Origin of the sequence: Pseudomonas sp. Z3-6 (assembly GCF_051131985.1) — a bacterium.
GTDB lineage: Bacteria > Pseudomonadota > Gammaproteobacteria > Pseudomonadales > Pseudomonadaceae > Aquipseudomonas > Aquipseudomonas zanjanensis.
Genome location: NZ_CP071644.1, coordinates 2,517,651 through 2,975,892 on the forward strand (window position 1 = coordinate 2,517,651; position 458,242 = coordinate 2,975,892).

409 protein-coding genes, 1 tRNA gene and 22 pseudogenes (2 of these 432 only partly in view) are annotated in these 458,242 nt (G+C 58.6%); 233 read left to right on the top strand and 199 right to left on the bottom strand.

Annotation, left to right across the window (positions count from 1 at the left end):
• The 3 genes from J3P88_RS11580 to J3P88_RS11590 all read left to right on the top strand — a co-directional run.
• A protein-coding gene (locus tag J3P88_RS11580; protein WP_434575309.1) for a pyridoxal phosphate-dependent aminotransferase crosses the window boundary here: on the top strand, positions 1–622 show its 3' portion. The gene continues 563 nt to the left of window position 1, outside the view; the window shows 622 of its 1,185 coding nt (coding positions 564–1,185); its start codon lies beyond the left edge, outside the window; the stop codon is at positions 620–622.
• 208 nt (positions 623–830) lie between these two features.
• Positions 831–1,532: a response regulator transcription factor gene (locus tag J3P88_RS11585; RefSeq protein ID WP_122566285.1), complete on the top strand. Its 702-nt coding sequence runs from the start codon at positions 831–833 to the stop codon at positions 1,530–1,532.
• 4 nt (positions 1,533–1,536) lie between these two features.
• Positions 1,537–2,838 carry an ATP-binding protein gene (locus J3P88_RS11590; protein WP_434575310.1) on the top strand — a complete coding sequence of 434 codons (1,302 nt, stop codon included), beginning with the start codon at positions 1,537–1,539 and terminating at the stop codon, positions 2,836–2,838.
• Between the two features lie 87 nt (positions 2,839–2,925).
• Here J3P88_RS11590 and J3P88_RS11595 read toward each other — a convergent pair whose 3' ends face one another.
• Entirely contained in the window at positions 2,926–3,567 is a 642-nt protein-coding gene (locus tag J3P88_RS11595) for a DUF1345 domain-containing protein (protein WP_434575312.1), read from the bottom strand.
• A gap of 755 nt (positions 3,568–4,322) precedes the next feature.
• Here J3P88_RS11595 and J3P88_RS11600 point away from each other — a divergent pair.
• A complete protein-coding gene (locus tag J3P88_RS11600) occupies positions 4,323–6,401 on the top strand; it encodes a putative bifunctional diguanylate cyclase/phosphodiesterase (protein WP_434575313.1) in 2,079 nt (692 codons plus the stop codon).
• Positions 6,402–6,408: 7 nt separating this feature from the next.
• On the opposite strand, the gene J3P88_RS11605 is transcribed toward J3P88_RS11600, so the two are convergent.
• Positions 6,409–7,509, bottom strand: coding sequence for a DNA alkylation repair protein (locus J3P88_RS11605; protein ID WP_434575315.1), 1,101 nt, complete (start codon positions 7,507–7,509; stop codon positions 6,409–6,411).
• Between the two features lie 282 nt (positions 7,510–7,791).
• Here J3P88_RS11605 and J3P88_RS11610 point away from each other — a divergent pair, with 282 nt between their 5' ends.
• Complete coding sequence (locus J3P88_RS11610) at positions 7,792–8,100, top strand: RcnB family protein (protein ID WP_434575316.1); 309 nt, start codon at positions 7,792–7,794, stop codon at positions 8,098–8,100.
• Here J3P88_RS11610 and J3P88_RS11615 read toward each other — a convergent pair.
• Both J3P88_RS11615 and J3P88_RS11620 read right to left on the bottom strand, forming a co-directional pair.
• The gene (locus J3P88_RS11615) at positions 8,097–8,420 is read right to left on the bottom strand and encodes a protealysin inhibitor emfourin (protein WP_053122893.1); all 324 of its coding nucleotides are present in this window, start codon (positions 8,418–8,420) and stop codon (positions 8,097–8,099) included. The two genes, J3P88_RS11610 and J3P88_RS11615, sit on opposite strands and share 4 nt — an antisense overlap.
• On the bottom strand, positions 8,420–9,481 hold the full coding sequence (locus J3P88_RS11620; protein ID WP_411387197.1) for a M4 family metallopeptidase: 1,062 nt from the start codon (positions 9,479–9,481) through the stop codon (positions 8,420–8,422). The genes J3P88_RS11615 and J3P88_RS11620 overlap by 1 nt, the downstream gene beginning before the upstream one ends.
• Before the next feature lie 144 nt (positions 9,482–9,625).
• On the opposite strand from J3P88_RS11620, the gene J3P88_RS11625 reads away from it, so the two are divergent.
• Positions 9,626–9,967: an FKBP-type peptidyl-prolyl cis-trans isomerase gene (locus J3P88_RS11625; RefSeq protein WP_092254046.1), complete on the top strand. Its 342-nt coding sequence runs from the start codon at positions 9,626–9,628 to the stop codon at positions 9,965–9,967.
• A gap of 15 nt (positions 9,968–9,982) precedes the next feature.
• On the opposite strand, the gene J3P88_RS11630 is transcribed toward J3P88_RS11625, so the two are convergent.
• A complete protein-coding gene (locus J3P88_RS11630; RefSeq protein WP_434575319.1) occupies positions 9,983–11,104 on the bottom strand; it encodes a cytochrome P450 in 1,122 nt (373 codons plus the stop codon).
• 82 nt (positions 11,105–11,186) lie between these two features.
• On the opposite strand from J3P88_RS11630, the gene J3P88_RS11635 reads away from it, so the two are divergent.
• The gene (locus tag J3P88_RS11635; RefSeq protein ID WP_434575321.1) at positions 11,187–11,948 is read left to right on the top strand and encodes an ArsR/SmtB family transcription factor; all 762 of its coding nucleotides are present in this window, start codon (positions 11,187–11,189) and stop codon (positions 11,946–11,948) included.
• Positions 11,949–12,429: 481 nt separating this feature from the next.
• Here the strand turns inward: J3P88_RS11635 and J3P88_RS11640 are convergent, their stop codons facing one another.
• Positions 12,430–13,224 carry an AraC family transcriptional regulator gene (locus tag J3P88_RS11640; protein ID WP_186706150.1) on the bottom strand — a complete coding sequence of 265 codons (795 nt, stop codon included), beginning with the start codon at positions 13,222–13,224 and terminating at the stop codon, positions 12,430–12,432.
• A 113-nt stretch (positions 13,225–13,337) separates the two neighbouring features.
• On the opposite strand from J3P88_RS11640, the gene J3P88_RS11645 reads away from it, so the two are divergent.
• Positions 13,338–14,267 carry a DMT family transporter gene (locus J3P88_RS11645; RefSeq protein WP_434575323.1) on the top strand — a complete coding sequence of 310 codons (930 nt, stop codon included), beginning with the start codon at positions 13,338–13,340 and terminating at the stop codon, positions 14,265–14,267.
• A gap of 198 nt (positions 14,268–14,465) precedes the next feature.
• Here J3P88_RS11645 and J3P88_RS11650 read toward each other — a convergent pair whose 3' ends face one another.
• The 5 genes from J3P88_RS11650 to J3P88_RS11670 all read right to left on the bottom strand — a co-directional run bounded on the left by J3P88_RS11650 (position 14,466) and on the right by J3P88_RS11670 (position 20,736).
• Positions 14,466–15,485 carry a branched-chain amino acid aminotransferase gene (locus J3P88_RS11650; RefSeq protein WP_186706271.1) on the bottom strand — a complete coding sequence of 340 codons (1,020 nt, stop codon included), beginning with the start codon at positions 15,483–15,485 and terminating at the stop codon, positions 14,466–14,468.
• Between the two features lie 300 nt (positions 15,486–15,785).
• Positions 15,786–17,168, bottom strand: a complete 1,383-nt coding sequence (lpdA, locus tag J3P88_RS11655; RefSeq protein WP_434575325.1) for a dihydrolipoyl dehydrogenase — start codon at positions 17,166–17,168, stop codon at positions 15,786–15,788.
• A 3-nt stretch (positions 17,169–17,171) separates the two neighbouring features.
• On the bottom strand, positions 17,172–18,440 hold the full coding sequence (locus tag J3P88_RS11660) for a dihydrolipoamide acetyltransferase family protein (protein ID WP_434575327.1): 1,269 nt from the start codon (positions 18,438–18,440) through the stop codon (positions 17,172–17,174).
• Positions 18,441–19,499 (bottom strand): alpha-ketoacid dehydrogenase subunit beta, encoded by a 1,059-nt coding sequence (locus J3P88_RS11665; RefSeq protein ID WP_434575328.1) that lies wholly within the window; start codon positions 19,497–19,499, stop codon positions 18,441–18,443.
• A 1-nt stretch (position 19,500) separates the two neighbouring features.
• Entirely contained in the window at positions 19,501–20,736 is a 1,236-nt protein-coding gene (locus J3P88_RS11670; RefSeq protein WP_030141238.1) for a 3-methyl-2-oxobutanoate dehydrogenase (2-methylpropanoyl-transferring) subunit alpha, read from the bottom strand.
• Between the two features lie 194 nt (positions 20,737–20,930).
• Here J3P88_RS11670 and bkdR point away from each other — a divergent pair, with 194 nt between their 5' ends.
• A complete protein-coding gene (gene bkdR, locus J3P88_RS11675; protein WP_003202929.1) occupies positions 20,931–21,419 on the top strand; it encodes a Bkd operon transcriptional regulator BkdR in 489 nt (162 codons plus the stop codon).
• A 407-nt stretch (positions 21,420–21,826) separates the two neighbouring features.
• Here the strand turns inward: bkdR and J3P88_RS11680 are convergent, their stop codons facing one another.
• Entirely contained in the window at positions 21,827–22,690 is an 864-nt protein-coding gene (locus J3P88_RS11680; protein WP_434575330.1) for an MBL fold metallo-hydrolase, read from the bottom strand.
• A 226-nt stretch (positions 22,691–22,916) separates the two neighbouring features.
• Here J3P88_RS11680 and J3P88_RS11685 point away from each other — a divergent pair, with 226 nt between their 5' ends.
• Positions 22,917–23,717, top strand: coding sequence for a sulfite exporter TauE/SafE family protein (locus J3P88_RS11685; RefSeq protein WP_434575332.1), 801 nt, complete (start codon positions 22,917–22,919; stop codon positions 23,715–23,717).
• Between the two features lie 176 nt (positions 23,718–23,893).
• On the opposite strand, the gene J3P88_RS11690 is transcribed toward J3P88_RS11685, so the two are convergent.
• From J3P88_RS11690 to J3P88_RS11720, 7 genes are all read right to left on the bottom strand, one after another.
• Entirely contained in the window at positions 23,894–24,763 is an 870-nt protein-coding gene (locus J3P88_RS11690) for an aldose 1-epimerase (RefSeq protein ID WP_434575334.1), read from the bottom strand.
• Between the two features lie 198 nt (positions 24,764–24,961).
• On the bottom strand, positions 24,962–26,242 hold the full coding sequence (locus J3P88_RS11695) for a TRAP transporter large permease (RefSeq protein WP_434575336.1): 1,281 nt from the start codon (positions 26,240–26,242) through the stop codon (positions 24,962–24,964).
• Positions 26,242–26,769: a TRAP transporter small permease gene (locus J3P88_RS11700; protein WP_186706158.1), complete on the bottom strand. Its 528-nt coding sequence runs from the start codon at positions 26,767–26,769 to the stop codon at positions 26,242–26,244. The genes J3P88_RS11695 and J3P88_RS11700 overlap by 1 nt, the downstream gene beginning before the upstream one ends.
• Before the next feature lie 76 nt (positions 26,770–26,845).
• Positions 26,846–27,814 (bottom strand): TRAP transporter substrate-binding protein, encoded by a 969-nt coding sequence (locus J3P88_RS11705; protein ID WP_186706159.1) that lies wholly within the window; start codon positions 27,812–27,814, stop codon positions 26,846–26,848.
• Between the two features lie 56 nt (positions 27,815–27,870).
• Positions 27,871–28,776 (bottom strand): SMP-30/gluconolactonase/LRE family protein, encoded by a 906-nt coding sequence (locus J3P88_RS11710; RefSeq protein ID WP_434575339.1) that lies wholly within the window; start codon positions 28,774–28,776, stop codon positions 27,871–27,873.
• A gap of 43 nt (positions 28,777–28,819) precedes the next feature.
• Complete coding sequence (locus J3P88_RS11715; RefSeq protein WP_431081362.1) at positions 28,820–29,641, bottom strand: NAD-dependent epimerase/dehydratase family protein; 822 nt, start codon at positions 29,639–29,641, stop codon at positions 28,820–28,822.
• A gap of 170 nt (positions 29,642–29,811) precedes the next feature.
• On the bottom strand, positions 29,812–30,999 hold the full coding sequence (locus J3P88_RS11720; RefSeq protein ID WP_411387493.1) for an OprD family porin: 1,188 nt from the start codon (positions 30,997–30,999) through the stop codon (positions 29,812–29,814).
• Between the two features lie 907 nt (positions 31,000–31,906).
• On the opposite strand from J3P88_RS11720, the gene J3P88_RS11725 reads away from it, so the two are divergent.
• Together J3P88_RS11725 and J3P88_RS11730 are read left to right on the top strand one after the other, a co-directional pair.
• On the top strand, positions 31,907–32,257 hold the full coding sequence (locus J3P88_RS11725; RefSeq protein ID WP_434575341.1) for a DUF6124 family protein: 351 nt from the start codon (positions 31,907–31,909) through the stop codon (positions 32,255–32,257).
• A 230-nt stretch (positions 32,258–32,487) separates the two neighbouring features.
• On the top strand, positions 32,488–33,108 hold the full coding sequence (locus J3P88_RS11730) for a TetR/AcrR family transcriptional regulator (RefSeq protein ID WP_186706163.1): 621 nt from the start codon (positions 32,488–32,490) through the stop codon (positions 33,106–33,108).
• A 143-nt stretch (positions 33,109–33,251) separates the two neighbouring features.
• On the opposite strand, the gene preA is transcribed toward J3P88_RS11730, so the two are convergent.
• The 3 genes from preA to hydA all read right to left on the bottom strand — a co-directional run bounded on the left by preA (position 33,252) and on the right by hydA (position 37,517).
• Positions 33,252–34,526, bottom strand: a complete 1,275-nt coding sequence (preA, locus tag J3P88_RS11735; protein ID WP_434575343.1) for an NAD-dependent dihydropyrimidine dehydrogenase subunit PreA — start codon at positions 34,524–34,526, stop codon at positions 33,252–33,254.
• Complete coding sequence (locus tag J3P88_RS11740) at positions 34,527–35,894, bottom strand: NAD(P)-dependent oxidoreductase (RefSeq protein ID WP_434575345.1); 1,368 nt, start codon at positions 35,892–35,894, stop codon at positions 34,527–34,529.
• 183 nt (positions 35,895–36,077) lie between these two features.
• Positions 36,078–37,517 carry a dihydropyrimidinase gene (hydA, locus tag J3P88_RS11745; protein ID WP_434575346.1) on the bottom strand — a complete coding sequence of 480 codons (1,440 nt, stop codon included), beginning with the start codon at positions 37,515–37,517 and terminating at the stop codon, positions 36,078–36,080.
• A 607-nt stretch (positions 37,518–38,124) separates the two neighbouring features.
• Between hydA and J3P88_RS11750 the strand changes: the two genes are divergently transcribed.
• From J3P88_RS11750 to J3P88_RS11765, 4 genes are all read left to right on the top strand, one after another.
• Positions 38,125–39,609 carry an NCS1 family nucleobase:cation symporter-1 gene (locus J3P88_RS11750; RefSeq protein ID WP_186706167.1) on the top strand — a complete coding sequence of 495 codons (1,485 nt, stop codon included), beginning with the start codon at positions 38,125–38,127 and terminating at the stop codon, positions 39,607–39,609.
• Between the two features lie 150 nt (positions 39,610–39,759).
• The gene (locus J3P88_RS11755; protein WP_434575348.1) at positions 39,760–41,043 is read left to right on the top strand and encodes a Zn-dependent hydrolase; all 1,284 of its coding nucleotides are present in this window, start codon (positions 39,760–39,762) and stop codon (positions 41,041–41,043) included.
• An 85-nt stretch (positions 41,044–41,128) separates the two neighbouring features.
• Positions 41,129–42,613 (top strand): helix-turn-helix transcriptional regulator, encoded by a 1,485-nt coding sequence (locus J3P88_RS11760; protein WP_434575349.1) that lies wholly within the window; start codon positions 41,129–41,131, stop codon positions 42,611–42,613.
• A 241-nt stretch (positions 42,614–42,854) separates the two neighbouring features.
• A complete protein-coding gene (locus J3P88_RS11765) occupies positions 42,855–43,100 on the top strand; it encodes a DUF1652 domain-containing protein (protein WP_434575351.1) in 246 nt (81 codons plus the stop codon).
• 180 nt (positions 43,101–43,280) lie between these two features.
• Here the strand turns inward: J3P88_RS11765 and J3P88_RS11770 are convergent, their stop codons facing one another.
• A complete protein-coding gene (locus J3P88_RS11770) occupies positions 43,281–44,666 on the bottom strand; it encodes a sensor histidine kinase (protein WP_434575353.1) in 1,386 nt (461 codons plus the stop codon).
• Entirely contained in the window at positions 44,644–45,327 is a 684-nt protein-coding gene (locus J3P88_RS11775; RefSeq protein ID WP_053122824.1) for a response regulator transcription factor, read from the bottom strand. Before J3P88_RS11775 ends, J3P88_RS11770 begins: the two co-directional genes overlap by 23 nt.
• A gap of 276 nt (positions 45,328–45,603) precedes the next feature.
• Here J3P88_RS11775 and hcnA point away from each other — a divergent pair, with 276 nt between their 5' ends.
• Genes hcnA through hcnC form a run of 3 tightly spaced genes read left to right on the top strand, consistent with a single transcriptional unit; the run spans position 45,604 to position 48,588 of the window.
• The gene (gene hcnA / locus J3P88_RS11780; protein WP_434575355.1) at positions 45,604–45,930 is read left to right on the top strand and encodes a cyanide-forming glycine dehydrogenase subunit HcnA; all 327 of its coding nucleotides are present in this window, start codon (positions 45,604–45,606) and stop codon (positions 45,928–45,930) included.
• Positions 45,927–47,336 (top strand): cyanide-forming glycine dehydrogenase subunit HcnB, encoded by a 1,410-nt coding sequence (hcnB, locus tag J3P88_RS11785; RefSeq protein ID WP_434575357.1) that lies wholly within the window; start codon positions 45,927–45,929, stop codon positions 47,334–47,336. The genes hcnA and hcnB overlap by 4 nt, the downstream gene beginning before the upstream one ends.
• Positions 47,329–48,588, top strand: a complete 1,260-nt coding sequence (gene hcnC / locus J3P88_RS11790) for a cyanide-forming glycine dehydrogenase subunit HcnC (RefSeq protein ID WP_434575358.1) — start codon at positions 47,329–47,331, stop codon at positions 48,586–48,588. Before hcnB ends, hcnC begins: the two co-directional genes overlap by 8 nt.
• A 229-nt stretch (positions 48,589–48,817) precedes the next feature.
• On the opposite strand, the gene J3P88_RS11795 is transcribed toward hcnC, so the two are convergent.
• Both J3P88_RS11795 and J3P88_RS11800 read right to left on the bottom strand, forming a co-directional pair.
• Complete coding sequence (locus J3P88_RS11795) at positions 48,818–49,879, bottom strand: 3-deoxy-7-phosphoheptulonate synthase (RefSeq protein ID WP_434575359.1); 1,062 nt, start codon at positions 49,877–49,879, stop codon at positions 48,818–48,820.
• Between the two features lie 47 nt (positions 49,880–49,926).
• Positions 49,927–50,079, bottom strand: a complete 153-nt coding sequence (locus J3P88_RS11800; protein ID WP_003200270.1) for a hypothetical protein — start codon at positions 50,077–50,079, stop codon at positions 49,927–49,929.
• Between the two features lie 416 nt (positions 50,080–50,495).
• Here J3P88_RS11800 and J3P88_RS11805 point away from each other — a divergent pair, with 416 nt between their 5' ends.
• The 7 genes from J3P88_RS11805 (at position 50,496) to J3P88_RS11835 (ending at position 57,103) form a co-directional block, all read left to right on the top strand.
• On the top strand, positions 50,496–51,254 hold the full coding sequence (locus J3P88_RS11805; protein WP_434575361.1) for a carbon-nitrogen hydrolase family protein: 759 nt from the start codon (positions 50,496–50,498) through the stop codon (positions 51,252–51,254).
• A 10-nt stretch (positions 51,255–51,264) separates the two neighbouring features.
• On the top strand, positions 51,265–51,699 hold the full coding sequence (locus J3P88_RS11810; protein ID WP_186706175.1) for a GNAT family N-acetyltransferase: 435 nt from the start codon (positions 51,265–51,267) through the stop codon (positions 51,697–51,699).
• A gap of 127 nt (positions 51,700–51,826) precedes the next feature.
• A complete protein-coding gene (gene gacA, locus J3P88_RS11815; protein ID WP_003200277.1) occupies positions 51,827–52,468 on the top strand; it encodes a response regulator transcription factor GacA in 642 nt (213 codons plus the stop codon).
• Positions 52,469–52,470: 2 nt separating this feature from the next.
• Positions 52,471–54,294 (top strand): excinuclease ABC subunit UvrC, encoded by a 1,824-nt coding sequence (gene uvrC, locus J3P88_RS11820; RefSeq protein ID WP_192263183.1) that lies wholly within the window; start codon positions 52,471–52,473, stop codon positions 54,292–54,294.
• A 32-nt stretch (positions 54,295–54,326) separates the two neighbouring features.
• A complete protein-coding gene (gene pgsA / locus J3P88_RS11825) occupies positions 54,327–54,887 on the top strand; it encodes a CDP-diacylglycerol--glycerol-3-phosphate 3-phosphatidyltransferase (protein WP_018608070.1) in 561 nt (186 codons plus the stop codon).
• A 63-nt stretch (positions 54,888–54,950) separates the two neighbouring features.
• Positions 54,951–55,026, top strand: a tRNA-Gly gene (locus J3P88_RS11830).
• Positions 55,027–55,261: 235 nt separating this feature from the next.
• Entirely contained in the window at positions 55,262–57,103 is a 1,842-nt protein-coding gene (locus J3P88_RS11835) for a tyrosine-type recombinase/integrase (RefSeq protein ID WP_434575364.1), read from the top strand.
• A 731-nt stretch (positions 57,104–57,834) separates the two neighbouring features.
• Here J3P88_RS11835 and J3P88_RS11840 read toward each other — a convergent pair.
• From J3P88_RS11840 to mobH, 7 genes and pseudogenes are all read right to left on the bottom strand, one after another.
• On the bottom strand, positions 57,835–59,157 hold the full coding sequence (locus J3P88_RS11840; protein ID WP_434575366.1) for a hypothetical protein: 1,323 nt from the start codon (positions 59,155–59,157) through the stop codon (positions 57,835–57,837).
• A gap of 455 nt (positions 59,158–59,612) precedes the next feature.
• Positions 59,613–60,533 (bottom strand): hypothetical protein, encoded by a 921-nt coding sequence (locus tag J3P88_RS11845; RefSeq protein ID WP_434575367.1) that lies wholly within the window; start codon positions 60,531–60,533, stop codon positions 59,613–59,615.
• Positions 60,534–60,728: 195 nt separating this feature from the next.
• Positions 60,729–61,730, bottom strand: a complete 1,002-nt coding sequence (locus J3P88_RS11850; RefSeq protein ID WP_434575368.1) for a hypothetical protein — start codon at positions 61,728–61,730, stop codon at positions 60,729–60,731.
• Positions 61,731–61,872: 142 nt separating this feature from the next.
• Positions 61,873–62,069, bottom strand: a pseudogene (locus J3P88_RS11855) (hypothetical protein); the annotation flags it as partial.
• A 217-nt stretch (positions 62,070–62,286) separates the two neighbouring features.
• Positions 62,287–63,467, bottom strand: a protein-coding gene (locus tag J3P88_RS11860; RefSeq protein WP_434575369.1) for an IS3 family transposase whose coding sequence is annotated in 2 segments (ribosomal slippage) — positions 62,287–63,200 and positions 63,200–63,467 — 1,182 coding nt in all. Because the reading frame shifts where the segments join, the coding sequence is not laid out codon by codon here.
• A gap of 646 nt (positions 63,468–64,113) precedes the next feature.
• A complete protein-coding gene (locus tag J3P88_RS11865; protein WP_434575372.1) occupies positions 64,114–65,805 on the bottom strand; it encodes a hypothetical protein in 1,692 nt (563 codons plus the stop codon).
• Positions 65,806–66,190: 385 nt separating this feature from the next.
• Positions 66,191–67,915, bottom strand: coding sequence for a MobH family relaxase (gene mobH / locus J3P88_RS11870; RefSeq protein ID WP_434576416.1), 1,725 nt, complete (start codon positions 67,913–67,915; stop codon positions 66,191–66,193).
• Positions 67,916–68,146: 231 nt separating this feature from the next.
• Between mobH and J3P88_RS11875 the strand changes: the two genes are divergently transcribed.
• Positions 68,147–68,341, top strand: a complete 195-nt coding sequence (locus J3P88_RS11875) for a DUF7740 domain-containing protein (protein ID WP_027912535.1) — start codon at positions 68,147–68,149, stop codon at positions 68,339–68,341.
• 154 nt (positions 68,342–68,495) lie between these two features.
• Here the strand turns inward: J3P88_RS11875 and J3P88_RS11880 are convergent, their stop codons facing one another.
• Both J3P88_RS11880 and J3P88_RS11885 read right to left on the bottom strand, forming a co-directional pair.
• The gene (locus J3P88_RS11880) at positions 68,496–69,437 is read right to left on the bottom strand and encodes an ArdC family protein (RefSeq protein ID WP_434575374.1); all 942 of its coding nucleotides are present in this window, start codon (positions 69,435–69,437) and stop codon (positions 68,496–68,498) included.
• Positions 69,438–69,570: 133 nt separating this feature from the next.
• Complete coding sequence (locus J3P88_RS11885; RefSeq protein ID WP_434575376.1) at positions 69,571–69,900, bottom strand: hypothetical protein; 330 nt, start codon at positions 69,898–69,900, stop codon at positions 69,571–69,573.
• Positions 69,901–70,352: 452 nt separating this feature from the next.
• Between J3P88_RS11885 and J3P88_RS11890 the strand changes: the two genes are divergently transcribed.
• Entirely contained in the window at positions 70,353–70,718 is a 366-nt protein-coding gene (locus tag J3P88_RS11890; protein ID WP_434575378.1) for a DUF3742 family protein, read from the top strand.
• Positions 70,719–70,727: 9 nt separating this feature from the next.
• Here the strand turns inward: J3P88_RS11890 and J3P88_RS11895 are convergent, their stop codons facing one another.
• The 5 genes from J3P88_RS11895 to J3P88_RS11915 form a co-directional block, all read right to left on the bottom strand.
• Positions 70,728–72,284 (bottom strand): conjugal transfer protein TraG N-terminal domain-containing protein, encoded by a 1,557-nt coding sequence (locus tag J3P88_RS11895; protein WP_434575380.1) that lies wholly within the window; start codon positions 72,282–72,284, stop codon positions 70,728–70,730.
• Between the two features lie 10 nt (positions 72,285–72,294).
• The gene (locus tag J3P88_RS11900) at positions 72,295–72,603 is read right to left on the bottom strand and encodes a hypothetical protein (protein ID WP_434575382.1); all 309 of its coding nucleotides are present in this window, start codon (positions 72,601–72,603) and stop codon (positions 72,295–72,297) included.
• A 3-nt stretch (positions 72,604–72,606) separates the two neighbouring features.
• Positions 72,607–73,989 (bottom strand): integrating conjugative element protein, encoded by a 1,383-nt coding sequence (locus tag J3P88_RS11905; protein WP_434575383.1) that lies wholly within the window; start codon positions 73,987–73,989, stop codon positions 72,607–72,609.
• On the bottom strand, positions 73,986–74,942 hold the full coding sequence (locus tag J3P88_RS11910; RefSeq protein WP_434575385.1) for a TIGR03756 family integrating conjugative element protein: 957 nt from the start codon (positions 74,940–74,942) through the stop codon (positions 73,986–73,988). The genes J3P88_RS11905 and J3P88_RS11910 overlap by 4 nt, the downstream gene beginning before the upstream one ends.
• 105 nt (positions 74,943–75,047) lie before the next feature.
• A complete protein-coding gene (locus tag J3P88_RS11915; protein WP_258632375.1) occupies positions 75,048–75,302 on the bottom strand; it encodes a helix-turn-helix domain-containing protein in 255 nt (84 codons plus the stop codon).
• Between the two features lie 168 nt (positions 75,303–75,470).
• Between J3P88_RS11915 and J3P88_RS11920 the strand changes: the two genes are divergently transcribed.
• Positions 75,471–75,758, top strand: a complete 288-nt coding sequence (locus J3P88_RS11920) for a LasR-specific antiactivator QslA (protein ID WP_434562851.1) — start codon at positions 75,471–75,473, stop codon at positions 75,756–75,758.
• 116 nt (positions 75,759–75,874) lie between these two features.
• Here the strand turns inward: J3P88_RS11920 and J3P88_RS11925 are convergent, their stop codons facing one another.
• The 11 genes from J3P88_RS11925 to J3P88_RS11975 all read right to left on the bottom strand — a co-directional run bounded on the left by J3P88_RS11925 (position 75,875) and on the right by J3P88_RS11975 (position 84,771).
• Positions 75,875–76,186: an HU family DNA-binding protein gene (locus tag J3P88_RS11925; protein WP_434576419.1), complete on the bottom strand. Its 312-nt coding sequence runs from the start codon at positions 76,184–76,186 to the stop codon at positions 75,875–75,877.
• Between the two features lie 80 nt (positions 76,187–76,266).
• Positions 76,267–79,023 carry a conjugative transfer ATPase gene (locus J3P88_RS11930; RefSeq protein ID WP_434575387.1) on the bottom strand — a complete coding sequence of 919 codons (2,757 nt, stop codon included), beginning with the start codon at positions 79,021–79,023 and terminating at the stop codon, positions 76,267–76,269.
• Positions 79,023–79,439 (bottom strand): TIGR03751 family conjugal transfer lipoprotein, encoded by a 417-nt coding sequence (locus J3P88_RS11935; protein ID WP_434575388.1) that lies wholly within the window; start codon positions 79,437–79,439, stop codon positions 79,023–79,025. Before J3P88_RS11935 ends, J3P88_RS11930 begins: the two co-directional genes overlap by 1 nt.
• Complete coding sequence (locus J3P88_RS11940; protein WP_434575390.1) at positions 79,402–80,919, bottom strand: TIGR03752 family integrating conjugative element protein; 1,518 nt, start codon at positions 80,917–80,919, stop codon at positions 79,402–79,404. The genes J3P88_RS11935 and J3P88_RS11940 overlap by 38 nt, the downstream gene beginning before the upstream one ends.
• Positions 80,909–81,721 carry a TIGR03749 family integrating conjugative element protein gene (locus J3P88_RS11945; RefSeq protein ID WP_434575392.1) on the bottom strand — a complete coding sequence of 271 codons (813 nt, stop codon included), beginning with the start codon at positions 81,719–81,721 and terminating at the stop codon, positions 80,909–80,911. Before J3P88_RS11945 ends, J3P88_RS11940 begins: the two co-directional genes overlap by 11 nt.
• Positions 81,718–82,359: a PFL_4703 family integrating conjugative element protein gene (locus J3P88_RS11950; RefSeq protein ID WP_434575394.1), complete on the bottom strand. Its 642-nt coding sequence runs from the start codon at positions 82,357–82,359 to the stop codon at positions 81,718–81,720. The genes J3P88_RS11945 and J3P88_RS11950 overlap by 4 nt, the downstream gene beginning before the upstream one ends.
• Positions 82,356–82,769, bottom strand: coding sequence for a TIGR03750 family conjugal transfer protein (locus J3P88_RS11955; RefSeq protein WP_434575396.1), 414 nt, complete (start codon positions 82,767–82,769; stop codon positions 82,356–82,358). The genes J3P88_RS11950 and J3P88_RS11955 overlap by 4 nt, the downstream gene beginning before the upstream one ends.
• Before the next feature lie 7 nt (positions 82,770–82,776).
• The gene (locus J3P88_RS11960; RefSeq protein WP_434575397.1) at positions 82,777–83,148 is read right to left on the bottom strand and encodes a TIGR03745 family integrating conjugative element membrane protein; all 372 of its coding nucleotides are present in this window, start codon (positions 83,146–83,148) and stop codon (positions 82,777–82,779) included.
• Between the two features lie 17 nt (positions 83,149–83,165).
• A complete protein-coding gene (locus J3P88_RS11965; protein WP_434575399.1) occupies positions 83,166–83,405 on the bottom strand; it encodes a TIGR03758 family integrating conjugative element protein in 240 nt (79 codons plus the stop codon).
• Positions 83,402–83,737 (bottom strand): RAQPRD family integrative conjugative element protein, encoded by a 336-nt coding sequence (locus J3P88_RS11970; RefSeq protein ID WP_434575401.1) that lies wholly within the window; start codon positions 83,735–83,737, stop codon positions 83,402–83,404. The genes J3P88_RS11965 and J3P88_RS11970 overlap by 4 nt, the downstream gene beginning before the upstream one ends.
• A gap of 266 nt (positions 83,738–84,003) precedes the next feature.
• Complete coding sequence (locus tag J3P88_RS11975) at positions 84,004–84,771, bottom strand: response regulator transcription factor (RefSeq protein WP_434575402.1); 768 nt, start codon at positions 84,769–84,771, stop codon at positions 84,004–84,006.
• A 194-nt stretch (positions 84,772–84,965) separates the two neighbouring features.
• Here J3P88_RS11975 and J3P88_RS11980 point away from each other — a divergent pair, with 194 nt between their 5' ends.
• Positions 84,966–86,330: an APC family permease gene (locus J3P88_RS11980; protein WP_434575404.1), complete on the top strand. Its 1,365-nt coding sequence runs from the start codon at positions 84,966–84,968 to the stop codon at positions 86,328–86,330.
• 12 nt (positions 86,331–86,342) lie between these two features.
• Positions 86,343–87,440, top strand: a complete 1,098-nt coding sequence (locus tag J3P88_RS11985; RefSeq protein WP_053184517.1) for a P1 family peptidase — start codon at positions 86,343–86,345, stop codon at positions 87,438–87,440.
• Between the two features lie 651 nt (positions 87,441–88,091).
• On the opposite strand, the gene J3P88_RS11990 is transcribed toward J3P88_RS11985, so the two are convergent.
• From J3P88_RS11990 to J3P88_RS12045, 12 genes are all read right to left on the bottom strand, one after another.
• Positions 88,092–88,823: a TIGR03747 family integrating conjugative element membrane protein gene (locus tag J3P88_RS11990; protein WP_434575407.1), complete on the bottom strand. Its 732-nt coding sequence runs from the start codon at positions 88,821–88,823 to the stop codon at positions 88,092–88,094.
• Positions 88,824–88,913: 90 nt separating this feature from the next.
• Positions 88,914–91,019 (bottom strand): type IV conjugative transfer system coupling protein TraD, encoded by a 2,106-nt coding sequence (gene traD, locus J3P88_RS11995; RefSeq protein WP_434575408.1) that lies wholly within the window; start codon positions 91,017–91,019, stop codon positions 88,914–88,916.
• Between the two features lie 9 nt (positions 91,020–91,028).
• Positions 91,029–91,544 carry an integrating conjugative element protein gene (locus J3P88_RS12000; protein ID WP_434575410.1) on the bottom strand — a complete coding sequence of 172 codons (516 nt, stop codon included), beginning with the start codon at positions 91,542–91,544 and terminating at the stop codon, positions 91,029–91,031.
• Positions 91,541–92,089 carry a lytic transglycosylase gene (locus tag J3P88_RS12005; protein WP_434575412.1) on the bottom strand — a complete coding sequence of 183 codons (549 nt, stop codon included), beginning with the start codon at positions 92,087–92,089 and terminating at the stop codon, positions 91,541–91,543. The genes J3P88_RS12000 and J3P88_RS12005 overlap by 4 nt, the downstream gene beginning before the upstream one ends.
• Positions 92,071–92,790, bottom strand: a complete 720-nt coding sequence (locus tag J3P88_RS12010) for a TIGR03759 family integrating conjugative element protein (protein ID WP_434575414.1) — start codon at positions 92,788–92,790, stop codon at positions 92,071–92,073. The genes J3P88_RS12005 and J3P88_RS12010 overlap by 19 nt, the downstream gene beginning before the upstream one ends.
• Before the next feature lie 9 nt (positions 92,791–92,799).
• Positions 92,800–93,471 (bottom strand): chemotaxis protein, encoded by a 672-nt coding sequence (locus J3P88_RS12015; protein WP_434575416.1) that lies wholly within the window; start codon positions 93,469–93,471, stop codon positions 92,800–92,802.
• Entirely contained in the window at positions 93,468–94,010 is a 543-nt protein-coding gene (locus J3P88_RS12020; RefSeq protein WP_434575418.1) for a PilL N-terminal domain-containing protein, read from the bottom strand. Before J3P88_RS12020 ends, J3P88_RS12015 begins: the two co-directional genes overlap by 4 nt.
• A 105-nt stretch (positions 94,011–94,115) precedes the next feature.
• Positions 94,116–94,862: an ABC transporter substrate-binding protein gene (locus J3P88_RS12025; protein WP_434575419.1), complete on the bottom strand. Its 747-nt coding sequence runs from the start codon at positions 94,860–94,862 to the stop codon at positions 94,116–94,118.
• 51 nt (positions 94,863–94,913) lie between these two features.
• Positions 94,914–95,408, bottom strand: a complete 495-nt coding sequence (gene radC, locus J3P88_RS12030; RefSeq protein ID WP_434575421.1) for a RadC family protein — start codon at positions 95,406–95,408, stop codon at positions 94,914–94,916.
• Between the two features lie 97 nt (positions 95,409–95,505).
• The gene (locus J3P88_RS12035; RefSeq protein WP_434575423.1) at positions 95,506–95,763 is read right to left on the bottom strand and encodes a hypothetical protein; all 258 of its coding nucleotides are present in this window, start codon (positions 95,761–95,763) and stop codon (positions 95,506–95,508) included.
• 72 nt (positions 95,764–95,835) lie between these two features.
• Positions 95,836–96,417 (bottom strand): STY4534 family ICE replication protein, encoded by a 582-nt coding sequence (locus J3P88_RS12040; RefSeq protein ID WP_434575425.1) that lies wholly within the window; start codon positions 96,415–96,417, stop codon positions 95,836–95,838.
• Positions 96,418–97,286: 869 nt separating this feature from the next.
• On the bottom strand, positions 97,287–97,628 hold the full coding sequence (locus tag J3P88_RS12045; protein WP_434575426.1) for a helix-turn-helix domain-containing protein: 342 nt from the start codon (positions 97,626–97,628) through the stop codon (positions 97,287–97,289).
• A 208-nt stretch (positions 97,629–97,836) separates the two neighbouring features.
• Here J3P88_RS12045 and J3P88_RS12050 point away from each other — a divergent pair, with 208 nt between their 5' ends.
• Positions 97,837–98,094 (top strand): hypothetical protein, encoded by a 258-nt coding sequence (locus J3P88_RS12050; RefSeq protein ID WP_434575427.1) that lies wholly within the window; start codon positions 97,837–97,839, stop codon positions 98,092–98,094.
• 37 nt (positions 98,095–98,131) lie between these two features.
• Here the strand turns inward: J3P88_RS12050 and J3P88_RS12055 are convergent, their stop codons facing one another.
• The 10 genes from J3P88_RS12055 to J3P88_RS12100 all read right to left on the bottom strand — a co-directional run bounded on the left by J3P88_RS12055 (position 98,132) and on the right by J3P88_RS12100 (position 107,733).
• Positions 98,132–100,099, bottom strand: a complete 1,968-nt coding sequence (locus tag J3P88_RS12055) for a DNA topoisomerase III (RefSeq protein WP_434575428.1) — start codon at positions 100,097–100,099, stop codon at positions 98,132–98,134.
• Between the two features lie 224 nt (positions 100,100–100,323).
• Complete coding sequence (locus J3P88_RS12060; RefSeq protein ID WP_434575429.1) at positions 100,324–100,779, bottom strand: single-stranded DNA-binding protein; 456 nt, start codon at positions 100,777–100,779, stop codon at positions 100,324–100,326.
• Complete coding sequence (locus tag J3P88_RS12065; RefSeq protein WP_434575431.1) at positions 100,776–101,294, bottom strand: DUF3158 family protein; 519 nt, start codon at positions 101,292–101,294, stop codon at positions 100,776–100,778. The genes J3P88_RS12060 and J3P88_RS12065 overlap by 4 nt, the downstream gene beginning before the upstream one ends.
• Positions 101,291–102,046 carry a PFL_4669 family integrating conjugative element protein gene (locus J3P88_RS12070; protein ID WP_434575433.1) on the bottom strand — a complete coding sequence of 252 codons (756 nt, stop codon included), beginning with the start codon at positions 102,044–102,046 and terminating at the stop codon, positions 101,291–101,293. Before J3P88_RS12070 ends, J3P88_RS12065 begins: the two co-directional genes overlap by 4 nt.
• Positions 102,047–102,190: 144 nt before the next feature.
• A complete protein-coding gene (locus J3P88_RS12075; protein WP_434575434.1) occupies positions 102,191–103,378 on the bottom strand; it encodes an STY4528 family pathogenicity island replication protein in 1,188 nt (395 codons plus the stop codon).
• Positions 103,375–103,923, bottom strand: a complete 549-nt coding sequence (locus tag J3P88_RS12080) for a DUF2857 domain-containing protein (RefSeq protein ID WP_434575435.1) — start codon at positions 103,921–103,923, stop codon at positions 103,375–103,377. The genes J3P88_RS12075 and J3P88_RS12080 overlap by 4 nt, the downstream gene beginning before the upstream one ends.
• On the bottom strand, positions 103,920–105,500 hold the full coding sequence (locus J3P88_RS12085) for a ParB family protein (RefSeq protein ID WP_434575437.1): 1,581 nt from the start codon (positions 105,498–105,500) through the stop codon (positions 103,920–103,922). The genes J3P88_RS12080 and J3P88_RS12085 overlap by 4 nt, the downstream gene beginning before the upstream one ends.
• A gap of 321 nt (positions 105,501–105,821) precedes the next feature.
• Positions 105,822–106,646 carry a ParA family protein gene (locus tag J3P88_RS12090; RefSeq protein WP_434575439.1) on the bottom strand — a complete coding sequence of 275 codons (825 nt, stop codon included), beginning with the start codon at positions 106,644–106,646 and terminating at the stop codon, positions 105,822–105,824.
• A gap of 4 nt (positions 106,647–106,650) precedes the next feature.
• Positions 106,651–106,881 carry an AlpA family phage regulatory protein gene (locus J3P88_RS12095; RefSeq protein ID WP_434575441.1) on the bottom strand — a complete coding sequence of 77 codons (231 nt, stop codon included), beginning with the start codon at positions 106,879–106,881 and terminating at the stop codon, positions 106,651–106,653.
• Positions 106,882–106,995: 114 nt separating this feature from the next.
• On the bottom strand, positions 106,996–107,733 hold the full coding sequence (locus J3P88_RS12100) for a hypothetical protein (protein ID WP_434575443.1): 738 nt from the start codon (positions 107,731–107,733) through the stop codon (positions 106,996–106,998).
• A 613-nt stretch (positions 107,734–108,346) separates the two neighbouring features.
• Between J3P88_RS12100 and J3P88_RS12105 the strand changes: the two genes are divergently transcribed.
• The 9 genes from J3P88_RS12105 (at position 108,347) to J3P88_RS12145 (ending at position 116,113) form a co-directional block, all read left to right on the top strand.
• Positions 108,347–109,276 (top strand): LysR substrate-binding domain-containing protein, encoded by a 930-nt coding sequence (locus tag J3P88_RS12105; protein ID WP_434575445.1) that lies wholly within the window; start codon positions 108,347–108,349, stop codon positions 109,274–109,276.
• A 116-nt stretch (positions 109,277–109,392) separates the two neighbouring features.
• Positions 109,393–109,887: a hydroxyquinol 1,2-dioxygenase gene (locus J3P88_RS12110; RefSeq protein WP_434575447.1), complete on the top strand. Its 495-nt coding sequence runs from the start codon at positions 109,393–109,395 to the stop codon at positions 109,885–109,887.
• A gap of 53 nt (positions 109,888–109,940) precedes the next feature.
• A complete protein-coding gene (locus tag J3P88_RS12115; protein ID WP_434575449.1) occupies positions 109,941–110,960 on the top strand; it encodes a hydroxyquinol 1,2-dioxygenase in 1,020 nt (339 codons plus the stop codon).
• Between the two features lie 93 nt (positions 110,961–111,053).
• Positions 111,054–112,517: an aldehyde dehydrogenase family protein gene (locus tag J3P88_RS12120; protein ID WP_434575451.1), complete on the top strand. Its 1,464-nt coding sequence runs from the start codon at positions 111,054–111,056 to the stop codon at positions 112,515–112,517.
• 8 nt (positions 112,518–112,525) lie between these two features.
• On the top strand, positions 112,526–113,593 hold the full coding sequence (locus tag J3P88_RS12125; RefSeq protein WP_434575452.1) for a maleylacetate reductase: 1,068 nt from the start codon (positions 112,526–112,528) through the stop codon (positions 113,591–113,593).
• A gap of 75 nt (positions 113,594–113,668) precedes the next feature.
• Positions 113,669–114,541, top strand: a complete 873-nt coding sequence (locus J3P88_RS12130; protein ID WP_434575454.1) for a dioxygenase — start codon at positions 113,669–113,671, stop codon at positions 114,539–114,541.
• Between the two features lie 3 nt (positions 114,542–114,544).
• Positions 114,545–114,856, top strand: coding sequence for a YciI family protein (locus tag J3P88_RS12135; RefSeq protein ID WP_434575456.1), 312 nt, complete (start codon positions 114,545–114,547; stop codon positions 114,854–114,856).
• A gap of 1 nt (position 114,857) precedes the next feature.
• A complete protein-coding gene (locus J3P88_RS12140; protein ID WP_434575457.1) occupies positions 114,858–115,205 on the top strand; it encodes a Rieske (2Fe-2S) protein in 348 nt (115 codons plus the stop codon).
• 131 nt (positions 115,206–115,336) lie between these two features.
• Positions 115,337–116,113, top strand: coding sequence for a helix-turn-helix domain-containing protein (locus J3P88_RS12145; RefSeq protein ID WP_434575458.1), 777 nt, complete (start codon positions 115,337–115,339; stop codon positions 116,111–116,113).
• Positions 116,114–116,182: 69 nt separating this feature from the next.
• On the opposite strand, the gene J3P88_RS12150 is transcribed toward J3P88_RS12145, so the two are convergent.
• The 3 genes from J3P88_RS12150 to J3P88_RS12160 all read right to left on the bottom strand — a co-directional run bounded on the left by J3P88_RS12150 (position 116,183) and on the right by J3P88_RS12160 (position 119,177).
• Positions 116,183–117,502: an MFS transporter gene (locus tag J3P88_RS12150; RefSeq protein ID WP_434575460.1), complete on the bottom strand. Its 1,320-nt coding sequence runs from the start codon at positions 117,500–117,502 to the stop codon at positions 116,183–116,185.
• 147 nt (positions 117,503–117,649) lie between these two features.
• Positions 117,650–118,285: an NADPH-dependent F420 reductase gene (locus tag J3P88_RS12155; protein WP_434575462.1), complete on the bottom strand. Its 636-nt coding sequence runs from the start codon at positions 118,283–118,285 to the stop codon at positions 117,650–117,652.
• A 40-nt stretch (positions 118,286–118,325) separates the two neighbouring features.
• Positions 118,326–119,177 carry a fumarylacetoacetate hydrolase family protein gene (locus tag J3P88_RS12160; RefSeq protein ID WP_434575464.1) on the bottom strand — a complete coding sequence of 284 codons (852 nt, stop codon included), beginning with the start codon at positions 119,175–119,177 and terminating at the stop codon, positions 118,326–118,328.
• Positions 119,178–119,513: 336 nt separating this feature from the next.
• On the opposite strand from J3P88_RS12160, the gene J3P88_RS12165 reads away from it, so the two are divergent.
• On the top strand, positions 119,514–119,807 hold the full coding sequence (locus tag J3P88_RS12165; RefSeq protein WP_434575466.1) for a hypothetical protein: 294 nt from the start codon (positions 119,514–119,516) through the stop codon (positions 119,805–119,807).
• Entirely contained in the window at positions 119,804–120,301 is a 498-nt protein-coding gene (locus J3P88_RS12170; protein WP_434575467.1) for a flavin reductase, read from the top strand. The genes J3P88_RS12165 and J3P88_RS12170 overlap by 4 nt, the downstream gene beginning before the upstream one ends.
• 102 nt (positions 120,302–120,403) lie before the next feature.
• Here J3P88_RS12170 and J3P88_RS12175 read toward each other — a convergent pair whose 3' ends face one another.
• The 3 genes from J3P88_RS12175 to J3P88_RS12185 all read right to left on the bottom strand — a co-directional run bounded on the left by J3P88_RS12175 (position 120,404) and on the right by J3P88_RS12185 (position 122,752).
• Positions 120,404–120,934, bottom strand: a complete 531-nt coding sequence (locus J3P88_RS12175) for a carboxymuconolactone decarboxylase family protein (RefSeq protein WP_434575469.1) — start codon at positions 120,932–120,934, stop codon at positions 120,404–120,406.
• Between the two features lie 13 nt (positions 120,935–120,947).
• A complete protein-coding gene (locus tag J3P88_RS12180) occupies positions 120,948–121,691 on the bottom strand; it encodes an IclR family transcriptional regulator (protein ID WP_434575471.1) in 744 nt (247 codons plus the stop codon).
• A 128-nt stretch (positions 121,692–121,819) separates the two neighbouring features.
• Entirely contained in the window at positions 121,820–122,752 is a 933-nt protein-coding gene (locus J3P88_RS12185) for a fumarylacetoacetate hydrolase family protein (protein WP_434575472.1), read from the bottom strand.
• 311 nt (positions 122,753–123,063) lie between these two features.
• On the opposite strand from J3P88_RS12185, the gene J3P88_RS12190 reads away from it, so the two are divergent.
• The 3 genes from J3P88_RS12190 (at position 123,064) to J3P88_RS12200 (ending at position 126,764) form a co-directional block, all read left to right on the top strand.
• Positions 123,064–124,452 carry an MmgE/PrpD family protein gene (locus J3P88_RS12190; protein WP_434575474.1) on the top strand — a complete coding sequence of 463 codons (1,389 nt, stop codon included), beginning with the start codon at positions 123,064–123,066 and terminating at the stop codon, positions 124,450–124,452.
• Between the two features lie 85 nt (positions 124,453–124,537).
• Positions 124,538–126,025 (top strand): bifunctional 3-(3-hydroxy-phenyl)propionate/3-hydroxycinnamic acid hydroxylase, encoded by a 1,488-nt coding sequence (locus J3P88_RS12195; RefSeq protein WP_434575476.1) that lies wholly within the window; start codon positions 124,538–124,540, stop codon positions 126,023–126,025.
• Positions 126,015–126,764, top strand: a complete 750-nt coding sequence (locus J3P88_RS12200) for a maleate cis-trans isomerase family protein (protein ID WP_434575478.1) — start codon at positions 126,015–126,017, stop codon at positions 126,762–126,764. The genes J3P88_RS12195 and J3P88_RS12200 overlap by 11 nt, the downstream gene beginning before the upstream one ends.
• Before the next feature lie 100 nt (positions 126,765–126,864).
• Here J3P88_RS12200 and J3P88_RS12205 read toward each other — a convergent pair whose 3' ends face one another.
• Positions 126,865–128,406 (bottom strand): carbohydrate porin, encoded by a 1,542-nt coding sequence (locus tag J3P88_RS12205; RefSeq protein ID WP_434575480.1) that lies wholly within the window; start codon positions 128,404–128,406, stop codon positions 126,865–126,867.
• A 392-nt stretch (positions 128,407–128,798) separates the two neighbouring features.
• Between J3P88_RS12205 and J3P88_RS12210 the strand changes: the two genes are divergently transcribed.
• On the top strand, positions 128,799–129,230 hold the full coding sequence (locus J3P88_RS12210) for an SRPBCC family protein (RefSeq protein WP_434575482.1): 432 nt from the start codon (positions 128,799–128,801) through the stop codon (positions 129,228–129,230).
• A gap of 120 nt (positions 129,231–129,350) precedes the next feature.
• Here the strand turns inward: J3P88_RS12210 and J3P88_RS12215 are convergent, their stop codons facing one another.
• The gene (locus J3P88_RS12215; RefSeq protein WP_014338883.1) at positions 129,351–130,136 is read right to left on the bottom strand and encodes a helix-turn-helix domain-containing protein; all 786 of its coding nucleotides are present in this window, start codon (positions 130,134–130,136) and stop codon (positions 129,351–129,353) included.
• Positions 130,137–130,425: 289 nt separating this feature from the next.
• Between J3P88_RS12215 and J3P88_RS12220 the strand changes: the two genes are divergently transcribed.
• The 11 genes from J3P88_RS12220 (at position 130,426) to mdtD (ending at position 140,982) form a co-directional block, all read left to right on the top strand.
• Complete coding sequence (locus J3P88_RS12220; protein ID WP_434575485.1) at positions 130,426–131,688, top strand: acyl-CoA dehydrogenase family protein; 1,263 nt, start codon at positions 130,426–130,428, stop codon at positions 131,686–131,688.
• Complete coding sequence (locus J3P88_RS12225; RefSeq protein WP_434575487.1) at positions 131,685–132,938, top strand: acyl-CoA dehydrogenase family protein; 1,254 nt, start codon at positions 131,685–131,687, stop codon at positions 132,936–132,938. Before J3P88_RS12220 ends, J3P88_RS12225 begins: the two co-directional genes overlap by 4 nt.
• 11 nt (positions 132,939–132,949) lie before the next feature.
• Entirely contained in the window at positions 132,950–133,699 is a 750-nt protein-coding gene (locus J3P88_RS12230) for a carboxymuconolactone decarboxylase family protein (protein ID WP_434575489.1), read from the top strand.
• A gap of 89 nt (positions 133,700–133,788) precedes the next feature.
• Positions 133,789–134,436 carry a dienelactone hydrolase family protein gene (locus J3P88_RS12235; protein ID WP_434575491.1) on the top strand — a complete coding sequence of 216 codons (648 nt, stop codon included), beginning with the start codon at positions 133,789–133,791 and terminating at the stop codon, positions 134,434–134,436.
• On the top strand, positions 134,420–135,250 hold the full coding sequence (locus J3P88_RS12240) for an SDR family NAD(P)-dependent oxidoreductase (protein WP_434575493.1): 831 nt from the start codon (positions 134,420–134,422) through the stop codon (positions 135,248–135,250). The genes J3P88_RS12235 and J3P88_RS12240 overlap by 17 nt, the downstream gene beginning before the upstream one ends.
• Positions 135,251–135,252: 2 nt before the next feature.
• Complete coding sequence (locus J3P88_RS12245) at positions 135,253–135,810, top strand: carboxymuconolactone decarboxylase family protein (protein ID WP_434575494.1); 558 nt, start codon at positions 135,253–135,255, stop codon at positions 135,808–135,810.
• Between the two features lie 34 nt (positions 135,811–135,844).
• The gene (locus tag J3P88_RS12250) at positions 135,845–136,393 is read left to right on the top strand and encodes a VOC family protein (protein WP_014338890.1); all 549 of its coding nucleotides are present in this window, start codon (positions 135,845–135,847) and stop codon (positions 136,391–136,393) included.
• A 116-nt stretch (positions 136,394–136,509) separates the two neighbouring features.
• Positions 136,510–137,664 (top strand): thiolase domain-containing protein, encoded by a 1,155-nt coding sequence (locus tag J3P88_RS12255; RefSeq protein WP_434575496.1) that lies wholly within the window; start codon positions 136,510–136,512, stop codon positions 137,662–137,664.
• The gene (locus J3P88_RS12260; protein WP_434575498.1) at positions 137,661–138,080 is read left to right on the top strand and encodes a Zn-ribbon domain-containing OB-fold protein; all 420 of its coding nucleotides are present in this window, start codon (positions 137,661–137,663) and stop codon (positions 138,078–138,080) included. Before J3P88_RS12255 ends, J3P88_RS12260 begins: the two co-directional genes overlap by 4 nt.
• 6 nt (positions 138,081–138,086) lie before the next feature.
• Positions 138,087–139,490 (top strand): 3-oxoacid CoA-transferase, encoded by a 1,404-nt coding sequence (locus J3P88_RS12265; RefSeq protein WP_434575500.1) that lies wholly within the window; start codon positions 138,087–138,089, stop codon positions 139,488–139,490.
• A 109-nt stretch (positions 139,491–139,599) separates the two neighbouring features.
• Positions 139,600–140,982, top strand: a complete 1,383-nt coding sequence (mdtD, locus tag J3P88_RS12270) for a multidrug transporter subunit MdtD (protein ID WP_434575502.1) — start codon at positions 139,600–139,602, stop codon at positions 140,980–140,982.
• Between the two features lie 288 nt (positions 140,983–141,270).
• On the opposite strand, the gene bamA is transcribed toward mdtD, so the two are convergent.
• The gene (gene bamA / locus J3P88_RS12275; protein WP_434575504.1) at positions 141,271–143,637 is read right to left on the bottom strand and encodes an outer membrane protein assembly factor BamA; all 2,367 of its coding nucleotides are present in this window, start codon (positions 143,635–143,637) and stop codon (positions 141,271–141,273) included.
• A 224-nt stretch (positions 143,638–143,861) separates the two neighbouring features.
• Between bamA and J3P88_RS12280 the strand changes: the two genes are divergently transcribed.
• From J3P88_RS12280 to J3P88_RS12290, 3 genes are all read left to right on the top strand, one after another.
• The gene (locus tag J3P88_RS12280; protein WP_434575506.1) at positions 143,862–144,545 is read left to right on the top strand and encodes a response regulator; all 684 of its coding nucleotides are present in this window, start codon (positions 143,862–143,864) and stop codon (positions 144,543–144,545) included.
• Positions 144,542–145,804 carry a HAMP domain-containing sensor histidine kinase gene (locus J3P88_RS12285; RefSeq protein WP_186641610.1) on the top strand — a complete coding sequence of 421 codons (1,263 nt, stop codon included), beginning with the start codon at positions 144,542–144,544 and terminating at the stop codon, positions 145,802–145,804. The genes J3P88_RS12280 and J3P88_RS12285 overlap by 4 nt, the downstream gene beginning before the upstream one ends.
• Positions 145,805–145,911: 107 nt before the next feature.
• Positions 145,912–146,361 carry a hypothetical protein gene (locus tag J3P88_RS12290; RefSeq protein ID WP_434575508.1) on the top strand — a complete coding sequence of 150 codons (450 nt, stop codon included), beginning with the start codon at positions 145,912–145,914 and terminating at the stop codon, positions 146,359–146,361.
• Positions 146,362–146,456: 95 nt separating this feature from the next.
• Here J3P88_RS12290 and J3P88_RS12295 read toward each other — a convergent pair whose 3' ends face one another.
• On the bottom strand, positions 146,457–147,140 hold the full coding sequence (locus J3P88_RS12295) for a response regulator (RefSeq protein ID WP_434575510.1): 684 nt from the start codon (positions 147,138–147,140) through the stop codon (positions 146,457–146,459).
• A 2-nt stretch (positions 147,141–147,142) separates the two neighbouring features.
• The gene (gene baeS / locus J3P88_RS12300; RefSeq protein WP_434575513.1) at positions 147,143–148,561 is read right to left on the bottom strand and encodes a sensor histidine kinase efflux regulator BaeS; all 1,419 of its coding nucleotides are present in this window, start codon (positions 148,559–148,561) and stop codon (positions 147,143–147,145) included.
• Between the two features lie 112 nt (positions 148,562–148,673).
• On the opposite strand from baeS, the gene J3P88_RS12305 reads away from it, so the two are divergent.
• The 3 genes from J3P88_RS12305 to J3P88_RS12315 are packed head-to-tail and all read left to right on the top strand — an operon-like array spanning position 148,674 to position 154,410.
• Complete coding sequence (locus J3P88_RS12305) at positions 148,674–149,867, top strand: efflux RND transporter periplasmic adaptor subunit (RefSeq protein ID WP_434575515.1); 1,194 nt, start codon at positions 148,674–148,676, stop codon at positions 149,865–149,867.
• A 2-nt stretch (positions 149,868–149,869) separates the two neighbouring features.
• Positions 149,870–153,016, top strand: coding sequence for an efflux RND transporter permease subunit (locus tag J3P88_RS12310; RefSeq protein ID WP_434575517.1), 3,147 nt, complete (start codon positions 149,870–149,872; stop codon positions 153,014–153,016).
• A complete protein-coding gene (locus J3P88_RS12315) occupies positions 153,013–154,410 on the top strand; it encodes an efflux transporter outer membrane subunit (protein WP_434575519.1) in 1,398 nt (465 codons plus the stop codon). The genes J3P88_RS12310 and J3P88_RS12315 overlap by 4 nt, the downstream gene beginning before the upstream one ends.
• Positions 154,411–154,545: 135 nt before the next feature.
• On the opposite strand, the gene J3P88_RS12320 is transcribed toward J3P88_RS12315, so the two are convergent.
• From J3P88_RS12320 to J3P88_RS12380, 13 genes are all read right to left on the bottom strand, one after another.
• Positions 154,546–155,544: a helix-turn-helix domain-containing protein gene (locus J3P88_RS12320; RefSeq protein ID WP_434575521.1), complete on the bottom strand. Its 999-nt coding sequence runs from the start codon at positions 155,542–155,544 to the stop codon at positions 154,546–154,548.
• A gap of 88 nt (positions 155,545–155,632) precedes the next feature.
• On the bottom strand, positions 155,633–157,111 hold the full coding sequence (locus J3P88_RS12325; protein WP_434575523.1) for an aldehyde dehydrogenase family protein: 1,479 nt from the start codon (positions 157,109–157,111) through the stop codon (positions 155,633–155,635).
• A gap of 74 nt (positions 157,112–157,185) precedes the next feature.
• Complete coding sequence (locus J3P88_RS12330) at positions 157,186–158,034, bottom strand: VOC family protein (protein WP_434575525.1); 849 nt, start codon at positions 158,032–158,034, stop codon at positions 157,186–157,188.
• A gap of 22 nt (positions 158,035–158,056) precedes the next feature.
• Positions 158,057–159,703: a bifunctional 3-(3-hydroxy-phenyl)propionate/3-hydroxycinnamic acid hydroxylase gene (locus tag J3P88_RS12335; protein WP_434575527.1), complete on the bottom strand. Its 1,647-nt coding sequence runs from the start codon at positions 159,701–159,703 to the stop codon at positions 158,057–158,059.
• A 21-nt stretch (positions 159,704–159,724) separates the two neighbouring features.
• Positions 159,725–160,546 carry an IclR family transcriptional regulator gene (locus J3P88_RS12340; RefSeq protein WP_434575529.1) on the bottom strand — a complete coding sequence of 274 codons (822 nt, stop codon included), beginning with the start codon at positions 160,544–160,546 and terminating at the stop codon, positions 159,725–159,727.
• Positions 160,547–160,548: 2 nt separating this feature from the next.
• A complete protein-coding gene (locus J3P88_RS12345; protein WP_434575531.1) occupies positions 160,549–161,400 on the bottom strand; it encodes a fumarylacetoacetate hydrolase family protein in 852 nt (283 codons plus the stop codon).
• 260 nt (positions 161,401–161,660) lie between these two features.
• Complete coding sequence (locus J3P88_RS12350) at positions 161,661–163,106, bottom strand: carotenoid oxygenase family protein (RefSeq protein ID WP_434575533.1); 1,446 nt, start codon at positions 163,104–163,106, stop codon at positions 161,661–161,663.
• Between the two features lie 48 nt (positions 163,107–163,154).
• Positions 163,155–164,336, bottom strand: a complete 1,182-nt coding sequence (locus tag J3P88_RS12355) for an MFS transporter (RefSeq protein ID WP_434575535.1) — start codon at positions 164,334–164,336, stop codon at positions 163,155–163,157.
• Between the two features lie 55 nt (positions 164,337–164,391).
• The gene (locus tag J3P88_RS12360; protein ID WP_434575537.1) at positions 164,392–165,384 is read right to left on the bottom strand and encodes a SphA family protein; all 993 of its coding nucleotides are present in this window, start codon (positions 165,382–165,384) and stop codon (positions 164,392–164,394) included.
• A 177-nt stretch (positions 165,385–165,561) separates the two neighbouring features.
• On the bottom strand, positions 165,562–166,500 hold the full coding sequence (locus J3P88_RS12365) for a serine/threonine dehydratase family protein (protein WP_434575539.1): 939 nt from the start codon (positions 166,498–166,500) through the stop codon (positions 165,562–165,564).
• A gap of 100 nt (positions 166,501–166,600) precedes the next feature.
• A complete protein-coding gene (locus tag J3P88_RS12370) occupies positions 166,601–167,146 on the bottom strand; it encodes a helix-turn-helix domain-containing protein (RefSeq protein WP_434575541.1) in 546 nt (181 codons plus the stop codon).
• Positions 167,147–167,285: 139 nt separating this feature from the next.
• Entirely contained in the window at positions 167,286–169,016 is a 1,731-nt protein-coding gene (locus tag J3P88_RS12375; protein ID WP_434575543.1) for an ATP-dependent nuclease, read from the bottom strand.
• On the bottom strand, positions 168,970–169,299 hold the full coding sequence (locus tag J3P88_RS12380) for an AAA family ATPase (protein WP_434575545.1): 330 nt from the start codon (positions 169,297–169,299) through the stop codon (positions 168,970–168,972). Before J3P88_RS12380 ends, J3P88_RS12375 begins: the two co-directional genes overlap by 47 nt.
• A gap of 1,824 nt (positions 169,300–171,123) precedes the next feature.
• On the opposite strand from J3P88_RS12380, the gene J3P88_RS12385 reads away from it, so the two are divergent.
• Positions 171,124–172,782: a bifunctional 3-(3-hydroxy-phenyl)propionate/3-hydroxycinnamic acid hydroxylase gene (locus tag J3P88_RS12385; protein WP_434575547.1), complete on the top strand. Its 1,659-nt coding sequence runs from the start codon at positions 171,124–171,126 to the stop codon at positions 172,780–172,782.
• Between the two features lie 2 nt (positions 172,783–172,784).
• Positions 172,785–173,438, top strand: coding sequence for a TetR/AcrR family transcriptional regulator (locus J3P88_RS12390; protein WP_434575549.1), 654 nt, complete (start codon positions 172,785–172,787; stop codon positions 173,436–173,438).
• A gap of 16 nt (positions 173,439–173,454) precedes the next feature.
• Here J3P88_RS12390 and J3P88_RS12395 read toward each other — a convergent pair whose 3' ends face one another.
• Positions 173,455–174,690, bottom strand: coding sequence for an NADH:flavin oxidoreductase/NADH oxidase family protein (locus J3P88_RS12395; RefSeq protein WP_434575551.1), 1,236 nt, complete (start codon positions 174,688–174,690; stop codon positions 173,455–173,457).
• Positions 174,691–174,946: 256 nt separating this feature from the next.
• Here J3P88_RS12395 and J3P88_RS12400 point away from each other — a divergent pair, with 256 nt between their 5' ends.
• The 5 genes from J3P88_RS12400 to J3P88_RS12420 all read left to right on the top strand — a co-directional run bounded on the left by J3P88_RS12400 (position 174,947) and on the right by J3P88_RS12420 (position 181,178).
• On the top strand, positions 174,947–175,561 hold the full coding sequence (locus J3P88_RS12400; protein ID WP_434575553.1) for a TetR/AcrR family transcriptional regulator: 615 nt from the start codon (positions 174,947–174,949) through the stop codon (positions 175,559–175,561).
• Between the two features lie 84 nt (positions 175,562–175,645).
• Entirely contained in the window at positions 175,646–176,737 is a 1,092-nt protein-coding gene (locus tag J3P88_RS12405) for a VOC family protein (protein ID WP_434575555.1), read from the top strand.
• 94 nt (positions 176,738–176,831) lie between these two features.
• Positions 176,832–177,788 carry a fumarylacetoacetate hydrolase family protein gene (locus J3P88_RS12410; protein ID WP_434575557.1) on the top strand — a complete coding sequence of 319 codons (957 nt, stop codon included), beginning with the start codon at positions 176,832–176,834 and terminating at the stop codon, positions 177,786–177,788.
• Entirely contained in the window at positions 177,788–179,692 is a 1,905-nt protein-coding gene (locus J3P88_RS12415; protein WP_434575559.1) for an acyl-CoA synthetase, read from the top strand. Before J3P88_RS12410 ends, J3P88_RS12415 begins: the two co-directional genes overlap by 1 nt.
• Before the next feature lie 178 nt (positions 179,693–179,870).
• Positions 179,871–181,178, top strand: a complete 1,308-nt coding sequence (locus J3P88_RS12420) for an outer membrane protein transport protein (protein ID WP_434575561.1) — start codon at positions 179,871–179,873, stop codon at positions 181,176–181,178.
• Between the two features lie 174 nt (positions 181,179–181,352).
• Here J3P88_RS12420 and J3P88_RS12425 read toward each other — a convergent pair.
• A pseudogene (locus tag J3P88_RS12425) lies at positions 181,353–181,610 on the bottom strand (nitroreductase family protein); the annotation flags it as partial.
• 1,022 nt (positions 181,611–182,632) lie between these two features.
• A complete protein-coding gene (locus tag J3P88_RS12430) occupies positions 182,633–183,601 on the bottom strand; it encodes a helix-turn-helix domain-containing protein (RefSeq protein ID WP_434575563.1) in 969 nt (322 codons plus the stop codon).
• Between the two features lie 870 nt (positions 183,602–184,471).
• Between J3P88_RS12430 and J3P88_RS12435 the strand changes: the two genes are divergently transcribed.
• The 8 genes and pseudogenes from J3P88_RS12435 (at position 184,472) to J3P88_RS12470 (ending at position 192,994) form a co-directional block, all read left to right on the top strand.
• Positions 184,472–186,826, top strand: coding sequence for a N,N-dimethylformamidase beta subunit family domain-containing protein (locus tag J3P88_RS12435; RefSeq protein WP_434575565.1), 2,355 nt, complete (start codon positions 184,472–184,474; stop codon positions 186,824–186,826).
• Positions 186,827–187,220: 394 nt separating this feature from the next.
• On the top strand, positions 187,221–188,561 hold the full coding sequence (locus J3P88_RS12440; protein WP_434575567.1) for an APC family permease: 1,341 nt from the start codon (positions 187,221–187,223) through the stop codon (positions 188,559–188,561).
• 164 nt (positions 188,562–188,725) lie between these two features.
• On the top strand, positions 188,726–190,150 hold the full coding sequence (locus tag J3P88_RS12445) for a gamma-aminobutyraldehyde dehydrogenase (RefSeq protein ID WP_434575569.1): 1,425 nt from the start codon (positions 188,726–188,728) through the stop codon (positions 190,148–190,150).
• A 149-nt stretch (positions 190,151–190,299) separates the two neighbouring features.
• A pseudogene (locus tag J3P88_RS12450) lies at positions 190,300–190,493 on the top strand (hypothetical protein); the annotation flags it as partial.
• A 26-nt stretch (positions 190,494–190,519) separates the two neighbouring features.
• Positions 190,520–190,789 (top strand): annotated as a pseudogene (locus J3P88_RS12455) (Arm DNA-binding domain-containing protein); the annotation flags it as partial.
• Positions 190,790–191,119: 330 nt separating this feature from the next.
• The gene (locus J3P88_RS12460; protein ID WP_434575571.1) at positions 191,120–191,791 is read left to right on the top strand and encodes a hypothetical protein; all 672 of its coding nucleotides are present in this window, start codon (positions 191,120–191,122) and stop codon (positions 191,789–191,791) included.
• Positions 191,784–192,491, top strand: coding sequence for an RES family NAD+ phosphorylase (locus J3P88_RS12465; RefSeq protein WP_434575573.1), 708 nt, complete (start codon positions 191,784–191,786; stop codon positions 192,489–192,491). Before J3P88_RS12460 ends, J3P88_RS12465 begins: the two co-directional genes overlap by 8 nt.
• Before the next feature lie 254 nt (positions 192,492–192,745).
• Positions 192,746–192,994, top strand: coding sequence for a hypothetical protein (locus J3P88_RS12470; RefSeq protein ID WP_053121558.1), 249 nt, complete (start codon positions 192,746–192,748; stop codon positions 192,992–192,994).
• A gap of 132 nt (positions 192,995–193,126) precedes the next feature.
• On the opposite strand, the gene J3P88_RS12475 is transcribed toward J3P88_RS12470, so the two are convergent.
• The 4 genes from J3P88_RS12475 to J3P88_RS12490 all read right to left on the bottom strand — a co-directional run bounded on the left by J3P88_RS12475 (position 193,127) and on the right by J3P88_RS12490 (position 197,236).
• Positions 193,127–193,339, bottom strand: coding sequence for a hypothetical protein (locus J3P88_RS12475; RefSeq protein WP_043042088.1), 213 nt, complete (start codon positions 193,337–193,339; stop codon positions 193,127–193,129).
• A 521-nt stretch (positions 193,340–193,860) separates the two neighbouring features.
• Positions 193,861–194,763, bottom strand: a complete 903-nt coding sequence (locus J3P88_RS12480) for a plasmid partitioning protein RepB C-terminal domain-containing protein (protein ID WP_434575574.1) — start codon at positions 194,761–194,763, stop codon at positions 193,861–193,863.
• Positions 194,763–195,674 carry a ParB/RepB/Spo0J family partition protein gene (locus J3P88_RS12485; RefSeq protein WP_434575575.1) on the bottom strand — a complete coding sequence of 304 codons (912 nt, stop codon included), beginning with the start codon at positions 195,672–195,674 and terminating at the stop codon, positions 194,763–194,765. The genes J3P88_RS12480 and J3P88_RS12485 overlap by 1 nt, the downstream gene beginning before the upstream one ends.
• Entirely contained in the window at positions 195,671–197,236 is a 1,566-nt protein-coding gene (locus J3P88_RS12490; protein ID WP_434575577.1) for a recombinase family protein, read from the bottom strand. The genes J3P88_RS12485 and J3P88_RS12490 overlap by 4 nt, the downstream gene beginning before the upstream one ends.
• Positions 197,237–197,348: 112 nt before the next feature.
• Between J3P88_RS12490 and J3P88_RS12495 the strand changes: the two genes are divergently transcribed.
• Positions 197,349–197,705, top strand: coding sequence for a hypothetical protein (locus J3P88_RS12495; protein ID WP_434575579.1), 357 nt, complete (start codon positions 197,349–197,351; stop codon positions 197,703–197,705).
• A 41-nt stretch (positions 197,706–197,746) separates the two neighbouring features.
• Here J3P88_RS12495 and J3P88_RS12500 read toward each other — a convergent pair.
• The 3 genes and pseudogenes from J3P88_RS12500 to J3P88_RS12510 form a co-directional block, all read right to left on the bottom strand.
• Positions 197,747–198,015, bottom strand: a pseudogene (locus J3P88_RS12500) (serine hydrolase); the annotation flags it as partial.
• A gap of 201 nt (positions 198,016–198,216) precedes the next feature.
• Positions 198,217–199,494: an O-acetylhomoserine aminocarboxypropyltransferase/cysteine synthase family protein gene (locus J3P88_RS12505; RefSeq protein ID WP_434575581.1), complete on the bottom strand. Its 1,278-nt coding sequence runs from the start codon at positions 199,492–199,494 to the stop codon at positions 198,217–198,219.
• Between the two features lie 312 nt (positions 199,495–199,806).
• Positions 199,807–200,697 carry an MBL fold metallo-hydrolase gene (locus J3P88_RS12510; protein WP_434575583.1) on the bottom strand — a complete coding sequence of 297 codons (891 nt, stop codon included), beginning with the start codon at positions 200,695–200,697 and terminating at the stop codon, positions 199,807–199,809.
• Between the two features lie 237 nt (positions 200,698–200,934).
• Between J3P88_RS12510 and J3P88_RS12515 the strand changes: the two genes are divergently transcribed.
• The gene (locus tag J3P88_RS12515; protein WP_434575585.1) at positions 200,935–201,945 is read left to right on the top strand and encodes a GlxA family transcriptional regulator; all 1,011 of its coding nucleotides are present in this window, start codon (positions 200,935–200,937) and stop codon (positions 201,943–201,945) included.
• Between the two features lie 246 nt (positions 201,946–202,191).
• Here the strand turns inward: J3P88_RS12515 and J3P88_RS12520 are convergent, their stop codons facing one another.
• Both J3P88_RS12520 and J3P88_RS12525 read right to left on the bottom strand, forming a co-directional pair.
• Positions 202,192–203,958, bottom strand: a complete 1,767-nt coding sequence (locus J3P88_RS12520; protein ID WP_434575587.1) for an NACHT domain-containing protein — start codon at positions 203,956–203,958, stop codon at positions 202,192–202,194.
• 141 nt (positions 203,959–204,099) lie between these two features.
• On the bottom strand, positions 204,100–204,339 hold the full coding sequence (locus tag J3P88_RS12525) for a helix-turn-helix transcriptional regulator (protein WP_434575589.1): 240 nt from the start codon (positions 204,337–204,339) through the stop codon (positions 204,100–204,102).
• Between the two features lie 255 nt (positions 204,340–204,594).
• Here J3P88_RS12525 and J3P88_RS12530 point away from each other — a divergent pair, with 255 nt between their 5' ends.
• Positions 204,595–204,774 (top strand): hypothetical protein, encoded by a 180-nt coding sequence (locus J3P88_RS12530; RefSeq protein WP_434575591.1) that lies wholly within the window; start codon positions 204,595–204,597, stop codon positions 204,772–204,774.
• A 228-nt stretch (positions 204,775–205,002) separates the two neighbouring features.
• On the opposite strand, the gene J3P88_RS12535 is transcribed toward J3P88_RS12530, so the two are convergent.
• The 4 genes and pseudogenes from J3P88_RS12535 to J3P88_RS12550 all read right to left on the bottom strand — a co-directional run bounded on the left by J3P88_RS12535 (position 205,003) and on the right by J3P88_RS12550 (position 210,265).
• Positions 205,003–206,004 (bottom strand): hypothetical protein, encoded by a 1,002-nt coding sequence (locus J3P88_RS12535; RefSeq protein ID WP_434575593.1) that lies wholly within the window; start codon positions 206,002–206,004, stop codon positions 205,003–205,005.
• 350 nt (positions 206,005–206,354) lie between these two features.
• A pseudogene (locus J3P88_RS12540) lies at positions 206,355–206,520 on the bottom strand (hypothetical protein); the annotation flags it as partial.
• A gap of 533 nt (positions 206,521–207,053) precedes the next feature.
• Positions 207,054–207,872: a hypothetical protein gene (locus J3P88_RS12545; protein ID WP_434575595.1), complete on the bottom strand. Its 819-nt coding sequence runs from the start codon at positions 207,870–207,872 to the stop codon at positions 207,054–207,056.
• 926 nt (positions 207,873–208,798) lie between these two features.
• Positions 208,799–210,265 (bottom strand): phospholipase effector Tle1 domain-containing protein, encoded by a 1,467-nt coding sequence (locus J3P88_RS12550; RefSeq protein ID WP_434575597.1) that lies wholly within the window; start codon positions 210,263–210,265, stop codon positions 208,799–208,801.
• Positions 210,266–210,779: 514 nt separating this feature from the next.
• On the opposite strand from J3P88_RS12550, the gene J3P88_RS12555 reads away from it, so the two are divergent.
• Together J3P88_RS12555 and J3P88_RS12560 are read left to right on the top strand one after the other, a co-directional pair.
• Positions 210,780–212,096, top strand: coding sequence for a hypothetical protein (locus J3P88_RS12555; protein WP_434575599.1), 1,317 nt, complete (start codon positions 210,780–210,782; stop codon positions 212,094–212,096).
• Entirely contained in the window at positions 211,984–212,403 is a 420-nt protein-coding gene (locus J3P88_RS12560; RefSeq protein WP_434575601.1) for a DUF421 domain-containing protein, read from the top strand. The genes J3P88_RS12555 and J3P88_RS12560 overlap by 113 nt, the downstream gene beginning before the upstream one ends.
• Before the next feature lie 388 nt (positions 212,404–212,791).
• On the opposite strand, the gene J3P88_RS12565 is transcribed toward J3P88_RS12560, so the two are convergent.
• The 3 genes and pseudogenes from J3P88_RS12565 to J3P88_RS12575 form a co-directional block, all read right to left on the bottom strand.
• Entirely contained in the window at positions 212,792–213,037 is a 246-nt protein-coding gene (locus tag J3P88_RS12565; protein WP_434575603.1) for a hypothetical protein, read from the bottom strand.
• A gap of 511 nt (positions 213,038–213,548) precedes the next feature.
• Positions 213,549–214,210 (bottom strand): annotated as a pseudogene (locus J3P88_RS12570) (transmembrane anchor protein).
• A gap of 12 nt (positions 214,211–214,222) precedes the next feature.
• On the bottom strand, positions 214,223–214,960 hold the full coding sequence (locus tag J3P88_RS12575; protein WP_434575605.1) for a HupE/UreJ family protein: 738 nt from the start codon (positions 214,958–214,960) through the stop codon (positions 214,223–214,225).
• Between the two features lie 514 nt (positions 214,961–215,474).
• On the opposite strand from J3P88_RS12575, the gene J3P88_RS12580 reads away from it, so the two are divergent.
• Genes J3P88_RS12580 through J3P88_RS12590 form a run of 3 tightly spaced genes read left to right on the top strand, consistent with a single transcriptional unit; the run spans position 215,475 to position 217,664 of the window.
• Complete coding sequence (locus J3P88_RS12580; RefSeq protein ID WP_014338967.1) at positions 215,475–215,771, top strand: metal-sensing transcriptional repressor; 297 nt, start codon at positions 215,475–215,477, stop codon at positions 215,769–215,771.
• A gap of 7 nt (positions 215,772–215,778) precedes the next feature.
• Positions 215,779–216,915, top strand: a complete 1,137-nt coding sequence (locus J3P88_RS12585) for a nickel/cobalt efflux protein RcnA (RefSeq protein WP_434575607.1) — start codon at positions 215,779–215,781, stop codon at positions 216,913–216,915.
• A gap of 5 nt (positions 216,916–216,920) precedes the next feature.
• Positions 216,921–217,664 carry a TraX family protein gene (locus J3P88_RS12590; protein WP_434575609.1) on the top strand — a complete coding sequence of 248 codons (744 nt, stop codon included), beginning with the start codon at positions 216,921–216,923 and terminating at the stop codon, positions 217,662–217,664.
• Between the two features lie 90 nt (positions 217,665–217,754).
• Here the strand turns inward: J3P88_RS12590 and J3P88_RS12595 are convergent, their stop codons facing one another.
• Positions 217,755–218,033, bottom strand: coding sequence for a hypothetical protein (locus J3P88_RS12595; protein ID WP_434575610.1), 279 nt, complete (start codon positions 218,031–218,033; stop codon positions 217,755–217,757).
• 161 nt (positions 218,034–218,194) lie between these two features.
• Positions 218,195–219,501: pseudogene (locus tag J3P88_RS12600) on the bottom strand (MFS transporter).
• A 118-nt stretch (positions 219,502–219,619) separates the two neighbouring features.
• Here J3P88_RS12600 and J3P88_RS12605 point away from each other — a divergent pair.
• From J3P88_RS12605 to J3P88_RS12625, 5 genes are all read left to right on the top strand, one after another.
• Positions 219,620–221,062 carry an ATPase domain-containing protein gene (locus J3P88_RS12605; RefSeq protein WP_434576420.1) on the top strand — a complete coding sequence of 481 codons (1,443 nt, stop codon included), beginning with the start codon at positions 219,620–219,622 and terminating at the stop codon, positions 221,060–221,062.
• Between the two features lie 21 nt (positions 221,063–221,083).
• Positions 221,084–221,446: a response regulator gene (locus J3P88_RS12610; protein ID WP_434575611.1), complete on the top strand. Its 363-nt coding sequence runs from the start codon at positions 221,084–221,086 to the stop codon at positions 221,444–221,446.
• 377 nt (positions 221,447–221,823) lie between these two features.
• Positions 221,824–222,021 (top strand): hypothetical protein, encoded by a 198-nt coding sequence (locus J3P88_RS12615; RefSeq protein ID WP_434575613.1) that lies wholly within the window; start codon positions 221,824–221,826, stop codon positions 222,019–222,021.
• Positions 222,022–222,102: 81 nt separating this feature from the next.
• Positions 222,103–222,495, top strand: a complete 393-nt coding sequence (locus J3P88_RS12620) for a hypothetical protein (protein ID WP_434575615.1) — start codon at positions 222,103–222,105, stop codon at positions 222,493–222,495.
• Positions 222,488–223,204, top strand: coding sequence for an RES family NAD+ phosphorylase (locus J3P88_RS12625; protein ID WP_434575617.1), 717 nt, complete (start codon positions 222,488–222,490; stop codon positions 223,202–223,204). The genes J3P88_RS12620 and J3P88_RS12625 overlap by 8 nt, the downstream gene beginning before the upstream one ends.
• A gap of 294 nt (positions 223,205–223,498) precedes the next feature.
• Here the strand turns inward: J3P88_RS12625 and J3P88_RS12630 are convergent, their stop codons facing one another.
• The gene (locus J3P88_RS12630) at positions 223,499–223,732 is read right to left on the bottom strand and encodes a hypothetical protein (protein ID WP_434575618.1); all 234 of its coding nucleotides are present in this window, start codon (positions 223,730–223,732) and stop codon (positions 223,499–223,501) included.
• Between the two features lie 110 nt (positions 223,733–223,842).
• Here J3P88_RS12630 and J3P88_RS12635 point away from each other — a divergent pair, with 110 nt between their 5' ends.
• Positions 223,843–224,127, top strand: a complete 285-nt coding sequence (locus J3P88_RS12635; protein ID WP_434575620.1) for a hypothetical protein — start codon at positions 223,843–223,845, stop codon at positions 224,125–224,127.
• A gap of 134 nt (positions 224,128–224,261) precedes the next feature.
• Here the strand turns inward: J3P88_RS12635 and J3P88_RS12640 are convergent, their stop codons facing one another.
• Both J3P88_RS12640 and J3P88_RS12645 read right to left on the bottom strand, forming a co-directional pair.
• Entirely contained in the window at positions 224,262–224,501 is a 240-nt protein-coding gene (locus J3P88_RS12640; protein WP_434576423.1) for a WYL domain-containing protein, read from the bottom strand.
• Positions 224,502–224,590: 89 nt separating this feature from the next.
• Positions 224,591–225,790, bottom strand: a pseudogene (locus tag J3P88_RS12645) (MFS transporter).
• 144 nt (positions 225,791–225,934) lie between these two features.
• On the opposite strand from J3P88_RS12645, the pseudogene J3P88_RS12650 reads away from it, so the two are divergent.
• From J3P88_RS12650 to J3P88_RS12660, 3 genes and pseudogenes are all read left to right on the top strand, one after another.
• Positions 225,935–226,871, top strand: a pseudogene (locus tag J3P88_RS12650) (LysR substrate-binding domain-containing protein).
• Between the two features lie 507 nt (positions 226,872–227,378).
• Positions 227,379–229,085 (top strand): diguanylate cyclase, encoded by a 1,707-nt coding sequence (locus tag J3P88_RS12655; protein WP_434575621.1) that lies wholly within the window; start codon positions 227,379–227,381, stop codon positions 229,083–229,085.
• Between the two features lie 912 nt (positions 229,086–229,997).
• Positions 229,998–231,320: an APC family permease gene (locus tag J3P88_RS12660; protein WP_434575623.1), complete on the top strand. Its 1,323-nt coding sequence runs from the start codon at positions 229,998–230,000 to the stop codon at positions 231,318–231,320.
• 445 nt (positions 231,321–231,765) lie between these two features.
• On the opposite strand, the gene J3P88_RS12665 is transcribed toward J3P88_RS12660, so the two are convergent.
• Together J3P88_RS12665 and J3P88_RS12670 are read right to left on the bottom strand one after the other, a co-directional pair.
• On the bottom strand, positions 231,766–232,035 hold the full coding sequence (locus J3P88_RS12665; RefSeq protein ID WP_434575625.1) for a DUF6555 family protein: 270 nt from the start codon (positions 232,033–232,035) through the stop codon (positions 231,766–231,768).
• A gap of 381 nt (positions 232,036–232,416) precedes the next feature.
• A complete protein-coding gene (locus tag J3P88_RS12670) occupies positions 232,417–233,100 on the bottom strand; it encodes an SOS response-associated peptidase family protein (protein WP_434575627.1) in 684 nt (227 codons plus the stop codon).
• 294 nt (positions 233,101–233,394) lie between these two features.
• Here J3P88_RS12670 and J3P88_RS12675 point away from each other — a divergent pair, with 294 nt between their 5' ends.
• The 6 genes and pseudogenes from J3P88_RS12675 (at position 233,395) to J3P88_RS12700 (ending at position 237,394) form a co-directional block, all read left to right on the top strand.
• On the top strand, positions 233,395–234,570 hold the full coding sequence (locus J3P88_RS12675; protein WP_434575628.1) for a hypothetical protein: 1,176 nt from the start codon (positions 233,395–233,397) through the stop codon (positions 234,568–234,570).
• Positions 234,567–235,292, top strand: a complete 726-nt coding sequence (locus J3P88_RS12680; protein ID WP_434575630.1) for a ferritin-like domain-containing protein — start codon at positions 234,567–234,569, stop codon at positions 235,290–235,292. The genes J3P88_RS12675 and J3P88_RS12680 overlap by 4 nt, the downstream gene beginning before the upstream one ends.
• A gap of 70 nt (positions 235,293–235,362) precedes the next feature.
• A complete protein-coding gene (locus J3P88_RS12685; protein ID WP_434575632.1) occupies positions 235,363–235,692 on the top strand; it encodes a hypothetical protein in 330 nt (109 codons plus the stop codon).
• 572 nt (positions 235,693–236,264) lie between these two features.
• A pseudogene (locus tag J3P88_RS12690) lies at positions 236,265–236,531 on the top strand (Arm DNA-binding domain-containing protein); the annotation flags it as partial.
• 35 nt (positions 236,532–236,566) lie between these two features.
• Positions 236,567–236,842 (top strand): RES domain-containing protein, encoded by a 276-nt coding sequence (locus tag J3P88_RS12695; RefSeq protein ID WP_434575633.1) that lies wholly within the window; start codon positions 236,567–236,569, stop codon positions 236,840–236,842.
• Positions 236,843–237,148: 306 nt separating this feature from the next.
• Positions 237,149–237,394: a hypothetical protein gene (locus tag J3P88_RS12700; RefSeq protein ID WP_434575635.1), complete on the top strand. Its 246-nt coding sequence runs from the start codon at positions 237,149–237,151 to the stop codon at positions 237,392–237,394.
• Positions 237,395–237,541: 147 nt separating this feature from the next.
• Here J3P88_RS12700 and J3P88_RS12705 read toward each other — a convergent pair whose 3' ends face one another.
• The gene (locus tag J3P88_RS12705) at positions 237,542–238,267 is read right to left on the bottom strand and encodes a TetR/AcrR family transcriptional regulator (protein ID WP_434575636.1); all 726 of its coding nucleotides are present in this window, start codon (positions 238,265–238,267) and stop codon (positions 237,542–237,544) included.
• Between the two features lie 439 nt (positions 238,268–238,706).
• Between J3P88_RS12705 and J3P88_RS12710 the strand changes: the two genes are divergently transcribed.
• Positions 238,707–239,891, top strand: coding sequence for an alpha/beta hydrolase (locus J3P88_RS12710; protein WP_434576425.1), 1,185 nt, complete (start codon positions 238,707–238,709; stop codon positions 239,889–239,891).
• A complete protein-coding gene (locus J3P88_RS12715; RefSeq protein ID WP_434575638.1) occupies positions 239,888–240,805 on the top strand; it encodes an NADP-dependent oxidoreductase in 918 nt (305 codons plus the stop codon). Before J3P88_RS12710 ends, J3P88_RS12715 begins: the two co-directional genes overlap by 4 nt.
• Before the next feature lie 96 nt (positions 240,806–240,901).
• Here the strand turns inward: J3P88_RS12715 and J3P88_RS12720 are convergent, their stop codons facing one another.
• From J3P88_RS12720 to J3P88_RS12750, 7 genes are read right to left on the bottom strand one after another with little or no spacing between them, the layout of a single operon-like run.
• The gene (locus tag J3P88_RS12720; protein ID WP_434575639.1) at positions 240,902–241,339 is read right to left on the bottom strand and encodes a hypothetical protein; all 438 of its coding nucleotides are present in this window, start codon (positions 241,337–241,339) and stop codon (positions 240,902–240,904) included.
• Positions 241,340–241,349: 10 nt separating this feature from the next.
• A complete protein-coding gene (locus J3P88_RS12725) occupies positions 241,350–242,183 on the bottom strand; it encodes an enoyl-CoA hydratase/isomerase family protein (protein ID WP_434575641.1) in 834 nt (277 codons plus the stop codon).
• Between the two features lie 36 nt (positions 242,184–242,219).
• The gene (locus J3P88_RS12730; RefSeq protein ID WP_434575643.1) at positions 242,220–242,954 is read right to left on the bottom strand and encodes a nitroreductase family protein; all 735 of its coding nucleotides are present in this window, start codon (positions 242,952–242,954) and stop codon (positions 242,220–242,222) included.
• Between the two features lie 4 nt (positions 242,955–242,958).
• On the bottom strand, positions 242,959–243,873 hold the full coding sequence (locus J3P88_RS12735) for an alpha/beta hydrolase family protein (RefSeq protein ID WP_434575644.1): 915 nt from the start codon (positions 243,871–243,873) through the stop codon (positions 242,959–242,961).
• Positions 243,870–245,561 carry an AMP-binding protein gene (locus J3P88_RS12740; RefSeq protein ID WP_434575645.1) on the bottom strand — a complete coding sequence of 564 codons (1,692 nt, stop codon included), beginning with the start codon at positions 245,559–245,561 and terminating at the stop codon, positions 243,870–243,872. The genes J3P88_RS12735 and J3P88_RS12740 overlap by 4 nt, the downstream gene beginning before the upstream one ends.
• A 12-nt stretch (positions 245,562–245,573) precedes the next feature.
• Positions 245,574–247,349: an acyl-CoA dehydrogenase gene (locus J3P88_RS12745; protein WP_434575647.1), complete on the bottom strand. Its 1,776-nt coding sequence runs from the start codon at positions 247,347–247,349 to the stop codon at positions 245,574–245,576.
• A 21-nt stretch (positions 247,350–247,370) separates the two neighbouring features.
• Positions 247,371–248,168, bottom strand: a complete 798-nt coding sequence (locus J3P88_RS12750; protein ID WP_434575648.1) for a crotonase/enoyl-CoA hydratase family protein — start codon at positions 248,166–248,168, stop codon at positions 247,371–247,373.
• Positions 248,169–248,340: 172 nt separating this feature from the next.
• On the opposite strand from J3P88_RS12750, the gene J3P88_RS12755 reads away from it, so the two are divergent.
• Complete coding sequence (locus tag J3P88_RS12755) at positions 248,341–248,916, top strand: TetR/AcrR family transcriptional regulator (protein WP_095962565.1); 576 nt, start codon at positions 248,341–248,343, stop codon at positions 248,914–248,916.
• Here the strand turns inward: J3P88_RS12755 and J3P88_RS12760 are convergent.
• On the bottom strand, positions 248,913–249,524 hold the full coding sequence (locus tag J3P88_RS12760; protein WP_235868341.1) for a TetR/AcrR family transcriptional regulator: 612 nt from the start codon (positions 249,522–249,524) through the stop codon (positions 248,913–248,915). The genes J3P88_RS12755 and J3P88_RS12760 overlap by 4 nt on opposite strands.
• A 104-nt stretch (positions 249,525–249,628) precedes the next feature.
• Between J3P88_RS12760 and J3P88_RS12765 the strand changes: the two genes are divergently transcribed.
• Positions 249,629–250,024: a cupin domain-containing protein gene (locus J3P88_RS12765; RefSeq protein WP_030141422.1), complete on the top strand. Its 396-nt coding sequence runs from the start codon at positions 249,629–249,631 to the stop codon at positions 250,022–250,024.
• A gap of 106 nt (positions 250,025–250,130) precedes the next feature.
• On the opposite strand, the gene J3P88_RS12770 is transcribed toward J3P88_RS12765, so the two are convergent.
• The 5 genes and pseudogenes from J3P88_RS12770 to J3P88_RS12790 all read right to left on the bottom strand — a co-directional run bounded on the left by J3P88_RS12770 (position 250,131) and on the right by J3P88_RS12790 (position 255,033).
• Positions 250,131–250,994, bottom strand: a complete 864-nt coding sequence (locus J3P88_RS12770) for a methyl-accepting chemotaxis protein (RefSeq protein WP_434576428.1) — start codon at positions 250,992–250,994, stop codon at positions 250,131–250,133.
• A gap of 45 nt (positions 250,995–251,039) precedes the next feature.
• Positions 251,040–251,855: pseudogene (locus J3P88_RS12775) on the bottom strand (MCP four helix bundle domain-containing protein); the annotation flags it as partial.
• A 56-nt stretch (positions 251,856–251,911) separates the two neighbouring features.
• Positions 251,912–253,246: a CitMHS family transporter gene (locus J3P88_RS12780; protein ID WP_030141424.1), complete on the bottom strand. Its 1,335-nt coding sequence runs from the start codon at positions 253,244–253,246 to the stop codon at positions 251,912–251,914.
• Between the two features lie 118 nt (positions 253,247–253,364).
• Positions 253,365–254,108, bottom strand: coding sequence for an acetoacetyl-CoA reductase (phbB, locus tag J3P88_RS12785; RefSeq protein WP_030141425.1), 744 nt, complete (start codon positions 254,106–254,108; stop codon positions 253,365–253,367).
• 247 nt (positions 254,109–254,355) lie between these two features.
• Positions 254,356–255,033, bottom strand: coding sequence for an aspartate/glutamate racemase family protein (locus J3P88_RS12790; protein ID WP_154906229.1), 678 nt, complete (start codon positions 255,031–255,033; stop codon positions 254,356–254,358).
• A gap of 221 nt (positions 255,034–255,254) precedes the next feature.
• On the opposite strand from J3P88_RS12790, the gene J3P88_RS12795 reads away from it, so the two are divergent.
• The 4 genes from J3P88_RS12795 to J3P88_RS12810 all read left to right on the top strand — a co-directional run bounded on the left by J3P88_RS12795 (position 255,255) and on the right by J3P88_RS12810 (position 260,187).
• Positions 255,255–256,193 (top strand): GntR family transcriptional regulator, encoded by a 939-nt coding sequence (locus J3P88_RS12795; protein WP_033864596.1) that lies wholly within the window; start codon positions 255,255–255,257, stop codon positions 256,191–256,193.
• Between the two features lie 308 nt (positions 256,194–256,501).
• The gene (locus tag J3P88_RS12800) at positions 256,502–257,680 is read left to right on the top strand and encodes an isocitrate/isopropylmalate dehydrogenase family protein (RefSeq protein ID WP_235868342.1); all 1,179 of its coding nucleotides are present in this window, start codon (positions 256,502–256,504) and stop codon (positions 257,678–257,680) included.
• A 110-nt stretch (positions 257,681–257,790) separates the two neighbouring features.
• Complete coding sequence (gene otnK / locus J3P88_RS12805) at positions 257,791–259,059, top strand: 3-oxo-tetronate kinase (protein ID WP_434575653.1); 1,269 nt, start codon at positions 257,791–257,793, stop codon at positions 259,057–259,059.
• 78 nt (positions 259,060–259,137) lie between these two features.
• Positions 259,138–260,187, top strand: coding sequence for an AbrB family transcriptional regulator (locus J3P88_RS12810; protein ID WP_434575655.1), 1,050 nt, complete (start codon positions 259,138–259,140; stop codon positions 260,185–260,187).
• Between the two features lie 165 nt (positions 260,188–260,352).
• Here J3P88_RS12810 and J3P88_RS12815 read toward each other — a convergent pair whose 3' ends face one another.
• Both J3P88_RS12815 and J3P88_RS12820 read right to left on the bottom strand, forming a co-directional pair.
• Positions 260,353–260,991 (bottom strand): aldolase, encoded by a 639-nt coding sequence (locus J3P88_RS12815; RefSeq protein WP_154906225.1) that lies wholly within the window; start codon positions 260,989–260,991, stop codon positions 260,353–260,355.
• Complete coding sequence (locus J3P88_RS12820) at positions 260,988–261,932, bottom strand: GntR family transcriptional regulator (protein ID WP_434575656.1); 945 nt, start codon at positions 261,930–261,932, stop codon at positions 260,988–260,990. The genes J3P88_RS12815 and J3P88_RS12820 overlap by 4 nt, the downstream gene beginning before the upstream one ends.
• 384 nt (positions 261,933–262,316) lie before the next feature.
• On the opposite strand from J3P88_RS12820, the gene J3P88_RS12825 reads away from it, so the two are divergent.
• The 8 genes from J3P88_RS12825 (at position 262,317) to J3P88_RS12860 (ending at position 272,483) form a co-directional block, all read left to right on the top strand.
• Positions 262,317–263,288, top strand: a complete 972-nt coding sequence (locus tag J3P88_RS12825; protein WP_030141433.1) for a Bug family tripartite tricarboxylate transporter substrate binding protein — start codon at positions 262,317–262,319, stop codon at positions 263,286–263,288.
• On the top strand, positions 263,289–263,783 hold the full coding sequence (locus J3P88_RS12830) for a tripartite tricarboxylate transporter TctB family protein (RefSeq protein ID WP_030141434.1): 495 nt from the start codon (positions 263,289–263,291) through the stop codon (positions 263,781–263,783).
• A 22-nt stretch (positions 263,784–263,805) separates the two neighbouring features.
• Positions 263,806–265,314, top strand: a complete 1,509-nt coding sequence (locus tag J3P88_RS12835) for a tripartite tricarboxylate transporter permease (protein WP_434575657.1) — start codon at positions 263,806–263,808, stop codon at positions 265,312–265,314.
• 28 nt (positions 265,315–265,342) lie between these two features.
• Positions 265,343–266,257: a LysR substrate-binding domain-containing protein gene (locus J3P88_RS12840; RefSeq protein ID WP_434576430.1), complete on the top strand. Its 915-nt coding sequence runs from the start codon at positions 265,343–265,345 to the stop codon at positions 266,255–266,257.
• A 141-nt stretch (positions 266,258–266,398) separates the two neighbouring features.
• Complete coding sequence (acnA, locus tag J3P88_RS12845; RefSeq protein ID WP_434575659.1) at positions 266,399–269,077, top strand: aconitate hydratase AcnA; 2,679 nt, start codon at positions 266,399–266,401, stop codon at positions 269,075–269,077.
• Positions 269,078–269,227: 150 nt separating this feature from the next.
• Complete coding sequence (locus J3P88_RS12850; RefSeq protein WP_434575661.1) at positions 269,228–270,280, top strand: lactonase family protein; 1,053 nt, start codon at positions 269,228–269,230, stop codon at positions 270,278–270,280.
• A gap of 66 nt (positions 270,281–270,346) precedes the next feature.
• Positions 270,347–271,669: an MFS transporter gene (locus tag J3P88_RS12855; RefSeq protein ID WP_434575663.1), complete on the top strand. Its 1,323-nt coding sequence runs from the start codon at positions 270,347–270,349 to the stop codon at positions 271,667–271,669.
• A gap of 82 nt (positions 271,670–271,751) precedes the next feature.
• On the top strand, positions 271,752–272,483 hold the full coding sequence (locus tag J3P88_RS12860) for a transporter substrate-binding domain-containing protein (RefSeq protein ID WP_434575665.1): 732 nt from the start codon (positions 271,752–271,754) through the stop codon (positions 272,481–272,483).
• 360 nt (positions 272,484–272,843) lie between these two features.
• On the opposite strand, the gene J3P88_RS12865 is transcribed toward J3P88_RS12860, so the two are convergent.
• On the bottom strand, positions 272,844–273,047 hold the full coding sequence (locus J3P88_RS12865) for a DUF7660 family protein (RefSeq protein ID WP_434575667.1): 204 nt from the start codon (positions 273,045–273,047) through the stop codon (positions 272,844–272,846).
• A 256-nt stretch (positions 273,048–273,303) separates the two neighbouring features.
• Between J3P88_RS12865 and J3P88_RS12870 the strand changes: the two are divergent.
• Together J3P88_RS12870 and J3P88_RS12875 are read left to right on the top strand one after the other, a co-directional pair.
• Positions 273,304–273,629 (top strand): annotated as a pseudogene (locus J3P88_RS12870) (transposase); the annotation flags it as partial.
• A 112-nt stretch (positions 273,630–273,741) separates the two neighbouring features.
• Positions 273,742–273,963 (top strand): annotated as a pseudogene (locus J3P88_RS12875) (hypothetical protein); the annotation flags it as partial.
• A 70-nt stretch (positions 273,964–274,033) separates the two neighbouring features.
• Here J3P88_RS12875 and J3P88_RS12880 read toward each other — a convergent pair.
• Positions 274,034–274,527 (bottom strand): annotated as a pseudogene (locus tag J3P88_RS12880) (hypothetical protein).
• A 257-nt stretch (positions 274,528–274,784) separates the two neighbouring features.
• On the opposite strand from J3P88_RS12880, the pseudogene J3P88_RS12885 reads away from it, so the two are divergent.
• Both J3P88_RS12885 and J3P88_RS12890 read left to right on the top strand, forming a co-directional pair.
• Positions 274,785–274,904: pseudogene (locus J3P88_RS12885) on the top strand (transposase); the annotation flags it as partial.
• Between the two features lie 127 nt (positions 274,905–275,031).
• Positions 275,032–275,334: a transposase gene (locus J3P88_RS12890; RefSeq protein WP_434575669.1), complete on the top strand. Its 303-nt coding sequence runs from the start codon at positions 275,032–275,034 to the stop codon at positions 275,332–275,334.
• Positions 275,335–275,374: 40 nt separating this feature from the next.
• Here the strand turns inward: J3P88_RS12890 and J3P88_RS12895 are convergent, their stop codons facing one another.
• Both J3P88_RS12895 and J3P88_RS12900 read right to left on the bottom strand, forming a co-directional pair.
• Positions 275,375–275,992: a LysE family translocator gene (locus tag J3P88_RS12895; protein WP_186706180.1), complete on the bottom strand. Its 618-nt coding sequence runs from the start codon at positions 275,990–275,992 to the stop codon at positions 275,375–275,377.
• A 39-nt stretch (positions 275,993–276,031) separates the two neighbouring features.
• A complete protein-coding gene (locus tag J3P88_RS12900) occupies positions 276,032–276,850 on the bottom strand; it encodes an autoinducer binding domain-containing protein (protein WP_434575671.1) in 819 nt (272 codons plus the stop codon).
• A gap of 159 nt (positions 276,851–277,009) precedes the next feature.
• Between J3P88_RS12900 and trpC the strand changes: the two genes are divergently transcribed.
• The 15 genes and pseudogenes from trpC (at position 277,010) to J3P88_RS12975 (ending at position 291,306) form a co-directional block, all read left to right on the top strand.
• Positions 277,010–277,798, top strand: coding sequence for an indole-3-glycerol phosphate synthase TrpC (gene trpC, locus J3P88_RS12905; protein ID WP_434575673.1), 789 nt, complete (start codon positions 277,010–277,012; stop codon positions 277,796–277,798).
• Positions 277,795–278,850: a Gfo/Idh/MocA family oxidoreductase gene (locus J3P88_RS12910; RefSeq protein WP_434575675.1), complete on the top strand. Its 1,056-nt coding sequence runs from the start codon at positions 277,795–277,797 to the stop codon at positions 278,848–278,850. Before trpC ends, J3P88_RS12910 begins: the two co-directional genes overlap by 4 nt.
• A complete protein-coding gene (locus tag J3P88_RS12915) occupies positions 278,847–279,980 on the top strand; it encodes a DegT/DnrJ/EryC1/StrS family aminotransferase (protein WP_434575677.1) in 1,134 nt (377 codons plus the stop codon). The genes J3P88_RS12910 and J3P88_RS12915 overlap by 4 nt, the downstream gene beginning before the upstream one ends.
• A complete protein-coding gene (locus tag J3P88_RS12920; RefSeq protein WP_186706185.1) occupies positions 279,977–281,092 on the top strand; it encodes a DegT/DnrJ/EryC1/StrS family aminotransferase in 1,116 nt (371 codons plus the stop codon). The genes J3P88_RS12915 and J3P88_RS12920 overlap by 4 nt, the downstream gene beginning before the upstream one ends.
• On the top strand, positions 281,076–281,945 hold the full coding sequence (locus J3P88_RS12925) for a sugar phosphate isomerase/epimerase family protein (RefSeq protein WP_186706186.1): 870 nt from the start codon (positions 281,076–281,078) through the stop codon (positions 281,943–281,945). The genes J3P88_RS12920 and J3P88_RS12925 overlap by 17 nt, the downstream gene beginning before the upstream one ends.
• Positions 281,929–283,203: a M20/M25/M40 family metallo-hydrolase gene (locus J3P88_RS12930; protein ID WP_434575678.1), complete on the top strand. Its 1,275-nt coding sequence runs from the start codon at positions 281,929–281,931 to the stop codon at positions 283,201–283,203. Before J3P88_RS12925 ends, J3P88_RS12930 begins: the two co-directional genes overlap by 17 nt.
• A gap of 6 nt (positions 283,204–283,209) precedes the next feature.
• The gene (locus tag J3P88_RS12935; RefSeq protein WP_434575680.1) at positions 283,210–284,295 is read left to right on the top strand and encodes an Ldh family oxidoreductase; all 1,086 of its coding nucleotides are present in this window, start codon (positions 283,210–283,212) and stop codon (positions 284,293–284,295) included.
• Positions 284,292–285,209, top strand: a complete 918-nt coding sequence (locus tag J3P88_RS12940) for a Gfo/Idh/MocA family protein (RefSeq protein WP_186706189.1) — start codon at positions 284,292–284,294, stop codon at positions 285,207–285,209. The genes J3P88_RS12935 and J3P88_RS12940 overlap by 4 nt, the downstream gene beginning before the upstream one ends.
• Positions 285,199–285,615 (top strand): DUF6917 domain-containing protein, encoded by a 417-nt coding sequence (locus J3P88_RS12945; RefSeq protein WP_434575682.1) that lies wholly within the window; start codon positions 285,199–285,201, stop codon positions 285,613–285,615. The genes J3P88_RS12940 and J3P88_RS12945 overlap by 11 nt, the downstream gene beginning before the upstream one ends.
• Before the next feature lie 68 nt (positions 285,616–285,683).
• Positions 285,684–286,136 (top strand): annotated as a pseudogene (locus tag J3P88_RS12950) (phenylalanine--tRNA ligase beta subunit-related protein); the annotation flags it as partial.
• A 132-nt stretch (positions 286,137–286,268) separates the two neighbouring features.
• Positions 286,269–287,480, top strand: coding sequence for a tryptophan synthase subunit beta (gene trpB, locus J3P88_RS12955; RefSeq protein WP_434576432.1), 1,212 nt, complete (start codon positions 286,269–286,271; stop codon positions 287,478–287,480).
• Positions 287,477–288,265 (top strand): tryptophan synthase subunit alpha, encoded by a 789-nt coding sequence (trpA, locus tag J3P88_RS12960; protein WP_434575683.1) that lies wholly within the window; start codon positions 287,477–287,479, stop codon positions 288,263–288,265. The genes trpB and trpA overlap by 4 nt, the downstream gene beginning before the upstream one ends.
• The gene (locus tag J3P88_RS12965) at positions 288,262–288,888 is read left to right on the top strand and encodes a phosphoribosylanthranilate isomerase (RefSeq protein ID WP_186706193.1); all 627 of its coding nucleotides are present in this window, start codon (positions 288,262–288,264) and stop codon (positions 288,886–288,888) included. The genes trpA and J3P88_RS12965 overlap by 4 nt, the downstream gene beginning before the upstream one ends.
• Positions 288,889–288,952: 64 nt before the next feature.
• The gene (gene trpD / locus J3P88_RS12970) at positions 288,953–289,984 is read left to right on the top strand and encodes an anthranilate phosphoribosyltransferase (RefSeq protein WP_186706194.1); all 1,032 of its coding nucleotides are present in this window, start codon (positions 288,953–288,955) and stop codon (positions 289,982–289,984) included.
• A 29-nt stretch (positions 289,985–290,013) separates the two neighbouring features.
• A complete protein-coding gene (locus J3P88_RS12975) occupies positions 290,014–291,306 on the top strand; it encodes a nucleotide sugar dehydrogenase (RefSeq protein ID WP_434575686.1) in 1,293 nt (430 codons plus the stop codon).
• On the opposite strand, the gene J3P88_RS12980 is transcribed toward J3P88_RS12975, so the two are convergent.
• From J3P88_RS12980 to J3P88_RS12990, 3 genes are all read right to left on the bottom strand, one after another.
• Positions 291,288–292,088 carry a helix-turn-helix transcriptional regulator gene (locus J3P88_RS12980; protein ID WP_186706196.1) on the bottom strand — a complete coding sequence of 267 codons (801 nt, stop codon included), beginning with the start codon at positions 292,086–292,088 and terminating at the stop codon, positions 291,288–291,290. The two genes, J3P88_RS12975 and J3P88_RS12980, sit on opposite strands and share 19 nt — an antisense overlap.
• Before the next feature lie 79 nt (positions 292,089–292,167).
• The gene (locus tag J3P88_RS12985) at positions 292,168–292,752 is read right to left on the bottom strand and encodes an anthranilate synthase component II (protein ID WP_186706197.1); all 585 of its coding nucleotides are present in this window, start codon (positions 292,750–292,752) and stop codon (positions 292,168–292,170) included.
• Positions 292,749–294,218, bottom strand: a complete 1,470-nt coding sequence (locus J3P88_RS12990; RefSeq protein WP_186706198.1) for a chorismate-binding protein — start codon at positions 294,216–294,218, stop codon at positions 292,749–292,751. The genes J3P88_RS12985 and J3P88_RS12990 overlap by 4 nt, the downstream gene beginning before the upstream one ends.
• A 658-nt stretch (positions 294,219–294,876) precedes the next feature.
• On the opposite strand from J3P88_RS12990, the gene J3P88_RS12995 reads away from it, so the two are divergent.
• From J3P88_RS12995 to J3P88_RS13025, 7 genes are read left to right on the top strand one after another with little or no spacing between them, the layout of a single operon-like run.
• Complete coding sequence (locus tag J3P88_RS12995) at positions 294,877–296,229, top strand: phenylacetate--CoA ligase family protein (protein ID WP_434575689.1); 1,353 nt, start codon at positions 294,877–294,879, stop codon at positions 296,227–296,229.
• Between the two features lie 8 nt (positions 296,230–296,237).
• Positions 296,238–296,783, top strand: a complete 546-nt coding sequence (locus J3P88_RS13000) for an acetyltransferase (RefSeq protein ID WP_186706200.1) — start codon at positions 296,238–296,240, stop codon at positions 296,781–296,783.
• A gap of 1 nt (position 296,784) precedes the next feature.
• A complete protein-coding gene (locus tag J3P88_RS13005) occupies positions 296,785–297,468 on the top strand; it encodes an iron-containing redox enzyme family protein (RefSeq protein WP_186706201.1) in 684 nt (227 codons plus the stop codon).
• Positions 297,469–297,471: 3 nt separating this feature from the next.
• A complete protein-coding gene (locus tag J3P88_RS13010; RefSeq protein ID WP_135845913.1) occupies positions 297,472–298,083 on the top strand; it encodes a flavodoxin family protein in 612 nt (203 codons plus the stop codon).
• Positions 298,084–298,088: 5 nt separating this feature from the next.
• A complete protein-coding gene (locus J3P88_RS13015) occupies positions 298,089–298,997 on the top strand; it encodes a DMT family transporter (RefSeq protein ID WP_186729382.1) in 909 nt (302 codons plus the stop codon).
• Positions 298,984–299,892 carry an alpha/beta fold hydrolase gene (locus J3P88_RS13020; protein WP_434575692.1) on the top strand — a complete coding sequence of 303 codons (909 nt, stop codon included), beginning with the start codon at positions 298,984–298,986 and terminating at the stop codon, positions 299,890–299,892. Before J3P88_RS13015 ends, J3P88_RS13020 begins: the two co-directional genes overlap by 14 nt.
• Positions 299,880–300,488 (top strand): acyl-homoserine-lactone synthase, encoded by a 609-nt coding sequence (locus tag J3P88_RS13025; protein ID WP_186706204.1) that lies wholly within the window; start codon positions 299,880–299,882, stop codon positions 300,486–300,488. Before J3P88_RS13020 ends, J3P88_RS13025 begins: the two co-directional genes overlap by 13 nt.
• Positions 300,489–300,535: 47 nt before the next feature.
• Here the strand turns inward: J3P88_RS13025 and J3P88_RS13030 are convergent, their stop codons facing one another.
• Positions 300,536–300,898 carry an IclR family transcriptional regulator domain-containing protein gene (locus J3P88_RS13030; protein ID WP_347709614.1) on the bottom strand — a complete coding sequence of 121 codons (363 nt, stop codon included), beginning with the start codon at positions 300,896–300,898 and terminating at the stop codon, positions 300,536–300,538.
• A complete protein-coding gene (locus J3P88_RS13035) occupies positions 300,813–301,211 on the bottom strand; it encodes a hypothetical protein (RefSeq protein WP_434575694.1) in 399 nt (132 codons plus the stop codon). The genes J3P88_RS13030 and J3P88_RS13035 overlap by 86 nt, the downstream gene beginning before the upstream one ends.
• A 414-nt stretch (positions 301,212–301,625) precedes the next feature.
• Here J3P88_RS13035 and J3P88_RS13040 point away from each other — a divergent pair.
• Both J3P88_RS13040 and J3P88_RS13045 read left to right on the top strand, forming a co-directional pair.
• Positions 301,626–301,823, top strand: a pseudogene (locus J3P88_RS13040) (amidase family protein); the annotation flags it as partial.
• A 356-nt stretch (positions 301,824–302,179) separates the two neighbouring features.
• A complete protein-coding gene (locus J3P88_RS13045) occupies positions 302,180–303,361 on the top strand; it encodes a hypothetical protein (RefSeq protein WP_434575696.1) in 1,182 nt (393 codons plus the stop codon).
• Positions 303,362–303,477: 116 nt separating this feature from the next.
• Here J3P88_RS13045 and J3P88_RS13050 read toward each other — a convergent pair whose 3' ends face one another.
• Positions 303,478–304,635 carry an alpha/beta hydrolase family protein gene (locus tag J3P88_RS13050; RefSeq protein WP_434575697.1) on the bottom strand — a complete coding sequence of 386 codons (1,158 nt, stop codon included), beginning with the start codon at positions 304,633–304,635 and terminating at the stop codon, positions 303,478–303,480.
• 223 nt (positions 304,636–304,858) lie between these two features.
• Complete coding sequence (locus J3P88_RS13055) at positions 304,859–305,770, bottom strand: LysR family transcriptional regulator (protein WP_186706207.1); 912 nt, start codon at positions 305,768–305,770, stop codon at positions 304,859–304,861.
• Positions 305,771–306,096: 326 nt separating this feature from the next.
• Here J3P88_RS13055 and J3P88_RS13060 point away from each other — a divergent pair, with 326 nt between their 5' ends.
• The 21 genes from J3P88_RS13060 (at position 306,097) to J3P88_RS13160 (ending at position 330,272) form a co-directional block, all read left to right on the top strand.
• Positions 306,097–307,035, top strand: a complete 939-nt coding sequence (locus tag J3P88_RS13060) for a VOC family protein (RefSeq protein ID WP_434575699.1) — start codon at positions 306,097–306,099, stop codon at positions 307,033–307,035.
• A 15-nt stretch (positions 307,036–307,050) separates the two neighbouring features.
• Positions 307,051–307,413, top strand: a complete 363-nt coding sequence (locus tag J3P88_RS13065; protein WP_186729379.1) for a Rieske (2Fe-2S) protein — start codon at positions 307,051–307,053, stop codon at positions 307,411–307,413.
• Positions 307,414–307,591: 178 nt separating this feature from the next.
• Positions 307,592–308,716: an FAD-dependent oxidoreductase gene (locus J3P88_RS13070; RefSeq protein ID WP_434575701.1), complete on the top strand. Its 1,125-nt coding sequence runs from the start codon at positions 307,592–307,594 to the stop codon at positions 308,714–308,716.
• Positions 308,717–308,844: 128 nt separating this feature from the next.
• A complete protein-coding gene (locus J3P88_RS13075; protein WP_434575702.1) occupies positions 308,845–310,524 on the top strand; it encodes a DUF1302 domain-containing protein in 1,680 nt (559 codons plus the stop codon).
• Between the two features lie 12 nt (positions 310,525–310,536).
• Positions 310,537–311,901: a DUF1329 domain-containing protein gene (locus J3P88_RS13080; RefSeq protein WP_434575704.1), complete on the top strand. Its 1,365-nt coding sequence runs from the start codon at positions 310,537–310,539 to the stop codon at positions 311,899–311,901.
• A gap of 71 nt (positions 311,902–311,972) precedes the next feature.
• The gene (locus J3P88_RS13085) at positions 311,973–313,076 is read left to right on the top strand and encodes a WD40/YVTN/BNR-like repeat-containing protein (RefSeq protein WP_434575706.1); all 1,104 of its coding nucleotides are present in this window, start codon (positions 311,973–311,975) and stop codon (positions 313,074–313,076) included.
• A 4-nt stretch (positions 313,077–313,080) separates the two neighbouring features.
• A complete protein-coding gene (locus J3P88_RS13090) occupies positions 313,081–315,612 on the top strand; it encodes an efflux RND transporter permease subunit (RefSeq protein WP_434575708.1) in 2,532 nt (843 codons plus the stop codon).
• Between the two features lie 125 nt (positions 315,613–315,737).
• Positions 315,738–316,940: an MFS transporter gene (locus tag J3P88_RS13095; protein ID WP_434575710.1), complete on the top strand. Its 1,203-nt coding sequence runs from the start codon at positions 315,738–315,740 to the stop codon at positions 316,938–316,940.
• Between the two features lie 48 nt (positions 316,941–316,988).
• Entirely contained in the window at positions 316,989–318,062 is a 1,074-nt protein-coding gene (locus J3P88_RS13100) for a Rieske 2Fe-2S domain-containing protein (RefSeq protein ID WP_434575712.1), read from the top strand.
• Positions 318,059–319,102, top strand: coding sequence for a Rieske 2Fe-2S domain-containing protein (locus J3P88_RS13105; protein WP_434575713.1), 1,044 nt, complete (start codon positions 318,059–318,061; stop codon positions 319,100–319,102). The genes J3P88_RS13100 and J3P88_RS13105 overlap by 4 nt, the downstream gene beginning before the upstream one ends.
• Complete coding sequence (locus tag J3P88_RS13110) at positions 319,102–320,055, top strand: PDR/VanB family oxidoreductase (protein ID WP_434575714.1); 954 nt, start codon at positions 319,102–319,104, stop codon at positions 320,053–320,055. The genes J3P88_RS13105 and J3P88_RS13110 overlap by 1 nt, the downstream gene beginning before the upstream one ends.
• Before the next feature lie 63 nt (positions 320,056–320,118).
• Positions 320,119–320,691, top strand: a complete 573-nt coding sequence (locus tag J3P88_RS13115; RefSeq protein ID WP_434575716.1) for a cupin domain-containing protein — start codon at positions 320,119–320,121, stop codon at positions 320,689–320,691.
• Positions 320,688–321,680 (top strand): fumarylacetoacetate hydrolase family protein, encoded by a 993-nt coding sequence (locus tag J3P88_RS13120; protein ID WP_434575718.1) that lies wholly within the window; start codon positions 320,688–320,690, stop codon positions 321,678–321,680. Before J3P88_RS13115 ends, J3P88_RS13120 begins: the two co-directional genes overlap by 4 nt.
• Complete coding sequence (locus J3P88_RS13125) at positions 321,671–322,678, top strand: NAD-dependent epimerase/dehydratase family protein (RefSeq protein ID WP_434575720.1); 1,008 nt, start codon at positions 321,671–321,673, stop codon at positions 322,676–322,678. The genes J3P88_RS13120 and J3P88_RS13125 overlap by 10 nt, the downstream gene beginning before the upstream one ends.
• Positions 322,665–323,450 (top strand): cyclase family protein, encoded by a 786-nt coding sequence (locus J3P88_RS13130; RefSeq protein ID WP_434575722.1) that lies wholly within the window; start codon positions 322,665–322,667, stop codon positions 323,448–323,450. Before J3P88_RS13125 ends, J3P88_RS13130 begins: the two co-directional genes overlap by 14 nt.
• The gene (locus J3P88_RS13135; RefSeq protein WP_434575724.1) at positions 323,447–324,178 is read left to right on the top strand and encodes a FadR/GntR family transcriptional regulator; all 732 of its coding nucleotides are present in this window, start codon (positions 323,447–323,449) and stop codon (positions 324,176–324,178) included. Before J3P88_RS13130 ends, J3P88_RS13135 begins: the two co-directional genes overlap by 4 nt.
• Entirely contained in the window at positions 324,175–325,125 is a 951-nt protein-coding gene (locus J3P88_RS13140; RefSeq protein ID WP_434575726.1) for a LysR family transcriptional regulator, read from the top strand. Before J3P88_RS13135 ends, J3P88_RS13140 begins: the two co-directional genes overlap by 4 nt.
• 99 nt (positions 325,126–325,224) lie before the next feature.
• Positions 325,225–326,235 carry an ornithine cyclodeaminase family protein gene (locus J3P88_RS13145; RefSeq protein ID WP_434575728.1) on the top strand — a complete coding sequence of 337 codons (1,011 nt, stop codon included), beginning with the start codon at positions 325,225–325,227 and terminating at the stop codon, positions 326,233–326,235.
• A 28-nt stretch (positions 326,236–326,263) separates the two neighbouring features.
• The gene (locus J3P88_RS13150; RefSeq protein WP_434575730.1) at positions 326,264–327,280 is read left to right on the top strand and encodes a dihydrodipicolinate synthase family protein; all 1,017 of its coding nucleotides are present in this window, start codon (positions 326,264–326,266) and stop codon (positions 327,278–327,280) included.
• A 16-nt stretch (positions 327,281–327,296) separates the two neighbouring features.
• On the top strand, positions 327,297–328,766 hold the full coding sequence (locus J3P88_RS13155; protein ID WP_434575732.1) for an NAD-dependent succinate-semialdehyde dehydrogenase: 1,470 nt from the start codon (positions 327,297–327,299) through the stop codon (positions 328,764–328,766).
• Positions 328,767–329,138: 372 nt separating this feature from the next.
• On the top strand, positions 329,139–330,272 hold the full coding sequence (locus tag J3P88_RS13160) for an FAD-dependent oxidoreductase (RefSeq protein WP_434575734.1): 1,134 nt from the start codon (positions 329,139–329,141) through the stop codon (positions 330,270–330,272).
• Positions 330,273–330,313: 41 nt separating this feature from the next.
• Here the strand turns inward: J3P88_RS13160 and J3P88_RS13165 are convergent, their stop codons facing one another.
• Complete coding sequence (locus J3P88_RS13165; RefSeq protein WP_434575735.1) at positions 330,314–331,048, bottom strand: EthD domain-containing protein; 735 nt, start codon at positions 331,046–331,048, stop codon at positions 330,314–330,316.
• Between the two features lie 280 nt (positions 331,049–331,328).
• Between J3P88_RS13165 and J3P88_RS13170 the strand changes: the two genes are divergently transcribed.
• On the top strand, positions 331,329–332,099 hold the full coding sequence (locus J3P88_RS13170) for an EAL domain-containing protein (protein ID WP_434575736.1): 771 nt from the start codon (positions 331,329–331,331) through the stop codon (positions 332,097–332,099).
• Here the strand turns inward: J3P88_RS13170 and J3P88_RS13175 are convergent.
• A complete protein-coding gene (locus tag J3P88_RS13175) occupies positions 332,072–333,040 on the bottom strand; it encodes an AraC family transcriptional regulator (protein WP_434575738.1) in 969 nt (322 codons plus the stop codon). The two genes, J3P88_RS13170 and J3P88_RS13175, sit on opposite strands and share 28 nt — an antisense overlap.
• A 102-nt stretch (positions 333,041–333,142) precedes the next feature.
• Between J3P88_RS13175 and J3P88_RS13180 the strand changes: the two genes are divergently transcribed.
• Entirely contained in the window at positions 333,143–334,393 is a 1,251-nt protein-coding gene (locus J3P88_RS13180; RefSeq protein ID WP_434575740.1) for an MFS transporter, read from the top strand.
• Between the two features lie 594 nt (positions 334,394–334,987).
• Positions 334,988–336,259 carry an OmpP1/FadL family transporter gene (locus J3P88_RS13185; protein WP_434576435.1) on the top strand — a complete coding sequence of 424 codons (1,272 nt, stop codon included), beginning with the start codon at positions 334,988–334,990 and terminating at the stop codon, positions 336,257–336,259.
• Positions 336,260–336,328: 69 nt separating this feature from the next.
• Here J3P88_RS13185 and J3P88_RS13190 read toward each other — a convergent pair whose 3' ends face one another.
• Complete coding sequence (locus J3P88_RS13190; protein ID WP_434575742.1) at positions 336,329–337,402, bottom strand: AraC family transcriptional regulator; 1,074 nt, start codon at positions 337,400–337,402, stop codon at positions 336,329–336,331.
• A gap of 93 nt (positions 337,403–337,495) precedes the next feature.
• On the opposite strand from J3P88_RS13190, the gene J3P88_RS13195 reads away from it, so the two are divergent.
• The 5 genes and pseudogenes from J3P88_RS13195 to J3P88_RS13215 form a co-directional block, all read left to right on the top strand.
• Positions 337,496–338,395 (top strand): fatty acid desaturase family protein, encoded by a 900-nt coding sequence (locus tag J3P88_RS13195; RefSeq protein WP_434575744.1) that lies wholly within the window; start codon positions 337,496–337,498, stop codon positions 338,393–338,395.
• A 279-nt stretch (positions 338,396–338,674) separates the two neighbouring features.
• Entirely contained in the window at positions 338,675–339,772 is a 1,098-nt protein-coding gene (locus J3P88_RS13200) for an ABC transporter substrate-binding protein (protein WP_434575745.1), read from the top strand.
• Positions 339,773–341,169: 1,397 nt separating this feature from the next.
• Positions 341,170–342,063 (top strand): annotated as a pseudogene (locus J3P88_RS13205) (sensor histidine kinase); the annotation flags it as partial.
• A gap of 309 nt (positions 342,064–342,372) precedes the next feature.
• Positions 342,373–342,660, top strand: a pseudogene (locus tag J3P88_RS13210) (response regulator transcription factor); the annotation flags it as partial.
• Positions 342,661–343,227: 567 nt separating this feature from the next.
• A pseudogene (locus J3P88_RS13215) lies at positions 343,228–343,572 on the top strand (ATP-binding protein); the annotation flags it as partial.
• 5 nt (positions 343,573–343,577) lie between these two features.
• Here J3P88_RS13215 and J3P88_RS13220 read toward each other — a convergent pair.
• From J3P88_RS13220 to J3P88_RS13230, 3 genes are all read right to left on the bottom strand, one after another.
• Positions 343,578–344,645 carry a hypothetical protein gene (locus J3P88_RS13220; RefSeq protein WP_434575747.1) on the bottom strand — a complete coding sequence of 356 codons (1,068 nt, stop codon included), beginning with the start codon at positions 344,643–344,645 and terminating at the stop codon, positions 343,578–343,580.
• Positions 344,635–345,654, bottom strand: coding sequence for an HlyD family secretion protein (locus J3P88_RS13225; protein WP_231987749.1), 1,020 nt, complete (start codon positions 345,652–345,654; stop codon positions 344,635–344,637). Before J3P88_RS13225 ends, J3P88_RS13220 begins: the two co-directional genes overlap by 11 nt.
• 184 nt (positions 345,655–345,838) lie before the next feature.
• On the bottom strand, positions 345,839–346,363 hold the full coding sequence (locus tag J3P88_RS13230) for a transporter suffix domain-containing protein (RefSeq protein ID WP_186706237.1): 525 nt from the start codon (positions 346,361–346,363) through the stop codon (positions 345,839–345,841).
• Positions 346,364–346,664: 301 nt separating this feature from the next.
• Between J3P88_RS13230 and J3P88_RS13235 the strand changes: the two genes are divergently transcribed.
• Together J3P88_RS13235 and J3P88_RS13240 are read left to right on the top strand one after the other, a co-directional pair.
• Positions 346,665–347,036, top strand: coding sequence for a carboxymuconolactone decarboxylase family protein (locus tag J3P88_RS13235; RefSeq protein ID WP_434576438.1), 372 nt, complete (start codon positions 346,665–346,667; stop codon positions 347,034–347,036).
• 45 nt (positions 347,037–347,081) lie between these two features.
• On the top strand, positions 347,082–347,471 hold the full coding sequence (locus tag J3P88_RS13240; RefSeq protein ID WP_186729354.1) for a MerR family transcriptional regulator: 390 nt from the start codon (positions 347,082–347,084) through the stop codon (positions 347,469–347,471).
• 12 nt (positions 347,472–347,483) lie between these two features.
• Here the strand turns inward: J3P88_RS13240 and J3P88_RS13245 are convergent, their stop codons facing one another.
• Positions 347,484–348,377, bottom strand: coding sequence for a LysR family transcriptional regulator (locus J3P88_RS13245; protein ID WP_434575750.1), 894 nt, complete (start codon positions 348,375–348,377; stop codon positions 347,484–347,486).
• A gap of 95 nt (positions 348,378–348,472) precedes the next feature.
• On the opposite strand from J3P88_RS13245, the gene J3P88_RS13250 reads away from it, so the two are divergent.
• The 4 genes from J3P88_RS13250 to arsJ all read left to right on the top strand — a co-directional run bounded on the left by J3P88_RS13250 (position 348,473) and on the right by arsJ (position 352,959).
• Positions 348,473–349,639 (top strand): MFS transporter, encoded by a 1,167-nt coding sequence (locus J3P88_RS13250; protein WP_434575752.1) that lies wholly within the window; start codon positions 348,473–348,475, stop codon positions 349,637–349,639.
• 85 nt (positions 349,640–349,724) lie between these two features.
• Complete coding sequence (locus tag J3P88_RS13255) at positions 349,725–350,354, top strand: LysE family translocator (protein WP_434575754.1); 630 nt, start codon at positions 349,725–349,727, stop codon at positions 350,352–350,354.
• 370 nt (positions 350,355–350,724) lie between these two features.
• Positions 350,725–351,729 (top strand): ArsJ-associated glyceraldehyde-3-phosphate dehydrogenase, encoded by a 1,005-nt coding sequence (locus tag J3P88_RS13260; protein ID WP_434575756.1) that lies wholly within the window; start codon positions 350,725–350,727, stop codon positions 351,727–351,729.
• Positions 351,730–351,738: 9 nt separating this feature from the next.
• The gene (arsJ, locus tag J3P88_RS13265; RefSeq protein WP_434575758.1) at positions 351,739–352,959 is read left to right on the top strand and encodes an organoarsenical effux MFS transporter ArsJ; all 1,221 of its coding nucleotides are present in this window, start codon (positions 351,739–351,741) and stop codon (positions 352,957–352,959) included.
• A gap of 20 nt (positions 352,960–352,979) precedes the next feature.
• On the opposite strand, the gene glcF is transcribed toward arsJ, so the two are convergent.
• The 3 genes from glcF to glcD are packed head-to-tail and all read right to left on the bottom strand — an operon-like array spanning position 352,980 to position 356,764.
• Complete coding sequence (gene glcF, locus J3P88_RS13270; protein ID WP_434575760.1) at positions 352,980–354,197, bottom strand: glycolate oxidase subunit GlcF; 1,218 nt, start codon at positions 354,195–354,197, stop codon at positions 352,980–352,982.
• Positions 354,198–354,200: 3 nt separating this feature from the next.
• The gene (gene glcE, locus J3P88_RS13275) at positions 354,201–355,265 is read right to left on the bottom strand and encodes a glycolate oxidase subunit GlcE (RefSeq protein WP_434575761.1); all 1,065 of its coding nucleotides are present in this window, start codon (positions 355,263–355,265) and stop codon (positions 354,201–354,203) included.
• Positions 355,265–356,764, bottom strand: coding sequence for a glycolate oxidase subunit GlcD (glcD, locus tag J3P88_RS13280; RefSeq protein WP_434575763.1), 1,500 nt, complete (start codon positions 356,762–356,764; stop codon positions 355,265–355,267). The genes glcE and glcD overlap by 1 nt, the downstream gene beginning before the upstream one ends.
• Before the next feature lie 232 nt (positions 356,765–356,996).
• Between glcD and glcC the strand changes: the two genes are divergently transcribed.
• The gene (glcC, locus tag J3P88_RS13285) at positions 356,997–357,764 is read left to right on the top strand and encodes a transcriptional regulator GlcC (protein ID WP_434575765.1); all 768 of its coding nucleotides are present in this window, start codon (positions 356,997–356,999) and stop codon (positions 357,762–357,764) included.
• 21 nt (positions 357,765–357,785) lie between these two features.
• Here glcC and J3P88_RS13290 read toward each other — a convergent pair whose 3' ends face one another.
• The 3 genes from J3P88_RS13290 to J3P88_RS13300 form a co-directional block, all read right to left on the bottom strand.
• Positions 357,786–358,196, bottom strand: coding sequence for an ACT domain-containing protein (locus J3P88_RS13290; protein WP_434575767.1), 411 nt, complete (start codon positions 358,194–358,196; stop codon positions 357,786–357,788).
• Between the two features lie 149 nt (positions 358,197–358,345).
• Positions 358,346–359,602, bottom strand: a complete 1,257-nt coding sequence (locus tag J3P88_RS13295) for an MFS transporter (RefSeq protein WP_434575768.1) — start codon at positions 359,600–359,602, stop codon at positions 358,346–358,348.
• Between the two features lie 174 nt (positions 359,603–359,776).
• Positions 359,777–360,169: an ester cyclase gene (locus tag J3P88_RS13300; protein WP_434575770.1), complete on the bottom strand. Its 393-nt coding sequence runs from the start codon at positions 360,167–360,169 to the stop codon at positions 359,777–359,779.
• A 366-nt stretch (positions 360,170–360,535) separates the two neighbouring features.
• Here J3P88_RS13300 and J3P88_RS13305 point away from each other — a divergent pair, with 366 nt between their 5' ends.
• The 4 genes from J3P88_RS13305 to J3P88_RS13320 all read left to right on the top strand — a co-directional run bounded on the left by J3P88_RS13305 (position 360,536) and on the right by J3P88_RS13320 (position 364,699).
• Complete coding sequence (locus J3P88_RS13305) at positions 360,536–361,555, top strand: substrate-binding domain-containing protein (RefSeq protein WP_250961513.1); 1,020 nt, start codon at positions 360,536–360,538, stop codon at positions 361,553–361,555.
• A gap of 128 nt (positions 361,556–361,683) precedes the next feature.
• Positions 361,684–362,109 carry a YciI family protein gene (locus J3P88_RS13310; protein WP_434575772.1) on the top strand — a complete coding sequence of 142 codons (426 nt, stop codon included), beginning with the start codon at positions 361,684–361,686 and terminating at the stop codon, positions 362,107–362,109.
• A 23-nt stretch (positions 362,110–362,132) separates the two neighbouring features.
• Positions 362,133–362,540: a VOC family protein gene (locus J3P88_RS13315; protein ID WP_434575773.1), complete on the top strand. Its 408-nt coding sequence runs from the start codon at positions 362,133–362,135 to the stop codon at positions 362,538–362,540.
• A gap of 419 nt (positions 362,541–362,959) precedes the next feature.
• Positions 362,960–364,699 carry an OPT family oligopeptide transporter gene (locus tag J3P88_RS13320; RefSeq protein ID WP_434575775.1) on the top strand — a complete coding sequence of 580 codons (1,740 nt, stop codon included), beginning with the start codon at positions 362,960–362,962 and terminating at the stop codon, positions 364,697–364,699.
• A 1,107-nt stretch (positions 364,700–365,806) separates the two neighbouring features.
• On the opposite strand, the gene J3P88_RS13325 is transcribed toward J3P88_RS13320, so the two are convergent.
• Entirely contained in the window at positions 365,807–366,709 is a 903-nt protein-coding gene (locus J3P88_RS13325) for a LysR substrate-binding domain-containing protein (RefSeq protein ID WP_434575777.1), read from the bottom strand.
• A 157-nt stretch (positions 366,710–366,866) separates the two neighbouring features.
• Here J3P88_RS13325 and ydiJ point away from each other — a divergent pair, with 157 nt between their 5' ends.
• From ydiJ to leuD, 3 genes are all read left to right on the top strand, one after another.
• The gene (ydiJ, locus tag J3P88_RS13330) at positions 366,867–369,929 is read left to right on the top strand and encodes a D-2-hydroxyglutarate dehydrogenase YdiJ (RefSeq protein WP_434575778.1); all 3,063 of its coding nucleotides are present in this window, start codon (positions 366,867–366,869) and stop codon (positions 369,927–369,929) included.
• 297 nt (positions 369,930–370,226) lie between these two features.
• Entirely contained in the window at positions 370,227–371,648 is a 1,422-nt protein-coding gene (gene leuC / locus J3P88_RS13335) for a 3-isopropylmalate dehydratase large subunit (protein ID WP_434575780.1), read from the top strand.
• A 3-nt stretch (positions 371,649–371,651) separates the two neighbouring features.
• Positions 371,652–372,260, top strand: a complete 609-nt coding sequence (gene leuD / locus J3P88_RS13340; protein WP_434575782.1) for a 3-isopropylmalate dehydratase small subunit — start codon at positions 371,652–371,654, stop codon at positions 372,258–372,260.
• Positions 372,261–372,298: 38 nt separating this feature from the next.
• Here leuD and J3P88_RS13345 read toward each other — a convergent pair whose 3' ends face one another.
• Positions 372,299–373,225 carry a LysR substrate-binding domain-containing protein gene (locus J3P88_RS13345; RefSeq protein WP_434576440.1) on the bottom strand — a complete coding sequence of 309 codons (927 nt, stop codon included), beginning with the start codon at positions 373,223–373,225 and terminating at the stop codon, positions 372,299–372,301.
• Positions 373,226–373,516: 291 nt separating this feature from the next.
• Between J3P88_RS13345 and J3P88_RS13350 the strand changes: the two genes are divergently transcribed.
• From J3P88_RS13350 to J3P88_RS13360, 3 genes are all read left to right on the top strand, one after another.
• Complete coding sequence (locus tag J3P88_RS13350) at positions 373,517–374,932, top strand: acyclic terpene utilization AtuA family protein (RefSeq protein ID WP_434575784.1); 1,416 nt, start codon at positions 373,517–373,519, stop codon at positions 374,930–374,932.
• On the top strand, positions 374,929–375,237 hold the full coding sequence (locus tag J3P88_RS13355) for a DUF4387 domain-containing protein (protein WP_186706262.1): 309 nt from the start codon (positions 374,929–374,931) through the stop codon (positions 375,235–375,237). The genes J3P88_RS13350 and J3P88_RS13355 overlap by 4 nt, the downstream gene beginning before the upstream one ends.
• Positions 375,238–375,315: 78 nt before the next feature.
• A complete protein-coding gene (locus tag J3P88_RS13360) occupies positions 375,316–376,689 on the top strand; it encodes an MmgE/PrpD family protein (protein WP_186706263.1) in 1,374 nt (457 codons plus the stop codon).
• A 50-nt stretch (positions 376,690–376,739) separates the two neighbouring features.
• On the opposite strand, the gene J3P88_RS13365 is transcribed toward J3P88_RS13360, so the two are convergent.
• Positions 376,740–377,945 carry a citrate/2-methylcitrate synthase gene (locus J3P88_RS13365; RefSeq protein WP_434575786.1) on the bottom strand — a complete coding sequence of 402 codons (1,206 nt, stop codon included), beginning with the start codon at positions 377,943–377,945 and terminating at the stop codon, positions 376,740–376,742.
• A 260-nt stretch (positions 377,946–378,205) separates the two neighbouring features.
• Between J3P88_RS13365 and J3P88_RS13370 the strand changes: the two genes are divergently transcribed.
• The 7 genes from J3P88_RS13370 (at position 378,206) to J3P88_RS13400 (ending at position 385,968) form a co-directional block, all read left to right on the top strand.
• A complete protein-coding gene (locus J3P88_RS13370; protein WP_207965799.1) occupies positions 378,206–379,495 on the top strand; it encodes a CitMHS family transporter in 1,290 nt (429 codons plus the stop codon).
• An 84-nt stretch (positions 379,496–379,579) separates the two neighbouring features.
• A complete protein-coding gene (locus J3P88_RS13375) occupies positions 379,580–380,974 on the top strand; it encodes an OprD family outer membrane porin (protein WP_434575788.1) in 1,395 nt (464 codons plus the stop codon).
• Between the two features lie 28 nt (positions 380,975–381,002).
• The gene (locus J3P88_RS13380) at positions 381,003–382,031 is read left to right on the top strand and encodes a phosphoglycerate dehydrogenase (protein WP_434575790.1); all 1,029 of its coding nucleotides are present in this window, start codon (positions 381,003–381,005) and stop codon (positions 382,029–382,031) included.
• Complete coding sequence (locus J3P88_RS13385) at positions 382,028–383,395, top strand: acyclic terpene utilization AtuA family protein (protein WP_434575792.1); 1,368 nt, start codon at positions 382,028–382,030, stop codon at positions 383,393–383,395. The genes J3P88_RS13380 and J3P88_RS13385 overlap by 4 nt, the downstream gene beginning before the upstream one ends.
• A 1-nt stretch (position 383,396) precedes the next feature.
• Entirely contained in the window at positions 383,397–383,723 is a 327-nt protein-coding gene (locus tag J3P88_RS13390) for a DUF4387 family protein (RefSeq protein ID WP_434575793.1), read from the top strand.
• Entirely contained in the window at positions 383,720–384,703 is a 984-nt protein-coding gene (locus J3P88_RS13395; protein WP_434575795.1) for an alpha/beta hydrolase fold domain-containing protein, read from the top strand. The genes J3P88_RS13390 and J3P88_RS13395 overlap by 4 nt, the downstream gene beginning before the upstream one ends.
• Complete coding sequence (locus tag J3P88_RS13400) at positions 384,700–385,968, top strand: lipase family protein (protein ID WP_434575796.1); 1,269 nt, start codon at positions 384,700–384,702, stop codon at positions 385,966–385,968. The genes J3P88_RS13395 and J3P88_RS13400 overlap by 4 nt, the downstream gene beginning before the upstream one ends.
• A gap of 549 nt (positions 385,969–386,517) precedes the next feature.
• On the opposite strand, the gene J3P88_RS13405 is transcribed toward J3P88_RS13400, so the two are convergent.
• Complete coding sequence (locus J3P88_RS13405) at positions 386,518–387,006, bottom strand: hypothetical protein (RefSeq protein ID WP_434575797.1); 489 nt, start codon at positions 387,004–387,006, stop codon at positions 386,518–386,520.
• A gap of 400 nt (positions 387,007–387,406) precedes the next feature.
• Between J3P88_RS13405 and J3P88_RS13410 the strand changes: the two genes are divergently transcribed.
• Positions 387,407–388,612 carry a DSD1 family PLP-dependent enzyme gene (locus J3P88_RS13410; RefSeq protein ID WP_434576444.1) on the top strand — a complete coding sequence of 402 codons (1,206 nt, stop codon included), beginning with the start codon at positions 387,407–387,409 and terminating at the stop codon, positions 388,610–388,612.
• A gap of 28 nt (positions 388,613–388,640) precedes the next feature.
• Here the strand turns inward: J3P88_RS13410 and J3P88_RS13415 are convergent, their stop codons facing one another.
• From J3P88_RS13415 to J3P88_RS13430, 4 genes are all read right to left on the bottom strand, one after another.
• Complete coding sequence (locus J3P88_RS13415; RefSeq protein WP_434575799.1) at positions 388,641–389,858, bottom strand: multidrug effflux MFS transporter; 1,218 nt, start codon at positions 389,856–389,858, stop codon at positions 388,641–388,643.
• A 398-nt stretch (positions 389,859–390,256) separates the two neighbouring features.
• Positions 390,257–391,183 (bottom strand): sugar ABC transporter substrate-binding protein, encoded by a 927-nt coding sequence (locus tag J3P88_RS13420; RefSeq protein WP_434575801.1) that lies wholly within the window; start codon positions 391,181–391,183, stop codon positions 390,257–390,259.
• Between the two features lie 81 nt (positions 391,184–391,264).
• Complete coding sequence (locus J3P88_RS13425) at positions 391,265–392,056, bottom strand: TIM barrel protein (protein ID WP_186704759.1); 792 nt, start codon at positions 392,054–392,056, stop codon at positions 391,265–391,267.
• The gene (locus J3P88_RS13430) at positions 392,053–393,075 is read right to left on the bottom strand and encodes a Gfo/Idh/MocA family oxidoreductase (protein ID WP_186704760.1); all 1,023 of its coding nucleotides are present in this window, start codon (positions 393,073–393,075) and stop codon (positions 392,053–392,055) included. Before J3P88_RS13430 ends, J3P88_RS13425 begins: the two co-directional genes overlap by 4 nt.
• Positions 393,076–393,259: 184 nt before the next feature.
• Here J3P88_RS13430 and J3P88_RS13435 point away from each other — a divergent pair, with 184 nt between their 5' ends.
• Both J3P88_RS13435 and J3P88_RS13440 read left to right on the top strand, forming a co-directional pair.
• Positions 393,260–395,260, top strand: coding sequence for a sigma-54 interaction domain-containing protein (locus J3P88_RS13435; RefSeq protein ID WP_434575803.1), 2,001 nt, complete (start codon positions 393,260–393,262; stop codon positions 395,258–395,260).
• 97 nt (positions 395,261–395,357) lie between these two features.
• Positions 395,358–396,410, top strand: a complete 1,053-nt coding sequence (locus J3P88_RS13440; protein ID WP_434575804.1) for a M28 family peptidase — start codon at positions 395,358–395,360, stop codon at positions 396,408–396,410.
• Here the strand turns inward: J3P88_RS13440 and J3P88_RS13445 are convergent.
• The 3 genes from J3P88_RS13445 to J3P88_RS13455 all read right to left on the bottom strand — a co-directional run bounded on the left by J3P88_RS13445 (position 396,379) and on the right by J3P88_RS13455 (position 398,843).
• Positions 396,379–396,648, bottom strand: a complete 270-nt coding sequence (locus tag J3P88_RS13445) for a hypothetical protein (RefSeq protein ID WP_434575805.1) — start codon at positions 396,646–396,648, stop codon at positions 396,379–396,381. The genes J3P88_RS13440 and J3P88_RS13445 overlap by 32 nt on opposite strands.
• A 305-nt stretch (positions 396,649–396,953) precedes the next feature.
• A complete protein-coding gene (locus tag J3P88_RS13450; protein ID WP_434575806.1) occupies positions 396,954–397,835 on the bottom strand; it encodes an AraC family transcriptional regulator in 882 nt (293 codons plus the stop codon).
• Positions 397,836–397,898: 63 nt separating this feature from the next.
• A complete protein-coding gene (locus J3P88_RS13455) occupies positions 397,899–398,843 on the bottom strand; it encodes a DMT family transporter (protein ID WP_434575808.1) in 945 nt (314 codons plus the stop codon).
• Between the two features lie 74 nt (positions 398,844–398,917).
• Here J3P88_RS13455 and J3P88_RS13460 point away from each other — a divergent pair, with 74 nt between their 5' ends.
• Positions 398,918–399,772: a LysR family transcriptional regulator gene (locus J3P88_RS13460; RefSeq protein ID WP_434575810.1), complete on the top strand. Its 855-nt coding sequence runs from the start codon at positions 398,918–398,920 to the stop codon at positions 399,770–399,772.
• A gap of 147 nt (positions 399,773–399,919) precedes the next feature.
• Here J3P88_RS13460 and J3P88_RS13465 read toward each other — a convergent pair whose 3' ends face one another.
• The gene (locus J3P88_RS13465; RefSeq protein WP_434575812.1) at positions 399,920–401,626 is read right to left on the bottom strand and encodes an amidase; all 1,707 of its coding nucleotides are present in this window, start codon (positions 401,624–401,626) and stop codon (positions 399,920–399,922) included.
• Between the two features lie 386 nt (positions 401,627–402,012).
• On the opposite strand from J3P88_RS13465, the gene J3P88_RS13470 reads away from it, so the two are divergent.
• The 4 genes from J3P88_RS13470 to J3P88_RS13485 all read left to right on the top strand — a co-directional run bounded on the left by J3P88_RS13470 (position 402,013) and on the right by J3P88_RS13485 (position 406,254).
• Entirely contained in the window at positions 402,013–402,687 is a 675-nt protein-coding gene (locus J3P88_RS13470) for a phosphoribosyltransferase (protein WP_434575813.1), read from the top strand.
• A 150-nt stretch (positions 402,688–402,837) separates the two neighbouring features.
• Positions 402,838–405,021, top strand: coding sequence for a PAS domain-containing sensor histidine kinase (locus tag J3P88_RS13475; RefSeq protein ID WP_434575815.1), 2,184 nt, complete (start codon positions 402,838–402,840; stop codon positions 405,019–405,021).
• A complete protein-coding gene (locus J3P88_RS13480; RefSeq protein ID WP_434575817.1) occupies positions 405,018–405,419 on the top strand; it encodes a response regulator in 402 nt (133 codons plus the stop codon). The genes J3P88_RS13475 and J3P88_RS13480 overlap by 4 nt, the downstream gene beginning before the upstream one ends.
• 391 nt (positions 405,420–405,810) lie before the next feature.
• Entirely contained in the window at positions 405,811–406,254 is a 444-nt protein-coding gene (locus J3P88_RS13485) for an HIT family protein (RefSeq protein WP_250961399.1), read from the top strand.
• Positions 406,255–406,320: 66 nt separating this feature from the next.
• Here the strand turns inward: J3P88_RS13485 and J3P88_RS13490 are convergent, their stop codons facing one another.
• The gene (locus J3P88_RS13490; protein WP_434575819.1) at positions 406,321–406,815 is read right to left on the bottom strand and encodes a MarR family winged helix-turn-helix transcriptional regulator; all 495 of its coding nucleotides are present in this window, start codon (positions 406,813–406,815) and stop codon (positions 406,321–406,323) included.
• A gap of 50 nt (positions 406,816–406,865) precedes the next feature.
• On the opposite strand from J3P88_RS13490, the gene J3P88_RS13495 reads away from it, so the two are divergent.
• From J3P88_RS13495 to J3P88_RS13515, 5 genes are all read left to right on the top strand, one after another.
• Positions 406,866–408,377, top strand: coding sequence for an FAD-dependent oxidoreductase (locus J3P88_RS13495; protein ID WP_434575821.1), 1,512 nt, complete (start codon positions 406,866–406,868; stop codon positions 408,375–408,377).
• Between the two features lie 326 nt (positions 408,378–408,703).
• Entirely contained in the window at positions 408,704–409,222 is a 519-nt protein-coding gene (locus tag J3P88_RS13500; protein ID WP_434575823.1) for a hypothetical protein, read from the top strand.
• Positions 409,223–409,670: 448 nt separating this feature from the next.
• Complete coding sequence (locus J3P88_RS13505) at positions 409,671–410,012, top strand: DUF6124 family protein (RefSeq protein WP_434575825.1); 342 nt, start codon at positions 409,671–409,673, stop codon at positions 410,010–410,012.
• 156 nt (positions 410,013–410,168) lie between these two features.
• Positions 410,169–410,483, top strand: a complete 315-nt coding sequence (locus J3P88_RS13510; RefSeq protein WP_434575827.1) for a hypothetical protein — start codon at positions 410,169–410,171, stop codon at positions 410,481–410,483.
• 231 nt (positions 410,484–410,714) lie between these two features.
• Positions 410,715–411,185 carry a hypothetical protein gene (locus tag J3P88_RS13515; protein ID WP_434575829.1) on the top strand — a complete coding sequence of 157 codons (471 nt, stop codon included), beginning with the start codon at positions 410,715–410,717 and terminating at the stop codon, positions 411,183–411,185.
• A 108-nt stretch (positions 411,186–411,293) separates the two neighbouring features.
• On the opposite strand, the gene J3P88_RS13520 is transcribed toward J3P88_RS13515, so the two are convergent.
• Entirely contained in the window at positions 411,294–412,190 is an 897-nt protein-coding gene (locus J3P88_RS13520) for a LysR family transcriptional regulator (protein ID WP_434575831.1), read from the bottom strand.
• Positions 412,191–412,330: 140 nt separating this feature from the next.
• Here J3P88_RS13520 and J3P88_RS13525 point away from each other — a divergent pair, with 140 nt between their 5' ends.
• Entirely contained in the window at positions 412,331–413,320 is a 990-nt protein-coding gene (locus J3P88_RS13525) for a zinc-dependent alcohol dehydrogenase family protein (RefSeq protein ID WP_434575832.1), read from the top strand.
• 143 nt (positions 413,321–413,463) lie between these two features.
• Here J3P88_RS13525 and J3P88_RS13530 read toward each other — a convergent pair whose 3' ends face one another.
• Positions 413,464–415,323, bottom strand: coding sequence for an ABC transporter ATP-binding protein (locus J3P88_RS13530; protein WP_434575834.1), 1,860 nt, complete (start codon positions 415,321–415,323; stop codon positions 413,464–413,466).
• 169 nt (positions 415,324–415,492) lie between these two features.
• Here J3P88_RS13530 and J3P88_RS13535 point away from each other — a divergent pair, with 169 nt between their 5' ends.
• The 3 genes from J3P88_RS13535 to J3P88_RS13545 all read left to right on the top strand — a co-directional run bounded on the left by J3P88_RS13535 (position 415,493) and on the right by J3P88_RS13545 (position 417,201).
• Complete coding sequence (locus J3P88_RS13535; RefSeq protein WP_122565734.1) at positions 415,493–415,795, top strand: ArsR/SmtB family transcription factor; 303 nt, start codon at positions 415,493–415,495, stop codon at positions 415,793–415,795.
• Between the two features lie 63 nt (positions 415,796–415,858).
• The gene (locus J3P88_RS13540; RefSeq protein WP_186704783.1) at positions 415,859–416,833 is read left to right on the top strand and encodes a zinc-dependent alcohol dehydrogenase family protein; all 975 of its coding nucleotides are present in this window, start codon (positions 415,859–415,861) and stop codon (positions 416,831–416,833) included.
• A gap of 41 nt (positions 416,834–416,874) precedes the next feature.
• Positions 416,875–417,201, top strand: coding sequence for an antibiotic biosynthesis monooxygenase family protein (locus tag J3P88_RS13545; RefSeq protein ID WP_411387298.1), 327 nt, complete (start codon positions 416,875–416,877; stop codon positions 417,199–417,201).
• A gap of 6 nt (positions 417,202–417,207) precedes the next feature.
• Here the strand turns inward: J3P88_RS13545 and J3P88_RS13550 are convergent, their stop codons facing one another.
• Both J3P88_RS13550 and J3P88_RS13555 read right to left on the bottom strand, forming a co-directional pair.
• The gene (locus tag J3P88_RS13550) at positions 417,208–418,167 is read right to left on the bottom strand and encodes a hypothetical protein (protein ID WP_434575837.1); all 960 of its coding nucleotides are present in this window, start codon (positions 418,165–418,167) and stop codon (positions 417,208–417,210) included.
• A 125-nt stretch (positions 418,168–418,292) separates the two neighbouring features.
• Positions 418,293–419,084: a helix-turn-helix transcriptional regulator gene (locus J3P88_RS13555; RefSeq protein WP_186728678.1), complete on the bottom strand. Its 792-nt coding sequence runs from the start codon at positions 419,082–419,084 to the stop codon at positions 418,293–418,295.
• 137 nt (positions 419,085–419,221) lie between these two features.
• Between J3P88_RS13555 and J3P88_RS13560 the strand changes: the two genes are divergently transcribed.
• Both J3P88_RS13560 and tssI read left to right on the top strand, forming a co-directional pair.
• Positions 419,222–420,325 carry a polyamine ABC transporter substrate-binding protein gene (locus J3P88_RS13560; protein ID WP_434575839.1) on the top strand — a complete coding sequence of 368 codons (1,104 nt, stop codon included), beginning with the start codon at positions 419,222–419,224 and terminating at the stop codon, positions 420,323–420,325.
• An 88-nt stretch (positions 420,326–420,413) separates the two neighbouring features.
• The gene (gene tssI, locus J3P88_RS13565) at positions 420,414–421,724 is read left to right on the top strand and encodes a type VI secretion system tip protein TssI/VgrG (RefSeq protein WP_434575841.1); all 1,311 of its coding nucleotides are present in this window, start codon (positions 420,414–420,416) and stop codon (positions 421,722–421,724) included.
• A gap of 93 nt (positions 421,725–421,817) precedes the next feature.
• Here tssI and J3P88_RS13570 read toward each other — a convergent pair whose 3' ends face one another.
• Positions 421,818–422,615, bottom strand: a complete 798-nt coding sequence (locus J3P88_RS13570) for an alpha/beta fold hydrolase (protein ID WP_434575843.1) — start codon at positions 422,613–422,615, stop codon at positions 421,818–421,820.
• 225 nt (positions 422,616–422,840) lie between these two features.
• On the opposite strand from J3P88_RS13570, the gene J3P88_RS13575 reads away from it, so the two are divergent.
• The 7 genes and pseudogenes from J3P88_RS13575 to J3P88_RS13605 all read left to right on the top strand — a co-directional run bounded on the left by J3P88_RS13575 (position 422,841) and on the right by J3P88_RS13605 (position 430,667).
• The gene (locus J3P88_RS13575) at positions 422,841–423,875 is read left to right on the top strand and encodes an aldo/keto reductase (RefSeq protein ID WP_434575845.1); all 1,035 of its coding nucleotides are present in this window, start codon (positions 422,841–422,843) and stop codon (positions 423,873–423,875) included.
• A 35-nt stretch (positions 423,876–423,910) separates the two neighbouring features.
• Positions 423,911–424,240 (top strand): annotated as a pseudogene (locus J3P88_RS13580) (2,4-dienoyl-CoA reductase); the annotation flags it as partial.
• Between the two features lie 77 nt (positions 424,241–424,317).
• A complete protein-coding gene (locus J3P88_RS13585; protein WP_186728729.1) occupies positions 424,318–424,833 on the top strand; it encodes a sigma-70 family RNA polymerase sigma factor in 516 nt (171 codons plus the stop codon).
• The gene (locus J3P88_RS13590) at positions 424,820–425,800 is read left to right on the top strand and encodes a FecR domain-containing protein (RefSeq protein ID WP_434575847.1); all 981 of its coding nucleotides are present in this window, start codon (positions 424,820–424,822) and stop codon (positions 425,798–425,800) included. The genes J3P88_RS13585 and J3P88_RS13590 overlap by 14 nt, the downstream gene beginning before the upstream one ends.
• Positions 425,801–425,918: 118 nt before the next feature.
• On the top strand, positions 425,919–428,309 hold the full coding sequence (locus tag J3P88_RS13595; protein WP_434575849.1) for a TonB-dependent siderophore receptor: 2,391 nt from the start codon (positions 425,919–425,921) through the stop codon (positions 428,307–428,309).
• 523 nt (positions 428,310–428,832) lie between these two features.
• The gene (locus J3P88_RS13600; RefSeq protein ID WP_434575851.1) at positions 428,833–430,074 is read left to right on the top strand and encodes a DUF1835 domain-containing protein; all 1,242 of its coding nucleotides are present in this window, start codon (positions 428,833–428,835) and stop codon (positions 430,072–430,074) included.
• A gap of 56 nt (positions 430,075–430,130) precedes the next feature.
• A complete protein-coding gene (locus tag J3P88_RS13605) occupies positions 430,131–430,667 on the top strand; it encodes a dihydrofolate reductase family protein (protein ID WP_186728672.1) in 537 nt (178 codons plus the stop codon).
• A 9-nt stretch (positions 430,668–430,676) separates the two neighbouring features.
• Here J3P88_RS13605 and J3P88_RS13610 read toward each other — a convergent pair whose 3' ends face one another.
• From J3P88_RS13610 to J3P88_RS13620, 3 genes are all read right to left on the bottom strand, one after another.
• Positions 430,677–432,443 (bottom strand): S8/S53 family peptidase, encoded by a 1,767-nt coding sequence (locus J3P88_RS13610; protein ID WP_434575853.1) that lies wholly within the window; start codon positions 432,441–432,443, stop codon positions 430,677–430,679.
• Between the two features lie 98 nt (positions 432,444–432,541).
• Positions 432,542–433,108, bottom strand: a complete 567-nt coding sequence (locus J3P88_RS13615) for a DUF6630 family protein (RefSeq protein ID WP_434576446.1) — start codon at positions 433,106–433,108, stop codon at positions 432,542–432,544.
• 43 nt (positions 433,109–433,151) lie between these two features.
• Positions 433,152–433,445, bottom strand: a complete 294-nt coding sequence (locus J3P88_RS13620; RefSeq protein WP_434575854.1) for a hypothetical protein — start codon at positions 433,443–433,445, stop codon at positions 433,152–433,154.
• Between the two features lie 231 nt (positions 433,446–433,676).
• On the opposite strand from J3P88_RS13620, the gene J3P88_RS13625 reads away from it, so the two are divergent.
• Positions 433,677–434,324 carry a DUF998 domain-containing protein gene (locus tag J3P88_RS13625; protein WP_434575856.1) on the top strand — a complete coding sequence of 216 codons (648 nt, stop codon included), beginning with the start codon at positions 433,677–433,679 and terminating at the stop codon, positions 434,322–434,324.
• Positions 434,325–434,342: 18 nt separating this feature from the next.
• On the opposite strand, the gene J3P88_RS13630 is transcribed toward J3P88_RS13625, so the two are convergent.
• Positions 434,343–435,158, bottom strand: coding sequence for a hypothetical protein (locus J3P88_RS13630; RefSeq protein ID WP_434575858.1), 816 nt, complete (start codon positions 435,156–435,158; stop codon positions 434,343–434,345).
• Between the two features lie 76 nt (positions 435,159–435,234).
• Complete coding sequence (locus J3P88_RS13635; RefSeq protein WP_434575860.1) at positions 435,235–435,396, bottom strand: DUF2986 domain-containing protein; 162 nt, start codon at positions 435,394–435,396, stop codon at positions 435,235–435,237.
• A 180-nt stretch (positions 435,397–435,576) separates the two neighbouring features.
• On the opposite strand from J3P88_RS13635, the gene J3P88_RS13640 reads away from it, so the two are divergent.
• On the top strand, positions 435,577–436,308 hold the full coding sequence (locus tag J3P88_RS13640) for a hypothetical protein (protein WP_434575862.1): 732 nt from the start codon (positions 435,577–435,579) through the stop codon (positions 436,306–436,308).
• A gap of 8 nt (positions 436,309–436,316) precedes the next feature.
• Here the strand turns inward: J3P88_RS13640 and J3P88_RS13645 are convergent, their stop codons facing one another.
• A complete protein-coding gene (locus tag J3P88_RS13645; RefSeq protein ID WP_434575864.1) occupies positions 436,317–437,345 on the bottom strand; it encodes an alpha/beta hydrolase in 1,029 nt (342 codons plus the stop codon).
• 25 nt (positions 437,346–437,370) lie between these two features.
• Positions 437,371–437,817, bottom strand: a complete 447-nt coding sequence (locus tag J3P88_RS13650) for a cyclophilin-like fold protein (protein WP_434576449.1) — start codon at positions 437,815–437,817, stop codon at positions 437,371–437,373.
• A gap of 125 nt (positions 437,818–437,942) precedes the next feature.
• Here J3P88_RS13650 and J3P88_RS13655 point away from each other — a divergent pair, with 125 nt between their 5' ends.
• A complete protein-coding gene (locus J3P88_RS13655; protein ID WP_434575866.1) occupies positions 437,943–438,836 on the top strand; it encodes a LysR family transcriptional regulator in 894 nt (297 codons plus the stop codon).
• Between the two features lie 122 nt (positions 438,837–438,958).
• Here the strand turns inward: J3P88_RS13655 and J3P88_RS13660 are convergent, their stop codons facing one another.
• The 6 genes from J3P88_RS13660 to J3P88_RS13685 form a co-directional block, all read right to left on the bottom strand.
• A complete protein-coding gene (locus J3P88_RS13660; protein WP_434575868.1) occupies positions 438,959–439,489 on the bottom strand; it encodes a hypothetical protein in 531 nt (176 codons plus the stop codon).
• Positions 439,490–439,999: 510 nt separating this feature from the next.
• Complete coding sequence (locus J3P88_RS13665) at positions 440,000–440,191, bottom strand: hypothetical protein (RefSeq protein ID WP_434575870.1); 192 nt, start codon at positions 440,189–440,191, stop codon at positions 440,000–440,002.
• Positions 440,192–440,638: 447 nt separating this feature from the next.
• Entirely contained in the window at positions 440,639–441,067 is a 429-nt protein-coding gene (locus J3P88_RS13670) for a hypothetical protein (RefSeq protein ID WP_434575872.1), read from the bottom strand.
• Between the two features lie 529 nt (positions 441,068–441,596).
• The gene (locus tag J3P88_RS13675) at positions 441,597–442,034 is read right to left on the bottom strand and encodes a hypothetical protein (protein WP_434575874.1); all 438 of its coding nucleotides are present in this window, start codon (positions 442,032–442,034) and stop codon (positions 441,597–441,599) included.
• Positions 442,034–444,853, bottom strand: coding sequence for an RHS repeat-associated core domain-containing protein (locus J3P88_RS13680; RefSeq protein ID WP_434575875.1), 2,820 nt, complete (start codon positions 444,851–444,853; stop codon positions 442,034–442,036). The genes J3P88_RS13675 and J3P88_RS13680 overlap by 1 nt, the downstream gene beginning before the upstream one ends.
• Positions 444,854–444,870: 17 nt before the next feature.
• Positions 444,871–446,355 (bottom strand): RHS repeat domain-containing protein, encoded by a 1,485-nt coding sequence (locus tag J3P88_RS13685; protein ID WP_434575876.1) that lies wholly within the window; start codon positions 446,353–446,355, stop codon positions 444,871–444,873.
• Positions 446,356–446,806: 451 nt separating this feature from the next.
• Here J3P88_RS13685 and J3P88_RS13690 point away from each other — a divergent pair, with 451 nt between their 5' ends.
• The 4 genes from J3P88_RS13690 to J3P88_RS13705 are packed head-to-tail and all read left to right on the top strand — an operon-like array spanning position 446,807 to position 451,933.
• A complete protein-coding gene (locus J3P88_RS13690; RefSeq protein WP_186704805.1) occupies positions 446,807–447,289 on the top strand; it encodes a formate dehydrogenase subunit gamma in 483 nt (160 codons plus the stop codon).
• Positions 447,283–448,842 (top strand): formate dehydrogenase beta subunit, encoded by a 1,560-nt coding sequence (locus J3P88_RS13695; protein ID WP_434575878.1) that lies wholly within the window; start codon positions 447,283–447,285, stop codon positions 448,840–448,842. Before J3P88_RS13690 ends, J3P88_RS13695 begins: the two co-directional genes overlap by 7 nt.
• A complete protein-coding gene (fdhF, locus tag J3P88_RS13700) occupies positions 448,839–451,715 on the top strand; it encodes a formate dehydrogenase subunit alpha (RefSeq protein ID WP_186704807.1) in 2,877 nt (958 codons plus the stop codon). The genes J3P88_RS13695 and fdhF overlap by 4 nt, the downstream gene beginning before the upstream one ends.
• Positions 451,712–451,933, top strand: a complete 222-nt coding sequence (locus J3P88_RS13705; RefSeq protein ID WP_186704808.1) for a formate dehydrogenase subunit delta — start codon at positions 451,712–451,714, stop codon at positions 451,931–451,933. The genes fdhF and J3P88_RS13705 overlap by 4 nt, the downstream gene beginning before the upstream one ends.
• A gap of 98 nt (positions 451,934–452,031) precedes the next feature.
• Here the strand turns inward: J3P88_RS13705 and J3P88_RS13710 are convergent, their stop codons facing one another.
• The 5 genes from J3P88_RS13710 to J3P88_RS13730 form a co-directional block, all read right to left on the bottom strand.
• Entirely contained in the window at positions 452,032–452,352 is a 321-nt protein-coding gene (locus J3P88_RS13710) for an isochorismate lyase (protein ID WP_434575880.1), read from the bottom strand.
• 62 nt (positions 452,353–452,414) lie between these two features.
• Positions 452,415–452,933, bottom strand: a complete 519-nt coding sequence (locus J3P88_RS13715; protein ID WP_434575882.1) for a cysteine hydrolase family protein — start codon at positions 452,931–452,933, stop codon at positions 452,415–452,417.
• A 772-nt stretch (positions 452,934–453,705) separates the two neighbouring features.
• Positions 453,706–454,419: a FadR/GntR family transcriptional regulator gene (locus J3P88_RS13720; protein ID WP_186728727.1), complete on the bottom strand. Its 714-nt coding sequence runs from the start codon at positions 454,417–454,419 to the stop codon at positions 453,706–453,708.
• A 163-nt stretch (positions 454,420–454,582) separates the two neighbouring features.
• Positions 454,583–456,109: a UxaA family hydrolase gene (locus J3P88_RS13725; RefSeq protein WP_434575883.1), complete on the bottom strand. Its 1,527-nt coding sequence runs from the start codon at positions 456,107–456,109 to the stop codon at positions 454,583–454,585.
• Positions 456,110–456,126: 17 nt separating this feature from the next.
• Positions 456,127–457,137 carry a zinc-binding alcohol dehydrogenase family protein gene (locus J3P88_RS13730; RefSeq protein ID WP_434575885.1) on the bottom strand — a complete coding sequence of 337 codons (1,011 nt, stop codon included), beginning with the start codon at positions 457,135–457,137 and terminating at the stop codon, positions 456,127–456,129.
• A 299-nt stretch (positions 457,138–457,436) separates the two neighbouring features.
• Here J3P88_RS13730 and treA point away from each other — a divergent pair, with 299 nt between their 5' ends.
• Positions 457,437–458,242: the beginning of an alpha,alpha-trehalase TreA gene (gene treA, locus J3P88_RS13735; protein WP_186704813.1), read on the top strand. 823 nt of this gene lie beyond the right edge of the window; 806 of the gene's 1,629 nt are visible here — the first part of the coding sequence; it begins with the start codon at positions 457,437–457,439; the stop codon falls past the right edge of the window.

Here is a 458,242-nt window from a genome sequence, read left to right on the forward strand (position 1 = left end):
AGCATTGGCGCGGTTGTGCATTGAACATGACCTGTGGCTGATCAGTGACGAGGTCTACAGCGACCTGCTCTACGACGGCGAACACATCAGTCCAGCCAGCCTGCCGGGCATGGCCGAGCGCACCGCGACGATCAACAGCCTGTCCAAATCCCACGCCATGACCGGTTGGCGGATCGGCTGGGTCGTTGGCCCCGAAGCTCTCACTGACCATCTGGCGAACCTGTCGTTGTGCATGCTGTTCGGCCTGCCGGACTTCGTGCAGCGCGCAGCCCAGGTTGCCCTCGAGCAAGAATTGCCGGAAGTCGCGCAGATGCATGACGAATATCGCCAGCGCCGCGACCTGGTGTGCGCCATGCTCGGCGATTGCCCGGGGCTCAAGCCGGTGCGGCCCGATGGCGGCATGTTCGTGATGGTCGACGTCCGCCAGACGGGCCTCGATGCTCAGGCTTTTGCCGAGCGCCTGTTGGACGATCACGGCGTCTCGGTACTGGCTGGCGAGGCGTTTGGGCCCAGTGCGGCGGGGCATATCCGCATCGGGCTGGTGGTCGATCAACTGAAACTGGCGGATGCATGCCTGCGGATTGCCTCGTGTGCGGCGGATCTGCTGCGGGCCCAGCGGTAAAGTTTTGTAGAGGCTGTGTGAAATTGTGTAAGGGTTTTGCTCGTGGATGAGCGGGGGCGTATATCCTTGGCAGCTTGATTCCTTGGTGACTGTAGTGACGCCTTCGCGAGCAAGCCCGCTCCCACAGTGGTCACGCGAACCCTGTGGGAGCGGGCTTGCTCGCGAAGGCGATCTATTGGGCGCCACAGTACTTTTTCTGGAAACACCCATGCCCAACATCCTCCTGGTCGAAGACGACACCGCACTCTCCGAACTGATCGCCAGTTACCTGGAACGCAACGGCTATCAGGTCAGCGTGCTCAGCCGTGGCGATCATGTGCGTGAACGGGCGCGGGTCGATCCGCCGGACCTGGTGATCCTCGACCTGATGCTGCCGGGGCTGGACGGCTTGCAGGTCTGCCGCCTGCTGCGGGCCGACTCGGCGACTTTGCCGATCCTGATGCTCACCGCCCGGGACGACAGCCACGACCAGGTCCTGGGCCTGGAAATGGGCGCCGACGACTACGTCACCAAGCCTTGCGAGCCCCGGGTGTTGCTGGCGCGGGTGCGCACCTTGTTGCGCCGCAGCAGCCTCACCGAGCCGCAGACGGCCAACGACCGCATCCTCATGGGCAACCTGTGCATCGACCTCTCCGAGCGCACCGTGACCTGGCGCGGGCAGCCGGTGGAGTTGTCCAGTGGTGAATACAACCTGCTGGTGGTGCTGGCCCGGCATTCCGGCGAAGTGCTGAGCCGTGACCAGATCCTGCAACGCCTGCGGGGCATCGAATTCAACGGCACCGACCGTTCGGTGGACGTGGCGATTTCCAAGCTGCGGCGCAAGTTCGATGACAACGCCGACGAAGCCCGCAAGATCAAGACCGTGTGGGGCAAGGGTTATCTGTTCAGTCGTTCCGAGTGGGAATGCTGAGCCGATGTGGAAGCTGCTGATTCGTCTGTACCTGGTCACCATCGTCTCCTACAGCGCGGCGATCTACCTGATGCCGGAGCTGGTGATCCGCCTGTTCCAGGAGCGTTTCCTGACCTACAACCTCGATTATTCCCGGGGCCTGCAAACCCTGATGATCAAGCAGTTCCGCGCCGTGCCCAGCGAGCAGTGGCCGGCGCTGGCGGCGCAGATGGACAAGGAGTTCGAGCCGCTGCGCATCGAACTGGCCGCGGTCGATGACGAGGGCTTCAGCGCCGATGAGCAGGCGCGTCTCAAGCGCGGCGAGAACGTGGTACGCCTCGGCGACTGGGCCTGGCGAACCCTGGCGGCGGCACCGCTGGACGAGCGCACGGCGGTGAAGATGGTCGTGCCGCCGGACCCGGCCGATGTCAGTTGGTTGTACTGGAGCATCAACGTGTTGATCGGCGCGACGATGCTGGCCTGCCTGTTGCTCTGGCTGCGGCCGCACTGGCGTGACCTGGAGCGCCTCAGGCGCACCGCCGAACGTTTTGGTAAAGGTCATTTGGATGAGCGTACGCACATCGCTTCCAGCTCGAACATTGGCAGCCTGGCCCATGTGTTCGACACGATGGCGGGGGACATCGAGAATCTGCTCAACCAACAGAGGGACTTGCTCAACGCCGTGTCCCACGAATTGCGCACGCCCCTGACGCGGCTCGATTTCGGCCTGGCCCTGGCGCTGTCCGATGACCTGCCGGCGCCCAGCCGCGAGCGCCTGCAAGGGTTGGTGGCGCACATTCGCGAACTCGATGAGTTGGTGCTGGAACTGCTCTCCTACAGCCGTTTGCAAAACCCCCAGCGCCTGCCCGAACGGGTCGACGTGGCGCTGGACGAATTCATCGACAGCATCCTGGGCAGCGTCGACGAGGACCTGGCGGCGCCGGATGTGGTCATCGACGTGCTGTTGCACGGGGCGTTGGAGCGTTTCGTGCTGGACCCGCGCCTGACCGCCCGAGCGTTGCAGAACCTGCTGCGCAATGCCATGCGGTATTGCGAAAAGCGCATCCAGGTCGGTGTGCTGGTCGGTGACCAAGGCTGTGAGATCTGGGTCGACGACGACGGCATCGGCATTCCCGACAGCGAGCGCGAGCGCGTGTTCGAACCGTTCTATCGCCTGGACCGCAGCCGCGACCGCGCCACGGGCGGTTTTGGCCTCGGCCTGGCCATCAGCCGCCGGGCCCTGGAAGCCCAGGGCGGGACGTTGACTGTCGAGGCTTCGCCACTGGGCGGGGCGCGCTTCAAGTTGTGGTTGCCGACACCGTCCTGAGCTTCCCCGCGCTGTCTATTGCCCGACGCTGACCCTGTGGCGAGGGAGCTTGCTCCCGCTGGGCCGCCAAGCGGCCCCAAATGCGCCTCACCCAAACAACCCCGCCGCAATATTGATCGAAAATCCCAGGATCGCCGTGTTGAACACAAACCCGATCAACGATTGCGCCAACACGATCTTGCGCAATTGCCGCGTGGCAACTCCCACATCCGAGGTCTGCACTGCCACGCCGATGGTGAAAGAGAAGTAGAGGAAGTCCCAATAGTTGGGCGTGGTCAGCCCTTCGGCAAACCGCAGCGCCGGCTCCTTGCCGTCCCAGGTGTAATACAACCGCGCGTAGTGAACGCTGAAAATCACCCCGATCAGCAACCATGAACCGGTCACGGTCATCGCCGTGAAGCCGTAATGCAACAGCTTGCCGGCGGCTTGCAGGTCGCGGCTGCCTGCCAGCTCGAAGGTGATGGTCGCCAGGCTGGCCAATGCCGCGACGCAGACCATCAGCAGCACCAGCCCGGCATTTTCATCTTCGATTTCGGCGATGCGTTTCACATCGGGCGCCTTGGCCCGCACGGTCAGCCAGAACATCAGCACCAGGTAGGTCCAGACCCCGGCATTCCAGCCGATCAGGACCTTGCTGATGATCGAGTCCACGGGAACCAGGATTCCCACCGCCAGGCCAAGGACCGTGGCGCTGGAAAGACGCGGGTGGGTGCGGGCGAGGAGGGGCATGGAGGCTCACTGTCCGGAAAAGAACCTAGTATGAGCCATCAGGCAAAGGGCCGGCGGTCTATCGCGCTCGACTCGATCAATTGCACACCCGCTTTCTGCATCCGCCGGATCGCCGCCGCCAACGAGCCATCCTGATCGATGCTCGCTCCCACGATGGATTTGCGGTGGACGCATGACGGATAGCTAGCCGGTTAACCTGTGGGAGCGAGCTTGCTCGCGAAGAGGCCAGCACATCCAACATCCCTGCAAGCTGGCCCACCGCCATCGCGAGCAGGCTCGCTCCCACAATGGATTTGCGGTGGACGCATGGCCGATGGCTAGCCGGTTAACCCTGTGGGAGCGAGCCTGCTCGCGAAGAGGCCAGCACATCCAACATCCCTGCAAGCTGGCCCACCGCCATCGCGAGCAGGCTCGCTCCCACAATGGATTTGCGGTGGACGCATGGCCGATGGCTAGCCGGTTAACCCTGTGGGAGCGGGCTTGCTCGCGAAGAGGCCGGCACATCCCACATCTATGCAAGCTGATCCACCGCCTTCGCGAGCAAGCCCGCTCCCGCAGGCCATCTGCGGTGAGCAGATCGCGATGGCTCCCCAAAAAAATATTCACCCTGCTGCCGGTAGTGTCTTTCGTCGAAAATATTCCAGGTTTGATGGCTTTTTGACATTTGGTTCGTGCGTCCCAGCCACGATTCAGTACAATCGCCGGCCCCCACCGGGCATGGAAGCCGTCCGGTTCTCCTGTTACGAGAAAAAACCATGCTCATCGGCAGTTATTCCCCCGCCCTTGTTTCGATTTCCTTGTTTGTTGCCGTGCTGGCTTCCTACACCGCGCTGGATTTGGCCGGGCGGATCGCGACCGCCAAGGGGCGCGCCGCGCATTTGTGGATGACCGGGGGCGCGCTGGCGATGGGAGTGGGCATCTGGTCCATGCATTTCATCGGCATGCTGGCGTTCACCTTGCCGATCGAGCTTGGCTACGACCTACCGATCACCGCGTTGTCGCTGCTGACCGCGATTCTTTCCAGCGGGTTTGCCTTGTGGCTGGTCAGCCAGCCGCGATTGCCGGCGTGGCAGTTGGCTTTCGGTGCGCTGATCATGGGCGCCGGAATCAGCGCCATGCATTACACCGGCATGGCCGCGCTGCGGATGCAGCCGGGCATCGATTACGACCCGACGCTGTTCACCGCTTCGTTGGTGATTGCCGTCGGCGCGTCTGCCGCGGCGCTGTGTATTGCCTTTCGCCTGCGCCAGAACACCCCCCACGTGCGTCTGGCCCGGGCGGGCGCCGCGGTGATCATGGGCATCGCCATCGTTGGCATGCACTACACCGGCATGGCAGGGGCGCGCTTCAGCGAGGGCAGCTTTTGCGGCTCGCTGGATGGCTTGAGCGGCAAGGGCCTGGACAATCTGGTATTGATCACCACCCTGGCGGTGTTGGCCATTGCCCTGCTGACCTCGATTCTCGATGCGCGCCTGGAAGCCCGCACCGCCGAGCTGGCCCAGTCCCTGACCCAGGCCAACCGGGAACTGACCCAGTTGGCCCTGCACGACCCCCTCACCGGACTGCCCAACCGTGTGCTGCTGGCCGATCGGATCGACCAGGCCATGCATCGGGTGCAAGAGCAGGGCGGTTGCTTCGCCTTGATGTTCATCGACCTCGACGGTTTCAAGCCAGTCAACGACGCCTTTGGTCACCACATGGGCGATCTGTTGCTGCGGGACGTGGCCCTGCGCCTGCGCGAAGACCTGCGCAGCCAGGACACCCTGGCGCGGATCGGCGGTGACGAGTTCGTGCTATTGGTGCAACTGGCCGAGCCCGACGATGCCCTGCGCCTGGCAGCCCGTCAGGTCGGCTTGATCGGGCGCACGTTCCGGGTGGCTGACCATGACTTGCAGATCTCCGCCAGCGTCGGCATCGCCGTTTACCCTGGCAACGGCCTGAGCGCCGAAGAGCTGTTGATGAACGCCGACGCGGCGATGTATCACGCCAAGGGCGCCGGCAAGAACGGCTACAGCTTTTTCGACGCCTCGATGAACAGCAACGCCCGCAAGCAATTGCAGTTGCTGCAAGATCTGCGCACGGCTGTCGAACAGCGGCAGTTCAGCCTGCATTACCAGCCCAAGTTTGATGCGGCCAATGGCCGTCCGGTCGGGGCCGAGGCCTTGTTGCGCTGGACCCACCCGACCCAGGGCCTGTTGATGCCCGACACGTTCATCGACCTGGCGGAAAAGACCGGCTTGATCATCCCCATCGGCGAATGGGTCTTGAACGAGGCCTGTCGGCAGATGCGCGAATGGTACGTGCTCGGTTATACCGACTGGCGCATCGCGGTGAACCTCTCGGCCTTGCAGTTCTGCCACACCGGTTTGGTCCAGAGCGTGGCCAAGGCGTTGGAAACGCATAAGCTGGCGGCCAACAGCCTGACCCTGGAAATCACCGAAACCACCGCCATGAGCGATGCGGACGCAAGCATGACGGTGCTGCAACAGCTGTCGGACATGGGCGTGGATCTGTCCATCGACGACTTTGGCACCGGCTATTCGAGCCTGATGTACCTCAAGCGCCTGCCGGCCAACGAGCTGAAGATCGACCGCGGCTTCGTGCGTGACCTGGAGCACGACAGCGATGACGCGGCCATCGTCTCGGCCATCGTCGCCCTCGGCCAGGCGCTGGGCCTGCGGATCGTCGCCGAAGGCGTGGAGACCGATGTGCAGCAAGACTTCCTGACCCAGCTGGGCTGCGATTCGCTGCAAGGTTACCTGTTGGGCCATCCGCTGCCGGCCGAGCGTTTCCTGCAGGAGATTCGCCAGGCCAAACGCCTGGCGGTGGTCTGAGACGCCCTCAGGGAACGATATCGAACGCCGTGCTACCCAGTCGCTCGCCGTTGACCAGCAGGTGCACGGCATGCCGGCCCGCGTAGTGTTTGCGGGTGGTCAACTCGCGAATGTATTGGGAACGGCTGAGGTTGACGCGACCCTGGGCGGGCAGGTCGAAGGTCTTGAGCTTGAAGACCTTCGCCGAGGTGCCGCCCGAGGCCTTCACGTAGTCGATGGCGTAGTCGATCACCAGGCGCTGGCTCTGTTCGAGGGTTGATTGCACGGTGAAGGACAGCGTGACCTGCTCCCCCAGGCGAATCACCGCTGGCGTCACCTGCAAATCCAACACCTGGACCTGCGCCTTGCCGCCGGCGCCGATCACCCCCAGTGCCCTGGGGTTGCCTTGCTTGATCAAGCTACGCAGCGCATGCCGGGCGATCCACGCCGTGTGACGGTCGTGCAGTGGCCAGCCTTCGATCTGGTCCAGCACCCAGTCGGGATGCTGCTTGGTGACATCGTTGAGGTGGTTGGCCACGGATTTGCGCACATAAAGGCTGTTGTCGGCCTTGAGCGTGTCGAGGATCGCGGCGGCGAGGTCGGGGTTGGCCTGGATCGGCTCCAAGTGGAACGACCACGGCAAGCGTGGCCGGCTGCCTTCGCTGGCGAGGCGGCGCACGTGCTCGTTGGCGTCCAGCGCCCAGTCGTGCATGACTTTGAGGGTGCGTTCCAGGTCGTCCCGCAGGAAGTGGCGCACGGCGAACTCCGACGAGCCGAACCGGGTGAAATACTTGAGCGCGTCCAACGACACGTCGAAGTGCTGCCGGCCGTAGGACGCCACATAGTGCGGCAGGAACATGCTGACGAACATGCTGTTCAGGCGCGGGGCCAGGGCGCGCAGCACCTCCAGCGACGCCTCGTAATCGAGGGGCAGCACCGTGTGCAGGCACTCACTGACCCGGGCCATGCGCTGCATCACCGACAAATCGGCCAGCCCATCGTTGGCCATGTGCAAGAACGCCTTGGCGTCGAAGGCAGGGTACACCCCGCGCATTTCGCCGGCGATGTGCTCCAGGCGGGCGTTGTTGAAGATTTCCTTGAGGGCAGGGGAAGAGGTGGTGGTGCTCATGGTGGGTCCGTCCGGCGGGTGTTGTCGTTCAGGCTTGCCACTATGCCATGCACAACCGTGGCGAGGGAGCTTGCTCCCGCTCGACTGCGCAGCAGTCGCAAACCCGGTGAATGCGGTATCACTGGATGAACGCGTTGCCTGGATTGGGGTCGCTGCGCAACCCAGCGGGAGCAAGCTCCCTCGCCACAGGGGAAGGGGGCTTTCAGAAGCAACAGTAAACGGAATGATTCGCCGCCCGCGCAGTCCCAGATTCTAGTCTTTTGAATAATTTGGAGTTTTTCTATGCGCCAACCCACCCTGATCGCCAGCCTGTTCCTGATCGCCGGCCTCACCGCCTTTGGGCCTGTTGCGCAAGCGGTCGAGAAAACCGGTGACGCCCTGGAGCATTCGCCGAGCAATGGCCGCAGGCTGGTGGAGAACGACCGGGTACCGGCGGACTACCAGCGTGCGGACAGGGCCGTGAAAAACTGGAAGCAGAAGGAACTCGAGCAGCCGACAAACGACCAGCAATGGGTGCAGATCGACGACAAGTACTTGCTGATCGAAACCGTGTCCGGCGCCATCGTCAAGATCGTTCCGGCCACCCGTTAAAGCACTTCGCCTTTGTCCCACAAATGCACCAACTCGCCAGGTGCCCGGTCCTCGGGCACCTGCAGCACCATCTCGTCGTCCTGATCGTTGGCGCGATAACGCACCTCGATCTGGAAAAACCGCTGGTCCCCGCGCCCGGGCGTGGAGGAGGTCAGCGGCAGGCAGCCCTCCAGGACCGAGCAGATGCGGGTGCGCTGGTCGAGGTCGCACTGGGCGAACTCGATTTCCCGTGGCCGGGTCAACGCATGGATGGCGGCCACGCCGCCCTGGCGCGACAGCCGTACCACGGCCTTGTCGTCGAGGTCTGGAAGGGTTTTCATCAGCTCTCCTGTGTCAGGTCGACGCCGACCTGGGCCCAGCCGTTCTGCACCGCTTGCACTTCCCGCGTGCCGAAGCGCTGGCGGGCGTGCTCGACAGTCAGGCGGGCGAAGGCGCTGAAGGACGCGTCATTGGCCAGTCTTCGGTCGCACAAGGTTTCATACCAGATCCGGCCGGCCTTTTCCCAGGCAAATCCGCCCAGCGTGGTCGCCGCCAGATAAAAGGCCCGGTTGGGAATGCCCGAGTTGATGTGCACGCCACCGTTGTCTTCACGGGTAATCACGAACTCGCGCATGTGCGCCGGTTGTGGGTCCTTGCCCAGCAACGGGTCGTCGTAGGCGGTGCCGGGGTTGGACATGCTGCGCAGGCCGTCGCCGTTGATCTTGTCGGTGAGCAGGTCGGCACCGATCAGCCAGTCGGCCTGGTCGGCGGTCTGTTCGAGCACGAACTGCTTGACCAGCACACCGAACACGTCGGAGATGGACTCGTTCAGCGCACCGGACTGGTTGGCGTAGATCAACCCGGCTTCGCTTTCGGTGACGCCATGGGCCAGTTCGTGGGCCACCACGTCGAGGGAGCGGGTGAAGCGCTGGAAGATTTCGCCATCGCCGTCGCCGAACACCATTTGCGCGCCGTTCCAGAAGGCGTTTTCATAGCCCTGGCCATAATGCACGCTGCCCACCAGGGCGAAGCCTTTGTTGTCGATGGAGTCGCGCCCCAGGACCTTCCAGAAAAAATCATAGGTGGCGCCGAGGGCATCGTAGGCCTCGTCCACGGCCGGGTCGCCACTGGCCGGCTGGCCTTCCAGGCGTACCGGCTGGCCGGGCAGTTCCATGCGGTTCTGCGCGTCGTGCACGCTGCGTTGTGGGTGTCCGGCCTTGCCGGGCTTGGGCAGCGCGGCCGCGACGGGCGGGTGGCTGGGCGGTCCAGGGTTGTGCCGCAGGTTGCGCACGTGGGTCAAGGTGCCGAGGGCGCTGGAGCGTTGCTGCTCGGAGCCATGGGCAATGATGCGATTGAGGATGTACGGCGGAATGAAACCGTGGAGCGGGCGAGAGTCGATCATCAGAAAATCCTTATCTGAAATGCAGGGTCGATACCCATGTGAACCGAAGAGGCCGTTGCGGTTCCGTGGCCATGGCAGACAACGTTTGCCATGGGCCCTGATTTCTGCGAAAACCCCGCGCCAGGATCACACGAGGGATACGCCATGAATGAAGAACTGCAAATCATCGACCTGCAACAGGGCGACGGCAAAAGCGTAGTCAAAGGTGCGCTGATCACCACCCAATACCGCGGCACCCTTGAAGACGGCACCGAATTCGATTCGTCCTACAGTCGCGGTAAGCCCTTCCAATGCGTGATCGGCACCGGCCGCGTCATCAAGGGCTGGGACCTGGGCCTGATGGGCATGCAGGTCGGTGGCAAGCGCAAGCTGCTGGTGCCGGCGCACCTGGCCTACGGTGAGCGGTCCATGGGCGCCCATATCAAGCCCAACGCCAACCTCATTTTCGAAATCGAGTTGCTGGAAGTCCTGACCCGGGACGATTGAGGGGCGTGGAGCGGGTCAGGATCGCTCGCTGAACACTGGGATGCGTCCGTTGACCGAGGGACGGTAGCGCCAAGTCAACTGCTCCAATCCGGGTTCGCTTTCCAGAAGTACCGCCAGGGTGGCGTGGGCGATGCCCATGGCCAGGGTTTGGCCCGGACATTCATGACGCCCGCTGCCGAAGCTGAAACTGCGGCGGTTCGGCCGGTCGAGCAACAGCGTGTCCGGTCGTGGGTTGAGCTGCGGGTCGCGGTTGGCCGAGGCCAGCAGCACCAGGATCGTTTCGCCGGGGTTCAAGGCGCTGCCGAGGATTTCGCAAGGGGCGGCGACGAAGCGGCGGGTGTTCTGCACGGGCGGGTCGAAACGCTGGATTTCGGCCAGCAACGGGCCGACTTGTGCCGGATCGTCCCGCAGTGCCTGGCGCAACGCCGGGTCGCCGATCAGCGCCAGCAGCGTGTTGCCGATCAGGCCAGCCGTGGCTTCGTAGGTTTGCGAGAGCAGGCCGATCAGGTTGGCGATCTTGCTGTCCGGCGCCGTGCCTTCGAAGCCTTGATCAATGTGCGTCAACAAAGGGTTGTCCTGCGCCTCGATCCGTTCCTCGAACAACCTGGCCAGTTGCTCGCTGGCCCGGTGCGCCGCGTCCAGTTGCGGCGCCTGGCTCAGGGGCGACAGGCAGGCGACGAAGCTCCCTGTCAATTCGCTGATCAGGTGACTGTCCGTCGGGTTGAAACCCAGCAACGCCGCGACCACGCTGACCGGCCCGATGAACTGGGCCTGATGCAGGCCTTCGGCGCCGTCCCGGAACAAGCGAGCCCTGACCCGTGCTTCGACCTGTCGGGGGGCGATGTCCTGCAACCCCGGCGCAATCGCCGCCCTCGGGCACCGCTGGCGTTCGCCTTCGTTCATGCGCATCAGGTGGCCGAACACGCGGCCGGCCGGCCCCCCGGCGATGGCCTTGGGCACGGGCTCGTGGGCCGGGCGCACGTGGCAATCGGGATGATGCAAGACTGCACACACTGCCTCGGCGCTGCTGGCGATCCACAGGTTCAGCCCGGGGTCGAAGGCCAGACCGCCGGCGGCGCGCAGGGTGGCGTAGAAAGGGTAAGGGTCGGGATGCGTCGCGGCGGTGATCGGGTCCATGAAGCGCTGCCTTGTTCGTGAGGAAGAAAGTGTTGCTACTATCTCCAGTCGATGCATGGCTTGATTCGTCAGGGAGCGAAATATGAACGCAGAACAACATGATCTGGGCGTGTCCCACGTGGCCGCGGCCATCGCCGAGCCGGCCCGCACCCGAATGCTCTGTGCGCTGATGGACGGCCATGCCCGCACCAGTACCGAGTTGGCGAGCATCGCCGAGGTCAGCGCTTCAACCGCCAGCGCCCATCTGGCGAAACTCAAGCAGATGGCCCTGGTGCGCCTGCATGTCCAGGGGCGGCATCGTTATTACAGTTTGGCGGACCCGCGCGTGGCCCAGGCACTGGAGGCGCTGATGGTGATCGGCCAGAGCGCCGCGCCGACCTTCACGCCGCGCACGCCGGATCGCCTGCAATTTGCCCGCACCTGCTACGACCACATGGCCGGCACATTGGCGGTGCGCCTGCACGATCGCATGCTCGAGATGGGGTGGTTGGTGGAGGTGGAGGTGGAGGGCGAGGGTTATCGACTGAGTGAATCCGGCGAGGCGCTGTTCGACGGATTGGGTATCGATGTCCAGCGCCTGGCCACGCAACGCCGCCGATTCGTCTGCCCCTGCCTGGACTGGAGCATGCGCCGCCCGCACCTGGGGGGAGCCTTGGGCGCGGCGTTGCTGCAAGTGGCGATCAAGCGCAAATGGGTGATCCAGGATTTGGACAGCCGGGCGCTGGGAGTGACGGCCAGTGGTCGCAGGGAGATGGTGTTGCGGTTTGGGATCAATGCCGAAATCGACGTCAAACCCACTGGCGTTTTCGCGAGCAAGCCCGCTCCCACAATGGATCTGCGCTGACCACAAGGCCCATGACCACCCCCAAATCCCCTGTGGGAGCGAGCCTGCTCGCGAAGGGGCCTTCACATCCACCCTCCATGCAAGCTGATCCACCGCTTTCGCGAGCAGGCTCGCTCCCACAGTGGACCTGCGTTGAACACAAGACCCCTGACCACCCAAGATCCCTGTGGGAGCGGGCTTGCTCGCGAAGGTGCCTTCACATCCAACCTCCATGCAAGCTGATCCACCGCTTTCGCGAGCAGGCTCGCTCCCACAATCGATCTGCGCTGAACACAAGACCCATGACCACCCCAAATCCCCTGTGGGAGCGAGCTTGCTCGCGAAGGGGCCTTCACATCCAACCTCCATGCAAGCTGATCCACCGCTATCGCGAGCAAGCTCGCTCCCACAGTGGGCCTGCGCTGAACACAAGGCCCATGTCCACCCCAAATCCCCTGTGGGAGCGAGCCTGCTCGCGATAGCCATTCCAGCACCACCCTCATCACCCAGCCATGTGCCTGCGCCGATATTCATCCGGCGTGGTGCCCATCATTTTGCGGAACATGCTGATGAATGCCGAGGCGCTGCTGTAGCCCAGGTCCAGGCCGATGGTTTCCACGCTCTGGCCGCGTTCCAGCAGGGCCAGGGCCTCGATGACTTTCAGGCGCTGGCGCCATTCCACCAAGGACATGCCCAGGTCCCGTTGGGCCCGGCGCATCAGTGTGCGCTCGGTGGTGTTGGCGGCGCGGGCCAGTTGCGGCAAGGAACGCGGGTCGCTGGGGTTCGCCTCCAGGGCCCGCAATACGGGCCCCAGCAGTGGGTCATCGGAGAAAGGCAAGTAACTGCCGACATGGGGCGCTTGCGTCAGTTTGTCCACCAGCACCTGCAACAAGCGCTGCTGCTCGGGCGTCTGCGGTTGGCTCGGTGGGTCGCTGCGCAGCTCTTCCAGCAACGCGCGGATCAGTGGGCTCAAGGTCAGCGCGCAGGGTACCGCCGGCAGCGCAGCGCACAGTTCAGCCGCCAGGTACAGCGAACAATGGCAGGCCTCATGCCGATTGAAGCCCACGTGTTCCATGTCCGGCGGCAGCCAGATGCCGTACTGCGGTGGCGCCAGGTAATGGTGCTGGGCGATCTCGATTTCCATCACCCCACTGTAGGAATAGACGAACTCACCCCAGGCATGCCGGTGCCGCGGGTAAGTGGCGTGGGCCGGCATGCAGGCGCTGCGGAAGAAAATCGGCGAGGGCAGGGCCGCGTCGAACGGAGGAATCTTCAGGTGTTGGGCTGGAGGCTGCATATCGACCGCAATGGCGGATTACCGGGATGGCTTGTCGGGTAATCACTATATCCAGCAAAGGTGTCAGGCAGACAATCCTTTCATCTGTTATTTCTGCCCAAAGGACCTTTCCCATGACCACCCGCCGTGCCTTGGATGGCCAGGTCTGCGCCCTGATGACTGGCCTCTGTGCCATCTGGGGTTTCCAGCAAGTCGCGATCAAGGCCGGTGCCGTCGACATGGCGCCGATGCTGCAGCTGGGCGTGCGCTCGGCCATCGCCGCGGTACTGGTCTGGCTGTTGGTGCTGGCCCGCGGTGAGCGTCTGTCCCTGGCCGATGGCAGTTGGCGCCCCGGCCTGCTGGTGGGGTTGTTGTTTGCCTTGGAGTTCGTATTGGTGGGCGAAGGCCTGCGCCATACGACGGCTTCGCACATGGTGATTTTCCTCTACACCGCACCGATGTTCGCCGCCCTCGGCTTGCACTGGAAACTGCCGAGCGAGCGTCTCAAACCGGCGCAATGGTTGGGCATCGCCGTTGCATTCGGCGGGGTCGTGGTGGCCTTCAGTGGCGGCTCGGGTGCAGCGAACGGTAGCTCATTGCTTGGCGATGGCATGGGCTTGCTGGCGGGTGCGCTGTGGGGCGCAACCACGGTGACGGTTCGTTGTTCGCGGTTGACCGACGTACCGGCCAGCCAGACGCTGCTTTATCAATTGGTGGGCGCCGGGGTGCTGTTGATCGGAATGTCGGCGGTGCTGGGACAAACGACGATCAATCCCACGCCGCAACTCATCGCCAGTATGGCGTTCCAGGTGTTGCTGGTGTCCTTCGCCAGTTTCCTGGTCTGGTTCTCCCTGCTACGCCGTTACCTGGCTTCGCAACTGGGGGTGCTGTCGTTCATGACGCCGCTGTACGGCGTCGGATTTGGCGTCTGGTTGCTGGATGAGCCGCTGGAACCGAACTTTATCGTTGGCGCGGTGATGGTGCTCGGCGGGATCTTGCTGGTCAGTGGTTACGGATGGTTTCGCCAGCGTTGGGGGCGGTGGCCGGTTTTACGGCGGGAGTAACTGAGCGAAGTGAAGTGTAAAAAAAGCCCACCCCTGCAAGAACAGGCGTGGGCTTTTTGTTACTGACCTCACCACTCAGTCAGGTGTAGCCACTGTGGCGAGGGAGCTTGCTCCCGCTCGGTTGCGCAGCGACCGCAAGATCTTGGGTCTGCTGCGCAGCCCAGCGGGAGCAAGCTCCCTCGCCACAAAAGCGTTGGCTCAAACCTTGACGATCCAACCCGCCGGCGCTTCCACGTCGCCGGTCTGCACGCCGGTCAGCTCTTTGTAGAGCTTCTGGGTGATCGGGCCGACTTCGGTTTCGCTGTGGAACACGTGCAGCTTGTCCTTGTAGCTGATGCCGCCAATCGGCGTGATCACCGCAGCGGTACCGCAGGCGCCGGCTTCCTTGAAGTCCGCCAGTTTGTCGATGAACACGTCGCCTTCGATCACTTCCAGGCCCAGGCGCGATTTGGCCAGTTCGATCAGTGACAGGCGGGTGATGCCCGGCAGGACCGAAGGGGAATTGGGGGTGATGAATTTGTTGTCGTGGGTGATGCCGAAGAAGTTGGCCGAGCCGACTTCCTCGATTTTCGAGTGGGTCAGCGGATCCAGGTAGATGCAGTCGGCGAAACTGGCCTTCTTGGCCTGGGAGCCGGGCATCAGGCTAGCGGCGTAGTTGCCACCGACCTTGGCCGCACCGGTGCCTTGCGGGGCGGCACGGTCGAAGCTGGAGATCAGGAAGTTGTGCGGGGTCAGGCCGCCCTTGAAGTAGGCGCCGACCGGGATGCAGAAGATCGAGAAGATGAACTCGGGCGCGGTGCGCACGCCGATGTTGTCACCCACGCCGATCACGAACGGGCGCAGGTACAGCGCGCCGCCGGTGCCATACGGCGGGATGAAGCGCTCGTTGGCGCGGACCACTTGCTTGCAGGCTTCGACGAACTGCTCGGTGTCGACGTGCGGCATCAGCAGGCGGGCGCAGCTGCGTTGCATGCGGGCGGCGTTCTGGTCCGGGCGGAACAGGTTGATCGAACCGTCCTTGCAACGATAGGCCTTCAGGCCTTCGAAGCACTGCTGACCGTAGTGCAGGGCAGTGGAGCCCTCGCTGATGTGCAGCACGTTGTCTTCGGTCAGGGTGCCTGTGTCCCAGGCGCCATCGCGCCAGTGCGACAGGTAGCGCTTGTCGGTCTTGATGTAGTCAAAGCCCAGTTTGTCCCAATTGATGCTCTCGTTACCCATGACACCCTCTATTTCCTGACAACCGTCGAAACGGTTCAAGGCTTCTGACGTTTTGAATGGGGACAACAATACTTCATTCCGGGGGTGTTTCGCAGCCTGCGCGATAAGGAGCAGGAGATATTTGCTGACGACTCCCCGTGGCGAGGGAGCTTGCTCCCGCTCGGCTGCGAAGCAGTCGTAACCCGGTGAACGCGGTGTGACTGGATAATCCCGTCGCTTGGATTAGGGCCGCTTCGCAGCCCAGCGGGAGCAAGCTCCCTCGCCACAGGTGAAACTCATGCCTACAGATGCGCTACACGTCTACAGATGCAACGCATGCCCCAACGCCCGCAACGCCGCTTCCTGCACGGCCTCGCCCAGGGTTGGATGGGCATGGATGGTGCCGGCGATGTCCTCCAGGCGCGCACCCATTTCCAAGGATTGGCCGAATGCGGTGGACAGCTCCGACACGCCCACGCCAACCGCTTGCCAGCCGACGATCAAGTGATTGTCCCGGCGCGCCACGACGCGGACGAAACCGCTCTTCGATTCCAGGGTCATGGCCCGGCCGTTGGCGGCGAACGGGAAGCTCGACACGATGCAATCCAGACCGGCAGCCTTGGCCTCGTCCGGCGTCTTGCCCGCCACGACCAGTTCCGGGTCGGTAAAGCACACCGCCGCGATGGCCGTCGGGTTGAATTCCCGGTGCTGGCCGGCGATCAGCTCGGCGACCATCTCGCCCTGGGCCATGGCCCGGTGGGCGAGCATCGGTTCGCCGCTCAAGTCGCCGATGGCCCAGACATTGCGCATGCTGGTCTGGCAACGGCTGTCGATCTTCACCGCCGCACCGTTCATCGCCAGGTTCAGCGCTTCGAGGTTCCAGCCCTGGGTGTTGGGTTTGCGTCCAACCGCCACCAGCACCCGGTCGGTGTCCAGGTTCAACGTGTCGCCATTGGGATCACGCACTTGCAAGGTGCTGGCCTGGGCGTCGAACCCTTCGACGCTGTGCTTGAGGTACAGCTTCACGCCCAATTGCTTGAGCGCCTCGTGCACCGGTTGCGTCAGCTCGCCGTCGTAGGCCGGCAGGATCCGTTCCTGGGCCTCGACCACGCTGACCTCGGCGCCGAGCTTGCGATAAGCAATGCCCAGCTCCAGGCCGATGTAGCCACCGCCGACCACCACCAGGTGCTTGGGCACCGAGGTGGGGGCGAGGGCTTCGGTGGAGGAAATGATCGGCCCGCCCACGGGCAGCATCGGCAGGTTGACGCTTTTCGAGCCGGTGGCCAGCAGCAGATGTTCGCACTGGATGCGGGTATCACCGACCTCGACAGTCTTGCCATCGATGACCTTGGCCCAGCCGTGAATGACCTGGACCTTGTGCTTCTTCAGCAACGCGGCGACGCCGGTGGTCAGGCGATCGACGATACCGTCCTTCCATTCCACGCTCTTGCCGATGTCCAGCGATGGCGCCGAAACCGTGATGCCCAAGGCTGAGCCCTGGCTGTGATGCCGGGTCTGGTGGAACTGCTCGGCCACATGGATCAACGCCTTGGACGGGATGCAGCCGATATTCAGGCAGGTACCGCCCAGCGCCTGGCCTTCCACCAGGATCGTTTCAATGCCCAGTTGGCCGGCGCGGATTGCCGCTACGTAACCGCCCGGGCCGCCGCCGCCGATCAGCAGCTTGGTGTTCAGAGTTTGCATGGCTTACTCCACAAATAAAGTGGCAGGTTGTTCGAGCAAGCCACGCAGGGCCTGGATGAATTGCGCCGCGTCCATGCCGTCGACCACCCGGTGATCGAAGGAACTGGAGAGGTTCATCATCTTGCGAATCACGATCTGGCCCTTGATCACCATGGGCCGCTCGACGATCTTGTTCACGCCGACAATCGCCACTTCCGGCAGGTTCAGCACCGGCGTGCTGACGATGCCGCCCAACGCGCCAAGGCTGGTCAGGGTGATGGTCGAGCCGGACAGTTCATCGCGACTGGCCTTGCCCGTGCGGGCCGCCGTGGCCAAGCGGGAAATTTCCGCCGCGCTGTCCCACAGGCTGCGAGCCTCGGCGTGACGCACCACCGGCACCATCAGGCCGATGTCGCTCTGGGTGGCAACACCGACATGCACCGCACCGGAGCGATGGATGACCTGGGCCTCGTCGTCGTAGCGCGCGTTCATTTGCGGGAAGTCCCGCAGGGCCACGACCAGGGCGCGGACCAGGAACGGCAGTAAGGTCAGCTTGCCGCGACTGACCCCGTGTTTTTCATTCAGGTGAACCCGCAGCTCTTCCAATGCGGTGACGTCGATTTCCTCGACGTAGCTGAAGTGCGCGGCGCGCTGGGTCGCTTCCTGCATGCGCTGGGCGATCTTGCGGCGCATGCCGATCACCGGGATCTGCTGCTCGTCATGGCGCTCGGCATAACCCGAGCCGCCCTTGGCCTGGGTCGACGAACCCTGGGCCAGATAGGCTTCCAAGTCTTCATGCAGAATTCGCCCGGCAGGGCCGCTGCCCTGGACCAGGCGCAACTGGATGCCCAGGTCCAGCGCGTGTTTGCGCACGGCCGGCGAGGCCAATGGACGCTCTTCCGGGTCGCGGGCCACAGGCGCTTGCGGGGCGCAACGTGGCGCGGCGGCTTTTTCCACCACCGGTTCAGGCGTGGCCACTGGCGCTGGCTTTGGCGCCTGTACAGCCGCCGCTGCTGGAACCGGTTGCGCCGATTCTTTCAAGTTACCCGCACCTTCGACTTCAATGCGGATCAGTTCGCTGCCCACCGCCATCACTTCACCGGGCTCGCCACCCAGGGCGATGACCCGGCCATGCACCGGCGAAGGGATGTCGACCATCGCCTTGTCGGTCATGACATCGGCCAGCACCTGGTCTTCGACCACCATGTCGCCGACCTTGACGTGCCACACCGACAGTTCAACTTCCGCGATGCCTTCGCCGATGTCCGGCATCTTGATAACGTGCGTGCCCATTCAGACCTCCATGACCCGTTTCAACGCCGCGCCCACACGGGACGGCCCTGGGAAATACGCCCACTCCTGCGCGTGCGGGTAGGGGGTGTCCCAACCGGTGACACGTTCGATGGGCGCTTCCAGATGATGGAAGCAATGTTCTTGCACCAGTGACACCAGTTCGGCGCCGAAACCGCAGGTGCGAGTGGCTTCGTGGACCACCACGCAACGGCCGGTCTTCTTCACGGATTTGACGATGGTGTCCAGGTCCAGCGGCCACAGGCTGCGCAGGTCGATGACTTCGGCGTCGATGCCGGTCTCCTCGGCGGCGACCTGGGAAACGTAGACCGTGGTGCCGTAGGTGAGGATGGTCACGTCCTTCCCCGGACGGGTGATGGCGGCGACGTCCAGCGGCACGGTGTAGTAGCCGTCGGGTACTTGCGCCTGCGGGTGTTTGGACCACGGGGTTACCGGACGGTCATGGTGACCGTCGAACGGGCCGTTATACAGGCGCTTGGGTTCGAGGAAAATCACCGGGTCATCGTTTTCGATGGAGGCAATCAGCAGGCCCTTGGCGTCGTAGGGGTTGGACGGCATCACGGTACGCAGGCCGCAGACCTGGGTGAACATCGCCTCGATGCTCTGGCTGTGGGTCTGGCCGCCATAGATCCCACCGCCGCAAGGCATGCGCAGGGTCATCGGCGCGGTGAACTCGCCGGCCGAGCGATAGCGCAGGCGCGCCGCTTCGGAAATGATCTGGTCCGATGCCGGGTAGACGTAGTCGGCGAACTGGATCTCGGCCACCGGCCGCAACCCGTAGGCGCCCATGCCCACCGCCACGCCGACGATGCCGCTTTCGGAAATCGGTGCGTCGAACACCCGCGAGGTGCCGTACTTGTTCTGCAGGCCTTCGGTGCAGCGGAACACGCCGCCGAAGTAACCGACGTCCTGGCCGAACACCACGACGTTGTCGTCGCGCTCGAGCATCACGTCCATGGCCGAGCGCAGGGCCTGGATCATGGTCATGGTGGTAGTGGTCATGGCGGTGTCCAACGCAATATTGTTGTTGTGATCGTTCATGTCAGATCCCCAACTGCTGACGCTGGCGCTTCAAGTGCTCCGGCATCTCTTTGTAGACGTCTTCGAACATGGTCGCGGCGCTTGGAATCTGCCCGCCGGCGAGAGTGCCGTACTGCTCGGCTTCCTTCTGCGCGGCGATCACCTCGGCTTCGAGTTCGGCGGTGACGGCGGCATGTTCCTCTTCGGACCACTGGCCGATCTTCACCATGTGCTGCTTGAGGCGGGCAATCGGATCGCCCAGCGGGAAGTGACTCCAGTCGTCGGCGGGGCGGTACTTCGAAGGATCGTCCGAGGTGGAGTGCGGGCCGGCGCGGTAGGTGACCCATTCGATCAGCGCCGGGCCGAGGTTGCGGCGGGCGCGTTCGGCGGCCCAGCGCGAGGCGGCGTAGACCGCCATGAAATCGTTGCCATCTACACGCAGGGAGGCGATGCCGCAACCGACGCCGCGTCCGGCAAAGGTCGTGGCTTCACCGCCGGCAATCGCCTGGAAAGTGGAAATCGCCCACTGGTTGTTGACCACGTTGAGGATCACCGGGGCGCGGTAGACGTGGGCGAAGGTGAGGGCGGTGTGGAAGTCCGATTCGGCGGTGGCGCCGTCGCCGATCCAGGCCGAGGCGATCTTGGTGTCGCCCTTGATCGCCGAGGCCATGCCCCAGCCCACGCCCTGGATGAACTGGGTGGCGAGGTTGCCGGAAATGGTGAAGAAACCGGCGTCCTTGACTGAGTACATGATCGGCAACTGCCGGCCCTTGAGCGGATCGCGCTCGTTGGACAGCAGTTGGCAGATCAGGTCCACCAGCGGCACTTCGCGGGCCATCAGGATGCTTTGCTGGCGGTAGGTGGGGAAGCACATGTCGTCGATGTTCAACGCCAGGGCCTGGGCGCTGCCGATGGCTTCTTCGCCAAGGCTCTGCATGTAGAACGACATCTTTTTCTGGCGCTGGGCGACTACCATGCGGTTGTCGTAGATGCGCGTCTTGAGCATGGCGCGCATGCCCTTGCGCAGGATCTCGACGGGGATATCCGCGGCCCAATCGCCCAGGGCATTGCCCTGGTCATCGAGCACGCGGATCAGGCTGCGGGCCAGGTCGGCGGTGTCGGCGGGTTCGACGTCGATGGGTGGTTTGCGCACCGTGCCGGCATCGGACAGATGCAGGTAGGAAAAGTCGGTCTTGCAGCCGGGACGGCCCGAGGGTTCGGGAACGTGCAGGCGTAGCGGTTCATACGCTGGGTTCATGGCTTTCTACGCTCGATCTTGTGAATTTCTTGTAGTGGGCGCGCTAGCTGACGAATTTCCCTGGGTAGGTGGGAAATTGTCCTACAACAATCATAGGCTCGACGAAGAAGAATATTTTTCTCTGTTCGCTTGCTGTTCAGATCATTTGCAGATAAAAAATCTGCACAATGATAAAAAACAGGACTATTTGTCTCATGCGTAAATTGGATCGCACCGACATCGGCATTCTGAACAGCCTTCAGGAAAACGCCCGCATCACCAACGCCGATCTCGCCCGTTCGGTCAACCTGTCACCTACGCCGTGCTTCAACCGCGTCCGGGCCATGGAAGAGCTGGGGGTGATTCGCGAGCAGGTCACGCTGCTGGATGCCGACTTGTTGGGGTTGCACGTCAACGTGTTCATCCATGTGAGCCTGGAGAAGCAGGTGGAAGAGGCGCTGCAGCACTTCGAGGAAGCGATTTCCGACCGGCCGGAGGTGATGGAGTGTTACCTGATGGCCGGCGACCCGGATTACCTGATCCGCGTGCTGGTGCCGACGATCCAGTCGTTGGAGCGGTTCATGATGGACTTTTTGACCAAGGTCCCGGGCGTGGCGAACATTCGCTCCAGCTTTGCCCTCAAGCAGGTGCGCTACAAGACCGCGCTACCGTTGCCGGCCAATGGGTTGACCTTGGGTACCTGAACATCAAAGGATCGCAGCCTTCGGCAGCTCCTACAGTTGTGGTTTTCTGACGGCTCATTGTTGCCTGACCCACGGCCATCGCGAGCAAGCTCGCTCCCACATTGGATTTGTGGTGTTGCCGGGTACTGCGACCGCCGCCAATTCTTGTGGGAGCAAGGCTTGCCCGCGATGACGGCGGCACATTCAATATCGCTGCAAGCTGACCCACCGCCATCGCGAGCAAGCTCAGCTCCCACGGGGATTGTGGTGTTGCCGGGTACTCAGACCGCCGCCAATCCCCTGTGTGCGAGCTTGCTCGCGATGGGGCCACCACATCCAACATCACCCAAAGCAGACCCACCGCCGTGGCGAGGGAGCTTGCTCCCGCTGGGTCGGTCCGACGCCTCGGGCGCAGCAGCCCCAAGCTTCTAGAGCTGGTTGATCGGAATCTTCAGATAAGTCACGCCATTGCCCTCGGCCGGTGGCAGGTGTCCGGCGCGCACATTCACCTGGATCGCTGGCAGCAGCAGGGTTGGCATGCCCAGGGTCTTGTCGCGCTGGGTACGCATGGCCACGAACGCGGCTTCATCGATCCCATCGCGGACATGAATATTGTGCTGGCGCTGTTCACCCACGGTACTCACGCACTGGGGCTCGCGCTCCTCCGGTGGATAGTCATGACACACATACAGCCGCACGCCCGCAGGGAAGGCCAGCAGCTTGCGGATCGAGGCGTAAAGCTGACGGGCGTTGCCACCGGGAAAGTCGCAACGGGCGGTGCCCACGTCGGGCATGAACAGCGTGTCGCCCACCAATATCACGTCGCCATCGATCAGGTAGGCCATGTCCGCCGGGGTGTGGCCGGGCACGTGCAGCGCGGTGGCCTTGAGGTTGCCGATCAGGAAGGATTCGTCGGCCGCGAACAGGTGGTCGAATTGCGAACCGTCGACGGCGAATTGCGGCTCCAGGTTGAACAGGGCCTTGAACACGTTCTGCACCTGGCCGATGGACTCGCCAATGGCAATCTTGCCGCCCAGTTCCCGACGCAGATAAGGCGCGGCGGACAGGTGATCGGCGTGGGCGTGGGTTTCCAGCAGCCATTGCACCGTCAACCGATGTTCACGCACAAACGCGATTACCCGATTGGCCTGCACGGTGCCGCTACGGCCTGAAGCCGGGTCGTAGTCGAGCACCGGATCGACCACCGCGCAGTGCCCGCCGTCGTGTTCGTACACGACGTAAGTAAAGGTCTTGGAGGCGGGGTCGAGAAAACTTTGGATCTGCGCGGGCATGACAGCGAACCTATGCGGGAAGAACTCATGAGGGGGCTGCTACGCCCGAGGCGTCGGACCGGCCCAGCGGGAGCAAGCTCCCTCGCCACCTCTCTATCTTGGATAAATGGCATTTGTTGCAAACCTTGAGGTTTACAACTTATGGTCCGCAGCTTAGTGAGGGCCAAGGCGTCCTGCAAATGCGATCGCACCTGCCAACAGGTGTGCGCGGCTTGAGAGAACCTGAATGTTACAGGCAAGTTTTTTTGGTGTGGTCATGGGCCTGGTCCTTGGCCTGACGGGCGCGGGCGGCGGCATCCTGGCGGTGCCAGCATTGGTGTTGGGACTGGGCTGGAGCATGACCCAGGCCGCGCCGGTGGCGTTGTTCGCGGTGGGCAGCGCCGCGGCGGTGGGGGCCATCGATGGGCTGCGTCATGGGCTGGTGCGCTATCGGGCGGCATTGCTGATTGCGCTGCTGGGTGCGGTGTTTTCGCCGCTGGGCATCTACCTTGCCCACCAGCTTTCGGAAAAAATCCTGATGATCCTGTTCAGCCTGTTGATGGTGCTGGTGGCGGCGCGCATGTTGCGCCGGGAAACGCCGCAAGCGGGGCCCAGCGATCACGGTGCCGCCAGTTGGGGCCAGAAGAATTGCATGCTCGACCGCCAGACCGGGCGCCTGGCCTGGACCGCCCGCTGCACAGCTACGCTGTCGGCATTGGGGGCAGTGACAGGCATGGTCTCGGGGCTACTGGGCGTGGGCGGCGGCTTCCTGATCGTGCCGGCGTTCAAGCAACTGACTGACGTGCAGATGCGCGGGATCGTCGCGACGTCCTTGATGGTCATCAGCCTGATTTCGCTGATTGGCGTGGTGGGCGCGTTTCATGCCGGCGTGAGCATCGACCGGGTCGGTGCGGTGTTCATTGCGGCGAGTATTGCTGGGATGGTGCTCGGGCGGCGATTGTCGACCCAGGTCCCGGCCCGGGCGTTGCAGGTGGGGTTTGCCGGGGTGTGCCTGACGGTGGCGGTGTTCATGTTGGTGCGGGCTTAGCGACGACGAATCAGGATTGCACATTGCCTTTGTGGCGAGGGAGCTTGCTCCCGCTGGACTGCGAAGCAGGCCCATACGGTCTTGACCCACGGCGTCTGCTTTGCAGCCGAGCGGGAGCAAGCTCCCTCGCCACAGGGGGCGATGTGATCCGCCTAACCACAGGGATCGCGTGATGTTTACAACGTTCGGCACTGCATCGAAAACCCCAACGCCACCGATTGCCCTTGCTCAAGCAAACGCAACCCCGGCCGTCCTGGCAGGTGGTGGGCATTGACCGGATGACTGACCGGTTCGATGCAGAAGAAATCCAAACCGACTGGACAGTACAGCAGGAAAAATTCGCTGCCGCTGGCACGGCATTCCAGTTCATAACCCAGGTCCGGTTGTTGGATCAGGCACTGCCCATCCCAGCCACCGAAGCCGTTGTCGACAAGGGTGTCCGGCAGTAACCGGGATTGCTGGAAATCCCACTCCGAGGGAACGCCCCTCAATTCCGTTGGCAGTTTCGAGGCGTCGCACATCCACACTTCGCTGGCACCGGTTTGCAGGCGGGTACCGCTTGTGCGCGGGAAATACGGATGCAAACCCAGCCCGTGCCAGGCGGCCTGTTCGGCCATGTGTGTTACGTGCAGAGCGATTTGCAATTGGCCGCCGCTGAGGCGGATCCGCAGGCTGGCGCAATAGGCAAATGGGGTTTGGCTGTCGAGTTGCAACAAGGCTTCCTGGGCACTGTGCTCTGTCACTTGCCACGGTTGCCGCCAGGCACTGCCATGGATCGGAAACGGATCGTTGGGGCTGTTGGCTTCCAGGGCGAGCCAGCCGCCAGGGCAATCGAAACCGCCTTGGGCGATCCGGTTCGACCACGGGATCAACGGGAAGCAGCCGAGTTTGCCTGGCAGGCCGTTTTCCAGTGCGTGCGGCGCGGGCGGGCGTAGCAGGGGAGCGCCGGTGCTGCGCAATGTCCATTCAACGAGGCTGGCGCCCAGGTGCGGGGCCAGGGTCAGGCGGGTCAGTTCGTCTTCGAGGTAGAGAAGGGGCTGCGTCATGGTGGTCGCGTCTATTGGGAAGGGCAGATATAGGACGGGCAGATAGCTTTTTTGGGAAGGGCAGATAGCTTTTGTGGCGAGGGAGCTTGCTCCCGTTCGGCTGCGGAGCAGACGCCCGAGTTCAAACCGGGTGGGCCTGCTGCGCAGTCCAGCGGGAGCAAGCTCCCTCGCCACAAGGGGGCTTGCTCGCCTACAGGGTTACAACACCAAATGCGGCAACCACAGCGAAATGGCAGGCACGTAGGTCACCAGCAGCAGCACCAGGAACAGCATGGCGTAGAACGGCAGCAGGGCCTTGACCGTGCTTTCGATGCTGACCTTGCCGATGGCGGAACCGACGAACAACACCGCGCCCACCGGTGGCGTGATCAGGCCGATGCCCAGGTTCACCAACATGATCATGCCGAACTGCACCGGGTCCACGCCGATGCCGACGATCACTGGCATCAGGATCGGCGTCAGGATCAGGATCAGCGGCGCCATGTCCATCACGGTGCCCAACAGCAGCAACATCACGTTGATGCACATCAGGATCACGTAGCGGTTGTCCGACAGGGTCAGGAACGCGGTGGTGATCTTCGCCGGGATTTCCATCAGCGTCATGATGTAGCCGAAGCTGGCCGCGAAGCCGATCAGGATCATCACGATGGAGATGGTGCGTACCGTACGGTGCATCAGTTTCGGCAACTCGCTCCACTTGTAGTCGCGATAGACGCACATGGTGACGAAGAACGCCCACACCACGGCAATGGCGGCCGATTCGGTGGCGGTGAACACACCCGAGAGAATGCCGCCAAGGATGATGAACAAGGTCATCATGCCCCACATGGCTTCCTTGCAGATCTTCAGCGCTTCTTTGAGCGGAATCACTTCGCCCTTGGGGTAATTGCGCTTTTTCGCGAAAACCAGGCACAGCGCCATCAGGCAGAGGTTCATCATGATGCCGGGAACGATGCCGGCCATGAACAGCGAACCGATGGAGACGGTGCCGCCGGCGGCAAGGGAGTACAGCACCGCGTTGTGGCTGGGCGGTGTCAGCAGCGCTTGTACCGAACCACTGACGGTGACGGCGGTGGCGTATTCACGCGGATAGCCCCGGCGTGTCATTTCCGGGATCAGCACCGAGCCGACCGAGGCCGTATCGGCCACCGAGGAACCGGAGATCGCGCCAAAGAAACTCGAGGCCACGAGGTTGACCAAGGACAGGCCACCGCGCACGAAACCTACCAGCACGCTGGCGAAGGCCACCAAGCGGCGGGACATGCCGCCCTCGGCCATGATCGCACCGGCCAGCACGAAGAACGGAATGGCCAGCAGCGAGAATTTGTTCACCCCGCCCGTTATCTGAATCATCATGGCCTGGAACGGAATATCGATCCACCACGCCCCGATCAGGGCGGCAGCGCCCAGCGCGTAGGCGACCGGCATGCCGATCAGGATCAACAGCAAAAAACTGCCCAGCAGAATCAGAGCGTCCATTAAGCGGCACCTTCGTTTTCTTCAACCAGGTCGAACTGCACGACCCGACGCTGGCTTTGATCACCCAGCAAGAGTTTTTCCAGGACAAAAATCAGGGTCAGGAAACCACCGACCGGGATCGGCATGTACGTGATGCCGACGCGCAGGGTAGGGATGGCGCTCATGAATTGATTCCAGGTGGTCATGCACAGCTTGGTGCCCCAGATGGTCATGAAAATGCAGACGGCTGCCATCAGCAGTTGGGAGAAAATCGACGCTGCGTTTTTCAAGTGAGGTGGCAGGCGGCTGGTGACCATGTCCACGGCCATGTGCGAGCCGGAGCGGTAACTGGCGGCGGCACCGATGAAGGTGAACACGATCATCAGCAAAATGGCGGTGGGTTCCGGCCAGCTCGAGCCTGAGCCCAGCACGTAGCGGGCGAATACCCCCCATGGAATCATCAGGGCAACTGCCAGGACGGAGAGGCCGGCGACCCAGATGCAAGTCATGTAAATCTTGTCGTTGATACGCAGCAGCAAATTCTTCATCGGGTTCCACCGTAACTGGGCGCGCCTCTTAACCGCAGGCGCGCCCAGCCGTTTCATGAGTACAGATTAAGAGGCCTTACTGGACAGCTTCGATGCGCTTGATCAGGTCGGCGTACGGCGCACCGTATTTGGCCCGGATTGGCGCAGTGGCGTCATAGAAGGGTTTCTTGTCGACGGTGATGAACTCGACGCCGGCGGCCTTGAGTTTTTCTTCACTGGCGGCGGACTTCTTGTCCCACAGCACGCGCTCTTCAGCCTGGGCAGCCTTGGCGGCTTTCTTCACCATGTCCTGCTGCTCTGGGGTGAGCTTGTTCCAGGTGATTTTCGACATCACGATTGGCTCAGGCAGGATCAGGTGGCCGGTCAGGCTGTAGAACTTGGCGTTCTGGTAGTGGTTGTGCTCGAGCATGGTCGGCGGGTTGTTTTCCGCGCCGTCGATCACGCCGGTCTGCAAGGCGCTGAAGATCTCGCCGGTGTCCATCGCGATGCCGTTGGCGCCCATGGCGTTGAAGGTCTCGATGAACATCGGGTTGCCTTGGACGCGAATCTTCATGCCCTTGAGGTCTTCGATCTTGCGCACCGGCTTCTTGGTGTAGAGGTTGCGCGTGCCGCCATCCATCCACGCCAGGGCTACCAGGCCGAACTCGGAGTTGGTGATGCGGTCGAGGATCGCATCGCCGACTTCACCGTCGATCACGGCGCGCATGTGCGCCTGGTCGCGGAAGATGAACGGCATGTTGAAGACGTTCACGTCCGGCACCACAGGGCCGACGATGCCCAGGCTGACGCGGGACATCTGGATCGCGCCGGCTTGCATCTGCTCGATGACTTCTTTTTCAGAGCCCAGTACGCCACCCGGGAAGTACTTGAACTTCAGTTCGCCTTTGCTCTCGGCTTCCAGGGTCTTACCCATGGACTCCTCAGCGACCACGGTTGGGTAGCCCTTGGGGTGGATGTCGGCGATCTTGATGTCCAGAGCGTGTGCCGCCTGGGCCAGGAAGGCCAGGGGCAAGGCCGCGATCAGAAGTGTGCGTTTGAAATTCATGGTCAATCTCCAGTGTTGTTGTTTTTATGTCTATCGATGTGAAGCGGCAAAGCAGATCAGTTTGCGGAGTGTTTCCGTCCTCCGAACGCAGGTTCAGCCAGGCCCTTGACGCCGGGGTTCAGTGCGAACACGCCACCGGCCAGGGATTGCGGGTCGTTGTCGTCGCCCGGGCGGATCGAGGTGACAAAAAGGGTGTCCAGCTGGCTGCCGCCAAAGGCGCACATGGTCGGTTTTTTCACTGGCACTTCCAGCGAACGGTCGAGACGTCCGTCCGGGGTGAAGCGGTGAATCAACCCAGCGTCGTTGGCGCAGATCCAGTAGCAACCGTCGGCGTCGACCGCCGCGCCATCCGGGCGACCGGCCAACGGCAGCATGTCGACGAACAGCCGGCGGTTGGACGGGGTGCCGCTGTCGATGTCGTAGTCGAAGGCCCAGATCTGTTGGATCAGCGGGTGAGAATCGGAGAGGTACATCGTCCGGCCGTCCGGGCTGAAACCCAGCCCGTTGGGCACGATGAACCCACTCAGTTGCGCCTCCACCGGGCTGCGTTGCCCGGCGTCATAACGGTACATCCGGCCTTCGTCGGCGTTGGCGCCCATGTTCAGCACCATGCTGCCGGCCCAGAAACGGCCCTGGCGGTCGCAACGGCCATCGTTGAGGCGCATGTCGGTGCGGCTGTGTTCGACGCTTGCACAGAGTTCGCTGTCCAGGCTGCCGTCGTCATGGGGGTGCAGGCGAAAGAAACCGCTTTCCATGCCCGCGATCCAGCCGCCGTCCTGGTGGCGGGCGATGCAGGCGAGCATTTCGGGCGCTTCCCAGCCTTGGACTTTTCCGCTGCTGGCGTTCCAGCGTTGCAGGCCACCGTTGGGGATGTTCACCCAGTACAGCGAGTTTTCCTCGGGGACCCACACCGGGCTTTCCCCGACAGCATTGCGTGCATCGACAATCAATTCGGCTTGCATGGTGATTCCTTGGTTCGTTCGTATCCCATGAACAACAGACGAATCAGTCGTCGAACGGGCCGGCTGCGACAAAGGCGCCACCCTGGTAGATCCTGGCCGGATCATCGGCGGCCGGCATCGGCTGCGCTTCGACCTTGTCGCGGAAAATTTCGGACGTGTCCTTGGGCTGGTAGCCCAGGTGCGCGGCGTGGCTGTTGTCCCACCAGACATCGCGGTTGGCGGAGACGCCGTAGACCACGGTGTGGCCGACCTTCGGCGTGTAGAGCGAGCATTCGAGCAATTGGGTGAGGTCGTCGAAGCTCAGCCAGGTGCTCATCATCCGGCGGTTCTGCGGCTCGGGGAACGACGAGCCGATGCGGATGCTCACGGTTTCGATGCCGTAGCGATCGAAATAGAAACTGGCCATGTCTTCGCCGTAGGACTTGGACAGGCCGTAGTAGCCATCCGGACGGCGAAGGCAATGGGCGTCGAGGGCCTCGTCCTGCTTGTAGAAACCGATGACATGGTTGGAGCTGGCGAAAATCACACGCTTGACCCCGTGCTTGCGCGCCGCTTCATAAATGTGGAACACGCCACTGATGTTGGCGCCAAGGATCTCTTCGAACGGGCGCTCCACCGAGACACCGCCGAAATGCAGGATGGCGTCGACGCCTTCCACCAACTGGTGCACGGCCTGCTTATCCGACAGGTCGCAGGGCACCACTTCTTCGCTTTCGTCGATGGCCGGGGCCATGTTGGCGATGTCCGACAGGCGAATGTGGCGGGCATAAGGCTTGAGGCGTTCGCGCAAGACTTTGCCAAGGCCGCCGGCGGCGCCGGTCAGGAGCAGGCGATTGAAGGGGGGGCGAATCTGTGTCGTGGTCATGGCATTACCTGAGCAAACAATGAGAGGTACAGTTGTTATAAGTTGTCGTACGACCGAGAGGAAATATCCTTATCCTTCCGCTACCTTGTCAACGTTTGATCGACGAACCGCTCTGGATCGGCGTCCCTGCCGCAGGTTGCCATGGGATGCGCCCATGGCAATATCCCGTGTTACAGCAGCGAGATCGGGTAGTTGAAGATGATTCGGTTTTCGTCGAATTCGTTGGTGCTGAAGTCACGACGAAGCGACGAGTTACGCCATTTCACGTTGAGGCTCTTCAGCACACCGCTCTGCACGGTGTAGGCCAGTTCACTTTCGCGGCCCCACTCCTTGCCGTCGTCGACAGTGGCGGTGTGCACGTTGTCACCGCTGATGTAGCGGTTCATCAGGGTCAAGCCCGGCACGCCGACAGCGGCGAAGTTGAAGTCGTGACGCACTTGCCAGGATTTTTCCTTGGCGTTGTCGTAGCTGGAGTTGTAGCTGTCGTTCGCCAGCGTGCCGCCGCTGGTGCCGTTGACGCGCATCCAGGCATCATCGCCGCCGACTTTCTGCAGGCCGACGTAGAAGGTGTTGCCGCCGTATTTGGCCGAGAGCATGGCGAACGCGGTTTTGTTGTCCAGGTCGCCGGCCAACGCGCTGCCGTTTTCCTTACCGGTGAAGTAGCCAAGGTTGGCGCCCAGGGTCCAGTCGCCCATGGGTTGGCTGTGGGTCAGGTTGAAATATTGCTGTTGGTAGATGTCGGACAGTTCCGCGTACCAGACGCCGACCTGGGTGCGTTTTTCGTTGAAGGCGTATTCACCGCCGCCGAAGTTGAAACGGTCGGAGGTGAACGCGCCGCGGCCGTTCATCGACATGTCTTCCATGCTCGCGTCGTTGCGCGGGCTGTTGCCACGGAACTGACCGCCGTAGAGGCTCAGACCGTTGATTTCGGTGGAGGTGACCTGGCCGCCGCGGAAGGTTTGCGGCAGGGAACGACCGTCGTCAGAACGCAGGATCGGCAGCACCGGCATCCATTCGCCGACCTTCAGTTCAGTTTTCGAGACCTTGGCCTTGAGGGCCACGCCGAGGCGACCGTAATCGTCGGCCGGGCGACCGTCGTCATGAATCGGCAACAAGGAAGTGTTCGCAGTACCACGGCCGCCGTCGAGTTTGACCGAGTACATCCCCAGCACGTCCACGCCGAAGCCGACGGTGCCTTGGGTGAAACCGGACTTGGCGTCGAGAATGAAGCTCTGGGTCCATTCTTCGGCTTTGCCTTGGGCATTGTTCGGGTTGGTGAAGTTGCGGTTGATGTAGAAATTGCGCAGGTTCAACGTGGCCTTGGCGTCATCGACGAAGCCTTCGGCGCTGGCGGTCATGGGCAGAAATGCGGCAAGGCTGCTGCAACCGAGCAGGACCAGGGCGGGGCTGGAGCTCAGAAGGGTACGGCGGTTTGGACGATGGTTGGGCGAAAAACGGACACGTGTGCTCACTATGGCGCTCCCTACTTTTTGTTGTTTTTATTTGTCATACGTCGTCGTACAACATGGCGGTGATTATTTGGAAGCGGCTGCTCGTTGTCAACTGGCCATTATCGGAATTATCCAACTTGGGTGTGCTTCAAAATGAGGCAGTGCAATGACTGTCGCTGGCGCAGGCCCGGATCGCAGGCAGTGACGCCGGGGAGATCCGGGGTTTGAGAATAGCGGGGAGGGTGCTTGGTTGTGCGATGACTGGTCTAAGACATTAGTCGAATGTCCTGATCGCAAGGCTTGAGCGGGCTCTTGTGGCGAGGGAGCTTGCTCCCGCTGGGTGGCGAAGCCGCCCCAGGAATTTGTGCTGAAACAAAGAAATTTGGGCCTGCTGCGCAGTCCAGCGGGAGCAAGCTCCCTCGCCACAAGGGTTGGGTTGTCCAGCCTGTTTCCAATCCAAACAGGCCTGTGTTTATCCAGACGTAGGATTGTTCGGGATTGGGCTACGTTGTCTTGCGCCGTTACCTACAACTGCGCCAGAATCCGCCGGCTTGTGCGCCTTGGGCCAGGGTTTTATCGTTTCCGGGTCGCTGATTGAATCAGTGATCGGGTTTGGTAGCCCTGGTGTCGGTGCATAGCGTCATCTCTTGCAAGTGCGATCATGCACTTCGCTTTTTGGTGGCCATGCGCAGGGCCTCTTCGGAGGCGCCGGCTCCGATGCCCGGTCTACCAACCTTCGTATGGCCGCCACCCTAATTCGTTTGGTAGCGAAAGGGATGTTGGCTCCTTTATCAAATGCATCGGAGCTTCATCTATGTTCAAAGTAACCCCCAACCCACCGGATACAGATCCATCCAACTCAAAAGCGTTCGACGAAGCCGCCGACCGCATCCTCGACGCCTACCTCAAGCCCAAGCCCAAACCCAGCAAACCCGAAGCCGATCCCGGCCAACTGTTCACCGTCGTCAAAGGCGTCGACACCGAAACCCTGCTGGCCAACCTCAGCGAAAACCTGGCCTCGGCCAACGCCTTGGTCAATGACCTGGCCTTCGACCTGAAAGGCTCAAGGCGCCACATTGCCCTGGGCATCCAGCAACTGATCGAACTGAGCGCAATGCTGGCGAACCGCGCGCTGGATAACGTCGAAGCACGCCAGTCGACATAACGCAAAACCCGCTTTTGTGGCGAGGGAGCTTGCTCCCGCTGGGCTGCGCAGCAGCCCCAAGATGGACTGACGCGGTTTTCCAGGGATAGCGCGCCAGCCGGTTTTACGACTGCTGCGCAGCCGAGCGGGAGCAAGCTCCCTCGCCACAAAAGCTTTCCCACAAGCGGCATCGGTGTTTTCAAAGATGGGTGAATGCTAGTCTTGACCAACGCTGTTGCCAGGGAGCCCTCATGGGCAATCACAAGATCGAGATTCGTCGCAGTAACGTCGAGAAAATCCTGTTGGCCGCCGAGAAGGTCTTCGCCGAGAAAGGTTTCGGCAGCACCGCCATGGCCGACATCGCCGCCGAAGTGCAGTTGCCGCGTTCCAACCTGCATTACTACTTCAGCACCAAGAGCGAACTGTACAGCGCCGTGCTGTTCGACCTGCTGGAAGTCTGGAAACAGGACGCCTTGTGCTTCGAAATGTTCGACGATCCGCGGGTGGTGCTTAGCAGTTACATTCGCGCCAAAATGAACCACTCCCGCAGCCGGCCCTACGGCTCTAAAGTCTGGGCCAACGAAATCATCCACGGCGCCCCGACCCTGGGCGAGGCGCTGGACGCCAGCCTCTATGACTGGGCCAAGATGAAGGAAGCGAAAATCCGTCAGTGGGTGGAGGACAAACGCATCCTGCCGGTGGAGCCTTCAAGCCTGCTCTACATGATCTGGGCCTCGACCCAGCACTACGCCGACTTCGACCACCAGATCAATATTCTCAATGACCATCAAGCGCTGTCGGACATGCAGTTCGAGCGGGCGGTGCAGACGGTGACCAGTGTGATATTGCGGGGGATTGGGTTGGAGCCTTGAGGCTTTTTGCTGGGGCTGATGGCCCCTTCGCGAGCAGGCTCGCTCCCACAGTGGATTTCGGCGAACACAAACTCTGTGTTCCAAACCGGTCCCCTGTGGGAGCGAGCCTGCTCGCGAAGAGGCCAGCCCAGCCTCCTCAAACTTCAAGCCGTTACATGGTAGGGATTCCTCGGATCATGGTTCCAATCCAGAAACGGCTTGCCAGTGTCCACCGTCACCATTTCGATGCAGTCCTGCACCGGGCAGGTGATCTGGCACAGGTTGCAGCCCACGCATTCCTCATCGATCACCTCATACACATGCGTGCCGTTCGCCTGCTTGAGGCTGGCGATGGCCTGGTGCGAGGTGTCTTCGCAAGCGATGTGGCAGCGCCCGCAACCGATGCAGGCCTCCTGGTCGATCTTGGCGATGACCTGGTAGTTGATGTCCAGGTACTTCCAGTCGGTGGTGTTGCCCACCGCACGGCCGGAGAACGCCTGCAGGTTGGCGTGGCCCTGGCTGTCCATCCAACGTGACAGACCGTCCTTCATTTCTTCGACGATACGAAACCCATGCAGCATCGCCGCCGTGCAGACCTGCACCGCGCCGCTGCCCAGGGCAATGAATTCGGCGGCGTCGCGCCAGCTGCCGATGCCGCCGATGCCGCAGATCGGCAGGCCCTGGGTCTGCGGGTCGCGGGCGATTTCCGCGACCATGTTCAGGGCGATGGGCTTGACCGCCGAGCCGCAGTAACCGCCGTGGGTGCTCTGGCTGCCGACGCTGGGCAGGGCGACCATGCGGTCCAGGTCGACGCTGGTGATGGAATTGATGGTGTTGATCAACGACACCGCATCCGCACCGCCGCGATGGGCCGCGCGGGCGGCGACGCGGATGTCGGTGATGTTCGGTGTGAGCTTGACGATGACGGGTAGCGAGCAATAGGTCTTGCACCAGCGGGTCACTTGCTCGACGTACTCCGGCACCTGGCCGACCGCCGCGCCCATGCCCCGTTCCGGCATGCCGTGGGGGCAACCGAAGTTCAACTCGATGCCGTCGGCGCCGGTGGCTTCCACCAGGGGCAGGATGTTTTTCCAGGATTCTTCGACGCAGGGCACCATCAGCGACACGATCAGCGCCCGATCCGGCCAGTCCTTTTTCACCTGGGTAATTTCCCGCAGGTTGATCTCCAGGGAACGGTCGGTGATCAGCTCGATGTTGTTGATGCCCAAGACCTCGCGATTGGCCCCGTAGTGGGCCGAATAGCGCGAGGACACGTTCACCGCCGCCGGGTCCTCACCGAGGGTTTTCCAGACCACGCCACCCCAGCCGGCCTCGAAGGCGCGGACGACGTTGTAGGCCTTGTCGGTGGGTGGCGCGGAGGCCAGCCAGAACGGGTTGGGGGCTTTGATGCCGGCGAAGACAATCGACAGATCGGCCATTTACGCAGCCTCCACGTTAAGCATCAGTTGAGCGTTGATCGCCTCGGCGGCGAGTTTGCCGTGCTGCACGGCCTGCACGGTGAGGTCCTGGTCGAGGCTGGTGCAATCGCCGCCGGCGTAGACCCCGGGAACGCTGGTGCGCAGGTGTTCGTCCACCAGGATCCGTCCGTCCTGGCGCTTGAGTTCCCGGGCCAGTGGGTCCACCAGCGCGTTGTCGTCGAAGGCCTGGCCGATGGCTTTGAAGATGGCGTCGGCGGGCAGGTCGAAGGTCTCGGCGCCGATGACCAGTCGGCCGTTTTCCAGATGGGTACGGGAAAAACGCATGCCGCGCACCTGCCCGGCGTCATCGAGCAACACTTGTTGCGGTTGGGCCCAGGTCAGCAGGCGCACCTGGTTGGTCTTGGCGATGTCTTGTTCGTGCAAGGTGGCGCCCATGTCTTCAAGGCCGCGACGGTAGACCAGGTTGACGTCCCGGGCGCCGAGGCGAGCCATTTGCACGGCCATGTCGATGGCGGTGTTGCCGGCGCCGAGGACGATGCAACGGTCGGCCAGGGGCAACTGGCTGAGGTCATCGGCCTGGCGCAGTTCGCGAATGTACTCGGTGGCGGCCAGCAGCCCCGGGGCTTGTTCGTCGCTCAGGCCCAGTTGTTTGCTGGCGGCCAGGCCGAGGCCTAGGAACACCGCGTCGAATTGCTGGTGCAGGTCGCTCAGGCTCAGGTGCTCGCCGAGCTTCTGGCCGTGGCGGATTTCGATGCCACCAATCTCCAGCAGGAAGTCCAGCTCCCGTTGGGCGTAATCGTCCACCAGTTTGTACTTGGCGATCCCGTATTCGTTGAGGCCGCCGGCTTTGTCCCGGGCTTCGAAAATCACCACGTCATGGCCGTGCATCGCACTGCGGTGCGCACACGACAACCCCGCGGGCCCGGCGCCAACCACGGCGATGCGCTTGCCGGTGGCGGCGGCCCGTTGGAACGGGTGCGCGCTGAAGTGGGCGTTGTCCACTGCGTAGCGTTGCAACGAGCCGATCAATACCGGGGCGCATTCATGGGCGTTGTTGCGCACGCAGGCCTGTTGGCACAGGACCTCGGTGGGGCAAACCCGGGCGCAACTGCCGCCGAGGATATTGGCCGAGAGAATTGTCTGCGCCGCGCCTTGGACGTTGTCTTGGTGGATGTTGCGAATGAACGAAGGAATATCGATCTCGCTCGGACAGGCGTTCACACAAGGTGCGTCGTAGCAATACAGGCAGCGGGACGCCTCCAGGTGGGCCTGGCGCGCGTTGAGGGGCGGCGCCAGGTCGCTGAAGCGGGCGGCGAGGGTGGCCGGGTCTTCCTGGGAATGGGGGAGATGACTCAGGGGCTGGATCATGAAATGGGCCTCACGGTGTTTGAGGTGCTGCCTCTGGTGGGCAGTGGTTTTTTCGGTTGTCTGGGCTGACGTCTTCGCGAGCAAGCCCGCTCCCACACTGGATCTTGGGCAGCCATAGAATCTGTGTACACGACAGATCCCATGTGGGAGCGGGCTTGCTCGCGAAGGCCGAAGGCCTCGATTTCAGCGTTTCACGGCACTTGGTTTATTCAACTCCGCCCGCTTGCTCAGCAAATCGAACACCGCCGGATACGCCGGCCGTTCGATGTAGCGCCCCGCGCCGCGCTCGGCCCGCAGGTCGCCGTCGGCCCACACCAGCCGACCCTGGCTGATGGTGTGGCTGGGTACGCCGCGTACGGTCTTGCCTTCGAAGATGTTGAAGTCCACTTGCTGGTGGTGGGTCTTGGCGGAAATCGTGCGGCTGCCTTGCGGGTCCCAAAGCACCAGGTCGGCATCGGCACCGACGCGGATCGCGCCCTTGCGCGGGTAGAGGTTGAAGATCTTCGCGGTGTTGGTGGAGGTCAGGGCGACAAAGTCCTGCATCGACAATTTGCCGCTGTTGACCCCCTCGTCCCAGAGCACCGCCATGCGGTCTTCGATCCCGGCGGTGCCGTTGGGGATCTTGCTGAAGTCGTCACGCCCTGCGGCTTTCTGTTCGGCACAGAAGCAGCAATGGTCGGTGGCGGTGGTGTGCAGGTTGCCGGACTGCAGGCCATGCCAGAGTGCTTCCTGATGCCCCCGTGGGCGGAAGGGCGGGCTCATCACGTAGCCGGCGGCGGTCTGCCAGTCCGGGTGGCGATAGACGCTGTCGTCCAGCAGCAAGTGCCCGGCCAGGACTTCACCGTACACCGGTTGGCCTTTGCTGCGGGCGTAGGTGATTTCGTCCAGGGCTTCCTGGGTGGACACGTGCACCAGGTACAGCGGCGTGCCCAGGGTTTCGGCGATGCGGATGGCGCGGCTCGCGGCTTCGCCTTCCACTTGCGACGGCCGCGACAGCGGATGGGCTTCTGGCCCGGTGATGCCCTGGGCCAGCAGCTTGCGTTGCAGGTGATACACCAGTTCGCCGTTCTCGGCATGCACGGTGGGCACCGCGCCCAATTCCAGGCAACGCTCGAAGCTCGCCACCAAGGTGTCGTCGGCGGCCATGATTGCGTTCTTGTAGGCCATGAAATGCTTGAAGCTGTTCACGCCGTGGTGGCTGACCAGCTCGGCCATTTCTTCGCGGACCTGTTCGCTCCACCAGGTGATCGCTACGTGGAAACCGTAGTCGCTGGCGCTTTTTTCGGCCCAGCCGCGCCATTGATGAAAGGCTTCCATCAGTGACTGCTGGGGGTTGGGAATCACGAAGTCGATGATCGACGTGGTGCCCCCGGCGAGGCCCGCCGCCGTGCCGCTGAAGAAGTCTTCACTGGCGACCGTGCCCATGAACGGCAACTGCATATGCGTATGGGGATCGATGCCGCCGGGCATCAGGTATTGACCGCTGCCATCGAGCACTTCGACAGCGGCCGGAACATCCAGGTTTTGACCAATGGCCTGGATCACGCCGTCGGCGCAAAACACATCGGCGCGATAACTTTCATCATGGGTAATAACGGTGGCGCCACGGATCAACAGAGACATTCCGAGTTCCTCGCAGGCATGACCGACTGTTGTCGGTTCTTTATGTTTTATCCATCACGGTAGGTAAAGTCGTGCCGGCTTACATTCCTGTCACGACTGTCAGGATTAGACGCTAGCTGGAGTTATTGAAATGAGCAAGATTATTTTTTATAAGCTTATGCGTTAATTAACTTATTGAAAATTAACGATTAATTTAAAGAACCACCAAAATGGTGAGCCTGCTCACCATTTTGACGCACTTGACAGGATCGTTATTTGAGCGAGATTTGTCATGGTAAATCAGCGGCTTGAAAGCGTTGGAAGTGCGGGCCAGACACCTCGCGTTGTTGCGGGCTGCACCACTTTGAATCTCCCGCTCGACAGGGCGTGAAGGTCATCTAGCCTCAATGTCGGAAAGCCGGGACTGAAACAAAGCAATCACTTGGCTTTAAAACGTTAAACATCAAAAGGTTGAAAGGGTTATATCGATCGTCCGGTCAGCTCGGCGCGTTATTCGGCACGGTTATTGAGTGCCGTCGTGGCCTGGCGGGGTGGTGGATAGCACGCGTGCAAGTACTCCGGCCATCGCCAGTCGATGAGCAAAAATAATGAAAACAGTGGAGCGGACATGACCAGATCAACAGTGACCGAGCGCGACGGACTATTCGAGCTTGAAGCCGGCAGCGACGTCCTCGACAGCCCCCGTTATAACCACGACATCGCGCCGACCAAGGTGCACGAGCGAACCTGGAACAAATGGCACATCACGGCACTGTGGGTGGGCATGGCGATCTGCGTGCCGACCTATACCCTCGGCGGCGTGCTCACCGCCTATTTCGGTTTGACGGTGGGCGAGGCGCTGCTGGCGATCCTGTTCGCCAACATCATTGTGCTGATCCCCCTGACCCTGAACGCCTTCGCCGGGACCAAGTACGGCATTCCGTTTCCGGTGCTGTTGCGCTCGTCCTTCGGCGTGATTGGCTCCAACGTGCCGTGCCTGATCCGCGCCCTGGTGGCGTGCGGTTGGTTCGGCATCCAGACGATGTTCGGTGGGTTGGCGATCCACTTGTTTCTCGGCTCGGTGTTCGAAGGCTGGAAGAGCCTGGGCGGCACCGGCGAAGTAATCGGCTTCATGGTGTTCTGGGTCATCAACCTGTGGGTGGTGTTGCGCGGTGCCGAGTCGATCAAATGGCTGGAAACCTTGTCTGCGCCATTGCTGGTACTGGTGGGGGCGGGGCTGCTGGTATGGGCGTTGCCCAATGTCTCGTTGACTGAACTGATGGCGGTCCCGGCCAAGCGGCCTGAAGGCGCCGGGGTGACGAGTTATTTTCTTGCCGGGCTGACGGCCATGGTCGGCTTCTGGGCCACCCTGTCGTTGAACATTCCGGACTTCAGTCGATATGCCAAGAGCCAGAAAGACCAGATCGTCGGGCAGATCATCGGCCTGCCGTTGACCATGTTCCTGTTCGCCTCCCTCGGCGTGGTGATGACCGCCGCCTCGGAGAAACTGGTGGGGGTGACCGTCTCCGACCCGGTGACCTTGATCGGTCACATCCAGAGCCCGGTGTGGGTGGCGCTGGCCATGGTGCTGATCATCGTCGCCACGCTCTCGACCAACACCGCGGCCAACATCGTCTCGCCCACCAACGACTTCCAGAACCTGGCGCCGAAACTGATCGGCCGCACCAAGGCAGTGATGCTCACCGGATTGGTAGGGCTGGCGCTGATGGCCCATGAGCTGTTGAAGAAACTCGGCCTGATCGTGTCCGAGGTCAGCCTCGAGTCGGTCTATTCCAATTGGCTGCTGGGCTATTCGAGCCTGCTGGGGCCGATTGCCGGGATCATGGTGGTGGATTATTTCCTGATCAAGAAACAGCAACTGGACCTGGCCGGGTTGTACCGCGACGACATTTACCCGGCCTGGAACTGGAACGGCTTCATCGCCTTTGGCGTGCCGGTGGTATTGACGCTGTTGTCCCTGGGCAGCGATGCGTTCAGTTGGTTCTACAGCTATGGCTGGTTCACCGGCTCGGCGCTGGGTGGGGTGATTTATTACGGGTTGTGCAGCATGCAAGGGGCCAGCCCGGCGGTCGCCAAGTCACCTCTGCAATAGCAGATGAATGCGGTGCCTGTGGGAGCGGGCTTGCTCGCGAATGCGGTGCGTCAATCAACATCAATGCTGACTGATACACCGCATTCGCGAGCAAGCCCGCTCCCACACTGGACCGCGTCGAAATGAGATAACTGCCTGAAGGAGATCCCCATGAACGCAGCCCTCGACGTCCTGCAATCCACCCATCAGCACATCAACCGCGACCGCCTGTGGCAATCGCTCATGGACCTGGCCCAGCTCGGCGCCACGGTCAAGGGCGGCGTGTGCCGGCTGGCCCTGACCGACCTTGACCGCCAAGCCCGCGACCTGTTCGTGCAATGGACCCAGGCGGCGGGCTGCACCGTCAGCATCGATGCGGTGGGCAATATCTTCGCCCGCCGCCCGGGGCGCAATCCGAACCTGCCACCGGTGATGACCGGCAGCCACATCGACACCCAACCCACCGGCGGCAAGTTCGACGGCTGCTTTGGCGTGCTATCCGGGCTGGAAGTGCTGCGCACCCTCAATGACCTGAACATTGAAACCGAAGCACCGCTGGAGGTGGTGGTCTGGACCAACGAAGAAGGCTCGCGCTTCGCCCCGTGCATGATGGGCTCCGGGGTGTTCGCCGAGAAATTCACCCTCGAAGAAACCCTCGCCAAGACCGACGCCGAAGGCATCAGTGTGGGCCAGGCGCTCAACGCCATCGGCTATGCCGGCCCGCGCAAGGTCAGCGGGCATCCGGTGGGGGCGTACTTCGAGGCGCACATCGAGCAGGGGCCGATCCTCGAGGATGAGGGCACGACCATCGGCGTGGTGATGGGTGCCCTGGGGCAGAAGTGGTTCGACCTGACCTTGCGTGGCGTCGAAGCCCACGCCGGCCCGACCCCGATGCACCTGCGCAAGGACGCCCTGGTGGGCGCCTCGATCATCGTCGGTGCCGTCAACCGCGCAGCCCTCGGTCATCAACCCCATGCTTGCGGCACGGTCGGTTGCCTGCAAGCCTATCCGGGGTCGCGTAACGTCATTCCCGGCGAGGTGCGCATGACCCTGGATTTCCGTCACCTGGAACCGGCGCGCCTGGATTCGATGATCGCCGAGGTCAAGCAGGTGATCGAAGACACCTGCCGGCAACACGGCCTGACCTTCGATTTGAAACCCACCGCCGACTTCCCGCCGCTGTATTTCGACCAGGGCTGCGTCGACGCCGTCCGCGGCGCTGCCCAAGGGCTGGGCCTGTCCCACCTGGACATCGTCAGCGGTGCCGGCCATGACGCGATCTTCCTCGCCGAACTGGGCCCGGCCGGAATGATCTTCGTGCCCTGCGAAGGTGGCATCAGCCACAACGAAATCGAAAACGCCGCCCCGGACGACCTCGCCGCCGGTTGCGCGGTGCTGCTGCGAGCGATGCTGGCTGCCTCCCAGGCGATTGCCGAAGGACGCATGGCGGCGTGAGGGGGCCGATGCACTATTGCAAAGCCATGTGGTCGTAACTTTCAGCGCATCCATGCTTGAAACCTACTGACCACATGGAGACCCAATGAATCAGCAAGTCCCGACCACCGATACCAACCGTCGTCAATTGCTGCAGATCATTGCCGGGCTGTCCGACGGGGTGATGTTGATCGAGGTCGACCAGACCATTGCCTGGGCCAACGCCGCAGCGTTGGCCATGCACGGCGTCGAGGACCTCAATGAGCTGGGCACCACGGCCCGGCAATACGCCCGGCGTTTTCAATTGCGTTACCGCAACAACCATCCGTTGACCGAAGACAACTACCCCATCGCCCGGGTGGCCCGTGGCGATGAGTTCAGCGATGTGCTGGTGGAGGTTACGCCCAAGGCCGACCCGGATCGCACCTGGGTGCATCGGATTCGCAGCATGATCCTGGCCGACCGTAATGGTGAGCCGGAACTGCTCGTGCTGATCCTCAGCGACGCCACCGAATGGGCCAGCGCCGAGCAGCGTTTCGAAAAGACCTTCGGGGCCAACCCGGCACCGGCGGTGATCTGTCGTCTCAGCGACCTGCGCTACATCAAGGTCAACCCGGGATTCCTGGAGATGACCGGCTATAGCCGCGACCAGGTGATCGGGCGTTCGGTGTACGAACTGGATGTGCTCGAAGCCGCCGAGAAACGTGACCTGGCCATCGAGCGCCTGGGGCAGGGCGCGACCATTCCGCAAATGCAGGCTGAGTTGAAATTGCCCGATGGCACCAGCAAGCAGGTGATCGTCGCCGGCCAGCCCCTGGACCTGCATGACGAAGACTGCATGCTGTTTTCCTTCATGGACATGGAGCCGCGCCGCAAAGCGGAAACGGCGTTGCGCCAGAGCGAGGAGCGCTTTGCCAAGTCGTTCCGCCTGTCGCCCGTGCCCACGTTGGTGTGCAGCGCCGAACAACAGCTGCTGGAGATCAACGAAGCGTTTCTCCAGACCACTGGCTACGCCAGCGAAGAGCTGTTGGGTAAAGCCGTGGAGGAAATCGGTTTCCTCGACAAGGCCGCCAGCGTCGCGCTGTTTGCTCGGCTGGAAAAGGCGGCCGCTGTCTCGAGCATCGACGTCAAGGTGAACAAGAAAGGCGGCGAACTGATCGACTGTGAGGTCGCTGCCGACACGGTGCTTATCCAGGACAAACCCTGCTACCTGCTGGTGCTGATGAACATCACCGAACGCAAGCGCTCGGAACTGGAACTGGTGGCGGCGATCGAGGAGGTGATGAAGGACGCGTCCTGGTTCAGCCGGACCCTGATTGAAAAACTGGCCAACGTGAAGAGCATCAATGCCCAGGTGCCCAGCGCATCCTTCACCGAGCTGACGGCCCGTGAGCGTGATGTGCTGGGGCTCATCTGTGAAGGGTTGGCCGACAAGGAAATCGCCGCGCGCCTGAAGCTTGCGCCTAATACGGTGCGCAATCATGTGGCTACACTGTATTCGAAACTGGATGTCCATAGCCGCAGCGAGGCGATTGTCTGGGCGCGGGAGCGCGGTTTGTTCGCCAATGAATGGCGAATGAAGGCACCATGATAGCCAGTGCAAATGCACCGGATGCGCTGGTGCAAATTCAGGTTTTGCAAGGGGGGGCGGTTCCTTAGGCTGTGAGTGTGCGACATCCTCCGTGATGCCGCGTCCCCCACGAAACACTCAAGGAATACGCCTCAATGTGCTATGAACGAACCCGATATGTGAGCGACAGGATGTCTATGCGGACCAGGAGGTCGGAGCTGTCTACCGTTCATTTGCGCCCCCGGGGCTGAGGGTGCATCGCATGACTCATCTGGCCCCGTTGCGTGCCCGCCTCGAAGAAAGCTTTACGCCGCTGGCCTGCGAATGCAGCCTCAACGGTGACGGCACCCTGACCGTGCGCCTGTATCACCGTGAAAGCGGCGAGGTGGACCTGGTGGTGAGCGGCATGAGTGTCGACAGCGTCCGTTCGGAAGAAAGCATTGCCAAGTTGATCGACGAGCTGCGCTATGAGCTGCAAAACACCCCGCTGCATCGCGGTGAGCCTTGATAACTAAGATCTGGCACACCACACTTTGTGGCGAGGGAGCTTGCTCCCGCTGGGTCGCGCAGCGGCCCCAATATCTGTCGGATGCACACGCCAGCCAAATCCTATCCATCGGTTTAGCGGCTGCTTCGCAGCCGAGCGGGAGCAAGCTCCCTCGCCACAGGTGTTGCTCCAGCCCTATGTCTACAACAACGTCGCCCGGCAATCGAGCACCAACCGCGCGCCGCCGTGTTCGCTGCTACCCACTTCCAACATGAACCCATGCAGATTGACGATCGCCGCGACGATCGATAGGCCCAGGCCAAATCCGCCGTGCTGGCTGCTGCCCTCGGCGCGGTAGAAGCGGCGAAACACGGCCTTGCGCTCGGCCTCGGGGATGCCGGGGCCGGAGTCGAGCACTTCGATGCGCGTGCTGTCGCCCTGATCGACCCCGCGCAGGATCACGGTGCCCCCCGGCGGAGTGAACTTGATGGAGTTGCTCAACAGGTTCGACACGGCCTCGAACAGCAAGGCCCGGTCGCCATTGAGCAGGGGCAGGGCGTCGGGCACCTCCAGGATAAAGGTCAGTTCGCCTTCCTCGGCCAGCGGCAGATAAAAATCATGCAGTTCTTGCAGTAGCTGCAACGGATCGAGGCGCACGAAGCCCGAGCGCCGCTGCTGGTCCTCCAGTTCGGAAATCCTCAACAAACCGCGAAACCGCGCCATCAGGGTGTCGGTCTCGGCGAGCACCTGGTCCATCTGCAAAGCCTCGGCGGAGCCGTCCGGCGCTTGCTGCTGGATGCGATAAAGTTGGGCGCGCAGGCGCGTCAACGGGGTGCGCAGGTCATGGGCGATGTTGTCGCATACACCCTTGACCTCGTTCATCAAGCGTTCGATGCGTTCGAGCATGGCATTGACGATCGCCGCCAGCATGTCCAGCTCATCGCGCCGGCTCGACAACGGCAGGCGATGGGTCAGGTCACCGGCGACGATGGCTTCGGCGCTGGCCTGCAACTGGCGAATCCGTCGTAGCGGTCGGCGGCGCAACAGGTGCCAACCCGCGATGCCCGGCAGGATCGTCAGCGATACCCCCCAGAACAGCGCGTGCAAGATGATCCGCGTCACGGCGAACAGCGAGCCGTTGTCCCGGGCCAGGACCAGCCAGCGACCGTCTTGGGTCCGGGTCGCCACCGCGTCGCAGCTGTCGGAAGGCACGCCCGGTTGATCGGAATCGACGCAGCCACCGAGCATGTGGATCTTGCCGTCCAGCGGCAGGTCGGCGGGCACCCGCTGGATCGGTCCGCTCAAATGGCGCAATTGCGGATCGAACAGCCCGTAGGCGTCGACCCCACGCTCGTCCAGCGTCAGGCTGGCCATGAGCGCGTCTTCCAGTTGGTCGCCGTGGATCCGCGCGAACAGGTGTTGGCGCTGCATCAGGGAGTGCTTGGCCAGGCTGTCGAGGTAGCCAAACACTTCGTAATACATGACCCCCATCAGGATCGCGCTCCAAATCACGAACAGCGAACTGTACAGCGCCAGCAGACGGCTGCTGGAGGAGCGCCAGCCCTTAGCGGGGTTCAGCAATGACATAGCCGGAACCCCGTACCGTGCGAATCAGCGGTTCCAGGCCCGGCGGGTCGATTTTCTTGCGCAGGCGGCCGATGTGGACGTCGATCAGGTTGGTGCCGGGGTCGAAGTGATAACCCCAGACTTCCTCGAAGATCATCATGCGCGAGAGAATCTGGCCGCTGTTGCGCATCAGGAATTCCAGCAGCTTGTATTCGGTGGGCAGCAGGCTGAGCAGTTGTCCGTTGCGGCTGGCTTCGCGGCTGATCAGGTTCAGCTCCAGGTCAGCCACCCGCAGCGCGGTTTCCGGCTCGCGGGTGCCATTGTTGCGCCGCAGCAGCACTTCGACCCTGGCGGCCATTTCGTCGGTGGCGAACGGCTTGGTCAGGTAATCGTCGCCGCCGGCCCGCAGGCCACGCACGCGTTCGTCCACATCGGAGAGGGCGCTGATCATCAGGATCGGCGTGGCCACGCCCATGGTGCGCAGGGTGGTGACAATCACCAGGCCATCGAGTTCGGGCAGCATGCGGTCGAGGGTGATGAGGTCGTAGTCGCCGCTGACTGCCCGTTCCAGGCCTTCGCGACCGTTGTCGACCCAATCGACATCCAGGCCGTTGCGGGTCAGCTCGGCAACGATTTCACGAGCGGTCACGGCGTCGTCTTCGATGGTCAGGATGCGGTTCATGGGCGGTACCCTGTAGAGAAATTGGAGCGATTGCGCAGCATTCTGCCAAAGAATACCTGTCGGCTTTCTGAAAAAAAGTTCATGAGCCGACGAGCCGATTCGCTGGCCTGGATCAACACTTGGTCACAAATAATCCCTAACATAAATTTCGTGCGCACTATCATGTGGCGTCTGTTGCCCTGCTTTGGCGCGCTGCCGCTGCCGGGCACTGATGCGAACCGGTGATGGTGTGCCGCAAGGAGCCGAGCCCCCACAGAACCTTCAAGGAAGAGCAGTATGATGCAACCTTCAGACCTTCTACGCCGGAAATTCGATATCCAGCCGCTGGCACAGGCCGATATGACGGTGCGCTTGGACGGGCAGGCTGTCAGCGCTGCCCACGGCGAAACCGTCCTCACCGTCATCCAGTCCCTGGGGCAACGCCAGGTGGCCCGCAACGACCACGACCAGATCAGCGGCGCCTACTGCGGCATGGGTGTGTGCCAATGCTGCCTGGTCAAGATCGACGGTCGTCACAAGCGCCGTGCCTGCCAGACCCTGGTGCGCCCTGGCATGCAGATCGAAACCCGGGTCAACCGCATTACCGAAACGGAGGCGCCATGAGCCTGGATCCGGTGATTGTCGGCGGTGGGCCGGCGGGCATGGCAACGGCCATCGAGCTGGCCTCCCACGGGGTTCGTTGCACACTGCTCGAAGAAGCGCCGCGCCTCGGTGGCGTCGTGTATCGCGGGCCGCTGCGCGATGGCGTCAGCCTCGACTACCTGGGGTCGCGCTACAGTGAAGCCTTGGAGAAACTCCACGGTGAATTCCAGCAACACGCCGCCTTGATCGACGTGCGATTAAGTAGTCGGGTTATCGGCGCCGAAGGCTTCCGGGCGCTGATGCTGCTGAATGCCGACGAGCGCCTGGGGGAGGTCGCCTATTCCCATCTGGTCCTGGCGGCCGGTTGTCATGAACGCAGCGTGCCGTTTCCTGGCTGGACGCTGCCGGGGGTGATGATGCTCGGCGGCCTGCAATTGCAGATCAAGAGCGGCGTGGTCAGGCCGCCGAGCCCGGTGGTGATCGCCGGCACCGGTCCGTTGCTGCCGCTGGTGGCGTGCCAACTGCACGCTTCGGGCGTGGCGGTGGCAGGCGTCTTCGAAGCCTGCGCGTTCGGCCGGATCGCCAAGGAAAGCCTGGCGTTGCTGAACAAGCCGCAGCTGTTCCTCGATGGCCTGAGCATGTTGGCCTACCTCAAGCTCAATCGCATTCCCGTGCGCTATGGTTGGGGCGTGGTACAGGCTGACGGCGAGGGCGAGTTGAGCCACGTCACCGTCGCGCCTTACTCCACGACCTGGGAACCCGACCTCAAACGCGCCGAACAGGTGCCGGCCCAGACCCTGGCGGTCGGCTACGGCTTTATTCCGCGGACTCAATTGAGCCAGCAGATGGGCCTGGAGCACGGTTTCAGCGAGGACGGTTATTTGCGGGTGGTGTCCGATGCCTGGCAGCAAAGCAGCGAAGCGCACATTCATCTGGCCGGCGACATGGGCGGGATTCGCGGCGGTGAAGCGGCCATGCTCAGCGGGCGCATCGCAGCGCTGTCGATCCTGATGCAACGCAACGTACTCGATCCGTCCGAGGCCCTGGCCCAGCGGGAACGCTACCAGGCGCAACTGCAGCGGATCATTCGCTTTCGCGCCGCCGTGGATCGCTACACCCAGCGTGGCGCCGGACAAACCGCCTTGCCGGCCGCCGACACGGTGATCTGCCGCTGTGAACACGCCACCCGCGCCGACATCGACCGGGCGCTGGAGCAAGGCGTGCAGGACATGGCCAGCCTGAAGATGCGCACCCGCGTGAGCATGGGCGATTGCCAGGGGCGGATGTGCGTTGGCTATTGCAGCGACCGCTTGCGCGAAGCCACCGGTCGCGCCGACGTCGGTTGGCTGAGGCCGCGTTTTCCTATCGACCCGATTCCCTTTTCAGCGTTCCAGAACGTCGCCACGGAGGCCGTTTCCCATGATTAAGGATTATGACGTGGTCATAGCCGGAGGTGGTGTGATCGGGGCTTCGTGCGCCTATCAACTGTCCAAGCGCAAACATCTGAAGATCGCCTTGATCGACGCCAAGCGCCCCGGCAACGCGACCCGGGCTTCGGCGGGTGGGCTGTGGGCCATCGGTGAGTCGGTGGGCCTGGGATGCGGGGTGATCTTCTTTCGCATGATGTCGGCCAACCGCAAGCGCCAGACCCAGGGCGCCGCTGTGGCGGTGGATGCCAGCACCCCGCACATCCTGCCCCAGTCGTTCTTCGATTTCGCCTTGCAGTCCAACGCAATGTATCCGCAGTTGCACCGCGAATTGATCGACCGTCACGGCATGGATTTCAAGTTCGAGGAGACCGGGCTCAAGTTCGTGATCTACGACGAGGAAGACCGTTCGTACGCTGAGCACATCGTCGCCTGCATTCCCCACCTGGCAGACCAGGTGCGCTGGCTCGACCAGGCGGCCCTGCGCTCGGCAGAGCCGAATGTCAGCCATGAGGCCCTGGGCGCGCTGGAATTTCTCTGTGATCACCAGGTCAGTCCGTTCCGCCTGGCCGATGCCTACACCGAAGGCGCCCGACAGAACGGCGTCGACCTGTTCTTCAACACCCATGTGACCGAGGTGCTGCGCAGCGGCACGCGGGTGACCGGGGTGCAAACCGCCGAGGCGGGGACGTTCAACTGCCGAACCCTGATCAACGCGGCCGGTGCCTGGGCCGCGGACCTGAGCGAGCAGGCCACTGGCGTGCGGATTCCGGTCAAACCGGTCAAGGGCCAGATCCTGCTGACGGAGCGCATGCCGAAAATCCTCAACGGCTGCCTGACCACCAGCGACTGCTATGTGGCGCAGAAAGACAACGGTGAAATCCTGATTGGCAGCACCACTGAAGACAAAGGCTTCGACGTGACCACGACTTATCCGGAAATCGAAGGGCTGGTGCAAGGCGCGGTGCGCTGTATCCCGCAGTTGATCGACATCAATCTGAAACGAACCTGGGCCGGTCTGCGCCCGGGTTCGCCCGATGAGTTGCCGATCTTGGGGCCGATGCGCGGAGTGGCGGGCTACCTCAACGCCTGCGGGCATTTTCGCACCGGCATCCTGACCTCGGCCATCACCGGGGTGCTGCTGGATAAACTGGTGAACAACGAACCCCTGCCACTGGACATCACCCCGTTCCTGGCGGATCGCTTCGAAGTGGCGCCGACGGTAAAGCCCAGGGAAGTGGAGCTGGCCTGAGCAATCGCCGAACATAGCCAGCAGCCACCCAGGGACAAAAACTGTGGGAGCGAGCTTGCTCGCGATGGCATCGTATCAGCCAACATCAATGTCGCCTGACATACCGCTATCGCGAGCAGGCTCGCTCCCACAGGGGGGGCGGTGGTGTACCTGAATTCCTTGTACACCACCGAGCCCTGTGGGAGCGAGCCTGCTCGCGAATGACGTCAGGTCAGTCAGTACCTATTAGTCATTGCAGCTTGCGATGAGCCTCACGCAATAGTTGCTCGGTGGACTCCCAGCCCAGGCAACCATCGGTGACCGAGACGCCGTAGCGCATCGACGGGCCCAGCGGCTGGCAGCCTTCGAACAGGTGACTTTCGAGCATCATGCCGATCAGGGAACGGTTCCCTTGCAGTCGTTGTTCCAGCACGTCATTGAAAACCTGGGGCTGGCGCAACGGGTCTTTGCCGCTGTTGGCGTGGCTGCAATCCACCATGATGCGCGCCGGTATTTTCAGGCGGGTCAGGTCGTGGTGTATCTGCGTGACGCTCTGGCGGTCATAGTTCGGTCCACGATGGCCGCCGCGCAGCACCAGGTGGGTGTCGGGGTTGCCCGGCGTCTGGATGATCGCCGGATGCCCCTGGCTGTCGACGCCGAAATGCCGATGGGGGTGGGCGGCAGAGCGCATGGCGTCGCAGGCGATGCCGACTCCGCCGTCCGTGCCGTTCTTGAACCCTACCGGCATGCCCAGGCCGCTGGCCATTTCCCGGTGGATCTGCGATTCGGTGGTGCGCGCGCCAATGGCGACCCAACTGAGCAGGTCATCGAAGTAATGGGCGGCCATGGGTTGCAGCAGTTCGGTGGCGACGGGCAGGCCCAACTGGAGTACGTCGCGCATCAGCGCCCGGGACAAGGTCAGGCCGGCGGCCATGTCATCGCTGCCGTCCAGGCCAGGGTCGTAGGCCAGGCCTTTCCAACCGACGGTCGTGCGGGGCTTTTCTATGTAGGCGCGCATGACCAGTAGCATGCTGTCGCTCACTTCGTGGGCCAGGCGAGCCAGGTTGGCGGCGTATTCGAGGGCGGATTTCGGATCGTGGATCGAGCAGGGGCCGACGATGACCAGCAGGCGGGCATCTTCACCGTCGAGGATCGCGCGGATGGCCTGGCGATGGGCGCTCACTTGGTGGCTCAACGCGCTGCTGAGCGGCAATTGCTGCTTGAGTTGCAACGAACTGGGCAGACGCAGGGTCAGGGCTTCGTTGGCAGGATTGAGCGTGGACAGCGGCAAAGCGGAGACGGACGAATTCATGATTTGGCTTCCTGGACGGGTGGCGGGTTCGTTCCCGCGCGCCGGTCCTAGTGGGGTGTTCGACAATTGGCCGGATTGGCCCGCAATTGAGGCTTGCCACCGGTAGGTGACCGATCGGAGGCGGCAGGCTGTCCCGAACGGTGGCTGGTAAATCGCCAGGCGGAAAAACTGTCGTAACGGTAATAAGTGGCGTAGTTCATGGTTCAATCCTCAAGTTGTCTGATGCTGCAAATGTTTGGGGCCTGAAAAAACAAAACCCCCGGTCGGGAGGCCGACCGGGGGTTTGGAAAACTCTGGAAGGCGACCCGTTTAAAGTGGGCGCCGGTTGGGTATCAGGCGCGCCAGTGGCTAAACCAATACCCAAAATAAAAGCTGACCGGAGTTTGAACGCTGTTCGCCCGGGCAGCCGCAACCGAGCGCGGGGCGCTGGCGGTTTTAAGCGGTGAGAGGGCGTTGAACATGGTCTGTCTCCGATGAATGGCCCCGAGCTTACTAGAGGGCGGGGCGCCGGTTCAATCAGAAAATTCTATCGGGGGCATGTAAGTGTTCGCTCTGGCTTGAGTCCGCAGGGCTTTATGACAAACTTCAGGTTTGCACCGCCTTCCAGGGATGAACCATGACCGTTCCAACATTTGCCGCCGCCCAGTCGATCTCCATTGCGGGGGACACTCGCGCCAATCTCGCCAGCCATCAGCGTTTCATGCAAGCCGCCGCTGAACAGGGGGTGCAGTTGCTGGTCTTTCCTGAGTTGTCGCTCACCGGTTACGAACGTGGCCTGGCGGCAGATCTGGCGGTCCTGCCGGAGGATGCCGTATTGCAACCGCTGCGTGATTTGGCGCAAGCGCTCGGTCTGACCACCATGGTGGGCATGCCGATTCGGCTGTCGGCGGACGGCCCGGTGTTGATCGGCGCGCTGGTGCTCGGCGCCGACGGTTCCCTCGGGGTGTACAGCAAGCAGCACCTGCACCCGGGGGAAGAAGTCGCCTTCGCCCCGGGCCATGGTGGCTCGATGCTGACGATGGGGCAGGATCGCATCGCGCTGGCGGTGTGTGCTGATTTCTCCCACGCCAACCATGCGGCCGCGGCAGCCGGGCAGGGCGCGACGCTGTATGCCGCGGGGGTGTTGATCACCGAGGGTGGCTACGTGCCGGATACGACCTTGTTGCAAGGCTATGCCCGGCATCACACCATGACCGTGCTGATGGCGAATCATGGCGGCGTCACGGGCGGTTGGGAATCGGCTGGCCGCAGCGCCATTTGGGGCCCGGACGGTTCGCTGCTCGTGGCAGCACCGGGCACCGGTGAGTGGTTGGTGATCGCTCGCCGCGGCGCCAACGGCTGGGCCGGGCAAGCCATGCCGGTGGCAGTGCTTTAACGAGGTATTCATGAGTTTCGAATGGCGTGCCGCAACGAACGGGGATATCGACTTCGCCCGGCAACTGACCTGCGACAACATGCTTGCTTATTACCTCAGGCATGATTTGCTCTGGCAGGACGAAGCGTTCGACCTGGCCTGGATCATTCGGCAGAACTGGATAATCAGCCGGGCAGGCCAGGCGCTGGGGTTTGTCAGCCTCAGCCGTGATGCCCGGGCGTTGTACATTCGCGAATTGCAGATAGACCAGGCGTTTCGCGGACAGGGCGCCGGGACCTGGGCGATCGGACAGGTTTGGGACTTGGTGGGGTTGGAGCGTCGGCCGGCGCTGCGCCTGACCGTATTCAAGGATAATCCGGCCAGGGCGTTGTACGAACGCATGGGCCTGCGGGTCGTCGGCGAGGACGAGTGTTTCCTCAGGATGCAGCGAGACGCCGGTGCTTGAAGCCTCGGATACCGTGGCGATAAAGATGCGTTGTAACTTTTATCTGTCCCTTTGCGCTAGGTCTGCGGGATGCTTTTTTGCTAAGGTGTCGTGCAACCCAAATAAGACCAAATCGTGAGGTGTCTGCTTGATTAGGGTGTTAGTGGTCGATGACCATGATCTCGTCCGTACGGGCATTACACGAATGCTGGCTGACATCGATGGCCTGCAGGTAGTTGGCCAGGCTGAATCCGGGGAAGAGTCCCTGATCAAGGCGCGTGAATTGAAGCCCGACGTGGTGCTGATGGACGTCAAGATGCCCGGCATCGGCGGCCTGGAAGCCACGCGCAAGCTGCTGCGCAGTCACCCGGACATCAAGGTGGTCGCAGTGACCGTCTGTGAAGAGGACCCATTCCCCACCCGGCTGTTGCAGGCGGGCGCGGCGGGTTACCTCACCAAGGGTGCTGGCTTGAACGAGATGGTCCAGGCCATTCGTCTGGTTTTCGCCGGGCAGCGCTACATCAGCCCGCAAATCGCCCAGCAATTGGCGATCAAGTCGTTCCAGCCAACCAACGACTCGCCCTTCGACGCACTGTCGGAGCGGGAAATCCAGATTGCCCTGATGATTGTCGGTTGCCAGAAGGTGCAGATCATCTCCGACAAGCTGTGCCTGTCGCCTAAAACCGTCAACACCTACCGTTACCGTATCTTCGAGAAGCTTTCGATCAGCAGTGATGTCGAATTGACACTGTTGGCGGTGCGCCACGGCATGGTCGATGCCAGCGCCTGAACATGACTGAATTGTTTGATCCCAGTGCGTTCCTCTCCACTTGCAGCGGTCGCCCCGGCGTGTACCGCATGTTCGACAGCGAGGCGCGCCTGCTTTACGTCGGCAAGGCCAAGAACCTCAAGAAGCGCCTGGCCAGTTACTTTCGCAAGACCGGCCTCGCGCCGAAGACCTCCGCCCTGGTGGGGCGCATCGCGCAAATCGAAACGACGATCACCGCCAATGAAACCGAGGCGCTGCTGCTCGAGCAGACGCTGATCAAGGAATGGCGCCCGCCGTACAACATCCTGCTGCGGGACGACAAATCCTACCCCTACGTGTTTCTGTCCGACGGGGCCTTTCCGCGCCTGAGCATTCATCGAGGCGCAAAAAAGGCCAAGGGTCGCTATTTCGGCCCGTATCCCAGCGCCGGGGCGATTCGTGAAAGCCTCAGCCTGTTGCAGAAGACGTTTTTCGTTCGCCAGTGTGAAGACAGCTACTACAAGAACCGCACCCGGCCCTGCCTGCAATACCAGATCAAGCGCTGCAAGGCGCCTTGTGTGGGGTTTGTCGAGCCGCAGGTCTACGCCGAGGACGTGCGTCACTCGGTGATGTTCCTGGAAGGCCGCAGCAATGCGCTGACCGATGAACTGTCGGCGGCCATGGAGGACGCGGCGGTGAACCTTGAATTCGAACGGGCCGCCGAACTGCGGGACCAGATCGGCCTGCTGCGCCGCGTGCAGGACCAGCAAAGCATGGAAGGTGGCAGCGGTGACGTTGATGTAATCGCCGCGTTCATCAACCCGGGCGGCGCCTGCGTGCATTTGATCAGCGTGCGGGGCGGTCGCGTGCTGGGCAGCAAGAACTTCTTCCCGCAAGTGGGTATCGAGGAAGACGTGGCCGAGGTCATGGCCGCTTTCCTGGGCCAGTACTACATCAGCAGTCCGGAACGCGACTTGCCTGCCGAGTTGATCGTCAATGTGGTCCATGAGGATTTCCCGGCCCTGATCGAAGCCATCGACAAGCTTCGCGGTCGTGAACTGACCATCAGCCACCGTGTTCGCGGCACCCGTGCCCGTTGGCAGCAACTGGCGGTGACCAACGCCGAGCAGGCCTTGGGCGCGCGCCTGGCCAACCGGCAACACGTGGCGGCGCGGTTCGATGCCCTCGCCGATGTCCTCAACCTGGACGAGCCGCCGCAGCGACTGGAGTGCTACGACATCAGCCATTCCAGTGGCGAGGCGACCGTGGCGTCCTGCGTGGTCTTCGGTCCGGAAGGCCCGATCAAGTCCGATTACCGCCGCTACAACATCGAAGGCGTCACGCCCGGCGATGACTACGCGGCGATGCACCAGGCATTGATGCGCCGCTTCGGCAAGCTCAAGGACGGGGAGGGCAAGTTGCCGGACATCCTTCTGGTGGACGGCGGCAAGGGCCAGTTGTCCATGGCCCGCGATGTGCTCAATGAGCTGATGGTCCCCGACCTGATCCTGCTGGGCGTGGCCAAGGGCGCGACGCGCAAGGCCGGTTTCGAGACCTTGTACCTGAACGATGCCGCCCATGAATTCACCCTCAAGGGCGATTCGCCGGCGCTGCACCTGATCCAGCAGATCCGCGACGAAGCCCACCGTTTCGCCATCACCGGACACCGTGCCCGTCGCGGCAAGACGCGCCGTACGTCTACACTGGAAGGTGTGGCAGGCGTCGGCCCGACGCGCCGTCGCGACTTGTTGAAACATTTTGGTGGATTGCAGGAACTGTCTCGTGCCAGCATCGAGGAGATAGCCAAAGCACCCGGTATCAGTAAAAAGCTCGCTGAGTCGATTTATGCAAACCTGCACAGCGAGTAGAATGCCCGTCAACCTCGCAGCCAGTTGTGCCGATGAATATCCCAAATCTGATTACCGTTCTACGCGTCCTGCTCATTCCGATCTTCATTTTGCTGTTCTATTTGCCGTACCACTGGAGCTACGTGGCCTCCGCCTCGGTCTTTGCCTTCGCCGCCGCGACGGACTGGTTGGACGGTTACCTGGCCCGACGCCTCGAGCAGAGCACGCCGTTCGGTGCCTTCCTCGACCCGGTGGCCGACAAGCTGATGGTCGCGGTGGCCCTGGTGCTGCTGGTGCAAGAGCACGGCAACCTCTGGCTGACCTTGCCGGCGGCGGTGATCATCGGCCGCGAAATCGTCGTCTCGGCGCTCCGTGAATGGATGGCCGAGCTGGGCGCCCGCGCCCAGGTCGCGGTGTCGAACCTCGGCAAATGGAAAACCGCCGCGCAGATGCTCGCCCTGGTGATCCTGCTGGCCAACCCTTCGGATTTCAGTTTCTGGGTGCTGTTGGGCTATGCGCTGTTGCTGGTTTCCGCAGGGCTTACGCTGTGGTCGATGGTCCAATACCTGCGCGCCGCCTGGCCGCATCTGCGGACGGATGTTGAGCCGAAATAAAACTTTTTTGAATCAAAGGGTTGACGGCGTAATTTGAATCTATAGAATGCGCCACACCAAGACGCGGGAATAGCTCAGTTGGTAGAGCACGACCTTGCCAAGGTCGGGGTCGCGAGTTCGAGTCTCGTTTCCCGCTCCAAATATTGCGCTACAGAGTTCCACTGAATTCTGTAAGTGATTGAAATAAGGGCCTTTAGGCCCTTTTTTCGTTCCAGCGGGAACCACTGAAATCCAGCTCCATCCAGTGCTTTTAAGTCCCGATTTAAGTCCCGAATGAGGATCTTGGATTTGGATGTGCACTGAATCGGTTTTTTGCTGGAGCTGCTTGGATAGCGAGACGAGCATCTGGCCCTGACTCTGTTCAGGAGCTCGCTATGGCACTCTCGGATACGACCGTTCGGCAAGCCCGAATCACCGGCAATGACTACACGATAGGCGACACGGATGGGCTCGCGCTCAACGTGACCGCACGCGGCGGGAAAATCTGGCGTTTCAGATATTACTGGGCGGGCGTGCAGAAACGCATGTCTCTTGGTAGTTATCCGCAAATCAGCCTTAAAGAAGCCCGTGCCCGACGTGACGAGGCGCGCGCCTTGGTCGCCCAAGGCATCAATCCCTATGAGCACCGTAAGCAGCAGCGTCGTGCTGTTCGTTTTGCGGCGGAGCACACCTTCGAGGCCGTGTTCAATCAGTGGGTAGACTTCCGCAGGCTGAGCCTGAAGGAAGGACGCCAGAGCACGCTCTCGCAGATCTTGAGAATCTTCAATAAAGACGTTCTGCCCATCCTGGGCGGACGGTCCATCTACGATATCAATCGTCACGATCTGCTGGATTTACTGAGCAGGATCGAACAGCGCAAGGCCTTAACGACTGCCGAAAAATGCCGGACCTGGTTCAACCAATTGTTCCGCTATGCGCTGGTGAAAATCGAGGGGCTGGAACACAATCCGGCTTCAGACCTCGATGTGGTCGCGCTTCCCAAACCTCCTGTTACGCACAATCCATTTCTCCGAATGGACGAGCTCCTGGCATTGATGGCCGCTCTTCGAAACTACGGCGGCGCCAGTCAAACTCGGCTTGGCCTTCGGTTGTTGTTGCTGACCGGTGTCCGCACGGGCGAATTGCGGCTGGCGACACCCGACCAGTTCGATCTGGAGAAGCGCTTGTGGGTCATACCGGCGGAAGTGGTGAAACAACTCCAGCTAGCGATGCGCAAGCCAGGTAAGCAGATTCAAAATGTACCACCCTACATTGTCCCGCTGTCGGTCCAGGCGCTGGAGATCGTGCGTCACTTGCTGGATCAGGTTGTCCCCGCACAGCGCTACTTGTTTGCGCATCGAAGCGACCTGAGCAAGCGCATCAGCGAAAACACGCTAAACGGCGCGTTACGTCGGATGGGGTACGCCGATCAACTCACGGGTCATGGGATGAGGGCGACGATCTCGACGGCGCTGAACGAAATCGGCTATCCGAAGGTGTGGGTGGATGCCCAGCTTTCTCATGCCGACCCGGACAAGGTGAGTGCGGCCTACAATCACGCGGAATACGTGGAGCAGCGCCGGACCATGATGCAGGACTGGGCGAATCGTCTGGACCTTTGGGGGCAGGGCCATCTAAAGGCAGCAAGCTCTCCGCTTACCATCCGATTGGAGGGCGCCGCTTCGCTGCCATCGCTCGAAAACGCGAGCGAAAATTCCATCCAGTTCAACGGCAGCTTTCCAATGACAACAGTCTCGGTGCCCAAGGATTCGGTTAGCAACGAAGCAGCTCTTATCGCGTCGCACCAGTCGCCTGTCGTACCGCTTTCGGTGCCGAGTGAAAAACCGCATCAATCTAACGTGTCTGACATCCAGCGCGAACGCGCCGAGATGCTTGCCATCTATGAGGCCGCAAATAATTTGCCCTTATTGGTTTTTGCTAAATTGGCTGGCAAATCCCGAGATCAGATCAACCGTGACATCAAGGCCCGGCGTCTGCTGTCCCTCAGCCTGGGGAATCGCGGTCAACGCATTCCTGATTGGCAGCTTGATCCATTGCGGCACAAGTTGGTACTTGCTGCGTTAGCGCGCTTTCCGGATGTCGATGCGTGGAGGCTTTATGGCGCCCTTTGTAAACCTCATGAGCGATTAAAAGGTCGCGCGCCAATAGATGCGCTTACTAAGGAGAATTTCGATGTAACCGCGCGGATCGTTTGCAGTGCCCTAGGCTCAAACTGAAGTGCTGTCTCGTGCCGTGATAACGAATGTCGCCGCTTCCTTGGGGCCATCTAGCGCTACTCCTGAATGCGTGGACTACACACGTCGCCTGATGTTTCGGAGCTGGTCGGCTAGAGGATTCTATTCCGCAGGAAGACACCATTTGGCAACATCCCGCTCCCGCACTCTCTTGTCAGCTCTCCATCCCTCTTATTTGGGGGCTGTGTTTTGAGGGGGCGGGTAATCACCCGGCTTCGTGCCGGGTTTTTTAGCTAGTGTTCGAATCACTCCGTCCCGACCATATTTTTCAATGATTTGGTCGAACCATAACCAGTTCGGTTTTTTCATGTCTAAGAATTACTTCCGCATTTACCCCCGCGAATGTCTTGGATCTAGGCAGGTGTAAGTTCGCGCCGTTTTTGGCCCTTCTTGCGCTTTGGCACCAACCTTGTTTTATTTTTCTTTCCTTTCAGGGCGCCATCATGCTGAAGTTTGTCGAAGCTTTGCGCCTTCCATATAGCGTCGACGATATAGCAGGATGTGTCGACCAGTGACCCTCGCTCGACGTATGCCAGACTTGTTTACGACGACTTTCGCCCGAGCTACGCCGTGGACGTTGTGGTTCTTTGCCCCGACGACGAGCCAGATCCGGCGCTACCTCCGCTCACTGGCGTGCCGTTGCCCTTGCCCACCGGTGGCGCGGAAATGGGGATTTATGCGTTTCTATAGGTGGCTGTTCATATGAGGATCTCCTATTTGTCTGTATCAGAGTCATTTTTTGGAAGCAGGGGTTGTGTACCGTCAAGGATGCTTTTATAAGAATCTATTAAAGTGGCAGGTTTTTCGAGTGCTTTATTAATGGCGGCATTCGAACGATTGAACTCCTTTAGAGCAGTGGCCATTGCTGAGTTCGTCCGATTGATGCTCTCCATTGCAGCGGTAATTGCTGAGTTCGGTCCTTTAATCTGTTCGAGTGCCGCTACAAGAGCTGCATTGGGCTTATTAACATCATCAAGTAATTTCTTGAGGGTGGCGTTCGGCTGGGAGATATTATTAATAATGTTGATAAGTTTTGCGTCTGTGGAGATGCCACTCACTAGGCTCTTGATTTTTTCTATATCAAAAGAGGTGGGCTTGTAGATGTCGGAAACTAAGCGGGACGCTAGTGCGTAGTTGTTTTCTTTGATGCTCTTCGCCTTTATTTTGTCAACGCTACTTTGAAGTGATTCGATTGAGGTTGCTGGCGTTGTGCCGTTGGCCTTTAATTTGTCGATTTCTTGCTGCAATTTATCAATGTCTGAATCTTTGGCTGCGAGAGCAACTTCGCTTTCCAGAATGGTAGCCTCTGTTGCACTTATTAGGCTATGTAATTTTATAACAAAAGTTCCCATATCATCAGCGGTGCCAGCTAGTCCATTGAATACGCCAATAAAATATTTAAGGAGCTCGTTCTCTGAAAAGTCTGGGTATCTTACCTGATGATCAATTTCGCTCCAGCCTTCTTGAAAGACAGTTCTTACCTGGAATTCGACCGTTATAGGTTCTTTTTCTCCTGTGTAATTTAATCCGTAATGTATTGATCGATAGCCAATATCATGTATTTTTTCTACAGCCCCGCGCTGGAGGATTTCGGATAGCTCTGGGTCTCCCACTCTTTTGAAGATGGTAACATCATAAACGTCATAAATCGCTCGTAGTTGCTCGTCGATTGTAATGCAGTCCTCTCGTAAAAGGTGTCGGGCCCGCACGCCAATTAGATCCGAAACAACCTCTCTATAATTCTTGCAATTGATATTTTTCCATTTTTCGTTCGGGCTGTCTTCTAAATTTTTTCTAACTATTTTTTTTATCAGACCGTAAGTGTTCTTAATTCGCCACCGTACAGAGTGAACTCCAGCGAACGCTTGAATGCGGTTTGCGAAATTTCCGCCATGCAAGGTCAGCGCACCTATCGCTGCCTCGTGATGGTTTGCAATAGATAGTAGCTGCTCCCAGTCTAAGCAGGATTTTTCCCAGTCCTGCTCCGTCACTCCGGCTTTTGCCAGAAAATCTTCGCGCGTAAAAATGAACGGCATTTCGGACTCCTTTCATGAGTGTATGACTATAGAGCAGCGTTGCCATGCCGAGGCAGGAAAAAGTAGCCGTGCAAGAAAGAAGATAAAAAGCACTATCCCCCTCCCGCCGACGGGCTTCGTATCTGTTTTTTGTGCAAATCCGACGTATTGCAAACAAACCCTCAGACCAGCCAGGCCCTGGAGCCGCGCATGCCATGGGCCATTTCATTTGGTGCAGTATTTTGAAAGGGAATGCAGCGCGGATGCACAGCGGTACACGAGGTGATCACAGAAAGGGAAGGGCTGAAGTCCCCAGTTTAATTGGGCTAAGACTTTCAAAATTTGAGTTTTGGTCTGTTTTTGGGATTTGAACGGTTCCCACTTGGATTGCTATAGGGGCGGGGTGCTGGGATGGTTGGAAACGCCTGCAACCCTTAGCTAGCAGGCGTTTTCGAGACATTAGTGCTTTTCAGTCCTCACCAACGACTGGATTTACGAGATGGAGAAAATTCGACCAACACCAGAAAGTCTTCGAACAGCGCCGACGCCTTATTGAGCTGGCCAACTAAAAGCTCCGCTTCAGCTTCTGGCTCTCGTGGCTGCAGTTTTTTGCGATGGGCTTCGTCCAGGTGATTGAACTGAGACTTGAACATCTCATCGTCGTCGGTCTTATGCGGATGTAGGTGGAGGCTATGCACAAGAAGGTTTCGTCGCTGGAGAAGAAACTGTAGGCCGTCGTCTTTGTTTGACGTCTGGAACGCGCGGAGACGCTTCCAGCTGCCGCTATTGCAAAGGTAATCATTCATCGGCCTCACGTTCGCATGGATGCGATCCATGACAGCATGAAAGCCGTTATGGTCGAATTTCCGTATGTTGAAGAATGTGAAATCGAGGACTTGTCCTATTCGATCCCAAAACGAAAAGAGGCGAATGTACGCCGCCTCTGCATGCTCCCAGAAAGCGGACTGCGCATGCTTTTTAAACAATTTTTCGTTGTCCGGATTTTCAGGCTTTTGCAGTAAATCCGGTTGCTCGACCAGCATCTTTGAGCCGGTCATGAATAAATGAGCACGTATTACTGATTTGCGAGCGCGCCGGAATACGTCGAATACCTCACGCATTGAGCTTGCCGGGTAGTCATCAGCAAGAGGGGGACTTTCGCCTGTTCGCAATATATATAGCTCAGGCGGACCGCCCAAATGCTCTACGACGCGATTAATGCGTTTTTCAAAGTGTTCACTGTTACCACCCGCAGGCCATAGCTGAGTGAATCGCCCTTGCTGGATTCGTTCATATTGGCCTATAACAACCGCCTCATTTGCAACGTAAGCCACGGCATGGCTGAGAACTGCGACCAGTTTTTCGTTCGTGATGGAATGTTCGTCGTCGGTACTCATCTCATCGTCCTGAAAATGAATGCAGCATAGCTCGTCGGATTATATTTTCGGGAGGAGCCCGAAAAAAGTGGTTTTGGTGATGATGGCCGCTCATCCAATAGAGTAGCCGTCGCCGATCACTTCTCCAGATCGACTCCGCGCTGGCTCACGTTGTCGTAGAGTCCGATCACCGTCAGTGTGATCGGTGATGACTTGTTAAATTTTTCTATCACTAACGTTTCTTTTATATTTTTGGAGAAGGTGCTTGTCATTTGCACTCGCATGCAATCGCCTTATAGCTTCTTCCATAATAGGGGTTTTTCCAAACTTCGTTCCGTACACCCCATAAGGTACGATCGCCTGTTTCTGCTCAAAGTCGCGAAGGATTAAACGTGTTTTCTCCAAGGCGTTCAAATATTTTTCAGCGATCTCTACGAGGTCGCGTGTTCTAATGTCTGAGATAATATATCGGTGGATAACGCGGTTTCTCAGGTTGTAGAGATCACTTAAATGATCGAAAGTCTCTAGGTCGATTACTTGAAGTTTTAAGGCGTCTTCGAAGATTTTTCTCTCTATTATTCCCTTTTCCCCATCTGCTTGAAAAAGGTATTTGGTTTCAATGTCGTCGGTTTTGCTCTCCAACTGCTTTGCAATTACCAAGCTCAATCTTAAGTGTGCGTCTATTTGATTTGCAGTAATAGCAATGATTTCAATGCATGTCCCTGCGTCTATTGCTGTGTACAGAAGATCATATGACGCCGCAAGAGAGCCTGTAAATCGATCAAATTTATCAAGATCAGCAGCAAGTTTACGGTCACTTTCTGGGACTATCGCAACCGAGTTTAAGATTTGATTCACGATAGCAAGCTGTTCGGCAATCTTCTTGTCGCCTTCAAGGCACGCATCGTAGATGTATTTACCAATTAATGCTTGGTCATAAAAAGCGCCGAAGAACAGGTGGGTGCGGAAATTGGAATCATCTTCCCTAGACTCCTTCCAGCTTAATTTTTTGACTCCGTTTGGATAGGCTTTCGCGATGTTAGGGGCTAGTTCACTGAGCGGATAGCAACTTAGCTGAAAGCAGCCTATGGAGTCTTCATAAGGTTGAAAGCTGTAGGGAGACTTCTCCTCATAGTCGCTCAGGCCAGAATTAAGGTACTGCCAGTCAATTGGAACTTGAATTAAAAGTATCCCGTTTGGCTCAGTCCAGTGTTTCATACATGCCTGCCATCGCATTTAGTGGTTCGATAATCGAAATTAACAGTTGGGGTAAGCAATGATCCGAATCTTTCTGGCACTCGTGTCGTATGACGCTATTTGCAATCGAAAGGGATGGACAAGCTAGTTTTTTTTTCAGATTTCTTAATCGTGCTAAGCCCTGATGATAAACCCCGCATTTTCCCCAATTCGCTCAAGTGCTACGCGGGCATTCTCCCCTGCGGCCTCGTACCCCTGCTGCTCGACTAATAACATCAGTTCCATCAACGCAGCTTCGAGGCCCAGCTGATTTTCGTACATTTTTTCGAGAATGACCGTAAGGGAATATTCGCTGGCCATGCATCTGACTCCATTCGGAAATGAGGAAGCATAGCAGGCATCCAAGGGGGCTGGTCTTCAGTTCGAGGCTGGGGAAAAGGTAGTTTTGGTAAGCCGAGGAGAGAGATGGGCTACAGCCCTTATAGAACGTGGCTTTGGCGTATTACCTTTGAAGGTAATATTTGGTAAGGAGGAGGCAATATTTCGGCAAGTGACTGATTTTAAAGGGTTGCAGTGGTCAACTAATTCCGGACACCTCGATAGGTGATTTCGCCGCCATTGCCCATTCGTAAACGGTCGGTGGCAGATATCCCAGTTTTGAGTGCAGCCGCTCGTTGTTGTAAAACCCAACGATGTACTCAGTGATGTCATGTATCGCTTCGGCGTGGTTGGCGTAATCGCGCCGCCATACCCGCTCCATTTTCAAACTCAGGAAGAAGCGCTCCATCACTGAGTTGTCCCAGCAGTTACCTTTACGGCTCATGCTTTGCTGCATGTTATTTCTTGTCAACAGGGCCCTGTAGCTCGCGCTGGCGTACTGGCTACCGCGATCCGAGTGACCGATCAGGCCAGGTGGCGGTTGACGCTGAGCAACTGCCAGTTGCATTGCACTACACACCAGCTCGGCAGGCATGTTCGGGGCCATGGACCAACCCACGATCTTGCGTGAGAACAAGTCCAGTACCACGGCCAGGTACAGCCAGCCGCTACGGGTCCGGATATAGGTTATGTCCGCCACCCAAGCCTTGTTCACCGCCTCGGGTTCGAATTGGCGATTCAACACATTTTCAGCGATCGGTAGATCGTGGTTGCTATCGGTCGTGTGCACAAACTTGCGCTTCCAGGCCGAACGCAGACCGTTAGCGCGCATCAAGCGACGAATTTTATAAACGCCTATTTCCATCCCCTTAGCGCGCAACGCTTTACGTAACGGGCGACTGCCATAGCAGCCGCCACTCGCAGCAAACGACGCTTTGAGTTGCACAGTCACGGGACAAATCGAGGCTGGCGCTTCAGCACGCTTGTTGGCCTCATAGAAACCGGATCGGCTGATACCCAGCAGCCGACAGACATACGCCACCGAATAAGCCTTCTGTTGCAGCTGCCGAACCAAGCGATACGTTACTTCAGCTCGCGGGCAAAGAAGGCGGTGGCTTTTTTTAATACATCGTTATCCATCTTGAGCTGACGGTTTTCCTGCTCCAGCTGCCGGATGCGCTGTTGCTCAGCCGTCAACGGTTTGCCGATTCCGGCCTCTCCCAGCTGTTCAGCCTCGTACTGCTGTACCCAGCGCCGAACGGCGGTCTCACCAATATTCAAGTCGCGACAGACCTGCGAAACGGCCAGTCCTTGGTCCTTGATCATCTTTACAACTTGTAGCTTGAAGCTGTCGTCGAATGCCCTGCGTTTGCCAGTCATGAAAAACTCCTCGATAGATGCATTCTCCACCTATCGAGGTTCCCGGGGAAATTAGACCACTACAGGTTTCATAGATAGCTGAAATTACTACGGCTGAAAGTAATTTCTAACCTTTTTCTTACCCTATTATTACCTCTGTGGACTTCCATTAATATCTTGAATTTCCTATGTTTTTGCAAATCAAAAAAGAAAGTTACCTTTTCCCAAGGGGGCAACCTGAAAATGGGTTGAAGCATAAACGGGGAGGTTGGCCGGCCTTCCATGCACGCGGTTTTAGCTCTCACAGAACTCGCTTGAGCCGGCGATGGACAATGCTAGGATAGGAGCCGATAACCGATGCTTAAATTTTGCTGAAGCCGTCAGCAGAAAGGGTATGAAGAGGGGAAGGAAAGCAGAGCTGGTACGCGGTTTGGCGGCGAGGCGCTTGGGTCGTTATTTGCGGGAGGTAAAAGAGATATCAGTCCGATCCGTCACCGATAAAGCTCGTAATTTCGCGTACGGTTGGCAGATATCGTCCAATAGCGGCCTAACGAATATTTCTACGAGTATGGGTGCAATTCAAGCTGCGGTTTATAACTGGTCCCGTTTACAAGGCTCACATAAGAACGAGATTGTAATATCGATTCGGAAGGCCGGTTTGCTCCACTCAGTTGCTAGATGGGAACGGTTCACCAAGCACGCTTGGGTCTGTGTGAACTACCCAAGAATCTCCCGCTTGCAGTTGTGTCGTAATGGTTGATTTATCAGTCGTATAAAACCTTATCTTGGGGGTCTCACGGGCATCCAGATCACTGAACAATGAGAACTCTACATCGGTATAAATCGTCTCGACACGTGGAGCCGTAATTGCCTGTCCAAACAATTCAAAGGTCATAGTGTCCTTCTGAGCAAGCTTGATTATAGGATCGGAGGCAGTTGACACGAAACTTGGAAGCTCGCACACATCGTGAGAGGTGAACGAACCGCCGCAAAACCATCCCGGTTCGCGGGTAGTTACCACTGGCCCAGCGAGCAATTTGACGTACTTTCGAAGAGCCGTATAAACCTCGTGGTCAAAGTCGATAGACTTCAGGATGACATGATCACTGCATTGCTCTGCTACCTTGCGAGCATAATCCAGATACTCGATCAACCAACGCAACTGAGCATGATATTCCTCATTGATCGGGCTGGATTTAGTGTCAAAGGAAGCGACGTTGTTTCCGACCTCAATTTCAACAACTAGACGCCCCTTTTCGAGGTTTTGTGTAGCCTTCGATAGTCTGGCAAAACCTGGTAGATCGAGGATATTCTTGCCGAGCCAAGCCTCGGCACTGAAGGTAAGATCGAACTTCGTATCCCGCCCGTCATGGGCGCATGAAGCTTTAACAGAAAGGAAGCCTCCCAACGCCATCCCGTTAAAAACCGTGCGCACGCTACCCGAGGTGTAGTAGCACGTGAAAGTATCAATTGCGCGCTCATGCCCTTCCGGGGTACGGAAGTAAAGATTGGCGGTCATCGCTCGCTTCGGCGCCCCCATTGTAAGCAAGCCCGGGCCTGGTCGATGAGCCCGCTGGTGGATAGCATCGAACAGTTTCGAGCCTTCAAGCTTAAAATGCGCTTCGGGGATCTGCAGCTCCCGCCCTTCTTCAAACAATGCTCTTTCCGCCTCCCAGTAGCCCTCCAGCTGATCTAGACCTTGGAGGATGAGCTGTAGGCTGACCGTATCCTGTGCGGCGCTGATGATATGATTGAAGCTACCGCCGACCTTGTCGACCTGTACCTTGAATCGCGGGTCGAGCGCTTCCAGTCCGGACTCATACCCCTGCATAATTTCGGCTAAGGGGGTATTGAAGGGGTCGCTAGACTTGTTCACCCAGCGCTGCAACATTGAAACAGTACCCTCTTCAACAGCGGCTTTGACTTCACCTTCGGTGAAGCTCTTCTGGTTGATAAGGTGATTGGATCGCGCCTCCGCCTTTTGCTTCCATTCGAGCAAAGTTGCAACGCTGTAAGCCGAGTCGTCAGCGTCGACAAGCTTTGAATGCGTCTGACACATCCAGATTCCATTGTTTATGTGACGACGCTCGTTCTTGGTCTGTTCGAAGTCGTAGCGTGGACCACCTGGCGCAGCCGCTTTGATATGGCATGCCACCCCGACTCCCACAGCCTTATCACCAGTGAACGCCGCGCCGTGCGTATGCACATGGCAATCGGGAAACGAACAGACATTTCCCGCGCAATCCCGCAAGCGTCGAACGGTTGACTGGAGAAAATCGTGACGTTCATGGGTGACCTGTTTCGATGCCTCGGCAGGCTTCTTTCCTTTGGGTTTCATGCCACTCATAAACGCCCCCATGATGTCCTTCCGTGGCCTTGCTTGGTATGCGTAGTAGAACGCTCCGGAGCCTCGAGATTTAATCGGCTAAGTATAGTGGTTATTGGTTTTCCTTGGACGAAAATGACCATGAGATCGCGACCGGATACACTGATACGGCACTAATTTGAGACGCAGCTTTGGGCCGATTGCCGCCTGGCGTGCGGGGCCGGGCATCAATGTGTGGAAGTAAAGTTGGTACAAAAGTGGTACGCAGCTTCCAGGTCTGCTCTGTAGGGCAAGGAATGCAAGGCCTACAGGATTAGCAGTTCCAATCCATCATTGGTGACGATGCGTCCCCAGGGATGGGTAGCTGAGTGGGGAGCAACTGCGTTTCGATCCCAATCAAATGGGTCGCTACCGAAATTTAAGATTTTTCGATTTTAAGGAAGGGATTATCGGATGGTATCGATTCGAACAACAGTTTTGATTCTTCAAGTAAATAGCCTTTGAGTGTCGCTCTCTTCCGGGGACCTTCGATTTGGCACGTCCAGATATTCAAACCATTTTCACGCTTGCTGTGGACTTTCAGTTTCTCGAACTGCTTCTGCACCCAACGCCATTCTTCACCTTCGTCATCGGCACCCATTGAGATGCCCGGAAATTCTTGAACATAGCGCTGAAAAATGCCAGGCGTGACCAGGAACACAGTACCGCTCACCGTATGGATTTTGGCCTTGCTGTCGTTGATGATCAGTTTGTGGCTCAGAATGCCTTCCTTGACCCAACTCAGGAATGCCTGGCCTGGGTTATCCGATTGAAGCGTTGAAGTTTCGACAGCACTTTTTGACAGTGCGTCTTTGGCCTCGGGCTCTTCCAATTCGAACATGTCCAGCAGCGTACCGAGGTAATCGGCATCCTCTAGCGCCATGGGATCCGGCTGCGGTTGGCTTTGACCTGATCCTGCGCTGACTGTCTCGGGAGCTGGTGTTGGTGCCGGGGGAGTAGTTAAGTGCTCATGAGCTGCAATACTCACCGTTCCGCTGAAAGCCTCGGGCCGGTCTTCGTTCCCCCAAATCAGTGCCGGTTGAAGGCGCAGAAAGGTAAAGCTCTGCTGCCAGTTTCCTTGTGCTACAAGCGCGGTCCAGATGGCTTTGCCTTCCGGCGTGGACTCAACCAATCCATGCGACTGCAGCTCGTCGAACACCGCGAGGTTGGGCGAGGGAATGCCCTCAATCGATTGCGACAGCAAATAGGCTCGCAGCTTGTCTGTGACTGTCTTACTGACCAACCAAAGTGCGTCTTGGGTCAACCATCCTGCGGCACCTGGCTGGTTGAGTTTCAGCTCGTGTTGAACCAGATGACGCAGTCCGCTGATCAAGTGATGTTGCAGCGAATGAATCGGTGCTTGCAGCGCCTTGCTCGGGTTTCCACCGATGTTCTGTGCGGTGGAGACGCGGTCGGCCTGCATCACTAATTCGCCGAGCACGCCGGCGCGTTCGTACTGGCCTGCCAAGACGTACAGCAGACTGGCCCACAGTGGCGGAAATCCACTAAGCCAATCGAGGATTGGCCGGTCGAGAATCTGGTTGTAGAGCAAGCCTGCGGCCGCGCCGTGCAAGTGGTAGTCGCGCCCCTTGAGATAGCGGAAACGATACGGCTGATCCAGGGGACCCTGCCAAGGATGCCAAACACGGCCATCCTGGCGTTCGACCAGCAGGTCCACGGCAATCTTGCCGATGTCATGGAGCAACGCGCCATAGGCGATGCCAGCGGACCAAGCGTCGGTCTGGGCTGCTTGGTCTTCGGGTGCGGCGCCGGTGGGAAGCAGATACGACTGACGGAATTTCAAACTACAAGCGACCAGCTCCAACCCATGATCTAGCATGCCGCCGAGATAAGCATGGTGGTGCGTCTCGCTGGCTGGAAGCTGCTGGACCAGTTCGGCGTAGCGATGGATCGGATTTAAATAGAGCTGGCTGAATTGCGGATGGGAGAGGGCGGTGTACTGCCAAATGCGATCAAGCAACTGGCGGCGATGCTCGGCTGCTAACAAGCTTTGGGACGATTCGATGGGCAGGTACCCATCGGCGACGTTTACGGTCGGTGGCGGAGGAGGCTTTTGCCTTTTGTGCCGAAACAGACTGAGCATCATGGTCCTCCCGGGAAGTGCCAGAGTCAGTGGCCTTTTAGCCTTTTCGGATAGGGCTCTTACCCTTGACTCCCCATTCCCTTCCAACCCTTACCGGTCCTTTTGACGCGTTTCCCTTTGTGCGGCAATCGGAATATCGATTTGTCCTGGTGCCGTTTTGTTGGACGCGCATGCTGGTACGAAAAAGAAAAGTGTCGGTACACTGCGGTGCGAATTTTATCGGGTCTTGCCATGAACCTCACTGACGCCACGCTCATACTGCTGCTCGCGGCACGTATCCATGGGACAGACGAAGCTGTCAGGGCTTCGGCGAAGAGCGTGGTCAAGAAGTTACCGCGCAGCAAACGCGATCTGATCTACAAGGTAATCGACAGCCGAAGTCCGCTCGAGCTGGTGGATTACCTGGCGGAAAATCTCGATACGTAACGGCGTACTGCGGTTACGGGATTACCTCATGTTCTTTGCGTCAGAGCTCCGCAGTATGGGAATTTTCTGGGCATAGAAAAAGGGTCCAACTCGTGTTGGACCCTATGAAGCGTGTGCAGCGGTGAGGTGACGATCAAGCTCCGTCGTTTATGCATCACGAGTCATCCATTCCCGTCTGCTTCCGTTGCTGCTCCAGGTTGAGCACATACTCCGAAGCGCATCGGGCCTGGCCACTGGCGCGGAAAATCGCGCGATTGTCAGCCTTGAGCAGGCTGAGCCAGGAATCGATATAACCCTCATGCCTCAGTTCTCCCTGAACGCCGGCGTAGGCACATAAAAAAGCGGCGCCCATTTCGGCGATCAACTCTTCAAATGCATAGCCTGGCGAGCCAAATGGACACGGAGAGGTCACGCCTTCGCGCTGCAAGCGAGAGTGGTGTCCGGTCCAGTGCGTCAGCTCGTGAAGTGCAGTGGCGTAGTATCCTCCTTGATCGTGGAATTGCGATTTTGTTGGCAGTTGGATGAGATCCCTGATCGGGTGGTAAAAGGCTTCGTCGGCAAATCGATGAATGATATTCGCGCCCGAACTCAGTAACAGGCTTTCGGCAGCACTGTTGGGGAAGAAGGGATCGCTCGACTCCATCTCGAGCACCGTTTCGTTGAGTGTTTCGAGCCCCTCCGTTTGCTCGATGCTGAACAGAAAATGCGTCCTGAGAATGCCAAAGTGAGCGACCTTGGGCTGACCGTTCTCATCAAGTACGGGTTGGCCTGATTCGGTCTGTTCCTCGCGCTCCATCGGTTTGTAGAGCACGGCCAGGGTGCTGTGTTCACCCTTACGGATGTGCCCGCCGGCTTTTTTGGCTTGGTTGAAGGTGAGCCAACGATCTTGAGTGAACCCCTGCAACCTAGCCTCGGTCCAGAGCAGCGGTAAATTGATGCCCGAATAGGGACGCTGGGTGATGGCGTTGATGGGATAGGGTTGGTGATGACCGACGTCGGCTGAGCCACTTGAGGACCAGGGCTTGATCCAGGGCGCTACGCCTTGGTCTAACGCGGTAACGATCTTGTTTGTCACGTCTTGGTAGATATTGCGCATGGCATTTTCCTCGAGAGAAAACGGAGGAACGCCTTACCCGTTGGGGAGGGTTCCCCGGTGGGTGTTGAGTTGGATTGATGCATGACTGCGCACAGTCTGAGTATGGATCTGTGGCCGGGTATAGCCGTATGCGTTAGCGTTGAAGCTCTTCCGCAAGCGCTATCAGTAAGGCATCAGGTTGGCCCGGTGCCTGAAGCAGGCTGAGGCTCAGTTGCAGCAACGGTTCTTGAGTTGCATCACTCGCTGAGGCAACTTTGGCTACCTCGAACACCACGTAGGGTGTGTTTGGATCGGCCAGGTGAGCTTTGAAGGCTGCGCGTACGACGTTGCTCAGCCTATCGAGCTGCAGCTTTTCAGGATGACTTGAACCATCGAGCAATACTGCGTGTTGCCACGCGTCTGGAGTGAACACAACGGGCAAGCGCAGAGTGTTCAGTGCTTTGCTTGTGAGTGAGTCGGACATGGTGTGCCTCCGTTGATAGCGCGAAGAAACCTGTCCCATAGGGGAAAGAATTTCCCCGCAGTGGGTTGAAGAAAAACAAGAGGGTTTGGGACGAGCCGAGCTCGAAAGAAGCTCGGAAGAGCAGTAGGCGTTCATCACCCGTGAAACGTGATCGTGCGAGCCACCGAACGCTAATCGCACTTGGGGGGAACCATCACCGGAGTGACGTAGCTTTGAAGGCTCTGGCTACCTGGGAAGGTGCTGTCGATAACAGCGATCCGTACCCTCTATGTAGCTGGATGATATGGATGGGTCAACGGCCATAGAGGCGCTGGTGCACGAGTTGCGTCTTCTGTCTTCCAGTGAAGAGTTTTTTGACCGAGCAAGCTGATAAACGGTTAAGCATGGGCGATTTTCAGTAGTAGGCTGTAGTCTCAATTTCCACAGGAACACGCTCAGAAGAGGGCCCAATCATGCCGGCTCAGCAGCCAGTTCAAATTTCCCGCGCACACCGCTGGGCATATGCATGCGGTATGTTCGCCAAACGTGGTTATCGCAGGTTGAAAGGGTTTGAGTCTCGTGTGGCCAAGCGTGCAGTGACGGCAGGTTTGCCTGCGGGTAATTTACTCGTTCGCGGGATCTTTCTGCTTGCCCAGGTGGCCCTGTTCGGTGCACTTCTTTTTGTTAGCTTTTGGTTGTTTCTGCTGGTGTGCACATTCGTCGCATTAGCGGCTATCCCAGTTCAAGATTCAGACACTCCAGATATTGATGATATCGATGATCCAATTCACAGAGCGTCTTGGCCTGAGCGGTACGATAAATGGGGTTCACTGAAGTAACCTCCCTGGTTATTTTGAGCCCGATTTACCTGAAACTATTCTTGCTCCGCTCATCAACTGAGAGGTCCCGTTAGAACTCGCTGTCTGCGCAGCCTGGGTTCCCCGGCTGAGCATTCCTTCTACACCTGAACCTACGCTATACCCAGCCCAGCTCATTGCGGCTAGAAAGACCATCGGCAGTACGATGAACATTGCCCCCATCACATACTCAATCACCTGCGCCGTGACCGTTCCATCCATAAATCCGGATGTCGGCAGCGACAACAGCACCTGATTGGAAGTCGACACTTGGTTATACAAGGTATCGAGCATGCTGGAATCGATCCAACGGGCCAGCTCCCACCAGAAGGTCAGCATGTGCAGCGTGAACAGCGCGAACGTCACCGTCATGACGGTCTTTAGCTGGTAGGTACTGACGAGTAGGATCAGTGGCAAGCTGATGATGACGCCCATGATCAGGAACGCCTGCACCATGGGCAGGGCGGCGCGTAATGCATTCATTGCCGGGAAGTTGCTGAAGGACCCGAGGGCCAGCCCGGTGTTGGTGGCCAGGTTATTAAGCCCCTGATTGATCGAGCCGCCGCGGGCACTGGAGCCATAGTCCTGGTACACCTGTCCGGGCGACATGGACATCGATTGCTGGCGCGGGCTGACCAGCTCACGTAGGGTGGCATCCTCAATCTCGTTGCTCGAACGACCAGTCAGCCAACCTTTCAGTTGAGTCAGCAGCGAAGGATCGACCTGCTGGATCAAGCGCTCGCGCAACCCAACACTGCTATCACTCCACCACTGCTTGCAAGTGGGGTAGCCCGCGCCATTCTCCAGCCGTGGCAAGGAAGTATCGCGGGTCTCATCGTAGGGCCAACTGACTCGTGGTGTCCGTGAGCGATCGGTGTCGTAGTAGCCCGGAGCGTCGAGAAAATAGCTTGAGCCGATCCAAGACGCATCATGACTTTGCGCCTTGTCCAGCTGTGGACGATTGGTGAAGAGCCGAGAGCGGGAATAGCCGTAGCAGTCACGAGTGAAGTCGGCGACTTCCTGCAGCAGGACCTGACTGTCGATGCGCGAACTGTCGATCTCCATGCGCATCTGTCGGATATCCGGTGCACAGGGGATGGAAGCGGTGGCCGCCGCGGTCACGCCTTTGCTCAAGGCGTGTACCAGAAACCACCAGATCGGTACGTTGGCGGAGCGTTCGCCGATAGTATTGAAGGTCGTCCCCCAGGCGGTTTCCGTCGGTTTGGCCACACTGATGCCGCAGCGCTGACTCGCCGCATCATCGAACGCCATTGACGTGAGGCTCAATGGAAAGACCGGCGCGCAGCCGAACAATACGATGATGTAGGCCAACCATAGTCGGTTCTCGATTCGAGGCACCGAGAGCAATCCCTTGTTGCCTTCATCTGCGCCTTGCTGACGGGCCGATAACCATTCTTGCAAAATGATCGCGGCGAAGGGGGCGGCGAACAGTCCGGTGTCGGACAGGACACTCCAGAGGCCGTTGTTGATGATCCAGGCCAGCAGAGAGAGGTAAAACTCCAGGTAGCTGTTGGTGCTCATGAGCATGGTGGTGACCTCACAGTCGGGTGAGTTCGACGCAGGTAAAGAGCACGAGTCCTAATGTCCCGATGCGTTTCACGCGTAGTCGACCCTGGGGTCGATGTCGGTAGCGCCGAAGCAGATCCCACCAGAGCGCAAAGAGGGCGCCGTAGAGCAAGGCGCGCCACCACCGCAGATAAGGTCGTACGGATTCGATTGCCTGCTGCCATGCCTCGAAACTACCCAGCGCAGTACGGCCGATCCAGGCCACTAGTGCGGCGGTCAGGATCATCAGCGCGGCAATCCCCAGACCTGAGAGCAGAGTGAATAGCGGTGAGCGTTTCATGGATCACTTACGCCTGGCATCAGCATCATTGAGTCGGCCCGGCTCAGGGTCGCCTTGCTCGACGGTACGCGAAGCATCGGCGCCTCCGGCATGCCGATCAAGCACCAGGCTGGCGGTGTTGGTGGCCAGCATCTGCCGAACCTGCAGTTCGGTCTGCAGCAGGCGGATTTCGCGTTCCAGAGTGTCGATGTTTTTCGTCAAGGCCGTTTGGGCCGGTTCGGCGGAAGCGATGTTAGGTTCGTGGCTGCCTGCCAGCAGAGTGCGCAATAGCAGGAGCGCTTTGTCGAGCACGCTGGATAGCGCCGTCTCGCTGGCCAGGCGCCGCGCCAGGGTTTCCTGATCAGGATCGTCGCGCAGGGCTTCGATCACCCCCCGGGTCACCGGCAGCATCGGGCTGGAGGCTTTGCTCAAATTGTCAGGCGTAGGCGGAAGAGAACCGGACAGTAATCCTTGCAGGGTCTTGAGGTGTTCACTGTAGGCCTCCTGTATTAGCGGCGTCAGTCCGCTGCCAGCGGTAGCCCGTAGAGTCTCGCAGGTGTCGCAGGTCGCGACTTCGGTCTCGCCCAACACTCGAACAGCCCATTCGGATTCCTCTTGGGGTGAGGTCCATGCCTGGCAAATAGCGCCGCCCAGGCAATCACTGTTACTAATCGAGGCGCTGTCATCCACGGACCGGTTATGTAGCAGGTTGTAGCCCGCGCGCACCACATCGGAGGTTGCCCGGATGGGTGTTTGTCCGCTACCTCCAGCCTTCTGCCCGCCGACCCATGACACCCCATTATTGCCGTTACGGGCCTCGGTGTTTTTCACCGCGGCCACCGCATCACCGCCGGTTTGTTCGAGGTTGCCCTGCATCTCCTGGTTCTTGGCCAATGCGCCCCAGCCGGCTTGGCCGACCTTGTCAGCCATCTTCTCGGCCATGGCCTGGCAGGTCAGTTTGGAACGGTCGAAGTCGATACGGCCCTGCATCACCCCGTTGCTCAACAACTCATAGAGGCCGGGATTGGCGCGCTGGATGATCAACGCTGGCAGCGACATCACCGCCTGAGTCGCGTTCTGCACGATGCTGCCCATGATCTGCTGGAAGCCTTCGGTGACGCCGTTCAACTGATTTTGCAAGGTGTTGGTGAGGCTCATGTTTCCGCACATCATGTTCGCCTGCCAGGACCCGCCGACACCGAGTCCGTTGGGGCGATAGAGCGAGCTCGGCGAGCCCGCGGCCGAGCCGCCACCGATGGTGTACATCACCCGGTCATCGAGCACTTCGCCTTGAGTGCCTAGACGGTAATCGTCCCCGGCGCCGTGGGCATGCGTGGTCACGGCGAGCAGTCCGCAGAACAACAAAGTCATCGGGCTTAACCATGGTTCTGCAAGAAGCCGACTCATGAAGCACCACCTTCGAAGTCAATGCTGAACAGGAAGGTCTGTCCCTCACGCTTGCAGCAGCTATAAGGACGCCACAGCGACCAGGCGTAGCCGCCATCCGCGCTCTGCACCGGATCGCTGGGGAAGATGGCACATGTGGGTTGAACCAAAGGGGAGAGCAATTGCCATTTGTGGGTCGAAGCGTCGTTTTCAACGATTGGGTCAGGCGGCCAATAACCATCGTGTGGTACGGGCGTGAGTGGGACATACACGTGCGGTTGCCAGTTGCGGGTAATGACATCACCCGCCCGTTGCGCCATCACCGCAGCGGCTTTGAAGTCGTCGGGTTGTACCAGAAATCCTTGCCGGGGATAGACGTTGCCCCACATGTTTCCCGCGATCTGATGACCGATTTCACGGACCCCCGGTATCAGCGACTCGGGGTAAAGGCTTTCCGGTATGCCCAGGCGCCAGGCCAGCGAGTCCAGAGTGCTCAGGTAGTAGGGCATGAACGCAGTGGCGCCGCTGGCGCAGGCGTAGCCGGACTGAGAAGCCAGTTGCGTGGCGGCCCAGCCTCCGGGGTGGCCGATGCCATCAACATTTTTGAAACGAGGCAGGTTATCGCGTTGGGTGTTCGGCGTGATCAGGTTACCGCCACCTTCCGCACCGCTGATGGGAGAGGAGAGTGCTGCCATCTCGGTCCAAGGATTGGCACCGGTGGTGGCATAGCTCGAGACCACCAGTTCAGGAATGAAATGACGAACCTTGGTCGAGGTTTTAACCGTGCAGCCGAAGGGTGTGCACAGGAGCCAGAAACAAATACCGACGACCCTGTAGTCGAGACAGCTTGGCGAAAGCGCAGAGGACGTAATGCTGCCGGTGTCCAGCGCCATGCTTGGGCCGCACGCCAGCAGCACGCTCAGCGCCAATGGCCGTAGCTTTGTGGGCGGGATTAACGAGCAAGCAACGGGCATGATCCAGGCTCTCGGTGTATGGCCCGGGCAGGTTCGGTTAGGAACTGAAGAATGTCAGTGGGAATTATGAAGGCGGATCTGTCGGATTTGTGAGACGTGAAACTATTATTTGACGTGAAGGGTGCTGCGCAGGATATCGGGTTCTACAAGTAGCTGATCCGCCGTAACTTCGAAAATATTGGCGAGTTTGCATAGGACCAGCAGCGACGGATTGCCCGTGCATCGTTCGATTTGACTGACGTAGGTACGATCCAGCTCGGCCATGAGCGCCAATTGCTCCTGGGTAAGGTTTTTCACGCGTCGCATCAAGCGGATGTTTTCCGCCAACTGCAGGCGGAGTTGTTCGAAGTCTTGAGTCATGCGCGCAAATTGCGCCTTGAGGGACTCTCAATCCACGGGATATAGTCTACATTGGCATTGATCTAGGCTATTTGATGCCCTTGCCTGTTATCGAGCGTTCATTTGGTGTCGTTAAGATTTCGGGGCTGGACTGCGCGTCTAACAATAAATCAGAAATCTAGGGTGTGTATGGACGAAAACTACGTTTCAATTCCTGCGGCGGATGGTTGCTCGAGCCTTCTGACACCTTGGGGCAACGAATTTGCCCCAATGATCGAACGTGGCGTGCAATGCGCCCAGGCTTGGCTTGATACGTCCGGCGAGATTCCACTGTGGTGGGAATTGGCGCAAACGCGCAAAACCTTTCCTGTCGGTGACTGCCAGGATGCTTTTGAAGCTGGTTTTTTGTTGAGGATTCAGCAGCGGCTAAGCAGTGTGCCACCCAGCCCAAATCAAGGCAGAAAAGAACTTCCCTAAAGACGCGTTCAAACACAAAGCTCGAACCGCTCCCAGAGTTCAGCCAGCGTTTCGGCTGCTGAAGCCCCAATACCAGCGCTCTCGAAGAGTTGGTATTGGGTAATCGCCACCAGCGTCTAGTTAACCGCGTCTTTCAGCGATTTACCGGCTTTGAAACTAGGCGTCTTCGAGGCCGCGATCTTGATGGTGGCCCCCGTTTGAGGGTTACGTCCGTCGCGCGCTGCACGTGCTTTGACCGCAAAGGTGCCAAAACCCACCAAGGCGACGTTCTCACCGCCTTTCAACGCAGTGGATATGATGGTTGTGAGGGCATCCAGTGCGCGTCCGGCAGTGGACTTCGAGAGGTCGGCGGAGCTCGCTATGGCCTCGATTAGATCGTTTTTATTCATGTGTGACTCCTTCCGCTTGGCTGAGTGTCGACGAGTAATCTACTCAGATAGTTCTTGGATATCTACCACAAAACCGCACTCCAGCCCTGCCCAGACGTAACGCTATCCGGTCTTCAAATCTATTCTAACGTCCCGATTCCTCGGGCCTGGTCAATACGCTCAGCTACCTGGAAAGCCGCTTCCAACTCCGAGCAACCGTTCTCCTGCATCAACCTCCAGCGCTCGGCTTTTTCCTCGGGCTCCGTCATGGCCAAGGCGAGATAAAGGCTGGGTGGTACGGCTCGAAACAGCGTTTCGAGTTTTTTCGACAGCACGACTCCCTCGGTGTATTTCCCTGGCTCCTTACTGGCGGAGAGCAACAAAGCTTTCTGTGCCGGCGTGAGTTTCTTGAATCGTGCGATTTCTTCGATTTCCGCAGGCGGCATATTCAAACAAATCCACCATTCGATCATGTTGAGCATGGTCTGCGCGGCAGTGGGAAAGTCGGCAAGGTTTTGCGTCGCCAGCCAGAACCAGGCTCCGAGCTTGCGCCACATCTTCGTGCCCTTGACCACGAAGGGTGCCAGCAGCGGGTTCTTGGTGATGATATGGCCCTCGTCGGTGACCATGATGATCGGTCGGCCCAGGTACTGGTCTCGTTCGGCAAGGTTATTCACGGTGGTCATCAGGCTGATGTAGCTGATGGACATCTGTGCCTCGTAGCCTTCGCGAGCGTAAGTGGCGAGATCGACAATGGTCACATCGCTTTCGGGCCAAGGTGTGCCCTCGCGATCGAACAGTTCGCCCTCGAATCCCTGGCAAAACAGGTCGATGGATTCGCCCATTTCCTGGGCACGCTCACGACGCTTCTCCGGCAAGTGCGTGTCGACAGCGACGCGCAGTAACGCGTCGCGCACGTCACGGGTCAATATCTGGCGACCCGACGCGACACAGGTCTGTGCCGCATCTAGGATGCACTCGCGGATCAAGCTGCGATCAGCTCGACTCAGGCGCGCCTCTTCCTTGGCCTCGCCGCCGGTGATCATCAGGCGGGCGGTGATTTCCAGTTCGCCGAGAACATCGCGCTGGTCTTCGCGACTGGCTACCGTCTCATCGTCCAGCTCATCGATCGACAGACTCGCCACCTGATCCGGCCGCCCGACCAGGCGCCAGGCATCGGTGAACGGGGCGAGGCTGACCGCGGTACCAGGTTTCAATTGGACCATGTTGGTCGACAGGTCTTGCGTCGCGAAGTAGTCGCCCTGCAAGCCAAATGAGTTGCCGGCCTCAACGATAAACAGGCGGGGGCGGTACACCGCCATGACCTGCATCAGCAGGGTGACCAGGGTGGCCGACTTACCGGCGCCGGTCGGACCGAACAGCAGCAGATGGCCGTTCATAGCCCGGTCTAGTCGAGACAACGGATCAAAGCTCAACGGCGAGCCACCACGATTGAACAGGGTGATGCCCGGGTGGCCGGTGCCGGTGCTGCGACCCCACAACGGGACCAGGTTTGCCAGGTGCTGGGCGAACATCAGGCGTGTGTACCAGTTGCGCGTGTCGCGGGCCGGGTTGTAGGCCATCGGTAACCAACGCAGATAACTGTTACAGGCGGCAACCTCGTCGCCTTCACGTACCGGCTGCAGGCCCGCACCCAGTAGTGCATTGGCCAGACTGACCGAGCGCTGGTGCAGTTGCTGTTCATCGTGACCACGCACGTAGAAGGCCAGGGTTCCCCGGTACAGCTTGTGCTGGCGGCCGATGACCGCGCGAGCCTCTTCGACATCCTGACGGGTCTGGGTCGAGGCCAGGTTTTCACCGATGGCTTTGCGCGCCAGGCGGTTCAACTGCTCCTCAAGTACATCCTGCGGTTTGACCACCAAGGTTAGACTCATGACTGTACCTTCGGGTAACTGGTCGAACAGTGCATTCACCGCGTCACCTTTGCGGGTTTCTCCGGTGAGTTGACCAATCAAGGGCGCTCGGCGCAGCTTGTCCACCACCATGACCCGATGGGGTTGATCATCGAAAAACCAGAGCCCGTGCTGGACATCCGAGCGCGGTTCGTTGAAGAACAGCCGCTCGGCGAAGTCATGATCGAAGGGCAGTTCCAGCGACTCGCCGTCGCCCGACTCCGGATAGGCCACGCGGCGGTAGAATTCCTCGGGGTCTTCGTCGGTGAGCCTGGGTGCCGGATTGAACCAGGGCAATAACCAGGCATACAGACCTCGGCCATCGACTCGCGTCGATTGCACCCCGCATGCCTGCAACGAAGCCACGATACGTTCGCAAGCCTGCTGTAGGGATTGCACTGGACTGAGTCCCATCTCCTCGGCGCCAGACTCAATCCAGCGATAGATCACCAGGCGCCCCCGTCGGTTATTGCCACGCCAGGGCAGGCGCGTGACGGCCTTGTCCTCGAACAGACCTCCCGGCTTGGCGATGGCCTTCAGATGACGACGGCTGAGTTCCAAAAACGTTTCGGTGAAGACCGTGCCTCGCGCGCTGTCCTGAATATAATCGGTGAGCCGGGTCAGGTAGGGGGTGAAGTGGCTGTCGTCCTGGCAGAAAAACTGCACCACCCACGGCGCTTGATCCAGTTCGTCAAAGCTATCCTGCAGGGCATCTTCAAGGGCATCGCGGGCGGCCATCAGCCAATCGGGTTCGCGTCCCTCGGTGCCGATGGGCAGTAACTCGAACACCGCGCCTACTGAGCGATTGTCATCCAGGAGAAAACACTGCTCGGTGTCGAGGTATTCGACCCAAGGCAGATGATCGGTGAAGCTGGGGTTGTGTGCATACAGTGCAGCTTCATCGGCCAAGGTGGCACGAGGGCGCAGTGGGTGGCGCCAGGCTTTCCACGCGGAAGTGCGGCTGCCCGAATCGCCGGTACGCACTACAAGTCTTCCTGACGTTCACCCGGCAATGCGTACTGCACGCGTTGGTAGAACGGAAAGACTGTCGAGTAACCTGGGATCGGTGCCTGCTCGGTACCACTCAAATGCGGATACACGTACAGCACCAGATCGGGATTGGGTAGGCGAGGGAACAGATTATGGATCTCGTTCTCCGCTGTACGCGTGTACGGCTCTTGGAGAGAGGCCGAGAAATCTGCTGGGGCCAACGGGCGGCGTAACTGCTGCCGAGCGTCCAGCAGTTGCTGCTGAGTACCCTGAGAGCCGGCGCCGTTCCAGATGTCCAACATGGTTTGCTCGCCATGGGGCAGCAGCGTGTCCTTGTCGGTAGAACACCCCGCCAGGACCCAGCAAAACACGCTAATCAAGGTCAGGCAGAGAGGCATGGTCTTTTTCATGGCGAACGCTCCGGCCCTTGGGCTCGTAGTCGATGGTGATCTCATGGTCGAGGTGCAGCGCGACTTGGGCGGCCGGTGGCACGTATACGGCAGCAAAGGTCTCGCCATACAGTTTGTTGATCCACTCGCGGATGTCGCTGACCCCACCGCTGAGAATTGAATTCAGCGCGCTATTGCCACTGCTGTTGGTGATCCCGAGCGTGCTGTCGCCTGAACTGATCACGCTGCTGTTGTTCTGCTCATCCCCGAGCAAGGCAGCGACACCTGCGCCGGCGGCAGTGATCAAACTCTGGCTGCCGAGGTACTGTTGAGCGTTTGAGCGGCGTTCGCCGGCAATGCACGGGATGCCATATGGATCGGATAGGTAACCGAGTCCGCCACGAATCTTGTCAGTGTTCGAGCTCTGGGTGGTGGAGGCATTGCGACTGGCTACTGCTTTCGGCTGGGGCACCGTGCGAATGGTGCCGTCGGTAAACACAAAGGTAATTGACTCGACCTGTCCGCGTACGCACGACAGGGTCCAATCGCCGGAGGCTGTGCCGCTCATCACGGCCCCTGCGACGTCCGGCAGGTCGATGCCGTTGGCTGTCAGGTTCTCCGGACCAACCAGCACCTTGAAGGGGTAGGGATCATTCACGGTGCCGTCCACCGGGACCCGGCCGATCAGCGCGGTCATGGCGACCGAGCCCATCAGCGTGGCGTTTTCGGGAATGGTGTAGACCGGCTGCGCGCCTTCGTTACGATCAGCGGAGCGTGTCAGGTCACGTTCACCCTTGGTAACCTCGCGTAACTGCTTCTGGCTGCGGTCGATGGCATTGTCCTTCAAACCCTCCAGCGAGTTGAAGGCAGTAGGCAGACTCAGGGCGGACGCGGCCTTGGTTTTGCTCCGGGCGTCGGTGGGCGGAGCATCCGAGGGCTCAATCCACTGCAGCGCATCATTGGCAGAATGCTGCCCTTCGAACTGAGCACCGTCGCCCGGCTCAAGCCCCAGTCCTATCGGCATATCCTTGCCTTTACCGGTCAGACCCGACAACTGTTCCTGCAGTTGCGTCAGCAGACCGCGAGCCTGACGACTGTCTTGTTCTGCTTTGAGTCGGGCTTCGTTGGCTTGTCGGCGGCCTTCGTCGACCTGCTGGGTCACACTGCCAAGCGCCGTCTGGATACGCGAATCAACACTGTTTTCCCGCTCGCGCAGACGGTTGTTCTCCGTCTGCAGCGAATCGTTGTGTTTCTTCAAACCGAGCATGTCGCTGCGCATGGCCTTCACCTGGCCGATCAGGGTGGCGACCGTATCGCGTGGGGTGTCGCCCGCAATACCGAGCGACTTGGCTTGCTCGGCGGATAAATGAAGATTGCCTTGATCAACCGACTTCTCTGGAGAGGAACTGTTGCCGCCCGCGACCCAGGTTTTCAGGATGATCAGCGCCACGCCCAGCAGCGCAGCCGGTACCAGCCATTTGAGCAAGGCGTTAGCTTTCATCGTCAGCACCTCGCGCAACGGGCGGCAGCAGCACGGCTTGTTCGAGGCCGGCACCGCGGGTGACGAGGTAGGCGATCGTGGTGTCTTCAGCACTGTCGACCGGTCCGAGGAACGCATGCTGGAAGGTCGCGGCGAATAGCTTGGCCTGCAGTCGACGTGGATCGAGTTGCACCGTCTCTGAACCACGATTGCGCAACTTCACCGCCGTCACCCAGTATTCGCCGAATCGCCAGGCGGCGATGGGTGTGCTGGACACGTTTTCGGTTGGCAGCAGAGTTGGCAGTTCGGTACGCAGCATGAGCGGGACGCGACGCACACCGGGTAGGGACTCCACGGTGCGTAGCGGCGCGTACAGGCTTTGCGCGGCGTAGCGCGTCAAAGCGACTGGGATTGGCGTACGTTCTGGAAGAGGGACGCTTTTAGATTCAGCCTCAGCAGCCTGCACCGAAGCATTCTTGAGAATACGCACGGGCTCCAGCGGTTGATCGCCAGGGGTGGCTGCGATGTCCAAGAGGATGATCTCGCCCGTCGCGACCGATTGCAGTTGTAATCGCGTAGGTGCAATGGCTTCGGACGCGCGCAGGTACAGCGTGCCACCGGTTGATTGCACACGCAGTTTGCCTGTCAGAGTTGACGGCAGGCCGACTCGAACATCCTCATCGATAAAGACCACTCGTTCCTGATTGATCACCAGCGGGACTGCGAGAGGGAGGCGTTCCCAGCGCATCAACTCGACGGCCTGCGCTGCAGCTCCCCATAGCATCAGTACGATGGCGAGCCCCGGGGTAGAAATCCGCTTCATGGCTCACCTCCAGGCAGAGCGATTTTTTGCGGCGTGCCCTGATAACAGTCCAGTGCCAGCCCCCACTTATTGCGTTCGGGGTCCAGATCAAAACGCACCACGCGTAATGGATAACGCACCACAACCCGTTTCACCGGTTCGGCGGCGTAGTACTCATCGGCGTTGAGGTCGAGGGTGACCAGCCAGCTGTCGTGATCGAGTTGCTTGACCCTGAGTTCCGGATTTTCGCTATAGCCTCGGCCCAGAATTTCGTAGACGCCACGCACCCGCTGGCGGAGTTCGCCGGCGGCCTTGCGGTATTCGTAGTCGCCGTCGAGGAAGGTCTTGCAGGCAGGGGTCAGATAGGGCTGCAAACCATAGATGGCGCGGCGGTAGTCCTGCTCGCCGTCGGAAGGCCAGCGGTTGAGTTGGCCAAAGATGTACAGGGCAAAAGCATACACATTCTCTGAAGGAATATCCCACCACTTGCGGGTACTGCCGGAGCGCAGATCCGGCGGTACATGCACGGTCAGATCGGTCGGTGCCGAGCGCCAGCCACACCAGAGTCCGGCGCAGACCAGGGCGACGATCACTACCGCCATACGCAGGCTGAAGATATGGGCCTGTTGGGCATCCACCTTGTTCCGAAAACGGCTCATGGCTGCCACCGGGACAGAGCTGGGCGCAGTCGACGTGAACGGCGAACCGTCCAAGGGCCGGAGTGGAGGATCAAACTTCCGCGAACCAGGCGCCAACGGCTGGCGAGTATCCATTCGAGTTTGCGGTACAACCATGTCTCGGGGCGTGCCCGTTTGGCTCGACGCAGTAGTGTGCCACCGGCAAATAGCACCAGCGCCATGCTTGCGATCATGCTGGTCGGCGCCACGGCAATAGAGGCGGTGGCGATCGCTACAGGAGCGCCCAGCAGCAGGCCAATGACGGCGCCGGTGCCGAGCGCTACCCACATCTCATCATTGGTCAAACCGCGCAACACGGCGGGATCACGATTGAGTCGCTCGGGCAGAAAAACCAAGGTGCCATCGGCAAGGCGTTCGATAGTGTCGTTCATGTCGATCTCACAGAATTGCGGCAGCCTTCGTCAGGAACCAGATGATGATCACCACCAGCAGGGCTCCGATGCCGACTACGGCGCCGAGGTCTTTCCAGGTCTTGCGCTGGTTTTGCACGTCGGCGTAGACGGTCAGCGAGTGCCAGGCCACCCCAAGAAAAGCGAGAAGGGCGATCAGTAGGCCGAGCAGGATGCCACCGTCGTAGGCGTAGTTTTTGATTGTCTCGATTAACCCGGAGCCTTCGCCGCGCGAAGGCGCTTCCATGGTGGGGAGCTCGGCAAAAGCCAGGCTTGGACCAATCACCAGCAGCAGACCGATCAAACGTTGGCTCGTACGATCACGCAGGTTGCTTATCAAAGGGGCAAGGCACTTGAGCATGGCGGCGATCTCCTGGATTAGGACAGGGTGAAGAACATAAGTAAGAGCAGGGCGAGCAAGACGCGCGCGGCGCTGCCGCCGAAGGCTCCAAAGCGAACACTGCCGGTGACCCAACCCCGGTAGGCCGTCCACATCACCCAGGCGCACCAAAGCAATGCCAGAACGAGAACCAGGGACAGCCACAGCGTCGAACTGCTCTGTGCCGACAAACCGGAGGCGTTTTGGAACGCTGCGATCTGGGCGTCAGTCATGCTCATGGCAAGGACTCCGCAGAGGGGATGTTGAGGCGGTAATCGCCGACTAATTCAGCGGGATCGCGGGGTTGAGCGCGGGAAGGGGAGAGGTAGCCCTGCACACCAAGACGGATGCGCTGTATGTCTCGATTCAGTCGGGGGTAGTCGAAGCGATAGCGATCGTTGGGTTCAGCCGTGCTGGCTGCCTCAGCTTGCGTTGCAAGGCGTTCGATGATGTCGAGTTGCCGCTGAATATGGCTGAGCTGGACCTGCTCTTGGTCGGACATGGCATAGCTGCTGCCATGGACGATAGCCAGCGAGAGCAGTAACAAGCAGCGAAAGATGGTAGTTGGCATGATGCTGGCCCACATGGATCTGGGAGCAGGATCAAGCCAGAAGCCGAATTTTTCCGTAAGAAACTTGAGGTCTGATGAATCGCTTTTCCTGGGGAAGGACTGAGGATGGTTGCATTACAGCTTAAATGCCCCTTTGGCGGGTTGTTGAGGCTCTAGGGACACCCCACTCTCGATGAGCTTCGTTGATGATGATACCGTCACACCCAGTTTTCCTTGAACAGCAGAAACACAATAAGGCCGGGGCTATCCTCGGCCTTATTGTTGCCCTACTCCGAGTAGCCCAGCTCCCGGATGAACATCGAGAACAGCTCCGGGTGGGAGGAAATGTCCAGCTTCGCATAGAGATGACGCCGGTGTGCCTTGATGGTTTCAGGAGAGATCCCGAGTCGCTGCGCCATCGCTTTCGACGAGTAGCCGCGGAGGATCAGGCGAGCGATTTCCAGCTCGCGCTCCGAGAGCACGCCTTTGCCAAACTTCGCCAACGCGTCGCTAACGGGGGGTAGCAGCGGCACCGAGATGCCAATGCGCGTCCAATTCTGCTCTAGCAAGGCCAACACCCATGAACTGACCAGCGTCAGTTTGCCTAGCTCCACCTTGTCGAACACCCGGCGCATGCCCAAGGATAAAGACAGTACCCCATCAGGCAATTGCAGTAAGAACTGCACCTCGTCTTCCAGCACATGTTCCTTGAAGTAATTAAGGTAGTAGTCCGTTTGCCGGAAATGATCCGGGGCGACTTCCTCCAAGTGATAGAAACCGCTGGCCAGGCCTTCGCGAGCAGCCTGGTAGAACGGGTCGAGCAGGTACAGGCCATCCAGATACAGCTCGCTCGCTGCAGGCGCCGGTGCCGCGTCATACTCGGCAAGCACGTGGGGTGCGGCCTGGGCAGAAAAGTGGATCGCCAGCGCGTTGTCGAACGGCACCCATTGACGTAGTACCAGGATGAGCTGGCGCCAGAACCTGGGGCTGCCGATCTGCTCGATTGCCCGGGCCAAAGCGGTATGGCTGGCGACTTCATGAAAGAGAATGTCCACGGCTTATTCCTTGGGGCGAGGAGGGCATTGGTGCGCGATTCCATCAAGCTGTCAACGGGGGTACCCCTTAGGGGGAATTGTCCGGCAGCGCGTACCTGCATACAGTCCATTCCTACTAAGCGGGCCGGCGAGCCCCCACTATCGCATTTTCGTTCTGCCTCCTAACTCCTATAACAAACGAGAGGAATGAACATATGACGTCCCAAAATGCGCCATCTCCTGAGCTCAAGCCCACACTGAGCGTCCCTGATGTCGTTGCGATCACGGTATCCTCCGTGACACCCGCCAGCTCCGTGTTTGTCATCGCGCCATTTGCTATTGCCCAGGCTGGTACCGGGGTCATCTGGGCGTTCGTGTTCGGCGGTGTATTGGCGCTGATGTTTGCGCTGTGCTACGCAGAGCTGGGCCGAGCGCACAGCGCCGCGGGCGGGGAGTATGTGTTCGCCAAGCGCGTCTTCGGTGGCATGGCCGGCTACGCGACGTTCCTGACTGTGCTCGCAATGCTGCTGTTCATTCCGCCCGTATTGGCGACAGGGGCAGCTACTTATCTCAATGCCGCACTGGGCACACATTTCGATGGACAGGCCGTCGCCCTGGTAATCGTCGCGCTGAGCTACGTGCTCGGCATCCTGAATATCAAGCTCAATGCCTGGGTGACGGGTGGGTGCCTGTTTCTTGAGGTGGCGGCCCTGATGGTGATTGTGGTGCTGGGCTTCGGTCATGCACAGCAACCGATCAGCAGCCTGCTCAGCCCCGTTGCGCTCGACAACGGAATTTTGCATTCGGCGCCCTGGGCTCTGGTCATAGGCGCGGTGGGCACCGCGCTGTTCTCGTTCAACGGCTACGGTGGCGCAGTACTGCTAGCCGAGGACATGAAATGCGGCGGGCGTGGTATCCCCAAAGCGGTGCTGTGGTCACTAGTGTTGGTGGTCTGCATCGAGCTGATCCCACTTGTCGCTCTCTTGGTGGGAGCGCCATCCCTCGAGCAAATGCTGGCCAGCCCTGACCCCATAGGCTATCTGCTGACGGCCCATGGCAACGAAACGTTATCACGGTTGGTGAGTGCCGGCATTTTCCTTTCGGTGTTCAATGCCATCGTTGCCCTGGTGATCCAGATCGGCCGGGTGATCTATAGCAGCGGGCGTGATGAGCTGTGGATGCCAACCATGAACCGCGCTTTCACCCGCATTCATCCTAAATGGGACTCGCCATGGCTGGCGACACTGTTCCTGGCCGTGCCTTCCGCAGCGTTGACCCTGAGCTCGAACCTGGCGGAACTGACCTCTTTCACCGTCCTGCTGATCCTGTGCGTGTACCTGATCGTTGGCCTGTGCGCATTGTTCAGTCGGGTGCTGCGCCGTGACCGCGAGCACCCGTACCGGATGCCGCTGTGGCCCGCGCCTGCGCTGGCGGCTGTGGTCGGGGCAGGGTACCTGCTGACGTCATTGCTAAGCAGCGCTTCGTCCCGGGACATCTTCATTCTTCTCGGAATCCTTGTGACTTCCGTACTGCTTTACGCTACGTACGGCAAGTTGAGCCCGGCGTTCCAAAAACTCTGAACGAGAGACATCATGCGAGCACGCGACTTCGGCATCACTGTGGGCCTGGGCCAACCCGGCCCCAACAACGCAATCACCGATGTACCTGGCGTCCGGGTTGGCCATGCGACACTGGATAAGGTCCACAACGGCAAACCGGTGCGCACCGGGGTGAGCGTGATCGAGCCACGGAACGGCGCCGCGCGTTTTCAGCCGTGTTTCGCAGGCTGTCATGTGCTCAACGGCAACGGCGATGCCACAGGCCTGGAGTGGATTCGCGAAGCGGGACTACTGACCACGCCTATCGCGACCACCAATACTCATAGCGTGGGCGTGGTGCGCGATGCGCTGATCGCTCACGAGCATGCGACCCTGGCCGACAGCTCCGTTTACTGGTGCATGCCCGTCGTGATGGAAACCTACGACGGCGTGTTGAACGACATCTGGGGCCAGCATGTGAACGCAGACCTGGTACAGCAAGCCTTGGCCGCTGTAGATAGCGGGCCTGTAGCCGAAGGTGCTGTAGGAGGCGGGACGGGAATGATCTGCCACGAGTTCAAGGGAGGGATTGGTACTGCTTCTCGAAAGCTGCCGTTGGAGCAGGGCGGTTGGACGCTGGGTGCCTTCGTTCAAGCCAACCACGGGCAACGCCGCGAACTCAGGGTCGACGGATACCCAGTAGGCCGGACGCTGATGGATTTGCCGTCACCCTACGCCCAGCAAGACACGCCCGGCATGGGCTCCATCGTGGTCGTGCTGGCGACCGATGCCCCCTTACTGCCCCACCAGTGCCAGCGCCTGGCGCAACGGGCTGCGCTGGGTGTCGCACGGACGGGCGGCGGCACCGACGATTCCAGCGGTGATATTTTCCTGGCCTTCTCGACGGGAAATACCGGACTGGCGCCAGCCGACTATAACCGGCGAAACCTGCCGAAGACGGCTCAGGTAGCGATGGTCAACAACGACCATATCTCGCCACTTTTCGCCGCAGCCGCCGAAGCGGTAGAGGAAGCAATCGTCAATGCATTGCTTGCCGGCCGAACCGTGCATGCCAAGGATGGGCGCGAGGTGCCGGCGCTGGAAGGAAGACGATTGCTTCAGGCCTTGGAGAAAACGGGTTGGAGGCCTTGAGCAACCATGCCGTCGCGCAGGTTCGACGTTCAAACATCGTCGCAGGTGTACTGACAGCGGAACCGGCTTCATCGATACCGACCGGGCCCAAATGAGAGAACTATCGTCGCGGACTCGCATCGAGGCCCGCGATACAGTAGCCATTTCGGTACATTAGGCGTTGGCGATTCAATCTGGGACGTACGAGCTTGTCAGGTGGTGGGTGCGACTGTCCACCCAGCAGATGTACTCTCAACCATCCATGGCTTGTTCGATGGCTGTGGAGACTCCATGACAAGGCAGTGTCCGAACTGGACTGGATCGGTAGCGACGTGCTCCGCCAAGCTAAGTGGAACGGAGATCTGAATAACGGCCTCTGGACGGACGTGAAGCGAGCAAGCAAGAAAACGATTAGTTCGAGGAAAAATTATGGGTGAGCTCAACATTTCTCCTGTCGGGCTGGATGCCCTAAAAGCGGTCTACACCGACGTGTTAGGCAAGAAATAGTTCAGGGCGGGAGGTGACGAGAATTTGATCCCGCCAACGTTCCAGCCGACAACCGATCCCTATAGTCGAAGGCTCAATAACTACAGCGCCCAGTTCTGGCGCGAACAGTCTTGAGCACCTGCGCAAACACTACTTCTACGGACAACGGGAAAACTTACTAAGCACTTAGAGATATTTCTTGAACGTTGTCGCTGTGATCGCTACTGCTGCTCCAAGTATTACTGCGCAAGGCAAAAAAATAGCTATAGGATTGAGCGAAAAGGGTATGGACAGGTAAATGATCCAGGGCACGATCAGCAGGGGTATCACTGCTTGCTTAGCGCGATGATAGACAAAGCTGCTTTCTCGCCCCGCGCCAAATTTGCGCAGGTCACGGCGCATCAAACCATCTACAAAACCAGTGAACATGGCCAACAGAAACAAGGGTGTGGCCAGAACCAGAATGGTTAGGCGCACCACGAAGGTAAAGGTCACATACACCGCCGCCAGCACGAAATCCTCAATGCTCACGTAAAACTGGTTGATCCACCCCCAGAAGCTGTTGTCCATGCTCGATACCCGCGCCTGCTGGGCAAAATCCGCAAAGCCAGTCTTGACCAGCAACCATTGATTGAGAAAATCCAGTACTTGAACAATCCTTCGCCCGGGTTGTTGGAGGATGAGTGAAGCTTTGAAGTGCTCGCTGAGCCACCCCAGCTCACTATTCAGCATGACCTGGCTGTGTCGCCAACCCTGATCGCCCCAGAACAGCAGCAAACCGGCGAACTCAATGAGGATCGAAAACAGCAACGAGGCGATCAGCAAGCCAATGATGCGTAAAACCAAACCAATCGCCGAGACGATTAATCCCGGGCGCTGGATCGGTTGTGGCGGCGTGTTCTGTACGGAAGTTGCCATCGTTTACTCCATCGCGCGTCGTCAAGTGGATGCCGCCACGGCGCCCGCCGAATACGTGTTTGGTGAATCGAAACCTGTGGCGAGGCAGGGCTACCCCACCTGATCCAGATCGAAGTTTGTGGTTGGACCGCCACCGCTTGCGCTCCACCATTGACCAGCCTGTTCGTTATAAATGGCCCGCATCCGTTGGGTAAGCTCCTGCAGGTCCTTGGGCATGGCGTCGTCGTTGGAGGGTTTCGGCAACGGCATGCGGACTTTCCATAGCTGGCCACCGGCCTGGAGGGAGAACATCTGCCCTTTGGGCAAACTGACGATGTGCGCCGGCTCGATCAGCGGCACGCTGGTGCTGCTGACATGGTCCTGTGAGGACGACGTGAAGTCCGTGTTGGCCTCAGGATCGGAGGTGTCGGTGGCACCCGACACCAGGGTCTTGGTCAGCACGTTAACCTTGGGCAACTGATGGGTTAGTAGTTCAGCCGTAGCAGTTTCGCGCACCCGGAGGATTTGCAGGGTGTTGAAGTTACCAATGACTTGGCCGGCCTTGGCGCGGTTACCAATGCGTGCTTCGATATCGCTGAGGGTTTGGGTATAGGCCGTCACCTGGATGCCAGCTCCGCCACCCTTGTTGATCAGTGGGATGAACTCGTCGCCCATCAACTCGTTGAACTCATCGGCATGCAGGTTGATCGGCAGCTTGTCACCGCTGCAGCCCGATGCGGGCAAACCGTGGTCAATGCCATGTTTGTAGATGTGGCCCGCGACCGAGACCAAGTCGGCGAACATGGAGTTGCCGACGGCGGCAGCCACCTCGGCATCGGTCAGTGCATCCAGGCCGACGTAAACGATGCCGCGTTTTCGGATGATCTGCATCCAGTCGAAGATCGGCCGCGGGTCATCTAAATCGGTGTAGTTGGGGGCCAGTAACTGGGCGGTCTTGCCGGTGGTGAGTTTCTCCAGCAGCGGCAGTAGCGAGGCAACGATTTTGTCGAAGTAAGTACGGTCGTAGCGTACAGCCGAACGCAGCCCGTCCATTACTGGATCAAATACCCGCTTCACCGCCAGGTACTGCTCGATGGCCACCACGCGTTTTTCGCGTCCCACCATATGCCGGGGAATATTTTTCTCGGTGAGCTTGCCTTCAAGCTGGACGATCACTTCCCATGCTTTCGGATCGGTTCTGGCGAAAAATTGCTGGGCATACTCAATGAACAATGCGTCGATGTTGACCACATGCCGTTGGATTTGCAGGTAGTCCGGACGTCGGCCCAACTCGATCAGGGCGCGGGCGATGATGTTGACGAAACGCCAGGCGAACTCGCGAAACGCCGCCGAGTTACCTTCGCCACTGAGCTGCCCAGCGATGCGCGACGCCACTTCCGAGATGCGCCCGAAACGTCCCACGGCGTTGTAGCGGGCGGAGATCTCCGGCCAGCCTAGATGGAAGACGTAGAATTCCCTTCCTCGACCGGCGCGTTTGGCTTCGACGTACATGCGTTTGAGCAAATCGGCATCGCCCTTCGGATCGAAGACAATGACGACCTCGTGTTCGATACGATGAATGTCCTGGGTGATGTACACCTCGGCGAGCCGCGTCTTGCCAACACGGGTGGTGCCCAGCACGAGGGTATGTCCGACTCGTTCACCCAGCGGCAGACTGACTTCCGTTTCGTCGGGCTCAACCCCATGCAACAGCGGTGAGCCACCGACTGGGGGTAAAGGGCGCAACGGATTAAAGGCGCTGTCCCAGGCCGTGACCCGGGCCAGTGTCGAGAGCGGAAACGGTGCATGTTCTAGGCGACGTTCGAGTCCACGTGCCAGGCGGTAACGGGTCGGTTGGCCGACGTAGTGAGCGACGGCCGGATCCTGGGCCTCGACCAAGCGCTGGGTGTGCAGGCGGGTCCAGCGAAAGCCGCGGCCCATGAACAGGCGTTTGCGGCTCACCGGAATCTGCCGGCTGGTCAGTTCGTAGCGAGGCAGCCGGCGGATATTACGCCGATAGCGCAACACCTCCCAGGCTTGTCGGAGGCGGATAAAACCGAACAGGGCATAGGCCAGAGCCGCAATCAGACCGATCTCGGGTGATAGGGCTACGGCCCAGGGCGAATACACGCATAACACCGCCGCGGCGACGCAGATCGCCACGGTGTACAGCTCGACTGCGGGCCGGAGTTTGGACTCCATCGCATGCTCGGCCATGACCCAGACTCACTGTTCCAGTGAGGTGGCTGTGATTAAGACAGGGTAGTGCTCAATTTTCAGGCGAGAGGCGATGTCGTTGCCGTTGACCGGCAGGATGGTGATGCCCGGCGCGGCTGCTCGAATTCGGGCTAGGGCTTCAGTATCGGTCACTTCGACGGCGAGGCCGGCCGCCCCCATTTCTTGCAGTTCAGTCGCACGCTGATGCAGCCAAGCCAACGATTGGGGATCCTCCCCGACAAGGAAAAATGGCTGCAAGCCCGGCATGTCCAGGGTGCGAGTTGTGATTTGGCCTGGGCTCAAGTGAGAGCTGCGCACGGGCAGTATCCAGGTTTCATCTGCAAATGCAGATAGGTCTGCATGTATGGCCCGGGCAGGCTGGGTCTTGTTGTTTATTGGCGGCCTGGAAGCTTCAAACTGGGGGCGGTTGAAACCGCCAGGCTGAACTTCTGCAAACGACAGTCCTGGCTGGGCGAGCGCAGCCAAGAGCACGGCGAAGTAATACGCACTGGGAATTCGCGTCATGGTGGTGTGCCCTGTTTAAAGGAAACCTGCAGTCGTTCGAGTTGTTGAGAAAAGCCGGCGCGGTAACGCGCGGCCGGCGTTCCTCCTGCCGGGCGGTGATATCGGCCAGCAGCTGACACCCAATCACCGGTGACGGCGTGATGCTCTTGCAGCAGCGCGGCAGTTACGGCCAGATTGCGGTAGGGTTCGAGGGCTTCGCAGGGACTGGAAAAATGCCGTCCGTGATAACCCAGGTTGATTTGCCCAAGCCCGGCATCGACCCGCTTGGCGTCATACCGAGCAAGGGCCTGAAGCAAGGCGTGACAGGCGGTCTGACGATTGGCGAAACGGTAAGGACTACCGGCGATATTCAGCGTCCAGGGCCAGGGCAGCAGTCGACCACGGAGGCGGGTGCCACTCTCCTGCAGGGCAATCGCGAACAACACCGTGGAAGGGACGTTGGCGTCATGCGCTGCCAGTTGATAAGCCGGAGGCGGAAGTTCGTCTGCCCGGACGGCGTGCACCGTCAGCAGGAGCGCAATAGCAATCAATCGAGACGTTGCCATTGTCCGTTCACCTGCTGAAATGTTACGGGTAACGGTCTCGGGGCTCCCAGGCTGAACCAGCGCCCGCGATCATGGTTCAGGGTGATTTGCCGGTGTTGGACCTTGCTCGCATCAATGCCTGCTTGCCGCGCCCAGCCACGGACATGTTCATCCTCACCTTGGCTGCCCACCAGGTAGATATCGAACGCTGTATCACTGCTTTGCAGACGCTGCGCTTCAGCGGTGCACGCAGGGCAATGGTCTTCGACAAACAGAGCACGGCGCGGCTCTACCGGTGAGCTAGCAGCGGGCGGGGATGCCATACCCTGAATCGGCAACAGTCCAGGAAACAGCTTGGCCCAAGCTGCGGTGTAGGCGTTTTGGTAAGCCAACTCGCGCTCGGCACGTTTGGCTTCCAGCGCTACCTGCAATTCGGCATAGCGCTGACGCTCTTGGTCGGTCTCTGCCTCGACGCCGAGCGCGGTCAGGGGATCCAGGTTCGGGCTCCAGAAACCACGCGGCCCGGCTTGGATCTGTTCGAAGCGTGTCCATTCCTGCTCGGTGAGGCCCCAGCTTGCCGCCTGTTCAGAGTGCGAGCGCCCTAGCGGAGCGGACTGTGTGTCCTGGACCCGTGACGGTGTCGTGGCAGGGTTACCCATCGCAGCGCCCGTGCTAAGCAATGAAAAGAGACAGACGAGGGGGGACAGTAGCGCTCGGTTCATAATCGCTTCTCAAGGGAGTTGCACGGTCTGGTCTGGCTGAGCGGTCACCGCGAAGACGGCCGCGCTCTGCTCCAGCACCTTCAGCTGCCATGTGCCGAGCTGTTCGCCGTTGTGCAGCAACTGGATATCCTTGAGCGAGCGACTGTCAGGAGGTGCGACCGCCAGAAAGCGCTCGCCACCGCGGTACTCGACGCTCAAGACTGAAAATGGCGGCAGGAGCGGGGCAGGCTTGGGCTGAGCGGTTTTTTTCGGCTTGGCCGAGGAAGGCGTCGGTGGTGGGAGTGGTGGCTGGCTTTTGAGGTCCAGGAATTGCTGCTCGACGTGCTCAAGTCGTGCGCGTAGCGCGATCATATCGGCTTCGGTGGCACGGTCTGCCAGGCCGTCGCGTAGCTCCTGTATCTCTTGCGCCCACTGATCCAACATCGGATCGAGGGTATTGGCCTGTTGCTCACCGGTATCGACCATCTGCTTCAGGTCTTTCAGTGCGTACTGCAGCTTCTCCTGTGCATCCAAGAGGGTGCTTGAATCACGTTGCAAGACATTTAGGGTCTGTAGGCGTTGGGCGTTCGCATTTTCCAGCTCGGTCATGCGTTGATACTGGTTATACAAGCCACCACTCAGCCCGGAGACCGTCAGACAAAGTGAGCCGACAATGAGGGTTTGAAACGTCGTGGCTTTCATGGGCGTGCCTCCGGCTGATGGGGCACGCTGTGTGCGACCCGCACGACGGCAGCATCATTTTTTTGCCGTTCGAAGCAGACCGAACGGCTGACCTCATCGATCGTGAGTTGCCATGCGGGGCCAGCCAGCACTTGTAGCGCGTTGCGTAGTGAGATCGGGCCGAGCCGGTAATGGGCGGCGGGCAGAGGCCGGGTAAACAGTATTTTTACTGGTTCGGCAGCAGGGCAGAGCGAATAACCTGAGCGCTGCAGCACGTAGTGCATCGCTTCCTGTACCGAAGGATTCAGGCTGGACGGAATGCTCACGTCAACGATTTGAGCGAGAAGATTACGTTGCTCTGCCGTGGGCTCGGTGCTGACCAGCGTATAGCGGCCATAGCGGAGCTCTGTCGGGTGACTCTCTTCGGCTGTACTCCTCGAAAGCTGGGCCCGATTGGAACTACCGGCATTCTCTGGACTAGTCGGCAATGGGGTGGGGATCTGCGCCGTGCAGGCGCTCAACAAGCCCAGCAGGCAGACAGGCGTGAAAAAACGCTCCATGGAAAAACCTCATGTCAGATTCAGTGCAGAACCTGACATGAGGTGAAGGAGCGATTCAGTGAGTAAGTTGATTCAAAGCCAGTCGCGTTAATGCCGAAGGCATTGCTACTCATCAAAAATGGCTAGCCCATCCAAGACGGCAGCGTCGCGGTCGAAAATCAACAACCTCACATCCGCCAATGCCGCCAGATACAGTACGTTGACCAGGGCCTCTGGCGTGTCGGCGTCGAGCTGCTCTTGCCTCAGCGACGCGTAAGGATTGCCCTCGATCTTCACCAAGTTATCGTCGGTCCAGGGCGTGCCGATCAGCTTGCACCCGACGCCGTTGCAGTCTGGAAGGGCAAAGGGTTCAAATAGTAGTCCGGTTGGCTTGGAGTCGACATTGCTAACCCGGCTTTCCAAGTGGCGCAGTGCTTCGTCAGTTAGGTGTGCGGTACTGATCTCCCAGGCTCGACTGTAGTGTCCTGTGTCGAAGCTCAAACGGTGGACCATGGCTTGGGCTTCTTCCAGGGAGTACAGGTCACCGACGTGATGTCGCTCATCGAGCGTTTCGCCCGTCACGGCATAGACTACTTGCCGCACCAGCCCGCTGGACTGGAAACATTCTTCCAATTCATCCGGTATGGATTGGCCTTCGCTGACCAAGGCGGCGTCGTCATTGAACACGCAAGGAAACAGTTCTAACGCATCGTCGAGTAGATGAGCTTGTGAGTCGTGTATGGAGCGAAAGCAGGGAGGGCAGTCGTTTGCGTAGGTGATCAGTAGCAGTCGCTTGATATGCAAGTTGTCGTAGCCACGAGCAAATGGGTTTGAGGTTTCCAGCAGAGCTGGGGGTTGGGGTGAAGGGTTCATGAGGTTTCTCCAGAAGGAAATGAACAAGGCGCCCGGAGGCGCCTGTAAGGGTTAAAGCCAACCGTATTCGGCAAGAGAAAGTGGGCGACCTTCACCCACGATGAAGTGATCCAGTACATGAACCTCGATCAACGCCAAGGCCTCCTTCAACCGTACGGTCAAGACGCGATCTGCCTGGCTGGGTTCCGTACATCCCGAGGGGTGGTTATGAACAAAAATGGCAGCAGCTGCGTTACGTGCGAGGGAGCGCTTGACGACTTGGCGGGGATAAACGCTGGCGCCATCGATGCTTCCGTGAAAGAGGATTTCGAATGCCAGAACGCGATGGCGGGCATCGAGAAAAATCACACCGAAAACTTCATGCTCTTGTTGCGCAAGATGAAGTTTCAGATATGAGGCCACGATGTCAGGTGACGTCAGGTTCGGGCCGCGGGTGAACAGCCGGCGATCCAGAATGTGCAGCGCCTCGTCGATTAGCTGGTTTTCCTGGGCGATACGATCAGCCTCGACATCCGAGGTTTCAATCAGGGTGAGTAGGGTGCTCATGGGGTACCTCCGAAGGGAACGTTCAGGGGTACACCCCGTGGGGAGTGGTGCCCCAAGGTGGGTATAGAGTCGCGGCTATTAGCCGATGACGCTCTTTTTACAACCGAGTGAATCGGTGGCGTTGTCCGTACAGGTCTGAGTCACAACCATCGCAGGGCAATGGGGAGAAGGTTCTTATTCCACGGCCAGTTTCGGGATCGAAGTCGGCACTGATGGGCATTAGCCGAACCAGCCCGCGATGGAGACCGGCGATGCGTTTCTCGATTTCATCCGTCGTGTAGTAGAGCGATAACGTGCTGTAGTCCTCGTAAGCCGCAGCGAACAGACAATCGTCGCAAAGCCAGAAGGATTGCATTTGGGGTCTCCTGTGCGGATTGAAGAAAGGCGCTCGATTGAGCGCCTTGATGTAAAACATCGGGGATTGTGCTCAGGCGGACTGAGCAGTACGTGCGGCAACACGGCGGGCTGTGCGGGGAGTGGGTGCAGATTCAGGTTTGATCCTGGTCTCTGTTGGGTTGTCGGTATCCTCAGCTTCGGCATCAGCCGACGTTGGGGATGGCTCACTGTTTGGCGTTTGCTCAGCAGGTGCTGTTGCCTCCTGCCTGGCAGGCGCTTTGTATTCGAACGTGCCGTTGACCTTGATCCAGTCGATGTACAGCAGACGACCTTTCAGGCTGGCACCCGGCTGGCCTTGTTTATTGCCTTTCTCATAGAGAAATGGGTCAATCCACAGATCGCCGATACGGAACGACAGCAAGACCTTTTTCTCGGTTCTGACGGCGTCCGTATAGAGACGAATCAAGCGTTCAGCTTCGCCTCCAGCGACTTTGCAGTCGAAGCGGGTGTACTCGACCGCATCAGTGGCACCGTGCAGAGCCGCGATATCGCAGGCCATGAACGGCTGACCGCGGCGGACTTGTACTTCACGAACACGGTTGAGGTAGCCGATACCGACAGTGTGCAGATTGAAGTAAGTGGTCGCTTCTTGGGATTGGTTGGCGTGGGCCATGGTGGTTCTCCTGTTTCAAGGGAAAACGGCGACGCACAGCCCCTGACGGGGAAGTGAGCCCCGTCAGGGTGGGTAAAATGAAGGCGAGCGATGAACGACACGCCACCGGCAAGCCGATGACGATCAGAACGGTGCGCCTGGGGAATAGCGGTGCAGCAGAAGAGGATCCGTAGTAGTGGTCTGCGGACATGGGGTAGTGGGCATTCATCACCGCTGAAGCAGTAATCGTGCGAGCCTCCGAATGCTGATCGCACTTGGGTAAACCACCACAAGCGTGGCGTAGCCTTGAAGGTTCAAGCTACCTGGGCTGGGCTGTCAACGACAGCGAACCACGCCCTTTGTATAAGCCTGTCATAGGGGGGCGTCAAGACGGCGCAAGCTGATTTTTTACGGCCGGAATACAGTGGAAATTACTGGACTGAAGAAAGTGAAGAGTGGGCCTGGCGGGGTGCCAGGCGAGGAATAAAAAAAGCCACCTTAGGCGGTCTGACGCAGTCGACAAGCTCCTCGCAAAACTTGATTTAACTGCGCCATGATTCGCCAACCGACCCTTATCGTGGCCTGGGTCGGAATATGCTGGCACGCATCCGCGCACAAAGGGTGCCCAGTATTTCCCCGGCGGGCTCCGGGACTGAATGTGATCGCGGTAGCGGATGACCGTTGCTGCCTGGCAGAGGCAACAGTGGTCATCCGCCACATTGATCCGGTCGAGCACAAAGCGGGAATGAAATTCCGCAGAAGAGAAGGCTCCGAACTCAGGGAGTCCGACCGAGCTACCCGGAGCGAATCGGTCTTGGGTCGCCGTAGCGATGATCCTGAGGCACTACAGCAGAGCGGGTATGACGACGTCAAGCCGGTGGGCGAAGAGGTTATTTGCGACTGAGATGAGCGGCCAGCTGTTCGACGGTCGTCAGGATAAAGGCACGGTCACGTTCTTGAAGATCGCTCAGCAGGCCCGCGATCATTTGGCCCTGGTCGTTGGGGCGATTGCTCGACTCCGTCAGCAGTTCATCCATTCGGCAGTCGAAAATATCTGCTAACTGCATCAGCTTGACCACGGAGAGCTCCACCACACCCCGCTCAAGGCGCGAAATGGCTTCGCTGCCGATTCCCAGGCGTTCTGCCACCTCTTCCTGTGTCAGATTACGCTGAGTGCGGTGTTTCGCGATCATGCGCCCAATTTGGGCTTGGGTTGGATGTTTATGTGCCAAGTGATGAGTTCTCCAATTCAACCCGAATGGTTGAGCAAAGACCCATTGACATGAACATCCTTAACGGTTGAGTATCGACTTAAGGGGTTGTTATATTGACTGAAATAGCTGTTTGTCGCGACGTGACATCTATTCCTCCAGGAATCAGAGGCCGAAGTGACCAGCGAGACTGAGCGGTCTGATAGGGCCAAAGGGAGTAAGGTTGAGCATGGATGAGCCGCGCGAGAACGTCATGGACCTGATCTGGGATCGAACACTGGAGCTGTTCATCAAGATCCATGACTGCCCTGATAGCCCTGAACATCTCGAGAGCCTCGTTCATTGGCTAAACGAAGATCCTGCTAACCTGAAAGCGTTCAATGAACTGGGGCAAATATGGATCGCGACAGGCATCGCCTTGGCCCGTGAAATCGGACAACCGCTAGACGACTTGGAGAAGGATCAGGCGCCGTTGATGATGCACTGACAACACTCCCGAGGTTCATGTGAGCGCCAATGGTGCCTCATGGACGACGTATACCTTTACTGATCGGCACAGTGCTTTTGCAGTCCGGGTAGTGGGTACATGACCAGAATGGTCCTGATTTTCCCTTCCGCCTAAGCATTGAGGCGTTACAAATGGGGCAGACAGGCCCGGCTTCGACCGGTACTGACAAGGTGAGTGCTCCGCAGTTTGAGATCAACTGCGTAATCCAGTGCGCCTGCTTGGCAACGAATGCATCCAAGGTCAGACGTCCCGCTTCGATTTCATCCAGAGCTTGCTCCCAGATCGCTGTCATACCCGGATCCGCGACTGCTGCGGGTACCGCTTCGATTAGGGTATGGGCCGCTGCGGAGGCCGTTAATGCCCGTTTTTTCTTCAACAAGTAACCGCGATCAATCAACCCCTTAATAATGCCGGCTCGCGTGGCTTCGGTGCCGATACCGGTTGTTTCCCGAAGTTTCTGTTTCAGGCGTGGGTCGTTGACCAGCTTGGCCACATTTTTCATCGTCTTAATAAGATCACCCTCGGTGAGCGGTTTGGGCGCAGTGGTGCGCATGGACTTGAGTTCGACGTCGTCCACTGCACACTGTGTACCCTGTTGTAGGGCGGGCAATACCTGGGACTTTTGACTGGGTTCATCGTCTTCGGCGTTGTCGGAGAGCAAGCCTTTCCAGCCTTGGACGAGAATCTGTTTGCCAACAGCAGTCAAACGTTCGGCGCCGCACTCCAGTTCGACCTCGGTTCGATCAAACTCGTGATGCGGCAGAAATTGCGCGAAATAATGGCGACGAATCAATTCGTAGACTTGGCGCTCTTGTTCAGACATCCGCCCAAGGTTCGCCGGCTCGGTGGTGGGGATGATGGCGTGGTGCGCGGTGATCTTGGCATCGTTCCATGCTCGTGAGTGCAATGATCGATCGATGCTTCCGAGCGCTGGGCGTAACGCGGGATCCATTCTGAACAGGGCATCGAATACCGCGGCGACCTCGTTGAACATGCTCTCTGGCAAATAGCGGCAATCGCTGCGCGGATAGCTGGTGGCTTTGTGGGTTTCATACAAGGCTTGGGCGATGTTCAGCGTTTCCTGAGCACCAAGTCCCAACTTGCGTGAACAGACTTCTTGCAGTGTGCTCAGGTCGAAGGGCAGGGGTGGCGCTTCGCGCAAATGCTCAGTCTGCAGCGAGACTACGGTGGCGGTCTTGCTGCCAGAAAGCGCTTGGACGGCTTGACTGGCGAGCGCCTGCTGCAGGCAGCGACCGGCTTCGTCACGTCCTGAGCTGGGCGGTATCCACGACGCGATGAAGGGTTGCCCCATTGAAGACAGGTGCACATCCACCACCCAGTACGGCACAGAGACGAAGCTGGCAATCGCGCGGTCTCGTTCAACCACCAAGCGCAAAGTGGGTGTTTGGACGCGTCCAACCGACAGCACGCCGTCATAGCCCGCCCGCCGTCCTAGGAGGGTAAACAAACGACTGAGGTTCATACCAATCAGCCAATCGGCGCGGCTGCGGGCGAGGGCTGAGTGATAGAGCGGGAAGGTCTCCTGACTAGACTTCAGCGACGACAGTGCTTTGCGAATCGACGCCTCGTTGAGTGCGGATAACCAGAGGCGCTCAACAGAGCCACGATAGTTGCAGAGCTCTAGTAACTCGCGGGCAATCATTTCACCTTCGCGATCGGCGTCGGTGGCGATGACGACGGTGGTAGCTTCGCTGAGTAGGTGTTTGATGATTTTGAACTGCGCGACAGTCTTGGGTTTGACCTCAACCCTCCACTGCGCGGGAATGATCGGTAGATGATCCAACGACCAGGTTTTGTACTGATCGCCATAGGCTTCAGGTGGGGCCGTTTCCAGCAGGTGACCGATACACCAGGTGACGGTTGTCTCGGCGCAGATCAGGCAGCCATCGCCACGCCGTGTGGCCCCGAGGACCTTGGCGATGTCACGACCTTGGGAGGGTTTCTCGCAGAGAAAGAGACGCATAGACCTGCTCCGTATTGAGTTCGGAGCAGCGTTCTTGGAAACAGCAGTGGCGAGCTATGAGAAACCTGAATAGCAGGTTCCTCATATTAGGTCTTGAATGGGGGGCGAGGCTGCTACCTCGTAGTCGCGGACGACAGTGCTTCACGAACAGCGGGCAATGACAGACCAGGAACTTCGCGCAAAGGCGCAATTTTTACGCCTCAAGTCAGTCATGCCGATGGTGGCTACCCTCTGCGCTTTTTGGACTTCGACGCAGGCGAGCTGGCCAGGTCTGTAGCCTGCCCGACGGGAGCCGCAGACGAAGCTGATTCACCTGAGCGCTCCCGCATGACCACGTGCTGCACGCGATGAGGCAGGATGCCAACACGACGTGCCTCGATCTTGAAGGTCACCCGCGCGTTATCTTCGCTGTCCTCCCACTCGTCGCGCACGGTGCGGCCTTCGACCAACACGCGCATACCTTTCTGGTACAGCGTGCTCCAGTGTTCAGCCTCTCGGTGCCAGAGCTCGACCGGCGCCCAATAGCCGCCTCGATCTTCGTAGCTGCCATCGCGTGGCACGGGGTTGTCGAAGTACACATTCAGCCGCAGCAAACGCCGTGGCTCGTCATTGCCTGACGGGAACTCCTGGAACTCTGGCGCACTGCCGATGTTGCCTTCGCCGACGAAAAAAGTACTCATCGTGATATCTCCGCTGCTGGTGTGAACTGGCGCAGCAGCCGTTCGGCGCTGGCCATTTTGATCGCGCAGGTTGAAGCCTGACGGTAGAGCGAATGCACCACGCTCATCTGCAAGTTCAGTGCAATGCGCTCACATTCGAAACGGTGTAACCCCTCGCGTACGGCTTGCGGCAAGGGCTTGTTGGAGGCTTGGCGTTCCCAGACCGCAACGCCCATACGGGCGAAATCACGGGTGCGCCATCGCAAAAAGGTGCTGCCCGCACTGGTGTTCTGCAGCACCAATCGAATATCCAGCAGCGAGTAAGGCGGTTGTCCGGCCTGCTGCGCCACAGCCTCCATCAGACGACGTAACTGCGCCTCGGTTTCCCTCGCTACCTGCGCCAGGTATTCCAGTTCCCCCTTACCCTTAAAAGGTTTTAAAAGGCCTTTTAGGTAGGCAGCGTGTTCGATCTGTCGATAGGCATCCGGTGTTAGTGTTTCGAGGGGCATTGGTTGAGTCGGGATGAGGTGCCTCATACTTCGTCCTCCGGCTCATCTACTGTCGCAGACGGCTCTACCGCGTTCTCCGTCAACGCGTCAGCGTCATCCACCGCCACAGCACCACGACGAATGATGGGTGGCGCGAACTGGGAGCGGCGATGCCCCTCAAGGATGTCCGTAGGGGGCAGCCCAAGCTTCTCCATGGCCGCCAGAGCACGAGCGTTATTCGCCGCCATGTCGTCACGAGTGGCGCCAGCATGCCGATAGCGCTGCGCCTGACCGAATAGGCTGCGCAGCAGATGGGCGCCGTCGTCGATCCAGGCTTCCATGTCTCGGCGACCGATCAAGGCGGTGTGATGGGCCAACAGGGTATGACGCACCAAGGTGTCGTAGTCAGTCAGCAGGTAAACGGCGAGGAAGCCCAGTTGGCTACCGATGTACAACGGCAAGGTGACGGGATGGATGTTGAGGTTGTCGCCCATGTCGATCTGCGTCGGCAGCTCTTGTCTGATCCGGTCCAACTGCTGGGTCAGCTCCAGCATCCCAGCCTTGGCCTGCATCAATTTTTCTTCGAGCTGCACGATCGCCCAGTCGGCATAAGGATCGTCCTGCGCTGCGGCCTGTTTGATCAGGTTAGTGACGCTGATGTAGCCCGCCATACCCATGATCGAGTGGACGCCTTCGCGTGCGGTTCGACCTTGCCAGATTCGGGCGGCGTGGTGGGTGTGCAGTGTCAGGGTGATGCTGCTGCGTAATGAGCCCAGGTTGAGCTGATAGTGATCGGCCACGGTGTCGTCCTCGCATAGGCTTGGACGGGAACGTTGTGACAGATGAAGGTCAAGGACAGCCGAAAAGCTGAATGCGGTGTGTTCGGTTTGGTTCGAGATGGTTAATCTTTGAGACGCTCGGCATTGATGCCAGTGGCATCAAATCTACTGACGTCCAGGGCGTTTGCTACGCAGGTGTCGCAGTTCATCCAGGCACGCTTGGGCGAGGGCAGAGGCGGGCTCGCCCTGTTTTCTAGGTGAGCGTGGGAGGGAGGGTGGTGATTCTGCCATGGGTAACGAATCAGCCTGACCTGCCCAAGGGTGGAAATCGCCTTTGAGCGCCCGCTGGATCAGGCCCATCAGATACGCCGCGGGTTTGCGGACGCTGCCTGCCCCACATCGCGCGCCCGCTTCGTTGAGCACCGCCTGCCGATCTGCTGGTTTTAGCTTGTTTAGCGTCACGGTGACGGCCCGCCGTTCGCTCGGACTCAGGTGCAGCGGATCAGGCCAGTGCAGGTTATCCACCGCTGGGGTCGCGCGCGGTACCGTACAAATACTTTCTTTTAATACAGTACAGGCGGCATTCGGATTCCGAACGCTGCCGGAAACATGGGCGTTCAGACCCAGTTCGGATTCCGAACTAGGCCCCGCACGATTCCGAACGCGGTGGGCGCCACCCAGTTCGGAATCGTGTAACGCTTCATCGGTTGCGAGATCCATTCCTTGCTGCGTCCAATGGTCGCCCCAACTGTCGAGCCGGGTGGGGAGTCGATCCAAATCGATATCGGTGTCCTGACGAATTTCTTCCAAAACATGCCGAGCGACAATTCGCACCGCCTTGGTCGCGTGAGAGAGGGCATGTCCGACCAGCTCCAGATAATCCTGATCCAGCTCCATGGCTTCGGCGGGCGTTAACGGTTCATCGTGCAGGACGTACAGAGAACCTTGTAAGCGCCCGCTGAGATGATCGCGGCCACGACTCACCAAACTGAGCCAGCGGGTCAGCCTGAGCATCGTCAAGACGCGAGCGATGGTTTCACGGGAGGCTGACGCACCGTAGGGTACGCTCGACAGGTAAGGTTGCAGATCTTCATAGCGCGGTGTGACCACACCCTGGCCTTGCAGCATGAGTCGAAATACTTGCCATGCATTACGCTCCAATGGCGTCAGCCGACAATCCAGCAGCAAGCGACGCGGCACGACTTCGTGTGATTGGCCACTGAACAGGAAGCCAGCTTGCAGGGCCTGGTTGGAAGGATGTTCAGTGGTGGGGCGTGCGGGCCAACGTTCACTTAGTTGTTGGGTGCATTGCTGCAGGACACGCTGCCAGCGACTGAAAGGGGCAGTGTTCATGTTCCGTTGCTGTAATGGTCGATCTGCTGCCAAACGATGGTCAAGCTGATCTGTTGCTCCTCCGCCAACATCATCATGGCGTCGAGCTGATCCCCAGCACCGTCCTCAGCACGTAGTTGGCACCAACGCTGCCAGAGCGCATGTTCTTGCGCTTCGCTCAAGTTCTGAGGACGGCCCTTACGGGTTTCTATCTTGAGCAGACGTCGACGCAAGGCGGTTTCCGAATGCGCCAAGCCGAAATACTGATACATGATGGTACTGCTGGCACCGAGCTTGAGCGCTCGGTTGATCAGGCGCTCGTTCTGTTCATCACGTTCGGCTTGGTCGATCAACCGATGCAACACCGGAGAATCAATCTTGACCTCAACCCAGGGGACGGTCGCATGGGCCAGGCGTGACAGTGTGGTCGGCGGTAAGGATTGCAACAGGTAGATGTCTTCTTCGCCCAGTCCGAGTGCTTTGCAGCGTTGCAGATTACCCAGGCGCAACTCGTGAAGGACCTGGGTCAGCATGGCCTGGTTGAGCACATTGAAGGACAGGTTCATGGCAGCTCCCTAAGTGAATCGTCTTCATGGGTAAGCGTTAAGTCGATCAGGCGCCGGGCTAAGCGAATGAGGCGATACAGTTTGACTAGCAGACCGTCGGGCAGTCGCTCCAGTCCTACGTCCATGGTCGGACGATCTATCAGTGGGAGTTGGTAGACCCCCAGCAGCAACTGGCCGAACAGGGCGGAGGGCAGCTGCTTGCGATCCTCCCAACTCACTTCGTCTTGAGCGCGCAGTAGAGCCAGGAGCATCAGGTGAACGCCGGCCGCACGAGGCGCTGTGAAATTAAGTTGATTGATGTTCATGGCGAAGCCCAAGCCATGTTTCTGGTCGATGATGCTCTCGGGATGTCCGGCATAGGCCGCCATTTCCCGAGCCAGACCGGCAATGGCTAAACGCAGTTGTTCGGGGGTATCCAGTGTCGGTGCGATGATCCAGATGTCGTCGATCGGACAGGTTTCGACGGCCTGTGCTGGTTCGGTGGCAGTGGCGCGATCAATCTGTTCGCGGATCTGCTGGACACGTGACGGAGGGCTCAGTTCTGATACGACATTTATTTCGGACAGCGTGAGCTGCTCCTCTCGCTCTGTTTCGGTCTGCGTCCTGGTTTCAGCTGATTTTGAATGCGGCTCGGAGGGGGGAGGTTCGGCCGCGGGCTCATCAACGCTCGGCAGTAGGTTGTTCTGCGGTGGCGTGACGACTACGCCGGGCGTCTGGATAACCCGTTGGGTGTCGCCCAGCTCCAGGGCCAACATGCGGTAGGACTGTCCGAGTAAGCGACTCATGCGTTCGAGCAGTTCATCCTGGATTTGCTCAAGGTCGAAGGACTCTGGGTCGGCATCAAATTGCCCTAAGGTGTCGAGCCAAAACTCAGGAAAAGCGATGGCGTCGGTTGGATAACGATTCCAGGTTCGTTCAGCCTGGCTACGCAGACCAATCAGGCGTTCAATTTTTGGTTTTCCCAGCCCGGCATACAGGGTTTGTGGAACGGCGGGCAGTAGATGTTCAAGGGTGTCCAGCATCCGGCTGATGTGCGACTGCGAAATCGGATAGCCTCCAGCGGCAAGACGTCGTGCCAGCTCACGTTGCGAGAGTGTTGCGCCATCTGATTCAAGCATGGTCTTGAGTTTGGCCACTGCCTGAGCACGCTCGATGAAGGTGAGTTGACCGTGCAGATCGCTTTCAGCAAGATGGCCGAGTAGGGCGCTGATTTCATCGGTCCAGGGACGGAACAGGCAATGGATGCGGAAGAAACGCTGGTCGCGGGTTTCCTGCCACAGCTCACCGAGAATCGCCAAGCGCGTATTGCCGCCGTTGCGGATGATGAAGTGGGTTTCACCCGGGCGGCGGGTAATAGGTGGCGACTGGTCCAGTCCACGTTCACGGATAGAGGCTTTGATATCGTCATAAAGCGGGTTACGGATGAACCGCGGGTTGTGTTCGTAGGGCCGCAACTGCTCCAGCGTGACCAGCATAGGCGTATCAGTGAGTGGATCGGACAACCGCCCCAGTTCTGGACCGCGAGGGAAGTGGTCCTGGTGTAATTTTCCTGTGATTTCCTCCTGAGTGAGCTTCATTGGAGCAACCTCAGTTAACGTCGAGGACGCAAATGGTCACCGATCTCGAACTTGACGATTTCGGCAGTGCCCGAGCCCTCGAAATAACGAGACAGTTCCGCGAGGAACCACCCCATGGCTGAGCGCCCGTCTTGTAGACGAAAAACCACTGTGCAGTACTCCTCGCTAGGCGGGCGGCAGAGGTGGATGGATGGTTGAGCAATGATGGGAAATTGATCCAACATCAAAAGTCTCCTTGCCAAACGCTGCTGGCGTCACGGTTGATTTAATGACTTACTGAGAAATACCCGTTTGGTGATTGGTCTCATTGAACATGCACATTTACCTCACCATGTAGATCGCTTCGCACCATTCGGGAAACAACTCGATGGCCAGCGCTTGCATGATCTCCAACGCTGAGGTCGAGGGTCGTTCACGTGACTTACGAGTCCTGATTCGGTGGGCCGGGAGGCAAAGGGTGGCGGCATTAAGAAACGCCACTCGGTCTGGAACTACTGTTTCTAGAATCGACACGTTGGTTGCGCCAGAGAAGGTTTCGCGCAGGCCCCGGATAATCATCCGTGTGTCTACCCGAATGCTGTTCACCTGGTTTAATAGCAATCGCAAGGGGGGCGGTGTGATTCCCAAATGGCGGAACGGTTCGAGCTCACAGAGCAGATTGAAGGTGCCGCGGAGCAGTTCGCGGGCGGCGAGCATCTCTGGTGTGATGGGATACAGTGCGAGATCGGAGGCCAGGATTGCCATTTCCAGCATTACGCTACGTGCGCCTTGGGTGTCGATCAACAAGAGGTCGTAACGGGGACGGAAATGGTCGAGCACGTTACGCAGCCGAAATCGCCCGTCAGGGGCGTGCAGCAGCAAAGTGGTCAGTCGACCTTGATCGTCGTTGGATAGGATCAGGTCGAGACCGACAACCACCGTCGTGGAAATTATTTGCGCAGGATCTGTCTGGTTGAGCGCGATGAGTTCGTACGCTCCGGCCATGGCCTCGCGGCTCAAGGCGTAATAGCTAGAGAGTGTGGGTTGGCTATCCAAATCGAGCAACAGGACGCTTAGACCCGCATCCGCCAGTAAACCACCTAGGTTGGCAGCTACTGTGGTTTTGCCTACCCCGTCTTTGGTGGAGACCACCGAGATCACGCGCATGATGTCAGCCCTGATGCGCCAAACGCTCAGTGATCCACTGTTCGATCTCCAGCGAGTCCCAGCCGACTGCGCGAAGTCCAATGCGTTTGGCTTGGGGGAATCTTCCTTCCTTCATCAAGCTGTAAAGGTGTGCACGCTTAAAGCCGGTTTTACGCTCCACCTCCTCACGCCGCATGATGTGACGCTCGATCTGAGGTTGAGGCATTTCAGCGATGGGGAAGGATTGGCTGGACATGCTGGTCACTCCTGGCGCTAATTGGCGCGTGGTGGGAAGTGACCTGAATTGAATAGCTGAGAAGACTGAAAGTCATTGCACCGCAATGGAAGGTATTGCAGTGCAATGCATAAGTTAAGCTTGGGAAAGGCTGCGACGAGCAGCAGCGAATTTCTCATCCAGGGATCGTTTGCTCAATCCTGAGACTCCTTCATAGTGTGCGATTATTGAGTTAACAATTGAGGCCTGACTATCGAACACCGAGTTGGGCCTTCCTGCTGGTGAGGAGCCAAGCAAAGTCTCGAGTAGGGCGCCTATGATGTGATGATATACGAGTTGGCTGCGCTCACTGACGTCACCTTGCGCGATGACTAGAGAGCGCAAGTTTTCTCGATCCAGTCCTAATACCTTAAGCTCTTCCAATAACCTTTGATGGGCAGATTCATTCGCTTCAAGCTTGATTTTAAGAGCGTCCCGATCTGCCTGTAGTGTGAGGTAGGTCGTAAAGTCGATTTGTTTGTTTTCGGTTTGTTGTTTCCCAAAGAGGAATGCCGGACGTTGGTCGGGATGGTGATGAAACATCCACCATTTAAGGTCTGTGTGTCTAACCGTCAGAAGGCGGCAGTCAATGGGGGTTCCAGGGGCAACCGTCACGCCAAAAAAACCAAAAGGAAGCTCATGGTTGCGCACTGCATCGAAGATTTTTTCGGTATTCATGTGGAGGCATGGCCATTGGGGGAAGGCCGTAAACAGCTGAGCAGGGCATTCCCCGGCAGCTTCAAGAATCTCAGTCTCATGAGCCATAAGGTTACACCAGCGTATGGCGGCATCGACAGGGCGGTAGAATATTTTTTCCATTTTGTTGGCGTACATATAGCGGCCTTTCTCGCAAAGGAAACAGATCCGCTAGGCATGTTTTATAGGCAGTACTGGCCTGAGCTTCCGTGCGGTTGCTGTCCTTGATTCCTGTGAAAGATGAAAATTAGAATCCTTTTCTGAGAGGAGGACCCTGCTTTGAAAATAGCGACGATAAGGCAATTTTGACAAGATGCACCGTCGTTTCGTCAGATTTTTTAAATCTGCCTTACCCATGTCGGCTGAAATACGAGCTCCGATTCACGTTGACGAGTCGTCAACTCCCCAAGTCAGTAATCGCATGAGAGGTTTGACCGATCCCAGGGAGACAGCAGAGGCAACTTCATCATGTTGATCATGGTTTGTTGAGCTTCATCGGCGACAATTGCCTGCTCTTCCTCCGCGCAGGCAATGACAGTCGTTTTCATCGGATTTGGCTATCTGCTATAACGGCGGCGGCTCAACAGAACGCTTAGACAGGACATTCTTGGATCATGGACGGGGGATTCTTTACGGGTCCAGACTCTGGACGCAAAATCGATCCCAGCTGGAAATTCTCGCGAGGTCATCGTGTGTCGCCATAGGCAACTCTTCCCTATGGATAACAAGAACATCCAGAGAACCATGCCCTATGGATCGCTTACTTAGTATCGAAGCCTTTGTACGTGTTGCCGAGACCGGCAACTTCGCCAAGGCTGCTCAGCAATTGGGTGTTACCCGCTCGGTGATTACCCATCGCATTCAGCAACTGGAGCAGTTCATTAACGCGCCGCTGTTCCACCGCAGTACCCGTCATGTGCGGCTCTCCGAGGTGGGGGAGACGTACTACAAGGAGTGCGCGGACATGGTCGCGAGTTTCAATTCGCTGACCGAGCACATGCGCGAGTTGCGCGCCAAGCCCACAGGAAAATTGCGTGTGCAGATGCTGCCTGGGTTTGCCATCGGTCACTTCGGCAGAATGCTGGCCGAGTTCACGCGGCTCTATCCCGACATTGAGGTCGACGTCATCGTTAATGATCGCGTGGTGGACCCTATCGAAGAGGGCTTCGATGTGGCGTTCCAGATGTTCCCGCCGATGGCCGAAACCTTGATTGAGCGAAGACTGTTCAGCGTCCGCCGGCTGTTCTGCATGTCACCGGATTATGCCGCCGAGTTCGGCGTGCCGACGCACCCGCAGGAACTGTCACAACATAAGATTGCCTTGTACGAAGGTTATCCGTCGCGCAACCGCTGGGTTTTCACCGGTGCGCACGAGCAGGTCGAGTTGAGCCTGCCGGGGCATGTGCGATCAAACTCAGTCCACTTGCTGCGCGACTACGCATCGACCGGTGTTTGCATTGTTTGCTTGCCGACCCTAGTGGCCAGCGATGACTTGCTCAGTGGTCGGCTTATTCCTGTGCTGCCTGAGTATGCGTTGTCAGCCTTCAACTTTTCCGCCGTGTATCCCGCTACCCAGCGGCGGGCGTTGAAGGTGCGCACGCTGATCGATTTTCTGGTGGAAAGCTTCGGTGATGAACCTTGTTGGGATAAGCCCCTGCTTGAGCGCGGCTGGGTCCGCTGAGCATCCACTGTTTGCGTTTCGCGAACACTGTTGTCGCGGGTAGCCCCATTGTTCCCGCAGGCCGCGCGTCGTACCGTTGATTCACTGTTACTACAACAACAACACGGTGATAAACCATGAGTAACGCTGCAATCGAAACGGTGTTCGGCTCGCTGGAAAACTACAGCAAAGGGTCGGTTGAAATCATCAGTGGCCATGCCAGTCATTACGCTTTTTCGAATATTTTCGAAGTGGCGGAAAAGTCTCTCCCTTATGAAAAAGTCGTTGTCGGTCTCAACCTTAATTACGTCATTGAAACCTTGCGGGCCGAGGGACAGTCGCCTTGGTACACCGCTGCGCACGACGAGTTCGCCATCGTCATGGACGGCGAAGTCCGGGTGGATTTTCTTAAGCTCGACACCCCTTTAACCGAAGGCGAAGGCACCCGTCTGGCGGGGCCCATGCCGATGGGCAAACCGATGGGCTATGTGCTGCTTAAGCGTGGCCACCAGTGCTTGCTGCCAGTCGGTACCGCCTATCGTTTCGAAGCCAGCCGTCCGGGTGTGTTGTTGCAGCAGACCATCAAGGGCCCGTTGTCGGTCGAGAAGTGGGCGGACATCTGCTTCAAGTGATCACCGCCGTTGTTTCTACTCGAAATAATCAGAAGAACACGAGGAATCCTGCCATGGCCATGCTTGAAACCGTTGCCGATAACACCGCCCTTGCTGAGGACGAAGTCCAAGTCAGCGAGCCCGATGCCGTGACCGGCTACCGCGCCTTCAAACTTGGTGCCTTCGCACTGTCGCGCGATGAGTATTTTGCCCGTATTACCTGGCCGGCCAAAGGCCAGACGCGTTCGCACCTGATTCCAATCGATGCTTTTCTGCGCGCAATGATGCGCGACGTGGCCTGGGGTTTTTTCTATGGCTGGGTCAACTTCGACCACGTTATCGGCACCCGTAATTACTATGGCCGGGTCGACCTTTACGCCGGCACCTTCAATGGCACGCTCAAGGCTGCTGGTGTCAATTACACCGAAAACTTCGAAACCCCGCTGATCATGGCCACGTTCAAGGCGATTCTGCGTGATTGGACTAATGCCACCTTCGATCCATTCGCGGCGCCGGAAGAAACCGGCTCCGCGTTCGGACGCAAGAACGGGGACAACATCGAAGCGATTGAGCGTTTTCGTATCGCAACCAGGCGCATGCCTGGCCTGCCCGATGATTCGCCGTTGCGTAACGACTTGCCAATCAATCGCCAGTTCATCGATGTTGCCCAGGACGAGCCGGGAGTGCATGCCGCAGAAGGTTTCGAAGGCCAACTGCATGCCTTCAGCCTGTTCAAGTACCTGTCGCGCTCCGATGTGACCTGGAACCCCTCGGTGACCTCGGTGTGCAAGGCCAGCCTGTTCTGTCCGACCACTGAAGAATTCATCCTGCCGGTGTTCCATGGCAATGACCGGGTCGAGTGGTTTCTGCAGCTGTCCGACGAAATTCTCTGGGATGTCGGTGACAAGGATGACGGCAGCCCACGCGCGCGCATCACCATGCGTGCCGGCGATATCTGCGCCATGCCAGCGGACATCCGCCACCAGGGCTACTCGACCAAGCGCTCGATGCTGCTGGTATGGGAAAACGCCACGCCGAACTTGCCCCAACGCTATGAAAGCGGTGAACTCAAGCCGTACCCCATCGAGTTCTAAATCCTTTCTCTCGCCCGACGTCCGCCGGGCGACGCGTTCAGCTGTCACGTCGTCAAACACTGCGCCCTTGCGGCGCGGTGCGAGGAAAATATTATGCAAAATCAGCTTTATATCGATGGCCAATTTGTCGACGCGGTCGCCGGCGGCACCATCGACGTGGTCTCTCCCCATGACGGCGCCTTGATCACTCGGGTCGCTGCCGCCGAAGCCGCCGACGTCGAGCTGGCGGTCGCCGCCGCCAAGCGCGCCTTCCCTGCCTGGGCCGGCCTGGGTGCCGCCGAGCGCGGGCGCTTGTTACTCAAATTGGCGGACAAGATTGAAGCGTGCGGCGAAGAACTGGCGCAGCTCGAATCCCTGAACACCGGCCACCCAATTCGCGATTCCCGCGGCCTCGATGTACCGCGCACCGCAGCCTGTTTCCGTTACTTTGGCGGAATCGCGGATAAGATCGAAGGGTCGGTGATCCCGGTCGAAGCTGGCTTTCTCAATTACGTGCAACGCAAGCCGATCGGTGTGGTCGGGCAGATCGTGCCGTGGAACTTCCCGTTGATGTTCACCAGCTGGAAAATGGGCCCGGCACTGGCGGCCGGCAACACCATTGTCATCAAACCGTCGGAAATCACGCCGTTGTCTACCTTGCGCATCGTCGAGCTGATGGCTGAAGTCGGTATCCCGAAAGGCGTGGTCAATGTGGTGCCGGGTTATGGTCATACCGCTGGACAGGCGCTGGCTGAGCATCCTGACGTGGGCAAGATTGCCTTTACCGGTTCGACGGCGACTGGTCGTCGGATCGTGGAGGCATCGCAAGGCAATCTCAAACGCATCCAACTGGAACTGGGCGGGAAGGGCGCCAATATTGTGTTTGAAGATGCCAATCTCGACGCGGCCGTCAACGGCGCGGCCTGGGCGATTTTCCACAATCAGGGCCAGGCCTGCATCGCCGGTTCGCGGTTGATTCTGCATAAAGATATCGCTGATCGTTTTCTCGAGCGTTTCGTCGCGTTGGCTAAATCCATTCGTCTGGGCGACCCGATGGATCCACAAACCGAAATGGGGCCTTTGACTTCGGCGCTGCATCGCGATCGGGTGCTGGCCTATATCGATATCGCCATCGAACAGGGCGGCACGATCCTCGCGGGCGGCAAGGCTCCGGACAATCTTGCGTTAGCTAACGGTTTCTACGTTGAGCCGACCATCGTCGAGGCGTCGCCCGAAGACCGGGTGTGCCAGGAAGAAGTGTTCGGACCCTTTGTCACCGTAGTGCGCTTCAGCACTGACGAGGAGGCGCTGGCGATTGCCAACAACACGCAATATGGGCTAGGTAGTGGCCTGTGGACGCAGAACCTGACCCGCGCGCACAAAATGGCCAACGTCATTCACGCCGGCATGTGCTGGATCAACTGTTACAAGCGCGTCAGCCCAGGCAGCCCGTTTGGTGGCGTTGGGCAGTCGGGTTACGGCCGAGAGATGGGTTTTGAAGCGATCCATGACTACACCGAAGCACGTTCGGTGTGGGTCAATGTCGATGCCAGCATCGCCCCGCATTTCAAACGTTGAGGCCCTCCATGAATCCTTTTGTGTATCAGAGCCTGCCGACCCGTGTGGTATTCGGCTGGGGCAAGCTTTCGGCACTGGCTGAAGAGATCGAGCGTCTGGGCGCCAGGCGCGCCCTGATTCTCACTACGCCGGAACAACAGGCACTGGGCGAGCGGGTCGCCGCCTTGCTTGGCGAGCGCGCGGCCGGCGTTTACGCCGAAGCGGTGATGCATGTGCCGCTGGAAGTCGCGCAGGCCGCACGTCGTGAAGCGGCGCGTCTGGATGCCGATTGCTGTGTAGCGATCGGCGGCGGTTCGACCATTGGTCTGGGCAAGGCGATTGCGATGGACTCGGGGCTGCCCATCGTGGCGATTCCGACGACGTATGCGGGCTCTGAAATGACCCCGATCTACGGACTTACCGAAAACCGCCTGAAAAAAACCGGGCGTGATCCAAAGGTTTTGCCCAAGACCGTGATCTACGATCCGCAACTGACGCTGACCTTGCCGGCGCAGATTTCCGCGTGTTCGGGGATGAACGCCATGGCGCATGCGGTTGAAGCGCTGTATGCCCAGGACGCCAATCCGATCATCGGCTTGATGGCCGAAGAGTCGATTCGTTCATTGGCGCAGGCGCTGCCGGTTGTGGTCAATGATCCTGGTGACCCGCAGGCGCGCGGCCAAGCGCTGTACGGCGCTTGGCTGGCGGGCATTTGCCTGGGGTCGGTGGGCATGGCCTTGCATCACAAGCTCTGCCACACCTTGGGCGGTACGTTCAATTTATCCCATGCTCAGGCTCATGCGATCGTGCTGCCCCATGCGGCGCATTACAATCGCGAAGCCGCGGCCGGGCCATTGCAACGAGCCGCCCACGCGTTGGGTGGCAGCGAGGCGAGTGAAGTAGGTGATTTGTTGTATGCCCTCAATCGGAAGCTGGGCATTCCATTGTCTCTGGCGGAGATTGGCTTGCCTGAAAACGGCGCGGCCGAAGCTGCGCGAATAGCCTGCGCCAGCCCTTACTACAATCCACGACCGTTTGAGCAGGGCCCGATCGAAGCCCTCTTGACCCGCGCCTTTCACGGCCAGGCGCCAGCCTGATCCAGCAGTATCGTAAGGCCGCGTCGGGGCGGCGCAATGCCCGGCGCGATATGCATTCTCGTCGGAATAACAATAATGACCGATCAAGACAAAGCCATAGCGTCACCTATTACCGAACAGTCCGTGAATAGCTTCAACGACGCGCCAGATGCGCGGTTCAAACAGATCATGCACAGCCTGGTTCGCCATCTGCATGCTTTTGTCAGCGATGTCGAGCTGACCGAGGCAGAATGGTTGGAAGGTATCCGCTTTCTGACCGAGACCGGACAGACGTGCGATGGTTTGGTGCGCCAGGAGTTCATCCTGCTTTCGGATGTCCTGGGCGTGTCGATGTTGGTCGATGCGATCAATCATCGGCACAGTGCCAGTGCTACCGAGACCACAGTATTCGGGCCGTTTTACATCGAAGGTATGCCGGATCGCGAATACGGTGAAAACATGGCGTTGACGCCAGGTGAGCCGGCGCTGGTGCGCGGTCGCGTGGTCGATACCCGCGGCAACCCGTTGGGTGGAGCGGTGCTGGATGTCTGGCAGACCGCCGGGAACGGCATGTATTCAGGGCAGGACAGTGAGCAACCGTTCGGCAATCTGCGCGGTCGCTATCGTACCGATGCCAATGGGTATTTTGCGATTCGCACAATTGTACCTGTGTGCTACCCGATCCCCACTGATGGTCCGGTGGGGCGCCTGCTCGATACCGCCAACCGTCACCCGTGGCGACCCGCGCACCTGCATTTCATGATTGAGATGCACGGCTTTCGCAAACTGGTCACTCACCTGTTCAATCATGACGATCCGTACCTGGACTCCGATGCGGTATTTGGCGTCAAACAATCGTTGCAGGTGATCTACGAACACCGTGTGGCCCACGATGACGTGTCCGCGAGTCTGGGTATCGACCTGCCGTTCAGGCGTGCCTGTTATGAATTTGTCATGGAGGCGGAGTGAATTATGGGTCATTTTTTTGCGGTATTCGCCACCGACTACCCGGACTCACTTGCCCTGCGCCAGCGTCTGCGGCCCAGTCACCAGGCCCACTTGCGTGCGAGCGATACACATCGGGTGATCGTACGGCTTGGTGGTCCAACGCTCAATGAGGCCGGCCTGGCCATGAATGGCACCCTGCTGGTGGTCGAAGCAGGCAGCCTGCCGGAGGTGGAAGCGTTCGTCCAGGACGATCCCTATGTACGCGCCGGACTATTTGCCACTATCCAGATTCGCCCATGGCATTGGAGCCTGGGCAATCCAGAGCTGCGTGGCTGACATGACCCTCATCGCGCTGTGCCAGCTGGAAGACGTCCCTGAAGGTGGCGCTCTGGGGCTGCCTGATCACCAGCACTTGCATCCTGCCGGGCTGGTGGCGGTGCGGCAGGGCAGGCAAGTATGGGTTTACATCAACCGTTGCCCGCATTTTTCCGTGCCCCTGGACTACCACCCGCAGGAGTTCTGCACCTACCGCGGCAAGATCCTCATGTGTGCTCACCACAGTGCGATGTTTCGGTTTGAAGACGGCCATTGCATTGACGGACCCTGCCAGGGCGCGCGTCTGGAACCGGTGCCGGTGCGCTGGATGGAAGATCGACTGGTGCTGGATCTCGACCCTCAGCCGTAACCTCTGTTTATACGCACTCCTGCGTGGCCACCTGCGGGCCCGGCGGGGCCGTTGCACGTGCATGTGACGAGCTTGCGGGGCAAGATGTGGGAGCGTAGGTTGATATCTGTAGACTTGACTGGAGTGGCGCAATGATTACGCGACTGCGAACCCTCGATCGTGGCCTTAACGTTTTGGGGTTTCTCAATGAAGTAAGGTCCGCCTCGGCGCAGACGATAGCCAAGGCGCTCACGTTACCCTTGCCGACGGTTTATCGAATCATCGAAACGCTCTCCCAAGGCGGTTTTGTCGAGCGCATAGCCCCCGATGACAATGTTTATCACCTGACGATAGCGGTGCGCCGCTTGAGCGGGGGAATGACTTGCGAATCGGTGTTCGTCTCGGTGGCTACCCCGGTGCTTTTCGGGCGTCGGCAACAATTGAAGTGGCCGAGCGCGGTATCGACCTTCGAGGATGACGGCATCGTTGTGCGCGAAAGCACCGATCGCTTCACGACGCAATCGATCGGCTTGAGTGCTGTCGGCAGGCGCATTCCGATGTTGTCCACTCCCCTGGGCTGGGCTTATCTGGCGTTCACCCGCGACGAGCAGCGTCGGGAAATCCTCGCTCATCTGCGCCGATCCCAAGCGCCGGAAGACTACGCGGCGCGCGATTCACAGCGTATCGTTCAGATGATTCGTTCGGTTCAGGCCAAGGGGTATTGCACGTCGGAAGAGGTCCCCTACAAGCGTTGCAACAGCATTGCACTGGCGGTGCTATGTCGGGGCCGCGTATTCGGATGCATCAGTACGGTCTGGCCGTCCACCTTGGCCAGTCCGCAGGCCGCCATCTCGCGTTGCCTGCCGATACTTCGCGAGGCCAAGGCGGAAATAGAACATAACCTCGAAACTTCGGGCATCGCTTGGTAGGTCGCGGATCAGGATGAAGGAGCAGGGCAGGGCCCGATTGGCCCCGCCCCGCAAGGTTGCCGTGCCGCGTCAGGCGTGTCGCTTGGCGGGATGTTCAGCAACGTCGGTCGACGCCCATTCCTGAGCACCGTTGCACTTCGGCGGACCGATCAGGCGTAGCAGCACCATCGAGATCGCTGTCATGACGACAATGAGCAGGATCACCGGCTGGTAGTGTCCGGTGCTGTCGAAATAAATGCCCGCCAGGATGGGACTCACCGCGGCACCTGCCGTTTGAATCAGCAAGCCGAGCGCGGTCAGCATCGGAAACACCTGGACGCCCCAGTAACCGCTCAACAGCACCATGGGACCGACTTGAGCGGCGCCGAAACCCAGCCCGTAGAGGATCGCATAGCCGTACAAGCCCACCGATCCGCTGGCGTATATCAAGGTGCAAAGGCCGATCCCGAACAGTACCAGCGCACCGAAATAGGCGCGCCGTGGGCCGAGGCGTTGGGCAACCGATCCGATACCGAAATTACCGATGACCATGGCCGCGGAAATGATCGAAATGGTCGCGGCAGCCAGCATTGGTGAATGACCGATGTCGCGCAGATGCGCCTGTGCGTGGGCAATCACGAAGGCCGAGCCGCAGGTCGTCGCGAACATACTGAAGTAGATCGCCCATAAGGCCGGTGACCACAGGACGTTGCGCAGGCGCAGATCTATGTCGACCGGCGCGGGCGGTGGTGGGAACTGCCGCGCGGCCTGGCGCTGGATGTCGGCATTCTCCCAGGCTTCGTATTGTTCGACGTCGGGTTTGTCGCGTACGAGTAACAGGGTGACCGCAAGCCCCAGCGCCGAGAAGCCGAAGAACACCCAGCAACCCATTCGATAGCCGCTGGCCGAACCCTGGATCGCCCAGGTAATCAGCCAAACGAAGATGAAACCGCCGATGCCCATGGCCGCGTAGAGCAGCGACAGTGCCAAGGGCCGTCGGTGGCCAAACCAGGCCGCGACTGCGGTTTGACAAGGGATCACGCTGGCAAATGTCGCCGCGACGCCTATCGCCCCGAAGGTCACCGCGGCCTGCCACGGCTCGGTCACCCAGGTGGCGAGCACGATCGATGCCGCCGCCATGAGGATGCAACCGATGATCAGGCAGGCGCGTACGCCGATTTTTGTTGTCAGTGCCGCCACCAGCGGTGCACAGAGGCCGTTGGCGGCCATGTTGGCGGCGATAAGGAGACCCAGGGTACTGCGTTCCCAGTGCAGCTCTGCCGTCATATAAGTGCCAAGCACGCTGCCCCCATAGATGGGCAACGCCATGCTGACGCACATCATGAACGCGAGTGCACCCAGTACAACCCAGCGAGCATGCGAACTTGAGTTTGTTTTTATTGTTGTCATGAGTATCTGCCAATCAAAAAAGAGGTCTGTCCAATCGCCCGGCGATGACCGAGTGAGTACCTGAATGAGACTGCAACGCAAGAAACCGCCGCACGATTCACTGCTGCATCGCGATCGGCGGTATGTGTCCCCGGGCGGGTTCCAGGCTTATCGAACTGTGCTAAGCAGTGCTTTCGCTTCCTTCGGCGCGAGCAGTTTCAGCTTGAGGGAAAGGGGGCCGCCCATGCCGTGCAATTTCCCGCCCTCAGCCAGCGAGCCTGCATCTATCGGCTCACCGCCCAGGTCCCGAATCAGCTGAGCCACTTTTTCCTTGGCCTGACTGTCATCTCCCGAGAAAAAGATCGCCCCGCTGTCACCTTCGGCCGGCAGGCCCGCGGCAAAAATCGGAATCGGTTCATAGTTGAACGTTTTTACCACGCTTGCCCCGGGAACCAGCTTGGCAATGACTTCACTGGATCCTTGGTCGCCGATATCGATAAGGTCCTCTGGGCGTGGACCGCGTCGATTGTTCGTCGCATCGATAACCACCTTCCCGGCCCACGAGCCCGCTGCGGCGATGGCGTCAGGGGTTTTTTCCCATGGGGTCGCGAGAATGACCACGTCCGCCTCGGCGAGCATCTGCTGTGGGTCCGCCGCCGTCACGCCCGAACCCAGTTGCTGGATCAGAGGCTGCAGGGACTGGGCTCCTCTGGAGTTGCTGATGATGACGCGATGCCCCCCCGAGACCAGTTTGGGGACTAGCATTTGCGCCATTTTGCCTGCGCCCAGAATACCTATCGTCATGATGTGATCCTTTATTTATTAAAGTTGTTATAAGCAGTGCCTACGCTTCTTTTTCTATGCGATTGCGCAGCACACCGATTTCCGCGATTTCCACTTCGACGACATCGCCATGCTTCATGAACAGCTGTGGCTTGCGTCGAGCGCCCACACCGCCAGGCGTGCCCGTGACGATTACGTCGCCGGGCTCAAGCTGGGTGAATGTGGAGCAATAAGTGATGAGTTCGGCAATCGAGAAGATCATTTGACGACTGGTGGCGCGCTGAACTTCCATGCCGTTCAGCCGGGTGCTCAGATGCAACTCGGGATCGTTGCCGAACTCATCGGCGGTGCTCATCCACGGGCCGAACCCTCCGGTACGCAGGAAGTTCTTGCCAGGCGTCCACTGATGGGTGTGCCCTTGCCAGTCGCGGACCGAGGCGTCGTTGTAGGGGGCGTAACCGGCAACGTGATCCCATACCTGATCAGCAGGGATGCGACGTCCGGCTTTGCCGATGATCACAGCAATTTCGCCCTCGTAGTCGAGCTTTTCGGATTCAGGCGGCAGCGGAATCACGCCCAGATGGGCCACTTGGGAATTACTGAAACGGCCAAAAACCGGTGGTTTGAGTGTCGGCTCGCGGCCGATCTCGGAACGGTGCTCTTCGTAGTTCACACCAATGCAGATGATTTTGGGTGGTGAAGGAATGACCGGCAGAAACGTTATGTTTTCCAGGTCGAAGTCAGGCTTCGCACCCTTCAGGGCCTCGGCGACCCGGGGCAGCGCGTGAGCTTGCAGTACGCTCAGCAGATCAGGTAATTCGGCGCCGAGGCGTTGTGTCAGATCAACCACGCCGCCTTCGACCCAGGCACCGAATCGCTGTGAACCATCGACCTCAAAACTCAGGAGCTTCATCGTTTCGTTTCTCTCTTATCAGGGGTTCGGCAATTGCAATACATACCTTCAGGACAGAAGCCTGGCGTGCAACGCATTGCAGGCACCGTCCGGGTCGAAGAAGGCTAGCGCGCTGAAAGAACGCCGAACAAGCACGCGCCCTGTTCTGTCCGGTCTGTGTATCTAAGGTGGCCCTGAGATACACAGACCGGACAGAACGCTGGGTGTGCTTGTCCCTTGTCCTCGCGTCGCTCTAGTCTGATTTCGCCCAAGCGGGCCTGGTCGAAGCACTACAGCCCTGACCCTGTGCGCAACAGCCAGCCGTTGCTTAACCCCAAATAAGAGAGAAACGAAACGATGAAGCTCCTGAGTTTTGACGCTGGAGGTCCGCAGCGATTCGGTGTCTGGATCGCGCGTGGGCTGGCCACGCTGACACTGCGCCTGGGTGGTCAATCGACGCAGTCCCTGTTCAACGACGAGCCGCTGTCTTTTTTTGCCGCGAGCCTTTCGGTCGAGGATGACTGTGGCGTTATCCACCTTGCGCAGGAGGGTGCTCAAGCCAGGGCAACCACGCTGTCCGGTGCAGATCGTTACGTTCCCGTTGACGCCTCTTCCCTGTATTCCCACCCAGCATCGCGGGGCCCAAAATGATCGATCAACTCAGTTTTCGCGAAGCGATGTCCCGGCTTGTCGGTGCGGTAACCGTTATCACCACCGATGGACCTGCCGGCCCCGGCGGTTTTACGGCGTCTGCCGTGTGCAGCGTGACGGACGATCCACCGATGTTGTTGGTCTGCATGAATCGCAACAGTCGCCAACACAACGTTTTTAGCAGCAATGGTGTGCTCTGCGTCAATGTGCTTACGGCTGCCCAGGAAGCGATATCAAGGACGTTCTCAGGGGCAGCGACGGTGCAGGAGCGCTTTCAGATTGACCGTTGGAGCGTGCTGGAAACAGGCGCGCCTGTGCTGGATAACGCATTGGTCAGTTTCGATGCGCGTATCGCGCAGACCGTCGAGGCAGGCACGCACAGCATTTTCCTCTGCGCGATAGTCGCCGTGCGAATTGAGCCGGAGGACCATTCGGGGTTGGCCTATTACGCGCGTAAGTACCATCCGCTCATGGTGCATAAACGAGAGGAGTGAGTGGCGGCTCGCAAGGTCCCCCGAAGGTCAGAGGGAAGATCCAGCGTGTTTTGAGGGAACCTCAAGTACGCTGGATTCGCGCCGTTCTGGACACTGGCAAGCTCAATGAGCAATCGCAAGCGCCACGAGGAAGCGGGAAACCATATTGTAGGCGGCAATCGTTGCGACCAGGTCCACGACTTCCTGCGGGTTGAACCGCGCGCTGACGCGTCTCATTAACTCATCCGGCACCGCCACATCCCGTGTCATCTTGTCTGTGAGTTCGAGAACAAGGGCCTGGTGCTCGGTAAACAGCTGTGCGTCGAGCGCTGTGACTGTCCGAAGTGCTTCGATGGCTTGTTCGCCAAGGCCGGCGGCGAGGGCATGAGGTACATGCGCCTCGAATTCATAATCGGCCCGATTGAGTACTGCGACTCTCAGGATGGCGAGTTCGCGCAAGTCACCCGGAATCGAACTGCGATTGCGAACCGCTGAAAGCATGTGCTCCCAGCCGCTGGCAATCGGCGGGCTGTTGAGAAGCACTTGGTAGAGCAGGGATATCTTGCCGCCGCGCTCCTTTTTGATCCTAGCTTCAAGGTCAGCGATCTTGGGGTTTGTACCAGGCGTGACGACGGCAACTCGAATACTGCTCATGGGAAGCCTCTGTTCAATGGTTGATCGAGTCGGCGATTTCAATCTGGCGGGCGCTGTTCTTCAGCAGCTCGATCAGCCTGGCTTGATCGACGAGGGCGAAGCGGGAACGGGTGGTCACCAGAATCAGGGCGGCCGGTTCGAGCGACGCCCCCGAATACAGCGGGACGGCGACGCCTGCGGCGTTGGCGTCCAGTTCCCCGACGGAAATGACATATCCGTCTTGTTGAATCTTGAGCATATGCGCGCGGAATGCTTTCCAGGTCTCGCCGAGACCGGCCTCGGTGATTTCCGCCGTCTGGCTGGCATAGAGCCGCTTTTGCCTGGCCAGTGACAGCGCCGCCAGGATGACTTTCGATCCACCGCCGCGAAACAGCGGCATGGGGCGGCCACGTCCGTACGCAACCGGGCCGGATAGCTCCCCCTGCTCCTGATGAACGGCAAGGATCCGCACACCGTAGATGCTGGCGAGCAAAATGTCGCAACCGGTTTCCTGGGCGAGGCGATTCATCACCGGTCGACAGCTGATCAAAAGCCTGTCGCTTTGGCGGATGTAATAGTCCATCTCGACGATGCGTGGACCCAGCGAGTAACCGCTTTGCGCGCGCCTGAGTAGGCCCGAGTCACACAGTTCCTTGAGGTAACGGTAACCTGTCGGCCGGGACAGGCCTGCTTCGGCAATCAGCTCATCGGGTGACCAGGTGGACTTCTCGATCGAGAAGAAATCCAGGATCGATAGCATCTTATTCAGGCTGGACATTGAGCGCTTCAGATGGAGGTAGGGACGCCGGCATGTTAGTCAGCGCAAGTTGGGCGCGCAAGCCGGCGGCGCGGCGCCCGGAGGCATTCAGGACAGCGCCTGAGTGCCAGAGGGGCTTGATACGCGCTTTAGTTGCCAGCCGCATATTTGCCGGTCAGCTGTGGGGACAGCGCATTGAGTCCCTGGCTCTGCCTTTGCAGGCGCGTTTCGTTGGACCAGGTTCTGCGCAGCTCGTCTTTTACGTTGACTGACAGCGTGCCCAGGCCCTGGACCGAGAGTTCAAGGACATCACCGTCCTGAATGGCGCCGAGGCCACGATGGTTGGTGCCCGTTGCGATAATATCGCCGGGCTCGAGTGGGTGGATATGGCTCAGCCATTCAATACTTCTGGCAATGTTATGGGCCATGTCGTTGGTATTGAAACGTTGGCGGGGCAGGCTATTCACGTCCATTGCGATGTCCAGATTCTGCGGGTCGGCAATTTCGTCCGCCGTGACGATCCAAGGACCCATCGGGGCGAAGGTATTGCGTGATTTGGCCTGGAAGAAGCTGTTCTTCTCCGGTTTCATGCCTCGCGCGGAGCCGTCCATGAAGTTGGTGTAGCCGAACACATAGTCCCGCCAATCCGCTGCGGCGACCTTGTCAGCTCGCCGACCGATAATGATCGCCAGTTCCGCTTCAGCCTCGAACACGATCGCCGGGATGTCCGGCAGCACCAGGGTGTCTCCGGGCCCGATCACGCAGGAAGGCGCCTTGTGGAAGGCATTGATCAGTGGGCGCTCCGCCAGGGTGCCATCCTCCATGTAGTTTACCGCCATGCACACGATATTGCCCGGCTTGGGCAAGGGCGCGCGCAGTCGGACGTTGGCCAGGTCGATGCGTTCACCGTGGCTCTGCGCCTGTTCCAGCGCCCCTTTGTACTCATCGAATCGCTCAATGAGATGAACCATTGCATCGTTGGGGTTTGCGTAGGGAAACCCACCGATCAATGACGAAATATCGACGATCGAGTCGCCACTGATCAGGCCGAGTCTGTAGGCGTCGAAAAACGCTAGTTTCATGGCTGGAACCTCTTGTTTTTGAAGTGCTGGCTGTCGGAGTCGCAGTGAAGGACGTAGTTATTTTGTAAGACGTTCAAATCTAACACTGTGAGATTTTAATCTGAAACACTTTTTATCATTGGAGTGTAATTTTCTGTTATCAGCGCTAATTTATTGGCTTTCAAGGATTTCGCTACGAATTGTGGTTGTTGTCTGTATCTCTTAATTTAAGATTTGGTTGATAATAAAACAATCTGCGTGCTAGGTTTTGATCAGGCGCACCGTGCGCCCTGGCTCCAATTGAGCATCAACACCGCTTCGGGAAGGTTTCGATGACCCTTATTGACACAATCGCCCAACGGATCACTGCCGGTCCTTCCTGCGAGGCGATGGCGTGTTCGACGCAGACCCTTTCGATGCATGTGCTCGATACCGTGGGGGCCTGGATTGCCGGCCGTGCGACCACCGAAGGACGCCTCCTCAACGACCTGGCCAGCGCTGCGCCGTTCAATTCGTCCTTCCTCGATACGGTGGGACTCTTCACCGCCACGGCCAGGCTGACCGAGGTGGACGATATCCACATGGCGTCGTGCACCACCCCGGGCGGCCTGGTGGTGATGACCGCGCTGGCCCTGGCGACAAACACGCCCGACGGATTGCTTGACCAGAGCCGTTTTGCCGCGGCGCTGCATGTCGGTTATGAGGTGATGACCGGCATGGGGGAAGCGGTGTCGGGACCGCGCATATTGCACCAAGGGGTGTGGCCGAGCCTCTTGCTGGCCCCGGTCACGGCGGCGGCAATCACGGCAAAGCTGTTGGATCTGGATGTGGAGCGCACGGCCCACGCGTTATCGATTGCCTTGACTTCATCCAACGGACGGCCCGGCGGCAATACGAGTGCCGGCGTAGCTTCGGCTCGCGGGACCTCGGCCAGATGGCTGCTTTTCGGCATGGCGGCCAGAACCGGCTGCGCCGCAGCGTTGAGTGCCGCCGCGGGTTTCACTGGCGACCGCGCCTTGCTTGAGAATGAGCAGGCGTCCCCGGTGCGCGGGATCGCCATTTCCCACTCTCGCATCGCGAGCATCCTGCAGGAGCGTCCCGCGATCATGAGCACGAGCATCAAGCCGTACTGTGCGGCGAAGCACAACATCGCGGCGATTTACGGCTTCAGGCAGCTGCTGGATAAAGGCATTGCCCATGAGTCGTTGACCAAGGTACGCGTTCGACTGCCGCCTTTGCATGCGCACATGGTGGCGCATTACAACGTGGAAGCCAGCAGGCTGTCGCGTGTGACAAGTTGCGCCTATAACCTTGCATTGATGGGCGTGATGCCCGATGTCTTGCTGGATGTCGAACGTGCCACGCCGCAGCGGGACGCCGAGTTGACACGGCTTGCCAGCAAGGTCGAAGTGGTTGCCGACGAGCAGTTGCGCGGCGCCACGCCACACGCCTATCCGGCTGTCGTGGAGCTGCTCGTCGGCGAGCGGGTCGTCGGGAGTGAGACGATCATTCATGCCTGGGGTGATCCGCAGTTGCCATTTCAAATCGATGACACCAGGCAAAAGTTTCGCCGGCTCTCCAGGGGGCTGCTTGCGCCGGACGCGGTCCTTGAACTGGAGGATCACTGTCTGGAAGCTGCCCATGACGCGCGCGCCCGCGCCAGGGTATGGAAACAACTCGTGGCCATCGACCGAGACCAATCGGCCCGGAGCGCGTCGTAACCGAGCCCTCTTCACCGCCACCTGGACCTCCCGCACAGCAGCGTGAAGACAGCTGGTTCAAACACCCACCATCATGAGCACTGTCATGAGCAATTATTCAGACGTCATTATTGTTGGACTCGGGCCTACGGGGGCCACTCTCGCCAATCTGCTCGCCACCTACGGGCTCTCGGTCACGGTGCTCGAAGCCGCTCAGGAGACGTTTGCGCTGCCGCGGGCGACGCATTTCGATGGCGAAGTCATGCGGGTCCTGCAGGCGATCGGGTTGGCCGAACAGACCTTACCGTTCACGCACGTGAATCCAGGCATGACCTTCGTCAACTTGAACCATGAAGTGATCCTGAGTTGGCCGAGGCCGGATACGGTCGGGCCGCACAACTGGCACCCCAGCTACCGTTTTCATCAGCCGGCTCTGGAAGGCGTGTTGCGAAAAGGCCTTGAGCGCTTCCCGCAGGTCAGGCTGCGCACCGGCTGCGAGCTGATTGCCCTGGAACAATCGGAGGCGGGGGTTCAGGCGCACTTCGTGGCGCGTGGCCTGACGACGCCTGAGGTCATCAACGGGCAGTACCTCATCGGTTGCGATGGCGGCAGGTCGCCGGTTCGCGGCATGCTCGAGGTGCCGCTGGAGGATCTGGGCAGCCACGAGCGCTGGTTGGTGGTGGACCTTATCATGGAGCGCGAGGTCGAGGGGCTCACCGAAGGCACTGTTCAATTCTGCGACCCACAACGGCCTACTACCTACATGCGCTGCATCGGTAAGCGGCGACGCTGGGAGTTCATGGTCATGCCCGGTGACGACATCGCGGCCCTCACGACACCCGAAAGCGTCTGGCGGTTGCTGGCGCCATGGCTGACCCCCGACGACGCGCAAATCGAACGTGCGGTGACCTATGTCTTTCACGGCGTCATAGCGCACCCATGGCGCCGATCACGGGTGCTGCTCGCCGGGGATGCCGCACACCAGATGCCGCCGTTTCTAGGGCAGGGTTTGTGCGCCGGCATCCGGGATGCGTCCAACCTGGCCTGGAAACTGGACTGGGTGATCAAGGGCCGCGCTTCGGCGGAGCTGCTTGACAGCTATGAGCAAGAGCGGTCTACACATGTTCGCGCGACGATCGAGCACGCCATCGAAGTCGGGGGCATCATCCAGACGATTGACCCCGAGCAAGCCCGGGAAAGAGACGTCAAGCTGGGGCAGGGGCCACAAAAAATGAGTTCCCTCGTGCCTCGGCTCGGGGCGGGTCTTCACAGAGCCGCAGATCTTCCTGCCGGATTTATCTTCGCGCAGCCAATTCTCAAATCCGGCGTGCCTCTCGACGAATTCATCGGTTCAAACTTCGCTGTCATCGGCGCTCACGATTTGCTGGATTCGGTTTCGTCGGCCACTAGGGCGCTGTGGGACGCCAACGGCGTTGTACGCGTGCCGGACGAGGCGCAACAGTATCTGGACGAATTGAATGCCAAGGCGGTCATCATCCGCCCCGATCGGTACATCCTGGCGGTTGCCAACAGCACCGAGGCGCTGGATCACGTATCAACCTATCTCCCCGGAGGAGACCTAAATGAGCAATGACGCCGGACTTGAACCCTCATCAGCCACAGCGGCGGTGCCTCCACTGAAAATTGGCATGCTACTGCCGTCAAGCAACGCCATGGCAGAGCCCGAGATCCAACGAATGCTGCCGCCTGGCGTAAACGTTTTGACGACCCGGTTGAAACTGGCCGGCTCATCAAAGGCCGCGTTGCTGGGAATGACGGCGAAGATTGAGGAGGCGAGCGGTCTGCTTGCCGACGCTGCGGTGGACCTGATCGTTTTCAATTGTACGGCAGTCTCGACATTTGATCCGAGCATGGGGGAGAAACTTTCATCGCGGATTGCCGACGCCAGCGGCTGTCCGGCAACGGCGACGTCGGATGCGCTATTGGCCGCCTTCAAGGTGCTGCGGGCCAAGCGCATCGTACTGATCACGCCTTATATCGAGGAGGTGAATGCGCGTGAGGTGGATTATCTCGCGCATTTTGGCTATGAGGTGGTGAGCCAGGTCGGATTGGGCTTGCTGGAAGGCACCAGCATGGCGGCAGTGCCGCCCTCCAAGTGGCTGGAGCTCGCGCGTAGCTATCGGGATGATTCTGCCGACATTTATTTTCTCAGTTGCACGGCCATCAATGTGTCTTCGATTATCGAAACGTTGGAGGCTGAGCTGGGGCGGCCGGTCGTGACAAGCAACCAGGCCATGCTGTGGCATTGTCTGCGCCTCCTGGGCCGAACCGAGCCTGTACGCGGGTTTGGCAAGCTATTCGAAATGGCTTGACTCATTGAGCTTGTCGCTGCCGCCCGTGTTGTCATTACACGAGCGGCATCCACGCGCACAAGGCTGCACATTGATGAGTTGGTGTCGCGAAGTATCGACTTTATCTGGACAGACCGCTGATGCGGCCAATATCGATGACGAACGTCAGGGCGAACAACCAGCCGCTTTGAGTCGGTCCTACCAAAGCGTTCGGACCTTGCCTGTTTGGGTTAAGAAAGTACTGGGCTGAGGCATTGGCCAGCACTCCGGGGGCTAGACCATACTGACCGTGCACGTCAAACGTGAAGGTGTCTCGGTGGACGTTGTCGTCGCCCCAGCCACTTGCAGCGCTGGTCTGTTGCTCGTTTAAAGCGCGCCCCTCGCTCAGTTGGATGTAGCGCACGGTTGAGCCGACCAGTGCCGCCGGGTTGCCTTTGACAAAACCACCGTACTCAGCGCCCGCATATAGTTCGAGGGGAAATGACTGACCGGAGCCTGGAGTGATAAATGCGCCCCCGTACAAGGCGACGTTGGGTGGAACGAGGCCGTCCGCGTTTGCTTCGGTCCAGACGACTTTTCTTGCTTGGCCGTAAAAGCCCGATGTGCCGCTGTCATGTTTTACCGCCGTGCCAAAAGGATTTTGCGACTGAGTCGATCCGTCCGTGTTGTACAGGTCATCCGTGTACGGACTTGTGTTGTGGTAAACCCCGACTTCAGCGTTCAGTGGGTATCGGCTGTTGGAGAAGTCGCTTGTGTACGACATGTTTCCTAGCCATATCCAGCCTTTCCTGGTGTTCGAGGTCCAATCCCATCCGGATGATTGGCTGAAAAGGCCGTAATTATCTTCGGTCACGCCCAACCCCAGGCGAGTATGTGGCGACAGTTTGTAGGCGATCCGTGCTCCCCATAGTGATTTATCGAAAGGGGGTACGCCCACGGTTATAAGCGGGGTTGATGTAATGCACCCGGAGCACATGGTCGAGACCATGAAATCATCGCCTAGATTCATGCGTCCGTATTCAAGGTGAAGTTGATTATCAAACAGCTCGTGCGACAGGGTCATCTTGACCAGATTTGAGCTCGTGGTCGTCGCGGGGAAGGGGGCGAGGGAAGAACCAACTTTGTATGAGTAATCTCCGTTATTTTGAGAAAGTGGCTCCCACGCCTCCGTGATGTGCAGTTGTGTATTGGGAACCCCTATGAGCTTGGCCAGGTCGGCGTTGACCGACATGAACAGTGCAGGGGAGTCCATGGAACTGCCTGGTTTGATACCTGCCGAAGGGTTTGTGAAATAGCCATTGGTAAAGAACAGGCCGAAAGTAAATCCTTGCTTTTCAAGTTCATCGCCTAGCTCGCTAAGTGGGCCCTTTCTGGTGGGTGGAGGAATATCGGACGGAGGTCGTACGCTGACGCTCGCGACACCTGGTGGGTTCTGTCCGGTTTCAGTCTGGGCTTGTAGGAAAACGCCTCTGATGGGCTTTTTGGCGGGATCGATTGAGTTATTGGTGGAGGCTGAAGCACGCACATCCTGTGTGGTGCTTGTTGTTTCAATTCTGGCAATTGGAGCCTGCTGGCCCGAGTCGGCAGCCGTCGCGGTGAGCGCTGAGAATCCCAGTGTGACGACAATCGTTTTTGCGCGCGCGACATTGATCAAACGTTTCATGTGTTTCCTCCATTGTATTTATTGTTGAGTCAACGCCTCGAAGCATAACGAGCGACCCTATGGAGTGAGCCCAACAGCTGGTTGCTGTCCGCTGGGTGTACGGGGGCAGGGCTGGCGAGCGCCTGAAGAGACGCAAGGTGGTCGGCTGCCAATAGAGGAGGGGGCGTGCGATACGTTTGGTTGGCACTCAGTACAAGCAGCCGTGTGGTCGGTACACCCAGCGGACACTCGCCAGGACATATGATCGCTCGCGTAGGGCGCGCGATAGACTCAGAGACGCCTTGCACGTTTAGAGGGTTTTCGGCGGTCGTTTCAGTTCAACAACAAATAGCGACTGCCAATAGCGTATGCGGCTGCCTGCCGCAGTCTGTCCAACGAAAGAGGAAGTAGTAATGACGATTGTCACAGTGAGCAAAAGTGTCAAATTGAATGCTGGCGCGTCGCAGGTCTGGGAGTTCATTAAAGACTTTGGCGGCTTCGCCTCCTGGCAGCCGCACATTGATTCCGTAGAGATGCTGCCCAATGGCGATCGCAAGGTGTTGTTCAAGCGTGGTAATACCATGCTCGATCGCATCAAGCTCCTCAGTGATGAGTCGAAGACGTTGACCTACGAACTCGTTCCTGGTCAGGAAACCCCACCAGGGGCACCTCCGATCAAGAGCCTGGATGCAACCTTCGTAGTGACCGCTGATAACGCTGGATCCAAAGTCACCTATACCATTGAAGCGGATGTTCCTCCGCCGATGGTCGAGTTGGCCCCAAAGGGTATCGGCGCCGACATTGATGGCGCGCTGGAAGGCCTGAAGACAAAGTTCGGCAACTGAAAAAACGCACGCACGGAGTAACGGTCCGTCCCCGCGAACGTCCACGTGTTCGCGGGTGGATCAAGTTTCATATCGGGTCGATGTGAAGGTGCTTACAGTGCGTTGCGGTTCAACTCGCGGTTATCCGCGCGAGCGCTCGAAACCCATCTTTATCAGGCCGGCTTCCATGTCGAGCTTGGTCTGCAGGAGGTCTGGCAGGTAACGGCTGACCACCTCGTCGTAATCAATGGTCGCAGCCACCCAGACAATGTTGATGCACGCGATCACGCTCTGCTTGTACATGATGGGAACTGCGATGCTGGCGCACTTGGGATGCTCCAGGTCCCGGCAGTTGCTATAGCCGTTGGCATGCGAGCTGCTGATCATTTTTTGCAGGAATGCCTCGTCTCGACTCAAGGCGTTGTCCGGATCCTGCGAGCAGCGCAGCGAGGCCAAAATGTCCTCGCGTTCGTCCTCAGGACAAAACGCGAGATACGCGCGCCCAAGCGGACTTTTCAAAAGATGGCGCTTGCGCCCAATCATCCCCACATCGACGGAGAACGGGCTGAAGCTGTGGGTGCTTTCGCGGATGATCATCGCGTCGTTTTCAAACGTCGCCAGGTCGGTCGGCCATAGGACTTTCTCGCCCAGGCGTTGCAGCAGCGGTGCGCCGAGGGTGCGAATCCATTCTTCATCGGTGAAGCCTTCGCTCAAGTGGCGAACGGCATTCGTCAGGCGAAACACGCTGTCCGATACACTGCGATAAAGCAGGCCGCGGTCTTCCAGAGTTTCCAGGATGCGATAAACGGTAGGCCTTGGCAGTCGGAGCTGGGTCGCGATGTCGTGCGCGGTGGAAGCGCGAACGGTATTGAGATACTCGAGAACTTTGAGCCCTCGATCCAACGAACAAATTGTCTTGTAAGTCATGAGCGTTTCCCGGCGTTCTTATGGTCGATTTTTGTAGGCGGGATGGAGTAGCCATTGGCGTGTGGCGCGATACCACTGTCAATACTCAAGGTTATACAGGAAATAGGCAGCGGTAAATCGTCTCGCCGCCCAACGGCCCAGGCGATTTTCCCGCACTGCGACCGTGCGGCATGGGCGCCAGATTCACAGGCCGGACAGCCATCAACCGTATCTTGTTCCTGTGCAGACCGGAAGACTACTGTGGAGGCTCATATGTAGCTATCCAAAGAAGATTGCCAGGGAGATACCGATGGTCAGTACGCTTAAGAAAAACATGGCCAGTCACATGGCTCCGCCTGAGCCTGGGTTGGACGCCGAAACATTGATCGCGCGTGCAGTGGCATTGCGCGGTGCTTTATTGGAAGGGCAGGCCGACGCGGAAGCGCGCGGTACGTATTCGCCGCAGATGCACAAGGCATTCGAGGAAGCGGGTTTTTACCGGACCCTGCAGCCACGCCGTTATGGCGGCTACGAATTCGATGTGCCGACCTTTGCTCGGATGATCATGGAAGTGGCACGTGGTTGTCCGGGCAGCGCCTGGTGCCTGGCGTTATCGTCGGGGCACGCGCTCAATGTGGCACAGTTGTTTGGCGAGCGCGCGCAAACCGAGGCGTTCGGCGTGGACGGGCACTTCGCCGCAGCGGCGCGGGCAATTCCTTCGGGAACCGCCACCCGGACGGATGGTGGCTGGCGCCTGGAGGGTACTTGGGATTATTGCTCCGGTGTGCCGTACTCGACCCATGTCATGGTCGGCGTGAGAATTCTTGAGGAAGGAGAGGCGCCCCAGGCCGGCGTGGCGTTGGTTCCGCGCTCGGAATGGAAGATGCTCGATAACTGGGGTGACTTCATCGGTATGCGCGCCAGCGGCTCCAACAGTGTGGAAATGCAGAACGCCTGGATCCCGGAGCACTTCCTGGTGCGCGAGGATTTCTTCGCACCGAACATCTCCCAGGGTACGGAGGGCGCGCGGTTGCATGGCAACCCAATGTACGCCGGCGGCACGCTGGGTTTTTTCCAGACCGAGATCAGCTCGATCATGGTTGGTGTCGGTTACGCGGCACTGGATGAATACGAGAACATTATCCGTGCCCGCAAATCCTTCGGGCCAAACGCGGTCTTGCAGTCCCAGCATCCAGATCACCAGCGTCCTTATGGCATCGCACTCGGCAAGCTCGAAGCGGCGCGTCACGCTGTGGTGGGCGCGGCGCAGGAATACATGGACATGGCGCGCCTGAGCATGGAAGGCAAACGCACCTACCTGCGTTCGGATGACCAACGCCTGCAAGCCGGGCTACAGCATGCGGCGCAGCTGTCTTTCGAGGCGGTGGACATGTTGTATCGCGCCTCGGCGACCAGTGCCGGGGCGAAGAACGGCACGCGCATGCAGCGCTATTTCCGCGATATCTCCATGGCGCGCACCAACCCGGGCTTGCAGTTCGAACTGAAAGCGGCAGATCTGGCGCGACAATTGTTCGCGGAACGCGACCAACGCGAAGGGAGTAATCAGCCGTGATCAATGCGGAGCAAACGCGTGACCGGTACAGGGCGCATCCGGCGTCGAACGCCGTCGGGGAAATCGCCGTACCTGAGGTCGATCTGTCGCCGGAGGAAATGATTCGCCGCGCCACGGCGATGCGTCACACCTTGCGTGAACGGCAAGCAGCCACGGAGGCGGGTGGACGTATCCTGGAGGATACCAATGAAGAGTTTATCAAAGCCGGCTTTTACCGCGTGGTGCAGCCGCGCCGCTTCGGCGGCTACGAATTCGATCTGCCGACCTATGTCAGGGTCATGAGCGAAGTCGCGCGAGGCTGCCCGTCGAGCGGCTGGGTGCTTGCGCTGACCTCCGGTCATCCGATCATTCTCGCCGATCATTGCGAACAGGCGCAGATCGAAGCCTATGGCCGCGATGGAGAATATCGTTGCCCCTCCCTGGGCTCACCCATACCGGTGCAGCCGGTGCCGGGTGGCTACAAGGTCTCGGGATTCTGGGACTTCGCCTCCGGTTGCGATATCGCCACGCACATCATGGCCAGCGGCTTGATTCCCCAGGAGGGGGGCGCGCCCAAGCCGGTGCTCATGCTGATTGATCGCAAAGATTATTCGATCGTCGATAACTGGAAGATGCTGGGCATGCAAGGCACCGGATCACGGCGCGTTGTCGTCGACAATCTGTTCGTGCCGGAACATCGCGTGGCACCCCTGGCAATGTGGGGAGGGATCACGGCCGAGAGGGTCCATGCCAATCCCATGTACAACGGGCGCAAGGCTGGGTTCTTCATGATCGAGGGCGGCGCCGTGTTGATGGGTACCGCGCGCGGCATGCTCGATCTGTACGATGAACTGCTGCGCACGAAGTCGATGCGCTTCGCGCCAAAAACCAAGCTGATGGAGCATCACGAGTTCCAGCATTACTTCGGTGTGGCACAGGCATTGCTCGACAACGCCGACGCAGCGCTGCTCAAGGCGGCGCAGGACTACATGGACGCCTGCACGATGCAGTCGGAGCAGGGGGTCGAGTTCTCCGAAGAGGAGGATCGTCGGATATTCCTGATGGTGCAGCAGGCGACACGCCTGGCATTCGAAGCCGCGGATCGACTCTTCACCACCGCGGGCACGCAGATCGGCCAAAGCACCTCGATGTTCGGGCGCTACTACCGTGACCTGGCCATTCAACGCACGCATTTCACCCAGCAGATGGACCGAACGGCGGTGAACTTTGCGCGCATCCACTTCGGCTTCGCGCCGCTGTCACCGTTCTAGGAGATACGATCATGCCCTCCGAAGCGATAGCGTCCCGTATCCGGGAAAACTTCAAGCAGCGACGCGGTTATTGGAATGACGACTGGGAACGGCTGATGCACAGCAACCCGGACTATGTTGCGGCGTACCTGGAGTTGTCCGCCTACACGGCCGAGCGCGGTAGTCTTTCCCCCAAGCTCCGCGAGCTGATCTATGTCGCCACCAACTGTTCGCCGACCCATTTCTTCGAGCGCGGCGTGCGGCAACACGCGCGCTTCGCCCGCCAATTTGGCGCCTCGCTCGAAGAGCTGATCACGGTGGCCATGATCGTCAGTACGGTCGGCGTGCAGACCTACCTGCTCGGCGCGGCGGCCTTGGAGGAGCTGGTGCCGGGCGCATTGGCCTCAAGCGGGCACGAAGCCCATGTCGAGGCAGTGCACAAGCAGCACCTTGAATTGCTCGGCGCGGCCCTGCCGGAAGTGAGTGCCGCGATCAATGTCGACCCTGAGTTCTATGAGGCCTGGCTGAACTTTGCCGAGGCGGCGATCGGCACCAACGGTCTGCTCTCGCCCAAGGACGGTCACCTGATCGCCCTGGCGGCGTATGCACAGTGCACGCAGCTATCGGGTCCCGGGGTGCGTCAGCACATGCGTGCTGCGCTTGCGAACGGAGCCACGCCAGATGAAATCATGGATGTGTGCAAGCTGATCACCAGCATGGGGGTGCATGCAGTGGTGCTGCCCGTTCCGGTGCTGATCGATGAATGGGGGAAACTGCCGTGAGTACAACGCCTCTTCGTTATAGCGGCGATGGCCAGAGCTTCTGCGGTCAGCTGGCGTGTCCGCAGGTGTCAGGAAAGGTGCCCGGTATCTTGATTTTCGCCGAGGCGCCGGGCGTCGGCCCTCATGTGATCCGCCGTGCAGCGGCCCTGGCGCGACTGAACTACGTCGCGCTCGCCGCTGATGTGCATGGTGATGGCAGGGTGTTCGATGACCCGACCAGCATGCGCGCGCACATTGATTGGCTCAAAAGCCAACCAGAGCGCCTGGCCCTGCGCCTGCAGGCCAGCTTGCAAGCACTCGCCGAGGTTTCCCAGGTGGATACCGAGCGAATGCTGGTAATCGGTTACTGCTTTGGCGGCTGGTGCGCGTTGGAGTTGGCCCGCACGGGGGCGCCGCTCAAGGGCGTCGGGGTGTTCCATGGCGCGTTGATTCCGACGCAGGCCAATACTGCGAACCGCATACAGGGCAAGGTGCTGGTCTGTTCGGGGGCGGCGGATCCGTTGGTGCCCGCCGCGCAAATCACCGCGTTCACTGACGAGATGTCAGCGGCGGGCGTGGATTGGCAGGTCCACTTGTATGGCGGCACGGGCCACGGCTTTACCAGTCCGGAGGCGGGCAGCAATCCGCGTCCCGGATTCGGCTACTCGGCATCGGCCGACCGCCGTTCCTGGGCTGCGCTGAGCTTATTTCTGAATGAGACCTTTGACATGGGAAAAACTGATGGAATTTGCGAATAAAACGGTGCTCATCACCGGAGCGGCGACCGGCATTGGCCGCATGACCGCTCATAAGCTGGCCGGGCTGGGCAGCCGAGTGGTCATCGCCGACCTCAACGGCGCCAAGGCCGAAGAGGCCGCGGCTGCGATTCAACGTGAAGGCGGCGACGCGATAGGCCTGCGCTGTGACGTCACCCGAGACGATGAGATCGCCGCGTTGTTAGCGACGGTGGTGGCGACCTACGGCCCGGTCGATGTGCTCATCAATAATGCCTCGATGCCACCCATCGCTGGGCGAATCGAAGATATTCCGTTCGACGCCTGGGAGAACGCACTGCAAGTCAACGTGCTCGGCTACGTGCGCATGATCCGTGCGGTACTGCCCGCCATGATGGCGCGCGGCAGCGGTTACCTGGTCAACACTGCCTCGTCATTGGCCATTTTGCCTGATCCGCCCACGCGTTTTCAGATTCCCTATACGACCACCAAGGGCGCGCAGCTGGCGATGAGTTACGGCCTGGCGCATGCGCTGAAACCCCATGGCGTGAAAGTGTCGGTGTTCTGCCCAGGCATTACCGCCACATCGGATCGTCCCGGCGGGCAAGACCTGACCACTTCGGGCACGGAGATCCCGAGCATGGCGCAATTTCTTGACGGAGTGGACCCCCGGCGCGGCAAGCCCGCGACGCCAGAGTTCGCTGCTTCCACGTTGATCGAGGGCCTGTTGCAAGAGAAGTTCCTGATCAGTTCCCAAGTGGGTTATGAAGAGCAGATCGTGGAGTTTGCCCAGGCCGGCCTTGACCCGCTGGCACTAATTGTCGGCGGGGGGGCTTGAGCATGGCACGCGTACGCTATCTCGATCGGGAAGACCTGGCGCCGGAATACCAGGACATGCCACGCATGAAATCCAACATCACGCGCGCGCTCGCCAATAGTCCACGGGGTGCCCGCCATGTAGCCGGAACCGGGATGTACCTGCGCCATGAAAGCTCGCTCAATCCACGCTTGCGGGAGCTGGCGATCCTGCAAGTGGGGTACTCCACCGGCAGCGAGTACGAGTACGCCCACCATATCGACGTGGCGTTGTCATTCGGCGTCAGTGAGGCGGACATCCTGGCGATTGCCGCCGACAGCGCCGGCCAGGTCTCCACCCTCGAACCTCTGGCTCGCGCGGTGTTGCAGGCCGCACGGGAAATGACCGAGCAATTGAGCCTGAGCGATGCCACTTTCACGGTGTTGAATGACGCGCTGGACACCGAATCGCTTATCGACCTGCTCATCGCCATCGGCGAATACAACGGCATGGTACGGATCATGGCCGCGCTGCAGATCGATCTGGAGCCGGAATTCATGACCTACCTGGAGCGGTTTCCGCTGCCCGTCCGCACCGAATGAAGTGTGCACTTCCAATCAAGAAAAGGTAACAACAATGGACTTGGGACATGTGGGTATTCATGTGCGCGATTTCGAAGCCATGCTTGGCTTCTATCAGCGTGTGTTCGGTTTTGTCATCAGCGACATCAAGCGCGGCCCTGAGAGGTCGATTGTCTTTCTGACTTCTGAGCCCGAAGTCCATCACCAGTTTGTCATCGCCAATGGCAGGGCCGCCGATGACCATTCGCGGGTGATCAACCAGATCTCCTTTCGCCTGTCCAGCCTGGTCGAGCTGAAACGTATCGGCCGCGCCATCAAGCGCGAGGCGGTGGAGGAGCTCGACATCATCACTCATGGAACGGCGTGGTCGATTTATTTCCGCGATCCCGAAGGCAATCGCGCCGAGGCCTTCGTCGATACGCCGTGGTATGTCGACCAACCTTTCCGCGCGCCGATCGATCTGGACCAACCCGAAGACGTACTGCGTCGCGACACGGAGGCGCTGTGCCGCACCCTGCCTGGGTTCCAGAGCATCGAGCAATGGCGACTCAAGCTTGCGCAGCGCTTTGAGGTGGCGAAGGCGCAAGTCCCTTCGGTGGAGTGAATCGATAGAGCGAACACCTAGCGGGATACACACTGCGGACACTCGCGCGGTGTGCCTGGCAGCCCGGTTCCAGGGCCATTAACGTGTCGCTATCGCAATGTGTCCTGGAGTACTACGTGAGCTCAAATGCAAAGGCGGTAATTGTAGGTGCCTATGAACACCCGGGCCGAGACCTGCCGAATCACTCGGCGCAACAGATTCATGCGCAGGTGGCGCTGGGTGCGCTCGCCGATGCCGGTCTGGGGTTGCAAGATGTCGACGGTTTTTTCTGCACCGGCCAGCTCGGGTTCGGCGCCATCTCGCTGGCCGAATACATCGGCCTCAAGCGTCTGCGCTACACCGACTCGACCTTCACAGGCGGGTCTTCCTACCTGTGCCATGTCGGCCACGCAGCGCTCGCGGTGGCAAGCGGTAAGTGCCGTATCGCCCTGGTGACGCAGGGCGCACGGGTACGTGGCATCGTTCGTGGTCCAAAGCTGCCGCCGGACACGCCCGAGTATGCCTTCGAGGCACCTTACGGCGAGACCAACCTCGGCATCTATGCCCTGGCCGCTCGGCGGCACATGCACGAGTACGGCACCACCGCGCGGCAGATGGCTGAAGTGAAGGCCGCGGCCTCGTTTCACGCGCAGTTCAATCCCAACGCGATGCTGCGAAAACCGGTCACCCTCGACGAAGTGCTCGCTTCGCCGTTCGTGGCCGATCCGCTGCGGCGCATGGATTGCTGTGTGGTCACCGATGGCGGTGGCGCAGTGATCGTCACCACGCCAGAGATTGCGGCGCAATTGCAGCGTCAATCGGTGCAGGTGCTGGGGCATGGCGAAGCGATCAAGCACACCATGAGCGGGCGCTTGGACATGACCTACACTGCAGCGGTGTGGTCAGGCCCCACCGCTTTTGAAGAAGCAGGCGTGACGCCGGCGGACATCGATTACGCGTCGATTTATGACTCCTTCACCATCACGGTACTGATGACTCTGGAAGATCTTGGATTCTGCAAGAAGGGGCAGGGTGGTGCGTTCGCGGCGGATGGGGCGTTGCGCATCGGCGGACGACTGCCCATCAATACCGACGGCGGTGGCTTGTGCAATAACCATCCCGGCTATCAGGGCGGCATGGTCAAAATCATCGAGGCCGTTCGCCAACTGCGCGGCGAGGCCCAACCCGAAGTGCAGGTCAAAAATTGCCGCCTGGCATTGGCCCATGGCACCGGCGGCGGTATCTCACGCCTGTGCAGCGCAACGTTAATTCTTGCTCGAGGTGATGCATGAGTGGCTCTGAACTGCCGGCGCCAACCCCACCGGTTGTCCCGGAAACCAAGCCCTTCTGGGAAGGGACAAAGGCCGGTCGGCTGATGTTGCCGCGCTGTCTGCGCTGCGACTTTGTGATCTGGTATCCGCGGCAGTTCTGCCCGGAATGCGGCCACGACTGCGTGGAATGGTTTGAAGCGAGCGGACGCGGTTCGATCTATAGCTTCACCATTGTGCGCCGTGGTGAAGGCCCTTACCGCGACACACCTTCCTACGTACTTGCCTTCGTCGATCTTCCCGAAGGCCCGCGCGTGATGACCAACATCATCGACTGCGACGTCACGCAACTTCAGATCGGTCAACCCGTGAGCGCAGTGTTCTGCGATGCGGGAGACAGTGCTGCGTTGCTGCGCTTTCGCCCATTCCTTACTGAGTAAGCCCCCATGACCAAGATTTTCGCTTCTCCCGAGGCCGCTGTCGCCGATATTCCCAATGGCGCGTCCGTTGCCATTGCCGGTTTTGGCGTCGGCCACAGCTATCCGAACAGCTTGGTGATTGCCCTCAAGGACCAAGGCGCCCGCGAACTGTGCCTGGTTGCCAACTCACTGGGCGCTGGCGAATACCGCCCGGAACTGCTTCTGGAAAACGGCCAAGTCAGCAAAGTCGTGTTGTCTTTTTCGGCCCGGCCTGGCTTGCCCTCTCTCGTGGAGCAACGCGCCGCGAGCGGCGACGTGCAGCTGGAGATGGTGCCGCAAGGGATTCTGGTGGAACGTCTGCGTGCGGCCGGCGCTGGCCTGCCGGCGTTCTACAGTCCGGTGACCGTGGGTACGCCGCTGGCCAAGGGTAAGGAACTGCGCGAATTTGACGGAAAGACGTATGTGCTTGAGCACGCATTACCAGTCGACTATGCGCTGGTGCGCGGTTATCGCGCGGATGCCAGTGGCAACGTCGAGTTTCGCGGCAGCAGCATGCATTTTCACCCAAGTTTCGCCAAAGGCGCGCGCGTCGCTATCGTCGAAGTCGAGGAAATTGTCGAGGTCGGTACTATCCCGCCGGAAAGGGTGGGCCTGCCTGGCATATTTGTCGCGCGGGTGGTGCTTGCCACCAAGAAAGTCGCCATCCCTAAAGGCGCGCTTGGGCGGCGAGCACCAGACACGCGGCGCGAGTACTTCGGCAAGCCGGCGTTGTCGCGCCTGGAGTTTGCGCAACGTGCTGCGGCGTTGCTGCCGGAGCATGGCTACGTGAACCTGGGCTCGGGTTTGCCGACACTGGTCGCTTCACATGTCAGCGGACGCAGCATCACGCTGCACGCCGAGAACGGGGCGCTAGGCTATGAGCTGCTTGGCGAAGATGGCGTACCCGATCCGGATTTTTTCGACGCCGCCGGTGGCTTCATCGATATGCGTCCGGGTGGTGCCTTGTTCGACAGCGTCGTGTCGTTCGAAGTGGCCCGTTCGGGCAAGCTGTCGGCCGTGCTGCTGGGTGCGTATCAGGTGGCGCAGAACGGCGACCTCGCCAACTGGAGCGTACCGGGCCAAGTCGGTGGTGGCATTGGCGGCGCGATGGATCTGATCGCCGGTGCCAGCAAGCTGATCATCGTGATGGAGCACAGCGACAGCAAAGGACGCTCCAAGCTCGTACGTGAATGCCAGTACCCGCTCACGGCGCCGCAGTGTGTCGATGTAATCGTGACCGATCTGGCGCTGCTGGTGCGTCGAGGCAACCGGTTTGTCCTTGAAGAAATCGCGCCAGGCTTTTCGGTCGAGGAAATCCAGCAGCTGACCGATATGGAGTTGCTGGTTGCCGATGATGTTCGGATCATGCGGCCCGACACGAAGCCCGTGTAAGCCAGTTCGCCGCTGTCTCTGTCAGTGCGCGATTTTGCAGGCCACGTAACGCTGATGCTTCGTGGCCTGCTGCGTTTTTCGACCTGTATTATCCAGGCAAAGGTGACGTGTGACTTCACAGGCTGTACTCGATCCGCGTACCGCGCGCTTGCTGCCGTGGCTGGTGGCGGTGGCGTTTTTCATGCAGACGCTGGACGGCACCATTCTCAATACCGCGTTGCCGATGATGGCCGTCGACCTTGGCGAGAGTCCGTTGCGCATGCATGGGGTATTGATCGCCTACTTGATCACAGTGGCCATACTCATCCCGGCCTCGGGCTGGCTGGCCGATCGCTTCGGCACTCGCAGGGTTTTCCATAGCGCAATCATGTTGTTCTGCTTCGGCTCGCTTCTGTGTACCCAGGCTGACACCCTGGATGCGCTGATTGGCTCGCGCGTCGTTCAGGCCTTGGGCGGTGCGCTGATGATGCCGGTCGGACGCCTGTTGGTGTTGCGTGCCTATCCGCGCAGCGACCTGGTCAGGGTCATGAGCTTTGTCACGTTCCCAGGCCTGATCGGTCAGTTGATGGGGCCGACCCTCGGTGGTTGGCTGGTGGAATATGCCACTTGGCGTTGGATCTTCGTCATTAACCTGCCTATCGGTCTGCTGGGTGCCTACGCCGCCCATCGATTGATGCCCAATCTCCGACCAGCCCGGCGCACGCGCTTTGATGGGGTCGGATTCCTGCTGTTCGGCGCCTTTACCCTGTCGATCATTTTGGGCATTGAAAAGCTGGCCCACGATTCGCTGCAGGCTACGGGCGGGTTGCTCGCCATCGCAATGGGCGCGCTGACTCTGTATTCACTGCACGCCTCACGTAGCCGGACCCCGTTGTTTGCGCTGTCGTTGTTTCGATTGCGCAGCTTTTCGGTCGGCATCAGCGGCAGCCTCATGTCCCGATTCGGCAGCGGGTCGATGCCGTTCCTGACGCCGTTGATGATGCAGGTGGGCCTCGGTCATTCGCCCTCTGTGGCAGGGATGAGCATGATCCCGCTGACCTTGGCGGGTATGGCCACCAAGCCGTTTATCAGTGGTGTGATCCGGCGCTTCGGCTATCGCGCGGTGCTCAGTTGCAACACCCTGGTGCAAGGCGCGCTGATTTGCTGCATGGCCTTGATCGGGCCGCACACGGCGTTGTGGCTGATTATCGCGTTGCTGTCGCTGATTGGTGTCGCCAACTACATCCAATTTACCGCAATGGGTACAGTGACGCTGATCGAGCTGAATGATCATCAGGCAAGCGGCGGTACAAGTTTGATGTCGGTGACTACCCAGCTCTCGACCGGCCTGGCGGTTTCGGCGGCGGGCGCCCTGCTGGTGTTGTTCAATCCGAATGAAGGAGTGTTGGGCCTGCCGGGTGTCTTGAGTGTTTTTTCCAAGGTTTACCTCAGCCTTGGAGCGCTGACCATCACGTCAGCGCTGCTGTTCCTGCGTTTACCGCGTAAGGATTAGACCGATAGCACCTGCCTCGTCGACGATTCAAGCCAGGTGGTGGGTGATGCTTGAGTGCAACGGCCAGTGTGGGCTGAGAGTGCCTTCATGTAGGAGGGGCTATCAAGTCTATTCCTGCTACAAGGAGTAAAAGAATCCCGTAAATTTCAACGAGTCGGACACCAGATACAGGTCTCGTTTCCCGCTCCAAGATTCAGAAAAAAAGCTACTCGGATGAGTGGCTTTTTTTCTGGCTTTTTTCTCGTCCTGAAAGTGCCGAGCGTGAGATACCCATGCCTGCATTGCAGCTCAGAACGTCTGCCCCAAGGAAAACTGGAACACCTGCGTATCAGCGTTATCCGGCGTTCGGACCGGAAAGGCCACGTTGGCGCTCAACGGACCCAGCGGGCTGTACCAGGTCACCCCGACGCCCACCGAACTGGCCATCTGGCTGAGGTCGAGCCCGTCACATCCCTGGGTGGTGCTCAGGTAGCACTTGTCGGAATAGACACTGCCGACGTCCCAGAACACCGAGGTGCGCAGTGACTTGTTGTCTTTGATGAAGGGCATTGGGAACAGGTATTCCACGCCGCCGGTGATAAGTATGTTGCCGCCCAGTGACTCGGTATCCCGGTCGGAGTAGTACGCCTGGCCGGCGCTGGCGTAGGTGCCGGTGGCTGGTGTGTTGCGCGGTCCGAGGGTGCCGCTCTCAAAACCGCGCACCGAGCCCTCGCCACCGGCGGTGTAGTTTTCATAGAACGGCAAGCCGTCTGTCGAGCCGTAGCTGTTGCCGTAGCCAAGTTTGGTATGCAAACGCAGCGAGGTGGCGTCGCTGACCGGCAGGAAAGCCTGCCCGGTGTAGTCAATCTTGTAGAAGCTCAGGTCGCTGCCAGGCACGGTGACCATCAGATTCAGGTTTTGCGAATGCCCGCGGGTGGCCAGCACGCCCTTGTTCAGCGTCGATTCCGACCAGCCGAGATTGGCCTTGAAGTTGGTGAAGTCTTTGCCTTCACGCTCGATGAAGTCGTAGATCTCGTCGGCGCTGTAGGTCCCTGGTTCGATGCTGTCATGTTGCACCGTGACGCCGAAGTTCAGCCGTGAGGTTTCATTGATTGGGTAGCCGAGAGAGGTGCCGGCGCCGTAGCTATTGATGGAATAGTACGAATAGTCGTCATCGTAGTATTCGTTGTAGTCGGTGGCGTTGTAGAACGCGTTGTAGCCCAGGCTCACACCGTCCGGCGTGAAGTAGGGATCGGTAAAGCCGATGTTGTACTTGCTTTGATAGGACGAGCGGGTCAGGCCCAGGCTGGCGTAGTTGCCGGTGCCGAGAACGTTGTTCTGGGTGATCGAACCTCCAAGGATCAGGCCGGCGCTTTGCGAGAAGCCGACACTGGCGCTGATCGAGCCGGAAGCCTGCTCTTCGACGCTGTAGTTCACATCGACCTGGTCATCGACACCCGGCACGGCCGGCGTCTCGACGTTGACTTCCTTGAAGAAGCCCAGGCGCTCCAGGCGGGTCTTGGACTGGTCGATCAGGTAGGTCGACGCCCAGCCACCTTCCATCTGGCGCATTTCGCGACGCAGCACTTCGTCCTCGGACTTGGTGTTGCCACGGAAGTTGATGCGGTTGACGTAGGCACGCTTGCCCGGGTCCACGGCGAACGTGATGTCGACGGTATGGTCTTCATCGTGCGGCTGCGGCACGCCGTTGACGTTGGCGAAGGTGTAGCCCTCGTTACCCAGGCGACGGGTGATCAGTTCAGAGGTGGTGGTCATCAGCTTGCGCGAGAACACCTGGCCCTTCTGCACCAGCAACAGCGACTTGACCTGGTCTTCAGGAACCTTCAGGTCACCACTGAGCTTGACGTCACGAACGGTGTATTTCTCGCCTTCGTTGACGTTGACGGTGATGTAGACGTGCTTCTTGTCCGGAGTGATGGACACCTGGGTCGAGGCGATGTCCATGTTGATGTAGCCACGGTCCAGGTAGTAGGAACGCAGGCGTTCCAGGTCACCGGAAAGTTTTTCACGGGCGTACTTGTCGTCGTTCTTGAAGAATGACAACCAGTTTGTGGTCTTGAGGGTGAATTGATCGGTCAATTCTTGCGTGGCGAAGACGGTATTGCCCACCACGTTGATGTGCTGGATAGCCGCCACGGTGCCTTCGTTGATGTTGACCTTCAGGCCGACGCGGTTGCGCGGCTGCGGCACCACTTCGGTGTCGACAGTGGCCGAGTAGCGACCCTGGGCAACGTACTGGCGCTGCAGTTCGTTACGCACACCTTCGAGGGTGGCGCGCTGGAAGATCTCGCCTTCGGCCAGGCCGGATTGCTTGAGGCCTTTCATCAGGTCTTCAGTGGAGATCGCCTTGTTGCCTTCGATCTCGATACTGGCGACCGACGGGCGCTCGACTACAGTGATCACCAAGACATCAGCGTCATGCCCGAGTTGGATGTCCTGGAAAAAACCGGTCTTGAACAACGCACGGGTAGACTCCACCAGACGCCGCTCATCTGCTTGGTCACCTACATTCAAGGGCAAGGCACCGAACACGCTGCCGGCGGAAACGCGCTGAAGGCCATTGATACGGATGTCGGAAATTTTGAAACCTTGAGCGTGTGCAAATGTGGCATTGAGCAGCAGTGCAGCCGAGCAGAGCAGGCGCGAAAAATTCATCAAGATCTTATCCAGGACACATCGACAAGCAGCGTAGGCGGGCGCGGATATCTCAAAGCAAGACAAGTCACCGCGCAGCGAGCAGGCTGGTGGAAATGCAGCATAAAAGCTCGGTGCGTTTGGTGCGGTTAACCCAGTGTCAAGTTAGGTAAAGGTTGGCCTGTGGCGATGACGGTGCGCGGCACACGGGCGATAATGGGCCGACACCTACTTAAGAGCGCCCCATGATCTCTGTATTGCTAGTCGACGATGACCAGGAGCTGACGGGTATGCTCAGCCAATACTTGGAGCGCGAAGGCTTTGAGGCGACAGCCGTGCACACCGGGGAGGAGGGCGAGGTGCAAGCGCTGTCCGGTCGCTACAGCATCGTGGTGCTGGACGTGATGCTGCCGCGAATGTCGGGGATCGAGGTGCTCAGGCGCATTCGGGCCGCGAGCCAGGTGCCGGTGGTTTTGTTGACGGCCCGTGGCGACAATATCGACAAGATCACTGGCTTGGAGCTGGGCGCCGATGACTATGTGCCCAAGCCCAGCTCACCGGGGGAACTGGTGGCGCGTTTACGAGCGATCATGCGCCGCGTGCAGCCGGCGGATCAGCACTCCGGCGAAGTGATCAGGACTGGCCCGCTGGTCCTGTGGCCTGGCAAGCGCCAGGCGCTCTGGCAGGGAGTCGAGCTGGGGGTGACCAGCACCGAGTTCAGTTTGCTCGAGGAGCTGGCCCGCTGTGCCGGGCAAGTGGTGAGCAAACAGGACTTGTCCCTCAATGCCTTGGGCTGTCCTTTGACCCGCTACGACCGGCGTATCGACGTGCACATTAGCAGTATCCGCCACAAGCTCGGGCCGCGACCCGATGCGAAGGCCTGGATCCAGAGCGTGCGGGGCCTCGGTTACCTGCTGATCGCCGAATGATTAAGCCCAGCCGGCTGTTCTGGAAACTTTTCCTGGCGTTCTGGCTCGCCACCAGCCTGACGTTTCTGGTCGGGTTGGGTCTCTTGGTCATGGGCAGTTCCAGGCCGGGCGATCCTCATCTGGAAACGGTCCTTGCCACAGAAGAGCAGTTATTGCGACAGTTTGGCATCGAGTCGGGCCGGCAACTGCTGGCGGTGTGGGAGCATCCGGATGACCAGGCCGTTGGCGTCTACGACCATGCAGGTCAGCTGTTGGCCGGAACGCCGGTGCCGCAACCAGCCTACGAGCGATCGGTCATCAGCAAGGACGGCATCGCGCTGTCACTTAGATCCACCCATGCCTTGGGCAAAGAAGGCGACAGGGGGCCGAGCCACTGGACGCCGTTGATCATCGGCACGGTCATGAGTGCGTTGTTCAGCGGCTATATGGCCTTCTACCTGGCATGGCCGCTGGCCTATCTTCGGCGCGCCATGAGTGACGTGGCCCAGGGGCGCTTCGAAACCCGAGTCAAGCCGATCATGGGGGACCGACGTGATGAAATCGTCGATCTGGCCGAAGACTGCGACCGAATGGCCAACCAGCTGAAGCTGTTGGTAGAAGCTCAGCAACACTTGCTGCACGACATCTCCCACGAATTGCGCTCGCCTTTGACCCGCATGCAAGCGGCCATCGGGCTGCTGCAACAAGATCCGGCTCGCCTGGAAATGGTGGAGCGCATCGACCGTGAGTCGGTGCGCATGGACACGTTGATCGAGGCGTTGTTGACCCTGGCGCGCCTGCAGGGGCGACCAGAGAGTATCGAGCGCGAGCCAGTCGATGTTGTCGAGTTGCTGGCGGTGATCGTCGAGGACGCTCGATTCGAAGCGCAAATGAAAGGGTGCCAGGTCAGCTTGCAGGCGTGCCCGGCCTTTGTCAGTCGGGTCAGCGGCGAGCTGTTGTATCGGTGTTTCGAAAATGTCATTCGAAACGCGGTGCGCCATACCCGGCCAAACACTACGGTGGCGGTCGTGGTCGAGGCCGATGGTGACGCAGACGGCCTGGTGGTGCAGATCAGCGATCAGGGCCCGGGTGTTGAACATTTGCGGCTACAAAGCATTTTCAACCCGTTCGAAAGGGGCTTGAACGAAGCCAGCACTGGCTTCGGCCTGGGCTTGGCCATTGCCTCAAGGGCCGTGGAGATACACGGCGGCACCATACAGGCGCGCAACGAGCCGTCCGGTGGGCTGACCGTGGAAATCAACTTGCCCCGGCGGGCATGATCTTTACGCGATATTACATTGGCTTGACGGCCCTGTACGCCCAGCCGCAGTAGACTTCCGGCTCAAATTTACTCAGCAGTTGCTGTTGTTCCGGCATGGAGGTGGTCATGTTTCTCGTCCATAAGAAGGGCTTTGTTCCAGGCAAGAAAATGGTCGATGGGCTGGTGCCTTATGATTTCTTTTGCGAAGACAACCCGGCCATCAACCTGTTTGTCTTCACCGGCTCTACCACCCGGGACAAAGCCATTGAGGAACAGACGCTCTGGGGCTTTACCCGTCTGGAGCGATTTGAGGCGCTGACCGGCACCCTGGAGTCGAACAAGAAGAACGACGGCTGGTTTCAAACGGTCAACGTGCTCACCGGCCCTGCCCACAATGGTACTCAAGGTGTGAAATTCCAGCGGGTGCTGAGAATCATTAAGCACGCCGATGCATCGGGTCGGATCGCCAGCAAGATCGACTACGAAATCCAGACGGACGAAGGCGACACCTACTTCACCCGTCGGCCTACTATCGGACGCAGTGCTCAAACCATTATCTACTCAGCGGATCAATAGGCTCGACCGCCCGGTGCATCTACGGCGTTGATCTATCGCCCATCGCGAGCCTGCTCGCGATGGGCGGCACAGCCAACATTCACCGCAAACTGGCCTCAGGCGTCGGCAAGCTGAAACCGATAACCCACGCCATACAACGACTCGATCGGCTGTTCACCTGGGCAAACCTGTTCAAGCTTACGCCGCAAATTACGGATATGGCTGTCAACCGTACGATCGGTAACCACCCGATGATCGGAATAGATCCGGTCGAGCAATTGATCCCGGGAAAACACCCGCCCCGAGGACTGGGCCAGCGTGCTTAGCAGGCGCAGTTCCAAGGGCGTCAGGTCCAGGGCGACGCCATCGAGTGACGCCTGGTAGCTGTCTTCATCAATCAGCAGGCGGGCTGGCGCGGTGACGAGCAGTTGCGGGCTGCGCCGCAGGATCGCCTTGACCCTGGCCACCACTTCACGCGGGCTGAAGGGTTTGCAAATGTAGTCGTCGGCCCCCAGGTCCAGCCCGAGCAGGCGATCGACTTCCTCCACGCGGGCAGTGATCATGATGATCGGCACGGCGCTGAAGCTGCGCAGCTCCTGGCACACTTGCAGGCCGTCGCGCCCCGGCAGCATCAGGTCGAGCAGGATCAACCGCGGCTCGCTGGCCCGTACCGCCGGCACCACTTGGAGGCCATTGTCCAGGCACTGGGTCGCGTAGCCGGCGGCGATCAGGTAGTCGCGCATCAATGCGGCCAGCTTGGGTTCGTCTTCGACGATAAGGATTGGGCTGTCAGGGGGCATGTTCAGGCGTTCCGTGGCAGGCGCAGGGTCAGCCAAAGGCCGCCCAAAGGCGAGTGATCGGCGCTGAGGCCGCCGCCATGTGCCAGGGCGATGCTGTGACAGATGGCCAGTCCCAGGCCGGCGCCGCCACTGGCGCGATTGCGTGAGGTTTCACCGCGGTAAAAACGCTCGAACAGTCGCGGTAGTTGATCCGCATCGACCCCGGGGCCGGAGTCGAGAAAGTCGATGCGCACGACGTCGTCCTCGCTGGCGGCACGAATGTGCAACACGCCACCCTCGTCGGTATAACGCACGGCATTTTCCAACAGGTTGCTGAACAGCTGCTGTAAGCGTTTGGGGTCGGCTTCCAACCGTAGCGGCGTTGTCGGCAGTTCCAGCTCCAAACGCAGATGCCGGGCATTGCAGCGCTCCTGGAACATCGCCACGCAACCGCCCAGCAAGTCGTTGAGATCGCATTCGCTCTTGCGGTAGGTCAGCGCGCCGACATCGGCCAGGGACAGTTCGTAGAGATCATCCACCAGCTTGCTGAGCATGCTGACTTCGCCTTGCAGCGACTTCATCGAGGACGGGTCGAGGGTGCGGACGCCGTCTTCGATGGCTTCCAGCTCACCGCGCAATACCGACAACGGGGTGCGCAGTTCGTGGGACACATCGGCCATGAACTCCCGGCGCATTTTTTCGTTGCGTTCCAGGGTATATGCCAGCTGGTTGAAGTCTCGGGCCAACTGACCGACTTCGTCATTGGAGGCCACCGACACGCGGTTGCTGTATTCCCCGGCGGCCAAGCGGTGCGTGGCGGCGGCCACCCGCTTGACCGGGTCAAGCAGGGTACGGGCGATCCACCAGGCAATCAGCATCGCCAACAGCAACGAGAGTACGCCCACGGCCAGGCTAGTGCGCACCAGATACTGACGAAAGCGCTCACCGCCGGCTTCGGTCACGTTCTGGAACGGTGTCACCGCCAGCCAGCCGACGGTTTTCCCCGCGACCTCGATCGGGCGCATCAGGGCGTCGTCGGCAATCGCCGAGTAGCCCATGACCAGCTGTTTCTGCTTATCCAACAGGGCGATGCGAAACACCGCGCCAGTCAGGTCGGACATGGGCAGGGGCGGCCTTCCTGGGTCGGTGTTGTTCTCGCCAGGTTCTGGGCGCAGCAGTTCGAACCAGCGATCGGGCTGGTTGCGCAGAAACTCCCAGTTGCCTTCGCGCTCATAGGCGTTGGCCAGGCGCGGTAGCACCGGCTTCATGCGTAACAGCGCCTGTTCGTTGAGGTAATCGAGAAAACCGTTGCCAAAGCTCCAGCCGTTGGCCGCCCCCATGCTCAGGATGACAAACAGCACGGTTGCCATTACGGCAATAAACAACTTGGTAGAGATGCTCAGTTTCATGGGCTCGGGCAGATCAATGAATGGCCCGCCCATTTAGGCCCTGGCGCCACGAAGATTCAAGGGCGACGGGCAATCTTCAATTTTCCTGCACATTTGCCTCGCAGTATGGCGCCTGGCTAGAACCCTTCGTCTTACAGAGGCATTTATGTCAACCAAATTATTCGCCAAATCCCTGGTGACCGCCGTCTTCCTGGTGTGCTTGATTGTTCTGTTCATGTTGGGCGGCTGCTCCGGCGAATCCGCCCCCGTACCCGAACCGCCGAAGGTTTCGGTGATCACCGCGCAACCGCAAAGCCTGGCCCTGACCACCGAACTGACCGGGCGCACCCAGGCGTTCATGGCGGCGGAGATTCGCCCGCAAGTGGGCGGTATCGTCCAGCGGCGGCTGTTTGTCGAAGGGGCAGAGGTCAAGGCGGGGCAGGCGCTATATCAGCTGGATTCGGCGTCCTACAAGGCCGCCTTGGCTGAAGCCCAGGCGAATGTCGCCAAGGCGCGTGCCACCTTGAAGTCGGCCCAGGCCACGGCCAAGCGCGATGCTCAGTTGGTGAAGATCGATGCCATCAGTCAGCAGGATTACGAGGACGCCGTGGCCAGCCTGCAGACCGCCGAAGCGGAACTGCAAGTGGCCCAGGCCGATATGGATACCGCGCGCATCAACCTGGCGTACACCCGCATCAGCTCCCCCGTCGGCGGGCGCATTGAAACGTCCACTGTCACGCCCGGCGCGCTGGTGGTTGCCAACCAGGACAGCGCATTGACCACGGTGCAGCAGTTGGACCCGATGTACGTGGACGTCACCCAGTCGACCACTGAGCTGTTGCGCCTCAGGCGCGACCTGGCCAGCGGTGTACTGAAAAGCAATGGAGAAGGCGAGGCACGGATTAGCCTCAAGCTTGATGACGGTAGCACCTATGCCCATGAGGGGCGCTTGAAGTTCAGCGGGGTCACCGTCAATGAGAGCACCGGCACGGTGACCTTGCGGGCACAAATCGCCAATCCGGACCGGCTGTTGCTGCCGGGCATGTACGTGCGGGCGGTGTTGGAGCAGGCACGGGATGACAAGGCCATCCTGATTCCGCAACAGGCGGTGACCCGCAGCGCCAGTGGCGTGACCTCGGCTCTGGTGGTGGTCAATGGCAAAGTCGAGCAACGGGAACTGACCATCAATCGCGCCGTGGACAACCAATGGTGGGTTACGGCTGGCCTGAATGCGGGTGACCAGGTGATTGTCGAGGGCGGGCAAAAAGTCCGTGTCGGTGAGTCTGTCGTGACGCAAAACGCCGGCACGCGTAGCCCTGCGCAAAGCACCACGCCGCTTGCCATTGCGCAGGAGGGTTGAGCATGGCGCGTTTCTTTATCGACCGGCCAATTTTTGCCTGGGTCATTGCCATCGTCATCATGCTGGCCGGCGGCTTGTCGATCAGCCAGTTGCCATTGGAGCAGTACCCGGACATCGCGCCGCCGACGGTGCGTATTACCGCCACCTACACCGGCGCCTCGGCCAAGACCGTGGAAGACTCGGTGACCCAGGTCATCGAACAGCAGATGAAAGGCCTGGATAACCTGACCTACATGGCGGCCTCCAGCAGTTCGGACGGCAGTGCCAGCATCAACCTGACCTTCGCCGCCGGCACCAACCCGGACGTGGCCCAGATGCAAGTGCAGAACAAACTGCAACAGGCCGAATCGAGGCTGCCGCAATCGGTGCAGAGCGAGGGTCTGACCGTGACCAAGGGTGGCTCGGACTTCCTGCTGATTGCTGCCCTGGCTTCCGACAACCCGAGCGTCACGGGCACGCAGATCGGCGACTACATTTCCAGCACGCTGCTCGATTCACTCAGCCGCATCGACGGCGTGGGCGACGTTCAGGCGTTGGGCTCGGGTTATGCCATGCGCATCTGGCTGGATCCGGCCTTGATGGAAAAATTTTCGCTGATGCCCTCGGACATCAGCAGCGCGTTGGAGGCGCAGAACACCGAGGTGTCCGCCGGTCAGCTCGGCGCCCTGCCGGCGGTTAAGGGCCAGCAACTGAACGCCACGATCAGCGCCCGTAGCAAGCTGCAAACCGTTGAAGCGTTTCGCAATGTGGTGGTCAAGTCCACCAGTGATGGTGCCGTGGTGCTGCTTGGAGAGGTCGCGCGGGTCGAGTTGGGCAGTGAAAGCTACGACATCAGCACTGCCCTTAACGGTAAACCCGCCGCCGCCATGGGTGTGCAGCTTACCGCCGGGGCCAACGCCCTGAACGTCGGGGAAGCGGTGAAGGCCAAGCTCAAGGAACTGGCACCGTTCTATCCTGCGCAAATGCAACTCAAGAATGTGATCGTCTACGACACCACGCCGTTTGTCAGCCTGTCCATCGAAGAAGTGGTCAAGTCCCTCGGCGAGGCCATTGTCCTGGTCGTACTGATCATGTTCCTCTTCCTGCAGAATCTGCGGGCCACGCTGATCCCGGCGATCACCGTGCCAGTGGTACTGCTAGGTACCTTTGGCGTGCTGGCGTTGTTCGGTTATTCGATCAATACGCTGACGATGTTCGCCATGGTCCTGGCCATCGGCCTGTTGGTCGATGACGCCATCGTGGTGGTGGAAAACGTCGAGCGGGTGATGAGCGAGAAGGGGCTGTCGGCCCTCGCCGCCACGCGCCAGTCCATGGAAGAAATCACCAGCGCCCTGGTCGGCATCGCCTTGGTACTCAGCGCGGTGTTCATCCCCATGGCGTTTTTTGGCGGCTCAACGGGCATCATTTATCGGCAGTTTTCGGTCACCATCGTCTCGGCCATGGTGCTCTCGGTGCTCGTCGCCATGACGCTTACGCCGGCCTTGTGCGCGACCCTGCTCAAGCCATCGGATGACCAGGGCCACGGCGCCCAAGGCGGGTTCTTCGGTTGGTTCAACCGTACCTTCGAGCGCGTTGCCGAGGCGTATAGGCGCCAGGTGGGGAGGATTCTGGAGCGAGGGCGTGTCAGTTGGCTGGTGTATGGGCTGGTGCTGTTCGCGATGGCCGCCGGTTATCTAAGCCTGCCGACGTCCTTCCTGCCAGATGAAGACCAGGGCATCCTCATGGCCCAGGTGCAGTTGCCGGTAGGGGCCACAGACACCCGCACGCAAGCAGTGGTCAGGCAGTTCGAGAACTACCTGCTCGAACAACCGGAAGTCGAAGCGCTGATCAGCATCTCCGGCCTGGGCATGAACGGCAACAGCCAGAACGCCGCCCGCGCCTTTATCCGGCTCAAGGACTGGAGTGAACGCACGGGGGCGGGGCAGGACGCGGCATCCATCGCCCAGCGCGCGACCCTGGCGCTGTCGAGCATTGCCGATGCCAATGTGTTTGTCATGCAGCCGCCGTCCGTACGCGGCCTGGGGCAGACATCCGGCTTCGACCTGCAACTCAAGGACCTCGGTGGCCTTGGGCACGACGCGCTGGTGACGGCGCGGGAGAAACTTATCGAGCTGGCCAACAAGGACCCTCGTTTGCTTGGGGTTCGCAGTAATGGCCTGGACGACGCCCCGCAGCTCAAGGTCAACATCGATGATCGCAGGGCCGGCGCGTTGAGTCTGAGCACCAGCGACATCAACGCCACCTTGTCCACAGCGTTGGGTGGCACCTACGTCAATGATTTCCTCAACCAGGGCCGGGTTAAAAAAGTCTACGTGCAGGGCGAGGCCTCGTCGCGGATGCAGGCGACTGACTTGGACCATTGGTTCGTGCGCAACAGCAACGATGAGATGGTGCCTTTTTCCTCGTTTGCCAGCAGTTCCTGGAGCTACGGCTCGCCGTTACTGGAACGCTACAACGGCAACGCCTCGCTCGAAGTGGTCGGCGATGCGGCCCCCGGGGTCAGTTCCGGGGAGGCCATGGATGCCGTGGAGGCGATCATCAAGCAGTTGCCTGAAGGCATCGGCTACGAGTGGACCGGGCAGTCCTATCAATTGCGTCTTTCCGGTTCCCAGGCCCCGTTGCTGTACGGGGTATCGGTGCTGTTCGTGTTCCTCTGCCTCGCTGCGCTTTATGAAAGTTGGTCGGTGCCATTCTCAGTGATGCTGGTGGTGCCGCTGGGTGTCGTGGGCGCGGTACTGGCGACTCGTGTCAGCGGCTTGAGCAACGACGTCTACTTCCAAGTCGGGCTTTTGACGACCGTCGGGCTGGCGGCCAAGAACGCGATTCTGATCGTCGAATTCGCCAAGCACCTGCAAGAGCAGGGCAACAGCTTGCGGGAGGCGGCGCTGATTGCCGTGCGCCAACGCCTGCGGCCCATTCTGATGACATCCCTGGCGTTCATGTTTGGCGTCCTGCCCCTGGCCCTGAGTACCGGCGCCGGCTCCGCCGGGCGCCAAGCCATCGGCACCGGTGTGCTGGGCGGTATGGTGTCCGCTACGCTGCTGGGGATCTTTTTCGTCCCGCTGTTCTTCGTGCAGATTCGCCGACGTTTTGCTCGCGTTTCCACGGCTTCGACTTCTGTCCCAACCACCCAGTCAGGTGATGCATGATCAAGTTCCGCTGGCCATTGCTGGCCGTCCTCGTAGTGCTCGGTGGCTGCGTCAATCTGGCGCCGCGTTATGAGCGGCCCGAGGCGCCTGTCTCCGAACAATGGCTGCCGTCCGCCAGTACGCCCAAGGGGGAGGTGGCCGCCGATATCCAATGGCAACGGTTTTTTACCGATAACCGCCTGGCGCGCTTGCAGAACCTGGCTTTGAGCAATAACCGCGACCTGCGCCTGGCTGCCCTGAACGTCGAAAAGGCCCAGGCCCAATACCGCATCCAGCGCGCAGAGTCCTTGCCATCGATCGATGCCAGCGTCAGCGGCACCCACAGTCGCACGCCCGGCGCGTTGTCCAACACGGGCTCGGCAACCACCACCCACGAATACAGCGCGCAGCTGGGGCTGAGCAGTTACGAAGTGGACCTGTTCGGGCGCCTGCAGAATCTTCAGGACGAAGCTCTGGAGGACTATCTGGCCCTGGCCGAAACCCAGCGCAGCACGCAGATCAGCCTGGTGGCCGAAGTCGCTACCGCCTGGTTGACCCTGGCGGCGGACAACGAACGGTTGCGCCTGGCCCAGGAGACCCTGCGCAGCCAGCAGGAAACCTATGAGTTAACCCGCCGCAGCCACGCATTGGGCGGGTCTTCCGGCCTCTCCGTGGCCCAGGCACAAACCACCGTGGAGTCCGCCAGGGTGGACGCGGCGCAGTATGAAAGCCAGATTCTCCAAGACCATAATGCCCTGCGTTTGCTGGTGGGCAGCGAGATTCCCGAGCAGCTGCTGCCTGGCTCGACACTGGAATCGGCCGCAGCCTTGGTCCAAGTGCCGGCTGAGTTGCCGTCCAGCCTCTTGCAACGACGTCCGGATGTGCTGGCCGCCGAACACACGCTCAAGTCGGCCAATATCGACATCGGCGCGGCCCGTGCGGCGTTCTTCCCGAGCATCAGCCTGACGGCCAGCGCCGGTTCGTCAAGTTCGGCCTTATCCAGCCTGTTCAAGTCCGGCAGTGGCGCCTGGTCGTTCGCCCCGAGCGTCAGTCTGCCGATCTTCGATGGCGGCAGCAACCGCGCGACACTGGACGCAGCCAAGACCGAGCGCGAGATTCAGGTGCAGACTTACCAGCAGACGCTGCAAAGCGCCTTCAAGGAGGTGGCCGATGCCCTGGCGGTGCGCAGCACTCTGGACCGACGTATCGAGGCCCAGCAGGCGTTGACCGACGCCACCCGCAAGAGCTTCGAACTCTCCGATGCCTTATACCGTGGCGGTTCGCAAAGCTACCTCGACGCCCTCGACGCCCAGCGTTCCCTGTACAGCGCGCAGCAGGACCTGATCACCCTGCGTCTGACCGAACAGAGCAACCGCGTGACGTTGTACAAGGTGATGGGCGGCGGCTGGAATTAAGGAGTCCCTGTGGGAGCGAGCTTGCTCGCGAAGGCGTCAGCACCTTCAACACCTCTGCCAGCTGACCCACCACCATCGCGAGCAAACCCAGCTCCCACAGGGAATATCGTGAACCCATATGCATTGGAAACTGGCTCAAGCCGCCGTCAATTTTTCTCGGCTGTCGCTCGCGGTGTCACGAAATAGCCGAGGCGACATGCCGAACGTCGATTTGAAATGCCGGCTGAAATGGGAGCTGCTGCCATAGCCCCAGGCGTAGGCGATCTCGGTGAGCGAGCGATGGGCGTGTTCCCGGCTGCGCAGGTCCTCAGCGCAGCGGGCCAGGCGCCGCTGCCAGATGTATTCGCTGATACTGCACCCCAACTCGTCCTGGAAGGCACGGTGCAGGCTTCGCACCGAACATTGTTCAGCGTTGGCAATACGTTCGATGGTCAGGTCGCGGTCGGCCAGGTGGCGCTCGATGTACGCCTTGAGGCGGTTCTGCTTGAAGAAGCGGAAGTCGTGTTCGAGTTGCTTTTCTTCCTGTTTGTTCATGAGTGCGTTGTCCAGCAGCCCGGTGATGCTGTCGCCGATCAGCCCGGCCGAATGGTTGTTCAGCAAGGGGTATTGATTGTAGGCATCGCTGATCAGGTGCATGAGCATCCGCCCCAGTCCATTACGTCCGTTAAGGTGCATGTCGCCTGTTTGCGCAAGCTGCCCGGATGCGCCTTGGAACAGCAGGATGAAATGTTCGCAGCCTTGGGTGCTGGTCACGTTGAAAGGTTTGCCGCAGTCGACCAGGAGCATTTCGTCAGGGGCCAGTACGCTGCTTTGTTCGCCCTGCTCGAAATGACTGACGCCAGCCACCTGCATGATCAGCATGCGCGGCGTGTCGAGGGCGTCGATCGCTTTGCTCAGGTGGCGCGAATATCGATGGGCGCTGGCGGTCATTCGACAGAAACGCAACTGGCCCAGGTCCCCGTACTCCAGCCGACCCTGGAAGTTGCTGTCATGCAACGGGTCGATGAACGTCGATTCCAGCCGTTTTATATAGTCCGGCGTACGCCCCAGGTGATCGCTCATGAACTCTTTCCATTTCATCAGGCGGTCGGAGCGAACAACCTGATCGGTGGACACGCAGGCTAAATGGTTCATTTTTTCGCCTCTGTTTATTATTGTTTTCTGACGGATCGGGCAAAGGGGTCGATTCGCCCGATCCGGGTCTGATCAAGGGTGCCAAGACTTAGAACGGGTAGTGATGGCCTCCGGGCTGCCAGGTCACCCAATGGGCACGGGTAAACTCATCCAGGGCATAGTGACCGTTGAAGCGACCGAGGCCGGAATTCTTTTCACCACCGAACGGGGCATTGGGTTGGTCATCGACGGTGATGTCGTTGATATGGGTCATGCCCGCCACAATGCCACGGGCGAAGTTCAGACCACGGGCCATGTCCCGGGTGAACACGGCGCTGGACAGGCCATACTCGCTGGCGTTCGCCAACGCCAATGCATGGGTTTCGTTTTCTGCGACCAGCAGCGGCAGCAGGGGGCCGAACGTTTCATCGCGGGCCAGTTCCTGATCGGCTGCTACTTCGCCGAACACATGGGCAGGCAGCACCAGCCCGGATGCCGGGCCGCCGCAAAGCTGCTTGAGGCCGGCACTCCGGGCACCGTCGAGCTTACGTAGCAGGCCATCGAGCTGGCTCTGATTGACCACTGGCCCGATCACCGTGTCGGCCTTGGTCGGATCGCCCGTCTTGAGGTTGCGCACGCGCTCCACCACCAGCGACGCGAAATCGGCATACAGCGAGCTGTCGACGATCACCCGGTTGACGCTCATGCAGATCTGGCCCTGGTGCAGGAAACGCCCGACCACCGCAGCGTGCGCCGCAACTTCAATGTCGGCGTCATCCAGCACCACCAGCGGCGCGTTGCCGCCCAGTTCCAGGGCCACGCGCTTGATGTGTTTGCCACCGGTGGCAATACGGCCGACATTGCGTCCCACATCCGTCGAACCGGTGAAGGAAATCAGGCTCGGCACCGGGTGCTCGACAAAGGCATCGCCGATTTCCGAGCCGGCGCCGACCACGACGTTGATCGAGCCATCGGGGAAGCCGGCTTCTTCGAACAGGTGGGCAATGAGCAGGCCGCCGGTCACCGCTGTGTCGCTGGCGGGCTTGAGCACGATCGTATTGCCGAGGGCAAGTGCCGGCACCACCGAGCGCATGCTCAGGTACAGCGGGAAATTCCATGGGCTGATCACGCCCACCACACCCAAGGGCTCGCGGAAGACAAAGCTCTGTTCGCCGGGCTTGTAGCTGGTCAGAATTCGACCTTCAACCTGCATCGGCATCGTCGTGCATTCGCGCACCAGGTTCAGCGTGAATTGCCATTCCATGCTCGCCTTGATCCGGGTGCTGCCGGACTCGTGGATCAGCCAGTCGATGATCTCTTCACGGCGGTTCTGGATGACTTGGGCGAGCTTTTCAAGTTGAGCGCTGCGCTGGGTGGGGTGCAGTTGTGCCCATGCGGCCTGCGCCTGCTGCGCCGCTTGGTAGGCGTCGTCGAGATCGGCAATCGAGGCCAGGGGCATCTCCAGCAATTGTTCGCCATTGAAGGGATTGCGGTCGTCCAGGCGGCGTGCTGAGCGCCCTGCACGCCAGGTGCCGTTGATGTATTGGTCGCCGTTGATGGCGTAGGGCACGAGCGGTTGAGTCGTCATGGTCTTTTACCTTTGGAGGCAGGTGGTCGCCTCGTTTAGAAATCAAGGGTGCAAACGCCGATGGGGAAAACTGCTCAGCTCCTGATCCAGGCGCGGCCCCACGAATTGAGTGTGTACTCCTCCTGTGCCCAGACGCCGGGCTGGCGGCTGGCGTCGGTGACTTCCAGCTCAGCCGAGAACTCCAGGCGGTTGCGATCGGCATCGACCACCATGAAGAACAGGTTGTTACCCGGCCCATGTCGGCCGGGCCCGAAGAAAATGGTGATGCGCTCCTTGGCGAAGCGATCCCCCCAGTCACGGATGTCATTCCACTCGTTGGTTTCGTAACAGTGGTGGTCCCACTCGTTTTTCGAACCGCGGAAAAACGCCAACGTGTGGTGCTCATCGTCCGAGCGCAGGAAGCACGTCATCAGTTGGCCGGTCTGCTCATCCACGACATTGTCCGAAACAGTGAAGCCCACCGTGTTGACGTAGAAATCGATCATGGCTTCCAGCTCCGTGGTCTGGAACACCACATGTTGCAAGCGGCCGGGCATGCCTTGGCCAGAGGCCTGGAGAGCAGGGTGAGCGACGCCAAATATCGTTTGCCGACCCTGGGGATCACGGATCACGAAAGCCCCCGTTTCGAGCAGCGGCGAGTCGACCTCTTCGATGATGCAGCCGTTGCCGAGCAGTCGAACCCGCAGTGCTTGCAGTCGAGGTTGACTGCCCAGGTCGAACGCCGCCGCGAGCAGGCCGCTGTGGTCGGCGGGAGACACGAGCATGGCGCGTTGCGGGCCGCTGAGCATCCAGCTGCCATCGGCTTGCGCCTGGCTGTCCATGTCCATCATCCGTCGATAGAAATCGATTTGCCGTTGCGCGTCTTTGCTCGCCAGGTGCAGGTAGCACAGGCGTGCAGGTGTGGAAGTCTGGAGTGTTTGCATAACCACCTCTGTGCGTGAAGGTTTAATGAAAGACGGGCGCGGTGCTCGGCTCGATTGCGCTGCTGTGGGCCACGGTGGTGCCGAACAGCGACTGCAACGATTCGGCGGCCCGGGTTTCGGTAGCCTTGTCGAAAATCGCGGCGATATAGCGATCCGGACGCAGCAGCAGGAACGGGTGGGAATCGCCCAGTAGGGTTTTGAGCTGGCCTTCACGGTCCTGGAGCACCGTGCAGCCCGGGATCGATGGCATGGCCTGGACAGATGCGGGCAGGATCAGGATGCGTCTGGCTTCAAGGTGGCTCCAGAGGCCATGCTTGAGTTCATCGATACGCTGGCGGGTCGGGTCGCCGTATTGAATCAAGGCGAAGCCGGCGCCGATGGCGTCATCGAGCAGGCGTTCCTGGCCGTGGGCGTCGGTGAGCATCGGTTGCGGGAACATCTGTCCGCAGGACAACGTGCCTGCTTGCCCCTCGGTCAGCACCAGGCCCCGAGTGAAGCGGGGTTTGGGCTTGAAGCGCATTTGCAGGAAATAATCGCGCAACGGCGGCAACAGGCCGATCAAGGCGAATGCCCCACTGATCAGGCGAGCGCGCAGGACGGTGGCCGGTGCCATGACCACGCCGAGGTTCAAGGCCAACTTGATCAATGCCCACGCATGATCACGACGCTCGCTTTCGTAGGATAGCAGTGCGCTTTCCGCCATTTTTCCCTTCAGTACGCCGACCAGCTTCCAGCCCAGGTTGTGGGCATCGCGAACGCCGCTGTTCATGCCTTGCCCGGCATAGGGCGGGGTCAGGTGCGCGGCGTCGCCGGCGAGAAACACCCGCTGCACCTGCCACCGCTCGGCGACCCGGGCGTGGAAGGTGTAGACCGTCTTGCGCACGATGGAAACCGGCGTATCTCCCTTGAACGGGCGCAGCAATGCTTGCAGGCAGGTTTCGTCGAGCACCTGTTCGTCCGTTTCATCGGGCTTGAGCAGGAACTCGAATCGGCGCGTACGGTGAGGGCCGGGCACTTCCACCACCGGGCGCCTGGCGTCGCAATACACGCGGGTCTGCCAGAAGGGGTCGTCGTCCTGGTCGGTATCGACCACCAGCCAGCGCGAGGAGAAGCTCGAGCCGACCATCTCGATCCCGAGTTGCTTGCGCACCGGGCTACGGCCGCCGTCGCAGGCCACCAGGTAAGCCGCGTGGACTTCCATCAGCTGTCCTTCGGCGTCACGCACCAGTGCGCACACGCCGTGTGGGTCCTGGCTGAATTCCACCAACTCGTGGCTGAACCGAGCCGTCAGGCTGGCAAAACGTTCGAGGCCTAGCCTGAGGGTGTTTTCAAACAGCGGTTGGCGAAACGCGTTGCGCTTGGGGAAGCCATACAGCTTGCCGGTCGGCTCGACCTTGCCGAAGCAGCGACCGCCGGGCCGGGTGAAGTAATGCACGCCGTAGCCGGGTACGACATCACGCAGCACGGCAGCATCCAACCCGATGGCCTGCATGGTGCGCAAGGACTCATCATCGATTGAAACCGCCCGTGGCTCGGTCACGGTGCCCGGCTTGCGGTCGATGATCAGGGTGTCCACATCGGCTTGGCCGAGCAGGTTGGCCAGGGTCAGCCCGGTAGGACCGGCGCCGATGATCAGGACCTGGGTATTGATGCGTTTGAGGGTTGTCATTGTTATTCCCTTCCGGATGGCTCAGCCCAGTGGCTTGGCGCGGTTGGCGAGCGCAGCCATGCGTTGCGACAGTTCCTGGGCCAGGGCAAGGATCTGCTGTCCTTGTGCCTGTTCCTGGGCAGTTTCGCGCTCTTGCGCCGGGCGCACGCAACTGATGCTGCCGACGACCTTGCCATCGCCGTCGAAGATCGGCGCAGCCAGGCCATAGACGCCTGCGTCGACTTCACCTGCGCTGGCCACATAGCCTTGGCGACGCAGTTGCTGCAGCGAACGACGGAACTGTTCCCAGGTCTGGCCCAGTTGACTGGCGCGTGCCTCTTCGGGGTGGTCGAGAAACAGCTGGCTGTGTTGACGCGGGGTCATGTTGGCGAGGATCGCCTTGGACGTCGCACCCAGGAACAACGGCCTGGGCGAACCACGGGAGTAGCTGACCTCGCTGAACAAGTCCCCGTGCTGGTGAATGCAGACGACCTGGTCCTTGAACAGCCGGCAGATCAGCCAGACCTGTTGTTCGCTCCACTGTGGGAAGTTGGGCTCAAGCGCTTGGGCGGCGCGCACGAGGGGGTCGCTCAGGCGCAGCTGGCGGTCCCAGGTAATGATTCGCGCGCCCAGCGCATAACGCCCGGCTTCGACCTGGAACAACAGGTTGGCCTCGGCCAATTCGCGCACGTAGCGGTAGGCCGTCGAACGGGTAAAACCCAAGGCGCCGCCCATGTCGTCCACCGCCCAGATCGGGCTCTGTTCGGTGAACAGGTCGAGTACCCGCAGCATGCGCTCCAGGCTCGAGCCTTTGCTGTCGCCATCCTGCTCGGGCAGGGCGTCAGGGGTGTGTAGGTTTTCCATGCTTATTGCTCGTCCACGATGCTGTTGCGCAGGGTGCCGATTCGAGCGATCTCGATCTCGACTTCGTCGCCCGGTTTCATCCACACCGGCGGCTCGCGGAACGCTCCGACGCCGCCGGTGGTCCCGGTGACAATCACGTCACCCGGGGCCAGTTCGGTGAAGGTGGAGCAGTACTCGATCAGTTGGCGCACATCGAAAATCATGTCGCTGGTGCGGGTGTGCTGCATCACTTCGCCATTCAGGCGGGTGGTTAATTCCAGGTCCTGCGGGTCGCCGATCTCGTCGCCGGTCACAAGCCAGGGGCCGAAACCGCCGGTGTTCGGGAAGTTCTTGCCGGGGACGAACTGAATGGTGTGCTTCTGCCAGTCGCGGACACTGCCGTCGTTGTAGCAGGCATAACCGGCGACGTAGTCCAGCGCGTCGGCGCGTTTGACGTGACGGGCCGCTTTACCGATCACCACCGCCAGCTCGCCTTCGAAATCGAGCTTGTGGGACGCCGTTGGGCGAACGATGGGCTGCAGGTGGGCGGCCTGGCTGTCAGCGAAGCGGGTAAAGATCATGGGGAAGGCCGGCATCTCACGACCGGTTTCGCGCACGTGGGTGGCGTAGTTGATGCCGATGCACAGCACTTTGCCCGGGTTCGGGATTACCGGCAGGAACGTCACGTCAGCCAAGGGGATACTCGGCAGGCTTGCCAGGCGCGCAGCGCTCAGTTCGTTCAGGCGGTTGTGGGCGATGGCCTGTTTGAGATCGCTGCCAAGGGTTGGCTTGAGCGATTCCAGGTCGATGATTAGGTCACCTTCGACCACACCGTAGCTGCTACGGCCTTGGACAATAAAGCTTGCGAGTTTCATGGAGGCTCCTGGAGAGAGGGAGGGTGCAATGAGGGTTAATCTAGTCTTGCTATAAAATCCTGTAAAGTAGGATTTATGCAAAAATCCTAAAATATGGAATTTATGTATATTTTGCCGAGGCTGTCCCTTTGGCGGACCTGAGGAGCAAAGGGAGAGGCAGCCGGCAGCCAACCGCAGATGGCTGGGTGTCGTAAGAGGTACGGAAGAGGGATCTAAATCTGTGGGAGCGAAAGTCCGCTCCCACAGAGGATTTGCGTTTACTAGCTCGGTGCCCAGCAGCCATGCAGCGACATGCGCATCCGGAAGGGAATCCTGATCCGGGCAATAGGCCCACTGGCCATGTCACGAGAATCCAGCACCACCAGTTCACTACGCTCCTCGGCGATAAGATTGAGCAGGGCGACCACGTAGCCATCGGCTTCCTCTGCATCCGCCGAGCGCGGTATGAAGATGGGTTCCTGGAAGCAGCCGCTGTCACCAGGAAACCAGGCGTCGGTGATGCCTGTCTTCATGTCCAAATGGACCAGCAGGTTGAAAAACTGGAAGGGTATCGGCCCATTTGCTGGGTTGTAAGGGCGCCCAGGATCAAAGGCGAGCAGGAAACCATGCTGGTACTTTCGACCGATGTAGCGATCATCACACCGTGGAAACTCGCAGGGGTATTCCGTCAGTGGCTGCGGTTGGACATCCTCCTCGGTGCCGTTTAGGTCGAAGGTCCAGCGCATCAGGCTGGCGGCCAGGGTTTCGGGCGGTGGTACGTAGCCGTCGGCCTGGGGGAAGAAGTAGAAGATATTCCCGCCGGTGACCGGCATGTCCACGTACACCTTGCCGTTTTCGTCGAACGCATTGAGCGTATGCCCTTGGAAACCGTCCTTGGGCCCCTTGAACCAGCGCACATCTTGCGCGTTACCGTGGCGCGGCACGATGGCGAACAGTTGAGGCAGTTCGGGTTGCCACTGGAAATGCGGCCCGCCGTTTTTCATGCGCTCGACGTCCACCGTCAACGGAATCAACGGGAACACCACGTACCGTTCGGTCACCGCGAAATCGTGCACCATGGCCGCGTAAGGGGCCTGGAACCAGATCTCGTGCAGCAGTTTTCCGTCCGGCGAAAGTTCGAAGTAGGCCAGGTCAGGCGTACCGTCGCCCTTGGCTTCATAGCTGAAGGCCAGGAGATTGCCCGTCACCGGATCGAGCTTGGGATGGGCCGTGAAGGTTGCGGATTTGATCTGCCCGTCAAAAGTCCATTCGCCCAGGGTCTCCAATGTTTCGGGATCCAACGCCCAGGGCAGGGCATCCTCCTTGAGGGCCAGCAGCACACCGTTGTGCGGGATGACGGTGGTATTGGCCGTAGTGTTGTTCTTCGCCGCAAGCGGGTCATTGGTGAAAGCGTTGCGATAGACGCCATTGAGCGAGCGACCTTCCCGGCGCTGGGCCAGCAGGCGATCGGTCTTGACGTAGCGGCGTCGCAGCGAGACCTTGCCGTTGACAAAATGGAAACGGCTAACCATGCCGTCACCGTTGAAAAAGATATCGGTGCCCAGCATGGGGGGGTACTGCGGGTCTGGCGCGACTTGATAAAACGTCCCGTGGATCGAAGCGGGAAGGGTGCCTTCAATTTCCAGGTCAAACACGTCTGCTTCCACCCGGCTGGGTGCGTAGAGCGCGCCGCAAAACTCAGGGGTCTGGGGATAGGGAATAGTCATCTGGCAATCTCATTAATGTGCGGTTTAATTCGTTTGCAAGGTGCGGCATCAGGCCGATTGCGCAGACATGGCCGGCCCGGGCGGTTTTACGCCGCGCCGAAAGCGGGCAACGACCAGGCACGAGACCACCAAGGCTAGCAAGTAGGCGCAAGCGGCTAGCCATCCAACCGCCCGGAAGTGTCCTTCGCCGACGACCAGCGCGGCCCCGAACGGCCCCAGCCCCTGGCCGACGAAAATGGCGGCGTTACCCAGGCCCGCCAATCGACCGGAAGGGTCCAGTTCCGCCGCCATGGAAAGCAGGTAGGGCAGGCTGAAAAACCAGACCATATGGATCAGGCAGGCCGTGGTGACAAACGCCACGGGGCTGGTGCCATAGACCATGATCAAGGTCGCCAGCAATGCCGTGCCGAAGCTCAACAGTTGCGGAAACAGCAAGCCCAGACGCCGCCCGATCAGCCCGGCCAAACCGGCGCCAAGGGCACCGGCAAGGATGCTGCCGCCGAGGATGCCGCCAATCTGCTGGGGCTCCAGGCCGATGCTCTTGCCGATGCGTTCCTGGTACACCCATAGGGCCGAGTGACCGAAAAACAGCAGCGCAAAGAGCAGGATCAACAGGATCGATGTGAGGCCGAAGGGCGGGATCGCGCCGCTGCTCACGCGATGGGCTTGCGGGTAGCGTTCAGGCACCCTCCAGCACCCCGTCGCGGCGAGCGCACTGGTGATCGCCAACAATACAAACGCGCCGTTCACACCGAATGATTTCAGGATCAACGGCATGGAGGTCACCAGCAACATCCCCCACAGCAGGTTGCCGATGTTGATGACCGCGAAGGTCGTATCCTTGGACGTGCGCAGCGCTGCGGTAGCGTAGACAACTGCCATGACCGCGCCGCCGCTGGCTCCGCAGATCATTCTGGAGATAAGCAGGCCGGCCTGGCTGTAGATCTGCGTGCTGACCAGGTTACCCAATGCCAGGACCAACAAGGCCACCAGGGCGAAACGGCGCCGGTCGACGCTCGCCATGAACAGGGCGCAAACGCCGCAGGCGATGGCCATCGCAATGAGCTCCGCAGCGAAGATTGCGCCGATTGCATTGAGTGGCAGGCCGAGCTGGTCGATCAGGGCACCGCCCAGGATTGGCTGGATCTGCAGTGTCCCCAGGGAAATGACCATCATCAGGCAGATGGCACCCAGTGATTTTTTGCTGTCGATGGAGTCGAGTGCGTTCATGAAGCATCACCTCAAGTAAAGAGCCCGCCCATGCGTGAGCTGGCCTACACGTCAATCAGAACTTGTGAACGTAGCGAACCTGCACCTGGTAATCCGCCCGGGAGCGATTCTCGACGCCGGTTTCTTTATAGGTGTTGAGCCAGAAGGCTTTGTCTTCGGTGATTTTCCAGAACAGGCCCGGACCAAAGCCCAGCACCTTCTCCCGGGAGTCGGTCAGGGTGTTGCCGTTGACCTTGTCATCCGAAATCTGCCGGAAGTAGTAGCCGTTGATGCCGACCGAGACCTTCGGAAACACCTCGTACGAGGCGGTGAAGTTGGCCCATGCCGACTGTCCTGACTGGGTGTCACGCACCGCTTGCCCTTCAAAGAACTGCTGCGAACTGCTCGCAGGGTCGTCGTTCTTGAAGTTGTACAGGTAGTTCAGCCGCCAGCTCACTTCCCAGCGAGGCGCAGGCATCCAGGTCGCCGCCCAGTAGGGGTTCAGCGAGAAGTGGTTGGACCCGGGGTTCAGGTCTTTGTCTTTGTCATACTTGCCTGTTGGCAGAATAGTGTCGAAGGCCATGCGCTGCACGAAAACCGGCCGGCCATTGGCGTCGATGATCGGATCGAACTGGACCTGGGGCCCGACCGTGACATCGCCCAGGCCGGTAGCGTTGTCCTTGAGCTTGGCGCCGTTGTCACCGAAGTCGCCGTCTAGGGAAACCACGGGCACCAACAGGCTCCAACCCAGGTGTGCGCCCCCTGCGAAGGTGTCGGGTGAGTAGTAGCTCAGTTGATTGATCATCGTGATGACGTTGATCTTCGGATCATCGAAGGCGGCGTTATTCTTGCCACCGTTGGTCCTGATGCTGCTGGCGGTGCTGAATTTCAGGTAGGTCTGGTGAGTCAGCCCGGGTGGCCCTGCAAACCCGTCGTAGAAGCTGGTGCCGCCCAAGTTGATACCGCTGGGTTGGCTTACGGAAGGTGGAGGAGGGCCGTCGGCTGCATGGGCGGCAAATGACGCGAAGCTGAGTGCCAGGCACGCTGGCAGGGATTTGGTCAGGCTCATTGAAGTGGCTCTATTCTTGGAATTGTGAGCGGGGGAATGTCCCCTGGCACTTCGACTTTAAGTCCCGGTGGTGGGTGATGCTTGAGCGCAACGGCCAGAGTTGACTGAGCGTGCCATGAAGGGGGCGATGATCCTCAACGCGGGCCAGGCTTCAGCGAATGGCCGCGACAGCTTCGGCTAACTCGCCGAGCCAGGCGTATCAGCTTTAATTCCGTACCCCTTCAAGGAGCCGACAGTTGCTGTCGAGCCACCACAGACGACTACCACCACGTTTTGGAAGCCTTTAAGGTCAAGCGTATTTCCGTAAACGACCGCGAGTGAGGCGCCACAAGCGGGTTCGACAAGAGAACGGTGGTCATCCAGAAACGTCAGGCATGCGTTGACGGCTTGTAGGTCAGTGACCAATACCGAATAAACCGGGCGCTCCTTGGATAGTTCGAACGCTCGAGTGCAGACCTGGCGCGCGCCCAGTGACGTCGCAACGCCGGACAGAGCTGGCAGCTCGACCAGATGGCCCGCATTCAAAGAGGCACTGTACGAAGCCATACCTTCAGTTTCGACTGCAAAAATCGGTACCTGGGTGAGTCCGTTTCGGCGCAGTCCTTCATCGACACCGGCGATAAGTCCCCCACCTCCCACCGATAGAATCACTGCATCCGGGATCACGCCGTCCGCTAAGACCTCATCGATCATCGACGCATGACCTTCCCACAACAAAGGATCGTCGAAGGGGTGCAAGAATGCGTCTGCAGGGGTCAGTAGGGATCGAGCGAGCTCATTGGCCTCGAACCAAGATCTGCCATGGACAATAACTTCGGCATTTTCCAGCGCGAGGAGATGCCTTGCACGCTCTGACGTTGTTTCAGGCACAACCACGATCACTGGCAGGCCAAGACGGCGGCCTGCGTAGGCCACCGCCAAGCCCGCGTTGCCTCCGGACGAGGAAAGGAAGCGTTTGGCACCGCGTGCATGGTGCTGTTCGCAGGCATGCCCAATACCCCTGATTTTGAAAGAGCCGGAAGGCTGCAGGGCCTCCATTTTCATCCAGATCCTGGTGCCACTGATCTGACTCAATGGCAGGGATTCGAGAAGCGGTGTTTTGATACTCAGGGACATGCTGTGCTCTCCACGTGGGCCACGTTCAGGCCAAGGCATACGCTTTTATTAATGCTTCGCGCCTGATCAACAGACGAGACTGATTTATCACCGCGTTCTTTCATCGCTCGAAATGACGGCCTGACCGATCCGTACCTTTCAGCTCTGCAAGGTAGTTGTAAACCGAGTAACGGGTTACGCCCAAGGCAGCGGCAGCCTTTTCCACGCCGCCCTTGATCAAAAAGATTCCTTTATCTTGCATTTCCGATACAGCCAATAGGTTGGCTCGCTTGATATCGGTACGGCCCGTGCCCGGACTGAGCTCAGTGGCGCCACGAATAATTTCGCGCATCAACTCGTCAATGGTCTGATGGGTGTGATGGGCCGGTTCGGCTATGTCAGGCGCTTGAGTAACCGCAGCTGGAGGGTGAGCACTACTCTCCGGATGGCCAACCAACGCCTGCAGCACGTTGAGAGCATCGACGACCGATGCCTGGTCCACGTTGATGCATAAGGCCGCAAACGCCTTACCGTTTAGGTCACGGTAAAGCGCTGTGCTGCTACGCAGAGGCTGGCCCTCTTTGGAGAGTGTCGGATAGTCCACCAGGAGCGAAATCGACTCGAGCTTCTCTTCAAGTGCGTCACTGAGCGCAAGGTCAGCACGCATTCCTGCTAGGACTGAATCGGCCGGTAACGTGGCCGTTGGCGATTTCGGAAATGGAATACTCGGGCGTTCGTAAGTTGTCAGTTAGCTAGTGCTGAGTGCTTGCCGGCCCACGAACATAAACGTGAGCCGACACACTTAACTATTTGAGAGCGCTGTTTATAGCATTGATTAAACGAGTGCACCCTTCAATCTCTGGTTTCGTAAGATCTGAGGCAATGTGGTCTCTCGACCATCTCAAGAAGGCCTTAGAGAGTTTGTATTTTGAAAAGTCCTTACCAATGACTTTCTGGAATAGATCGATAATTGGCTTATCAGGAGCACTGGCTAAAGCCGCTGATATATCCCAGCCCAGTTCAGAACTTGCCACTAGGACGAGCGTGTCCCGAATTAGGTCTTCGATCTCGGCCCTCTCGATTTTAGGTATGGTGAAATCTGACGTGCGCAGAATCCTTTTATTACCCAAACGGTGTACCAGAATCTCCTGTTGGGCCGCTTGATCGCCGGCATTGTCTGAGTCTAGCAACGCGGCGACTTTGAGGTTGTGAGAGGTCAAGATGGTAGCGAAATAGACAATTTTGCTGGCAGTGTTAGCGGGTACCAGTGCGATCTTATCATTCAGGGACACTTTCCCCGCCTCCGTAAGCAGGTTGGCGATACCTTCGATGTACCAATAGTCCGTCAGCCCCTCAAGGATAAGGTTACGTTGATTTGCAAATAGACTCTGGGCCAGGTCGTAGCCGAGTGCTTCCTGCAGCGGTAGTAATGCAGCCGGGTCACTTGATGAAACCGTAGTATGGACCTTGGTTCCTACCGTTCTGTCCGTCAGCTCCACGACTCTAACGATGTCGAGCTCGTCCGGCCCCACCAAGAAAGGGGAATGGGTGGAGTAGATAGTTTGGTTTTCATTGGCAAGCAGGGAAATGGTTTTCCGGAACTCACGTTGCTTCAGCGCATGGAGGCTCACGCCTGGCTCATCGAGCAACAGGATTGTGTTCTTGTGTTTGCCTTTAGCCTCTGCAAAGAAAACGACAAAAAACGACACCAACCATTGGAAGCCTTCTGACCGTTGATCGAGTTCGATCTCCACGCCAATGTTGTCTTCCACAACGACCTTCAGATATTGCCCATCAGCCGTAAGCTTGAGTTTGCTGGCTTCGCCTTTACTCTCGTCCGGATTCCATACCTTGATGATCTGCTGAGTAAGTTCCACGCTCGCCGCATTAAGCTCATAGCTGCGCCGGTCCAGTTTTTCGCGATATTCATCGAGATTGGAGGTAGTATGGCTTGGTTCAGAAGCTTTACCGAGTTCTGACAGCTCTTGTGCCGTGAATCCAAGCAGCTTTAATAGACAATTGTTTCCATAGTCGTAATTGTCATCATCAAGAATATTTGACTCAAGCCTCTTTGCCAGACTTCCCAAATGAATAATAGGTTTGACACGAAAATAATTGCTGTAAAGCACAAAGACGGGGATGTTTTTATATATGTTGTTTAAGTATTCTTGGAGCGCCGCCGCATAGTTCAGTATCCCGTCGAGTTTCTTCCAGCGCTCATTCTCTTTTGCTTCATCCTCGTCTACATAGGGAAGAACCTCTTCGAGCCATGTCTTAAGAGTGCCTGCATCCTTCGCCAGATTTTTGTATATACTCCAGCTTTTGGTGATCTTATTCAGACTTTCAGTATGCTCCTTAATATCCCCTGAGGCGGCATCTCTGTCGAGGTGGGCGGTCAACCTTATCAAGTCGGGCTTGATGTCGTTATAAGTAGGGGGGTGGACGCCGATGAGTCGGTGACTCGCTGAGTTATCAAGCTTTCTCGTGAACTCATAGCTGATTGAAAGAGTTTCTAATTTGTTCAGGTGCGCGTTCAATGTCTTTAGGGTCTAGCTTAAAGGTTGCCGTGACAACGTCCACATCTTCAGGATCTAGATCTCCTCTGGATATTTGAGTGTACAATGATCGAGGGAAGTCACGGAGCGGAACGAATTTCTTGACATTCTCTGGCGGATTGATTTGCTGAATGGCTTGGAGGATCGCCGTTTTACCTGCCTCGTTTGGGCCAACCAAAATTGTCTTTAATTGCTCAATATCGAATTCGCCTGTATCAATGATACTTCGGTAGTTCTGAACTCTTACCTTGCTTAAACGCATCATCAATTCCTTTTCAACGTATGTGGATTATCCTAGGCGAACAATATCCTACTGCCCTTCAAGAAGAGAAGGGGGACGAAGGGCTCCGTAGGATGTAATGGGGTTCGCCCCGGAAAGCCGTTCAAGGGCGGGTAGGAGCTGGAGGACTTGGCTAGATTCCAAAGGGGAGAATAGTAATGTCCCAAGCGCGTGTAGCTTTAGCAGGTGGATACCGACCAGAATCAGAGACCGCTTCTGGCCCGAAAGCAGCCCTTTGAGCGATCGCCCAGACGTTAGATGGCAACGCCAGCGAATCGTTGATTGTGTGCGGCTTTGGCTGATGCAGTTTCAAGATAAGGGGTCATTGAGCTCATCGAGAGGCGCTACAGCGGGAGCAGCTCGACGACCAATCTGGTAGCCAAGGAGAAATGAGTAAATTCCCTGACGGGACGCGTCCAGTCCGGTTGGCTATGGCGAAGGAAATGGCACAGCCCGAAATCCCGCTTTCTTGGCCCTTGATACTCCTTAAAAACAAGTCCAGAGTTAAGTCTTTTCCTGCTCAGGCAAGAAAAGAAACCCCTTAGATTTCAATGAGTCGGACATCAGCTACGAGTCTCGTTTCCCGCTCCAATTATTTTTCTATAGGCTTCCATTGAAGTATGTAGAAACCAAAAAAAGAGACTTCGGTCTCTTTTTTCGTTCCAGTAAAATCCATTCTGACACATCAATATCCACGATTTTTTAGTACATTTTTTAGTGCATCAATTCGACGCTTGGTAAGTCAGTTTTTAGAGCTGCTTGGCACTCTGAATACTTTACAACACTCCTTCATTCATATGAGCGGAGTTAGCACGATGGTCCTTATCAATACGGCGGTCCGGCACGCTAAACCTCGCGCCAAAAACTATACCCTTCCTACTTTGATGGCCTTGCGCTTTTCGTGAATACGAAATGCACCGAGAGCTGGTACTTCTGCTTTTCTTGGGCGGGCAAGCAGCCCCGTATCAGCGTTTTCCGGTCAGCGACAGACCCGCTACACGGATTTGAGCGGTGCAAAAACTGATCAGGCTCGCCTAATCAGGTAGCCCTCTTTGAGCTTTGCTGGCTATTGCACGTTTTAACCATTGACTCACCAGGGTGTGGGGCGTGATCAATTGAGACGGAGCTTCAATCACTCTTCCGACTGTAGGTGAGTTTGTCTCTGCGTTATTCGCAGCGGGTGGAAGGGCACGGTCGAGAACTTGGATTGAATCTCACTCTTGATTGCAGGAGGTTTGGGTTTGCGTTGACGCTGCTTTTCCTGCTTTTCCTGCTTTTCCTGGTGAAGCTCACTAATGTGTACATGCATTCCGCCACTCCCAATCTAGCGCGTGCTTAGGTCAACATGGTCGGAGCGGATGTTAGATTTCGGAGAATTTTAGGCATAACCAGTCCACTGGGGAGCATGTCCGCAAAATGCTCAAAAGGAGTCGACGACTCGGTCGGTGCGTGCTCGCTCGTAGCGAGATGAGCCCTGCCGGCCTCCACGGGCAACACGACGCGTCATCATTACAATGGTTGATCATCGCCTAGCTGCTCTTCGGAACAGGCGGCTAATAGCCGGTTAGGGGCGCCAACGACGCCTTCAGGTCCGAAGTTTTATTTCAGGCGTCCCCTAAAACGATGGCTCGTGACACCAGTTTGCAACGATCCTTGCTGCCGACGAACCCTCCTTCGAGCGGAACGGGTTACTAGCCAGAAATGATCACATTATCAATATTGAGGATTTGGTCATTTGCGGATAACCTGTTCCAGCTTCACGACATGTCCTTCGGGCAGTCGGCCTCTCCCCAATAAGAAGAGCTCGAGATGAACAATAAGAACCCACCCAAGCAGCCCCCCCTTTTGGTTGATGTGTTAGTGGTTGGTAATGGCCCGGTTGGTGCAACACTTGCCGCGCTACTGGGGCGATATGGCGTCAGGACGCTGGTACTGGATAAAACCCACGACGTCGTACTCATGCCCAGAGCCATCGTCTTGGATAACGAGGCTCTGCGCATTCTGCAGTTGGCTGGCCTGGCCGAGGACGCCTTCGAGAAGGTCCTGATTCCTGAAGTCCGTATGCATTCACCGGTGCTTGGTCAGTTTTCTCGAGCCAATACCAGTGGCAGCCTCGACGGGCATCCGAAGCTTGTGACGTTCTACCAGCCAGATCTCGAGCACGCGATGCGAGCGCGATATGGCACTTTCGACTCAGTTAGCAGCATGGGAGGGATGGCGCTAGAAGGTTTCATTGAAGACGAGGAGGGTGTCACAGCTTCTGTGATCGGTGAGGACGGTCAAACCTACGCCATTCGAGCCAAGTATCTCGTAGGAGCAGATGGCGCCAGCTCCAAAGTTCGGACGCTGATAGGTCAAGATTTTCAGGGAAGCACCTATGCGGAGGATTGGCTCATTGTCGATGCCTGCAATCGGCATCGCACGGCGATCAATCATGTTGAATTTCTATGCAATCCACAACGACCTACACCTCACATGCCTGGCCCAGGTGGACGGGAGCGATGGGAGTTCATGCTGCAACCCGGGGAAAAGCGTGAGGAAATGGAGAAACCCGAGAACGTTGCCAAGCTGCTGTTGCCTTGGTCATCCACCGAAGAAGTGCAAATCGAGCGCAAGGCTGTCTATCGCTTCCATGCGCGTTGCTGCAAGAGCTTCCAGAAAGGGCGGGCATTTCTCGTTGGCGATGCGGCTCACATCACGCCGCCTTTCGTTGGGCAAGGTCTGGTTACCGGTCTGCGCGATGCTGCCAACCTTGCGTGGAAGTTGGCCTGGGTGCTTCGCGGTCAGGCGTCCAGCGCTGTTCTGGCCTCCTACGACGCGGAACGTCGTCCCCATGCACAGCAAATGATCAACATGGCGAAACTGATGGCACGCCTGGTGATGCCTCGCAATAAGCTGGCCGCTTTCTTTATTCATGGTCTGATGCGATCGCTGTCATGGACGCCGCCGACCCGGCGTTTTTTTGAAGAGTTGGACATCAAACCAAAAAACATTTTCAAGACTGGCCTGTTCCAGTGCCATCGCCGTGGTGACAAGCTGATCCGTGGCGGACTATTTCCACAGGCCTGGGTTCGGGATGCGAACCGCCAGTTCCAATTAAGCGACGACAGTCTCGGGGACCAACTCACATTGGTTGGGTTTGGCGTTGACCCGCGCACCTTGCTGGACCAACGTCATGTTGATCTTTGGGCCTCGGTGGGAGGCGTTTTCCTGCATATTGGTTCCCATGGACAATCACGAGAACAGGGCTCAGCGTTCTTGGAGGACCTGAACAATGCCTTCCTGCCGCTGGCGAAGACCGGGACATTGGTGGCCGTGCGCCCTGACCGGATCATCATGCACCACAGCCCTGGGGATCAGGCTGCAAAGATGGTCGAAGAGTGCCTCGATGTGCTCGGGGTTGTTCGCGACTCCAACATCCAGGATCTTTCCACTAACATGCACATGTCCATCGGAATAAGAGCTTAGATATGGCGCCTTCCACCCAGCCCACTCCACCTACGGCCGAACCGCCTCTTTCCCGCGGCCACAAAAAGCGTGAGCGTACGCGTCGTGGGTTGGTGGATGCAGCACTGCGGCTGTTTTCTCGGAAAGAGTTGGGCGAGATCGCATTGCTTGAAGTTGCCGAAGAAGCAGACGTCTCTAACGGCACGATTTATAACTACTTCCGAACCCGCGACGAGATGGTTGAAGCAGTAGGTATCGCGATGGCGACTGAATTTTCAGACGCCGTCTCAAGCCTGAGTCAACACGTTCCTAGTGGCGCCGAGCGATTGGCAATTGGTGTCCGGATGTTCATTATCCGGGCGTCCAATAACCCTCAATGGGCCAGCGCATTGTTGAGAGTCTTCCATTTCGACCGTGCTATGCGCTCTAGGCTGGCGATTCATGTGCAAACAGATTTAAGGGCCGGGCTGGCCGAGGGCGTGCTTGCTTATGAAGAAGAAAGCACGGCCTTTGACCTGGTATTGTCATGCACAATCGGAGCGATGCGCGCGGTGGTGGAGGGCAGGGCCGTAGTCGGCCATGATGCCCGTGTTGCCGAGATGATTCTAAAGGCGCTGGGCGCCGCTTCCACTAAGGCCAAGGAGATTGCCGAGGCAGCGTTGCCTGCCCCGCCATGACATAGCGAGACCTTGGTCAGGCTCGGTCAACCCACTCCCGATAAACTCGGGTCTGCCGGCGAGCCTTTAACTGGCTGGAGAGCAGCGTCACGAGTGGGGATGCCTTGGGATCGGTTGACCTGCCTTGGCTCAACAGCCCCAACTGTTTTTTGACCAAAGCGGCCGTTGCCATGGATGCCAATGCCTTGTGTTTCCAGGGTACAACAATCGGAGAGACATCCAATTCTCGCCCCGCCGCCCACTGGCCCGGTAGCTCAGGCTCGACAGCCAACGCCGTGGCCATTCCTACCATCGAAACCGACCCGCTCACCACTCGCTCAGCGACGGCTTTTCTACGCACACCACCAGTCACCATCAACGGCATGCAAGCAACGTCACCTATGCGCTCGGCGAATTCCAGAAAGTAGGCCTCACGGGCGAGGGTGCTGCCGTCGCGTGTCTGGCCTTGCATGGCCGGACTTTCGTAACTGCCACCCGATAATTCAACCAAGTCTACCGCCATCTCGTTCAGCATCCGCACAACCTTGGCAGCATCGGTTGCACCGAAGCCGCCTCTCTGAAAGTCGGCTGAGTTGAGTTTGACGGCTATGCAGAATGCCGGTTTGACCCGGCTGCGTATTTGCTCGAGGGTTAGAAGCAGCATACGCGCCCGATTTTCCAGGCTGCCGCCCCACTGGTCGAGGCGTCGATTAGTAAGCGGCGATAGGAACTGGCTAAAAAGATAACCGTGGGCGGCGTGAACCTGGACACCAGTGAAGCCGGCTTTTTCGGCCAACACCGCGCTATTGGCATAGCGCTCTATCAATATTTCTATTTGCAACTCGCTCAATGCCTCCGGCTGGGCAAAGGCCTTGGACAGTCCCGGGATGTTCAGTGCCACGGCAGAAGGGCCTCGCGCGGGTTGTCCCATCGCTGCGAGCAATTGGCGGCCGGGATGATTGATTTGCATCCAGGCTTGCGCACCACGGCTGCGACAGGTCTCGGCCCAATCCTTGAACCGACTCAGATAACGGTCATTTTCCAGCACCACACCTGCAGGACCCGTCAATGCGTACCGGTCGACCATTACGTTACCAGTGATGATCAATCCCGCGCCGCCTTGCGCCCAGCGCCGATATAGCGTCATCAACGCCTCCCCTGGCGCGTGGTCACTATCCGCTAGGTTCTCTTCCATTGCCGCCTTAGCAATCCGATTGGGTATCACAGCACCGTTGGGTAGCCGAAGCGGCTCGAACAGCTTTGAGCGAATCATGAGTAGCACCTTCGTCGATAAGTAGTCAGCCACCCCATGTCTTGAACTTTCTAAATTTTAGGGCAGAGCACCTTCAAATTGAACATGAGTGTTCAATTTAGTCAATCTGGGATTCACGATGTCACGCGTTTATCTACGAGATGCGTGGAGATTTCACGGCAGTCTCGAATATCCACAGCTGCAACTGGACGAAGAGGGGTTGACGAAAAATGAACACGAGTGTTCAATTGACCCATCGGTGTACTGGAGATTGAATATGGAAACCCTGAATCCGACCCAACGTCGCATTCATCAAGCAGCCTTTCGCTTGTTTGCTGAAAGAGGCACCACGCAGATCAACATTCTTGATCTCGCACAAGAAGCGGGCGTGGCCCGCGGAACGGTGTACAGCAATATCAAAAACATCGAGAGCCTGTTCGAAGCGGTCGCCAGCCACCTTGGCCGAGAGATGCATGAGCGTATACGCAAATGCGTTCACAGCCTTGACGATCCGGCGCAGGCGCTTGCCTTTGGTATTCGTTTTTTTATTCGACGAGCCCACGAGGAGCCTCAGTGGGGAGCTTTCCTGCACCGCTTCGCCAGCAGCCATGCTTCCTTGCGTGAGATGTTTGCAAGCCAGGCGATGACAGACCTTCTCAGGGGTATGGCCGGTGGTCGCTACACCTTCCGGCAGGAGCAATTGGTGGGGGTCGTGACGCTGATTTCCAGCAGTGTCCTAGGCTCGATTTTCCTGGTGTTGGAAGGACACCGGACGTGGCGTGACGCCGGTGCCGATAACGCAGAGCTGGTGCTTCGGGCCTTAGGTCTGCCTCCCGAGGAGGCGCGAATGTTGGCAACTCAGGAGTTACCGGCGCTGCCCACGCTCGACTAGCGCTTTTCCCAATGAATGACAGCCCTTCAGGCAAGGGGTGACGGCAAAGCTTTGCCCAAGAAAAGATTGTGGAGAATAAAAATAATGACCCGCACAGACGTCGTGCCCTTGTTGGCAACACCGCAGCCCGCCCGCCATCCAAACCCCACGGTGAAGGCGCAATGCCTGACGCATTTGATCTTTGAAAGACCGGCGTTGGACAAGACCGCGCGCTTTCTGACGGACTTCGGTTTGACTGTCCTTGAGCAAACCGAAGGCACGCTTTATCTGCGCGGGACTGAACCTACGGCTTATTGCTATCGCGTTCATCGAGCCAAACAGGAGCGCTTCATCGGCATCGGACTGAGCGTCCAAACCCTCCAAGACCTGAACCGCCTTGCGCTGGTTCCTGGCGCCTCGTCAGTCGAAAATCTCTCGCATCCCGGCGGGGGGAGATGCGTCAGACTGACGGATCCTTCCGGCTTCGTCGTTGAAGCGGTCCACGGCCAGACCTATGCCGATCCCCTCCCGCACAGGGCCGCGCTGCCGCTAAATCTGGCGCTGGAACACGCTCGTATCAACGCGACTCAACGGCCACCGATCGAGCCGCCACAAGTGCTCAGGCTGGGTCACATTGTCATTGAGGTGGCCGATTATCAAGCAACCTGTGCCTGGTACACCGAGCATTTCGGACTCATCCCAAGCGATGTGCAAGTCTTATCCGACGGCTCGCCCGTTGTCAGCTTTCTGCGTCTAGACCTGGGCGAAACACCGGCCGACCATCACACGCTGGCTATAGCCCAGGGGTTTATGGCCGCCTACAGCCACAGCGCCTTTGAAGTTGTCGATGCCGATGCGGTCGGCATGGGCCAACGGGTGCTACAGGAGCGGGGCTGGAACCACTCCTGGGGCATCGGTCGCCATATCCTTGGCAGTCAGATCTTCGATTATTGGCAGGACCCCTGGGGCGACAAGCATGAGCATTACTGTGATGGGGATGTTTTTACCGTGACTCAACCTTGTGGGGTCCATGCCGTAAGCGCCAAAGCAATGGCCCAGTGGGGGCAACGCATGCCAAAGCGTTTTACGCGGCCGCGAATGAGTCTGCCCAACCTGCGCATGTTGTTCCGCAACCTCAGGCGTAGCCCGGATGTCACCTTGCGCAAGCTCGCTAGCCTATTGCGAATGTTTGCCTAGGGTAGTCGCCTAGCCGCCGCATTCCTCTCGAAGGCGAGTCAGCCTACACATGCCACAGCGCACCGACCTACCGAAGTCCCAGGAGTAACCCCCAATGTCTGCTGTAAACGTTGTTCGCTTCCTATATCGCAATGGCATCCACTGGGGCGTGATACGCCAGGGTCGTATCACCGTGGTGCCGGGCCATTTTGAAACCACCGGCGACTTTATCCGGCATAACGACATTGATGATCTTGCCCGGCTGAGCACAACGGAGCTGGCTGAGTCAGAAGTAGAGTTGCTATCTCCCATCACCCGAAATCAACAATTCGTTTGTCAGGGCGCCAATTACCGGCAACACATGATCGAGTCCGGGATGGATCCCGATGTGAAGAAATTCAACATGATTTTCACCAAGGCGACCAGCTGCCTGGTGCCGGCGCACAGTGATCTTGTCAAACCACGCGAGGTGCGCTTTCTCGATTATGAGATCGAACTAGGGCTTGTCATGCGAAGCGACATCAGCGCCAGGGTCAAGGTAGATGAAAATAATCTGCACCAATTCATCGCTGGCGTCGTGATCGTCAACGACTACTCTGCGCGGGATATTCAGATCCCCCAGATGCAGTTCTATAAAGGTAAAAGTTTCCGCACGTTCGGGCCTGTTGGTCCTTACCTCTGCCTGCTACGCGCCGAACAAATGGGTTACCTACGAAATCTGGAACTGCGCCTAACGGTAAACGATGAAGTCCGTCAGTGCGACTCCACGGCAAACCTGGTGTTTGGGCCGGCGGAAACCCTTAGCGAATTGTCAGGCGTTCAGGATTTTGCTGCAGGCGACCTGATAGCCACCGGAACGCCCGCGGGCTGCGCGTTAACCGTACCGTCGCCGGCCAAACAGCGTATCGCGGCCTTATTGCCCGAGGCGACCAAGTGGAAAATGTTTCTCAAGGCACAAGAAAGCCGAACTCAGTACCTCAAGGCTGGCGATATCGTCGAGGCACGCATTCGTAGCGCCGACGGTGTGGTCGACCTGGGCATTCAGCGCAACCGTGTCGTGGAGCAAATCTGATGCCCATCCAAACCCTCGACGATATTCATGCATTGGAATCCGTACCGCTCGTTGAACGCGACCTAGCCCCGAACACGTATGAAGCGCTGCAGCGTTGTGCGCAACGTAATCCGCAAGCCTCCGCATTAAGTTTTTTTGTCGACGCCGCTGACTTCACCCATACCCATGAGTGGAATTACGCCCAGCTCTTCGCCGAGATCACCCGTGCGGCCAATGCCTTCCATGATCTGGGTATTGTCCCGGGCGAGGTGATAGCGTTTGTTCTGCCGAATTTGCCTGAAACTCATTTCACAATATGGGGAGGAGAGTCGGCGGGCATCGTCATGGCAATTAATCCGCTGTTGGAGGCCTCGCAAATAGCCGATCTGTTGCGTGCCGCCAATGCCCGTGTAGTCGTGACGCTCGCGCCCATGCCAGGCAGTGACCTCTGGCCGAAAATCGCCGGTCAGCTCAATCGTCTTCCTGACCTCAGGCACGTTGTCTGGGTGAGCATGGAGCCTTACGTCAACCACCAGTTCGGTGCTGCCTTGCGCACCATGGCCATGCAGGAACGGGACCTACATAAACAGGTGCTCATCCACAACGATCTGCGCGCATTGATGATGTTCCAACCAGCCGACACGCTAAAAAGCGGCCGAAAAATCAGTGAGGACGAAATTTCTTCGTATTTCTGTACGGGAGGCACTACAGGCCTGCCGAAAATTGCCGCACGCACACACGGCTCGGAAGTTTTCAATGCTTGGGCAATGGCCGCCCAGATGCAACCACGAGAAAGTGGCCAAGTGCTTTTCTGCGGGTTGCCGCTGTTTCACGTCAATGGGCAACTCGTCACTGGTCTTATGCCATGGACCCAAGGGGATCACGTCATCCTAGGCACGCCCCAAGGATATCGGGGGCCGAAGGTCATCGAGCGATTCTGGAACATGGTCGAGCATTTTGGCGTGAATTTTTTCTCGGGCGTGCCAACCTTTTACGCCGCTCTACTGCAACAGAATCCAGGCGATAACGACCTGAGTAGCCTCAACTACGCCTTGTGTGGGGCGGCGCCGATGCCGGTCGAGCTTTTTCGTGAGTTCGAACGGCGGATTGGCGTTCGCCTACTTGAAGGATATGGCCTCACCGAGGGCGCTTGCGTGTCTTCTGTCAATCCACCCCAGGGCGAGCGACGTGTGGGCTCCATTGGGCTGCGTCTGGTCTATCAGGACATGCGCGCCGTCGTGCTGGACGCACAGGGTAAGTACCTGCGTGATGCCGATCTGGAAGAAGTAGGCGTCATCGCCATCCACGGACCCAACGTGTTCCATGGCTATCTGGAACCCAGTCATAACCTGGGTGTATGGATCGAGATCAATGGGCAGCGCTGGTTGAACACTGGAGACTTAGGTCGCCAGGATGCTGACGGCTATTTCTGGCTTACAGGTCGCAAGAAAGAATTGATTATTCGTGGGGGGCACAACATTGATCCCAAGCAAATCGAAGAGGTGTTGCAGGCACACTCGTCGGTCGAACTGGTAGCGGCCGTCGGCAGTCCCGACGCCTACGCTGGCGAGATACCGGTCGCCTATGTGCAACTGCGCCCAGGGCACTCCTGCACCGAAGATGACTTGATGCAGTTCGCCAACCTGCGTATCAGCGAACGTGCCGCCATGCCCAAGCGAATCGAACTGTTGGAGTCGCTGCCGTTGACACCGGTTGGCAAAATCTTCAAACCGGCGTTGCAACAGCGTGAGATCTCGCGAGTGATTTCTCAAGAGATCCAGACGGCCGGGTTGACCGAGGTCACGGTCCAAATCGTGCAGGACAGTCGCCGCGGGATTGTCGCTCGCATTTCCGCAGGTTTACAGCGCGAAGCCTTGGAACCGCGAATAGGCCGCTACAGCTTTCAAGTTGAATGGACGGAGTAATCGGCCGTTCGCGATAAAGCAGTGCCTTTTTTGTTATTGATCGAAAATAGCGAAGGTTTAACTAGATATTTGGCTGCCTTAAAAAAGGGCCGGCGGGTGTCTTTACGTCTGAAAAAATAAAAAATCATATGTGCGCTATTCCAAAAACAACAACTACAACAACAAGAGCAGTCCTAATATGAACTATAAAAAGGTCGAAAAACGCTTAGCTCTATCCAATAAAACGCTCACAACAAGCACGTTGATACTTACGGTCATCGGTTTTTCCAACGGCGTCTTGGCGAACGGCCTTACCGTGAACGAGCAAAGCGCAAGTGGCGCCGGGACAGCTTATGCGGGTCGTTCATCCTCGGCTTTGGATGCCAGCACGATTTATGGAAATCCAGCCGGGTTGACGAAGCTTAAACGTAGCGAAGTCAGCGGCGGGGTCGCCGTGTTCGATGTTAAGAACGACATAAGCGATGCCCAGGGTGGCGCCCCCGGAACAAATAAGGGCAACTTCGTACCCATGGCGCCGGTGCCGTTTGGCTATCTTTCTACGCCCATTAGTGAAGACCTTTCCGTTGGCCTTGGCCTATATGTTCCGTTTGGTCTGGTCAATGATTCTGAAAGCACTTTCCAGGGTCGGTATCAGGGATCCTACAGCGACGTCAAAGTCGTCACCTTACAGCCGACCATTGCTTATCGGATCAATCAACATGTTTCGATTGGTGGCGGCCCCACCATCAATCGCTTTGATGCCGAGCTACAGAACGATTTGGCTACCGGCGCTTTCAACGCTGGCAAAGATACCACTATTAAAATCGACGGAACGGACACTGCGCTAGGTTATAACTTAGGATTATTGGTTGATCTAAACCCGGCAACGTCGTGGGGTATCACTTACCACTCCAAGGTCAACTACCACCTCAAGGGTCATACTACGGTCAGCGATTCACCTGGTTTCCTGGGCCTCAACGGTAAATACGACGCGAAGCTGGACATTACGCTTCCCGAATCAGTTGACACGTCCATAACCCACCATTTCAACGAGCGCTGGACTGGTTACCTAGGGGCGACCTGGACGCGTTGGAGTCGGATACAACAAATCGAAACTGAAACCAACGTCTCGGGAGCAGGCAATGCTGGCAGCTTGGAGAGCTTGAGCGAACCATTGAACTGGCGAGACACCTGGTCCGCAGCAGTTGGCGGTTCCTACCAGCTCACACCGCAATGGGTATTGCGTGCCGGATATGCCTATGACCCTTCACCTTCACATAACGCAGACAGAAGCGTGCGGCTGCCCGTCGGTAACCGTAAGTCGGTCACTTTGGGGGCAGGCTACTCACCGAACCCCAACGTCACGATTGATGTCGCCTATGGGTATGTGTGGGAAAGCACCGCATCAGTCACTAAAGCCAACGCTTCTGGAGTGCAGCCCGAATATTCAGCAAAGTTCGACAATAGTGCGAATGGCTTGGTCACTCAGATGACCTATCGCTTTTAACGGGCCAACACCGCAAGCGCGAGAGCTGTTCTAGTCGAGGCACTCTATTAATCCGTGGAAGCGGTCGGCGCGAGCTATAGCGGCCTAGGCTGTTCAGCTTCTCGCTCCTTTGTATGACAGGGTTTGCGCCAATCCATTGCGAGCATTGTTGCGTTTGATGACGACTTGCTCTTCTTAGTGCAAGACCACGATATCTGCAATAGCGCGGCGCCACTGCTCTTCAACCCGCGCATCGTCCACTCGATCGCCCAGTGCAATTACCAAAGGAACCACCGAAGCCCGAGGGAGATCAAGCAATTTGGCAACTTGAGCGGCAGAAAAACCTTCCATCGGACAGGTGTCTATTCTTTTTGCCGCGGCTCCGAGCATGAGCGTCTGAGCAGCAAAAATAGTGTTGCGCGCCGCCCATTGGCGACCACCGATATGACCTACAGTGTCTGGAGGCGTGCTTGTGCATCTCGAGCGTATTCGTATTGGTGGCCGCCCTGATTTCCATCGCATTACCAAGGCATGCCCAGGCGATTTGAAGCCATTCTGATGTGATAAGGGCCAGGAAAACCTTGGCATACGGTGGGCGCCGAGGAGCGACGAAGCTTGGGTAGTGGTGCTCAGGCGATTCCAGAAGAGGGTAAGAAAGTCAGTAGCTCGATTTGTAGTTGCTCTTGATGCACCCGAAAAACAAGTCCAGAATTAAGTCTTTTCCTGCTCTAGAAAGAAAAAGAAAACCCTTAAACTTCAATGAGTCGGACACCAGATAAGAGTCTCGTTTCCCGCTCCAATTATTTTTCTATAGGCTTCCGTTGAAGTATGTAGAAAGCACAAAAAGAGGCTTCGGCCTCTTTTTTCGTTCCAGTAAAGTCCATTCTGATACATCAATAGCCACGATTTTTAAGTACATTATTTAGTACATCAATTCGACGCTTGGTAAATTAGTTTTTAGCGATGCTTGGCGCTCAGAAAACCGTACAGCACGTCTTCATTCACATAGGATGAAGACGCTCAAAAGAACGAACCCATCGCCTATCACCATCAGCACATAATCTGCCGGGATACCCACACGCTTCGGGGCACTCTCTCATTGCTCTATTTCCCAAGAGGCGTTCAGAGGATTCTCCGCTCTCTTTCGGAGTCATCCCCGTTCCACTACTTCCCTGATAACACACATCAGCCGTGGCGGAACTAGGTGGGGACAATCAGCGATCACCGAGGAGAGGGCCCATATAGCAGGCTGACGCGGCCGCAGTTTCTCCAAGCCCCGGTTTATGAAAGCCAGAGTCAATACTCAGTTCAATATCGTATTGCCTGAGCAATCATGGGGACGTGCGCCTTCACATGCGCTGACGCAGCCAATCGCTCCACCCTAATGCGACGAAACATAGAGGGCATGGCGCAGAAGGCGCCAAAACAGGCACTTCTCGATGAGTGCCTTCCATTTGAAGGGGGCTAGCGTGGCACTAATGGCTTTTTTCGTCTCGAGGTGAGTATCCAAAAGCTTCCTTGAACCGGACGGAAAAAAGCGCTTGGCTGGAAAAACCACAGTTGTAGGCCACTTCCGCGATGGTCGCGGGCCGAGCCTTGTGCAGCGCATTCTCGCGCAGAAGCTTTTGAGCGTGCCTGAGCCGAGCAAGACGAAGTTCTCGCCCGAACGTCGTATCGTGAGCCTGGAAAACCTTGTGGACATAGCGGATGGAAACGCGGTGAGCTTGAGCTGCTCGCTCAGGTGCAAGATCCGGGTCGTGAAAGTTTGCCGCGATATACGCCATGACACGGTGAAAGAAGTGATCGATGACCGTTCGTGAATCCCCCGCTGCATCGGTCTCCGGTACATCCATCATCAAGAAAGCCAATTCCAGCAATCCTCTCTCCAAGCTTCTGACATGCTCGGGGGAAAGGCAGGAGGTGTTTTCCAATGCTTGCAACGCGAATTGCGTTAGCAGTGGCACGAAACGGGAATTGGCGACGTCGACGCGGCCACAACGCGCATCAATTTTCGGACACATCGCCCTGAATTGGTCGGCCGGTATTTTTACTGTGACGTTTCTCGTGCCGTTGGGGATATCCAACTGATAGGTTTCTGCGGAATTGAAGACAGAGACCTGGCCTGGCGCAACGTCTCCAAATCGACCCAGGTGTGTGAACTGCTCAGTTTGCATGGTCGGCATGACTAGGGCGAAAAAATCCGAATCATCGCGTCCGGCATGTACTTTGCGGCGCACAGCCCGTTGCGCATCAGCGGCAAAGCGAGTAATTCCGACCGCGCCGATCTGGGTGGATTCAATGACTCCGCAGAACGATGCAGGGTTGTAGGCCGCCACGTCTATCGGGTAGTAGACATCGCTCATGAAATCCTGCCAAGCAGCAAGACGTCTTTGTGGATGAACCTCGCCCGTCGAGAACCGGGTTATCAAATGTAACGAATCCACACGCCCTCCTGAAAAAATCACTGCCTTAGAAGCTCAAGCAAGCCCTATGCCATGACTTCCAGGCAAGCCTAGTCAGCCTAGTCAGCCTAGTCAGCCTAGTCAGCCATCGGAAGCGCCGTGTCATATTTCGATAATAACCGGTGGATGCATAAGTCCATTTAAAGCGGACCAGTGGTGCGGAAGCAAAGGTATGCCATAAGCCGTTGCTCTGTAGGTGAGCCGGTTGCGAGCAAAGACCAGACTCGTGCACCTACTCTGAGCACCGTGCACGCTGACGAAAATCTTGGTTCTCTCATGCGATAGATCGCGGGGCGCGGTCCATCGGACGATATCGCTACCGGTACAGGGGGGGCAGCGCATCTCCTCCGGACCAGCGCTCCGCAACGCGGCCAGGCGCATTTTTGGATATCTGCGCAATCGACTGACAAGCAAGAGAAAAGTATGAACACAACAATAACTACCGCACTGAGGGAATGACCATGCGTACCTCCTCAGATCGCGAAGCTGAATTGGCCGCTTTGTTCCAGGCTCGGTTTTTTGAGCGCCTGCGTGACGACTGCGACTCTGGCGTGATCGGCGCCTACGAACGGTCTCCGCTCGGGCCACACGATGACAAGACTCGAAGGGTCGTGCGTGGGCTAGGCGGGGCGTCTATAGCCGGCAAGGCGATTGTCATTTCGCTGGGTATCGACGGGCCATGGGGCGTCGGGAACATTGTGATTGGAGAGCCAGGCAACTTCGTTCGAAGTCCAGGCATTTTCCTGACTTACGACGACGCATTGCGTCACGTTTTTTCGCTTCGATGCCGAGCCCTTTTCGCTGCCGAGTCGCGCGAAACGGATTCTCAGTCGCATAACGGATGAAATGAGAATGAACCAGGTCAGTCAGCAAATTTTCGGCTATAGCGACGGATTCTCTGTGTCGCCGGGTGAAAGTCTTTCTTTCAGGGTAAGTTGCGAAGGGGTCGCGCGATATGACGCCTCGCTTGTGAAGCTTCGACACGGGTTTACGGGGGAGTCGGGCCCCGGTTTCCTTGAGACGCCTGTTGAGTCGTCGTTCGAAGGAAGCTACGAGGGTATCCAGCATGTGTGCCAGCCGGGCTCTTATGTGGAAATCACTGACAAGCAAGGACTTCTGCGATCCCCTAACGGTTTGGTTATTGAAGCCCATGTCTATCCGACACTGCCGCAAGGAACACGCTCGGGCAACTTCGGGGCCTACCACGTAACGCAGAACTCATTTGAGAGTGATTCGAGTCTACAGGCCATTTTGGGAAACTGGTCCGTGGCAAGTTGTTCTGGCTACGCCCTTGTACTGGAGGAAGGGCGGCCAACGTTTATATGGGTGGCAGATGGTGAGACAAAGAAATTTTCATTGGCAACGCCACTTATTGCACACCAGTGGTATCGCGTCATAGTCAGTGTCAAATCGGATGCTGGGACGGTCTGCCTGGAGCAGACACCAATCGACAACATCATGAACCGTCTCTCAGCGAGTGCCAGTGCCTTGCGCGCAGAATCACGTACTGTCCCGTTCGGCGCGAGACTGACTGAAAGCCAAGCCCCCTTCAGGTTCGGCACGAGACTGACTGAAAGCCAACCCCCCTTCAGGATCGGGGCGCTGGCCTTTCAGCAAGACGGTCGATGGCTGGCGAATGCAGCCTACAACGGAAAAATCGGTGGAGTCCGCATTCTGCGTCCCTCTCTCGGCGATGCGGCTGTTTCCGAGCTGGCCGCCTGGCACTTTGGCAAGAGCCTTCGTGACGATGGCCTGTTGCTCAGCGATGTTGTAGACGTGTCCGGAAACGGTTTGCATGGACGCTGCTTCAACGCGCCGACACGGGGAGTGGCGGGCCATAGGTTTAAGGGGTTGAGCGACGACTTTCGGCGGGCACCCGACGAGTTTGATGCGATCCATTTTCACGACGATGACATCACCGACGCCCAGTGGCCAACGGCGTTCAAGATTCAGGTCCCAGACGATCTCGCGAGTGGTGTATACGCCGCGAAACTGAGCAGTGCAGGCGTTGAACAATACATCCCGTTTTTCGTCAGGCCGGGACGTCAGAAACGCGAAGTGGCGGTGCTTTTCTCTACGGCGACTTATCTGGCGTACGCCAACGACCGAATAGCCTTTGAAGCCAATGGCGCGGAAATCATCGTCAGTCGAACACCGATCATTGATCGTCAAGATCTGACGCTTCAAGACCATCCTGAATTCGGTCGTTCCTGTTATGAAATCCATAACGATGGCTCTGGCGTCGTCTTCGGCAGCACTCGGCGTCCCATCCTGACGCTCAACCCCAAACACCGCGCCTGGTTCCAGGCAGAGGGCGTATGGGGGCTTCCTGCCGATCTCTGCATCGTTCATTGGCTCGACACAATCGGTTGTGAATTCGACGCGCTGACGGATGAAGACCTTGATCGCGAAGGCGTCGACCTGCTCAAGGGCTACAAGGTTCTAATCACGGGCAGTCACCCAGAATATGTGACACGCAACGAACTCAACGCGATCGAGGCTTTCACCGGGAACGGCGGACGCTTGATGTACTTGGGCGGAAACGGTTTTTTCGCAACCGTTTCATTTGATCCGGAAGAGCGGCATGTCATGGAGTTGCGCAGGTCCGATGCGGGTACACGCCCCCACGAGTCGCCGTTTGGCGATCGCCGCCACCAGACCTCCGGTGAAATGGCCGGTCTATGGCGCAACAAGGGTAAGGCGCCGCAGCGACTGCTAGGCGTGGGGTTCGCCGCGCAAGGCTTCGACCGCTGCACGTATTACGAACGCCTCACCGACAGCTACGACCCACTCGCCGCATTTGCGTTTGAAGGGATTGGCAGTGACGAGCGCATTGGCGACTTTGGAATCATGGGCGGTGGTGCCGCCGGCGCGGAGATCGACCGGTACGATCCGTCATTAGGGGCCCCGCCGGGTGCGCTTGTCCTGGCGACTTCCGGGCCATTGTCGGATGCCTATCTTCTCGCCGCCGAGGACGTCTACGAATCAATCCCTGGCATTGGCGGGACCGAGCAGTCTCGTGTGCGTGCGGACATCGTTCTGTGTCCATTGCCAGGAGGGGGCGGCGTGTTCTCAGTGGGATCGATTGCCTACACCGGTTCACTTTCCCACAACCGTTACGACAACAATGTCGCGCGACTCACCGGCAATGTGCTCAAGCGGTTCCTGCACCCTGAAGCGCTGGACGTCATCATCGATTGCAATTGACCGTCCATTCAGATGCATGAGTGCCGAGCCCGGCCGATGCTTGGCCTCGGGGAGCGGACCAGGCTGCCGTGCATCCATTGATCGGACCCAAGGGGCAACCACACCCGGCTGCTCCTTGGGCGCGACAAGTTCATTGCAATAAAGGCGCCGTGCACTCATACGAAAAGCGCGGTTCGCTGGTTCGATAGTCGACAGTAAGAGGCAGCTTCTAAACTGAAATTCATCGACGGCAAAAGACCCACCTTGATGTTTGAATGAATAGGTCCTGTCCAGTCCCGATGTGCAAATAACAAAAGCGGTGCGCGGTTCCACAGCAAGTGCTGATGATATGCGGCAACCGTACCTAAATAATGTCCGGGAGAAGATCCGGGCCAGTCGTCAAGGGGCAACAAAAATGAGCGATACCTTGGTCGTACCCAATGATAATAGTCAACTCAGCAAGAAACTTTCGCTGACGGACGTCCTTGTCTACGGGTTGCTTTACTTCGTTCCGATTGCTCCAGTCTCTGTCTTTGGAGCGATTCACAACACGTCCAGCGGACTTACCGCGCTGACCTATACCATGGCCGCCATCGCGATGGTGTTCAGTGCGATCAGCTATAGCGAGATGGCGAAACGAATTCCTCTTTCGGGATCGGTCTATTCCTATGTGACAAAGGGCACCAACGCTACATTCGGCTTCATGGCGGGATGGGCCATCCTGCTGGATTACCTGTTGCTCCCGGCACTGCTGGCGATCCTTGGCGCAGCGGCCTTGCAACCCTTGTTTCCCAGTATCGACAAGGTGGTTTGGCTAGGAATTTTCGTCGCCGTGCCCATGATCGTGAACCTGTTCGGTATCACCGTTAACGTAAATGTGGGGAAGGTGCTGCTGGTTATCCAGCTGGTTGTTCTCTCGATTTTCGTCGTCTTTGCGGTGGGTCTCATCGCCGAAGGCTCGGTTTCCAAGGAGCAACTGCTGGCGCCTTTCTACAACCCTTCGCAATTCAGCCTGTCCGCAGTATTTGGCGCCGTGCCGATCGCTGCCTTGAGCTTTATCGGTTTTGACGCTGTTTCAACGTTGAACGAGGAAGCCGAAGGCGGCGGTAAAACCGTATCGCGAGCCACGATGTTGCTGCTTGTGATCGTTACAGTGCTGTTCGTTGCACAAGTCTACCTGGCGTCTGTGTTCGTTCCCTTGGGATCGACATTCCAGGATGGCGCCGCTGATGTTGCCTTTTACACAGTCAGCACCCAAGTGGTGGGGACATGGTTCCTGCCGGTCATCACGTTGACGAATGCGTTGATAGCTTTGCTGGCTAATGCACTTATCTCCCAGGCCACCACGACAAAAGTCATCTACTGCATGGCACGCGATAAAAAGCTGCCTCGTGTGCTCGCTAAACTTAATAAAAATGAAGCACCAACGACCGCGTTATACCTGGTCGCTGCGCTCTCGCTGGTGATTGCCATTGTCGGCAAAGATCAGATTGGAACCATCGTAACGATGGTCACGTTCGGCGCATTGTGTGCCTATGTGATGTTGCATGCTTCTGTCATCGCTTTCTTCAGGGGTAAGACTGATCGCTCTTTCTTCAAGCATCTCGTTTCACCTGTGCTGGGTGCGGCCGTCCTCTGCTACGCACTGTTCAGCGCGAACTCGAACGCCCAACTCGTCGGTGTCGCATGGCTCGTACTCGGTGGCATTGTCGCGTGGATTCTGAAAGGCAAGCAATCGTTGGATATACCCGTATAGAGCCCACTGTGACTTTAGGGCCGCATGAAAAACCACGTGGCCGATACGAAAACCTGTCGTAACTCCCCAACAGGACGGCTGACTTAGTCAGCAAGTTATTGTCCGTTAAATATAAATTTTTTCTGAGTGCAGGCATCTGGCGCCAGCACTCATTGGAGACGCCTATGCACATTAAGATGCTCATCAACGGGGAATTGGTCGCAGGCGAAGGTGAGCGACTCGCGGTAATGAATCCTTCTCTGGGGACCGCGCTAGTGGACATTGCTGAGGCTACGCCTGCGCAGGTTGATTGCGCAGTGCAAGCCGCTGATGCCGCTTTCGAAAGCTGGTCCCAGACCACGCCAAAGGATCGCTCGCTGTTGTTGCTCAAACTGGCTGACCTCATCGATAGCCATGCTGTAGAACTGGCCCGGCTAGAATCGAATAATTGTGGCAAGCCGTACGCGGCCGTCTTGGGCGACGAACTGCCTGGTGTGTCCGATGTGTTTCGTTTTTTCGCCGGTGCGAGTCGGTGTTTGCAAGGCTCGGCGGCGGGCGAGTATTTACCAGGTCATACTTCGATGATCCGGCGCGATCCCGTGGGTGTCGTCGCCTCGATCGCGCCTTGGAACTATCCACTGATGATGGCCGCGTGGAAACTGGCTCCCGCCTTGGCGGCCGGCAATACCATTGTCCTAAAACCTTCCGAACAGACACCGCTGACGGCGCTTAAGTTAGCCTCCTTAATAGCCACGGTTTTCCCTGCTGGCGTGGTCAATGTTGTGTTCGGACGAGGGCCCACTGTTGGCAAGCCGCTCACTACCCACGAGAAAGTGCGGATGGTTTCACTGACGGGGTCAGTGGCCACCGGCAGTCATATCATCGCCAGCACCGCTGACACCGTTAAGCGTATGCATATGGAATTGGGAGGAAAAGCCCCCGTCATTATTTTCGACGACGCAGACATCGATGCGGCTGTAGAAGGCATACGTAGTTTCGGTTTCTATAACGCTGGCCAGGATTGCACCGCAGCCTGCCGGATCTATGCGCAAAAAGGCATTTACGCTCGCTTCGTTGAAAAGCTCGGCATCGCCGTATCCAGTATCAAGTTTGGTCTTCAGGATGATCCTGAGACTGAGCTGGGGCCGTTGATCACCCAACAGCACTTGGACCGTGTTGTCGGCTTCGTGGATCGAGCACGGTTACTGCCACACATAGAAGTTGTGACGGGCGGGAAACGCGTGGAAGGTCCCGGTTACTTCTTCGAACCCACGGTACTTGCCGGCGCGCGGCAAGACGACGAAGTGGTGCGCCGGGAGATTTTCGGCCCGGTGGTTTCTGTGACCGAATTTGAAGGCGAGGCGCAGGTACTGTCTTGGGCAAACGATTCTGATTATGGCCTGGCATCATCGGTGTGGACCTCTGACGTAGGGCGAGCTCACCGTCTTGCGGCACGCCTGCAGTACGGCTGCACCTGGGTCAATACCCATTTCATTCTGATGAGCGAGATGCCACACGGTGGTGTAAAGCAGTCCGGCTACGGCAAAGACATGTCGATGTACGGCCTGGAGGATTACACCGTGATTCGCCACGTGATGGTCAAGCACTGACCGAACTGTGGCGCCGACTCTGCGGCCACACGAATGTTGAAACGCACAAGCGCGGTCTTACTTTGCAGGCTGCGCGTAGTACCAACGCCGAGTAGGTGAAAGCACTTATCTGACTGACAAAAAATATTGTTCATCCATGAGGCAGTCCTATGTTCGATGCCATGTCTATTCGCCTGAAGCTCGTGCTTTTATCCGGGCTGTGCCTGCTCGGCGTGATGGGCCTGATCGTCGGCATGAATCTTATCAAAGCAATCTGAACAAGCAGATGATCAGTTAATCCAGCAGCCAGATGCTCACCGGCAGTGGCGAGAATTTGCTACTGGCGAAAGCTTCTGAGCAGGCTGCGAATTCACGAGTGGAGTTAATACGATGGTCCTTGCCATTGCGGCGGTCCGACACGCCAAGCCTCGCGCCAAAAACTTCACCCTTCCTGATTTTGATGGCCTCGCGCTTTTCGTCAATACGAAAGGCACCAAGAGTTGGCACTTTCGTTTTTCTTGGGCTGGCAAACAGCCTCGTATTTCGCTAGGTACTTATCCTGAAATAGATCTACGCGATGCTCGCGCTCTGCGTGATATCGCCAGGGCGCTGGTCGCGAAGGGTATCGATCCCCGCGATCAGCGACGCCTTGATGCCAAACTGCGGGCCGAAAAAACACCTTCTTAGGTCGATGTGATGCACATCTTCGGCCCTTAGGGGGGAGAGGAGCGGGACCGCTCGGGAATTCAAGCGGTGCTGAACTGGGTTGCCAACTCTTTCGGTCTATTGCTGGTTTTTAGCTCGCCCGCACACCCGAAAGCTAAGATCGTATCCTTAGACTTTTCGTCCCGGAGTCATAGTGCTGATCGACGGCATGGCGTTTCCCTCAAACCTACCTATGCATCCAGATGAATGGAGCTTAGGCTAGAGCTAGGGTTATCGAGACTATGCTAGGATCGGATAGCGCAGATAACTGGTGAGGAGATTTCCATGAGCGTTACAGAGCAGTCGGGCGTCTCCACCTTGGTCGGTACGCCTAAGGAGGCTCGGGCGAGCTTAAGCCGCTCGCATGCGGACCGAGTGCTGGTCGTGTCTTTTGATCAGGTCAACCTCAGCGTATTTGAGGCGTTGGCGGAAAACTTTGCCAATGTGGCTACCTCAATGTACGAGGTGCTGCAGGAGCGTCAGGACCCTAAGTCGTTAGAGCGCCTGGCCGAGGTGTTTGTGACGCGCAAGCCGCCTTCGCCTCGCCTGCTCAAGGAAGCGGCAATGCTGGTCAAAGCCCGCAAAGCGGTCCTGGAGAGCGGTGACTGGTTGACCGCCGCAGACATCGCCCAGGTGGCCCAGTTGAGTACCCGCAACCCCAGTGCTCAGCCCAACAAGTGGAAAAAGCAGGGGCAGATTTTTGCCATCAATCACGGGGGAGTCGACTATTTCCCTGGTTACGGCTTGGATCCGGACGTGGGCTATAGGCCGTATAAGGCATTAGCCAAAGTCATTAATGCTTTTGGTGGCAGCAAGGATGGCTGGGGTATGGCTTACTGGTTCCGCTCAGATAACAGTTTTCTGGGCGGAAAAAGGCCTCAGGACCTGTTGGCATCGGCGCCTGATCGGGTGATTGCTGCAGCACTGGATGAAATCCAAGGCATTGTCCATGGCTAAGCAGCGTACCGAGTCCAGTGAGGGTAGGGCGACGCCTCCCACGGATTTGGCGGCGTCCGTTACCCCAGTGCCTGCGGCTACGTTGCACGTCACTTTCACCGTGATCGCCAAAGGCGATGTGCTTCACCGTGTGCACCAGGATAAGTATCAGCCTGATCAATTCAATCCTGGTGTGCACGGCAACGCACGCTTCAGCCCGATCCAGGATGATCAGGGGCGGGCGATTCCCACCTTGTACGGCGGCACGACAGTTGAGTGCGCCTTGATGGAGACCGTTTTCCACGACGTTCCCCACACGGCTGGCTTCAAGAGTTTCGACAAAGGCAAGCTGGCTGGGCAGGTGCATTCTGTAGTTCAGGTCAGCCAGCCGCTGCATTTGGTTGATCTATCCAGCGTGGCCCTGCGTAAGTTGGGCGTCACGCGCAAACAACTGATTGACACTGAGAAAGATCAATACCCTGCGACGCGCAAATGGGCCGAGGCAATCCACCATCAGTGTTCAGATGCCCAAGGGCTGTCTTGGGTGTCGCGACAAGATGATTTGGCACGTGCGGTGGTGCTCTTCGGTGACCGAACTCCTGACGGTGCGCTCCATCCGCAGGGGGCGTCACGCAGCTTGACCGGCGACTCGACTGTGTTCGACACGGTGCTCAATCTGGCAGAGCGGATTGGGGTCGTCATCATCGCGGGAAAAAGCTGAGTCAAAATGACCGAACAGTGGCCCCTGGAATCCGCTCTCTGGGGCTGGAATTGCCATTCCTCAGTCATTAGATCTTGCTGAAGACGGCGGGCTTTGATGGGGGCATTGATGGATTCTTCCGTACAGGCTTGCGTAGCATCGACGGTCAACAAATAGGTCTTCTGTGCGTTCTAGGAGCGGACGGTGCTTGTCCCGGAACACGCAGCAATAACATGATGGCTGGCTCCGTGCTGGCCTAAAATGCGGAGCTCGGTATGGACGTCAACCAGATGTTAAATGATGAACTGGTGAGCCGGCTGGAAGAGAAAATTCCAGCCATGGCGAAAGGCGCGATTAAGGCGGCCTATATCAATACGCTGGCGGCCGGACTCAATGTGATGGAAATCAGGAATGGCATGCTCGTTGAAACAACGGCCGATGGTCCGCACACGGTTATTCGGATGGCCAAGCCCAAGCATAAGGTAGCTTCGGGCAGGATTATCAAGGTGCGCCACCTTTCATAATGGGAGGTTGAGAGCGCCCGTATCTTCACGATTTCGCCGCGCAGCGCGCGGGAAATCTGCATATTCGTCATGCAGTCTTTGTGCTTTGCGCGAAAGATAGTCGCCAAGCTCGCCATCGCATGGGCCGTCAAATCAGTGACCCTGGGCTCTCAGCTTAGCCAAGCCCTGCTTGATGTGTCCGGCATTTTCTCCGATGGTGTGAAGTGCACCTCGGACGTTGGCACCAATCTCCGCTGCACCTTGGTCTTCTACCTTCAAGGTAAGCTCCATCACCGCGGCCTCCAAGGCGAGCTGATTTTGGTACAGCCGCTCGAGCACATCAGAAAGTGAATATTCGGTGGGCATTGTTTCGACTCCAATCGAGGACTCAAGAGCGTAGCAGCGGAAGGGACGGAAACCAAAGGGCGGTAGGCCGAGAAAGTACTTGCTGAGATTCAGTGGCAGCAATCGGCCGATAGTGTTGAAAAAGTCGCTCCGTTCAAACTGCCTGGAAAATTGACCGGGGAAAACGCCATTTTTGCACGCTGCTACGTGAAATCTGAGCCCAGAAGCTTTAGCCAAAAGTAAGGATTTTAATCTCAGATGCGTACTTTTCTGCCATGGATACCAAGGCCGACTTTTCCAACAGAATCGGCCAATAGCTGCCGGCCGTAGAGGGCCGTCTTACCACCAAAAGCAACAGCGCTAATCGGGTGCAATTGCCGGTCATCTCTGATGCTCCGCGCTGCTCACCCCATTGCGTTAGCTCCATGATTGCGGCTTCAAGCGCAATTTGGTTTTGATTGATTTTGAACAGTCGGGAAAAGAGCAGATTTCATACCACATTGTGGTTCCTCCATGAAAGAGAACAGCGTGGCAGGCAAGCGCTACTCCCGTTCAAGCTGCCTGGCGTCAGATGTCACCGCTTCCATGATAGACATCAGCTCCTCCAGCAGTTCAGAGTAATAACGAGTGACGTAGCCTGCGATGGCTTCGTTGCGCAAGAGGCGGACTAGATAACCTTTAGTCACAACCAAAACCAGCATTGTCTCGCCCAGGGTGTCCTCGACTTGCTTGTAATCATGCTGAAGATTCTCCATCTCCCGTTCCATGCGCGCAATGTCGACGGCACTGACTTCACTCGACTTTTTTCTCATCTCAACCAGCATCTCCGGACGAGATGCTGCCAAGACCATTCGCGCATAGTTTCGAGTAAAACAGTTCGCTGAAATCATCATTTCAACCGTTTCGATTTGGCGGATGGGTTTCATCTGCCGCAGCGAGCGAAATACGTCCTGCGATACCATGCGAACCTTCAGCATCTCCGCCACTTCAGGCGCTATTCCTTTGAGTAAGTTTTCTCTATCGTGGACTTGATCAACATTGATCCCGAGCACAGCTGCAATTCGAGATGCGCCGATGCCTTTCTTCAGAGCAGATAGGATCATCTTATGCTCTTGAATCGGTGTCAGTCGGTTGATCTGTCGGTTATAGGTGAAGGCTTCATCATCAGTGGAGATCAAGCACAGTGCCTCAATGGCCCCCAATGCCTTGAGCGCCTCTAAGCGAAAGTGCCCGTCCAGAAGCAAGTATGAAGCTACTCCCCCTGCGATGAGGGGTTTGGGATGAACCACCAACGGCTCAACGACTCCCAATTCCCTAATCGAGCTCAAGATGCTGGCGTACTTTTTACTGCCTGGTATCAGTTGATCGACCCTACGGGAGGGCAGTATGCGGTCTAAAGGAACCGCAATGACTCGATGCTCGAATGCTTGCTTGACCTCTGTCATCACGGTGTCACCCCAAATATTCGGTCAGCGAGTGGTTTGGGCATATCCGGAATATCTTCGTTGCGAAGTAGCGTATTGAAGTAGTCATCGGCGAGCAATTTGCGCATTGCGGTGACAATAATCAGCAGCCGCTGTTCGTTGATGTCTGACTTTTTAATCATCACCTTCTGGCGTCGGACTTCGTTCTGATAAGCGCTGAGTAGCTTCTGAGGCGTAGGTTTTTCCGTGCGAGGCGCTTGTTGCCCGTATCGTTTGCCAAAAGTTTTACGTCTATCAACCAGGCGGCGCACCCTCATCAACTGTTCGCCTTTGAGTACGCCGCTCTCGTAGGCGTCGATCATTGCCTGCTGCAGATCGACATCCTTGGAGCGAGCAATCTCCACCGCCAATTTTATTGATAACCAACCTTTCTCCACCGCAGCGATTAGTCGTTCTTCTCCCTGCCGCAGTAGCACTAGAATTCCTTGGATGTAGCCTGAATCCAAGCAGGTTTTTTCGGCTATCTGCTGGCAGGTATACCCACGCTCTGACAGCATCTGGATTGACATCAAAAGCTCTCGGTTGGTGTGTTTTCGTCGTGCCAGGTTTTCAACCAACCCGATCAGGTACCGATCCGCTTCATTGGCGCTCACCACGATGCACGGAATTTTTTTCTCGCCCAGAGCTTGCAATGCTTCGAAGCGACCTTGGCCACAAACGATTTCATAGGGCTCGGTGCCGCTCGTGGTAGGTGCCACAGTAATCGGGCGTTTCAGACCTAACGCGGAGATGTTTTCAACAAGCCTGGCGAAGACCTGCTTGTTTCGCGCTCGTGGATTGAGCACCCGAATCTCCTCAATTGGCACAAGCTGAATTGTCGTCTCTTCGGCAACGTGCATCAGGGCTCGGCGATGGGTCTCGATAACAGTCATGCAACCCTCCAAGAATCACTGCGGCGTGAGAGCTCCGAAAGGATATCCAAGGTGTCGAACCGGTAAATTTCGAGGTTGGCCTGATTTCTTTCAGCAAGACGCAGCCGAGGGAAGCCAACATCGATTGTTGGCAGAATGTAGTAATCCAAGGCGGCTTCTTCTCCTTCCTTGATGCGAACCGCGATTGTTAAGTCGGGGCTCAAACCATGTTCGAAGCGGATGCTCCACCTCTTGCTGCCACTCGGTAACACTTGGCAGCGACTCAGCACCACCGAGATTAATATTTCTTTGTTAACCAAGATGAGGTCAGTGCTCGGATCTACCGAAACGCTACCGCCCACTTCGACAATTTTCTGAGTCGTTTTTTGAAGGAGCAGCGGGTGCATTTGCCTAAGACGTTTGTTGGCTTCGATGTATTTGTAGTCGCGTGCTGGTGAGTATCCGATTAGCGAATAGCACCGAAGCAAGCTCCCAAACCTTTGGAGATATGCGCTACTTGAGGGGCATCCTTCTGACTCGTCTATGACTAGGCCTGACAGATATCCAATACGTTGATAGATTGCCTTCAGTGACTGCAGCATCTCCTCATCGGGCATGCGATAGGAGCGCGTTTGGATGATCGATTGAGCACCTTTGAATAGGATGACGCTGACGATGGGACGAAACGCTTCATCCGCTCTGACCCACTCCTCAGGCGGGTTCTGCTTATGTGTTTCCTTCAATTTGAATGAGGTGTGATTCCACACGTTATTGCCAACATACTTTTCATTGATCAGAACCTGATGCACCGTGCCTCTCGACCATAATCTGCCTCGATCATTGAGAATCCCTTGAGAGTTCAGCCAGTTTGCGATTTCGCGTTCGCTCCTTCCTTCCTCGACAAAAAGCCGATAAATGTGATGCACAATCTCAATTTCAGCGGGAGGGCCAGGCACTAAAATGACACGATCAGTTTGGATGCTTTTATGCTCCCCAATCGCTAGTTCGTTCTTGGCCGCGCCGTGCCCATCGACCAGCTGCCGCCTCAATCCGAAACCCGCCGCGCCGCCTTGGCGATACCCCAGCTCAATGAGTCGGGATTGGCCGGCAAAGACCTTAACCGACAATTCTCGGCTGTATTCGCCTGCCATCATGCGCTTCACGCTTTTGACAATGTTAGATACAGGTGAACCGTCGTTAGTAAACTGCTCTGCGCAGTACTGGACGGATACTCCAGCCTGGCGGCAGCGCACCTCGTAACTGGCGCTCACATCGGGATCTTGAAAGCGACCCCAGCGGCTGACGTCATAGACAAGAACGGTCGAATAATCGGCTAACCCTTTCTCCACGTCATAGAAAAGTTGCTTGAGCGCGTCTCGGCCTTCTAAGCGCAAGCCGCTTTTACCCGCATCGGTGTATATCTTGTTTATTTCCAGAGCGTGAGTCGCTGCGTAAACGCGGATCGTATCGAGCTGATTCTCGGTCGAATATTGCTGATGCTCCGTAGACATGCGCACATACGCCGCCGCGAGGGCGGTGCTTGAAGCACTGCTAGTGTTGTACGCGCCAATGAGATTTTGCATCGGCAAGTCCTCGATCTGTTTAGTCGCCGCTGAAGCAAGCAGGTAGGCGTGAACAGTGACTTCGTTTTGTAAAAAGTGGCTCTAATTAAGGTAGAAGACCGGGGAGGGAAAAATGTTCACGAAAACGGGCAATTCTTTTCTGGCTCAACGGCAGTACGCAGCAGGCATTGCCAGGGCCCTGCATATGGAGCTCGGAGGAACGCACCAGGCGACGAAAACACTGATGAGGTGGACCAATGCAAATGAGAAAACGGTGAAGAACTGGATGGCTGGGAGCAACGGCCCCAGTGGGATGCACTTAGTGGCCTTGGTGAAGCATTCTGACCTGGCGTTGGCAGCTTTTCTTAGGATGGCTGGGAGGCCTCATGCGCTAACAGCTTCGGAGCTACCAGTGCTTAGGCAGAAGCTGCAGACGGTAATTGAGGGAATAGACTCTTATCTTCGTGTTGTAGATGCGGCGCTAGAGTAGATCGGGAGCAGTATCGAATATGGAACCGTTAGTGAGTGCTAACGCCATCCGGTTCCTGGGCTATATTGAAGCCGAGCACCATCAAGGCGCTGCATCATTTCGCCTACTTTCCATGGCGCCTCATCGTTAGCAACGGCAGCGTGATAATCCGCATGTTCACCATGATCTGCGAGCCCTGCCTCATGTCGAAGTGCTTGGCGCAACGTGAAGATTGATCAAGAATCGTGGCGTCCAATCCGACCCGTCCATCACGCACCAATGATAGAGCGGTAGCGGCCAGGGCGGTCTTTTCATCAATAATCGAGTACATGACTGTTCCCGTCGCCTGATCTTCCAGCCTGGTTAGTAAGACTTTCCTGGCTATGCTCCCGAATTTCCGCACTCGATTGCTTTGTCACCCGAGGTCGCAGTTGAAACCCAGATCCGGCCGTAAGCGTCAGGACGCTCGAACCGGATTTTCGGATGCCTTCGTGATACTCAGGAACGCGTATCGTCGCGGCGACGACTAGCCTCAACGTTGAGTTGGCCCCAGGGCTTGGTGCAAATCAGCGATCAAGTCCTCAATTGCCTCAATTCCTACCGACAGACGAATCATTTCGGGCTTCACGCCAGCCTTTGCTTGTTCCTGCTGGTTCATTTGCCGATGGGTAGTGGAAGCCGGATGGCAGGCAAGAGACTTGGCGTCACCGATATTGACCAGTCGCTTGAAGATTTGCAGAGCATCATAGAAGCGCACGCCTGCGTCATAGCCGCCCTTCAAACCAAACGATAGGATCGCCGACGGTTTACCCTGCATGTATTTTTGTGCCAGTGCGTGATGAGGATGGTCCGGGAGACCGGCGTAGCTGACCCATTCCACTTCAGCATGGCTCTGCAGGAATTGCGCAACTTTCAGGGCGTTGTCGGTGTGACGCTCCATGCGCAGCGCGAGCGTTTCCAGGCCTTGCAGCAGCAGGAACGCGTTCATGGGTGCCAGTGCCGCGCCGGTGTTGCGCAATGGCACTGTGCGTGCGCGCGCGATGAAGGCGGCGGGCCCGAACTTCTCGGTATAAATCACGTCATGGTACGCCGGCTCGGGCTGGTTAAGGCTGGGGAATTTTTCCGGGTATTGGGTCCAGGGGAAGTTGCCGCTGTCGATGATCACACCGCCTAGGGAGTTGCCGTGTCCGCCGACATACTTGGTCACGGAATGCACAACGATATCGGCCCCAAACTGAATCGGCTTGCAGAGGATTGGCGTAGCCACCGTGTTGTCGACCATCAGCGGTACGCCGCGGGTGTGAGCAGCTTCAGCCAGGGCTTCGAGATCAATGATGTTACCCGCCGGGTTGCCGATGCTTTCGCAGTACACCAGCTTGGTGTTGTCGTCGATCAGTTCGGCGATAGCCTCGGCAGAGTCATCTCGGGCAAAACGCACATCCACGCCAAAGCTTGGCAGCAGGTGGGCGAATAGAGTGTAGGTGCCGCCATAGAGTTGTGGGGTAGTGACGATATTGTCACCTGCGCGGGTTAACGTTTGGATCGCATAATGGATTGCCGCGCTGCCGGCCGATACGGCCAGCCCTGCCACGCCGCCTTCGAGGGCGGCCATCCTTTGTTCCAGCACATCATTGGTGGGGTTCATGATTCTGGTGTAAATGTTGCCCGGCACGTCCAGGTTGAACAGGTCGGCGCCGTGTTGGGCGTTATCGAATTCGAAGGCAACATTCTGATAGATAGGCACTGCGACAGCCTTGGTGGTCGGGTCCGACGTGAAGCCATGGTGCAGTGCGATGGTGGCGTCTTTCATGATTGGTATTGATCCCTTTAAATTATTCTGGATTTTGCGGCATTAAGATCCTCTCGAAGTCGATTATGCCGATCGTTGAGCGCTTTGACCCGGTAAGTCGAAATCTACCGTAGGGGTTTACGCCCCCCCTCGGCTATTGGGAAACAATTGAAATCAAGGGCCCCGAAGGGCCCTAGGGTCTAGTCGACACCCGGAATCAAGGGCATCCAACTGCTGCTTGAAATCAGTTTCCCGTAAGGAAACAACGTGATGACATTTTCTTGAGTCGAGCTGTTTGCGTCGGTAAACCAGCGGCAACTGGGGCCCAATAAATCAGAACTCCAGTGAAGCGCCGTCTTCCGGAATCGCTACACGGTTCTCAATACCGTGCTTCTTGACATAGGTGCGCAGTTCTTCACGAGTCAGGGACCTGTGATTGATTGCATCCATGTGTACGGCGACGATCTTCGCGTATTTCGCAGCCTGAGCGGCGCGTAGAACATCTTCCTCACCCATGATGATCGACCCCTCATATCCGGTCATCATTGCCTTGCCTGCATTCAGTACGATCACTTCGGGGTGATACTTCTCAATGGTCTGGTCTACCTCTTTACGCCAGACCGTGTCACCGGCAAGGTAAAGGGTCTTGTAGCCTGGCGCTTGAAAGACCACCCCCATGGCTTCACCTAACGGCTTTGCCAGGGCTGGCACGGCATACATTTCATCTGTGCCATGTTGACCACCGGTTTTCGTAATTCTGACGCCGCCGAATTCAGCGTCGCCTTTCAGGACGCGCACATTCTTGAAGCCTTGTGAACGAATCAGCTTCGCATCGTCCTCATGTTGAGTGAATAAAGGGATGTCTTTAGGTAGGGCTTTTTGCGCGGCGTCGTCCCAGTGATCAAGGTGCGTGTGAGTGACGATCACTGCGTCGACGCCGGCGATAACCTCAGAAGGTGACTCGGTCAGATCAACCAATGGATTTCGGAGGTTACTGCGGTAGGTATTTTCAAATCCTGGGTAAGCGCCCTTTTTGGCGAGCATCGGATCGATCAGGAATGTCGTTTCACCGTAGGTGATTTTGGCCGTCGCGTTACGAACTTGCTGTAGATCCATTTTAGGGGACGCGTCAGGTGCCGTTGGGGCATTTGTGCCCGCGAATGCCGACGTGGTCGCGGCTGCGCAAGCCATGCTTAGTGCAACGCGAAGCGTTTTAAAACTCATGAATTCAGTCTCCAGTTGGTACCTCAAGGCTTCATTCTTGCTGAATGCTTTCAAGGCTGACAGTGGCCTGAATGACATATTTCGATATAATCGGGCCAATCAGTTTTTCGTTTCCAGAACGGAAAGAGGGGGAGGCGACAGCTCAATTCAGCCTCTGCCAAGCATTTAACCGAGGGCGCGCGCCCAGATACCTGCGAGCGTAACGACAAGCCCATTGGGCCAAACCGAGGCTACCTGATGCATTCCATACGTGTTGCTGTCTTGGCTTTTGATGGCGTAAGCCTGTTCCATCTTTCTGTACCCGGGATGGTGTTGGGGGCAACTCAGTCCGCGCCTGGCGAACCTCATTACGAGATCAAATACTGCGCAGAGACGCCGGGAATGGTGGCAAGCGATCAAGGCCTCGGTTTAGAGGTCACTCAGGGCCTGGAATTGATGGCGGCATCTGACCTGATCATCATCCCTGCGTGGGGGGATCAAGCGGTTTGTGCATCTGCCGAACTTGTGAAAGCGCTTCAACTCGCCAATTCCGAAGGAAAGCTCATCGTTGGGTTGTGTCTAGGCGCATTCGTGCTTGGAGATGCCGGGCTACTTGATGGCAAAGAAGCGACCACGCATTGGACTGCTCGAGACGAGTTTGCGCGACGCTTCCCAAATGTTCGTTTCAGGCCAGAAGTGCTTTATGTCAGCGCTGAGAATATCGTGACGTCAGCAGGAACCGTGGCGGCAATTGATTGTTGCCTTCATTTGGTTCGCGAACGACTTGGAGCCGAGGCCGCGAATCGCACCGCGAAAATGCTGGTCACACCGCCACATAGGCAGGGAGGACAGGCTCAATACATAGAATATCCTGTGCCGCACCTATCTAGAGAGACGCATTTGTCTGATGTACTGGAATGGGCTCGGATGAATCTGTCCAGTGACCTGACGCTCGACGTCCTGGCGGACAGGGCAAAGATGAGTCGGCGCACTTTCACTCGGCGCTTCAGGGAGGCTACCGGCAGCACCGTCTCTAAATGGTTGAATGCCCAGCGCGTTGTCAGGGCGCAGGAACTGTTGGAAACGACTGACCTGCCCATTGAGTGTGTGGCGGGTGAAGCAGGGTTTGGCACCCCCTTATCCTTGAGGCAACAATTCGGCGTTCAGCTCGGCACCTCGCCTTCTGAGTACAGGCGAATGTTTTGTCGTGAGATGAGCCCGGTCCGAAAGACGAGCGACAGTGAGCACACTGCCGGACTGTCAAGCTAAATGACTGAAACCGCGAAGCTTCAGATCGGATTCAGGGGCATGCATTTAACGACGTCTCATCGAAGCACTATGATCGGTACGACTATTTTAAAGAGAAACAGCATGGGCTGCAGCGTTGGTCGTTGTGGCTGGAAGAAATTATCATTGAGAATAAATGAGGGGTCATTATAGTCAGGCACATTAAGCGAAATATTTCGCTAAGCTGGTAGTGCCAGCTTAGCGAAACTTTCTGTATAGTGATTGAGCCTAATCAAAAATATCATTCTTCCGCTTTTCTGCGTGAACTATTAACTGGTATTTATTTATTGTGTCGAGTATCTCTCGCTCTAAAGATCCTAGCATGGTCCATACTATTGATTGATCAAAGTTTTCTACCATCGCTTTGGTGTTTATTTCTAACGAGCCTCTTTTGCTTGATACTGTTTCTCGTGTCGCCTTGTGTATTGTTTTTTTCGATACTTTGTCTTCTTGATCTCTCATGTTGTTAATGATGGCGTAAACAATCTCATCTGAAAAGTAATGGCGTTTTTCAGTGCCGTCAGTGGTAAAAGATCTGAAATTCGAATTGCTGACGTTAATAATGAAGTTTGGAGCGGTAAGGTTAAGGAATTTTATGAGGGATTCTGTAGTTTTTTTTCGCAGCGTTTCCGTAAGCGCTTCATGGAACGGAGGGTAGTTCTCTAGGATGTACAGTTGTCCATATCGGTATTCGTCGATATAACTAAGAAAGCTCAACGTCTCGGCCCAGTTTTCGTAGTCTATCGGAGCCTTGTCATAAAACTTTGCCGCAAATTCATCACTTGATGATTGTATAAACGAGGCGGCGTGATATTCCATGATGCTCTTGTGAAGGAAGCTGACCTGCTCAAATCCATCATCCAGCATCAAACAAGCCACATTGGTGATGTCTTTCCTAAATCCTTCAATTTCGCAGTTGGAGGCAGGGGTGTATTTGAGAGCTCTTGTAAAGGCCTGGTCGAATTCGGAGTTCTCAAGGGTGCGTCCAAAACCTTGCTGCAAAGTCATGAAACAAAACGCATCGAATAATTTTTGTAATTTTGAAGCCGAGAGTTTGCTGTGATGCTCTCGCTCGAATCCTGGTTTATAACCATCATGCTGAATGAATACAGCGCTGAATAGTTTTTCAAAAAAATCAGGAAGCGTTGCGGGTATTTCAGTCTCGATTTGGTAAACCCGGACAAGCAGCGTGAGCATTAGCGGTGTCGTAATGACTCCCCGGATGTTTTCTGGTGCATCTACTATGGCTGATTGAATATTGAATCTTGTTATTGGGTCGTGAACTATTTTTCTCAGAAATGGTTCGTAATCCTCATCTTTCAATTCTGATAGCTGGTGTACATGAAATCCAGTTAAATTTTGTATTGCATGTGATGGTCTGGATGAGATAACGATTTTGAGTTCGTCATGGACTTTCTGCAGTTGAGATATGTTATATACAGTGTTTTTAATAAACGATGAAGGAATCTCGTCAAAACCATCAAGGATAAGTACAATTTTATTTTGGTTGGCTAAATAAGCGAATATGTCATTTCCCGATGGGATGCCTGCTGCTTCCATGAAATCAGTAATCAAGTTGGTGAGAGAACGATCGTGAGAGATCATGCGGAGTTCAATAAATATAGGAATAATTCCGCTCTCTACAGCAAAGTTGCATAATTGCCGCATTAATATTGATTTGCCTTGTCCAACGATTCCCTCGATTATTGAGGATTCGAATATTACCTCGTTAGGTTCTAAGTTTCTGGAGTGAGAACGGATTCGTCTTAGTTGGGAAGGATAATAGAAGTCATCTATAAGTATTCCTTTGTCTCTTGACCATACAGTTTTAACCGTGTTTATTCCGACTATAATTTTCGATAGCTTTTTGGCGGATGCGTCAGCAGACCATTTAAGGCGTTGGTCTTTGAAGAGTTTTATACCTTCTTTTATTACCGGAGCGATAATTGGTGTTAATGCTTTTGTGAGACCGCCCATGGTTATTTCAAGTGGCATACCTTTGTCCTATGAGCGATTTGATTTGATTATCTGACGTACAGACTGGCAGAAGTCTCGCTAGATACTGGCATATTGAAATCAACAAAGCCAGTGCGGAGTTGAGCACGCGGCCGTCCGTCGCGTCAGACTATGGCGTGCTCAGCATCTCCTATTGCAGTTCGTGGCGAAAATTCTCTTAGGTGTAATCAGTGGCATTCCACCCACTTGGATTTTTTGCCAAGCTACGATTGATGACTCTCTCCATCCAACACGTCCCGGCGATATGAGAACGGCCCTCGGAAACCTTCCCTCTTTGATCCCACGCCAAATGGTGGAGTGTGAAAGGGACGTCGCAGCGATCACGTCCTTTTCCCGCAAGAAACGATCCAGCCTACTCATTCAAAGTACTCCACTTTCCCATTCCGCCAGTTGCTGGTTTGAGGCGGGCTTTAGCCAGGTGCTGGTAACGTCTGTGATTCGACCGTACATTTAATCTCTCCATTCGGACTCTGAAATCCAAACTGGCAATTGACGTAGCGCGTGATCCCTTTTTTAGCTTTCGCAGTGGCATCGGTACAATTGCTGTCCAAGCTCCTTTTCATTGAATATTAGCTGAGGGTCCAGATCATTAGATCCGGTACTTGGACCGCAACGGTGGCGATCAACGCCATCGTCACGACCGCGCCGATCAATTGCCAAGACCCTGAATTTAAAGGGGTTAAGATGAAACATGCCCGTCTGGACGAAAAAGGTTTTTTCTTGGACTTTTATTACGATGATAGGCGCTGGACAAACAAGCCTTTTTTGTATCAAGAGAAATACCAAACCAGATAAAAATGTAAAAACATAATCCACCGACTTCGCTAAAACAGGTAGCAACCCTGCGCTTTAGCAGTAGTCGCCCATCGCGAAGGGCAACAATGGGTCGAAATCCGCCGTTCATGAAGGGCAGCAGTCGGCCAAAGCGGTCACTAACGCACACGCCGGTCCTTTTGGGGAATGGCCGCTTTTGTGTTAGTAAAATAAGTGCACAGCGGGTCAAGTGTGACCTGCAGCGTGTTGTTAGCTTTTTCGGTCACTAACGTTTCTTTTATATTTTTCAAGAAGATGCTTGTCATTTGCGCTCGCATATAACCGCCTTATAGCGTCGTCCCTAACAGAGGTTTTACTACACTTCGTTCCGTACACCCCATAAGGCACGGCTGCTTGTTTCTGCTCGAAGTCGCGAAGGATTAGACGTACTATTTCCAAAGCACTCAAATATCTTCCAGCAATCTCGACGAGATCGCGCGATTTGATATCTGAAATTATGTATCGGTGAATAACGCGATTTCTCAAATTGTAGAGCTCATTCAAACTATCGAAAGTCTCCACATCTATTACTTGAGATTTTAAGGCATCTTCGAATACCTTTCTCTCCATTATTCCCTTTTCTCCATCTGCCTGGAAAAGGTACGTAGTTTCGATGTCATTCGTCTTTTCCTTCAGCTGCTTTGCAATTACCAGGCTCAATCTTAAATATGCATCTATTTGATTCGCTGTAATCGCAATGATCTCAATACATGCCCCTGCGTCAATTGCTGTGTATAGAAGATCATGTGACGCCGCAAGAGACCCTGTGAATCGATCAAACTTATCGAGATCAGCAGCCAGTTTACGATCACTCTTTGGGACTATCACAACCGAGTATAGAATACGATTCACGATTGCAAGCTGCTCGGCAATCCGCTTGTCGCCTTCAAATTCCGCATCGTAGATATATTTACCTATCAATGCTTGATCAAAGTAAGCGCCGAAGAACAGATGTGTGCAAAAGTCGGAATTATCTGCCCTCGTCTCCTTCCAGCTTAACTTTTTGACTCCGCTTGGATTAGCTTTGGCGATGCTAGGAGCGAGCTCGCTCAACGGATAGCAACTTAGCTGAAAACAGCCTATGGGGTCTTCATAAGGTTGAAATCCGTAAGGCGATTTCTCTTCATAGTCCTTGAGGCCTGAATTAAGGTACTGCCAATCGATTGGCACTTGAATTAAAAGTATTCCGTTTGGCTCAGTCCAGTGTTTCATATATGCCTGCTATATCGCATTTTAGTCGCTCGAAAAAAACCTAACTTAACCGTTGGGGGGCAGAAAAGACCCGATTCTTTCGGGCACTTGTACCGCATGACGCTATTTGCCTATGTGTAACCTCTTTAGCCAGTTATTCCAAACGCTAGTCACGCGAGAAGGGCAAAAGAGAATTACGACAAAACCTCTTCCGAGAATACGAAGGCATCAGCATTGTGTCTACGCTCAATCATCGACTGAGCGTTTCAGTCCATCAACGTCCGCTTTTGGCCGTTTTCTGCCTGTCGTGACGGGGCGCGAACGACCCAGAGTAGTGTAAGAACGGACGTTGAGCCGCTTCACATCTAGAAGATGCTCGCCAGCAAGCCAAGGTGCATCAGCAATGTGAAGGACAAGCGGATCACACAGGTACGGTCGTGCTGCTGGGGGACGTTGTCTTCCATGATTGAATACGAGGTTATCGATGCCGAGCACCAGCTCCAGCACCATCAAGGTCATCAGGCCCAGCCAGGCCATGGGGGCACGATTCAGTTTGCGTTCCTGTTGAGGATGCCAAGCCGTTGAACCGGGTGATAGAGCCTGGTGCTCAGATAGAAATGTAAGAGGCTGATATGCTGGTGAATGGGCGAATCAACAATTTAAGCCCGGCGGGTATGATCGGAATGCTCCTTTCAGCGCTTACTCTGACCACCAACCTTTTTCCACTTGGCCGTACTGTAAACCACTGAACCAGCTTTCCAGCTGCACGTCCAAATTGGTGATCTGCGCGAGATTCTCCTGAAGTGGATCTAAGAGGTCAGCCTGCTTGTGAGCCCAATCAATCCACCTCTGGGCCACTTCGGGATCCGCCAGAGAGGCAGATTTAAGGCTGTCTTCGATACTCTTTATGAACGCCCGTAAGCGCTCGGCGCGTTCCCAGGACTCCATATGCTTAACGAGTGACCGTCTGAGGCGACGTTGTGTTTCTGCTTCTCGGGCGCGTTCAAAGCGACGTTTTTCATCCTCATCCCATTGACGTTTTCTCGCCTCCTCCTTGTCCCGAAGGGCTTTTATTGAAACCGAGGCCGACGTGATGCCGGACAGAATGCTAGGTAGTTTTTTCTCGAGCGGTGCGGTCTTGGTGTCCTTCCAATTTTTCCGTTCCCATAATCCATCCGCGCTTCAATCTGAAAGGTCAGCTCACCCGTTGAGGTCCACTCAAACTGTGGCCTTCGCAGAGACATAAAATCAGGTTCCCAAGGAGCACCGGGGCGGCGCTTGGGGGGAGGCGGGGGCGGTATCGGATGTTTGTCTAAGCGTTCCACGAGTCGCACGGCTATGGGCTCGTCGTTAACAGTGACAATGGTTTTTCCTTCAGCATTGATCTTCCATGCATAACCTTCAGCTTCACCTTCTTTGATCAGTGCATCAAACAGGATTGCGCAGCGTTCGATCAATGACGAGGAGATCATTGCATTCAGGACACGCTTGCCTGCGTAATCGAGGTAGCCATCTTTGAGCTTTGTTGCCTTTGCGCTTTTTAACCACTGACTCACCAGAGCGTGGGGCTCGGTCAATTGAGACGGGACTTCAATCATCCGCTGGACTGTAGGTGAGTTTGTCTTCGCATTATTCGCAGCGGGTAGGGGGGCACGGTCGAGAACTTGGAATTGGATCACGCCCTCAATAGCAGGAAGCTTGGGTTTGCGTGGTCGCTGCTTTTCCTGCTTCGCCCAGTAGCCACGGCCAGGGAGAGGGATGCCGGCTTTGCGGCAAGCCTTGGCGACAGCAACGTCAGACACACCGATGTCCTGAGCCAATTTGACCATCGGCGTTTCCCATACCTTTTCGAACAGTTCCGCAATGGTGAAGGTCACTAATGTGTACATGCAGTCTGCCATCCCAATCTATCGCGAGTTTAGGTCAACTCGGTCGGAGCGGATGTTAAATTTCGGAGAATTCAGGAAACAAGCGCCAATGCGAGCAGGTGCGCGGGTGTTGAAAATGCGTGCTTGCGTGCCTATCGGCACCTAGAGCGCAGGCTAGCTACCCGGCTACGGTAAGCGCCTAAGCAACGGTTGTTTAGCATTGATAGCGGAAAGCAAAGTTGAGCGCCGTGTTTTCTGGTCGTTGGGTTTCAATAATCCGGTTTGGGCTAGAATCTCCCGCTTTGCCTAGCCGGCTGATGCTGGGCGCCTAGGTTGAGGAGTAGAGGGAAGCGTCTTGGTCAGCTCTGTGGTCAAAAGAGTGATCCGGAAACCATCAGCTTCGCCAAGCCGCCCTCCAGCGGACAGATCTCCTTCCACTGGTCATTGGGAGGTTCACCTTGACATGACACTCAGTGAGTTCAAGCAAGTCGTCAACCGTCCCATCATATGGGCCAATAGCTGGGCCATGGTTACCTTCGAGGCTGCCGGTAAGCTCTCACCCCAGAGGAGTTAGCACGGCTATTACTGAAATGTTGACCATGATGAAGCAAGTGCAGCTCAACGAGTTCTCTGGTCCATCCATTTCTCCTGCGAGGAAGGCGGCGGATTCCTGCGGTGTGCGGTAACAAATCGAGGCCACGAACTCACCGGCTTCGCCAGTCGCCTTTATCTTTACAAGTACAATGATCGCAGCCTGAGCCAAGAGAAAAGTTGGAGAAGCGAATGAACTGTTCGCCTGAGGTTGCTCGAAGCACAACGTGGCTGTTGTCATTGCCACGAAATAGCTAGCTGCAATCTACGGAAACCATCGCAGAGATAGCGCCCCAATGGCAGGGGTGCTATCTCTAATGTGCCAACAACCTCTTTTTGTATTAGTTATACAGCGATTAGCGGTCAACTACTGAGTCTTGGAGGTGAGTTGCCTTGCAGTCGTTCGGAGACTGTCCTGTCTTCAGAATGCAGAAAGTCTGTAGTGGGTCGTGACCAAGGTTCTGCGGGTGGTAGATACCCCCATTCTCGCGATATTGATTGGGTTTTGGTAGCTGCGCATACCCCATTCTGGTTAGCACGCTCTCGTGGACGCTGTCGAATGCCACTGGACGGCGGCGCAATAGCCCGTGGCTTTGATAGATGCGTCCGAATGTTCCAAAATATTCGTCATGTAGAATTCCGCTCATACACTCCTTTGGAAGCGATTTGGATACGAATAGATTGTCTGTCTTGAACCGGTCTAGCATCCAGCGCAACGGTGTACCCTCTAACCCGACTGGTTTTGATTCCGTTGGTGAGCTGGAAGGATTGATACAGTCCATAGCATTTGTGTCCTTGCCGTAACCTCCACCAATATCTGAATGTCCGCCCGCAAACCATACTTCTTCAAGGATCTGCGATTCGAACTGCGGTACGCCGAAGCGTTGTAGACGAAAATCATCACGCTGCTCGTCCAGCGACATTGCGTGGTAGCCGCGTCCTGCATACAACTCGAGTCGATGATTGTCAGGATCGTCGTCAAGGAAGAAACCGAGCGACGGCACCGTATCGAAGACTCCGATGGCTTCCACTTTAATCTTGTAGGTCTCAATCCCTTCTTTGCGCTTGTATTCATCAAGACGGGTGCGCAATTCTCCATCGAAGGTAGCTCGACCTGAGTTGGAGTAGCGGTATGTGTCATACACCCCTGAAACCTTGCTGTGCAGATTGCCTAAGAACCAGAGAAAAGGCGCATCATCCAAGGCGTTCGGTTTAACTGTCTCGAGTTTTGCCAATCCGGAGAACTCCAGCAGACCGTTTAGGGTGCGCGCGGTGAATGCACCCCGGCTGAATCCGAAGAGGTAGATTTTATCGCCTGGACGATAAGCCTCAACGAGGAAACGGTACGCTTGACGTATGTTCATGCCCATACCTGAACCGAAAGCATTGCCGGTTACTATCTGGGAGTTCGTTCCGACGCCCTTGTCGTAGAACGGAATGACAGGCTTACCCTCAACGGCTTTCTCCAGCGCGAAGTTGTACATCCGCCAGATATTGGTTTCGTCATGCTTGTCGTTACCCGTACCATCAAGCAGTACCACCAGCGCCCGCGACGGGTGGTTACTGTAATAGCAGTCCAACTGTCGCCAGCGTGCGCGCACGTTGGCATAACTGTCGTCTGGCTCGCTTCCGATTAACTCCTCTACCTGATCGGCGCAGCGTTGAGTTTTGATGGTTATTGCGCGATCCAATGGCGCTAGCGCCATGTTCTGCGACTGGGCTGCAATCGCCGTGACCGGTTGCGAGCTGACAATCGAGAGGTGTTGCGAGTGCGTGGAACAGCCCGCCATTAAGGTTGCTAGCATGATCAAGCCTGTGCGCATGAATTAGCCCTCGTTTCGTTATGTGGTCAGCGAATCGCGACGAATGCTGCGCCGCTCAGAGAACAGGACGTAGGTCAGAGGGGCACCTGTATTCTTGCCACCGACGAGGCCGTCCACGATGGCCGTTGTTCAGCATGGCCAGACGGCGACGCCCGCTAAGGGAAAGGTAGTAGTGAATCTGGCAAAGCGCCATCACAATTTTCGGGTAGACGGCACTCTGTTTGAACCCAAAAATTTAGCTGGTAGCTTCCCCAGGTGCCTTCGAGCCAGACCATCTGAGATTTACTCGCGAGTCGGAAGTCTAGGCTGGGAGGGTGACCAATATTTTCATTATCAAAGGTACAAAAATTCCGAGGATCGTTCCAATAAACCGAATTTGAATAAAAAATGAAAATTGCAGATGGAGTAAGATCATGGAATCAGCAGGTGTGGCCCAGCGTGCACAGGCCAGGCAGCAGCAAGCTGAATTGCTGTCGTGTGGCTTCAGGTGAAAGTAATAGATTAAGGGTTGAAAATGGAATCCAAAGAAATTTTGAAAGCGATGGAAGTTCTGAGAAAAAAATTTAAGTCTCATTATGACCAGTGGATACGCCTGAAACAAGATCAGGAATTTCAGTTTGATTTGGGTCACAATTCTCCTATACGAGAGCTTTATGCAGATGGGGTGATGTATGTGAGAGGGCTATTGGGTGCACTAGATACTCAATATGTAGGAAGCAGCATGCTGATGGATGAATATGTAGAAAGTGTTAGTGGTGAGGTTCCGGATAAAGAACTGTATGACGCTTGCTATTTAAACGCGAAAGGAGATTTTGAGTCTAATTATAAAAATAATTATACCGCTCAGTATATGCTGGCGCAATATATTGAGCAGTGGGGAGATATTCAGCGAGTTAAGCAGTTTCTGGCTAAGCTAGAATCTAGCAGCGCCTATCGACTGTTACGCAGCGCTACGCCTATGGACGTTATAAAACGGCACGCCCGCGAATGGGAACAGGATGTCCAGCTTCATAGCAAAATAGATGAAAATGGTCTCCGTTCCCAGCTGGTTTTGGAGCTTAAAAGGTCGGGCTTTCTTGCGACTTCTGAAACACATGCACGTGAAGGTCACGGTGACATTATCGTTAGCCGAGCAAACAGCGAGGGCAACACTGCGGGGCACATCTTGGTCGTCGAGTGTAAAATGTGGAAGGGCCCTGCTGCACTGTACGCGGCCATTTCTCAACTGTGCCAGTATGCTACACCGTACGATGACGATGCGGCGTTGGTGGTTTTCGTGAGAGAGGGTACATTTCCCGAGGTGTGTTCAACCGCTGCAGAGGAGCTGGCCAAGCACGAAGCTTGTTCCGATATCGACATTCAGTCGCACTTGATTAAGTTCTCGTTAGCGTTGCCACAGGATACTCAACGTCCGATTCAAGCCTCGCTTTTGCTATGTAATCTGACTAAGCCTCGATATTTGCGGTCAAAAACCGATGCCGGTGCAGAACAGCTCTCCTTTTCTGTCGAAATGGAGTCAAGCGCTGAGAACGTTCCATCGGAATACCTTGCATTGGGCGAAACGATCACACAAAAATTTGGTTATGGCCCGTGCAAATGCTATCGGTGCAACCAAATGAGTGGGGCTCAGGATAGCTATGAGTTCAAGTACATGTTTGAGTGTAGCGGCATCAAAATTCATCGTTTGTTTATTAAAACTCTCGATTGGCGTGGTGTTGATGATTTTGTTCAAGATCGCCGGGAGGCGCTCCCTGGCGGAACTCACTACCTTCGATCTGGTGCTATTGATGGTGATCGGCGAGGCCACTCAGCAGGCGTTGCTGGGCGATGATTTTTCGTTGACCAACGCCGTCTTGATCATTGTCACGTTGATCGCCATCGACATTGGTTTTTCATTGGTCAAGCAGCGCTCAAGCTGGTTTTCCCGGGTGTTGGATGGCGGGCCGACGATTGTGGTCGAAGACGGCAAAATACTCGCTGAGCGCGTCAAGCATGCGCGGCTGGATGAGAGCGATATTCTCGAAGCGGCCCGCTCCGCTCAAGGCATCTTGGAGATCGATCAGATCAAGTTCGCGATCCTTGAGCGCAACGGCAAAATCTCGGTTATCCCCTTGAATAAGCCCAGCCTAACGCTGTGAGCGGCACAGTTTATTTCGATCAGGCTGATCAACAAATCATGGGCCACGGGCTTACTGACTTGGGTGTCAAGGCCCGACTCGGCGGTCTTTTTTCTGATCGTTGCTGGCACCGTATCCGGGCAGGGCGATGGCCGGAATCTGCGTCATTCTCGTACCCAAGATCCTGCCTTTTCACAGGCACAATTTTCGGTTCACTCCCTTAGACGCGCATAAGCGGAGCTAGCTGGTCGCTAAGGCTAGGTGCGTATTTCTTATAAAACGTCCTAACTTTTGAGTACTAAAAATAATTGCCCTCGTAATTTTAGGGAACTCAAGGCATTGGCGAGATAACTGCCCTTAGTCGGTAAGCTGAAGGTGTGTTGGCTGGACTAGGCCTAGGCGCATACCTTCAGGTCAAATTCGACGACTGGCGAGACATAACCATCTCCTCCAAAATCTCGCGCACTAGCCGGTTAGTCCCCGATACACCGTGGTATTGGGTTCGGTCGATGTTAGCAATCATGAATTGTTGCTTGTCTGGACCGATCACTTCGACAGATAAGCTACTATCAGCGTTTATCGAGCAAACGATAGAGCACTGAGGTAGGCGGCTCGAAAGTACTGCTTCGAGTTCACTTTTACTCATTGTATCCATGGCCCATTGCTCCTTCTCCTCGCTGAAAGGGGATAAGACTAGAACAATCTTGTGCGGTGCCAATGGTGGCAGATTAATGTTAGGGGGTGTCAGGACGCGCGAATACAAGAAAGTCGGTGCTACATCGGCACTTTTTCTTAGAGGTTGTTTCCGCTTTTTTGGGTATACCTAGCCCGTTGGAGATTAGAGTGAAGTGGCGGGCTGCCGCGGATGGCCGCTATAAACGCTCACCGTGTCGCCGGACATCGCGCGGGAAACCTTATACTGCGGCACGCTAAGAGGAAACTGTGCATCGTCTGCTTCGGAAAAGAGGCCGTATTCGCGACCTCTTTTCATGACATCACCCGTGCGAGTGCCCATGATCCGAGCTTTCGGATTCAGCAGGTTTCTCGCCAGCCACCGCAGGCGGTCATCAGACTGATAAAGCAGATCAGAAGCACGGAGCGGAGCAGCGTGGTTGAGGCGTTCATTGAGTTTTCCGTAAGAATTTAAAAATGTGTTTCGATTGGAATCAGCGTTTGACGCTCAGGTATTCACCTGTCGTTTTCAGCGATATGGTCACGTCGTTATTCGTGCGATTACGCCAGAACCAGCATGGGTGCCGTCGAACAGAGCCGTGAATTCGCCCTTGTCGCCTTTGACCTGCTTGGCTTTGGAGTAGCTATGGAAATAGCCTTTTTCGCCGTTGTAGGGTTCGCCATGGGTGTCATGGTTCACCGGCCCGCCAGAGGCCGCCCATTCATAGCTGACGGTGGTGTTCTTGAGCATTTCCAGCTTGATTTCTGTCCCTTCCCCCGGCTTTAGCGTGACGGTCATTTCATCTGTCTTCAGGGCTGGGTCGGGTTGAGCGGCGGGTGGCTGCGCGGGTTGAGCCGCGGGCGTCACCGCGGCAATCTGCGGAGCTGGAGCTGGAGCTGGAGCTGGAGCTGGAATCTCTTGTACCGGCTGCGGCGCTGCATCGGCCAACGCCTCCTGGGCGAGCGTTATCTTCATCTCGCCCATCTGCGTCAGACCCAATGCGCGGCCCAAGCCCGTTGGGTCAACGGCGTATTCCGCAGGCATGACTACGGTGATCAGCAGGCCAATAGCAGTCAGCAAGGCGATGACAGTCGAGCGCACCAATTGGCGAGTGCTGGGCAATTCATTAACAGTGGGAAGTGGCGTATTGAACATGGTCACAATTCCTTAGGCAGAGACGAACAGGCCGGTGATCTGGTAACCCATCAGGAGGAAACCGGCACTCATCATGGCGACGTTGGCGGTGTAGGCGTGGCGCCAGAAACTGCCGGTGCGCCGCCAATACCCCATCAGAATGAGAATGGCGCTGAGGGCCAGCAACTGGCCGATTTCGACGCCGACGTTGAAGGCGATCAGGTTGGGGATCAGGCCGTCGGGCGAGATCTCGTACTCCTGGATCTTCGTCGCCAGGCCAAAGCCATGAAGCAGACCGAAGATCAGCGTCGCCACCTTGGTATTGGGCTGGACACCGAACCAGCGTTGGAATGCGCCCAGGTTATCGAGCGCCTTGTACACCACCGAGAAACCGATGATGGCGTCGATGATATAGGCGCTGATACTGATCTCGGTCAGCACGCCGAGCAGCAGCGTGACCGAGTGCCCGACGGCGAACAGCGTGACGTAGAGCCCTACGTCCTTCAGGCGGTACAGGAAGAAAATCACCCCGAACAGAAACAGCAGGTGGTCGTAGCCCGTCATCATGTGCTTGGCGCCCATGTAGATGAAGGGCAGCAACATGACGCCGGCGCTTTCCTGGATGAAGCCTTTATCGCCTTCGGCGACGGCGTGGGCGAGGGCTTCGGGCATTCCGAGAAGAAATGACGCGAGCAACAGAAACAGCAGCAGTAGTGGGCGGTACGAAGGCGCAGTGAAAGCGCCGCCGCCACTCATTGAGTGCGAATGCATGGATAAAATCCTTCGTTGCAGTGATCGAGGGCCGCAGGGCGACCGTGTCAGGAGGCAAGCGAAGGACGAGGTGGACGCTCGATCAGGAAAATGGGCGCGCGAGGAACGGCGTAACCCAGGGGCTCGGCTTTTGGAGAGAGTTGTAGCTGGGCCGCCAGGATCAGTGTGGCAGCGAGTTGCGGCGTCTCGTGCTGATGATCGGGCGTCAGCGGAGAGTGATAGTGATCCGAGCAGTTTGAACACGACACGTCGGCCTGCTCATCATGGGATGATGATGAGCGTCTTGCGCGACATCCCAGGCGGGCTGTTGCGACATCATCGACAGTGTACGGGTATGCCCGGCCCAGGCCATGAACATGGCGAAAGCCAGCGCGAATACCACCGTCGTTGTCAGTGTTCTGCTGAACATAATGATCGTGTTTCGACTCGTTATTCTGGGGGCAATACGTTTGCCATATCCCCTATGGGGGGATAGGATTGCCAGCGTAATTCATTGAAGTCAGAGACTCAAGTCATGAGTGACGAGCACGAACACAGCCATCCCCATACCCACCAAAGCCATGAAGCGATCATCAAGCGCCTCAAGCGGGCGGACGGTCACCTGCGCAGCATCATCCTCATGATTGAAGAAGGTCGTGAGTGCGTGGATATCGCCCAGCAGCTGCATGCAGTGGAAAAAGCGGTGTGCCAGGCCAAGCGGACCTTGATTCAGGATCACATCGATCACTGTCTGGAAGACACCGTTTCGGCACTGAACAAGGGTGAGCGCGCGCCGCTGGAAGCCTTCAAGCAAATCACCAAGTACCTCTAGGCCCCCCATGCCCAATTTTGCCGAATTGCTGCAACAGGGTGGCGCTAACGCCTGGCTGTATTTTCCCAGCGCGATCTTGCTGGGCGCCTTGCATGGCCTGGAGCCCGGCCATTCGAAAACCATGATGGCGGCATTTATCGTGGCTATTCGGGGCTCGGTGAAACAGGCAGTTTTGCTGGGTTTGGCGGCGACGCTGTCCCACACGGCCGTGGTGTGGCTGGTCGCCATCGGTGGCATGTACCTGGGCCAGGGGTTGGATGCCGAAACCACGGAACCATACTTCCAGCTCGCATCGGCTGCGCTGATCATCGTCATTGCGCTCTGGATGTTGTGGCGTACATGGCGTGGCGAACAGATGTTCAAGTTCGAACAGGGTGATGGGCATCATCACGGCGAGCATGACCATGGACATCATGATGAAACCCATCGCATCGATACCGGCCACGGGCGTATCGAGCTGTCGATCTTCGAGCAAGGCATGTCCCCTCACTGGCGCCTGAAAACGTTGACGGGCCATGCATGGTCCGCCGCGGACGTTCGCCTGACAACCACTCGCGCCGATGGAAGCGTGCAGACATTCTCGTTTGCCGAGCGCGATGGGGTCCTGGAGTCAACGGTCGATATTCCCGAGCCTCACGAATTCAGCGCCCGTCTAAGCCTGGGACATGCCGGGCATTCCCACGATTATGACCTTGATTATCAAGAGCATGATCGTGGGCATGAACACGCCGAACTGGAGGACTTGGAGCTGTCTCTGGAAGGTTACCAGGACGCTCACGAACGGGCGCACGCCAACGATATCCGCAAGCGCTTTACCAATCGCAAAGTGACCACGGGCCAGATCATTGTGTTCGGCCTGACGGGTGGGCTGATTCCTTGTCCCGCCGCGATTACCGTGCTGCTGCTCTGTCTTCAGGTCAAGGAGGTTGCGCTGGGCGGCATGCTTGTCTTGTGCTTCAGCATTGGCTTGGCTATCACCTTGGTGACTGTGGGAGCGGCCGCGGCCATTGGCGCACGACAAGCCTCCAACCGCTGGCCATGGCTGGGCACCGTTGCACGACGGGCTCCTTATTTGTCCAGTGTGTTGATCATTGGTGTCGGTCTGTACGTGGGCTTTCACGGCTGGATCGGTCTGAACGCATAAGGCTTATGACTGAGACTTGCCCAGTTCTGAATCCCTCGTTGAAAGGTCGCAGCGCCAGCCTCGATCTGATCAAATGGTTGGCGATGCTGACAATGGTCATCAATCATTTGCGGTTGGTGTGGCCGGAGTTGAGCACGCCGTTCATTCCAGGCCGGCTCTCTTTTCCACTGTTTTGCGTCGCCATCGCAGCGAATGTGGCGCGGTCCAGGCGTGGCGAATGGCTGACTTACAAAAACGGCCGCTACCTTGCTTTGATGCTGTTGTTTGCGGCCATTTCGCAGGTGCCTTATCGCATGATCAGCACTTCGGGCTCGTACAACGTGCTGCTGACTCTGGGACTAGGGTTGGTCGTGGCTTGGGGATGTCACCATCGGACATTATTGAGTGGTGCCATGGCGTTGTTCGCTGGCGCCATCGCCAGTGCGCTGGATGATCCGCTGATGTTTGGTTTCTACGGAGTCCTTGTCCCTGCCTCGGTCTTGCTGGTGATCAACAAGCCTGCTGTGCTGTGGCTGTTGCCAGCGAGTCTGTGTGTGTTGATCAATACCCGCAGCAGCATTGTCAGCCGAGCGCTGGATCTTGAACTCTACTCGATACTGGCCCTGGGCACGGCTTTTGCGGCTCCGCTGATCGGGCTCTGGCTGCTTCGCCAGAGGTTAAGCTTCAACGTCTGGCCGGTGGGGCAATGGAGGTATTGGTTCTATCCGGGGCATCTTGTTGCGCTGCAAGCGTTAAGGCTTGTGGCGTGATGAAGTCTAAGATCATGTGAGGTTAGGGGCGGTCAGGAGCTCTCTATGCGATTACTGTCAGGCCGAGGTTAACGAGCGCGACGACAAGCGCTATTCACGATAAGCCTTTTCTCGCTCGCGATAAAACTCACCCCTGCGCTTGGCGTCTTCTCGCTCCATTTCCTCGTAATGCTTGCGTTCTTCGCGATCCATCTCTTCGTGGGCCTTTCGGTGTTCCCTGTTATTTTCCTGATCCGCCTTTTCCATCTCTCGCTGGTGTTCCCAGTACCGCTGGTATTGCTCCCGGATTTCCTTATCAGGGTCATCAGCATAAGTTGAACCTGTGGCCAAGCACAGTAATGCGAAGGCATACGTGGTGATTTTGTGCATGGCGTATTGAGCTCCAGTGGTGTTGCGAAACGACGTAACCGGTAGACATCTATTCTGGAAAAAGTTGCTCCTCAGATTCGAAAGTCTATTGGGCTACCCGCCGTAGTGGCAGGCTTTCGTTACTAGACAGCGGCCAGACGGTTTTATGAAAGACGGGTACATCAAGTGTTCGGCCAGCGACGGTGTTGGTCGTCAATGACATAGGGGTGCTGATGATCCATGCCACTGTGCTCATCGAAGTGAGCATGGCCCTCGGGTAGGTCGTCATGGATATGTTGGATCGATTCCTGGTCATGCGCCAGACGCCAAATCAGCATGCTGACTAACAACGCGCCACCGGCCACCAGGGCGAGCCCGACAAACGATGCTGCCAGGCCGAGGTAGGCTCCCAGCCATCCAGCCAGTGGATAGGTAATCAACCAGCAGGCATGAGACAGCGCGAACTGGGCGGCAAAGAGCGCAGGGCGATCTTCGGCGTTGGCAGAACGACGCAGCAACCGGCCACTCGGAGTCTGTGCCAACGAATAGCCTACGCCCAGCATCATCCAAAGCGGCAGCAGTAAATGGTAGGCGGTCAGGTTGATGCCCATGGCCAGCCCGACAAGCAGTATCCCTGCGCCAAGCAACGTCGCTGTTCGGTCCTTGATATCTTTCAACAGCCGAGGCAACAACAGGGCAGCGATCATTGAGCCGCCACCTAACGCGGCCAGCGCCAGTGCAGTGGAACTTTGAGGCAACGCGACACCCGATTGGACCAGCACCAGCGTATTGACGATGACCATGGCGCTGGCGGCCGCTACCGTCAGATTCAATGCCAGTAATCCGCGCAAGCGAGGCGTCTGCAGGAAGATGCGCATGCCGCGGGTGGTTCGTTCGTAGATGCTGCGTTTAGGTGTCGGCTTCGCTTTCGGTAGCAATACTGTCGCGACCAGGGCCGCCGAAGCGATGAAACTAATAACGGTGCCGGCGAACAGATTATGGAAGCTGATTGATCACGGACAGCAATGCAGCGGCGAGCATAGGGCTGGCAACACTTTCGAGGTCATAGGCCAGTCGCGACAGGGACAGGGCGCGGATGTATTCGTCCTCGTCTGGCAGGATATCCGGAATTGTCGCTTGAAAAGGTTGGGGTGAACGCGGCCGAGGCCGATTGCAGGATGAAAATCAGCACATAGACCTGCCAGACTTCCGTCACAAACGGCAAAGCCAGCGCGACCAAAGCACGTACCAAGTCCAGCGAGACCAACATTGCCTTGCGTGGCAGGCGTTCTGCAAAAGCCGCGGCAATCGGTGCAACGCCGATGTAGGCCGTTATTTTGATTGCCAACGCTGTGCCGAGGACTGCACCCTCTTGGGCTCCAGCCAGGTCGAAGGCCAGCAGCCCCAATGCGAAGGCCAGCAGCCCCAATGCGAAGGTCGCAAGCCCCGTACCTACTAAAGCAATCGCTTTTGGATGGTTACTTAGCACCCAAAGCGAACGATCTTCCTCGTCTACTTTCTACTCAACCTGAATAGCCTCGAATTAGGAATGGCGGTAGCATTTCGTTCATTCGGCTAAAAAAGCCTGTTTTTCAGATCAGGGTCACATTGTGGAAAAGCTAAAACGCCTTCAAAGCGGAATCGACGGGCTCGACGCTCTGCTTAATGGAGGGCTGGTCGAGGGTGCTTCATATATAGTCCAAGGCCGCCCAGGTTCAGGCAAGACTATCCTAGCCAACCAGCTTGGATTCCATCACGTACGCAATGGGGGTCGTGTTTTAGTCGCCACCTTGCTGGCCGAGTCACATGACCGTCTGTTTCAATTTCTCTCTACTTTGAGCTTTTTCGACTCATCCAAAGTTGGGGCTGAAATCCAGTTCGTCAGCGCATTTGATACGCTGGAAAACGAAGGTTTGGATGAAGTAGTAAAATTGCTTCGGCGTGAGATCAGTCGGCAGAAGGCTACCGTCATGATCGTCGATGGTTTGCTCAATGCACGCTCGAAGGCCGACTCGCCTATCGATACCAAGAAATTCATTTTAGAGCTGCAGGGCCATGCAGCGTTCGCAGGTTGTACCGTTCTGTTCCTCACTAGCTCGCGGCTTGACGACGGTAGTCCAGAGCACACGATGGTCGATGGTGTGATTGAGATGGGAGAGGAGCTATTTGGCACTCGTTCTGTACGTCGTATTCAACTACGCAAGACGCGAGGCAGCAGCGCATTGACCGGCCTTCACGAGTGTGAAATCACCGCTGACGGCTTGGTCGTCTATCCTCGCCTTGAAAGCTTGTACAGTCGCCCTTCGTCGTCCGACAGTGCAAACATGACGCGTATCGCCAGTGGTATTGATTCACTGGATGACATATTGGGCGGAGGGTTATACAGCTCTAGTGTGTCCTTAGTAATGGGACCCTCCGGGATAGGTAAAACGACGCTGGGACTCAAATTTTTGGCCAAATCGACGGCAGATGCCCCAGGCCTACATTTTGGATTCTATGAAAGTCCACAGCGACTACGTCTAAAAGGGCTCTCGCTGGGCATCGACATCGAAGCCATGGAAGAAAGCGGTGCACTGAGCATCGTCTGGCAGCCCACCACTGAAGGTTTGTTGGATGGACTCGGCTCAAGACTGTTGAGCATCGTTAAAGAAAGGGGCATCAAGCGCCTGTTCATCGACAGTCTGAGCGGCATGACGCGCGTTTCGACAAATCAGGGACGGATTACAGACTTCTACAGCGCCCTAATGAACGAGCTGCGCTCCAGGGGCGTTACGGTATTCGCTTCATGGGAAATGCGTGACCTATTCGGTTCCGAGGTCAATTCACCAAACTCTGACCTATCAAGCATCGTCGATAACTTGATGCTCATGCGTTTCTTTGAGAATCGCTCTGAACTAAGCAGGACGCTTTCCATTCTTAAAGTACGAGATAGTTCCTATGACCCTTCGCGATTTGAGGTGGTCATTCGTGATCAAGATGTTTCCCTGAAAAAGGCTTTGAGAAATGAACCTTCAGTCGCGACTGAGCCCTTGCCTGGTTCAATTTCATAAGTCTTTGAACAGGTTGAAAACATGACCACGATTCTGGTCGTCGACGACGAGTATTTGATCGCTGACATTCTCAGCTTCGCGCTGGAGGATGAGGGCTTCATGGTCGTAAAAGCCAGCAATGGCCGGAAAGGACTCGAGGTGCTCGAAAGGGAACGGCCGGCCTTGATTCTTACCGACTTCATGATGCCGGTTATGGACGGCCAAGAATTCGCCACGGCTGTGCGAGCTCTTCCTTCCGGCAACCATTTGCCAATCATTTTAATGAGCGGTGCTCAGGCACACATCGGTATGCAGAGATCCGATTTGTTTGATGTGGTGCTGCCAAAGCCATTTGACATAGATATCATCATCGCAGAAGTTAAAAAGCTCTTGGCTTCGGAGTAGCTCGTACCCGGTAGGGCGTGATGAGTATCGAGTCAAAGCACATCCGGGGCGGCCTTAGGCGTTGACGTCATGCAGTTTCAATCTCGTGGTGTGATGATTGTTTGCAACGATGAGATTGTGGTCTGCTGACAACGCCACTGTACTATGCGACCTCTTGCGGTTTTCCAACGCATGTCTTGAACGAGTTCGCTCGCAGCACCTGAATGCCAAGATCGTGTCCTTAGGCCTCTCACCTCAACGCCATTGCGCTGATCGACGGCATGGCGTGCTCCACTCAAACCTACCTATCATCCAGATGAATGGAGCTTAGGCTAGAGCTAGGGTTATTAGGACTATGCTAGGATTAGATAGCGCAGATAACTGGCGAGGAGATTTCCATGAGCATTACAGAGCAGTCGGGCGTCTCCACCTTGGTCGGTACGCCTAAGGAGGCTCGGGCGAGCTTGAGCCGCTCGCATGCGGACCGAGTACTGGTCGTGTCTTTCGATCAGGTCAACCTCAGTGTATTTGAGGCGTTGGCGGAAAACTTCGCCAACGTGGCCTCCTCGATGTATGAGGTGCTGCAGGAGCGTTAGGACCCTAAGTCGCTCGAGCGACTGGCCGAGGTGTTTGTGACACGTAAGCCGCCTTCGCCTCGCCTGCTCAAGGAAGCGGCAATGCTCGTCCAAGCCCGCAAAGCGGTGTTGGAAAGCGGTGATTGGCTGACCGCCGCGGACATCGCCCAGGTGGCCCAGTTGAGTACCCGCAACCCGAGTGCCCAGCCCAACAAATGGAAAAAGCAGGGGCAGATCTTTGCCATCAGCCACGGAGGGGTCGACTATTTCCCTGGTTACGGCTTGGATCCGGATGCGGGCTATCGGCCGTTCAAGGCACTGGCCAAAATCATTGAGGCTTTCTCTGGCCACAAGGACGGCTGGGGTATGGCTTACTGGTTCCGCTCAGATAACAGTTTTCTGGGCGGCAAAAGGCCTCAGGACCTGCTGGCATCGGCGCCTGATCGGGTGATTGCTGCCGCACTGGATGAGATCCGGGGCGTTGTCCATGGCTAAGCAGCGTACCGAGTTCAGTGAGGGTAGGGCGACGCCTCCCACGGATTTGGCGGCGTCCGTTACCCCAGTGCCTGCGGCTACGTTGCACGTCACTTTCACCGTGATCGCCAAAGGCGATGTGCTTCATCGTGTGCACCAGGATAAGTATCAGCCTGATCAATTCAATCCTGGTGTGCACGGCAACGCACGCTTCAGCCCGATCCAGGATGATCAGGGGCGGGCGATTCCCACTTTGTATGGCGGCACGACAGTCGATTGCGCCTTGATGGAGACCGTCTTCCACGACGTTCCCCATACGGCTGGGTTTAAGAGCTTCGACAAAGGCAAGCTGACTGGACAGGTGCATTCTGCCGTTCAGGTTAGCCAACCGCTGCACCTGGTTGATCTGTCCAGCGTGCCCCTGCGGAAACTGGGCATCACGCGCAAACAACTGATCGACACTGAGAAAGATCAATATCCTGCGACGCGCAAATGGGCAGAGGCGATCCACCGTCAGTGTCCAGATGCCCAAGGGATGTCTTGGGTGTCGCGACAAGATGATTCGGCACGTGCGGTGGTGCTCTTTGGTGACCGGGTTCCTGACGGCGCACTCCATCCGCAGGGGGTGTCACGCAGCTTGACCGGCGACTCGAATGCATTCGACACGGTGCTCAACCTGGCAGAGCGGATTGGGGTCGTCATCATCGCGGGAAAAGCTGAGTCAAAATAACCGAACAGTGGCCCCTGGAATTCGCTCTCTATGGCTGAAATCGCCATTTATTAGAACTTGCTGAGGAGGGTGGGCTTCTGTGGGGTGTCGGTGGTTCCGTAGAGGGTTTTTGCAGCGTCGACGGCCAAATACGTCTTGCGTGCATCCCAAGGAAGGGCGGCGCTTGTCCCAGAACGCAAAAATGACACGATGCCTCCCTCTCTAAAAGCGAAACGCAAGATTACGAGCCGCACCATGATCAAAGGTTTAGCTCCTAACAAATGGGTGAGCGTTCGATTGACGCGCGACTAGCGATCAGTGTTTCTTCCGAAATACGGCCCTCGCCTGGTCCCAGGCTTTTTTGCCTTCAAGGCATTTCGCATCAGCTGCTGCGCGCGCGTTTTGAAACGCGATCATGGCTTCAGGCGAATCTGTGGCATGGGTTAGCAGTTCATAAGCGATCGCGTTGAGACGATCAGCCTCTCGAAACAGCTCGTTTGTGCGGTCGGTGGCTTCATGCCAAGCGGAAATAATGGCGTTATTTCTCATGATCGTCCTCGCGTGTCATCCGGTCTTTAAATGGAAAGAGAGGAGCGCCTTTTAGTTTTTTGGAGCTTACGTTTATGGACGCAATTTTTGCTTGGTGCAAATGAATTCGGATGGCGGCGGGCGTCAAGGTCGTGGGCGTGCTGCAAGTATTGACCGCCCCACGCATGATCGTGTCCCAATCGATGAGCGCGATCCCGACCATCGAGCTAGAGGACAACGCCGCTTGGGAGTTGCTGATCCAACTGGTTCAGAAGGGGGGCCATCCACTGATTGCCAAGCGCTTCGGCCATACCCTGGAACAGGAGGAAACGCACCTGGCCGGTGCGCAACTTCATCAAGCAAGATCTTCTTGCGTAAGTGAGCTGAGCCTTGCTTACCACATGGCGCCACCCTAGTTTATCCGGGGTGGGACCACTGGCTCGAACTTTTAAAGGACAACCGCCCGTGAGTGAAACCTACTTGAAAATGAACTGAAAACCTGGCGGCTGTTGCTCGAAGACGACGCCTATCGCCCGGAGTTTCCCGAGGATTACCACGCCACATGATTCGGCGCGCCGATGAACGGGTGTTGCAGGAGTTCATCAGGCTGGACCGCTGTTTCGAGTTGCTCGCGGACATGACAGCGAAGGGGGGCGGGCGACACGACTTCGACATCCGCGGCATTGCTCATCAGGAATAATCTCAGCTCCTGAGTGTCGGGCAATTCACACCGCAGCAACCATCTGTTTGTGTGTCGGTCATGGTCTTTCCCCTGGAGAGGACCCAGCATGAGGCCAACGGGCACAATACGCTCCGCCAATCTTGCTCTCTTGAGCGCCCCGTCCGGTCGTTATTTACCGGCCAGTGACAAGCCGTGCGTTACGTCTTGGCCGGCGAATCGACCAGCCTCCAAGCCCCCAGGAAATAAAACACGCCACCGGCAACAATGAAGAGGGCGAGCATGTAGAAGATGCAGTGAGGCGGTTGCGTCGCCAATACCAGGCCACACAGCACCGGTCCGGAGGCGGCGCCGAGGTTGCCAAGATTTTGCGCAGCGTAGTACATGCCTCGCAAGTGGTCGGGCGCGATGTTGTCGATGAACATGTATTCAGCGGGGAAGACAATGATCTCTCCGAGCGTGAACACCGCCATGGCAATCACCCAGAGCACGAGAATATCGGCCAGGGCAAAGCCGGCCAACCCAAGGATGAACAGACTCAGCCCCGCCGCCAGCCACAGGTTCAGATGATGTTGAGAGACTCTCGGCCAATGGCGTATTGCAGGCTGATCACCATCAGCGCATTGGTCGTCACAATGGCGCTGATGGTGCGATAGGTGAACTCTGCTGATGTCGTGACCACCAGGTACTTTGAGAGATAGGCCGTGAACTGGCCGAAGACCACCGCGCTGAGCAGACCGCCGAGGGTGAAGCACACTAAGCGGTAATCCCGGAGCAAAAGCTTGCCTACGGCCAGGAAAGGCACAGGTTTGTGGCTCGCATCAACGACCGTCAGGCCTCTGTCGCCCCAGACGAAATAGACCAGGCAGAATCCGGCACCCAGCATGCCGGACAACAGGAATGGCAAGCTGATGTCCAGCTTGGCCATGCCCGCCCCCAGAAACGGCCCAACGGCATAACCGAATGTTGGTCAGCGTGTATTTGATTGAGAACGCTTCGCTGCGCTCGGCGATTGAAAGCACGCTGCCAAACCCTGCCTTGACCGCGATGTCGATGACGGCATAAGCCAGGTTGACCAGTATCAGGCAACCGTAGAACAGCCAGAGCTCGCGAGCCAGAAACGTCCCGAGAAACCCCACCGTGAACAGTGCGCTGAATCCGAGGATGAGTCGGTGGCTGGGCATATTGTCCACCAGGAAGCCGCCGTAGAGGCTCAACAGGGAACCGATGGTCAATGTGCCGCCGATCACCAGGCCGATGTCGGCGACGTTCAATCCAAAGTTGCCCGACAGGTAGATGACCAGATAGGGCAGCGTGATTGCCCGGGCCAGCGTCAAGATGAGTGACGCTGAAAGCAGCAAATTGACTGACGTGGGATAGCGTTTAAGGGTGGTGAGCATCCTTGCCTCATTCGAGCGGAATTTCATGCACAGCGTTTATCGCGCAGTGATCAGGCGGCCGCCAAGCTTACTGAGGATTTAAATTCTGATTTATGATGTTTTTTCTTGCATTGAGTGAATTAGGATCATGAATCAAGGGTGTCCATGTTTTCCTCCGAACAATTGAAAGGCATCGATGTATTCCTCTGCGTCGCTGAATCCGGCAGCTTCAAGGCTGCTGCTGAACGGATGAGCCTCACGGGTTCTGCCATCAGTAAAAGCGTTGCTCGCCTGGAAAGCCGGCTCGGCGTCCGACTGTTCGACCGTACGACCCGACGTGTTTCGCTGACCGATGCAGGGGGCGCCTTTTTTCGCACATGCACATGCGTGCTTGCCGACCTCGAAGAAGCCGAGCTGTCGCTACAGGCTGAAAACGCCGAGCCCCGTGGCAGGGTCCGGATCGACCTTTCCGGTGCTTTCGGCCGCTCCCAGGTACTGCCTGTCGTCTTGCGCTGCCTGGAGCGATACCCGCAATTGGTCCCGCACATTTTCGTTCTCCGACAGTTTCATCGACGCCGTACAGGAAGGTGTGGACATCGCTATCCGTTTGGGCGGCGCAGAGGTATGGCCGGACACGTTGGGGCATCGATACCTGGGTAGCGAATGGCATATTTTCTGCGCATCACCTGCGTATCTCGCCAGGCATGGCACGCCCCTGACGGACCTTGATCTGGAACAGCACAGGTGCATCGCCTACGGATGGCGGGATGGAAATGTCAGCCCTTGGAATTTCGCCGGGCGCCACAGGGGCGAAACGGTCAGGATGCTGGTGGCTCCAACGCTGGTGGTGGGCGATGGTGAGGGCTTGGTGGTTGCGGTGTTGGCGGGCTGCGGTATCGTACAGTTGCCGTCCTGGTTGGCCCAACGGCAATTGGAAGAAGGAACATTAGTCGAAGTACTGCCCCAGTTGGCAACTGATGGGATGGCGATCAATATTGCCTGGCAGAAAAGCCGTGAGACGCTGCCCAAGGTCGCTGTTTTAATAGACTTACTGACGGCCAAGTTGACTCAGGCGGTAGGAGGGCGGGCGCAACGGTTATAAAGGCTTTTGCCCGTGGTGCCACGAATCAGTCGGCACCGAGTCATGGCAGCAGACGCACAGCTTGTTGCCATCGAGATCTCGAAAGTAGGCACCGTGATAATTGGGATGGTGGTGGGATCTTAAGCCGGGTTCCCCCTCACATGTCCCGCCCAGTGCCACAGATTTCTCTCGATCATTGGCCTATTATCCGATTTGCCTGCGAGAAGATAGTTCGGGATTGTGTCGACGGATTGTGCCGTGCGGGGCGCCCCTTGGGTGGAACTGCGCATGCTGGCCCCGGCCCCTTAACCTCGTAGCGAGGCAGTACCTCGTCCAGCGTCTAAATCTGATGAGTGGTTCCTCAAGGATTCAATGGGAGCTTCTTAGCGCAATCTCCTAGCTTCCCCGACACCTGGAGATAGCGGTTACTTGCCTTATTATTGGGTGCGATAACATGTTAACTGCCTCTGCCTCCTGCCGTTTTCTTCTGCATGCCGACATCATTGGCCCCCAAGAGCGTGATCGTTAATGCCTGATCGTAAAGCAAGCCTTCTCTTCGCTACCGCTGCCGCGAGTATTGTTATGGCCGTCACCGCGGCAGTGAGTCCCACCACGTTGTTCTGGACAAATGAGACGCGCCTGGAGCGAAACGTTGTCGAGGCGCAGATAGATCGTATCCGCGCAGTACAGGGCTTGTTGGTTGATGCCGAGACCGGTGAGCGTGGTTATGCTCTGACCGAAAAGGATGTTTTTCTACAACCTTATTACATCGCGGTGTCCCAACTGCCTTCGGCCCTCAAGGCCCTGCGCGCGTCCTATCAAGGCGATCCCGCCGAAGAGATTGGTCGCGTTGAAGAGTTCATCCGCCACGCTGAACTGAAAATGACGCATTTGGATCGGGTGGTGAAGCTGGTAAGCCTCCACGGAAATGATGCGGCAGAGGCTGAGATTGCCGCAGGCGGTGGTAAGGACCTGATGGACACTGTGCGCACCATCAGTGCCGAACTGATCAGTGACGAAGCAGAGGAGCTCGCGGTTCTCGAGCGTAAACTTTTAAGCAACATCCGCTGGGCCGTCGCGATCTCCATCGTCAGTTTTATCGTGACCTTGGGCTTAGGTCGCTTTATCTATATATCCATGCGACGAAGCGTGCGACGTCAATCGGAGTCCGCCGCGGCGGCCATCCTCGTCAGTGATCAACTGAGCCAGAGCCTGGAGCGGTTGAAGCGGCGCAACGGGGAGATAGGCCTTCTCGCCGAAATGGCAAGACTGGCGCAGACGGAGTTGACTCAAACGGAAACGCTCCAACTGGCCAGCACCTACTGTCAGCGACTAATACCCGCCAGTGAAGGGGAGTTTTTTCTCTATCGCAACTCGGCGGATGTTCTTCAGTGTGCGGCGTCGTGGGGCCAAGCTGAAGGGACGGCTGCTGATGTGATGCTCAACCCCAAGGACTGCTGGGCGATCCGGCGAGGGCGATGGCATTTGACTGAGCATCACCACGACCTTTCCTGTCGCCATTACCCAGCGGCGTCGGGCACCGACCAAGTGACCGATTGCTGTTTGCCCTTAATGGCTTATGGCGAGATTCTGGGGCTGTTGCATATCCGTCAGGTTGGACTGCGGGACCTGTCCGAAGAGCGGTTACAGATTGCTGAGGCTGTGGCGGAACAAACGGCTCTGGCGTTGGCGAATGGCCGGATGCGCCAAGTATTGGAAACTCAATCCATCAAGGATCCGCTGACAGGGCTGTATAACCGGCGGTTCATGGACGAGGCGCTAAAGCGCGAGCTGGCGCGCTCTGAGCGCAACGGGTCAGCCCTGAGTGTCGTCATGCTAGACCTCGATAACTTCAAACATCTAAATGACTCCTATGGCCATCCAGCAGGCGACGCTGTGCTTCGTGCGGTTTCCGCTTTGCTTTTGCGATCGTTGAGATCGTCAGACATCGCATGTCGATTTGGCGGAGAGGAACTGATTGTGATTCTTCCAGAATGTTCCTCAGAGAGCGCTACGTCACGTGCTGAGGTCATACGAGCATCTCTTGAAGGGTTGAGTCTTACGGATCACGGTCAGACATTCACAGTGACTGCTTCGTTCGGGGTCGCTTCTACAGAAACCAGCGGGTTGGACCAAGGCTCTCTTTTGAAGGCAGCTGACTCAGCGCTTTACGCAGCCAAGCGGTTGGGGAAAAACAGAGTTGAATGCTGGCCTCAGGTGAAGCATGAGCGCTAGAAGTTTCGATGGGATGCAGCAGGCTGATCGCTGCTCGTCGCCCGATCAGAAGCACCAGCGATGACTGGTTGGCTGCCGCAGACACCGCAAAGGTGTCACAGTTGAGTACCCGCAACCCGAGCGCCCGGTCCAACAAATGGAAAAAGCAAAGTTGGCGTTAGGGCAAAACACAGTAACCGCCCAGGCATCTCATCTTGCATGGGAGATATCTACGTTTTTTACTCATCTTAGCGATCTGATGAGTCTCATGGTTCCTGCAAAAATGACGGTTTCTTCCACTATTGCGATGGGCCTATGCTAAATTTAGATCAGTTATGAATGGATTGTTCGGTTATGGAGAACGCATCATGCTCCCAATAGGCATCTCGCTACTTGCCGTAGGCTTAGGCACCGGCAATCCTGGCTTTTGGATACCAGGCTGCGTCTTCGCGGCTATAGGGTGTTCTCAAAGAGCTAAACGTCGAGACTGACCGTAAGCAGTCAGCCTACGCATCGCTCACATCAGGCACATCAAGTTGGCATCCACTTATGTGGCAGTAATTGCCCGACTCGTCCTTAAATGGATTCGAGTGCAAACGGACAAAGCCATGGCGCTACCACCTGCTTTCATTACGCTTACTTTGCAGTAGTCGGAGAGCATTCCGAGGCTTCTTTATGGAGCATTTGCGTTTAAATCCCGTACCCGCGTGGCACCGTCAAAGTGACTGGCCGACCGAAAGCGCTGCCGCTTGTGCCACTTGAGGATTTTGAGCCTTTGAGACTGGCGGTTCGCGAGCTAATCCACTCTTGTGCCGCACCTCCATCGGCGATTAAGTGAACTTTTACCCTGCGAATGTTTCCACTGCTCAGAGGTTATGCGAGGGCATGACGCTCGGATGAATCTTGCGAAAAAATCCCCTGGCAGAGCCTCAAATGACAATAAACCCGTCACAACCCAAGCCCTCTTTGCGCCGCGCCGTCACCGGGCCGATGCTGTTTCTGTTCATCCTTGGCGATGTACTGGGCGCTGGCGTTTATGCGCTGGCGGGTACCATCGCCGGAGAGGTAGGCGGGGCGATCTGGGTGCCGTTGTTGATCGCGTTGTTTTTCGCCATGCTGACGGCAGGATCGTACGCCGAACTTGTCTCGAAATATCCTCACGCGGGCGCGGCGTCGGTGTTTGCCGAAAAGGCTTTCAAGTCACCGCTGATATCGTTCCTGGTCGGTTTTTGCATGCTCGCCGCGGCGGTGACCAGCGCCGCCGGTCTCTCTCTGGCCTTCGCGGGGGATTATCTTGGCGCATTCATCCAGGTAACACCCCACGTTGCTGCGCTGGCCTTCCTGCTGGTCATTGCCCTCTTGAATGCGCGAGGGATCAAGGAGTCGCTGGGGGCGAATCTGCTGATGACCGTGATCGAGCTGTCAGGGCTGATGTTGGTCATCGTTGCTGCGGGTTACTTTTTCAGTTCTGGCGAAGCTGAACTGGCAAGGGCGCTGGAGTTCAAGCCTGGGGTCAGTCCAATACTGGCGGTGTTGGGCGCGGCGTTGCTGGCGTTCTATTCGTTCGTGGGTTTTGAGACGTCCGCCAATCTCGCGGAAGAAATCAAGGATGTCCGCAAGGTATACCCACGGGCCTTGTTCGCGGCGCTGATTACCGCAGGGGTGGTTTACATGGCCGTTGGGGTCGCCGCGTCCTCAGTGTTGCCAACGGAGAAACTGCTCGCCACATCGGCCCCATTACTCGAAGTGGTTCGGGCTTCCGGGCTCGACGTTTCGCCGCGCCTGTTCGCCTTTATCGCGCTCATCGCGGTGGCCAACGGAGCGCTGCTGACCATGATCATGGCCAGTCGACTCACCTATGGGATGGCAAATCTGGGGCTGTTGCCAGATGTCCTGGGACGGGTCCTGCCGCATAGGCGCACACCGTGGGCGGCGATTATTGCAACGACGCTCGTCGCCATCGCACTGACGCTGACAGGAACGTTGGCGACCTTGGCGCAAACCGTGGTGCTGCTTTTATTGTTCGTGTTCCTTAGCACCAACATGGCCGTGCTGGTGTTACGCAAGGACAAGGTTGCAGAGGAACATTTTCAGGTTCCCACCTGGGTACCCTGGCTGGCGATCCTGTCTTGCCTCGTATTGCTGAGTCAGCAAAACATGGGCACTTGGCTGCGAGGCGGGGCACTTGTTTTAGTGGGTGTGCTGCTGTATGTGTTTACCCGGCTTACCGTGCCTACCGTTGTTAAGCTTAACTAGCCGAGCAAATGGCACGATTAAAGCGTAGATTTTGAGTGGACCGCCTGTTTTGGGGACCAGGAGGAGTACTCTTCCTGCCTGACTCGCTGAGTTCGTTAACTTGAAAAAGCACCAATCGAGTAGCTCAAGCATTTGTTTAGGGGCTTGGGCGGGTAGGGGAAGTGCTTCTGCCCGCATCGAGACGATGCTGACAATTAAACAGTGTTTTGTATGCAGCGCTAAGTCAGAGACCCTTAGCTCTGAATGATGTAATACGAGACTCGGATCATCATGGCAGATCATCGTCATGAGGCCGCTCAGCATCGACCATTTATGCGGCCGCAATCCTTCGGTATCCCCCTTCCGTTGCGTCGACAAAGGAGTCAGAAGGTCCTTCAGATACCACACGCTTTATGGTGGAGGGCGGTCGCGAATCAGCTTAAGGACCACCCTCTTCATGAAGGAGCTAATACCTTGGTGGGACGTAGGCGGCGGGCTTGAAAGGTTCTGCGCCCGACAAGCGCCAGCGAACATTGGAAATGCCTAAACGCTCCGCGAGGGGTTTGCTGACACGCCTGACCTTTTCTCGACCGAACTTCGGAATCCGGCCCACGCCCGCATCGCAACTCGCCCAATGCCATGCCTCAGCGTTATTCATGATGTCTAAGCGAATGATGAAAGACTTCGGCACTCCATGTATTTCGTAATCGATTATGTACAACGTGGCTGAGGGCATCGTTATTCCTCCCGGTGAGGAGTTACTGAGTACTTGGAGGCTTTTAATTCAATCCATCTGACGAGGCTGGACGTAGGCGCCGAGGTGCATACCTAATCAGCTTTGGCGATGAATAACAGGCATACAATCCCGGCAAAGCTATTGATGGTCGGCGCGGTAGCCAACGGAAAATTGAGTCATCGTTGATTCCGTGGCCGGAGCGGCAATGGATTGCTAGGGCTGCCGACGGCGGTGCCTTTTTCCTGCGTTCCAGAATTGTTGCGGTGGCGGTTGCGGTATGTGACGACGGCTCGAACGCGATGCAGCGGACCGTCAGAAATTTGTAAAAAATTTCGGATAAAAGTCCTTCCTTATAGAGATGTTTCCAACACCATATAGCGGTCATCCTCGCCTTCCTAGGACCCGTCGCTCAGTTGTCAATAAGTGTTCAAGCTGCGGTTCGGCAATCGCCATATGCATGGCGATCTGCTGCGCTTGCCCCCATTGTAAGTCGGGCTGGAGCCATACCAACGCATCTTCGCGGGTAAAGGCCAGCACTCTTTGCTGCTCGCTGACGATCTCGCCGTAGGTCACTAGGGCAAGGCCATCGCAACCATTTGGCGTTTCACTGGCCTGGGCTAGGGCCGCAAGGAATATCGGTGACGACTGGCGGGAGGTCGTGTAGCTGAGGCGGCGGGACGGTACAGCCACGTCAGGTTCTAACGTTTCATACCAACCATCGACCGCTATCAAGACTCTGCCGTCGCGCTTGACCCGGTCAAAGACTTTGGAACGCATCACCAGGTGCAAGGGCAGGTGGGTCAGCGGCGGCATCGTGCCCATCGACCAGACGGGCGACCACCCCCAGCGCACCTTGATGCACTCCAGCCGCCCGCCACGGTTGCGTATGGCGCTGACCTGCATGTTCGGCTTGATCACGCTTTGTCGCTGATGCAGCGCGGGCGCCGCCGCGGCATGAAGACTGTCGGCGGACAAGCTTGATGAGTTGGCACTGAAGGGCTCGCGCTGGGCAAAGAACGCCAGGGAATCCTTGGAAGAAACAGGCTGAACGAAACATTCACACATCGCGAAAACTCCAGGCTGATATGGACTACAACCCGCCGTTGAAGCCGAAAAAAACGAGTCGTCTTCGGTCGGTTGCGGCGGTGTTATGTAGCTCCGAGCCGGCGCGCCAAAGCTTGGTTCGAAAATCCTTATCGTCACCGGATGAGCGGAAAATCAAGCGGCGTTTCATCCGCTTATGCGACCGCTCATCGTCTGCACGGAGAGCCGCGCAATTTCCGAAGGTCGTTCGTTTTGTCCCCGCTGCTGTTGCATCGACGGCGTATCGCGAGGCTTCTGACGAAGGAGAAATGACCCATGACCAAAATCGACAACCTGCTGGATAACAAAGGGACGCCGCTGGACAAGCAGACGTTCACCTGGCGTGACCTGGCCGGCAAACCCATCAGCAAACTGGATGACGATGCGTTCACGCGGGTGCGGGTGATCCTAATGAACGGCGTCGAATCCGACGCGCTGCGGCTCAAGCATTTCGGCGCGCGTTTCCACAAGGAATTGCAACTGCCCCTGGCCCAGGTAAGGCGTGCCGAGCAGCATCAGATGACCGCGATAAACTGGCTGCTGTCGGCTGATCATTCGCCTCTTGAAACTACCGTGGCCTACGAACAGGTCGCCATCGAAGTGACGGCCGCCGTCGCTCAGAACGAGCCCGATCCTTATCAGGTGCAGACCTATCGTTTTGGCCTGCTGGAAGATTTCGACCACCTCTACCGTTATTCGGCCATGCTTGATCGATTGGAAGGCAAAGACGCCAACAACATCCTGCAAGGCTACACGGACATCGTGCCCGGCCGGCCCACCAGCGAGCACCACCGTGCCCCCGGCGATGACCTGCGCGACAACTATAAGAAGGAGAACGCCGCGCTGATCACCAAGATCCATGCGGCGCTGATCACCGGCGCGGAATACCAGACCCACGATTACTACATGAACATCGGCCCATTGTTTGCCGACCCGGTGGCGCGCGCGTTGTATGCCGAGATCGCCTCGGTGGAAGAGCAGCATGTCACTCAATATGGCTCATTGCAGGACCCCAGCGAAACCTTCATGGAGAAGTGGCTGGTGCATGAGGCCATGGAGGTCTACACCTACGCCAGCTGCGCCGAGCAGGAAGAAAACCCACGGATCAAGGCAATGTGGGAACGCTTCGTCGACTACGAACTGGGGCACTTGAACCTGGCCTGCGAACTGTTCAAGAAGTACGAGCGACGCGACCCCGCCGAAGTGCTCAGCGGTCAGTTGCCGCGCATGATCGAGTTCAAGAGCCAGCGTGATTTTGTCCGTGAGACGCTGTCCCGCGAAGTGGACCTGCGCGCCCACGGCATCGACTACGTGCCCAAGGAGCGCGAAGGCCACGCGTCCCTCGACTACCGCGCCCAGCTCAACAGCGAAGGCGTGCCTGCCAACATCGTCTCCGCGGGCTACACCTTCAAGCCCGGCACCGAACTCAACCCAGTGGGAGAACAGCAATGAGCGAACGTCAAGTGATCATCGGCATGAATCGTACCGGCGCCCAGATGTCTCCCGAAGACACTACTCGCCAACTGGAAGCCACCCGCCTGTTTCCGGCGGACGTGCCGGGCGACATGAGCGACTACACCGCAGAGCGCGAGCGCGCCATTCGCGAGGCCGACCTGATCGGCTCGGTACCGGCACCGGGTTCGGTCAAAGGTATGGTCAAGACCGCACTGGACAAAACCATCGGCAAGGCGCCGGAAGTGCTGCTGGACAAGCTCGGCGAACGCCTGGCCTTCGAACGCACCGGCGTGCGGTTGTATGAAGCGATGGTCGCCAAGGCGACTTCCGCCCCCGGCGCCGATCCGGCGTTGGTCGAGACCTTTCGGCAGATCCAGGCCGAGGAACTCGAGCACATGAACATCGTGCGCGAAGCCATCGAAACCCTCGGCGGCGACCCGACGGCCATGACGCCTTGCGCGGACGTGGCGGGCGTCAAGGCGATGGGCGTGCTGCAGGTACTGACCGACCCACGCACGACCGTGTCCCAATCCATGAGCGCGATCCTGACCATCGAACTGGAAGACAACGCGGCTTGGGAGTTGCTGATCGAACTGGCGAAGAAGGGCGGTCACCCGCTGATCGCCAAGCGCTTCGGCCATGCCCTGGAACAGGAGGAAACGCACCTGGCCACGGTGCGCAACTTCATCAGGCTAGATCTGCTCGCGCAAGTAAGCTGAGCTTGCTTCCACCTAGCTCCACCCCGTCTGGGGTGGACCGCCGGTTCGAACTTTAAAAGGACAACAGCCCATGAGTGAGACCGACCTTGAGATGGAAGTGAAAGCCTGGCGGCTTTTGCTCGAGGACGATGCGTATCGCCTGGACTTTCCCGAGGATTATCGCAACACGCTGATTCGGCGCGCCGATGAGTTGGTGTTGCAACAATTTATCAGCCTGGAGGATTGGCAACTGCTCAAGGATGCGGCCGACCAGGCTTATCAACTGACGGTGGAAATGCTGGCGCGCAATCAGCGCGATTGTCTCAACCTAGCCTCGTTGTGCCTGCTTGGGAAGGGAGGGACGGGAGAGCGAAAGGAATGCGTAGGGTCGTCTATGCTCGTTCAACGTATGAAAAAGTGAGCGGCTAAGGCTCGGTGTGAGGGGGCGTCGTGGGCGCCAATCAGGCGCAAATGTAACTGCTGATATGCATGGCATTCGCGGCGCGGACGATGCAATCGTGACCTCCGAGCTAGCCGGATTTCGCCGATGGGTTCTGGATCATTTGACAGGATGATTGTCCAGAGCCAAGGCACCCGTCCTATTGGCTATGGGTCGCATGAGTTGGCGCAGCCCGGCATCACTCCTCTTGGCCTTGATACTCCCCAAAAACAAGTCCAGAATTGAGTCTTTTCCTGCTTCGGCAAGAAAGGAAACCCCTTAGATTTCAATGGGTCGGACATCAGATGCGAGTCTCGTTTCCCGCTCCAATTATTTTTCTATAGGCTTCCATTGAAGTATGTAGGAACCCAAAAAAAGAGGCTTCGGCCTCTTTTTTTTGTTCCAGTAAAATCCATTCTGATACATCAATAGCCACGATTATTTAGTACATTATTTAGTACATCAATTCGACGCTTGGTAAGTCAGTTTTTAGAGCTGCTGGGCACTCTGAATACTTTACAACACTCCTTCATCCTATGAGTGGAGTTAGTACAATGGTCCTTACCAATACGACGGTCCGGCACGCTAAACCTCGCGCCAAAAACTATACCCTCCCTGACTTTGATGGCCTTGCGCTTTTCGTGAATACGAACGGCACCAAGAGCTGGCACTTCCGCTTTTCTTGGGCGGGCAAGCAGCCCCGTATTTCGCTCGGTACTTATCCCGAAATACGTCTGCGCGATGCTCGCGCTCTGCGTGATATCGCCAGGGCGCAGGTCGCAAAGGGTATCGATCCCCGCGATCAGCGACGGCTTGAGCGCAATGCCAAACTGTTGGCCCGCTGGAGCACTGAGCATTGTTTCAGCGTCGATGTGCTGCAGGTCCTCAGTCCTCTATCGCTGCTGGTCGACGGCACCGTGCTCCGGGCATTACACGCAAACAACTGATCGACACTGAGAAAGAACACTATCCTGCGACGCGCAAATGGGCAGAGGCAATCCATCGTCAGTGTCCAGACGCCCAAGGGCTGTCTTGGATATCGCGACAAGATGATTCGGCACGTGCGATAGTGCTCTTCGGTGATCGGATTCCTGAGGGGGCGCTCCACCCACGGGGGCGTCACGCAGCTTGACCGGGGACTCGGCTGTGTTCGACACGGTGCTCAACCTGGCAGAGCGGATCGGGGTCGTTATCATCGCGGGAAAACTGAGCCAAAATGACCGAATAGTGGCCCTGGAGTCCGCTCTCTGAGGTCGGAATTGTCATTCATCAGTCATACGATCTTGCTGAAGACGGCGGGCTTGCATTCGCGTTAGTTTTCGTACGGGCTCAACGATCAAGAGGTTTCGTATGCATCCCAGGAACGAACGGTGCTTGTCCCAGAGCGCAGCAATAACATGATGGCTGGCTCCGTGCCGGCCTAGGTGCGGAGCTCGTCATGAACGCCAACCAACCTTTGAGTGATGCACTGATAAGCCGCCTGGAAGAAAAAATTCCAGCGATGGCGAAAGGCGCGGTCAATACAGCATATATCAATGCGCTGGCGGCCGGACTCAGTGTGATGGAAGTCATCAATGGCATGCTCGTTGAAACAACGGCCGATGGTCTGCACAAGGTTATTCGAGTGTCCAAGCCCAAGCATAAGGTAGCTTCGGGCGGAATTATCAAGGTGCGACGATGCTGACGACCGTTTCTCGGTTGAGGTGTTAGTTCTAGCCGATCAGGCAAAGCACAATAAAAGCGCTGCGCCTCCGCGACACAGCGGATTTATGTTGCCAATCTGTCAGCTGAAACTTTGGTGACGTACTACCGCAGTTGTCGTGACACTAGCCTACTCGCTTGGGTCGCCGGAGCTGCAAGGTGGCGTCGATCGCGCAGTCGCTCCATAGAGAAAGATATTAACTGCGTTAGTGACAATTTTGTCGATTGCTGTATCCGATAACGGGGGCTGCACTAAACCGACAATCGCCCGCAACTTCACATCGCTAGATGTCATGCTCATGAACTGCTCTGCCAGAACAGCGGGCGAGATATCTGGATTGAGCCTGCTTGCAGGGCTCGCCTGATGTGCTGCGATCCACACCGCTAGCTTGTCCAGAATCTTCAGATAGCTGGCCGCAAGCATCGCTTGGGCAACTTCCGGGAATCGACGGCCTTCGTTGGTAAGCAGTCTATGTACAGCGAGCGTTTGAGGCGATAGCGCAGTGCGCACCAACTGACGACCGAAAGCAGGTAATACGTCCTCTGGCTCGAGTCCTTCGATTGTGAGTTCATCCAGCGGCTTCGCCATTTCTGTGGATACGTGCAGCATCGCAGCCTTGAATAGCCCTTCTTTACCACCGAAATAGTCATAAACATTGCGACGCGAACCGCCGACGCGAGCAATGAGGTTATCGACAGCCACGGCGTCGAATCCGTTCTCCAAAAACTGTTCCGCTGCTACAGCGATCAGTTCTTGTACTCTCTGGGCCCCCTTAATCGTTCGGTGGGCTGGGGTTTTCTGTGGAGCCAACATGGAGCGCGCACTTCGTTCATAAAGGGTCTGGAACAGTACCACGCCAGGCTATCCCCCAGAAACGCTGCAGGCGACGTTAAACGCTTGGAAAATGCAAGGCCCTGAGGCTCGTACGCAGGGTGTGTTTGCGCGGGTGCTTTCTTTTATTTTTTGGTATGGTACTGTGCCGTACCAAGTTAAAAAGGCTGGAGTTATGTCTGCAGAATCGGTGGAGGTGCTTGATGCTCACCGCTCCGCGAAAGGCGTGCAGCGAACCCAGGGCCAGACGGTGGTGATAGCGGAGCCTTTTTTAGAGCGAGGCTTCCAGATCATTTTGAGGGACGACTTCATGGTCCGTGTCGTCGACTTGTGGCGCGCCATTTGGGCAGCCGAGAGTCGACGAGATCGTCCTCGGTATGGTCCGTGCAACAAAGCGCAGAGTAACGCGACTCTCCGATACTCCTTCGAACACAAAGCCACTTCACACTGGCTTCGTTCTCTTATGGTGTTGCTGTGCTTGAGCCTGGTCGGGACCAATACTTTGGGCGAGGGAAGGGTGGGCAGCCCGGCGGATTTTGCTACCTATCAACTCGAAACCCGAGCGCAATTGCGCTCACAGCGCAACTTTCAAACGCATGAGCCGCTGAAAGAGTTGCGATGGAACTCCCCAGGGGAGTGGCACCCCCCCGCAGGCGTCCGGCCAAGCAAAGGCATCCTGCTTGTTCATGGCCTTGGCGATTCCCCATGGTCGTTTCACGATCTGGCGCCTGTGCTTGCAGCCCAAGGCTTTTTGGTACGCACCGTACTCTTGCCAGGGCATGGGACTCGCCCCGAGGACTTGCTTCAAGTTGATCTCAAACAGTGGCAGCGCGTGGTGCATGAGCAAGCGCAAGTGCTTCGCCGCGATGTCGAGCATGTGTACCTGGGTGGCTTTTCCACAGGGGCCAACTTAGTGCTCGACTACGCCTACGACAATCCTCAAATAGCTGGCTTAGTGCTGTTCTCACCCGCTTTCCGTGCTTCCAGTCGGTGGGGGTGGCTGGCCCCGTTGACTGCTTGGGTACGTCCCTGGATCGTGTCCCCCGATGGGCAGCGTCCGATGCAAAACAGCGTTCGTTATCTCAACATGCCCACCAATGGGTTTGCGCAATTCCATAACAGCAGCCTTAAGGCTCAGCGACGTTTGAATGAGCGCTTTTACGATAAGCCAGTATTCATGGCCGTTGCGCAGCACGACTCAGTGCTCGATACGAACTATCTACTTGAGATGTTCCAGTTCCGCTTCACACATCCTGCCAGTCGGTTGGTCTGGTACGGCGAAGAGACGCTGGGTGTGTACGACCGCGGACGCGTCTTGGTACGCAAAGATTACTTGCCGCTTTTGCGGATCAGCCAGTTCTCACACATGGGCCTGCTGTTCGCCCCTGGCAACCCGCTGTATGGCGAGCGGGGCATTTTACGTATTTGTTCAAACGGGCAGCCATCCAACGCCACCCGAGCTTGCGAACAAGGTGCGCTGACCTGGTACTCGGATTGGGGGTATCGCGAGGAAGGGAAAGTTCATGCCCGTTTGACCTTCAATCCCTATTTCGATTGGCAGGCTTCGGTCCTGGTAACCGTGCTCGACGCACTTCCCATCAACGCTGACGTTGAATCAACGCCTTCTTCCCAAGAGAGTTACCCATGAAAGCCATCCGTATTCATACGTATAACGACAAGCCAGCCGCCGAACAGATCCCGCCCCCTGTTGTGGCTAAGGACCAAGTACTGGTGCAGGTGCAGGCAACCGCACTCAATCCTCTGGATGCACTGGTGGTGTCAGGTGTGGCGGCCCAGTTCTTCGCCATTTCCCTGCCGCTCACGTTGGGGACAGATTTTGCCGGCGTCATCGAGAAGGTGGGCTCCGAAGTCAGTCAATGGCGTGTTGGGGATCGGGTCATTGCCTGCGCCGATGCCAGCACGTGCGGCGGCCTGGCCGAGTTTGCCGCCGTGCCCGCGAGTGCCTGCGTAGCATTGCCGCAACGCATGTCTGCTATTGAAGGTGCGGCTATCCCTATCGCGGCGCTTACAGCCTGGCATTCCTTGTTTTCTTCCGCTTGCTTGAAAGCAGGGGAGACCGTTTTGATCCACGCAGGTGCAGGTGGAGTCGGAACTTTTGCCGTGCAGTTTGCGAAGAAGGCAGGCGCTCGTGTAATTGCCACGGCTTCGGGGGATGGCCTTGAGCTCGCTCGTCGTCTCGGTGCGGACGAAGTGCTGGATTACACATCAGTAGACTTCACTTCGGTCGTTCACAACGTGGATGTGGTTTTGGACTTGGTCGGTGGTGAGACGCAACAGCGCTCCTTCGAAGTGCTGCGCAAGGGCGGGCGACTTGTATCCACAGCCATGCCACCAGACGCTCACTTGGCTGAATCCTTTGGTGTGACGGCAAGCATGTTCTATGCGGCGCAGTATGCCTCTCAGCTGGATAAGCTGGTCTCGTCGATAGACGAACAGGGCATTGAGGTTGTGATTGACCGCGTGGTGCCGTTTGACGCATTCGATGATGCTTGGGAACGATTGGTTTCAGGTCGGGCAAGGGGCAAGATTATCGTGCAGTGAGTCTGGGCGACAGAGACTTTGCATGATGGGTCCCGCTGCACAAAGAAATCTGCAGCGGGGCTTCCTGGAATGGTCGTCATAACGCCCAGCAGATAATCAGCGAAGCACCATCAAATAGACACCACAGGCCAGTGCCAACAGCCCTGCGGGAATAGCTGTTACGGAAATGATGTCGATCTGGCGAGACTGGCGAATGACATCGGGCAAGTTATTCTTCTCGGCCGCGCTGCGTCGCTTCAACACGGGTATCAGACACAGCATATTGCCGAGGACAGCGATGCCTCCGGCAACGACTTTCAACGCGTAGATGCCATCGAAGCGTGTCGGTTCAATGAGCAACAGACCGGTGACAAGTACAACGACGAAGGCCGGCATTTCGAAGAACAGATCAATCTGCCGGTGCAGGCGGGCAACGGTGAAACCCTGATTGCGGCTCTGCGCTCGGATGCGCTCAAGCAGGTACTCGACCGCTACGATGCCCAGCCAGAAAGCGACGGCGAAAAGGTGCAATTGCAACAACCATTCGAAACGCATGGCCCAGCCCTCAGTCTCTGATCAATCCGGGCGTTTTCACCGGAGCATCCCTTCGTCTGTCGGGGTGATCACGTTCAAGAAAGCGGCGTAACCCTTCGCGGGTTTCCGGTTGATGAATAGAGTGATTGAAACATTGGGCCTCGATACGCAGACCCTCAGCCAAAGGCAGACCATATCCCCGAACTGCGGCCTCTTTGTCGGCACGCATGGCAGGTTGCGGCAACGTGCAGAGAAATTGGGCTAGCTCCATCGCTCTTGCCAACGATTGTCCTGTAGGGACGACTTCATTGGCCAGACCGATGCCCAGTGCTTCTGCGGCGGTGATAACTTTGCCCGTGAGGATCAGTTCCATCGCCCGGCCCATTCCCACGATGCGTGGCAAACGTTGACTTCCGCCATCGGCGAGCCCGATGTTCCACCGTCGACACGTAACGCCAAAGGAGGCATGTTCTTCGGCAATGCGCATGTCGGCGAAGCATGCCCATTCCAGCCCGCCAGCGTAGGCTGCCCCGTTGACTGCGGCGATGACCGGCTTGTAAATATCGGTCCAACGGCTGGGCCCGAGGATGCCGGGGCGTTCGCCGCGGTTATGGGCCGCAATCTCGCTCAGGCTGGTGGGCACCAGGTCGAAGCCTGCTTCAAGGTCACCACCGGCACAGAATGCCTTGTCGCCGGTGCCGGTAATGATGGCGACCAGAGCGCTTGGGTCGTCTCGAAACTGTGTCCAGGCTTCCACCAGTTCCAAGTGAGTGGTGGGCCCGATGCAGTTGCGCTTTTCCGGGCGGTTGAAGCGAATGATCCTTATAGGGCCGTGTGCTTCGTATTCGATTTCCGTAAAGGCCATAGCGGGTGATCCTCTTGGTGTTTTTTCAACTGCTGATCAAAGCCAAGTCACGTTTTGCTCAAGTGGGAAACGTAATCGGGGATTTCGGACCGCGTGCGTTCCCGGTAACCCCACGGCTAGCAGCATGATGGGAATGGCCTCTTTGGGCAGAGGCAATATCTTCTTCAAGCGTTTCTCGTCGAAGCCTTCCATGGGACAGGTGCTGTAACCGTGGCTTTGAAAGGCGAGCATGAGATTCTGTGCCGCCAGCGCTGTCGATTTCACCGCCCAGAGTCGCATTTGCGTCAGGCTGTTGGGGGTGCGCATAACGGGGCGCTTGTGGCCGAGCAACCTGACCATCTGGCGTTTGATAAACCCCCGCCAGCCCATCCAGCCCTGGTTGTACTGGAAAGGAGCCGTTTCCTTGTAGAACCGATCAACCACCTTGGGTACCGCAGCTTCAGGCCATAACTTGAGCACATCAGCACAGGCCGCACTCCAAGTGTCCGGCCGTGCCAACACCGCGATGATCAAGGGGGCCCTCGCGGCACTTTGCCCAAGGCATACCTGTTCCAATTGTTGAAGACGTGCTGGATCGCGCACAACTTGGAAAGACCACGGTTGCAGGTTGCAAGAACTGGGTGCCAACGCCGCGAGCTCCAGGCAGTCTCGAATGATTGCTTCAGGAACCGCTTCTGCAGCGAACTGGCGAGCAGCCCGCCGGCTTTCAACCAGGGAGCGAAATGTTGTCGCGGATTCTGAAAATTCCGAATGGGACCCCAAAGCGTTCATTTTTCTAAGCCTCGGCCAGACGGCGTTGTTTTGTCGTCTCGGCCTTGTGGGCAACAAGCCATTCGAGTACTTCGTCCCAGACTGGCGCGGCAGATGGACGGAAATAGCCCATGTGTCCAATGGGCTGTTTTTTTGTTTCGGGATGGAGGTCGCGTACCCGCAACGGGGCATTGCGATAGCCCTTGATGAAAGCATCCCGTGATACGGGTGGTGCCCACGGATCATCCACTGCGTTGGCAAACATGCAGGGCGTGCGAACTCGCGCGTAGCGATCAGCGACAGCTGCCATGGCGGGGTCGTCGAAGAAGTAGTGGGGGTAGGCGCACCAGCGTCGCCAGTCTTCGTAGACCCCCTTCGGCAAGTCGTCGCCCATGCCCAGCAGGCTCCAGGCCATGTAGCCTTTGTGCGCGACGATCAAAGGCAGGATGCATGACCAAAGCAAGCGAACCTTGAAGGCCTCCAGTCTTGGCATCCAACCGGCCCATCCGGCCCCCGTACCGAAGCAGTAGGCAGCCGTGATGCGGTGATGGTTGGGTAGTAACCCCAGTGCGTGTCCACCAAAGGAGTGACCGACCCAGTAAAGCGGCGTAATGCCGTCATCCATATGTTCGACTGCCGCTGCCAGGTCGAGCCAACCCCAGTCCAGGTAGGACATCTCAAACCCTTTCAGTGATTTGGGCTTGGAGGCTCCTATACCCCGGTAATCCATTGTCAGGACGTTGAAGCCTTGTTTGCTGGCATGCTCGGCGAAGCGGCGGTAGAAACGCTGTTGCACCCCCGTCGCCCCCGCCATGATGAGGTTGCCCTTTAACGCCCCCTGTGCAGAATAACGGATAGCCGCTAGTCGATAGCCATCGTCAGCCACCAACGTTAATTGATCAGCCATAGAGAAATCGGGTGCGTAAGCCAGCAATGTCATCGGGAAGGTTCCTTCTGCTCGATCCCCACCAGTTCCTTGCGCAGAATTTTGCCTACATTGCTCTTGGGCAACTCGTCCCGAAATATGATGCGGCGGGGGCGTTTGTAGCTGACCAAGTGTTTTTCGCAGTGTGCGATCACGAGTGCCTCATCCAAGTAAGGTTGACGACGTACGACATAGGCGATGGGTACTTCCCCCGCCTTTTCGTCCGGGGCCGGTACAACTGCCGACTCCAGGACTCCGGGGTGAGTGTTCAAGATCCGCTCGATTTCCGAGGGAAATACCTTGAGCCCCGAGGAAATAATCATTTCTTTTTTTCGGTCAACCAGGCGCAGATACCCATCCAGATCGAAGAGGCCGATGTCGCCTGTGCGGAAGAAACCATCGTGGGTGAATACTGCTGCATTTTCTTCGGGACGCTGCCAATAACCGGCCATGATGGCCGGACTACGCACACATATCTCGCCGGCGCCAATAGTGACTTCTTGTTCATCCTCGCCCCGTAGGGAAATTTCAATTCCCGTTACGGGTAAACCTACCGAGCCGGGGCGTGAGCGCCCCGCTGGGTTGCAGGAGATCAGCCCGGTTTCGGTCATACCGTAGGCTTCGGTGATATGGCAGCCGGTGATCCGATGCCAGAGCTTGGCCGTGGACTCGCTGACTGGCATGCCCGCACCGAGACAAAGGGCGAGGTCGGTGAAGTCCTGCGAGCGGAAGTTTTCATGCTCCAGGAGCGAGTTGTAGAGGGTGTTGACTCCGGGGAAACTGCTTACTCGGTGACGGGACCATTCTTTGATAAACGCCGTGGTATCGCGTGGATTCATCACCAACACCGCTTTACCACCTTTGGCCAAGGCGAAGAGCAGATTGCCCAGGCCGAGAATGTGGTAGAGCGGCACCGCGAGCAGTAACACGTAGTCCTGCTCAGCTCTGCCTAAAAGATGCGGGCGCAGAGCCGAATTCTGTTGGGCAACGTTGAACAGCAAAGCCCGATGACTGATGGGTACACCTTTGGGTTGCCCCGTAGTGCCGCCGCTATAGATGATGAAGGCTGTCTGCTCGGCTGCGATGGGCGCACGTTGACTGAGTTTGGTCGCCCGAGTGGCTACGACCTTGCGCCAGTCGATGGCGCCTTCCATGCCGGTGAGCTTGCTGCCCAAGCGCCAATGGGCCACCCAATTGACCAATGTCCGTCGCCAGCCTAGTTGATCACCTGGAGCCACTTGCACAGCAAGACTCACCCCGGCCTTGAGCATGGCCTGCTGGACTCCCTGGCCCATGGGTCCGAAGAGAAATACAGCTTTGACCTCACTGTCCTTGAAAACCTGCGCCAGCTCCTGTGGTGTATACAAAGGGTTTACGCAGACGGCGATCAAACCCGCCCGGATAATTCCCAGGCACGCCACAGGATGGGCGAGCATGTTTGGCAAAGCGACGGCAACCCGGGCGCCCGGTTGCAACCCTTGATTGATCAACCAGGTCGCTACTGAGGCACTCAGATTCTGTAGTTGCTCGTAACTTACGTTGGCGCCCATGGCCGACAGGGCAGGGGCTCGAGGCGCTTTCATAGCGCCGCGTTGGAGCAACTCGTCGATGGTGCAGACCCCGAGGTCGGCAAGCTCGCCGCCATTCTGCCCGCTATCGACTAACTTCAGTTTCTCGTTATCTTTTTTATTTGAACGATTCATCTGCGGTCCGCCCTAGCAGAGTTGGATCTGTTTGAGCTGCTCAAGACGAGATGCATTGCGCTTTAGCTTTTCGATAAGCAAAGGCACTCGTAATTCGGCTTCGGAAAAATACAGGCGGGCGAGGGCAGGTTTGCTTCTGAGAAAATCCTCATCAGACGTTGACGGCGTGGCGGCGTCCGCAATCCATGCCCATAAATAGCCAAAAACAACGGTCCCCAGTAGTTCCAGAAAGTCTGGCGCAACCAACCCCACGACATCCCGGTTGAAAACGGTGTCGACGGACAGTTGTTGAATCAATGGTTCGAACTCGACCTGCCATGCGCTCAGAGTCGTTGCAACATCCTCCAGATCTGGGCGTTCGCGAAGACGCTTGGCAAGTGTTGGAATGTGGTCCAGGAAGATTCCCAAGCGCTGCCCCTGGTCACCCAAGGTCTTGCGCCCCAGCAAGTCCAGCGACTGGATATAGTTCGTGCCTTCGTAGATCGGACAGATAGCCGCATCCCTTAGCAATTGCTCCATGCCGGTTTCGACGATGTATCCGTTCCCGCCGAAGAGCTGGAGCGCCGAAGCGATATGTGTACCTGCATGATGGGAGAGATAACCCTTGACGACGGGTGTCAGCAGTTCTGCAAGTTGGAAAGCCTTGGTGCGCCGCAGGTCATCCGGATGGCAGCGCGCCTCATCGAGCAGCGTACCGACCCAGGCGCAAAGCAGACGAGCGGGTTCGATGAACAACCTCTGCTGGACAAGGATCGACTTGACGCCAATATGGCTGAGCAAAGGATCAGCTGATTGATCCGGATGTGTAGCACCGTTCAACGCACGGCCCTGGAGGCGCTCCTGGGTGTAGCTCAGCGCATTCTGGTAAGCGATCTCAGCCAGGCCTACGGTTTGGACACCGACAGCCAGCCGTGCACTGTTCATCAGCACAAACATACAAGCCAGGCCTCGGTTCAGTTCGCCGACGCGATAGCCCTTGGCATTCTCGAACGACAAGGCGCAAGTAGCGTTGGCACGAATACCATGTTTATGCTCCAGCGAAACGACGGACACGCCGTTCCCTGAATGACGACCCTCCAATGGGTGCTTTGGCACGGCGAATAGACTGAGGCCGCCGGTACCTGCAGGTGCGCCTTCCGTCCTGGCGAGAACCAAGTGAACGATGTTTTCGCTCAGGTCATGATCGCCGTTCGAGATGAATATCTTCGCGCCGCTGAGCAAATAGGAATCATCCGACTGGGCAATTGCTGTCGTGCGAATCAAACCAAGATCACTGCCGGCTTGAGGCTCGGTAAGGCACATGGTGCCAAGCCATTCGCCGCTGGCCAGTTTGTCGGAAAACAGTGATCGAACCCGTGCATCGCCAAATCGGTCGATGCAACGTAGAACACCTTCGCGAACATTGGCAAAGATGCTGAAAGACACGTTGGAGGAAGCGAGCATTTCATCAAAGAAAACCCCGGCTGCTCCTGGGAAGCCTTGCCCGCCGATCGCCATTGGCACTGTCAGGGCGGGCCAACCGTTCTCCTGGAACAGGCGGTAAGCCGATTGAAAACCCCGCGGGGTTTTGACTTCACCATTTTCGAGCCGGCAGCCCTCGACATCGCCGCTGCCGTTCAAAGGCAGCAGTTGTTCCTGGGTGAGTTCGGCACCGACCTCCAGAGTTGCCTTGAAGAGGTCGATGTCGATATGGCAGTGCTCTGGTAGCAGAGGCAACAGCTCTGGAAGTCGAAGAACCTTGCGAGCGAGGAAGTCGAACTCCTCCAATGGTGCTTGGTACTGAAGCATGTCGTTGCCCCTGCTGGTGAGTTAACGGCCTTTGAATTGCGGCTCGCGTTTCTGCATCATCGCCATCACGCCTTCACGCACGTCTTCACTCTTGATCAGCGTGAACAGCAGCTCATTGAGATTGGAGAGGGCGGCATCGTCGCCTTCATCACGAGCCTGGAAAGCGGACTGCAACGTAGCCTTGATCGCCAGGGGGGCGGCCTTGGCGATGCGTTCGGCGTATTCGATGGCACGAGGCAACGCCTGTCCGGGCTCAACAACCTCGGTCAGCAGACGCATTCCTAATGCATCATCGGCATCGAACTCTTCGCCGGTCAGCATGTAGCGCATTGCGTTGGTCCATCCGGCCGCTTGTGTGAAGCGCACAGTGGAACCGCCGGAAGGTGGAATACCACGCAAGACTTCCAGATGAGCGAAGCGGGTGTTGCTCGCGGCTATTGCGATGTCGGCGTTGAGCACTAGCTCGATGCCTGCTGTATAGCAGGTACCTTGTACGGCAAGGACAATCGGTTTGGTGCGACGCGGCTTCGAGACGCCCCAAGGATCGATGCCTTCATCGGGATATTTGAATCCTCCCGAAGCCAGCTTTGGCGTCAGCTCCATCAGATCCAAGCCAGCGGTGAAATGCTCGCCGTGGGCAAATACGACTGCGCAGCGCATGTCCGCGTTGCGCTCGTACTCACCCAGCGCCAGGGCTAGGTCGTTCAGCATGGCGCTGTCGAAAGCATTACGTTTGCCGGCCCGATCCAGACCGATAAGGAACAGATGACCACGCTGCTCCCGGGTGACTCGACCCGGACCGCTGTTTGCTTCGCTCATGGGAGATTTATCCTGGCTTTGTGAGATGAGGACCTGTATTTTCAGGCGAATCGTAGTTACTTACCGAACGTTCGGTTTGATTAAACTAAACAAACATTCGGTAACCGTCAAATTGAGACGCCAACGCTTATGGCATAGAATCAATTTGCATGATTTAGAACAGGAGAAGCCCATGCGGCCACTGAAAATCCCGCGCGATGAGCTCCTACAGCGCTGCGCCAACACCTTCAAGCGTCTTGGCTACCATGGCACTACCATGGATGCGTTATCGTCCGCCTGTGGACTGACCAAGGCCTCGTTCTATCATCACTACCCCAACAAGGAATCGCTCCTGCGGGACGTATTGGACTGGACGCATGAACGGCTGAAACAGTCGCTGTTCTCTATCGCTTTTGATGAAAGTCTGGCGCCGCAGGAGCGACTTACACGCATGGGGCGCAAGGCTGGCAAGCTCTTTCAGGACGATTCGATTGGCTGTCTGATGGGCGTCGTTGCGGTCGATGCCACCTATGGCAAGGTAGAGCTCATGGCGCCAATTCGGCGCTTCCTGGATGATTGGACCCTGGCATCTGCCGAGCTCTATAGCGGCCGCTACAACCGGGAGGAGTCACTGCGTTTGGGAAGGCAGTTGGTAGCTGATTTCGAGGGCGCAATTTTGTTGGCCCGTATTTACGCAGATCCAAGCTACATAGACGCAGTGATCGAGCGCGGCCTGCGGCAGTTGGACTGCACAGTGATCTGCGCCTAGGTCAGTTCCCTTTCAAAACTCCGTTTCACTTCCCCCCATATCAAGTCGAGCGGTTCTACACTGCGGGCTGCCCTGCAAAGAGCGACAGACCCCTCGATAGCGGCGATTGCCAGTAGCGCCAGACTGTGTGACCGAGCCTTGGTCACTCCAGCCTCCCGTAGCGATAAATCGATGATTTCTCGCCATTGCACAAAGATGGCGTTGGCTTGATTTAGCAGTTGAGTCTGGATTTGCGCTTCGAGTTCGGGCTCAGCTTCGCCACGTTGATCGGATGTGTACTGCTCCACTGAAACGGCCAATACCGCACAACCAGCCTGATAGTCGGATTCTTCCAGCATTTTTCGCCACAAATCAACGAAGCGTTTCATGCCATTCACTGGGCCGTATTTATTCAACAGTAATTTCAGCGGCTCCGTGACTTCGCGTCCGGCATGCTCAACCGCGGCTTCAAGCAGTTGGCGCTTACCGCCAGGAAAATGATGGGCAATGGATCCGCGCGGCGTGTTTGAGTAGCGCACCACCTCACGCATGCTGGTTGCTGTCAGCCCCTTGCGGCGTAGAAGATCCGCTGCGCCGACAATCATTCGATCTCGAGTAGAAGTGTTCATCTTAAAAAATTATGCCATACGTCATAGTTTGGTGTAGTCTCGGCTTTGACTATGCCATATGTCATAGTCTCTATCTACTCATTCCGATACGAGGCACAAAAACAATGACTGCTCGTCCAACGCTTCCCAATCCAATCGATTCCGTAGCCCTGGCCTCGCTAGACGCACCCGAAGGCTGGCTTGCCTACCCGCTGGGCGATGATGTAATCGAAGGTAATCCCGACACGCGGATGAAGTTGCTTCGCACCGTAGGCGTGAAAACCCCGTACAAAGCCGTCGCGTTTTTTACTTCTCAACCTTCGAAGTTCGACTGGCGCTTTGAAAACGATGAAGCCTTCGTACTGCTTGAAGGTCGTATCGCAATCACTATGGACACCGGCGAGCGATTCGAGATGACAGCCGGCGATGGTGTCTCGATTCCGGCAGGACACACCGGTGTCTGCGAAGTCTTGGAGTTCAGCCGCAAGTTCACTGTGGTTACGAGTGGGAGCGTCGAGTAATCCACGATTGCTCAACAGGCAAAGAGGCAGCGAGGGGCGGTTGAACCGCGCCGCTCGCTGCATTTAATGAAGGGAAGGGGATGGCTTGGCTGCTGAGGCTGCGGCCTCAGACCCTGAAATGCTTAACGACAGCACTCAATTTGACCGCCAGATGCGCCAAAGCTTGTGAAGCTGCGGTTGTTTGCTGCGCACCTTCGGATGACTGAATAGAGAGCTCGCGAATATTGAGCAGGTTTCTATCCACCAAACGAGCCACATGGGCTTGTTCTTCAGTCGCACTGGTGATGACCAGATTGCGTCCGTTGATATCGTCATTTGCAGCGACTATTTCAGCCAATGCATGGTTTGCTGCGTCAGCCAGGGCTAGCGTCCTTTGCGTCATCGCGTTGCTGTTTTGCATGGTGGTGACGGCCAGTGCCGTACCGGCTTGAATGCGGTCGATCATCTGCTCGATCTCGCTGGTAGATTGCGCTGTGCGGTGAGCAAGTGCCCTGACTTCGTCCGCGACAACCGCAAAACCTCTTCCGGCCTCACCCGCCCGTGCAGCCTCAATGGCCGCGTTAAGGGCTAGCAAATTGGTCTGTTCAGCGATCGCACGGATCACGTCGAGCACTTGGCCGATGCCTTGCGTTTGATCGGCCAATGCTCCTATTTGCTGCGAACTCGTTTTTACGTCACCGGTGAGGGTCTGTATGGCGTCTACGGTTTCGATCATGCGTTTTTGGCCGTTCAGAGCAATGATTCGTGATGCATCTGAGCGCTCTGAGTTCGAGGCGGCATTTCTCGCAATCTCTTCTATCGCCGTGGTCATTTCGGTGACTGCAGTGACGGCTTGTTCGATTTCACTGTGCTGCTGTTGGATATCGCGGTCCCCTTCGGCGGTGATGGCATTCAATTCTTCCGCGGATGAGGCCAGTTGGTTTGATGAGCTGGTGATCTGTTTCAGGGTCATTAAAAGGCTTTGTTGCATGACGGACAGGGCTTGAAGCAGACGAGTTGCTTCGTCATTGCCTTGAGGTTTGATCGGTTGCGTCAGATCGCCTCCAGCAATGGTCTCGGCCAGCTTGACCGCCTCGAAAATCGGGACAGTGATACTACGAGTTAGCATGAAGGCAATGAGCAGGGTGCCTATCGCGACAAGCGCAATGGCTGCATTGATGCCGTTGGTGGCACTGTTATAGGCCTCGGCGGACCGCGTTGCGGCGAGCTCCGCACCCTGATTGGACTGGTCGATCAAATCGTCGAAATTTTTCGTCAACTGGTCGTAGGAGTCACGGATGGTCAGTAAATAAGATCGAGCATCCGATTTTTTACCTTCCCTGGAAATTCGAAGAAGCTCCAAATGATGAGCGGCATAGACATTCAGGCTTTTGTTGAATGTTTCGAGGCGGACCTTATCTTGCTCGTTCGTCAGAAGCGCTCCATACAGCTTCATCTGCTCGTTTACCTGCTTCAATCTTCCCGCTGTTTTTTCTTCGTAGGACTGCATATCCGTGTCAGTCGTCGACAGGATATGTTGCATCGAACCCATTCGGTAGCGGTTCAGGGAAGCGTTGGCAGCTCCCAGTGCCTTCACGCGTTGCATCCAGTTGTCTTTGATATCAATCGCTTCAGACTGGACATCGTTGATTTGTTGTAAAGCAAAAAAACCCAGGAATACCCCGAGAAAGGCTATGACGGCAAAACCCAAAAAGCCCGGGGGGCGATCCGAATCTTTCTTAAGAACATTTTTCAGTCCTGCGAGCGGGGCAAAATTGCCGCGGGGTGATCCAGGGCAACTGCAATGGGAGAGGAGGTAGGCTGCACCCACCTCAGAAAAAGTCCCGGACACATTGCTGCGGCCGGGATATTCAGTACTACTCAGTCCTTACGTAGGGTTTGCGAGGATCATCCTCCAGCATGCAAAGGGAACAAGCCCAGCAACAAGCACACCGCTAGCAGCAAGAAACTCAGCGCAAATGCCCATTTAAGGGTGTATTTCTGATGGTCACTGAACTCCACACCCGCCAAGCCACAGAGCAGGTACGTAGAGGCCACGAGAGGGCTAAGAAGGTGGACAGGCTGACCGACCAGCGAGGCCCGCCCGATTTCCGCCGCGGAGATACCATAAGCCGCCGCAGCCTTGGCAAGCACCGGAAGCACGCCGTAGTAGAAGGCATCATTGGACATGAAGAATGTGCCAGGGATGCTCGCCAGCGCCGTGATCGGAGCCATGTAAGGCCCCCATGTTTCAGGCAGCATGGCCAGGAAGCTGGCTGACATTGCATTGACCATGCCGGTACCGGAAAGGATGCCCGCCAGGATGCCAGCAGCGAGGAAGATCGCGATCTGGTTCAAGGCTGTTGGGGCGTGAGCGGAAATCCGGCGACGCTGGTCATTCATGTGCGGGTAGTTGATCACCAGCGCGATGGAAAAGGCGACCATGAACAGAATGGAAAGTGGCAGCACTTCCATTACCAAGCCAGTCATCAAAGCTATCGTCAGGCCGGCGTTGAGCCAGAATAGCTTTGGACGACGCAACTCGGCGTTCTCGTCGGACATCGAGGGTAAGCCTTCGTCATTTTCGTCGTCGAAGACTGTTGCCGCCGCACCTACCGACAGGCGGAGGGTGCCCAGACGCTGACGTTCCCGAATGCCGATGAAGTAGGCCAGTCCCATGACCCCCAGGAAGGCAACTACCATCACTGGAATCAGTGGCAGGAAGAGATCAGCGGTATCGACCTGCAAAGAAGCCGCAGCGCGAGCCAAAGGACCGCCCCATGGCAGCAGATTGGTCACGCTCGCCGCCAGGATCACTACACAGGTCAGGCACAACGGGTCGATGCGCAGCCGCTTGAACAAAGGCAGCATCGCCGTGATGGTAATCATGTAAGTCGTCGAGCCATCACCATCCAGCGACACCATCCCCGCGAGTAAAGTGGCGAAGATGACGGCCTTCATCGGGTCGCCGTTGATCAACTTGATGAATTTTTGAATGATCGGATCGAATAGGCCGGTATCGAACATCACGCCGAAGTAGAGGATTGCGAACATCACCATGATCGCGGTGGGCGCTACCTTACGCAGCCCGTCGATCATCATGTTGCCCATATCCGGACCGAAGCCCGCGAGAAGCGCGAATATGATCGGGACTGTCGTCATGGCAACCAAGGGTGACAACCGCTTGGTCATGATCAGCGCCATAAAGGTCACGATCATGCCGTAGCCGAGAAATGAGAGCATTTGTATCACCTTGACGTAAAGTACAATTGTTTTTATGGATGCTGCGCATTAAAGCGCATCAAGGTTTCGCAGAAATTCGTCGGGAGAGAGCCAGTGAGTCATGCCAAGTGTTCTGGCATCAACTCATGTGCAGGCCGCCATTCAGCGAAAAGTCGGCGCCATTGGCGTATCCGGACTCATCGGAAGCGAGCCAGGCGCACATGGAAGCAATCTCTTCGGGAGTACCCAGACGGCGAGAAGGGATGTCCTGGATGATGCGATCCATGACATCGGCCGTGGTGATGGATTTGAGTTTGGCCGTGGCAACGTAGCCAGGCGATACGGTATTTACAGTGACCCCACGTGGGCCGACTTCGCGCGCCAAGGCTCGGGTAAAGCCGCGGATTGCGGACTTGGCGGTCGAATAGTTGACCTGACCCACCTGGCCCAACTGGGCATTGACCGAAGAGATGTTGATCACGCGGCCCCAGCCTCGTTCAGCCATGCCATCGATGACCTGCTTGGTCACGTTGAACAGTGAGTTGAGATTGGTATCGATGACGGCGGTCCAGTCGTTAGGTTGCATATCGTGGAAAACCACGTTCCTGGCGGTGCCGGCGTTATTGATCAATACGTCGATAGGCCCGACGTTCCTTCGGATCTCCTCGAAGGCCTGGCAGCAAGAATCCCAATCAGCAACATTGCCCTCGGAGGCGATGAAGGTGAAACCGAGCTCTTTTTGCTGCGCTAGCCAAGCGTTCTTTACGGGAGAGTTCGGACCACAGCCCGCGACTACGGTAAAGCCATCCTTTGCCAGTCGCTGGCAGACAGCGGTGCCTAGCGTTCCCATGCCTGCCGTGACAAAGGCGATTTTGTTGGTCATGCGTTAACTCCTGTTGTGTTTTCTTGTGGGGAGCATTGCGGGCGGCTTGCGGGAGCCACTGGCGCCTAATAGACCTCACTGCAAATTGTTTTGCAAGCGAACACGATACAATTTATGCAAGGTTCGCCGCATCCTTACGAACGGTCACCTTGCGGAACATGTGAGTGCATCACCTTCCATAGCCCCTTGGTGCCAACCTTAGCGAGCAATGTTCACCTTCTACCCTGCGCTTGGTACATCGTCTTTTTTAGCGTTTGGGCAGGCCTTGAGCTTGCAAGAGGCGGCGAAGTTTCAGTACCGCACTGTCAGGTGTCGTCAGTACCTTGAGGCCGCTGGTCCTGCTTGCCTGTTCAGCTGCGTGGGTCATGGAAAATTGCGCGAAACACAGCAGATCGCTGTCCGTTATGAGGCTAGCCCGCTCGACGATCAGATGATCGTGGCGCTCCTGATCGCCGTTTCGCAGGGCCTCGAAAGCGCTGTCGCAGATATGGGTCGTCAGTTTGAGCGGCCGACCCTGTTCAAATGCATGTTGTTCGAACTCCTCGACCATCGATGCAATGGCGGGTTGAAAAGTTGCTAGCAGGGCGAGCTTGCCATTGTTTTGCAGAGCTTCCTCAATCATCGCTTCGTTAGGCTTGAGCACCGGAATACTCAGGGCGCGTTTGCACCGATCAATGGCGTCTCCAAAGGCCGAGCAGGTGAACAAAATCGCGTCGGCTCCTGACTCTGATGCGTAGGTGGCAAGTTTCAGGAAGCGTTCGGTCAGTGCCGGAGTGAGTTCACCGGCGTCTGCCAGATCGCGGGACAGCGAATCCTCCATCAGATTCGCTAGCCTGGCCTCAGGCCAAAGCCGCTCGAATGCCTCGTTGATCGGCGCTATGGAAACCGGTGTGGCATGAATCAGATAAATAAGCGGTACGGACATGGAATTCCCCTGGGCGAGTATTGCGTTTGTAATGGGCGGTAGTTGGCACTGCATCGCCTGACGTGTTGATGTGCATCAGGTGTGTTATTTTTCTGCAAGGCTGCGCAATGTGGCGTCCCTGTTCATTCTCTCGCCATTGACTCCATCCTTTATCAATACTGGTTTCCATGAATTCAGCTGAACCGATCCTTGAACCACCATTGACGGGCGATCTGTCCAAAATGAAGCCCAAGATCAAAAAAGACCTGGCGGAGCAGTTGGCGCCCAAGATCATTGATATGGCCCGAGCCAGATCCATGCGCGCCGGCGATCCGCTGCGTGAAGAGGCCTTCGCCAAGGAACTGGGCGTCTCCCGCTCGCCGATACGGCGTGGGTTTGCCTTGCTCGCCGAGCTTGGCCTGGCCATCAAGGAACCCAATCGCGGGTATTTCCTGACCGCTGACGCGCGCGGCATCGACAGCGGAAAGCTGCCGTTGGAAGTTGATCCCTTTGAAGATTTTTACCTGCGTGTGGTCGATGACGTACTTCGCGGGGACATTCCGACGACATTTTTCGAAGCAGAGTTGATCCGCAAGTACGAAGTGCCTCGCGGACAACTTCTCAAGGTCTTGAGTCGCTTGGCCAACGAAGCAATGGTTGAGCGCAAGCCTGGGCAGGGTTGGGAGATCAACAGCTTTCTGCATGACTCCAAGGCCCACATCCAGAGTTATCGGTTTCGAATGGCGATTGAGCCCGCCGCAGTGCTTGAACCCGGTTATGAGGTGGATAAGGCCGCGTTTGCCAAGGCGCGCAAGGCACAGCAACAATTGCTTGATGGTGACATTTTCAAGTTGTCGCGATCGCAGCTGTTCCAAATCGGCGCACAATTGCATGAGCTGATTGTCCGTTGCTCGGGCAATGCTTTTTTTCTCGAAGCCATCCGTAGACAAAACCAGTTGCGTCGATTCATGGCTTACAAGGCCAACGTGGATCGGCCGCGATTGATCAATCAGTGTAAAGAGCACATCCGTCTCCTGGATCTCATCGAAAGTGGACGGCGCGAAGAGGCCGCGGATTTTCTACGCACCCACCTCGATGTCGTCGGGCGACAAAAAACTGAAAAAGAAGCCAGGGACGAGCTGGAGTACCAGCGCAGCCTTGAGGTTTCGATCGTCAGCTAAGCCGCATCTCCTTCAGCACTACCGCTCCGTCCGCATCGACGTACAAATGATCGCCTTCGGCGATGTGCGTGCGGCACCGCGTCTGCTTGTCCGCCTTTCATCAAACCCTCGGCCACGCCCGTTGAAGAGCGCCTAGCGGTCAGTGCCGCCATTCAGCGCCCCGATTCGTCCATGATCGGGGCGAGGTACTGGTCCTCCACAAGGCGGAGTGCAAGGTTGCATAGATTGTATATTCGTGCAATAAAATGCAATGTCGATATCGAAACGACATAACGCCGGTTTCGTCAGCACCGTCTGAAGGTAAATGGTTGGGACAACCTCTCGCCAAAATTGTACGTTGTCGTTACGATGTACATAAAGATGGTTTCTGGATACCGGCTCAGCAAATTCGCCCAATAAAAAATAAGGGGTTAGCGATGCGTATTCTGGTGCTTCCTGGTGACGGTATTGGTCCGGAAATCATTGAGTCTTCAATGGCTGTCCTGCAGGCCGCCAACAAAAAAATGGGTCTTGGCCTGGCGTTCGATTACGACGATGTGGGCTTCGCGAGTCTGGAGAAATACGGCACCACGCTGCGTGAAGAGGTATTGGAAAAGGCCAAAGGCTACGACGGCATCATCCTGGGCACTCAGTCCCATGCGGACTATCCGACTCCCGAAAAGGGCGGTCGCAACGTTTCGGCTGGCTTTCGTATCGGTTTGGATTTGTATGCCAATGTGCGTCCAGCGCGTACTCGTCCGTTCCTGACTTCGAACATGAAGGAAGGCAAGACGATGGACTTGGTCATCATGCGCGAAGCGACTGAAGGTTTTTATCCGGATCGCAACATGAGCCGCGGCTGGGGCGAAATGATGCCAACGCCGGACATGGCGTTGTCCACGCGCAAGATTACCCGCCATTGCAGCGAGCGGATCGCACGCCGGGCATTTGAGCTGGCCATGAAACGAGGGAAAAAAGTCACTGCTATCCACAAGGCCAACAGCTTTCACATGACCGATGGGCTGTTCCTGGAGTGTGTGCGTAACGTGGCCAGGGACTTTCCCGAAGTTGTCCTCGACGATCTGTTGGTCGATGCGTCAACGGCCCACTTGGTGCGCAATCCTGAGCGTTTTGACGTATTGGTCGCGACGAACTTCTACGGCGACATCATCAGTGATCTGGCGAGTGAATTATCCGGCAGCCTGGGGCTCGCGGGCTCGATGATGGCCAGCGACAGCCACTGTTGTGCCCAGGCGCAACATGGCTCCGCGCCGGACATTGCCGGGCAGGACAAGGCCAATCCAGTTTCGATGATTCTTTCCGTGGGCATGTTGTTGCAGTGGATGGGCGAACACCATGGCCGTCCGGTTCTGATTGATGCCGGGTTGATGATAGACAAGGCCGTCGATGTCGTTCTGAAAAGCCCTCAACAGCGTACCCCGGACCTGGGTGGCACTTTCGGTACCCAGGCGTTCGGTGACGCGGTCGCCAAGGTTCTTCTCGGCTGATCGACCAAGGTGCCATGCCGGCATGCCGCCCATTGGTTTGCCGGATCAATAACAAGAAAAGCCTGTTCTTCCTTTCGCATCATCGGAGGAGCAGGCGCGAGGAGCACACAGTGAGTCAATTACTACTGGGTTGTATCGCTGACGATTTCACCGGGGGCACCGATTTGGCCAATACGTTGGCGCGCGGCGGAATGCGAACATTGCAAGTGATCGGTGTGCCGGATGGACCCGTGCCGGACGATATCGATGCCGTGGTGATCGCTTTGAAAAGCCGTACGATCAGCCCTGAAGCGGCCGTCAACGATTCATTGCAAGCCTTGCAATGGTTACGTGCCGCGGGGTGCCAGCAATTTTTCTTCAAATACTGCTCGACGTTCGACTCCACGCCACGCGGCAATATCGGCCCGGTCGCTGACGCTCTGGCGGACGCGTTGGGGGCCTCGTTCGCTGTCGTTTGCCCGGCATTCCCGGAAAACAAACGCACGATTTTTCAAGGTCATCTATTTGTCGGTGATTTGCTGCTGAGTGAGTCCGGGATGCGCCATCATCCATTGACGCCCATGACCGATGCCAATCTGGTCCGGGTGCTTCAACAGCAGACACCCAAACCGGTCGGCCTGGTCTCACACGAGGTTGTCAACCAAGGATCAGAAGCCATTTCAGTGGCGTTTCGCGACCTCGAGGCGCAGGGCTACCGTTACGCGGTTGTCGATGCCCTCAATGATGAGCATCTGTACGCGATCGGCCAGGCTGTCGCTGGTCATTCATTAGTGACCGGCGGTTCCGGTGTTGCCCTGGGTCTGCCTGACAATTTTCGTCGTCTGGAGTTGCTTGGTGACGCTCGGAACGCAGCCGCGTTGCCGTTCGTTGATGGCCTCGGTGCCGTAGTGTCGGGCAGCTGTTCGGTGGCAACCAACGGTCAGGTCGAGCACTGGCGAAAGAAACGACCGAGCTTTGCCCTTGACCCAATACTCCTTGCCAACGGGCGGAACCAGGTACGTGAAGCTATTGCATGGGCGCAAGACCTGATCCATGCCGGTCCGGTCCTGATCTACGCCAGCGCCGAACCGGATTCGGTTAAACAAGCACAACAGAAGCTTGGCATTGAAGCCGCCGCTCAAATCGTTGAGGCCGCATTGTCCGCCGTTGCTGTAGGGCTGTACCACATGGGCGTACGTAAATTGGTGGTGGCCGGGGGGGAAACTTCTGGGGCGGTGGTCAAGGCCCTTGGGATCAAGGCGTTGAGAATCGGCGCGATGATCGACGCTGGTGTGCCTTGGACTCTCGGCTTACGCGACGATCCGGTGGCCTTGGCACTGAAATCCGGAAATTTCGGTTCCGTTGATTTCTTCGAAAAAGCGTTGGCCAATGCACCATGACCTGCCTGTCGGCCTGTGTCGGGCCAGCGCCATGAGTTCTGATGGGCCAGTCAACAAGCTGTGTGTTGGACTGACAGCATGAAAGCATTTTTCCTATCCATGAGGCTATGGTGGGCGACGCCTGTGATCGGTATCGTTGGCGCATTGCTCGCCAGTTACTTCAATTGGCCGCTGCCCTGGATCATTGGCTCGTTGTTGGCGGTTACTGTCGTGCGCTGTCTGGGTTGGCGAGTTGCAGAGATACCTTATGGGCGTCTGTCGGGCCAGTGGATGATCGCGACGTCGATCGGCCTGCATTTCACCCCCGTTGTGTTAGAGCAAATCCTCGGGCATTTCGTGTTGATGTTCTGCGCAGCAATCCTGACGTTGCTACTGGCTCTACTGGGCATAGAGTTCATGCGGCGCAAGGGAATGGATCTCACCACCGCGTTCTTTGCATTCATGCCGGCGAACTTCTCCGAAATGATTCAGGCAGGTATCAGGCACAAGGCCAATGTCAGTCAGATCGCCGCTGCACACAGCATGCGGTTGGTACTCATCGTCTTATGTGTGCCCCCTGCGATGTTTTTTACAGCTCAGGTCTCGCCTTCAGTGGTGCATGACCGCTTCCCGAGTGACTGGCACTGGCTGTTGCCGATGTTGACAGGTGGGGCGCTGACGGCCGTCATCTGGAAGCGCTGCCGGTTGCCTAATCCTTGGATGTTTGGGCCGATGGCCTTGTGTGCGGTGGTCACGGCCACGTTCAACCTGCAAACCGCATTACCTGTGGAGTTGAGCCACTACGGGCAACTGATGATTGGTTGTGCGCTCGGTGGCTATTTCGACCGGCATTTTTTTCGCTCGTCCCCAACATACCTTCTCAAGGTTTCGCTGTTCACCTTGGCCATGATTGTTTGCACGGTGATATTGGCAGTTGGAATGGGGCTATGGCTGCAGGTCCCGTCTTTGACGCTGGCCCTGGGGATGATGCCGGGCAGCAGCACTGAGATGTATCTCACCGCAGAAGCATTGAATCTGGCCGTCGGGATCGTAACTGCGATGCAGATCATGCGGTTGGTCGTGGTGATGGTCTGTGCCGAGCCTGTCCATGGTTTGTGGTTGAAGCGCTTGCGTCGTTCCCAAAAATAAATTGCTGCTCGTCGTGGCCTCAGGTCGCGCCGAATTGACCCTTAAACGACTTTCCAGAGTCGTTTTTTCGGGCCTAGACCGCTGAGTAATAAGTCCATGATTTCAGCCATCGGAAATGGGGGGCATATCGCAACCATGAACCCAATGATTCCTGCGGCTCCGGCGTTACCACTTGGCAGAAAACACGCTCCGAAGCTCTTCAATTGCGTGCTCTTGAAGGGGGGCAGGTTTGGGGTTGCTCATCATCCAGAGCTTCGCTGTTTCCTCGAGCTCTTCCAGCGCGAAGCTGGCTTTTGATACCGAGCTTTCCCAAACCACTGGACCAAGACGCTCAAGCATCACTCCACGAACCCGGAGTGCCCATTGCGCAACTTGCGCAGCGACATCAGGTGAGCCTGGACGTTGATAGGCGATCAAAGGGATATGCCCAACCTTCATCACTTGATAAGGCGTCAACGGTGGCAGGATATCGTCATTGCTCCAGACCCCGTTCAATGTCAACGCCACCAATGCAGTGGAGTGTGTGTGCACCACTCCGTTCACCGATGGATTGCGGTCATAGACCTGGCGATGCAGCTCCAGGGTTTTTGATGGTTTGTTTCCTGAAACCCAAGTGCCGTCCTTGCTGACCTTGGCAATCTCCTCGGGTTTCAGCCTTCCAAGGCAAGCATCTGTGGGGGTAATCAGCCAGCCATCTTCCAGGCGCGCACTGATATTGCCGGCGCTGCCAACGGTATAGCCCCGGGCAAACAAGCTTGCTCCAACCGCGCAGATTTCTGCACGCAACAGCTCTTCGATATTCAACGATCGCGTTCCTCAGTAATCACTGGAGCGCCACGCTTGATGTCGGAAGCCAACGAACGCAAATGCAGAATTGGCGATTTATCGGCGAACGAGCCACTCAGATGCTGTTTCATCAATTGCGCCGCTTCAGCGTTGTTGCCCTGTTCGACCAGCTCAATCATGCGGATGTGTTCGGCGCACTGTTTGTAAAAGCGGTTTCGGTCGATCATCGAGCGGTATTCAATCAGGCGCCGCATGTTGTTCATTTGCACCAGAATCATGTGATAGAGCGGGTTGCCTGAGAGTTGGATGAACTCCTCATGGAAGCGGATGCCGCTTTTGAGCAGAACGTCCGCTGGCAAGGTTTCAATTCCTCCATCGAGCAGCTTTTGCTGTTCTGTCTTCAACCGTTGTAGCTTGGTAGCGTCGTGCCGATAAGTCGGCTCCAGCAGAGCCGCAGGTTCAATCAGCGAGCGCACCCTATAAATCTGTTCGAGGCTTTCCGGAGTTTTTGCGACATCCAGAAACCGCCAGCCATAACCCGGCTTCGGTGTTACCCAGCCGACCTTGCTTGCACGATTGAGGACATCGATGAGCTGGGCTTTTGTCAGGTCATAACGCGTGCGTAGGAACTGCTCGGTGACTTCGGCAGGAATGGCATTGTTCAACCAGTCTTCGGAGAGCCGGTAATAGGCGTCCGGTTCCTCGAGCGGGACGGACTGGTCGGATAGATCCCGGGTTTCCTGGAGCGGTTCGAGCACAAAAAAGCCGCGATTGGGCAATTGTTCGAGGATCGATTGATTAGCGAGCAACACCAATGCCTCACGCGCCGGAGAACGCGATACGTTGAAGTCGTCCGCCACTTTCTGCGCGCTAAGGTGATCGCCAGGGGACCACACACCGGTTTGAATTTTTTGGCGGATCTGCACTGCAATTGTTTGCACCAGGGCGCTTGAAGCCATACTTGATTCACACATGAGGTTTTAGGGGGCGCCGGAAATCCGGATCGGAAGTGGAGGGCGCGCCGGGCCTGTATTGCATTTTTACGCGTAAATAAGGGATCTGCCTTTCGGACACGTACCCTACCATCCGCCTGCTCGCACAAAATACGCTATTTTTTGTTTATTGTATTTTATCGTCTTGCAAATCAATTTCCGGTAGCGTCTATTAGGGGCTCGGCGTTCGAAATTGGCGTGCGTTTGGGCTTTCAAACCCATTCCGATCCGGGCTTGAGGGACGGCTTGCCAACGACCCCATGATCAACGCTTGTACGTAGGCATCACAGATTCAGCTCCGCTCGACACTCAACCGGTACCAACAAAAACAATAGTCTCGGGAGAATACGCATGCTCATTTCAAACCGTCGATTCAGCCGTTGCATGTTCATTGCAACCGCCCTGTCAGCGATCACGCTCTCGACCGCCGTCCAGGCATTGGATGCGGTTAAATTCATGGCCCCCGGTTCGGTAGGTGGGGGATATGACCAGACTGCCAGAATTCTCGGCAAGGCCTTGATCGAAGCTGATGCGGTCAAATCCATCACGTTCGAAAACAAGGGCGGTGCAGGTGGAACGCTGGGGTTGGCACAATTTGCCAACAGCACGAAAGGCGATCCGAATGCGCTGATTGTGGTCGGTGCCAACATGGTCACATCCGAGGAGCAGAACAAACCGCAAATCACCATGAAGGATGTCACTCCCATCGCCAGGCTTTTCACGGAATACAACGTGCTTGCGGTGCGTGAGGAGTCATCCTACAAAACGCTGGAAGACTTGCTGACGGCCTTCAAGGCTGATCCCTCCAGTATCAAGTGGGGTGGCGGCTCCAAAGGGTCGATCGATCACATTGGAATCGCAGAGCTGGCCGGCAAGATGGATGTTCCGATCAACAAGGTGAATTACATCGCCTATGCCGGCGGTGGCGAGGTCGTTGCCGCGACGTTGGGTGGCCATATCACCGTTATTACCGGCGGCTACGCTGAACTGGCCAAGTATGTTCAGTCCAAGCAGTTCCGGTTGCTGGCTATCGGTGCACCGGAGCGGGTCGCTGGCATTGAAGCACCGACGCTCAAGGAGAAGGGGTACGACGTCATAATCAACAACTGGCGCGGCGTTTACGGTGCGGCAAATCTGTCTCCGGAGCAGCGCAAACAAGTGGTGGATGCCGTTCTTTCAGGGACCAACAGCAAGGTATGGCAAGAAAACGTCAAGGTGAACGCGTGGTCTCCGAGCATCCTGACCGGCGACGAGTTCGGCAAGTTTGTTGAAGAGGATCATGTGCGATTGCGCGCCATGCTGGTCAAGGTCGGGCTGCTTTAAATGCCCCGGCCTTCCAAGGTGGTGCTGACGCAGCTTGCCGTCGGCACGAGCCTGATTCTGATCAGTGGCGTGTTGGCTTACGGGGCCTTTCGATTTCCACCGGAGATGGGCTTTGTGATTCTCAGTGCCTACGTCTATCCCTATGCGGTAGCTGCATTTGTGGGCTGCGTAGGCCTGTTGCTGAGTTATCAAGCGATCACCGGTGGTTTGCGAAACCTACCTGACCATGACGACGAGGCTGCCACGACCATTCCCGGCGGGAAAGCCGGCGCGGCCTGGGTGACTGTTGGACTCTTGGGCGTGGCCTTGCTGATTGAAGTCATCGGGTTCGTGCTGGCGGCCGGGTTGTTGTTCGCTTTTTCGGCGCGAGGTTTCGGCAGCCGTCGTCCAGTGCGCGACCTCGCCATCGGTATCGCGCTGACCTTGCCCATCTACTGGTTGTTCAACGCCGGTCTAGGGGTTTCCCTTCCACACCTGATCAACGTGTGGATCTGACCCGTTTGAAGGAGTTAACAAGGTGGAAATTCTCTCAAGCCTGGCGGTAGGTTTTGCTGCTGCGCTGCAACCGATCAATCTCCTGTGGGGGTTTATCGGCTGTCTGCTCGGCACTGCAATTGGCGTTTTGCCGGGCATCGGGCCAGCGCTGACGGTGGCTCTGTTGCTGCCCATCACCGCCAAGGTCGATCCTACGGGCGCCTTGATCATGTTCGCCGGTATCTACTACGGCGCTCAGTTTGGTGGTTCCACGACCTCCATCCTGCTCAATACTCCCGGAGAATCGTCCTCGATGGTCACGGCCCTGGAGGGCAATCTCATGGCTCGCAACGGGCGGGCAGGACCGGCCCTGGCTACGGCTGCGATAGGGTCATGTGTGGCCGGAACCATTGCGACGCTGCTTCTGACGCTGTTCGCTCCTGTCGTTGCCACCCTGGCGTTGAAATTCGGACCTGCGGAATATTTTGCGATTCTGGTGCTGTCGTTCACCACCGTTTCCGCGGTGCTGGGAGCATCGATGCTGCGGGGTTTTGCATCGCTGGGCGTTGGGCTGGTCATCGGCTTGATCGGTCTGGATTCGACTTCGGGGATCGCCCGCTATACCTGGGAAGTTCCCGAGTTAGTCGACGGTATCGAAGTCGTGTTGGTGGCGGTGGGATTGTTCGCGGTGGGGGAGGCGTTGTACAGCCTGCTCTATCAAAAGGAAGAAGCGGTACGTCGGCATCGTTTGACCTCGTTGTGGATGACACGTGATGACTGGAAGCGATCGGTTCCGGCCTGGCTCAGGGGCACGATGATCGGATTTCCATTTGGCTCAATCCCCGCCGGTGGTGCGGAGATCCCGACCTTCCTTTCATACTCCACCGAGCGCAAATTGAGTAAGCACCCGCAAGACTTTGCTGCCAGCAAGGGTGAGGGGGCCATCGAAGGGGTTGCCGGTCCCGAGGCCGCTAACAATGCCAGTGCAACGGGTTCGCTGGTGCCGCTGCTGACGCTCGGCATCCCGACCTCCGCCACCGCGGCCATATTGTTGGCGGCGTTCCAGAACTACAACCTGCAGCCAGGCCCGATGCTATTCCAGACCTCGGGTGACCTGGTCTGGACCCTCGTGGCGTCGCTCTACATTGGGAACGTCATACTGCTGGTCTTGAATCTTCCGTTGGTGGGGCTTTGGGTGAAGCTGTTGCAGATTCCCCGTCCGTACCTCAATGCCGGCATTCTGGTATTCGCGACTATCGGGGTGTACGGGATGCGCCACTCGTCATTTGATCTGCTGCTCATGCTCGCCATCGGCTGGGTAGGAGTGGTCATGCGACGATTCGATTTTCCCGTCGCGCCCGTGATTGTCGGCATGCTGCTAGGGCCGATGGCCGAAAAACAACTGCGTAACGCGTTATCCATCAGTCAGGGCGACTGGATGGTGTTCGTGACGCAACCTATAGCTGCCTCGATTCTTGCGCTGACGCTGTTGGTGCTGGTGATTCCACCGCTGCTTCACGCACGTGGCATCAAGTTGCATGAAGACGATTAACGTTTTTCGGTGAAAAGCGTTGGACCAGATGTCAGTTAGGAGTGAGTGGGTGCGATACGACATTACCAGCCTGGACCTGTTCATTTCTGTGGCAGAGGAGCGCAATTTGACCCGAGCGGCTCGAATCAAGCATCTCGCAGTGTCAGCCGTCAGTAAGCGTATTACCGAGCTTGAAGCGCAGGTTGGTTCAGCCTTGCTGATCCGCAATGCCAGAGGGGTTGATCTCACACCCGCAGGGCAGTCGTTATTGTTTTATGCGCGTCAGGTGAAGCAGACGATCGAACAACTGGACCATGAACTGGGGGACTATGCCGCCGGGGTCAAGGGACATGTGCGCATCCATGCCATCACTTCCGCCTTGTCTCAGTTCTTGCCGGACGATGTCTCGCGGTTCGTGTCGCTCTACCCGCAGATCAAGTTTGATATCGAGGAGCGTGTGGGGTCAGCAGTGATTCGCGCCGTCGCGGATGGGCGCGCTGACTTGGGCATCATAGCCGCACAGACCTCTGCCCAGGGTCTGGAGACATTACCTTATCGCAGTGATGAATTGACGTTGGTTGTTCCTGGCGGGCACCCGTTGGCACGTCACACATCGGTTCGATTCAATGAAGTGCTGGAGCACGAGTTTGTCGGACCGCATCTGGAAAGCTCGATGCACACATTGCTGACAAGCGAGGCCGAAAAACTGGGCATGAATCTCAAGCTGCGGATTCGCATCAGCAGCTTCGATTGTATGTGCCGCATGGTGTCGACAGGCCTTGGGCTGGCGGTGCTACCACGTAGTGTGATTAACCAGTATCTGCGTAGCCACAAACTGAAGGCCGTGACATTGGACGAGCCATGGGCCCGTCGTTCATTGCTGCTTGTCTGCAAAAAATATGACACCGCCTCACCTACTTTGAAAACGCTGATCGATCATCTGAATCATCGTAAAGATGATTGAGTGTTCTCTATCGGAGAACGCTGGTGTGGCGATTGATCAATTTTCAATAGCGGGGGCTGCTTCTAATATCGACCTATCAGCGGCATCGATGGGTTAAGCCCGGTCCCGCGACCATTATAAAAAAGCCTGAGCGATATGAGCATGACCAAGACTGCCTGCGACCTCATCAACCATCTTGTGATTGATGACGAGCCGTTTGCTTACATCGATTTGAACAAGATGCTGTCGCCTGTACAGGTGTCCAAGCTTCCTTATTCGATTCGCATCCTGTTGGAAAATGTTGCGCGTTGCTCGCCCGAATCACTGCCATCGGTGCTGGCTCGCGCCATCGGAAATGGCCCGGATTGCGAAGTGCCTTTCCAGCCTAATCGATTGATGTTCCATGACACGACCTGCTTGCCGGCATTGGCCGATTTCGCCGGGATGCGTGATGTGGTGGCTGAGCTGGGTGGTGATCCGAAAGCGATGAATCCACTGATTCCGGCGGTATTGACCATCGACCACTCAGTGATCGTTGAGCATTATGCCGAGGCCGATGCCGTAGAGCAGAACCTGGACATCGATTTTCGTCGCAACAGCGAGCGCTACCGCTTTATCAAGTGGGCGCAAGAGAGCCTGGACAACTTCAGGGTGATCCCTCCTGGCACCGGCATTATTCACCAGATGAACATGGAAGCGTTGGCGCAGGTCGTTTGGGAAAGCCGAACCGAAGATGGTCAACGCTTGCTACATCCGGACGACATGGTTGCCACCGACAGCCATACGCCAATGATCAATGCCATCGGGGTCTTGGGCTGGGGTGTGGGTGGGCTTGAGGGGCAGGCCGCCATGGTCGGTGAACCGGTACCGATCAGCTTCCCGAAAGTGGTGGGCATCCGTGTAACGAACACCCTGCGTCCCGGAGTCACCGCTACCGACCTGTCGTTGCATGTGGCCGAAATCTTGCGCAAGCGTTCGGTCGTCGGCAAGTTTGTCGAGTTCACCGGTCCCGGCCTATCTGCCCTGAGCTGGGCCGTCCGAGGTACCGTGTCCAACATGGCGCCTGAGTACGGCGCCACTGTGGTGTTCTTCCCCTTTGACGACGAGACCCTGTCCTACTTGAAGCTCAGTGGTCGATCAGAGTCCCTGTGCAACAAGGTCGTCAGCTACATGAGCGCCCAGCCACTGTGGCGACGCGATGAGTTGGTTGAACCACAGTTCGATGAGTTGATTGAGTTGGACCTGAACAGCATCGAAGTCAGCGTCGCTGGCCCACACCAGCCGCATCAGCGTCAGAAGTTGTCCAACGCCGCAGCCTCGTTCCGAAATGAGGTGATGGGGGGGAGCAATTTGATTGCCGGACCTGCGCAAACGACGTTTTTCGAGCCGTCCTTCAATGAGCCGATCACCCACGGTGCGGTCGTCATGTCGGCGATCACCAGTTGCACCAACACAGCCAATCCATCGCAGATGATTCAGGCCGGACTGCTGGCACGCAAAGCTCGTCAGCTCGGCGTCACTCGCAAGCCCTGGGTCAAGACGTCGTTGTCTCCAGGGTCCCGCGTGGTAGCCGATTACCTGGCGGAGGCTGATCTGCTGGAGGATTTTTCTGCGTTGGGTTTCAACCTTGCCGGTTTTGGTTGCATGACCTGCATCGGTAACTCGGGCTCGCTTGAAGAGCATGTGGAGCTGTTTGCGGATCAAGGTCTGAAGGGTGTAGTGGTGCTGTCCGGTAACCGAAATTTCGAAGGGCGGGTCAATCCCAAGGTGCCCGCTGGCTACCTGGCATCCCCAGCCCTGTGTGTGGCTTATGCCATCGCCGGGACCATCGATATTGATCTCGAGTCGCAAGCCTTGGCCAATGATCATGAGGGTAACCCTGTTTACCTGCGCGATCTGATGCCATCCGACGCTGAAATCGCCGCCCAGGTAGCCAAGGTCGTCAAGCCAGAGTTTTTCCAGCAGCGCCTCGCCAAGGTGTGGGAGGGTACTCATCACTGGCAATCGTTGTCGGCTGAAGGCAGTGTGCGGTTCCCATGGAGCCCTGATTCAACTTATCTGCGCCGCCCACAATACTTGGCCGATATCGCGGCTGAGCCAAAATCCAGCTTGGCCATCAATGGTGCGCGCACGCTGATGGTCTTGGGTGACAACGTGACAACGGACCATATTTCGCCCGCTTATTCCATCCCTGCCGATAGCTTGGCCGGACAATGGTTGCTGGAGCGCGGTGAAAATCCCCAAGACCTCAATCAATACTCCACCCGACGCAGCAACCATGAAGTCATGTTGCGTGGTGCGTTCACTAACAAGGCTGTGAAAAACCGCATGCTGGGTGACAACCAGCCAGGCCCGGGCGCTTGGGCTTGGAACGCCGACCATACGCAATGTCTACCGGTGTTTGAGGCAGCCAAAAGCTACGCAGCGCAGCATACGCCCATGGTGGTATTTGCCGGCATCAACTATGGCGCCGGTTCCAGTCGTGACTGGGCAGCCAAGGCTCAGGCATTGCTCGGCGTGAAAGCTGTCGTTGCGCAGAGCATCGAGCGTATTCATCGCAGCAACCTGATTGGCATGGGCGTCATCCCATTGCAATTCAAACCTGGCTTGTCGGTGGATGACCTCGCTTTGCAGGGGGACGAACGTTTTGATTTCTTAGGGTTGGACGAACTAAGTGTCGGCGATAACCGTGTGGACATGGTCATGCATCGCTCCAGCGGTGAGCAGCAACAGGTGGAGCTGCGTGTGCGCATTGATTCCCTTCAAGAGATTCGTTACCTGGTCAACGGTGGTGTGCTGCCATTCGTGATCCGCAAGGTGGTTCAGCGAACGCGGTCATGAATCGAGCCCGTTGGACTCACTCGCCGCTCCGTACTCACGCAAATGAGTGCGCTTGCCGGATTTTCTCTGCTGGCCTCGCTATTGCTCAGTGGTTTGGTTCACGCAAGCCTGGCTAATGAAAAGTTACCTGAAACACGGAGAACCACACCTATGTACGCCTATGTCGGGTCACGGACCACTCGCGAACGAAACGCTCGCGGTGAGGGCATCAGTGTCTACAGAGTGGACCAGGAAGAGGGCACCCTGGCGCTCGTTCAGGTGGTCAAAGACTTGGTAAACCCGTCGTTCCTGGCCTTGAACAAGGCCGGTGACCGCCTATATACCGTTCACGGCGACAAGAGTGAGGTCAGTGCTTTCAGCGTCGACAAAGCCACAGGCAAACTCACCTTTATCAATCAGCAAAGTTGCGAAGGTAAAAATCCGGTGCACTTGGCACTCGACCCTACCGAGCGATTCCTAGTGGTGTCGAACCACATCACGGGTTCCCTGGCGGTAATGAACGTGGGTAGCGACGGCGCGCTCGGTACGCTGAACCAACTGCTCAAGTTGGAAGGGCCGACGGGGCCGCACCGGGTCGAGCAGCCGTTCTCCAAGCCACACTTCAACCCGTTTGATCACTCCGGTAACTTTGTGCTGGTGCCAGACAAGGGGCTGGATCGAGTGTTCAGTTTCCGTTTCGAAAACGGCAGGTTGCTTCCAGCGGCCCAGCCCTTCGTCGCCACTCGCGAAGGGGCGGGGCCACGCCACTTGGCGTTCCACCCTCGCGCTGCGTTTACCTACGTCGTCAATGAGCTTGATTCCAGCGTGACAACTTACCGCTTCGAGGCTCGGACGGGGGCCTTGGTACCGATTCAAATCGTGCCGTCGTTGCCTGCGAGCTTTACCGGCAACAGTCGTGCATCGGAGATCGAAGTCGATCGTAGCGGCCGCTTCCTTTATGCCTCCAATCGCGGTTACGACAGTGTGGCGGTGTTCGTTATCGATCAGGCTACAGGTCTGTTGAGCCCGGTGGAGTTTATGCCCACCGAGGGCAAGACCCCTCGTTTCTTCACGTTGACCCCCAATGAGCGTTTCCTTTTCGCGCTGAACGAGGACAGCGACACCATCATTTCCATGGCGGTAGACCCGGACAAGGGAGGGCTTAGCAAGACGGGTTTCTCGGTCTCGACCGGTAGCCCGGTGTGCATGGTTTTTTCGGCCTGAGAACTTGTGGATTTCCAATAATGCAATGACAGCAGCAGGCTATTGCCTGCTTCTAGTGAGGTTGTCATGAACAATAATAAGCCTGATGAAGCCGCGATCATTCGCAAGGTCACCCTGCGAATCATCCCTTTTGTTTTTCTGCTGTACATCGTTTCCTACCTCGATCGTGCCAACATCGGCTACGCCGCGCTGCAAATGAACAAGGAGCTGGCCCTGTCGAGCGAAGCCTTTGGCTTCATCTCGGGAATTTTCTTTATCGGCTATTTCCTGTTCGAAGTGCCAAGCAACGTGATGCTGAACAAGTTTGGCGCTCGGGTATGGATTGCCCGGATCCTGGTGACGTGGGGCGCCATCGCCGCAATGACCGCTTTCGCGCAGACTGCCAACCAGCTCTATATTCTGCGATTTTTCCTGGGGGTGGCCGAGGCTGGTTTCTTCCCCGGCATCATCGTGTATCTGACCTTCTGGTTTCGCTCTAGGGAACTGGCTACTACCGTGGCTTTATTCACCGCTGCCATTCCGGTGAGCTACATCATTGGCGCGCCAATGAGCACTTGGATCATGGACAACATCAGCTGGCTCGATTGGAGCGGCTGGCGCTGGATGTTGTTTCTGGAAGGTATTCCTGCGGTATTTCTCGGCATTGCCTGTTACTTTTTCCTGACCGATAAACCCGAACAGGCGAAGTGGCTCAAGCCTGAAGAGAAGGAATGGCTGATCGCCGAGTTGGAGCGTGACCGCCAGAGTCGTAAAAACGTGAAGAGTTTGAGCGTCTACAAGACGATGACCAACCCGAAGGTGCTTTACCTGTCATTCATCTACTTTGTGTATCAGTGCGGCAGCCTTGGCGTGGGTTACTGGATGCCGCAAATCATCAAGAGCTTTTCCGAGTCGCTGACACACACGCAGATCGGCCTGATCGCCATGCTGCCGTACATCGTGGCCACGGGAGCGATGATTGTCTGGTCGCGCAGTTCCGACCGACGTAATGAACGCAAGCTGCACTCGGCCATTCCATTGCTGATTGCCGCCCTGGGTCTGGTGGGGGCCGCAGTGATGGGCAATCCATTTTTGGCAATGGCGATGATTTGTGTAGCGCTGTCCGGACTCTACAGTTTCAAGTCGCCTTTCTGGGCCTTGCCGACGCTGTTCCTCAATCGCGCCACGGCAGCAGTGTCGATCGCGGTGATCAACTCGATCGGCAACCTCGGCGGTTTCGTCGGGCCATCGCTGATCGGCATGGTCAAGGGCAACAGCAACAGCGCCGCCACCGGTTTACTGTTTCTAAGTGCGCTGCTGCTCATAGGTTTCCTCATGACCCTGTTCATGCGGGTGACCAACCGGGAGCCGACGGAACTCGGAACACCTGTTGGCCGCGAGGCGAACTGAGGCTGACCTGAACGGATCGTTGGATCGTTTTCTACATCTTGCCAATCTGGTAAGACCTTAACCGAACCCTCGGAGCATCAAGATGAGTGTTATCAACCGTGCGATAACCAACGACTTGGCGCCACAAGGCGTCCTGCGTGCCGCCATTAACTTTGGCAATCCTGTATTGGCGCAAAAAGCTCAGGATGGATCGCCGCAAGGTGTGTCTGTCGCCCTGGCAAAAGCGCTGGCTGAAGAGCTTGGCGTGAGTCTGGAAATGGTCACTTTCGATGCCGCCGGCAAGGTCTTCGCGGCCTTGGAGGAGGGCATCTGGAATATAGCTTTTCTGGCAATCGAGCCCGTACGAGAAGAACAAATCGCGTTTAGCGAACCCTACGTCGTCATCGAGGGGACGTACTTGGTGGCGGCGGATTCTCCCTATCAGCACGTCCAGGACCTCGATCAGCCGGGCTTGAGGTTAGCCGTTGGCAAAGGCGCTGCCTACGATCTGTTCCTGTCTCGTACGTTGAATCATGCACAGCTTGAGCGTGCTGAAACATCTGCGGGTGCAGTAGATCTGTATTGCGAAAAGAATCTGGATGCAGCCGCAGGAGTGCGTCAACCGTTGGAGCAAGTGGCGGCAGGTAATCCAAAGTACCGAGTTTTAGACGGTGCGTTCACGTCCATTCGCCAGGCGGTGGCCGTGCCACGTCGTTGTGAAGCCGGTGCGGCCTATATCAGGGACTTCGTTGAGCGCAAGAAGGCTGACGGGTTCGTTCAGGCCGCTCTGGCCCAGGGCGGCCAGGCCGACGTTACGGTAGCGCCGTTGGCGTGAAGCGGCGAGCCGCCTCTATCACTCTCTGGTGCTCTTGAAATGCCCAAAAAACAAGTCCAGAATCAAGTCTTTTCCTGCTCCGGCAAGAAAAGAAACCCCTTAAATTTCAATGAGTAGGACACCAGATGCGAGTCTCGTTTCCCGCTCCAAGATTCAAAAAAAGCCACTCATCTGAGTGGCTTTTTTTGTGCCTAAAAAATGTCTGCACTCATGTCGACATGGCTACTTCGGGCCCAGCCTGTGTGAAAACACCGCCGAGCAGTTCAAGACCTGCGGTTTGAAGCAGTATGAGCCGATAGTGGATTTTCACGACCGGCAGCCTTTGTTCGGTCGTAGTCCTTCGAACAGCAATGGCTGGGCTCACTCATAAAATTTACCAGCCAGCAGAATGGCCGCACAGCGTTGCCATACGTTTGATCTACTGGCACTCACAGGGGAACTGCGTGAGCTGGCAGTCGCCCACGCTGCGGCAGCATCAAGAAAGGTATCAATAGAGCCGTTTTCCCATCCAACGCCCCGGTCCATAGGGAGACGACGGAGAGCTCTCTTCCAGCAAACGCTCATCGGCGAAATCCATACCTAGAGCTTCAATGAAGCCGATGAATGACTGTTCGTCGTCTACGGTTTTCAGTAGCTCATCAAGACTTATGGACATGGTGACCTTGGAAGTGCGGGATAGGTGATAGCGAAGGAGTAAATTCTCACTATGCTGCTATGCCACGAGATGAGGAGCAAGCTTACTTTCTCTTTGGGGGAGGCTGTGAGAAAGGGCAAGCAATCGTCTAACCTTTTCATCGTCGAGGTCGTAACAGGGGCGATCATGAAGCGATTCATTGAAGGCGAGGCCCGGACGCAAGTCACCTTGCTGCCGGAGTGTCTGGACGATTACGTAACCGAAGAAAATCCAGTGCGAGTGGTCGACGTTTTCGTCGATGAACTCGACTTGGGCGCACTTGGGTTTGAGGGCGTCGATCCTGCCGCAACCGGTCGGCCAGCCACCACCCAGCGGTCTTGCGGAAGATCTATATCTACGGCTACCTCAATTGGATTCAGTCCAGTCGCCGGCTTGAGCGTGAGGCCGAGCGCAACGTCGAGTTGATGTGGCTAACGGGGCGTTTGGCTCCGGAGTTCAAAAACATGGCCGACTCCGGCTGCCCCATGCGATTTGTCGTATGAACTGCATACGAATCAATCGAGACAATTCTCAGAGAGCATTTCGATAACCATGGCTTCAATTTCTCGCTCGGTTGGACGTGCGCCCGTAGTTCTGCCCAATATCGGTGGGTCTATCCCTAACGATATGTTTGCCCATTCCCTCGGGTTACCGACGCTGTGGATACCTCATTCCTACGCAGCCTGTGCTCAGCATGCGCCAGATGAGCATCTGTTGACCGATATTGTTCAAGAGGGGCTGGGGATAATGGCGGGGCTGTGGAGGGGCTTGGGAACATTGAATTCACATCGCGGACTCACGGAGTAGCCATGTGATGTTTCGCGGCTTCCTGAAGTGCCGCAATCCGTGATCATGTCAGCGTTGGCCTTCTGAGCGTTCACTCTGCGGCAACGATAAACAAAATTCTTGGTATTGGTTGGACGTTATACGGGCGACATACTCGGGGCAGGCTAGTGAGTCTGGCCTCCTGTAACGCTGGTATTTCCGAAAGATCCAGCTCACGGGGCACAGCATATCCTTTTGCAAATGGAATCGGGCTCGGCCCGACAGGCTCCCAGCCTCCTTGCTCCGCGAGCAATGGAAGGTCACCCTCCCAAGGCCTTAGACGACTGGCCTTACGACCCGCATGGGAAAGTTGAATGCCTGGAACACTCCCCTGCGCACTCAAGAATGAAGCAAGTTCCCTGAGTTTTGGCACTGCCGCGTCCGACCAGAGACCAAGATCCTGGGGTGTTACTCGTCCGTCCGCAGTCACAGAGGTGGCCTCGAGGATGATAAGACCTACCCCCCAATTGCCCGAGCACCCAGGTGAACTTTGTGCCAGTCATTCACCAGCGAGTCGTCGGACACGTATTGACACATGGGCGCCATACCAATTCGATTTCGAATAGTAGTTCCGCGCAATGTTAGCGGCGAGAATAGTCGGGACACTGTTTCCTCCTTTAAAAGTGTTGATTAGTCGTCCGGCTAATCAATTGGACTCAAACCATAACAAGGAGGACGGAAATTAGACCTGTCAGAACACACAGTGTTGCCGCTGACCGAAAACTGGTAATGTGAACTAGCCCCATGAAACACGTACTCGTCGGAAGTAGAATTTTCTCCTGATTGGATCAGGGAAATTGTGCGTGAAGACATCGCGTTTTTCCGACAGCCAAATCATTGCCATTCTTAAGTAAACTGAGGTCGGCAGCCCAGTCCCGGAGCTGTGCCGCGAGCACGGCATCAGCTTGGCGATCCTCTATAAGTAGCGCGCCAAGTTCGACGGTATGGACGCGTCGAGGTGATCAGCATGGAAATGATGGGCAAGATTCGGCGTATTCACTTTCGAGATAAGTTGTCGCTGCATGAGATAACCAAGCACGTCGGATTTCCATGCGCCAACGAAGCTCTTACCCGAAGCCCTTCAAAGCCCAGGTTGTTCAGGAATGCCTACAACCGGGGGCAACCCTATCCAGCGTTGCCATCAGCCGCGGCATCAACGCCAACGTTATCCGCAAGTGGATACCGCTTTACCGAGATCAGCCGCCAGCGGCGTTGCCGGCTTTCGTTCCGTTGAGACCTACGCCCAAACGGCAGGCGGAAACGTTGGCGATTATTGGCGAGCAATCGATCACCGTGAAATGGCCAACTTCCGATCCTGACGGCTGCGCCCGCTTTGTCCGTGAACTCCCTTAATGATCCGCATCGACGCCATCTGGCTCACCACCGAACGCAGTTATTTCTGGCTAAGAGCAGCGATGGAAAGTCCTGACACGATGAAGGTCAATCCCGCGCCGAGGTTGAGTCCGTTGGCAAGGCGCGGGCGTCGACAAATGTATTGCGACAGGCGCGTGGCGAAAATCCCCATCAGCGAAAATCCCACGGCCGTCAGCAGAGCGAACCAGAACCCGTAGACCAGCATCTGCACAGTGACCGAGCCGAGTGCAGGATTGATGAATTGAGGGATGAACGCCAGCACGAACAACCCTGGCTTGGGATTGAGCGCCGCGGAAAGGAAACCTGTGAGCAATATGTTTCGAAGGGGCTGCCGCGCGGCGGGTGCGAAGGTCACCAGGCTCCTGGAACGCAGCACCTTTATCCCGAGCCAGAGCAGGTAGGCTGCCCCCACCAACTTGACCACCCAGAAGGCGACGGTCGAGGTCTGGATCAACAACGTGAGCCCCAGCGACGCGGTGGTGACGTGAAACAGGATACCCAGGCCAGACGACAGGCCCGACACGAGGGCAGCCAGGCGACCCTGGCTGAGCCCGCGTCCTATCGCCAGCAAATTGTCAGGGCCTGGAGAGAGGACCAGCAGCACGCAAGCTGTGGTGTAGGTGAACCAGATGTCCATTGGAAACACGGTGACGCTCCCTGTGAGGTAGATGTGGGGTCAACTGATGATGCCCAGGACGGCTGCCCTGACCACCGCTGCGGTTTTGTTAGTGGCGCCGAGCTTGCCCACGGCGTTCTTCACATGGAATTTGACGGTGTCGAAGGAGATGGCCAGGATCTGCGCGATCTCTTCCTGCGTCTTGCCATCGGCCGTCCAACGTAGCACCTCGATTTCCCGTGCGGTCAGCCGGTAATGCTGGGCCTGATGGGACGGGGTGATCAGCAGCCTTTCCATCACTGGCGCGATAGTCTCGGCGAGCCAGCGCATCTTGAGTTCCTTGGCATTGAGTTCGGCCACATCCAGCGTAGAGCTGCCGCGGGCGAGGGTCAGCATGCTCTGGTGGCGCGAGGCATTGGTACGCGAGCAGGCCCAGCCGTATCTCAGGCCTGCGGCGCGAGCTTCTTCCCAGAACTGCGGCATCTTGCGCAGCAGTTCTCCCTGCCACAAAAAGGGTGTGGTGCAGGCGCGCGCGCGCTGTACCGAAGGGTCGACAAGCAGGAAATCGGCGTCGCTGTAGCGGCGCTGCCAGGTGCTCGAGAAATTGCAGCGCATCTGCATGATGGGGTTGGAAAAAGGCAGGGCTGTGCAGACACCGAACGAAAACCATTCGAAATCCAACTCCCAGGCAACACGTTGAACGCCGTTCACCAAGTCCTGCTCATCTTTGACCGAGCTTGTCCATGCCAGCAGGTTTGCGAGCCAAGTACGCATCGAATCTCCATTTCCGGATGCCGTTTCCCGACGTTTGTTATACCCCAGTGAAATCCCCATGGAAAGCCTGCAGGGCCAGTGCCATCGCATGTCGGTGCGGTCCATCGCCGATGGCATCCTGGCGCCTGCCTACCCCATTGGGTAGGTGGTTTTAAACCTTCACGGCCATTAGGTTTGCTCCTCGCCGGCTGACAGAGGAACAGCACTGTTTCTCTGCAGCCTTCTTACCGGCGCTATCCCAAACTCATTGATGGTGGTCGATCCATGCTCGAAGAGATTGTCAGATACAAAGTCCAGGAAACGGCTCAACGCAAGCAGGCGCATGGTATCGATGCCCTGCTCAAGCGGATTCGTGACGCACGAGCGCCCCGTCACTTTGCCGGTGCCTTGGCAGGCGAGGGAATCTCTCTCATTGCCGAAGCCAAGTACCGCTCGCCGTCCAAGGGCGTGCTGCGTGCTGACTATGATCCACTCCAGTTGGCGATGGCGTACCAGGCCGGGGGCGCCAGTGCCCTGTCGGTCATCGCCGACAGTCGGTTCTTTGGTAATGCGCCCCATGTCGTTGGCATGCTGGCCAACCATCCTCAAATCACCTTGCCGGTGATGTACAAGGACTTCATCGTTGATGAGTACCAAGTCTACGAGGCGCGGGCACTGGGCGCCGACGCGGTGTTGATGATCGTCCGCTGCCTGCCGCCCGGCAGCCTTGCGAGGTTGCATACCTTGGCGAACCAGCTGGGGCTGGATGTATTGGTGGAGACTTTTGACGAGGCGGACATCGACCAGGCGCTATCGGTCGACGCGTCGATAGTAGGTATCAACAATCGCGACCTCGATACCTTCAAGGTCGACTTCGACCGCTCCGCCCAATTGTTCGAGTGTCTGCCTGCTTCGGTTATCGCCGTGGCGGAAAGCGGTGTTGCCGGTCATCAGGACATGCAGTTGGTAGAACGCATCGGCTTTACCGCCGCGCTGGTGGGGGAACGTCTGCTAACAGCTGCTGACCCTTGCCTGGAGAGCCGTCGGCTGCTGGGCGCGGATGAGGCTGTATGACGATGCTGCGCTCAATCATCTTCGGCTTCGGTCACTGCGGGAGAAACCTGCATCTGGCCAGCCTGCGCTCATTGCATCGGCAGGGCTGCCTGCCCGATGTCGACACCACCATCACGGTCGTGGACCCTGAGCTGGGCGGTGGGTTGGTCGATGGCCTGGTGATGCTGCACTGTCTACCCGAGGCGTCGGCACTGCAGGGCAGGGTAGGTGTCGTGCACATCTGTACGCCACCGGCCCTGCACTTGCGTCATGTGCACGAGGCGCTTATGGCCGGTTTCCGATACATCATCATTGAGAAACCCATGGTGATGAACCTGGCCGAGGCCCAGGCACTGCGTTCCATGGAGCAACAATATGATGCGCAGATTCTGGTGGTTTCGGTGTGGGGCCACAGTCTGTTGATTCCACGGCTCACCCGGTGGCTGGAAGCCAGTGAACAGCCGCTTCGCAGTGTGCACGTCATCCATGACAAGCCTCGCTTTTCGCGCTCTTTCACCCGCCATGGCGAACACCTGTTCGACATTGAAATGCCGCATCAAGTCTGCCTGGCGTTGCTGTTCGCCGGTGCTCCGGCGTCCGGGTTTCACGCGCACACCGAAGATCTGCGCGTCGAAGGCAAGCTGCGCCAGGCCATGAAGGCGGGCAGCATCGGTTGGCACGATGAGCAAGGCATCGAGGTGCTGCTCGAATCGGATCTTGCCAGTCCGATCCGCCAACGCAGTGTGCGCCTGCAACTGGAAAGTGGCGAATGCTGCGAAGGTTTTTTCCCCGTAGGTGCCGACGACAGCTACGCACAGCTCAGATGCGACACCGAGCACAGTGGCAGTAGCACTCACCAGATCTTCGCTGACGAGCCCCTGACCACCTGTGTGGGCGAGTACTACCGCTATTTCCGGAACCACCTGCAGGGTCACGGCGGCGATATGCCTCGCAGCGGCACGGTGGCCTTCAACCAGCAGGTTGTCGAACTGCTGGAGCAGGCCCGCGGCGTTGCATCTGCCAGCGCATTGGCGTCGATCAATATGCATATGGCCAAGGAGGCCGTTCGATGAGTGTTCCGTTTTTCCAGATCACCGAAGGATTCACCCGCGCCTTGCCGCTGCTGGAGGAGGGGCTGGCGGAGTTTCATCGACAGTCCGGCTGGGTCAATGACCAACAGGTGCGGGCTTTTGAGCAGGCTATCGCCACTTATACCGGCGCGCCCCATGCTATCGCTACCGGCAACGCTACCGATTCGCTGATCATCTGTCTGATGGCGTTGGGCATCGGCCCGGGTGATGAAGTCATCGTGCCTTGCTACAGCTTCTTCGCTTCGGTCTCCTGCATCCTGCAAGTGGGGGCGACGCCGGTGTTCGTCGATATCGAACCTGGCAGCTATGCAATTGACTGCTCCCTGATCGAAGCCTGCATCACCCGGCGTACCCGAGCCATCATGCCAGTCCATCTGTTCAGGCAAATGGCCGAAATGGATGCGTTGATGGACATCGCCTGCCGACATGGGCTGAAGGTTGTCGAGGACAGCGCCGAAGGAATCGGAATGCGCTGGAACGACAGGCATGCCGGGCTGATCGGGGACCTTGGCGTACTGTCGTTCTTCCCCACCAAGACCCTGGGTGCGCTCGGCGATGCCGGAATGGTCCTGACCCGCGATGCGGACCTGGCCAGGCGGGTGCGACAGATCCTCGACAATGGCCGTGATGCCAGCGGCCTGGCGCAGTGCCTGGGCTACAACAGCCGAATGGACGACCTGCAGGCCCTATGGCTGAGGGCGCGCTTGCCCGAGCTGGACCAGGAGATCGAACGACGTGCCGCGCTTCGCGATACCTACGACTTGCACCTGGGGCCCTTGGGTGAATACCTGCAGGTGCCGGTCACGTTGCCTCGGGCAGCGCGCCAGCGATGCGTCGACTATGTCTACCTGATCGAGGCGCAGAACCGTGACGGCCTGGTCGAGCATCTCGCTGCGCGCGGGGTTGGCGTCGAGGCCTACTACCCGCTGCCGCTGCACCTGCAGCCGGTGTGCGCCGGGCCAACCCATGCCGAGGGTCGCTTTCCGGTCGCCGAGCGGGCCGCCACCCGGGCGTTGGGCCTTCCTCTCTATGCCGATCTGAGTGCGTCAGATGTTGCCAGCGTGTGCCAGGCGATCACCGAGTTCTATGCCGCTGCCGGAGCCCAGTCATGATCAAGTACCAGGATTTCCAACGCCGTTATCCCAATGCGCAGACACAGATACTCGAGATTCTCGCTGCCCGGGTCCAACAAGGCGATTTCATTCTCAAGCAGCAGGTTCAGGATTTCGAGCAAGCCCTGGCGGCCAAGGTCGGTGCGCGCCACGCTGTCTGTGTAAGTTCTGCGACCTCCGGCCTGACCCTGTCGCTGATTGCATCCGGTATCGGGCCGGGAGATGAGGTCATAACACCTGCTTTTTGCTACGTATCGGCCGCCTCATCCATTGTGCAGGCGGGTGCTACACCGATATTCGTGGACGTTGCCCCCCACAGCGGCGTGCTCGAAGCCGAGGCCGTCGTCCGCGCCTTGACCCCCCGGACGCGGGCGGTATTGGTCGCCCACCTGTTCAGCGGCCTGGCTGACATCGATGCGTTGCGTGAGGCATTGCCCGAGGATGTGCTGATTCTCGAGGACAGTGCTACCGCATTCGGGGCGCGCCTGCGCGGCCGTCATGCAGGCACACTCGGTGACATTGGCGTGTATTCATTCTTTGCGGCCAAACCCTTGGGCGGTATCGGCGATGGTGGTGCGGTGATTACTGACGACGACCAGGTGGCGGGAGCCCTCCGGATGCTGCGCAATCATGGGCAGGACGGCCGTCGGCGTTTCTACCACCAGCGCTTGGGATACAACAGCCGCATGGATGAGACCAATGCCGCCTGGCTGCAGGCCCGGTTGCGGGAAAACGACTTGCACCTGGCCCGCAAGCAGGCCATTGCAAAGGCCTACGACGAAGCCATCGAAGCCAGCGACGGCGTGTTGCTCGGCCAGCATCGCGGTACCCCGGATTTCTCCCCTCACGCCTATGTCGTGCGCAGTGCAGAGCGTGAGCGGCTAGCCAGGCATCTCACCGCGCGCGGTATCCAGACCCGCGTGCATTTTCCTGTGCCCTTGCCTGAGCAGCCGGCGTTTGTCCAATGGTCCGCAGGGCCGGCGCACTACCCCAATGCGCGTCTGCTGGGCAAGCAATGCCTGGCATTGCCCCTGTGCTCCGGCATGAGCGACGGGCAGGTATCGCGCGTCATCGAGGCGTTGAAGGAGTTCAGCCATGCCGAGGTCATTTAAGCTCACGGGAATCGCCGATGAAGGCTGCGCGTCCTTGGCCGAGCAGTTGGCGTGCCACGCTGAACTGGGCTGGCGACATCTCGAGCTGCGCAGTGTCGACAGCGTGCCGCTGGCCAACCTGTCGGAACGATCACGCGTATCGATGTGCGATTCGCTGCTCGCACAGTCCATGGACGTGGTGGTCCTGGCCTCACAGATCGGCAATTGGGGCAGCAGGATCGATACCGACTGGCAGACTGACCGGGCCGAATTGCAATGCCTGTTACAGATGGCCGGGCGTCTGGGGACGCGGATGATCCGTGTCATGTCCTACCCCAATTGTGGCTGGGACGAGGCCCGCTGGCGGCATGCGGTCATTGAGCGATTCAAGCGTCTGGTGGAAGTGGCCGAAGACGCCGACGTCGTGCTGATACACGAGAACTGTGCCGGGTGGGCCGGCCAGGGCGCCGAGCAGACCCTGCAGTTGCTCGATGCCGTTGGCTCGGATCACTTGAAGCTGCTGTTCGATATCGGCAATGGTCTGAGCTATGGCTATGACGCCCTGGGATTCCTGCGCCAAGTGCTTCCTCATGTGGCGCATGTGCATCTGAAGGATGGTTGCTGGGTATCGGACGAAGTGCACTACACCTTCCCCGGAGAAGGGCAAGTGGGTGCCAGGGACTGCATTGAGCTGTTGATGGGCGAGGGTTACGACGGTTGGTTTTCGATCGAGCCGCACCTGTGCCTGATCCCGCATCTCAAACAGACGGCTACGGACCCGCATCGACAAAGGCAGACCTATCAGGCCTATGCCGAGCATGCGCGGGACTTGCTGCAATCCTGCAGGGAGGCAAGACATGCTGTTCACGGATAAATATGTAGACCGGCTTGAGCAACTGCTGCGCATCGACACCGTGACCCCGATGGAGACCGGACAGCCCTCGTGCATTGCCCAGGCCAATACCCTGTTCGCCCAGTGGGCGCAGACAGTCGGCATGCGCGAGGTGTTCAGCGGTCCAGGCGTCCTGCCCGATGAGGCGCGGGTGCCGGTTTCGGTGCTACGCCGGATGAACGAGGCGCCCGAGTTCCTGGCTTGGCAGCCGCATAGCGTTCTGGAGATCGGCAACGGGCCGCGGGAACGTACGATCATGTTCAATTTCCACATGGACACTGTGTCACCTCATCTGCCGGTGCGGGTGCTCGACGGCGCCGTACAGGGTCGCGGCGCGGTGGATAATAAGGGGCCAGGCTTGGCGGTGCTGGCAGCCCTGGAGGCATTGCAGATGCAAGAGCCGCAGGTGCTGGACGATATCCGCGTGCTGATCCAGGTGGTGGCCGGTGAAGAAGGGGGCGCCATGGGCGTCTATGGCACCCACTACCTGTGCCAGCAGGGTCACCTGGGGTGTTTGAACATCTTTGTGGAACCGACGGGAGCCGGTTACTTCGATGCCTCTACCACCTCCATGACGTATGAAGTACGGATGGACGGCAGGGATTCGACCGACGACTTTCCGCACCAGGGCGACAATGCTTCGCTGGTTCTGGGTTTCATCGCCCAGGCCATGGCTGCCCAGTTGGCAGAGCCGATGCACGCGCTGCAGGTGAAGATGACCCTGGCCGGTCTGCATACCGGCATGCACCACAACCGGGTTTACGGTAGCGGGCACTGTCTCTTCAATTTTGCCTATCGCAGCGCCGCTCAGGCGCGCGATGCCGAAGTGTTGGTGGAGCAAGCGTTCGACCAGGCGTTGCAGCAGTGCGGCTCACGTTTCGCCCAAAGCCCGCCATTCCTCATGACTGTCGAACGCCTGCGCACCACCTGCAGCGCTCGTTGGCTCAAGCGCGGCTTGCCGGTCCTGAACAACCACCATGTGGCCTTGCAGCGCCTGTTGGGCGAGGCCGGCATCGTGCCGAACCCGGATGCCGAACAGGCCTTCACCTGCGATGCGATGTGGGCTCAGGGCGACGGCGTCTACAGCGTCGTCTGGGGGCCGGGCTCACTGGCCGACAACGGTGCGCACACCTCCCGTGAATACGTTTCGATCAATGACCTGGACACCTTTGCAGTTGCTGTAAAGCGGCTGCTACGCCGCTTTGCCGAGCCGATCGCAAACACTCTCAAGCAAGGATAAAACGCTATGGATTTCTTCTGCATTGCAGCCAACGAGCTGCATGGGTTCACTGTGGCTGCCCTCAAGGCAGCCGGGTTCACCGCATCCCAGGCCCAGAAGGCGGCGCCCGTGTTATTGCATGCCGATCTGAACGGCCACGATACCCATGGCATCGCCAACCTGGTCAATGTCTATATCGCCGGTGCCCGGAGCGGTGAAATCAACCTGGCCGCCACCGGCCAGTGGATCAGCGATCAAGGGGCCTGCGCCACGCTTGATGCCGACGGCGGGCTGGGACTGTTGGCGGGACAGCAGGCCATGGAACGGACCATCGACAAGGCCCGGGACTTTGGGATTGGCTGTGCGGTGGTGCGCAACAGTTCGCACTTCGGCGCGGCAGGTTTCTACGCCAGCATGGCACTGGAACACGGCATGATCGGCATGGCTATGACCAACCTGGGTCGTGAGCCCGTCGCTCATCCGCTGGGCAGTATGGCGCCCTTGATGGGGACGAACCCGATCAGCCTGGCGGCTCCGGTGGCTGCTATGCCAGCGCCATTTCTGTTGGACATGAGCACGACGGTCTGCGCCAGCGGCAAGATCAAACAGGCCATTCGACGCCAGCAAACCATTCCCACCGGCTGGCTTCACGATGCCGAAGGCCGCGAGGTTAGCGATCCTGGCGCGTACCTGGACGGCAGCGCGATGTTGCCGATGCTCGGCGGGGCTTACGCGGAGCAGGGCGGACACAAGGGCTTGGGCCTTGGGATGATGGTCGAGATCCTGTGTGGGGTGCTCAGTGGTGCCCAGACCGGTGCGGACCTTGGCAACCCGGGGCGCAATAGCATCGGCCACTTCTTCCTGGCCCTGTCCCCCGAAGCCTTTGGTGCTGGCGAAGGTTTCCGCTCGTCGATGGACCGATTGCTCCAGCACATCACGCAGGCGCCTGTGCATCCGGCGTTCGACCCGCTGAGCTATCCCGGCGCGCCTGACCTGAGGGTGCGTACCGAACGCCTGGCACAGGGCATTCCCGTCGATGCCGCACTGTTGGAGCAGCTCGATAGCATCGCGGGACAACTCGGTATTTCACAAATCACGAGGACAGCGGCATGACCATAAGGCTTGGCATCATCGGCATGGGAGTGATCTCCCACTACTACCTCAAGGCGCTGCAAGACAGCACCCTGTGCCAGCTGGTGGCGGTGTGCGACAAGGCGCCCGAACGGCTGGCGCCATTCGCGGCGACGGATGTGCGTTGCCATACCGATTACACCACCTTGCTCGCCGACCCGGACCTCGACGCGGTGATCATCAACCTGCCCAACCATCTTCATTTCACCGCTTGCATGGCTGCCCTGGAGGCGGGCAAGCATGTGTGCTGCGAGAAGCCATTGACCCTCGAACTGGACCAGGCCGAGCAGTTGCGCGACATGGCCCGCCGCTTGAACTTGACGCTGCTCACGGCCTTTCACCGACGCTACAACACCCACCTGCTCAATGCCGTGAAGCAAGGCCTGTTCAATGGTGCGGTGCATGTTCGGGCGCGTTACCACGAGCGCATCGAGGATCATGCCGGCCATGACACCTGGTATTTGGACAGTGCCTCCTGTGGTGGCGGCTGCATTGCCGACAATGGCCCGAATGTCTACGACACGCTGAGCTTTGTGCTTGGCCGACTCGAGGTCACTGGGGCGCAGGTTCGTCGAAATGCGTTGGGGATCGACATGGGGGCATTGGTCACGCTGACCAACGCGGTCGGGCTTGAGGCGAGCGTTGAACTGAGCTGGGACTATGCCCACGGCGAACAGAAAGACCTGGTGATCGACTACGCCGACGGACGCCAAGTCATCGTCGACCTGCTCAAGGACAGCGTGGGTTTCAAGACGTCCCTCTATCACGAATACGAGGGCGTCATCGCCCATCTAGCCAGGAGCATCCAAGGCATGGTCGAAGACGGTTCGATTGGTGTCGATGCGGTGCGGCTGGTGCGCGCTACCTATGCCATGGAGGCCCGCGATGCTCGCTGAACAGCCCCGTCAGCCGTCCAAGGCCAGGCTCGAGACTAGGCTGGTGAAGCTGCTCTATCACACTCAGCAAGCACGTGGCATGACGTTGATCGAGCACCGCTCCCGTTGTGTGCGGCGCGGCGAGTTGCACGAAGTGGTGACGACCGACCAGTCAGGGGCTAAGCCGGGCGACCGGATTGAGCGGGTCGGCTTCATCGGCTTCGTCGAAATCCAGCAGGCCGGGGTCATCGAGCGCGGTGATCGGGTGTTGCTAGGCGACACCTGCATTGGTCAGGTCATTGGCTTTGACGAATGCCACTTTCCCAACCACTACAACATCCTGATAGCGGCGGACGACCTGCTGACCGGTGGCACCCTCCGGGATTGCGGCTTAGGCAGTTACCTGCACTTCGAGGAAGAGCAATGAACGAGATATTCGAGATCGATGTATCGGCAGCGGCGCGCGTGCAGTTTCCAGGCGCCAGGGTCCTGGCAATGCGCCTGCCTGGCGTGGGAAGCGTCGATGGGGCAGGGCTTGACTGGTCGGCCAACCGCGCAGCATGGACTGGCGTAGACAAGGATGCCTTGCTGACCCACCCATCGATTGCGCCGTATGCGAACTACTACCAACGTGCGGGCATTAATCCGCGCAAGCACCTGCCTTCGGTCGCCAACTTCATCCACCGTGCATTCGGCCGGGCCCGGGCGCGGTTGCCGCGCATAAATGAGGTGGTCGATACGGTCAATTGGGTGGCGGTCTCCACCATGACTTCGCTGGGGGCATTTGATGCCGCAGGAATCGAGGGACCGGTGCTGCTGGACCTCTCTGGTGAGGACGAGTCGTACGAGCCCGTTGGCGGCCAAGGACGCGAGCCGCTGCCGGCTGGCCTGCTGGTGCTGCGTGACTCAAAGAAAGTCTTGTCGCTGTTTTCCATTCGAGACACGGTCCATACCGCTACCCGCGACAGCACCTCTGACCTGCTGTTGCTAGGGTGCGTATTGCCGCCACTCGACAGCACCCCAGTCAGGGCAGCCCTGCAACTTGTCGCGCAACGCCTGGGAGATGGGCGTTCGCCAGCGCTGGAAACCCTGGCGGGGCAAGGTCCTTGGTTCGATGACCATGGTGGGTGTTTCATCGCTGAAACACTCTCGCCTCCGGTCAGCGAACTGACCGAGCGTTATCAGCAAATCATCGCCAGTGCAGCGTTCCAGCAACGTTATCGCAGCTTGCTCAAACACTATGTGGGGCGGGCTACTCCCTTGACGTTGGTGGAGAACTTCTCCCGGGAAATCGGGGTGAAAACCTACCTCAAACGCGAAGACCTGGCCCATACCGGCGCCCACAAGATCAACAATGCCCTGGGTCAGGCGCTGCTGGCGCAGATGATGGGTAAACGCCGCGTGGTCGCAGAAACAGGTGCAGGCCAACATGGCGTGGCGACTGCTGCGGCCTGTGCCTTGCTGGGGATCGAATGCGTGATCTATATGGGCTTGCGTGATATGCAACGCCAGGCGCTGAACGTACAACGCATACGGTTGATGGGCGCGCGGGTAGTGGCGGCCACTGGCGGCACCCAGACCCTCAAGGACGCGATCAACGACGCCCTGCGCGACTGGGTGGCCAATGCCGACACGACCTATTACCTGCTGGGATCGGCGTTGGGCCCGCACCCATACCCGGCCATCGTCCGCTATTTCCAGAGCGTCATCGGCGACGAGGCCAGGCAGCAGTTCGCCGCGCTTGAGGACGGAGCACTCCCGGATGCGCTGGTGGCATGTGTCGGAGGGGGATCGAACGCCATCGGGTTGTTTTCGGCCTTCATCGAGGAACCTGACGTGCAGTTGTTCGGTGTCGAGGCCGCCGGCCAGGGCGAAAGCACTGGCAATCATTCGATCCGTTTCGGCCAGGGCGGACAGAGCCGCTCCGGGGTCTTGCAAGGGTGTCGCTCCTACGTCCTGCAGGACGCCAATGGGCAGATAGGTGAAACCCACAGCATTGCGCCCGGACTGGATTACCCGATGGTCGGGCCTGAGCATGCCCAGTTGCGTGACAGCGGTCGCGCCAATTATCTCTGGGCCAGCGATGACGAGGCGCTGCAAGCACTCCAGCTGCTATCGCGCTGTGAAGGCATCATCCCGGCCCTGGAAAGCGCCCATGCGTTGGCCGGCGCCATCAAGGTCGCGCGGCAACTGCCCCAGGGAGCGCGAATCATCATCAACCTCAGCGGGCGTGGCGACAAGGACATGCAAACCATTGCCCAGCTCACGAGCGCGGAGGAAGTCCCCCAATGAACCGTATCGACAGCTGTTTCGCCGATCTCGCGCAAAGAGGCGAAAAGGCCCTGATGCCTTACCTGACGGTCGGCTATCCGGCACTGGACAGCCTGCCGGAGCTGGTACAGGCCGCACGTAATGCTGGTGCGGATGTCATCGAGCTGGGTGTGCCTTTCTCCGATCCGGTCGCCGATGGTCCGGTGATCCAACAGACCAGCCACGCAGCGATTGCCAATGGCATGACCATGACGTTGGCATTGAAGCAGATCGCCGGACTTCCCCAGGACGACCAGGCGCCCGCGCTGGTGGTGATGACCTATACGAATCTTCTGCTTAACCATGGTTACGAGCGGTTCGCCGCGCAGGCCGCCGAGGCGGGCATCAGTGCAGTGATTGTCCCGGACATGCCGGTCGAGGCCAGTGGTGAGTTGCGTGCCGCCCTGGAGGCCCACGGTTTGTATCAGATCTTTCTGATGACACCGAACCTCAGCGACGAGCGCCTGCGCACGATTGCCGAACACGCCAAGGGCTTCATCTATCTGGTGTCGGTGCTGGGCACGACCGGTGAGCGCGACCAATTGGCCGACATCGGTCCGTTAGTGGCGCGGGTACGGCGATTTACTGACTTGCCTTTGGCGGTTGGTTTCGGCATCGGCACCCCCGAACAGGCCCGAGTCATGTGGCAGCAGGCAGAGGGCGTGATCATTGGCAGCGCTTTGGCACGCCGGCTGGCCGACCCGGTCGAAGCCGCTACGCAGGCCCACCACTATCTCGCTGGTTTCAAGGCCGGGGGCCGGCGATGAATGGCTGGCAGCAGGGAACGATCAAGGTGTGCGGGGTACGGACACCGGAAGATATCCAGGCGTGCCTGCAAGCCCGTGTCGATTTGATCGGCCTGGTACTGGTGCCTGGTTCGAAGCGCGAACTGTCGCCCAAACAGGCAACGGTCTTGCGTGACCTGATCGGTGACCAGGCCAGGGTAGTGGGCGTGTTCATGAATCAGTCGTACAGCCAGGTCTACGAAACCACCCTGGCCCTGGACCTGGATCTGGTGCAGTTGCATGGCCAGGAGCAGGGGCGTTGTTGGGAGCAGCTGGGACGGCCTTTGATTCGTCGTGTGATGCCGTCGGATTACCGTCGCGATCGAAGGGCCTCGGCGCTGCCACTGGTCGATGCAGGGGCAGGCCATGGGGTTGCGCATCCTTGGCCGGCCGCGCGCTACCCGGAGGCGATGATCGCGGGCGGTTTGACGGTCAACAGTGTCGCAGCGTTGATCGAAGCACTCGAGCCCGCGGCCGTGGATGTGTCCTCGGGGGTGGAGTCGTCGCCGGGTTGCAAGTCACCCCGGGCTATTGAGGAGTTCTGTCGAAATGCCCGGCTCGCCTTCGAGCAGGTGCGACGCGTGCAACGCAGCATCAATCAGTAATGACGGCAGCCGCCGTGGCCTGCCAACAGGCGGGATCAGCCCAGCTAACAGGTGAGGGAGAACAATGCCGCAGAATGTGCGTGGAGTGGTTGCACGGTACAGCCAGGGGGAGCCGGTCGAGGCGCATCAGTTGCAAAGCGCCTTTCGAGCATTGATGCAGGGACAGCTGCCGGACTCGTTGATCGCTGCGCTGCTGGTGGCTTTGCAAGTGAAGGGCTTGGAGTTCCAGGCGATCGAGTGTGTCGCCCGCGTGGTACGTGAATTTCTGATTCCGGTGCGGCATTCGGTGGCGGGGCCGCTGGTGGACCTGTGCGGAACAGGAGGGGATGCGCGGGCCACGTTCAACGTGTCGACCACCGCCAGCTTTGTGGTGGCCGCGGCGGGTGTGCGGGTGGCTAAACATGGCAACCGCAGTGTCAGCTCGACCTGTGGCAGCGCCGATGTACTGGAAGCGCTGGGCCTGGATTTGCAATTGACGCCCGCACAGATCGCTACGTGCCTGGAACGAGTGGGGATTGGCTTCATGTTCTCGCCAGTCCATCGACCGGCTCTGCCGGGCTTGACGCGGGTCCGCAGTGAACTGGCCATCCGCACGATTTTCAATGTCATCGGCCCGCTGACCAACCCCGCTGCGGCGAGCAGGCAATTGCTGGGTGTGTTCAGCGCCGAGCTGGTGCCGATCATGGCGCAGGTACTCAGGGCACTGGGCAGCGAGCGCGCGCTGGTGGTCCACGGCGAGGATGGCTTGGACGAGATTTCCCTATCCGGTAGCACGCTGGTCGCTGAGCTCTGGGATGGCGACATACGCCAGTACCACCTCCACCCCAGCGATTTCGGAATGAAGGTGTGTGATCTGGCAAGCCTGCAGGTCAGCAGCATCGACCAGGCCCGGGCGTTATGCCTGGAAGTGCTCGCGGGTCGGGAAGGTGCTCCACGCGACATTGTCCTGCTCAACAGTGCTGCGGCGCTCTACCTGGGCGACAGGGTCGAGAGTATCGCCCAGGGGCTGGAGCTGGCGACCGGCATTCTGGACAGCGGAAAGGCCATGCAAACCTATGAATCGTTGTTGTCATTTACCCGTGGATTGCGAAATTGAAGGCACAGCCGGGTTTCAAGGAGCGAAGGATGGAACAGATTTTTGGGACTGTCGCGGTGGTGGGGCTGGGCTATGTCGGGCTTCCTCTGGCGGTTGAGTTCGGCAAGCGCTTGCCGACCATAGGCTTCGATATCTGCCAGCACAGTATCGATCAATTAGGCGATGCCATAGATCCATCCGGGGAGCTTGGCGAGGAGCAGATGCAGCAGGCGCACTTGCTCACCTATACGAGCGATCCGGCGGCGCTGCGCGGCGCGGACATTATCATCGTCGCGGTCCCCACACCTGTGGATGCGGCGAATCAACCTGATTTGTCACCCTTGATACGAGCCAGTGAAACGGTGGGGCGGAACATGAAGCCCGGGGCATTGGTCATCTACGAGTCGACCGTTTACCCGGGCGCGACCGAGGAACGGTGCATTCCCGCCTTGCAGGAGGCTTCGGGGCTGGTGTGGAAAGAGGGCTTCACTGTCGGCTACTCGCCTGAGCGAATCAATCCCGGCGATCGTACCCACACGCTTTGCGATATTGTCAAAGTCGTGTCCGGCGACAGTCCGCAGAGCTTGCAGACTGTGGCCGCGTTGTACGAGCTGATTGTCCGGCCGGGGGTGCATCGTGCTCCTTCGATCAAGGTGGCCGAAGCGGCCAAGGTCATTGAGAACACCCAGCGCGACCTGAACATCGCCCTGATGAATGAGTTATCGCTGATCTTCTCGGAACTGAAGATCGACACCTGCCAGGTGCTGGAAGCGGCGAACACCAAGTGGAACTTCCTTGATTTCAAGCCAGGGCTGGTAGGCGGTCACTGCATTGGCGTCGATCCCTATTACCTCACCTACAAGGCCGAGTCCCATGGCTACCATCCCCAAGTGATCCTTGCCGGGCGACGGATCAACGATGGCATGGGCAAGTGGGTCGTCGAGAAAACCATCAAGCTGCTGATCGCCGCCAACCGTGTGGTGAAGGGCTCGACGATCAATGTGCTGGGAATCACGTTCAAGGAAAATTGCGTAGATGTGCGCAATTCGAAGGTTCACGACATCATCGTCGAATTGCGAGCCTATGGCGTCAACGTCCATGTGCATGACCCACTGGCCGACCCGGCGACGGTCATGCGTCAGTACGACTGCGCATTGAGCAGTTGGGAACAGCTGCCCGCAGGCGATGCGCTGATCGTGGCTGTGCCGCATGAGGCCTATCGGCGCACCTCATTGCAGCAAATGCGCACCAAGTTATTGCCCGGGGCGTGTGTGATTGATGTCAAGGCTGTCCTGGATCGGGAGTCCTACGAGGCCGAGGGTTATCATTTCTGGCGTCTGTAAACCGGTGGGGCAACCGTCGGCATGACCAGCCCGCAGGCCGCTGCAGCACTGACGGCCTGTTGGCGACTCACCGAACCCAGCTTGCGTCGGGCATTGAGCAGGTGGAAGTCGATGGTGCGCTCGGAACAGGTCAGGATGTGGCTAATCTCCCAAGTGGTCTTGCCGACGCTGGCCCAATACAGGCAGTCCAACTCCTTGGGCGTGAGGTCCTGGCAGGGTTGGGCAGGAACCTGCAACTGATGGCGCATTCCGGCGAGCAGGTAGGGGATGAGCATGAACAGTTGATAAACGGCAGGGTTGGAAAAGCCCTCCTGTTCGGTGATCTGGGTGTCATCGAAAGCCACACTCAGTGTTCCCCTGAGCAGCTCGTAGCGCAGCGGGATGCTCAGGCCGCTGCGCAGGCCGTGTTGCTCGCGTTGTTGCCAGAAGTGCCGGGAACGTCCACGGGCGCGCCTGCGCTCGCTGTCCCAGAAAAAAGGTAGCAGTTCGCGTCGACAGTGCCTGAGTATCGGGTCGATCTCGATCAACCCGTCACCGCGATAGTGTTCCAGCCAGCGTTTGGGAAAGGTGGTGATGAGGCCGGCGAGAGGGTCGGTATCCCTCGGTGCTGCCGGTCCCAGGCTGATGAGGTAGCTGCCGAAGCCGAGCTGACGCAGCACTTTGTTCAGCAGGCGCTCCCAATCGCAACGGTTGGCATCTTTGGCGAGACTCATGAAGGCGGTCAGCGGTGCGGTACGCCCGGCCTGGTTCCGGCTGCAGACGGGGGAGTTGTGTTTGTCCATAAACGAGTCGCTCTTGTTATAGCGGGAATGAAACAGCTGGAGCACGGAAAAAGAAGGGGAGTGCGCCCCTTCTGGCGGATCACTGGTGCACGTAACACTTGATGAAACTGCGAAACAGGTCCAGGCCGTTTTCGGTCAGGATGCTCTCAGGGTGAAACTGCACTCCTTCCACTGGCAGGTGGCGATGACGCACACCCATCACATAGCCGTCATCGGTGGATCTCGAGGTGACTTCCAGGCTGTCGGGTAGCTGCTGGTCGCTGACCATCAACGAGTGGTAGCGGGTGGCCTGTATGGCGCGTGCCTGCGTGTGGTCATAGACGCCCTTGCCATCGTTCTCGATCGTGCTCACTTTGCCGTGCATCACGTGCGGGGCGCGGCAAACCTGAGCGCCGAAGGCCAGGCCGATGGCTTGATGACCCAGGCATACGCCCAGTAGCGGCAAACGCCCCTGCAAGTGCCTGATCACTTCGATGTAGCCAACGTCGGCCGGATGCCCAGGCCCAGGGCCCAGCACGCAGAAGTCCGGCGAAAAATCCTCGATGCGTTGGAGGAGGTCTGGCACGTCGTGACGCTCGACGCGGGTTTCCAGCCCCAGTTGTTCCAGGTACTGGCTGATGATAAAGACGAAGCTGTCGTAGGCGTCGATCAGGAATACTTTCACAGTGCGATCTCCTTGCCGGTCACTGCCCGGTATACAGAACCCATCTTGTACAGCGTCTCTTTCCACTCCATCTCGGGAACGGAGTCGGCGACCACCCCGGCGGATGCACGCAAGTGGTAGGTCCCCTCGTCGAAGACGGTCGAGCGAATGCACAGGGCGGTATTTACACTGCCATCAAAACCCACCAGGCCAAGGGCTCCGGCGTAGATGCCCCGGCGGTTGCTCTCCATTCCCTCGATCAGTTCCATTGCCCTGACCTTGGGCGCGCCGGACATGGTTCCTGCGGGGAATGAGGCCTTGATCACGTCGTAGGCATCCAGGCTTGGGCGCAGCAGACCGCGAACGTTCGACACCATGTGGTAGAGGTGCGAGTACTCCTCTACCAGCATGAATTCGTCGACTTCCAGCGAGCCGGCCTGGCAGACGCGACCGATATCATTGCGACACAGATCGATGAGCATCAGGTGCTCGGCGCGTTCCTTCTCCGAGCGGGTCAGCTCCAGCACCAGTTGGGTCGGATCGACGCCAGGCTTCTTGCCGACAGTACCGGCGATCGGACGCATCTCAATCAAATCGTCCTTGATCCTGACGAACAGCTCCGGACTGGCACCGATCAGGTCGATACCGCCCACATGGGCCAGGTACATGTAAGGAGAGGGGTTGCGCAGGCGCAGGTTCTGGTACACATCGAACGGCGCAACCTGCGAGCGAATGCGGATCTCATGGCCGAGTTGGATCTGGTAGACGTCGCCGGCGCGGATGTGCTCCATTGCGACTTCGACACGTTCGCAAAATTGCTCCGGGGTGACCGTGCGGATTTCCTCGAATGTCTCTGGATACGGTGGCAGATCCACTGCCTCGCACGCCGGGGTTGCGCTCAGGAAGGGGTAATCCTCCACTGTACGGGGCGCCCACAGAGGGTGGTTGTTGATCAGGGTTTCGACAATGCCGTTGCTGTGGAAATAAACCAGTGTCTGATAGACCGACAGGGCGATGAGCGGGTAGCTGTAGGTCTGTTCGGCGAGATCGGGAAGGCGCTCGATCAGGCGAACGCAGTCGTAGGAGAAATAGCCGAAGAACGCCAGGCTGGACGGGGCATTGGGTGCAGGCTGGAACGTAGCCTGGATGGTCCGGAGCAGGTTCCACCCTGACTCGCTGTCCGGTAGGTGGATCTTGTGCTCGGGATCGACCTGCACCCCCCCTTGTTGCAGGCTGGCGGACAAGTGTTCACACAGCGCAGGACAGCCTCGCAGTTGTGCCTGGCCCTCATCGATACACACTTCGAAAAGGGGATCGAGCCCGACGATCGTCGCCCGGCGATCGCGGCTTGGACCGGACAGTGATTCAAGAATGAAGACAGACTCGCGACCCAGTTGCTCCAGTGCATTTGCATATATGCCAAGTGCATCTGTAGATCGACGTTCTTCGCGGCGAAGAACATTGACGTCAATTAAATGTTTATTCACGGTTATACCATTTTCAAGGTGCAACGATTCAGGCACTCCATTAAGAGAGCACCACGGGAATATAAAGTGCGCAGGCACTTTAAATAGGTGTTGACGGATATCCTGAATGTTCGGGGCGGACGCTGTTCATGTCGCGCGCAATACCAGGCTTGCAACGGATTGCAGCCATCGATGCGCAGGGCACAAGGCGCGAGCACCTTCGAATTTCATTGTGGAGAGAGCAGGACGTTGCTGGCAGGCAGCAGACAGACGCTGGTCTTCGCTAGATTATTAGCGACGCCAGATATTGCTTTTGAAGATGGCCAGAATGGCCCGGGAACAGCTGTCGGGGTAGCTGTGGGAAGAACTGATAGCAGAAAGGTGATAGTACATTTTAGACATCCCAGTCTTGGCTAGGCACTGCGGGAACGAGCGGCAGTGCAGCGAAATTACCAGTGTGCCCCGGGGCTGTCAACTGCTGGACGGATATTGATATCTCATTCATTTCTTAGTGTCGACAGGCACAAAAACTATTCCTGCGCATATGTAATCGCGCGTGCTTTTAACAAGAAACTCGTACGCGCACAACTGCGGGATAACGCAGCTGGGTATTTGTAACTTCTGTCACTAACGTAGTGGCCGTTGAGTTCCAGTAACCCATCAAACCTGAGCGGCTGAAATGAAAGAGCATTTAGACACATTCAAGAAGCGGTACGATCCGATTCATCATGCCTATTGGACCGACGTCCTCAGCGACACCGCGTTGGCGGCATGGCATCAGGAACAGTTGCGGGAAGTGATCGGCCACGTGAAGCGTTCTTCGCCGTTCTATGCCAGGCACCTTGCCCAGGTCGACGAGCGTTCGCTGACCTTGGATGAGCTCGTCACCTTGCCATTCACGACCAAGGATGATTTGCGCGAGGCAGGCTTCGACATTCTGTCCGGCCCGCTGGAAGACAGCATCTTCTATTACGAGACGACGGGCACCACCGGGCCTGCTACGCCATGCCCACGGGATCGCAAGGAAAGCTACGCGAGCAATCGCCAACTGGCCATGGCCTACCAGGCGGTGATCGAAAAGCACTTTGCGGGTGAAAAAGCTGTGGTCGGCATCATGGGGCCCACCGAGGTCCATTCCTTCGGTGACACCCTGGGCGATGTCTGCACCCAACTCGACCTGTGCAATGCCAAGATCTGGCCGCACTCACCGGTGATCGGTTGGCTCAAGGCGCTGCAACTGCTCAAGGATCTGCGGATCGGCGTGCTCGCGTCGGCGCCGGGGCTCTTGCTGGCCATGGCCAAGGAAGCCGAGCGGCAGGGCTTGAACCCACGCGAGGACTTCGCCCTGCGCGCGTTCATGATGAGCGGCGAGCTGTGCACGCCAGCGTTGAAGAACAACCTCTACAGCCTGTGGGGCGCGCAGGCCTACAACAGCCTGTATGGCTCCCAGGAAGCGATGATCATCGCGGCCTGCAACGCCAATGACCAGTTGGTGCCTCATCGCCTCAACTACATCATCGAGGTGCTCGATCCCAAGTCCGGGGAAAGCCTCGGCTGCACCGGCGACGGTGAGTTGTGCGTGACCATGCTGATCCCTGGCAGCAAGCCGTTGATCCGCTACCGCACGGGTGACCTGGTCTCGATCCAGTCGCGCCCCGGCTATCCGCAATCGATGCGCCAGACCGTCAAGGTTGTCGGTCGGGTGAAGGATGCCGTGCAACTGAACGGTCGCGCCTTCTCGGCTGCGCAGATCGAGCAGGCGTTGCTTGAAGGCGTCGAACAATGCCTTGGTTACCAGATCATCCTCAGTCGCGCCAATGATCGCGACACCGTCATCGCCAAGCTGGAAATGTCGCGCTTCTTCGAGGGTGATCGTGGGCGTCTGGTGCTGCTGATCAAGGAGCGCCTGCGCGAACGGCTGGGGGTCGATGCCACGGTCATGGTGGTGGGCGATCTTGCTGAACATGTGAACCTTGGAAGTTGGTTCAGCTGGAAAGAAGCGCGCATCGTCGATCAGCGTCAAGGCCAGTGAGGTCACCGATGAGCCTGTCTGTTCGCGTGATCGACAACGCAAATGAGCTGTTCGAGTCCGTCAGGCACCTCAGGAGTCGCTATCTGGGGACCAACCCGGCACGGGAGGATGACTTCGAGCGAAGGGAGCAGGTGCGCGACGCCTTGTCCTATCACCTGGTCTACCTGGACAAGGACGAAGTGGTCGGGACGTTGCGCGTCACCCCGCTGGGCCATGGCCTGAGTTTCGTCGAGCGGGCAGTCAATGTGCACGCCTATTTCGAACAATCGACGGACGCCTTCGATGCCAATCGCTTGGTGCTGGACGAGCGATACCGCGGCGGGCGGCACCTGCGCATGTTTCTCCTGCAGGCGGCCATCTGGCTGAAAGCCAACACCCACCTGCGATTCATCTCGGCCCTGTGCCGCGGCCAACTGGCGGCGTTGTATGTCGGCTTGGGAGGGCGCGTGCTGGTGGATGACGTTACCTGGACCGGGGAACAGGTCGAGCGGCGCTACAGCCTCGTGTACCTGGAACTCGAAAGTGTTTACCACAATGTTAAAGGAGCCTATTGAAATGCAAGCATTCTTCAAGGAACTCGACGCTATCGTCGAAGCGGGCTGGGCCCAGATCAAGCAGGGCGCCTACTGGAAGTTCAGCCTGGACAATCACACGCCGCCAGCCCTCTACCAACAGCTCATGCTGCAGGTGTACCACTACACCCGCTACAACTCGGTCAACCAGGCCGCCTGCGCCTTCAGTGCCGATCCGGAAGAGACGACACTGCTGCGCTTCGTCTATAAGCACGCCCTGGAAGAGCTGGGCCACGAGCGCATGGTACTGCGCGATCTCGAGTCGGTCGGGCTGCTGCCACAGGAAATGCCAGCCCCCCTGGCGCCGACCCAGGCGCTGATCGCCTTCCTCAACGATGTGGCTATCCGCAAGGGACCGATCGCACGACTGGGCTACAGCTATTGGGCCGAGGACGTCTACGAGCACATCCAGCCGATCCTGGAAAGGTTCCGCGCAGACCTGGGCTTGAAGGACGAGCAAATGACGTTCTTCGTCGCCCACTCGACCATAGATGAGAAGCACGCCGAAGAAGTGCGCGTGGCCATGCAGCGTGCGGTGAAGACCGAAGACGATCGTCGCCAGATCAAGGAAGTCGCACGCGTCACGTTGTGGCTAACCGGACAGTTGATGGAGGAAGCGCTGCGAGCCTATCTGGCTGGCGAAGAAGGGCTGCGAGAGGCGTCCTGAATCATGAATCTGACCATCATAGTCGGTTCCAGCCGACCTTGTGGTGTCAGTGCACGGGTGGTGGCGCTGGTGCGCCGCCACTTGGGCGAGGAGATCGAGATCGATGACATCTGGCTCAAGGACTACCGGATCGATTACTGCGACGCCGATAACGCCTGTTCAGACCAGGACTGCGCGGTGCAGGACGACGTCGGGCAGTTGGTGGCGCGGCTGGATCGCGCCGATGCGGTGCTCTATCTCCCCGTCATGCACGCCTACGGCACCAACAGTCGCTTCCAGGCGTTTCTGGAGCGGGTCGGCTACGGCTTCATGCGTCCACGCCAACGCCCGCTGCGCGACAAGCTCGCGGCGATTGCGGTCGTCGGCCGGCGCTACGGGCACACGGCCGTTTTCTCCCAGGTCGCGCTGAACGTACTGCTCAACAAAATGATTTTGGTCGGCTCGGGGTTCCCGCCGTGCTTCCAGACACAGCTGGCCCACGATCCTGAAGCGGAACAGGCCTTGTGCGAGACGCTGGACCGGCTCTGTGAGCACTACCGTCGACTTAATCCCACAGGGGTTGCCACGGGCAAGCCGGAAAGAATCCTGCGGCCCATTCAATTTCAGAAGGGATAACTATCATGCCATTGAAAGATTCATTGCTGGCGCTGCTGGTCGCGTTTCTCTGGGGCGCGCAGGTCACCGCCGTGAAGATTGGCGGCGCCGAGCTGCCGCCTATCCTCATGGTCGCCATGCGCTACGCGATCATGGCGCTGTTCCTCATGCCATTGCTCAAGCGTGTCAAACGCGAGCAGTTCGGGCCCATGGTCTTGATCGCTACGATTACCGGCACCTTGCATTTTGGTTTGCTGTATTGCGGTATCGCCCGGGTAGACGCTTCTACCTCGGCAATCATCTATCAGCTGGTGGCACCTTTCACCCTCGTTCTGGCGTTCGCGTTATTGGGTGAAGTCCTGAAAGTGCGCGCGCTGGTGGGCATCCTGCTGGCGTTCGCCGGTATTCTGGTGCTGCTGGCCAAACCGCCGGCGAGCGGGACTTTTGTCGGCATGCTGCTGGTGGCGCTGGCGGCCTTGGCATTCGCGGTCGGATCGGTGTTGGCCAAGCGTCTCGGGCCGCTGGATCCGCTGGCCTTGAGTGCCTGGACGGCTGTCATCGCCGCGCCACAACTGTTGTTGTGGTCCTTCATCCAGGAGGGCGGGCAATGGGCAAGCGTCCACACGGCCAGCGCTCAGGCGTGGTGGGCGGTCATCTATACAGCGCTCAGTGGCGGTCTTCTGGGATTCGGCCTTTGGTTCTGGTTGCTCGGACGCAATTCGATGCAGCAACTGAGCCCGTATCTGCTCCTGGTGCCGCTGTTCGCGATCGCCGTCAGCAAGATCATGCTCGCCGAGGGCATCAGCCAGCGCCTAGTGATCGGCGCCGCGTTGACGCTGTCAGGTGTGGCGCTATGCCAACTGCGCCTGCCCGGGAAATTTTTTCTCAAGGCTGGCGGCAGCAAAGGGCAAGGAGTGGCGGATGAACAGCGTTGATCGACTGTTGCTCGGCACCTTGCGCCTGGTCCACCGATGGCAGTTCGGTTTGAAGCTGCGCTGGCACGCCAGTGCGCAAGGGCGATTGGCCTATCTGGAAAGCACTGCACGTCAGAAGGGGCCGACACTGGTCATCCTTCATGGCTTGGGCGCCAGCAAGGACCAGTGGGGACCTGCGATCCTGGGCATGGCGCGCCATCACCGTTGTGTTTTCGTCGATTTACCGGGGCATGGCCAATCCTTGTACGAGTCGCGTGCAGGCTTCGGACCGCTGGCATTGCTGGCAGAGCTGGAGGGCTTGTTGGAAACGGTAGTCGAGGGCCCCTTCGTTCTGGTCGGCAGTTCTTTGGGCGGTTGCGTGGCCGGACTGTATGCCGCGAAATACCCCCAGCGTGTCAGTCACCTGGTCTTGCTGGCACCTGCAGGTCTTGGCCCGGCGGTACTAGGGCCAGCATTGCAAGCCAGCCTGCAAGGGCAAGGCACAGTCTTCGGCTATCGTACGGTCGAGGAGATGAAGCGCTTCTGGAGCCTGGTGTTCAAGGAGCCACCCCAGGTGCGAGGACGCCTGGCGCAGGCCATGGCCGCAAGCGGCAGGTCGAGGTTTGCTGCTGTGCAGCGGGTGATCGAGGATTTTCGCCGCGAAGGCCTGGACGTGCTTCTCCAACGGCTTCCGCAGATCGCTTCGAGGACGCTGGTGATCTGGGGGCGGCATGACCAGGTGTTCCTGCCTGCTGCCCTGGAGAACCTGCTCCAGCAACTGCCCGACGCCCGTGGCCAGGTCATCGAGGATTCCGGGCATGTGCCCTATCTTGAACGGGGGGGCGAGGTCGCCGCGGCCATCACAGGGTTCATATCAACGTTCTGTGCCGGGGAGGCTGGATCATGCTCGAAGTGATTGCCAGCACCCGCAGTGATATGTCCCCGGCCCTGTTCAAGGCACTGGCTCGCTACCGGTATGAAGTGTTCGTCAAGGGCCTCGGCTGGGCGTTGCCCTGCGCCGAGGGCTTAGAGGTGGATGCCTTCGATCGACCGGATACGGTGTATGTCCTGGCCCGCGACAGCAAGCAGGAAATCGTCGGATGTGCGCGCTTGATTCCTACCGATCGTCCCTTTTTGTTGGGGGAGGTGTTCCCCCAGTTGATGGGCGACACTCCGTTGCCGTCCTCAAGTACCGTCTGGGAGCTATCCCGGTTCGCCAGTCGGCGTCTTTTGTCGCGACGCGCAAAGGTCATTCGGGCCTGGCACGACACAACATGGCTGATGAGCAAGGTCATTGACATCGCGCAGACCCTTGGCGCTCGTCGGTTGATTGCATTCAGCGCGCCGGGAAACGAGCGCCTGCTCAAGCGCATGGGGGTCAGCACTCACAGGATTGCGGGGCCGCAGATGGTCGATGACTTACCAGTGGTGCCTTTCTGGATCAATGTGGCGGGCTACAGTAACCATATAGCGGCAGCGCCGAGAAAGAGCGAAGTGTCCGCCCGAGCCTAGGTCGCGATCCGGTGTTCATGCGCTCTGCGGCGGGACTTGGGAACGACTCAACGCAGGTGCCAGCCCAACTGAGCTGAAATCTGCTGCGTGGCCTCCATCAGGTGCTTGACGTAGTCCTGCTTCAATTCTTCCCTGAAGCCAAAACAGTGGAATGAAACGCTCATGCCGCCGATCACGTGCCCAAAGCGGTCTCGAATCGGCGCCGCCAGGCAGCGCATGTTGTCTTCGAACTCTTCATGGTCTTCTGCATAGCCTTGTCGGCGAACGGTTTGCAGTTCTTCCAGATACGCTTCGACGCTGGTCAGGGTGTTGGCCGTGCGCGCATCAACAAAGTGCTTCAGACTTTGCCGGAACGTACCGGAAATCTGCGAGTCGGTGACCGGACAGAAACGCCTCGATTTCCAGAGCAGTACTTATTGCCGTCCCGGTAACATCGATCAAGGTGGCCGAGGCTGAACCTGCCCAGTCACCATAACCGACCAGCCATAGCTTTCGCTCGGTCATCGAGTGAGTACCTGCGACGTCGATTCGACTCTCCGTATTAAGAGCCTTCAGTGAGCTTAGATGATGGACTGCTGGACGAAATCCGGTGCGCCAGAACGCGATAGCTTGCTTTGGAATTTCTTTTTTTGCTCTTGATAGACCCAAAGAACAAGTCCAGAATTGAGTCTTTTCTTGCTTTCGCAAGAAAAGAAACCCCTTATATTTCAATGAGTCGGACACCAGATACGAGTCTCGTTTCCCGCTCCAAGATTCAGAAAAAAGCCACTCAGATGAGTGGCTTTTTTTTGTGCCTGAATTTTGTATGCAGAGGCGCGAGTTCGTTGGCCCCTCAAATGGTTCTGGCCGGTGGACGCTCCTGATCAGGCTGAGTTTCCGATACAGAGCTAACACCTTTGGTAACGTGTGGGGGCAACGCCCTGTGCGCTGTTCCGACGGCTACATTCTTGTCGGCGAGATCCGGATCGGCACCGAGAAGCTGCCGGGGATCTTCAGACGATTGATATCGCTGACCCGCACATTGATTATGCGGGTTCAGCTCCGCCGACACCGGACCGAGTAGCTTCCTCGCACCCTGAACCGGCCCAGTTGCTCACCGTCTTCACGCATGATCGACACGATGCTGCGGCTGCCTGCAGCACTGCGTCAGTGATTGCGGTTCAACGGGGCATCGTGTGCGTTGCCATCGGCACTGATACGGCGGGCTCCATTCGCGTGCCCGCGGCGTTCAATGGCCTGACTGGGTTCAAAGGCTCCAGTCATCGATACGACATGAGCGGGATTCATCCGCTGGCAGTCACGTTCGACAGCTTGGGCTGCCTACAGCAATCAGTGCTGGGTATTGGACAGTGAACAGGGCACTTACTCGGCGCGCGGAGTATTTGGCCAGAGTATCTATTGGGATCCGGCTGCTGAAGTGGCGATCGTAAAACTTTCCAGTTGGCCAGACTTTATCAATCCAGAGTGGACGCTGGATGCCTTCCGCGCTTGTGCCGCTGTGGTTGAAGAACTGCAACACCACTGACGCCGAAATTTAAACAACTGCGGCTTCTCAAACACCGTTTAGCCCGCTAGCACCTGGACGCTGTTCCAGCTTCAGTCTCGGCGGGCCATACCTATTTCATCCAGACCGCGCTTTGCCGTGGCCGGGATGGTTGTTGCCAAAAATAAAACCTAAAGATGGAGCGACCATGAACTTGAACACCATCCGGGCCTTGGGCTCGTTGATTCCGCTGGCGCTGTTCGGCGCACTTTCCACACACGCGCAGGCGGTCCAGGTCACCGACAATCTCGATCTCGGCGGCGCCGTCCGGGCGCGTTGGGACTATGACCCGGATCGCGATATCCAGAAGTTCAACTTCGATACCGTGATCCTCTCCGCCAAGTACAACTCCGACACTTGGATCGGCCACGCCAAGTACCGTTTCTACGGCCGAGCCTACCCTTACCAGTACACGGAAAACGTCGGGGACGTCCAGTTCGCCGAGTTCGCCTGGATCGGCTACAAGTTCAACCCTGACCAGCAAATCCAGGTCGGTCTGAACCAGGTGCCGTTCGGTTTGCAGCCGTACTTTGGCAGCACGTTCTATCAAACCCTGGGGAACGTCGTGGGGCTGGAAGACGTGGAAGAACTTGGCGCCAAGTACATCCACCAAAGTGGCGACTGGAACATCCAGGCCGGTTACTACCTTCGCCCGGCCTCGCAGGGAAAAGGCACCAGTAAGGGGGAAACCTACTCCAGCGTTGTCTCCGAAGCGGACAGCTATGTCATCGATGGCAGCAACAACCAGGAGCGCGACACCGTGGTGCTGCGGGTGGCCAAGGCGCTGGACCTGGGGCCATGGAAGTCCGAAGTCGGGATTTCTGACCTGACCTCATCCCTGGAGAACCGCGACACCAACAACGACGGCCGGCGCAATGCCGTGGCGGTGCACTACATCGGTAAAAACGGACCATGGGGCGTGCAACTGCAAGCTGCGCGACAGCAGATGTCCCCGCGCAACCCCGGCACCGATGAACTGGTGACTTTCGGCGGTTACGACGCCACTTACAACGTTGCCAGTCGCGGCAATTTGTACGTGGCCGATGTGAGCTACGACGTTGGCGGCAAGTACCTGTTCGATCAGATCAGCGGCGTGCAGCTATACGCCAACTACAGCGCCTTCGATAAATCCGCAGACGACTTCAAGACCTCGCAACGGATGATTGTCGGCACCTCGTTCTCACTTAGTAAGCTGTGGATCGCCACGGAATGGTTGTACGGCAAGAATGATCCGGTGATCGGTGGCAGCAGCCTCACGCAAAGTCTGGGGGCTGGGGGTAGTGATCAGTGGGAAAACCAGCTGTACATGAATATTGGGTATTACTTCTGATCCGGATTTTTGGGCAACAGCCCTAAAGTTTTGTCGCGAGCATGCTCGCTCCCACAGGCCTGGCGCATAAACTGCGGGAGCGAGCCCAATCGCCAATATCTCCAACTTCACGCCCGTTATGCAGTACGCCCGCCAAGTACCTCAGCCACCCAGTCGGCAATGTATTGACCGGCATTGATACTGTTATCGAAGCTCGAATGCTGCACGCCGCCCTCACGTTCGGTGAAGATTTTCAGTTCGCGTTTTGGGCTGTTGACCAACTGTTCGTAAGTGCGGTGGGCCCACTTCAAGGGAATCTGCGAATCCTTTTCGCCATGGGTGACCAGGAAGGGGACTTTGATGCGGTCGAGGATGCCGTCCAGATGAACATTCTCGGCGATGGCCATGAACGCCTTCGTGTCCTTGGCGCCCCAGACCCATGACACATGCGACCAGTAATGCGGCACCGGAAAACTGCCTTCCTTTTCCATTCGACGTTTCTGCACTTCGCGCCAGTCATGGTTGGCACCCCACACGACGCCGCACGCGAAGCGCGGCTCGAAGGCTACCGCGCGCGGGCAGTAGTAGCCGCCAAGCGAGACGCCTTCCAGGCCAATGCGTTTGGCGTCGACATCGTCGCGGGTTTCCAGCCAGTCCACCACGCGGCTGGCCCAATGTTCGCTGTCGAAGCGCGCGGTCAGGTGGTGCAGGCGAAGTGCTTCGCCGGTGCCGGGTTGGTCGATGATTAAAGAAGAAACGCCACGTTTGGCCAGCCAGGCGGGCAGGCCGACGCGGTATTTCATTTCTTTGGTGGAATCCAGTCCATTGACCTGCACCAGGATCGGCGCTGGGCCGCTGACGCCTTCGGCACGCACCAGCAGACCGGAAAGGTGTTTGCCTTCGTAAGGGATTTCGACGCGCTCGCAATTTTCCCGTGCCAGTTCGATACCGCGTTGGAACGTGTGCAGAAAGCGCTGGTACAGCTCCGTGCGGCCAGGTGCACCGTGGGCCTGTAGGCGTTCGCAGCTCAGGTAATAGGTCGCGGCGCGGTTGTATTTTTCACCGGCGGACAACAGCCGACCCTTGCCTTCGTCTTCTTCCGCCAGGCCGCACAGCTTGTCGGCCATGTTCGCCCAGGTTTCACGGAAGGCCTTGCTGCCGGCGGCGTCCGGTTGCTTGGCGGCTTCTTGCAGCGGCGCGCACATTTCTTCGATTTCGCCGATGCGGGCGCCCATTTCAATGGCCAGGTCGACGGAAAGATTCCACACGTAGTTGGTCGGGAAGTAGCGAAACATGAGGGTTATTGTCCTTGTGCAAGCAAAGGCAGGCGGTCAAATCCGCAGCGGGGAGCGCCAGACCTGACGGTTCGCAGCAGGCTAAGGGGCGGCTGATGGTTTGGCCAATCGCGAGTCGGGATGGGAGGTATTGCGAATGGCGATGGAGCTTCGTGTGCCCCATCGGCAGGAAGCTTGAGGGCGCACTACAAGATCCTGATCCGCCTCAGGGCAGCGGAAGCGATTATTGCTCCAACTCGTTGATGATCTGACTGATTTTCGCCCGCAGCCAACGGTGCATCGGATCCCCCTCCATGGTCCGATGCCAGAGCATGAACTCACGCATCACCGGGATTTTCACCGGTGGTTGCACGATGCGCAGCGGCAGGTAGTTGGCGTAGAGCCTGGCCATGCGCTGGAGCATGGTGGCGATGCGTTGGGTGCCGACGATCAACTGCGGCAGGGTGTTGAAGTCGTGGGTCACCACTTCCATGCGACGGGTGAAACCATACTGGCTCATCAGCCATTCCTCGACGCTCAGTTGCCGGTTGCGGCCAAAAATCACCGAGACGTGGCCCATCTCGATGTACTGATCGAGGGTGATGCTGTCGCCTACCAACGTGTTGCCGTCCCATACGACGCAAACATGTTCCTCTTCAAACAGGAGCTGGGAGGGGTGGCCTTCGATGAGGTAGTGTTCGGGCACGATCATCATGTCGGCCTCGCCGCGCATCAGCATCTCGGTGGACGTATCGCCGGGGCCGAGCAGTTCGAAGGTGATGTGCGGGGCTTCCAGGGAGATCTTCTGGATCACCCGGGCAAACAGGACGCTGATCAGATAGTCCGACGTGATCAGGCGAAAATGACGCTTGCTGGTGGCGGGGTCGAACACCGGTTTGGCGGTGATCGAGGACTGGATCGTCAGTAGCACCTGGCGCACCGGCGCCGCCAGTTCACGGGCATAGGGCGTGGGCTGCATCTTGCGCCCGACCTGTGCCAGCAGTTCATCTTCGAAGTAGAGGCGCAGCCTGCCCAGTACGCCGCTGGTGGCGGATTGAGTCATGTGCAGGCGTTCGGCGGCGCGGGTGATGTTCTGCTCTTCCAGTAACACATCCAGCGCCACCAGGAGATTGAGATCCAGGTGGTTAAAGCGCATGGCGGTCTCGATTCTTGTATTTATTTTGTAAATACCTTCCGGCCTTCCTATCGCGGCGTCAAGTCCCGTGAATGGGGGAATCGAACGATGCCTGTTCGATTTTCCATGCAACTTGCGCTGCGCAGCCAGGTATCGCATTTGCCGATAGGTCGCATCCCGACAAGCGATTAGTCAGCGAGTTTTTGCCCCTTCAGTATCGGCCCACAGTCGGTTGGCCGTGACGCTTGATCGACTCCAAGTCCAGCCTCGGCAGCGCTTCGCCTGGCACGGTTCCCGTAAGTGGGGTGCTGGCCTGCGCTGAATAATTACAATGGAGCGGTAACTCAATGAACATCATTGGCCTTGATGCCTTGATTTTTGGCGTCGACGATATTCAAGCCTGTACCCATTGCCTGCGTGACTACGGCCTGCTTCCTGTCGATGTCGACAGTGAGGGCGGTCGTTTTGAAGCCCTCGACGGCACCGCGGTGATTATCCGACGGGCAGACGATGCCAGTCTGCCGGCGGCCATCGGGCCTGCGCCCTCGATTCGTGAAACCGTCTATGGCGTGGCCAGCGTGGCTGACCTCGAGGCTATCGCCGATGAGTTGGGGCGCGACCGCCTGGTGACCCGCGGTGCCGATGGCTCCGTGCACAGCGTGGACGATATGGGCTTTGCCATTGGTTTCCAGATCAGCGTGCGGCGTGCGTACAGCGCGCCCGCCGACCTGACCAATGCGCCGGGCCATGCGCCTCAACGCCCGGTCAATCAGCCTGGCATCAGTCCCGACATGCAGGCCTTGCCGCGGACCCTGTCCCACGTGGTGTATTTCGTTCCGGATGCAGCCAAGGCCGAAGCTTTCTACAAGCGCCTGGGCTTCGTGACCACTGACACCTTTGTCGGTGCGGGCCCGTTCATGCGGCCGGCCGGTTCCGATGACCATCATTGCCTGTTCATGATCCAGACGCCGCCACACATGAAGGGTTGCGAGCACTTCACCTTTCACATGGGCAGCGGCACGGAAGTACTGCTGGCCGGACGTCGCTTCGAACAGCAAGGCTGGACCAGCTTCTGGGGGCCGGGCCGCCACCTCTTCGGTTCCAACTGGTTCTGGTACTTCAACAGCCCGTTGGGTTGCCACATTGAATACGACGCCGACATGGACAAACACGATGACGCCTGGCAAGCGCGCCAAGCGCCGTTGTCGGCGGACAACTCGCAGTTGTTCCTGTTCACCTCCCGGGAAAAATGGTTTCCGAGCGGCCCGCCGCCCAAGCAGGCCTGAATGCGGATTTCGTCCATGAGCCACGACGCAATTGTTCTCTGTCGACTGGATGAATTGGTCGAAGGGCAGGCCCGCGGGTTCGATCCCCTGGGTACGGGCAAGGACAGTGTGTTTGCCCTGCGCCATGACGGCGAGGTGCGTGTCTATCGCAACAGTTGTCCGCACCTGGAGGTGCGGCTGGAGTACCGCAAGGATCGTTTCCTCAGTGTCGATGGCAGCCAGATCGTCTGTTACGCCCATGGTGCCCGGTTCCTTCCCAGCACGGGGCTGTGCGTCTACGGGCCGTGCCTGGGGGAAAGCCTGAGTGCGCTGGGATGGCGAGCCGAGGCCGATTGGCTGGTGCTCGAAGCGGGTCAGTTGGAGGCGTGTGGACCCTAATTAAGGTATCGCGGTAGCTGATACATCGTATCCCTACATGCGATTAGTCAAACGCCTGCTTTGCCGAGAAAGTGGACACAAAGCGGTACCGAATGCGTGCAAACACAGCGAGTTCTGAAGCCTGGGATCGCCCCGGCAGAACGCTCGCGTGCATAACAAGAATAAGAGTGAGACGAGCATGAACGCAGTGAAAAAGGTGCTTATCGTCGGTGGTGGTATCGCTGGTCTATGTGCGGCAATCGCTTTGCGTCGCAAAGGCATTGTCGTCGACCTTGTCGAGCTCAAGACGCAGTGGACAGTCTACGGCGTTGGCATCATCCAGCAGAGCAACGTCGTGCGCGAGATGGCCAAGTTGGGTGTGTTGGACGGCTACCTGGATGCTGCCTACGCGTTCGAGGATGTGACCATCAATACCACCGCCGGTGAACAGCTGGCGCGGATCCCTGGTCAACGCCTGGCCGGCCCCGACTACCCAGCCAACGTCGGCATCTCGCGCCTGGCCCTGCATCAAGTCCTCAGCGAAACCGTTGCTGCCCTTGGCGTCTCGGTCCGTCTGGGCTTGAGTGTCGAGTCGCTGGAGCAGGTAGGCGAGGGCGTTGATGTGCTGTTCACCGATGCCAGTCGCGGTCGCTACGACCTGGTCGTCGGCGCCGATGGCCTGTATTCCCACCTGCGCGGTCTGCTGTTCGGCGAGCAGTACCTGCCGCGCTTCACCGGCCAAGCGGTGTGGCGCTACACCTTTCCACGCGCCGCCGGGATCGATCATCTGGCTACCTTCCAGGGGCCCGCCGGCAATGCCGGACTGGTGCCGCTGGGGCAGGATCAGATGTACCTGTTCATGACCTCCCACGAGCCCGCCAACCAAAGGCTAGAGCCTGCCACGCTGGCGTCCCAAATGCGCCGGCGCCTGAGTGGTTTCACCGGGCTGATCGGCGAGCTGCGCGAGCAAATTATCGACAGTGACCGAGTCGTCTATAAGCCGCTGGAGGTGGTGTTCGTCAGCGAGCCCTGGTATCGCGGCCGGGTCGTGCTGATTGGCGACGCGGTGCACGCTACGACGCCGCATTTGGGCCAGGGCGCCGGTATGGCCATCGAAGATGCCGTCGTGCTTGGCGAAGAGTTGGTCGCCGGCGGCGGCCTTGAACAGCAGCTCCAACGCTTTATGGAACGCCGTTATGAGCGCTGCAAATTCATCAGCGACAGCTCGGTGTTGGCCGGTGACAAGGAAATGGCCCACGACAGCAGCTTCGACCGGATCGGCCTGGTCAGGCAGATGCTCGAGGTCACGGCAGCGCCTATCTGAGGCACCGGCAAAACCGAATTCGCTTTCCCCTGGATGTTTCATGCCTGTGCAGGCTTGGCCCGGCTCGACTGCGGGCGCCGTTTCACCAGAAGAACTGACATACAACAACAATAAAGAGGGTTACTTCGATGGCTACTCGCAAGATCGCTGCGTCGCGGCGCGTCCCTTTCACCCTGACCCTTGCGGCCAGCCTGGGGCTTGGTGCGTCGGCTGCCCAGGCCTTCCAGATCGACACCGGCAATCCCGATCTCAGCTTGCGCTGGGACAACACGCTGAAGTACAGCGCGGCCTGGCGCCTGAAGGACCCCAGCAGCAAGCTCAGCGAGGGGCAGACGGCGCTGAACCAGAATGACGGCGATCACAACTTCGGCAAGGGGTTGATCTCCAATCGCCTGGATATTCTTTCCGAGCTGGACATCGGTTTTCACAACTTTGGTGCCCGTCTGAGCGGTGCCGCCTGGTACGACACTGTCTACCAGGACCGCAACGACAACAACGACGCGGCCAGTGCCAACCAGCGTTCGGTGGGCTTCGACGAGTTCACAAGCGACACCCGTCAACTGCATGGAGGTGACGGTGAACTGCTGGATGCCTTTGTCTACTGGAACGGTGAGCTGGCCGACCGTACCTTGTCGGTTCGCGCAGGGCGCCACGGCCTGATCTGGGGCGAGAGCCTGTTCTTCGGCGCCAACGGCATTGCCGGGGCCATGGCACCGGTGGACGTGGTCAAGGCGCAGTCGGTGCCCAACACGCAGTTCAAGGAAATCACCCGGCCGGTCAACCAGCTCTCGACCGCCTACCAACTGACCGACGACGTGTCATTAGGCGCCTTCTACCAACTGGAGTGGGAAGCTACCCGCTTGCCGGGCGCCGGTAGCTATTTCTCCACCAGCGATACTATCGGCGACGGCAATGAAAGGCTGATCACCGGCGGGCCGTTCCCGGATTTCCTGGGCGGCAATGCCAACAGCCCGGCCGCTTTTTTCCATGGCCAGGACAAGAAAGCCAGGAGTTCCGGCCAGGGCGGCCTGCAGCTCAAGTACAACACCGGGACGACGGATTACGGCCTGTATGCGCTGCAGTATCACGAGAAGACGCCCTCGTTGTATTTGAAACCGAATGCCACCGGGCCGAACTTCAGTACCGGGCAAGTCGGCGAATATTCCTGGGTCTACCCGGAAGACATCCGTGTCCTGGGCGCCAGCTTCGCGACCTCCGTGGACGAGTACAGCTTTGCCGGCGAGGCATCGATGCGCTGGAACATGCCGCTGGTGTCCAACGCCCAGACCGTCCTGCCGGGCGTCGACGCGGACAACAACGATGACGCCCTCTACGCGGTTGGCCGCACGGCCCACGTCAACCTCAACGTCCTGGCTTCGCTGGGCCCTTCCTTCGTCGCCAATGAAGCCAGCCTGGTGGGTGAGATCGCCTGGAACCGCCTGCTGGCCGTGACCAGGAATCGCGCCGCCCTGGACCCTAACGCCGCCGATGACGGCCTGGGCTTGAAGCTGGTGTACACGCCTACCTATCGCCAGTTTTTCCCTGGCGTCGATATCAGCGTGCCGGTGGGCATCAGCTACTTCCCCATGGGCAAGTCGGCGGTGATCAGCGGGTTCGGCCCCGACAGAGGAGGGGACATGAACATCGGCGTCTCCGCCACCTACCTGGACCAAGTGACCGTGGGGCTGACCTACACCCACTTCTACGGTCCCGAGGACACCAGCCTCAACGCCGCCAACCAGTTCAATTACAAGCAGTCGTTGAAGGACCGGGACTACCTGGCTTTCTCCGTCAAGACCACGTTCTAAGAGGATTTGCGCATGACCATTCAGTTCACTCTAAAGGCCTTGTGCTTAACCCTGCTGGCCGCCGCCGCGCCGATGGCCCTGGCCGCCAGCGCCGAACAAGCGGCCGAGCTGGGCAAGACCCTGACGCCCTTCGGTGCCGAGAAGGCTGGTAATGCCGATGGCAGTATTCCGGCCTGGGATGGCGGCTACACCAAGGTCGATCCGGCCTATGTTCCGGGCGGCAAACGTGGCGATCCGTTTGCCGCGGACAAACCCTTGTACAGCATCACTGCCCAGAACCTGGCCAAGTACGCCGACAAGCTCAGCGACGGCACCAAGGAGCTGTTCAAGCGCTTTCCGAAGACCTATCGCATCGATGTCTACCCGACCCGGCGCACGGCGGCCGCGCCGCAATGGGTCTATGACAACACATTCAAGAATGCCACCCGCGCCAAACTGATCAACAGCAGCGCCGGCCTGATTCCCGACGGTGCCTATGGCGGGATCCCGTTTCCGATTCCACAGAACGGCACCGAAGCCATCTGGAACCACGTGCTGAACTGGCGCGGCACCTCGGTGGCGGGGCATTTCCGCCACTATCTGATGACGGCCGACGGCAACCAGGTGATGACGAGCGACGGCCTGTTGACCCAGGAAATGCCCTACTACTTCCAGGAGGGCGGCCCTGAAAACTACTCGGGCGACTACTGGCAGGTGCACTTTGTCAATCTCGGCCCGGCGATTCGTGCCGGCGAGCAGATCCTCGGGCGTGAAAACATCAACGGCGACAAATCCCAGGCCCATGTCTACCTGAGCGGCCAGCGCCGGGTGCGCACGCTGCCCAACGCTTGTTGCGACACGCCGACGCCGTCTACCGCCGGGGTCATGTCCTTCGATGAGTTGAGCGTGTGGGGCGGGCGTACGGACCGGTTCGACTGGAAATTGGTAGGCAAGCAGGAGATCTACGTCCCCTACAACACCAACAAGGTGCAAAACGCTGCCCAACCGCAGGACCTGCTGGGCAAGCACCATCTGAACCCGGATTACGTGCGCTGGGAGTTGCACCGCGTCTGGGTGGTCGAGTCCACGGTGGCCGCCGGTAAGCGCCACCAGTTGCCCAAGGGCCGTTACTACCTCGACGAGGACACCTGGCAAGCCCTGCTCGGCGACCGTTGGGATGCCAGCGGCCAACTGGCCAAGACCCTCTGGTCGCTGCCTTCGGTGCTGCCCGACCTGCCAGGCCTGGTGCAACTGTCTTCCGGTTTCTACGACCTGACCTCCGGTGCGTGGTTTATCCAGAACCTCTATGCCGGGTTGCCGGACCAGTATCGCGCGGTTGATCGCTACAAGGCCTCGGAGTTCTCGCCAGCGGCGATGGCGGGGCGCGGCGTGCGTTGAGTCTGAGCTGAGCGTGAAGGGCAGGCCTGTGGGACTGCCCTTGGGATACGAGTGTTTGTCCGAGGTAGGTTATGAACAGAATCAGTCAGGCGAGCGCGTTGCTCTTGGCCCTGTATTTGTCCTTCGCCACGAGTAAGTGCCTGGCCGGGTCGGCTGCGGTGGGCGTGCCGCTCAATACCCCGGCCATGGGGGTACCGGCTGCGCAGAACGGCGTATTGATCGATCTGGCGCGGGCTGGCACACGTCTGGTGGCAGTGGGTGAACGCGGCCTGGTGGTCTTTTCCGACGATAACGGGCAGAGCTGGCGCCAGGCTTCGGTGCCGGTATCGGTCAGCCTGACGGCGGTGCAGTTTGTCGATGCGCAACAGGGCTGGGCGGTCGGCCACGCAGGCGTGGTGCTGACGACGCATGATGGCGGCGAGCATTGGACGCTGCAGCTTGACGGCGTACGCGTGGCGCAGCTCGAACTGGATACCGCCAGGGCCGAGCAGGCCACCGCTGCCGACCCGGATGCCGCCCTGATCCGGATACAAAATGCCGAGCGTCTTGCCGCCGATGGTCCAGACAAACCTTTCCTGGCGCTGGAATTCGTCGATGCGCACCGCGGGTTGATCGTCGGTGCCTATGGTTTGGCCCTGCAGACCACCGACGGCGGTGCCACCTGGCACTCGATGATGGGGCATATCGCCAACCCGAACGGCTTGCACTTGTACGCGATCAGTCGCCAGGGCCCGCGTTGGTTCCTGGCGGGCGAGCAGGGTTACCTGGCGCGGTCGGACGACGACGCGACGTCGTTCAGCCAGTTGGACAGTCCTTACGAAGGCAGTTTCTTCACCCTGCAGAGTCGTGCCGATGGCGCGTTGCTCGTCGCCGGCCTGAAGGGCAACGCCTTTGTTTCCAGCGATGCTGGCGCAAGCTTCCAGCGCCTGTCCGTTCCCGTGCCGATTTCCTTCAACGATGCCACTCGCCTGGACGATGGCCAACTGCTGCTGGTCAACCAGGGCGGCATGCTGTTCCGCAACAGCGAGCAGACCGGAGCGGCGCTGCTGCCACTGGGCAAACCCTTGGGCAAGCCTGTTTCAAGTGTGATCGAGGCCGCCGATGGCAGCCTGATCGTTGCCGGTTTCACCGGGCTGCAGCGTCTCGCGCAGCCAGCCACTGCCGCTTCGGAGTGAGGTTATGACGTCCCCTGGTAAGTTTTTCCAGTCCCCTGCGAATACGTTCGATGACTTTGATCCGCGTTCCGGCTCGGTGCTCGAACGTGCATTGTTCAACCATCGTCTGTGGGTGTTGCTACTGTGCCTGGCAACCACGCTGGTGCTGGGTTGGCAGTCCAGTCGTGTCGAGCTCAATGCCAGTTTCGAAAAAATGATCCCCACCCATCACCCCTATATCGCCCACTACCTTGAGCACCAGCAGGAGTTGAGCGGGCTGGGTAATGCGGTGCGCATTGCCGTGGTCAACAAGCAGGGCGATATCTACGACAGCGCTTACCTCAAGACGCTGCAGGCATTGAGCGACACGATCTACCTGCTGCCCGGTGTCGACCGTGCGTACATGAAGTCACTCTGGACGCCGGCCACACGCTGGGTGGCGGTGACAGAAGCGGGCCTGGAGGGTGGGCCGGTCATTCCGGATAACTACGATGGCGGCGCTGCGAGCCTGGCGGCATTGCGGCGCAATGTGCAGCTGTCCAACGAAATCGGTCAGTTGGTGGCGTTCGACCAGGCTTCGAGCATCATCCAGGTACCGCTGCTGCAGCGCACCCCCGATGGCCGACCATTGGACTACACCCAGCTGTCGCAACAACTGGAGTCGTTGCGCAGCCAATACCAGAGCGACAACATCGACATCCGTATCACCGGTTTCGCCAAGAAAGTCGGTGACCTGATTGCCGGCCTGCGGCAGATCCTGATTTTCTTCGCCGTGGCGATCCTGATCACCACGGTGGTGCTTTATTGGTACACCCGCTGCATTCGCAGCACTCTGTTGGTGGTGTTCTGCTCATTGGTGGCGGTGGTCTGGCAGCTCGGCTTGCTGCCGCTGCTGAATTACCAACTGGATCCCTATTCGGTGCTGGTGCCGTTCCTGGTGTTTGCCATTGGCATGAGCCATGGGGCGCAGAAGATGAACGGCATCATGCAGGACATCGGGCGCGGCATGCACCGGGTGGTCGCCGCACGCTTTACCTTCCGCCGCCTGTTCCTTGCCGGTCTCACCGCGCTGCTGTGTGATGCGGTGGGTTTCGCGGTGCTGATGATCATCAAGATCCAGGTGATCCAGGACCTGGCGATGATCGCCAGCATCGGCGTAGCCGTGCTGATCTTCACCAATCTGATCCTGCTGCCGATATTGCTTTCCTATGTCGGGGTCAGCGGTCGCGCGGCGCGACTGAGCCTGAAAAGCGAGCACGCCGAACAAGCGGGCCAGCATCGTCATGGGTTCTGGCGCTTCCTCGACCTGTTCACCCAGCGCCGGTGGGCGGCGTTGTGCATCGCTTTGAGCCTAGTGCTGGCGACTCTCGGCTTCGTGGTCAGCCTGCAATTGAAAGTCGGTGACTTGGATGCGGGCGCGCCCGAGCTGCGGGCCGACTCGCGCTACAACCAGGATGATGCATTCCTGACCCGGCATTACGGCGCCAGCAGCGATCTGTTCGCGGTCATGATCAAGACCCCCGCCAGCGCCTGTTCGCGCTATGACATCCTGAACAAGGTCGATGCCCTCGACTGGCAGTTGCGTACCTTGCCAGGGGTGGATTCGACCAATTCCCTGGCCTTGCTCAATCGCCGGATGCTGGTGGGCCTGAGCGAAGGCAGCCCGAAGTGGTACGAGCTGCAGAACAACCAGGCGATGCTCAACATGGTCACCGCCGGCGCGCCGCGTGGGTTGTACAACGAAGACTGCAGCCTGCTGACCCTGTACACCTACCTTTCCGACCACAAGGCGCAAACCCTCAGCGGCCTGGTGGATCACGTCGAACAATTTGCCGCCGCGAACAATACCGACGAGGTCCAGTTTCTGCTGGCGGCGGGCAATGCCGGGATCGAGGCAGCGACCAACATTGTGGTCAAGCAGGCCAACCGCGAAATGCTGTTCTGGGTCTACGGTGCGGTGATCCTGCTCTGCCTGATCACCTTCCGCTCCTGGCGCGCCACGGTGTGCGCGGTGATTCCGCTGATGCTCACCTCGATCCTCTGTGAAGCGCTGATGGTCTGGCTGAATATCGGCGTCAAGGTCGCGACCCTGCCGGTGATCGCCCTCGGCGTGGGCATCGGCGTCGACTATGCGCTGTACGTGATGAGCATTCTGCTCGGTCACATGCGCCAGGGCACCAGCCTGTCGGAGTCGTATTACCGGGCGCTGCTGTCCACCGGCAAGGTGGTGATGCTGACCGGTGTGACCCTGGCGATCGGCGTGGCCACCTGGATGTTTTCGCCGATCAAGTTCCAGGCCGACATGGGCGTGCTGCTGGCGTTCATGTTCGTCTGGAACATGGTCGGCGCGCTGGTTTTGTTGCCAGCCCTGGCTCACTTCCTGTTGCCGAGCAAGCGTGTGAGCACGGGACCGGCCGAGGCCGAACCCAGCCATCCGACCAGCTTGCCGCTGACGCCTGCCTTAATCGAGGAGGGGGCGTGCGTGAAACATTCGCTGCGCCTGGCTCCGGGGCTCGATCAGACGGCAACGGCGGCCGCTCATCCCGTCGCGTCATAACAACAAGAAAGGACTTCCCATGTCTCGTGTGCATCTATTCCAGCAGTCTCTATGGCTTGACCTCATCGCCGGCCTGAGCGCCTTCGGCATGGCATTTTGCGCGGCGCAACCTGCGGAGGTGCGCGATGAACGTTGAACGCCAGGCGCGGCTGCCGCAGTCCCTGTTGCTCTTGCTTGGCAGTTGCCTGCCGGTGCTCGGTGCGGTGCTGCTGGCTCCCATCCTGCCGCGCATGCAGGAACACTTCGCCGGCACACCGGGCGTCGCGGTGCTGGTTCCCATCGCCCTGACGCTACCGGCGCTGATGATTGCCCTGTTGGCACCCTTCGCCGGAATCATTGCCGACCGACTCGGGCGCAAGCCGTTGCTGATCGGTGCGATGTGCCTCTACACCGTCTGTGGCGTGCTGCCGTTCTGGCTGGATTCGTTGCAGGCGATCGTTGTCAGCCGCGCCGGCATTGGCGTGGCCGAGGCGGCGATCATGACCTGCTGCACCACGATGATGGGTGATTACTACAGCGGCGCACGACGTGAACGCATGTTCGCCCTGCAAATGGTCGCGACGTCGTTGTCGGCGGCGATCTTCATTGCCGTCGGTGGCGTGCTCGGCGAGCACGGCTGGCGTACCCCGTTTGCCCTGTATGGGCTGGGGCTGGTGTTCCTGCCGCTGATGGCCTGGTTGCTCTGGGAGCCGCGTGGGCATGCGGCCATCGAGAAGAAGCCGATGAGCGGGGCATTCCCCTGGCGCACCTTGGCACCGTTGTATGGCTTGTCTTTCCTGGCAGGCTTGAGCCTATTCATCGTGCCGGTACAAGTGGGTTATCTGCTCAACCTGTTGCATGTCGAAGGCTCGCAACAGATCGGCTTGACCATGGGCGCCAGTCAATTCGGCGTGCTGGTCGGCGCCCTGAGTTTTCGTCTGTTCAGCGGTGTGCCGGCGCACCGGCAGATGCTCCTGGCCTTCGTCGCGGCCGGGATGGGTGGCGGGCTGCTGGCGGTAGCCAACAGTCACGGGCTGGTGGTGATCGCCGTCCTGATCAACGGACTGGGCATCGGCCTGATGATGCCGACCTTGCTCACCTGGATCATGGCCCAGGTCGATTTCCAGCAGCGCGGCCGCGCCGCCGGCGGTTTCACGGCGATGTTCTTTGCCGGTGAGTTCGCCAGCCCGCTGGTGGTGCTGGCGATCACCGGTGGGGTAATCGGTGCCTTGCCCGCTGCACTGGGAATTGTCGCGGGCGTTCAACTCGTAGTGGCCCTGGCCTGTCTTCGGTTGCGGGTCAGCGGGGCTGCTTTTCCCACTGCGGTTACCGCAGACCCTGAGCACTGACTTGCCCATTCGACGTTTCATAACAATAAAAACAATGAGGAGAACACCATGAGTTATTTGCTCAACACCTGGTACATCGCTGGGTGGGCGGACGAGCTGGCGCAAGGTGGCATGCTTGGCAGAACCATCGTCGAGCAACCGATCGTGTTCTTTCGCAATAGCCAGGGTGTCATCCAGGCGCTCGCCGATCGTTGCCCGCATCGTTTTGCCCCGCTGCACATGGGCAAGATTGTCGACGACAGCGTCCAATGCCCGTACCACGGCTTGCGTTTCGATGGCAGCGGCCAATGTACGCACAATCCCCATGGCGATGGGAGCATCCCCAAGGCCGCCTGTGTTCGCGCGTTCGCGGTCGTCGAGCGCCATGGGGCGATCTGGGTCTGGCCTGGCGATTCAAGCCTGGCCAACGATGCGCTGATTCCTGATTTTTCCTTTCTCGACGAGGCGCCAACCCACGCCAAGGGGCATGGGTATTTGCCTACGCGCGCGCACTACGAACTGCTGTCCGACAACATCATGGACCTGAGCCACGTTGATTTCCTGCACCCCGATACGCTCGGTGGCGGGGCGTTGTCACGCACCCGCGCCACCATCGAGGAGCTGCCCCATGATCGCGTCCGCATCAGTTGGTGGGCACCGGATGATGTGCCTCCACCGGCGTTCGGCGCTCACCTTGAAGATCCAAGCCGGGCTGACGTCTGGGCCGAAGTCATCTGGCACGCACCTGGCCTGATGCTGCTCGGCAGTGGCGCCACGGCGCCAGGGCGCCCCAGGGACGAGGGACCAGTGACATGGAACCTGCATCTGATGACGCCGCAGGACGCGGCCAACACCCATTATTTCTTTGCCAACACGCGCAGTTTCGAGCAGGACAATGCGCAGTTGAATGCCTTCGTCCAGGAGATGTTGATCGGCATTTTCGCCGGCGAAGACAAACCCATGGTCGAGGCTCAACAGCGCCAGATTGGCGAGGTTGAACTGCTTGGCCTCAGCCCTGTGTTGTTGCCAGTCGATGCAGGGGCCGTGCGCTGTCGACGTGTTCTGCGTCGATTGATTGAAGCCGAACGCGCGGAGACGCAAGCCGGTCCGTCATCAAACGTCGAAAAAGAGGAATTGCGATGAGCTTTCTACGCAACGTCTGGTACGCGGCCGCCTGGGGTAACGAGGTCAAGGCTGGCGAGCTGTTCCAACGAACCTTGCTTAATGAGCCCGTGGTTTTTTTCCGCGACATCCAAGGTAACGCCCAAGCCATTGCCGATCGCTGCCCCCACCGTTTCGCGCCCCTGGGCATGGGAATCCTCAAGGGCGATGCGGTGCGTTGTCCGTACCACGGCCTGGAATTCGATGGCAGTGGCACCTGTGTGCATAACCCCCACGGCGATGGTGCAATTCCCAAGGCGGCAAAGGTCAAGGCCTACCCGCTGGTTGAACGCTACAGCCTGCTGTGGATCTGGATGGGTGATCCACGCTTGGCCGATGCGACGCTGATTCCGGATTTCAGTTGCATGGATGAAGACCACTGGTATGTCGGCAAGCGCTACCTGCACGCGCGGGCCAACTACGTGCTGGAAACCGACAACATCATGGACCTGAGTCATATCGAGTTTCTGCATCCGTCTACGTTGGGTGGCGATGGCGTCAAGAGCGCGTTGACCAGCGTGCAAGAGAAGGGCAACACCGTTTGGTCCAACCGCCAGACGGTTGCGGAAATCATGCCGGAGTTTCTTTACGCCGCCTGGAACATTCCTCAGGGCACACCGGTGGACCGTTGGATCGATGTGCGTTGGGATGCTCCGGCGAATATGTTGCTGTTTTCCGGCGCCGTGGCGACCGGGCTCCCCAGGGATCAGGGCGTTTCCACACCAATTCCGCATCTGTTCACTCCAGAGACCGAGACCACGACTCACTACTGGTTCTCAGTCTGTTTCCCCAAGGCGATGGGCGAATTTGCCGAGAGATTCGCTGATGAGCAGGCGGCCGCGATCAGCCGGCCCTTTGCCGATGAAGACTTGCCAATGCTCGAGGCGCAGCAGCGCATGATGGGCGCTGCATCGTTCTGGGACTTGAAGCCAGTCCTGCTGATCGGTGACGCAGGAGCGGTTCGCGCGCGGCGTGTACTCGATCGCATGATTGCCGCTGAGCAGCCTGCGGGTGCCAAGTGATGATTGAAGTCATCGTCACTGGCAAACGCCTCGAAGCCGAAGGCATCTACAGCTTCGAACTGGCCCCAGCGGAAGATTCCATGTTGCCTGCCTTCAGCGCCGGCTCGCATATCGACGTGCACCTGCCCAATGGCCTGGTGCGCCAGTACTCGCTGTGCAATCACCCCGAAGAACGCCACCGCTACCTGTTGGGCGTGTTGCTCGACCCGGCGTCTCGCGGCGGTTCGCAGGCCATGCACCAACAGGTGCACGAAGGTAGTCGGCTGCGCATCAGCGAGCCACGCAACCTGTTCCCGCTTGAGCATGGGGCGGGGTACAGCGTGCTGTTCGCCGGCGGTATCGGCATCACGCCGATCCTCTGCATGGCCGAGCGCCTGGCGCGGATCGGCGCGCCTTTCGAACTGCACTATTGCGGTCGCTCGGCCGGGCGCATGGCCTTTATCGAGTACATCCGCCGTTCGACATTCGCCGCTTGCGTGCAGGTTCATATGGACGATGGCGAGGAGGTCCAGCGTCTCGACGCCGGTCGGGTTCTGTCCGGGCCAGCCGCCGACCGTCACCTGTATGTCTGTGGCCCCAACGGTTTCATGGAACACGTTCTCGGCACGGCGCGCGCGCAGGGCTGGGCCGAAGCGCAACTGCACCGTGAGTACTTTACCGCCGCCGCTGCGCCGGCCAGCGAGGCGGGCGGTTTCGAGGTGCAACTGGCCAGCACCGGACAGTGTTTCCAAGTGCCGGCCACGCTCAGCGTCGCCCAGGTGCTGCTGGAGGCCGGCATCGACATCCCGTTGTCTTGCGAACAGGGCATCTGCGGCACCTGCCTCACACGCGTGCTGGAAGGCGAGCCGGAGCATCGCGACATGTTCCTGACCGATGCCGAGCGGGCCCGCAACGACCAGTTCACGCCTTGCTGCTCGCGCGCGAGGAGCGCGCGGCTGGTGCTCGATCTTTAAGGTTTTCTCATGAATTCATCGATACCCGCTGGCGCGTTTCGCCAACTGATTGAGGACTCGAACATGCAACAGCTTCCTGGTTTCAAACGCGTGGTCACCGGGCACGATGCCCAGGGCCAGGCGGTGGTCGCGTTCAGCGGACCAACGCCCAACAGCTTTCCCCTCAAGGCCGTGCCCGGTACGGTCTTCCATGAGATCTGGAACAGTGGTGCCAGCCCGGCCGTGCTGGATAACGGCGACGACCCCACCAACAAGCCGCTTCAACTGAGCCCTGCACCATTGGGCAGCGTCATTCGCGTGGTGGATATCCCGCCCGACAGCGTGCAGAACCAAGTCAGCGCCGAGGAGGCCGCGGCCGCCTTCGCCGAAATTGGCCAGGCTCATGCCGGCACAGGGCAGGCGGACTCCAAGCACAAACTGATGCATCGCACCGAAACGCTGGACTACGGCGTGGTCACCGAGGGCGAGGTCTGGCTGGTGCTCGATGGCGAGGAAGTGCATCTCAAACGTGGTGACATCGTCGTGCAGCGCGGCACCAACCACGCCTGGAGCAATCGCACCGAGCAGATGGCGCGCATGCTGTTTGTGCTGCTCGATGGTCGCTTCGCCCCCGAGCTGCAAGGAGAACCGGCATGAAGCTCAGCACCCTGAACGATCACAGCCGTGACGGTCGCCTGCTGGTGGTGTCGCGGGACCTGGCCTGGGCGGTGGAGGCCAGTGACATCGCCGGGACACTGCAGGAGGCCATCGAGCGTTGGCCGCGCGTTGAAGCCGCTTTGCGCACTCGCTATGACGCCCTGAACGAAGGCTCGCTGGCCGGGGCCTTCGCCTTTGATCCGCAACAAGCCGCCGCACCCTTGCCGCGTGCCTGGCAATGGCTGGATGCCTCATCGTTTCTCAGCCATGGCGAGCGGATGCAGAAAGCGTTTTCGCTGGACCCGATTGAAGGTGTCGAGCACACGCCGCTGATGTACCAGGGCTGCGGCGATGACTTCCTCGGTGCTCGCGATGACATCGTGCTGCCCAGTGAAACCCATGGCATCGACTTCGAAGGTGAATTCGCCGTGGTGGTCGATGAGGTTCCCATGGGTTGCTCGGCACAAGACGCCATCGACCATATTCGGCTCATTGTGCAAGTCAACGACATCAGCTTGCGCGCACTTGCACCCCGAGAGATGAAGACGGGCTTCGGGTTTATCCAGGCCAAATCCTCGTCAAGTTTCGCCCCGGTGGCAATCACCCCCGACGAGTTGGGCGAAGGCTGGCGCGACGGGCGGGTGCACCTGCCGCTGAGGGTCGAGTGGAACGGCCAGTGGTTCGGTCATGCACACGGTGGTGCCATGCATTTCGGCTTTCATCAATTGATTGCCCACGCAGCGCTGACCCGACGTCTCAGGGCTGGCTGCGTGATCGGTTCCGGCACGGTTTCCAATGCCGACCCCACGGTGGGCGCGGCCTGCATCGCCGAACGTCGTGCCGTTGAGATGATCGAGCACGGTGCGCCACGGACGTCCTTCATGCGCTTTGGCGACCGCGTGCGCATGGAGGTCTTCGATCTGCAAGGGCAGTCGGTGTTCGGGGCGATAGACCAGTGTGTCGTGCGCGGAGGCCTCCCATGCGCGTGATGATTACCGGAGCCAATGGTTTTGTTGGCCGGGCGCTGGTGAAACGATTGCTCCAGACCAATGAGTTGCGCGGCCGGCCGATCAGCGCGTTGATCTTGCTGGACAAGGAATTGGTGGGGTTTGCTGAGGATAAACGCCTGCGCCAGCATTGCGGCAGTGTCACCGACGCCGCGCTATTGCGCCGCGCCTTGGCCGATGGCATCGATGTGGTTTTTCACTTGGTCAGCATTCCAGGTGGCGCGGCCGAGCAGCATTATTCACTGGGCTATCAGATCAACCTGTTGGCAAGCCTGGAGTTGCTTGACCAGTTGCGCCAACAGCCTGGCGTGCCGGTGCTGGTGTATGCCAGCAGCGTGGCGGTGTACGGCGGCGACCTGCCGGCCCGCATGGATGAGCGAGCCGTGCCGCACCCGCAGTTGAGTTACGGGGCGCACAAGGCGATGGTGGAAATGGCGATCAACGACCTTGCCCGACGGGGCGAGGTGGACGGTCGGGCCGTACGCCTGCCCGGCATTGTCGCCCGTCCACGTGAACCCAACGGCCTGCGCTCGGCGTTCATGAGCGACCTGCTGCACGCCTTTGCTCAAGGTGAACCGTATTGCTGCCCGGTGTCGCCCCAGGCGCAGGCGTGGTGGATGTCCGTGCGGTGTTGCGTGGATAACCTGCTGCGGGCCGCCGAACTGCCCGCCGTTGAGCTTGGCGAGTCACGTGTCTGGCAATTACCGCTGTTGCACCTGTCCATTGCCCAGGTCATGGATGCCCTGGCCGCCGCCTACGGGCAGGAACGCCGCGGGCTGATCAGCTTCGCACCGGACGCTGGACTGCAAGCATTGTTCGGCAACTTCCCCGCAATGAAAACCCCTCTGGCCCGCGCCCTTGGCTTTCGCCATGACGGCTCGGCTGGCGCCTTGATACGTAACAGTTTGAACGCTGCCACCCCGACGCGTCGTGCGCGTGGGCGGGTGGGACTTGGAGTGAGTGAAAATGCAATCAACTAAACGCCGCCTGGTGGACCTGTCCGTGACCCTGGACAACAATCCCTACACCGATCCGCCGCCATTGCTGCCGAGAATCGACTACATGGACCATCAGCAAGGTTGGCCGGAGATGGCCGCGATGTTTCCCGGCCTGTCCAAGGCGCAACTGCCCGGTGACGAATCCTGGGCGGCCGAGCGCCTGCAGATCACCACGCACAGCGGTACGCACATGGACGCCCCTTGGCACTACGCCTCGACCACGGACGGTGGCAAGCCGGCGTTTGGCATCGACGAGTTGCCGTTGGACTGGTGCCTGCAACCGGGCGTGAAGCTGGACTTTCGTCATTTGCCAGATGGTCATGTGGTCAACGCTGCCCAAGTGCAAGCCGAGTTGGAGCGTATTGGCCATGTTCTACGGCCGCTGGACATTGTCCTGGTCAACACCCGTGCCGGTGCGCTGTTCGGCCAGCCAGGGTACCTGGACGCCGGGGTCGGCATCGGCCGTGAGGCCACGTTGTACTTGTTGGAACGCGGCGTGCGCGTGGTCGGCACCGATGCCTGGAGCTGGGACGCGCCGTTCAAGTACACACGCGAACGCTTCGCCGTCACGGGCGATGCCTCGATCATCTGGGAAGGCCATAAGGCCGGACGCGACATCGGCTACGGCCAGATGGAAAAACTGGCCAACCTGGAATGCCTACCGGCCCATGGTTTCCAGGTGTCCTGCTTTCCCTACAAGATCAGGCACGCTTCGGCCGGCTTCGTCCGCGCCGTCGCGATTTTCGAGGAATGAGCGCGCCAGCGGCCGGTGAAAAAAAGCGCGGTAGCCTGTCCCAGGGGCTTGAGGCGCTGCTGTCGGAGCACATTGTCGAGGGACGGCTGCGTGGCGGTGAACAGTTGCCCACCGAATCGGCCCTCATGCTGGCGCATGGGGTCAGCAGGACCGTGGTGCGCGAGGCCATGTCGCGTCTACAGGCTGCCGGAATGGTTGAGACACGCCACGGTATCGGGACCTTTGTACGCGGTAGCGCCCTGTCGTTGGGGGCCTTCATCGACCCGTCGACGATCGGTCTCATCACCGATTCGCTGGCGATCATGGAGTTTCGGATCGGTCTTGAGGTAGAAGCCGCCGGGCTGGCGGCCCAGCGACGCAACCCGGATCAGTTGACGGGATTACGGGCTCTTCTCGATCAGCTCGGGCAGCCGGATGTCAGCGTCAATGATCGGGCGGCGTTGGATTTTCAATTCCATTTGGGCATTGCCCAGGCGACCGGCAACCCCTACATCGCCAGCACACTGCTCAACCTGGGCGAGGTCATCATCCCGCGCAGCCGGCTGGATTCCGCGCGTCTGTTTCACGATGAGCCTTTGCATTACGAACAGCGCATGCAAAGCGAGCACGAACAGATTTACCAGGCGATCTTCCATCAGGACGCTGAATGCGCGCGTGCTGCGATGCGCCTGCATCTCCAGGACAGTCGCGAATACTTGCACCAGGCCCGCCAAGAGTTGATGACATGACGGATAACCAGAGCTACCCGGTGCCTAACACGGCCACGCAGCCTACTGCCACGGCGCTCACCATCATCGATCCCCGCTGGACTTTGTTCGTCCGGGTCGTGGCGGCTGGCAGTCTCAGCAAAGCAGCCGTGCTGCTGGACATGCCGCAGTCCATGGTGAGTCGCAATATTGCCCTGCTCGAATCGCAATGTGGCGAACGCCTGTTCCATCGCACCGGGCGCGGGGTGGTGCTGACCGAGTTTGGCGAGCAGCTGCTGCCCTGTATATCGGATCTTCTGGCGAACGCTGAAAGCCTTGCCGATGACATTCGCAACCTGCGTGGCAAACCAGTGGGGGAGGTGGTCGTGGGCATGTTGCCCTCCGCGGTGCGTCGGTTTGCGGGGACGCTTTTTGCGGCGGTGCGCGCCCAGATGCCCGGTGTGAGATTGCACTTGATCGAGGGCGCGAGCGCTCAACTCGAAGAGCAGTTGCACGATGGTCGTCTGGATATGGCGCTGGTGCTGCGTGAGAGCGAGGCCAGCATCGGCCAAGCCCATCTGCTGGCCAGGCTACCGCTGCACCTGGTAGGACCTGCCGCTGATCCTCTGTTCGGAAGTCGAGATATTGCGCTGGAAAATCTATCGGGGCTGCCATTGGTCGTGCCAGGGCGACCGCATTTGCTGAGGGCCAGGCTCGATCATTTGGCCGCCGAGCAAGGCGTGGAGCTGTGCGTGGCCGTGGAAGCCGACTCGGTCCAGCTCCAGTGCGAGGTCGTCGCGGCAGGCGGAGGCTATGCGATTGCCTCTGTGCTGCCGGGCTCGCTGGATCAACGGCTGGTTTCATCGCGCATTATCGAGCCTGTGTTGGAGCGCTTTGTCGTGCTGGTCGAATCGCCCCGGCGCCCCTTGACCCGTGCTTCCCGTGAAGTGCGACGGCTGATTTGCAATCTGTCCATGCCATCGATTTAAGCGATAGCTGCTTTGCATCCCCAGCAGTATTCGGTGGGGGGCGCGCCTCGTAGGGTGTCAGTCAACCAACGACTGATCCCCGATTGCGAGGTTTGCGCCATGCATCACGCCCAAGAACTCCAAGTCATTGCCCCGACGCTTTTTCTCAGTGACGCCGATGTGGCCTCGCTCGCCGACTGGAGCACCGCCGTCGCCGCGCTCGCCGAGGCGTATGCACGCCCTGCATCGGATGCCATGGTGCCGCCTCGCTCCATGGCGCGGGGCGATGGCATCTGGCTGCGCAGCCTGACCGCTGTCCCACCCGCTGGCGGCCACATGGGCTGCAAGTTGATCGCGGCCTCCATGCGGGCGCGCTGTGCCAGCTACCTAATCGCGTTGTTCAATCAGCAAACCATGGCGCTCACTGCCCTGATCGACGGCAATCGGGTCACGGGTTTGCGCACCGCGGCAACCGCTGCGCTGGCAGTCGATTTACTGGCGCCCAAGCGCGCGCTGCGGGTGGGGGTGATTGGCTCGGGGTTTGAGGCCCGTGGCGCATTGGACTGCCTCAAGTCCGTGCGCGATGTGGCGCATGTCCGGGTATTCAGTCCAACGCCCGCTAGCCGCGAGCGCTTTGCCGAAAGCTTCAGGCCTGGGCTGGATATCCAAGCGGTGAACAGCGCGCAAGAGGCCGTGCAGGATTGTGATGTGGTGATTTGTGCCGCCCGCAGCCGTGACGAGTCGCCGGTGTTGCAAGGCGCGTGGCTTTGCCCCGGCACTACGGTCGTGTCGTTGGGTTCCACCTTGCCTGAGCAACGGGAAGTTGACCCGGTCACGATGGAGCGAGCCGTCTGCATTGTCGCCGATATGCCGCAAGAGGTGCTCCACGATACCGGCGATGCCATTGCGGCGATCAGTGCCGGCGTGTATGTCGCCGACAAATTGGTCGCGCTGTCGGACCTCGTCGCGGGTCGTGTCACCCCACGGCAAAACGAAAGCGACATCGTTCTCTACAAGTCTGTTGGCTCGGCGCTGCAGGACGTCGTCATCGCCCAAGCGCTGTACGAGCGCGCCCGGCAACAAGGCCTCGGCATCGAATTGCCCGCCAGCATTGTCCCTGTCTCGAAATAACCCCTCCACTGTTCGAAGGAAAATCATCATGGCCACATACAAGAAAGCAGATGCCCGTGCCTGGGCGCGGGAAAACCTGGTGGGCTGCTCGGCGGTCACCATTCCAAGTTTCAGCGCCGATCTGAAGCGACTCAACGAACGTGGCATTCGCCACGACATTGAACATACGGTCGGCCTGGGCTACAGCGCCACGTTGCTGTGCAGCGAACTGGCGATCTCTCCCCAGGAGAACGCGCAGTTCACCGCCTGGGCCCGTGAGTCGGGGAAAAACCTGCTCCTGTTCTTCCACGCGGCTTTTGGCACGCTTGCCGAGAACATCGAGGCGGTGAAGCTTGCCGAGAATGCCGGCGCAGACATCGTCCTGCTCTCCTATCCGCCGCAGTTCTGGCCGACCAGCGAGCAGGAAATCTACGACTACACCAAGTCGTTCTGCGATGCCACGGACCTTGCCGTCATGCTCTTCCCGATCCCGCTATGGGGCTTCGAGCGCGTGCATCCAGCGGGGATGTCGTTGGAGTTGGTTCGTCGGCTGTTGGCCGATTGCCCGAATATCGCGGCCATCAAGTCCGAGCAAGGGTTCCCGCTGCCAGCGGGTATTTGTGAGATGTATCACCACTTCCGCGATCAGGTGGTGATCAGTTGCCCGATCGAAGGCGACGCAATCCCCTTGATGAGCCTGATGAAGCTGCAATTTTCCGGCACCAGCAACACCGCCTGGATGAGCGACTACTATCCGAAAGCGTTCGAACTGGCCCGCACGGGCCGATTTGAAGAGGCGATGGAACTGTATTGGAAGGTCAATCCGGCCCGCAGTGCCAACGGCGCTGCTGCGCAAAGCTACGCCGGCGGTACCGGTGTGCTCAACCGGACGATGTGGAAATACCAGGACTGGCTCGCCGGCTTCAACGGCGGACCACTGCGTGCCCCGGCGATGCGCGTGCCGGATCGTTTCATGAAGTCGCTGCGCCAAGGCTTGGTCGCGTCGGGGCTGCCAGTGACTTCGGACCCTGACAGCGCCTTCATGATCGGGCGTCATTCGTGCTGATCGGGAGGGTTGCACAATGAAGCATTTACTCAAGGATCCTACGCTGTGGCGCGACGGTGCCTATATCGCCGGTGAGTGGCTGGCCGAGACGCCGCACGGTCAGTACACGCTGCGTAATCCGGTGGACCAAACGGTACTGGCCGAGTTGCCGCGCTGTCGCGAAGGTGAAGTCCGGCACGCCATCGACGCCGCGCACGAGGCCTTTGGCCCATGGCGTCGCCTGACGGCCAAACGCCGTGGCGAGGTGTTGCGCCGCTGGTATGAGTTGATGGTCGAACATCGCGAGGACATCGCCACGCTGATTACCCTGGAGGAGGGCAAGCCCCTGGAGGAGGCGCGGGGTGAGGTCGATTACGCGGCGTCTTTTGTGCGCTGGTTTGGCGAGGAAGCCACACGGGTGCGCGGTGATCTGATTCCGGGCGTAAAGGACACTCAGCGCATTGTGGTCCTGCGCGAACCCATCGGCGTTTGCGCCGCGATCACGCCCTGGAATTTCCCCGCTGCGATGATTACACGCAAGGCCGCTCCAGCCCTCGCGGCCGGTTGCACGATGGTGGTGAAACCGGCCAGCCAGACGTCCCTGACCGCGCTGGCACTCGCCGAACTCGCTCAGCGGGCGGGTGTGCCGGCAGGCGTTTTCAGTGTGATAACGGGTAATGACACTCGCGACATTGCCGGTGAACTCACGGCCAACCCGTTGGTGCGCAAACTCACCTTCACCGGCTCCACCGAAGTGGGCCGGCTGCTGCTGGCGCAAGCGGCACAGACGGTCAAGAAATGCTCCATGGAACTGGGTGGCAACGCCCCGTTCATTGTCTTCGACGATGCTGATCTGGATGCAGCCGCTGACGGGGTGATGTTGGCCAAGTTTCGCAACGGTGGGCAGTCCTGTATCGGCGCGAACCGGGTGCTGGTGCAGTCAGGGGTTTATGACGCATTGGCGGAGCGCATCGTCGAGCGCATGGCACGCTTGAAGGTCGGCAATGGCCTGGAGCCGGGTGTCCAGGTCGGGCCGTTGATTGACGAGGCGGCGGTAGGAAAATCCCAGGCCCTTGTCGATGATGCGCTGGCGCAGGGGGCCCGACTGCTGTCCGGCGGCAAGCCCCATGCGCTGGGCGGGTGTTTCTTCGAGCCCACCTTGTTGGCCGATGTGACCCATGGGATGCGGGTCGCTCGTGAAGAGATCTTCGGTCCGGTCATGCCACTGGTGCGTTTCGACACGGATGACCAAGCCATTGCCATGGCCAACGACAGCGAGTTTGGCTTGGCGGCGTATCTGTTCAGCCGTGACGCGGCGCGTATCTGGCGCAACGCCGCGCGCATCGAATCGGGCATGGTGGGCATCAACTGTGGCTTGATTTCAAATGAGGTCGCACCCTTCGGCGGGGTGAAGCAGAGCGGACTCGGGCGAGAGGGATCCCACCTGGGAATCGACGAATTCCTTGAGGTGAAATACCTGTGCTGGGATGGCTTGGAAAGCGTGTGACGTATGGGCGCGAGCTTGCTCGCGAAGGTGTTGGCACATCCAACATCAGTGCCAACTGAGCCACCGCTATCGCGAGCAAGCTCGCTCCCACAGGAGAATGGTGGTGTACCTGGATCTCCTATCCAACCCCAAAACCGTGTGGGTGTTCAGCCATCGGACAGGCTGATCCCCCACACCCATCACCTCCTGCGATACCTCTGATTGTGCAAAGCGATTTCAGCGCGGATAGCCAATTCGATAGTCTCGACGTTGATCCGGCATTGTCAGTCGGAACTTCATGAGCCTGTGGCATTGAGTCGATAGCGCTGCAGAACTCGTCGGTGCGCCATGCAATGTCAGCCCGATTGAAATAAGAATAATTAGGAGAGCGTGATGATTGCAGCAGTCAGTAAGGTCCTGGTGATCGGGGGAGGGTTCTCCGGTATGACCGCGGCTATCCAGCTCGCCCGCCAGGGCGTCGAAGTGGACCTCGTCGAAATCGATCCGTTGTGGTGTCCCTTGGGAGCGGGGATTACGCTCAGTGGGCCCACGCTGCGAGCGCTTGATACGGTTGGGATTCTGGAACGGGTCGCCGGGGAAGGGTATTTGTCGACCAATTTCGATGTGTTTTCACCGGCCGGCGACCTGATCGTGCAATTGGCGCTTCGACCGCCGGTCAGCGATAAACCGATACCCTGTGGTGGCGGCATCCTGCGCCCGGTACTGGCTCGGATATTTGCCGACAGGACGCGGGAAGTGGGGACCCGTGTGCGCCTGGGCATCACCTACGACAGCGTCATCGAGCATGACGATGGCATTGACGTGTCTTTCACCGACGGGACTACTGAACGCTATGATCTGGTCGTCGCCGCTGACGGCGTGCATTCGCGCACGCGAAAGGACTTTTTCCCGCAAGCGCCTTCGCCAAAACCCATTCATCAGAGCGTCTGGCGCGCGGTGCTGAAGCGTCCGCCGGAAATCGTGCGCCCCACTCATTGGCTGGGTCGCACCAAGGTTGGCGTCAATCCAATCTCCGAAACGCACATGTACATGTTCCTCATGGAAAACCGCGCGTTTTCCGAGTGGATTGATCCGGCCTGTTGGCCGGGTGAAATGGCGCGCCTGCTGAGTGAGTTTCCAGCCCCGATCCTGCAAACGCTGGTGCCGCAACTGTACGAGGCGGGCGCCAGTATCGACTATCGTCCCCTGTCCAATCTGTTGGTGCCGCTGCCCTGGCACAAGGGCCGTATCGTACTGATCGGCGACACGGTGCATGCCACCACGCCGCACCTGGCTTCCGGGGCTGGTATCGGTATTGAGAGCGCCATCGTGCTTGCCGAAGAGTTGCTCGCCAGTAACAATCTACAGACGGCCCTGAGCCGGTTCGAAACGCGGCGCTGGGAGCGTTGCCAACTCGTGGTCGAGAACTCCGCGCGCCTGTGCGAGATAGAGAAAAGCGGTGGGGACAAGGAAGAGCATGCGCAGATCATGCGCGAGTCCACTGCGACGCTGGCTGAGCCTATTTGAGGGATCGCGACCCTTCAGTTGGAGGGTCGCGATGCAGGCCTCTACGAGCAGTGATCGAAAATGACGACCTCTTTGACGTAGGCGAAAAAAGACGCCGACGTCAGCGCCACGCCGTCCTCGGCAAGTTTTTGAAACAGCGCTCGCTGATACTGCCGAAAGGTCGAGAAATCCGCTTCATTTTCAAACCACAGGCTAGAGGCACCTTCGTATACGGCGATGTTTGGCCCGAAATAGGCCGTCACCTTGTCGCCCTCGGGTAGGTACCGGGAGCGAACATACCGGCGTAGGGCGTTCTGGAAGTCGGGCTGTTCCCGGGTAATGCTCTCGTGAGCTGCGTCCCAAGCTTCGAAAAAACGATCGAGCGCCATGGCTGGGTTCTTCTTCAGCAGGATCATCACTTTCCATGGGAGAGGCGCTGTAGCGGTGCTAGCCGTCTCCACTTCATCCATCAGTTGAGCGAGCTGCTCGGAAAGGTCCGCGAAGTTCTTTGCATCAGGGCCGACGGTTTGCTGGGTATAGGGATCGCTGAAGGTGCGAATCAAACCCGGCACGTCTTCAAAAAACAGCTCTGTAATGGAGTCTTTGTGAAAGGACTGGATGTAGGAACTGTCGGAGTCGATCCCGAAAGCGGCGTCGATGATATGGTTCTGCACGTACCGTTTGACGCCTAACGGTTTGGCTTTAGCGATTGCTCCGTGGGTGTGCTCCACATAGTTTAAAAACTCGGCATGCGTCATTCCGGGTTTTCTGCGTACAGCGGCTAGGATCTTAATCATGAGCGCGTTCTCGTTTTTGGCAGGGCGACAAGCCTTGGACCTTAAATGCAATGTGCGCGGGTGTTATTCATCTAGTTGTTTTCCAACACCAAAATATAAGGCCAGGTTTATCCCGCGAACCAATCGGTATTCGTGCTGGTAGGTATCGCGCAATAACATGCTTGAGCAGCCTTGAGTCCGATAGTGCGCCACACACTTCGGCCCGCGCCGACTCAGGTGGTGTCGGCTACAGTTCCTGGTAACCGCAGGAATGTATCTTGACCGCCACGGAATATTGCTCATGACGAAAAGCCTTCCATTCCAATCGCTCGGCTGCGCCGAATGCCGCAACCATGAGGCGCTGGGGTTCGATTTCACCATGGCCTTCCAGCCTATTTTCAACGTCCGGACACACGCTGCGTTTGCTTATGAAGCGTTGGTCAGAGGCGTCAATGGTGAATCGGCTGGCTACATCCTGGGGCTCGTGAACGACAGCAACCGCTACCGATTCGACCAGGCTTGCCGGGTGAAAGCCATCGAGGAATCCGCAAGGCTGGGCCTGCTGGACATTCCCGATTGCTTGCTGAGCATTAACTTCCTCCCGAACGCCGTATACCGGCCGGAGACGTGCATCCGGGCTACCCTGGAAGCGGCGCGCCTGGCCCATTTCCCGCCAGAAAGGCTTATGTTCGAAGTGACCGAAGGCGAGAAGGTGGTCGATCCTGAGCACCTCAAAGCGATTTTCGTGGAGTACGAGCGCCAGGGTTTCACTACCGCCATCGACGATTTTGGCGCGGGGTATTCGGGCCTTAACCTGCTGGCCATGTTCCAGCCGCAGGTGCTGAAGATTGACATGGCACTGACCCGAAGCATTGATCGAGACTTGGCCAAGCAAGCGATCGTCGAAGGCATCATCCTGGTCGCCAGGCGCTTGGATATCCTGGTCATCGCCGAAGGTGTCGAGACCCGTGAAGAAAGCTCGACGCTTCTAGGCATGGGGATCGAGCTGATGCAGGGATATTTGTATGCAAGACCCCAGGTTGGTCATCTTCCGGCGGGATGCTTTGACTGACGACTCAATCCAGGCGTCTTGCCCGTAATGCGCTTGAATGCGCGACTGAAAGCGGCCTGGGAGGTATAGCCCAAGCGCTGCGCCACCTCTTCAATCGGCAGCCTTTCGAGCGTCAGCCACTGGCTCGCCAGCCGCATTCGCAGTTCGGTCACGTAGCGCAACGGGGCCATGCCAATTGTCATCTGGAAACGGTCAGCGAAGACTGAGCGAGAGGTGTTGCATTGCTCCGCCAGCTGCGCAACGGTCCAGTCGCGCCCCGGTTGTTGATGGAGCGCGAGGAGTGCATTGGCCAAGCGTGGATCGCGCAATGCGGCGACCAGGCCAGAGGCATTACCGCAGGCGCACTCCACCCAACCGCGAACGACCATGGCGGCCACCACGTCGGCCAATCGCGCAAGTATGCCCGCGAAGCCGATACGTGCGGCGCTGGCCTCGCGTTCCATGGTGGTCAGGATAGGCACCAGCCCGGGGTAACGCTGGCCGCCGGCATCGATCAGCATCAGGTCCGGCATTAGCCTGCCAAGGCCATGGATGCTGCCCAGTTCAAATTCCATGCAGCCACTGAACAAAACGGTGGTCGGCGTGGGGCTGGCATCGGTTCCGGCATCTACCGCGCTCACGGTATCGCCGAGGGGGGCGCCGTCCAGACGGTCGATGTCTTGAACAGGAACATCCGGATGGGAAAGCAATTGGTGGGCCGCACCTTGGGAGATGAATACGGCGTTTCCAGCAGACAGCGCATAGGTTGCCCCGTCTTCCATCCGCAGCACCGCATTGCCGACCGCCAGGAAGTGGAACCAGGCATGCCCGGGTTTGGCAGCGAAGCCCAGGCCGAAGGTTGGACCGGCTTGAATACGCCGGTATTCGACGCCACGCAGGCGCATGCCGCGCAACAGCTCATTGATGAGTTCCGAGGAGAGGGCAAACTGATCGGTAGGCATTATTCAGGTGTTTCAGTCAAAAAATAGAGGTTCTTGATCATAGATCATCCAGATTTGCACGCCTAGACTGCGGGTCGCAATGAGAATTGGGAGACCCGAGCAATGACTGACTGTGTTTGTAATGCCGTATCCGACAGCCATCGCGGCGCCGGGGCGGATGCAGAACCTGTGACACCCGCGTGGATGGCCGTGTTTTCGTTGGCAATGGGCGTGTTTGGATTGCTGACCGCCGAGTACCTTCCGGCCAGCCTGTTGACGCCCATGGCGACCGACCTGGGGGTGTCCGAAGCGTTGGCTGGCCAGGCGGTAACGGTCACTGCCGTGGTCGCACTGTTCGCTGGCCTGCTGGTGCCAGGCCTTACCCGGGGTATCGACCGCCGCTGGGTGCTGCTGGGTTTTTCCACGTTGATGATCGCCTCCAATCTACTGGTCGCCGTTTCCTCCAGTCTCGCGGTGCTGCTGGTCATGCGTATCTTGCTGGGTATCGCCCTTGGCGGGTTCTGGAGCATGGCGGCAGCGGTGGCGATGCGCTTGGTGCCGGGTGCTTTGTTGCCCCGGGCGCTCTCGATCATTTTCAGCGGCATTGCCGTCGGGACGGTGGTTGCGGTCCCATTGGGCAGCTACCTGGGCGGGCTATATGGCTGGCGTAGCGCGTTCTTTGCAGCGGCGGCAGTCGGCGTGGTGACCCTGGCTTTCCAGTCGTTCACGCTGCCACGCCTTGCGCCGCGCCGGCCGGCACGCCTGCGCACTGTACTGCAAGTGCTGCAGCGCCCGGGCATCGCCATGGGCATGTTCGGTTGTGTGCTGGTGCACAGCGGCCACTTCGCGATGTTCACCTATGTCCGGCCGTTCCTCGAAGGGACCACTGGCATCGGCCCCCAAGGGTTGTCGCTGATGCTGCTGGGTTTCGGTGTGGCGAACTTTGGCGGCACGTTGTTAACCGGATGGCTGCTTGAGCGCCGCCCGCTGGCCACCCTGGTGTTGATGCCGACGTTGGTGGGCGTTGCAGCACTGGCGTTGGTTCTGTTGCCGGCCTCGGTGCCGGGGCAGGCGGTGCTGCTGGCGATCTGGGGCTTGGCCTTTGGTGGTGTGCCGGTGGCATGGTCGAACTGGGTCGCGAGCGCGGTACCTGACCAGGCGGAAAGCGCCGGGGGCATGGTGGTGGCATCCGTGCAGTCGGCCATCGCAACAGGCGCCGCTGCTGGCGGTGCGATGTTCAGCCTCGGTGGCAGCACCGGCGTATTCGTGGCGGCGGCTGTGCTGATGCTGTTGGCCGCGTTGCTGATTGCGTTGCGGGTCCGGGTTCCTTCTGCCCATGGCAATGCCCAGGCCAGGCCCGCGCTGCACCTCTGATCCTGCTTCTCAGCCGCGCCGGTTTCTGAGAAGCGGTGTTATAACGGCGACCTAGTTATCCAAGAAATCCGTGAGTATGTCTGTGGATAACCGCGCTGATGCCAGGCAGGCAGCGCGTTTTAACGGGCGTTCAAAAAATGTACAGGCAGTTTGATGTCACCTTCCGCCGTGGGCGATTGAGTTTAAACAGGGCGCTGAAAACCGGGACCACCTTGCATGCATGTTCAAGGGAGCCGCCTTCGCTTTCAGTGCTGTCTTGAGTCGGCAACGCTTCTGAATTGCCTCCGAACCCCTTCTGCGCAGCCTATTCCGAGAAACGCGTACCCTGCCGGCGCGATGCCGCAACAAGCCCTTTATTTGTTCGGGTTGTGACTATTGACACAAATGGTCACATGAATAAATATGACGCGTCTGTCTCGAGGGATCGCCATGAATCAGCGCCGCGGCAGGCCTCCGGTTTTTTCCAGGGCAGGTCTCTACGGGGATCACTGTCAGCCCGTTCAGAGAGCGCTGATATGCCCAGCTTTGCCCAGTTGCTGCAGCAATTCGTCACGAGCTCCATCCACCTCAGCTGCTGTTTCAAGAGTTCAAATAATGAAAAAAATAACGCTCAAGACCCCACTGGGCTTCGCCGCTCTGCTCGCAACTTCTCATGTGCTTGCAAGCGGATTCGCTCTTAATGAACAAAGCATCAGCGGGATGGGTTCGGGGTTTGCCGGTCGTTCGTCCTCTGCTGAAGATGCGAGCACCGTTTTCGGCAATCCGGCAGGCATGTCTCGATTGAAGAGAGAGGAGGTGAGTGTCGGCGCGGCGATGCTTTTCGCGAAGTCCGACATAAGCCAAACCAGCAGCACCTTCGGTGGCCAGGAGGACGGCGATATGGTGCCAGTGACCACTGTGCCAATGGGTTACTACGTCAAGCCCATTGATGAACACTGGGCGTTCGGTGTTGGTTTTTATGTTCCTTTCGGTCTGATGACCGATTACGGCAGCGGTTTTGCCGGGCGTTATTACGCCAACAAAAGCGAGGTCACGACCCTTACGTTCCAGCCCACTGTCAGCTATGCCTTTAACGACAAAGTCTCGATTGGGTTCGGTCCCACCCTCAACCGAATCAGCGGTGAAATATCGGGAATGGTGCCCAATCCCCTGAGCCCTGGTCGCAACGATGGAAAACTCAAAAGCACTGGCGACGACACGGCCCTCGGTTTCAACGCCGGGATCCTGGTACAGGCTACCGACCGAACCCGTTTGGGGATGACCTACCATTCCAAGGTCAGTTACCACTTGGACGCCAAGACCAAGGTCACCGATGGGATTTTCAGCTTGCTGGGCGTCAGTGGCGAGAGCTATGACGCTTCGCTGGATGTGGATACCCCGGAATCGGTGGAATTCTCGGTGACTCATCAGCTCAACGCTGATTGGACCCTGTATGCGGGCAGCACCTGGACGCGTTGGAGTCGCTTCAAGGAACTGACCATCGAGAACTCGGGATTGCCTCCTTTGCTCAGCGGCTCGCTCGGCACCATTACCGAAGAGCAGAATTGGCACGATACCTGGGCTCACGCCATCGGTGCGGCGTATCGGTTGAACAACCAATGGGTGCTTCGCGCAGGTTTGTCGGTCGACCAGTCGCCCGCCAATAACACCAATCGCGGACCGCGTATTCCCACGGGTGACCGCTCGGTGATCAGCTTCGGTGCTGGTTGGACACCGGTGGAAGATGTCACGGTCGACGTCGCTTATTCTTATCTGCAGGAGGAGAGCGTGCAGGTCAACCACACCTCAGCGACCCGGGGTGCCTACCGTTCCAAGTATCAGAACAGCGCCAATGGCCTGGGTGCTTCGGTCAGCTACCGCTTCTGATGGGACTGCCGCGTTACGGGAACTGAACGACTGGGTGGCACCTGTTGCCTCCCGGTCTTTTAGGCGCGCTCACCGCGTTGAGACTTTCCGATACGCGTTCGGCGACTGTCCAAACCAGCGCCGGAACGCGCGCGCGAAGGCTGTAGCATCAGCGTAGCCAAGCTGAAACGCTAGGTCCTCGAGCTTCATCTCGGTATTTCCCAACAGTTGCCCGGCGAGTTGCTTACGCTCCGCCTCGACGAGTTTGCGCAAAGTAGTGCCTTCCTCTGTCAGCCTGCGATGCAGGCTGCGCGGCGCCATCGCCAGCTGATTGGCAACCTCTTCAAGGGACGCTGCCAGTCCCGTTGCCCCCAACAGAAGTTGTCGGACCTGGCCGGTGACGCCGCCGACTTGCCGTCTCTCCAGTTGCGCGCGGCACTGCTCTTCCAATAACCGGACCAGATGTGCGTTGTACATCGGCAGCGGCAACTCCGCATCTTGCCGACGCAGCACGATGGCGTTGCGCGAACAGCCATAGTGCGGCGCAATGCCGCTCAGTGCTTCGATTCGGTCCGCGTGCGCCGGCGGGCGGCCTTGAAATTCGAGCCGTAGCAGGCGCAATCCCGACAACGCGAGCTCGTCGAACAGGCGAATGCTGGTCGCCATGTCTCGTTCCAGCAGAAATTGCCGCAGGTGGTGCGGGATCGCTGAGGCGTCGACGCTCGTGCCGTATTCATGCTGATCGCAGAATATCTCCAACCGGCAATACGCCGTGCTCAGCGGCAGGTAGCGCAGGGCGCACTGAACGGCCTCGCGCACATTGCGGCTGGTTCGCAGCGCAAACCCCCAAAGGCCGAAAGTCGCCACGTTGTACCGCAGGCCAAGCTCGAAGCCCAACGCGGGAACGTCCGGCAAAGCCAGCATCAGGTTTTCGATCAGGCGCATCTCCTGCTCACGTGCGATCAGGGCGTCCGCGTCCCGCAGCTGCGCTTCGATGATGCCGGTGCCCAGCAGGCAGGTCTGCGCATCGACGCCATAGCGCGCAGCGAAATTCACCATCACCTGACTGATGGCCACGGGGTGCTTGAAGATCGCGTGCTTTGGTATGCCCATGCCGAAAACTTCTAAAAACAACGGTGTGATACGGCCTGGCCAGAAATGCATGGCAATAGGCGTCCCAGGTCCTACTGAGGGTACATGACTACCGACTAAGGTTGCGCAACCCACCAACAATAAGAACGTCCCGGGAGGACGACCATGGATCAGGATCTCGACGCGCTGAATAAAAAAGCCGTTGCCACGGCACGCGAATACACCACTGAACTGGCCTGGCCGACGATGGCACTGGTGCTACTGGTGTGGACATCGCTTATGGGCGATTTTTATCTGTTCGCGACAGGTCAGTTGTCCCTGCCAACGGCGACACTGATCTATGCCGTTGTCACCTACATGTCCTATACACCCCTGCATGAGGCTGTGCACGGCAATATTCACGGTGCTCATCATCGACTGCAGTGGCTCAATGATCTTTGTGGGTACCTGGTCGCGCCTTTGATGATGGTGCCGTTCTCTACTCACAAGGTCGAGCATTTCACCCATCATCGTTTCACCAACCAGCCGGACAAGGATCCGGACTACGTCGTTAATGGCATGAGCGGTGGATTTCTCGCTTTCCTGGCGTGCGGATTTCGTTTCCTGTGGGTCCAGAACACCTTCTTGTTCCGCGATTATTGGCCGACCGCTCCACGGCGGGTGAAGGCAGCCTACATTGCAGAGGTGCTGTTCGCGATCGGCTGGCGTGCCGCGCTCATTGCGCTCATTGAGCGAGAACATACCTGGGTGCTACTGGTGTTCGGCTACTTGGCCGGTGGGTACTTCGTCGCGTACTGGTTCGCCTATCGCCCCCACGTGCCCTACCAGGAGTCCACGCGTTACCGGAACACCAACAGCCTGATCATGCCCGGATGGATCAAACCGTTGGAGTGGTTCTGGCTCGGCCAGAACCTGCACTCCGTGCACCACCTGTTCCCACGGGTGCCGTTCTATCGCTACCACGCATTGCACCGCCGTATCGAGCCGATCATGCGTGCTCACGGTACACCGATGATCGGCGCCTTCAATCGACGCAATGTCGAAGCTGCTCGACGTCCTGAATGACAAGGGGTGCGACATCTTCTTCGCCACTGGGTGGCGGGCTGCTGGTAAAGCAATTGCTCCGCGTGGAGCCGGTTGAGATGGAGACCTCCCGGTGCCGTAGCCACTGTGAGCGATGGATCGCTCAGTTGGCTGAAATTCTCCATGGCCGCGCGGAGCGGGCATGTTGAGACTATGCTCATTGCCACTGCAGCAATGTACTGGTTTCAATTATCGGCCGCCCAAGAAAGGAGTCTGTATGTGCCTGTTTTTTCCTGCTCGGTTCTATTCAGGAGTGGCCGAATGAGCGGCTTGGTATCCCATATCGTGTGGCGCCTCGCCGGCTGCGTGGCCGGGCTGGCGATGGTTGCCACCCCTCCAGCCCAAGCGGCCGAGGGCGGTATCGCCGGCGGCCCGACCGCAAGCTATAGCATTGCCTTCAGCAACTCCTACGCGGGAAGCGATTTCCGCAAAGTCATGGTGCGCAACTGGCAGGAGATCGCGGCCCAGGCGCAAAAGGATGGCTTGATCCGGGAGGCTCCGGTGGTCAGCGCCAATAACTCCGCATCGGAACAAGCGGCCCATATCCAGGACTTGATCGTCAAGGGCACCAACGCCATCGTTATCCTGGCCGCGTCCGACACGGCCCTCAATGGGGTGATCCGCGACGCTTGCAACGCCGGCATCGTGGTGGTCGTGATGGCCAGCCTGGTCACCGAAAGCTGTGTCTATACCGTGGACTACAACTGGTCCGCCATGGGCCGCGTGGAAATCGATTACATCGCCGAGCGCCTCAAGGGGAACGGAACGCTGTTGGAGATTCGCGGCATTGCCGGCGATGCCACCGATAAGAATATCAGCGACGGTATTCGCAAGGCCGCTGGCGATTACCCAGGCCTGAAATTCGCCAAGACGGTGTACGGGAACTGGACGGCTTCCGTGGCACGCAAGGAGGTGGCGCTGGCGCTGCCGTCGCTGCCGGGCATTGATGCCGTCGTGACTCAAGGGGGCGACGGTTATGGCGCGGCCATGGCGTTCAAGGCGGCGGGGCGCCCCTTGCCGATCATCGTGATGGGGAACCGCCAGGATGAACTCGCCCTATGGAAACAGGAACGCGATGCCAATGGTTACGAGACCGTCTCTGTCTCCGCTTCTCCGAGCGTCTCCCAGGTGGGTTTCTGGGTGGCCCAGCAGATCCTGGCGGGCAAGCAGGTGCCTAAGTTCGTCGAGGTGCCGTTGGTGCGTATCGATGGGAAAGACCTGGACGCCTGGCTCGCCACGATGCCGGTGGGCGGTGCCGCCAATCCTTTCTACAGCCAGGCTTCCGTCGCGGCGATGATCGACGCGGCCATCGACAATAAGGCCTCGCCCACGCCTTTGCCGGAAATTACCAAACAGTAGTGGCGCGCGGGAAGCGGGGAGGGGCCATGGTGACATTCCAACTCGCCACAGACAGGCCCATTGCCGTCAGGATTGGCCTGGCGGTCGCCGCGCTGGTGTTCCTGATGCTGGCGGTGTCGCTGGTGAACCTCTACGGCCTGCGCGGCATGGTACGTGCGGTGGATTCCGCCAGCCATTCCGCGGAAATCCTGGCCTCGGTCAACGGGGCCACCGGACGGGTGGAAAATTTCATTGCCACCCGCGACCAGGAAAGCCTGTCCCAGGCCGAAGGCATGGTGGCGGCGGCTATCGCCGGTCTTTCCGCCATTCCGGTGGCCGAGGCGCAATCGCTCAAGGGCAGTCTGGAACGGCTCGCCGCGGCGATCGCCGCCTTGCGGGCGGCGAGCCTGGCCATGGAGGGCGAAACGGAAAACATGACAGCCCACTACGGCCGGATGCGAGAGGCGACCCTCCTGGTCGAACAGGGCATCGCCGATGGGTTGAAGGGGGTTGAGTCCCGCGCCGTTGAGCACGCGGCGCGGGCGGGCAATATCGAAAGTGCCCATCGCATCCTGGACACCCTGCGCAACGGCGAACGGATCATCACCGCCAATGTGGCCAGGGTGCTGGTGACCGGTGACGGGGCGGCCGGCACTGCGGCGCGCAGTGCCGGCGCGGCACTCCAGCCCGTGGTCGAACAACTGCGTGAAATGATGGGGGCGCCACAGGAGCGAGAGGCCCTGGGCCAGTTGGCGACGGCACTCGCTGCTGCCAGCCGGGCGGTCGAGCATCTTGGCGAAGCGCCCAAGCTCCGGGGGGACGAGGCTTTGCGGCATCTCGCTGTCGTCGGGGATGTGGTTGAGCGCCTCGAGACAATGCTCGCTGACGTGGAGGGGCAGGTCGCCCATGACGCAAGCGACATTCAGGCAGCCACCGGTTTGCTGCACAATGCCGCCGCATTGTCCAAGCGTTTCGCCGAGCGTGTCGCCACCCTGGAGGCGCAGACCTTGTCGTTTCGCCTGTCACCGTCGACCGAGATCGCCAGTTCGGTCGGTGCCATCCTGGACGAACTTTCCCGCCTCTCTCGGGTGCTCCCTTCGTCCGTGGGGCTGCAAGCCAAGGCTACGCCCTTGACGGTCAGCGATCAGATTGCCGGTTACCGGGCGGCATTCGCCAGGTTCCATCAGGCGAGCAATGCCCTGGGCGGCGCGCGCGATCAGGTTCGCAACGAGGCACGGGGCGCCGGCCTGTTGGTGGCGCGCTTCGCTGGCCAAGCGCGTTCCGACGCCTTGATCCACAATGATCGCAGCATGCTTGCGACGATACTTGCGGGCACCGTTGCCATTCTGCTGGCCGGCGCCATCGCCTGGAGCACGTCGCGATTTGTCGCGCAGCCCATCGTGGCCCTGGCCTCGGTCATGCGCCGGCTTGCCGCCGGTGACCTGAACGCCGAGATCGCCAGCGCCGGACGCGGCGACGAGATTGGCATCATGACCCGCGCCGTACGGGTGTTCCAGGAGAATGCCCTGCGCATCCGCGTGCTGGAGGCCGAGGCCGAGGCCGAACGACAGCAAGTCCAGGCCTCTTTGGAAAGAATGGTCGCCGAACGGACCGACACGCTGCACCAACAAACCGAAGTGCTGGAGGCGCAAGCCGTCGAACTCATTCAGGCGCGCAACCAGGCCGAGACCGCTAACCAGGCAAAGAGTGATTTCGTCGCCACGGTCAGCCACGAACTGCGCACTCCGCTGACCCTCATTCTCGCCCCGCTGGAGCAGCTTTCGGCAGCGACCACCCCGCCAGTGGACTGGCGGGTGCAAATCGAACGCGCCCAACGCAATGCGCTGCGCTTGATGAACCGGGTGAATGACATCCTCGATTTCTCCAAGGCCGAAGCGGGCAAGTTTGAACTGTGCCCAACGCCCATTGACTTGAACACGGTGGTGGGGGTGCTGGCCGAGGATGCCGCCATGGTGGCTGAGGGCAAGGGCTGCACCTTGACCTGCAGCATCGATCCCGCGCTCGGCACGGTGTTCCTGGATCCCCGACACTTCGAGAAAATTCTGCTCAACCTGGTCAGCAATGCCATCAAGTTCACGCCCGCTGGCGGCACCGTGCACCTGGCCGTGACGCCAATGGATGGCGAGCGATTCGAACTCGCGGTGCAAGACTCGGGGATTGGCATTGCGCCGGACAAACTGCCGCTGCTGTTCCAGCGGTTTTCCCAGATCGACAATTCCGCCACGCGCCATTACAGCGGCACAGGCATTGGCCTGGCCCTGGTCAAGGACCTGGCCGAACTGATGGGGGGCGAAGTCGGCGTCAACAGCGAGCCCGGACGAGGTTCGTGTTTTTTTGTCCGGCTGCCGCTGGGGGCTGAGCAACACACTGTGCCGACCGAAGCCAGCCCTATGCACGAGCGATCGTCGCCAAGCACAACCAGCACAATAGAGCAGCGCCACCTGCGTTTTGACGACGGCCGCCAGGGCAGTCGCAACGACCGGGCATCGACGCCAGGCACAGACGACGAGCAGCCCCCGGAACATGCCTTGCGATCCAAAGTACTGGTGGTCGACGACAGCCCGGAAATGCTCAGCTATCTCAGCGAACTGTTGCACGACGACTATACGGTCGCCACCGCAACGGATGGAGAGCAGGCCTGGGCACTGCTGCAGCTTCGAGCCATCGATGTCGTGGTTTCGGACGTGATGATGCCGAAGCTTGACGGCTTTGGCCTGACCGCACGGATCAAGGCCAGCGCCGGTTTTGCCCATTTGCCCGTGATCCTGGTGACCGCCCGCGGTGGTAGCGAGGCGTGCGTCTCCGGGCTGGAGAGTGGCGCCGATGACTACATCGCCAAACCCTTTTCGCCGCTGGAGCTCAAGGCCCGAGTGCGCGCGGCGCTACGCATGAGCCAGGTGCAAACCGAACTGCATGCAAAATCCCGCCAGGCGGGCATGGCCGAAATCGCCACGACTGTGCTGCACAACGTCGGCAATGTCCTCAACAGCGTGAACGTATCGGCAGAACTGGTCAGCAGTCAGATGCGTTCCTCCAAGGCCCAGGGGCTGGGCAAGGTGGCTCAACTGATGAGCGAACACGTCCACGACCTGAGCGATTTTCTCACCAACGACCACAAGGGAAAGATGCTGCCCGATTACCTGCTCAAGCTGGCGAAGGTGGTGACGGAAGAGCAAGAGGGCATCATCGAAGAACTCGGGCAACTCACCAAGGGCATTGACCACATCAAAACCATTGTCGCGGCCCAGCAGTCCTATGCCGTCGCCGTCAGTATTGTCGAGACAGTGCCAGTCGCAGCGCTGATCGACGATGCCTTGCGCATGAGTGCGGGATTACTGGCGCGCCGGGAGGTGACGGTGGTCAAGGACCTTGCCGACTTGCCCCTGCTGCCGTTGGACCGGCATCGGGTGCTGCTGATTCTGGTCAACCTGATCAACAATGCCAGGCAGGCGTTGGACAGCGTGGTCGATCGCAGCCCATGCGTCACGTTCAGCGCGTTCCTCGCTGACGGAGCATTGCGCATCACGGTGGCCGACAACGGCAATGGGATTGCGCCTGAGCACCTCAAGCGTATTTTTTCCCATGGCTTCACGACTCGCAAAGACGGTCACGGTTTCGGCCTGCACAGCTGCGCGCTGGCCGCGCAGGAAATGGGTGGCAGCTTGACCGTGCACAGCGACGGGGCGGGACAGGGCGCAACCTTTACCCTCGATATTCCTCTTGATGCTTCGCTGAGCCAGCGAAGCACACCGAACCGGCACATCCAGCCGGTCGACGATATGCCCGCGACCCATGAGTGAAGGTTTTACCCGCCCGACCTGGTGGCTGCGATGGGCTGCTGCACGCGCGCGCTTGGCCACAGCAGCGCGGCCAGGCCAACGGCATAGACAACCGCAAACAGCACGTAGGCGATACGGGTGGAAAACAGCTGGGGCGTTTCTGTCGGCAACGGTGATACACCGAGCCCGAACAAGATGAGGAACGTCATGAGCCCTCCGCCGAATACCTTGCCAGCGGTGTTACCCATGGCGGCGTTGCCGGCAAACAGCAGGCTGACCAGCAGCAGGATCAGCGCCACCAGCCACAAGGTCGGCCGCAGTTCGAACAGCGTAAAGGCCAAGGAAGCCACGACCCCACCCAGCAGATTGACCATCACTAGCCCGAAGGCGCTGCGGCTGCTCATGTCCAGAGAGAGCTGGCTAAGCAACGAGGCCACCGTGATGGGCACGACCATCGCTGTGGCCAATCGTGGATCGCTCAGGCACAGCGCAATCATGGCCAGCAAAATCGCCGCGCTGGCCATGGCCTGGCGAATCACCAGCGTCAGCTCGCGCGGCTGAGCGCGTTGCGGGTCGGCCTGTTCACCCGCAGGGTCGGGCAGCAGCGCATGGGCGCCCCAGGTCAGTAGCAAACCCAGGCTGACCGCCTTGACCAGAACGAGCACGATGGACTCGCCCAGATCGCGCTGCACGGTATCGAGCATCGGCACCACAATGGCAATCACCAGCATCAGCGCCGGTCCCGCGCCGCCCAGTTGTCGGCCTTGGGCGGTAAAGCAGGCGAAATAAAACAGCCACAGCGACGGCAGGAGCACCCAAGGCCGCTCACCGAACATGCCGGTCATACCCACCAGCAGCGCGCCGGTCAGCAGACTCACCAGCAGCGTGATCAACCCCTGGGATAACGCTGGCGCGCGGCGGCTGGCCAAGAGGAACTGGGTGGCAAACAAGGGCGCGAGAAAGGGCAGGATGTCACCCAGGACCAGACCCGTGCACAAGCCTACGGTCACGGCCAGGGCGACGCGCAATCCCTGGCGTTTGATCCGCAGCAGTTCCAGCGCCGCTTGCCCATCGATTGACCCATCAATTGACATAATTCAGCCAGGCGCCCAGGCGTGTCATCAATGCCCCCAGCGCGTTCGTCATGGGGTTGTCATCGGTATAGATCACCACGGTTACCTGCGAGCCGTAACGTGGGCCGATCGGGTGCGGTTCCTCCACAATCAGGCGTACGGGAAAGCGTTGCGGGTCGCGCACCCAACCACTCTGATTGCGCACGGAGGGCAGTGCGGCGTTGCTGCTATCTTGTTGTGCGACACCCCAGCCAACGCTTTCGACATGGCCCTTGAATACCCGGCCCGGCAAGACATCGAACACCAGTTCCGCCGGGTCGTCAGCCTGCACATGCTCCAGGCTGTTTTCCTTGAAGGCCGCAGACACCCATACCGTGCCCCTGTCGATGAAGGTCAGTGCCGGTTGGCCAGCGCTGATGACTTGGCCAATGGCGAGTTGCAGGTTAGTGATCACGCCATCGGCGGGTGCAATGACTTCGGTACGCACCAGATCGAGCCGGGCTTTTTCCAGCGCGGCCAGGGCTTGCTTGAATTGCGGGTTGTCGTTGCCTTTGGGCCCCAGTTGCTGGCGGGCCCGTTCCAGGTCGGCTTGGGCTTTGCTCACGGCCGCTTCGGCGGAGCTCAGCGAGGCTTTGGATTCATCCTGGCGGGCGGGGGCGAACACACCGCGCTCCACCAGTTGATTCACCCGCCGGGCTTGCTCGCGTATGTTGTCGCGCTGCGCCCGCGCCGATACCAGCTGTGCCTGGGCGGCATCCACCGAGGCAGTACTGGCACCCAAGGTTTGGCCGGTTTCCTCCAGTCGCGCTTCAGCCTCGTTGACGACAAGCTTGTAGGGTTGCGGGTCGATACGAAACAGCACCTGGCCGGCCTTCACCCGGGCATTGTCGAGCACCGCGATTTCTGTCACACGGCCCCCCACCTCGGCAGCCATTTCGACCACATAAGCTTGCACCACGGCTTGTGACGTCGAGGGCGTGCGTCGCTCCATGAAAATGGAGAGGGTGAACAGCACGGCAATCAATATCACAACGCCTAGCGCAATGCGTCGCAGAGGATTGGCTGGCGCAGGCTTTTCAGGCGGCGGTTCAGTTTGGCGCTCTGGCTCGAAGGAAACGGGCGGATTCTGTGTTCCGGGCATATCGGCACCTGCAACTCATGGCATTTCAAGAACAACTGACAGCGCGCCGGGGGGAGGCGGTCCGGGCGTTGGCTCAGAGCGGGTCAGCGCTAGTGACCCGTGCGGTGCGGATAAACAGCGCGCGCAATTTCTCCCAGAAATTGCCACCCAGGACGAAGAAGCTGCTCACCAACAGTGCATCGCCAAGCAGTTGCAATGCCCAGCTATTGGGACGCAGGCCGGGTGCGAAAGCGTCGACATAGGGTTCGAGAAAGGAGCACACCAAGGGCAAGCAGAACATCACCAAGCCAATACGGTGGCGGGTAACGCTGACCTCCAGCTCGGCGCTGGGCACAAGGCCCGACACGTAGCCGAACACATGTTGCTTGAGCTCCTGGAAACCCGCCTTGCCCATCACTGCGATGACTAGCAGCAACAGCACCTTGTTGATAATGAACAGTGCGCCGGTGATCGCCGCGATGGTGGAGCGGGGCACATCCGCAGCCGCTGCCAGCGGCACCAACAACCACAGCGAGAGCATCAGACAAAGGATGGCGATGCCTAGCTTGAAGCGCCATTTCGCGGACTTTGACGTTGCCGGGGGCTGAGCCGTGGTCATGCTGCCTTACCTTCGTTTAGAAATTATTGTGGGTATGGTCTGGAGCAAAACTGAGCTTAGCAGCTGGACTGTCGCCGCGTTTTTTTAACAACAGTCCCCTGGCACCAGGCGCTTGACTTAGAGCGCGCTCTAACCAATAGCCTTCTTGTTGCACCGCCAAAACGGCCAGTTCCGTTGTGCGGCTTAAACAAGGAGATAGGCCATGACATTTAAAAAACTTAGCGTTGCAACCGGGCTCGTGCTTTCAGCGTGCGTAACTGTAGCGCCGGCAACTGAGCCGGATAGTCGACGAGCGAAGGGCATGGAGACCCTGGAAAAAATCACCGGAGCCACCGGCAACACCGTGGTGAACTCGCTGAGCGATATTTCGCCCGAGCTGGGTGAGTGGATAGTCGATTTCGCCTACGGTGATGTGTTTTCCAGGTCTGGCGTCGCGCTTTGCACACGCGAGCTGGCAACCATCTCGGCCCTCACCGCGTTGGGGAACGCGCAACCGCAACTCAAGGTGCACATAGAGGGAGCCTTGAATGTCGGTTGTCAACCTGAGGAAATCGTTGAAATCATCATCCAGATGGCGGTGTATGCTGGCTTTCCAAGCGCGTTGAATGGCATTAGCGCAGCGCGGGAAGTGTTCGCCAAACGAGGCATCAAGATCGCCGCGCGTCCCCAGTGAATGGGGCCTCTGCATGACCAACACCGATGGCCAAGGACAGTGCTTATGAACGCCTACCAGACGATTAATCAGGTCGCCAAGCGTACCGGCCTCACGGCGTATACCCTGCGCTATTACGAACGCATCGGTCTGTTGGCACCGGTCGCCCGAGCGGCCGGCGGGCAACGCCTTTATGCACCGACTGATATGGCGTGGCTTGATTTTCTGCTGCGTCTACGCACCACTCACATGACCATCGGCAAAATGCAGATGTTCGCCAAGCTGCGCAGCGCCGGGGATTCCACCGTCGCCCAACGCCGCCAGATGCTGGAGAGCCATTTACAGGAGGTACAAGCCGAAGTGGTTGCCATGCAAAACGCCGTGGCTGCATTGCAAGTCAAGATTGATTATTACCGTGGGCTTGAAACGGGGGAGGATGTTTCGCACCTGTTCTAGGAGGGCGGCTGTTCACATCCGATGATGCTCCAGCAGAAAGTCCACGAACACGCGTACCCGCGCCGGCATCGCCGAGCCACCGACGAACACCGCATGGATCGGCTCCCGGTCTCCGGGGTTCCATTCTTCCAGCAGCGGTATCAGGTCGCCGCGCTGCAGGTCCTCGCTCACGGTGAAATCGCCGATACGCGCGATGCCAGCACCTACCCGTGCGAGTTGTGCCAGTGCCTCACCACTGCTGCATTCGATGTTGCCGCTGACCTTCAAGGAAAACGCTCTGCCGTCGCGGGTGAACGGCCAGTTGGGTTCGGCACGCCGGAAGTTGAAGCGCAGGCAGTTGTGCCGGAGCAACTCTTCCGGTTCCCGGGGTGTGCCATGGCGTTCTAGATACTCGGGCGAAGCCACGACCACCTGACCGGTGTCGCCGATCTTGCGCGCGGTCAGCGGGCTGTCGGGCAAATGGCCAAAGCGTACCGCCACGTCGGCCTGGCCGCCGAGGATGTCGACCACTTCATCGCCGAGGGTGAGGTCGACAACGATATTCGGGTAACGGGCGCTGAAGGCTGCCACCAGAGGAACGATGGTCTGCCGCCCATGACCCAGGGCGGCGCTGACCCGCAAACGGCCCTTGGGCACGCCCTGGTCGGCGACGGCTTCTTCGACCTCGGCCATGTCGGCCAGGATTCGCCGAGCGCCGCGCAGGTAAGCCTCGCCCTCGGCGGTGAAGGTGATCGCTCGCGTGGTGCGCAACAGCAGGCGAGTGCCAAGGCGTTGTTCGGTACGGGCGATGACGCGACTGACCGCCGACGGGGTCAGCCCCAATGCACGTGCGGCGGCCGACAAGCTGCCTTCCTGCGCCACCGTGACGAACATGGCCATTTCACCTGAGCGACCGTTGAAGTCCATTTGTGCTCCTTAAGCAAAGGTGATTGCCAAAAATGCCATCTACCGCCTGGAAAGGCTGGATCGTAGCATTTGCGGCATAGATGAGGAGCCTTCCAATGCGTATCAATCCACCACTTATCGCACTCGCCATGGGTGCCTTTGGCATCGGCGTAACCGAGTTCGCCCCCATGGGCATGTTGCCGGGCATCGCTGCCGATCTCGGCGTTTCCATTCCCGCCGCGGGCCTGTTGGTCAGTGCTTACGCCCTTGGCGTACTGCTCGGCGCGCCGCTGATGACCCTGACCACCGGGCGGATTCCCCGGCGCTATCTGCTCATCGGACTCATGGCGATTTTCACCCTGGGTAACCTGATGTCAGCGCTGGCGACCGATTACTACAGCCTGATGGTCGCCAGGGTGGTGACCTCACTGAACCATGGCGCGTTCTTTGGCGTGGGTTCCATCGTCGCCGCCAGCGTGGTCGCCCCGGACAAGCGTGCCGGCGCGGTCGCGGCCATGTTCATGGGCCTGACCCTGGCGACTATCGGCGGCGTGCCGCTGGCCGCCTGGTTTGGCGAACTGTTCGGCTGGCGCAGCGCATTCTGGGGGATTACTGGCCTGGGTGTAGTGGCGATGGCCGCGTTGAGGTTCGCCCTGCCCAATGTGCCGGCGCCGAAAAGCAACGGTGTGCTAGCCGAAATCCGAGTATTGAGTCGTGGTCCGGTGCTGGGGGCGTTGGCCCTGACCGTCGTTGGCTCAGGTGCGATGTTCACCGTCTTCACTTACATCGCTGCGATCCTGAGCAGCGAGACTCATGCATCCACCCCTTTCATCACCGCCATGCTGGTGCTGTTCGGTGTGGGGCTGACGTTGGGCAATATGTGGGGCGGCAAGGCCGCGGATCGCTCGATAGACCGCACCTTGATCGTTTCGCTGAGCGTGCTGATCCTCGTCTTGCTGGCCTTCACCGTATTGATGCGTTGGCCGCTGCCTGCTGCGGTTGCCATCTTGATCTGGGGTATCGCCAGTTTTGCCCTGGTGCCGCCACTGCAAATGCGCGTGATGGAAGCCGCCAAGGACGCGCCTAACCTGGCCTCGGCCGTGAATATCGGTGCCTTCAACTTCGGCAACGCGATTGGCGCGGCGCTGGGCGGCGCGGTGATCAATGCGGGGTTGGGTTATCCCGCGATTTCCCTGGCCGGAGCGGCAGTGGCCGGCCTGGGGCTGTTGATGGTGTTGGCTTTTGCCTGGCGTTCAAGGGTTGGTGCGGCTGCGGCGGTGTGATGGATACACGGACCGTTTGACCAGACTCCAAGTGGCTCATTAGAGTGGGTAGCCGGACCGGCTGCCGACTGCCATGGACATCCAAATGAGCGACCTACCCCTGCTGCTTGCCTTCATCGCCGCTGCGTCAGTGCTCACGGTGACCCCCGGCGTGGACACCGCCATGGTGCTTCGCGCTACCGCAACTGGCGGTCGACGTTCGGCGGCGATGGCTTCCCTCGGTATCGTGCTCGGCTGCCTGGTGTGGGGCGCCGCGGTGTCACTGGGGCTCGGCGCCCTGTTGCACGCTTCGGAGTGGGCTTACCTTGCGCTGAAAATTGTCGGCGCAGCTTATCTCGTCTGGTTGGGCGTCAAACTGCTGCTGCGGCCCAGGACAACGCTGCAAGGGCAGGGGAGCGAGAGCGTGGCTGCCTCTGCGCGTGACGCCTTTATCCGCGGTTTATTGACGAACCTGCTGAACCCCAAGATAGGTGTGTTCTACATCACGTTCCTGCCTCAGTTTGTCCCGAGTGGCGCGAGCGTGGCCAGTTACTCCTTCTTCCTTGCGGCGTTACATGTGCTGTTGACGTTGGCCTGGTTCGGCATTCTGGTGGCGGCGACGGTGCCACTGAGCAATTTCCTGAAACGCCCGGCGGCCCTGAAGGCCCTTGATCGGCTCACGGGCGGTGTTTTTGTCGCGTTTGGGCTCAAGCTGGCTGTCTCCAATCCGGCTTGAGCCGAATGCCGTACTGACAGTAGATGTCGCTCGGCTGCACTGTAGGAGCTGTCGAGCGAAGCGAGGCTGCGATCTTTCCCCAGACATTTGAATCTCAAGCGAAAGATCAAAAGATCGCAGCCTTCGGCAGCTCCTACAGTGCAACCCAGCGGGAGCAAGCTCCCTCGCCACAGGGCCTACCCCGAGCTCTTCGAGGCGGTGCAGCGCGGGCAGGCGTTCACCGACCCGAAGCATTTCGTGGACGCACAGCCATGTGCTCTGCAAACTAGGTCGCTTGGTATCGCCTCCGAACGATAGGCCGAAAGTGGCAATGGCCACGCCAACCCGAGCCAGGCACCCCCCGCGGACAACAGAGACAGAGCACAACAACATGACTATCAAAGTAGGCATCAATGGTTTTGGTCGGATCGGTCGCCTCGCTCTGCGAGCAGCGTGGAGCTGGCCAGAGTTTGAATTTGTGCAGATCAACGATCCAGCGGGCGACGCGGCGACCCATGCGCACCTGATCAACTTCGATTCGGTGCATGGCCGTTGGAACAATGAAGCCAGCGCCGAAGACGACAGCGTCGTTATCGACAATAAGCGGATCAAGGTAACGGCCAACAAAGCGATCGCCGACACCGATTGGTCAGGCTGCGACCTGGTGATCGAGGCCAGCGGCAAGATGAAAACCGTGGCCGTGTTGCAGGCTTACCTGGATCAGGGCGTCAAGCGGGTGGTGGTCTGCGCTCCAGTGAAAGAGCGGGGCGCCTTGAACGTCGTCATGGGCGTCAACCAACACCTGTTCGATCCTGCGTTGCACCGCATCGTCACCGCAGCTTCGTGCACCACCAACTGTTTGGCGCCGGTGGTGAAAGTTATCCACGAAAAACTCGGCATTCGCCACGGCTCGATTACCACCATCCATGACCTGACCAACACCCAAAGCATCCTCGATCAGCCGCACAAGGATCTGCGTCGTGCCCGTGCTTCGGGGATGAGCCTGATTCCCACCAGCACCGGCTCGGCCACGGCCATCGCCGAGATATTCCCGGAGCTGCGTGGACGCCTGAACGGTCACGCGGTGCGCGTGCCGCTGGCCAATGCTTCGCTGACGGACTGCGTCTTTGAAGTCGAGCGGGCCACGACCGTCGAAGAGGTGAATCAACTGCTCAAGGATGCCTCCCTGAACGAACTGAAAGACATCCTCGGTTTCGAGGAGCGCCCGCTGGTGTCCATCGACTACCGCACCGACCCACGCTCATCGATCATCGATGCGCTGTCGACCATGGTCATCAATGGCACCCAGGTCAAACTCTATGCCTGGTATGACAATGAATGGGGTTATGCCAACCGCACCGTCGAGCTGGCCAGGCTGGTCGGTCTGGCCGTCTGAGGAGCGGCCATGAAAGCCTTCTCAGCCCTCGCTCCGGAAGTGCGGCAGTACCTGCTCGTGACGGGCAACTACTGGGCCTTCACCCTCACCGACGGCGCCCTGCGCATGTTGGTGGTGCTGCATTTTCACGCGTTGGGCTACAGCCCGCTGCAAATCGCCGCGTTGTTTCTGTTCTACGAAATCTTTGGCGTGATCACCAACCTGGTGGGTGGTTATCTGGGCGCTCGATTGGGGCTGAACCGGACCATGAACATCGGGCTGGGCCTCCAGGTCGCGGCGCTGTTGATGCTCACGGTTCCGCTGGCCTGGCTGACCATCCCTTGGGTGATGGGGGCCCAGGCGCTGTCGGGGATCGCCAAGGACCTGAACAAGATGAGTGCCAAGAGCTCGATCAAGCTACTGGTCCCCGATGGGCAGCAGGGCAAGCTCTACAAGTGGGTGGCGATCCTCACCGGCTCGAAGAATGCCCTCAAGGGCGTCGGCTTCTTTCTTGGCGGCGCCTTGCTGGCCTTGGTCGGTTTCAAAGGTGCGTTGCTGGCCATGGCGGCTGTCCTGGCGCTGATCTGGGCCGGTAGTTTGATGTTGTTGAAGAAGGACCTGGGCAAGGCCAAAGCCAAGCCCAGGTTTCGGGATCTGTTGTCCAAAAGCCGGGCAATCAACATTCTTTCGGCGGCGCGGATGTTCCTGTTCGGTGCCCGCGATGTCTGGTTCGTGGTGGCCTTGCCGGTGTACTTGAGCAGCGTCTTTGGGTGGGATTTCTGGAAGGTCGGTGGCTTCCTGGCGGCCTGGGTGATGGGCTACGGCATCGTGCAATCCTTCGCCCCCCACATCACCGGCAAGAAAAGCGGGCATGTGCCGGATGGTCGTGCAGCCTTTGGGTGGGCCTTTGCCCTGGCGGGCCTGCCAGCCTTGATTGCCCTTGGGCTCGGCACCGGGTGGTCGCCACAGACGGTACTGCTCGGCGGCCTCATGGTCTTTGGCGTGCTGTTCGCGGTGAATTCGTCCTTGCACAGCTACCTGATCGTGTCCTATGCCAAGGAAGACGGCGTGTCGCTGGACGTGGGTTTCTACTACATGTCCAACGCCCTGGGACGACTGATGGGCACCGTACTCTCCGGCTGGGTCTATCAGATGTACGGTCTGGAAACGTGCTTGTGGATCTCAAGCGCCTTCGTATTGCTGGCTGCGCTGATTTCCATTGCATTACCCAGGCATGCCAAGGCGATTTGAAGCCCCTCCGATTTTTTCGGTCAAGGCAGCGCGGCTTCGACCAGTTCGATCCAGTGCCTGACAGGGGTTCGTCCAGCACCGTCGAGGTGGGACTGGCAGCCGATATTGGCGGTGACGATGACGTCGGGGCGTCCGCTTTCCAGGGCATTGAGCTTGTTGTCCCGCAGTTGCCGAGCCAGTTCGGGTTGGGTCAGTGAATAAGTGCCCGCCGAGCCGCAGCACAGGTGGCTGTCGGGCACCGGCGTCAGGTTGAATCCGAGCGTCTCCAGGATCGCTTCGACCGCGCCCCCGAGTCTTTGCCCATGCTGCAATGTGCAGGGGCAGTGAACGGCCAGGCGCTGGTCGCCGTGTACACCGAGCTTATCCAGCGGTTCGCCGCGCAGTACCTCAACCAGGTCCTTGGCCAGGGCGCTGACTTTTGCGGCCTTGTCGGCATACGCCGGATCGCTGCTGAGCAGATGACCATAATCCTTGATGAAGGCACCGCAGCCGCTGGCAGTTTGCACGATGGCCTCGGCACCGCCTTCAATGCGCGGCCACCAGGCGTCGATGTTGCGGCGGGCACGGTCGAGGCCGGTGGCCTGGGCGTTCAGGTGATAGTCCAGCGCACCGCAACAACCGGCCTCGTCAATCGCGGTGACGCTGATCCCCAACCGATCCAGTACCCGTGCAGCCGCCGCATTGGTATTGGGCGACAGGCTCGGTTGCACGCAGCCTTCGAGCATGAGCACTTGCCGGGCATGACGGGTGGTTGGTCGTGGCTTCGCCGGATGCACGTTGCGCGGCAACTTGACTTGCAGCGTGCTGGGCAGCACCGCGCGGAACACCTGGCCACTGCGCACCAGCGCTTTGAACAGCCCGGGATTGGGCAGCACGCCGCGCAACCCCTCGCGCAACAGACGCTGGCCGAGCGGGCGCGGCACTGCCGCATCGACCACCGCCCGGCCGATGTCCAGCAAGTTGTGGTAGTCGACGCCGGAAGGACAGGTGGTTTCGCAATTGCGGCAGGACAGGCAACGATCCAGATGTTGCTGGGTTTTGTGCGTGACCTCGTTGCCTTCCAGCACCTGCTTGATCAGGTAGATGCGGCCCCTCGGGCCATCCAGTTCATCACCCAGCAGTTGATAGGTCGGGCAGGTGGCATTGCAGAAACCGCAGTGCACGCAACTGCGCAGAATGCGCTCGGCTTCTTCGGCGCGGGGTAGCTGGCGGGCGTCGTCACTCAAAGTGGTCTGCATGGTTCAAAGCTCCGCGTACAGGCGCCCTGGGTTGAACAGGCCCCGTGGATCGAGTTGACGCTTCAAGTTCCGGTGATAGCGCATCAGGGCGTCGGGCAGCGGTTGGAAGGGGCTGTCGATCAGGCCAGGGGTGTAGCAGGTCGCATGCCCGCCGACTTTCTCCACGACCGAGCGAATGAAGGTCGCTTCGGCCGCGGATTTGAGCCAACGCTGGGCGCCGCCCCAATCGATCAATTGCACGCCCGGCAGGGGCAGCCGAGGCGTGTCATGGGGCAGGGCGAGGCGCCAAAGAGGCAGGTCCTCATCGAAGAAACTCAACCGATGTTCGTTGAGGTCTTGCCAGTACGCAGAGTCCAGCCGTTCGCCGCCCAAACGGTCATGGGCCGCCGCCACCGAGCCTTCGCCGCCTTCGAGCCTGAGGTGCAGGCGTTGGCCATCGTGACACGCGGCGCTGATCGGCAGCGGTTGCTGGCCCCATTCCGCCAGGCGCAACAAGGCCCGGGCGGCGTCCATCTCCAGGCTGATGCTCAAGGTCTGTCGCGGTTTTGGCAGGACCTTGAGGGACACCTCGGTCACCACGCCAAGCGAGCCGTAGCTGCCGGCCATCAAGCGCGACAGATCGTAGCCGGCGACGTTCTTCATGACCTCGCCGCCGAAGCGCAAGTGCTTGCCTTGTCCCGTGATGACCCGTGTGCCGAGGATGAAGTCGCGCACCGAGCCTGACCAGGGGCGCCGTGGCCCTGAGAGTCCGCAGGCAATCATGCCACCGACGGTGGCGTTTTCACTGAAGGCGGGCGGTTCGCAAGGCAGCATCTGCTGCGACGCGTCGAGCACTTCGGACAATTCTGCCAATGGCGTGCCACAGCGAGCGGTGATCACCAATTCAGTCGGGTCGTAGCTGACAATGCCCCGGTGCGAGCGAGTGTCGAGTATTTCACCTGTCACGCTACGGCCAAGAAATGCCTTGCTGTTGGCGCCCTGGATACGCAGCGGGGTGGCGTTCTCCAGCGCCTGGTTGACCTGTTCCAGCAGCGCTGCGCTGGCGTCGAAATCCTGTTCGCTGCCCATCAGAAACGCTCCAGGTCGGGGAAGGGCAACTGACCCATATGAACGTGCATGGCGCCGAACTCGGCGCAGCGATGCAGCGTCGGAATGTTCTTGCTGGGGTTGAGCAGCCCGCTCGGATCGAACGCGGCTTTGACGGCATGGAACATGGTCAGCTCATCGCTGTTGAATTGCGCGCACATCTGGTTGATTTTCTCGCGGCCGACACCGTGCTCACCGGTGATGCTGCCGCCAACCTCCACGCACAACTCAAGAATCTTGCCGCCCAAGGCTTCGGCGCGATCGAGCTCGCCCGGTTGATTGGCATCGAACAGGATCAGCGGATGCATGTTGCCGTCGCCGGCGTGGAAAACGTTGGCGACCCGCAGGCCATACTCGGCCGATAACGCCGCAATGGCGCGCAGCACACCGGGCAGCTCCCGGCGCGGGATCGTCCCGTCCATGCAGTAGTAGTCCGGCGAGAGGCGACCCACCGCCGGAAACGCATTCTTGCGTCCGGCCCAGAAACGCACGCGCTCGGCCTCGTCGCGAGCCTGGCGTACTTCGGTGGCGCCGGCCTGTTCCAATACCTGGCGCACGCGGTTGCAGTCGTCGTGGACGTCGGCCTCCACGCCGTCGAGTTCACACAACAGAATGGCTTCGGCGTCCACTGGGTAGCCGGCATGGATGAAGTCTTCGGCGGCGCGAATGGCCAGGTTGTCCATCATTTCCAGGCCGCCCGGGATGATGCCGGCGGCAATGATGTCACCCACGGCGCGACCGGCCTTTTCAACGGAATCAAAGGCCGCCAGCAGCACTTTGGCCGTTTGCGGTTTAGGCAACAGCTTGACCGTGACCTCGGTGATCACCCCGAGCATGCCTTCGGAACCGGTGAACAATGCCAGCAGATCGAACCCGGGCGAGTCGAGGGCCTGGGAACCCAGCGTCAAGTGTTCGCCGTCGACGGTGAGGATGTCGACCTTGAGCAGGTTATGCACGGTCAGCCCGTACTTGAGGCAATGCACGCCACCGGCGTTCTCCGCGACATTGCCGCCGATGGAACAGGCGATCTGCGAGGAAGGGTCCGGCGCGTAGTACAAGCCGAACGGCGCGGCCGCCTGGGAAATCGCCAGGTTGCGCACGCCCGGTTGAACCCGCGCGGTACGGGCGGCGGGGTCGATGTGCAGGATGTTGTTGAAGCGCGCCATTACCAGCAACACGCCTTTCTCCAACGGCAGCGCACCGCCGGACAATCCGGTGCCCGCGCCACGGGCGACGACAGGCACTTTGCGCTCATGGCAGAGCCGCAGCACGCCCTGGACCTCGTCGACGTGGCGCGGCAGCACCACCAGCATGGGCGTGGTGCGGTAAGCAGAGAGCCCGTCGCATTCGTACGGCTTGAGTGCTTCGCGCTGATGCAGGATTTCCAGGTCCGGCAGCTGGGCTTGCAGGGCCTGTAGCAGCGCGTTTTTATCGACGTCAGGCAGGGCGCCGTCGACACGTTCATCGTAGAGAATGTTCATGGTACGTGGCCGACACTCAGTTGTTTTTATGAGAGGTCTGTTCCGATACGGCTGACTTGCATCATTGGCCCGGGGCGTTCTACTGTCTATGGGCTGTTGGGCTGGTCGAACCAGTTTATTCATCAGGTTGTTTTTGTCGGTCGAATAAATTATTTAATAAACAATGATTTATTGAGTGGGTTTGATGGGCGTAGACCCTGTTCCGAAGCTGGTCATACCAGTTGGAGATTCAATGGACAGCGCAGAAACCAGCCGTAACCCGCAGGTCGCCGACGTGGTCTGTGAACGCATTGAGCGCCTGATTGTCGACGGTGTGCTCAAGACCGGGCAGTTGTTGCCTTCGGAGCGGCGGCTGACGGAAAAACTTGGCGTCTCGCGCACCGCCCTTCGCGAGGGACTGAAGCTGCTACGCGCGCGCGGGATCATCAAGACCGAGCAAGGCAAGGGCTCATTCGTGGCAGACCTGTCCGGGCACGGCTTGGCCTCGCCGCTGATGCATCTGTTCAGCTCACAGCCACGCACGCTTTATGACTTGTTCGAGGTCCGCAGCCTGCTGGAGGGCGAGTCCGCGCGTCTGGCGGCGTTGCGCGGGACCGAGGCGGATTTCGTCCTTATCACCCGCAGCTACGAGGCCTTGCTCGATGCCCACGACCGGTCCCTGGAAGCCAGCGCCCAGGCCCGGCTCGACCATGCGTTTCACTTGGCGATCTGCGAGGCTTCACACAATCCGGTGCTGGTGCAAACCTTGCGTTCGCTGACGGACTTGTTGCTCACTTCAGTGTTTGCCTCGGTCAACAACCTCTACCACCGAGAACCGCAGAAGCGTCAGATCGACCGCCAACACGCCCGGCTCTACAACGCCGTGACCGGTCGCCTGCCGGAGCAGGCGCGCAAGGCCGCCATCGCCCACATCCAGAGCATCTGCGAACACCTCAAGGAAATCGAAAACGAAGAACAACGCCTGGTGCGGGCGACGTTGCGGCTTGAGGGGTGGGCGTAGGTTCAGTCTCTGGAATCACCGTCAACTGTCGCAGCCTCCCGATCGAGCCAGCGCTTCCAACACCTCAATCGCCCGCTGCGCATCTTCCCGCCCCACGAAGATATGGTCGTGGTAGTAAGCCGCGATGACGTTGCAACTGATGCCGGCATTTCCGAGGGCCGTTGCGAAGGCTGCGGTCAAGCCCACGGCATCCAGGGCCGAATGGACGGTCAAGGTGATCCAGGCGGCGACGTAGTCGAAGTGCAGGCCCAAGGCCAAGGCCCTGCTGCGTTCGATGATCACCGTCAGGCCTTCTTTTTCGCGGAAGCTGCCAAGCACCTCTTCGCCTTTGACCAAGTTCGGGTCAGCGACGCAGCAGAAAACGTAATCGCCTTCATTGAGTGAGGGGCGCATGCCGCTGAGCAGTTTCGCTATCGATTTTTCGCCTGACATGTCGATTCACCTGATTGATGGATAAGCGGGCATTCTCAAGGAGTTTTTCGGCAGGTGCTGTTCATAGTGCTGATGATGGATAAGCAAAAGTAATACGAGACGGGTTTCGATGCCGGTGTACAGGTCTCCAACGCCCCGGGGGAATAGGGTCAGCAAACGGCTTTCTTGAAGGGGCGAGCGGATACGCCCCGATAGAATGACACGATGGCGAGCACCTGCACGGTGACGGCTGCTGCCACGACGGCGACGATGGCGTGATTCGGATCGATGGAGATGGTGCGCAACAGGCCGAATAAGGCTGGGGCGAAGGCATAGGTGGCCTGGCTGATCGCAACCATCAGGGCGATCACCCTGGCGGTGTGTTCACGGCTGAATTCGACCTGGGCAATGAGGGGCGGCAAGGACGTCGCATTGCCAATGCCCGAACCGATCAGCACCACGGCTATCCAGGCCACCGTCGGGTGCAGGTCCAGGCCCAGAAGCATCAGTGTGCCCAGCATCTGGATGGCATACCCGAGACAGGCCAGCTGCCGGCGGTTCATACCCTGGGTCATCAGGCGTGCGGCGACGTATCGCCCGCCCATCGCACTGGCGGTGGCCAGGCCCATGGCGAACGAGGCGTCATGGGCGCCCATGCGTCCCACCAGCATCGAATACAGGTGCGCGATCAAGCCGATCTGGGCGAACAGGCCCAGGGACATGCCGGCCGCCAGGCTACGGAAACTGGCCGACCTGAGCGTCTGCAGGGCGGTCCATGGCGCGGCGCTGGCGCTGGCGCTGGCCGGCACCGGTTCCGGCTGGTCTGCGTGGTCGGGATGCTGTCCCAAGCCTTGTGGGCTTTTGTTGAAGACCAGGAAGGCGAAGGCGCCGATGAGCAGCACGGCGACGACACTGATCGCCAGCGCCGCCGCGGCAAAGCCGAAGCGCTCGATCAGCCACACCCACAGCGGCGAAAAGATCACGCCCCCCAGGCTGGCGCCGTTGTAGGCCTTGCCCAAAGCCTTGGGTCTTTCCTTGACGTACCACGGGGCGATCAGGGTGTTAACGGCTGCGGCCCCCAATGTCACCCAACCGATACCCGAGCAGACGGCGCCGGCATACAACACCCAGAGCTGGTTGGCTTGAGCCCAGGTGTTCACACCGATGCCCAGGACGATGCTGCCCAGCAGGGTGATGGTGGGCATGCCGAAGCGTGCATAAAGACGTGGCAGGTTGGCGATGACTAGCGTGCCGCTGAGAAAGTGCACGGTCACGGCGGTCGAGACCTCGGCGATCGGCCAACCCGTGCGCTCCATGACCGCTTGCATGTAGATCGGCGGCCCGTAGAAGCCGATCCCCCAACCGATCATCGCCAGGATGAACGTGCAGGCCAATACGGTTTTTCCAAAAAAACGGGTGCGTGTCATCGCCATCTCCTCCAGAGTGGCTCACAGGCTATGCGCCCGACAGGTCCCTCACTTCGGGGTGCGTCGAATAATGGATGTCGAGCGCGATTGCTTCTTGGATTTGGTTTTCCGCGATGCCGTTGCCTACGGGTACGATGCGCGGGGCGTTGCAACTGGCAGCGCTGGAGCACTCCTCTATATGGATGGGAGCTGAGCCTCGATCGCTTGCTTATCGATAATCGACCAGACCTCGCGGATCCTGCCGTCCTCGAACGCGTAGAAGACGTTTTCCGTGAAGGCGACCCGTGCGCCATTGACCGCAAGCCCCAGGAACTCCCCAGCCGGCGTGCAATTGAACACCAGGCGAGCCGCCAACCGGGGTGGGTCGACCACCAGGCATTCGATTTCAAAGCGCAAGTCGGGGATGTCCCGATAATCCGCTTCCAGCATGCTTCGATAGCCATGCAACCCTAATGGTCTCGCGTTGTGAATCACTTGCTGATGCACAAAAAGGCCCAGGTTGTCCCAATCCTGCGCATTCAGGCAGGCGATGTAATCGGTATAAATATCGGCCAGATTTGAAGTCATGGGGACTGACGCTCCGTTACGTGACTGTCTCCAGAGCATAGTCATGCTGCAGCGTCGGGCTGCTCTTCGCGAGGCCCGGGGCTGGGGGGATGTTACAAACTTGCCGTTTCCCTTTCGGGCCGATGCCAACAGAAGCGACTATCCTTGCGGACATTGAATCTGAACACTGCCTCCACAAAAAAAAGAGACGCCATGACCCATTATGATCGCGCCATCGGCTCCAGACCCGGCACCACACGCGGTGATCGAACCTGTTTGACCAGGTCCCGGTTGCTCAAGACAGTTTCAATGACGGTTTTCTGCCTTTTCACGGCAACGCCCGGATACGGCCAGAACCTGCCAGCGGCAACGGATGCCACGGTGACAGTGGCTCAAGCGCAGGAAATGGTTGCCAAGGCCACCCTCGGCGCCGTGCCCTGGAGCGGTCCTGAAACCGGCCCGCGCGCCCAGCGCGGCAAGAGCATTGCCATTGTCGCAGAAGATATGCGCAACGGCGGTATTGTCGGTGTTGCCCAAGGTGCTCGCGAGGCCGCGAAAGCGATGGGGTGGACGCTGAGGGTATTCGATGGCGCCGGGTCCCCGGACGGGCGTGCAAAGGCCTTTGCCGATGCGCTGGCGGCGAACCCCGATGGCCTCATTCTGTGCGGTGCCGATGCCCTTGAAAACAAGGCGGCGCTGGCCGTCTTCGCCGACAAGGGCGTGCCGGTGGTGGGTTGGCACGCCGGGGAAAAGCCCGGGGCGATTGACGGTACGCCGATGGCCATGAACGTCACCACCGATCCGCTCGAAGTGGCTCGTATCACGGCCATGGCGGCCGTGGCGCAGTCGAACGGAAAGGCCGGCGTGGTCATCCTGACCGACTCCAGGTACAGCATTGCCATGGCGAAAGCCAAGGCCATGGAAAACGTGATTCGGGCCTGTAGGGACTGCTCGTTGCTGGAAGTGCGCGATGTCGCAATCTCCGAAAGTCGCGAGAAAATGCCGGCGATCACCACGGAGCTACTGCAGCGCCATGGCAAGCGCTGGACCCACACGCTGGCCATCAACGATATCTATTTCGACTACGCGGTGGCGACCTTGGCCAGCGCGGCGATACCTCGCGATGGCATCAGCCTCTTGTCGGCCGGTGACGGCAGCGCTTCGGCGTTCTTGCGCATCCAGGAAAAGAACTACCAGACCGTCACCGTGGCCGAACCGCTGAACGTGCATGGCTGGCAGGTGATCGATGAATTGAACCGACTGATGGCCGGCCAGCCGGTGAGTGGCTTCGTGGCACCGGTTCACTTGGTCAATGCCGACAATATCGCTTTCGACGGCGGGAAGAAGTTGTTGTACGACCCAAGCAATGGTTATCGAGACATCTATCGATTCCAATGGAATCCCTGAGCGGACGTAACTTCACGGCGTATCGAAAAAAATGGCGTCGACCTGTCGATTTCGGCCATTGCCATTCGATTAGTCCGTAGAGCCGCCACACCGACGGCTTGATCCATCCATTCTCAGGAGATACGAGCATGCGATTTATGGTGATCGTCAAGGCCAGTCCGGAGTCGGAAGCCGGAGAAATGCCCAGTGAAGAACTGCTGGCCGCCATGGGCGCCTACAACGAAGAATTGGTCAAGGCCGGGGTGATGCTCGCCGGTGAAGGCCTGCATCCCAGCGTCGAGGGCGTACGCGTGCAGTTTTCCGGCAAGGACCGGACGGTTGTCGACGGACCCTTTGCCGAAACCCAGGAGCTGATCGCCGGCTTCTGGATCTTCAAGGTCCAGTCGTTGCAGGAGGCCATCGACTGGGTCAAGCGCTGCCCGAACCCGATGGTCAGCGACAGTGAAATCGAAATCCGCCAGATCTTCGAACTCGAGGAATTCGGCGAAAACTTCACCCCCGAGTTGCGCGAGCAGGAAGCACGCTTGCGGGCGCAGCTGTCCAGTCAATCGTGAAGCTGCCGACAGGAGGACCCACCATGAGAATCATCCCTTACCTGACTTTCAACGGTCGCTGCAAGGAAGCCTTTGCGTTATACAAGGACGTGCTTGGCGGCGAGCTGTTTTCCATGTCCTTTGCCGAGGCGCCTGAGGACGTCGGCATGCCCAAGGACCCGGACCTGATCATGCACGCCTGCCTGGCCGTGGGCCATTTCAGCCTGATGGCCTCCGATTGCCCGCCGGGCCAGCCGTATAACAAGCCACAAGGGGTGTCGGTTTCCCTCAACGTCGACAGTGTGGAGGAGGCCGAGCGGCTGTTCAAAGGCCTGAGCGCGGGCGGCCAAGTGGAGATGCCCTTGGCGACGACCTTCTGGGCGGAACGCTTTGGCATGTTCGAAGACCGTTTCGGGATTGCCTGGATGATCAACTGCGAGGGCCGGCAATAAGTCGAACACTGCTTTGGCTGCGATGCGTTGCCTGGCCGTTGGCAGCGCCCGCGACACGCCTCACTTCCCGCCCTTGGATGGACGATCCTGGCGAGCACGCTCGCCAGGGTTTGCCTCCGTCGTGTGAACCTTGCGCCGATCCTGCGTTCACTTATTAAGCTGCCGCTTCAAGTGATCCTGGCTGTGCCCGTTTGCTGAAGCGATCCGTATGGGCTGTTCAATTAAGGCTGTAGACAAACCGTGGCGAGGGAGCTTGCTCCCGCTGGGCTGCGCAGCGGCCCTTTTTTTGTGAGCGCTTCGCACTCAAGCGGGAGCAAGCTCCCTCGCCACAGGTTCATCGTTTTCCCTAAGTAAAACCGCATCACTCAGGGAATCAGCCTGAATCTGGTGGCTGCCCCCAGTGCCGACAAGGACCTCGCATGCACTCAACCTCATCCACCTTCCCCTTAAACGCCGTCCTCGAACGCGAGCTCAGTCTGCGTGCGGTCAGTACGGGGATTGTCCTCGGTATCCTGCTGACACCGTCCAATGTCTACGCCGGGTTGAAGATCGGTTGGTCGTTCAACATGTCGATCATTGCCTTGCTGATCGGCTATGGCATCTGGCAGGGCTTGGCCAGCCGATCGGTGGGGCGTTTGCCCTGGACGCTGCACGAAAGCAACATCAACCAGACCGTGGCCTCTGCCGCCGCGTCGATCATTTCCGGTGGGCTGGTCGCGCCCATCCCGGCCTACACCTTGCTGACGGGCCAGCAGTTGGAGGCCATTCCCATGGTGGCCTGGGTCTTTTCGGTGAGTTTCCTCGGGATCTGGATTGCCTGGTACCTGCGTCCCTCGCTGCTCAATGACAAGGCTTTGAAATTTCCCGAAGGCATGGCGACCCTGGAAACGTTGCTGCACATCTACAACCACGGCCACGAAGCCGCGACGCGTTTGAAAGTGCTGCTCAGCGCCGCGATGCTGTCCGGGCTGGTCAAGGCGGTCGATACGTTCATGTGGGCTATCCCGCGCTGGTCTCCGACCGCTCAACTGGAACGCCTGACGTTCACCGCGGACCCTTCGCTACTGTTGGTGGGGTTTGGCGGGATCATCGGTATTCGCGTGGGCCTGACCCTGCTGCTCGGCGCCTTGCTGGCGTGGGGCGGGTTGGCGCCGTGGTTGCTGGAGCAAGGCCTGGTGCAGCTGCCGAGCGGTAGCAGCGGCCCGCAATTCGCGGCGCTGGTTGAGTGGTTGTTATGGCCGGGAGTGAGCCTGATGGTCTGCTCGACCCTGGCCTCACTGGCGATTCGCTTGTGGGCATTGCACCGCTCGACCAAGGCGGGCGGCGGGGCGATCTGGACGATCCCCAAGCCTGGGCCGGCGGCCGGTTTCGCCCTGTCGATCATCCTGGTGGTCAGCCTGCAAGTGCTGTTGTTCGGCATTAACGCCTGGATGGCCTTGTTGACCATTCCCTTGGCAATCTGCCTGGCGGCGGTGGCAGCCCGGGTGGTCGGTGCCACGGGCATTCCGCCGATCGGGGCCATTGGGCAGTTGTCCCAGTTGAGCTTCGGCATCGTCGCCCCGGGCCAGGTACCGATCAACCTGATGAGCGCCAATACCGCCGGTGGTTCGGCCGGGCAGTGCACCGATTTGATGAACGACTTCAAGGTCGGCCGGGCGATTGGCGCCACGCCGCGCAAGCAGGTGGTCGCCCAGATCCTGGGGATTTTCATCGGCAGCATCGTCGGCGTGTTGGCCTACCTGGCGCTGATCCCGGACCCGCAGACCATGCTGCTCACCGAAGAGTGGCCGGCCCCGGCGGTCGCCACCTGGAAGGCCGTGGCGCAGACCCTGACCCTGGGCCTGGATTCATTGTCAGCGAGCATTCGCTGGGCGATTTTCATCGGCGGTCTGGTCGGTGTGTCGTTGGGGATTCTCGATAGCTTGTTGCCGGCGCATCGGGCCCGCTACCTGCCAAGCACGGCGGCCCTGGGCCTGGCCTTCGTCCTGCCGGCCTCGGTGTCCTTGATGATGGCCCTCGGCGCGGTGCTGACATGGCTGGTGAGCTGTCGCTGGCCGAGCCTCACCGAACGCTTCGCCATCACTGCGGCGGCGGGGTTGATTGCCGGGGAGAGCATTACCGGGGTGGGGGCGTCGTTGTGGCAGATGCTTGGGACCTGATGGGGGTTGTCGGCGAGAAAAGTCGTAATGCTAAGGTTGGCCTAGGCTCTTGGTGGTGACAACTTTGTCGTAACCTTCTACTGGCCGTGCCCCATCGGCCACCCATGTACGTTCTTTGCGACACTTGAACTTCACCCCTTTGCGCGGCGCCATGACTCTGGCCGTCTCCATGCACATTGCCTTGGAAGCAAAGGTTGGCCCTGGTTGTCGTTCATCGACACAGCCTTCGTAGCCACTGCAGATCGTCATCACAACAAAATAGACAGTCATCATCTCGGTGTTGCTCCATTGCGTGATGCGAGTGATACATCCTGTAGCCCAGGTCGGCGGCCCAAACGTTTAGCGGTGATTGCCTGCGGATGATGAGCTTCGGTTCAAGTCCCCAGCAATGGCACATCAGTACCGCGCGTCGGGAATCTGTCACTGTATTAATATATTTTTAGTTGGTTGGGTTTTGTGCCAATAAGTTGGCGTCATCCGGGGTGGGATGGGTACGGCGGGAGAGACATGTCGGCGGTCAGGCCGTCTTCGCGAGCAGGCTCGCTCCCACAGTTGGATCGGGGTATGGCCGGAGAGATAGGTCGGCTGTCAGGCCGCCTTCGCGAGCAGGCTCGCTCCCACAGTTGGATCGGGGGGTATGGCCGGAGCAATAGGTCGGCTGTCAGGCCGCCTCGCGAGCAAGCTTTGCTCCCACAGATCTGACGGGTGTACGACCGTGAGAGCTAGGTCGGCTATAAGGCCGCCTCGTGGGGATGTTGATCTCGGGCGCCCCGTTAACCACGCTGGCCGAACGCAGGCATTGTGGAGTGGGTAACCCGGCATGGATGCCGGGTTAGCCGCGCTGGGCCATGGATGGCCCTTCGCGGCGGCCCACGGAGCAATGCCGGAGTGAGGGCACACCGAGCCTTAGCGAGGGGCCGAGTGGTGGGGCAAAAGCGTTTTGGTTACTTTTGCGCTTCTCAAAAGTGACCCGCCGTCAGGGCGGAACCCTAAGTGGTCGTTACACAAATAATGGATATGTACCCCCCAGTCAGCAAAACCCTGAGACGGCTATCGCGAGCAGGCTCGCTCCCACAGGGGATCAGCCTGAACCCTGAAGGGCCGAACTCAGTTATCGGGAAACGGCAACGAGAGCAGCCAGGCACTGAAGGCCTTCAAGGCCGGCAAGTGCTGGTATCGGGTCGCGTAGACCAGGTAATAGCTGCGCCCACTTTCCATCGGTTCGAACAACGCCACCAGATCGCCGCTTTTCAGTTCATCCTGCACCAGGATTTGCGGAACCAGCCCAATCCCGATCCCCGCCGACACGGCCTGGATAAGGTGGGCGGTGAGTTCGAAGCTCGGGCCGGAGCGCATGGTGCGGTGATCGACGTTGTGCTGGTCAAACCAATCCGACCAGACACCGGGCCTCGATACGACGTTCAACAAGGCATGCTCGGCAACATTGGCCGGCGACATGGCCCGGTACTCGGGCAATGCGGTCGGGCTGGCAATCACCACCAGTTTTTCCCTGAGCAACTGATGTGAAACGTAGCCGGGCCACTCTCCCGAACCTGCGCAGATGATTGCGTTCATGTCGTGGGTGGAAGATTGGACGTCCTCGCGGAGGATCCGCGAATGTATGTGCACCAGCAGGTCCGGGTGCTTGGCATAGAACTCATGCATCCGCGGCAGCAGCCATTTGGAACCGAGGGTCGGCAGGACGGCCAGGTTCAAGGGGCCGCTGTCGTTCTTGTACGAGATGGCCTGCAACGTTGCGCTTCGAATCCGTCCCAGCGCGGCCGCCAGTTCGTGCTGATACAGCGCGCCAGCGGCGGTCAATTCAATCTTTCGGCCTTCGCGGCGGAAGAGTTCGATCTCAAGTTGCGCCTCCAGGGTTTGTACCTGCCGGCTGACGGCGCTTTGGGTCAATGCCAGTTCTTCCGCTGCCTTGGTGAAACTGCAATGGCGCGCGGCGGCCTCAAAGGCAACCAGCAGCGACATCGAAGGCGTCAGGCGTCTAGGGTTCATTCATAAAGCTCATGCAAAGCCAACAGGAATTACGTTTGCTCCAACCGTACAGGAAGGCAAGAATCATGAAAACCTTGTGCAGCTGCTCGATACGTCTCGTGCCGAGCATACGTAATGTGAATGCATAGATTAGCTTTTCAGCCTGTAGGAAAACATCATGATTGCCCGGTTATCGTCTCTTGATCCCCAGAAAGCGACCTATGACGCTTTTCTGAATGCGCTCAAAGTGGCGGGGTTTCAAGGCGAGATTGCCCGCGACCATGGCGACCGGACGGTCTTGGCCACCGACAACTCCATCTACCAGCGCCTGCCCCAAGCGGCGGTCTTTCCCCTGGATGAACAGGACGTGATGATCCTGTCCCGCTTGGCCGCCGAGCCCGCCCACCGCGCGGTGGTGCTTACGCCGCGTGGTGGCGGCACTGGCACCAACGGCCAATCGCTCACCGATGGCGTGGTGGTCGACCTTTCCCGTCATCTGAATAACATCCTGGAGATCAACGTCGAGGAGCGTTGGGCCAGGGTCCAAAGTGGCGTGGTCAAGGATCAGTTGAACGCAGCCCTCAAACCCTACGGCCTGTTCTTCGCGCCAGAACTCTCGACCTCGAATCGCGCCACTATCGGCGGCATGATCAACACGGATGCGAGTGGCCAGGGCAGTTGCACCTATGGCAAGACCCGTGATCACGTTCTCGAACTCTCGACGGTTCTGCTTGGCGGTCATCGTCTCGACAGTTCAGCTATCGACGCGGCGCTTTTGCCGGCCCTGGTCGAACGCCAGGATCGAGTGGGGGACGTCTACAAATGCGCGGTGGATATCGCCGATACCCACGCCGAGCTGATCAGGGACACCTTTCCGAAACTCAACCGCTGCCTGACCGGTTATGACCTGGCCCATCTGCGCGAATCCGATGGGCGCTTCAATCTGAACAGCGTGCTTTGCGGCTCTGAAGGGTCCCTGGGCTTCATCGTCGAGGCCAAGCTGAACGTCCTGCCCATCCCCCAATACTCCATTCTGGTGAATGTGCGTTACGCCGGGTTCATGGATGCCTTGCGTGATGCCAAGGCGTTGATGGCCATGAAACCGCTGTCGATCGAGACCGTGGATTCGAAAGTGCTGATGCTGGCGATGAAGGACATTGTCTGGCACGGCGTCGCCGAGTATTTCCCTGAAGACCCCGATACACCGACGCTGGGGATCAATCTCATTGAGTTCAGTGGCGACGACGAAGCGGCGGTCCAGCAGCAGGTCCATGAATTCGTCCTGCACCTGCAGCGCGATACTTCGGTTGTCCGCTTGGGCCACACCCTGGCGATTGGCGCCGATGCGCTCAAGCGTGTCTATGCGATGCGCAAGCGTGCCGTGGGCTTATTGGGTAACGTCAAGGGCGAGGCCAGGCCCCAGCCCTTTGTCGAAGACACCGCGGTTCCGCCTGAAAACCTGGCGGACTTCATCCAGGCGTTCCGCGCGCTGCTCGATAGCCATGACTTGCAGTACGGCATGTTCGGTCACGTCGACGCCGGCGTCCTGCATGTGCGCCCGATCCTCGACATGAAGGATCCCGCCCAGGCCGCCTTGATCCGGCCGATTTCCGATGCGGTCGCGGCCTTGACACAACAGTATGGCGGGCTGTTGTGGGGCGAACATGGCAAGGGCTTGAGGTCGCAATACGTGCCCGATTACTTCGGCGATTTGTACCCGGCGCTGCAAGCGCTGAAGGCGGCTTTCGATCCCTTCAACCAACTCAACCCAGGCAAGATCGCCACCCCGGGCACGGTTCCAGACGCTCGACTGACCCGTGTCGACGAAGTGGAGCTGCGCGGTGCCCTGGATCGCACCATTGATGAACGTGTCTGGCAAAGCTATGACACGGCGGTGCATTGCAATGGCAATGGCGCGTGCTACAACTTCGATCCGGATGACGCCATGTGCCCGTCCTGGAAAGCCACACGCAATCGCATTCACTCGCCCAAGGGACGCGCCTCGCTGATCCGGGAATGGCTGAGGTTGCAGGGCGAGCAGGGTGTCGATGTGCTGGCGGCCAGCGATCGGGTTCGAGGGGCTGGCAGGAGCCAGGGTGTTGCGCGTCGGGCCGTGAATAGCCTGGCCCGGAAGATGGGCCAGGCGGATTTTTCCCATGAAGTCTACGAAGCGATGACCGGTTGCCTGGCCTGCAAATCCTGCGCGGGCCAATGCCCTGTCAAAGTGAATGTGCCGGAGTTCCGCTCGCGTTTTCTGGAGCTTTATCACAGCCGCTACCTGCGTCCCCTCAAGGATTACCTGATTGGCTCGTTGGAATACACGGTTCCCTATCTCGCCAGGATGCCGCGCCTGTACAACTTCGTGATGAGCGCCCGGCCGATCCGCTGGGGGCTCGAACGCGTGGCCGGGATGGTCGATAGCCCGCTGCTCAGCCTGGTGGATTTTGCCGCCGTATGCCGGCGCTGGGACGTGGAGGTGGCAACACCTGAACGCCTGGAAGCGCTTTGCGGCGAGCAGAGGGAGAAAAGCGTCATCCTCGTCCAGGACGCCTTTACCCGGTTTTTTGAAACGCCTTTGCTCGTGGACTGGGTGGAGCTGATATCGAGGCTGGGCTACAAAGTCTTGCTGGCGCCGTACGCGCCCAACGGCAAACCGCTTCAGGTGCAGGGTTTCTTGAAGGCGTTCGAGAAGGCCGCCAGCTTCAATGGCCAGACCTTGCTCAGCCTCCAGCAGTATGGCGTTCCATTGGTGGGGCTCGATCCGGCGATGACCCTGGTCTATCGACAGGAGTACGCCAAGACACTGACCACCGGCAACGCTCCCCAGGTGATGCTTGCGCAGGAATGGCTGATCGATGCGCTGCCGAACGATCAAACTGTGAAGGCGGACGAGCCTTACCACTTCCTGCCGCACTGCACGGAAAAAACCAATGAGCCGGGCAGCGTCGGGCAATGGCAAAAAATCTTCCAGCGCATGGGCCTGGCGCTGAACGTGCAAGCCAGCGGCTGCTGCGGGATGTCGGGCACCTACGGGCATGAAGCGCGAAACGCAGGAACGTCCGACACGATCTACGGGCAATCCTGGAAGCCGCTCCTGCAAAAACTCAATCAGTCGGGCCGGGTGGTTGCCGACGGGTATTCCTGCCGCAGCCAGGTGAAGCGCCAAGAGGGTATTACCGTGCTGCATCCTCTGCAGGTTCTGTTGGCGCGCGTGAAAGAGGTGTCGGTCGAGCGCGGATAAGAGGCGATACCGCTCACTCAAAGGCTGGCGACAAACCCGTGGCGAGGGAGCTTGCTCCCGCTGGCGTGCGTAGCGCGCCCAAAAAGGCTCGACCTGACACTATGGCGGCGGACGTTATGGGGCTGCTACGCAGCCCAGCGGGAGCAAGCTCCCTCGCCACAGGCCGGAATGCACGTCGTTGAATACGTCCATTGTTCACGAATCGTGTTCCATACCATCACCTAAAGGCCATTGATGGGTTTTTCATTGCGAATATGCTCTGTGCATCCGTGACCCGGCACCACAGAGCGCATCGCAATGAACAGCCCTCGTACCCTCTACCAGAAGCACATCGACAGTCACACCGTCGCGACCCTGGACGATCAAGGGCATGTATTGCTCTACATCGACCGCCAGGTGGCCAACGAATACACCAGCCCTCAAGCCTTCAGCGGGCTTCGCGAGGCGAAGCGGGGCGTCTGGCGTCCTCGCGCGACGCTGGCGGTCGTCGACCATGTCAACCCGACCAGCCCGACCCGTATCGCGGCCATGCCTGACGCCGGTGGGGCCTTGCAGGTCTCGTACTTCGAGGAGAACTGCCGGGACTTTGGTATCGAGCTTTTCGATGTGCTGGACAAGCGTCAGGGGATCGAGCATGTGGTCGCGCCGGAGCAGGGCTTTATCTTGCCGGGTATGGTGGTGGCCGCGGGCGACAGCCATACCACGACCTACGGGGCCCTGGGTGCGTTTGGTTTTGGTATTGGCACTTCTGAAATCGAGCATCTGTTGGCCACGCAGACATTGGTCTACAAGCGGCTGAAAACCATGCGGGTCACGGTCACCGGCACGCTGGGCATGGGCGTCACCTCGAAGGACATCATCATGGCGCTGATCGAGAGGATTGGCGCGTCAGGCGCGACCGGGTACGCCATCGAATTCACCGGTCCGGCCATCAGTGCATTGAGCGTCGAGGCGCGCATGACGATCTGCAACATGGCGGTGGAGGCCGGGGCCCGGGGAGCCTTCATGGCGCCCGATGAAAAAGTGTATGGCTACCTCAAGTCCAAGCCCCGTGCGCCTCAAGGCGAGCACTGGAATGCCGCGGAAAAAAAGTGGCGCGAGCTCTTCACCGATGAAGGTGCGGTGTTCGACAGCGAAGTGCGGGTGGACGTGGATGGGTTGGCGCCGATGGTGACCTGGGGAACCAGCCCGGACCAGGCGTCGCCCGTCAGTGGCAGGGTTCCGGACCCGGCGACCATTGCCGATCCGATCCTGCGCCAGGGCATGCAGCGCGCCTTGACCTACATGGGGCTGGAAGCCGGCATGGCGTTGAGTGACGTGCCGATCAGCCATGCGTTCATCGGCTCATGCACCAACGCGCGCATCGAAGACTTGCGTGACGTAGCACGGGTGGTGGAAGGCAGGAAAGTCGCCTCGACCGTACGGGCGATGATCGTTCCCGGATCAACCCAGGTGCGTGCCCAGGCTGAAGAGGAAGGCTTGGCCAGGATCTTCCTCGAAGCCGGTTTTGAATGGCGTCAGTCCGGATGCTCGATGTGCCTGGCCATGAACGACGACGTGCTTGCCGCGGGCGATCGTTGCGCGTCCAGCACCAACCGAAACTTTGAAGGTCGTCAGGGGGCGGGCGCCCGGACCCACCTGATGAGCCCGGCGATGGTTGCCGCAGCGGCCATCCGTGGTCGCCTGACCGACGTACGCCTATTGGCCGAGGAGATTTGAACCATGCAACCTTTTGAAACCGTGACTGGAAAAGCCGCGCCTTTGCTCGCTTCCAACATCGATACCGACGTCATCATGCCCAAGCAGTTCTTGAAAGGGATCGATCGAAGCGGGTTGGATAAAGGCGTGTTTTTTGACCTGCGTTTCCTTGAGTCCGGCGAACCCAATCCAGATTTCATCCTCAACCAACCGGCCTGGAGCGGGGCCAGTTTCCTGGTGGCCGGGCCCAACTTTGGCTGTGGCTCCAGCCGCGAGCATGCGGTATGGGGGCTCAAGCAACTGGGGATTCGAGCACTGATCGGGACAAGCTTTGCCGGTATTTTCTATGACAACTGTCAGCGTAACGGCGTGCTTGCGATACAGCTGTGCGAATCGCAGTTACAGAGACTGGCTCGCGTCGTGAGCCATGGGGCTACCGCGACGATCAGCGTCGACCTGCCGAATCAGCGGATCTGGCTGAGTGAGGGCTCGGTCATCGAGTTCACCATCGATGCGCTACGCAAGCAATCGTTGCTGTCGGGGTTGGACGCCATCGGCGCGACCTTGCAGCGGGCGGCACAGATTCGTGATTTCGAAGCGCGTCACTACGCAGACAATCCGTGGCTGGACTGAGTGCCCAGGCGCACCTGCCCGCCACCGCTGCCGGGCGCTCAAGCGAGGGCGAGGGCCTTGAAATGCGCTTCGAAGAATTCGATGCAGGCCCTTAGCTTGGCGGACTGGCTGAGCCGTGTCGGGTAGACGGCCCAGACATCGGCACTCTGGGCATGATCGGGCAGCACATGAACCAGTTGTCCACTTTCAAGCAGGGGCTTCACGTCCCACAACGAGCGCAGGATGATGCCTGCGCCACTCAAGGCCCAGCGCAACACAATCTCGCCATTGTTCGATGAAAGTGGGCCGGTGACGCGGATGGATTCTTCAATGCCGTCTTTTGTCAGGTTCCAGATGCCAAAGGCGTTGTTATGCTCCTTGAGCACCAGGCAATCATGCCGGGCCAGATCCTCCAGGGAGGTCGGGATGCCGCGCTTTTCCAGGTACCCGGGGGTTGCACAGAGCACCCTGCGGTTACTCACGAGTTTTTTTCCCAGAAGTTGTTGGGGAAGGTCGTAGCCCACCCTGATTTCGAGATCGAAGCCTTCATTGACGATATCGACCATGCGATCAAATACGTCCAGGCGAATCTCCAGTCGAGGGTACCGCTGCGAAAGCGCGGCAATCGCGGGTGCGACGTGGTTACGACCAAAACCGAAAGAGCTGCAGATATGCAAACTCCCCTGCAATTGCTGGCGGGAGTCGGTCAACTCGCTGATGAAGTCATCCATATCCCCCAGCAGTCGCGTTGCGAAGACGCGGACACGTTCGCCGTCGTCGGTCAACGCGACACGCCGGGTCGTGCGATGCAACAGCTTCGCGCCCAACGCGGCCTCAAGGACGGAGATCCGCTTGCTGACATAGGCCGGGGAAAACCCCAAGGCCTCGGCAGCATTGCCAAAGCCATTTTTCCGGATCACGGCGAGGAATACACGGAGGTCCTCCGGCAACAGGGATTGTTCTCGAGGGTGAGGCTTGCGTCTCATGGTCTGGACTATTCCAATCATAATTGTCGGAGTCAGTTTGCGATGTAGGCGCCAAACGTTCATGCGCTGCAATGAAAATGCCCATCGATGGCGCCCCTCAGGCAAGTTTTTAACACACCCGCTTGAAAATAAAAAATGGGTCTGGCGCTCTGGCGCGATATTAATCGGGTTATGCCTGGAGTGCCAAAGTTACAGTGTGTTTGTTAATGATATATGGATAAATTCTGTCCACTTGTCAGCGCAATTGCAGCCATTATTATTGGCGCACTGAGTGATCTGAAAGAGGTTGTCATGGCGCAGTTATTTGAAGGTTGCGTAAAAGTGATCGTTCCCTGTGGTTCTTTGGGGGCGGGTGTTCGAGAAGAAGAAATTGTTTATGGATTGGCTGCTGGCGCGCAAGTAATCGCCACGGACGCAGGTTCAACGGATAGCGGCGCGGCCTATCTTGCACTTGGAAAGTCCAAGAACAACCGAGGCGCAGTAAAGCGTGACCTGACGATATTAATGAAAGCGCAGGCGCGATCCGGCGTACCGATCATTGTGGGGACCGCTGGGCAGGCGGGCGGTGACCTCAATCTGGACTGGACCCGTGATATCGCCTTGGAAATCGCCAAGGAGTTGGGCGTATCGCCGAAAATCGCACTTATCTACTGTGAGCAAGACAAGGACATCATCAAGAAGCTCAATGCCGAAGGTCGTATCAAGCCGCTCCCGCCTCATGCCGAGCTGGAAGATACAACGGTGGACAGCTGTGAGCACATTGTCGCGGCATTGGGAGTAGAACCCTTTATCGCCGCCCTGGATGGCGGTGCCGATATCATATTGGCCGGCCGCGCGACCGACACCGCCGTCATCGCCTGTTATCCCATCTGGAAAGGCGCGCCGTGGGGGCCGTCCTGGCATGCCGGCAAGACGGGTGAATGCGGCGTGCAGTGCGCCGTCAACCCCACGCTTGGATCGGGGATCTTGCTGAGTATTGATGCCAATGGCTTCGAAGTGGAGCCGTTGAGCCAGGACAACCAGTGCACGCCCCATAGCGTCTCGGCCCATATGCTGTATGAGAACAGCGACCCGTTCCGGTTGGTGGAGCCTGGCGGTATCTTGAATGTTGCCCAGGCGCGTTATGCCGATTTGAATGGGCGTGCCGTTCGGGTAGAAGGCTCACGCTGGGAAACGATGCCCTACACGATGAAGTTGGAAGGGGCCGCCGCCGGTTTATATCAAACGATCATGTTGGTGGGCATCCAGGACCCGGATGTGCTCAGCGATGTCGATGGGTTTCATGATCGGCTGCTGGAAGCGCTTTACACAAGAGCCCGCCAGTCCATTCCAGCCGAAGAGTTGGGTGAGTTTCATATTTCCTTGCGGATGTATGGATGGAATGGTGTCACCGGGGTAAAGCCGCCTGTCGGAACATTACCGCCAACTGAGATAGGCATGTTGTTTGTTGCCACTGCCGCGACTCAGGAAATAGCCAATACCATTGCCCATGCGTGCAATCCTTACTTCTTTCATTACCCCAGTGTCATGGGCAAGGAATTACCTTCGTATGGATTCGCCTTTACACCGGCGGATATACCCCGGGGCCAAATTTATGAGTTCAAGTTGAACCATGTGGTGCAACTTGAGAATCCCATGGCGTTGGTACGTCTTGAATGGATCGATTTGTCGGACAGGCCAATGGCGATGAAGGAGCTTGCACAATGATCAAGTTGCGTGATGTTTGCCGGCATGTCCGTTCCAAACAAGCGGGGCCGTTCTGGATTACGTTCGATATCTTTTTCAGTGGCCGCGAAAATTTCGAGCGTTATGCCGATTGTGCCGCACTTTCCCCGGCGCAATTTGCCAGGCTCTACGGCACCGATCCCGAACGGGTCAAGCGCATTGCGGTGCCGGACCTGGAAATGGTCAAGATTTCTTATCCCCGTGCAACGCCACAAGGCGGCATGGTCGAGCGCGACATGCATGCCGGCCAGCAATACGTCCGCTTGCTTGACGTGGTCATCGACTGAGACGGCGGCACCGCGTCGCGCCTTGATCTGGTCGCCTCATGGACGAGGCCCGGTCCACCTATTCAACCCGAGGTACTTATGACGGACTCGACCGTAGCGATGCGGCTTGCACGCTATGCCCATGCATTCAGAAAACAGCACCTGCCCGAAGCGATCATCCACCTCGTACGCCAGCGCTTTATCGACAGCCTGGCGTGCGTGCTGGGTGCCTACGGAGCTGACCCGGTAAAGGCCGCGGTGTGTTACGCCGCCGCCAATCGCGCCAAATCATCCAGCGTATTCGGCACGCACCTGCAAACGACCCCGGAAATCGCGGCGTTCACCAATGGCCTGATGGTTCGTTTCCTGGACTATAACGACGGTTATATGGGCCTGGAGCCCGGCCATCCCAGTGACAACATCCCAGCCTGCCTCGCCCTGGCGCAAGCTGAAAACGCAACCGGGGCGGAACTGATTTCGGCCATCGTCCTGGCCTATGAAATCCAGATGCGTTTGCAGGATGCGGCCAGCTTGAACAAGCGGGGCTGGGACCACGTCAATTACATCAACGTCGCAATGGCTGCGGCGGCTGCCAACCTGATGAAGCTGGACGTGGCGCAGACGGAGCAGGCGATCAACATTGCCGTGAGTGGTCACTTGGCCATGCGCCAGGTGCGCAGTGGAGCATTGTCCGACTGGAAGGGCTGCTCCGCCGCCAACGCCGCGCGCAACGCCATTTTCGCCGCCCAATTGGCGCGCCATGGCATGACGGGACCGTCGCCGGTGTTTGAAGGAGAGATGGGGTTCTTCAAGCTGGTTTCGGGTTCGTTCGATCTGGATACCCGTCGTTTCGGTACGCCGGACAATGGCGACTACGCCATACGACGCTCGTTGACCAAGACATTTCCCACCAATGGCGAGCTGCACACCGCCGTCTGGGCTGCGCTGGATATCCGCAAGCGCATCGATGGCGTGGAAGATATCGCTGCCATTACGATCGCAACGTCTGAATTCAACCGGCGGGTGTTGGCCGATACGCCTGAAAAATGGTTGCCGAAGACCCGGGAAACAGCAGATCACAGCCTGCCCTACAACGTGGCTCGGGCCTTGCTCGATGGCGACATCACGGTGGATTCGTATCGCCCTGAAAAGATTGCCGACCCGGCGGCGATTGCCTTGATGGACAAGGTCAGTGTTGTCGAGGATCCGGCGTTGACCGCACTGTTCCCACGGCATCTGGCCAACCGTGTCTGCGTGACCCTGGTGTCCGGCGAGCAAGTCGTGAGTGAGATGATCACCGGGCCCGGGTCAGTCGAAACGCCGATGACCGATGGCGATTTCGAACGTAAATTCCGGCGCATGGCCATGCCGCATATCGACGCATCGGCACAAGCTGAAGTGCTCGGCTTCGTTGCTGGTCTCGAAAAGCAGACCGAATTCACCTCGCTGTTTGCGGCGATGGCCGTTTCATAGCCAGTCTGTCGCTCCAATGGGCGCTTCCCAGAGGCGCGACCGAGCGGGGATTAACGGCGGGCGGTCTCGCTCGCCGTAGGCAACGTCCCTACGTAACGAGCGCGAGGACGGGCGTCGTGGTGCTGGTTGTATTGCTCGCTGGCATGGGCTATCCAGCCGATCAGGCGACCGATCCCCGCCAATGAAATTTCCTGTCCATGCAGCCCTAACTTCTGGCCGATGAAGCTCACCAGCAGGATGAATTCCGGTGGGTACGCCACGAGTTCCGAGGCCACCGCAAACGCTTTTTGCAGTTTTGCGAATTCGCTGTCGCCCTCGAAGACGACCGTCAACGCCGCCATGAGATTGCTGGCGCGCGGATCGTTGATGGCATGCACATTGGGGCCAAAGCCGACGATGTGTCCGTCCTGGCTGTAGCGCTGCAATATAGGTCGCGCAGGGTCTACAGCGGTGCAGATTTCCTCGATCATCCTGCTGGCGGCTTCATTTCTTCCAAAAGCGATTCTGTGGCCCCGGGCTGCGGCAAGCCCGGCAATGACCGCGTAGTAGGGGGTGGCGCCGGTCGTGGCGGCGACACGCACGCTATGGGCGGTGTGGTCCAATTCATGGTCGATACTGAGGATCAGCAGGCGGCGGATCAGGTCGGCGTACGCCGGTGGGGCGCCGCAGGCCTGGGTGATGAATTCATGCAAGGGTTGCGTGCTCGGACCGGTCGCGCCCACCACCAAGGCGGCAAACCATCGGACGACATCGGCGCCAGTACGCGCGTAGCTGTCCGTGGAAAGGTCGAAGGCCTTGGGGTTTTCTCTTTGGACCAATGGGAAAAGCGCGATGGCTTTTTCCTGGGCGGACATGTGTTCGTAGATGTTCAGCAGCTTGACACTGTCCCTCGGCACACGGGGCAGTGACGTGCCGAACGCAGACGGCACTTGCCAGATCAGCTCGGCGACGTCTTCAACCGTTGCGCGGTCAGCAAGCTCGACGACGTCATGGCCCCGGTAAAACAGGCCATCATCGGTGATCAGCGTAATGGCGCTGTCCGACGGCGACGAGCGCTTGGGCGCGTGCTTCTCTCCCGCCGGACGCTTGACCAGGCGCTGGATGTCTTCGGCCCAATAACGGCGCTTGGGCGTACCCGGGATCTTGAGGGAGCGGATATTTTTGCGGCTGACGTAGGCGTACAGCGTCGGCAGGCTGATTCCGAGTAGGGCTGCCGCCTCTTCTGCCGAAAGGTAGAGGTCTTCTTGTTCTGGCATGACGAATCCGGGCAAGTTGATTGGAAAGGCGTACATATTTATTAAGTATACGGTCATTTCGTCAATGTCTACAAAGCAGCATTTTTTTCTCTGTTGCGTCTTGAGTCATTTGTCCAAACCGACGCGGTCGATGGCGAATATTGACGAAAAAAATCAAGATTTACAGGCTTTCACCCCCTATGTAGATTTCGAGTGCGCAAAAGTTGTTCACATTGATTTTTGATGGCGTCGATAACAATAAAAACGAAAAGGTGAAACGCATGGCTTGGTTAGGTTTCGCAATGGTCGTCACGTTTATGGCATTGATCATAAGCAAGCGACTGTCCGCTGTGACGGCACTCATCCTCATTCCGGTTGCTTTCGGGCTGGCCAGTGGGGCAGGGCCGGAACTGGGTGGGATGGTGATGGGCGGCGTCAAGCAAGTAGCGCCCACCGCACTGATGTTGATGTTTGCAATCCTGTATTTCGCAATCATGTTTGACGCCGGGCTCTTCGAGCCGGCGGTACGGCGGATTCTGCGGTTTGTCGGCAATGATCCTCTTCGCGTTGTGTTGGGCACCGCACTGTTGGCCACTGTGATCTCGTTCGATGGGGATGGCGCGACGACGGTCTTGATCGTCACCACAGCATTCCTGCCGCTCTATCTGCGCCTTGGGATGAACCCGCTCATTCTGGCGTTGATGCTCCTGCTGACCAATACGGTGGTGAACCTGATTCCCTGGGGAGGGCCGGTCGCCCGCGCCGCCAGTGCCCTCCATCTCGATGTGGCGGACATGTTCCTGGGCCTGGTACCGGCCATGTTCGCGGGGCTTGCCTATGCATTCGTCGTCGCGTTCTGGATCGGCCGCAAGGAACGGCGCCGCTTGGGCTGGACGCCCGGTCACCAAGACGTTGCACCGCAGGAGGTCGCCTTGCCGACCGTGCAATCCGAAACGCAGCGGCCGAAGCTGTTCTGGGTCAACCTGGCGCTCACCGCCGGGCTCATGTACGCCATGGCGACAGGGCTGGCACCTTTGCCCATGTTGATGATGGTGGGCTTTTCCCTGGCGCTGCTGATCAACTATCCACGCCTGTCGGAACAGAAGGCGCGGGTGGCGGCTCATTCTGAAAGTGTCCTGATGGTCATCGCCCTGATCTTCGCTTCAGGTGCGTTCACCGGGATTTTGTCAGGCACCGGAATGGTCGACGGCATGTCGGGGAAAATCGTCCAGCTGATTCCCGACGGCGGCGGACAATACTTCGGCATCATTACCGCCTTGGTGGCCTTGCCGCTGAACTTCCTGTTGTCCAACGACGCGTTCTTCTTCGGCATCTTGCCGGTACTGGGGGCGGCGGGGGCCGAGTATGGTATCGACCCGATGCATATAGCCCGTGCGTCAGTATTGGGGCAGCCCGTCCATGCACTCAGCCCATTGGTCGCCGCGGTGTATCTCATCAGCGGGATCATCAAGCGCGACATGGGTGATATGCAACGCTATTGCCTGCTGTGGGCCATAGGCAGCAGCCTTGTCCTGATTGTCACGGCGGTAATTACCCGGGCGATTATCTGATCTGTTAGTTCTCTGTGCCGAAGTTTCAAGGACGCCAGCTCGCGTCTGCTCACGTCAAAATAAAAATAATAGATGAGGTGGTCGATGAAATCGATTAACGCCGTCGCTATGACGTTGCTGTCGACATTGTTTGTGTCTGATGTTTGTCTTGCGGCAACCATCAGTAACCCCGACAGGTTCCAGCATGAAGGCAAGTTGAATGCTTATCTTCGCTCGATGTATATCAATACGCGGATATCCAACGATTTGATCGAAGATCGTTTTGGTGGTTTTCCGGACGGCGCTGAGTTGGGCGGGACAGGGGTTGGCGCGATCCTCGACTATAACTCCAGTTACTGGGCCGGCGTTGTAGGGTTTGATGCCTCGTTGTATGGCGTGGCGATGATCGACTCCAAAGACAATGGGCGGGATTTATTTGACGACAGCGATGGCACTAACGGTGGCTTTGCAAAAGTCGGCCAGGGTTATTTCAAGTTGCGTTACGAGGGCGACGGCTGGAACGCCGATTCGCAAATAGGCCGGGGCCGGTTCGATGCGGGGACGTTGGTCACGCTCGACACCCGGATTGTGCCGGGATCCTATCAAGGAGGCCGGGCCCACCTGAACTTCACCGAGATGGGCATCGGCCCGCTGCCCGGTACGTTGGGGTTTGAAACCGCCTACATCAACCGCACGTCTCCTCGGGACCGGGAAGACTTCGAACACCTGCTGAGCCAGTCGGGAGAGGAAATAAAGGACCTCTACACCTACGGCATTAAATACGATTTGAAGGCCATCGAACTGGGTTACGACCATGGTGTATCGCGGGACTTCAATGAGAACACCCGTTATGGTCTGACCCTGAAAGCACCCCTCGGCGATAAAGCCGGCATTGTATTGGATACTCAATATTATGAGTTTGAAAAAGCCGGGCGAATCTGGGAACGCGACTGGCAGGCCGGCGAGGCCGCTTATGACGATGACGCGACGTGGCTGAACATCAATGTAGGTTTATTACTCGATAAGCTTCGCTTGGGCGTTTCATTTTCCGAGACCAAAGCCGAGTTGACCAGCGGACTGGGCTACGCCTATTTCGATCATGGTGATAACGTCGACGGCAAGATGGACGCCTGGACACGTTCCGGAAACGACTTTAATAACGACGGCGAACGCACCTGGCAAATAGGCGCCGAATATGACTTGAGCGGACATTCGTTATTAGGCGCTTCGCTGGACGGTTTTAAAGTCATGACCATTTACAAGCAAGGTGAGTTTGACGCCACGGACCCTTTCAGTGGCCGACGCACCGACGTGCGCGAACGGCAGAACGAATACCGTCTTTATTATCGCTTCGACGAAAAGGAGTATTCCGGACTTTCCGTGGGTTTGATTTACATCGATTACCGAATCGACCAGGACTTTGTCGCCTTGGTGTCCGCCCAACCCGACAACGTGGTCACTGGCTCGGAAGCCCGGGTGTATCTGGATTACGCATTTTGATTGCCGGACATATATCGAGAGGCCAGTGATGTCTAAACCTCGCCACACCCTAGTGGTTACACAGCGGTTTTTCGATGCAGAAACCGTGCACTTCCTGAAGAGCCACGGCTGTAACGTTGTTATTGCGCAACTGGCTCAGGGGCAAGCGGATGGCGACCTGAGTGAACGCCAGTTGCTCGATCTCCTGGAAGACGCCGACGGTTGGATCGTCGGTCACGCGAACGTCACGTCGAGCCTGCTGAGTAGGCTCCCGCGCCTGCAAGTCATCGCCCGTCGTGGCGTGGGCTACGAGCGAGTCGATACGGCGGCGGTGGCGGCGGCAGGGAAGGTGGCGACCATCGCCATCGGCGGCAACGACGCCAGCGTCGCAGACCACACCGTGGCGTTGATGCTCGCCGTGTGCCGCCAGCTCAAACGCTGCCAGTTGGGGTTGTCGGCCAATGACTGGTCGATTCCCTTGGGAGGCGATTTGTACCGCAAGACCGTTGGCGTCGTCGGCTTGGGCCGGATTGGCCGGGGTGTACTGCAGCGCTTGTCCGGGTTCGAAGTCAAGCCGCTGATCTACACCCCTCATCCAGACAACGCAGAGGTCGAAGGTATCCCCCGAAGCTGTTTTGTCGACCTGGAAACGCTGCTTGAGGAAAGCGATTTCATCACCCTCCATGCACCGCTCAACCGCCATACCCATGGGTTGATCGATAGCCGTGCGCTGAAGCGGATGAAACCTTCCGCGGTGTTGATCAATACCGCGAGGGGTGGGCTGGTGCGGGATGCGGATCTGCTGTGGGCCCTGCGGGAAAACCGGTTGGCCGGGGCAGGGCTCGACGTATTCGAAAGCGAGTCGGAGCCGGTGCTTTCGGCGGTGACTGAACAACTCATCCAACTCCCCAACGTGATCGTGACGCCCCATGTCGGCGCCTCCACGGTCGAGGGACTCAATCGTACCAATCTGATAGCCGCGCAATGTGCGGTGGCTGTACTGGAGGGGCGTAGCCCGCCTGGCCATTGCGTCATCGCTGACGGACGTCGCTCTACAGACTTGAAGGAGAATCCATGAATACCCCGATTAAAGTGCTGACGCCAACGGGCGCCATTGGCACCGGTTTCCCACGGGCGGCGTTTGACCAGGCGCTGCTGGAACGACCGGACGTGATTGCAATGGACGCGGGGTCTACCGACTCTGGTCCCCATTACCTCGGCACCGGCACGACCAAGGCTTCGGCCTCGATACTGCGGGCCGAGTTGCGTGTGTTCATGCAGGCGCGGGCGGAACTGGGCATCCCGCTGATTATCGGCAGTTGCGGCACCTGTGGTTCCGACGCAGGGGTCGACCTGATGCGCGGTCTGTGCGAGGAAATCGCCGCCGAACTCGGTCAGGCCGTGCGCATCGCGAGCGTCTACAGCGAGCAACCGGCAAGCGTCGTGAAACAAGCGTTGGCGCAGGGACGCATCAGACCCTTGCAACTCGATCACATCGACGATGCCCTGGTCGAACGCTGCTCGCGCATTGTCGCGCTGATGGGCGTGGAGCCTTTCATGCATGCGCTCGAAGACGGCGCGGACATCATCCTGGCAGGACGTTCCACCGACACGGCGGTGATGGCTTCGCTGCCCATCCTGCGCGGGGCCCATCAGGGCGCCGCCTGGCATGCCGGAAAGATCCTGGAGTGCGGCGCGTCCTGCACGACCACGCCCGCCAACGCGGTGGTAATGGCCGCGATCGACGACACGGGATTCACCATCAAGGCCATTGGTGAGGGCGCCCGGCTCACCCCGCGTTCGGTCATGGCCCACATGCTGTATGAAAACAGCAACCCCTACGTGCTCGTCGAGCCCGGCGGCGTACTGCACGTGGAGGGGGCGGTCTACACCGCGTTGGACGAACAGACCGTGCGAGTCGAAGGTTCGGTCTGGACGCCAAGCGAAGACTACACCGTCAAGTTGGAGGGGGCGGCGCCGTGCGGCTTCCAATCGGTGGTCATGAGCATTGTCCGGGATCCGGAATACGTCGAGCGCTTCGATGAGTGGCTGGCCTATCTGGATTCGGTCATGCGTCAGCGGGTCGAAAAGCACCTGGGCATCGGCGCCGATGACTATGACTTGCAGTTCCGCGCCATTGGCAAGGATTCAGCCTTGGGAGCGCTTGAGTCACGGGTGGGCACGCCCGTGGAAATCGGCGTCATGGCCATCGCGACGTCGGCGACCGCCGAGCGCACCCAGGACATGGTCGCGCTGCTCAATCCTTACCTGTTGCACTTTCCGTTACCCGGCGACAAAGACCTGCCTACCCACGCGTTTCCTTTCTCGCCGGCCTCGATGGACCGGGGCGTGGTGCATGAGTTCGTGCTCAGTCATGTGATGGTCGTGACGGATCCGCTGGCACCTTTCCGGTTTGCTATCAAGACAGTCGAGGGCGCGTGAGATGAACACACTGCAAACATTGGGTTATGAGATCCGCTCCAAGAACGCCGGGCCGTTTTCCCTGACCATCGATGTGTTCTGCAAGGACGCGGACACCTTCGCGCAACTGGCCGCGGAGCCAAAGTTGCAAGCCCCCGCGATTGCCGAGCTGTTCCGCAGGCCTGCGCAGTCGATCAGCGTTTTTCCCATCGAGGCGTTGAACGTGATCAAGATCAGCCTGCCGCGTCCAGTGGTTCAGGGCGCCTTGCAGGACCGGGACATGCACGGGGCTCAATGGGCGTTCATCCTGCTGGACGCACTTGGAACCGGTGAGGACCCCCGGCCATGAGTTGCGTTGCAAGCGGGGCGGCGGGTTCACCGCCGCCGGTTCACCCTGACCTGGTGGCCGTGGCCACGACGCTGCGCGAACAAGGGCTGCTACCGGTTGTCCAGGGGGACGTGCAACGTGTCCGGGCGCAACTGGAGCGGATCGATGCCTGGGCGGCGCGCCGCAGCGTGCCGCTGTCCTATGAGCGCACCTTGGGTTTTGCTGTCGATGGCCGAACGGTGCCCTGCAAGCTCTATTGGCCGGAGGGCGATGAGACGCCTTGCTTGATGTTCTACTGCCATGGCGGAGGATTCCGTCACGGTTCGCTCGCCGGCTGGGATGCACCGCTGCGCCAACTGGTGCGTGACAGTGGCCTGGCGGTGCTGTCCATCGATTATGCGTTGTCGCCGGAATATCGTTTTCCGGTGGCGTTCAACGAAGTGGTGTCGATCGTCAGCCGGGTGATCAAGCTCGGGGCTATCACCGATTGCCCGGTGCGCGGTTATGCCTTGGGCGGGGATTCGGCAGGCGCCAACCTGGCCTTGGGCGCTGCACTTGCGCTACGGGATACAGGGTGTGATGGGGTGCGGCAGTTGCTGCTGTTCTATGGCAGTTACTCGCGCGACCTGGGCTCCGATTCCTGGCGAAGGCTGGGTGGGTATGGGGGGCAGAATCTGTCGGTCGAGACCATGAGCGCCTACTGGGCGAGTTACCTGGTCGATGATGAGGATGACTGGCGGGTACAGCCGATCATCGCTGACTTGGCCGGCCTGCCACCCGTGCGATTGGTGGTGGGCGAACTGGACCCGTTGCTGGATGAAAACCGGGAGCTGGCGGATCGGTTGGAACGCGCGGGCGTGGCGACCCACCTGCAAGTGCTTGCGAACATGACCCACGGGTTTGTCCGATTCAATGAGGTGGCGCCGGTCGTGCGCGATGTGATCGGTGCGCAGGGCAGCGCTTTGCGCAGGGCACTTTGCGCTCAGGCGAACTTCCCATGAACCTGTTCCGTATCGCGAATTTTGCGCGGATCTGCCTCGGGATATTCAGCGTCATGACGGCCAACGCCTCGGCGGCAGGCACGCTCCCCGTCGGTCCTGACGCGGGAGACAGGGAGCTGTCGGCGTTTTATCGCTGGCCTGAAGCAATGCCCGCGCTGCCCGGTGTGCTGCTGCGAAGCGAGACGCTGGCGGTGCCGCCGCAGATGCCCGCCGCCGGGCAGGCTTTGCGCCTGCTCTATAGCTCCACCGACGAGCGCTGGCACTCCGGACTCGTTCCGGTCAGCGGGGCGTTGTACCTGCCGGTTGGACAGCCACCGCCGCAAGGCTGGCCGTTGCTGGCCTGGGCCCACGGAACGCTGGGGATTGCCGACGCCTGCGCACCGTCCTGGGCTGGATGGCGCGAGCGTGATGGGGCGTATATCAATCGTTGGCTGGCGCGCGGGTTCGCGGTGGTCGCCACCGATTACCAGGGCCTGGGAGGGCCAGGGCCGCATCCCTACACGTTCTGGCAGGCCGAGGGGCGCTCTGTCCTGGATGCGATTCGCGCTGCGCGTACCATCAGGCCAGGCCTGATTGCCAATCGCATGTTTTTGGCCGGGCAATCCCAGGGAGGAGGGGCGGCGTTGGGTGCGGCGATCCTGGCCGGTGGTTATGCGCCGGAGCTGCCTATCCGCGGCGCAGTAGTCACGGCCCCGAACAGCACATTTCCCCATGGTCCCATTGCGTTGCCGCCGCGCCAGTCCAATACGCTGTTCCTGGCATTGGCGTCCGGCGGCTTGCGCGAGGACGGGCCACGGGTCGAGGACATCCTTACGACCAGAGGCCTTGAACTGCTAAGTGTTGCCCGGGAGGGCTGCAGTCGCGACATTGCCCGCAAATCCAAAGCGTTGCAGATCGATTCGTTTGCCGAGCTTTTGACCATTTCCCCCGAGGCATTGATGGCGGTGCGCATCCCCTCGACCGACATGCCACAGGCATCGATTGGATTCCCGTTATTCATCGCCACCGGCCTGGCTGATCAAACGATCACGCCCGTGCGCCAATATGCGGTCGCCACGGCGTTGTGTGCCGCTGGCAACCCCGTCACCTGGCGGACGTATGAGGGCCTGGGGCATGACGGGGTGCTGCATGGTTCATTGGACGATGCATTTGCCTTCGTCGAGGCCCAACTCGACGGACCGGGCCATGGCTCGAACTGTTCCACACTGCAAAGGCCCGGTCCGCCGGGTGAAAGGGATGCTGCAGCGTCGTTTAACGACGATTGAATTTCCCCTGTGGGAGCGAGCCTGCTCGCGATGGCGGAGGGTCAGTTTGCAGTGATGTTGGATGTGCTGACACCTTCGCGAGCAAGCCCGCTCCCACAATGGTCCTGAGCTGCATGCAAAGCTAAGGAACACTCAATATCCCCTGTGGGAGCGGGCTTGCTCGCGATGGCGGAGGGTCAGTTTGCAGTGATGTTGGATGTGCTGACGCCTTCGCGAGCAAGCCCGCTCCCACAATGGTCCTGAGCTGCATGCAAAGCTCAGGAACACTCAATATCCCCTGTGGGAGCGGGCTTGCTCGCGATGGCGGAGGGTCAGTTTGCAGTGATGTTGGATGTGCTGACGCCTTCGCGAGCAAGCCCGCTCCCACAATGGTCCTGAGCTGCATGCAAAGCTCAGGAACACTCAATATCCCCTGTGGGAGCGGGCTTGCTCGCGAAAGCGGTGGGGCAGTTTGCAGCGATGTTGGATGTGCTGACACCTCGCGAGCAGGCTCGCTCCCACATTAGATCCGGGTTACGACAGGGAAGGCTTTGCCGAGGCCGCTTGGTCTCAGGAAGCGTCCTGCTGATAGGTGCAACCCACATAAAGGTCGCTGTCCTTGTTTTCGGTGGAGACCACCCGTAGGGTCGCGCCGTTGTCGAGGTTGCGCTGGTAGTCCACGTAGCCGTCGGTATCCAGGGTCTTTTCCAGTTTCAGGGCGCTGGCGAGTTTTTCCGCATCGGCCTTCGGGTTGCTGCTCTTGGTCTGGAGGAAGAAGCTGAAGCGGTCGGTCATCACCAAGGTGGTCGACGACACGCCGTGCACTGACAGCGCCGCAGTGGCCTGCCAGGCGCCACCGCCCCACGGGGTATGGGCTTCATCCTTGGCGAGTGACACTTGCTCGGCGTCCACCAGGCCGTTGAATTCGCTGACCTGCTGCGCACTGGCCTGGCACTGTGCCAGGGCCTTGAACAGGTCGCTGTGGCTCGGGGTGGCAGCCAAGGCAGGGGCGGTGGACAGGCACCCGGCCAGGGCGACGAGACCAAGAGAAATTTTCATGAAGACATCCTTGCTCAGTTGAATAAAAGTCGATGGGTACCCGAGGTGAATGGCAACGGGCATCAGCCATGAACGGCGGCATGGGCGGCTGGGCTGCGGTCGCAAGCTTGCCATTGCGCAGGTGAATAAGCCATCGGGGTGTCTTTGGAAAAAACTCAGGGGGGCTCATAAACGCGTCGCGCCAGTCGTAGCCGCTCTCCAAGGAGGGCACCGCTTTTGGGCATCGGCAAAGCGTGGCCGCTAAAGCCCCCTTTCTGGCCCCGCATAACCTCAACGATGGCGCAGCGCTGCCGTAACGTGCACCTGATTGCGCATGTGGAGGGGCGTCCTGATGAACCGTAGAACCTTTATGCTCGGTACCGCGGGAGTGGGGGCCTTGATGGCAGGGGCGGGGGCGCTGTTGCGGCCGGGCGACCGGGGCGGTCCCTACAACGATTACTTCCGCGCGTTGAATCAGGAACTGAAGACCCATGGGCCGATGCGGCCCGTGATGCTGATTGACCTCGACCTGCTCGATCACAACATCAATGTGGTCATGCAATCGGTCAAACGTGCCGGCAAACACTTGCGCCTGGTGGAAAAATCCCTGCCGTCACCGGGGTTGCTGGCGTATATCGCCAAACGCACCGATACCCGGCGGCTGATGTCGTTTCACCAGCCGTTCCTCAACCACGATGCGCTGACTTTCCCGGAATCTGACATCTTGCTCGGCAAACCCCTGCCGGTACGCTCGGCTGAGTTGTTCTATCAAACCCACAAAGGCACCTTCGACCCTGCCAGGCAACTCCAATGGCTGCTCGACACGCCGCAGCGGCTGATGGATTACCGGGCATTGGCCCAGGGCCTGGGCATTCGGTTGCGGGTCAATATCGAGCTGGATGTCGGCCTGCACCGCGGCGGAGTGTTTGATCAAGCAGTGCTCGGCGAGATGCTGACGCTGATCAGCGCCCATGCGCAGCATCTCGAATTTGCAGGCTTCATGGGGTACGACCCGTTTGTCGGCATGGGCGTGCCCCGGGTGCTCGGTTCGTCCCAGGCCTTGTTCGACCAGGTGATGGTCATTTACAACGGTCATGTGAAGTACGTGCGGGAACACTTCCCGGCGCTTTGGCATGATGGGCTCACGCTCAATACCGCCGGCAGCCCCAGCTACCGCATGCATGAACAGGAACGCTTGAGCAGCGAAGTCTCGGTGGGGACGGCGTTCCTCAAGCCGACTCACTACGACCTGCCATCCCTGGCCGAGCATGTGCCGGCGGCCTTTATCGCAACGCCCGTGTTGAAGAGCACCGGCCCGGTGAATTTCCCCGCCCTGGATGGCAAGTCCCGATTGTTCTCCTGGTGGGACCCGAATCAGCGCGGGACATTCTTCATCTACGGCGGCAACTGGATGGCCGAGTTCGAGTCTCCCTCGGGGCTGCAAAGTAACGAGCTCTACGGTCGCAGTTCCAATCAGGAAATGGTCAACGGCTCGCCGACGGTGGGGCTGAATGTCGAAGACCAGGTATTTTTAAGGCCAACCCAGACCGAATCCGTACTGCTGCAATTTGGCGATTTGCTGGCCGTGCGCGGGGGGAAGATTGTCGAAACCTGGCCCGTGTATTGATCGTTGCCTGTGACGTGTTTGGCCGTGATCAAATCTTGCCCCGCAGCAGGAACAACACCAGCGCGACCAGGCAGGCCGTCGCCTGAATCCCACCCAGTGTGGTCATCGGCGCGAAGCTCAAGACCGAGGCCAGCCAGGTGGCCAGCGCAGCCGCCCCCATTGAAAGAAACCCCAGCAGGGCGGAGGCCATCCCGGCTTCCTTGCCGAAAGGGCCCATGGCAATGGCCGTGCCCAGTGGATTGGCCAGGCCCATGCCCCAAAGGAACGTGATCATCGAAAGGGCATACCACCACAGCCCGGGCTCGGTCGGACCGACCAGAAGCAGGCCGCCTCCCATCATGGCGCAGGTTATGCCCAGCAGCGTGACGATCCGGGCGCCAAGACGATGGGCCAGGCGCGGCGCCGCCATGCCGGCGGCGAACACCACAAAGACTGTCGAGGCGAAGTACAAGCCGGTCTGCACCGATGTCAGGCCGAAGCCTTGCATCAGGATGGCGGGCGCCGCCGCGAACGAGGCGAACAGGCCGCTCAGCAGCAGGCCCATGGACAGGGCCGGGAGGATGAAGCGCTTATCCACTGCCAGTCGGCAATAGGCGAGTACCACGCTCCTGGCCGAGTGGGGTGCGCGGCGATCGGCGGGATGGGTTTCCCCCAGGTCGCGCACGTAGAAAAACGCCAGTGCAACAGCGGCCAGTCCCACCAGGATGAAGATGGCACGCCAGCCGAGCGTGACGGCCAGGACACTGCCGGCCAGCGGCGAAAAGCCCGGTGCCGCGGCCGTGGCGATCATTGTCAGCGACAGGGCGCGGGCGAGTGTCTCGCCTTCGAACAGATCCCGGGCAATGGCCCGCGACAGCACCGAGGCTGCGCACACGCCCAGTGCTTGCACGACGCGTCCGGCGATCAGGACGTCGAGGGTGCTGGCAAAGCCGGCGATGACGGTGCCGACAACGAACACCGACAGCCCGCCCAGCACCAGCTTCTGGCGTCCGTAGCGGTCGGCCAGTGGACCGACCACCAGTTGGCCCAAGGCGAAAGTGATGAAGAAGCTGGACAGCGTCAGGCCGAGCTCGCGAGCGGTCACGCCCAGGTCTTCACCGATCGCCGCAAACGCCGGGAGAATGATGTTGGTGGAGAGCATGCTGATCGCCGCCAGGCCGGCGAGCAGCGCGACGATTCTGCCGGTCAACGGTTGGCTGGAGGTGTGTTGCGTACCGGCAATCGCCAATGAAGTTCGGGCTTGCATACGTCATTTCCTGCGCGTGTGATTGACGTGGACAAAACGTTGATGCCCAACGCGCCGACTTCAGTTCGCGAAGCCGCCGTCGAGTTGATATCCACATGATGATCGTAATATTTTGACTAAATATGATGATCGTCATCTCAGTCGTCAAGCTAAATATCGGGAATGCGCAGGTGGGACTGATGAGGGGCAGTGTGTTGCCCCCCTTTGCCAGCTTCATGGCGATGTATCTAGTGGCCTGTGTGGCTAATTCGTGCACTCAACTTCGGCGCCAGAACTTGCCAGTCTGCGTTGCCATTCCTCGCCGTAGCGGGCTACGACTCGTCATGGCGCCTTGCCTGGCAAGCCCTGGCACTCGAATTTGAGTACTCGAATTAACCGTACAGGCCACTAGTCGCAGGTTATTTGTAATGTTGCTCGAACACTGCCAACTGCTCAGGCTTGATCAACTGGAAGGGCACCCAGACGTCCGTTTCCACTGGCTCGCCCTTGATCATCTTGAGGGCTGCCTGTACCGCGCTGGTCGCCTGGGCCTTGGGGTCCTGGAATACCGAGGCGACCAACATCCCGCGCTTGATCGCCGCCAGGCCGTCCGGCAAGCCGTCGATGCCGACAATCGCAACCTCGCCCTTGGCTTTGCCGGCCTGCTGCAAGGCCATGGCGGCACCGATGGCCATCTCGTCGTTGTTGGCGATGATGGCATCGAAACGACTCCCGGCCAGTAACCAGTTGCTGGTCAGGTCCATCCCTTTGTTGCGCTGCCACTCGGCACTTTGCTGCTCGACGATCTTGATCCCGGGATAGTCCTTGAGCACCTGCTTGACGCCTTCGGTGCGGTCGTGGGTAGCGTTTTGCGCCAGGTCGCCCATGATGATCGCCAGGTTGCCCTTGCCGCCGAGTTTTTCGGCCAGGTAGCGCATTTGCAGTTGTCCGGCCTCGATGTCATTGGAGGCCACGGTGACGACGCCTTTGGGCAAGGTGCGCTCGTCCGGGTGACGGTTGACGTAGACCAGCGGCATCTTCGCGTCGACCGCGGCGCGGGTGATGTTGGCGGTGGCGGAGGTGTCCACCGGCAGGACAATGACCGCGTCCACTTGCTGGTTGATGAAACCCTGGACCTGGTTGAGTTGGCGCACCACATCGCCCTGGGCGTCTTCGAACTGGATCTGCACGTTTTCCTTTTTCGCGGCCTCGTCCAGGCCGTTACGTACGTAGGTCATGAAGTTGTCGTCGACCCTGGCGATGCTGACGCCGATGCGATAGTCGGCGGCGGCCCATTGGCTGAACAGCAACAGCAGGGTGGCGAAAAGCAGTGTGCAACGACGCATGATGATTATCCTTTTGTTGTTATGGGTTGAAACGTCACCAAGAACTGAAAATCTGCCGCACATGTTGAGTGCGTCGGGGCTTTATCCATCAAGCGTGAAGGCTTGCCTGAAACGCTCGAGCGCGACCTCGCTGTCACCGCTGGCCCAGCCTTCCAGGCCGACGACACCGCTGTATCCCATGCCGAACAAGGCCTTGGCAATGGCGGGATAGTGGATCTCGCCGGTGCCGGGCTCCCTGCGCCCCGGGACGTCGGCCACTTGGATTTCGCCGATGGCGCTGCCGGCGCGCTGGATCAGTTCGATCAGGTTTCCTTCGCCGATCTGGGCATGATAGAGGTCCAGGTTCATCTTCAAGTGCGGGCTGCCCACGGCCTCGATCAGCGCCAGGGTATCGTCAGCGCGGGCGAAAGGCGTGCCCGGGTGGTCGACCTCGGTGTTGAGGTTTTCCAGCAGGAACACCCGGCCCGCGTCTTCCCCCAGGCGAGCGATTTTTTCCAGCGTCTTGCAGGCGCTCAACCACATGCGGCCGGTGGTCTGGGCCACGGGTTTGACCGGCAAGCCCTGATCACCCAGGCCGGTGCCGTGCAGGTTCAGGCTTGGGCAACCCAATTGAGCGGCGACGGCCAGGGATTCCTGGGCGCTGTCGAGCAACTGTCGGATATCGTCGGGGTCGGTCAGGTTGCCCGACAGGTAGCCGGTCATGGAGGTGAAGTCCGCGCCCGTCGCCACGAGGGCCTGGATGTCCTTGGTCGCCCAGTTCCATATCTCGACGCTGAAGCCCAGCGCGTGGATGCGTCTGACCCGTTCGGTAAAAGGCAGGTCGAGGAAGACCATCTCGGCGCTGATCGCCAGTTTGAATGGGATGAAACTCATGACAGCGCTCCTTGCACGCGCACCGTCTTGCCCTGTTGGAAGGACTCGATACAGGCGCGGGCAATGGCCAGTGCTGCCCGGGCATCTTCACCGCTGGCCAGCGGTTTTTCGCCGCTGCGCACACAACTGGCGAAGTGATTGAGTTCGGCCACGTAGGCATCACGCAGTAAGTCGGTGTCCATGCGCTGGGTGTCGGCCTGGACCCCATTGGCCAGGTACCGCAGCAAGTCGGAATCGTTGACGTTGCCCATGGTCAGCATGCCGGCGCTGCCGAACACTTCGCCGCGGACATCGTAGCCATACACGGCCTGGAAATTGGCCTCGGCCGTGGCGATGGCGCCATTGTCGAAGCGGATCGTGACCACCGCGGTGTCGAGAAAACCTTTGTCCTTGTAGGCGGGGGCGATCAGGGCATCGGCCATCACAAAGACCTCAACCGCCTCGGCGCCCGGGTTCAGGTAGCGCAGGGTGTCGAAATCATGGATCAGGGTTTCCAGGAAGATCACCCATTGCGGCGACGCGGCCGGGTTGTTCAGCGCCGGATCCCGGGTCAGTGAGCGTAGCAGTTGTGGCGTACCGATCCGGCCGGCCATCACATCCAGATGAGCGGTGCGAAAGCTCTTGGCAAAACGTCGGTTGAAGCCGACTTGTAGCGTCACCTGTGCATCGGCAGCGGCGGCGATGGCGCGGTCCGCTTCATCCAGGGTGATGGCCATCGGTTTTTCACAGAACACGCTTTTGCCGGCCCGGGCCGCGCTGATCACCAGCTCGGCATGGCTGCGCGCCGGCGCGGCAATCAGCACGGCGTCGATGTCCGGGTCATCCAGCAACTGCTGTGGGGCGGTATAGATCTTCTGCACGTCCAGTTCTGCCGCCAGGCGTGCGGCTTGGCCGGGGGTAGGGTCGGCGATGGCGGCGAGGCACGCGCCAGGGATGTGCCGGGCGGCGGTCAGGCCGTGAAAACTGCCCATGCGGCCGGCACCGATGAGGCCCAGGCGGAGGGTCTTGGATGTACTCATGAATATGACTCCCTTTATTGTTTTTACGACTCGGCGGCAAGAATGTCCTCGTCTGTTCATGCAGGGAGCAAGGGCTGTGCCAATGGTTAACTTATTGATATTTAATGGTTTTTATTTGAATCAATGTTCATGTTGATGACATGTCTATACTGACATGTCGAAAATATGAACATATGGCCGAACCATGGATCAGCAACCCATAGCATTGAGCGACGAAGACCGCGATTACCTCACCACGCTTGGCCCAGCGTCGTTGAACGACGGGCCGGGCACGGCGCTGGAGGAGGCCTGGCGAGCGTGCTGGCAAGGGCAGACCGAGCGCCCAGTCGGGATCCGCCGGGTGATCTGGGAATCCTGGTTGCGCAGCGTCAGTGCCGGCCTCGATCCGGAAGACGGCGCGTACCGTTTTGTCGCGCCCGCCGACCTGACCGCGACACTGGCTGCCAACCGGGAGCTGATCGCTGCGGCGGCGCAAGTCATGCGCGGTTTGCTCGCCTATAACCCCAGGGGCCATATCAACCTGACCGATGCCGAAGGCACCACGTTGTATTTCTGCGGCCTGGACCTCACCCCCATCGGCAGTCGACTGCTGGAGTCGGTGCAGGGCACCAATTGCACCGGGCTGGCAATCGTCGAAGATCGCTTGGTGTATGTGCTGGCCGAGGAGAATTTCGGGCTTGGCCTGCGCCAGCGCCGTATGCATTGCGCCGCCGCGCCCATCCGCGATGCCCAGGGCCGGACCCTGGGCATGTTGACCTTGACGGCCGAGCCAGGCTGGTTTCACTTTCATACGCTGGGCACCGTCCAGGCCGCAGCCGAGGCTGTCTCCAGGCAGATGACCCTGCAGGCCTTGCTGGAAGAACAACAGACTGTGCTTGAGGTGCTCAACGAGGGCTTGGTGGTATTGGATGAGCGCGGCTGCATCAAGGCCCTCAACCATTACGCCCGGCAGTTGTTTCGCGTCGGCCATGACCTGCTCGGCAGTCCGTTCCAGAGCCTGGGGCAGAGCGAATTGACCGATGCGGTCCTGCTCGGGGGCGGCGACGGGGTGCGTGACTTGGACTGCACCTTTGAACTGCACGATCGCAGCCATCTGGCTTGCCTGGTGTCGGTCTGCCCGTTGGCGCAAGGCGGGCGGATCGTTTCGTTGCGCGAGAACCGACGCATCCGGGAAATCACCCGGCGGATCATCGGCACCCAGGCCAGCTACACCTTTGAAACCATCCTGGGCCGCTCGCAGGCGATCCAGGATGCAATGCACTTGGCGCGGATTGCCAGTCGCAGTGATTCGACCACGCTTATCCTCGGCGAGAGTGGCACGGGCAAGGAGCTGTTCGCCCAGGCTATCCATAACGCCAGCGATCGTCGTGGCGGGCCTTTCGTGGCGGTCAATTGCGGCGCGATTCCGCGAGACCTGGTGCAAAGCGAGCTGTTCGGTCATGTCGAAGGCGCTTTCACCGGGTCGGCTCGCGGTGGGTCGGCCGGCAAGTTCGAACTGGCCGATGGTGGGACAATCTTCCTCGACGAAATCGGTGACATGTCCTTCGATGCGCAGGTCAGCCTGCTGCGTGTCTTGCAGGAAGGTGAGGTGACACGGGTGGGTGCGAAAAAATCGCTGCGGGTCAACGTGCGCATCATCGCTGCCACCCACCGCAACCTGAGCCAGGCGGTGGCCGAGGGGGCTTTTCGCGAGGACCTTTACTACCGGCTCAACGTGCTGAACCTGACGGTGCCGCCATTGCGGATGCGTCGCGAGGATGTGCCGTTGCTGGCGCGGCATTTTCTCGCGCGTTGTGCCCGGTCGCTGCGCAAGACGATGCAGGACGTTTCGCCAGTGGCGCTGGATTTGCTGGGCGCCTATCACTGGCCGGGCAATGTCCGTGAGCTGGAAAACGTCATTGAACGGGCGACGAACCTGGCAATGACCGAACTGATCCAGCCGAGTGACCTTGCGCTGGAAATCAGGCAGCGCGGGCGACCCTCGATCTGGGCAAATGTGCCAGAACCGCGGACGGCGCCGGACCTGGGCACCCATGAAATGAACGCGATCATTGCCGCCCTCAAGGAGACGCGCGGAAACATCCGCCTGGCTGCCCAACGGTTGAACGTGTCGCGCGGTGGCTTGTACAACAAGATGAATCGATTCGGACTCAAGATCGAAACGTTCCGTTCGGGGCTGGATTGACCGGTCATGACCGAGCGAATACCGATTTGAACGGACGGGAAACAGGTGGGGTCTACGCTGTTCAAGGGTCGTGACGGGAACCTATCTGATGCCTCCAATGAGTATCCAGCCTTTGCTCGAAGAATTGCTTCTGGCCCGCGGCCCCGGCGGGCAGGAAGATGAAGTCCGGGAAATATGTCTCAGGGAACTGGGCAAGCATTGTGATGAGGTCGTGGTCGACGAGGCCGGCAACATCCGGGGACTGATCAAGGCGTCGGATGAGTCTTCGCAAGCACAGCCCATCAGGGTCATGGCGCACCTCGATGAAATTGCCATGATCGTGAAGAAGACAAGGCCCGACGGTAACTTGGAAGTCGTGGCGCTGGGCGGTGCCCAGCCCATCTGTTTTGGTGTTTGTCCGGTGGACATACTGGGTGATAACCAATGCCTGCCCGGCGTACTGTCTTATGGTTCCATGCACAACACCGGTGGTTCCGCCCAGGGGCGGGATGTGCTGTCAGGGGCGGTGCAGTGGAGCGACGTCCATGTCATCACCCGCTGTTCCCAGGAGGAGCTGACCGCCGCCGGTATCCGGCCCGGCGTGCGCGTGGTGCTCAGCCGGCACTGGCGCCGGCCGTTCCAGGTGAAAGACACGGTCGCCGCCCACTTCCTCGATGACCGGGCGCCCTTGGCGGCAGTGATCACCACCGCACAGCAGCTGAAAAGCAAAAGGCAAGCGCTCAAGCAAGACGTCTGGTTCGTCTGCACGACACTTGAGGAAGAGTCCAACGCTGGTGCGCTTTATGCCGCGGCCCGCGTGCCGGGCGACACCACCATCGCGGTCGAGGTGGGCCCGGTCCTGGAGGAGTACGGAACGGTTTTATCGGCAGACCCAATTATCAACACCGGGGATCAAAAGGGTTATTACACCCGCTCTGTCGTGGATGCCCTGGTCAAGGCTGCACAGCGCTCGGGCTATCACCCACAAGTTGCGCTCCTGGTCGATTTCGCCTCCGATGCGAGTGCGATCATGAGTGCGGGAGTGGCCGCGCGAGCGGGGTGCATCGCCATTCCAACGGAAAATACCCATGGCTTTGAAATGGTGCTTCATGAAGGCATCGTTGCGTGTGCGGCGACACTCACCGAATACCTGATCCATCCCATGGCGTGAAGACGCGCGCCTGGCCGGCCATGCCTACTTCGAACTGGCCGGTCGCAGCCTGCCGCGGCCCTTGCCGGACAGCCCCGAGCCGGCCCTGCTGACCCAGCGTCGGCTGCTTGGCGACCATTACCTCAACGGCGCTGCGTTGGCCGATGGACAAGGCACTGGTTTGGGCGGGTGAAGGTCCATGTTCGGCGGCGGAGGCAATGCTGTTCGCTTGAGGCTTGAGGCTTGAGTCATGAGTCATGAGTCATGAATCATGACTCATGAGCCTTAAGGTACGAGCCATTGTGGATGAGTCATTGTGGCGAGGGAGCTTGCTCCCGCTGGGCTCCGTAGGAGCTGGCGAAGCCTGCGATCTTTTGATCTTGATTTTTCGCTCTCGACTCAATTGTCAGTAGAAAGATCGCAGCCTCGTTGCACTCGACAGCTCCTACACCCCAGCGGGAGCAAGCTCCCTCGCCATAGATGTATTCAGTAAGGGGGGGCGACATCAAGGTGGGGCTGGTGAATGACCACCAGGCTCGTCTCGTTGTAGGCGTGGGACTATGATCACCTGAGCGGCAGAAAGAGCTCGGTAACGGCTTCGTTCTCAGCAACGTCCGGAAAGAACGTAATGCGCTGGCAATAGAGCGGGAAATCTCCCGGCTCCTCACCGCTGGCCGGCAGCCAATCCCTGTACAGGTACAGCGCGGCAGGCTCAAGGTTATCGGCGCCACCTTCGACCCGCAGCACGGCGCAACGCCCGGCAGGGATACTGCCGGCCTTGATCGCTTCGCCGTTTGGCGTGATGGGTTGGTCCGTCCCTGCGCATAGATCCAATCGATAGTGTTGCGGTGCAGTCGCCCGCAGGTCGGTGTGGAAGACATTGAACGTCGGACTGATCGGCGGGATCAGGCCGACACTGCGTCGCCAGGCAATGAAGCGTTGGATCGTCGCACCGATCGTCGCGGGATCGCCTCGGTGTTCCATGATGGCGACGGGTGTCGCGGGAACACTCCGGATCCGTACATCGCTGGGTTGATAAGTCGTGGGCATGAAACGGTTCCTCGCGTTGTGCAATGGCGTGAAAGTAATGCCCCAATGCTGCCAGTCGGGCGATTTGCGGAAATTCGAGGGTTGTTGGCCCACGCGCTGTCGAAAGGCACGGGCAAAGGCATCAGGCGCACCGTAACCGGCACCCATGGCGATCTCTGTGATCGTTTCATGTTCGCGAAACGCCAGTTTGTAGGAGGCGCGTTTCATTCGAGCGAGTTGGACATAGCGGTGCAAGGGCAGGTTGAACGTCGCCATGAACTGCCGGTGGAAATGGTATTTCGAAAAGGCCGCGACGCTGCTCAATGTATCCAGGTCCAGGCAGTCATCCAGATGCAGGTCGATGTAATCGAGCACCTTCTGCATCCGGGATTGGTAGCGCTTTTGTGTGTCGGTCATGGTCTTTCCCTGTAGAGGACACCAGCATGAGGCCAACCAGCCCGATGCGCTCGACCGATCTTGCTATCTTGAGCTCGAAACCGCCTGCCGCGCTTCGGTACCCACGACCAGCCAGATGCCGACCCCGGACACGGCCATCCCCACCGCCATCTGCCAGGAAAGTGGTTCGTTGAACATCGCCCAGGCCCAGAGCATGGTAATGGGCGGGCTGAGGTACAGGACGCTGGCGACGCGGGTGGCTGTCGTGCGGCGCAGGCACAGCCAGTAGAGCCCGTAGCCGCCCATTGTCGAAATGCCCGCTGTCCACAAGACGCTCAGTGCAAAGCCGGTGCAGGGTAGCGGTGCCAGGCTGCCATGGACGCCTTCCACCAGGGCGAAGGCCAGGCCCGACATGCAACACTGCAGCCATAGGTTGGGCAGCAGGCCCAGCGATTGTTCGGCGGGCAGGTATTTCTGCCACAGGGTCGCGACGGCGAGCGAGAGCATGCCAAGCAGCGGCAGGCCATAGGCCCACAAGGGGGCGTTGCCCCACGCCAATGCGCCTTGGGTGACCAGCATGACGCCGACCAGGCCGATGAGCAGGCCCGCCCAGACCTGCCAGGCCAGCCGTTGTCGGAGTACGCCGGCGGCCAGCAGCGCCAGGCCCAGCGGCAGCAGGTCGGCGACCAGTGCGGCCAGGCCCGCCGGTACACCCAGGGCAATGCCTTGGGTGATACCGCCCAGGTAGCCCGCCATCGCCAAGAGGCCGATGCCGGCGTTTTTCAACAGCGCGACGGGTGAGGTTCGGCGTAGTTGCCCGGCGACGAAGGGCAGCAGGACGAGCGTGACCACGACGCACCGCCAGAACACCACCAGCAATGCCGGCGCGTAGTCGATGGAAAAGCGCGCGCCAATAAAGCCGGAGCTCCACGACACCAGCAAAGCCGCTTCGAGCAAGGGCAGTGGGATCAGCCAATGCCAGGCGGGCCGGGACCGGGACGTGCAGGTCATCGCTTTATTCGGGTTCATGACCACAGGCTACGGAACCCGGCTAATCTAATAAATCAAAATGAAATGCATTAGTCATTTACGAAGATTGAATCATGACGGCCATACTCGATATCGATTTGATACGTACTTTTCATGCGGTGGCGCGGATCGGGAAATTCAGTGGGGCGGCGGAACAACTGCACAAAAGCCCGGCGGCGGTCAGCGTGCATATCCAGCGGTTGGAGGCGGTGGCGGGCGGGCGGTTGCTCAACCGGGACAATCAATCGGTATCCCTCACCGCGTTGGGCAAGCGTTTGCTCCTGGCGACGACGGAGCTGCTCAATACCCACGACCGGGTGCTGGCCGACCTGCACGGCACCCGTCTGGCGGGACGCATCACGCTGGGGGTGCCGGATGAATATGCCGACCATGTCATCCGCGACATTCTCCCGACCTTCGCCACCGCATGGCCCAATGTCGTGTTGGAACTCAAGACCGCGCCAAGTTACGCGCTGCGTGACCAGGTGCAGCGCGGCAAGCTTCAGGCAGCGGTGGTTACCCAGCCGAAGGGCCAAGCGGACACAGAAACGCAAGTGCTGGTGTCCACCACGCCGGTCTGGGTCGGGCCAATCCACGGGACGGCGGCCTCGCTGGAGCCGTTGCCGCTGGCGGTGCATGCGGCGCAATGCCCTTATCGGCAAGCGATGATCGAAGCCCTCAGGCAAAGCGGGCGCAGGACGCGCATTGTCCTGGAAAGCCCCTCCAACCAGGCCGTCAAGGCCTGCGTGGAGGCTGGATTGGCGATCAGTCTGATCGACCGTGGGCGGGTGACGGATGCGATGCGGATCCTTGAAGGCCTGCCGGTGATCGAGGAGCATGAGGTGGTGTTTATGCGATCGCAGGCGGCACAGGGTGATGAGGCCGTGGGCCTGCTTGCTCGTGCCATGCAACAGTGTTTCCGGCTGTAGAACCGGTCTAGGGACTGCTGCGCAGTCCAGCGGGAGCAAGCTCCCTCGCCACGGTGTTGCGCCCGTACTCAAAAATGAAGTCGTACGCAGCTTTTGTGGCGAGGGCGCTTGCTCCCGCTGGGTTGCGCAGCAACCCCAATGACCGACTCAAGCCGACAGCGGCGGGGTCCGAGGCGGGACCAGGCGCTTGGAGCCGATCGACTCGAACGCCGATGCCAGTCGCAACAGTTTTGAATCATCATAGGCGCGCCCGGCAAATGTCAGCCCGACGGGCATGCCGATGTCCGCCATGACGCCCATCGGCACGGTGACCGTGGGCACGCCCAGGTGACGAATGGCGAGGTTGCCGTTGGCGACCCAGACCCCGTTGCTCCAGGCGATATCGGCAGAGGCCGGATTGATATCCGCGTCCGCCGGCCCGACATCGGCGACGGTCGGGAAGATCACCGCGTCCAGGCCCAGCCGTTCCATCCAGTCTTCCAGGTCGATCCGGCGTGTTTCTTCGAGCCCCCGCAACCCGTCGGGCAGTGTCGGGATCTGGTCCCAAGGCGTGATGCCGCGTTGGGCCATCTTCACGTACTCATCCATGCCGGCGGCCAGGTCGTCCTCGCGGTTGGGCAGGGTGCCCGGGTCGTGGGGGAAGATCTTCGGTCCGTCGACGTCGGCCAGGCGATTCAACTGTGGATCACCGTTGGCCCGCAGGAAATCATCGAATGCCCAGGCCGACAGGTCCCACAATTCATGGTGCAGGAATTCCTTGGAAACCAGGCCACGGGTGAACACCGTCGGCGTGCCGGGACGATCGCCCTCGCAATTGGATACCAGCGGGAAATCCACCTCGACCACCTCGGCGCCACAAGCCTCCAAGGCCTTGCGGGCTTGCTCCCAAAGGTCGATCACCGAGGCGCGAGTGATGATGCGCTGCCCCGTCGGGCCGCCAATGCCGGGGGCCTCGGCCGTGCCGGCTTCAGGGTCGGCATTGATGTACATCCGTGGCACGCCGAACCGAACGCCGGCCAGCGCTCCGGGTTTGCTGGCAAGGCTCGGATACGAAGCGGGACGAACCGAATCGACGCTCGGAATCGGCACCCAGGGCTGCAGGCGCCACAGGTCGCCACGGGTGTCCGGGTCCTCGGCCACCACCACGTCCAGCACTTCGAGCAGGTCGGCCATGGTCCTGGCGAAGGGCACCACGACGTCCATGGTCGGCGTCAACGGCCAGTTGCCCCGCACCGAAATCACCCCACGGGACGGCGTGTAGGCGCACAGGCCGTTGTTCGACGCCGGGCCGCGTCCGCTCGACCAGGTTTCTTCAGCCAGGCCGAATGCCGCGAAACTGGCGGCAGTTGCGGTGCCCGCACCGTTCGAGGAGCCGGAGGCAAAAGGCGCGGTGAGGTAGTCGCCGTTGTACGGGCTTTCCGCCCGGCCATACACCCCGCGCTGCATCCCGCCGTTGGCCATGGGCGGCATGTTGGTCTTGCCCAGGCAGATGGCCCCGGCGGCGCGCAGCCGTTCGATGGTGAACGCATCGCGATAAGCCACCAGGTCCTTGAACGCCGGGCTGCCGGACGCGGCGGTGAGGCCCTTGACCAGATAACTGTCCTTGGCCGTATAGGGAATGCCGTCGAGTGGACCGAGGGTCTGGCCGTTGGCCCGGCGGGCATCGGAGGCCTGCGCTTCCTTCAGCGCATCCGGGTTGCGCACCACCACCGTGTTGAGGGCGGTGGGCGTGTCGGGGCCGTCGTAGGCATCGATCCTGGCGAGGTAGGCCTGGACAAGCGCTACCGCCGTGGTCTGGCCCGATTCCAGCGCGGCGCGCAGTTGGGCAATGGAAACTTCGGTGATGTCGATCATGCAGTTACCGCCGCGGCAGAAGGATGACGGGGTGTGCGGTCCATTGACGTTGGGGCCTGGCACTTCAGGTCATCTCAAGGTGGATATTTATCGGGTTTTGACTACTGTACTACGGAAGATCGAACAAGGGCAGCCCAGGTTTGACGGGATTTTTCTCGGGCGTGCCAAAATTTCTCCTCCGTCAGACCTCGTTAAGAAACGGCTTCGGCAGGCGTAATGACTCGAGATTCCCAAGTCGCTGGCGCCGACGATGCGGTCACGCCCGCCGATTGGCGTGACGACGCAGGCAGTTTGGATCACTCAGCCGTTGCTGGACACCCCGTGCCGGGTATCCTGACAGGGTGACTGTGCGGACGACGTGTCTGTTTTTGCAAGGAGACCCGACTATGAATCCCCTGTCTTTTGCATCGCCTCCTTATGCTGATCGAGCCGCGGCCGGCCAGCGTTTGATGGAATCCTTGGCCCAGTATCGTGGACGGAGCAATGCGATCGTCCTGGCGTTGCCCCGGGGTGGCGTGCCCGTCGCCTGGGAGGTGGCCGACGCCCTGGGGCTGCCCCTCGACCTGATACTGGTGCGCAAGCTCGGTGTGCCGTCTCATCCGGAAGTGGCGATGGGCGCGATTGCCAGCGGCGCCATCCAGATTCGCAACGACGATGCGTTGCGTGCCCATCACGTCGACCAGGCTGCCTTCGATGCGGTGCTCCAGCGGGAAAGGCAGGAGCTGGCGCGCCGTGAAGCGCTTTATCGCGGCAGCCGCCCACCTGTCGACCTGAAACAGCAGGTGGTCCTGCTTGTGGATGATGGCCTGGCCACCGGTGCGTCAATGATGGCGGCGGTCCATGCGGTACGCCTGCAAAACCCTCTTGCCATCGTGGTTGCCGTTCCAGTGGCGCCGGTCGAAACCGCCGAAGCCTTGCGCAGTGAGGTCGATGAGTTTGTGTGTCCGTTGATGCCCGAGTGGATGCGCTCGGTCGGCGATTGGTACGAAGACTTCAGCCAGACCCCGGACGAAACAGTGGTCGCGCTATTGGACAGGGCCTGGAGCAGGCCTCGTTCATAACCGCTGCGCGAGCCTGTCGGTTATCGCCAGGGCTGACGTACGGCACAGGCGCCGCTGTCCTTGAAGAGTTTCCTGAACTCGCGCGCTCAATAGCGATCTAGAGTCCATTGAGACCCTGAGCGTTGCAGCCAGGGGGTTTGAGGATGACTGATGTCGAACATTGAAGAGCTCCCCTTGGAAGCCTGTACGCCAAGCGAATACGAAAGCCTGATCGCGATGGGGACGAATACGCTGGATGCCATTCCCGGTGCGGTGTACCTCTGCGATCGCCAGGGGTGGCTCGTGCGGTATAACAGCGAGGCGGCCGAGCTGTGGGGAAGGGCGCCGGCGCTTGGAGAGAACGGCGACCGCTTCTGCGGCGCCCATCGATTGTTCCTGGCCGACGGAACGCCGCTGGCATTCGAGCACAGTCCGACGGCCTCGGCGCTCGATACCGGCATTGCGCCGCGCAATCAGGAAGTGATCATCCAACGCCCGGATGGCTCGCGGTTCGTGGCGCTTATGAACATCCGCGCCCTCAGGGATCGGCGGGGCGTCATTCAAGGGGTGATCAATTGTTTCCAGGACGTTTCGGCGCACCACGCCATGGCCGAAGAGCTTCGGCGCAAAAGTGCCGACCTGGAAGACTTTTTTGAAAACAGCGCGGTGGGCCTGCATATCGTCAGTGGCGATGGCACCATCCTGCGCGCCAACAAGGCGGAGCTGGCGCTGCTGGGTTATTCGGCGCAAGAATACATCGGCCGCCACATCACCGAATTTCATGTCGACGAGCCGGTTATTGGCGACATTCTCACCAAGCTGGGCAGTGGCGATCGCCTGGAGAGCTATCCGGCGCGCCTGAGGGCCAAGGACGGCTCGATCAAGCATGTCACGATCACCTCGAACGGCCGGTTCGAGAACGGAAAACTCTTCAATACCCGCTGCTTCACCATCGACAGGAGCAGCGTCCATGCGGCCGAGGCGGCGCGCCAGGACAGCGATGACCGGCTTTCGGCGACCTACGAAGCGGCGACCATCGGCATTGCCGAGGCCGGCATCGACGGCCGCTTGCTCCGGGTGAACGATGCCCTGTGCAACATGCTGGGCCGGTCGCGGGACGAACTCCTGGCGATGACCTTCCTGGATTACACCCACCCGGACTGTATTACGCAGGATGCCGGGTTGTACGCCCGTCAAGTGGCCGGTGAATTGGATAATTACGTGCTGCGCAAGCGCGCGGTGAAGCCTGATGGCGAGGTGGTTTACCTCGACATCCACAGCTCATCGGTGAGAGACGCCAACGGTACGTTTCGGTATGGCGTGCGGGTGCTGCAGGACGTGACATTGGCGCGGCGCATGGAAAACCAGATCCGCGAAAGCGAACGGCACATGCGCAATCTCCTTGAAGCGTTGCCGGCCGCGGTGTACACCACCGACGCCGAGGGGCGTATCACGTTCTTCAACCGCGCCGCTATCGAGTTGTCGGGGCGCACGCCGCAATTGGGCGAGATGTGGTGTGTGACCTGGAAGCTGTTCAATACCGACGGAACCGCGCTGCCCCACGATCAATGCCCGATGGCGGTGGCGCTGAAGGAAAACCGGCCGATACGCGGCGTCGAGGCGATTGCGGAGCGGCCGGATGGCAGCCGTGTACCGTTCACGCCGTTTCCCACGCCTTTGCATGACGCCGATGGAAACCTGGTGGGCGCCATCAACATGCTGGTGGACATTTCCGAGCGAAAGCAGGCGGAAAACCGGCAGAAGACATTGATCGATGAGCTCAATCACCGGGTCAAGAACACCCTGGCCACGGTGCAATCCCTGGCGGCCCAGACCGCGCGCAATGCCGAGGATGCGAAGGACGGCTACCGGCGTTTCGAGGCAAGGCTGTTGGCCTTGTCGCGAGCACACGATCTCTTGACCAAACGGCATTGGGGCCAGACGCCGCTCGACACCCTGGCCCATGAAGTGCTGATGCCGGTCTTCGGGCATGAGCCTGGCCGTGTGGCGATCGAGGGGGCTGCCGTGGACGTCGGCACCCGCGTCGCGCTCAACCTGACGATGACCCTCAATGAATTGGCGATCAACGCGCTTAAATACGGGGCCATGTCGGTCGAGACGGGCACGCTCGCCGTCACCTGGCACTTGCAAGCCCAAGGGGACGGAACGCTGTTGACCCTTGACTGGCAAGAGCGAGGAGGGCCAGCGGTCGCCCCGCCGGAGCGGGAAGGGCTGGGTTCGCGCCTGATGAAGCGTTGCATCGAGCGCGACTTGGGTGGCACCTTTGAGCTCACCTTTGCTTCACAGGGCGTTTGCTGTCGCTTTTCGTTCCTGATTGGGGTGGCTGGGGCATGACCCCATTGGCTGGAAACAGGGTGCTGGTCGTCGAGGACGAAGGCGCCATTGCCCTATTGATCGAAGAGATGCTGGAGGAATTCGGATGCGAGGTCGTGGCGTCGGTCGCCCGGCTCGCTAAGGCCTGTGAAATCGCTCGCGCGGTGCAAGTTGACCTGGCGATCCTGGACGTCAACCTGGCTGGCGAGCGCGTGTTCCCGGTGGCCGAGATTCTTCGTGGTCGCCACATTCCCTTCCTGTTCAGCACCGGCTACGGCGCGAGCGGGCTGCCGGCCGAATACGCCGGGTGCCCGGTGCTGCACAAGCCGTTTTCGCAAAGCGAGTTGCAGCAGAAAATGGCCGTAACGCTGAAGGAGGCCCGCGCAGGCGGCGTTACATCCAGCATTGATGGCAACTGATCCACCGCTATCGCGAGCAGGCTCGCTCCCACAATGGATTTAGGGTGTGCCCACGATCTGAATCAAACCAGAACTCCCCTGTGGGAGCGGGCTTGCTCGCGAAAGCGGTAGTTCAGCCAACCACGATATCGACAAGTACGCCACCTTCGCGAGCAAGCCCGCTCCCACAGAGATTTGGGCCAGACACGACCTTTGCGGATCGCTCGAAAAACTGTGGGAGCGAGCCTGCTCGCGATGACGTTGGCACAGGCAATTCATCGCTGACTGACCCACCGCTATCGCCAGCAAGCCCAGCCCTCGGCTTTCAAGCAGACCTCTACGAGACGTCGCCGCTGGACTGTGCTAAATCTCTTACCGGCAACCCACCGCCCTAACCATTCAAGGAGTGAACATGAGTCTCCACGGTCATTACGATCCAAAGAACATCTTTGCGCTGATCCTTCGCGGCGATGCGCCGTGCTACAAGATTTACGAAGACGCCGATGTGCTGGCCTTCCTGGATCTCTTTCCGCAATCGCGCGGCCATGTCCTGGTCATTCCCAAGAATTCCCAGGCGCGCAACATCCTCGAAGTCGAGCCCACAGTCCTCGGCGCAATGATGTCGGCCGTGCAGCGCCTGACGCGGATCATCGTGGACGAGTTGCAGCCGGACGGCGTCCAGATCGCGCAGTTCAACGGCGCGGTGGCCGGGCAGACGGTCTACCACATTCACATGCACATCATCCCTCGCTGGGAAGGTGAAGACGCGGGTGTGCATGGCCGGGGCAAGGCCGATCCCGAGGAACTGGAAAAACTCCAGGCTCGCCTGGTCGCGCGCATTGGCTCAGAGGCCTGACGCTGAGAAAAATCCTCTCGGGGCACAGGGCGTGCCCCACGCATCAGAACGGGCGATCACCCTGCGTCACGCCTGCTCCTGCGCACCGGTCAGCGTGTCATCCTTGATGTCGTTGGCAAACTTGCACATGAGCCGTACCAGGTTCTCTACATCCGCTTCGTCCCACGTGGCGAAAATGGCTCGCCCGATCCGCGCACGTGCCTCGTCGATGCGATCAGTCATCGCCTTGCCTTTTGCGGTAATGACCGACTTGCGTACCCGACGGTCGGCGGTATTTTCCCGAGCGATCAACTCCAGGCTTTCGAGTTTCGTCACCTGCCGACTGACCGTGGTGTAGTCGCGCCCGACGCGATCGGCCAGTTCACCAACGCCGATAGGACCAAGCCGCTCCACGGAGACCAGCAACGGAAACAGCGCGCGATCCAGGGATATTCCGGCCGCCTGCACCATGGCTTCGTCCCGCTGAGGTCGGTTCATCACCCCGACGATCTCCATCAGGGCGCCGTGAAGCTCGCGCAATTGGGCATTAATATGTGCGTTCTGCACATTTTCGATTGACACTGTTCCGGCTCCGTCTAAATATGTGCTTTCTGCACATATGTGGGGTCGTCATGAAAGAGCAATTCGAAATCCAGGTATTGATTTGCGGCGCGGGCGCGGCCGGTCTGGCGATGGCTATCGAGTTGGCGAGAAGGGGAGTTCCCTTTCGCCTGATCGAAAAGGCAGGCCAGCCGTTCAACGGCTCGCGCGGCAAGGGCATACAGCCCAGGACCCAGGAAATATTCGAGGACATGGGGATCCTCGACCGAATCGTCGCAGTGGGTGGAGTCTACCCGACTGAACGTCGATATCGCGACGATGGCAGTTTCACCGACGCTGTCAGCATCGAGCAAAACGAGCCCACGCCAGCGGAACCTCATCAATCGCCGTTGATGGTGCCGCAATGGCTGACGGAACAGGTCATGCGCGAACGCCTGCTTGAACTGGGCCATCGGCCGGAGTTTGGTTGCGAACTGGTGGGGTTCGAGCAGGATGCCGAGGGCGTCAGCGTTCAGTTGGTCGGTAAGGCCGGCGAAGAAACGCTCCGGGTGCGCTGGCTTGTCGGGGCCGATGGCGGCCGCAGTTTTATCCGGCATGCGCTGGGTATCGGCTTCCCAGGCAAGACGCTGGGCATTCGCGCCATTGTGGCCGATGTCTCGGCTACGGGCCTGTCGCGGGACCGCTGGCATCGTTTTGGCGACGGCGACATGCAGCACCAGATATTCCTGTGCCCGTTGGCCGGGACCCAGCTCTTCCAGATCCAGGCGCCGATTGCCCCCGACGCGGACATTGGCCTGGATGCGCAAACATTGATGGACCTGGTAGCACAGCGCACGGGTCGCGAGGATATCCATATCCATTCGGTGTCCTGGGCATCGGCCTACACTATGAACGCGCGGTTGGCCGATCATTACCGCGTCGGTCGAACGTTTCTCATCGGCGATGCCGCACACATCCACCCACCCACGGGTGGCCAGGGTCTCAATACCAGCGTGCAGGATGCCTACAACCTGGGTTGGAAACTGGAGGCGGTCATCAACGGCGCGCCGGCGGCACTGCTCGACAGCTACGAGCAAGAACGCCGCCCGGTCGCTGCGACGATGCTGGGCCTTGCCACCAAGCTGCTGGACGCGCACCAGCGCGGCGACATGCGCCGTGGGCGCGAAGTGCACCAACTCGACATCGGCTATCGCGAATCCACGCTCGCCCTTGAACGATCCAACCGTACCAGCGGCCCATTGGCAGGCGATCGTGCGCCGGATGCACCGATGCGCGGGGCGGCCGGTAAACTGCAACGGCTGTTCGACCTGTTCCGGGGGGCGCACTGGACACTGCTCGGTTATGGCGCGGAACGCGATGCCGTAGCACCTCGCCCCGGGCTGCACATCCATGTCATCGGCCCAGGCGGTGATATCCAGGATGACCAAGGACATTTTCGTGACGCTTACCAACCTGCGATGGGCGATTGGGTTCTCGTCCGTCCCGACGGGTACATCAGTGCCTTCGTATCAGCCGGAGCGGGGGAGGCGCTGGAAGACTACCTCGCACGGGTAGGGCTGGACGCTGCAGAGTTGGAGGATTGATCAAGGGCTACGGCACGCCGCGTTAATCAATGGCCGTTCGGGCAGGCGCGCAGCGATACATTCAGCATCGATGCACGCAGGCCCACCGCCATCGCGAGCAGGGGATGTCGGGTTGATGGAAAATGGCGGCTGTCCCGGGTCCAAGTTTGGTAGCGAGCCTGCTCGCGATGGGGGCAATACATTCAACAACAATGCACACAGACCCACCGCTTTCGCGAACAAGGTTGTGCATCCCACCACAAACTCCACCAACAATTCCCTACCCAATCCCTTGCCAACCGCTACCATTGCACGCTGACCTCCCGACACCCCCGGACTCCACCTCCATGAAATTGCGCCTGCTGACCGCTGCCTTGTTTTTCACTTGTACCCTAGTTCACGCCGCTGAATCGAAACCTGTTCCCAAAGCCCTGGAAGAACAGATCGGCCGCCTGGTCGCGCTGATCAAGGACAGCTACGCCACCGGCTATCCCGAAGCGACACTGGTGCAGACCCTGGACACCGGCGAGGACAGCCAGGTCACCCTCGCGGTTTTCACCATCGAGGGTTTCGGCATGGGCAACAACTACAGCCAATACCTGGCCGCCTTCACGGCCGAAGAGAACGAAGAGGGCGTGCCGCACTACAGCCTGTTGGACGTGATGCGCATCGGTGGCGACAGCTGGCGGGCCATCGACAACCTCGATGCCAAGTTGGTCAGCGACCCGACGGGTGAACAGACCCTGATCGACATTCCCGTGATGGAGAATACCGACGAGGATGCGCCGAATTTCCCAAGCCGAGCCGCCGTGATTCACCTGTCCCTGGACGGGTCACAGGCCGTGCGATTGGTTGAGATCAAGTAAAGCGGTACGCCTGATCGGATTTATGCGATTGCGATAGGCGTTGTGATCTCTCTGGAAAGAGCGTTAGCGCTGGACAAGCGTTGCAACCTGTTTCGGTGGTGGAACGGTTAAACGAGTTTGTAGGAATCGACGGAGCGAATATTGCCCATTGACTTGCAGGACATTTCCTAGAAAATTCCAGTCCCTTGCGCCTGCTGAATTCGGTGCCTAGTCTTTGTCCACCGCTGCCAATTCAGCGGTCGGGTTTAGTCGCTCGGTATCTCGTTAGGCGCAAGGTCTCCTTGAAGTCAGGCTACGTTTTTCTCGCTGATTTTATGGTGGCTGTGCGCAGGGCACTTTCGGGTGCGCCGGTTTCCTAACGTCCCGGTCGACTAACCTGCGCACAGCCGCCACCCCACTTCGTTTAGTCGCGAACAGTGGCGGATCCGACTGACGTTAGGAGGTCCATATGGACAAACTCATCCCAGACCCACCCGTTCCACCGCTGCACCTGGACATCGCGGCCGACGCCAACGCCGAACGTGTCATCGATTCCTATCTGAACCCCAAACCCGCCCAGCCTGACAAGAAGCCACCTCCGGACCAGTTATTCACTGTCGTGGAGGGCGTCGATGTTGAAAGCCTGTTGGCCAATCTCAGCGAAACGTTAGCCTCCGCCAATGCCATGGCCAACGATTTGGCGTTTGACCTGAAGGATTCTCGACGGCATGTTGCACTAGGGCTGCAACAGTTGATTGAACTAGGTCAGCTATTGGCAAACCGGGCACTGGATGTCCTCGACCCTAGGTAAGCGTCCGGTGGAATAGACTCCATTTTTAGCAAGATGGATCGGGTCGGAAGCGAAGGGCAGCTTCCGACCCGAAGCTGCTTTTCAGCCCAAACGAAGAGCCGAAAAAGCCATAATGACCCAGGGTCTGATTTTTCTCGCTGGATGTCAGGAGTGCACATGGCTGAACGGTTTCGCATACGGTTGATGTTTGAGTGGGGCGGCGGTGCATTGTGGTGCGGGAATCAGGTCGCTTTAGCAAGATTCTCGGTGGGATCAATCGAAGAGAAACTGCCATTGAGCGCCACTACTCTCGAGAGGCTGAGTGTAATGACACGCTGGCACGACACCGCCTTGAACTGGGAGTATCCACCAGATCCAGGTCCTTGGAATGCGACCGAATATACGGAATTTGACGACGCTGCCGAGGCTCTGCTTGCGGTTATCCAAGAGGAGCTAGGTGTCGAGTTTGAAGTAGTCTATGAAAGGCTCTAGATGTTTATTCTCGGCACGCGCAAGGCTGGCCGAGTGTACGAGGCGTCTTCGTATGCTTCGCCCTCAACGAAATTTCTTGCGATCAGAGCGTGCGGATCCATGTTAAGCATTTCCATATCGGATAAGGTCGACAGCGTACCGAGGTGCCCGCTCTCGGACAATCTACAGCACAAGTTCCGCACCCTACACAGCGGAGCGGTTGGCTAGCCTTTCACCCATGGAGCCCAGGAAATGCAGGTTTTTGAAATTTTACCGCTCGAGGCTATTGGTCCTGTTCGTCTTGGCGCAGCACGCGCTACAGCGAGGCAAAAGATGGCTGCCATCGGATTCCCTCTCGAGCATTCCCAAGACCGCATCGATTATTTTTGCGAATCCTGCGTGCAGGTTTCCCACGGGCCGAACGATGAAGTCAGCTTCATTGGTGTCTGCGGAAACCCGAACGTCACGTTCATGTTCAAGGGAGTCGATGTCTTTGCGCACTCTGCCACACATGTGTTTTCAGTGATGGCTGCTTCGGACAATTCCGGCCAGCACGAATTCTCATCCTATGAATACCTGTTTCCAAACCAAATCCTGGCGCTATGGGATGCGGATGAACAATATGACCGTCAAGGAGGAGAAAGCCGTGAAGTCTGGGGTCAAGTCGGCATCGGAACCAGCGCTTACATGGCGGCCATTTGCGCCATCAAGACAGGCATGTGAATGGATCCCGATTGAATGAGAGATGGTTTACAGGGCCATCTTCGAGCAAAACGCGACCCGTTGGGAACGGCAGGTTTCGGCCAAGAGCGGACATTGATTCTCCTGTAGTTAGAGAGGCCCCCGTTGCCCAAACGACTCACGTGCGAACTCCAAGAAGCTGCGCAGCTTTGGGGTCATTCTTCGGTCAGGGGCGTAAAGCATATGCATTGAGGTGGTCGGCACTGGGTACTGCGGTAATAGACGCACCAACGTCCCATCACGCAATGCATCGCTAACCAGCTCTATCGGCTGTAGAACCACACCCAGACCCGCTACAGCTGCTGCCAGCAGGGGATCACCCTGATTAATCGTCAATTTGCTTGTAATTGGAACATCGATACGCCCCTCTTGGCTATCGAAGCTCCAGTGCGAACGACCGTCAGAATAGGTAAAACCCAGACACTCCTGCTGCTGTAGATCCCATGGATTCGTGATGGGAGGGCGACGTGCAAGGTAGGACGGTGCAGCGCACAAAACCATTTGATAGGGCTCTAGCGGCATCGCCTTCAGCCCACTGCTCACCAGCTCGCCGATGCGAAAGACCACGTCGTAACCATGATCGACGATATCGACCAGCTCGTTCGATAGAGTTAGGTCAATAGACACCTGTGGATATCGAACCATGTATTCCAGCAGGCGTGGCGAAAGCGCGCGAATTCCGAACGTGACCGGTGCGTTGATACGAAGGCGACCGACTGGTGTGCCACGAGTAAGGGCAGCCAGGCTTTCGGCAGACTGCATGTCTGCAAGGATTAGTTTCGCGCGCTGGTAAAACGTCCTGCCGAAGTCAGTAAGGCTTTGCCTGCGCGTAGTTCGTAGCAGAAGGGAGACACCGAGATGTTGTTCGAGCATTTTCACCTGCTTCCCTACCAACTGAGGGGACAAGTTCAGATCGTCCGCAGCGGCGCTGAATGAACCCAGCTCAACCGTTTTAACGAACGTAGCCATCTGCGTTAGGCGATCCATTATAAACACCATGTTTCTAGTAATGAGCCATCGTAGGCCTTTATCCCCTCCTTACCAATGTCTAAATTCTCGTCACCCTTGAGTGGCCGGAGAACATTCCGGATTTACATCGAGGCCCATTAATAAACGAGGTATCCAAGATGGCACGCATTGTCAGAATCCACGAATACGGTGATGCCAGCGTTCTGAAGCTGGAAGATTTGGAAGTTTCGGCACCGGCACCAAACGAGGTGCAGATTGGTGTTAAAGCTATTGGCTTGAACCGGGCCGAAGTGATGTTTCGCAATCACGCCTATCTACAGGATGCCGAGTTCCCCAGCCGCTTAGGCTATGAGGCCGCAGGCATCGTGGTTTCAGTTGGTAGCGACGTAACGGAGATCAAGATTGGTGACGAAGTCGCTGTGATCCCGCCTTTGGATATCGCTCGATGGGGCACTTACGGCGAGCTGGCCAATGTACCGGCTCACTTGGTGGTGAAGAGTCCTGAGAACTTATCCTTTGAAGAGGCTGCTGCGTCTTGGATGCAGTACGTCACTGCTTGGGGGGCATTGATCGAACAAGCGAAGCTGCGGCAGGACGACTTTGTCATCATCACCGCTGCATCAAGCAGTGTTGGCCTGGCCGCCTTCCAACTTGCTCGTATGGTCGGAGCCATATCGATTGCGATCACTCGAACCAGCGCGAAGAAGCAAGCCCTACTTGATGCTGGCGCTGCGCACGTCATCGTCAGCGATGAAGAGAACATCGTCGAACGTGTTATGGCGATAACTGCCGGTCAAGGCGCCCGTGTTGTGTTCGATCCTGTAGGCGGGCCGTCCTTTGACCCCCTCACGCAGAGCATGGCGCGAGGCGGAATCTTGCTGGAATACGGCGCACTCAGCTCTGAGCCGACGCCATTCCCACTGTTTGCCGTGCTGGGCAAAAGCTTGACCTTGAAGGGCTATCTCTATGCAGAGATTGTGGCCGACATTGAAGCCTTGGAAAGAGCGAAGGCTTTTATTCTGCAAGGACTGAAGTCTGGTGCGTTGCGCCCGATCATCGCCAAGACATTCGCGCTTAGCGACATCCAGAATGCCCACCGTTTCCTTGAAGGCAATCAACAAATCGGTAAAGTCGTAGTAACTGTCTGACCGGCATTTATGGGGCTGAGAGCGTAATTCTGGCCCCGCTTCAATTCGATCCAGATGACCGCTTTGGGCCGAAAGCTGCCCGTTGTAAAGGGCCGCTGACGACCCAAAGCACCCACTTGCAGATCACCCCAGGCCATTCACCCTCATACCTGATCCATCGCCTCCGTCACCCACCGATCCTCCCCCAGGAACCCGCCACTCTGGTGGTGCCACAGCCGCGCATAGATGCCGTTCTTGGCGAGCAATTGTGCGTGGGTACCCTGTTCAATGATCCGCCCGTCATCCATGACAATCAGCCGATCCATCGCCGCAATCGTCGACAGCCGATGAGCAATGGCGATGACCGTTTTACCCTGCATCATTTCATCGAGGCTTTCCTGGATGGCCACTTCGACTTCCGAGTCCAGGGCGCTGGTCGCCTCGTCAAGGAGCAGGATTGGCGCGTTCTTGAGCATCACTCGGGCAATCGCGATGCGCTGGCGCTGGCCGCCCGACAGCTTGATGCCGCGCTCGCCCACCAAGGTGTCGTAGCCGGAGTGACCTTGGCGGTCGCTCAGTTGGCTGATGAACTCATCGGCCTGGGCATTGGCCGCCGCGCGGCGGATTTGTGCGTCAGTTGCATCGGGTCGGCCGTAGGCGATGTTGTCACGAATGGAGCGGTGCAGCAGGGACGTATCCTGGGTGACCATGCCGATGGCGCTGCGCAGGCTGTCTTGCGTCACGCGGGATATGTCTTGCCCGTCGATGCGGATCTGGCCGCTGTCGACATCATAAAAGCGCAACAGCAAGTTGATGAGCGTGGATTTGCCGGCGCCGGAGCGGCCCACCAGGCCGATTTTCTCGCCCGGGCGGATGTCCAGGCTCAGGCCATCGAGCACCTGGCGTTCACCGTTGTAGTTGAAGCTCACGTTGTCGAAGGTGACCGCGCCGCCGGAGCTCACCAGCACCCCCGCGTCCGGCGCGTCCTGCACCTTGGGGCCGCGGGTCAGGGTTGCCATGCCATCCTGCACGGTGCCGATGCTCTCGAACAGCGAGGTCATTTGCCACATGATCCAGTGCGACATGCCATTGATGCGCAACGCCATGGCGGTGATGGCCGCCACCGCGCCGGCGCCGACGTCGCCCTGGTGCCACAACCAAAGCGCATAGCCGCCAGCGGCCATGATCAGCCCCACCACCAACGCTTGGTTGACGATCTCGAACTGGCTGACCAGGCGCATCTGGCGAAAGCCGGTCTGCTTGAAATCCTCCATGGCCGCGCGCGCGAAGTGCGCTTCACGGTTGGAATGGGAGAACAGTTTCACGGTGGTGATGTTGGTGTAGGCGTCCGAGATCCGTCCGGTCATCGACGAGCGCGCATTGGCCTGTTCCTGTCCGACTTTGCCCAAGCGGGGCACGAAGTAGAGCATGGCCAGCCCGAACAGCACGATCCAGGCCACGAACGGCAGCATCAATTTCAGGGCGAAGCCGCCGGCCAAGGCGATGATCGCGATGAAATACACGCCGATTCCCGGGGCGATCTCGATCAGGGTGAACAGCACGTCGCGCACGGCCAGGGCCGTCTGCATCACCTTGGTGGTGACCCGGCCGGAAAATTCATCGGAAAAAAACGAAAGGCTTTGCCGCAGCATCAGGCGGTGGAAGTCCCAACGCAGCCGCAACGGCAAGTTGATCGCCAATATCTGGTGCTGCACCATCGTACGCAGCGCCACCAGCCCGACGCTTGCCACCATGACGATACCCATGCCCCACAGCACGCGACTTTCTTGCGCTGCCGCGTCACCCCCGGCTTGCCAGGTCGAGAGCAGATCCACCACCTGGCCGAGGAACGAAAACAGCCAGGCTTCGTAGATCGACACGCCGGCGCTGAGCAGCGCAAACGCCAGGATGTAACCGCGGGCGCCCCGGGTGCAGGCCCAAAGGAACCGAGCCAGGCCGTTGGGCGGCGGGGGGACTTCGTCGGGTGGGAAGGGGTCGAGTCTTTGTTCAAATACGCGAAGCATGGTGGTCTCCGAAACGATCAATGACGGAGATTCTGCCATTTAAAGACTGCTTTGAGGGTTATGTGAAGTGGTGGGTATGGCTCTATTGGCGTGTCGCCCAGGATGTTGGGGGCAGGGAAGGGGCTAAACAGCGTATTGACATATCGAAAAATCTCGATATTCTCGGGGCATGGAATTGATCGAAATATTCAAAGCGCTCTCGAACCCTACACGCCTGGAAATCTTGAAAGGCTTGAAGGATCCCGCAAAGAACTTCCCTCCGCAGGATGAAGGTGACGTTCTCACGGTGGGCGTCTGCGTCAGCAGTATTCAAGAAGGTATCGGACTGTCGCAGTCAACGGTGTCTGGTTACCTTGCAACGCTGCAACGAGTGGGCTTGGTCGAAGTCCGGCGTATCGGTCAGTGGACCTACTACAAGCGCAATGAAGCAACCATCAGCGCGCTTGCCGAGGTCATAGGGAAAGAATTGTAGTTTTTTTTACCGTAACATATCGAGATATCTCGATATTCCTTTTTATAGATGTGAGGAATTACGATGAAAGCAATGGTACTTAAATCATTCGGCGGCTCGGGATCGTTCGAACTGCGCGAGGTGCCCAAGCCTGTACCGCACGCCGGACAAGTCTTGGTCCGAGTGCACGCAACCTCCATCAATCCGTTGGATTACCAGGTTCGTCGCGGCGACTATCCCGACTTGGTGCAACTGCCGGCCATTACCGGGCACGACGTATCGGGCGTTGTCGAAGAGGTTGGGCCGGGAGTGACCACCTTCGCTCCAGGGGACGAAGTCTGGTACACCCCGCAAATATTTGACGGGCCAGGCAGTTATGCCGAGTACCACGTTGCCGCCGAAAGCATCATCGGGAAGAAGCCAGCCTCGCTGAGCCATCTCGAGGCGGCAAGCCTGAGCCTGGTTGGCGGGACGGTGTGGGAAGCATTGATCGTGCGTGCGGCGCTCAGGGTGGGGGAAAGCATTCTGATCCACGGCGGCGCGGGGGGTGTCGGGCATGTGGCGATCCAGGTGGCAAAAGCCATGGGCGCAAGGGTGTTCACGACCGTGCGTGAGGCAAACGCCGGGTTCGTGCGAAGCCTGGGAGCCGATGTGGTCATCGACTATGAAAAGGAGGACTACGTCGACGCCATCATGGGGGAAACGGGTGGTCGCGGAGTGGATGTGGTGTTCGACACCATCGGCGGCAATACCTTGTCGCGCAGCCCCGACGCGCTGGCACAGCTTGGCCGCGTTGTCTCGATCGTGGACATTGCGCAGCCACAAAACCTTGTCCAGGCCTGGGGCAAGAATGCGAGTTACCACTTCGTTTTCACCAGGCAGAACCGCGGCAAGCTCGATGACTTGAGCGCATTGGTTGCGCGAGGTCAGCTGCGGCCACACGTTGGCGCCGTCTATTCGCTTGCCGACATTGGGCTGGCCCATGCACGGTTGGAGAGCCCCAACAACGGTGTTCAAGGAAAAATCGCGATAGCGGTCGAGCCTTCGCTGATCCCGTAATTGCGTACGTTTAACCGTTCAAGCCATTTTCGAGGAATACCATGATTTATGAGATCGCTCTGCTCCCTGTTCACAAAGAACGTATTGAAACGTTCAGGCGTGCATTTGCCGAGGTCGCTCCTTTGCTCACCCGGGCAAAGGGTTACGGCGGTCACTTGCTGGCGCAAGGGATCGAGACCCCCGAGCAATTCAACCTGATCGTGCGATGGCAATCACTTGAGGATCACACGCCGGGTTTCGAAGCGAGTGAAGACCATCGGATGTTCATGATGGGCCTAGAGGAATATTTTTCGGAGGAGCCGAGGGTCTACCACATCGAGGGGGCCGCTTCCTGTTCACCGTTTTTGACCGAGCAGTGGCCGAATTGACCACCCTCAGGGATTGGAACTCATCCGGCCCTGGATCGCCGTGCGCAGACAACCCCAGGCGATGAATCCGAGGATCAACACCTCCGCCATGCCCACCAGCATGTGGAATGAAAACGTCAGCGGTTGTTCGGCCCAGTAGAAGGTTGTCATGCCGGTTCGACCGCCGCCGACGCGCAGCCGCCCGCTAAATAGCGCAGGGACCCATGTGATGACGTGGCTCAGCTCCAGGACGGCCAGGAAAACACCCAGTAGAAGGAGCAGGGCGCGTGCGGGCGTGCCGAGTTTTTCAGTGGGCTCATGGGGAGGCGTGAGTTCCTGGGTTCTGCGCTGCCTGGCTTCCCTCACCGCCTTGCCACTGGTTGGGGCTGGAGCAGGTCTGTAGGCTGGCTTCACAGCCGCCGTCGAACCCACGACGACTTCAGTAGGCACTGCCACGTTCAGATAGTCGGCCAGCGCACGCAGCCACACGTCGGTGGGTTTACTCCCCGGCACTACCGGAACGTTATCGGTGGTCAGGCGGTGCTCGGTGCCATCGCGCATCACCAGCCACAATTGGGTGTAGGTGGGCTCGGCCTCTTGGCGGCGGCGAAATTCGAGGCATTTGGGGGTGTCGATTCTAAAGACCGAATGCACACGCTCGCGGCGTCCAAAAAAGTTTCGGGTGCGGCGCTTGCCTTCACCCTCGCGTCGCGATAACAGCAAGGTCTCGCGGACGCCGGTGTACACCATCAAGAGGAGGCCGAGGGCAGGGATCAGCAGCAGTCCCAGCACAATCAGCAATGCGAACAATGGATCGACGTCAGTCTGAGGGAGGCCTCCGTCAGCGATCACAAACACGGCGAACGCCACCGGTGCAATGAAGGCAAGCGCGCCTGTCAGCAGCACGAATGCGCTTTGTACGAGGTTACGGGAGTGGATGTGCAGGTCATCCTGCGCGGTGCGCTCGAACCGATGTCCAATCAACATGCAGAACTCCTGGTGCGTCGCCTTCAGAACGATCAAAGGGTCGTGACAAGCAGTGGCACGCCGCAGGCCTGGATCGTGTAACTACGCCGCGCAGAATACCTCATGCCCAGACGTACCCACTGACTTCAATGCGTAGCAGGAACGTTCTGTCTTGGCATGAAAAATCGTGCAAACAGCTCGGATTGGGACTTGATATTCAGTTTTGCGTAAATATTGCGGCGGTGCACCTTTATGGTTTCCGCCGACAGGGATAGCTTTCCGGCTATTTCTTTGTTGGAGAAGCCGCTGAGTAATAAACGGAGGACATCACTTTCACGTGCTGTTATCTGCGTACCCAGCTGGTTGACCGTTTCTGGCCATAGAGGCGGCTCAGCCAGCGTTTTCTCCACGTCAATTTCAAACCCCATGCGCTGATGCATCAATGCAGTCACCCACGGTTTGATAATGTCGAGCAAGGTTATTTGTTCTTGGCTGAAACGGGCTTTGCTGCCAATAGATAGGCACAACGTTCTGTCGGGATCGAGCTGGACATTGTATTGTGCTTCGTCCATGGAAATGTATTGGGCGAAATACTTGTGGTAATACTCGGTTTCAAGAAAATATTCCGGTGCAATATCCAACAGGTGGAAGAAACCGCTCTGCGGGTTTTCCCGATTGGCTATATAAAATGGATCCAGTAAATAAAGACCTTTCACGTAGCGATGAATGAAAGCGTCAACTTCTTCCGCATCGGCCACTTCGGGGAGACTGACGACCTGGACCTGTTGGTTGCTGAAAATCAATACCACCCAATTATCGATCTGCACGTATTCATTTAATGTGCGAACCAGTGAACTCCAGAACTCTGGACGGTTCAGTTGCATGATCAGCTTCCCGATCGATCGATGCCAGGCCAGGCTGTGAAGGTCAAACGGCATTTTCTACCCCTTTAGGGTTAGGGCGTCGCAGGTCAAAGGTAAGTATTCGTAGGTATTTACTATTCGGTGGCAGCCGGTATATTCGCTGCCAGGTTTACGATAGCCATGAGGGCATGTCGTCTTGACAAGGATGTTGCATGAGAAAGTCACATTTGCGAACCCTTTTTTCGGCCTCGCTTCTCTGTGTCGGGATAAGCACATCCGTGGCGGCTGTAGAGCCCGGGATGTATCTCTATAACTGGTTCGGGTTGCTGGCGCCGGAGACGCCAAAGGAGTTTGAGCAGGAAACTGGCACGCGAATGCACATGGATGCGTTCGACAGCGCTGAGATCATGCAGAGCAAGGTCATGGCCGGGCGCACCGGGTATGACGTGGTGGTGGCGACCTCCAACGTGTTGCCAGGCCTGATCCAGGCGGGCGTCCTTCAGCCTCTGGATCGTGATCAGCTGAGTAACTTTTCACATATTGACCCTGACATCCTCGCTCAGCTCGCAGTCAATGATCCAGGTAACCGCTACGCCGTGCCTTATTTGTGGGGCACCACTGGCATTGGTTATGACGTGGACAAAGTCAAAGCGGCATTGGGCAATGATGCGCCGGTCAATAGCTGGGATCTGATCTTCAAAGAAGAAAACATCAGCAAACTCCAATCGTGTGGGGTGGCAATGCTCGACTCTCCCAGTGAGATCATCTCGATTGCCTTGAATTACCTTGGACTCCCTAGCAACAGCAAGAACCCGGATGATTACCAGAAAGCTCAGGCCTTGCTGTTGAAAATCCGCCCCTACGTCCTTTATTTCGATTCGTCCAGAATCGACGCCGACCTGGCAGACGGCAATATCTGTGCTGTTGTGGGGTGGGCCAATGGTGCCCTGGCGGCACAGGCCATCAACGAAAAGGCTAACACCGGACGCAAGATTTCCTACAGTCTTCCTCGCGAAGGCGCGCTGTCCTGGTCGGAGAATCTGGTGCTGCTGAAAGATGCGCCCCATCCCAAGGAAGGCATGGCGTTCATCAATTATATGTTGCGACCAGAAATTATCGCCAAGACCTCAAATCACACGCTGTACCCTAACGCAAACAAAGATGCCGCTGAGTTTGTCGAGCAGAAGTTGCGAGACAACCCTTGGATCTATCCCGACAAAAAGACGGTCGCAACACTTATTCCCCTTGAGCCACTGCCATTGAAACTGGAGCGAATCCGCACGCGGATATGGACCAAAGTGAAGAGTGGTGTGTGACCTGACTTGATTGTCGCCTGTTGCTCGTTGCGTGCCTTGGTTATAGGCGGGCGTCGGACGAGCAGCAGGTTTAAAAAGAGAACAGCGGATGTTCAACCCAGCCAATCAAACGCACTTCAGTTTGACCATCGACGGTTTTGCCAACGACTTTCAAGTGCTCGCCTTCACGGGAGAAGAGGCGCTCAGCAGGCCTTACCTGTTCAGCGTGGATTTTGTTAGCGAACGGTCTGACCTGGCGCTTGAAGGCCTCTTCGACCGAGAGGCTTTCCTGACCTTGGACGCGAAGGGCAACGGCATTCATGGACGGGTCTATCACATCGTTCATAGCGCTCATGGTCAGCACTTGATGCGCTACAGCCTGGCCCTCGTCCCGCAGTTGTCCTACTTGCGTCACCGCATCAACCGAAGGATCTATCAACAGTTCTCGGTACCGAAAATCGTGGCCTTGATATTGGAAGAACACGGTGTTGTGGGCGACGCTTATCGGTTTCATCTGGGGGCGACCTACCCAGAGCGTGAATACTGTACTCAGTACAACGAAACGGACTTGCACTTTGTTCAGCGCTTGTGTGAAGAGGAGGGTATTCACTTTCACTTCCAACACAGTGCTCAAGGCCATGTGCTGGTCTTTGGTGACGATCAGGCGGTTTTCCCCAGGATTGGACAGCCCACTGCTTATGGACAAGTGCGCGACAGGGTGGCCAACGAGCCACTGATCAAGCGCATCAACCTGCGTCTGGGACAGCTCCCCCGTCGTATCTCGCACCAACCGCTGGACATTGAAACGGATGACAGGCTGGAGCGTTTCACCGGTCATGAGCACGGCAAGCAGATACGTCTTCGGACCATGGAACGCCGCCACGCGGCTTATCGACAAGCCGAAGGGCAGAGTGACCAGACTCGGTTAGTCAGCGGCCAAGTACTGGACATCTCAGGCCATCCGCGCCAGGAGTGGAATGCCCCATGGCTACTGACCCAGGTCGTCCACGAAGGCCGGCAACCACAGGTCATGAGTGAGCACGTCGTCAGTGGCAACACGGGGAACGAAGATGACTTCCGTCAAGGGTACCGCAACCGCTTTATCGTGCTGCCATGGAATGTGTCCTATCGTCCGCCGTTGGCTCACAAGAAACCGCAGGTACTACGCAAGCAGACCGCTGTAGTCATCGCCCTGGAGGACGAAGAAATCCAGGGTGATCGGCGCTTCGCAAGGATCAAGGTCGAGTTTCCCTGGGACCGTGAAGATCGATTTGACGACAAGAGTCGTTGTTGGCTGAAGAGGGCGTCCGATTGGCGTTGTGAGATGGGGCCGCCGCGGACGGGCATGGAAGTAGTGGTTACATTTCTTGAGAACGATCCTGATCAGCCGGTGATCAGTGGTTGTTTGTGTTGTCGTTAAGGACATCCAAAAAACCATGTCTTGAGCCGTTGCGGACAATCCAGCCCAGGGGCTCGATGATGTCCGCACGCAGCCTGATTTACGCCATTCAGGTCAACCGGTATTGCGTTTCAGGAAACCCTCGATAACAGTTGCGAAATAAGGCGGGCACTCCTGCATCGGGTAATGACCGCAGTTCGGGATAACGTGCAGTTCTGCGTTCGGATGCCACGCCAGAAAGGTTCTGGCCATAGCCGCGGCATCAAGTCCGGGGTCCTTGTCGCCGACAATAATCAAATACGGTGTTTCAAGGCCTTGAATGTCATCGACGAAATTTGCTGTGACCATCATTTCGAGGTACCTCGCCCGGCAGGCAGGTGAGATTGTGTCGCGGCTTTGTTGGACCTTGAGATCAACCCATCCATCGCAAAGACCTCCGGTCACGAATTTGAACAGCCGTCGAAGGGCCTCGTCGTCTTCTGTCGTGCTGGCAAAGAACGCCAGAGCTTCTGGGCTCAACCGATTGCCAGCGGCAGAAACGGGGCACACCGCTATCGCGCTTGCGACGCGAGACGGGGCATCCGCAGCGATACGTTGCGTGACCATCCCGGTCATCGAGTGGCCTACTACGTGGAAGCGCGTCCAACCGAACTGGTCGGCGAGCATGAGGCAATCGGAGGAAATCTCCTCCACTGTAAATTCGCCAGCCAATTCAATGGATTGTCCGTAGCCACGCACATCAACGAAAACATAGGTAAACGCGCGACCGTCAAGACAGGGCATGACGGCATCGTAGCTGGAGTGGTCGCCCAGCCAGTCATGCATGACCAGTACGTGAATGGGGCCATTGCCGCACCGCACATACCCTAAGGTGGTGTCAGCTCCGAAGCTGATTTCAACGGATGCTTTCATTTCATGGTTCCTTTGTGGTTGGGGAACCAAAACGAAAACGCCCTCCCGGCGAACCGGGAGGGCGTTTTGAAAGAGAGGCAACCCTATCAATCTCTTGAGTCAGGTTCAATAGGCGAGCCAATCCATCACAGCAAGCCCGCAATAACCCGTCTAGACTCCACGCGCACTCATTCACTCTCAACCCAGCGCAGGTCGCCGAAGCCTCTTGCCCTGAAGGAGTCCGTCATGCGTTATCGCATTTTCGGCAATACCGGCTTGCGGGTCTCTTCCCTCGCGCTGGGCACTGGCAACTTTGGTAAAGGCTGGGGCTACGGGGCCGACTTGGACGAGGCCCGTAGAATCTACGACGGTTACCGGGAAGCAGGGGGCAATTTCATCGATACGGCCGATCAATATCAATTTGGCCAATCGGAATCCATGCTCGGCGATTTCATGGCGACCGAGCGCGATGAAGTCGTGTTGGCGACCAAATTCTCGCTGGGTGATTCAGCCGGTGCCGGTGTCCTGCGCTCCGGCAACAGCCGCAAAGCCATGCGCAGCTCGGTGGAGGCCAGCCTCAAGCGCCTCAAGACGGATCACATTGATCTTTTGTGGGTGCACATGCCCGATGGCGTAACGCCTATCGACGAAATTGTGCGGGGGCTGGATGACCTGATCCGCTCTGGCAAAGTGCTCTATAGCGGGCTGTCGAACTTCCCGGCTTGGCGTGTGGCAACGGCCGCCACCCTGGCGGAGCTTCGGGGTTGGTCGGCGATATCGGCGGTGCAATTGGAGCACAGCCTGGTGGAGCGCTCGGCCGAACGCGAACTCCTGCCGATGGCCGCTGCCTTCAATCTGGGAACCGTCGGATGGTCACCGCTCGGCGGTGGTTTGCTGACCGGTAAATACCGCAAAGGGGAAACCGGTCGTGCGCAGGGTTTGGGGGCGGTGATCCACGATGAGGACAGCGAGCGCAAGACCTCGACGGTGGACGCGGTGTTAGCGATCGCCGAAGAGACCGGCCACACGCCGGGCCAGATCGCAACCGCTTGGGTGCTGGCCAAGGGAACACTCCCGATCATCGGTCCACGCACGCCGGAGCAGATGGCCGATAACCTGGCGTCAGTCGAGGTTCAGCTGACGGCGGATCAACTGGCACAGCTGGACGCTGCCAGCGCCATGCCCCTTGGGTTCCCACACGATAAGGTGGCTGCTTCAGCACCTTCGCTTGCCGGCGGCAAGGCAGACCTCATTGATGCAATGAACCGGGCCGTTCGATGAATCGAGTTTCCAGGCAGTTCGCCCATTGAATCAATCCGATGGCCGAAAGCGTCGTGCAAAGCGGTGTGGACATGGTGGGCATCGGAACGGCGTTGGCCATCGATCCTTATCTGCCGCATGACTGGCTGCTGGGCAAAGACAACGCCACGCAACTGCCGCCCATTACTTGGAAAAACAAGACCCTTGCGGCCTTGGCGAACATGGCGGTCGTGAAGTTTCAATTGCACAAACTGAGTCGGGCTAAGAAGCCCGATCCGAGGGTGTCGCCGTTGCGCGCGCTGATCCTGCAACAGCTCGCCCTGGCATTTCGCACCCGCCAGTATCGGCTTTGGGTGGAGAAGCGTTCGCCCAGAAGCGGACACTAAGCGCCACGTATTTGCCTAAGGCCTATCGCCTGAGTAGAATGCGATTAATTATCAATCATGTACTTGCCGGGATTCCGATGCGCAGCGATGAAACACTAGGTACTGCAGATCTAGGGCTGCTCTATCGAACCCACCACTCGTGGTTATACGGCTGGCTAATCCGACGCATTGGATGTCGTGATAACGCAGCAGATTTGGCGCAGGACACCTTCGTACGCCTGCTCAAGTCCCGTCAGTCCAGCCCCTTGCGTGAACCACGCGCCTATTTGAGCAGTATCGCCCGCGGACTGATGATTGATCAGTATCGTCGTCGCGAACTCGAACGTGCCTACTTGGAAAGCATCATGTTGCTGCCTCAACACGAGGTGCCCTCGGAAGAAAGCCGACTGATGATTCTTGATGCGCTCGAGCGCATAGATCGCATGCTCGGTATGCTTAAACCGAGAGTTCGCCAGGCATTTTTATTTGCCCGACTCGACGGCCTGACGTGCGCGCAAATAGCCGAAAAGCTGGGCGTTTCCCGCGCGACGGTGGAACGCGACCTGGCCACGGCCCTGCAACACTGCTATCGCTTGCGTTATGTCGAGTCGTGAGCCGCAGACGCTGGATCCGGCCATTGTCGAGCAGGCGATCCAATGGCTGGTGCGCCTTCGCTTCAATCAAGCCGATGAACAAACACAGCGCACTTTTGAGCACTGGCTCCAGCAGCGCCCGGAGCATGTGTTGGCGTGGCAGCGTGTGGAAACGCTTGGGGATGAATTCACCGGCGTGCCTGCTCAACTGGCGCGACAAACCCTTAATGGCACCCATCATGGAATGCGGCGGCGCGAAAGCCTGAAGCTACTGGGCCTATTGGCGACTGTCAGCACGGCAGCCTGGCTCGGCCGGGACTACACACCCGTACCCGCCATGCTTGCGCAGCAGCGCAGCAACACCGGCGAGCAACGACGCTTCCAACTCGATGATGGCAGCCTTATCCAGCTCAATAGCGATAGCGCCGTCGACAGCGATTTCGACGCCCAGCGACGCCTGATCATCCTGCGACGGGGTGAAATCATCGTGAATGTCGGTGCGGATCAACACTCGCCTCGAGCGCGACCGTTCTGGGTGCAATCCCGTGACGGGATCATGCGCGCCCAGAGCTCCCGCTTTCTGGCACGCGAGCTGGACGATGGCACTCTGGTCGCGGCTCAGGAAGGATCGGTCACGGTTTTCCCCGGCTCCAGTCAAACGCCTGCGAGCCGCAGCGTCCAGGCAGGCAATCAGCTGCTGTTCACATCAAGTGGCGCCCGAACGTTCAAAGGCAATGGCCTTGATCTATGGAGCTGGGGTGACGGGGTGATCAGTGCACGCAATATGCGCCTCAATGATTTCATCGTGGAGCTGTCGCGTTATCGCCCCGGGGTACTGCGCTGCGCCGAAGAGGTCGCTGATCGTCGCGTTTCCGGCACCTTCCAGCTCGCCGACAACGATCAGGTCCTGGCATTGATCGCGCAATCACTGCGCTTGCACATTGATTATCGGACCCGCTATTGGGTGACCGTGACCGCTGCCACCTGAGCCCATCGGAACTTTGCGCTAGCTGAAAAAGAATGAGGTGCTTTCTCATTCTCGTCCGACCTCTAAGGAAGGCCGGAATACAGGCCAGTCTGCCGATGTCCTTTCTTGGAGCGAGAAAATGAGTTCGTCCCCGGTTTCACAGCGCCATCCATTAAATCGTGCCTTGCACGGTGCGATTTTGGGTTTGATCGTGAGCAGCTACGCATTGCCATCGCTGGCGCAAACCTCGAGCGCTGACCACAGCAACCAAGTCAAGCAGTGGAACATCGCTGCCGGCCCACTGGCGCCGGCGCTTGATCGTTTTGCGCGGGAGGCTGGCATCAGTCTTTCCTTCGACGCGTCGAGTGTAGTGAACCGCACCACGGCTGGCGTGAATGGCACGCTCGATACATCGGCAGCGCTGTCATCGTTGCTGCAGGGGAGCGAATTGCAAATCGAACAGCAAGGCCCGAATGCCTATCTACTGTCCCCTCGACCAAAGCCCGCCGGCCCGCTGGAGCTCGGCGCAACGGACGTCGAGGACTACCGCCTTGCACCCCTCATCATCAATGCCAAGGTCAGGGTCAGTGCCGACGACGACGCCAACTCGGTGGTCGCCCAGGAGCTCTGGGTTGGCGGCAAGGTGGCAACCAGCATTCTCAATACACCGGCATCGGTGTCGGTGGTTACCAACAAGGAAATGGAGCAACGCAGCGTCAGCACCACGGAAGAGGCGCTGCAATACACGCCGGGCGTGGTCAGTGACTTCTATGGTACGGATGACCGCAACGACTATTTCCAGATCCGGGGCTTCCAGGCCACTACCTACCGTGACGGCTTGACCCTGAGTTCGATGCGCGGCGTACGCGAAGATCCATTCGCTTATGAACGCATCGAGATTTTGCGTGGCGCCAACTCCACGCTGTTTGGCCCGGCGGACCCGGGTGGTTCGGTGAACTTCGTGACCAAACAACCGCGCTTCGAGCAGTTTGGCCAAGGCTATGTGACCTACGGGTCGTTTGACCATGTCGAGACAGGCATCGATGTGGGGGATGCGTTGAACGACGAGAAAACCTTAGCTGGCCGCTTTACTGCCAAAGGCCAAAACAGCGACCGCGAGTACGATCACTCACAGGACGACAACCGGTTGGTGATGGGTGGCCTCACCTGGGCACCCACGGATTACACGTCCGCCACCGTGATTCTGGACTATCTGAAAACTGAAAGTTCGCCCAACAGTGGCGGCTATCCGCTGGACAAGGAATACGACCGCAGCAAGTTCTATGGTGAGCCCAGCTACAACTTCCACGATGTCGAGCGCACCAGCCTCAGCGGTAACGTCACCCATGACTTCGACAACGGCTTTGTATTGCGCAGCAATCTGCGTTACAGCAAGTTGACCGATGATTTTGGCTACGTTTATCTCAGCGACAGCGCCGCACGTGTCGGTACTACCGTTGACCGGTATCTGTTTGGAACGGACAGTGAGGCCGACCAGTTCAACGGCAATCTGATGCTGCAATACGATGCCCGCTTCGAGAACATCGACAGCAGCAGCCTGGTGGGCGTGGAGTACCTCGATTCGACCACCAAGGAAAGCTCGGTCTACGCCCTGACCACCCCGATTGACATTGCAAATCCCGTGTTTACTGGCGTTCCACGCTCAATCACGCCGTATGCCGTCAACAAGCGAGACGCGACCACCAAGGCCGTGTTCCTTCAGCAGAACCTATCGTTCTACGAGCGTTTCATCGTCACCGCGGGTATGCGCAACGACTCGATGGACCTTACCAGCAAAGGCTTGATATCCACGGAAAAAGACAACTTCTCCGAAACCTCCTACCGAGGTGCGTTGACCTATATCGTCAACGATGAGGTGTCCACCTATGTGAGCATGGTGGAGTCCGTCTCGCCGCCTCAGGTTGGCGTAACACCGCAGACGGGCACGCAGTACGAAGTGGGCGTGAAGTATGCGCCGATGGGGATGGACGCACTGTTCTCCGCAGCCGTTTATGACCTGACCCAGGAAAACGTCACCATCGCCGTGGTGCTGCCGAGCGGCATCATTGAACAACAGACGGTGGGCGAATCGCGGGCCCGTGGCCTCGACCTGGAGGCCAAGGCGCAGGTGACGCAGAACCTCAGCCTGATTGGTGGCTACTCCTATATGGAGTCCGAGGTACTGCGCGGTTCGTTGTACGACGGCAGCTCCCTGAAGGGTAATGAGTTCTCCACGGCACCCAAGCATTCCGCTTCGCTCTGGAGTTATTACGACGTGCCCGGCACGGATGTCAGCGTTGGCTTGGGGGCGCGCTACGTCGGCTCTTATTACTTCGATGCAGCCAACTCCGGCAAAAGCGATGGCACCACGCTGTTCGACGCCGCCTTCAACTACGAGATCGCCAAGGGCACCGACCTTGCGGTGAACGTCAGCAACCTGCTGGATGAGCAGCACGTGGTCGGTTCCGGCACAGCGAACTTCTACAACCCGGGGCGCGAGATTACCGCCAAAGTGAGTTACAACTGGTAGGCAGGCGTGTAAGCCCAATGCTGTTCACTTAAGGCAATCGACAAACCCGTGGCGAGGGAGCTTGCTCCCGCTGGGCCGCGAAGCGGCCCCAAAACCTGCCAAGTGCGGCGTATCAGACACACACCGCACCCGCCGGTTTACGACTGCTTCGCAGCCGAGCGGGAGCAAGCTCCCTCGCCACAGGGCCATCATTTTTCTTAAGTGAACGGCATGGGTGTAAGCCTTTTTTCCATAGTCGTGCGCTGTCCAGCGTCCGTTTCTGGGCCGAAAGCTGCCTGTTGCGGCACAGTCCATGGCCAGATTTCTAGATGTTCACAGCAACCCAGAGGGGATGCACCTCCCCAGCACTCCGAAATCTGCCCACCGCCAAGCTTTGCTTTCATCAGTCCTTCCCGCTAAAGTCGGTCCCCTGGCGTTTGCTGCGCCTGCGGTCCGCGCGAAGGGGTCATCCCAAGGCAGGTTTTTCGAGTTTTTCATTCCAACTCCCGGCTTGTCGGCGGACCGAGCCCTGTAAGGAGTTGGCATGCCCGCCACCAACGCTTCCCGTCATCACGGTCTCCTCGATTTACCCTTCCTGCGTAAGCGCGCCAAGCGTCTTTTGAAGGCACTGAAAAACCATGAAGCCGACAATGTGCGTGAGCAGCTGCGCGCAATGGGCTTGTCTGGCCCGGACTATCGACTGGCCGACACACAATGGCTGGTCGCCCGTGAGGCTGGTTTCGCCAGTTGGCCCAAGCTGGTTGCCCACACCGATGGCGTGACGTTCGCCGCACGTCATCCGGGGTTCGTTGCGACTAACGAAGCGGCGGTCCAGCATTGGCGATGCGGTAACGACATCGAGCACAGCCTGCGGGTGGCTGGTTTTTCAGGTTCGTTTCATATGTTTGATGATCCGATGGTGATGGGGCCGGTCCCCGCATTACCTGACGATGATTATTGGTCAGTGCGAGCCAATTTCTTGGAACAGGCATTTGGGTTCTCTCGCCGTGATATTCAACAGCGCCAGGCCATGCAGCGTGACGCGCTGGCAAAACTGGACGCGGACAGTGAACTGGTACTGTGGTGCGAGGGCGACGCCTACGATCAATTGTTTCTGATTCGATTACTGGCGAGTTTGCCGGCCTTGCCGCGCAGGCTCGAATTGATTGAAATCAGCCGGGTACTCGGCGTGGAGCGCTTTATTGGCATTGGTCAGCTTGCCCCGGATTTGCTCCCCTGGCTCTGGTCGCAACGGCGCTCGCTCGGTGAGGACGCGTTGGCACTGGCGCGCGAAGCATGGGCCGCCTACACCGCAGCGGACCCAGGCGACTGGGCAGGCCTTGCAGCACACTTGCATCCCGCGCTGCCGCTGCTCGGGCCTGCTTTGGCGAGACAACTGCAGGAGCTTCCCGGGGCAGGCGACGGCTTGAGTCTGACTCAGCGGCTGGTGCTGCGTGTTCTCGCCGATCATGGCGAGCTGCCTGCTGGTAAGGTGTTCAGCCATCTAATGATGAGCTATGAGCCTCTGCCTTATCTGGGCGACCTGATGTTCCACGCGCTGCTGCGACTGTTGATCGATGCACCACACCCCTTGGTGCATGAACAGCCGGGACGTGAATGGCAGAGGCGCCTTGTTCGTCTCACGGCCTTGGGCGAGCAAATGCTGCTCGGGCATATCAACTGGCTCGATTACGCGCCAGCAGAGCGTTGGGCCGGCGGGGTGCGTATCGTTGCTGATCGGTCACCTTGGGTAGTGAATAGCGACGGGCGGGTGTGGCGTCGCTGAACAAGTCTTCAACTCACGGCCACACTTCAATATCCACCACAACAAAGGAGCCTCAAATGCCTACCGCTCACGTCTTCATCGCCACCAGCCTGGATGGTTTCATTTCTCGGCCCGACGGTGACATCGACTGGCTCTTGCAACGCGACGACCCATCCGAGGACCACGGCTATCAAGACTTCATCACCGACAAGGACGTCATCGTGATGGGGCGCGGGAGCTATGAAAAGGTACGGACCTTCGACACCTGGTTCTACGACCGGCCCGTGGTGGTGCTGTCCAGACAGTTGGCCGATTCGCCGGTGCCCGAGGCGTTGAAGAATAAGCTGCGTTTCTCCAACCTGGCACCGAAGGCGTTGATGACGGAGCTGGCAAGCCAAGGCGTGCAGCGCGTCTATGTGGATGGCGGGCGGGTGGTGCAGTCGTTCCTGCGCGAGGGCTTGGTGACCGATATGGTGATTACCACCGTTCCGGTGTTGATTGGCTCGGGGAGGCCGTTGTTTGGCGGGCTTGAGCAGGATGTGGATTTGAAACTCGTATCCAGCCGCAGCTTTGCGTCGGGCTTGGTGCAATCCACTTACCGATTGCTCCCATGACCCGCCGGTTCACCGCACACGATCACGGCTTTGCGCCGCCAAATCCAGGGCCTTTTGCATGTCCAGCCGTGCCGAGCGGCCGACGTCCTTGTCGTTGAGTTGGTAGCGGCGTTCCGACGGCAGGATGGGCGCGGTGAGGTCTTCGCCGTCCATCTGTTCGAAGTCGTGGTTTTCGCCGATGGTCATGGCGCTGCGGCGTAACAGCATGCGCAATTGCTCGGGTTGCAGTTGCGGGTTGATGGACAGCATCGCCGCCAGCAGGCCCGCGACCATGGGCGTGGCGTAGGACGTGCCGCAATGCACGGCGCTGTCCTGGCCGGCGCGGGTCGTCGAGGCGTGGGCGCAAGCGGCGGCGGTGATGTCGACGCGCATGTCGATGTTCGAGGAGCTGCGTTTGACCGCATAGGCCGGGTCGTCGACGGCAACGCCAGTATGCTCGCTGCGCTGGTGCCCGCCGACCACGAGCAATTGCTCTGTGATGAAGGAGGAGGGCAGGCGATATTCGTCGCTGCCCGAGAAGGAAGAACCATTGCCGGCGGAGTTCACCACGATCACGTCGGGATGCGCCTTGCGCAGCCAAAGGAAAAACTCTTCCAGCAGTTCTTCGTAGCCACCCATGGCGAGGCCCGAGCGCAGCAGCGAGTCGACGTCATCGCCCTTGATGTCTTTGGCGCCGACGCGGTGGATGCCCCAGCTCCAATTGAGCACACGCACGCCGTCTTCCACGAGGTTGACCGAGGCGGCGATGTTGGCGGTGATGCCGGCATCGGAGTTACGTTCGACGATGACCTCGAAGCCACCGCTGGCCTTGTCCAGGCCACGGAGGAAACCGGTGTTGCCGCTGTCATCCCAACGTGCGGCGAGGATGCCGGCGACGGTCGTGCCGTGATTGTCCGGTTTGTCTGCATCGCGGGCGTACACGCAAGTGCGCGGCGGCGAGCAGGCGCCGAGGTCGTCCGCGAAATCCGTCGTGTCGAAGTCCACATCGCGCTCGATCAGGCCAATGCGCACCGGTTGCGGCTGGATGGGTGGCTGACGGCCGGGGATTCGCCGTTGGTAATAGTTCACTGCGTCGAGAAAGCGATTCGCGGCCCATTCGTCGGAGTCCAGGGCGGGTTTTTTCGGTTCTTCAGGGTGGGCTGGGGCCTGCTCGGTTTCTTCAGCCGAGGACTCCTCGATCACCACGGCATCCACGCTGGTCTCGCTGCCCAGGCGTAGCACCAGTGCATCGCGCTGCACCAGGTCCTTGGCGGGCAAGCGAAGTTGGTACAGGTTCAGCGGCGCGATGCTGCCGACCACCTTCGCGCCGTACTTGTGGGCCAGGCGCTCGGCTTCCTGGCGACCATCGCGGTCTTCCTCGATCAGCACGCTGACCAGATCGACATAAGTGGTCAGGCCGTCCATGTTCTTTGCTACTTTGTCCGGCCCGGCGGCCAGCACGTGACTGTTGCGCAAAGTCAGCCAGGCGGCATTGCTGGTGCGTGAGCCGTCTTCCAGCCAGAGCGGGCCGCTCTGGTAGTCGGCGGCGTCCAGGCGCACGCGCAGGTTGTTCCCTTCGCGTTGGACCGTGTCTGCGGGTATTGCCTTTGCCGCCAGTTGCAGTTGCGGCGTTGCATCACCCAGCCCGCGCGCTGTCAGACACCAGTCCTGGTGTTGGCTTTGCAACAGGTCGCCGCAGCGTTTCAGGCTTTCCAGGCGCAGCGGTTCCGGCGCAGCGGTCGCCGTGCAGGTAGCCAAGGTGAACAGTGCAGCGAGAGCAGTGGATCTTAGGAGCATGGGGCCAGGTTTCTTTGTCGAGGGTCTTGTTGCTCCGACTGTTATGCGGTGTGCTTCGTTCAGCGGGATAACGAGATTCAGCAAATACCCATTCCGGTTCAAAAGCTCTCGAGGCGCACTGCAACACCTGCTTGCCGTGCGAGTTCGATCATGGCTGCGACCTGGTCGGCATCGGCAATGAACCCGACATATTCGTCGCCACCAGCGTCCAGGTGCAGGTAGCGTTTGTCGAACGCCATGAGCCATCGGTCGAAATTGGCCAGCGTCTCCGACATCGGCAGCGTGCCCTCATAGCGGTAGGGGTAAGTTTCTTTTACCCCGCTGGCGCTGACCAGATAGGGCACCAGATACTCGAAACCATCAAAGCCTCTCCAGTCGACGCCTAGCAACGCCAAGTGTTCGAGCTTCTGGCCTCTGTCTGCATCCAGCAAGCCTTCCACCAGCGCGGTGGCCGGCTCCTGGCCCGAGCCGTAAATGCGCAGCACACGCCTGACCAGCCTGGCACGTTCGGCGTCTGGTATACGGGCCAGTAGGGCTTGGGTAAACGCCTTCAGTTCGGCGCGATAAGGATGCAGCTCCCGCATGATCGCCGCGTCGCTGAGCGTCGTTTCCTCCGGTGGCGGCAGGGTAAAGCGGCCGCCGAACAAGCGATCAAGAATGCCCATTTTCTTTCCGTTCCTTGTGTTGCCGATCTTTTCCAGTCTACTGTTATACGCATCCCACATGAACGCGATACCGGATATCCCGATCAAAAGGGTCCTCCGGGTTTTCGTAGGCTTCTAGTGTTTCCAAGAAGCCCGTTCGCTCTAGGCTCACCAGATCTTCGAGGGTCCAATCAAAAGGGAAGTCGCTGGAAAAGCTTTCGCCCTGGTGTTCAATCCAATGAAAAACCGGGAAGGGCAGGTAACCGAGCCATTCCGATCGGTAGGTGATCTCGTCAGATTCGCCACCGATCACCATGGCGCGGATCTGGTTCTTGATGATTGTTTGGCGTTCATCCATGGTGTTTCGATCCCGATTAATGATTGACTGCGTATTCTGTGTAGAATCCGTTTTCTCCAGAATTCAAAGGATTGAGCCTGTTAATCACTTGCCATGTCCGGTACGTTATTGACCCCTCGCAGTTTCCTGCACCCGGTTCTTGATTGAGCGGTTGGACGCTTGAATCAATGCAATATTTCACATCACATCACCTCACAAAACAGACATCACAACGACAAGGAATGTCACCTCATGAAAACCATCGATCGTGCTTTGCTAGGCTTCGGAATATTGATTCCATTCTGGCTGCTTTTGGGTGTCGCACTGACTGCCCGGGCCTACCCAGGCTATAGCCATCTGGATCAAGCCATGAGCCAACTAGGCGCCGTTGGATCGCCAACCCACGGCTTCTCTGCCTGGGTGAACAACTTTCCGCTGGGTGTGATGTTCGTGCTTTTCGCGGTAGGCGTGGCGAGACGGTTCAAGGCATCGCGGATGGCCTTGCTGAGTGCCGCACTGATTTTCGTCCATGGTTTGGCAAGTTTCGTGGCCGGCTATTTTTCCTGTGACCAAGGTTGTGCGCCGGTTCAGCCGTCGGTTTCGCAACAGAACCACAACCTTGCGGGATTGGTGATGTTTATCTCGCTTACCCTGGCGGGGGCGTTGTGGGCGTTCCTTGGCAAGTCGCTGCTTTCGTCGTCCAGATTCGCCATGTTCTCGGCGATCTGCGTAGTCCTGGCCATTGTGACCGTTGTGCTGATGGCGACGGCGTTGGCCGACGGGCACTTGTTTGGCCTGTACCAGCGGCTCAACTATGGGGTTTCGGTGGTCTGGGTTGCGTCGTTGGCCGTCGTTGCCCTAAAGGGTGAGGCTGATATGACGGGCGCGTATATCAGTTAAACGCCCAGTGAAATCCACCTAATACTGGCCTACATGATGTTTCCACGGCAGGTAGTTTACCCAGACCACACGTTTGGCAGTGCCGTCAGCTTTCACTTGAAAGCCCGGCATCCTTGCGACGTTCAATTGCAGGCATCGCTGGGTGAGTGCCTGCTGTAACTCGGGGTTGGGCTGGAAGAGTCCAGGGCGCAGGCTGTGTTCTCCAAGCTCTACATCACACCGAGTGACCTCCCCCTTCGCGTTCGCCGTGAAGTCGAAGCGAGCTCTGCCGAAAGCGTTTACGGATTGTTTTCCAACAACGTTGTCCCAAAAAAAACGGCTTGCAACGGCTGCCCGTTGACGCACCCTTTGGTGATCATGAATTGACGGAGTCTCACCGGAGACGATTAAAGACATGTTGATTTCGAGGCTGCCATCGTTTGGACTCCGAAGACTTTCTGGGACGGGCTCCCAGACGCTGCTCCAACAAACGTCCGCTACAAGGTTCAGCAGATTGGAGGGTGTGCCGGCATTAGTGGATTCAGCTTCGCAGAGCACCACATCTCCCTGGCGATCAAGCTTCATCGTCAACTTGACAGTGCCTCGCAAGCCTTCGGGATTCGCGTTGAACGCGTCGCCAGCCAAGGTGGCACGCAAAACCCTGATGTAACGTCTCTCCTCCAAGCGTTTGATTTCTTCTGAGGTGAGGAATGTCGGCATGGACTTGCCGCCGCTGTCGACCCAGGCGTCCATTTTCTGTTCATAGGTCGCCTGATGGCAGCCAGGAAGAACGGCCAAGGCTGTCAACCCTATCAGGGTGGAGATTGTGCGACGGGGGTAGATAACGGTGCTCACTCATGCCTTCCTTACGGTTCAAGGGGAGTATCTTGCCTTGAATGAGCAGCGCTTCAAAGAAGGGGCGCGACGTGGCTCAGCTTTCAGGGGATGTCATGGGCGCGTCATTGGCTTCAGCTGCCAATTTCAGGCGGTCGGCTTTGCTGATGTATTGATTCTTGTTTTTGGGTGCCAGCTTGGCACTGGCTTTCTTGGCGTTAGCCTTCAATAACTGGTTTATTTTCTTGCGGCGATTCATGTTGTTCTGCTCAGCGTGTCAATGTCCGGATGGTATCAGTTTTCCGTTTTCTCAGGATTTTTCCTGACGTTGCCTTGAAGAACCAGCCGCCCACGCACGTGATAAATCGCTCAAAGGGCAACGCCTGCTATCGCCTGTACTAGGCTGTTCTCCAGGACCAATTTGTGGGAGACGGCAACGATGCCTGAATGTTTCCATTCGCTGGACGAAGCCTTTACCGCCATCGCCCGGGACAAGGAAAAGAAGCGACTCTGGACCGTCCTCACTTTCGAGGGCAGCCACCAGTTCCATCTGTTCTGGAGTGCGGCCAATGCCGGTCAGATCGTGGCGGGTATATTGAATCAAGGGTTGCCAGCCAGCCCCGAATCCGTGCCCACTGTTTTGCCTAACAAAGAGCTGCCGCAACAAAGACAAGGCGGCGTGGACAAGTCCAGCCCTGATTACGCGAAAAATGAGCTCAATCGTCAAACGGTATCGAAGACAAAAACACTGCGCGCCAACGTGGCCGATGTGCTGGCTCAGCAATGGAAAGTCAACATCTGGACCTTCACGGGGCATGCCGAGGAGCGGATGCTGCTTAACTTCGACGCTCTTTACAGCCAGTTTACCGTCGCGACAGGACCGATCCCGACGGCCATCATCTACAACTCAGACTCGCCCTGTACGGTCGACGACCCACGTGCGAGTTCCTTGTTGCAGCCGCGCTCCTGCTCGGCCAAATTGACCCAATTGGCCACGCGTTATCCGCGCACACAATTCACCGTGTTCTATTACAAGGCCTATCGCGGCAGCGGATTAGGGGCGGCGGACGGCGCGTCCTCAAGTTCGAGCGCCGACAGCTCAGCGCCGTCCTCCCAGGTTTCGCTTACTGAGGAACTCCGGAAGTTATGCGTTCGGAACGGCGTCAAATAGCCGTCCTGTCACTTCAGATTGTTCTGAAAGAAGGTCGTCAATTTGTCGAAAGGAATGAGCTCGACCCGATCATAAAGATCGACATGGCCAGCTCCGGGAATGATGACCAGTTCCTTGGGCTGACCGGCGAGCTTATATGCCTCCTCGCTGAATTCCCGGGAGTGCGCATCGGCCCCAGCAATGAACAACATCGGATGCGGTGAAATGGTCTCGATGTCATTGAGCGGGTAGAAGTTCATGAACTTGATGTTGCTGGTCAGCGTCGGGTGCGTGGTCAGGTCTTTCGACGAGCCGGATGGCGTGAACTCGCCGCGCGGGGTGCGGTAAAAATCAAAGAATTCACGTTGGATAGGATGAGTGTTGGCGTCCAACTGGTGCACCGTACCGCTGGTATAAAGCGTTTCACCGCCGGCAAACTCGACGTTACGCTGCTGGGTGGCTTGGGCAATGATCGACCGGCGCTGTTCGAGCGTTTGGGAATGTTTCAACCCGTTGCGATTGACGCCGCCCATGTCGTACATGCTCACCGTAGCAATGGCTTTCATGCGTGGGTCGATCTTGGCTGCGCTGATCACGAAGCTGCCACTGCCACAGATGCCGATCGCGCCAATCCGCTCCTTGTCGACGAAAGGCTGGGCGCTGAGAAAGTCCACCGCGGCGCTGAAGTCCTCGGCATAGATATCCGGCGAGACGGCATTACGCGGCCGCCCCTCGCTTTCGCCCCAGAACGACAAGTCCAGGGAAAGGGTCACGAAGCCTTTTTCCGCCATTTTCGTGGCATAGAGGTTGGCGCTCTGCTCCTTGACCGCGCCCATCGGGTGGCCGACGACAATCGCCGGGCTTCTGGTCTTGCCATTGAGTTTTTTCGGAATGAACAGGTTACCTGCCACGTTCATTTGATATTGGTTCTTGAAATTGACCTTCTGTACGGTTACGTCATCGCTGGTATAAAAGTTATCTGCGCCGTTGGACATATCGGCTCCTATGGCTGTGAGCGAAGTGACAAGAAGGGTGAGTAAAACGATGATCTTTTTCATTGGGGATCCTGTCGATGGGGCGTCATCAGTGTTGGGAAAAGCTCACTTGCACATCTCGCCGGCCCAGCGCTTGAGCCAACTTCTCGGTGTCGTCCACTTGCCCAAGGCGGGTGTAGGCGTAGGTCGAGTTGAAGTTCGTATAAAAGACGACCAAGGTGTCCGTGCCATACAGCATCAAGTTGCCGTTGCGGATCGTTCCCGGCTTGCTGGCTTCGGCTGGTAGCACCTGGGGAAGGGTGGCGTATTTCTCGTTACGGTTGAGATCGCTCATCGCCACCGTCAGCGGCAACAACGTGACAAACGCGCGGGTGGCCGCGTTGTCGGCCAAGGTGATGGCGAAGCGGTGTTCGCCGACGGTCATCCACATCACCCTGTTCTCCGTTTTCGAGGGCGCCGACGCGGCACCACTCATCGTTGCGTAGCCGCCAAACACGAGCATTACCGCCAGCAAACCACGCCCGGCCGATCGCATCGCAGTTGTGCATGGGTGTCTGTTCATAGGGTTCATGGTGACTTGCGAACAGTGATGCGACTAGCTAATGAATGCTTAACAAGGCTATAAGCATGGCTAATCAATCTGCTTGAAGTGCTGCTGCCATGGTCAAAAGAAACCTCAACGATTTGCTGTCTTTCGTCACGGTGGCGCGCGAAGGCAGCTTCACGCGAGCTGCCGGGGCGCTGGGCGTCACCCAATCGGCGCTGAGCCAGGCAATCAGTGGGTTGGAAGCACGCTTGCAGATCCGCTTGCTGACGCGGACCACCCGCAGCGTTTCGCCGACCCTTGCGGGCGAACGGCTGTTGCACGCCATCGGTAATCGCTTCGATGAAATAGAAGCCGAGCTGGATAGGCTCACGGAAATGCGCGACAAGCCCGCGGGCACCGTGCGCATCACCTGCGGCGATCATGTCCTGCGCACGACCTTGCTGCCCAAACTGACCGGGCTGCTGCACGATTACCCGGATATCAATGTCGAGTTCGACGTCTGCTACGAATTTCGGGACATCGTGGCGGATCGTTTTGATGCGGGCGTGCGCCTGGGCGATACCATCGACAAGGACATGATCGCGGTCCCGATCGGCCCTGCGTTGCGAATGGCTGCCGTGGCTTCGCCAGCGTACTTTGCCAATCGTGCCATTCCCGGGCATCCGCGCGACCTGGTGAACCATCGTTGTATCAACCAGCGCATGCCGACATCGGGCGGGCTCTATGTGTGGGATTTCGAGCGACGGGGCAAGCAGGTGAACGTGCGAGTAGATGGCCAACTCATTTTCAACACGTCGACTCATATCGTGCAGGCGGCAGTCGCTGGGCTGGGCATTGCCTATCTGCCAGAAGAGGAGTTTGAACCCCACCTTCAAGAGGGGCGGTTGGTGCGCGTGCTGGAAGACTGGTGTCCGCCGTTTTCAGGCTACTATTTGTACTACCCCAGCCGGCGGCAACCTTCGCCTGCGTTTACATTGGTTGCCAATGCGTTGCGTCAAGCCGATTAAGGGCGAGCGATGCTTCAAATAAGGGGGGCGGCGCATGTCTACTAGTTCATGCAAACGTCGATTCGTGGATACGATTTTCAAGTAGTCATAGTCGTAACACTTAGTAATTCATATGCTAGCCCTTATGAGAATCTCGATATCCACCAAGTGATATAGGTTTCAAGGTAATTATTTGACCATGATATGTATTTCAAATCTTGGTGGCTGCTCAGGTGTTTTACAGTCAGTGTCCCGGATTTATTTGCTGGGTGTTTTTCGAGTACGGTGTCTGATGCTTTCGGAAAGTAGGATATGGAAAATAATCGTCCATTTATAAAGCCGAATTGCGCAGTGCCGGTGTTGCTGTCTATCTTGTAGTAGGGTACTTCAAATATTTTTAAGGAGAATTTTTTCCGCAGAAGGCCACTGTTTTTTTCTAAGCTTTCTAGAGTTGTAGGCTTGTAGCCTTGCGCCTCAAGGGAGCTCAAGGCCAGATCAATATGGCTGCAGCTGTAGAAATTATTTATTAGCAGGGGTGGCGACTCCTCGCAAATACGTTCAATACTCACAGGTTCTTGGTATCTGAGCACGATGGCAGCAGAAGCCACAGGCACCATGGTAATTAGTGTTGCTGTTGTTTTCGACAGTTTAAGAATAGTATTGATAGTATGCATCTTCAGAGCTCGCCTCTGTCCTTAAGGTTGAAATTCCACTTCTTTTCCCGCATTGCGTTCGTTGCGCTGCGCGGTGTAATGAGATGGTCGCCATGGAGTTTTCGGAAAAAGCGCCGCCGATACTGTGGCAATCGCGAGTGTGCTGTCAGTGGTTTATCTTCTGAAGACCGCCCCTTGACGAGGCGGTGACGCAGAGACCGTTTTGATATCGCTATAAATAAATATAAGCAAGAAGGATTAGGTCGAGTCCTAGGATGATTCTGCCAAAATTGCAGAGATTTCCAACGCTTTCTTTATAGCTATTCTTATAGAGGCACCACCATGGTCCGGCCACTACAATACTTTGGCCCTTTTTTGCATGTGGATACGCCATTATCATCAGACTTATATAAAATAGCCCCAGTATTAAAAAACATATTTGATCATTGTTTGTCCTGTTCAGAGCCGTTAAGCCGGACTTGCACAGCTTGTTCAATCCGCCTCTAGGCGATCAATGTCGGCATTTCAAACTCAGTGTCTATTTTTCATCTGGTGCATAGGTGAAAAAACCTCATCTTTGGTTTCCGAGAATCCAGTTTTAAGGCTTGCTCTTTTTACGGCTTCTTCTGCTGATGCATGATCCGCATAGACTCCTATAAATTTTATATCGTCATTTCTATCTGGCATTTGATGTGTGTGTATGACTATGTAAACAAAATTCATCACGGGATCTCTATAGTTGTCGGGTTCGAACGCACGATCACTCTATTTCCTTGTTTTATTATGCTCCGATGCGAGTCCTTTGTTGTATCCATTTTCTCCGTATTTTTTGCCCAAAAGACGATCAGCAAAATATTTTGCAGATTCGCCTTTGAATGACCTTTCTCCGTTAGCCCAGTTTGGGATGCCCTTGGCTCCATTTTTTCCGGACAGGTCAGCTATTGGTTTTTTTTCTTCTGCGTCAGGTTCGGATTCGCTTAGTAGCTTGTCGATAAGATACCAATTCAGTCCTACGCGTAGACCGGCACCAATAGCCCTCCAATAATAGTTTCAGCGTCAGGGCGGTGAGAGATTGAGGCGGTCGACAATGTTTTCAATAGTGGAACGCTACGTTCTGTGCGAATGAGTGGATCGTAGCGCTCTAGGCATTACATGTTTTGTGTCGGTGAGTCACCACCAAGATGGCGCATGCAGTGATGCATTGAAATCTAAGGACTTTAAATAACTAAGTAGAGCCAAATCTCTAACCAATATCATTCCTTCGTGACCTATTGTACATGCTTGCCATTCAGGGTTTTCGGGGCTGTAGATACATAGGCTGTCACAATTTTTTACTATGATGTTTTTTTCTTGGGTGATGTTATTTATTAATGCGTCGGTCACCCGAAGTCGCTGAGTGCAGCTGGCAATAACGTCATTTGTGTAAGTGGTAACTGGCGCTGCATTAACTGTGATTGATTTATAAACGCTGGCGCCTAATATGGTATCGATGGTGGAGTCCGGATGCAACCAGGCAACTAAGTCAAAAGGTGCCTGATTTGCAAGTGCAGAAATCAAGTCCATTTGCCTCTCAAAGTTGTTTTCTTCAATGTAGATCATTTTGAGTGCCTCTGAGGTATTGTTTGTTTTCAGTGTGGTTTGGATGGTTTTTGGTCATCGAAGAAAGTCGTTTGTAAATCATTATAGGCGTAGCTAATGTTTACGTTGTCCGCTGTGACGGTAAGAGGTTGCTTGTTTGCGTCATAGTGACTTTTAATGTGTTGCCAAAGTCATCAGTGATAGTTGTAATGGTGTTTAGGTTTCACTAAATAAACGTTACGGCTTGGTGCAAGCCGTAACGCTAGGAAACTGATAGGTGGGTCATCAAGTTTAAATTGTTAATTCCAATTTTTCCTCGTGCTCACACTGGCTTTTTCATGGTTTCAACGGTTCCCACTATCCAAGCATTTATCTATTCCAATCTGCTCGCGATCTGCTCGAGTAGCTAGTGTGAGAAGTAATGTTTTTTCATTTGTTTAATAACTGTCGTTTAGTCCGCTTTGCTTGAAGGGGGAGCGCAAGGCTGTTTCGATGCAATGAGCATCGCAAAGCTAAATTCTTGTCGCAGGTTGCTGGTTTTTACATTAAATTAAGTGCCGCATTTGGCAGCAATCCGCTGCCGCCAAGTTATAGAAAATGTGTAGAAGCCTATGTTTGGGTTGAACTCAACCCCTGCACGCAATACCCCCTTGCAGTACTCACTGATGAGACCACTATCATTTATACGGCTCCATCCAGTTGACTCGAGACCTGATTTGTAATAATCGAAAATTTGGCTTTGGGTCAGTGCGGTCTTATATCGTTTTGAAACTATCGCTGTGCTCATCTTGTGATTGCTCGATTCGTTTATGAGTACAGCACCACCAGGAGGGCGGACTTTCTCAGCTTCACTAATAAGGACTGAAATCCCCACGTAGCTATTTTTTTTCTCTCTTTGACTTGTAGTCCAGTAAAAAATAGTGGATAGGACAATCAAGGCAAGAATGGCCTTGGCCGACAGGATGAGGTGGTTTGTTTTGTGCTTCATTATTTGTTTGTCTGGCTGTTAACTGACCCAGGAGTTGCCGCACCACCACCAATCCCAACTCCGACATTTATTGCTGCGCCGGCAGCGTTTCCAGCAAAAGCACCGCCAAAACCGTAGTAATAGTTGGCCGATGCTCCATGGCCAGTCAAATAGTCATTCAACTGAAGTTTTGATGGCATGAGCGGGGATAGAAGAAAACCAGCTGATGCATTTATGCCAAACCCACTGCTCGGGTATCCGCGTGTAACACCGCAGCCACAAAATCCGTCACCATATCTGGTGTAAGTCACGCTGCATGTCATCATATAAACACTTGCCTCGGCAGAGACATAATCTGGTGCATAAAGATTCTGCCATGTTGAGGCTCCCCTTGCTTGTGCAGCCTGAACTGCAGGTGAACTCATAGTAGATTGCGCTTTCCCGTAGTTAGAAAGTTGATCCGCACTCATGCCGCCGACTCCTGGGAATGCTGATTGCTGCCCCCAGAAATCGAACTTGGAAATTGGGTTCCCCTCTACGTACCCATAGGTATTAAGGCCACCATTGAGCCCAATCGGATCACTCTGCACATAGCGTCCAGTCTTCGGGTCGTAATCACGAAAATAGTTATAGTGGAGTCCAGTCTCGACATCGTAATACTGACCGGGAAATCGCAGGTTGATTTCCAGTTGTCCGCTGGCTTGCTTTGTACCAAATGCATCGGAAACCCACTCCCATACCTTGGTTCGCGCCGCGTTCGTTGCGATTCGCGGTGTGTTGAGGTGGTCGCTATGGAGGTAGAACTCGGCGCTGTTTGCTGGCGCGCCCGTTGCACCGTAGCTCACACTGATGCCGCCCAAGGGCACCCCGTCGAGCCAGATATAAAACTGACTTCTCAGCTTCTTGCCTTGGTTATCGAATACATGCTCGACAAGAAGTTCGCCACTCAACCCGTAGATAAATACCGTAGTGCCTTGAGAGGTGATTTTTTTGGTTCGTTGGCCGAAAGCGTTGTAGCGGAACCGAGCCTTGACAGCACCCTTGATTTTCACTGTGCTCAGGCGATTCTGCTCGTCGTAGGAAAACTGACGATTGGCGCGGTCTGCGGTCAGGTTGCCTGCCGCGTCGAAGTCTACCGAGTGGGTGCCTGCCTGCGTCAACCGATTGTTGCTCGCGCCATACTGATAAGACGTGCCAGCGGTGACACGCAACTCGCCGTCAATCAACGTGCTGAGCGCCTTTCGGGTGCGGTTACCCGCGGGATCATAAACGTAAGTCATCTGGTTGAAAGCAGTAGATTCTCCTACCAGGCGATCCAGCGGGTCATAACTGTAGCCATGGTTGTCGACTGAGTCGCGTTGCATTTGAGTCATGTTTCCCTGGCCGTCGTAGGTATAGGCGTTGCTCTGGCCGGCAACGGCTTGAGCGGTCAGCCGATAGTCCAGATCATAGGTACGTTGAAGCGTAGTACCGTTGGCCCAGGTCAGGCTTTTAAGCGGACCGAAAGGTTGATACGTGATATTGCTGGCGAACGCGGTCGGCTGCCCCGTGCCGCGCCGGACCTGCACATGGCTGATTTGTCCTGTGGTGTTGCGCGAGTAGACGACGCTGAAACCTGTTGGATAATCGATCCTGCTCAACCGATTGGCGACATCGTATCCATAGCCGATTTGTTCTGGCTGAGTCGTTGTGTTTGCGGGCGCTGTTTGCCGCTGGGCTGTAACGTTGCCTTGGGCGTCGTAGGTGTAATTCAACACCCCGTTGACGTCCTCCACGGCTGTCAGTCGGCCGATGCCTTTGTTACCGGCGGCAATCGAATCGTAGTGGAACTGAACGTCCAGTGCCGGATTCGTCGGATAGCGGCGGGCGGTCAGGCGATTGAGCGCATCGTAGGTAAAAGTCGTGACCACACCACGCGCGTCCACTTGTTGCGTTACGTTGCCTGCGGCATCGTACTGATAGTCAGTGGCGCCGCTGTCAGGGCTGTTCAACCGCGTCAGGTTCCCCAGGCCGTCGTATTGATATTGAGTGGTTACACCACGTGGGTCGCGGACGTGCGTGAGGTTATCTTGAGCGTCGTACTCAAGTTGAGTGATGCCATTCAGCGGGTCAGTATTCGTCACCCATCGGTTCAGTGAATCAAAGGCCCGTTGGTGACTGTGATTGCGGGGATTGGTCAGCGCGATCGGATTATCGTTGAGGTCGTACTGTGTCTGGCTTGTCTGGCCGGCCGCACCCACTGAGCGCAGCAAGCGACCCAGTTCGTCATACACCCATTGATGTTGTTTGGTCAGCTTACCGGTCTTGTCCTTGATCCGTACTGCAGTCCGGTTCCCCATCGTGTCGAGATCAAATTCGATCTGTTCCCCTGCGTTATTGGTCACTCGGATGAGCCGCCTTGCGTCGTCCCACGTGTAAGTCGACCAACTATTGTCTGCGCGAATGATCTTGGTGATGTCGCCCACGGCATTGTGCTCAAGGCGAACAGTGCCGGTAGCGGTACTCAACGACCTCAGCCAGCCTTGTGGTGCATAGGTCAGGTTTGTAATAACACCATTGGAATCGACAACTGTCTTAGGACTGCCGGCGGCGTCAAAGTTGGAAAATGTGGTGGTGTGCCCGAGCGCGTTGATAATGCGCGCCAGATGTCCTTTGGCATCGTAAGCGTAGCGGGTAATGTCGCTGACATCTGTTCGGGGCCCATCTGACGACTCCAGCTGCCCCTGGGTATTGTAGGTGAGCGACCAGCCACGTTCGGCGGCTTGGCAAAGAGGAAGGGTGGTAATGGTTCCGCCCAAAGCGAGGGCGAGCAGAGCAACCTTGCATGTCAATGTGTTCATATTCAGATCCTTCTGAATTAACGTGAAATTGTTGTTTTACTGAGTTGGCGCCCTTGAGTGTCGTAGGTGTAGTGAATGGAGCGATCCGGTTCGTTTATGCGCACTGGGGAATACAGCGTCGGGTGCCATTCGGTGGTGGTTGTTCTCGCTTGAGAAGTGCCGCTCGCTTCCGTGCGAGAGGTTTCCAGGCCTCGGTCGTTGTAGAGATAAGTGGTTATATTGCCGTTGTTGTCTGTTTTTGTTGTCAGCAGACCGCGGGTGTCGTAGGTGAAAGTTGAGTTGCTGTCGGGACAATTGGCTGATGGAAGGCCCGCAATGGACTTGATGCGTTTGACGCCTTGAATCAATTCAAATTGATATCGAATTTTCTTACCCAGTGCGTTGATTACCGTTGATGACCCATCAGGGTTGTAGTCGACTGAGATTTTTTCCATACCGGCTGCGTGTTCACTCGTAATGGCGCGCCCTTGATCATCATAAGTCCATGTGGCATAACGTACCCCGCGCTCATCTATAATGCCGGTCAGCAGTCTGCTACCTTTCGGGTCTTCGTAGAGATATTGTTTATTCTCCGTATGGGTCGGATAGGTTTTGGTCATGGAGGTTAGCTGTTTGTAATTGTTGAAGGTATAGCTAATGCTTACGTCGCCCGCAGTAACGGTAAGAGGTTGTTTTAACGTGTCCTCGGTAAATTTTAAGGTGTTACCAAAACCATCAGTAACGGTCGCAACGTTGTCTAAATAGGCGATGCTCAGCGCGCTACCTGATTTAATAAGCGCAATTAACCTTCCGTTGCTATCAAATTCAAGTGAGCGATTATTGCTGGCGTGATAGCTCCAACGGTCCGACTGATAAACGAGTGTTCCTGTTTCGGGTGGCCTCGCCTCATAAGATGTCCCATTTTTTTCAAAAAAGGATCGACTTCCATCAAGGTGAAAAAGCGTGATCAAGTTTTCTTCGAGGCTGAGCCTGGATGAATAACTGTGCCGCCATACGCCATCAACGCTTCTGTAGAATCTTGAGAAGTTAAGTGGATTTGCACTTGGGTGTGAATGCGCAGTTGAGTAATCGTTCTCCGTTTGTATTTTGTAGCCTGTCGCGAAATTTATTGGGTTTCCCGCCAGGCTCAAGGGGCAGCCACTGTCGAGGCCTTGAGTCTCGCATTGGCCTGATGACTTATTGAATTGTTGGTTTTCGCTGCATGTGTTGCCGCTGCGGAGAATGGCTACAGCGCCAAAAGAGTCGTTTAACGGATCCTTGCCATATATCATGTGGCAATACCAGATGTGATCTTCCTCCGTTGCCACCGCTGGCGTGTAATTCCAGGTTTCTTCATATTCTTCATGTAACCATCTACAGGCCAATTCGGGTGAGGGTTGTCGCTCTTGAAGGTGTTTCGGGAATTGTTGAATCGTCCAGTAATACTCTTCTGCCAGCGTAAGAAAGCTTGCTGTAAGTGATAAGAGCAATAGAGAGTGCGTAAAAAGCTGTTTGTGTAGCATTTCAGGATTCCTTCTGATGTCAGATTGTTGCTCCCCTAAATGATGTCGAAATTGATCGCTGTAAAACGATACATATATATTGTGTTTGTAACCTTGTGTTGTGATCCAGCAAAGCAATCGCCACGCTGGCAGTCAGGGAAACGGCCAGTAGCCACCGATCGCCGTGCGTCGCCTACAATCACTTGTGTATCTGACCTCCCGCGGGCGTAGGACAACTTTTCCCGCCTAGTCGCTTTCAGAACACGTTTCGTCGTCCATGTGCAATCGCCAACCCCCGGGAGTGGCAAGCTGTGAGAATGCCTCGGACCAGGTGCGCCAAAGACACCTGGCCGGAGAGCGAGAATGGCGATCGGATGTGCCACGCTACCGTGACGTGGGCCGGACGCCGCAGCCAAGACTCCGGACGGCTGCCGCTATGCGGCGGTGTCGTTCGAGATGCCGAGGTACGTTTATGCCCGATGAGACGCTTCACCTGCCCATGATCCACAGCGTGCTTGCGCGCGAAAAGGACACCCCCGGTGCCTTGCTGCCCATTCTCCATGCCATCCAGGCAGGCTGCGGGTATGTCCCCGACAGCGCCGTCCCGGAGATCGCCCACGCCCTCAATCTCAGCCTGGCTGAAGTGCGCGGGGTCATCAGTTTCTACCACGATTTCCGTACCACGCCGCCGGCGCGCCATACCCTGCGCCTGTGCCGGGCCGAGTCCTGCAAGAGCATGGGCGCCGAAGCCCTGGCTGCGCAGTTGCGCGAGCAACTGGCGCTGGACGATCACGGCACCAGCGCCGACGGCAGTATCAGCCTGCGGCCGGTCTATTGCCTGGGCGCCTGCGTCTGCTCGCCGGCCCTGGAACTGGACGGGGAGTTGCATGCGCGGATCACGCCCGAGCGCCTGCGTCAGTTGGTGAATGACTGCAGGGAGGAGGGCGCATGCTGACGCTCTGTATCCCCCGCGATTCGGTGGCCCGTGCCGTGGGCGCGGACAAGGTCGCGGCTGCGTTGGCCGTTGAGGCTGAACGTCGACAGTTGCCGTTGCAGGTGTTGCGGACCAGTTCCCGTGGCCTCTATTGGCTGGAGCCACTGGTTGAGTTGGAGACGCCTGAAGGGCGCTTGGGTTTTGGCCCGGTCACGGCCCAAGACGTGCCGGCCCTGCTCGATGCGCTGGCCCATGATCCGGGCGGCCATCCTGCTGCCCTGGGACTGGTGGAGAACATTCCTTATCTGAAAAGCCAGCAGCGCCTGTTGTTTGCCCGTGCTGGCATCACCCGGCCCTTGTCCCTTGATGACTATCGTGCCCAAGGCGGGTTTCTCGGCCTGGCCCGGGCGATCCAGATGGATGGCGCCGAGGTGGTCGCCAGTGTGCTGGAGTCCGGCCTGCGCGGCCGCGGCGGCGCGGCGTTCCCGGCGGGCATCAAGTGGCGCACTGTGCGTGACGCGCAGGGGCCGCAGAAGTACGTGGTCTGCAATGCCGACGAAGGAGACTCCGGCACGTTTGCCGACCGCATGCTGATGGAAGGCGACCCCTTCCTGCTGATCGAAGGCATGATCATCGCCGGCATCGCCGTGGGCGCGACCATGGGCTACATCTACGTGCGTTCGGAATACCCGGACGCCGTCAGTACGTTGAACGACGCGCTGCACATCGCTCGCGAGGCCGGTTACCTGGGCACGAACGTGAGCGGCAGCGGTCGCGCCTTTGAGCTGGAAGTGCGAGTCGGCGCCGGCGCCTATATCTGTGGCGAGGAAACCGCGCTGCTGGAATCCCTCGAGGGCAAGCGCGGCACGGTGCGCGCCAAGCCGCCGCTGCCGGCGCTGCAAGGCCTGTTCGGCTTGCCGACGCTGGTGCATAACGTACTGACCCTGACCTCGGTGCCGATCATCCTGGAGAAAGGCGCGCAGTTCTATCGCGACTTCGGCATGGGCCGCTCCCTGGGTACGATGCCGTTCCAACTGGCCGGCAACGTCCGTCATGGCGGCTTGGTGGAGCGCGCTTTCGGCCTGAGCCTGCGGGAGTTGGTGGAAGGTTATGGCGGCGGTACCGCCAGCGGTCGTCCGCTGAAGGCCGCGCAAGTGGGCGGGCCGTTGGGCGCCTGGGTGCCGCCTTCGCAATTCGATACGCCGCTGGACTACGAAGCGTTCGCCGCCATGGGCGCGATGCTCGGCCACGGTGGTGTGGTGGTCGCCGACGACAGCCTGGACATGGCCCAGATGGCCCGGTTCGCCTTGCAGTTCTGCGCCGAGGAATCCTGCGGCAAGTGCACGCCGTGCCGGATCGGTTCCACCCGTGGGGTGGAAGTGGTGGACCGCTTGATCGCCAGCACCGAAGCCGGTGACCGCCAGGAACAGGCCCTGCTGTTGCAGGACCTGTGCGACACGCTGCAATACGGTTCGCTCTGTGCCCTCGGTGGGATGACGTCCTACCCTGTCGCCAGCGCCCTCAAGCATTTCCCCGCCGACTTCGGTCTGGCGACCACGGAGGCTGACCAATGATCACCATCTTCGATCCCAGCACCGATATCGACCTGGGCACCCCGGCGCGTGACAGCGACGTGCAGGTCAGCCTGACCATCGACGGGCGCGAAATCAGCGTCGCCGCGGGCACCTCGGTCATGCGCGCCGCGGCCATGCTCGGCACCACCATTCCCAAGCTCTGCGCCACCGACAGCCTGGAAGCCTTCGGCTCCTGCCGCATGTGCCTGGTGGAAATCGACGGCATGCGCGGCTATCCCGCGTCCTGCACCACGCCGGTAACGGAGGGCATGGTGGTGCGCACGCAAACCTCCAAGCTCGCCACGCTGCGGCGCAACGTGATGGAGCTGTACATTTCCGACCACCCGCTGGATTGCCTGACCTGTTCGGCCAATGGCAACTGCGAGTTGCAGACCGTGGCGGGGCAGGTGGGCCTGCGCGAAGTGCGCTACGGCTACGAGGGCGCCAACCACTTGGCCGAGGCCAAGGACGTTTCCAACCCGTATTTCGACTACGACCCGAGCAAGTGCATCGTCTGCAGCCGCTGCGTACGCGCCTGTGAGGAAATCCAGGGCACCTTCGCCCTGACGATCACTGGGCGCGGTTTCGATTCCCGGGTGGAAGCGGCCGGCGGTGACAACTTCCTCGATTCCGAATGCGTGTCCTGCGGTGCCTGCGTGCAGGCGTGTCCGACGGCGACCCTGATCGACAAGAGCGTCGTGGAGATCGGCCAGCCGGAGCGCAGCGTCATCACCACCTGCGCCTATTGCGGCGTGGGCTGTTCGTTCCGCGCCGAGATGAAAGGCGAACAACTGGTGCGCATGGTCCCGGACAAGAACGGCCAGGCCAACCACGGCCATTCCTGCGTCAAGGGCCGCTTCGCCTGGGGCTACGCCACGCACCCGGATCGCATCACCAAACCGATGATCCGCAAGCACATCAACGACCCGTGGCAGGAAGTCAGCTGGGACGAGGCGGTCACCTATGCCGCCAGCGAACTGCGCCGGATCCAGCTCAAGTACGGGCGCGATTCCATCGGCGGCATCACCTCCAGCCGCTGCACCAACGAAGAAACCTACCTGGTGCAGAAACTGGTGCGTACCGCGTTCGGCAACAACAACGTCGACACCTGCGCCCGTGTCTGCCACTCGCCTACCGGTTACGGTCTCAAGCAGACCCTGGGCGAGTCCGCCGGCACGCAGAACTTCGACTCGGTGATGAAGGCCGACGTGATCATGGTGATGGGCGCCAATCCCACCGACGCGCACCCGGTGTTCGGCTCCCAGCTCAAGCGCCGCTTGCGCCAGGGCGCACGACTGATCGTCATCGACCCACGGCGCATCGACCTGGTGGATTCGCCCCACGCCCGCGCCGAGCTGCACTTGCAACTGCGTCCGGGTACCAACGTGGCGATGCTCAACGCGCTGGCCCATGTGATTGCCACCGAAGGTTTGATAGACCAGCCTTTTGTCGAGGCTCGCTGCGAGGCGGCGGACTTCGCCCGCTGGCGCGATTTCGTCAGCCAGCCGGAAAACTCGCCCGAAGTCCTCGGCCCGGTGTGTGGCGTGCCTGCCGAGCAGATCCGCGCCGCCGCACGGCTCTACGCCACTGGCGGCAACGCGGCCATCTACTACGGCCTCGGCGTTACCGAGCACAGCCAGGGCAGTACTTCGGTCATGGGCATTGCCAACCTGGCCATGGCCACTGGCAACATCGGTCGCGAAGGTGTCGGGGTGAACCCGCTGCGTGGGCAGAACAACGTCCAGGGCTCCTGCGACATGGGCTCGTTCCCCCACGAACTGCCCGGCTATCGGCACATCTCCAACGAAGCGGTGCGCGCCGAGTTCGAGCAAGCCTGGAACGTGACCTTGCAACCCGACCCGGGCCTGCGTATCCCGAACATGTTCGAGGCGGCGCTGGACGGCACCTTCAAGGCGCTTTATTGCCAAGGTGAAGACATCGCCCAGAGCGACCCCAACACCCAGCATGTGACGGCCGCGCTGTCCGCGCTGGAATGCGTGATCGTCCAGGACATCTTCCTCAACGAGACGGCCAAGTTCGCCCACGTGTTCCTGCCGGGCAGCTCGTTCCTCGAGAAGGATGGCACCTTTACCAACGCCGAACGCCGCATCTCCCGCGTTCGCAAGGTGATGGACCCGTTGGCCGGCAAGGCCGATTGGGAAGCCACCATCGCCTTGGCCGACGCCCTGGGCTACAAGATGCATTACAACCATCCTTCGGAAATCATGGATGAAATCGCCCGCCTGACGCCGACGTTCTCCCGCGTCAGCTACGCCGAACTGGAGCGCCACGGCAGCCTGCAATGGCCGTGCAACGATGCCGCGCCGGACGGCACGCCGACCATGCACATCGAGCAGTTCGTGCGCGGCAAGGGCCGCTTCATGCTCACCGGCTACGTGCCCACCGAGGAGAAGGTCAACAACCGTTATCCGCTGCTGCTGACCACCGGCCGCATCCTCAGCCAATACAACGTCGGCGCCCAGACCCGGCGCACCGAAAACGTCGCCTGGCACGAGGAGGACCGTCTGGAAATCCATCCGACCGATGCCGAGAACCGCGGGATCGTCGACGAAGACTGGGTCGGCATCGGCAGCCGTGCCGGGCAAACGGTACTGCGCGCGAGGGTGACCGAGCGAGTGGCACCGGGCGTGGTCTACACCACGTTCCACTTCCCGGAATCGGGCGCCAACGTGATCACCACCGACAACTCCGACTGGGCCACCAACTGCCCGGAATACAAGGTCACGGCGGTGGAGATCGTGCGGGTCAGCCAGCCTTCGGAATGGCAGAAGCGTTACCAGGCGTTCAGTGATGAACAAGGGCGCCTGCTGAGGGAGCGTCGCCATGCCGAGAAAGCGGAGGTGCGTCGATGAGCTCTGAAAGTCTGATCAAGATGGCCAACCAGATCGGTCAGTATTTTGCCAGTGAGCCGGACCACGCGGTGGCGGTGCGTGGTGTATACCAGCACATCAAGAGCTTCTGGACGCCGACCATGTGCCGCGACTTGATGGCCTGGCAAACGAAACATCCCGACGCTGTCCTGCACCCGTTGGTATTGGCGGCGTTGATGGAGTTTGCAGAAGCGGCTTAGGAAGGAATGCTGTAGAACCTGCACACAGCCCCGGCCGGCGCCCTCGTCAACGACGAAGGGAACCGACCGGGGCTGTGTGTATTTCAGTTATTGAAAAATCAGTTCCGGGATGGATGAGCCGCCCAGTGTTTCATTTCTTCGGCAATGAAGTGGCTCACCAGGTCGCTGTACATTTTTTCGATGGCATCCGGGCTCAGGCCCTCGGCCTCGGCCCATTCCCGCCGTGTCGCCAGCATCGCCTTGAAACGCTCCGGCGCCCGTACCGATGTCGCCAACGTCTTGAACTTCGAGGCCGCGAGTACGTATTGAAAACGTTTGCCCAGCAGTTTGATGACGGCCTGATCGAGGGCATCGATTTCGCCTCGGATGTCCTCCATGTTGACGCATTCCGAGGGTTGTAGCCGATTGCAGACTTCCATGTGGATCACTCCTTTGGTTTGAGCAGGATCGGCCCGGCCTGGGCCGATGTTCTGATGTGGGGTTAAAAATCCCAGTCCTCGGCGCTGATGACCCGGCAAAAGGGCCCGGCCAGCGTTGTGTTGTGATGGGCGATGATCACGGGCGCCTTCACGTCCAGCGTGTCGGCACACGTGTGACCATTGGCGATCAGCACGGCATCGAAGCCCAGGTCCCGGGCGGCACGGCACGTGCTGTCGACACAATACTGGGTTTTCATGCCTGCAATCACCACACCTTCGGCGCCACAGGCCTTCAACTGCTCGGCCAGACCGGTCATGGCAAAGGCATTGGGACGGGTTTTTTCGAAGATCACCTCGTTGCCTGCCAGCCGCAATTGCGGGAGCAGTTGCGTCAGTGGACTTCCCGGCTCGATAGGCGAGCCAGGCGGACCGACATGGCGAGCCAGGAAGACAGGGGCACCGGCGCTGTGAGCCTTGGTCAACAGGGCATTTAACGTATCCAGCAGCGCTTCACCTGCCCAAGGTTTATCCGGGCCGTGAAACAACCCAACTTGCATATCGAGAATCAACAGTGCGTGCATCGTGCTTTCCTTGCGTTTGGGCCAGCGACGCAAGGGCAAAAGAAAAGGCCCTTACCATCGACTGGCGGGCCTTTGAGATACGTGTGTTATTCGCTCACGACACCTCACGACCCGCCTGGGCGGTCGTGGTCGTGGTGGTCGAGGTGATCTTTGGGGCATTCATGGTGCTGACAATATCGGCACGCCGTTGGGTTTGGCAAGCGGGGGTGTGAACTTGCTTGTGAAAGCGGTGGCGACTGTGCCGCCGCCATCGCGAGCAGGCTCGCACACAGGTGGCTTGGACTGGTCGCAATCGAGGTACATCACCGATCAACTGTGGGAGCAAACCTTCGAGAATGCGTTGCTTGATGACGCCGAACACACCTGTGGCGAGGGATGCGCAGCAGTCGTAAACACCGGGCGCTGCGCTGTGCCTGACGAAACACTGTGGCTGGGTTGGGGCCGCTTCGCAGCCCAGCGGGAGCAAGCTCCCTCGCCACGGGAAGTAAATTCCCAGGAGATTTTCAGACCGCCGTTGGTCCCGCTACAAAGCATCCAAAAGGCGCTCAGCCTCTCAGGCAGATTGCCAAACCTGAATGTCCCAGGCCAATGCGATTCCCCTGTGGGAGCAACTGTCTTGGATGGTTTATTTAGCCACCGCCTTCGCGAGCAGGCTCGCTCCCACAGGTGACTTGGGGGGGCGCCACATCGAGGTACACCACCGATCAACTGTGGGAGCGAGCTTGCTCGCGATGGCATTTGACCCGTCAACCACGATCCCAAAACCGCCGGACTAGTCGCCCGAGTCTTCCGGTTCCAGCGCTTTCAGCCAGCGGTTCTCCGAACGGCTCAGATGCTGGCGCATCGAGGTTTGGGCACCGAGTACATCTTTGTGGGCCACGGCGCGCAGGATCGCTTCATGCTCGATGACCGCAGCTTCCCATGTCAGGGCATTCTCCGCATGCTTGCTCAGGTGCGCCGAAATCGGATTGTGTCGTTCATCGAACAGGGCCGTGATGATCCGCACCAGGGCAGAGTTGCCGCTCATCTTGGCCAGGCGCTGATGGAATTTACGGTCATCCTCCAACGGCGGCAGGCCGCTGGCGATGCTTGCGCGCATGGCGTCGATGCAGTCCTGCAGATAGCGGTAGTCACTTTTCTTGCCATGCAGACACGCCAGGATCACTGACTCACCTTCGATCAACGCCCGCGCCTGCATCAGTTCCGAAGGGCTCTCGCCCAAGGTCATGCTCGGGTGCCTTGCATCCTTGGAGATGGCGCGCACGTACACGCCGGAGCCCATCTTGATTTCGATGTCGCCGTCTATTTCCAGGGCGATCAGGGCCTCGCGAAGCGACGGCCTGGAGACTCCCAACAGTTGGGTCAAATCACGCTCGGGAGGAAGTCGAGCGCCTGGTTTGAAATCCCCCTGGGCGATGTAGCTGCGCAGTTGATCGGCGATTTTCTGATACGGCTTGCGTTCGGCGGCGTTGATCGGCGAGACCATGGGGTGAGCGTCCATCGGAAAGTCCGCAAAGGCTACCATAGCGGCTGAGGTGGGAGCGGGCTTGCTCGCGAAAGCGGCGGTACATTCAGCATTGATGCAAGCTGACCCGCTGCCTTCGCGAGCAAGCCCGCTCCCACAGAGAAGGGTGCAGTGACGGCCTCAATCACATCACCGCACCGATCTGCCAGGGCAGGAACTCGTTATCGCCCAAGCCATTTTCCTCGCTGCAGGTGCGGTGCCCGGACGCGGTCGCCAACATCAGTCGGAACAACCGCTCGCCCGCCTGTGCAACCGATTCCAGGCCATCGACGATGCCGCCGGCGTTGAAGTCCATGTCCAGCTCCATGCGCTGGAACAGCTGGGTGTTGGTGGCGATTTTCAAGGAGGGCGTGGGCTTGCACCCATAGGTCGAGCCGCGGCCCGTGGTGAAGCAGATCAGGTTCGCGCCGCCCGCCACCTGGCCGGTCGCCGACACCGGGTCGTAGCCGGGTGTGTCCATGAACACCAGGCCACGGGCATCGATCGTTTCAGCGTATGGGTAGACGCCCATCAGCCCGCTCGCACCGGCTTTCGCCACGGCGCCCAGGGATTTCTCCAGGATGGTGGTGATGCCCCCGGCCTTGTTGCCCGGCGAAGGATTGTTGTTCATGTCACCGTCGTTGTGGCGGACGTAGGCTTCCCACCAATGGATCCGCGCCATCAATTTTTCGGCAATGTCGGCCGACGCGGCGCGGGCCGTCAGCAAGTGTTCGGCCCCATAGATTTCCGGTGTCTCCGAAAGGATCGCCGTGCCGCCCTGTTGCACCAGCAGGTCCACGGCCGCGCCGAGTGCCGGATTGGCCGTGATGCCGGAGTAGCCGTCCGAACCGCCGCATTGCAAGCCGACGCATAAGTGGCTGGCGGCAACGGTCGTCCGCTGGCATTGGTCGATGAGGGGCAGCATCGCTTCAATGAGGGCGATGCCACGTCGCACGGCGTCGCGAGTGCCGCCTTCGTCCTGGATGACCAGGCTGGCCTTGAGCGCCGCGGGGCGATCCCCCAGTTCATTCATCAACGGGGTGAGTTGATTGACCTCGCACCCCAGGCCGATCAACAGCACACCGGCGAAATTGGCGTGATCGGCATAGCCGCGCAGGGTTCGCTTGAGAATATCGATGCCTTCGCCCTTGGCACCCATGCCACAGCCGCTGCCATGGGTGATCGCAACGACGCCGTCGACGTTGGCGAAGTCTCTCAAGCGCTCGGCAGAAAAGGCGTTGGCAATCTGCTTGCAGACGGTTGCCGAGCAGTTGACGCTGGAAATGACCCCGATGTAATTGCGCGTGCCGACGCGTCCATCCTCGCGGACGTAACCTTCGAAGGTCGCGGGGTTGTCGCTCAACGACGTGGGGACATAAACGTTCCGTACGCTGTGTTCGGCAGTGGCGGCGGGCATGTCCAGGTTGTGCACGTGGACGTGATCGCCGGGCTCGATGGCCTGGGTGGCCTGGCCGATGGTCTGCCCGTACTTGAGCACCCGCTGGCCGACCAGCACCCTGCGCAAGGCGATCTTGTGGCCGGACGGAACCGTCTGCCGGGCGATCAGGGTGAGGCCGTCGGCACTCACCGGCTGGCCCTCGAGGATATCGCCTCGGGCCACCGCGACATCATCACCGGGTGCCAAAACAAGCAAAGCAGAAGGCGGGTTCATGGGGCGTCCTCCGATTCCTAGCACTCGATGATTGCCTTGACGACACCTTGCTTGGGGTCGAGCAAGGTAGCGAACGATTGGGGCACATCGTCCAGCGTCAATCGGTGGGTGTTCAGGGCCGCATCCGGAATCAAGCCGTCGCGCAGGCATTGCTCGACGTACCGGAAGTCTTCCTGGGTGGCGTTGCGGCTGCCCATCAGCGTGGCTTCGCGCTTGTGGAATTCAGGGTCGGAGAAAGTGATCGAGTCCCGAACCACCGAGATCATCACGTAGGTGCCGCCGTGGGCGATGAACTCGAACCCTCGCTCCATGGCCCGTGCATTGCCGGTGGCGTCGAAGACCACGTCAAAAAAATCGCCCTCGGTCAGATCGGCCAGGGCCTGCTTGTCGCCGTCTCCGATGTGCACGGCGGCGTGGATATTCAGGTGTTGCCTGCAGAACGACAGGCGATCCTCACGCGTATCCAGGACGGTGACTTTCGCACCGCGCAGGCTGGCGAAGATCGCCGCCGCCATGCCGATCGGGCCGGTACCGACCACCAGGGCGTGTTTCTGCGCCTGGATGTTCGAGCGACGTACGGCGTGGGCGCCGATCGAGAGGAATTCGATCATCGCGGCCTGGTCCAGGGAAACCCCCGCCGCCTTGTGAACGAACGCATGGGGAACGCTCAGGTATTGGGTGAACGCGCCGTCGCAGTGGACCCCCAGCACCTGGATCTGGGTGCAGCAGTTGGTCTTGCCCTGGCGGCAGGCGATACAAGTCCCGCAGGACAGGTACGGCATCACATAGACGACGTCACCCACAGCCAGGCCGCTGGCCTCGTCGGTACCTTCCACGACCCCGGAGAACTCGTGGCCCATGACCCGCGGATATTCGAGGTACGGTTGGTTACCGGTGAAGATGTGCAGGTCCGTGCCGCAGACCCCGACGCGCTTGACCCGGATGAGCACCTCCCCGGGTTTCCTGAGGGGGCGCTCACGCTCGATGGCGGTGAGCGAGCCGGGTTCGTTACAGATGATCGTCAGCATGTCGATGCTCCTTGGCTGGCGTCCAGGCAGTCACTGCCTGCAGGCGGGAGGAGGGGTGTGAACACGCGGTTGCCGGGACCGGGGTGCTCTTTTTTGTTGTAGGTGAGCGGTGACCTGCACCAATGACCTTGGCCCGAAACTACAGGCCGAAAAGAATATTGGCAAGACCAATTAATAAAAAAGCAGATTGGACTGACCAGTGGGGCGGGGCTCGTCTGACATTGCATCATTGACTGAACCCAGGTCCATTTCGACAGGTCACTGGTTTGTCAGAAATGAAAAACAGGATGGACCCTCTGATGCGACCTATTGCCCTCACCAGCCTCTCCTTCGTCGCGCTGATGTGCGTGGCCTGCTCAAGCCAACCGCCTGCCACCTGGAGCTACGCCGACGCCCAGGGACGAGCCAATCTCCCCCCCGACCAGGCCTACCCCGAGCTTTTTGAAGCGGTGCAGCGTGGGCAGGTATTCACCGACCAGAAGCATTTCGTGGACGCATTGCCCAACCGTGATCCGGCCCGGATCCGCGCCGATTACCTGGCCCAACGGGGCCGCGACGGCTTCGATATCAAGGCCTTCGTGAAAGACAACTTCATCGAGTCCGGCGCAGCCGAAAGCCCGGCCCCCAGGCCCGGCGCTCCGATCAAGGAACACATCGACAACCTCTGGCCGGTGCTGAGTCGCTCCTACAGCCAGGTGCCGGCCTACAGCAGTTTGTTGCCATTGCCGCAGCCGTATGTGGTGCCCGGCGGACGCTTTCGCGAGATGTACTACTGGGATTCGTATTTCACCATGCTCGGGCTTGAGCAAAGCGGCGATAAGGCCCAGGTCCGCCAGATGACCGATAACTTCGCCTACATGATCGACACCTACGGTCACATCCCCAACGGCAATCGCACCTACTACCTGAGCCGGTCGCAGCCGCCATTCTTTGCCTACATGGTGGAGTTGCAGGCGCGTATCGAAGGTGACCAGGCCTATGGGCGATACCTGCCGCAGTTGCAGAAGGAGTATGCCTATTGGATGGAGGGCGCCCAGGCGCTCAAGCCCGGTGACGCTGCCCGACACGTGGTCAAGCTCGCCGATGGCAGTGTGCTCAACCGCTA

Excerpts from the sequence above, each read along its gene's own strand:
- J3P88_RS11740 (WP_434575345.1), bottom strand. The coding sequence starts at position 35,894 with ATGATCCAGCCCCTGAGTCATCTCCCCCATTCCCAGGAAGACCCGGCC.
- J3P88_RS12980 (WP_186706196.1), bottom strand. The coding sequence starts at position 292,088 with ATGGACAAACACAACTCCCCCGTCTGCAGCCGGAACCAGGCCGGGCGT.
- J3P88_RS13500 (WP_434575823.1), top strand. The coding sequence starts at position 408,704 with ATGAAATTGCGCCTGCTGACCGCTGCCTTGTTTTTCACTTGTACCCTA.
- phbB (WP_030141425.1), bottom strand. The coding sequence starts at position 254,108 with ATGACCAACAAAATCGCCTTTGTCACGGCAGGCATGGGAACGCTAGGC.
- J3P88_RS12055 (WP_434575428.1), bottom strand. The coding sequence starts at position 100,099 with ATGCGTCTCTTTCTCTGCGAGAAACCCTCCCAAGGTCGTGACATCGCC.
- J3P88_RS12090 (WP_434575439.1), bottom strand. The coding sequence starts at position 106,646 with ATGCGCGTGATCTCGGTGGTCTCCACCAAAGACGGGGTAGGCAAAACC.
- J3P88_RS12965 (WP_186706193.1), top strand. The coding sequence starts at position 288,262 with ATGAATGGCTGGCAGCAGGGAACGATCAAGGTGTGCGGGGTACGGACA.
- J3P88_RS11600 (WP_434575313.1), top strand. The coding sequence starts at position 4,323 with ATGCTCATCGGCAGTTATTCCCCCGCCCTTGTTTCGATTTCCTTGTTT.
- J3P88_RS13360 (WP_186706263.1), top strand. The coding sequence starts at position 375,316 with ATGACGGACTCGACCGTAGCGATGCGGCTTGCACGCTATGCCCATGCA.
- J3P88_RS12615 (WP_434575613.1), top strand. The coding sequence starts at position 221,824 with ATGAGCATTACAGAGCAGTCGGGCGTCTCCACCTTGGTCGGTACGCCT.
- trpD (WP_186706194.1), top strand. The coding sequence starts at position 288,953 with ATGCCGCAGAATGTGCGTGGAGTGGTTGCACGGTACAGCCAGGGGGAG.
- J3P88_RS13325 (WP_434575777.1), bottom strand. The coding sequence starts at position 366,709 with ATGAACCCTAGACGCCTGACGCCTTCGATGTCGCTGCTGGTTGCCTTT.
- J3P88_RS13085 (WP_434575706.1), top strand. The coding sequence starts at position 311,973 with ATGAACAGAATCAGTCAGGCGAGCGCGTTGCTCTTGGCCCTGTATTTG.
- J3P88_RS11595 (WP_434575312.1), bottom strand. The coding sequence starts at position 3,567 with ATGCCCCTCCTCGCCCGCACCCACCCGCGTCTTTCCAGCGCCACGGTC.
- J3P88_RS13705 (WP_186704808.1), top strand. The coding sequence starts at position 451,712 with ATGAGCTCTGAAAGTCTGATCAAGATGGCCAACCAGATCGGTCAGTAT.
- J3P88_RS12935 (WP_434575680.1), top strand. The coding sequence starts at position 283,210 with ATGGATTTCTTCTGCATTGCAGCCAACGAGCTGCATGGGTTCACTGTG.
- J3P88_RS13010 (WP_135845913.1), top strand. The coding sequence starts at position 297,472 with ATGAATCTGACCATCATAGTCGGTTCCAGCCGACCTTGTGGTGTCAGT.
- J3P88_RS11765 (WP_434575351.1), top strand. The coding sequence starts at position 42,855 with ATGACTCATCTGGCCCCGTTGCGTGCCCGCCTCGAAGAAAGCTTTACG.
- J3P88_RS11885 (WP_434575376.1), bottom strand. The coding sequence starts at position 69,900 with ATGTCCGACTCACTCACAAGCAAAGCACTGAACACTCTGCGCTTGCCC.
- J3P88_RS12930 (WP_434575678.1), top strand. The coding sequence starts at position 281,929 with ATGCTGTTCACGGATAAATATGTAGACCGGCTTGAGCAACTGCTGCGC.
- J3P88_RS13390 (WP_434575793.1), top strand. The coding sequence starts at position 383,397 with ATGAACACACTGCAAACATTGGGTTATGAGATCCGCTCCAAGAACGCC.
- J3P88_RS12145 (WP_434575458.1), top strand. The coding sequence starts at position 115,337 with ATGATTACGCGACTGCGAACCCTCGATCGTGGCCTTAACGTTTTGGGG.
- hcnB (WP_434575357.1), top strand. The coding sequence starts at position 45,927 with ATGAGCCTGGATCCGGTGATTGTCGGCGGTGGGCCGGCGGGCATGGCA.
- J3P88_RS11605 (WP_434575315.1), bottom strand. The coding sequence starts at position 7,509 with ATGAGCACCACCACCTCTTCCCCTGCCCTCAAGGAAATCTTCAACAAC.
- J3P88_RS11760 (WP_434575349.1), top strand. The coding sequence starts at position 41,129 with ATGAATCAGCAAGTCCCGACCACCGATACCAACCGTCGTCAATTGCTG.
- J3P88_RS11725 (WP_434575341.1), top strand. The coding sequence starts at position 31,907 with ATGTTCAAAGTAACCCCCAACCCACCGGATACAGATCCATCCAACTCA.
- J3P88_RS13080 (WP_434575704.1), top strand. The coding sequence starts at position 310,537 with ATGACCATTCAGTTCACTCTAAAGGCCTTGTGCTTAACCCTGCTGGCC.
- J3P88_RS12100 (WP_434575443.1), bottom strand. The coding sequence starts at position 107,733 with ATGTACGCCAACAAAATGGAAAAAATATTCTACCGCCCTGTCGATGCC.
- J3P88_RS12325 (WP_434575523.1), bottom strand. The coding sequence starts at position 157,111 with ATGACGACTCAACCGCTCGTGCCCTACGCCATCAACGGCGACCAATAC.
- J3P88_RS12135 (WP_434575456.1), top strand. The coding sequence starts at position 114,545 with ATGGGTCATTTTTTTGCGGTATTCGCCACCGACTACCCGGACTCACTT.
- J3P88_RS11750 (WP_186706167.1), top strand. The coding sequence starts at position 38,125 with ATGACCAGATCAACAGTGACCGAGCGCGACGGACTATTCGAGCTTGAA.
- J3P88_RS12810 (WP_434575655.1), top strand. The coding sequence starts at position 259,138 with ATGAAAGCATTTTTCCTATCCATGAGGCTATGGTGGGCGACGCCTGTG.
- J3P88_RS12675 (WP_434575628.1), top strand. The coding sequence starts at position 233,395 with ATGACCAAAATCGACAACCTGCTGGATAACAAAGGGACGCCGCTGGAC.
- J3P88_RS12580 (WP_014338967.1), top strand. The coding sequence starts at position 215,475 with ATGAGTGACGAGCACGAACACAGCCATCCCCATACCCACCAAAGCCAT.
- J3P88_RS12515 (WP_434575585.1), top strand. The coding sequence starts at position 200,935 with ATGCATTCCATACGTGTTGCTGTCTTGGCTTTTGATGGCGTAAGCCTG.
- J3P88_RS12240 (WP_434575493.1), top strand. The coding sequence starts at position 134,420 with ATGGAATTTGCGAATAAAACGGTGCTCATCACCGGAGCGGCGACCGGC.
- J3P88_RS11985 (WP_053184517.1), top strand. The coding sequence starts at position 86,343 with ATGCGAGCACGCGACTTCGGCATCACTGTGGGCCTGGGCCAACCCGGC.
- J3P88_RS12670 (WP_434575627.1), bottom strand. The coding sequence starts at position 233,100 with ATGTGTGAATGTTTCGTTCAGCCTGTTTCTTCCAAGGATTCCCTGGCG.
- J3P88_RS13130 (WP_434575722.1), top strand. The coding sequence starts at position 322,665 with ATGCAATCAACTAAACGCCGCCTGGTGGACCTGTCCGTGACCCTGGAC.
- glcC (WP_434575765.1), top strand. The coding sequence starts at position 356,997 with ATGGACAGCGCAGAAACCAGCCGTAACCCGCAGGTCGCCGACGTGGTC.
- J3P88_RS13015 (WP_186729382.1), top strand. The coding sequence starts at position 298,089 with ATGCCATTGAAAGATTCATTGCTGGCGCTGCTGGTCGCGTTTCTCTGG.
- J3P88_RS13175 (WP_434575738.1), bottom strand. The coding sequence starts at position 333,040 with ATGCCTACCGATCAGTTTGCCCTCTCCTCGGAACTCATCAATGAGCTG.
- J3P88_RS11720 (WP_411387493.1), bottom strand. The coding sequence starts at position 30,999 with ATGACCGCCAGCGCCGAAGGCTTCGTCGATGACGCCAAGGCCACGTTG.
- J3P88_RS13440 (WP_434575804.1), top strand. The coding sequence starts at position 395,358 with ATGAGTATCCAGCCTTTGCTCGAAGAATTGCTTCTGGCCCGCGGCCCC.
- J3P88_RS12420 (WP_434575561.1), top strand. The coding sequence starts at position 179,871 with ATGAACTATAAAAAGGTCGAAAAACGCTTAGCTCTATCCAATAAAACG.
- J3P88_RS13125 (WP_434575720.1), top strand. The coding sequence starts at position 321,671 with ATGCGCGTGATGATTACCGGAGCCAATGGTTTTGTTGGCCGGGCGCTG.
- pgsA (WP_018608070.1), top strand. The coding sequence starts at position 54,327 with ATGAATATCCCAAATCTGATTACCGTTCTACGCGTCCTGCTCATTCCG.
- J3P88_RS13065 (WP_186729379.1), top strand. The coding sequence starts at position 307,051 with ATGAGCCACGACGCAATTGTTCTCTGTCGACTGGATGAATTGGTCGAA.
- J3P88_RS11610 (WP_434575316.1), top strand. The coding sequence starts at position 7,792 with ATGCGCCAACCCACCCTGATCGCCAGCCTGTTCCTGATCGCCGGCCTC.
- J3P88_RS13635 (WP_434575860.1), bottom strand. The coding sequence starts at position 435,396 with ATGAATCGCCGCAAGAAAATAAACCAGTTATTGAAGGCTAACGCCAAG.
- J3P88_RS11650 (WP_186706271.1), bottom strand. The coding sequence starts at position 15,485 with ATGGGTAACGAGAGCATCAATTGGGACAAACTGGGCTTTGACTACATC.
- J3P88_RS12850 (WP_434575661.1), top strand. The coding sequence starts at position 269,228 with ATGTACGCCTATGTCGGGTCACGGACCACTCGCGAACGAAACGCTCGC.
- J3P88_RS11770 (WP_434575353.1), bottom strand. The coding sequence starts at position 44,666 with ATGTCATTGCTGAACCCCGCTAAGGGCTGGCGCTCCTCCAGCAGCCGT.
- J3P88_RS12285 (WP_186641610.1), top strand. The coding sequence starts at position 144,542 with ATGATTAAGCCCAGCCGGCTGTTCTGGAAACTTTTCCTGGCGTTCTGG.
- J3P88_RS12655 (WP_434575621.1), top strand. The coding sequence starts at position 227,379 with ATGCCTGATCGTAAAGCAAGCCTTCTCTTCGCTACCGCTGCCGCGAGT.
- J3P88_RS11915 (WP_258632375.1), bottom strand. The coding sequence starts at position 75,302 with ATGACTCAAGACTTCGAACAACTCCGCCTGCAGTTGGCGGAAAACATC.
- J3P88_RS13190 (WP_434575742.1), bottom strand. The coding sequence starts at position 337,402 with ATGCATTTCTGGCCAGGCCGTATCACACCGTTGTTTTTAGAAGTTTTC.
- J3P88_RS12680 (WP_434575630.1), top strand. The coding sequence starts at position 234,567 with ATGAGCGAACGTCAAGTGATCATCGGCATGAATCGTACCGGCGCCCAG.
- J3P88_RS13135 (WP_434575724.1), top strand. The coding sequence starts at position 323,447 with ATGAGCGCGCCAGCGGCCGGTGAAAAAAAGCGCGGTAGCCTGTCCCAG.
- J3P88_RS13620 (WP_434575854.1), bottom strand. The coding sequence starts at position 433,445 with ATGGATGAACGCCAAACAATCATCAAGAACCAGATCCGCGCCATGGTG.
- J3P88_RS12060 (WP_434575429.1), bottom strand. The coding sequence starts at position 100,779 with ATGAGTACTTTTTTCGTCGGCGAAGGCAACATCGGCAGTGCGCCAGAG.
- J3P88_RS12470 (WP_053121558.1), top strand. The coding sequence starts at position 192,746 with ATGGACGTCAACCAGATGTTAAATGATGAACTGGTGAGCCGGCTGGAA.
- preA (WP_434575343.1), bottom strand. The coding sequence starts at position 34,526 with ATGGCCGATCTGTCGATTGTCTTCGCCGGCATCAAAGCCCCCAACCCG.
- J3P88_RS13585 (WP_186728729.1), top strand. The coding sequence starts at position 424,318 with ATGCGCAGCGATGAAACACTAGGTACTGCAGATCTAGGGCTGCTCTAT.
- J3P88_RS12305 (WP_434575515.1), top strand. The coding sequence starts at position 148,674 with ATGTCAACCAAATTATTCGCCAAATCCCTGGTGACCGCCGTCTTCCTG.
- J3P88_RS12525 (WP_434575589.1), bottom strand. The coding sequence starts at position 204,339 with ATGAGTAGGCTGGATCGTTTCTTGCGGGAAAAGGACGTGATCGCTGCG.
- J3P88_RS13460 (WP_434575810.1), top strand. The coding sequence starts at position 398,918 with ATGACGGCCATACTCGATATCGATTTGATACGTACTTTTCATGCGGTG.
- bkdR (WP_003202929.1), top strand. The coding sequence starts at position 20,931 with ATGCGTAAATTGGATCGCACCGACATCGGCATTCTGAACAGCCTTCAG.
- J3P88_RS12340 (WP_434575529.1), bottom strand. The coding sequence starts at position 160,546 with ATGGAAAACCTACACACCCCTGACGCCCTGCCCGAGCAGGATGGCGAC.
- J3P88_RS13230 (WP_186706237.1), bottom strand. The coding sequence starts at position 346,363 with ATGACCACGGCTCAGCCCCCGGCAACGTCAAAGTCCGCGAAATGGCGC.
- J3P88_RS12520 (WP_434575587.1), bottom strand. The coding sequence starts at position 203,958 with ATGCCACTTGAAATAACCATGGGCGGTCTCACAAAAGCATTAACACCA.
- J3P88_RS11755 (WP_434575348.1), top strand. The coding sequence starts at position 39,760 with ATGAACGCAGCCCTCGACGTCCTGCAATCCACCCATCAGCACATCAAC.
- J3P88_RS13375 (WP_434575788.1), top strand. The coding sequence starts at position 379,580 with ATGAAATCGATTAACGCCGTCGCTATGACGTTGCTGTCGACATTGTTT.
- J3P88_RS12175 (WP_434575469.1), bottom strand. The coding sequence starts at position 120,934 with ATGAGCAGTATTCGAGTTGCCGTCGTCACGCCTGGTACAAACCCCAAG.
- J3P88_RS12865 (WP_434575667.1), bottom strand. The coding sequence starts at position 273,047 with ATGAGCGTTTGCTGGAAGAGAGCTCTCCGTCGTCTCCCTATGGACCGG.
- J3P88_RS13475 (WP_434575815.1), top strand. The coding sequence starts at position 402,838 with ATGTCGAACATTGAAGAGCTCCCCTTGGAAGCCTGTACGCCAAGCGAA.
- J3P88_RS12040 (WP_434575425.1), bottom strand. The coding sequence starts at position 96,417 with ATGGCCCACGCCAACCAATCCCAAGAAGCGACCACTTACTTCAATCTG.
- J3P88_RS13300 (WP_434575770.1), bottom strand. The coding sequence starts at position 360,169 with ATGACTTCAAATCTGGCCGATATTTATACCGATTACATCGCCTGCCTG.
- J3P88_RS12195 (WP_434575476.1), top strand. The coding sequence starts at position 124,538 with ATGAGCAATTATTCAGACGTCATTATTGTTGGACTCGGGCCTACGGGG.
- J3P88_RS13405 (WP_434575797.1), bottom strand. The coding sequence starts at position 387,006 with ATGAAAATTTCTCTTGGTCTCGTCGCCCTGGCCGGGTGCCTGTCCACC.
- arsJ (WP_434575758.1), top strand. The coding sequence starts at position 351,739 with ATGAAAGCCTTCTCAGCCCTCGCTCCGGAAGTGCGGCAGTACCTGCTC.
- J3P88_RS12745 (WP_434575647.1), bottom strand. The coding sequence starts at position 247,349 with ATGCTTCAGTACCAAGCACCATTGGAGGAGTTCGACTTCCTCGCTCGC.
- J3P88_RS11950 (WP_434575394.1), bottom strand. The coding sequence starts at position 82,359 with ATGAGCCGTTTTCGGAACAAGGTGGATGCCCAACAGGCCCATATCTTC.
- J3P88_RS13240 (WP_186729354.1), top strand. The coding sequence starts at position 347,082 with ATGAACGCCTACCAGACGATTAATCAGGTCGCCAAGCGTACCGGCCTC.
- J3P88_RS13070 (WP_434575701.1), top strand. The coding sequence starts at position 307,592 with ATGAACGCAGTGAAAAAGGTGCTTATCGTCGGTGGTGGTATCGCTGGT.
- J3P88_RS12190 (WP_434575474.1), top strand. The coding sequence starts at position 123,064 with ATGACCCTTATTGACACAATCGCCCAACGGATCACTGCCGGTCCTTCC.
- J3P88_RS12405 (WP_434575555.1), top strand. The coding sequence starts at position 175,646 with ATGACCCGCACAGACGTCGTGCCCTTGTTGGCAACACCGCAGCCCGCC.
- J3P88_RS13480 (WP_434575817.1), top strand. The coding sequence starts at position 405,018 with ATGACCCCATTGGCTGGAAACAGGGTGCTGGTCGTCGAGGACGAAGGC.
- J3P88_RS12220 (WP_434575485.1), top strand. The coding sequence starts at position 130,426 with ATGGTCAGTACGCTTAAGAAAAACATGGCCAGTCACATGGCTCCGCCT.
- J3P88_RS13495 (WP_434575821.1), top strand. The coding sequence starts at position 406,866 with ATGAAAGAGCAATTCGAAATCCAGGTATTGATTTGCGGCGCGGGCGCG.
- J3P88_RS13625 (WP_434575856.1), top strand. The coding sequence starts at position 433,677 with ATGAAAACCATCGATCGTGCTTTGCTAGGCTTCGGAATATTGATTCCA.
- J3P88_RS11905 (WP_434575383.1), bottom strand. The coding sequence starts at position 73,989 with ATGAGTCGGCTTCTTGCAGAACCATGGTTAAGCCCGATGACTTTGTTG.
- J3P88_RS13650 (WP_434576449.1), bottom strand. The coding sequence starts at position 437,817 with ATGCGATCGGCCGGGCGTGGTTTGCTGGCGGTAATGCTCGTGTTTGGC.
- J3P88_RS12250 (WP_014338890.1), top strand. The coding sequence starts at position 135,845 with ATGGACTTGGGACATGTGGGTATTCATGTGCGCGATTTCGAAGCCATG.
- J3P88_RS13235 (WP_434576438.1), top strand. The coding sequence starts at position 346,665 with ATGGAGACCCTGGAAAAAATCACCGGAGCCACCGGCAACACCGTGGTG.
- J3P88_RS13370 (WP_207965799.1), top strand. The coding sequence starts at position 378,206 with ATGGCTTGGTTAGGTTTCGCAATGGTCGTCACGTTTATGGCATTGATC.
- J3P88_RS13320 (WP_434575775.1), top strand. The coding sequence starts at position 362,960 with ATGCACTCAACCTCATCCACCTTCCCCTTAAACGCCGTCCTCGAACGC.
- J3P88_RS12265 (WP_434575500.1), top strand. The coding sequence starts at position 138,087 with ATGACCAAGATTTTCGCTTCTCCCGAGGCCGCTGTCGCCGATATTCCC.
- J3P88_RS11835 (WP_434575364.1), top strand. The coding sequence starts at position 55,262 with ATGGCACTCTCGGATACGACCGTTCGGCAAGCCCGAATCACCGGCAAT.
- J3P88_RS12895 (WP_186706180.1), bottom strand. The coding sequence starts at position 275,992 with ATGGACATCTGGTTCACCTACACCACAGCTTGCGTGCTGCTGGTCCTC.
- J3P88_RS12460 (WP_434575571.1), top strand. The coding sequence starts at position 191,120 with ATGAGCGTTACAGAGCAGTCGGGCGTCTCCACCTTGGTCGGTACGCCT.
- J3P88_RS12830 (WP_030141434.1), top strand. The coding sequence starts at position 263,289 with ATGCCCCGGCCTTCCAAGGTGGTGCTGACGCAGCTTGCCGTCGGCACG.
- J3P88_RS13310 (WP_434575772.1), top strand. The coding sequence starts at position 361,684 with ATGCGATTTATGGTGATCGTCAAGGCCAGTCCGGAGTCGGAAGCCGGA.
- J3P88_RS12820 (WP_434575656.1), bottom strand. The coding sequence starts at position 261,932 with ATGGCTTCAAGCGCCCTGGTGCAAACAATTGCAGTGCAGATCCGCCAA.
- uvrC (WP_192263183.1), top strand. The coding sequence starts at position 52,471 with ATGACTGAATTGTTTGATCCCAGTGCGTTCCTCTCCACTTGCAGCGGT.
- J3P88_RS12080 (WP_434575435.1), bottom strand. The coding sequence starts at position 103,923 with ATGAACCTGTCCTTCAATGTGCTCAACCAGGCCATGCTGACCCAGGTC.
- J3P88_RS12105 (WP_434575445.1), top strand. The coding sequence starts at position 108,347 with ATGGATCGCTTACTTAGTATCGAAGCCTTTGTACGTGTTGCCGAGACC.
- acnA (WP_434575659.1), top strand. The coding sequence starts at position 266,399 with ATGACCAAGACTGCCTGCGACCTCATCAACCATCTTGTGATTGATGAC.
- J3P88_RS11880 (WP_434575374.1), bottom strand. The coding sequence starts at position 69,437 with ATGCGCAATATCTACCAAGACGTGACAAACAAGATCGTTACCGCGTTA.
- J3P88_RS12625 (WP_434575617.1), top strand. The coding sequence starts at position 222,488 with ATGGCTAAGCAGCGTACCGAGTTCAGTGAGGGTAGGGCGACGCCTCCC.
- J3P88_RS12635 (WP_434575620.1), top strand. The coding sequence starts at position 223,843 with ATGGCGGCGGGCGTCAAGGTCGTGGGCGTGCTGCAAGTATTGACCGCC.
- J3P88_RS12660 (WP_434575623.1), top strand. The coding sequence starts at position 229,998 with ATGACAATAAACCCGTCACAACCCAAGCCCTCTTTGCGCCGCGCCGTC.
- J3P88_RS12025 (WP_434575419.1), bottom strand. The coding sequence starts at position 94,862 with ATGAACCCTTCACCCCAACCCCCAGCTCTGCTGGAAACCTCAAACCCA.
- J3P88_RS11980 (WP_434575404.1), top strand. The coding sequence starts at position 84,966 with ATGACGTCCCAAAATGCGCCATCTCCTGAGCTCAAGCCCACACTGAGC.
- J3P88_RS13660 (WP_434575868.1), bottom strand. The coding sequence starts at position 439,489 with ATGCATACTATCAATACTATTCTTAAACTGTCGAAAACAACAGCAACA.
- J3P88_RS12165 (WP_434575466.1), top strand. The coding sequence starts at position 119,514 with ATGAAGCTCCTGAGTTTTGACGCTGGAGGTCCGCAGCGATTCGGTGTC.
- J3P88_RS13590 (WP_434575847.1), top strand. The coding sequence starts at position 424,820 with ATGTCGAGTCGTGAGCCGCAGACGCTGGATCCGGCCATTGTCGAGCAG.
- J3P88_RS13165 (WP_434575735.1), bottom strand. The coding sequence starts at position 331,048 with ATGATTAAGATCCTAGCCGCTGTACGCAGAAAACCCGGAATGACGCAT.
- J3P88_RS13465 (WP_434575812.1), bottom strand. The coding sequence starts at position 401,626 with ATGATCGACATCACCGAAGTTTCCATTGCCCAACTGCGCGCCGCGCTG.
- J3P88_RS12550 (WP_434575597.1), bottom strand. The coding sequence starts at position 210,265 with ATGCGCACAGGCTTGATCATGCTAGCAACCTTAATGGCGGGCTGTTCC.
- J3P88_RS12915 (WP_434575677.1), top strand. The coding sequence starts at position 278,847 with ATGAGTGTTCCGTTTTTCCAGATCACCGAAGGATTCACCCGCGCCTTG.
- J3P88_RS12535 (WP_434575593.1), bottom strand. The coding sequence starts at position 206,004 with ATGAAACACTGGACTGAGCCAAACGGAATACTTTTAATTCAAGTGCCA.
- J3P88_RS11845 (WP_434575367.1), bottom strand. The coding sequence starts at position 60,533 with ATGAGTACCGACGACGAACATTCCATCACGAACGAAAAACTGGTCGCA.
- J3P88_RS13640 (WP_434575862.1), top strand. The coding sequence starts at position 435,577 with ATGCCTGAATGTTTCCATTCGCTGGACGAAGCCTTTACCGCCATCGCC.
- J3P88_RS13345 (WP_434576440.1), bottom strand. The coding sequence starts at position 373,225 with ATGAGACGCAAGCCTCACCCTCGAGAACAATCCCTGTTGCCGGAGGAC.
- J3P88_RS12295 (WP_434575510.1), bottom strand. The coding sequence starts at position 147,140 with ATGCCCCCTGACAGCCCAATCCTTATCGTCGAAGACGAACCCAAGCTG.
- J3P88_RS13575 (WP_434575845.1), top strand. The coding sequence starts at position 422,841 with ATGCGTTATCGCATTTTCGGCAATACCGGCTTGCGGGTCTCTTCCCTC.
- J3P88_RS13245 (WP_434575750.1), bottom strand. The coding sequence starts at position 348,377 with ATGGACTTCAACGGTCGCTCAGGTGAAATGGCCATGTTCGTCACGGTG.
- J3P88_RS12480 (WP_434575574.1), bottom strand. The coding sequence starts at position 194,763 with ATGACAGAGGTCAAGCAAGCATTCGAGCATCGAGTCATTGCGGTTCCT.
- J3P88_RS13315 (WP_434575773.1), top strand. The coding sequence starts at position 362,133 with ATGAGAATCATCCCTTACCTGACTTTCAACGGTCGCTGCAAGGAAGCC.
- lpdA (WP_434575325.1), bottom strand. The coding sequence starts at position 17,168 with ATGCAAACTCTGAACACCAAGCTGCTGATCGGCGGCGGCGGCCCGGGC.
- J3P88_RS11865 (WP_434575372.1), bottom strand. The coding sequence starts at position 65,805 with ATGGGGGCGTTTATGAGTGGCATGAAACCCAAAGGAAAGAAGCCTGCC.
- J3P88_RS12290 (WP_434575508.1), top strand. The coding sequence starts at position 145,912 with ATGTTTCTCGTCCATAAGAAGGGCTTTGTTCCAGGCAAGAAAATGGTC.
- J3P88_RS12330 (WP_434575525.1), bottom strand. The coding sequence starts at position 158,034 with ATGCAAACACTCCAGACTTCCACACCTGCACGCCTGTGCTACCTGCAC.
- J3P88_RS13720 (WP_186728727.1), bottom strand. The coding sequence starts at position 454,419 with ATGGTCTCGCCGATCAACGCCGCCGAACGCAAGCCGTATCAGAAAATC.
- J3P88_RS12575 (WP_434575605.1), bottom strand. The coding sequence starts at position 214,960 with ATGCATTCGCACTCAATGAGTGGCGGCGGCGCTTTCACTGCGCCTTCG.
- glcE (WP_434575761.1), bottom strand. The coding sequence starts at position 355,265 with ATGGGCAGCGAACAGGATTTCGACGCCAGCGCAGCGCTGCTGGAACAG.
- J3P88_RS12995 (WP_434575689.1), top strand. The coding sequence starts at position 294,877 with ATGAAAGAGCATTTAGACACATTCAAGAAGCGGTACGATCCGATTCAT.
- J3P88_RS12155 (WP_434575462.1), bottom strand. The coding sequence starts at position 118,285 with ATGACGATAGGTATTCTGGGCGCAGGCAAAATGGCGCAAATGCTAGTC.
- J3P88_RS12975 (WP_434575686.1), top strand. The coding sequence starts at position 290,014 with ATGGAACAGATTTTTGGGACTGTCGCGGTGGTGGGGCTGGGCTATGTC.
- J3P88_RS12795 (WP_033864596.1), top strand. The coding sequence starts at position 255,255 with ATGAAGCCCAAGATCAAAAAAGACCTGGCGGAGCAGTTGGCGCCCAAG.
- J3P88_RS12035 (WP_434575423.1), bottom strand. The coding sequence starts at position 95,763 with ATGCAATCCTTCTGGCTTTGCGACGATTGTCTGTTCGCTGCGGCTTAC.
- J3P88_RS11920 (WP_434562851.1), top strand. The coding sequence starts at position 75,471 with ATGGACGAAAACTACGTTTCAATTCCTGCGGCGGATGGTTGCTCGAGC.
- J3P88_RS12415 (WP_434575559.1), top strand. The coding sequence starts at position 177,788 with ATGCCCATCCAAACCCTCGACGATATTCATGCATTGGAATCCGTACCG.
- J3P88_RS12075 (WP_434575434.1), bottom strand. The coding sequence starts at position 103,378 with ATGAACACTGCCCCTTTCAGTCGCTGGCAGCGTGTCCTGCAGCAATGC.
- J3P88_RS13140 (WP_434575726.1), top strand. The coding sequence starts at position 324,175 with ATGACGGATAACCAGAGCTACCCGGTGCCTAACACGGCCACGCAGCCT.
- J3P88_RS12390 (WP_434575549.1), top strand. The coding sequence starts at position 172,785 with ATGGCGCCTTCCACCCAGCCCACTCCACCTACGGCCGAACCGCCTCTT.
- J3P88_RS12855 (WP_434575663.1), top strand. The coding sequence starts at position 270,347 with ATGAACAATAATAAGCCTGATGAAGCCGCGATCATTCGCAAGGTCACC.
- J3P88_RS11850 (WP_434575368.1), bottom strand. The coding sequence starts at position 61,730 with ATGAAACACTGGACTGAGCCAAACGGGATACTTTTAATTCAAGTTCCA.
- J3P88_RS12160 (WP_434575464.1), bottom strand. The coding sequence starts at position 119,177 with ATGAAGCTCCTGAGTTTTGAGGTCGATGGTTCACAGCGATTCGGTGCC.
- J3P88_RS13395 (WP_434575795.1), top strand. The coding sequence starts at position 383,720 with ATGAGTTGCGTTGCAAGCGGGGCGGCGGGTTCACCGCCGCCGGTTCAC.
- J3P88_RS12900 (WP_434575671.1), bottom strand. The coding sequence starts at position 276,850 with ATGGACCGCACCGACATGCGATGGCACTGGCCCTGCAGGCTTTCCATG.
- J3P88_RS12665 (WP_434575625.1), bottom strand. The coding sequence starts at position 232,035 with ATGCCCTCAGCCACGTTGTACATAATCGATTACGAAATACATGGAGTG.
- J3P88_RS13665 (WP_434575870.1), bottom strand. The coding sequence starts at position 440,191 with ATGAATTTTGTTTACATAGTCATACACACACATCAAATGCCAGATAGA.
- J3P88_RS13715 (WP_434575882.1), bottom strand. The coding sequence starts at position 452,933 with ATGCACGCACTGTTGATTCTCGATATGCAAGTTGGGTTGTTTCACGGC.
- J3P88_RS12560 (WP_434575601.1), top strand. The coding sequence starts at position 211,984 with ATGATTTTGTTCAAGATCGCCGGGAGGCGCTCCCTGGCGGAACTCACT.
- J3P88_RS12000 (WP_434575410.1), bottom strand. The coding sequence starts at position 91,544 with ATGACGCGAATTCCCAGTGCGTATTACTTCGCCGTGCTCTTGGCTGCG.
- hcnC (WP_434575358.1), top strand. The coding sequence starts at position 47,329 with ATGATTAAGGATTATGACGTGGTCATAGCCGGAGGTGGTGTGATCGGG.
- J3P88_RS13725 (WP_434575883.1), bottom strand. The coding sequence starts at position 456,109 with ATGAACCCGCCTTCTGCTTTGCTTGTTTTGGCACCCGGTGATGATGTC.
- J3P88_RS11940 (WP_434575390.1), bottom strand. The coding sequence starts at position 80,919 with ATGAAAGCTAACGCCTTGCTCAAATGGCTGGTACCGGCTGCGCTGCTG.
- J3P88_RS11890 (WP_434575378.1), top strand. The coding sequence starts at position 70,353 with ATGCCGGCTCAGCAGCCAGTTCAAATTTCCCGCGCACACCGCTGGGCA.
- J3P88_RS11615 (WP_053122893.1), bottom strand. The coding sequence starts at position 8,420 with ATGAAAACCCTTCCAGACCTCGACGACAAGGCCGTGGTACGGCTGTCG.
- J3P88_RS12355 (WP_434575535.1), bottom strand. The coding sequence starts at position 164,336 with ATGAACGCACTCGACTCCATCGACAGCAAAAAATCACTGGGTGCCATC.
- J3P88_RS13045 (WP_434575696.1), top strand. The coding sequence starts at position 302,180 with ATGAACTTGAACACCATCCGGGCCTTGGGCTCGTTGATTCCGCTGGCG.
- J3P88_RS12740 (WP_434575645.1), bottom strand. The coding sequence starts at position 245,561 with ATGAATCGTTCAAATAAAAAAGATAACGAGAAACTGAAGTTAGTCGAT.
- J3P88_RS12085 (WP_434575437.1), bottom strand. The coding sequence starts at position 105,500 with ATGAAGCTCACTCAGGAGGAAATCACAGGAAAATTACACCAGGACCAC.
- J3P88_RS13025 (WP_186706204.1), top strand. The coding sequence starts at position 299,880 with ATGCTCGAAGTGATTGCCAGCACCCGCAGTGATATGTCCCCGGCCCTG.
- J3P88_RS12925 (WP_186706186.1), top strand. The coding sequence starts at position 281,076 with ATGCCGAGGTCATTTAAGCTCACGGGAATCGCCGATGAAGGCTGCGCG.
- J3P88_RS12760 (WP_235868341.1), bottom strand. The coding sequence starts at position 249,524 with ATGAACACTTCTACTCGAGATCGAATGATTGTCGGCGCAGCGGATCTT.
- J3P88_RS12595 (WP_434575610.1), bottom strand. The coding sequence starts at position 218,033 with ATGCACAAAATCACCACGTATGCCTTCGCATTACTGTGCTTGGCCACA.
- J3P88_RS13520 (WP_434575831.1), bottom strand. The coding sequence starts at position 412,190 with ATGGATCGCCTAACGCAGATGGCTACGTTCGTTAAAACGGTTGAGCTG.
- J3P88_RS12790 (WP_154906229.1), bottom strand. The coding sequence starts at position 255,033 with ATGTCCGTACCGCTTATTTATCTGATTCATGCCACACCGGTTTCCATA.
- J3P88_RS13100 (WP_434575712.1), top strand. The coding sequence starts at position 316,989 with ATGAGTTATTTGCTCAACACCTGGTACATCGCTGGGTGGGCGGACGAG.
- J3P88_RS13670 (WP_434575872.1), bottom strand. The coding sequence starts at position 441,067 with ATGATCTACATTGAAGAAAACAACTTTGAGAGGCAAATGGACTTGATT.
- bamA (WP_434575504.1), bottom strand. The coding sequence starts at position 143,637 with ATGAATTTTTCGCGCCTGCTCTGCTCGGCTGCACTGCTGCTCAATGCC.
- J3P88_RS13655 (WP_434575866.1), top strand. The coding sequence starts at position 437,943 with ATGGTCAAAAGAAACCTCAACGATTTGCTGTCTTTCGTCACGGTGGCG.
- J3P88_RS11935 (WP_434575388.1), bottom strand. The coding sequence starts at position 79,439 with ATGAAAAAGACCATGCCTCTCTGCCTGACCTTGATTAGCGTGTTTTGC.
- J3P88_RS13555 (WP_186728678.1), bottom strand. The coding sequence starts at position 419,084 with ATGCCGTTTGACCTTCACAGCCTGGCCTGGCATCGATCGATCGGGAAG.
- J3P88_RS12545 (WP_434575595.1), bottom strand. The coding sequence starts at position 207,872 with ATGTACACATTAGTGACCTTCACCATTGCGGAACTGTTCGAAAAGGTA.
- J3P88_RS12610 (WP_434575611.1), top strand. The coding sequence starts at position 221,084 with ATGACCACGATTCTGGTCGTCGACGACGAGTATTTGATCGCTGACATT.
- J3P88_RS11625 (WP_092254046.1), top strand. The coding sequence starts at position 9,626 with ATGAATGAAGAACTGCAAATCATCGACCTGCAACAGGGCGACGGCAAA.
- J3P88_RS13020 (WP_434575692.1), top strand. The coding sequence starts at position 298,984 with ATGAACAGCGTTGATCGACTGTTGCTCGGCACCTTGCGCCTGGTCCAC.
- J3P88_RS12730 (WP_434575643.1), bottom strand. The coding sequence starts at position 242,954 with ATGAACGCTTTGGGGTCCCATTCGGAATTTTCAGAATCCGCGACAACA.
- J3P88_RS12750 (WP_434575648.1), bottom strand. The coding sequence starts at position 248,168 with ATGAGCGAAGCAAACAGCGGTCCGGGTCGAGTCACCCGGGAGCAGCGT.
- ydiJ (WP_434575778.1), top strand. The coding sequence starts at position 366,867 with ATGATTGCCCGGTTATCGTCTCTTGATCCCCAGAAAGCGACCTATGAC.
- J3P88_RS13615 (WP_434576446.1), bottom strand. The coding sequence starts at position 433,108 with ATGGGCATTCTTGATCGCTTGTTCGGCGGCCGCTTTACCCTGCCGCCA.
- J3P88_RS13485 (WP_250961399.1), top strand. The coding sequence starts at position 405,811 with ATGAGTCTCCACGGTCATTACGATCCAAAGAACATCTTTGCGCTGATC.
- trpA (WP_434575683.1), top strand. The coding sequence starts at position 287,477 with ATGAACCGTATCGACAGCTGTTTCGCCGATCTCGCGCAAAGAGGCGAA.
- J3P88_RS11660 (WP_434575327.1), bottom strand. The coding sequence starts at position 18,440 with ATGGGCACGCACGTTATCAAGATGCCGGACATCGGCGAAGGCATCGCG.
- J3P88_RS13400 (WP_434575796.1), top strand. The coding sequence starts at position 384,700 with ATGAACCTGTTCCGTATCGCGAATTTTGCGCGGATCTGCCTCGGGATA.
- J3P88_RS12110 (WP_434575447.1), top strand. The coding sequence starts at position 109,393 with ATGAGTAACGCTGCAATCGAAACGGTGTTCGGCTCGCTGGAAAACTAC.
- J3P88_RS11645 (WP_434575323.1), top strand. The coding sequence starts at position 13,338 with ATGACCACCCGCCGTGCCTTGGATGGCCAGGTCTGCGCCCTGATGACT.
- J3P88_RS13095 (WP_434575710.1), top strand. The coding sequence starts at position 315,738 with ATGAACGTTGAACGCCAGGCGCGGCTGCCGCAGTCCCTGTTGCTCTTG.
- J3P88_RS11895 (WP_434575380.1), bottom strand. The coding sequence starts at position 72,284 with ATGCTCATGAGCACCAACAGCTACCTGGAGTTTTACCTCTCTCTGCTG.
- J3P88_RS11775 (WP_053122824.1), bottom strand. The coding sequence starts at position 45,327 with ATGAACCGCATCCTGACCATCGAAGACGACGCCGTGACCGCTCGTGAA.
- J3P88_RS11705 (WP_186706159.1), bottom strand. The coding sequence starts at position 27,814 with ATGAATTTCAAACGCACACTTCTGATCGCGGCCTTGCCCCTGGCCTTC.
- J3P88_RS11960 (WP_434575397.1), bottom strand. The coding sequence starts at position 83,148 with ATGCTCAAGTGCCTTGCCCCTTTGATAAGCAACCTGCGTGATCGTACG.
- J3P88_RS13170 (WP_434575736.1), top strand. The coding sequence starts at position 331,329 with ATGACGAAAAGCCTTCCATTCCAATCGCTCGGCTGCGCCGAATGCCGC.
- J3P88_RS12640 (WP_434576423.1), bottom strand. The coding sequence starts at position 224,501 with ATGCTGGGTCCTCTCCAGGGGAAAGACCATGACCGACACACAAACAGA.
- J3P88_RS12010 (WP_434575414.1), bottom strand. The coding sequence starts at position 92,790 with ATGAACCGAGCGCTACTGTCCCCCCTCGTCTGTCTCTTTTCATTGCTT.
- leuC (WP_434575780.1), top strand. The coding sequence starts at position 370,227 with ATGAACAGCCCTCGTACCCTCTACCAGAAGCACATCGACAGTCACACC.
- J3P88_RS13675 (WP_434575874.1), bottom strand. The coding sequence starts at position 442,034 with ATGAAGCACAAAACAAACCACCTCATCCTGTCGGCCAAGGCCATTCTT.
- J3P88_RS11965 (WP_434575399.1), bottom strand. The coding sequence starts at position 83,405 with ATGAGCATGACTGACGCCCAGATCGCAGCGTTCCAAAACGCCTCCGGT.
- J3P88_RS11585 (WP_122566285.1), top strand. The coding sequence starts at position 831 with ATGCCCAACATCCTCCTGGTCGAAGACGACACCGCACTCTCCGAACTG.
- J3P88_RS13605 (WP_186728672.1), top strand. The coding sequence starts at position 430,131 with ATGCCTACCGCTCACGTCTTCATCGCCACCAGCCTGGATGGTTTCATT.
- J3P88_RS12205 (WP_434575480.1), bottom strand. The coding sequence starts at position 128,406 with ATGAAACGTTTGATCAATGTCGCGCGCGCAAAAACGATTGTCGTCACA.
- J3P88_RS11640 (WP_186706150.1), bottom strand. The coding sequence starts at position 13,224 with ATGCAGCCTCCAGCCCAACACCTGAAGATTCCTCCGTTCGACGCGGCC.
- hydA (WP_434575346.1), bottom strand. The coding sequence starts at position 37,517 with ATGTCTCTGTTGATCCGTGGCGCCACCGTTATTACCCATGATGAAAGT.
- J3P88_RS12495 (WP_434575579.1), top strand. The coding sequence starts at position 197,349 with ATGTTCACGAAAACGGGCAATTCTTTTCTGGCTCAACGGCAGTACGCA.
- J3P88_RS13110 (WP_434575714.1), top strand. The coding sequence starts at position 319,102 with ATGATTGAAGTCATCGTCACTGGCAAACGCCTCGAAGCCGAAGGCATC.
- J3P88_RS12360 (WP_434575537.1), bottom strand. The coding sequence starts at position 165,384 with ATGAGCCTGACCAAATCCCTGCCAGCGTGCCTGGCACTCAGCTTCGCG.
- J3P88_RS12910 (WP_434575675.1), top strand. The coding sequence starts at position 277,795 with ATGACGATGCTGCGCTCAATCATCTTCGGCTTCGGTCACTGCGGGAGA.
- J3P88_RS13105 (WP_434575713.1), top strand. The coding sequence starts at position 318,059 with ATGAGCTTTCTACGCAACGTCTGGTACGCGGCCGCCTGGGGTAACGAG.
- mobH (WP_434576416.1), bottom strand. The coding sequence starts at position 67,915 with ATGCTCAGTCTGTTTCGGCACAAAAGGCAAAAGCCTCCTCCGCCACCG.
- J3P88_RS11805 (WP_434575361.1), top strand. The coding sequence starts at position 50,496 with ATGACCGTTCCAACATTTGCCGCCGCCCAGTCGATCTCCATTGCGGGG.
- J3P88_RS11690 (WP_434575334.1), bottom strand. The coding sequence starts at position 24,763 with ATGACGCAGCCCCTTCTCTACCTCGAAGACGAACTGACCCGCCTGACC.
- J3P88_RS13150 (WP_434575730.1), top strand. The coding sequence starts at position 326,264 with ATGGCCACATACAAGAAAGCAGATGCCCGTGCCTGGGCGCGGGAAAAC.
- J3P88_RS13115 (WP_434575716.1), top strand. The coding sequence starts at position 320,119 with ATGCAACAGCTTCCTGGTTTCAAACGCGTGGTCACCGGGCACGATGCC.
- J3P88_RS13425 (WP_186704759.1), bottom strand. The coding sequence starts at position 392,056 with ATGAGTTTCATCCCATTCAAACTGGCGATCAGCGCCGAGATGGTCTTC.
- J3P88_RS13505 (WP_434575825.1), top strand. The coding sequence starts at position 409,671 with ATGGACAAACTCATCCCAGACCCACCCGTTCCACCGCTGCACCTGGAC.
- J3P88_RS13510 (WP_434575827.1), top strand. The coding sequence starts at position 410,169 with ATGGCTGAACGGTTTCGCATACGGTTGATGTTTGAGTGGGGCGGCGGT.
- J3P88_RS12050 (WP_434575427.1), top strand. The coding sequence starts at position 97,837 with ATGGATGAGCCGCGCGAGAACGTCATGGACCTGATCTGGGATCGAACA.
- J3P88_RS12490 (WP_434575577.1), bottom strand. The coding sequence starts at position 197,236 with ATGCAAAATCTCATTGGCGCGTACAACACTAGCAGTGCTTCAAGCACC.
- J3P88_RS12920 (WP_186706185.1), top strand. The coding sequence starts at position 279,977 with ATGATCAAGTACCAGGATTTCCAACGCCGTTATCCCAATGCGCAGACA.
- J3P88_RS13430 (WP_186704760.1), bottom strand. The coding sequence starts at position 393,075 with ATGAGTACATCCAAGACCCTCCGCCTGGGCCTCATCGGTGCCGGCCGC.
- J3P88_RS12335 (WP_434575527.1), bottom strand. The coding sequence starts at position 159,703 with ATGACAACCCTCAAACGCATCAATACCCAGGTCCTGATCATCGGCGCC.
- J3P88_RS12620 (WP_434575615.1), top strand. The coding sequence starts at position 222,103 with ATGCTCGTCCAAGCCCGCAAAGCGGTGTTGGAAAGCGGTGATTGGCTG.
- J3P88_RS12725 (WP_434575641.1), bottom strand. The coding sequence starts at position 242,183 with ATGGCCTTTACGGAAATCGAATACGAAGCACACGGCCCTATAAGGATC.
- J3P88_RS12715 (WP_434575638.1), top strand. The coding sequence starts at position 239,888 with ATGAAAGCCATCCGTATTCATACGTATAACGACAAGCCAGCCGCCGAA.
- J3P88_RS12510 (WP_434575583.1), bottom strand. The coding sequence starts at position 200,697 with ATGAGTTTTAAAACGCTTCGCGTTGCACTAAGCATGGCTTGCGCAGCC.
- J3P88_RS13730 (WP_434575885.1), bottom strand. The coding sequence starts at position 457,137 with ATGCTGACGATCATCTGTAACGAACCCGGCTCGCTCACCGCCATCGAG.
- J3P88_RS13680 (WP_434575875.1), bottom strand. The coding sequence starts at position 444,853 with ATGAACACATTGACATGCAAGGTTGCTCTGCTCGCCCTCGCTTTGGGC.
- J3P88_RS11840 (WP_434575366.1), bottom strand. The coding sequence starts at position 59,157 with ATGCCGTTCATTTTTACGCGCGAAGATTTTCTGGCAAAAGCCGGAGTG.
- J3P88_RS13420 (WP_434575801.1), bottom strand. The coding sequence starts at position 391,183 with ATGCGTCGTTGCACACTGCTTTTCGCCACCCTGCTGTTGCTGTTCAGC.
- J3P88_RS12890 (WP_434575669.1), top strand. The coding sequence starts at position 275,032 with ATGCGCCAACGAAGCTCTTACCCGAAGCCCTTCAAAGCCCAGGTTGTT.
- J3P88_RS13145 (WP_434575728.1), top strand. The coding sequence starts at position 325,225 with ATGCATCACGCCCAAGAACTCCAAGTCATTGCCCCGACGCTTTTTCTC.
- J3P88_RS12945 (WP_434575682.1), top strand. The coding sequence starts at position 285,199 with ATGCTCGCTGAACAGCCCCGTCAGCCGTCCAAGGCCAGGCTCGAGACT.
- J3P88_RS12440 (WP_434575567.1), top strand. The coding sequence starts at position 187,221 with ATGAGCGATACCTTGGTCGTACCCAATGATAATAGTCAACTCAGCAAG.
- J3P88_RS12765 (WP_030141422.1), top strand. The coding sequence starts at position 249,629 with ATGACTGCTCGTCCAACGCTTCCCAATCCAATCGATTCCGTAGCCCTG.
- J3P88_RS12140 (WP_434575457.1), top strand. The coding sequence starts at position 114,858 with ATGACCCTCATCGCGCTGTGCCAGCTGGAAGACGTCCCTGAAGGTGGC.
- traD (WP_434575408.1), bottom strand. The coding sequence starts at position 91,019 with ATGGCCGAGCATGCGATGGAGTCCAAACTCCGGCCCGCAGTCGAGCTG.
- J3P88_RS11685 (WP_434575332.1), top strand. The coding sequence starts at position 22,917 with ATGTTACAGGCAAGTTTTTTTGGTGTGGTCATGGGCCTGGTCCTTGGC.
- J3P88_RS11730 (WP_186706163.1), top strand. The coding sequence starts at position 32,488 with ATGGGCAATCACAAGATCGAGATTCGTCGCAGTAACGTCGAGAAAATC.
- J3P88_RS13075 (WP_434575702.1), top strand. The coding sequence starts at position 308,845 with ATGGCTACTCGCAAGATCGCTGCGTCGCGGCGCGTCCCTTTCACCCTG.
- J3P88_RS13610 (WP_434575853.1), bottom strand. The coding sequence starts at position 432,443 with ATGCTCCTAAGATCCACTGCTCTCGCTGCACTGTTCACCTTGGCTACC.
- J3P88_RS13535 (WP_122565734.1), top strand. The coding sequence starts at position 415,493 with ATGGAATTGATCGAAATATTCAAAGCGCTCTCGAACCCTACACGCCTG.
- J3P88_RS12380 (WP_434575545.1), bottom strand. The coding sequence starts at position 169,299 with ATGATGCGTTTAAGCAAGGTAAGAGTTCAGAACTACCGAAGTATCATT.
- J3P88_RS11665 (WP_434575328.1), bottom strand. The coding sequence starts at position 19,499 with ATGAACGATCACAACAACAATATTGCGTTGGACACCGCCATGACCACT.
- J3P88_RS12840 (WP_434576430.1), top strand. The coding sequence starts at position 265,343 with ATGTCAGTTAGGAGTGAGTGGGTGCGATACGACATTACCAGCCTGGAC.
- J3P88_RS13160 (WP_434575734.1), top strand. The coding sequence starts at position 329,139 with ATGATTGCAGCAGTCAGTAAGGTCCTGGTGATCGGGGGAGGGTTCTCC.
- J3P88_RS13220 (WP_434575747.1), bottom strand. The coding sequence starts at position 344,645 with ATGTCAATTGATGGGTCAATCGATGGGCAAGCGGCGCTGGAACTGCTG.
- J3P88_RS12710 (WP_434576425.1), top strand. The coding sequence starts at position 238,707 with ATGGTGTTGCTGTGCTTGAGCCTGGTCGGGACCAATACTTTGGGCGAG.
- tssI (WP_434575841.1), top strand. The coding sequence starts at position 420,414 with ATGTTCAACCCAGCCAATCAAACGCACTTCAGTTTGACCATCGACGGT.
- J3P88_RS13055 (WP_186706207.1), bottom strand. The coding sequence starts at position 305,770 with ATGCGCTTTAACCACCTGGATCTCAATCTCCTGGTGGCGCTGGATGTG.
- J3P88_RS12685 (WP_434575632.1), top strand. The coding sequence starts at position 235,363 with ATGAGTGAGACCGACCTTGAGATGGAAGTGAAAGCCTGGCGGCTTTTG.
- J3P88_RS12825 (WP_030141433.1), top strand. The coding sequence starts at position 262,317 with ATGCTCATTTCAAACCGTCGATTCAGCCGTTGCATGTTCATTGCAACC.
- J3P88_RS13710 (WP_434575880.1), bottom strand. The coding sequence starts at position 452,352 with ATGGAAGTCTGCAATCGGCTACAACCCTCGGAATGCGTCAACATGGAG.
- J3P88_RS13570 (WP_434575843.1), bottom strand. The coding sequence starts at position 422,615 with ATGAAAGCATCCGTTGAAATCAGCTTCGGAGCTGACACCACCTTAGGG.
- J3P88_RS13450 (WP_434575806.1), bottom strand. The coding sequence starts at position 397,835 with ATGACCGACACACAAAAGCGCTACCAATCCCGGATGCAGAAGGTGCTC.
- J3P88_RS12555 (WP_434575599.1), top strand. The coding sequence starts at position 210,780 with ATGGAATCCAAAGAAATTTTGAAAGCGATGGAAGTTCTGAGAAAAAAA.
- J3P88_RS13415 (WP_434575799.1), bottom strand. The coding sequence starts at position 389,858 with ATGCAAGCCCGAACTTCATTGGCGATTGCCGGTACGCAACACACCTCC.
- J3P88_RS12735 (WP_434575644.1), bottom strand. The coding sequence starts at position 243,873 with ATGACATTGCTGGCTTACGCACCCGATTTCTCTATGGCTGATCAATTA.
- J3P88_RS13290 (WP_434575767.1), bottom strand. The coding sequence starts at position 358,196 with ATGTCAGGCGAAAAATCGATAGCGAAACTGCTCAGCGGCATGCGCCCC.
- J3P88_RS12410 (WP_434575557.1), top strand. The coding sequence starts at position 176,832 with ATGTCTGCTGTAAACGTTGTTCGCTTCCTATATCGCAATGGCATCCAC.
- J3P88_RS12005 (WP_434575412.1), bottom strand. The coding sequence starts at position 92,089 with ATGGCAACGTCTCGATTGATTGCTATTGCGCTCCTGCTGACGGTGCAC.
- J3P88_RS12565 (WP_434575603.1), bottom strand. The coding sequence starts at position 213,037 with ATGGATACAATGAGTAAAAGTGAACTCGAAGCAGTACTTTCGAGCCGC.
- J3P88_RS11635 (WP_434575321.1), top strand. The coding sequence starts at position 11,187 with ATGAACGCAGAACAACATGATCTGGGCGTGTCCCACGTGGCCGCGGCC.
- J3P88_RS12860 (WP_434575665.1), top strand. The coding sequence starts at position 271,752 with ATGAGTGTTATCAACCGTGCGATAACCAACGACTTGGCGCCACAAGGC.
- fdhF (WP_186704807.1), top strand. The coding sequence starts at position 448,839 with ATGATCACCATCTTCGATCCCAGCACCGATATCGACCTGGGCACCCCG.
- J3P88_RS13365 (WP_434575786.1), bottom strand. The coding sequence starts at position 377,945 with ATGCCAGAACAAGAAGACCTCTACCTTTCGGCAGAAGAGGCGGCAGCC.
- J3P88_RS13600 (WP_434575851.1), top strand. The coding sequence starts at position 428,833 with ATGCCCGCCACCAACGCTTCCCGTCATCACGGTCTCCTCGATTTACCC.
- J3P88_RS11680 (WP_434575330.1), bottom strand. The coding sequence starts at position 22,690 with ATGCCCGCGCAGATCCAAAGTTTTCTCGACCCCGCCTCCAAGACCTTT.
- J3P88_RS13690 (WP_186704805.1), top strand. The coding sequence starts at position 446,807 with ATGCCCGATGAGACGCTTCACCTGCCCATGATCCACAGCGTGCTTGCG.
- J3P88_RS13645 (WP_434575864.1), bottom strand. The coding sequence starts at position 437,345 with ATGAAAAAGATCATCGTTTTACTCACCCTTCTTGTCACTTCGCTCACA.
- J3P88_RS13470 (WP_434575813.1), top strand. The coding sequence starts at position 402,013 with ATGAATCCCCTGTCTTTTGCATCGCCTCCTTATGCTGATCGAGCCGCG.
- J3P88_RS12385 (WP_434575547.1), top strand. The coding sequence starts at position 171,124 with ATGAACAATAAGAACCCACCCAAGCAGCCCCCCCTTTTGGTTGATGTG.
- J3P88_RS12400 (WP_434575553.1), top strand. The coding sequence starts at position 174,947 with ATGGAAACCCTGAATCCGACCCAACGTCGCATTCATCAAGCAGCCTTT.
- J3P88_RS12280 (WP_434575506.1), top strand. The coding sequence starts at position 143,862 with ATGATCTCTGTATTGCTAGTCGACGATGACCAGGAGCTGACGGGTATG.
- J3P88_RS12445 (WP_434575569.1), top strand. The coding sequence starts at position 188,726 with ATGCACATTAAGATGCTCATCAACGGGGAATTGGTCGCAGGCGAAGGT.
- J3P88_RS13355 (WP_186706262.1), top strand. The coding sequence starts at position 374,929 with ATGATCAAGTTGCGTGATGTTTGCCGGCATGTCCGTTCCAAACAAGCG.
- glcF (WP_434575760.1), bottom strand. The coding sequence starts at position 354,197 with ATGCAGACCACTTTGAGTGACGACGCCCGCCAGCTACCCCGCGCCGAA.
- J3P88_RS11900 (WP_434575382.1), bottom strand. The coding sequence starts at position 72,603 with ATGAAACGCTCACCGCTATTCACTCTGCTCTCAGGTCTGGGGATTGCC.
- J3P88_RS13695 (WP_434575878.1), top strand. The coding sequence starts at position 447,283 with ATGCTGACGCTCTGTATCCCCCGCGATTCGGTGGCCCGTGCCGTGGGC.
- J3P88_RS12435 (WP_434575565.1), top strand. The coding sequence starts at position 184,472 with ATGAACCAGGTCAGTCAGCAAATTTTCGGCTATAGCGACGGATTCTCT.
- J3P88_RS12260 (WP_434575498.1), top strand. The coding sequence starts at position 137,661 with ATGAGTGGCTCTGAACTGCCGGCGCCAACCCCACCGGTTGTCCCGGAA.
- J3P88_RS12115 (WP_434575449.1), top strand. The coding sequence starts at position 109,941 with ATGGCCATGCTTGAAACCGTTGCCGATAACACCGCCCTTGCTGAGGAC.
- J3P88_RS11990 (WP_434575407.1), bottom strand. The coding sequence starts at position 88,823 with ATGGCAACTTCCGTACAGAACACGCCGCCACAACCGATCCAGCGCCCG.
- J3P88_RS12015 (WP_434575416.1), bottom strand. The coding sequence starts at position 93,471 with ATGAAAGCCACGACGTTTCAAACCCTCATTGTCGGCTCACTTTGTCTG.
- J3P88_RS11710 (WP_434575339.1), bottom strand. The coding sequence starts at position 28,776 with ATGCAAGCCGAATTGATTGTCGATGCACGCAATGCTGTCGGGGAAAGC.
- J3P88_RS12475 (WP_043042088.1), bottom strand. The coding sequence starts at position 193,339 with ATGCCCACCGAATATTCACTTTCTGATGTGCTCGAGCGGCTGTACCAA.
- hcnA (WP_434575355.1), top strand. The coding sequence starts at position 45,604 with ATGATGCAACCTTCAGACCTTCTACGCCGGAAATTCGATATCCAGCCG.
- J3P88_RS13180 (WP_434575740.1), top strand. The coding sequence starts at position 333,143 with ATGACTGACTGTGTTTGTAATGCCGTATCCGACAGCCATCGCGGCGCC.
- J3P88_RS11910 (WP_434575385.1), bottom strand. The coding sequence starts at position 74,942 with ATGCCCGTTGCTTGCTCGTTAATCCCGCCCACAAAGCTACGGCCATTG.
- J3P88_RS12170 (WP_434575467.1), top strand. The coding sequence starts at position 119,804 with ATGATCGATCAACTCAGTTTTCGCGAAGCGATGTCCCGGCTTGTCGGT.
- J3P88_RS12755 (WP_095962565.1), top strand. The coding sequence starts at position 248,341 with ATGCGGCCACTGAAAATCCCGCGCGATGAGCTCCTACAGCGCTGCGCC.
- J3P88_RS13200 (WP_434575745.1), top strand. The coding sequence starts at position 338,675 with ATGAGCGGCTTGGTATCCCATATCGTGTGGCGCCTCGCCGGCTGCGTG.
- J3P88_RS11700 (WP_186706158.1), bottom strand. The coding sequence starts at position 26,769 with ATGAAGAATTTGCTGCTGCGTATCAACGACAAGATTTACATGACTTGC.
- J3P88_RS13445 (WP_434575805.1), bottom strand. The coding sequence starts at position 396,648 with ATGACTCATGACTCAAGCCTCAAGCCTCAAGCGAACAGCATTGCCTCC.
- J3P88_RS11630 (WP_434575319.1), bottom strand. The coding sequence starts at position 11,104 with ATGGACCCGATCACCGCCGCGACGCATCCCGACCCTTACCCTTTCTAC.
- J3P88_RS12590 (WP_434575609.1), top strand. The coding sequence starts at position 216,921 with ATGACTGAGACTTGCCCAGTTCTGAATCCCTCGTTGAAAGGTCGCAGC.
- J3P88_RS12215 (WP_014338883.1), bottom strand. The coding sequence starts at position 130,136 with ATGACTTACAAGACAATTTGTTCGTTGGATCGAGGGCTCAAAGTTCTC.
- J3P88_RS13050 (WP_434575697.1), bottom strand. The coding sequence starts at position 304,635 with ATGTTTCGCTACTTCCCGACCAACTACGTGTGGAATCTTTCCGTCGAC.
- J3P88_RS12370 (WP_434575541.1), bottom strand. The coding sequence starts at position 167,146 with ATGCGTGCTGACCTTGCGCTCAGTGACGCACTTGAAGAGAAGCTCGAG.
- radC (WP_434575421.1), bottom strand. The coding sequence starts at position 95,408 with ATGAGCACCCTACTCACCCTGATTGAAACCTCGGATGTCGAGGCTGAT.
- J3P88_RS12350 (WP_434575533.1), bottom strand. The coding sequence starts at position 163,106 with ATGACTATTCCCTATCCCCAGACCCCTGAGTTTTGCGGCGCGCTCTAC.
- J3P88_RS13435 (WP_434575803.1), top strand. The coding sequence starts at position 393,260 with ATGGATCAGCAACCCATAGCATTGAGCGACGAAGACCGCGATTACCTC.
- J3P88_RS13545 (WP_411387298.1), top strand. The coding sequence starts at position 416,875 with ATGATTTATGAGATCGCTCTGCTCCCTGTTCACAAAGAACGTATTGAA.
- J3P88_RS11800 (WP_003200270.1), bottom strand. The coding sequence starts at position 50,079 with ATGAACTACGCCACTTATTACCGTTACGACAGTTTTTCCGCCTGGCGA.
- J3P88_RS13525 (WP_434575832.1), top strand. The coding sequence starts at position 412,331 with ATGGCACGCATTGTCAGAATCCACGAATACGGTGATGCCAGCGTTCTG.
- J3P88_RS12210 (WP_434575482.1), top strand. The coding sequence starts at position 128,799 with ATGACGATTGTCACAGTGAGCAAAAGTGTCAAATTGAATGCTGGCGCG.
- J3P88_RS12345 (WP_434575531.1), bottom strand. The coding sequence starts at position 161,400 with ATGAAACTCGCAAGCTTTATTGTCCAAGGCCGTAGCAGCTACGGTGTG.
- J3P88_RS12095 (WP_434575441.1), bottom strand. The coding sequence starts at position 106,881 with ATGTCCAGCCAATCCTTCCCCATCGCTGAAATGCCTCAACCTCAGATC.
- J3P88_RS12245 (WP_434575494.1), top strand. The coding sequence starts at position 135,253 with ATGGCACGCGTACGCTATCTCGATCGGGAAGACCTGGCGCCGGAATAC.
- J3P88_RS13595 (WP_434575849.1), top strand. The coding sequence starts at position 425,919 with ATGAGTTCGTCCCCGGTTTCACAGCGCCATCCATTAAATCGTGCCTTG.
- J3P88_RS13295 (WP_434575768.1), bottom strand. The coding sequence starts at position 359,602 with ATGACACGCACCCGTTTTTTTGGAAAAACCGTATTGGCCTGCACGTTC.
- J3P88_RS11955 (WP_434575396.1), bottom strand. The coding sequence starts at position 82,769 with ATGAACGACACTATCGAACGCCTTGCCGATGGCACCTTGGTTTTTCTG.
- J3P88_RS11810 (WP_186706175.1), top strand. The coding sequence starts at position 51,265 with ATGAGTTTCGAATGGCGTGCCGCAACGAACGGGGATATCGACTTCGCC.
- J3P88_RS12315 (WP_434575519.1), top strand. The coding sequence starts at position 153,013 with ATGATCAAGTTCCGCTGGCCATTGCTGGCCGTCCTCGTAGTGCTCGGT.
- J3P88_RS13250 (WP_434575752.1), top strand. The coding sequence starts at position 348,473 with ATGCGTATCAATCCACCACTTATCGCACTCGCCATGGGTGCCTTTGGC.
- J3P88_RS12230 (WP_434575489.1), top strand. The coding sequence starts at position 132,950 with ATGCCCTCCGAAGCGATAGCGTCCCGTATCCGGGAAAACTTCAAGCAG.
- J3P88_RS11970 (WP_434575401.1), bottom strand. The coding sequence starts at position 83,737 with ATGCCAACTACCATCTTTCGCTGCTTGTTACTGCTCTCGCTGGCTATC.
- J3P88_RS13195 (WP_434575744.1), top strand. The coding sequence starts at position 337,496 with ATGGATCAGGATCTCGACGCGCTGAATAAAAAAGCCGTTGCCACGGCA.
- J3P88_RS13380 (WP_434575790.1), top strand. The coding sequence starts at position 381,003 with ATGTCTAAACCTCGCCACACCCTAGTGGTTACACAGCGGTTTTTCGAT.
- J3P88_RS12120 (WP_434575451.1), top strand. The coding sequence starts at position 111,054 with ATGCAAAATCAGCTTTATATCGATGGCCAATTTGTCGACGCGGTCGCC.
- J3P88_RS13550 (WP_434575837.1), bottom strand. The coding sequence starts at position 418,167 with ATGTTGATTGGACATCGGTTCGAGCGCACCGCGCAGGATGACCTGCAC.
- J3P88_RS13005 (WP_186706201.1), top strand. The coding sequence starts at position 296,785 with ATGCAAGCATTCTTCAAGGAACTCGACGCTATCGTCGAAGCGGGCTGG.
- J3P88_RS12630 (WP_434575618.1), bottom strand. The coding sequence starts at position 223,732 with ATGAGAAATAACGCCATTATTTCCGCTTGGCATGAAGCCACCGACCGC.
- J3P88_RS13120 (WP_434575718.1), top strand. The coding sequence starts at position 320,688 with ATGAAGCTCAGCACCCTGAACGATCACAGCCGTGACGGTCGCCTGCTG.
- J3P88_RS12320 (WP_434575521.1), bottom strand. The coding sequence starts at position 155,544 with ATGAACCATTTAGCCTGCGTGTCCACCGATCAGGTTGTTCGCTCCGAC.
- J3P88_RS12020 (WP_434575418.1), bottom strand. The coding sequence starts at position 94,010 with ATGGAGCGTTTTTTCACGCCTGTCTGCCTGCTGGGCTTGTTGAGCGCC.
- J3P88_RS12940 (WP_186706189.1), top strand. The coding sequence starts at position 284,292 with ATGACCATAAGGCTTGGCATCATCGGCATGGGAGTGATCTCCCACTAC.
- J3P88_RS12130 (WP_434575454.1), top strand. The coding sequence starts at position 113,669 with ATGACCGATCAAGACAAAGCCATAGCGTCACCTATTACCGAACAGTCC.
- J3P88_RS13060 (WP_434575699.1), top strand. The coding sequence starts at position 306,097 with ATGAACATCATTGGCCTTGATGCCTTGATTTTTGGCGTCGACGATATT.
- J3P88_RS12310 (WP_434575517.1), top strand. The coding sequence starts at position 149,870 with ATGGCGCGTTTCTTTATCGACCGGCCAATTTTTGCCTGGGTCATTGCC.
- baeS (WP_434575513.1), bottom strand. The coding sequence starts at position 148,561 with ATGGGCGGGCCATTCATTGATCTGCCCGAGCCCATGAAACTGAGCATC.
- J3P88_RS13000 (WP_186706200.1), top strand. The coding sequence starts at position 296,238 with ATGAGCCTGTCTGTTCGCGTGATCGACAACGCAAATGAGCTGTTCGAG.
- J3P88_RS13455 (WP_434575808.1), bottom strand. The coding sequence starts at position 398,843 with ATGAACCCGAATAAAGCGATGACCTGCACGTCCCGGTCCCGGCCCGCC.
- J3P88_RS12780 (WP_030141424.1), bottom strand. The coding sequence starts at position 253,246 with ATGCTCTCATTTCTCGGCTACGGCATGATCGTGACCTTTATGGCGCTG.
- J3P88_RS12065 (WP_434575431.1), bottom strand. The coding sequence starts at position 101,294 with ATGAGGCACCTCATCCCGACTCAACCAATGCCCCTCGAAACACTAACA.
- J3P88_RS11945 (WP_434575392.1), bottom strand. The coding sequence starts at position 81,721 with ATGAAGCGGATTTCTACCCCGGGGCTCGCCATCGTACTGATGCTATGG.
- trpC (WP_434575673.1), top strand. The coding sequence starts at position 277,010 with ATGCTCGAAGAGATTGTCAGATACAAAGTCCAGGAAACGGCTCAACGC.
- J3P88_RS12185 (WP_434575472.1), bottom strand. The coding sequence starts at position 122,752 with ATGAAACTAGCGTTTTTCGACGCCTACAGACTCGGCCTGATCAGTGGC.
- J3P88_RS11590 (WP_434575310.1), top strand. The coding sequence starts at position 1,537 with ATGTGGAAGCTGCTGATTCGTCTGTACCTGGTCACCATCGTCTCCTAC.
- J3P88_RS13540 (WP_186704783.1), top strand. The coding sequence starts at position 415,859 with ATGAAAGCAATGGTACTTAAATCATTCGGCGGCTCGGGATCGTTCGAA.
- J3P88_RS12485 (WP_434575575.1), bottom strand. The coding sequence starts at position 195,674 with ATGACTGTTATCGAGACCCATCGCCGAGCCCTGATGCACGTTGCCGAA.
- J3P88_RS13090 (WP_434575708.1), top strand. The coding sequence starts at position 313,081 with ATGACGTCCCCTGGTAAGTTTTTCCAGTCCCCTGCGAATACGTTCGAT.
- J3P88_RS12505 (WP_434575581.1), bottom strand. The coding sequence starts at position 199,494 with ATGAAAGACGCCACCATCGCACTGCACCATGGCTTCACGTCGGACCCG.
- glcD (WP_434575763.1), bottom strand. The coding sequence starts at position 356,764 with ATGAACATTCTCTACGATGAACGTGTCGACGGCGCCCTGCCTGACGTC.
- J3P88_RS11695 (WP_434575336.1), bottom strand. The coding sequence starts at position 26,242 with ATGGACGCTCTGATTCTGCTGGGCAGTTTTTTGCTGTTGATCCTGATC.
- J3P88_RS11795 (WP_434575359.1), bottom strand. The coding sequence starts at position 49,879 with ATGAATTCGTCCGTCTCCGCTTTGCCGCTGTCCACGCTCAATCCTGCC.
- J3P88_RS12200 (WP_434575478.1), top strand. The coding sequence starts at position 126,015 with ATGAGCAATGACGCCGGACTTGAACCCTCATCAGCCACAGCGGCGGTG.
- J3P88_RS13560 (WP_434575839.1), top strand. The coding sequence starts at position 419,222 with ATGAGAAAGTCACATTTGCGAACCCTTTTTTCGGCCTCGCTTCTCTGT.
- J3P88_RS12125 (WP_434575452.1), top strand. The coding sequence starts at position 112,526 with ATGAATCCTTTTGTGTATCAGAGCCTGCCGACCCGTGTGGTATTCGGC.
- J3P88_RS11715 (WP_431081362.1), bottom strand. The coding sequence starts at position 29,641 with ATGACCACGACACAGATTCGCCCCCCCTTCAATCGCCTGCTCCTGACC.
- J3P88_RS12720 (WP_434575639.1), bottom strand. The coding sequence starts at position 241,339 with ATGCGTTTCGAATGGTTGTTGCAATTGCACCTTTTCGCCGTCGCTTTC.
- J3P88_RS11620 (WP_411387197.1), bottom strand. The coding sequence starts at position 9,481 with ATGATCGACTCTCGCCCGCTCCACGGTTTCATTCCGCCGTACATCCTC.
- J3P88_RS13185 (WP_434576435.1), top strand. The coding sequence starts at position 334,988 with ATGAAAAAAATAACGCTCAAGACCCCACTGGGCTTCGCCGCTCTGCTC.
- J3P88_RS12395 (WP_434575551.1), bottom strand. The coding sequence starts at position 174,690 with ATGATTCGCTCAAAGCTGTTCGAGCCGCTTCGGCTACCCAACGGTGCT.
- J3P88_RS13685 (WP_434575876.1), bottom strand. The coding sequence starts at position 446,355 with ATGCTACACAAACAGCTTTTTACGCACTCTCTATTGCTCTTATCACTT.
- J3P88_RS11670 (WP_030141238.1), bottom strand. The coding sequence starts at position 20,736 with ATGAACCCAGCGTATGAACCGCTACGCCTGCACGTTCCCGAACCCTCG.
- J3P88_RS13260 (WP_434575756.1), top strand. The coding sequence starts at position 350,725 with ATGACTATCAAAGTAGGCATCAATGGTTTTGGTCGGATCGGTCGCCTC.
- J3P88_RS12180 (WP_434575471.1), bottom strand. The coding sequence starts at position 121,691 with ATGTCCAGCCTGAATAAGATGCTATCGATCCTGGATTTCTTCTCGATC.
- J3P88_RS12150 (WP_434575460.1), bottom strand. The coding sequence starts at position 117,502 with ATGACAACAATAAAAACAAACTCAAGTTCGCATGCTCGCTGGGTTGTA.
- J3P88_RS12770 (WP_434576428.1), bottom strand. The coding sequence starts at position 250,994 with ATGCAACAAAGCCTTTTAATGACCCTGAAACAGATCACCAGCTCATCA.
- J3P88_RS13155 (WP_434575732.1), top strand. The coding sequence starts at position 327,297 with ATGAAGCATTTACTCAAGGATCCTACGCTGTGGCGCGACGGTGCCTAT.
- J3P88_RS12365 (WP_434575539.1), bottom strand. The coding sequence starts at position 166,500 with ATGTCCCTGAGTATCAAAACACCGCTTCTCGAATCCCTGCCATTGAGT.
- J3P88_RS13255 (WP_434575754.1), top strand. The coding sequence starts at position 349,725 with ATGAGCGACCTACCCCTGCTGCTTGCCTTCATCGCCGCTGCGTCAGTG.
- J3P88_RS13515 (WP_434575829.1), top strand. The coding sequence starts at position 410,715 with ATGCAGGTTTTTGAAATTTTACCGCTCGAGGCTATTGGTCCTGTTCGT.
- J3P88_RS13385 (WP_434575792.1), top strand. The coding sequence starts at position 382,028 with ATGAATACCCCGATTAAAGTGCTGACGCCAACGGGCGCCATTGGCACC.
- J3P88_RS12465 (WP_434575573.1), top strand. The coding sequence starts at position 191,784 with ATGGCTAAGCAGCGTACCGAGTCCAGTGAGGGTAGGGCGACGCCTCCC.
- J3P88_RS13530 (WP_434575834.1), bottom strand. The coding sequence starts at position 415,323 with ATGCTTCGCGTATTTGAACAAAGACTCGACCCCTTCCCACCCGACGAA.
- J3P88_RS11875 (WP_027912535.1), top strand. The coding sequence starts at position 68,147 with ATGAACCTCACTGACGCCACGCTCATACTGCTGCTCGCGGCACGTATC.
- leuD (WP_434575782.1), top strand. The coding sequence starts at position 371,652 with ATGCAACCTTTTGAAACCGTGACTGGAAAAGCCGCGCCTTTGCTCGCT.
- J3P88_RS12700 (WP_434575635.1), top strand. The coding sequence starts at position 237,149 with ATGAACGCCAACCAACCTTTGAGTGATGCACTGATAAGCCGCCTGGAA.
- J3P88_RS12585 (WP_434575607.1), top strand. The coding sequence starts at position 215,779 with ATGCCCAATTTTGCCGAATTGCTGCAACAGGGTGGCGCTAACGCCTGG.
- J3P88_RS13350 (WP_434575784.1), top strand. The coding sequence starts at position 373,517 with ATGGCGCAGTTATTTGAAGGTTGCGTAAAAGTGATCGTTCCCTGTGGT.